At 64.2% G+C, this 341,774-nt stretch carries 338 protein-coding genes, 1 tRNA gene, 1 pseudogene and 1 riboswitch (1 of these 341 cut by a window edge); of the genes and pseudogenes, 139 read left to right on the top strand and 201 right to left on the bottom strand.

All coding sequences use genetic code 11. The features are described from left to right. The 3 genes from D1012_RS06730 to D1012_RS06720 form a co-directional block, all read left to right on the top strand. On the top strand, positions 1–1,001 hold a 1,001-nt coding region (locus D1012_RS06730), incomplete at its 5' end, for a calcium-binding protein (protein ID WP_267897821.1). 258 nt (positions 1,002–1,259) lie between these two features. Next, positions 1,260–2,927, top strand: coding sequence for a glycosyltransferase family 2 protein (locus D1012_RS06725; protein ID WP_118150538.1), 1,668 nt, complete (start codon positions 1,260–1,262; stop codon positions 2,925–2,927). Positions 2,928–2,988: 61 nt separating this feature from the next. Continuing rightward, on the top strand, positions 2,989–7,083 hold the full coding sequence (locus D1012_RS06720) for a glycosyltransferase family 2 protein (protein ID WP_118150537.1): 4,095 nt from the start codon (positions 2,989–2,991) through the stop codon (positions 7,081–7,083). An 11-nt stretch (positions 7,084–7,094) separates the two neighbouring features. Here the strand turns inward: D1012_RS06720 and D1012_RS06715 are convergent, their stop codons facing one another. Both D1012_RS06715 and D1012_RS06710 read right to left on the bottom strand, forming a co-directional pair. Further along, complete coding sequence (locus D1012_RS06715) at positions 7,095–8,573, bottom strand: glycosyltransferase (protein WP_118150536.1); 1,479 nt, start codon at positions 8,571–8,573, stop codon at positions 7,095–7,097. Continuing rightward, entirely contained in the window at positions 8,570–9,319 is a 750-nt protein-coding gene (locus tag D1012_RS06710) for a sulfotransferase (RefSeq protein ID WP_118150535.1), read from the bottom strand. Before D1012_RS06710 ends, D1012_RS06715 begins: the two co-directional genes overlap by 4 nt. Before the next feature lie 159 nt (positions 9,320–9,478). Between D1012_RS06710 and D1012_RS06705 the strand changes: the two genes are divergently transcribed. Further along, on the top strand, positions 9,479–10,591 hold the full coding sequence (locus D1012_RS06705; RefSeq protein ID WP_118150534.1) for a UDP-galactopyranose/dTDP-fucopyranose mutase family protein: 1,113 nt from the start codon (positions 9,479–9,481) through the stop codon (positions 10,589–10,591). A 135-nt stretch (positions 10,592–10,726) separates the two neighbouring features. Here D1012_RS06705 and D1012_RS06700 read toward each other — a convergent pair whose 3' ends face one another. Further along, positions 10,727–11,623 carry a DMT family transporter gene (locus tag D1012_RS06700; RefSeq protein WP_233517029.1) on the bottom strand — a complete coding sequence of 299 codons (897 nt, stop codon included), beginning with the start codon at positions 11,621–11,623 and terminating at the stop codon, positions 10,727–10,729. Between the two features lie 40 nt (positions 11,624–11,663). Further along, entirely contained in the window at positions 11,664–12,551 is an 888-nt protein-coding gene (locus D1012_RS06695; protein ID WP_354002026.1) for a LysR family transcriptional regulator ArgP, read from the bottom strand. A gap of 82 nt (positions 12,552–12,633) precedes the next feature. Between D1012_RS06695 and D1012_RS06690 the strand changes: the two genes are divergently transcribed. Further along, the gene (locus D1012_RS06690; protein ID WP_118150533.1) at positions 12,634–13,236 is read left to right on the top strand and encodes a LysE/ArgO family amino acid transporter; all 603 of its coding nucleotides are present in this window, start codon (positions 12,634–12,636) and stop codon (positions 13,234–13,236) included. A gap of 76 nt (positions 13,237–13,312) precedes the next feature. On the opposite strand, the gene D1012_RS06685 is transcribed toward D1012_RS06690, so the two are convergent. After that, positions 13,313–13,519, bottom strand: coding sequence for a cold-shock protein (locus D1012_RS06685; RefSeq protein ID WP_101922075.1), 207 nt, complete (start codon positions 13,517–13,519; stop codon positions 13,313–13,315). Positions 13,520–13,849: 330 nt separating this feature from the next. On the opposite strand from D1012_RS06685, the gene D1012_RS06680 reads away from it, so the two are divergent. Next, the gene (locus D1012_RS06680) at positions 13,850–14,494 is read left to right on the top strand and encodes a sulfotransferase family 2 domain-containing protein (protein WP_118150532.1); all 645 of its coding nucleotides are present in this window, start codon (positions 13,850–13,852) and stop codon (positions 14,492–14,494) included. A 43-nt stretch (positions 14,495–14,537) separates the two neighbouring features. On the opposite strand, the gene D1012_RS06675 is transcribed toward D1012_RS06680, so the two are convergent. From D1012_RS06675 to D1012_RS06655, 5 genes are all read right to left on the bottom strand, one after another. Further along, positions 14,538–15,278: a YebC/PmpR family DNA-binding transcriptional regulator gene (locus tag D1012_RS06675; RefSeq protein ID WP_118150531.1), complete on the bottom strand. Its 741-nt coding sequence runs from the start codon at positions 15,276–15,278 to the stop codon at positions 14,538–14,540. 69 nt (positions 15,279–15,347) lie between these two features. Next, on the bottom strand, positions 15,348–16,706 hold the full coding sequence (locus tag D1012_RS06670) for a phosphohexomutase domain-containing protein (RefSeq protein ID WP_118150530.1): 1,359 nt from the start codon (positions 16,704–16,706) through the stop codon (positions 15,348–15,350). A gap of 11 nt (positions 16,707–16,717) precedes the next feature. Next, positions 16,718–17,080, bottom strand: coding sequence for a hypothetical protein (locus D1012_RS06665; RefSeq protein ID WP_118150529.1), 363 nt, complete (start codon positions 17,078–17,080; stop codon positions 16,718–16,720). Positions 17,081–17,091: 11 nt separating this feature from the next. Further along, positions 17,092–18,870, bottom strand: a complete 1,779-nt coding sequence (locus D1012_RS06660; RefSeq protein ID WP_199489446.1) for an SLC13 family permease — start codon at positions 18,868–18,870, stop codon at positions 17,092–17,094. A gap of 55 nt (positions 18,871–18,925) precedes the next feature. Next, positions 18,926–19,738 carry a TIGR00282 family metallophosphoesterase gene (locus D1012_RS06655; RefSeq protein WP_118150608.1) on the bottom strand — a complete coding sequence of 271 codons (813 nt, stop codon included), beginning with the start codon at positions 19,736–19,738 and terminating at the stop codon, positions 18,926–18,928. Positions 19,739–19,872: 134 nt separating this feature from the next. Here D1012_RS06655 and D1012_RS06650 point away from each other — a divergent pair, with 134 nt between their 5' ends. Beyond that, positions 19,873–22,266 (top strand): ligase-associated DNA damage response DEXH box helicase, encoded by a 2,394-nt coding sequence (locus D1012_RS06650; protein WP_118150527.1) that lies wholly within the window; start codon positions 19,873–19,875, stop codon positions 22,264–22,266. 108 nt (positions 22,267–22,374) lie between these two features. Further along, positions 22,375–23,031 (top strand): ligase-associated DNA damage response endonuclease PdeM, encoded by a 657-nt coding sequence (pdeM, locus tag D1012_RS06645; RefSeq protein WP_118150526.1) that lies wholly within the window; start codon positions 22,375–22,377, stop codon positions 23,029–23,031. Here pdeM and folD read toward each other — a convergent pair. The 12 genes from folD to tolQ all read right to left on the bottom strand — a co-directional run bounded on the left by folD (position 23,028) and on the right by tolQ (position 35,361). Continuing rightward, positions 23,028–23,918, bottom strand: a complete 891-nt coding sequence (gene folD, locus D1012_RS06640) for a bifunctional methylenetetrahydrofolate dehydrogenase/methenyltetrahydrofolate cyclohydrolase FolD (RefSeq protein ID WP_118150525.1) — start codon at positions 23,916–23,918, stop codon at positions 23,028–23,030. The genes pdeM and folD overlap by 4 nt on opposite strands. Before the next feature lies 1 nt (position 23,919). Next, the gene (locus tag D1012_RS06635; RefSeq protein ID WP_118150607.1) at positions 23,920–24,234 is read right to left on the bottom strand and encodes a chorismate mutase; all 315 of its coding nucleotides are present in this window, start codon (positions 24,232–24,234) and stop codon (positions 23,920–23,922) included. Positions 24,235–24,324: 90 nt separating this feature from the next. Then, positions 24,325–26,001 carry a formate--tetrahydrofolate ligase gene (locus tag D1012_RS06630; protein WP_118150524.1) on the bottom strand — a complete coding sequence of 559 codons (1,677 nt, stop codon included), beginning with the start codon at positions 25,999–26,001 and terminating at the stop codon, positions 24,325–24,327. Positions 26,002–26,132: 131 nt separating this feature from the next. Next, positions 26,133–26,732, bottom strand: coding sequence for an MOSC domain-containing protein (locus D1012_RS06625; RefSeq protein ID WP_118150523.1), 600 nt, complete (start codon positions 26,730–26,732; stop codon positions 26,133–26,135). 73 nt (positions 26,733–26,805) lie between these two features. After that, complete coding sequence (gene ftsH / locus D1012_RS06620) at positions 26,806–28,713, bottom strand: ATP-dependent zinc metalloprotease FtsH (RefSeq protein WP_118150522.1); 1,908 nt, start codon at positions 28,711–28,713, stop codon at positions 26,806–26,808. A gap of 79 nt (positions 28,714–28,792) precedes the next feature. After that, positions 28,793–30,028: a tRNA lysidine(34) synthetase TilS gene (tilS, locus tag D1012_RS06615; RefSeq protein ID WP_158569244.1), complete on the bottom strand. Its 1,236-nt coding sequence runs from the start codon at positions 30,026–30,028 to the stop codon at positions 28,793–28,795. A gap of 17 nt (positions 30,029–30,045) precedes the next feature. Beyond that, positions 30,046–30,894: a tol-pal system protein YbgF gene (gene ybgF / locus D1012_RS06610; protein ID WP_118150520.1), complete on the bottom strand. Its 849-nt coding sequence runs from the start codon at positions 30,892–30,894 to the stop codon at positions 30,046–30,048. A 4-nt stretch (positions 30,895–30,898) separates the two neighbouring features. Then, positions 30,899–31,438 carry a peptidoglycan-associated lipoprotein Pal gene (gene pal / locus D1012_RS06605; RefSeq protein ID WP_118150519.1) on the bottom strand — a complete coding sequence of 180 codons (540 nt, stop codon included), beginning with the start codon at positions 31,436–31,438 and terminating at the stop codon, positions 30,899–30,901. An 84-nt stretch (positions 31,439–31,522) separates the two neighbouring features. Further along, entirely contained in the window at positions 31,523–32,881 is a 1,359-nt protein-coding gene (gene tolB / locus D1012_RS06600) for a Tol-Pal system beta propeller repeat protein TolB (protein WP_118150606.1), read from the bottom strand. 115 nt (positions 32,882–32,996) lie between these two features. After that, positions 32,997–34,166 carry a cell envelope biogenesis protein TolA gene (locus D1012_RS06595; RefSeq protein WP_118150518.1) on the bottom strand — a complete coding sequence of 390 codons (1,170 nt, stop codon included), beginning with the start codon at positions 34,164–34,166 and terminating at the stop codon, positions 32,997–32,999. 25 nt (positions 34,167–34,191) lie between these two features. Beyond that, positions 34,192–34,662 carry a protein TolR gene (gene tolR / locus D1012_RS06590; RefSeq protein WP_118150517.1) on the bottom strand — a complete coding sequence of 157 codons (471 nt, stop codon included), beginning with the start codon at positions 34,660–34,662 and terminating at the stop codon, positions 34,192–34,194. A 3-nt stretch (positions 34,663–34,665) separates the two neighbouring features. After that, on the bottom strand, positions 34,666–35,361 hold the full coding sequence (tolQ, locus tag D1012_RS06585; RefSeq protein WP_118150516.1) for a protein TolQ: 696 nt from the start codon (positions 35,359–35,361) through the stop codon (positions 34,666–34,668). A gap of 292 nt (positions 35,362–35,653) precedes the next feature. Here tolQ and D1012_RS06580 point away from each other — a divergent pair, with 292 nt between their 5' ends. Further along, entirely contained in the window at positions 35,654–36,265 is a 612-nt protein-coding gene (locus D1012_RS06580) for a LysE family translocator (RefSeq protein ID WP_118150515.1), read from the top strand. A gap of 4 nt (positions 36,266–36,269) precedes the next feature. Continuing rightward, positions 36,270–36,725 carry a GNAT family N-acetyltransferase gene (locus tag D1012_RS06575; RefSeq protein WP_118150514.1) on the top strand — a complete coding sequence of 152 codons (456 nt, stop codon included), beginning with the start codon at positions 36,270–36,272 and terminating at the stop codon, positions 36,723–36,725. A 257-nt stretch (positions 36,726–36,982) separates the two neighbouring features. Here D1012_RS06575 and ybgC read toward each other — a convergent pair whose 3' ends face one another. Beyond that, on the bottom strand, positions 36,983–37,381 hold the full coding sequence (ybgC, locus tag D1012_RS06570) for a tol-pal system-associated acyl-CoA thioesterase (RefSeq protein WP_118150513.1): 399 nt from the start codon (positions 37,379–37,381) through the stop codon (positions 36,983–36,985). A gap of 77 nt (positions 37,382–37,458) precedes the next feature. Here ybgC and D1012_RS06565 point away from each other — a divergent pair, with 77 nt between their 5' ends. Continuing rightward, entirely contained in the window at positions 37,459–37,908 is a 450-nt protein-coding gene (locus D1012_RS06565; RefSeq protein WP_118150512.1) for a CreA family protein, read from the top strand. Here the strand turns inward: D1012_RS06565 and D1012_RS06560 are convergent. Beyond that, entirely contained in the window at positions 37,883–38,515 is a 633-nt protein-coding gene (locus D1012_RS06560) for a hypothetical protein (protein ID WP_118150605.1), read from the bottom strand. The genes D1012_RS06565 and D1012_RS06560 overlap by 26 nt on opposite strands. A gap of 150 nt (positions 38,516–38,665) precedes the next feature. Here D1012_RS06560 and dnaG point away from each other — a divergent pair, with 150 nt between their 5' ends. The 4 genes from dnaG (at position 38,666) to D1012_RS06540 (ending at position 43,509) form a co-directional block, all read left to right on the top strand. After that, positions 38,666–40,645 carry a DNA primase gene (gene dnaG, locus D1012_RS06555; RefSeq protein WP_118150511.1) on the top strand — a complete coding sequence of 660 codons (1,980 nt, stop codon included), beginning with the start codon at positions 38,666–38,668 and terminating at the stop codon, positions 40,643–40,645. A gap of 124 nt (positions 40,646–40,769) precedes the next feature. Beyond that, positions 40,770–42,785, top strand: a complete 2,016-nt coding sequence (rpoD, locus tag D1012_RS06550) for an RNA polymerase sigma factor RpoD (RefSeq protein ID WP_118150510.1) — start codon at positions 40,770–40,772, stop codon at positions 42,783–42,785. A gap of 2 nt (positions 42,786–42,787) precedes the next feature. Further along, positions 42,788–43,171, top strand: a complete 384-nt coding sequence (locus tag D1012_RS06545; RefSeq protein ID WP_147335630.1) for a hypothetical protein — start codon at positions 42,788–42,790, stop codon at positions 43,169–43,171. A gap of 59 nt (positions 43,172–43,230) precedes the next feature. Further along, positions 43,231–43,509, top strand: a complete 279-nt coding sequence (locus D1012_RS06540) for an HlyU family transcriptional regulator (RefSeq protein ID WP_118150508.1) — start codon at positions 43,231–43,233, stop codon at positions 43,507–43,509. Between the two features lie 2 nt (positions 43,510–43,511). Here the strand turns inward: D1012_RS06540 and D1012_RS06535 are convergent, their stop codons facing one another. Then, complete coding sequence (locus tag D1012_RS06535) at positions 43,512–43,802, bottom strand: hypothetical protein (RefSeq protein ID WP_118150507.1); 291 nt, start codon at positions 43,800–43,802, stop codon at positions 43,512–43,514. Positions 43,803–44,024: 222 nt separating this feature from the next. Between D1012_RS06535 and nrdR the strand changes: the two genes are divergently transcribed. Both nrdR and ribD read left to right on the top strand, forming a co-directional pair. Continuing rightward, complete coding sequence (gene nrdR, locus D1012_RS06530; protein ID WP_118150506.1) at positions 44,025–44,492, top strand: transcriptional regulator NrdR; 468 nt, start codon at positions 44,025–44,027, stop codon at positions 44,490–44,492. Between the two features lie 20 nt (positions 44,493–44,512). Then, the gene (gene ribD, locus D1012_RS06525; protein ID WP_118150604.1) at positions 44,513–45,580 is read left to right on the top strand and encodes a bifunctional diaminohydroxyphosphoribosylaminopyrimidine deaminase/5-amino-6-(5-phosphoribosylamino)uracil reductase RibD; all 1,068 of its coding nucleotides are present in this window, start codon (positions 44,513–44,515) and stop codon (positions 45,578–45,580) included. A 58-nt stretch (positions 45,581–45,638) separates the two neighbouring features. Here ribD and ruvB read toward each other — a convergent pair whose 3' ends face one another. The 4 genes from ruvB to ruvC form a co-directional block, all read right to left on the bottom strand. Next, positions 45,639–46,667: a Holliday junction branch migration DNA helicase RuvB gene (gene ruvB / locus D1012_RS06520; RefSeq protein WP_118150505.1), complete on the bottom strand. Its 1,029-nt coding sequence runs from the start codon at positions 46,665–46,667 to the stop codon at positions 45,639–45,641. Positions 46,668–46,725: 58 nt separating this feature from the next. Beyond that, the gene (gene htpX, locus D1012_RS06515; RefSeq protein WP_118150504.1) at positions 46,726–47,625 is read right to left on the bottom strand and encodes a zinc metalloprotease HtpX; all 900 of its coding nucleotides are present in this window, start codon (positions 47,623–47,625) and stop codon (positions 46,726–46,728) included. 137 nt (positions 47,626–47,762) lie between these two features. Beyond that, positions 47,763–48,461, bottom strand: coding sequence for a Holliday junction branch migration protein RuvA (gene ruvA, locus D1012_RS06510; protein WP_118150503.1), 699 nt, complete (start codon positions 48,459–48,461; stop codon positions 47,763–47,765). Then, positions 48,458–48,970: a crossover junction endodeoxyribonuclease RuvC gene (ruvC, locus tag D1012_RS06505; protein ID WP_118150603.1), complete on the bottom strand. Its 513-nt coding sequence runs from the start codon at positions 48,968–48,970 to the stop codon at positions 48,458–48,460. Before ruvC ends, ruvA begins: the two co-directional genes overlap by 4 nt. Positions 48,971–49,316: 346 nt before the next feature. Between ruvC and D1012_RS06500 the strand changes: the two genes are divergently transcribed. Beyond that, entirely contained in the window at positions 49,317–49,520 is a 204-nt protein-coding gene (locus tag D1012_RS06500; RefSeq protein ID WP_118150502.1) for a DUF1127 domain-containing protein, read from the top strand. Between the two features lie 108 nt (positions 49,521–49,628). Here D1012_RS06500 and D1012_RS06495 read toward each other — a convergent pair whose 3' ends face one another. The 5 genes from D1012_RS06495 to D1012_RS06475 all read right to left on the bottom strand — a co-directional run bounded on the left by D1012_RS06495 (position 49,629) and on the right by D1012_RS06475 (position 54,378). After that, entirely contained in the window at positions 49,629–49,994 is a 366-nt protein-coding gene (locus D1012_RS06495) for a hypothetical protein (protein ID WP_118150501.1), read from the bottom strand. A 106-nt stretch (positions 49,995–50,100) separates the two neighbouring features. After that, the gene (locus D1012_RS06490) at positions 50,101–50,997 is read right to left on the bottom strand and encodes a 50S ribosomal protein L11 methyltransferase (protein ID WP_233517035.1); all 897 of its coding nucleotides are present in this window, start codon (positions 50,995–50,997) and stop codon (positions 50,101–50,103) included. A gap of 250 nt (positions 50,998–51,247) precedes the next feature. After that, positions 51,248–52,429, bottom strand: a complete 1,182-nt coding sequence (locus D1012_RS06485; protein WP_158569242.1) for a geranylgeranyl reductase family protein — start codon at positions 52,427–52,429, stop codon at positions 51,248–51,250. Between the two features lie 2 nt (positions 52,430–52,431). Beyond that, entirely contained in the window at positions 52,432–53,088 is a 657-nt protein-coding gene (gene msrA / locus D1012_RS06480) for a peptide-methionine (S)-S-oxide reductase MsrA (RefSeq protein WP_118150499.1), read from the bottom strand. Positions 53,089–53,145: 57 nt separating this feature from the next. Further along, positions 53,146–54,378 carry an MFS transporter gene (locus tag D1012_RS06475; RefSeq protein WP_118150498.1) on the bottom strand — a complete coding sequence of 411 codons (1,233 nt, stop codon included), beginning with the start codon at positions 54,376–54,378 and terminating at the stop codon, positions 53,146–53,148. A 119-nt stretch (positions 54,379–54,497) separates the two neighbouring features. Between D1012_RS06475 and D1012_RS06470 the strand changes: the two genes are divergently transcribed. Continuing rightward, positions 54,498–55,334 (top strand): EamA family transporter, encoded by an 837-nt coding sequence (locus D1012_RS06470; protein WP_118150497.1) that lies wholly within the window; start codon positions 54,498–54,500, stop codon positions 55,332–55,334. Here D1012_RS06470 and D1012_RS06465 read toward each other — a convergent pair. The 3 genes from D1012_RS06465 to D1012_RS06455 form a co-directional block, all read right to left on the bottom strand. Further along, positions 55,331–56,032: a CDP-alcohol phosphatidyltransferase family protein gene (locus tag D1012_RS06465; RefSeq protein WP_199489444.1), complete on the bottom strand. Its 702-nt coding sequence runs from the start codon at positions 56,030–56,032 to the stop codon at positions 55,331–55,333. The two genes, D1012_RS06470 and D1012_RS06465, sit on opposite strands and share 4 nt — an antisense overlap. Positions 56,033–56,093: 61 nt before the next feature. Then, positions 56,094–57,014, bottom strand: a complete 921-nt coding sequence (locus D1012_RS06460; protein WP_233517028.1) for a tyrosine recombinase XerC — start codon at positions 57,012–57,014, stop codon at positions 56,094–56,096. 10 nt (positions 57,015–57,024) lie between these two features. Beyond that, the gene (locus tag D1012_RS06455; RefSeq protein WP_118150494.1) at positions 57,025–57,717 is read right to left on the bottom strand and encodes a DUF484 family protein; all 693 of its coding nucleotides are present in this window, start codon (positions 57,715–57,717) and stop codon (positions 57,025–57,027) included. Between the two features lie 160 nt (positions 57,718–57,877). On the opposite strand from D1012_RS06455, the gene D1012_RS06450 reads away from it, so the two are divergent. Continuing rightward, a complete protein-coding gene (locus D1012_RS06450) occupies positions 57,878–58,729 on the top strand; it encodes an asparaginase domain-containing protein (RefSeq protein WP_118150493.1) in 852 nt (283 codons plus the stop codon). On the opposite strand, the gene fsa is transcribed toward D1012_RS06450, so the two are convergent. Continuing rightward, positions 58,730–59,383 (bottom strand): fructose-6-phosphate aldolase, encoded by a 654-nt coding sequence (gene fsa / locus D1012_RS06445; protein WP_118150492.1) that lies wholly within the window; start codon positions 59,381–59,383, stop codon positions 58,730–58,732. A 75-nt stretch (positions 59,384–59,458) separates the two neighbouring features. Here fsa and D1012_RS06440 point away from each other — a divergent pair, with 75 nt between their 5' ends. Then, entirely contained in the window at positions 59,459–61,684 is a 2,226-nt protein-coding gene (locus D1012_RS06440) for a primosomal protein N' (protein ID WP_118150601.1), read from the top strand. Between the two features lie 153 nt (positions 61,685–61,837). On the opposite strand, the gene ileS is transcribed toward D1012_RS06440, so the two are convergent. Further along, entirely contained in the window at positions 61,838–64,744 is a 2,907-nt protein-coding gene (gene ileS / locus D1012_RS06435; protein WP_118150491.1) for an isoleucine--tRNA ligase, read from the bottom strand. A 218-nt stretch (positions 64,745–64,962) separates the two neighbouring features. On the opposite strand from ileS, the gene D1012_RS06430 reads away from it, so the two are divergent. Genes D1012_RS06430 through D1012_RS06420 form a run of 3 tightly spaced genes read left to right on the top strand, consistent with a single transcriptional unit; the run spans position 64,963 to position 67,034 of the window. Next, positions 64,963–66,153, top strand: a complete 1,191-nt coding sequence (locus D1012_RS06430) for an FAD-dependent oxidoreductase (RefSeq protein ID WP_118150490.1) — start codon at positions 64,963–64,965, stop codon at positions 66,151–66,153. A 52-nt stretch (positions 66,154–66,205) separates the two neighbouring features. Next, complete coding sequence (locus D1012_RS06425; RefSeq protein WP_118150489.1) at positions 66,206–66,583, top strand: DUF2237 family protein; 378 nt, start codon at positions 66,206–66,208, stop codon at positions 66,581–66,583. A 55-nt stretch (positions 66,584–66,638) separates the two neighbouring features. Continuing rightward, positions 66,639–67,034 (top strand): group III truncated hemoglobin, encoded by a 396-nt coding sequence (locus D1012_RS06420; RefSeq protein WP_118150488.1) that lies wholly within the window; start codon positions 66,639–66,641, stop codon positions 67,032–67,034. 83 nt (positions 67,035–67,117) lie between these two features. Here D1012_RS06420 and trpB read toward each other — a convergent pair whose 3' ends face one another. Further along, positions 67,118–68,350, bottom strand: coding sequence for a tryptophan synthase subunit beta (trpB, locus tag D1012_RS06415; RefSeq protein WP_118150487.1), 1,233 nt, complete (start codon positions 68,348–68,350; stop codon positions 67,118–67,120). Between the two features lie 177 nt (positions 68,351–68,527). On the opposite strand from trpB, the gene D1012_RS06410 reads away from it, so the two are divergent. Beyond that, positions 68,528–69,307 (top strand): DUF4394 domain-containing protein, encoded by a 780-nt coding sequence (locus tag D1012_RS06410; RefSeq protein WP_118150486.1) that lies wholly within the window; start codon positions 68,528–68,530, stop codon positions 69,305–69,307. Between the two features lie 114 nt (positions 69,308–69,421). On the opposite strand, the gene D1012_RS06405 is transcribed toward D1012_RS06410, so the two are convergent. The 7 genes from D1012_RS06405 to aroA all read right to left on the bottom strand — a co-directional run bounded on the left by D1012_RS06405 (position 69,422) and on the right by aroA (position 75,859). After that, positions 69,422–70,084, bottom strand: coding sequence for a phosphoribosylanthranilate isomerase (locus D1012_RS06405; protein ID WP_118150485.1), 663 nt, complete (start codon positions 70,082–70,084; stop codon positions 69,422–69,424). A 6-nt stretch (positions 70,085–70,090) separates the two neighbouring features. Continuing rightward, positions 70,091–70,450, bottom strand: coding sequence for a LapA family protein (locus D1012_RS06400; protein WP_354002025.1), 360 nt, complete (start codon positions 70,448–70,450; stop codon positions 70,091–70,093). A gap of 96 nt (positions 70,451–70,546) precedes the next feature. Beyond that, positions 70,547–70,831, bottom strand: a complete 285-nt coding sequence (ihfB, locus tag D1012_RS06395; RefSeq protein ID WP_118150484.1) for an integration host factor subunit beta — start codon at positions 70,829–70,831, stop codon at positions 70,547–70,549. Positions 70,832–71,017: 186 nt separating this feature from the next. Then, positions 71,018–72,760, bottom strand: a complete 1,743-nt coding sequence (gene rpsA / locus D1012_RS06390; RefSeq protein ID WP_267897822.1) for a 30S ribosomal protein S1 — start codon at positions 72,758–72,760, stop codon at positions 71,018–71,020. Positions 72,761–72,973: 213 nt separating this feature from the next. After that, positions 72,974–73,606, bottom strand: coding sequence for an NAD(P)H-dependent oxidoreductase (locus D1012_RS06385; protein WP_118150482.1), 633 nt, complete (start codon positions 73,604–73,606; stop codon positions 72,974–72,976). A 125-nt stretch (positions 73,607–73,731) separates the two neighbouring features. Beyond that, entirely contained in the window at positions 73,732–74,343 is a 612-nt protein-coding gene (locus tag D1012_RS06380) for a (d)CMP kinase (RefSeq protein ID WP_118150481.1), read from the bottom strand. A gap of 169 nt (positions 74,344–74,512) precedes the next feature. Beyond that, positions 74,513–75,859, bottom strand: a complete 1,347-nt coding sequence (gene aroA, locus D1012_RS06375) for a 3-phosphoshikimate 1-carboxyvinyltransferase (RefSeq protein ID WP_118150599.1) — start codon at positions 75,857–75,859, stop codon at positions 74,513–74,515. A gap of 132 nt (positions 75,860–75,991) precedes the next feature. Between aroA and D1012_RS06370 the strand changes: the two genes are divergently transcribed. Continuing rightward, on the top strand, positions 75,992–77,023 hold the full coding sequence (locus tag D1012_RS06370) for an MBL fold metallo-hydrolase (RefSeq protein ID WP_233517027.1): 1,032 nt from the start codon (positions 75,992–75,994) through the stop codon (positions 77,021–77,023). Positions 77,024–77,184: 161 nt separating this feature from the next. Here D1012_RS06370 and trmB read toward each other — a convergent pair whose 3' ends face one another. The 10 genes from trmB to miaB all read right to left on the bottom strand — a co-directional run bounded on the left by trmB (position 77,185) and on the right by miaB (position 86,975). Further along, positions 77,185–77,883, bottom strand: coding sequence for a tRNA (guanosine(46)-N7)-methyltransferase TrmB (gene trmB, locus D1012_RS06365; RefSeq protein ID WP_118150479.1), 699 nt, complete (start codon positions 77,881–77,883; stop codon positions 77,185–77,187). Positions 77,884–77,976: 93 nt separating this feature from the next. After that, positions 77,977–78,801: a DUF1353 domain-containing protein gene (locus D1012_RS06360; protein WP_158569239.1), complete on the bottom strand. Its 825-nt coding sequence runs from the start codon at positions 78,799–78,801 to the stop codon at positions 77,977–77,979. Between the two features lie 78 nt (positions 78,802–78,879). Next, a complete protein-coding gene (gene metK, locus D1012_RS06355) occupies positions 78,880–80,046 on the bottom strand; it encodes a methionine adenosyltransferase (RefSeq protein WP_118150477.1) in 1,167 nt (388 codons plus the stop codon). Positions 80,047–80,053: 7 nt separating this feature from the next. Further along, a riboswitch (SAM-SAH riboswitch) is annotated at positions 80,054–80,103 on the bottom strand. A 32-nt stretch (positions 80,104–80,135) separates the two neighbouring features. Continuing rightward, the gene (gene lnt / locus D1012_RS06350) at positions 80,136–81,626 is read right to left on the bottom strand and encodes an apolipoprotein N-acyltransferase (protein WP_118150476.1); all 1,491 of its coding nucleotides are present in this window, start codon (positions 81,624–81,626) and stop codon (positions 80,136–80,138) included. 2 nt (positions 81,627–81,628) lie between these two features. Beyond that, the gene (locus D1012_RS06345) at positions 81,629–82,579 is read right to left on the bottom strand and encodes a transporter associated domain-containing protein (protein ID WP_118150475.1); all 951 of its coding nucleotides are present in this window, start codon (positions 82,577–82,579) and stop codon (positions 81,629–81,631) included. Positions 82,580–82,619: 40 nt separating this feature from the next. Next, a complete protein-coding gene (gene ybeY / locus D1012_RS06340) occupies positions 82,620–83,123 on the bottom strand; it encodes an rRNA maturation RNase YbeY (protein WP_118150474.1) in 504 nt (167 codons plus the stop codon). Positions 83,124–83,285: 162 nt separating this feature from the next. Then, complete coding sequence (locus D1012_RS06335; RefSeq protein WP_435530902.1) at positions 83,286–84,293, bottom strand: PhoH family protein; 1,008 nt, start codon at positions 84,291–84,293, stop codon at positions 83,286–83,288. A gap of 201 nt (positions 84,294–84,494) precedes the next feature. Continuing rightward, positions 84,495–84,881 (bottom strand): hypothetical protein, encoded by a 387-nt coding sequence (locus D1012_RS06330; RefSeq protein WP_147335629.1) that lies wholly within the window; start codon positions 84,879–84,881, stop codon positions 84,495–84,497. 5 nt (positions 84,882–84,886) lie between these two features. Further along, complete coding sequence (locus tag D1012_RS06325) at positions 84,887–85,429, bottom strand: OmpA family protein (protein WP_118150597.1); 543 nt, start codon at positions 85,427–85,429, stop codon at positions 84,887–84,889. Positions 85,430–85,664: 235 nt separating this feature from the next. Further along, entirely contained in the window at positions 85,665–86,975 is a 1,311-nt protein-coding gene (gene miaB / locus D1012_RS06320) for a tRNA (N6-isopentenyl adenosine(37)-C2)-methylthiotransferase MiaB (RefSeq protein WP_118150472.1), read from the bottom strand. 173 nt (positions 86,976–87,148) lie between these two features. On the opposite strand from miaB, the gene D1012_RS06315 reads away from it, so the two are divergent. Continuing rightward, positions 87,149–88,018, top strand: coding sequence for a hypothetical protein (locus D1012_RS06315; protein ID WP_118150471.1), 870 nt, complete (start codon positions 87,149–87,151; stop codon positions 88,016–88,018). 17 nt (positions 88,019–88,035) lie between these two features. Here D1012_RS06315 and D1012_RS06310 read toward each other — a convergent pair whose 3' ends face one another. Further along, positions 88,036–88,407 (bottom strand): HIT domain-containing protein, encoded by a 372-nt coding sequence (locus D1012_RS06310; protein ID WP_118150470.1) that lies wholly within the window; start codon positions 88,405–88,407, stop codon positions 88,036–88,038. Between the two features lie 4 nt (positions 88,408–88,411). Beyond that, complete coding sequence (locus D1012_RS06305; RefSeq protein WP_118150469.1) at positions 88,412–89,989, bottom strand: DUF5928 domain-containing protein; 1,578 nt, start codon at positions 89,987–89,989, stop codon at positions 88,412–88,414. A 141-nt stretch (positions 89,990–90,130) separates the two neighbouring features. Between D1012_RS06305 and D1012_RS06300 the strand changes: the two genes are divergently transcribed. Together D1012_RS06300 and D1012_RS06295 are read left to right on the top strand one after the other, a co-directional pair. Then, positions 90,131–90,949: a sulfotransferase family protein gene (locus tag D1012_RS06300; protein ID WP_118150596.1), complete on the top strand. Its 819-nt coding sequence runs from the start codon at positions 90,131–90,133 to the stop codon at positions 90,947–90,949. Positions 90,950–91,012: 63 nt separating this feature from the next. After that, positions 91,013–91,780 (top strand): hypothetical protein, encoded by a 768-nt coding sequence (locus D1012_RS06295; protein WP_118150468.1) that lies wholly within the window; start codon positions 91,013–91,015, stop codon positions 91,778–91,780. On the opposite strand, the gene D1012_RS06290 is transcribed toward D1012_RS06295, so the two are convergent. Further along, complete coding sequence (locus tag D1012_RS06290; RefSeq protein WP_118150467.1) at positions 91,713–92,696, bottom strand: adenosine kinase; 984 nt, start codon at positions 92,694–92,696, stop codon at positions 91,713–91,715. The two genes, D1012_RS06295 and D1012_RS06290, sit on opposite strands and share 68 nt — an antisense overlap. Next, complete coding sequence (gene nth, locus D1012_RS06285) at positions 92,693–93,337, bottom strand: endonuclease III (RefSeq protein WP_118150466.1); 645 nt, start codon at positions 93,335–93,337, stop codon at positions 92,693–92,695. Before nth ends, D1012_RS06290 begins: the two co-directional genes overlap by 4 nt. 108 nt (positions 93,338–93,445) lie before the next feature. Between nth and D1012_RS06280 the strand changes: the two genes are divergently transcribed. The 3 genes from D1012_RS06280 (at position 93,446) to D1012_RS06270 (ending at position 95,987) form a co-directional block, all read left to right on the top strand. Beyond that, entirely contained in the window at positions 93,446–94,306 is an 861-nt protein-coding gene (locus D1012_RS06280) for a methylated-DNA--[protein]-cysteine S-methyltransferase (RefSeq protein WP_118150465.1), read from the top strand. A 117-nt stretch (positions 94,307–94,423) separates the two neighbouring features. After that, the gene (locus tag D1012_RS06275; RefSeq protein WP_118150464.1) at positions 94,424–95,080 is read left to right on the top strand and encodes a YiaD family glycine zipper/OmpA-like lipoprotein; all 657 of its coding nucleotides are present in this window, start codon (positions 94,424–94,426) and stop codon (positions 95,078–95,080) included. A 136-nt stretch (positions 95,081–95,216) separates the two neighbouring features. After that, positions 95,217–95,987 (top strand): FadR/GntR family transcriptional regulator, encoded by a 771-nt coding sequence (locus tag D1012_RS06270; protein ID WP_118150595.1) that lies wholly within the window; start codon positions 95,217–95,219, stop codon positions 95,985–95,987. Positions 95,988–96,039: 52 nt separating this feature from the next. On the opposite strand, the gene D1012_RS06265 is transcribed toward D1012_RS06270, so the two are convergent. The 5 genes from D1012_RS06265 to D1012_RS06245 form a co-directional block, all read right to left on the bottom strand. Then, positions 96,040–96,597 (bottom strand): F0F1 ATP synthase subunit B, encoded by a 558-nt coding sequence (locus D1012_RS06265; protein WP_118150463.1) that lies wholly within the window; start codon positions 96,595–96,597, stop codon positions 96,040–96,042. 4 nt (positions 96,598–96,601) lie between these two features. Next, positions 96,602–97,171 (bottom strand): F0F1 ATP synthase subunit B', encoded by a 570-nt coding sequence (locus tag D1012_RS06260; RefSeq protein WP_118150594.1) that lies wholly within the window; start codon positions 97,169–97,171, stop codon positions 96,602–96,604. Between the two features lie 83 nt (positions 97,172–97,254). Next, a complete protein-coding gene (locus D1012_RS06255; protein WP_118150462.1) occupies positions 97,255–97,494 on the bottom strand; it encodes a F0F1 ATP synthase subunit C in 240 nt (79 codons plus the stop codon). Between the two features lie 50 nt (positions 97,495–97,544). Next, positions 97,545–98,309, bottom strand: coding sequence for a F0F1 ATP synthase subunit A (locus D1012_RS06250; RefSeq protein WP_118150461.1), 765 nt, complete (start codon positions 98,307–98,309; stop codon positions 97,545–97,547). Then, on the bottom strand, positions 98,302–98,640 hold the full coding sequence (locus D1012_RS06245; RefSeq protein ID WP_233517026.1) for an AtpZ/AtpI family protein: 339 nt from the start codon (positions 98,638–98,640) through the stop codon (positions 98,302–98,304). Before D1012_RS06245 ends, D1012_RS06250 begins: the two co-directional genes overlap by 8 nt. Before the next feature lie 260 nt (positions 98,641–98,900). Here D1012_RS06245 and D1012_RS06240 point away from each other — a divergent pair, with 260 nt between their 5' ends. Beyond that, positions 98,901–99,278: an ArsR/SmtB family transcription factor gene (locus tag D1012_RS06240; RefSeq protein WP_118150460.1), complete on the top strand. Its 378-nt coding sequence runs from the start codon at positions 98,901–98,903 to the stop codon at positions 99,276–99,278. A 24-nt stretch (positions 99,279–99,302) separates the two neighbouring features. Here D1012_RS06240 and D1012_RS06235 read toward each other — a convergent pair whose 3' ends face one another. Then, positions 99,303–100,811, bottom strand: a complete 1,509-nt coding sequence (locus D1012_RS06235) for a malonate--CoA ligase (RefSeq protein ID WP_118150459.1) — start codon at positions 100,809–100,811, stop codon at positions 99,303–99,305. Positions 100,812–101,002: 191 nt separating this feature from the next. Here D1012_RS06235 and D1012_RS22615 point away from each other — a divergent pair, with 191 nt between their 5' ends. Continuing rightward, a complete protein-coding gene (locus D1012_RS22615) occupies positions 101,003–101,155 on the top strand; it encodes a hypothetical protein (RefSeq protein WP_158569237.1) in 153 nt (50 codons plus the stop codon). Here the strand turns inward: D1012_RS22615 and D1012_RS06230 are convergent. From D1012_RS06230 to D1012_RS06180, 11 genes are all read right to left on the bottom strand, one after another. Further along, positions 101,139–101,948 (bottom strand): division plane positioning ATPase MipZ, encoded by an 810-nt coding sequence (locus D1012_RS06230; RefSeq protein WP_118150458.1) that lies wholly within the window; start codon positions 101,946–101,948, stop codon positions 101,139–101,141. The genes D1012_RS22615 and D1012_RS06230 overlap by 17 nt on opposite strands. A gap of 193 nt (positions 101,949–102,141) precedes the next feature. After that, entirely contained in the window at positions 102,142–102,363 is a 222-nt protein-coding gene (gene rpmE / locus D1012_RS06225; RefSeq protein ID WP_103332505.1) for a 50S ribosomal protein L31, read from the bottom strand. Between the two features lie 11 nt (positions 102,364–102,374). Next, positions 102,375–102,749: a 50S ribosomal protein L19 gene (rplS, locus tag D1012_RS06220; RefSeq protein WP_118150592.1), complete on the bottom strand. Its 375-nt coding sequence runs from the start codon at positions 102,747–102,749 to the stop codon at positions 102,375–102,377. 264 nt (positions 102,750–103,013) lie between these two features. Further along, positions 103,014–103,859 (bottom strand): tRNA (guanosine(37)-N1)-methyltransferase TrmD, encoded by an 846-nt coding sequence (trmD, locus tag D1012_RS06215; protein ID WP_118150457.1) that lies wholly within the window; start codon positions 103,857–103,859, stop codon positions 103,014–103,016. Between the two features lie 48 nt (positions 103,860–103,907). After that, complete coding sequence (locus D1012_RS06210; protein WP_158569235.1) at positions 103,908–104,825, bottom strand: hypothetical protein; 918 nt, start codon at positions 104,823–104,825, stop codon at positions 103,908–103,910. Between the two features lie 46 nt (positions 104,826–104,871). Then, on the bottom strand, positions 104,872–105,384 hold the full coding sequence (rimM, locus tag D1012_RS06205; RefSeq protein WP_233517025.1) for a ribosome maturation factor RimM: 513 nt from the start codon (positions 105,382–105,384) through the stop codon (positions 104,872–104,874). A gap of 51 nt (positions 105,385–105,435) precedes the next feature. Further along, positions 105,436–105,789, bottom strand: a complete 354-nt coding sequence (gene rpsP / locus D1012_RS06200; protein ID WP_118150454.1) for a 30S ribosomal protein S16 — start codon at positions 105,787–105,789, stop codon at positions 105,436–105,438. A gap of 57 nt (positions 105,790–105,846) precedes the next feature. Then, entirely contained in the window at positions 105,847–106,143 is a 297-nt protein-coding gene (locus D1012_RS06195; RefSeq protein WP_118150453.1) for a chorismate mutase, read from the bottom strand. After that, a complete protein-coding gene (locus D1012_RS06190; protein ID WP_118150452.1) occupies positions 106,140–106,646 on the bottom strand; it encodes a GNAT family N-acetyltransferase in 507 nt (168 codons plus the stop codon). Before D1012_RS06190 ends, D1012_RS06195 begins: the two co-directional genes overlap by 4 nt. Further along, entirely contained in the window at positions 106,643–108,136 is a 1,494-nt protein-coding gene (gene ffh / locus D1012_RS06185; protein ID WP_118150451.1) for a signal recognition particle protein, read from the bottom strand. Before ffh ends, D1012_RS06190 begins: the two co-directional genes overlap by 4 nt. Before the next feature lie 267 nt (positions 108,137–108,403). Continuing rightward, entirely contained in the window at positions 108,404–108,916 is a 513-nt protein-coding gene (locus tag D1012_RS06180; RefSeq protein WP_147335628.1) for a hypothetical protein, read from the bottom strand. 216 nt (positions 108,917–109,132) lie between these two features. Here D1012_RS06180 and D1012_RS06175 point away from each other — a divergent pair, with 216 nt between their 5' ends. The 5 genes from D1012_RS06175 (at position 109,133) to D1012_RS06155 (ending at position 113,079) form a co-directional block, all read left to right on the top strand. Further along, positions 109,133–110,017, top strand: a complete 885-nt coding sequence (locus D1012_RS06175) for a LysR family transcriptional regulator (RefSeq protein ID WP_118150449.1) — start codon at positions 109,133–109,135, stop codon at positions 110,015–110,017. A gap of 109 nt (positions 110,018–110,126) precedes the next feature. Continuing rightward, positions 110,127–110,342 (top strand): hypothetical protein, encoded by a 216-nt coding sequence (locus D1012_RS06170; protein WP_118150448.1) that lies wholly within the window; start codon positions 110,127–110,129, stop codon positions 110,340–110,342. A 173-nt stretch (positions 110,343–110,515) separates the two neighbouring features. Next, entirely contained in the window at positions 110,516–110,722 is a 207-nt protein-coding gene (locus tag D1012_RS06165) for a cold-shock protein (RefSeq protein ID WP_100197370.1), read from the top strand. A gap of 711 nt (positions 110,723–111,433) precedes the next feature. Then, the gene (locus tag D1012_RS06160) at positions 111,434–112,336 is read left to right on the top strand and encodes an alpha/beta hydrolase fold domain-containing protein (protein WP_118150591.1); all 903 of its coding nucleotides are present in this window, start codon (positions 111,434–111,436) and stop codon (positions 112,334–112,336) included. Further along, positions 112,333–113,079, top strand: a complete 747-nt coding sequence (locus tag D1012_RS06155; protein ID WP_118150447.1) for a class II aldolase and adducin N-terminal domain-containing protein — start codon at positions 112,333–112,335, stop codon at positions 113,077–113,079. The genes D1012_RS06160 and D1012_RS06155 overlap by 4 nt, the downstream gene beginning before the upstream one ends. 89 nt (positions 113,080–113,168) lie before the next feature. Here the strand turns inward: D1012_RS06155 and D1012_RS06150 are convergent, their stop codons facing one another. The 5 genes from D1012_RS06150 to D1012_RS06130 form a co-directional block, all read right to left on the bottom strand. Beyond that, a complete protein-coding gene (locus D1012_RS06150; protein ID WP_118150446.1) occupies positions 113,169–114,803 on the bottom strand; it encodes an ABC transporter ATP-binding protein in 1,635 nt (544 codons plus the stop codon). Positions 114,804–114,899: 96 nt separating this feature from the next. Beyond that, positions 114,900–115,712 carry an ABC transporter permease gene (locus tag D1012_RS06145; RefSeq protein ID WP_118150445.1) on the bottom strand — a complete coding sequence of 271 codons (813 nt, stop codon included), beginning with the start codon at positions 115,710–115,712 and terminating at the stop codon, positions 114,900–114,902. Continuing rightward, positions 115,709–116,665 carry an ABC transporter permease gene (locus tag D1012_RS06140; protein WP_118150444.1) on the bottom strand — a complete coding sequence of 319 codons (957 nt, stop codon included), beginning with the start codon at positions 116,663–116,665 and terminating at the stop codon, positions 115,709–115,711. Before D1012_RS06140 ends, D1012_RS06145 begins: the two co-directional genes overlap by 4 nt. Before the next feature lie 12 nt (positions 116,666–116,677). Beyond that, entirely contained in the window at positions 116,678–118,261 is a 1,584-nt protein-coding gene (locus tag D1012_RS06135; protein WP_118150443.1) for an ABC transporter substrate-binding protein, read from the bottom strand. 119 nt (positions 118,262–118,380) lie between these two features. After that, the gene (locus tag D1012_RS06130; RefSeq protein WP_118150442.1) at positions 118,381–120,393 is read right to left on the bottom strand and encodes a CocE/NonD family hydrolase; all 2,013 of its coding nucleotides are present in this window, start codon (positions 120,391–120,393) and stop codon (positions 118,381–118,383) included. Between the two features lie 121 nt (positions 120,394–120,514). On the opposite strand from D1012_RS06130, the gene betC reads away from it, so the two are divergent. After that, entirely contained in the window at positions 120,515–122,044 is a 1,530-nt protein-coding gene (betC, locus tag D1012_RS06125) for a choline-sulfatase (RefSeq protein ID WP_118150441.1), read from the top strand. 223 nt (positions 122,045–122,267) lie between these two features. Here betC and D1012_RS06120 read toward each other — a convergent pair whose 3' ends face one another. The 8 genes from D1012_RS06120 to bcoG all read right to left on the bottom strand — a co-directional run bounded on the left by D1012_RS06120 (position 122,268) and on the right by bcoG (position 131,680). After that, positions 122,268–123,881: a GMC family oxidoreductase gene (locus D1012_RS06120; RefSeq protein ID WP_118150440.1), complete on the bottom strand. Its 1,614-nt coding sequence runs from the start codon at positions 123,879–123,881 to the stop codon at positions 122,268–122,270. 93 nt (positions 123,882–123,974) lie between these two features. Next, positions 123,975–124,445 (bottom strand): OsmC family protein, encoded by a 471-nt coding sequence (locus D1012_RS06115; protein WP_118150439.1) that lies wholly within the window; start codon positions 124,443–124,445, stop codon positions 123,975–123,977. A gap of 51 nt (positions 124,446–124,496) precedes the next feature. Then, a complete protein-coding gene (locus D1012_RS06110) occupies positions 124,497–125,294 on the bottom strand; it encodes a carnitinyl-CoA dehydratase (protein WP_118150438.1) in 798 nt (265 codons plus the stop codon). After that, positions 125,295–127,283: an acetate--CoA ligase family protein gene (locus tag D1012_RS06105; RefSeq protein WP_118150437.1), complete on the bottom strand. Its 1,989-nt coding sequence runs from the start codon at positions 127,281–127,283 to the stop codon at positions 125,295–125,297. A 273-nt stretch (positions 127,284–127,556) separates the two neighbouring features. After that, entirely contained in the window at positions 127,557–128,720 is a 1,164-nt protein-coding gene (locus D1012_RS06100) for an acyl-CoA dehydrogenase family protein (RefSeq protein WP_118150436.1), read from the bottom strand. Beyond that, on the bottom strand, positions 128,720–130,177 hold the full coding sequence (locus D1012_RS06095; protein ID WP_118150435.1) for a carnitine 3-dehydrogenase: 1,458 nt from the start codon (positions 130,175–130,177) through the stop codon (positions 128,720–128,722). The genes D1012_RS06100 and D1012_RS06095 overlap by 1 nt, the downstream gene beginning before the upstream one ends. An 85-nt stretch (positions 130,178–130,262) precedes the next feature. Then, positions 130,263–130,775 (bottom strand): lipocalin family protein, encoded by a 513-nt coding sequence (locus D1012_RS06090; RefSeq protein ID WP_118150434.1) that lies wholly within the window; start codon positions 130,773–130,775, stop codon positions 130,263–130,265. Further along, a complete protein-coding gene (gene bcoG / locus D1012_RS06085; protein WP_118150433.1) occupies positions 130,772–131,680 on the bottom strand; it encodes a 3-dehydrocarnitine:acetyl-CoA trimethylamine transferase BcoG in 909 nt (302 codons plus the stop codon). Before bcoG ends, D1012_RS06090 begins: the two co-directional genes overlap by 4 nt. Positions 131,681–131,749: 69 nt before the next feature. Here bcoG and D1012_RS06080 point away from each other — a divergent pair, with 69 nt between their 5' ends. Then, positions 131,750–132,724, top strand: coding sequence for a GlxA family transcriptional regulator (locus tag D1012_RS06080; RefSeq protein WP_118150432.1), 975 nt, complete (start codon positions 131,750–131,752; stop codon positions 132,722–132,724). A gap of 237 nt (positions 132,725–132,961) precedes the next feature. Here D1012_RS06080 and D1012_RS06075 read toward each other — a convergent pair whose 3' ends face one another. Then, entirely contained in the window at positions 132,962–134,977 is a 2,016-nt protein-coding gene (locus tag D1012_RS06075) for a M3 family metallopeptidase (RefSeq protein WP_118150431.1), read from the bottom strand. Between the two features lie 108 nt (positions 134,978–135,085). Then, a complete protein-coding gene (pth, locus tag D1012_RS06070; RefSeq protein ID WP_118150430.1) occupies positions 135,086–135,793 on the bottom strand; it encodes an aminoacyl-tRNA hydrolase in 708 nt (235 codons plus the stop codon). 75 nt (positions 135,794–135,868) lie between these two features. Here pth and D1012_RS06065 point away from each other — a divergent pair, with 75 nt between their 5' ends. Continuing rightward, entirely contained in the window at positions 135,869–136,858 is a 990-nt protein-coding gene (locus D1012_RS06065; RefSeq protein ID WP_118150429.1) for a glycosyltransferase family 2 protein, read from the top strand. A gap of 65 nt (positions 136,859–136,923) precedes the next feature. Here the strand turns inward: D1012_RS06065 and D1012_RS06060 are convergent, their stop codons facing one another. Further along, entirely contained in the window at positions 136,924–137,535 is a 612-nt protein-coding gene (locus D1012_RS06060) for a 50S ribosomal protein L25/general stress protein Ctc (protein WP_118150428.1), read from the bottom strand. Positions 137,536–137,608: 73 nt separating this feature from the next. Further along, entirely contained in the window at positions 137,609–138,061 is a 453-nt protein-coding gene (locus D1012_RS06055) for an RrF2 family transcriptional regulator (RefSeq protein ID WP_118150427.1), read from the bottom strand. Between the two features lie 44 nt (positions 138,062–138,105). Between D1012_RS06055 and D1012_RS06050 the strand changes: the two genes are divergently transcribed. Next, the gene (locus D1012_RS06050) at positions 138,106–139,005 is read left to right on the top strand and encodes an NAD(P)/FAD-dependent oxidoreductase (protein ID WP_158569233.1); all 900 of its coding nucleotides are present in this window, start codon (positions 138,106–138,108) and stop codon (positions 139,003–139,005) included. Between the two features lie 92 nt (positions 139,006–139,097). Next, entirely contained in the window at positions 139,098–140,237 is a 1,140-nt protein-coding gene (locus D1012_RS06045) for an MFS transporter (RefSeq protein ID WP_118150425.1), read from the top strand. Here D1012_RS06045 and D1012_RS06040 read toward each other — a convergent pair whose 3' ends face one another. Continuing rightward, complete coding sequence (locus tag D1012_RS06040) at positions 140,238–141,401, bottom strand: alpha-hydroxy acid oxidase (RefSeq protein WP_118150424.1); 1,164 nt, start codon at positions 141,399–141,401, stop codon at positions 140,238–140,240. It lies immediately after the preceding gene. A gap of 136 nt (positions 141,402–141,537) precedes the next feature. Here D1012_RS06040 and argC point away from each other — a divergent pair, with 136 nt between their 5' ends. Beyond that, positions 141,538–142,455 (top strand): N-acetyl-gamma-glutamyl-phosphate reductase, encoded by a 918-nt coding sequence (gene argC / locus D1012_RS06035; protein ID WP_118150423.1) that lies wholly within the window; start codon positions 141,538–141,540, stop codon positions 142,453–142,455. Positions 142,456–142,563: 108 nt separating this feature from the next. On the opposite strand, the gene trpA is transcribed toward argC, so the two are convergent. Then, a complete protein-coding gene (trpA, locus tag D1012_RS06030) occupies positions 142,564–143,355 on the bottom strand; it encodes a tryptophan synthase subunit alpha (RefSeq protein WP_118150422.1) in 792 nt (263 codons plus the stop codon). Positions 143,356–143,493: 138 nt separating this feature from the next. Here trpA and ychF point away from each other — a divergent pair, with 138 nt between their 5' ends. Continuing rightward, positions 143,494–144,591 (top strand): redox-regulated ATPase YchF, encoded by a 1,098-nt coding sequence (gene ychF / locus D1012_RS06025; RefSeq protein WP_118150590.1) that lies wholly within the window; start codon positions 143,494–143,496, stop codon positions 144,589–144,591. Positions 144,592–144,669: 78 nt separating this feature from the next. On the opposite strand, the gene D1012_RS06020 is transcribed toward ychF, so the two are convergent. Together D1012_RS06020 and D1012_RS06015 are read right to left on the bottom strand one after the other, a co-directional pair. Beyond that, entirely contained in the window at positions 144,670–145,134 is a 465-nt protein-coding gene (locus tag D1012_RS06020; RefSeq protein WP_118150421.1) for an Hsp20 family protein, read from the bottom strand. A gap of 162 nt (positions 145,135–145,296) precedes the next feature. After that, positions 145,297–146,142: a trypsin-like serine peptidase gene (locus tag D1012_RS06015; RefSeq protein WP_118150420.1), complete on the bottom strand. Its 846-nt coding sequence runs from the start codon at positions 146,140–146,142 to the stop codon at positions 145,297–145,299. 183 nt (positions 146,143–146,325) lie between these two features. Here D1012_RS06015 and D1012_RS06010 point away from each other — a divergent pair, with 183 nt between their 5' ends. Continuing rightward, positions 146,326–146,721, top strand: coding sequence for a hypothetical protein (locus D1012_RS06010; RefSeq protein ID WP_118150419.1), 396 nt, complete (start codon positions 146,326–146,328; stop codon positions 146,719–146,721). Positions 146,722–146,734: 13 nt separating this feature from the next. On the opposite strand, the gene glcF is transcribed toward D1012_RS06010, so the two are convergent. The 3 genes from glcF to D1012_RS05995 all read right to left on the bottom strand — a co-directional run bounded on the left by glcF (position 146,735) and on the right by D1012_RS05995 (position 150,627). After that, positions 146,735–148,027, bottom strand: a complete 1,293-nt coding sequence (gene glcF / locus D1012_RS06005) for a glycolate oxidase subunit GlcF (RefSeq protein WP_118150418.1) — start codon at positions 148,025–148,027, stop codon at positions 146,735–146,737. Position 148,028: 1 nt separating this feature from the next. Then, positions 148,029–149,114, bottom strand: coding sequence for an FAD-binding protein (locus tag D1012_RS06000; RefSeq protein WP_118150417.1), 1,086 nt, complete (start codon positions 149,112–149,114; stop codon positions 148,029–148,031). Between the two features lie 79 nt (positions 149,115–149,193). Further along, a complete protein-coding gene (locus tag D1012_RS05995; RefSeq protein ID WP_118150416.1) occupies positions 149,194–150,627 on the bottom strand; it encodes an FAD-linked oxidase C-terminal domain-containing protein in 1,434 nt (477 codons plus the stop codon). A gap of 127 nt (positions 150,628–150,754) precedes the next feature. Between D1012_RS05995 and D1012_RS05990 the strand changes: the two genes are divergently transcribed. Further along, positions 150,755–151,444 (top strand): DUF599 domain-containing protein, encoded by a 690-nt coding sequence (locus D1012_RS05990; RefSeq protein ID WP_118150415.1) that lies wholly within the window; start codon positions 150,755–150,757, stop codon positions 151,442–151,444. 33 nt (positions 151,445–151,477) lie between these two features. Here the strand turns inward: D1012_RS05990 and D1012_RS05985 are convergent, their stop codons facing one another. The 9 genes from D1012_RS05985 to D1012_RS05945 all read right to left on the bottom strand — a co-directional run bounded on the left by D1012_RS05985 (position 151,478) and on the right by D1012_RS05945 (position 161,015). Further along, positions 151,478–153,553: a hypothetical protein gene (locus tag D1012_RS05985; RefSeq protein ID WP_118150414.1), complete on the bottom strand. Its 2,076-nt coding sequence runs from the start codon at positions 153,551–153,553 to the stop codon at positions 151,478–151,480. Then, positions 153,550–156,309 (bottom strand): DUF4159 domain-containing protein, encoded by a 2,760-nt coding sequence (locus D1012_RS05980; protein ID WP_118150413.1) that lies wholly within the window; start codon positions 156,307–156,309, stop codon positions 153,550–153,552. Before D1012_RS05980 ends, D1012_RS05985 begins: the two co-directional genes overlap by 4 nt. Continuing rightward, positions 156,309–157,148, bottom strand: a complete 840-nt coding sequence (locus tag D1012_RS05975) for a DUF58 domain-containing protein (RefSeq protein ID WP_118150412.1) — start codon at positions 157,146–157,148, stop codon at positions 156,309–156,311. Before D1012_RS05975 ends, D1012_RS05980 begins: the two co-directional genes overlap by 1 nt. 26 nt (positions 157,149–157,174) lie before the next feature. Then, positions 157,175–158,188 carry an AAA family ATPase gene (locus D1012_RS05970; RefSeq protein ID WP_118150411.1) on the bottom strand — a complete coding sequence of 338 codons (1,014 nt, stop codon included), beginning with the start codon at positions 158,186–158,188 and terminating at the stop codon, positions 157,175–157,177. A gap of 445 nt (positions 158,189–158,633) precedes the next feature. Beyond that, positions 158,634–158,975 (bottom strand): DUF3800 domain-containing protein, encoded by a 342-nt coding sequence (locus D1012_RS23320; protein WP_435530905.1) that lies wholly within the window; start codon positions 158,973–158,975, stop codon positions 158,634–158,636. A gap of 45 nt (positions 158,976–159,020) precedes the next feature. Further along, entirely contained in the window at positions 159,021–159,335 is a 315-nt protein-coding gene (locus tag D1012_RS23315; protein WP_158569231.1) for a DUF3800 domain-containing protein, read from the bottom strand. A 339-nt stretch (positions 159,336–159,674) separates the two neighbouring features. Then, positions 159,675–159,749: transfer RNA gene (locus tag D1012_RS05955), tRNA-Glu, on the bottom strand. Positions 159,750–159,827: 78 nt separating this feature from the next. Beyond that, positions 159,828–160,628 (bottom strand): lytic murein transglycosylase, encoded by an 801-nt coding sequence (locus D1012_RS05950; protein ID WP_118150408.1) that lies wholly within the window; start codon positions 160,626–160,628, stop codon positions 159,828–159,830. A 126-nt stretch (positions 160,629–160,754) separates the two neighbouring features. After that, the gene (locus D1012_RS05945; protein WP_118150407.1) at positions 160,755–161,015 is read right to left on the bottom strand and encodes an accessory factor UbiK family protein; all 261 of its coding nucleotides are present in this window, start codon (positions 161,013–161,015) and stop codon (positions 160,755–160,757) included. Between the two features lie 140 nt (positions 161,016–161,155). On the opposite strand from D1012_RS05945, the gene lgt reads away from it, so the two are divergent. The 4 genes from lgt (at position 161,156) to D1012_RS22610 (ending at position 164,244) form a co-directional block, all read left to right on the top strand. Beyond that, positions 161,156–162,031: a prolipoprotein diacylglyceryl transferase gene (lgt, locus tag D1012_RS05940; RefSeq protein WP_118150406.1), complete on the top strand. Its 876-nt coding sequence runs from the start codon at positions 161,156–161,158 to the stop codon at positions 162,029–162,031. Then, entirely contained in the window at positions 162,028–163,083 is a 1,056-nt protein-coding gene (locus tag D1012_RS05935) for a class I SAM-dependent methyltransferase (protein WP_118150589.1), read from the top strand. Before lgt ends, D1012_RS05935 begins: the two co-directional genes overlap by 4 nt. Before the next feature lie 4 nt (positions 163,084–163,087). Further along, complete coding sequence (gene pgeF, locus D1012_RS05930; RefSeq protein ID WP_118150405.1) at positions 163,088–163,837, top strand: peptidoglycan editing factor PgeF; 750 nt, start codon at positions 163,088–163,090, stop codon at positions 163,835–163,837. 260 nt (positions 163,838–164,097) lie between these two features. Then, on the top strand, positions 164,098–164,244 hold the full coding sequence (locus D1012_RS22610; protein ID WP_158569229.1) for a hypothetical protein: 147 nt from the start codon (positions 164,098–164,100) through the stop codon (positions 164,242–164,244). A 420-nt stretch (positions 164,245–164,664) separates the two neighbouring features. Here the strand turns inward: D1012_RS22610 and D1012_RS05925 are convergent, their stop codons facing one another. Further along, a complete protein-coding gene (locus D1012_RS05925) occupies positions 164,665–165,165 on the bottom strand; it encodes an Lrp/AsnC family transcriptional regulator (RefSeq protein ID WP_118150404.1) in 501 nt (166 codons plus the stop codon). Between the two features lie 191 nt (positions 165,166–165,356). Between D1012_RS05925 and trxB the strand changes: the two genes are divergently transcribed. Then, entirely contained in the window at positions 165,357–166,319 is a 963-nt protein-coding gene (trxB, locus tag D1012_RS05920; RefSeq protein ID WP_118150588.1) for a thioredoxin-disulfide reductase, read from the top strand. A gap of 140 nt (positions 166,320–166,459) precedes the next feature. Further along, positions 166,460–167,554, top strand: a complete 1,095-nt coding sequence (locus tag D1012_RS05915; protein WP_118150403.1) for a 2OG-Fe(II) oxygenase — start codon at positions 166,460–166,462, stop codon at positions 167,552–167,554. 26 nt (positions 167,555–167,580) lie between these two features. Here the strand turns inward: D1012_RS05915 and D1012_RS05910 are convergent, their stop codons facing one another. Beyond that, complete coding sequence (locus D1012_RS05910; RefSeq protein ID WP_118150402.1) at positions 167,581–168,168, bottom strand: hypothetical protein; 588 nt, start codon at positions 168,166–168,168, stop codon at positions 167,581–167,583. A gap of 313 nt (positions 168,169–168,481) precedes the next feature. On the opposite strand from D1012_RS05910, the gene D1012_RS05905 reads away from it, so the two are divergent. The 3 genes from D1012_RS05905 to D1012_RS05895 all read left to right on the top strand — a co-directional run bounded on the left by D1012_RS05905 (position 168,482) and on the right by D1012_RS05895 (position 172,373). Continuing rightward, on the top strand, positions 168,482–170,188 hold the full coding sequence (locus D1012_RS05905) for a bifunctional sulfate adenylyltransferase/adenylylsulfate kinase (RefSeq protein ID WP_118150401.1): 1,707 nt from the start codon (positions 168,482–168,484) through the stop codon (positions 170,186–170,188). A 143-nt stretch (positions 170,189–170,331) separates the two neighbouring features. Continuing rightward, on the top strand, positions 170,332–171,246 hold the full coding sequence (locus D1012_RS05900; protein ID WP_199489443.1) for a glycosyltransferase family A protein: 915 nt from the start codon (positions 170,332–170,334) through the stop codon (positions 171,244–171,246). 68 nt (positions 171,247–171,314) lie between these two features. Next, complete coding sequence (locus D1012_RS05895; protein ID WP_118150400.1) at positions 171,315–172,373, top strand: Hint domain-containing protein; 1,059 nt, start codon at positions 171,315–171,317, stop codon at positions 172,371–172,373. Here the strand turns inward: D1012_RS05895 and D1012_RS05890 are convergent. Further along, positions 172,360–172,587 (bottom strand): DUF1150 family protein, encoded by a 228-nt coding sequence (locus D1012_RS05890; protein WP_118150399.1) that lies wholly within the window; start codon positions 172,585–172,587, stop codon positions 172,360–172,362. The two genes, D1012_RS05895 and D1012_RS05890, sit on opposite strands and share 14 nt — an antisense overlap. A gap of 13 nt (positions 172,588–172,600) precedes the next feature. Continuing rightward, positions 172,601–173,014 (bottom strand): Hsp20 family protein, encoded by a 414-nt coding sequence (locus tag D1012_RS05885; RefSeq protein WP_118150587.1) that lies wholly within the window; start codon positions 173,012–173,014, stop codon positions 172,601–172,603. Positions 173,015–173,295: 281 nt separating this feature from the next. Here D1012_RS05885 and D1012_RS05880 point away from each other — a divergent pair, with 281 nt between their 5' ends. The 3 genes from D1012_RS05880 to D1012_RS05870 all read left to right on the top strand — a co-directional run bounded on the left by D1012_RS05880 (position 173,296) and on the right by D1012_RS05870 (position 175,197). Continuing rightward, the gene (locus tag D1012_RS05880; protein ID WP_118150398.1) at positions 173,296–173,514 is read left to right on the top strand and encodes a YdcH family protein; all 219 of its coding nucleotides are present in this window, start codon (positions 173,296–173,298) and stop codon (positions 173,512–173,514) included. A gap of 104 nt (positions 173,515–173,618) precedes the next feature. Next, positions 173,619–174,104 (top strand): 5-(carboxyamino)imidazole ribonucleotide mutase, encoded by a 486-nt coding sequence (gene purE / locus D1012_RS05875; protein WP_118150397.1) that lies wholly within the window; start codon positions 173,619–173,621, stop codon positions 174,102–174,104. Beyond that, positions 174,097–175,197 (top strand): 5-(carboxyamino)imidazole ribonucleotide synthase, encoded by a 1,101-nt coding sequence (locus D1012_RS05870; RefSeq protein WP_118150396.1) that lies wholly within the window; start codon positions 174,097–174,099, stop codon positions 175,195–175,197. The genes purE and D1012_RS05870 overlap by 8 nt, the downstream gene beginning before the upstream one ends. 102 nt (positions 175,198–175,299) lie before the next feature. Here the strand turns inward: D1012_RS05870 and D1012_RS05865 are convergent, their stop codons facing one another. Next, complete coding sequence (locus tag D1012_RS05865) at positions 175,300–175,698, bottom strand: DUF4864 domain-containing protein (RefSeq protein WP_118150395.1); 399 nt, start codon at positions 175,696–175,698, stop codon at positions 175,300–175,302. 85 nt (positions 175,699–175,783) lie between these two features. Next, positions 175,784–177,367 carry a lysine--tRNA ligase gene (locus tag D1012_RS05860; protein WP_118150586.1) on the bottom strand — a complete coding sequence of 528 codons (1,584 nt, stop codon included), beginning with the start codon at positions 177,365–177,367 and terminating at the stop codon, positions 175,784–175,786. 114 nt (positions 177,368–177,481) lie between these two features. Between D1012_RS05860 and D1012_RS05855 the strand changes: the two genes are divergently transcribed. Then, on the top strand, positions 177,482–177,904 hold the full coding sequence (locus tag D1012_RS05855) for a tellurite resistance TerB family protein (RefSeq protein ID WP_118150585.1): 423 nt from the start codon (positions 177,482–177,484) through the stop codon (positions 177,902–177,904). A 12-nt stretch (positions 177,905–177,916) separates the two neighbouring features. Here D1012_RS05855 and dacB read toward each other — a convergent pair whose 3' ends face one another. Beyond that, positions 177,917–179,410 carry a D-alanyl-D-alanine carboxypeptidase/D-alanyl-D-alanine endopeptidase gene (gene dacB, locus D1012_RS05850; RefSeq protein WP_118150584.1) on the bottom strand — a complete coding sequence of 498 codons (1,494 nt, stop codon included), beginning with the start codon at positions 179,408–179,410 and terminating at the stop codon, positions 177,917–177,919. A gap of 65 nt (positions 179,411–179,475) precedes the next feature. Next, positions 179,476–180,087: a nicotinate-nucleotide adenylyltransferase gene (locus D1012_RS05845; RefSeq protein ID WP_118150394.1), complete on the bottom strand. Its 612-nt coding sequence runs from the start codon at positions 180,085–180,087 to the stop codon at positions 179,476–179,478. A 125-nt stretch (positions 180,088–180,212) separates the two neighbouring features. Between D1012_RS05845 and ettA the strand changes: the two genes are divergently transcribed. Together ettA and D1012_RS22360 are read left to right on the top strand one after the other, a co-directional pair. Continuing rightward, complete coding sequence (gene ettA, locus D1012_RS05840) at positions 180,213–181,868, top strand: energy-dependent translational throttle protein EttA (RefSeq protein ID WP_118150393.1); 1,656 nt, start codon at positions 180,213–180,215, stop codon at positions 181,866–181,868. Between the two features lie 5 nt (positions 181,869–181,873). Continuing rightward, positions 181,874–182,548: a hypothetical protein gene (locus tag D1012_RS22360; protein ID WP_147335627.1), complete on the top strand. Its 675-nt coding sequence runs from the start codon at positions 181,874–181,876 to the stop codon at positions 182,546–182,548. Positions 182,549–182,570: 22 nt separating this feature from the next. Here D1012_RS22360 and D1012_RS05835 read toward each other — a convergent pair whose 3' ends face one another. Beyond that, positions 182,571–182,909: an REP-associated tyrosine transposase gene (locus D1012_RS05835; protein WP_118150392.1), complete on the bottom strand. Its 339-nt coding sequence runs from the start codon at positions 182,907–182,909 to the stop codon at positions 182,571–182,573. Between the two features lie 437 nt (positions 182,910–183,346). On the opposite strand from D1012_RS05835, the pseudogene D1012_RS22930 reads away from it, so the two are divergent. Next, a pseudogene (locus D1012_RS22930) lies at positions 183,347–183,686 on the top strand (IS21 family transposase); the annotation flags it as partial. A 428-nt stretch (positions 183,687–184,114) separates the two neighbouring features. Here D1012_RS22930 and D1012_RS05825 read toward each other — a convergent pair. Beyond that, the gene (locus D1012_RS05825) at positions 184,115–186,391 is read right to left on the bottom strand and encodes an adenosylcobalamin-dependent ribonucleoside-diphosphate reductase (RefSeq protein WP_118150391.1); all 2,277 of its coding nucleotides are present in this window, start codon (positions 186,389–186,391) and stop codon (positions 184,115–184,117) included. Positions 186,392–186,530: 139 nt separating this feature from the next. Here D1012_RS05825 and D1012_RS05820 point away from each other — a divergent pair, with 139 nt between their 5' ends. Together D1012_RS05820 and D1012_RS05815 are read left to right on the top strand one after the other, a co-directional pair. After that, a complete protein-coding gene (locus D1012_RS05820) occupies positions 186,531–186,962 on the top strand; it encodes a DUF1489 family protein (RefSeq protein WP_118150583.1) in 432 nt (143 codons plus the stop codon). A gap of 165 nt (positions 186,963–187,127) precedes the next feature. Further along, positions 187,128–187,484 (top strand): DUF2513 domain-containing protein, encoded by a 357-nt coding sequence (locus tag D1012_RS05815; protein WP_118150390.1) that lies wholly within the window; start codon positions 187,128–187,130, stop codon positions 187,482–187,484. A 65-nt stretch (positions 187,485–187,549) separates the two neighbouring features. Here the strand turns inward: D1012_RS05815 and dnaE are convergent, their stop codons facing one another. Continuing rightward, positions 187,550–190,981: a DNA polymerase III subunit alpha gene (gene dnaE / locus D1012_RS05810; protein WP_118150389.1), complete on the bottom strand. Its 3,432-nt coding sequence runs from the start codon at positions 190,979–190,981 to the stop codon at positions 187,550–187,552. Positions 190,982–191,214: 233 nt separating this feature from the next. On the opposite strand from dnaE, the gene xdhA reads away from it, so the two are divergent. From xdhA to D1012_RS05765, 9 genes are all read left to right on the top strand, one after another. Then, complete coding sequence (gene xdhA / locus D1012_RS05805; protein WP_118150388.1) at positions 191,215–192,630, top strand: xanthine dehydrogenase small subunit; 1,416 nt, start codon at positions 191,215–191,217, stop codon at positions 192,628–192,630. Next, positions 192,627–195,080, top strand: a complete 2,454-nt coding sequence (gene xdhB / locus D1012_RS05800) for a xanthine dehydrogenase molybdopterin binding subunit (protein WP_118150387.1) — start codon at positions 192,627–192,629, stop codon at positions 195,078–195,080. The genes xdhA and xdhB overlap by 4 nt, the downstream gene beginning before the upstream one ends. Further along, positions 195,073–196,023 carry a xanthine dehydrogenase accessory protein XdhC gene (gene xdhC / locus D1012_RS05795; protein WP_118150386.1) on the top strand — a complete coding sequence of 317 codons (951 nt, stop codon included), beginning with the start codon at positions 195,073–195,075 and terminating at the stop codon, positions 196,021–196,023. The genes xdhB and xdhC overlap by 8 nt, the downstream gene beginning before the upstream one ends. Further along, positions 196,020–197,576 carry an ABC transporter ATP-binding protein gene (locus tag D1012_RS05790; protein ID WP_118150385.1) on the top strand — a complete coding sequence of 519 codons (1,557 nt, stop codon included), beginning with the start codon at positions 196,020–196,022 and terminating at the stop codon, positions 197,574–197,576. The genes xdhC and D1012_RS05790 overlap by 4 nt, the downstream gene beginning before the upstream one ends. A gap of 59 nt (positions 197,577–197,635) precedes the next feature. Then, positions 197,636–198,724, top strand: coding sequence for an ABC transporter permease (locus D1012_RS05785; RefSeq protein ID WP_118150384.1), 1,089 nt, complete (start codon positions 197,636–197,638; stop codon positions 198,722–198,724). Continuing rightward, the gene (locus D1012_RS05780) at positions 198,724–199,653 is read left to right on the top strand and encodes an ABC transporter permease (RefSeq protein ID WP_118150383.1); all 930 of its coding nucleotides are present in this window, start codon (positions 198,724–198,726) and stop codon (positions 199,651–199,653) included. Before D1012_RS05785 ends, D1012_RS05780 begins: the two co-directional genes overlap by 1 nt. Positions 199,654–199,704: 51 nt before the next feature. Continuing rightward, positions 199,705–200,796, top strand: a complete 1,092-nt coding sequence (locus tag D1012_RS05775; protein WP_118150382.1) for a BMP family ABC transporter substrate-binding protein — start codon at positions 199,705–199,707, stop codon at positions 200,794–200,796. Between the two features lie 171 nt (positions 200,797–200,967). Continuing rightward, positions 200,968–202,047: an NAD(P)/FAD-dependent oxidoreductase gene (locus D1012_RS05770; RefSeq protein WP_118150582.1), complete on the top strand. Its 1,080-nt coding sequence runs from the start codon at positions 200,968–200,970 to the stop codon at positions 202,045–202,047. A gap of 113 nt (positions 202,048–202,160) precedes the next feature. Then, complete coding sequence (locus tag D1012_RS05765) at positions 202,161–202,958, top strand: GH25 family lysozyme (RefSeq protein ID WP_118150381.1); 798 nt, start codon at positions 202,161–202,163, stop codon at positions 202,956–202,958. 139 nt (positions 202,959–203,097) lie between these two features. Here D1012_RS05765 and D1012_RS05760 read toward each other — a convergent pair whose 3' ends face one another. After that, on the bottom strand, positions 203,098–205,596 hold the full coding sequence (locus D1012_RS05760; RefSeq protein WP_118150380.1) for a GcvT family protein: 2,499 nt from the start codon (positions 205,594–205,596) through the stop codon (positions 203,098–203,100). Between the two features lie 150 nt (positions 205,597–205,746). On the opposite strand from D1012_RS05760, the gene D1012_RS05755 reads away from it, so the two are divergent. The 3 genes from D1012_RS05755 (at position 205,747) to D1012_RS05745 (ending at position 208,739) form a co-directional block, all read left to right on the top strand. After that, on the top strand, positions 205,747–206,136 hold the full coding sequence (locus D1012_RS05755) for a hypothetical protein (RefSeq protein WP_118150379.1): 390 nt from the start codon (positions 205,747–205,749) through the stop codon (positions 206,134–206,136). Positions 206,137–206,183: 47 nt separating this feature from the next. Next, positions 206,184–207,572 carry a PepSY-associated TM helix domain-containing protein gene (locus tag D1012_RS05750; protein ID WP_118150378.1) on the top strand — a complete coding sequence of 463 codons (1,389 nt, stop codon included), beginning with the start codon at positions 206,184–206,186 and terminating at the stop codon, positions 207,570–207,572. Between the two features lie 216 nt (positions 207,573–207,788). Then, positions 207,789–208,739, top strand: a complete 951-nt coding sequence (locus tag D1012_RS05745) for a PRC-barrel domain-containing protein (protein WP_158569224.1) — start codon at positions 207,789–207,791, stop codon at positions 208,737–208,739. Between the two features lie 73 nt (positions 208,740–208,812). On the opposite strand, the gene D1012_RS05740 is transcribed toward D1012_RS05745, so the two are convergent. From D1012_RS05740 to D1012_RS05730, 3 genes are read right to left on the bottom strand one after another with little or no spacing between them, the layout of a single operon-like run. Beyond that, entirely contained in the window at positions 208,813–209,604 is a 792-nt protein-coding gene (locus D1012_RS05740) for an iron chelate uptake ABC transporter family permease subunit (protein ID WP_118150376.1), read from the bottom strand. Further along, complete coding sequence (locus D1012_RS05735) at positions 209,597–210,361, bottom strand: metal ABC transporter ATP-binding protein (protein ID WP_118150581.1); 765 nt, start codon at positions 210,359–210,361, stop codon at positions 209,597–209,599. The genes D1012_RS05740 and D1012_RS05735 overlap by 8 nt, the downstream gene beginning before the upstream one ends. Then, positions 210,361–210,828 carry a transcriptional repressor gene (locus D1012_RS05730; RefSeq protein WP_233517033.1) on the bottom strand — a complete coding sequence of 156 codons (468 nt, stop codon included), beginning with the start codon at positions 210,826–210,828 and terminating at the stop codon, positions 210,361–210,363. The genes D1012_RS05735 and D1012_RS05730 overlap by 1 nt, the downstream gene beginning before the upstream one ends. A gap of 155 nt (positions 210,829–210,983) precedes the next feature. Here D1012_RS05730 and D1012_RS05725 point away from each other — a divergent pair, with 155 nt between their 5' ends. Continuing rightward, the gene (locus D1012_RS05725; protein ID WP_118150374.1) at positions 210,984–212,018 is read left to right on the top strand and encodes a zinc ABC transporter substrate-binding protein; all 1,035 of its coding nucleotides are present in this window, start codon (positions 210,984–210,986) and stop codon (positions 212,016–212,018) included. Between the two features lie 82 nt (positions 212,019–212,100). On the opposite strand, the gene D1012_RS05720 is transcribed toward D1012_RS05725, so the two are convergent. Next, positions 212,101–213,339, bottom strand: a complete 1,239-nt coding sequence (locus D1012_RS05720) for a urate hydroxylase PuuD (RefSeq protein WP_118150373.1) — start codon at positions 213,337–213,339, stop codon at positions 212,101–212,103. A 135-nt stretch (positions 213,340–213,474) separates the two neighbouring features. Between D1012_RS05720 and D1012_RS05715 the strand changes: the two genes are divergently transcribed. Continuing rightward, positions 213,475–214,392: a LysR family transcriptional regulator gene (locus tag D1012_RS05715; RefSeq protein WP_118150372.1), complete on the top strand. Its 918-nt coding sequence runs from the start codon at positions 213,475–213,477 to the stop codon at positions 214,390–214,392. Positions 214,393–214,459: 67 nt separating this feature from the next. Here the strand turns inward: D1012_RS05715 and D1012_RS05710 are convergent, their stop codons facing one another. Together D1012_RS05710 and uraH are read right to left on the bottom strand one after the other, a co-directional pair. Beyond that, positions 214,460–215,926 (bottom strand): hypothetical protein, encoded by a 1,467-nt coding sequence (locus tag D1012_RS05710; RefSeq protein WP_118150371.1) that lies wholly within the window; start codon positions 215,924–215,926, stop codon positions 214,460–214,462. 88 nt (positions 215,927–216,014) lie between these two features. Next, positions 216,015–216,368 (bottom strand): hydroxyisourate hydrolase, encoded by a 354-nt coding sequence (uraH, locus tag D1012_RS05705; protein WP_118150370.1) that lies wholly within the window; start codon positions 216,366–216,368, stop codon positions 216,015–216,017. Positions 216,369–216,524: 156 nt separating this feature from the next. Here uraH and puuE point away from each other — a divergent pair, with 156 nt between their 5' ends. The 4 genes from puuE (at position 216,525) to D1012_RS05685 (ending at position 220,845) form a co-directional block, all read left to right on the top strand. Continuing rightward, positions 216,525–217,940 (top strand): allantoinase PuuE, encoded by a 1,416-nt coding sequence (gene puuE, locus D1012_RS05700; RefSeq protein ID WP_118150369.1) that lies wholly within the window; start codon positions 216,525–216,527, stop codon positions 217,938–217,940. Beyond that, on the top strand, positions 217,937–218,779 hold the full coding sequence (locus D1012_RS05695) for a bifunctional allantoicase/(S)-ureidoglycine aminohydrolase (RefSeq protein WP_118150368.1): 843 nt from the start codon (positions 217,937–217,939) through the stop codon (positions 218,777–218,779). The genes puuE and D1012_RS05695 overlap by 4 nt, the downstream gene beginning before the upstream one ends. A gap of 90 nt (positions 218,780–218,869) precedes the next feature. After that, complete coding sequence (locus D1012_RS05690; protein ID WP_118150367.1) at positions 218,870–219,346, top strand: ureidoglycolate lyase; 477 nt, start codon at positions 218,870–218,872, stop codon at positions 219,344–219,346. Between the two features lie 83 nt (positions 219,347–219,429). Continuing rightward, the gene (locus tag D1012_RS05685) at positions 219,430–220,845 is read left to right on the top strand and encodes a uracil-xanthine permease family protein (protein ID WP_118150366.1); all 1,416 of its coding nucleotides are present in this window, start codon (positions 219,430–219,432) and stop codon (positions 220,843–220,845) included. A gap of 60 nt (positions 220,846–220,905) precedes the next feature. Here the strand turns inward: D1012_RS05685 and D1012_RS05680 are convergent, their stop codons facing one another. From D1012_RS05680 to bhcA, 6 genes are all read right to left on the bottom strand, one after another. Next, complete coding sequence (locus tag D1012_RS05680) at positions 220,906–221,343, bottom strand: GNAT family N-acetyltransferase (RefSeq protein WP_118150580.1); 438 nt, start codon at positions 221,341–221,343, stop codon at positions 220,906–220,908. 224 nt (positions 221,344–221,567) lie between these two features. Beyond that, on the bottom strand, positions 221,568–222,542 hold the full coding sequence (locus tag D1012_RS05675; RefSeq protein WP_118150365.1) for a type I glyceraldehyde-3-phosphate dehydrogenase: 975 nt from the start codon (positions 222,540–222,542) through the stop codon (positions 221,568–221,570). A 98-nt stretch (positions 222,543–222,640) separates the two neighbouring features. Continuing rightward, positions 222,641–223,600, bottom strand: coding sequence for an iminosuccinate reductase BhcD (gene bhcD / locus D1012_RS05670; RefSeq protein WP_118150364.1), 960 nt, complete (start codon positions 223,598–223,600; stop codon positions 222,641–222,643). 75 nt (positions 223,601–223,675) lie between these two features. Beyond that, positions 223,676–224,839 (bottom strand): 3-hydroxy-D-aspartate aldolase BhcC, encoded by a 1,164-nt coding sequence (gene bhcC, locus D1012_RS05665; RefSeq protein WP_118150363.1) that lies wholly within the window; start codon positions 224,837–224,839, stop codon positions 223,676–223,678. A gap of 4 nt (positions 224,840–224,843) precedes the next feature. Continuing rightward, complete coding sequence (gene bhcB, locus D1012_RS05660; protein ID WP_118150579.1) at positions 224,844–225,815, bottom strand: beta-hydroxyaspartate dehydratase BhcB; 972 nt, start codon at positions 225,813–225,815, stop codon at positions 224,844–224,846. A gap of 71 nt (positions 225,816–225,886) precedes the next feature. Further along, positions 225,887–227,077, bottom strand: coding sequence for an L-aspartate--glyoxylate aminotransferase BhcA (bhcA, locus tag D1012_RS05655; protein ID WP_118150362.1), 1,191 nt, complete (start codon positions 227,075–227,077; stop codon positions 225,887–225,889). Between the two features lie 153 nt (positions 227,078–227,230). Here bhcA and bhcR point away from each other — a divergent pair, with 153 nt between their 5' ends. Next, positions 227,231–228,046, top strand: coding sequence for an HTH-type transcriptional regulator BhcR (bhcR, locus tag D1012_RS05650; RefSeq protein WP_118150361.1), 816 nt, complete (start codon positions 227,231–227,233; stop codon positions 228,044–228,046). A gap of 45 nt (positions 228,047–228,091) precedes the next feature. Here the strand turns inward: bhcR and parC are convergent, their stop codons facing one another. Further along, a complete protein-coding gene (gene parC, locus D1012_RS05645; protein ID WP_118150360.1) occupies positions 228,092–230,395 on the bottom strand; it encodes a DNA topoisomerase IV subunit A in 2,304 nt (767 codons plus the stop codon). A gap of 142 nt (positions 230,396–230,537) precedes the next feature. On the opposite strand from parC, the gene D1012_RS05640 reads away from it, so the two are divergent. Further along, positions 230,538–231,008 (top strand): SH3 domain-containing protein, encoded by a 471-nt coding sequence (locus D1012_RS05640; RefSeq protein WP_118150359.1) that lies wholly within the window; start codon positions 230,538–230,540, stop codon positions 231,006–231,008. Positions 231,009–231,025: 17 nt separating this feature from the next. Here the strand turns inward: D1012_RS05640 and D1012_RS05635 are convergent, their stop codons facing one another. Further along, positions 231,026–233,242, bottom strand: a complete 2,217-nt coding sequence (locus D1012_RS05635; RefSeq protein WP_158569221.1) for a glycosyltransferase family 2 protein — start codon at positions 233,240–233,242, stop codon at positions 231,026–231,028. 264 nt (positions 233,243–233,506) lie between these two features. On the opposite strand from D1012_RS05635, the gene D1012_RS05630 reads away from it, so the two are divergent. From D1012_RS05630 to D1012_RS05610, 5 genes are all read left to right on the top strand, one after another. After that, a complete protein-coding gene (locus tag D1012_RS05630) occupies positions 233,507–234,331 on the top strand; it encodes an SDR family NAD(P)-dependent oxidoreductase (protein WP_118150578.1) in 825 nt (274 codons plus the stop codon). Positions 234,332–234,621: 290 nt separating this feature from the next. Further along, positions 234,622–234,828: a twin transmembrane helix small protein gene (locus D1012_RS05625; RefSeq protein WP_118150357.1), complete on the top strand. Its 207-nt coding sequence runs from the start codon at positions 234,622–234,624 to the stop codon at positions 234,826–234,828. A 3-nt stretch (positions 234,829–234,831) separates the two neighbouring features. Beyond that, positions 234,832–235,404 (top strand): cob(I)yrinic acid a,c-diamide adenosyltransferase, encoded by a 573-nt coding sequence (locus D1012_RS05620; protein WP_118150356.1) that lies wholly within the window; start codon positions 234,832–234,834, stop codon positions 235,402–235,404. Between the two features lie 115 nt (positions 235,405–235,519). Continuing rightward, the gene (locus D1012_RS05615; RefSeq protein WP_118150355.1) at positions 235,520–236,281 is read left to right on the top strand and encodes an electron transfer flavoprotein subunit beta/FixA family protein; all 762 of its coding nucleotides are present in this window, start codon (positions 235,520–235,522) and stop codon (positions 236,279–236,281) included. Continuing rightward, a complete protein-coding gene (locus tag D1012_RS05610; protein WP_118150354.1) occupies positions 236,281–237,204 on the top strand; it encodes an electron transfer flavoprotein subunit alpha/FixB family protein in 924 nt (307 codons plus the stop codon). Before D1012_RS05615 ends, D1012_RS05610 begins: the two co-directional genes overlap by 1 nt. A gap of 54 nt (positions 237,205–237,258) precedes the next feature. Here D1012_RS05610 and D1012_RS05605 read toward each other — a convergent pair whose 3' ends face one another. Continuing rightward, the gene (locus D1012_RS05605; protein ID WP_118150353.1) at positions 237,259–238,086 is read right to left on the bottom strand and encodes a DUF6473 family protein; all 828 of its coding nucleotides are present in this window, start codon (positions 238,084–238,086) and stop codon (positions 237,259–237,261) included. Positions 238,087–238,272: 186 nt separating this feature from the next. On the opposite strand from D1012_RS05605, the gene D1012_RS05600 reads away from it, so the two are divergent. Continuing rightward, positions 238,273–239,148 carry a 3-hydroxybutyryl-CoA dehydrogenase gene (locus tag D1012_RS05600; RefSeq protein WP_118150352.1) on the top strand — a complete coding sequence of 292 codons (876 nt, stop codon included), beginning with the start codon at positions 238,273–238,275 and terminating at the stop codon, positions 239,146–239,148. A 57-nt stretch (positions 239,149–239,205) separates the two neighbouring features. Here the strand turns inward: D1012_RS05600 and D1012_RS05595 are convergent, their stop codons facing one another. The 7 genes from D1012_RS05595 to D1012_RS05565 are packed head-to-tail and all read right to left on the bottom strand — an operon-like array spanning position 239,206 to position 244,560. Beyond that, on the bottom strand, positions 239,206–240,087 hold the full coding sequence (locus D1012_RS05595; protein WP_233517024.1) for a lysophospholipid acyltransferase family protein: 882 nt from the start codon (positions 240,085–240,087) through the stop codon (positions 239,206–239,208). A gap of 32 nt (positions 240,088–240,119) precedes the next feature. Beyond that, a complete protein-coding gene (locus D1012_RS05590) occupies positions 240,120–240,389 on the bottom strand; it encodes an HPr family phosphocarrier protein (protein WP_118150350.1) in 270 nt (89 codons plus the stop codon). Between the two features lie 2 nt (positions 240,390–240,391). Then, positions 240,392–240,787, bottom strand: a complete 396-nt coding sequence (locus D1012_RS05585) for a PTS sugar transporter subunit IIA (protein WP_118150349.1) — start codon at positions 240,785–240,787, stop codon at positions 240,392–240,394. Further along, positions 240,784–241,749 carry an RNase adapter RapZ gene (rapZ, locus tag D1012_RS05580; protein WP_118150348.1) on the bottom strand — a complete coding sequence of 322 codons (966 nt, stop codon included), beginning with the start codon at positions 241,747–241,749 and terminating at the stop codon, positions 240,784–240,786. The genes D1012_RS05585 and rapZ overlap by 4 nt, the downstream gene beginning before the upstream one ends. Next, the gene (locus D1012_RS05575) at positions 241,733–242,155 is read right to left on the bottom strand and encodes an HPr kinase/phosphorylase (protein ID WP_118150347.1); all 423 of its coding nucleotides are present in this window, start codon (positions 242,153–242,155) and stop codon (positions 241,733–241,735) included. Before D1012_RS05575 ends, rapZ begins: the two co-directional genes overlap by 17 nt. A 9-nt stretch (positions 242,156–242,164) precedes the next feature. Next, entirely contained in the window at positions 242,165–243,862 is a 1,698-nt protein-coding gene (locus D1012_RS05570; protein WP_118150346.1) for a sensor histidine kinase, read from the bottom strand. After that, positions 243,859–244,560, bottom strand: coding sequence for a response regulator transcription factor (locus tag D1012_RS05565; protein ID WP_118150345.1), 702 nt, complete (start codon positions 244,558–244,560; stop codon positions 243,859–243,861). The genes D1012_RS05570 and D1012_RS05565 overlap by 4 nt, the downstream gene beginning before the upstream one ends. A 362-nt stretch (positions 244,561–244,922) precedes the next feature. On the opposite strand from D1012_RS05565, the gene D1012_RS05560 reads away from it, so the two are divergent. Beyond that, positions 244,923–246,521 carry a phosphoenolpyruvate carboxykinase gene (locus D1012_RS05560; RefSeq protein ID WP_118150344.1) on the top strand — a complete coding sequence of 533 codons (1,599 nt, stop codon included), beginning with the start codon at positions 244,923–244,925 and terminating at the stop codon, positions 246,519–246,521. A 93-nt stretch (positions 246,522–246,614) separates the two neighbouring features. Here the strand turns inward: D1012_RS05560 and D1012_RS05555 are convergent, their stop codons facing one another. Further along, a complete protein-coding gene (locus D1012_RS05555; protein WP_118150577.1) occupies positions 246,615–247,388 on the bottom strand; it encodes a sulfite exporter TauE/SafE family protein in 774 nt (257 codons plus the stop codon). A gap of 214 nt (positions 247,389–247,602) precedes the next feature. Here D1012_RS05555 and D1012_RS05550 point away from each other — a divergent pair, with 214 nt between their 5' ends. After that, positions 247,603–249,267: an acyl-CoA dehydrogenase family protein gene (locus tag D1012_RS05550; protein WP_118150343.1), complete on the top strand. Its 1,665-nt coding sequence runs from the start codon at positions 247,603–247,605 to the stop codon at positions 249,265–249,267. Positions 249,268–249,487: 220 nt separating this feature from the next. On the opposite strand, the gene D1012_RS05545 is transcribed toward D1012_RS05550, so the two are convergent. The 14 genes from D1012_RS05545 to folK form a co-directional block, all read right to left on the bottom strand. Beyond that, the gene (locus D1012_RS05545; RefSeq protein WP_118150342.1) at positions 249,488–250,708 is read right to left on the bottom strand and encodes an MFS transporter; all 1,221 of its coding nucleotides are present in this window, start codon (positions 250,706–250,708) and stop codon (positions 249,488–249,490) included. Between the two features lie 90 nt (positions 250,709–250,798). Then, positions 250,799–251,524 carry a DNA repair protein RecO gene (recO, locus tag D1012_RS05540; protein WP_118150341.1) on the bottom strand — a complete coding sequence of 242 codons (726 nt, stop codon included), beginning with the start codon at positions 251,522–251,524 and terminating at the stop codon, positions 250,799–250,801. Positions 251,525–251,567: 43 nt separating this feature from the next. Continuing rightward, positions 251,568–251,912: a DUF1491 family protein gene (locus tag D1012_RS05535; protein ID WP_118150340.1), complete on the bottom strand. Its 345-nt coding sequence runs from the start codon at positions 251,910–251,912 to the stop codon at positions 251,568–251,570. Further along, entirely contained in the window at positions 251,912–252,826 is a 915-nt protein-coding gene (era, locus tag D1012_RS05530; RefSeq protein ID WP_118150339.1) for a GTPase Era, read from the bottom strand. The genes D1012_RS05535 and era overlap by 1 nt, the downstream gene beginning before the upstream one ends. Continuing rightward, a complete protein-coding gene (gene rnc, locus D1012_RS05525) occupies positions 252,823–253,509 on the bottom strand; it encodes a ribonuclease III (RefSeq protein ID WP_118150338.1) in 687 nt (228 codons plus the stop codon). Before rnc ends, era begins: the two co-directional genes overlap by 4 nt. Beyond that, entirely contained in the window at positions 253,506–254,294 is a 789-nt protein-coding gene (lepB, locus tag D1012_RS05520; protein WP_118150337.1) for a signal peptidase I, read from the bottom strand. Before lepB ends, rnc begins: the two co-directional genes overlap by 4 nt. A gap of 56 nt (positions 254,295–254,350) precedes the next feature. Beyond that, entirely contained in the window at positions 254,351–254,791 is a 441-nt protein-coding gene (gene acpS / locus D1012_RS05515) for a holo-ACP synthase (protein ID WP_118150336.1), read from the bottom strand. Positions 254,792–254,812: 21 nt separating this feature from the next. Continuing rightward, the gene (locus D1012_RS05510; protein ID WP_233517022.1) at positions 254,813–255,289 is read right to left on the bottom strand and encodes a hypothetical protein; all 477 of its coding nucleotides are present in this window, start codon (positions 255,287–255,289) and stop codon (positions 254,813–254,815) included. Between the two features lie 37 nt (positions 255,290–255,326). Continuing rightward, positions 255,327–256,079 (bottom strand): pyridoxine 5'-phosphate synthase, encoded by a 753-nt coding sequence (locus tag D1012_RS05505; RefSeq protein WP_118150334.1) that lies wholly within the window; start codon positions 256,077–256,079, stop codon positions 255,327–255,329. Between the two features lie 45 nt (positions 256,080–256,124). After that, positions 256,125–256,787 carry a DUF2062 domain-containing protein gene (locus tag D1012_RS05500; protein ID WP_118150333.1) on the bottom strand — a complete coding sequence of 221 codons (663 nt, stop codon included), beginning with the start codon at positions 256,785–256,787 and terminating at the stop codon, positions 256,125–256,127. Positions 256,788–257,002: 215 nt separating this feature from the next. After that, positions 257,003–257,680, bottom strand: a complete 678-nt coding sequence (locus D1012_RS05495; protein WP_118150332.1) for a DUF2062 domain-containing protein — start codon at positions 257,678–257,680, stop codon at positions 257,003–257,005. 47 nt (positions 257,681–257,727) lie between these two features. After that, complete coding sequence (locus tag D1012_RS05490) at positions 257,728–259,845, bottom strand: RelA/SpoT family protein (protein ID WP_118150576.1); 2,118 nt, start codon at positions 259,843–259,845, stop codon at positions 257,728–257,730. A gap of 30 nt (positions 259,846–259,875) precedes the next feature. Beyond that, positions 259,876–260,229, bottom strand: a complete 354-nt coding sequence (gene rpoZ, locus D1012_RS05485; protein WP_118150331.1) for a DNA-directed RNA polymerase subunit omega — start codon at positions 260,227–260,229, stop codon at positions 259,876–259,878. An 86-nt stretch (positions 260,230–260,315) separates the two neighbouring features. Further along, entirely contained in the window at positions 260,316–260,891 is a 576-nt protein-coding gene (gene folK / locus D1012_RS05480) for a 2-amino-4-hydroxy-6-hydroxymethyldihydropteridine diphosphokinase (RefSeq protein WP_118150330.1), read from the bottom strand. Between the two features lie 148 nt (positions 260,892–261,039). On the opposite strand from folK, the gene D1012_RS05475 reads away from it, so the two are divergent. Then, positions 261,040–261,618 (top strand): LabA-like NYN domain-containing protein, encoded by a 579-nt coding sequence (locus D1012_RS05475; protein ID WP_118150329.1) that lies wholly within the window; start codon positions 261,040–261,042, stop codon positions 261,616–261,618. 392 nt (positions 261,619–262,010) lie between these two features. Continuing rightward, positions 262,011–262,673 (top strand): AraC family transcriptional regulator, encoded by a 663-nt coding sequence (locus D1012_RS05465; RefSeq protein WP_118150327.1) that lies wholly within the window; start codon positions 262,011–262,013, stop codon positions 262,671–262,673. On the opposite strand, the gene D1012_RS05460 is transcribed toward D1012_RS05465, so the two are convergent. Then, positions 262,625–263,020, bottom strand: coding sequence for a VOC family protein (locus D1012_RS05460; RefSeq protein WP_118150326.1), 396 nt, complete (start codon positions 263,018–263,020; stop codon positions 262,625–262,627). The genes D1012_RS05465 and D1012_RS05460 overlap by 49 nt on opposite strands. 203 nt (positions 263,021–263,223) lie before the next feature. Here D1012_RS05460 and ispH point away from each other — a divergent pair, with 203 nt between their 5' ends. The 6 genes from ispH (at position 263,224) to D1012_RS05430 (ending at position 267,112) form a co-directional block, all read left to right on the top strand. Further along, positions 263,224–264,177 carry a 4-hydroxy-3-methylbut-2-enyl diphosphate reductase gene (ispH, locus tag D1012_RS05455; RefSeq protein ID WP_118150325.1) on the top strand — a complete coding sequence of 318 codons (954 nt, stop codon included), beginning with the start codon at positions 263,224–263,226 and terminating at the stop codon, positions 264,175–264,177. An 18-nt stretch (positions 264,178–264,195) separates the two neighbouring features. Next, entirely contained in the window at positions 264,196–264,804 is a 609-nt protein-coding gene (locus D1012_RS05450) for a LysE family translocator (RefSeq protein WP_118150324.1), read from the top strand. 120 nt (positions 264,805–264,924) lie between these two features. Beyond that, on the top strand, positions 264,925–265,377 hold the full coding sequence (locus D1012_RS05445) for a DUF3429 domain-containing protein (protein WP_118150575.1): 453 nt from the start codon (positions 264,925–264,927) through the stop codon (positions 265,375–265,377). A gap of 59 nt (positions 265,378–265,436) precedes the next feature. Next, positions 265,437–265,898 (top strand): ribonuclease HI, encoded by a 462-nt coding sequence (gene rnhA / locus D1012_RS05440; RefSeq protein WP_118150323.1) that lies wholly within the window; start codon positions 265,437–265,439, stop codon positions 265,896–265,898. Continuing rightward, positions 265,895–266,569 (top strand): trimeric intracellular cation channel family protein, encoded by a 675-nt coding sequence (locus D1012_RS05435; protein ID WP_118150322.1) that lies wholly within the window; start codon positions 265,895–265,897, stop codon positions 266,567–266,569. Before rnhA ends, D1012_RS05435 begins: the two co-directional genes overlap by 4 nt. A gap of 21 nt (positions 266,570–266,590) precedes the next feature. Continuing rightward, a complete protein-coding gene (locus D1012_RS05430; RefSeq protein ID WP_118150321.1) occupies positions 266,591–267,112 on the top strand; it encodes a transcriptional regulator in 522 nt (173 codons plus the stop codon). Here the strand turns inward: D1012_RS05430 and D1012_RS05425 are convergent. The 5 genes from D1012_RS05425 to def (D1012_RS05405) all read right to left on the bottom strand — a co-directional run bounded on the left by D1012_RS05425 (position 267,105) and on the right by def (D1012_RS05405) (position 269,814). Continuing rightward, positions 267,105–267,341 carry a GlsB/YeaQ/YmgE family stress response membrane protein gene (locus tag D1012_RS05425; RefSeq protein WP_118150320.1) on the bottom strand — a complete coding sequence of 79 codons (237 nt, stop codon included), beginning with the start codon at positions 267,339–267,341 and terminating at the stop codon, positions 267,105–267,107. The two genes, D1012_RS05430 and D1012_RS05425, sit on opposite strands and share 8 nt — an antisense overlap. A 64-nt stretch (positions 267,342–267,405) precedes the next feature. Further along, positions 267,406–268,302: a methionyl-tRNA formyltransferase gene (gene fmt, locus D1012_RS05420; RefSeq protein WP_118150319.1), complete on the bottom strand. Its 897-nt coding sequence runs from the start codon at positions 268,300–268,302 to the stop codon at positions 267,406–267,408. Continuing rightward, positions 268,299–268,784: a peptide deformylase gene (gene def, locus D1012_RS05415; RefSeq protein ID WP_435530904.1), complete on the bottom strand. Its 486-nt coding sequence runs from the start codon at positions 268,782–268,784 to the stop codon at positions 268,299–268,301. The genes fmt and def (D1012_RS05415) overlap by 4 nt, the downstream gene beginning before the upstream one ends. Before the next feature lie 11 nt (positions 268,785–268,795). Beyond that, the gene (gene def / locus D1012_RS05410; RefSeq protein WP_118150317.1) at positions 268,796–269,296 is read right to left on the bottom strand and encodes a peptide deformylase; all 501 of its coding nucleotides are present in this window, start codon (positions 269,294–269,296) and stop codon (positions 268,796–268,798) included. A gap of 2 nt (positions 269,297–269,298) precedes the next feature. Continuing rightward, positions 269,299–269,814: a peptide deformylase gene (gene def, locus D1012_RS05405; protein WP_118150316.1), complete on the bottom strand. Its 516-nt coding sequence runs from the start codon at positions 269,812–269,814 to the stop codon at positions 269,299–269,301. 175 nt (positions 269,815–269,989) lie between these two features. Between def (D1012_RS05405) and D1012_RS05400 the strand changes: the two genes are divergently transcribed. Then, positions 269,990–271,162 carry a MalY/PatB family protein gene (locus D1012_RS05400; RefSeq protein ID WP_118150315.1) on the top strand — a complete coding sequence of 391 codons (1,173 nt, stop codon included), beginning with the start codon at positions 269,990–269,992 and terminating at the stop codon, positions 271,160–271,162. 42 nt (positions 271,163–271,204) lie between these two features. Here D1012_RS05400 and D1012_RS05395 read toward each other — a convergent pair whose 3' ends face one another. Then, positions 271,205–271,555 (bottom strand): hypothetical protein, encoded by a 351-nt coding sequence (locus D1012_RS05395; protein WP_118150314.1) that lies wholly within the window; start codon positions 271,553–271,555, stop codon positions 271,205–271,207. A gap of 223 nt (positions 271,556–271,778) precedes the next feature. Between D1012_RS05395 and cbiB the strand changes: the two genes are divergently transcribed. Further along, positions 271,779–272,678 carry an adenosylcobinamide-phosphate synthase CbiB gene (gene cbiB / locus D1012_RS05390; RefSeq protein WP_118150313.1) on the top strand — a complete coding sequence of 300 codons (900 nt, stop codon included), beginning with the start codon at positions 271,779–271,781 and terminating at the stop codon, positions 272,676–272,678. A gap of 9 nt (positions 272,679–272,687) precedes the next feature. Beyond that, positions 272,688–273,839: a lytic murein transglycosylase gene (locus D1012_RS05385; protein WP_118150312.1), complete on the top strand. Its 1,152-nt coding sequence runs from the start codon at positions 272,688–272,690 to the stop codon at positions 273,837–273,839. A 132-nt stretch (positions 273,840–273,971) separates the two neighbouring features. On the opposite strand, the gene D1012_RS05380 is transcribed toward D1012_RS05385, so the two are convergent. Together D1012_RS05380 and smc are read right to left on the bottom strand one after the other, a co-directional pair. Continuing rightward, on the bottom strand, positions 273,972–274,322 hold the full coding sequence (locus tag D1012_RS05380; protein ID WP_118150311.1) for a hypothetical protein: 351 nt from the start codon (positions 274,320–274,322) through the stop codon (positions 273,972–273,974). After that, positions 274,319–277,774 carry a chromosome segregation protein SMC gene (smc, locus tag D1012_RS05375; protein ID WP_118150310.1) on the bottom strand — a complete coding sequence of 1,152 codons (3,456 nt, stop codon included), beginning with the start codon at positions 277,772–277,774 and terminating at the stop codon, positions 274,319–274,321. The genes D1012_RS05380 and smc overlap by 4 nt, the downstream gene beginning before the upstream one ends. Before the next feature lie 170 nt (positions 277,775–277,944). Between smc and D1012_RS05370 the strand changes: the two genes are divergently transcribed. From D1012_RS05370 to D1012_RS05355, 4 genes are all read left to right on the top strand, one after another. After that, positions 277,945–278,403, top strand: a complete 459-nt coding sequence (locus D1012_RS05370; RefSeq protein WP_118150309.1) for a GNAT family N-acetyltransferase — start codon at positions 277,945–277,947, stop codon at positions 278,401–278,403. 141 nt (positions 278,404–278,544) lie between these two features. Continuing rightward, positions 278,545–278,898: a CidA/LrgA family protein gene (locus D1012_RS05365; protein WP_118150574.1), complete on the top strand. Its 354-nt coding sequence runs from the start codon at positions 278,545–278,547 to the stop codon at positions 278,896–278,898. Continuing rightward, positions 278,891–279,619: an LrgB family protein gene (locus D1012_RS05360; RefSeq protein ID WP_118150308.1), complete on the top strand. Its 729-nt coding sequence runs from the start codon at positions 278,891–278,893 to the stop codon at positions 279,617–279,619. The genes D1012_RS05365 and D1012_RS05360 overlap by 8 nt, the downstream gene beginning before the upstream one ends. Next, a complete protein-coding gene (locus tag D1012_RS05355) occupies positions 279,616–280,152 on the top strand; it encodes an NADPH-dependent FMN reductase (RefSeq protein WP_118150307.1) in 537 nt (178 codons plus the stop codon). Before D1012_RS05360 ends, D1012_RS05355 begins: the two co-directional genes overlap by 4 nt. Positions 280,153–280,233: 81 nt before the next feature. Here the strand turns inward: D1012_RS05355 and D1012_RS05350 are convergent, their stop codons facing one another. Beyond that, the gene (locus D1012_RS05350) at positions 280,234–281,274 is read right to left on the bottom strand and encodes an NAD(P)/FAD-dependent oxidoreductase (RefSeq protein ID WP_118150573.1); all 1,041 of its coding nucleotides are present in this window, start codon (positions 281,272–281,274) and stop codon (positions 280,234–280,236) included. A 63-nt stretch (positions 281,275–281,337) separates the two neighbouring features. Here D1012_RS05350 and mnmC2 point away from each other — a divergent pair, with 63 nt between their 5' ends. The 3 genes from mnmC2 to D1012_RS05335 are packed head-to-tail and all read left to right on the top strand — an operon-like array spanning position 281,338 to position 283,768. After that, positions 281,338–282,027 carry a tRNA (5-methylaminomethyl-2-thiouridine)(34)-methyltransferase MnmC2 gene (gene mnmC2, locus D1012_RS05345; RefSeq protein WP_118150306.1) on the top strand — a complete coding sequence of 230 codons (690 nt, stop codon included), beginning with the start codon at positions 281,338–281,340 and terminating at the stop codon, positions 282,025–282,027. After that, on the top strand, positions 282,024–282,890 hold the full coding sequence (locus D1012_RS05340; protein ID WP_118150305.1) for a DMT family transporter: 867 nt from the start codon (positions 282,024–282,026) through the stop codon (positions 282,888–282,890). The genes mnmC2 and D1012_RS05340 overlap by 4 nt, the downstream gene beginning before the upstream one ends. Continuing rightward, on the top strand, positions 282,887–283,768 hold the full coding sequence (locus D1012_RS05335; protein WP_118150304.1) for a DMT family transporter: 882 nt from the start codon (positions 282,887–282,889) through the stop codon (positions 283,766–283,768). Before D1012_RS05340 ends, D1012_RS05335 begins: the two co-directional genes overlap by 4 nt. A 51-nt stretch (positions 283,769–283,819) precedes the next feature. Here D1012_RS05335 and D1012_RS05330 read toward each other — a convergent pair whose 3' ends face one another. Beyond that, positions 283,820–285,754: a lytic transglycosylase domain-containing protein gene (locus tag D1012_RS05330; protein ID WP_118150572.1), complete on the bottom strand. Its 1,935-nt coding sequence runs from the start codon at positions 285,752–285,754 to the stop codon at positions 283,820–283,822. Between the two features lie 214 nt (positions 285,755–285,968). On the opposite strand from D1012_RS05330, the gene dapA reads away from it, so the two are divergent. From dapA to D1012_RS05300, 6 genes are all read left to right on the top strand, one after another. Then, positions 285,969–286,889 (top strand): 4-hydroxy-tetrahydrodipicolinate synthase, encoded by a 921-nt coding sequence (dapA, locus tag D1012_RS05325; protein WP_118150303.1) that lies wholly within the window; start codon positions 285,969–285,971, stop codon positions 286,887–286,889. 131 nt (positions 286,890–287,020) lie between these two features. Continuing rightward, positions 287,021–287,914, top strand: a complete 894-nt coding sequence (locus tag D1012_RS05320; protein WP_118150302.1) for a DMT family transporter — start codon at positions 287,021–287,023, stop codon at positions 287,912–287,914. 58 nt (positions 287,915–287,972) lie between these two features. Beyond that, on the top strand, positions 287,973–288,455 hold the full coding sequence (gene smpB / locus D1012_RS05315) for an SsrA-binding protein SmpB (protein WP_118150301.1): 483 nt from the start codon (positions 287,973–287,975) through the stop codon (positions 288,453–288,455). 351 nt (positions 288,456–288,806) lie between these two features. After that, positions 288,807–289,559 (top strand): SDR family oxidoreductase, encoded by a 753-nt coding sequence (locus D1012_RS05310; RefSeq protein WP_118150571.1) that lies wholly within the window; start codon positions 288,807–288,809, stop codon positions 289,557–289,559. Between the two features lie 205 nt (positions 289,560–289,764). Further along, entirely contained in the window at positions 289,765–290,637 is an 873-nt protein-coding gene (sseA, locus tag D1012_RS05305) for a 3-mercaptopyruvate sulfurtransferase (protein WP_118150300.1), read from the top strand. Between the two features lie 4 nt (positions 290,638–290,641). Then, complete coding sequence (locus D1012_RS05300; protein ID WP_118150299.1) at positions 290,642–291,820, top strand: amino acid aminotransferase; 1,179 nt, start codon at positions 290,642–290,644, stop codon at positions 291,818–291,820. Between the two features lie 129 nt (positions 291,821–291,949). On the opposite strand, the gene D1012_RS05295 is transcribed toward D1012_RS05300, so the two are convergent. Together D1012_RS05295 and D1012_RS05290 are read right to left on the bottom strand one after the other, a co-directional pair. Beyond that, positions 291,950–293,284 (bottom strand): ammonium transporter, encoded by a 1,335-nt coding sequence (locus tag D1012_RS05295; RefSeq protein ID WP_233517021.1) that lies wholly within the window; start codon positions 293,282–293,284, stop codon positions 291,950–291,952. Positions 293,285–293,323: 39 nt separating this feature from the next. Next, entirely contained in the window at positions 293,324–293,662 is a 339-nt protein-coding gene (locus D1012_RS05290; RefSeq protein ID WP_118150570.1) for a P-II family nitrogen regulator, read from the bottom strand. A 260-nt stretch (positions 293,663–293,922) separates the two neighbouring features. On the opposite strand from D1012_RS05290, the gene D1012_RS05285 reads away from it, so the two are divergent. Together D1012_RS05285 and D1012_RS05280 are read left to right on the top strand one after the other, a co-directional pair. Beyond that, positions 293,923–296,205: a transglycosylase domain-containing protein gene (locus D1012_RS05285; protein ID WP_118150569.1), complete on the top strand. Its 2,283-nt coding sequence runs from the start codon at positions 293,923–293,925 to the stop codon at positions 296,203–296,205. 309 nt (positions 296,206–296,514) lie between these two features. Next, positions 296,515–297,630 carry an SLC13 family permease gene (locus D1012_RS05280; protein ID WP_199489441.1) on the top strand — a complete coding sequence of 372 codons (1,116 nt, stop codon included), beginning with the start codon at positions 296,515–296,517 and terminating at the stop codon, positions 297,628–297,630. 102 nt (positions 297,631–297,732) lie between these two features. Here the strand turns inward: D1012_RS05280 and D1012_RS05275 are convergent, their stop codons facing one another. Together D1012_RS05275 and D1012_RS05270 are read right to left on the bottom strand one after the other, a co-directional pair. After that, a complete protein-coding gene (locus D1012_RS05275; RefSeq protein WP_118150297.1) occupies positions 297,733–298,344 on the bottom strand; it encodes an MlaC/ttg2D family ABC transporter substrate-binding protein in 612 nt (203 codons plus the stop codon). Further along, complete coding sequence (locus D1012_RS05270) at positions 298,334–299,128, bottom strand: MlaA family lipoprotein (RefSeq protein WP_233517020.1); 795 nt, start codon at positions 299,126–299,128, stop codon at positions 298,334–298,336. The genes D1012_RS05275 and D1012_RS05270 overlap by 11 nt, the downstream gene beginning before the upstream one ends. 251 nt (positions 299,129–299,379) lie before the next feature. Between D1012_RS05270 and D1012_RS05265 the strand changes: the two genes are divergently transcribed. Genes D1012_RS05265 through D1012_RS05245 form a run of 5 tightly spaced genes read left to right on the top strand, consistent with a single transcriptional unit; the run spans position 299,380 to position 302,807 of the window. After that, entirely contained in the window at positions 299,380–299,841 is a 462-nt protein-coding gene (locus D1012_RS05265; protein WP_118150295.1) for a RidA family protein, read from the top strand. Position 299,842: 1 nt separating this feature from the next. Next, positions 299,843–300,616: a glycerophosphodiester phosphodiesterase family protein gene (locus D1012_RS05260; RefSeq protein WP_118150294.1), complete on the top strand. Its 774-nt coding sequence runs from the start codon at positions 299,843–299,845 to the stop codon at positions 300,614–300,616. A 52-nt stretch (positions 300,617–300,668) separates the two neighbouring features. Next, positions 300,669–301,826 carry a GNAT family N-acetyltransferase gene (locus tag D1012_RS05255; RefSeq protein ID WP_118150293.1) on the top strand — a complete coding sequence of 386 codons (1,158 nt, stop codon included), beginning with the start codon at positions 300,669–300,671 and terminating at the stop codon, positions 301,824–301,826. Between the two features lie 52 nt (positions 301,827–301,878). Next, positions 301,879–302,499, top strand: coding sequence for a glutathione S-transferase family protein (locus tag D1012_RS05250; protein WP_118150567.1), 621 nt, complete (start codon positions 301,879–301,881; stop codon positions 302,497–302,499). Continuing rightward, positions 302,496–302,807, top strand: coding sequence for a 4a-hydroxytetrahydrobiopterin dehydratase (locus D1012_RS05245; protein WP_118150292.1), 312 nt, complete (start codon positions 302,496–302,498; stop codon positions 302,805–302,807). The genes D1012_RS05250 and D1012_RS05245 overlap by 4 nt, the downstream gene beginning before the upstream one ends. 99 nt (positions 302,808–302,906) lie before the next feature. Here D1012_RS05245 and D1012_RS05240 read toward each other — a convergent pair whose 3' ends face one another. Continuing rightward, positions 302,907–303,395 (bottom strand): peroxiredoxin, encoded by a 489-nt coding sequence (locus D1012_RS05240; RefSeq protein WP_118150291.1) that lies wholly within the window; start codon positions 303,393–303,395, stop codon positions 302,907–302,909. A 79-nt stretch (positions 303,396–303,474) separates the two neighbouring features. Here D1012_RS05240 and D1012_RS05235 point away from each other — a divergent pair, with 79 nt between their 5' ends. From D1012_RS05235 to D1012_RS05225, 3 genes are read left to right on the top strand one after another with little or no spacing between them, the layout of a single operon-like run. Further along, entirely contained in the window at positions 303,475–304,677 is a 1,203-nt protein-coding gene (locus tag D1012_RS05235; RefSeq protein ID WP_118150290.1) for an NAD(P)/FAD-dependent oxidoreductase, read from the top strand. Next, positions 304,674–305,237 (top strand): 16S rRNA (guanine(966)-N(2))-methyltransferase RsmD, encoded by a 564-nt coding sequence (rsmD, locus tag D1012_RS05230; RefSeq protein WP_118150289.1) that lies wholly within the window; start codon positions 304,674–304,676, stop codon positions 305,235–305,237. The genes D1012_RS05235 and rsmD overlap by 4 nt, the downstream gene beginning before the upstream one ends. Next, positions 305,234–305,884: an HAD family hydrolase gene (locus D1012_RS05225; protein WP_118150288.1), complete on the top strand. Its 651-nt coding sequence runs from the start codon at positions 305,234–305,236 to the stop codon at positions 305,882–305,884. Before rsmD ends, D1012_RS05225 begins: the two co-directional genes overlap by 4 nt. A 124-nt stretch (positions 305,885–306,008) precedes the next feature. On the opposite strand, the gene D1012_RS05220 is transcribed toward D1012_RS05225, so the two are convergent. Then, a complete protein-coding gene (locus D1012_RS05220) occupies positions 306,009–308,537 on the bottom strand; it encodes an ABC transporter permease (protein WP_118150287.1) in 2,529 nt (842 codons plus the stop codon). Beyond that, entirely contained in the window at positions 308,534–309,232 is a 699-nt protein-coding gene (locus D1012_RS05215; protein WP_118150286.1) for an ABC transporter ATP-binding protein, read from the bottom strand. The genes D1012_RS05220 and D1012_RS05215 overlap by 4 nt, the downstream gene beginning before the upstream one ends. Here D1012_RS05215 and D1012_RS05210 point away from each other — a divergent pair. The 3 genes from D1012_RS05210 (at position 309,231) to D1012_RS05200 (ending at position 312,731) form a co-directional block, all read left to right on the top strand. Further along, a complete protein-coding gene (locus tag D1012_RS05210) occupies positions 309,231–309,920 on the top strand; it encodes an arylesterase (protein WP_118150285.1) in 690 nt (229 codons plus the stop codon). The two genes, D1012_RS05215 and D1012_RS05210, sit on opposite strands and share 2 nt — an antisense overlap. Before the next feature lie 179 nt (positions 309,921–310,099). Next, a complete protein-coding gene (locus D1012_RS05205) occupies positions 310,100–311,521 on the top strand; it encodes an FAD-binding oxidoreductase (RefSeq protein WP_118150284.1) in 1,422 nt (473 codons plus the stop codon). A gap of 1 nt (position 311,522) precedes the next feature. Then, positions 311,523–312,731 (top strand): MFS transporter, encoded by a 1,209-nt coding sequence (locus tag D1012_RS05200; protein ID WP_118150283.1) that lies wholly within the window; start codon positions 311,523–311,525, stop codon positions 312,729–312,731. Here the strand turns inward: D1012_RS05200 and D1012_RS05195 are convergent. Then, positions 312,712–313,479 (bottom strand): phosphotransferase, encoded by a 768-nt coding sequence (locus tag D1012_RS05195; RefSeq protein WP_118150282.1) that lies wholly within the window; start codon positions 313,477–313,479, stop codon positions 312,712–312,714. The two genes, D1012_RS05200 and D1012_RS05195, sit on opposite strands and share 20 nt — an antisense overlap. Positions 313,480–313,526: 47 nt before the next feature. Further along, positions 313,527–314,471, bottom strand: coding sequence for a hydroxymethylbilane synthase (gene hemC / locus D1012_RS05190; RefSeq protein ID WP_118150566.1), 945 nt, complete (start codon positions 314,469–314,471; stop codon positions 313,527–313,529). An 87-nt stretch (positions 314,472–314,558) separates the two neighbouring features. Here hemC and hemE point away from each other — a divergent pair, with 87 nt between their 5' ends. Beyond that, positions 314,559–315,590 carry a uroporphyrinogen decarboxylase gene (hemE, locus tag D1012_RS05185; RefSeq protein WP_118150281.1) on the top strand — a complete coding sequence of 344 codons (1,032 nt, stop codon included), beginning with the start codon at positions 314,559–314,561 and terminating at the stop codon, positions 315,588–315,590. A gap of 119 nt (positions 315,591–315,709) precedes the next feature. Here the strand turns inward: hemE and aqpZ are convergent, their stop codons facing one another. From aqpZ to hemF, 4 genes are all read right to left on the bottom strand, one after another. Continuing rightward, positions 315,710–316,399, bottom strand: a complete 690-nt coding sequence (gene aqpZ / locus D1012_RS05180; RefSeq protein ID WP_118150280.1) for an aquaporin Z — start codon at positions 316,397–316,399, stop codon at positions 315,710–315,712. Between the two features lie 101 nt (positions 316,400–316,500). Further along, positions 316,501–316,860: a hypothetical protein gene (locus D1012_RS05175; RefSeq protein ID WP_118150279.1), complete on the bottom strand. Its 360-nt coding sequence runs from the start codon at positions 316,858–316,860 to the stop codon at positions 316,501–316,503. Between the two features lie 3 nt (positions 316,861–316,863). Then, on the bottom strand, positions 316,864–317,472 hold the full coding sequence (locus D1012_RS05170; RefSeq protein WP_199489440.1) for a LysE family translocator: 609 nt from the start codon (positions 317,470–317,472) through the stop codon (positions 316,864–316,866). Beyond that, entirely contained in the window at positions 317,463–318,338 is an 876-nt protein-coding gene (hemF, locus tag D1012_RS05165; RefSeq protein WP_118150278.1) for an oxygen-dependent coproporphyrinogen oxidase, read from the bottom strand. The genes D1012_RS05170 and hemF overlap by 10 nt, the downstream gene beginning before the upstream one ends. Before the next feature lie 113 nt (positions 318,339–318,451). Here hemF and D1012_RS05160 point away from each other — a divergent pair, with 113 nt between their 5' ends. After that, positions 318,452–318,856 carry a hypothetical protein gene (locus D1012_RS05160; RefSeq protein WP_118150277.1) on the top strand — a complete coding sequence of 135 codons (405 nt, stop codon included), beginning with the start codon at positions 318,452–318,454 and terminating at the stop codon, positions 318,854–318,856. Here the strand turns inward: D1012_RS05160 and D1012_RS05155 are convergent, their stop codons facing one another. From D1012_RS05155 to clpS, 3 genes are read right to left on the bottom strand one after another with little or no spacing between them, the layout of a single operon-like run. Continuing rightward, positions 318,857–319,666: an SDR family NAD(P)-dependent oxidoreductase gene (locus D1012_RS05155; RefSeq protein WP_118150276.1), complete on the bottom strand. Its 810-nt coding sequence runs from the start codon at positions 319,664–319,666 to the stop codon at positions 318,857–318,859. It abuts the gene before it with no gap. 26 nt (positions 319,667–319,692) lie between these two features. Then, positions 319,693–320,679 carry a class I SAM-dependent methyltransferase gene (locus tag D1012_RS05150; protein ID WP_118150275.1) on the bottom strand — a complete coding sequence of 329 codons (987 nt, stop codon included), beginning with the start codon at positions 320,677–320,679 and terminating at the stop codon, positions 319,693–319,695. A 24-nt stretch (positions 320,680–320,703) separates the two neighbouring features. Further along, positions 320,704–321,024 carry an ATP-dependent Clp protease adapter ClpS gene (gene clpS, locus D1012_RS05145; protein WP_100196244.1) on the bottom strand — a complete coding sequence of 107 codons (321 nt, stop codon included), beginning with the start codon at positions 321,022–321,024 and terminating at the stop codon, positions 320,704–320,706. A 164-nt stretch (positions 321,025–321,188) separates the two neighbouring features. Here clpS and D1012_RS05140 point away from each other — a divergent pair, with 164 nt between their 5' ends. The 3 genes from D1012_RS05140 to D1012_RS05130 all read left to right on the top strand — a co-directional run bounded on the left by D1012_RS05140 (position 321,189) and on the right by D1012_RS05130 (position 324,505). Continuing rightward, the gene (locus tag D1012_RS05140; RefSeq protein ID WP_118150274.1) at positions 321,189–321,899 is read left to right on the top strand and encodes an HAD family hydrolase; all 711 of its coding nucleotides are present in this window, start codon (positions 321,189–321,191) and stop codon (positions 321,897–321,899) included. Between the two features lie 164 nt (positions 321,900–322,063). After that, the gene (locus tag D1012_RS05135; RefSeq protein WP_118150273.1) at positions 322,064–323,821 is read left to right on the top strand and encodes a D-alanyl-D-alanine carboxypeptidase family protein; all 1,758 of its coding nucleotides are present in this window, start codon (positions 322,064–322,066) and stop codon (positions 323,819–323,821) included. 3 nt (positions 323,822–323,824) lie between these two features. Beyond that, positions 323,825–324,505: a fumarylacetoacetate hydrolase family protein gene (locus D1012_RS05130; protein WP_118150272.1), complete on the top strand. Its 681-nt coding sequence runs from the start codon at positions 323,825–323,827 to the stop codon at positions 324,503–324,505. Here the strand turns inward: D1012_RS05130 and ccoS are convergent. From ccoS to ccoN, 8 genes are all read right to left on the bottom strand, one after another. Then, on the bottom strand, positions 324,492–324,674 hold the full coding sequence (gene ccoS / locus D1012_RS05125; RefSeq protein ID WP_118150271.1) for a cbb3-type cytochrome oxidase assembly protein CcoS: 183 nt from the start codon (positions 324,672–324,674) through the stop codon (positions 324,492–324,494). The two genes, D1012_RS05130 and ccoS, sit on opposite strands and share 14 nt — an antisense overlap. Beyond that, positions 324,674–326,890 (bottom strand): heavy metal translocating P-type ATPase, encoded by a 2,217-nt coding sequence (locus tag D1012_RS05120; protein ID WP_118150270.1) that lies wholly within the window; start codon positions 326,888–326,890, stop codon positions 324,674–324,676. Before D1012_RS05120 ends, ccoS begins: the two co-directional genes overlap by 1 nt. Positions 326,891–326,894: 4 nt before the next feature. Beyond that, entirely contained in the window at positions 326,895–327,353 is a 459-nt protein-coding gene (locus D1012_RS05115; protein ID WP_118150269.1) for a FixH family protein, read from the bottom strand. After that, positions 327,354–328,787: a cytochrome c oxidase accessory protein CcoG gene (gene ccoG / locus D1012_RS05110; RefSeq protein WP_118150268.1), complete on the bottom strand. Its 1,434-nt coding sequence runs from the start codon at positions 328,785–328,787 to the stop codon at positions 327,354–327,356. Between the two features lie 261 nt (positions 328,788–329,048). Then, complete coding sequence (gene ccoP, locus D1012_RS05105) at positions 329,049–329,927, bottom strand: cytochrome-c oxidase, cbb3-type subunit III (protein ID WP_118150267.1); 879 nt, start codon at positions 329,925–329,927, stop codon at positions 329,049–329,051. A 4-nt stretch (positions 329,928–329,931) separates the two neighbouring features. Further along, positions 329,932–330,132, bottom strand: coding sequence for a cbb3-type cytochrome c oxidase subunit 3 (locus D1012_RS05100; RefSeq protein WP_118150266.1), 201 nt, complete (start codon positions 330,130–330,132; stop codon positions 329,932–329,934). Positions 330,133–330,141: 9 nt separating this feature from the next. Beyond that, positions 330,142–330,891, bottom strand: a complete 750-nt coding sequence (gene ccoO / locus D1012_RS05095; RefSeq protein ID WP_118150265.1) for a cytochrome-c oxidase, cbb3-type subunit II — start codon at positions 330,889–330,891, stop codon at positions 330,142–330,144. Between the two features lie 15 nt (positions 330,892–330,906). Continuing rightward, positions 330,907–332,505 carry a cytochrome-c oxidase, cbb3-type subunit I gene (gene ccoN, locus D1012_RS05090; RefSeq protein ID WP_118150264.1) on the bottom strand — a complete coding sequence of 533 codons (1,599 nt, stop codon included), beginning with the start codon at positions 332,503–332,505 and terminating at the stop codon, positions 330,907–330,909. 228 nt (positions 332,506–332,733) lie between these two features. Here ccoN and D1012_RS05085 point away from each other — a divergent pair, with 228 nt between their 5' ends. After that, the gene (locus D1012_RS05085; RefSeq protein WP_118150263.1) at positions 332,734–333,579 is read left to right on the top strand and encodes a universal stress protein; all 846 of its coding nucleotides are present in this window, start codon (positions 332,734–332,736) and stop codon (positions 333,577–333,579) included. 21 nt (positions 333,580–333,600) lie between these two features. Here D1012_RS05085 and D1012_RS05080 read toward each other — a convergent pair whose 3' ends face one another. Further along, complete coding sequence (locus D1012_RS05080) at positions 333,601–333,978, bottom strand: DUF4087 domain-containing protein (protein WP_158569218.1); 378 nt, start codon at positions 333,976–333,978, stop codon at positions 333,601–333,603. Next, entirely contained in the window at positions 333,971–334,723 is a 753-nt protein-coding gene (gene fnrL / locus D1012_RS05075) for a transcriptional regulator FnrL (RefSeq protein WP_118150261.1), read from the bottom strand. The genes D1012_RS05080 and fnrL overlap by 8 nt, the downstream gene beginning before the upstream one ends. A 65-nt stretch (positions 334,724–334,788) precedes the next feature. On the opposite strand from fnrL, the gene hemN reads away from it, so the two are divergent. After that, the gene (gene hemN, locus D1012_RS05070) at positions 334,789–336,144 is read left to right on the top strand and encodes an oxygen-independent coproporphyrinogen III oxidase (RefSeq protein ID WP_118150564.1); all 1,356 of its coding nucleotides are present in this window, start codon (positions 334,789–334,791) and stop codon (positions 336,142–336,144) included. A gap of 62 nt (positions 336,145–336,206) precedes the next feature. Further along, complete coding sequence (locus D1012_RS05065; RefSeq protein ID WP_118150260.1) at positions 336,207–337,211, top strand: LLM class flavin-dependent oxidoreductase; 1,005 nt, start codon at positions 336,207–336,209, stop codon at positions 337,209–337,211. On the opposite strand, the gene D1012_RS05060 is transcribed toward D1012_RS05065, so the two are convergent. The 4 genes in view from D1012_RS05060 to D1012_RS05045 are tightly spaced (at most 1 nt apart) and all read right to left on the bottom strand, a layout consistent with a single transcriptional unit that may run on beyond the window. Further along, positions 337,208–338,437: a glycosyltransferase family 4 protein gene (locus tag D1012_RS05060; RefSeq protein ID WP_118150259.1), complete on the bottom strand. Its 1,230-nt coding sequence runs from the start codon at positions 338,435–338,437 to the stop codon at positions 337,208–337,210. The two genes, D1012_RS05065 and D1012_RS05060, sit on opposite strands and share 4 nt — an antisense overlap. Continuing rightward, positions 338,434–340,047 carry an ABC transporter ATP-binding protein gene (locus tag D1012_RS05055; RefSeq protein WP_118150258.1) on the bottom strand — a complete coding sequence of 538 codons (1,614 nt, stop codon included), beginning with the start codon at positions 340,045–340,047 and terminating at the stop codon, positions 338,434–338,436. The genes D1012_RS05060 and D1012_RS05055 overlap by 4 nt, the downstream gene beginning before the upstream one ends. Continuing rightward, a complete protein-coding gene (locus D1012_RS05050) occupies positions 340,044–341,153 on the bottom strand; it encodes an ABC transporter permease (RefSeq protein WP_118150257.1) in 1,110 nt (369 codons plus the stop codon). The genes D1012_RS05055 and D1012_RS05050 overlap by 4 nt, the downstream gene beginning before the upstream one ends. Position 341,154: 1 nt before the next feature. Continuing rightward, positions 341,155–341,774 carry the 3' portion of a microcin C ABC transporter permease YejB gene (locus tag D1012_RS05045; RefSeq protein WP_118150256.1) on the bottom strand. Its footprint extends 529 nt past the window's final position, so 620 of the gene's 1,149 nt are visible here — the last part of the coding sequence; the start codon falls outside the window, past its right edge — the gene reads right to left on this strand; it ends in the stop codon at positions 341,155–341,157.

The raw sequence follows: 341,774 nt of genomic DNA, 5'->3' as shown, positions 1-341,774 counted from the left end.
GTGGCGCGGGCGGCGGTGGCGCGGGCGGAGGTGGCGCGGGCGGAGGTGGCGCGGGCGGAGGTGGCGCGGGCGGAGGTGGCGCGGGCGGAGGTGGCGCGGGCGGAGGTGGCACGGGCGGAGGCGTTGTCATGCCCTCTGTCCCGGTGGAGCGTGCGCGGTTGGCGGACTGGTCCACCGATCCGGCATGGGCAAATCCCGCCACTGCCAGCCGTGACCTCATCGGCACCACTGGCAACGATATCCTGATCGGAGCCGGGGGGCGGGATTTTCTGCAGGCGGGGCCAGGGGATGACATGCTCTACACTGGCTTTGGTGCCGACACCGTTTATGCTGGGCCAGGGAACGACACCATCCTGGCGGCGGGTGGCAACAACGAGCTGTGGGGCGGCCCCGGTAATGACGTGATCCGGGGCCGGCACGGCGATGACCTGATCGGAGGCGGCACCGGCGATGATCTGATCGACGGCGGCGGCGGTCAGGATTCGCTCTGGGGCGGGCCGGGGAATGACACCGTCATGGGTGGTGGGCGGAACGACATGATGGGCGGTGGTGCGGGCAATGACCAGCTGTTCGGCTATGCGGGCGACGATCTGATCTTTGGCGGGCTGGACAATGATACAATCCACGGCGGCACCGGCAATGACACGATCTGGGGCGGTCCCGGCAATGACCTGATCGCCGGAGGCGCGGGCGATGACATCATCGCCGCAGGGGCAGGCACCGATCATATCTGGGGCAATGCCGGAGCAGACACCTTTCTGTTCTACCGCCACTATGGCACGACCTATATCCGCGATTTCAACACCGCCGAGGGCGACCAGATCCACCTCGTGCGCTGGATGTTCGACGGGCCTCCCCCCACCGGGGCGCAGATCGTGCAGCAATATGGCCGGCTGACAGCCGAAGGGGCCGTGCTTGATCTGGGCGGCGTCAACACGCTGATTCATATCCCCGGCGTGACCGACCTGGCCGACTTAGCCGACCACATTTACGTAGTCTGACCGTCCACCGGTGACCTGATCCTGCGACGCCGACGCCACACCGGCGGCAAGAGCCAACACCTTCAGCACACCAACCCTCCTCGAACAGCATGTTTTGAGTGGCAATCACAGCGTTTTTGTGGTGGCTGGGCCTATGACCCGATTGCTGACATCAGACGCACGCGCCCCTTCTGTTACCCCGCGCCGCACAGATTTTGCCGCCCTCTGGGCCGATACGCCCGCCAACACCGGCGCCCGTCTCGCTGGACGGAGCCTGTGATGATGCCATCCCCACCACAGATCTGCGTCATTCTTCCGGCCTATAACGTCGGCGCCCATATCGGTGCTGCCATCACCTCGCTCCGGGCGCAAAGCTTCGCCGGGTTCGAGGCGCTGGTGATCGACGACGGTTCCACCGATGACACCGCCGCACAGGCCGGTGCCGCCATCGGTACAGACCCGCGCTTTCAACTGATCCGTCAGTCAAACCGGGGCCTGTCGGGTGCGCGCAACGCAGGGCTGGATCTTGCCCGCGCGCCGTTCATCGCCTTTCTTGACGGTGATGACCGATTCGACCCCGCGTTCCTGCAAACGCTCCACGACGATCTCAGCGCCAGCGCCGCCGGTTGGGTGGCCTGCGGAGTTGCCTTTTGTACGCCTGATGGCAGCCGTCATCCGCATTCCGCAATCCACGGCCGCCCCCAGCCGGACGACCCGCCCCTCACCACGGCCTATCCCCTGCGGGACTGGTCCGATGTCATCTGCCATTTCCCGTCGGCGTGGAACAAGCTCTACCGGCGCGACTTCATCAGCGATCTGCGCTTTGATCAGGGCACCTGGTACGAGGATCACACCTTCTTTCACCGCCTCGCTGCAAAGACTGACGTGCTGCGCCATATCCCCCGGCCGCTCTATCTCTACACACTGGAACGTGAGGGCCAGATCACCCGCACCGACAGCGACCGCGTGTTCGAGCAATTCCCGGTGTTGGAAACCTCTGCCACAATCTTCCGTGCGGCTGACAAGTCCGGTGCCGGAACCGGGCTGGCCCGGCTGGCCACAAGGCTGTTCTGCGAACGGCTGGAGGTGATCACATCACCGGACCGCGCAACCCGGTTCCGGCACGAAACTGCCCGCTTCTTTGCCCGCCATCAGCTGAACCCCGACTGGCGGTGGGATCGCCACCTGAACGCGATGACGGCCCTCAGCCTGACGGGAGATGCGCCTGTTGTCATCCGTCAGCCTGTTGCCGTACCCCGGCTTCCCGCCCCGGACTCGCCCCTCGCGCCGTTGTTCCGCCACGCCACACCGGACCAGCCCATCGGCAAAGACAGCCTTGTCATCGACCTGCCCGCACAGATCCATCCTGACCATGCGGCCTTGGCTCAGGCGGCGGAAACCCTGCTGCACAGCGATAGGGCGGCGGTTGTCCTGCCGCTGATCCATCCCGCCCCGGATGCGCCCGCCCGGCTCCTCACCCCGGAGGACGCCCTCGATCTGGACCCGGCGCAACATGCCATCCTGACCCGTGCCACCTTTGCCCGCCCGCCCTGTGACACTGACGCACAGCTCACCCTGACCGGACAGGCGCTGTGGCTCAGTCAGGCTCAGGCCCCGGTCGCATGGGCCCCCACGCCCATCGCCCCCGACGCACTGATCCCCCTGATCCCCCTGCGCACCCGGTTGCGGGCGCTGGACCAGTGGCAGCCCGGTGTTGCGTCGCCGCTGCCGACCGGCTGGCACCGCAGACTGGCCCTGCGTGCCGCCACGGCCCATCTGGCCGGGATTCACCGACAAGGCAGGTGGCACCACTACAAAGCCCTGCCCTTGCTGCTGCATCTGTGGTGGGTCGGGCTGCGGCGTGGCTGGATTGGCACCCCCGGTACGGTGGACCCTACGACGCCGCGCATCCTCCGGCGCATTTTCCGGCTGCCGCCCATCGGGTGATTGCATCGCCCGGCCCCGCACCGCATAACCGACCCCAGATCAAAACCGCAAAAGGCCCCGGATGATCCCCTTCCGCACAGCAAACGGCGCCGCCTTTCACTGTCAGGTAGACCCTGCCTGGACCTATTACGCCAACCTGAATTTCTACACCGACACCCCCGATCACATCCCGTTTCACCTGTCGCTGCGGCTCAGCGATGGGCTGGCGGTGGTCAACCGCAAGGATCGCGCGGGCTGGCACCGCGAAGAGCATCACGCCGTCACCTTCCCCAAAACCCGCTTTTCCGTCCGGGTGACCTTTGCCGCGCAGACCGTCACCGTCGATCTGGACGGAACCGTGCTGGGCCGCTACCGCAGCCTGCCGCGCCTTGACCGACACGCCCGCTTTCTGTTGCGACGCGGCTATCCTGACCTGCGCCGGATCACGCAATGCGGAGTCGAAGGCGCGGTGCCGTGGGAGACGATCGAGACCCGCGACCAGACCTTTGACCGGCTGTGGCAGGGGGTGCAACCCGGCAAGGCGCTGGTGCTGACCGACCGGATGGAACTGGCCGAACACCTGCCAAAGGGCCAGACCGCCACGCGCCATGCCGTGCTCCTGCCCGGCTCGGCCACGCCTGTCCCGCTGCGCCCTGCCACGCAGGCTCAGACCTCGGTGCCAAACACCTTTGCCCTGCCCGAAGGCATCGCCGCGGTGCTGATCCCGGGCCGGATCTGGCTCGACACCGGCCCCGAGGACTCCGCCCATCTGCAAGTGATCGACACTGCAACCGGGCGCGCCCTTGCGCCGATGCAGATCAACCGCGCCGCGCTCGCCGACCGCCTGTTGCGGCTGACCACAAGCGGCAGTCTCGCCCATGACGATCTTGCTGCCCTGCAAGCGCTTGAACATGTGCGTTATTCCGGCCTGTGGCAGACCCTCGACCCGCAGGTGCAGACCGCCCTGCGCGCCGCCGCAGTCCGCTTTGGCCTGACGGAGTTTCTGCCCTCAGCCGCCCTGTCGATCCCTGCCAACGCGCCCACTCTGGCGACGGCCCCACGCCATGCCGCCACGTCGCCTCTGACAGAGCTCACCGCCGATCTTGCGCGGCTGCTGGCAACCCGGCCTGACCGGGCGGCATTATCGCATTGGCTTGCCACCGCCCTGCCGCAACTGACCGCCACCGATACCGAACAGCTCGCCCTCACCCTCTGCCCCAGCTTTTGCGAGCAGGACGCCTTTGACCTGCTTTACCCCGCCATCGCCGCGCGCGGCCTGCTGCCGGTCCGCCCCAGCGACGAGGTGGGCTATGTCTCGCTGCGCCTGCCGTTCCAGCTGACGGCGGGCGACTATGATCAGGTCATCAACCGCATGCACCTACTTGCCAACCGTCATGGCGGCTGGCTGGCAAGTTCGGCTTTGGGCTGGATCGCGCAAACGATTGCCACCCCTGGCACCCTGCTCGTGCCCGTGCCCGAGGCAAAGCGCCTGCAAATCCTTGACGCATTCTGCGCCCTGATCACCGCACAGGCCAAAGACCCATGGGGCCGCACCCCCTGTCACTGCCTGATGGATGGCATGCTGGCCCTGATCGCCGAGCTGCCCCGCCTGCGACCCGACCTGCGCGCGACGGTTTCCGCCACCGCGCTGATGGCTTATGGCCTGTCGCCCCGGTTCTGGTCGCGGCTGTTCACCGTGACCGACCCCGAAACCCTCTCCGCCTGCGCGCCCGATCTGCTGGCGGCAAAGCAGGCCTTTGCCACGCTGTCCGACCCCGACCTGACCGACCCGCAACTGCACGCTGCCGCCCTGTCAGAGCTTTCCCGCCTCAACGTGCAAGGCACCGACTCCGCAGCGCTTTGCCTGCTGCCCACTGACACCCTGCGCAAGACTGCCCCCTGGCACCCTGACCTTCTGCTGCGCGACCTGTTCCGCCCCGGCGCAACCCATGATGCCGATTTCGACGTGCCCGCCGCCCTCACCCGCAGCCTGCCCACCCTCGGCCGCGTCACCCGCCCCTCGCCGTTCGAGATGCTGGAGCGTCGCCTTGGCGAAGCCGCGTTCACGCTGATCACCACATGGCCCGACACGCCCCCGGCGCAGCGCATGGCCGCGCTGCAGCGCTGTCTGACCGACGCCCTCGCCCTCTCCCGCCCCGCAGCCGGGCATCTAGGGCTGGCGGTCAGCCTTGGTCTCCTACGCGCGCTGCGGGCCGATGCCGATGCGGTCAGCCTCGTGCTGTCACACCTCCAGCACCTGCGTGACACGACAGCCATCAGCCCCACCTCCCCTGCCGCGCAACAGGCCCTGCGCGCCGTGCAGACAGTCCCCAACCTCGCCACCCCGGTCCACAGCGCGCTCGGCCTGCCCAACAGCCCCACCACCCATAGCCACACCCCGCCCCCCGACGCCGCCACCGCGCTGTTTAACACCGTCGTCGTGGTCATGTCCTGCCACCCCAACCTGTTCACCCGCATCCCCGCCATGCGCGCCGGCTGGCTGGCCGACCTGACCCGCCTCGGCATCCCCTATATCGTCGTGGTCGGCGGCGCGTCCGAAACGCCCCCCGAACCCGATGTCATCAACCTCGACGCCCCCGACGATTACGAAGGCCTGCCGCAGAAATCCCTTGCCGCCATTGCGCATGTCCACCAGCACTTCCCCGGTCGCCGGATGCTCAAGGTCGATGACGACTGTTATCTACATGTCGAGGAATTCTTCTTTAGCCTGAGCTACCTGCGCGCCGATTACTATGGCCGCCCGCTCGCCCGCGCGCGCGGGCAGATGGACCGCACCTGGCATATGGAGAAATCGGCCTCGCTGCGCGGCCGCCATGATCTCGACAAATCGCCCGAACCCTCCACTTATGCCGATGGCGGTTCGGGCTATCTGCTCAGCCCGACCGCCATCGCCGCCCTGCTCACCGCCGCCGACACCGCCGAGGGCCAGCGGCTGATTCAGGCGTCGTTCATGGAGGACAAGCTGGTCGGCGATCTGCTGTCGCTGTCGGGCATCCGGGTGACGGGCGATGGCTACCGCGTCCATGTGCTGCGCCACGCGCGCCCCGGCGGGCTTGCGGTGCCGAAGTGGGAAAACGCCTGCCTGCCCTTTGCCGGATCGGGCATCAAGCTTGCCCATCTTGACGGCCACGCCCTCCAACCGGAAGCCGCCCGCGTGGCCAAAACCCGCCGCCCCGCCGCGGGCAAGATCTGGCCCACCCTGTTGCCCGCCCGTCTTGGCGCGCAATCCCACGCGCTCGACCTGATCTCACCGCCCACACGGCTGGACCGGGCCAGCACCGCCCCGGTCGCGGTGGTGGCCTGCTTGCGCAACGAAATGACCATGCTGCCGCATTTCCTGAGCCATTACCGCAGCCTTGGCGTCGACAGCTTCCTGATCGCCGACAACGGATCCGATGACGGCACCTTGGACTACCTCGCCGACCAGCCCGATGTCGCGCTGTTCTCGGTCGACTCCGATTACGGCCAGTCGCATTACGGCGTGCTCTGGCAACAGGCGCTGATCGCGGCCTACCGCCCCGACCGCTGGTCGCTGATCGCCGATGCTGATGAGCTGCTGACATGGACCGCAGACGCCAGCGGCCACTTGCCCGACCTGCTGGCCAGCCCCGACTTCCAGGACTGCGACGCCGCCCGCATCTTCATGCTGGATATGTATCCGCAGGGTCCGCTGTCCCAGACTGACTTCACTGACGAGGCCCCGTTCGCCGCCGCCCCCTTCATCGACCGCGACCCGTTCCTCACCACATCGCTCGGGCGCGGCCCGTTTTCCGACGCCCCAACATGGACCTCGGCCACCCGCCACCGCCTGCTGCCCGGCTCACGGCCCGAACTGTTCGTGGCCCAGAAAATCGCGCTGCTGCGCTATCGCCCGTGGATGCGCTTGACCGACGGATTGCACTATGTCGGAGAAACGCGGCTGTCGCCGCGCGCCCTGTTGTTTGGCCATTTCAAATACAACGCCGCGTTCCGCGCCAAGGCGGTGTCCGAGGTGGCGCGGGGCCAGCATTTCAACAATGCCGAAGAATATCGCAAATACCTCGACCTGATCGCCGAAGGGCGCGAGACGATCTTTGATCCCTCGGTATCGGTCCACTGGACCGACAGCCCCTTTGTGCAATCGGTCCTGACCACCGGCCAGCCGCCCCCGCCTTAACTTATCGCGCCTCAGCCGCGATAAAGCGCCAGCAGCTTTTCGACATGCGCGCTCATGGTCTCTGGCACAATGGCCGCGCGCCAGTAATCCTCGGCCCCGATTTCGCCGGACAGGATAGCCCTGATCCGCCCGCCAAAAGCCCCCACATCCCCGGCCCGGAATACAAAAGCCGGGCTGTTGCCCAGCTCGCGCGCGCCGCCCAGATCGCTGCACAAAAGCGGAATGCGCCGCGCATGCAGCTCGATCGCCACCTGCGGCAGGTTATCCTCCCACATCACCGGCAACAGGCCGACGCCGACATCGGCCAGCAGCCGGTCCAGATCGCCATGCCCGTAGCCATCCTGATGCTCAAATCCCGCCAACCTCGGGGCCAGTGCCGCCAATCGCGCCATGACCTCCGCCGCGCCCCGCCGCGCCGCCACCACCAGATGCAACCGGCAAAGGTCCGCGTCAGGCAGCGCCTCCAGCGCGTCGAGCAGAAAGTAGAACCCCTTGTCGCGCCGCATATAGCCGAAATAGGCCAGCTTGACCGTGCCATCCGGGCGCAAGATCGGCCCGCGCTCCGGTGCGGCGGCATAGTTCTGCGCCTCGACCGTGCCGATGTAATTCGTCACTGCCTTTTCCGGCCGCACACCTTCGCGCAGCGCGATCTGCCGCACCCGGTCCGACACGCACAGCACCAGATCGCAATGCGTATTGATCCGCTGCTGCACCATTGCCGCCCGGCGCTTTACAAATGCCATCCCGGCCAGAGCCAGCGCCGCATCCGCCTGCCTCGACCCCGCCAACAGCGTCTGACGCTTGCGTTGCCCGCGCAGCCGCCCCAAACGCCGCCCCAGACCAAAGATCACCCGGAATGTCTGCCGGAACACCCAGCTGTCAGGCGGAATCCCCAATACTTTCATCCGGTAGGCCAACCCATGCCCAGCGCGGATCTGGGCTGGATTCCAGCTTTGCGGCAGACACGTAACGCAACGCCGCCCTTGTTCGTCATCGACACAATTGCGCGCCTCGTCCTGCCAGAAATTCACCTGCGGGCAGAAAGGGTAATAATTGTGCAGGCTTAACACCAGTCGGCTCGCAGGAAACCGGTCCTTCAGGCGCAGCACATCTACAGGAATCCCTTCCAGATTGTTGAAATGGATCACATCATAGGGGCCAGTCCGGGCCAAAAAGTCGAAAAAAACCGCCTCGGTCGCCGGATGGCTGACCTGGGTCGCTTGCCCGAAAGACGCATGCCCCGGCGCCAGCGTACCCGAGTTCACCAGATCAAACCGCCGCTGCCGGTCCTGCCGCGGGCCATGGCGCATTACCTCCCAACGGGGGTTCGGGCGCAATGGATCATAAGAGGTGCCACAGGCCAGAAACGACGCCTCTACACCGGCCACCCCGGACAGGGCCCGCATCAGATTGCGCTGATACAGGGACACACCGCCACCGCGGCCTTCCGGGTCCAGATAATCGACCCAATTGACATAGAGAATTTTCATTCAGTCAGTTCGTTTTCCAGCCAGTCGGCAAGGCCGAGTTGCCGGATATAGGCCTCAATCGGTTCGGGCACCTCGAACCGGTCCAGCACCCGGTTGGCACCTTGCTTGACCAGTGGCGATGCCATGGCCGGGTCTGGCGCAACGCCCAGAAAGCCGCAGATCTGCGCGTTGAACTCCGGTTTGAACATATCGCAATACTCAAGTGTGATGCTGGGGTTGGGTAAGGTCCGCAACCACGAGGCAAACAGAAAATCCATGGCCGCATATTCATGCCATTGATGGCTGATAAGCTGTGGCGTCGCAACGATCTTTTGCTTCATCTCGCGCGTCCGGCTGGTCTGCGCCCAGTTCAGCGTCTGCATTGCCTTCAGATAAGACGCCACCTGCGCCAGCCGGTTGTTGCGATGCACATAAATGATCGACATATCCGCCAGCTCTGGCAGCTGCGTCAGAACCCGGATGTTATGACCCAGCATCAGCTTGAACCCGATCCGCTTCCAAGGTTCCGCTTCATAGCGCTCGAAAAAGTCTTTCAGAAAATACCGCGGCGCAGTATCGCGCGTAAAAAGGCGGCCTGTATCATAATCCGCCTCGCCGGTTTCGATAATGGAATAGGGGTTGAACACTTCACCCGAACAGCTCACCTCCGGGTGCGAGTTCAGCAAACTCATCAGATAGGTGGTGCCGCTGCGTGGCAGGCCGATGATCACAAACCGCCTGCCTGCCCCGTGTTCTGTCTCAGCCATCTGCTCCTGCCAGCCTCTCCACCAAAAAGAATAGGCGGATACACCTTAATTTCACATTCGCAACAGACAGGGCAAGAGGTCACCAGTCACTTTGCAGTGCAGGTTGTGCGCGCGCCCCGTGGCGTCTAAACACCTCAGGACGCAAAGCGGAGTCGATGCATGACCATTCTGATTGTCGGTGCCGGGTTCTCAGGCGCAGTGATCGCCCGTGAACTGGCCGAAGCCGGTCTGCATAGCACCGTGATCGACAGCCGCGATCACATCGCCGGTAATTGTCACACCGAACGCTGCCCGGAAACCGGCGTCATGGTCCACCGCTACGGCCCGCATATCTTTCACACCGACGATGCCGGGGTGTGGGATTATGTCTGCCAGCGCGCCACCATGATGCCCTATCGCAATCAGGTGAAATCCACATCGCGCGGCGCAGTCTATTCGATGCCGATCAACCTGCACACGATTAACCAGTTCTTTGGCAAAACCCTGCGCCCGGCCGAGGCGCAGGCCTTTATCGCCAGCCGCGCCACACCGGCGGCTGCCCCGGCTGCCACCTTCGAGGAACAGGCGCTGCAAATGGTCGGCCCCGAGATTTATGAGGCGTTCTTCAAAGGCTATACCGAAAAGCAATGGGGCCTGTCGCCCCGCGTGCTTCCCGCCTCGATCCTCAAGCGGCTGCCGATGCGCTTCAATTATGATGACAACTACTTCAGCCACCGCTTTCAGGGCATCCCGCAAGAGGGCTATACCGCCCTGATCGCCCGCCTGTTGGACCATCCGCTGATCACCACCCAGCTGAACACGCCCTATCAGGCCAGCATGGCGACCGGCGCAGATCACATCTTCTGGTCGGGCGCGCTGGACGGCTATTTCGAGTTCCGCCTCGGGCGGCTGGGCTATCGCACGCTGGATTTCGAACGCTTCACCGACAGCGGCGACCATCAGGGCTGCGCGGTGATGAACTACCCCGACCCTGATGTGCCCTACACCCGCATCACCGAACACAAGCACTTCGCTCCGTGGGAACAGCACGCGGGCACCGTCTGCTACCGCGAATACGCCCGCGCCGCCGGGCCAGAGGATATTCCCTATTACCCGATCCGGCTCAGCGCCGAACAAAGCCTGCTGGCCGAATACGAAGCGCTTGCCCGCAATGAGACTGGCGTCACCTTTGTCGGCCGCTTGGGCACCTATCGCTATCTCGATATGGATGTGACCATCCGCGAAGCGCTCGACACCGCCCACGCCTTTCTGGCAAACCGCGCTCCAGCTTGACTGTTGCGACTTCAAGAGAACGGCGCGCGCGATGCGCGCAAGCTTTTTATCTCGTCGCGCGCGTGCCGCGCGTCTCCTCGGAGCCCCTCCGGGGGGAGGCAAAGCCGGGGGGCAGCGCCCCCTCCACGCCGGGGCCTAGAGCACCTCGGGCACCAGGTCGCGCCGCCGCTTTCGCGATTCGGCCCAGGTGATATAGCTCACCGACCCCACGATCACTGCGCCGCCGATCAGCACGAACAGATCCACCGCCTCGCCAAACACGGCCCAGCCCAACAACGCCGCCCAGATCAGTTGCAGAAACACCACCGGCTGCGACACCGCAATCGGAGCAGCGGCGAAAGCGCGGCTCATGCAGTAATGCCCCGCTGTCGCGCAAGCGGCCACCACCGCCAGCCACGCCAGTTGCGCCAGACTCATCGGCACCCAGACCCAGAGCGCCCATGGGGCCAGCGCCAAAGTCACCACCAGCGACAGCATGGCCACGATCTGCCCGGCACTGGCCACCATCGACAGTCGTTTGGCGAACAGATATGACCCGGCAAAAAACACCGCCGCGCAGATCTGCGCGATATGGCCATCCGTCACCTCGCGCAGGCCGGGGCGCAGCACGATCAGCGCCCCGATCAGCGCCACGCCAATCGCCAGCACCCGCCGCAGCGACAGCCGCTCGCCGAAAAACACCACCGTGCCCAGCGTCAGCAGCACCGGGTTCAGATAGCCGATGGCCGTCACCTCGGCGACCGGGATCCGGGCCATCGCGTAAAACCAGCACACAACCGCGGCCACATGCACCAGCCCGCGCCCCAGATGCAGCGGCAGATACAGGCCCGGCAGCCCGCCGCGCAGCATCGGGACCAAGGTCGGTGCCAGAAACACCACCCCCCAACCAAAGCGGACAAAGGCCGATTGCGCCGCCGGAAGGTCCGTGCCCAGATAGCGCACGATCCCCGTTACCCCGACAAAGCTGAGGCCGGAGGCAAGCATCCACAGGATCGCCTGTACGGGGGTGTCGGCAGGTCTTGGCGCATTCATGCGCGCAACCTGCGGTGCGCACCGGGCAGAGACAAGCGGCTTATTGTAACCGTAACATCTGCGCCGCCGCCGCGCGCATCGCGCGGGTCAGGGGCGTGATGGCAGGGGCGGTCAGCCGCGCAAACTGCCAGTGCAGCGCCACATCCAGCGGGCTTTGCGCCACCACCTCCACCAGCCGGCCCGCCGCCAGATGCGACGCCACCAGCGGCTCGGGATTCAGCCCCCACCCCAGACCCGACAGGCAGGCATCGACAAATCCGTGAGTCGAGGCGATCCGGTGGCTGGGAAACAAGGTACCCGCACCAAAGCCCTGCGCCGCCACCCATTGCGCCTGCAGCCTGTCCTTGTCGGAATAAGTCAGCGCGGGGGCGCGCGACAATGCCAAAGCCGTCACCCCGCACGGAAACCACTGCGCCATATAGCCGGGGCTGGCCGTTGCCCGATAGCGCAGCGCGCCCAAGGGCAGCGTGTCACAGCCCTGCAGCGGCCCGGCATGAGCGGTCACCGCCGCCACCACCTCACCCCGCCGCAGCCAGTCCTGGCTGAAATCCTGATCATCAATCACCAGATCAAACAGCACCCCAGGCACCTGCACCAGCGCTGGCATCACCCAGGTCGCCAGACTGTCGGCGTTCACGGCAATACGCAGGTTGACCGCACCCGCCTGAACCCCCGGCAGATCCTCGGCCAACTGCCGCTCCAGCAGCACCACCTCATCGAAGTGCCGGATCAGCCGCAGCCCCGCCCCGGTCGCCACACTCGGGCTACCCCGCCGGATCAGCAGGGTGCCCGCCCGTTCCTCCAGCGCTCGCAGCCGCTGCGACACCGCCGATTGCGTGATGCCCAGATCGGCGGCGGCAAGGTCGAAAGACCCGCGCCGGTGCACCGCGGCCAGAGCGGCCAGTTGCAAGGAATCAAAGATCAGCACAGCTTATCCATCATCAGAAAGATGATCTGGATTGATCCACCTGCCCCGGTCTAAGTCAAGCCAGCATCGAAAGGCCCCGCCTATGACCGCCCTTGTCGCCGGATTCCTCACCTCACTGTCGCTGATCGCCGCCATCGGCGCGCAGAATGCCTTTGTCCTGCGTCAGGGCCTGCGGCGAGATCATGTTCTGCCCGTGGTGCTGGCCTGTGCCCTGTCCGATGCGGTGCTGATCGCCGCCGGGGTGGCGGGCTTTGGCACTCTTGCGGCGCTGGCGCCGTGGATCACGACCGCCATGCTCTATGCCGGGGCGGCCTTTCTGATCGCCTATGGCGCTCTGCGTTTCCGCGCGGCGCTCAAGGGGGGCGAGGCGCTGCGCCCGGCGCAGGGCAACTCCACCAGCCTTGGCCGCACTCTTGCCACGGTGTTGGTGCTGACCTGGGCCAACCCGCATGTCTATCTGGATACGCTGGTGCTGCTCGGCGCGATTTCGGCGCAATATGCGCCGCAGCAGTGGCATTTTGGCGCCGGGGCCATTGCCGGCAGCTTTGCGTTTTTCACCGCGCTTGGTTTTGGTGCGCGCCTGCTGGCCCCGCTGTTTGCCAACCCGCGCGCCTGGGTCTGGCTGGAGTTGATCATCGGCACGACGATGTGGCTCATCGCTGCCGCACTGATTGCCGGGGCTTGACCCCCCAAATGCAAAACGGGGGCGGCTTACGCCACCCCCGTTTCAAATGTCTGACCGAAGGATCAGACCTGATAAATCAGGCCAGAGCCAGGTTGGTCGCCGATTCGCGACCATTGCGGTCACGTTCCAGATCGAAGGTCACAGCCTGACCGTCGTTCAGAGCACGGATACCAGCGCGTTCCAGCGCGGTGATGTGCACGAACACGTCTTTTTGGCCGCCTTCTGGTGCGATAAAGCCGAAGCCTTTGGTTGCGTTAAACCATTTCACGGTGCCATTAGCCATCGTGAGATCTCCTGTAGTATGCGCCACCCACAACATGCGGTGGCCCGGCCGAGAGTCGTCTAGATCGTGTGACTGTGGGCCGAAGCAGACAGAAGACCGAAAGAGAAGAAGCTTTGCCTGCCCTATATGCCCTATTTGTCCCGTCCTGACAAGGGCCTTGCCGAATTAAAGCCATCCGGCCCAAAGAACCACCGCTCCGCCGCCCCCTGACGCAGACCTGCGCTTACCCGGTGCGCCCTGCCATGAAACACTTGATCATCCCGCCAAATCAGGCGATTTAGCCGGTAAACGGCGGGCCACTGTGGGCTGTCGGGCAACAGCGGATCCCGAATGCTGATCAGTGTAAAGCACAAGTTCCTCTTCGTCGCGAATACCAAGGCGGCATCCACCTCGATCGAGGCAATTCTCGCCGACCACGCCGAGATTTCCAGCCCGCCCGGACCAAAGGGCAAGCACCTGCCGCTTGCAAAGATCCGTCACGATTTCAAAGCGCTGTTCGACACGCCCGGCAAAGAGTTCGACAGCTTCTTCCGCTTTGGCGTCATGCGTGACCCGCTGGACTGGATCTTGTCGTGGTTCCGCTACCGCAAAGGCAATCAGGTCGAGGCCCCGCTGCCCCCTGACATGAGCTTTGCCGAATTCTGGCAGGCCGCCGACTGGAATGTGTTTGACCATACCGGCAAGCCCTATTCACAGGGCCGCATCTTTCTGGACGCAGGCGGCAAACCGCTGGCCGATGTGATCATCCCCTATCACCAGCTGGACGCGATGCTGCCGCAGGTGCTGGCCGCGTTGGGGATCAGCGCCACCGTACCCCGGCTGAATGTCAGCGTGATCGGGCGCGAGGCCGCCGCGATCCCCGCCGATCTGCGCGACGCGGTGCGCGCGCATTACGCGGCAGATTTCGCGCTGTATGACCAGCTTGACGCGATCAACGCCGCCGGGATGGCGCGGCTGCGCCAGCGCAGCGTCTGACCGCGCGCCAGCACCAGCGGCAGGCACCCAGAGCAGGCGCAGCTTACAGCTGCGCCGCCACGTCCTCGGGGATGTCAAAATTATGCGTCACAGTCTGCACATCATCATCTTCTTCCAGCAGATCAATCAACCGCATCAGCTTTTGCGCGGTGTCCAGATCCACTTCGGTCAGGGTCTGCGGCTTCCAGATCAGCTTCGATTCGATCGACTCGCCCAGCGATTTTTCCAGCGCATCCGACACCTCGTTCAAGGCTTCGACCGAGCAGTAGATCCAGTGGCCGTCCTCATCGGACTCGACATCATCGGCCCCGGCCTCCAGTGCCGCCATCATCACCGTGTCGGCATCGCCGACAGACGCCGGATAGGAGATCTCGCCCACCCGGTCAAAGCTGTGCGCCACCGATCCGGTGGTGCCCAGATTGCCGCCCGCCTTGCTGAAATACGACCGCACGTTTGATGCGGTGCGGTTCACGTTGTCGGTCATCGTCTCCACGATGATCGCGATGCCGTTGACGCCGTAGCCTTCATAGCGGATCTCGGTGTAATCCGCCCCATCGCCCATCTGGCTTTTCTTGATGGCGCGGTCGATCACATCCTTGGGCATCGACACCGATTTCGCGGCCTTGACCGCCAGCCGCAGGCGCGGGTTCATCTCGGGGTCGGGCATGCCCATCTTGGCGGCGACGGTGATTTCCTTCGCCAGCTTGGAAAACATCTTGGAGCGCAGCTTGTCCTGCTTGCCCTTGCGATGCTGGATGTTTGCCCATTTTGAATGGCCAGCCATGACCCGTACTCCTACCCGTCTCTTGCGTGTTGGGTTCCCTTACACCAGCGCGCACGCCCCCTGCAAGGCTCAGCCCAGACGCGCCTTGACCTGTGCAAAGGCCTGCGCCATCAGCGCCTGCGCCGCCCCGACCGTCTCGGCCTCGGCATAAACCCGGAACTCCGGCGCGTTGCCCGAGGGGCGCAGATGCACGATCCCGCCGCCCTCCAGCGTGGCGCGCAGCCCGTCGGTGCGGTCAACTGACGCCACCACGCCCATAGGCGCCACAAACCCGGCCAGCCCGCCATCGCCCAGCTCTGCCAGCAGCGCCTGCGACGCTTCTACCGGCACATGCTCCAGCCGGTCGGTCACGGTAAAGCGCGCCGGTTCCTCGGCCACCCGCGCGGCCAGCGACCCGGCCCGTTTTGCCTCGATCAGCGCCGCCACAATCGGCAGCAGGCTGTCACGCGTCATCAGACGCGGCAATGGCCCCTCAGGCCCCTCGGCATCAAAGCCCAGCAAAAAGCCGCCATTCGGCTCGTAGCCGACCACGCGCCCGCCCGCCGCTTCCATCGCCGCAATCACAAAGGGGGATCCGATGCGGGTCCGCACCACCTGACCGAACCGGCCCGACAGATCCACGCCAGTATTGGCCGACACCGTGGTCACCACCACCGCGGCCCCGACCAGAGCCGCCGTGATCTGGCCCAGCACATCGCCCGGCACGATCTGCCCGGTGGCATCCGCGACCAAGGGCCGGTCGCCATCGCCATCGGTCGAGACAATTGCATCCAGACCATCCGCCCAGACCTTGAACTGCGCGCGCACATCGGCGGGCACCGCTTCGGTATCGACCGGGATGAAGTCTTCGGACTGGCCCAGCACCGCCACCCGCGCGCCCAGCGCCTCCAGACAGGCGACCATGCCTTCACGACTGACCGCCGAATGTGCCCAGACCCCGATCTTCATCCCCTCCAGCGCCAGACCATAGGCCGCGCGATAGCGCGCCGCCCAGTCGCCCGTCGCCTGAAAGGTGCCGCGCCGCGCCGCCGTCAGCCCCGCCGATGCCCGGCCCAGACCGGCCAGAATCGCCGTCTCGTCGCGCTTGGTGATCTCGCCATCCGGCACATAGAATTTCAGCCCGTTGCGGTCCGCCGGAATGTGGCTGCCGGTGATCATGATCGCCGCCGCCCCCGCCGCCATCGACGCCATCGCCAGTGCCGGGGTCGGCACAGCGCCGCAATCGGTCACCGCAACACCCTCGGCCCGCGCTGCCGCAATCACCTCTTCCGCCAGCTGGGGCGAGCTGTCGCGCAGATCGCGCCCGACCCACAGGCCCGTGCCCATCGGGCACACCGCCAGAAAGCTGCGCGTATAGTCCGCCACCAGCTCAGGCGTCAGTTCCGTGACCAACCCGCGCAGACCACTTGTTCCAAATTTAGGTGCCATAAAATCCGTCCTTAAAATCCGTCCTTCACAGGGGGTGGCGAGGCAAATACCCGGTCAACGCCCGCCGGATCGGTGATCACCACCTCGGCCAGCGGCGCCACCGCGCCCTCGGCCCCCAGTGCCGATGTCAACCCGGTCCAGATCTGGCGCAGGAAGTTGGGGTTGTCGATCACCCGCACCGCATAGCCGTACCCCGGCCCGCACCCTTCCATCCGCCCGACCGGGGCCGCCACCCAGTTCGCGCGGCAGACCGTGCCATCCGACAGGGTCAGCGTCAACACCTCGGCTGACAGCCGCGCCGCCTGTGGCACCGGGTTGCCGGGCACCCCGCCGACACAGCCCGCAAGGGCAAGGCAAAGCAACAGTTTACGCATCAGGTTTCCCTTCAGAACGGAAAGAACAGCGGGATCAAGCCAGAGATCGCCACCATCATGACAACATTCAGCGGCAGACCGATCCGCAGAAAATCGCTGAACCGGTACCCGCCCGGACCATAGACCAGAGTGTTGGTCTGATAGCCGATCGGCGTCGCAAAAGAGGCCGAAGCCCCGAACATCACTGCCACCACAAACGGTCTCGGATCAACCCCGATCTGCGCCGCAAGCCCGATCACAATCGGCGTCAGGATCACCGCCACCGCGTTGTTCGACACAATCTCGGTCAGAATCGACGTCAGCGAATAGACCACAAAGATCAGCAGAAACGGCGGCAGACCCTGCATGAACGGGGACACCAGATCAACGATCAGCTGCACCGCGCCCGAATGCTCCAGCCCTGCGCCCACGGCCAGCATGGCAAAGATCAGCGCCATCAGCCGGCCATCGACAAAGCCGAATGCCTCATCCGCATCAATGCAGCGCGTCAGCAGCACCACCCCCACGCCGATCATCGCCAGCAGCAGAATCGGGGCCACATTCAGCGCCGACAACCCCACCACCCCGGCCAGCACCAGCACGACAATCGGCGCTTTGGTGCGGCGATAGGCGCGGTCCGACGGTTCCGAGATATTGACCACATCCATATCCACCGCCAGCCGCTGAATATCAGCCGGCGCGCCCTCCAGCAGCAGGGTATCGCCGACCTGCACCACCAGATCATCCAGCTGCCGCCCGATGTTCTGGTTCTTGCGATGCACCGCCAGCGGATACACCCCGTACCGCCGCCGCAGCCGCAAACTGCCCAAAGACCGCCCCACCATCGCGCAACCCGGCGTGATCAGCACCTCTACCGTCGAGGTCTGGACCGACGACAGCTTGTCCACCATCCGCAGCTCTTTCGACTCCTGCAGCGCCAGCACCTCTGACATCGGCGTGCGCAAGATCACCCGGTCCCCGACCTCCAGCTCCACTTCGGCCAGCTGACGGCGCAACGACGCATCGCCGCGCAACACATCGACCACCCGCATGTTGTCGCGCTTGAACAACCCCACCGCATCGACCCTCGCCCCGATGATCGGGCTGTCCTCGGGCACGGCGACCTCGGTGAAGAACTTCATCCGGCTGCGGTCGGTCAGCATCATCGCCATGCTGTCACGGTCTGGCAGAAGGCGCTTGGTAAACAGCGCCAGATAGGTCATTCCGACCAGTGACGCCGCAATGCCCAGCGGCGTGATCTCGAATATCCCGAACGGCTCCAGCCCACGCTCGCGCGCGACACCATCCACCACGATATTGGTCGAGGTACCGATCAGCGTGATCGTCCCGCCCAGAATCGCCAGATAGGACAGCGGAATCATCAGCCGCGACGGCGACAGCGACAATTGCCGCGCGATCTGCATGAACACCGGGATCATCACCACCACGATCGGCGTGTTGTTCATGAATGCCGACATGCTGATCACGCCGAGTGAGATCACCACCAGCGCCGTTTTCGGATGCGTTTTCACATAGCGCAGCGCGTATTGCGTGGCCGAATCCAGCGCGCCCGTCCGCACCAGCCCGCCCGCGATGATGAACATCGCCGCAATCGTCCAGGGGGCCGCATTCGACAGCGCATTCACCGCATCGTCCTGTGGCAAAATCCCCAGCACCAGCATCAAACACGCACCGCCGATGGCCGTCACCTCGACCGGATAGGTTTCTTTTACGAACAGCGCCAACATACCCGCCAATATCGCCAGCGCGACATAGGCCTGTACCGCCTGATCCAGCTCAAACCCCACCATCATACCCCTTGCCTGATCCGAACCGCAGCCTCTGGCTCAAGCCTTTGGCCACACCTCACACCCGCGCCTCTTCCAGCCGCCCGCCAACCCGGATCATCCGCAGCTTTAGCGTCTTGCCGGTGCGGTCATCGGTCTCGACATAGACCCCCGACAGCGTGGCAGGCCCGCCCGCAGGCTCGAACCGCGCTTTCGGCATGCCGGTGATAAAGCGGCGCAACGGCTCCAGCTTTTCCATCCCGATCACCGAATTGTAATCGCCGCACATGCCCGCATCGGTCAGATACCCGGTGCCCCCGGTCAGGATCTGCCCGTCGCCGGTGGGCACATGGGTATGGGTGCCGACAACCAAGGATGCCTGCCCGTCACACCAATGCCCCATCGCCATTTTCTCACTGGTAGCTTCTGCATGCACATCGACAATCGCCGCCTGCACCATGCCGCCCATCGGATGCGATTTCAGCACTTGTTCAATCGCCGAAAACGGATCGTCAAACGGGCGCTTCATGAACACTTGCCCCAGCACCTGCGCCACCAGAACCTTGCGCCCTTGGGTCGCGTTAAACACCCGCCAGCCCTTGCCCGGTGCCACCTTGCTGAAGTTGATCGGCCGGATGATCCGCGGCTCCTGCTCGATGAACGACAGCATGTCCTTCTGGTCAAAGGCATGGTCCCCCAGCGTCAGGCAATCCGCCCCCGCCGCCAGCAGGAGTTTCGCATGCTCCGGCGTCAGACCCGCGCCGGATGAGGCATTTTCGCCATTCACCACCACGAAATCGAGGTTCCATTCCAGCCGCAAACCCGGCAACCGCTCGGCAATCGCCGCGCGCCCGGTCCGGCCCATCACATCGCCAAGGAAAAGCATTCGCATGCCCAACCGATTAGGCCCCGGCGCACCCGCCTTCAAGCAAAATCAGCGCGGCCTTTGAGCGCCCGCTCCACCGCCCTGCCAACTGCCTCCCTTTGCAGCGTTGACGCCGCCCCCCACCCCGCTACCTTGCCCGCATGGACACCCTCCCCCCCGCCTTGTCGCAGTGGTTCACCGAAAAGGGCTGGAGCCTGCATCCGCATCAGTGGGACATGCTGGCGCGCGCGCGCGACCCCGCCACCCTGCTGATTGCGCCCACCGGCGGTGGCAAGACCCTCGCCGGGTTCCTGCCCACCCTGGCCGAGTTGACCGCAACCCCGGCCAAGGGTCTGCACACGCTCTATATTTCCCCGCTCAAAGCCCTCGCCGCCGACATCCGCCGCAACCTGCGCACGCCGATTGAAGGCGCAAACCTGCCGATCCGGGTCGAGGACCGCACCGGCGACACCACCTATACCCAGCGCCGCCGCCAGCGCGCCGACCCGCCGCATATCCTGCTGACCACGCCGGAATCGCTTGCGCTGCTGCTGTCCTATGAGGACGCGCCGCGCATCTTTGCCGGCCTGCAACGGGTGATCTTGGATGAACTCCACGCCCTTGCCGAATCCAAGCGCGGCGACCAGATGACGCTGCTGCTCGCCCGGCTGCAAAGCCTGTCGCCCGGCCTGCGTCGCGTCGGCCTGTCCGCCACGGTCGAAGACCCGCCCGCCCTCGCCCGCTTTCTCGCCCCCGATACCGGCATCCTGCTCGCCGATCCCGGCCCGCCGCCGGATATCCAGATGCTGGAAACAGACACGCCGCCCCCTTGGGCGGGGGGCGGAGGGCGCTATGCCATGGTCGCCATTCTGGAGCAGGTCAAACAGCACCGCACCACCCTGATCTTTCACAACACCCGCGCGCAGGCCGAGCTGTTCTTCCGCGACCTCTGGCTCGCCAATACCGAAGACCTGCCCATCGGCATCCACCACGGCAGCCTGTCGCGGGAACAGCGCGAACGGGTGGAGGCGGCGATGGTCGCCGGCCAATTGCGCGCCATCGTCTGCACCGGCAGCCTCGACCTTGGCATCGACTGGGGCGATGTCGATCTGGTGATTCAGGTCGGCGCGCCGAAAAACGTCAAGCGCCTCGTGCAACGCATCGGCCGCGCCAACCACCGCTACAACGCGCCGTCAAAGGCGCTCTTGCTCCCCGCCAACCGCTTTGAGGTGGTGGAGTGCAAAGCCGCCCTTGATGCCGTACGCGACGGCACGTTGGATGGTGAACCCCGCGGCCCCGGCCCGCGTGACGTGCTGTGCCAGCACATCCTGCTGACCGCCTGCTCCGGCCCGTTTGACGCAGGTCAGCTTTATGCCGAGGTGATCACAGCAGGCCCCTATGCCGCCCTCACCCGTCCGGCCTTTGACGCCACGCTCGATTTCGTCGCCACCGGCGGCTACGCCTTGCGCGCCTATGACCGCTGGCAGCGGCTGAAACAGACCGGCGGCCTGTGGCACCTGCGCGACCCGCGCGCGGCAGCGGTGATCCGCCAGAACCTTGGCACCATCATCGACATCGAGACCCTGAAGGTGCGGCTGAAAAACCGCTTCGGCGGCACACCGCTGGGCGAGGTCGAGGAATCCTTCGCCGCCACCCTCACCCCCGGCGACACCTTTCTGATCGGCGGGCAGGTGGTGCGCTATGAAGGCTTGCGCGAAATGACGGTAGAGGTGACCAACCAGCCCGGCCGCGATCCAAAGGTCGCTGTGTTCAATGGCACAAAATTCGCCACATCCACCCTGCTCACCCAGCGGATTCTTGACATATTCCAACAAGAGCGCTGGTCCGACCTGCCCGCCCACACCGCGCAATGGCTCAGCCTCCAGCGCGAGGTGTCACGCCTGCCCGATGCCGAAACCCTGCTCTGCGAAAGCTTCCCCCATGACGGGCGCGAGCATCTGGTGGTCTACGGCTTTGCCGGTCGCAACGCCCAGCAAACCCTGGGCCTGCTGTTGACCAAAGCGATGGAAGAGGCGGGCCTCGCCCCGCTTGGCTTTGTCGCCACCGATTACGCCACCCTGATCTGGGGAATCGACGCGGTTGAGGATGCCGCGCCCCTGTTCGACCTGCACGCCCTGCAGGACGGGCTGGAGACCTGGCTGGCGGGCAACGCCGTGATGAAACGCACCTTCCGCGCCAGCGCCATCATCGCCGGTCTGATCGAACGCAGCCATCAGGGCCGCCGCAAATCCGGGCGGCAAGCGACATTCTCCTCCGACATCCTCTACGACACCTTGCGCAAATACGATCCCGACCACCTGCTGCTGCAGATCACCCGCGAAGAGGCGATGCGCGGGCTGATCGACTTTTCCCGCATCGAAGACCTGCTCGCCCGTGTCTCGGGCCGGATCGAGACCCGCCGCCTGCCCCGCCTGTCGCCGCTGTCGGCACCGCTCTTCCTCGAACCCGGCCGCATCCCGGTGCAAGGCGCAGGCCGCGAGCGGCTGGCCGAAGACGCGGCCCGGCGGTTGATGGAAGCGGCGGGACTGGCCTGACGCCATGCGCTTGCGGAACTGTGGGACGCCTCCGGCGGGAGTATTTCGAAAGCAGCAATGCGCAAGGGGGGATTGCCTTGGCGACGAGGCACGGGCAGATCAGGCGGCATGAGCCTTGCCCTTAGCCTTGCCACAGAGTCGCTGATCGCCCGCCCGTCCGGCGCGCTGTTTTGGCCGGAGCGTCAGCTTTTGTGCGTATCGGATCTGCACCTTGGTAAATCGGAGCGTTTGGCCCGCCGCGCCGGGGCGCTGTTGCCGCCCTATGAGACGCGAGAAACGCTGTTGCGGCTGGAGGCCGAGATCGAGGCCACCGGGGCGCGCTCGGTGATCTGTCTGGGCGACAGCTTTGATGATGCCGCCAGTCTGGACGGGCTGGACGAGGCCGACCGGCTATGGCTGACGCGGCTGATCGCAGGGCGTGACTGGATCTGGATCGCGGGCAACCACGACGCCGGGCCGCTGGAGATTGCGGGCAGCCACCGGGCCGAGGTGCTCTTGGGCGGGCTGGTGTTCCGCCACATCGCCGAACCGGGCGCGCAGGGTGAGGTCTCGGGCCATTACCACCCCAAGGCGCGGCTGGCGGGCAAGGTCTGGCGCTGCTTTCTGGCGGACCGCGCCCGGCTGATCCTGCCCGCCTTTGGCACCTATACCGGCGGGCTGTGGTGCCATGATCCGGCTTTGACCGGGCTGCTGCAGCCCGGCGCACTGGCGATCTTGTGTGGCGGCGCGGTCGCCCGCGCCATCCCGATGCCGCGCCGGGCCTAAGCGGTCAGACCTTCCGGCTCGGGCAGGCCATGCGCCCGGCAGCAGGCCGTCAGCGTATTGGCCAAGAGGCACGCGATGGTCATCGGCCCCACCCCGCCCGGCACCGGCGTGATCGCCCCCGCCACTGCCGAAGCAGAGGCAAAATCGACATCGCCGACCAGGCGGGTCTTGCCGTCGCGCTCCACCCGGTTGATGCCGACGTCAATCACCGTGGCACCCGGTTTCACCATATCTCCGCTGATCATCTCTGGCCGGCCGACCGCGGCCACCAGAATATCCGCGCCCCGGCACACCGCCGCCAGATCGCGGGTGCGCGAATGCGCAATCGTCACCGTGCAGCTGTCGCCCAGCAAAAGCTGCGCCATCGGCTTGCCCACGATGTTGGACCGCCCGACCACCACCGCCGTCATTCCCGCCAAAGAGCCGTGATAGGCCCGTAGCATCATCAGACAACCCAGCGGCGTGCAGGGCACCATCGCCTTTTGCCCGGTCCCCAGCAGCCCGACGTTCGAGATGTGGAACCCGTCCACATCCTTGGCCGGGTCGATCGTGTTGATGACCAGATCGGCGTTCACATGCCCCGGCAGCGGCAGCTGCACCAGAATGCCATGCACCTTTGGGTCGGCATTCAGCGCGCGTACCAGCGCCAGCAGATCCGCCTCTGACGTATCCGCCGCCAGCTTGTGCTCAAAGCTGATCATCCCGGCCTCGACCGTCTGCACGCCCTTGTTGCGGACATAGACCTGTGACGCCGGGTCTTCCCCCACCAGCACCACCGCCAGCCCCGGCACAACGCCATGCTCTTCGGACAGCCGCGCCACATGGGACGCCACGCGCGCCCGCACACCCGCGGCAAAGGCCTTGCCGTCAATCACCACTGCTGACATCTCACCCGTCCTTTCGCATCGAATCCGGGCCAAGCCGGTTTTCCTCGCGCGCGATGGACCAGTCGATCAACCGCCGCCACAGCTTTTCCACCAGCTCGGGCGGCAGGCCATAGGCTGTCGCATGGCGGCGCACATTGGTCACCACCTCTTCGACCCGCGAGCCGATGCGCGCAGGCAGATCCACCTCGGCCTTGATCTCGGCGGCGCGGTCGATATAGCCCGCACGTTCGGCGAGCAGCCGGACCAGCGCTTCATCCAGCCGGTCAATCTCGGCCCGGATGTGGACCATGGTTTCACACTCGGCAGGTTTGCGCATAAGACCCTTCCCGTTCAGATGCCCCGACATAAAGCGCCGCCCGACAAAGGGCAACGCGGGGATTTGCCTCAGAGCGACCGTGACAGCCGTTCAGAACAGACCTTCGACATCGCCATCCGCGTTCAGCCGGATCACCTCTGCGCTCGGCACCCGGGGCAGGCCGGGCATGGTCATGATCTCGCCGCAGATCGCCACGACAAACCCCGCCCCCGCCGACAACCGTACCTCGCGCAGCGGGATGGTATGGCCCACCGGCGCGCCGCGCACGGTCGGATCGGTGGTAAAACTGTATTGCGTCTTGGCAATGCAAACCGGCAAAGCGCCGTAACCCGCAGCCTCCCAGACTTTCAGCTGATCCAGAACCGCCTTGTCGGCCACCACCGCCCCGGCGTGATAGATCCGCTTGGCAATCGTCTCGATCTTGGCAAACAGCGGCATGTCGTCAGGGTACAGCGGCGCGAAATCGGCAACGCCACTTTCGGCCAGATCCACCACCTTGCGCGCCAGATCCTCGATCCCCGCGCTGCCTTGGGCCCAATGTTTGCACAGGATCGCCTCGGCCCCCTGCGCCGCCACATAGTCTTTGACCGCCTGGACCTCGGCCTCGGTATCGGTGGTGAAATGGTTGATCGCCACCACCACCGGCACGCCAAACCCCTTTACGTTGGCGATGTGGCGGCCAAGGTTGGGGCAGCCTGCCTGCACCGCCGCCACATTCTCGGCCCCAAGGTCGGCCTTGGCCACACCGCCGTTCATCTTCATCGCCCGCACCGTGGCGACAATCACCGCCGCCGCTGGCCGCAAGCCCGCCTTGCGGCACTTGATGTCAAAGAACTTTTCCGCCCCCAGATCGGCACCGAACCCGGCCTCGGTCACCACATACTCGCCCAGCTTCAGCGCGGTCGTGGTGGCGATCACCGAGTTGCAGCCATGCGCGATATTGGCAAACGGGCCGCCATGCACAAAGGCCGGGTTGTTCTCCAGCGTCTGCACCAGATTGGGCTGCATCGCGTCTTTCAGCAGCACCGTCATCGCGCCATCGGCCTTGAGGTCGCGCGCCGTCACCGGGGTTTTCGCGCTGGTATAGGCCACCACGATATCGCCCAGCCGCCGTTCCAGATCGTCCAGATCCCGGGCGAGGCACAGAATGGCCATCACCTCCGACGCCACCGTGATGTCAAACCCGGTCTGGCGCGGATAGCCGTTCGACACGCCGCCAAGGCTGGTCACCACATCGCGCAAGGCGCGGTCGTTCATATCCATCACCCGCCGCCACACGATGCGGCGCGCGTCCATGTCCAGCGTATTGCCCCAGTAGATGTGGTTGTCGATCATCGCCGCCAGCAGGTTGTGCGCGCTGGTGATCGCGTGGAAATCGCCGGTGAAATGCAGGTTCATCTCTTCCATCGGCACGATCTGCGCCATGCCGCCACCCGCAGCGCCACCTTTCATACCGAAATTCGGGCCAAGCGAGGCTTCGCGGATACAGACCACCGCGCGCTTGCCGATCCGGTTCAGCCCGTCGCCAAGCCCAACCGTCGTCGTGGTCTTGCCCTCGCCCGCCGGGGTCGGGTTGATCGCGGTCACCAGAATCAGCTTGCCATCGGGACGGCCCCGCAAAGAGGCGATAAAGCCTTGCCCGACCTTGGCCTTGTCATGGCCATAGGGCAGCAGATCGGCCTCAGGTATTCCCAGTTTCGCGCCGATCCCTTGAATGGGCAGCTTTTTCGCCGCGCGGGCGATCTCGATATCGGATGGTAGTGCCATGTCTCTCTCCCAGGGTCAGGCTTGCACCTTTTTGCGGCGCTTGGGCCCAGTGTTACCGGGGCAAATGCTCGCGACACAGGCATTTCCGACCTGTCGCCTGCAAAAAATCGCCGCTAACGCGCCGCAAACCGCTATCCGCGCCGTGCGTCGGCCAGATGCGCCCAGACCGGCTGGTCGGGGACATACAAGGAAATCGCCTCTCCCAGACTAAAAACCCCTTCCCGCTCCACCCAGGCGGTGATGCCGCGCCGTCCGTTGGCCGCCGTCTTGAACCTGGCGCCAAAGCCGGGATGCGTCGCCTCGATCGGTTTGCCGGGCAGCACGCAGGGGCGGTTTTCCATATCCACCACCAGCGTCGCCCCCGCCGCGCCCTGCAACCGTGACGACGGCGGCAGATGCGAGAAATCCGGCAGGCCTTCGATCACCATCGTCGCGCCCACCAGCGCCGGGTCCAGCGCCGCCAGCCCCATGCGCTGCGCGATCTGCGCCAGATCCTCTGCCCCCATCACTGAAAACTGCCGCGTGTTGCGGATCACCGTGTCGCGCGGATAAAGCGCCTTGACCCGGCTGCATGCAGGCCGCGTAAGCCCGCCATGCGCCTCGCCCATTGGCCCGTCAAAATGCGCGCGCAACGTTGCCACCGGCTCTGCCTGCAACTGCCGCGCCCGGTCGGGCACCACGCCCAGCCAGACGATCCGCCCCACAAAGCCGGTCGGTTTCAAAGCCGCCATTGCCCACCCCTTTTGCGCAAATGAAAACCCCCGGCGCCGTCAGGCTCCGGGGGTATGTCACATCAACCAGATGTCAGGCCGTCGGCTCCGGCTCCAGCCCGCCAGTGGTTTTCGGCTTCAGCTTCGGGATCGACGGAATGGCCGTCAGCCCCCCACCCGAAGCCGGCTTGTCGGCATCATCGCCGCCGCCCAGTTTTTCACCGGCAACCACCTTTTTGATCTCGTCGCCGGTCAGGGTTTCATATTCCAGCAGACCCTGCGCCAGCCGCTCGAACTCGGTATTCTTCTCCAGCAGGATACGCCGTGCGGTCTCATAGCCTTCGTCGATCAGGCGTTTCACTTCCTGCTCGATCAACCGTTTGGTTTCGGCCGACACCGAGAACCCGCCGGTATTGCCGGAATAGCCCTCAGCCGCTTCGGCATAGTCGATATTGCCGACCACATCCGACATCCCCCAGCGCAGCACCATGGCGCGCGCCAGAGCCGAGGCTTGCTGGATGTCGCCCGAAGGGCCATTCGACACCGAATCCTCGCCCCATTTGATGATCTCTGCGGCTTTTCCGGCCATAGTCATCGCGATGCGCTGTTCGCACTGATCGCGGTGCCAGTTCAGACGGTCCATCTCCGGCAGGCTCATCACCATGCCCAAAGCACCGCCGCGCGGAATGATCGTTGCCTTGTAGACCGGATCACACTTCGGCAAAGCCATCCCTACAACCGCGTGGCCAGCTTCGTGATAGGCGGTCATTTCCTTCTGGTCCTGCGTCAGCACCATGCTGCGACGCTCGGCCCCCATCATCACCTTGTCTTTGGCATTCTCGAAATCGTCCATCGCAACAAAGCGACGGCCAATACGCGCGGCCATCAAAGCCGCCTCATTCACAAGGTTCATCAGATCGGCGCCCGAAAATCCGGGCGTGCCGCGCGCAATCGTGCGCAGATCAACATCCGGCCCCAGAGGTACCTTGCGGGCATGAACGCCCAGGATCTTCTCACGCCCTTTGATGTCAGGATTCGGCACGTGAATCTGGCGGTCAAACCGGCCCGGACGCAGCAAGGCAGGGTCCAGCACGTCTTTGCGGTTGGTGGCGGCGACGATGATCACACCCTCATTCGCCTCAAAACCGTCCATCTCGACCAGCAGCTGGTTCAGCGTCTGTTCACGTTCATCATTGCCGCCGCCGATGCCAACGCCACGGGCACGGCCCACAGCGTCGATCTCGTCGATAAACACGATGCAGGGCGCGTTCTTTTTTGCCTGTTCGAACATGTCGCGCACCCGACTGGCACCGACGCCCACGAACATCTCGACAAAATCAGAGCCCGAGATGGTAAAGAACGGCACCCCGGCCTCACCGGCAATTGCGCGGGCCAGCAGGGTCTTACCTGTCCCGGGCGGGCCAACCAGCAGGGCACCCTTGGGAATCTTGCCGCCCAGACGGCTGAATTTCTGCGGGTTGCGCAGGAATTCAACAATTTCTTCCAGCTCTTCCTTGGCCTCGTCAATCCCGGCCACGTCGTCAAATGTCACCCGGCCATGCTTTTCGGTCAGCAATTTGGCGCGCGATTTGCCAAAGCCCATCGCCCCGCCTTTGCCGCCGCCCTGCATCCGGTTCATGAAGAAGATCCAGACCCCGATCAGCAACAGGAACGGCAGGAAGGTCATCAGGATCGACACAAATCCCGATTGCTGCTGCGCCTCGGCCCGCACTTCAACACCGGCGGCAACCAGCCGGTCGGTCACATCGGTGCCCTGCGGCACGATGGCGGCATAGGTATTGCCGTCGCGCCCCCGCACCTGCAGCCGTTCGCCGTCGATGACCACGCTGGTCACTTCCCCGGAATCCACCCGCTGCACGAAATCCGAATAGGAGATCTGCCGCGACGAGGTGGTGGCCTGATTGCCACTGAATAGATTGAACAGCGCCAGGATCAGAAAAAACAGAACGACCCAGAAAGCGATATTTCGTGCATTGCCCACGCAAGCGTCTCCTCACATGTCCGCCTGCCCGAACGGAGCGGCGGTCTTGCCTCCTAAGATAGACAGAACGGCGCGGGGTTCAATGCGATAACAGGAATAAGCCAAAACCTGCCGTCAATGTCGCAGCAAATTCTTTACCAAACGTTAATCCTGATCCGAGCCCCGGGGCCGCCAGCAGCCGGTCACCCTCCCAGACCCCCGGCGTGACCAGTGCGGCCTCGCGCGCAATCCCCGCCGCGCGCCAGTCCGGCAGCTGCGCCAGCCCCTGCACGCCGACCGCCCGCACCACGCCCGCACCCGGCCCCGTCACCCGCCAGCGCCCGTCCCACACCGCGCCCAAAGCCACGTCCGGCCCCAGTGCGCGCGGCTCGCGCAGCAAGAGCGCGCAGCCCTTGCGATGCACCAACCGGCAGCCCCACAGCGTGCAATCCCGCCCGTCGCGCAGGCCCTGTACCATCCGGCCAAGCGCTTCGGCACGCGGTGGATAGTCCGCCCCCGACAGCCACATCAGCCCCGCCTGCACCAGCCGCCGCGCCAGCTCGTCGGGCAATGCGGCAAAGCCCGCCCGGTCCAGCTCCAGCGCGCCCGCCCGTTCACCCACCAGCCGTTCAGCCGCCTCGGCCGCCAGCCCGCGCAGGTCGGCCTGCACCGCCGCCAGATTGCGCGCCACTGCTGCCAGCCCCGGCGCGGTGATCCCCACAGCAGCCAGACCCGCCAGCGCGCCCCGCATCTTCACCCGGTCAAAGGCCAGATCCTCATTGCTCGGGTCATCCACAAACCACAGCCCGCGCCGCTGCAAGAACCCGCGCAGCGCCGCCCGCGTCACCGCCAGCAAAGGCCGGTGAAACGCCACACCCCCCTGCTGCCACCGGGGCCGCATCCCCGCCAGCCCGTCCAGCCCCGCCGCCCGCGCCAGGCCCAACAGCACCGTCTCAGCCTGATCATCCGCCGTATGCGCCACCAGCACCGCGCCAATGCCCTGCCGTTGCGCCCAATCGGCCAGCAGGCCATAGCGCGCGCGCCGCGCCGCTGCCATCAGATTGCCTTCGACCGCGCCATGCTGCCAGACCAGCACCTCATGCGGCAGTCCCAGCCCGGCGCACATCTGCCCCACCCGCGCCGCCTCTGCCGCCGCCGCGGCGCGCAGACCATGATCCACCGTCGCCACCGCCAAAGGCCGCTGCGCCACCGCCTGCATCAGATGCAGCATCGCCATCGAATCGCCGCCGCCAGACACCGCCAGCCCGACGACACCCTGCCCCGGAATCAATGAAAGCGCCCGACGGGCGCTTTCAGTCAGATCAAGGTCGGGCATACTCCGGTCCGGGTCGCTCACTGGCATTGATACCCTTGCATCGCCACCTGTGCCTGCGTCGCGGCAAGACTGCCCGGATAGCGCGTGCCCACCTCGGCCAGCGTTACGCAAGCCTCTGGCGTCTGCCCCAGCACACCCAGCGCCTCCCCCAGCTTCAGCAGCGACTCGGCGGCAAACTGGCCGTCAGGATTCGCCGAAAACGACTCCAGATAGGCCCGCGCCGCATTCGAGGTTTCCCCCAGCTGCACCAGAGCTTCCCCCCGGCTGAACTGCGCCTCCTGGCTCAGCGGCGAGCCAGGATAGGATTGGGTAAAGGTCGCAAAGAGGTCCGCGGCGGTGCGAAAGTCACCTTGACCGAGCACCGCCCGGGCCCGGTCAAAATCCGCCTGCTCGCCAATCGCCAGCTCTACCCCGCCCGTCACCGGGCCGGTCGGCTCTTCGATCACCACCGCATTGGGCGATTGCGCCGGGGCCGCTGCCCCACCGCCGGTATCCCCGCCCAACAGCGGCGTGGTGCCCACGGTGGCAATATCGCAGCCCGGAGTCACTTCGCACAGCCGGAATTCCAGATCGCCGATCCGGTTGGTGCCATCGCTGACCACCCGGTTCAGCCGCAGCTCGATCTCTTCGGCCCGCGCGGTCAGCCGCGACAGTTCCGCTTCCATCGCATCCATCCGCTGCAGGGCCGAGCCACCGGCCAGCGCGCCGCCTGCGGCCCCGGTCTGCACCAGCTCCGCCTTCAGCCCGTTGAACGCGGCAGAAAGCGAACCCAGCTCTGCCCGGATATCCGCCAGCGTTTGCGGGTTGGTCTGCGAAAACGCAGGCCCCGCCATCAACACCAGTGCCGTAAAGGCCGCACGCAGCATCCGCTTACGCCCCCGCGCCCATCGACAGCACCGTGACCGAACGACGGTTCTGCGAATAGCAGGCCTCGGTCGAACACACTTCAATCGGGCGCTCTTTGCCATAGCTCACGGTGCGCATGCGCCCCGCAGGAACACCTTGCGAAATCAGGTAGTTCTGCACCGCAGCCGCCCGACGCGCGCCCAGCGACAAGTTGTATTCCCGCGTGCCCTGCTCATCGGCATGGCCCTCGATGATGACGGCATAAGAGGCGTTGGTCATCAGCCATTGGGCCTGCCCGCTCAGCACCTGACGGCCCTGATCGGTCAGCGTGTGCTGATCCACCGGGAACAGCACGCGGTCGCCGACGCGCTGGTTGAAATAGGCGATCGACTGCGGGTTGTTCGGATCACCCAGACCGGTCGTGTCCACGAAACCGCCATTCATGCCGCCCGCGCCCCCTGCGCTGCCCGCTCCGGCACCACCAGCGCCAAAACGGTCAGGGTTGTTACAGGCTGCCAGCCCAAAGGCAGCGACAAGGAGAAGGGCCTTGGGAAGAAGCGACATATTCAGTTTCCTTTATTCCTGGCTCGATTGGCCATGATCTTATCAGAGTTTGCGCGCCCTGTGAATCGGGCGCGCCAGTTCAGCTCAAGGCAGCAGCGGCGACCACGCCGGGTCTGATGCGGCACCGTCCGTCGGGATCTGGCGCAGATTGCGCCCGGAAATATCCACCGAATACAGCGCCGCCGAGCCGCCCGCGCCGCTGGTTTCGCGGGTGAACATGATCACCCGGCCATTCGGGGCCCAGGTCGGGCCTTCATCCAGGAACGACGCCGTCAGCAACCGCTCTTCCGAGCCGTCGGTGCGCATCACGCCGATGTGGAACCGGCCCTGATGCTGCTTGGTAAAGGCGATCATGTCACCGCGCGGCGACCAGACCGGGGTGCTGTAGCGCCCCTGGCCGCCCGAAATCCGCCGCGCCTCACCGCCACTTGCGGGCATGATATACAGCTGCTGAGTGCCCGAGCGATCCGATTCAAACACGATCTGGCTGCCATCCGGGCTGAAACTCGGCGCAGTCTCAATCGACGGCGCATTGGTCAGCTGGCTCAGGTTCCCCGAGCCGAGGGTCAGCATGTAAAGGTCAGAGTTGCCACCGCGCTCCAGCGAGAATACGACACGCCCGCCATCCGGCGAAAACCGTGGCGCAAAGGTCATCGTGCCCTGCTGCTCGGCCAGGGTCTGCGTGCGCAAAGACCCCACATCCATCAACGTGATACGCGGAAAACCGGTCGCATAGCTGGTGTACAGAATCCGGTCTCCGGTGGGCGAGAATCGCGGGGCCAGCACGATGGACGAGCTGTCGGTCAGGTACTGCACGTTGGCGCCGTCGTAATCCATCACCGCCAGCCGCTTCAACCGCTGGTTCTTTGGCCCGGATTCGCTGACAAACACCACGCGCGTATCAAAATACCCGCCCTCGCCGGTGATCCGGCTGTACGCAGCATCGGCCACCTTATGCGCCATCCGCCGCCAGGTCTGGGTGGTGCCGGCAAATTGCAGCCCCTCACCCAGTTGCTGGCCGCTGAACACGTCAAACAGCCGGAACTTCACCACGATCCGGTCGCCCGAAACTGTCACCGCCCCGGTGATCACCGCCTGCGCGTTGATCGCCTTCCAGTCCTCATACCCGATCGAATTGTCAAAGCTGCTCACGCGGGCAATATGCGCCTCGCGCGGGATCTCGCGGAACAACCCGGTGCCAGACAGATCGCTGGCAATCACACGGGCGATGTTACGGGCATATTCCCCCGCACCGCCCTCATCGACAAAATCGGGCACAGCAAACGGCAGCGGTTCGATCACCCCTTCGGTGATCTCTATCCTGAGCGGCCCCGATTGCGCTTGTGCCGGGGTCTGCACGCCGGACAGGGCCATCAAGGCAATGGCCAGAACGGGGGCCAGAACCGGCGCAAGGGCGGGAATCAGAAAGCGTTTTACTGTCATCATGGCCTCGGGTTGTCCTCGGTCTGTTGCGGGCAGCATAGCGCAGCCATCGCCGGGGTCAGGGAGAAAAGGAACAGGGATCGCTCCGTTTCGGCAAAATCTGGCGTAAACGTGATCATCGCATCCGCATCCCATCCGGGTTGAACACAAGCTCCATCTCGCGCCACTGGTCATATTTGTCGGCCGGCAGCGGGAAACCGCGCGCGCCGCAGCGGATAATCGCCCGCCGCGCCGCTTCAAACGCGCCACGCGCGCCCGCCTCGGTGCCCCCGGTCGCGTCGATCATGCGGATCGAACCGGCATCCGGCACTCCGTTCTGCGCAACAGAGACATAAACCACCACCGTCGTACGCAAGGCATCCGACGACAACGAGCCGACATTCCAGCACTGCTGTACCGCCACACGCAACGCATCCCGCTCGCCGCTGGTCATTGGCGGGCCCTGCGGCGCATTGGTCGCCCCGCCGGTCGGGGCTGGTGTCTCTGCCGCCAAAGCTTCGGCCAGCGCTGCCGCCACGGCATCGGCATTGGTGTCGGGTGTCGGCGTGGGCGCGGGATCTGGCGTTGTCGCCGCCGCCGTCTCTCTCGGCGGCGCTTCACTGCGCACCGGGCGGCCCCGTGGGCGCGGGCTGCTGGGCGGTGCGCCAGAGGCCACGACCTGCTCATTCTGATTGGCCTCGGTCTCCAGCACCGTGCCCGCCTCTTCCGGCTGGGCCTCGGGCTGTTCCGGCTCCACCACCTCGGGCGTCTCCACCGGGTCCGGCGTCACCGCCTCGACCGGGGCCTCGGCCACTTCGACCGCAGGCTCGGGCGCATCCACCGGCACCGGAGCCACGCGCGGCGCGGGCTTGGGCCGGGGGCTGGCGGTTGGCGGCAAAGGCACCTCGGGGATCGGGTCCGGGTCCACTGGCAAGGGCAAAGCATCCGCCACGCCGTTGTTTTCCGGCAACGGCTCGGGCACAGGTTCCGGCTCCGGCACGGGTTCAGGCTCGGCAACCGGCGCAGGCTCCGGCAAGTCCGGCACCACCGGCGGCGGCGGCTCGACCACCGGCTCTGGCTCCGGCTGCGCCGCAGGCGGCTCTGGCGCGGGTTCCGGCGCAGGCGCAGGCTCCGGCGTTGACGGCGCTGCCGCCACCATCGCGTCAAACTCCGCCGCCGAGATCAGCGATACCTCCGCCACCTCGACCGGCGGGGCATCCTTGCGTGTAAACAGCCAATCCCCCAGCATCACCCAGAGGATCAAAGCCGCATGGCCAGCGCCGGAAATGAGGGTGCCCGTCTGCATTGCGCGTGCGTTTTCCCAATCGGCCTTAGTTGCCGCTGCCGTTCATCGCAGGCCCGTCCGTATCGGTCACCAGACCGATGGAATTGAACCCGCCCGCATTCAGCGCGCCCATGACTTCCGCCACCCGCTGATAGGGGATCGCCCCATCGGCACGCAAAAACACCTTGTTGCTGCTCCGCTCTGCCGCAATCGCCGTCAACCGCAGAATCAGCTCTGCGACCGGCACATCGGTGGTCTGGATCAGGGTCCGCCCGTCCGCCGTCAGCGTGATGGTCAGCGGCTCTTCCTGCTCAGTCGGCAAGGCACTGGCGGCGGTGCGCGGCAGTTCTACCGGAACCCCCACCGTCAGCATCGGCGCAGCCACCATGAAGATGATCAGCAGCACCAGCATCACGTCAACAAAAGGCGTGATGTTGATCTCATTCATCGCCGCCGACTTGCCGCGACGACGACGGCCCGTCCCGCCGCCCGATCTCTGCTGAACCCCACCCGCCATGGCTCAGGCGTCCAGCTGGCGCGACAGGATGGTCGCGAATTCATCGGCAAAGCTTTCATAGCCGCCCAAGATCCGCTCACTGTCCGAGTTAAGCTTGTTGTAGAACACCACCGCCGGAATGGCGGCAACCAGACCGATGCCGGTCGCCAGCAGCGCCTCGGCAATGCCGGGGGCCACAACGGCAAGGTTGGTGTTCTGGCTGATGGCGATCTGCTCGAACGCGTGCTTGATGCCCCAGACCGTCCCGAACAGCCCGATGAACGGCGCAGTTGCGCCGGTGGTCGCAAGAAACGACAACCCGGTGTTCAGCCGCTCGCTCTCCCGCGCGATGGCCACATTCATCGCCCGGTCGATCCGGGCCTGCGCGCCCGCGATCAGCGCCCCATCCTGCCGGTGGCTGCGCCGCCATTCCATCATCCCGGCGGCAAAGATCTTTTCGCTCGCCCCCTCGGGCGTCGGCCCGATCTTTTCAAACAGCTCGTCCAGCGGCTCGCCCGACCAGAACGCGCGGTCGAACACCTCGGCCTCCCGGCGCGCGGCACGATAGATGATATGGCGTTGCACGATGGTCGCCCAGGACCAGAACGACATCACCATCAGCATCAGCATGACGACCTTCACCGTCAGCGTTGCGCGTGCAAAAAGGGCGATCAAGGAGAAATCAATCTCCTGCGCCATCGCAAGGGTTTCGGTTTCCATTACGCCTGCTCTTGTTATCGGGGCCTTGTTGACCGCCTGTTAGCAGTGATTCTATCCGGATTTGAAGCGGATTGCCAACACAACTGCGTCACAAGGCGGCAGATCGCTGAAACATCCTGTAACAGCCAAAGCGCGCGGCTCTGCTCCGAAAGTGTGCAGGCGAGCAGATGTATGGGGCAGCAACGGCTGCTTTGCGGGACGGAGCGGACGTTGAGTACATCTGAACCAGTGTCCGCTTGCGTACTACGACAGCAGCTTGCGCCTTGGTAGAAAGTGGTTCAGAAATCTTGGCATGGAACCATTTGCCTTAGCGATCTTTGCCTCCGCCCTGATTCTGAATGCTGGGACCCCTGGGCCCTCGATTGCTGCCCTTGTCTCACGTGTAATTTCGCGTGGCTGGGCCGATGTAGCACCCTTTCTCGCTGCTATGTGGATCGGAGAAATCATCTGGTTGTCGTTCGCAATGGCGGGCCTTGCAGCATTAGCCGAGACATTTCACGGGGCTTTCTTGATCCTGAAGTACTTAGGAATAGCCTATCTGATCTATCTAGCCTGGAAGATGTGGACCGAGCCTGTGAACACCGATGCGGCGTCATTGCCCAAACGGCAATCGGCGGGGGCTATGTTTTTTGCCGGGTTTGCGCTGACTTTGGGTAATCCGAAAATTATGGTCTTCTACCTCGCGTTGTTGCCGTCATTTATTGATCTTACACAACCGAGTTTGGGCCTTTGGGCGATTATTGCTGCCGTCACAGTTGCAAGTTTGGCTGTGGTTGATCTCTTTTGGATTGTATTGGCACATCACGCTCGTTCGTTCCTGAAAACGCCCAAGGCGATCCGGGTTGCGAACCGCATCGGTGCGACTGCGCTCGCCGGCGCTGCGGGCGTCATAGCTTCAAGGTAATCGCATGGCTCTCGAAGGTATAGCGAGCAAACACATCGCTTCTCTGAGTTTCAAGTTCGAGCCACCATTGCCAGGGGAGTTCATCAGGTTTCGCGCAGCTTGCGGCTGGGGAGAAATCGGAGAAGACACGGCGCGCGCTGCATTGAACGCGAGCCTGCTCGCCGTGACATGTCGGTCTGGCGAAAAGCTTGTAGGTTGCGCTCGCGTCGTGGGTGATGGGGTCTTATACTTCTACATTCAAGACGTCATCGTCAGTTCAGATTGGCGCGGCCACGGGATTGGCAAAAGGATAGTGAGCCTCCTGATGGAACGCCTGGAGGAGCGTGCGCCGAACGGTGCCACCATTGGTCTAATGGCTGCGGCTGGGAAAGAGCTCTTTTATGAACAGTTCGGATTTCAAGCCCGGCCGACAGATCGCCTCGGCGCTGGCATGACGCAGTTTGTCAAAAAGAGTACCTAAGACAAATTCCCAAAAGCTGTCATTCATGCATCACGCAGCATTGGTCAAAATGGGCTCCAAACCGCCGCACACCCGGCACTTGCAAATGCCCCACAAATCACCATGAAAAGCTGCCGTCCATCCCCTTGATGACCCCGGTACAGCCCGGACGCGATCTTATCTCAGAAACCGCCCGCTTCACCCCCAATCGTTAAAGCTTCCCTAAAACCAAATCGTAACCCCTTGATTTTACGCGCGCCATCACCTTTCCCCCTGTGTTACACGCCCCCCTGTAACACTGCCCTCACCCCGGCCGGTATCCGCACCGCCCCCATCCCGGCCCCCACGCAGACCAGCACCACACGGGCCGCAAACAGCCGCTCTTCCCCGCGCCAGACCGCCTGATCCAGCACGATCTTCGCGCCCCCCAGCTCGACCAGTTCCGTGGTCACGGCCAGCAGATCGTCAAACACCGCGGGCCGCAGATAATCCGCCTCCACCCGTCGCACGGCAAAGACGATGCCCTGCTCCGCCCGAAGCCGTGCCTGATCGACCCCACAGACCCGCACCCATTCACTGCGGCCGCGCTCGATGAATTTCAGATAGTTGGCGTAATAGACGATCCCCGCCAGATCTGTATCCTCGTAGTAAACCCGGACTTCAAACCGATGCGTCACACCCGTCCCCTTTTTCCAATCCCACGGAACCCGCCCCGCCGCGCCACGTTGTTCCCCGCCCCGACCCGGAGTCCCCCATGCACCGCACCGCCCTTCTGCTCGCCCTGACCCTCGCCACCCCGAGCCATGCCGAAGAAGTCGGCCGCGTCGGCGTCGACTGGGTCGGCAACGACATCATCATCGAAAGCGTGGCCGACCCCAAAGTGCAAGGCGTCACCTGCCACCTCGCCTATTTCGACCGCTCGCTGATCGACCGGCTTTCCAACGGCAACTGGTTCGAAGACCCGTCCTATTCCGCCGTCGATTGCGTGCAGACCGGCCCAATCACCATCGGCGATATTGATGACGACGAAAGCGGCGAGACCGTGTTTTCCGAACGCCAGTCGCTGATCCTGAAATCCCTGCGCATCACGCGGATTTATGACGCAAAGAACAACGCCCTGATCTACCTCGCCCACGCCAACGAACTGACCCAAGGCTCGGGCAAGATGTCGATCTCGGTCATTCCCGTTCCTCCGGCAAACTGATCCGCGCCGCCAGCCGCAACGCGTGGCTGGCATCGCGCGCCACCACCGGCATCATCGGATTATAGGCCGCCCGGATCACCCCGGCGATGTCGGGCTTCAGCACAGCCGCACCCTCCAGCATTCCCAAAGGCGATGCCCCGGCAAAGGCCCGCTCGCTCCATGACAAAACCGCCTGAACAGCCTGCGACAGCGCCAGAGTCTCGGCGGGCAGGTCACTCAGATGGGCATCCATCCGCACAAACACGAAACAGGCCTTGATCGCCCCCGCCGCGTCAAACCGGAACACCCGGTACTGGTTGGCCTCTGCCGCCTCCAGCCGGTCCAGCAGCGCGGGCAGACCTTCGATCAGCCGGTCCAGACCGGGCACCCCGCGCAGTTCATCCCAGTCGCGCACGAAAAACAGCATCAGGTTTGCGCCCAATTCCGGATCGGTCTCGTCGATCCTGTGCCCGGCCAAGGCCACCACCGCCTCGACCGCGCCCTTGATCACCCCCAGCGTGGCGTCATCCACCCCGAACACCACCGGCACAATCGGCCGCCCCCAGCGGGCGCAGAGATAGCTGCCGTCGCCGCGTGTGAACAAAGCCCCGATCTGATCCGCGTCCATATCCGCCCCCATTTCGCTGCCCCGCCCTTACCGCCGCCAGCCACCACAGACAACGCCCCCGCATTGCTGCTTTCAAAATACTCCCGCCGGAGGCATCCGAAGCCGCCGCCCGCGCTGGACTCGAAAGCCCGGAACCCCGATATAGACCCCATGTCCCTGCCACCCGGTTTCCTTGATGAATTGCGCACCCGGATCTCGCTCTCACAAGTCGTGGGGCGCAAGGTCACCTGGGACATGCGCAAATCAAACATGGCCAAGGGCGACTGGTGGGCCCCCTGCCCGTTCCATCAGGAGAAATCCGCCAGCTTTCATGTCGATGACCGCAAGGGGTTTTACTATTGCTTCGGCTGCCATGCCAAAGGCGATGTGCTGACCTTTATCAAGGAGTCCGAAAACACCGGCTTCATGGAGGCGGTGGAGATTCTGGCCCGCGAAGCCGGGATGCAGATGCCCGCCCGCGACCCGCGGGCGGCGGAAAAGCAGGATCACCGCACCCAGCTGGCGCAGGTGATGGAAGAGTCGGTGAAATGGTTCCGCCTGCAACTGAAAACCGGCGCCGCCGCCGAGGGCCGCGCCTATATCGCCAGACGCGGCCTGTCCGACGCGGCCATCGACAGATGGGAAATCGGCTTTGCCCCCGACGCCCGGCAGGCGCTGTTCACCACGCTGGTCCAGAAGGGCTTTGCTGCCGATCTGATTGTCGCATCCGGCGTCTGTGCCAAAGCCGATGACGGATCAATCTATGACCGATTCCGCGGCCGCATCATCTTTCCGATCCGCGATGCGCGGGGCCGCGCGATCAGCCTTGGTGGCCGCGCGATGGACCCGAATGCCCGGGCAAAATACCTCAACGGCCCGGAAACAGAGCTGTTCGACAAAGGCCGCAACCTGTTCAACCACGCCCCGGCGCGCGAGGCGGCGGGCAAGGGCCAGCCGTTGATCGTGGCCGAAGGCTATATGGATGTGATCGCCCTGTCCGAGGCCGGGTTTCAGGCCACCGTCGCCCCCCTCGGCACCGCCGTCACCGAAGATCAGCTGCGTCTGATGTGGCGCATCGCCGATGAGCCGGTCATCGCGCTGGATGGCGACACGGCGGGTATCCGGGCCGCCCTGCGGGTCATCGACCTGGCGCTGCCGCTGCTGGAGGCGGGCAAGGGTCTGCGCTTTGCCGTGCTACCGCCGGGGCTGGACCCGGATGATCTGATCAAGCAGCAGGGCGCGCCCGCGATGCAAAAGGTGATCGACACCGCCCAGCCGATGGTCACCCTGCTGTGGCGGCGCGAGACCGAGGGCAAGAATTTCGACAGCCCGGAACGCAAGGCCGCGCTGGACAAGACCCTGCGCGCGGCCCTCAAACGCATCGCAGATCCGTCAATCCGGGGCCATTACGGCGAGGAGATCAAACGCCTGCGTGGCGATCTGTTCGGCACCAATGCCCGCCCCTTTGCCCCCTTCACCCCGCGCCCGCCGCGTGCGCCGTGGCAACCGGGCCAAAAGGGCAAACCGTTCCAGCCGATAGCACCAATGGCCAGCACAAAGCTGTCGCTGCTCGCCACCCCCGCCGATCTGGTGCAGGACACCCTGCGCGAGGCGGTGGTGCTGGCCGCCTGCATCCATCACCCCGGCCTGATCGCCCAGTTCGAATCGGCGCTGGAGCGGCTGGATTTCATCGGCCATGGGCATGACACGCTGCGCAGCCTGATTCTGTATCACCAGTCCGCGCCCGACCTGCGCGCGCTGCTGATGACCGAGGCGCCGCTGCCGACCGAAGCCGTACTGCTGCACCCCCATGTCCGCATCACCGCCGCCATCGGGCCCGACGCCCCGGACGACGCCGCCGAGCATTGTCTGGCCGAAGCCTTGGCCCGGTTGCAGGCTGATCGCGCGCACAGGCTTGAAATTGCCGATGCAGAAGACGATGTAACAGGCGTGGCTGACGAAGGCCTGACCTGGCGCGTGTCCAAAGCCGCCGAGGCCCGACACTCTGCCGCCCGCGGTCCACAGGATGCCAAGGGCGAATCAGTCATCGCACCGAATGGTGTGGAACTGGACCGTGATGAGCTGACCCGCGCCCGTTCGCTGCACGAGTCCATTGATTTCACCCGTGGCGGGCGTGGTGGTAAGCAATGAGTAACCCTTTTCCCGACCAATCGGGCAAGAAAATGCAGACTCCGACCTTTAACCCGGCGTGATTCGCGGTATTGATTCGGAAACGTCCGCACCGATTCGCCCTTCGCGCCCTCAAGGAGCACCCATGGCCCTGAAAGACACCGACGACGGCAAACCAGAAGCAGACGAGGCCGATGTCTCTCTCGACATGAGCCAGGCCGCCGTCAAGAAGATGATCGCCGACGCCCGGGAGCGTGGGTACATCACCTATGAGCAGCTCAATCAGGTCATGCCGCCGGAACAGGTGTCGTCGGAACAGATCGAAGATGTCATGTCGATGCTCTCTGAGATGGGCATCAATGTGATCGAGGATGACGAGGTTGAAGACGCCGATCCGGTGATCGGTGGCGATCTGGTCGAAACCACCTCTACCTCGCGCGAAGTCGCCGTTGCAGGCAGCACCACCGAAACGCTGGACCGCACCGATGACCCGGTGCGGATGTATCTGCGCGAGATGGGCAGCGTGGAACTGCTGTCGCGTGAGGGCGAAATCGCCATCGCCAAGCGGATCGAGGCCGGTCGCAACACGATGATCCTGGGTCTGTGCGAAAGCCCGCTGACCTTTCAGGCCATCACGATCTGGCGCGACGAACTGCTGAACGAAGATATCCTGCTGCGCGACGTGATCGACCTTGAGGCCACCTTTGGCCGCAGCCTTGACGGCGAAGGCGATGACGACATGGACGGCCCCATCGGCGCCCCCGGTCTGGACGGCGTCGATGTCGCCGCCGCCGCCCCCCGTCGCGCGGAGTCGTCAGAGCCGGAGCTGGATGCCGACGGCAACCCGCTGATGCGCAGCGATGATGACGATGATGATGACGAAGCGTCGAACATGTCGCTGGCCGCGATGGAAGCCGCGCTGAAACCAAAGGTTCTGGAAACCCTCGCCGTGATCGCCCACGATTATGGCAAGCTGGCCGACATGCAGGAAGCGCGGATGACCGCCACCCTGTCGGAAAAATCCCGCTTCTCCGCCACGGATGAGGCCGCCTATCAGAAACTGCGCTCGGAAATCGTGGTGCTGGTGAACGAGCTTCACCTGCACAACAACCGGATCGAAGCGCTGATCGACCAGCTTTACGGCATCAACCGCAAGATCATGACCATCAATTCGGGCATGGTCAAACTCGCCGATGCCGCCCGCATCAACCGCCGCGAATTCATTGACGAATATCAGGGCTATGAGCTGGACCCCAGCTGGTGTGACCGCATGGCCGCCAAGGGCGGTCGCGGCTGGCAGGCGCTGATGGAACGCTCGCGCGACAAGGTCGAAGAGCTGCGCGCCGAGATGGCCGTGGTCGGCCAGTACATCGGCGTCGACATTTCCGAATTCCGCCGCATCGTCAATCAGGTGCAGAAGGGCGAGAAAGAGGCGCGTCAGGCCAAGAAGGAAATGGTCGAAGCCAACCTGCGCCTCGTGATCTCCATCGCCAAGAAATACACCAACCGCGGCCTGCAATTCCTTGACCTCATTCAGGAAGGCAACATCGGCCTGATGAAGGCCGTCGATAAATTCGAATACCGTCGCGGCTATAAATTCTCCACCTACGCGACATGGTGGATCCGTCAGGCCATCACCCGGTCCATCGCGGATCAGGCCCGCACGATCCGGATTCCGGTCCACATGATCGAGACGATCAACAAACTGGTCCGCACCGGGCGCCAGATGCTGCACGAAATCGGCCGCGAGCCGACGCCGGAAGAATTGGCGGAAAAGCTGCAGATGCCGCTGGAAAAGGTCCGCAAGGTGATGAAAATCGCCAAAGAACCGATTTCGCTGGAAACCCCGATCGGCGACGAGGAAGACAGCCAGCTGGGCGACTTCATCGAAGACAAGAATGCGATCCTGCCGCTGGATTCGGCCATTCAGGAAAACCTGAAGGAAACCACAACCCGCGTTCTGGCCTCGCTGACCCCGCGTGAAGAACGCGTCCTGCGCATGCGCTTTGGCATCGGCATGAACACCGACCACACGCTTGAGGAAGTCGGCCAGCAGTTCTCGGTCACCCGCGAACGCATCCGCCAGATCGAGGCAAAGGCGCTGCGCAAGCTGAAGCACCCGAGCCGAAGCCGGAAGCTGCGGAGTTTCCTGGATCAGTGACCGTGGAACGCAAGGTAACGCCGCTGACCAAGGAACGTGCCTTTGCAACAATCCAGATTGTTGCAAAGGCTGCGTTATCAGGCGAGCAGGCGCTGACCTACTCCGACCTCGCGCGCAGGCTGGGTATGTCAAAGGTCAATGGCCAAGGGCTGAGCAGCTATCTGAACGAGGCCGCTGCAATGTGCGCCGAACACGGGCACCCCAATGTATCCGTATTGGTGGTTTCCAAGGAGAGCCTTGATCGGGGCGCGCCCATGCCGTCGGAAGGCTCATTTGCCGACGGTTTCTACGCGAGCACCGGGCTGACGCAGTCCGACATTCCTGCCGAACAGGATCGTGTCAGAGCCTACGATTGGCGATCTGTCAAAACCCTGGCCCTTGACTGAGTCCCGCAGCAGCGGCCAAAGCCCCCCTTCACGATCTTGGCCAGACCGGAGTATGCTCAATGACCTCATTCCTCTCCCGCCTCTTCGGCAAATCCGCCCCTGCGCCCGCCGCCGCAGAACCCATCCTGCACAACGACTTCCGCATCTACCCCGACCCGATCAAAGAGGGCAGCGGGTTTCGCATCGCGGCCCGCATTGAAAAGACCTTTGGCGACGAGGTCAAAACCCACCACTTGATCCGCGCCGACACAAGGGCCAGTCTGGATGAGGCGTCCGAAGCCTCGGTTGCCAAGGCAAAGCAGGCGATCGACCAGCTGGGCGACACGCTGTTCGGCTGAGCCTAAGCCGGATCAGCCTCCACCACCGTCTCCCAGGCATCTCCCATCGCCACGATGCAAGCCCGCCCGTCGGTGTAACTTTGCACCAGCGTCCAGTCGCCGCGCGGCGTGGTCCAGACCTCCATCATCATCTCCAGATTGCGGATCCCCTGCCCGGCCAGTCGCGCGCCGTATTGCAGGCTCAGGCGCTGCGTCATCTCGGCACGCGGCGCGCAGATCACCTCGGCAATCGGCGATTGCGCGGCCAGAGGCAGCGGCACCAGCAGCAGCGACAGGGCGAGTCGGATCCACATGCAGAAAACTGTAACACGGATGTGACGAATTCCAGCAGCCTGATCTATGGCCCGCACAGCCTTGCCTGAGTCCCCGACGCCACACATCCCCCCCCAGATCATGTGTCCGCAACTTCGCCCTAGCCCAGATCGCTGACTTCCCCCTATAGTTCGTGGATACATACCCGGGGCAACACCGGGACCAGAGGCAGGCACATCAACGAACAAGCGAGGAGGGGGCCAATGCGCTGCCCATTCTGCGGCAATATCGACACTCAGGTCAAAGACTCGCGTCCAGCCGAGGATCACGTCGCCATCCGGCGGCGACGGTTCTGCCCGGCCTGCGGCGGGCGTTTTACCACCTATGAGCGCGTGCAATTGCGCGACCTCGTGGTGATCAAATCCTCCGGCAAGCGCGAAGATTTTGATCGCGGCAAGCTGGAACGCGCGATCCGCATTTCCATGCAGAAACGCCCCATCGACCCCGAGCGCATCGACCAGATGATTTCCGGCATCGTCCGCAGGCTGGAATCCATCGGCGACACCGACATCCCGTCGCGCACCATCGGCGACATCGTGATGGAAAGCCTCGCGCGGATCGACACCGTGGCCTATGTCCGCTTTGCCAGCGTTTACAAAAACTTCCAGGCCGCCGACGATTTCGACAAATTCGTCAGCGAACTCCGGCCCGGAGAAAAAACCGAAGAGTGAACCCGACAGACGACACCCATATGGCCCATGCCCTCGCGCTTGCCGCGCGGGGGCTTGGCCGCACCTGGCCCAATCCTGCGGTGGGCTGTGTGATCGTGCGCGACGGTCGCATCCTGGGCCGGGGCTGGACCCAGCCGGGTGGCCGCCCCCATGCCGAACGCCGCGCGCTGGATCAGGCCGGCGATGCGCAGGGGGCAACCGCCTATGTCACGCTGGAGCCCTGCGCCCATCACGGCCACACCCCGCCCTGTTCCGAAGCGCTGATCGCCGCCCGGGTGGCCCGCGTGGTGACCGCCCTCACCGATCCTGACCCGCGTGTATCGGGCAAGGGGCATGACATGCTCCGCACGGCTGGCATCAAAGTCACAGAAAATATCCTTGCAGAACAGGCCACTCGCCTGAACGCGGGCTTTCTCAAGCGCATCACCCAAGGGCTGCCCTTCGTGACCCTGAAACTTGCCACCACTATCGACGGGCGCATCGCAACCGCCAGCGGTGAGTCGCGCTGGATCACCGGCCCGCAGGCGCGCCGCTTTGTGCACGGTCTGCGCCTGAGCCATGATGCGGTGATGGTCGGCTCCGGCACCGCCCGCGCCGATGACCCCGACCTGACCGCGCGCGACATCGGGGCCACGCATCAGCCGCTGCGCATCCTGCTGGACCGGACCCTGTCGCACCGCCCCGACAGCCGGCTGGGGGCAACGGCACGCCAGCACCCGGTCTGGATCCTCCACGCCGCCGATGCCCCCCATGCCGCCCAACAGGCCTGGGCTGCCACCGGCGCGCGACTGCTGCCCTGCCCCGCGCCAGATGGCCGTCTGGACCTGACAGCGGCGCTGCGCCTGCTCGCGGCTGACGGCATCACACGGATCCTGAGCGAAGGCGGCGGCACCATCGCTGCTGCACTGATCGCAGGGGGCCTTGTCGATGACCTGATCCACCTGAGCGCGGGCAAGCTGATCGGCGCGGACGGCACCGCCGCCCTTGGCCCGCTCAAACTGACCCACCTCGCCGACGCCCCGGCCTTCCGGCTGATCGGCCACCAGACGCTCGGTCCCGACACGCTCAGCCACTGGTCCCTCGGTTAAGGTCATTGCTGCTTGCCTGCATCCTCCCGCGCGGAGCGCTGCGACGCGGGCCACAGACTCAGCCCTCGAACAGATCGCCCTGCCCCGGCACCTTCGGTGCCTCAAGCCCCAGATGCCGCCAGGCCTTGGCACCCAGCATCCGCCCGCGCGGGGTGCGCAGGATCAGGCCTTGTTGAAGCAGATAGGGTTCGATCACCTCTTCAATCGCATCGCGCGGCTCGCTCAGGGCCGCTGCAATCGTCTCCACCCCCACCGGGCCGCCGCCATAATTCTCGGCCAGCAGCACCAGATAGCGCCGGTCCGCGCCATCCAGCCCAAGGTGATCGACCCCCAACCGCGTCAGCGCCCGGTCGGCCAGCGCCCGGCTGATCCGCCCGCCCTCTTCGACCAGCGCGAAATCCACCACCCGGCGCAACAAGCGCCCCGCAATGCGCGGCGTGCCGCGCGCGCGGCGTGCAATCTCGCGGCAGCCCTCGGGTTCCGCCTGCACGCCCAGCAGACGCGCCCCGCGCGTCACGATCTCGAACAACTCGGCCTCGGTGTAAAACTCCAGCCGGGTCGGAATGCCAAAGCGGTCGCGCAGCGGGGTGGTCAGGAGGCCCAGACGTGTGGTCGCCCCCACCAGCGTAAACGGCTGCAGCTCGATCCGCACCGTGCGGGCGGCAGGCCCCTCGCCGATCACCAGATCCAGCGCAAAATCCTCCAGTGCGGGATACAGCACCTCCTCCACCACCGGGCTCAGCCGGTGGATCTCGTCGATGAACAGCACATCGCGCGGCTCCAGATTGGTCAGGATCGCCGCCAGATCGCCGGGCTTGGCCAGCACCGGGCCAGAGGTCATGCGAAACCCCACCCCCAGCTCGCGCGCCATGATCTGCGCCAGCGTGGTCTTGCCCAATCCCGGCGGGCCGTGAAACAGCGTATGGTCCATCGCCTCGCCGCGCATCTTCGCGGCTTCGATAAACACGCGCAGATTGGCCCGCGCCTCCTGTTGGCCGATAAACTCGTCCAACCCTTGCGGGCGCAGGGCGCGGTCAGTGTCTTCGGGCAGGCGCTCGGGGCGCAGGGCGGGGTCTGGCTGCAACATGGCGGAACAATCCCCGAACGCCGGGAGTTTTGCAAGCGGTCAGATCACGCCCCCCGCATCAGGCCCAAGGCCCGGATTTCGGCGCAACCCGTGCCCCCGCACGCGGCACCGAAGACCGCGCCACCGGCTGCATCGCCTCCAGCGCCGCAATCCGGTTGGCGGTGTTGGGGTGAGTGGAAAACAGCTTGTCATGCGCATGGGCATGCAGCGGGTTGATGATGAACATATGCGCGATCGCCGGATTGCGCTCGGCTGCGTTGTTGTCGATGCCCTTGGCAAAGGCCTCGATCTTGCGCAGCGCCGCCGCCAGCCATGAAGGATTTCCGCAGATTTCGGCCCCGACCCGGTCGGCCTCATACTCGCGCGAGCGTGAAATCGCCATCTGCACCAGCGCCGCCGCCAAGGGGGCCAGAATCATCAGGGCAATGGTGCCGATCATGCCGCCGAGCCGGTCGCGGCTGCCGCCAAAGAACAGCGCAAAATTTGCCAGCATCGAAATCGCCCCGGCAAAGGTCGCGGTGACCGTCATGATCAGCGTGTCGCGGTTGCGGATATGCGCCAGCTCATGCGCCATCACCGCCGCCACCTCGTCCTCGCTCAACCGCCGCAACAGCCCCGTGGTCGCCGCCACCGCCGCATTCTCGGGGTTGCGCCCGGTGGCAAAGGCATTGGGCTGGTCGGTGTCGATCACATAGACCTTTGGCCGCGGCATCCCCGCGCCATCGGCCAGCCGGTTGACCATACGCACCAGAGCTGGCGCGCTGGCCTCATCCACCGCCTTGGCCCCGGTCATCGACAATACAGCCTTGTCCGAATTCCAATAGGCAAAGACATTCATCGCCGCCGCAATCGCCAGTGCAATCGCCGCGCCGCTGGCCCCGCCCAGCATCGCGCCCAACCCCATGAACAACGCCGTCAGCGCCGCCATCAGCATGAATGTCTTGACGTATCCGCCCATCGCAAACCCCTTTGTCACAGCCCCTGATATGGGAAATGCCATCGTGCTTGAAAAGAGCTGCCGCCCCGGACAGGCCTTGAATTGCAGTTTTTCCAAATACTCCGGGGGGGGCCCGCAGGGCGGGGGGCAGCGCCCCCCTACTTCGGTGCCAACAGGCGCAGCGCCTTGCGGATCAGCGTGGCGGTATCCGCCTCCGGCTCTTCGCCTGCAACGGTGGCCACCGCCTGCGCGGCATCGCCATGCCCGTAGCCCAGGTTCAGCAGCGCCGACAGCGCGTCGGCGGTAAAGCCTGCGCGCCGGGACGGGCCCTCATCAGACCGGGCGGTCTTTCTCGGGGCGGGCCGCACCGGGGCCACCGCCTGAGCCGCCATATCCTCGATCACCTGATCATCCACCTCGGCCCGCGCCGACAGGCTGACGCCCGCCGCCATCACCGCAGGGGCCTTGGCCTTCAGCTCCAGAATGACCCGCTGCGCCAGTTTCGGCCCCACGCCGGGGGCGGCCTGCACCGCCCGTGCGTCGCCCAGCGTGATCGCCCGCGCCACCCCTTCGGGCCCCAGTGCGCCCAGAATCGCCAGTGCCGCCTTGGCCCCCACTCCCTGCACCGTGACCAGCAGCCGGTGCCATTCCTTTTCCAGCATGGTCGGAAAGCCGAACAGCTGCAGCAGATCCTCGCGCACCAGCAGTTCGGTATAGAGCGACACCGGCTCCCCCAGCAGCGGCAGACCGGCAAGGGTGCGGTCCGACACATGCACGATATAGCCTACGCCGCGCACGTCGATCAGCACCTCGCCTGATCCCCGCCAGTCCAGCCGGCCCGAGATTTTTCCGATCATCCTGCAGCCCTTTTCAATGCGGCCTCCAGCCGGCCCGATGATTGCAGATGATGCGCGTGACAGATGGCGATGGCCAGCGCATCCGCCGCATCGGCCCCCGCGATCACCACCCCCGGCAATTGCAGCCGCACCATATGATCCACCTGCACCTTGGCCGCGTGTCCGACGCCCACCACGCATTTCTTGACCGCATTGGGCGCATATTCCCCGACCGCCAGACCGAACTGCGCCGGAACCAGCAACGCGATGCCGCGCGCCTGCCCCAGTTTCAGCGTTGCCACCGCGTCCTTGTTCACAAAGGTATGCTCCACCGCTGCAGAGTCGGGCTGCCAGACCCGCAACACCTCGGTCAGCTGCGCGTGCAGACTGCGCAGACGCTCGGCCAAAGACCCCTCGGCCCCGTCGGAATGGCAGATGCCGTTGGCGACATGCGTGATCCGCGCGCCTGCCACGTCGATCACGCCCCAGCCAAGGTTTCGCAACCCCGGATCGATTCCCAGCACCCGCATCCCTGCCATAGCCCCCGTTTCCCGGTTGTCCTGCTTTTTCAAGAGCTAGCACGAAAGGGGAACATTCGCCAAGCCAATTCCCGGACGCCACAGCACCGGCGCCGGAGCTTGCCCTTTGGTTACACCCTTGTTACGCAGCCGCAGCAAAAACGACCTTCCGCGAGCGATTGGCGACCAAACGGCCCGAGACCCTTAAAATCAAGGCAGAATTGGGGCAAAGCCCCATGCAACTGGCGCATGGCTGCCATGCCAAGGGGCCATCTTGCTTTGCACATGCAGCATCGTTATCTGGCAGAGCGAGGGCAAAAGTGCCTCTCGTATAAGCAGTTTAAAAAGGATAACCGCCATGGCCGCCTATGAGACGACCCGCACGGCGCCGTTCGGCGCCATCTCGATTTTCCGCGCCGTTCAAGGGATCGGCAGCATGTTCGCTGCTGTCTCCGCCTGGAATGATGCCCGCATTACCCGCCTTGCTCTGTCCAAACTCTCGGACCGTGAGCTTGATGATATCGGCCTGTGCCGCGGCGACATCGAGAACCTGACCCGCTGAACCATTGGCCTGATGGCCAACGGCTCCGCCCAAGGATCAGCCGAATGACAAAGGCCGCCGAGCATCGCTCTGGCGGCCTTCTTGTTGCGTCAGTTCTGCCGGAATGCGTCAGCCGCCGATGCGCCCGAAAAGTGCTAACTGGCGGGCCACAGCCGAGGTGACCGGGTCGGCCTGCATCAGCCAGCCGCCGATGCGATCGATCCCCTGCCCGGCCATCAGCCCTGCGACGCGCGACTCATAGGACGCAGCACCCAGCTGATGCAAAAACAGCGCCTTCAGCATTGTTCCGAGCACAAGGGCAAAGATCAGGGGGCGCAGCACAGGTACACGCCGCCTGCGGCGAAACCTTGGGTCGGAGCGGGTGTAAAAAGATCGCCCAAGCGTGCCCTCGGCCTCAAAGCCAAGACCTTTGGCGCGGGCCTTTTGAATGCGCGCAATGCGGGTGTTGAATTCTGCGATGCTTGGGTCAGACATGACCAGTCTCCACACTCATACGCCCCACCCTGTTACGGTAGGGCAGAAATGTGGCAGCTTTCGGGCAATAAAGGCGGCTTTCCGGCGACAATCGCCGGGCTTTGTCTCACAAACGCCGCATGACCAGCGTGGACCATTCACCGATATCCTCGCGCCCCGCCGGATCAAACCCGGCCGCGACATAGGCCGCCGTGACCGCTTCGGCCTGCACCACCAAAAGCCCGGACAAGATGCACAGCCCCCCCAGTGCCAGATGCGCCGCCATCGGCGGGGCCAGTTCGATCAGCGGGCCTTTCAGGATGTTGGCAAAGACCAGATCAAACGGCGCCGCCTCGGCCAGACGCGGATGGGCAAAGCCCGCCGCCTCCATGCATTCAATCCGCCCGTCCAACCCATTGATCGCCACATTGGCACGGGCCACATCCACCGCCACCTGGTCAATGTCGCTGGCCAGCACCAGCGCGTCGGGCAGGACCGCCGCCGCCGCCATCGCCAGAACTGCCGTTCCGCAGCCAATGTCGGCCACTTTTACGGGCGCGAACCCCGCGCTGAACAGCCGGTCAAAGGCGCGCAGACAGCCCAGCGTGGTGCCGTGGTGCCCGGTGCCAAAGGCTACCGTCGCCTCGATCTGCAGGGCCACACGATCCGACCCCAGATCTGCGGCGCGGTCAGCATCGTGACTGCCGAACACAAAGAACCGCCCGGCCTCTACCGGCGCCAGCTCTCGCCGGACTTTGGCCACCCAGTCGATTTCCGGCAGTTCCGAAATGGCAAAGGGTTTGGCCCCATGCGCCGTGCCAAGGGCATCCAGCATCCCGGCATCCGGTTGGTCCAGAAAGTAGGATCCCACCTCCCACAGCCCCGAGTCGTCCTCGATCTCGAAGGCCCCGACACCATAGGGCGGCGGTTCCATCGCCTCGATCGCCTCGGCCAGAGCCTTGGCCGCTGCTTCGCCCGGCAGGGTGGTCAGCGCGGTAAAGGTGCGCTGCGTCTGTTCGGTCACGCTGAACGGGGTCGCGCCAAACGCTTCGGCCAGCACGTCGAGCAGCGTGGCATCCGGCGCTTTGGCGAACAGCCCCACAACGCGCGCAAGGCCCGGCACCTCGGCGTCATCATAGATTTCCACTTCCAGCGGCTCGGGCTGCATACGCTCCAGCGCTTGGGCCAAGGCCTCGGCGGCATCGTCGCCTGCAAGGGTGGTCAGGGCTGTGTAGGTGGGCATGGCAAAACCTCTGGCATGTGCGCCTCTGGCCCTAGCTGCCGCTGCCGCGGACGTCAAGGTGACTGCCGCCGGAACGCGCCCGCAGCACGCGCCAGACCACCCCGGCCAGACGGCGCGGACCCAGATCAGCATAATCCATCTCGCCCGCCAGCAGCGCCAGATAGCGGCGCTGGAAATGGTCGGATGACGCAAGCGCCCGCAGCAGGCGCGGCTGCAACACCGGGTGATACACCAGCTTTGCCAGCAGACGCGCCCGCACCAGCTCGGCCCGGATCGGGTGCATTCGCCGCTGATAATGCGTCAGCGCGGTCTGCGGTTCACCCGCCTGCAACGCCTCTGCCGCCGCCTCTGCGGCAAGTTGCCCTGACAGGATCGCCCAGCCGATACCTTCGCCGGTGATCGGGTCCACCAGCCCCGCCGCATCCCCCGCCAACAGCACCGCGCCCTGCCCCGGCACCGCCCACGACGCGCCCGAGGGCAGATGGTGGCCCTTTATCTTGACCGAAGCAGGGTCCACCCCGCGCGCGCGCAACCAGTCGTGAAAGCGCGGGCGCAGATCCTTGTCCTGCACCGACACCCCACCGATACCCAGCGTGCGGCCCCCGGCCTTCGGAAAATCCCAGCCATAACCCCATGGCAGCGCGGTCATGTCCAGCTCGGTCTCCAGCCCCGGCGGGCCCGGCACCTCTGCCTCCAGCGCAAAGCCGATGGTGGCCGGATCAAGCGCCCGGCCAAAGAGGGCGCGGGCGACGCCCGAATGCACCCCATCCGCGCCGATCATCACGGGGGCGGTCAGCACCTGACCGTCCGCCAGCGTGACGCTGCCCGCATGCGGCACGCAGTCCGCCATGCGCTGACCGCAAAAATCCTGCGCGCCCGCCGCAATCGCACGGGCGCGCAGCGCGGCATCAAACACCGACCGAGGGGTCATGTAAATCGGCGGGGCCTGATCCAGCCGCGCGAGTGTGGTGGTGCCAGCCGAGAACCGCACCGCCCGGCTGATGTGGAACAACCCCTCCGGCAGAGCGCCGAACACCGCCTGCGCATGGGCATGCGCCCGCGCGGTCACCCCGCCGCCGCACAGCTTGTCACGGGGAAACGACGCCTTGTCGATCAACGCCACCCGCAAGCCTGCGTGCGCGGCGGTGATCGCAGCAGCCGAACCCGCAGGCCCGGCCCCGATCACCAGCACATCATGGCTGGGCGGCGGCAATCTCAGGCCGTGACGCCGATGCCGATCGGGCAGGTCACGCCGGTACCGCCGATGCCGCAATAGCCGTTGGGGTTCTTTTGCAGATATTGCTGGTGGTAGTCCTCGGCAAAAAAGAACTCTGGCGCGGGCAGGATTTCGGTGGTGATCGCCGCCTTGCCCGCCGCGTTCAGCGCTGCCTGATACAGGGCTTTGCTGGCTTGGGCCGCCTCGGCCTGTGCATCGTTATAGGTGTAGATCCCCGAGCGATAGGTCGAGCCCATGTCATTGCCCTGCCGCATGCCTTGGGTCGGGTCGTGACCTTCCCAGAACAGCTTCAACAGCTGGTCGTAGCTCACCACCTTTGGGTCATAGATCACCCGCACCACCTCGTTGTGGCCGGTGAGCTGGGTGCAGGTTTCCTTGTAGGTCGGGTTCGGCGTATAGCCCGCCGCATAACCCACCATGGTCAGCCAGACACCGGGAGTCTGCCAGAACTTGCGCTCCACCCCCCAGAAACAGCCCATGCCGAACATCGCTTCTGCCATGCCCTCGGGCACCGGCGATTTCAGCGGCAGGCCGGATAGGAAATGCGTCTCGGCAGTGGCGAGCGGCTCGGCCCGCCCCGGCAGCGCGTCTTTTGGGTCAACCATCTGCGATTTGGTGCGGTTCATGAAGAACATCTTGAAACTCTCCTGAAGTCAGAAGGGATATATAGGATCAAACGCGCCAATCACCACTCACTCGGCCGGTTGTGGCAGGCCCCGGCCAAATATCGTCTCATAGCCCGGCTCCGGATGGCGCGGGATCAGCAGCACCAGCCCCAGCGCGATCAGCGCCATCCCGGCCCCCAGCAGGAACACGTAATCCGGCGCGGTGGCCCAAAGATACCCCATTCCCGCCGGCAAGAATACTGCCGCAATATGGTTGATGGTGAAAGACACCGCCGCCGTGGGCGCAATGTCTGCTGGATCGGCAATCTTTTGAAAATAGGTGCGCAGGGCAAAAGACAGCGCAAAGAACATCTGGTCCGCAATATACAGCGCACCCGCGATCACCAGCCCCCAGCCGAACCAGTAGATCCCACCGTAGAACAGAAACACCAGCGTCAGGCCCAGATATTCAAACGCCATCACAGACCGCTCGCCAAACCGGCCCAAAGCCCGGCCCATTGCAGGGGCGGCGACCATCTGCAGCACATAGTTGATCAGCAGCAGCGCGGTCATCTCTGACACCCGCATGCCAAAGCGTTCCACCATCATGAACCCGGCAAACACCACAAAGATCTGCCGCCGCGATCCGGCCATGAATTGCAGCGCGTAAAACAGCCAGTAGCGCCGTCGCAGCACGATGCTGTTGCGCTGCTTGATCGGATTCACAAACTGCGGATAGGCCAGCGCGGCAAACAGCGTCAGCGCAATCGTCGCCCCGCCCGACACCATGTAGACCGTGTCATATGTCAGCGCGAACCGATCCCACAGCAGCACCAGCAGACCGTAGGCCAGCAGGGCCGCCCCGGACCCAACCGCCACAATCCGCCCCAGCACCTGCGGCGCGCGCGATTTTTCCACCCATTGCAGTTGCAAGGACTGGTTCACCGTCTCGAAGTAGTGAAACCCGATCGACGAGAGCAGCGTCACGATCAGCAAGCCGCCAAAGCTGGGGAACCACGCCGTCACCACCGTGGCCAGCCCCAGCAACAACAGGCTGCTCAGCGCCAGCATCTGTTCGCGGAAGACCAGCAACAGTGCGATCACCCCCACCGCCAGCAGCCCCGGAATCTCGCGCACCGTATGCAGCCAGCCGATCTCGACCCCGGTAAACCCGGCCATTTCGATGACGAAATTGTTCAGCACCGCAGACCATGTGGCAAAGGCCAGCGGCATCGCCGCCGCCATCACATAGAGCAGCGTCTCGGGTCTGCGCCAACGCGGCAGACGGTGGGCATCATCAAGGGAGACACGTTCGAACATGGAAATTTCCTACACCTCTCCCGCGCACCCGACCAGCAAAGGATTGTCACCGATACACATCGCCCGCTTGCACCTTTGCGACCCGCATCCTAACCAGAAACAGGAACAGGGGGCTGGGTGTGAGCTTAGGTGTCTTTCTGGCCGTCCTCGGGGCCGCCTTTCTGCACGCGTTGTGGAACGCGCTGATCAAGATTGGCACGTCCAAGGTCGGCACCATGGTCATTCTGTCGGTCATCGAGATTCCCATCGGCCTTGCCGTGGTTGCGGTATCACCGCCCATCGACGCCGCCGCAATTCCATGGGTCATTGCCGCAGGCTGCACCCATTTCGCCTATAAGTTCTTTCTCACCTACGCCTATGAGCGGGGCGACCTGTCCCGCGTCTACCCGATTGCGCGCGGGGCGGCGCCGATGGTGGTGGCATTGGCGGGGGCGATGATGCTGCCCGATGCGGTCAGCGGGCGGCAGTATGTTGCCATTGCCGTGCTCGGCCTTGGCATCCTGATGATGGCCCGCGGTGTGTTTTCCAGTGGCGAGGATCGCCGCTTGCTGCCCTTTGCCTTGGGCTCTGCCGCCGCGACCGCCACCTATACGATGATCGACGGTATAGGCGCGCGCATCTCGGGCGCACCGGCCGCCTATGTGGCCTGGGTCTTTGTCGCCGATGGCCTGATCTTTACCCTCGGCATGCTCACCCTGCGTGGCACCTCGGTCTTGCCGCGCGACCGCCGGGCCTGGGGCCTTGGGTCCGTCGCCTCTGTCGCCAGCTACGGGGCCTATGCGGTGTCGATCTGGGCGATGACCATCGCCCCCATCGCCGTGGTCGCGGCGTTGCGCGAAACCTCGATCCTGTTTGCGGTGCTGATCGGCTGGATCGCGTTTGGCGAAAAGATGAGCGGTGAAAAGGCGCTTGCCGCCTGTGTCATCGTGGCCGGGGTATTGCTGACCCGGCTTTAACGCTGGCCCAACCGCTCGGGGATAATCTGCTGCGCAATTCCGGCGAATGTCAGATAAAGCGAGGTCAGGATCAGCCCCCAATGCGCCCAGGACGCCGGGTGAAAGTCCACAAGCGCCGCCCATCCGGCAAACACCACCCACAAGAGCGACACCGGCAACGAGATATTGCGCCACCGCTTGGTGCGGGTGGGGTGAATGAACTTCAGATTGCAGAACATCGCTACCGTCAACGCGATCACGATTGCCAGAATAAGCACCGTACCGGGGGCCACGGCAAACAGTACAAGCACCACCATATTCCAGCAGGCCGGAAAGCCTGAAAACGACTTGTCCTTTGTTTTCATGCGCGTATCGGCGAAATAGATCACCGAGCCATAGACGATCACGATGATCGCAATCCACCCGGTCCAGCCCGGCAACAGCCCTGATTTGAACAGCGCATAGGCCGGAATGAACACATAGGTCAGAAAGTCGATGATCAGATCCAGCAGCACGCCATCATAGTTCGGCCAGTTCTTGTCGACCTCATAGCGCCGCGCCAAAGGCCCGTCGATGCCATCGACGATCAGCGCGAACACCAACCACAGGAACATCAGGCTCCACTTTTCCTCGACCGCTGCCAACATGGCAAACATCGACAAAACCGCGCCGCTGGCGGTCAAAAGGTGGACGGAGAGGGCTTTATATCGAAGATCCATCCGGTTTTGATGGCGCAAACTGTCGTCGGGCGCAACCGCTCAGGCGCTGCTCGCACAAAGTTCAGGCGCGCGGATGCGCCTTTTCATACACTTCCATCAGCCGCGCGGCATCAACCGCCGTGTAAACCTGCGTGGTGGACAGCGAGGCATGGCCCAGCAATTCCTGAATCGCGCGCAGATCGCCGCCCGCCGACAACAGATGTGTGGCAAAGCTGTGCCGCATGGCATGCGGCGTTGCCGTAGCGGGCAGCCCCAGCTGCATCCGGGCCTGCTCCATCACCGCCGATATCAGCCGCGCATTCAGCGCGCCCCCCCGGACCCCGCGAAACAGCGGCGCATCGGCGGCCAGATCGTAGGGGCACAGCCGCACATAGTCGGCCACCTCCGCCCGCGCCACCGGCAGCACCGGCACCAGCCGGGTCTTGTTGCCCTTGCCCGTGATCCGCAGCACCTCGGGCAGCGGATGCGCCGCCCCGGTCAGGCCAAGGGCTTCGGAAATCCGCAAGCCGCAGCCATAGAGCAGCGTCACCACCGCCCGGTCGCGCGCGCCGACCCAGTCTTCGCGGCCCTGATCGGCCACCGTGTCGATCATGTCCTGCGCACCCTGCACACTCAGCGGGCGTGGCAGCTTGCGCTTGAACCGGGGCGCGCGCGCCGACAGCACTGTGGTCGCATCCGCCCCGGCCCGGTCGGCGACCCAGGCGGTAAAGCTCTTGACCGAACTCAGGGCGCGCGCCAGCGACCGCGCCGACAGGCCCCGCGCCCGCTCATGCGCCATCCAGGCCCGCAGATCGCCCTGCGGCAGACTGGCAAGCCCCGCCAGCCCCTCGGTTCCGCCGCGATGGATCGCCAGAAAATGCAGATACCCGGTCACGTCGCGCAGATAGGCCGTCACCGTATTCTGCGACGCCCCCTTCAGCGCCGAAAGCTGCTGGGTCCAGGTGGACAGCGCGTCACGGACCTGAGGCGAGAGTGCCGTCACGCGCCCCGCCTCATGACAGCCAGCGGCGCATGGTCCGTTCAAACACGCCCGCGAAAAACGCCAGCAGATCGGTGCCATGGGTCGGTTTGAACTGATGCGGGTCTTCAGCCCCCAGCACCAGCATCCCCGGCAGTCGGCCCTTGCCGAAATCCAGTTTCAACAGCGCCTCAGACCGTATCCAGCCCGCGCTGTCGCCATAGATCATGTCCGATGACGGGATCGTCTGGCGCAGGGTCACTGGCCGCAGCGGCACATTGCGCCCGCCCGACAGGTATTCGCCGACAAAGCCCGGCTCGGCCACAAACAGCACCTCGCCCAGTTTGCGCAGCGCAGGGTCTTCGGCATCCTGCACCGATTCCAGCACCAGCCGGATGCAATCCACCCGCAAGGTGGCCGCCACATCGGTCGACAGGTTTTTCAGGAAATCCTCAAAGCTCAGCGGGTCCAGCATCTGCAAAATCGCGCGATGCACCTGATTGGTCCCGGCCAGATTTTCATAAGCCGCCGCAATCACGGTGCGATGGGTGTCTTCCAGACGGTCCAGCCGGTTTTCCAGCCGCTCCATCGCGATACCGCGCAGATCGACGATATTGCTGCCCATCGCCCGCTCATTGGCCCCGATCAGCGCGGCCATCAGATCGCGGTCTTCGAGAATCGTCTCGGGTTCCGCGATGATGCGGTCACGCAGGTCTTGTTCGATCATGGTAACTCTGCCCGGTTCTTCTTGGTGGTTTGACGGTGAATATAGCGGAAAGCGGAAAGCATGGGGAAGTTTTTCCACACGCCTGCCCGGCCCGGAGCCGCATTCCGCCGCAGCCCTGTATCTGATATGTCGCGCTGGTGACACGCACAGGGGCAGCACCATGGCCAGATTTCTGATCCTTTACACCGGCGGCACCATCGGCATGGTCCCCGGCCCCGATGGCCTGCAACCGGGCGCGGGGGTGCTGGAAGCTGCGCTTGCCGCCCTGACGCCCGCCGGGGTCACCACGACGGTCGAACAGTTCAGCCCCCTGATCGACAGCGCCAATATCCGCCCCGCTGACTGGAACCACATGCTCGACCGCATCGAGGGATGGCAGGGCGACGCGGTGATCATCGTCCACGGCACCGATACCATGGCCTATACCGGGGCGGCGCTGTCCTGCGCCCTGCACGCACCCGGCTTGCCGGTCATCCTCTGCGGCTCCATGGTCCCGCTGAACACCGGCGGCGATGCCGAAGGCAACCTGTCGCTGGCCCTCACCGCCGCGCTGACCACGCCGCCCGGCGTCTGGCTGGCCTTTGCCGGCCAGCTGTTGTCTGCCGCAGGACTGGTCAAGCAAGACAGTCACGCCGCCGACGCCTTCCGCAGCACGCAGCAAGCTCCCGGTCCGGCAACCGCCCGGCGCTTTGCGGATCGCAGGCTGGCGATTCTGTCGCTCTCCCCCGGCCTGCCCGCCGCCGCGTTACGCGCCGCCTTGTCCGAGCTCGACGGGGCTGTTCTGCGGGTCTACGGCGCGGGCACGATGATGCAAGATCCCGCCATCGTTGACGCCTTGCAAACGGCCACCGCCAATGGCTGCCGCCTGCGCGCGGTCAGCCAATGCGAAAACGGCGGACTCACGCCCGCCGCCTATGCGGCCGGGGCCGCGCTGTGGTCTGCCGGAGTGGAAAACGGCGGCACCGAGACGGCAGAACTGGCCCTCGCCCGCCTCTGGCTGTCGCTGTCGTGATCAGATGATCTTCTGACCGGTCTGCGCCCAGTCTTTCGTAAACTGGTCCAGCCCCTTGTCGGTCAGCACATGCGTGGCCAGAGCCTTGATCACCGATGGCGGTGCGGTCATCACATCGGCCCCGATCAGCGCGCATTGCGTGACATGGTTCGCCGTGCGGATCGACGCCGCCAGAATCTGCGTGTCAAAGCCGTAGTTGTCATAGATCTGGCGGATGTCGCTGATCAGTTCCAGCCCGTCCAGGTTGATGTCATCCAGCCGCCCGATAAAGGGCGAGATGAACGTAGCCCCGGCCTTGGCCGCCAAGAGCGCCTGATTGGCGGAAAAGCACAAGGTGACGTTGACCATAAAGCCTTCGTCCGACAGCACTTTACAGGTTTTCAGCCCGTCCCAGGTCAGCGGCACCTTGACCGCGATATTCTCGGCAATTGCGGCCAGCTTGCGACCCTCGGCGATCATGTCCTCGGACTTGAGCGCGACCACTTCGGCAGAGACCGGGCCAGAGACGATCGAACAGATCTCTTTGGTGACTTCCAGAATGTTCCGGCCGGATTTCAGAATCAGCGACGGGTTGGTGGTGACACCATCCACCATGCCAAGGTCATTCAGCTCGGCAATCGCCGCGACATCGGCGGTATCAACGAAAAATCTCATGGGGCGCGTCCTTCGATGGTTGCGACGGGTTCCATGGGGGTTTACCCCATCAGCACCAAGAACGAAAGACGGGTGATGGCGCTAACAGTCACAGATCGGACCGCAGATCGGACCTATGCGCCGGGTCAGACCGTGGGTGTGCTGACCACCGAAGCGCTCGGGCGGTCAGGCCTCGGGGTACTGGATTACCGCGCGCCCGAAGGCGGCTGCGGCGACGGCGATCTGGTCGAGGTGCCACTGGGCCCGCGCAAGGTGCTGGGCGTGGTCTGGGGCGCAGGAGAAGGCACATTTGACCCGGCCAAGCTGCGCAGCATCGCCCGCGTGCTCGATGCCCGCCCGATGCGGGCAGAGCTGCGGTCTTTCCTGACCCGCGCCGCCGATTATACCCTGACCCCCCTGCCCGCCATGCTGCGCCTCGCGACCCGCGCGCCGGGGCTGATGTCGGGCACCGCCACCCGCCGGGTGTACCGCCTGTCCGGTCCGGTCCCGAACCAGCTGACCGACGCCCGCTTTCGCGTGATCGAGGCGCTGCGCGATTATGGCGGGGCCGCCGTGACACTGGCCGAACTGACCGAGGCGGCCAGCTGCACCGCCTCCGTGGTCAAGGGCCTCGTCGCCAAAGGCGTGCTGAGCGAAGAGGACGCGCCCAAGGATACCCCCTACCCGCCCCTGAACGCCCGTGCCGACGGACGGCTGGCGGGCGACCAGATCGCCGCGGGCGACGCGCTGGTGGCGGCGGTGGACCGGGGCGAGTATTCCTGCACCCTGCTCAAAGGCGTGACCGGCTCTGGCAAAACCGAAGTCTATCTCGAAGCCGTTGCCGAATGTCTGCGCCAGGGGCGGCAAGCGCTGGTGCTGCTGCCCGAAATTGCCCTGACCGCCGATTTCCTGACCCGCGTACAAACCCGTTTTGGTGCGCGCCCCGCCGAATGGCATTCCGGCGTGACGATGACCGAACGCCGCCGCCTGTGGCGCATGGTGGCTGAGGGGGGGGCAAGCTTTGTGGTGGGCGCGCGCTCGGCATTGTTTCTGCCATTTCAGGATCTGGGCCTGATCGTGGTGGATGAAGAACACGACACCTCCTACAAGCAAGAAGAAGGCGTGCTCTACAATGCCCGCGATATGGCGGTCTTGCGCGGAGCCATCGTCGGCTGCCCGGTGGTGCTGGCCTCGGCCACGCCGTCGCTGGAAAGCTGGGCCAATGCCGATGCCGGCAAATACCTGCGCCTGAACCTTGGCGCACGGTACGGTGCGGCAGAAATGCCCGAGATGCGCGCCATCGACATGCGGGCGGAAACGCTGTCGCACGACCGCTTCATCAGCCCCAGCCTCGCCGCTGCCGTCACCGCCCGCGTGGCACGCGGCGAGCAGTCGCTGTTGTTTCTCAACCGGCGCGGCTATGCGCCGATCACCCTGTGCCGCGCCTGCGGCCATCAGGTCGGCTGTGACCATTGCGATGCGCGGATGGTGGAACACCGCTTTCTCAAGCGGCTGGTCTGCCACCAATGCGGGGCGACCAAACCGGTGCCCACCACCTGCCCCGCCTGCAAGGTCGAGGGCAAGATGGCCGCCGTCGGTCCGGGGGTGGAGCGTCTGGCCGAAGAAGTCACCGCCCGCTTTCCCGACGCCCGGGTGGCGGTGCTGTCGTCGGACCTGTTCGGCTCCGCCCGCGCGCTGAAAGTCCAGATCGAGACCATCGCGGCGGGCGGGGCCGATATCATCATCGGAACGCAAATTGTCGCCAAGGGCCACAACTTCCCGCTCCTGACCCTCGTCGGCGTCATAGACGCCGACCTCGGGTTGCAGGGGTCCGATTTGCGGGCAGCCGAGCGCACCTTTCAGCTGATGCGTCAGGTTGCGGGCCGCGCCGGACGGGCCGAGCTGCGCGGCACGGCCTTGCTGCAAACCCACCAGCCCGACCACCCGGTGATCCGCGCCATCCTCGGCGGCGATGAAGAGGCGTTCTGGAAGGCCGAAGCCGCCGAGCGGCAATCCGCTGGCGTGCCGCCCTATGGCCGCATGGCCGGCATCATCCTGTCCGGCCCCGACGTGGCGCAGGTGTTTGACCTCGGCGCCGAACTCGCCCGCCGCGACGGCCCCCTGCGCCAGATCGGCGCGCAGGTCTTTGGCCCCGCCCCTGCCCCCATCGCCCGCGTGCGCGGACGGCACCGGGTCCGGCTGCTGGTCAAAGCCGACAAGGGCACGGCCCTGCAATCTGCCCTGTCAGAATGGGTGGCACAGGTGAAGCTGCCCGCCAACCTGCGGCTGGCGATCGACATTGACCCACAAAGTTTCTACTGACCCGACGCCGCGCGCTTGGCTGGCTGCAGATGCCTCCGGCGGGAGTATTTTCAAAGCAGCAATCCCACAAAGCCCGCGCCTGATGAGTTGCTGCTTTCCAAATACTCCCGCCGGAGGCAACTGACCGTCAGGCCGGGCGCTGACCCCGAAAGATCAGCCCAGAACGTCGTTGCAGCGCTTGCAGACGCCCGGGTGGCTGTGCGTGCCCACATCGGGCAGAATCTGCCAGCAGCGCTGACATTTCTTGCCTTGTGCGGCTTCGAAAACGACACCGACTCCGGCCACGTCCGGCAGAGCGAAGGCTCCCGCCGGGGCGGCACCCCAGGTCAGGGCGATGGCCGAGGTGATGGTGACCTGCGCCATATCCACCTTGTGCAGTGCGGCCTGCAGAGCGGGGGCGTCAATATACACCACCGGGGCCGCTTCCAGCGACGAGCCGATCACCTTGGCGGTGCGCTGCACCTCCAGCGCGGCGGTGACCACCCGGCGGACCTGACGCACCTGCGCCCATTTCGCGCCCAGTGCGTCGTTGCGCCAGCTGGCGGGCGTTTCCGGGAAGTCGGTCAGGTGGACCGATGAGTCCTCACCCGGGAACCGCTCCAGCCAGACTTCCTCCATCGTGAACACCAGAATCGGGGCGAGCCAGGTGGTCAGGCGGTGGTAGAGCAGATCGAGCACGGTGCGGGCGGCGCGGCGCGTCACGGCATCGGGCGCGTCGCAGTACAGCGTGTCCTTGATCACGTCGAAGTAAAAGGCCGACAGGTCGGTGGTGGCAAAGGTGAACACCTTCTGGAACACACCCTGGAAATCATAGCGCGCATAGCCGTCGCGCACCTCTGCATCCAGCTCGGCCAGACGGTGCAGCACCCAACGGTCCAGCTCCGGCATCTGCTCCACCGGCAGCCGTTCGGCCTCAGTAAAGCCGTGCAGCGCCCCCAGCATGTAGCGCATGGTGTTGCGCAAGCGGCGGTAGCTGTCGGCCACACCTTTGAGGATCTCTTTGCCGATCCGCAGGTCAACCGTGTAATCCGACTGCGCCACCCAGAGCCGCAGGATATCGGCGCCGTATTCCTTGATCACCGCTTCCGGGGCGACCGTGTTGCCCAAGGATTTGGACATTTTCATGCCCTTTTCATCCAGCGTGAAACCATGAGTCAGCACACCGCGATAGGGCGCACGGCCCTTGGTGCCGCAGGCCTGCAGCATCGACGAATGGAACCAGCCGCGATGCTGGTCGGTGCCTTCGAGGTACAGATCAGCGATGCCGTCACTTGCGCCGTCCTCGCGGTCGCGCAGTACGAAAGCATGGGTGGAGCCAGAGTCGAACCACACGTCCAGCACGTCAAAGACCTGTTCATATTGCAACGGATCGACGATGCCATCCAGCATCCGCTCCTTGAATCCTTGCACATACCAGACATCCGCGCCCTCAGCCTCGAAGGCGGCCTTGATGCGGGCGTTGACCTCGGCATTGCGCAGCAGGAAGTCGGGCGCATCCGGGCGGGTGCCGGATTTGACGAAACAGGTCAACGGCACACCCCAGGCGCGCTGGCGCGACAGCACCCAGTCGGGCCGCGCTTGAATCATCGAATGCAGGCGGTTGCGGCCGGTCTGCGGGGTCCAAGTGACCAGCTGGTTGATCGAGTTCAGCGCGCGGGTGCGGATGGTTTCGCCATAGGTGCTCATGCCGTCATCCAGCGGCTTGTCGATGGCGACAAACCATTGCGGCGTGTTGCGGAAGATCAGCGGCGCCTTGGAGCGCCAGGAGTGCGGGTAGCTGTGTTTGAGCTTACCCTTGGCCAAGAGCGCGCCCTGCGCATGCAGCGCCTTGATGTTGGAGACGTTGGCCGGGCCTTCCTTGCCCTCCGCCGTCAGGATCGCCTGCCCGCCGAACACCGGCAGATCGGTGCGGTAGCTGCCATCGGCCTCGACGTTGTAGGTCATCGGCAGCTGGAACTTGAGCCCCATCTGATAGTCATCATCGCCATGGCTGGGCGCGGTGTGGACAAAGCCGGTGCCCGCGTCATCGGTCACATGGTCGCCGGGGAGGAGCGGCACGTCAAAATCCCACTCGCCGTTGCCATCCGCGATGCCACGGTAGGGGTGGGCAAGGAACACGCCCTCCATTTCCACCGCCGTCACATCGCGCAGACGGGTAAAGCCCTCGACCTTGGCCGATTTCATCACGCCTTCGGCCAGAGCGTCGGCAACCACGATTCTTTCGCCTGCCTTGGATGTGGCCCCGTCAACAACGGTATCGAGAGAGTACATGCCATAGGCGATGCCCGGATTATAGGCGACTGCCCGGTTTTGCGGGATGGTCCAAGGGGTTGTGGTCCAGATCACCACCGAGGCTCCGTCCAGCGCCCCATCCTGCGGGGCAAACCGCACCCAGATCGTATGGCTGGTATGGTCGTGATACTCCACCTCGGCCTCGGCCAAAGCGGTTTTCTCCACGGGCGACCACATCACCGGCTTGGAGCCTTGATACAGGCTGCCGTTCATGACGAATTTCATGAACTCATCGGCGATCACCGCTTCGGCGTGGTAATCCATCGTCAGATACGGGCGGTCCCATTTGCCGGTGATGCCCAGACGTTTGAACTCACTGCGCTGGATGTCGATCCAGCCCTCGGCAAACCTCCGGCATTCCTGACGGAAATCGACGATATCCACATCGTCCTTGTTCAACCCCTTGGCGCGGTATTGTTCTTCGATCTTCCACTCGATCGGCAGACCGTGGCAATCCCAGCCCGGCACATAGCGGGCATCTTTGCCCATCATCTGCTGCGAGCGCACCACCATGTCCTTGAGCACCTTGTTCAGCGCGTGGCCGATGTGCAGATGACCGTTGGCGTAGGGCGGGCCATCGTGCAGCACAAACGGCGCGCGGCCCTTGCCCGACTCGCGCAGGCGGTCATAGACCCCCAGACGTTCCCACCGGGCCAGCCAGTCCGGCTCACGCGCGGGCAGGCCCGCCCGCATGGCAAAGCTGGTTTCGGGCAAAAACACGGTCTCGCGGTAATCAGGCACTGCGGTTTCAGGCGTATCGGCGCACATCGGCGGAATCCTTGGAAGGGGGCGTGGAGACTGCGGCCAAAGCTGGCCGCGCGCAAGGCAAAGGGCGTCCCGGACGTTTCAACGCAACCGTCAAAACGCCGGGCGGCTAATTCGCGCTATGATCCGGATCATCCACATGCCGCGCCTTATACGCGGCAGATCGGCGGTGGTCCAGATCACCGCTTGCACTTCGATACCGGGCGCGGCAAGCCTGCGACATGCGCAGCACCCTTGCCATTGTCGGGGCCGGAATCGGTGGTCTGGCCACCGCCGCCCTTGCCCATGACGCGGGGCATGCGGTCACGCTGTTTGAGCGGTTCGACGCACCGCGCCCGCTGGGGTCCGGTCTGGTGATCCAGCCGGTGGGTCTGGCGGTGCTGGAGGCAATCGGCGCGGGCGCGGCGGCGCGCCGGATGGGCCAGCCGATCACCCGGATGCTGGGGCATGAGGTGTCGGGGCGCGAGGTGCTGAATGTCGGCTATCGCGCCACCGCTCCCGGTCTGGCGCTGCACCGCTCGGCGCTGTTTCAGGCGCTGTGGGATCAGTGTGTGGCCCGCGGGATCAAGGTGATCACCTCGGCCACGGTCGATGCCGCCCCGCTGCAGGCGGGCAAGCGCGCACTGACCCTGAGCGACGGCCGCCGCTTTGGACCGTTTGATCTGGTCGTCGATACCAGTGGCGCAGCCTCGCGCCTGTCGCCGCTACAGGCCCGCGCCCTGCCGTTTGGCGCGGTCTGGGGGACGGTGCCCTGGCCCGACGGCACCGGTTTTGCGCCCGACCAGCTGCGCCAACGCTACCGCGCGGCGCGCAACATGGTGGGCGTGCTGCCACTGGGCCAACGCCCCGGCCTGTCCGGCACCCATGCGGCGATCTTCTGGTCGATGCCAACGGCGGCGCTGGACCACTGGGCCAGCACCGATATGGCCGCATGGCGGGCAGAGGCCACCGCGCTCTGGCCCGAGATGGCCCCGTTCCTGACGCCCCTGACCACCGCCGCCGACCTGACTCCGGCGCGCTATACCCACGGCACGCTGCGCCGCCCCTTTGCCCCCGCCCTCGCCTTTGTCGGCGATTCGGCGCACCGGGCCAGCCCGCAACTGGGTCAGGGCGCGAATATGGCGCTGCTGGATGCCATGGCGCTGGTCACCGCCCTTGGCATGGAAAACCCCCTGCCCGCCTATGCCGCCATGCGCCGCTGGCATGTGCGGACCTATCAGGCGATGAGCGCGGTCTTTACCCCGATGTATCAGTCGGGCAGCCGCAGCCTGCCCCTGCTGCGCGACCACCTGCTTGCGCCCTTTGCGCCGCTGCCCGGTATCCGGCATCTGCTGACCCGTCTGGTTTCAGGCGACATGTTGCCACCGCTGGCCGGGCAAACCTTTCCAGACCAAGGCTTTCTCAAACCGTGACTGGACCACCCCCGCCGCCTCGCCTATCATCGGGGCAAGCTAGGGGGCTGCCATGAAAGAACCATCCGTAAACGTCCTTGGCGGCCGGTTGGAGCCGTGCTCCACCGACCCGGTCACCGGATTTTTTCGCAACGGCTGCTGCGACACCGGCCCGATGGACCGGGGGCTGCACACGGTCTGCGCGGTGATGACGGCGGAGTTCCTCGCGTTTTCCAAATACCTGGGCAACGATCTGTCCACCCCGCGCCCGGAATACGGCTTTGCCGGGCTGCGCCCCGGTGACCGCTGGTGCCTGTGCGCCGGGCGCTTTCTGCAGGCGCATGAAGAGGGGGCGGCGCCGCAGGTGAACCTGACCGCCACGCATCAGATCACCCTGCAAGTGGTGCCGCTGGAGATCCTCGCGCAATACGCCGCCCCCGACCCCTCCTGACCCCGCGACACCGCGCCCGCTTGCGATCCGGCGCGCAAAGGCGCATCCCCGGCCCATGATCCCGCCGCGCTTTCCCATCACGCCCCAGCAGATCGACGCCACATTGGCCGAGTTTTACCTTTGCGTCCGCGAACACCCCGGCCTTGGCCCGGTGTTTCACCGCCATGTCACGGACTGGCCGGAGCATGAGGCAAAAATCGCCCGGTTCTGGCGCAATGCCATCCTGTTCGAGCGGGCTTATGACGGCAACCCGATGGCGGTGCACATGGCCGCAGGCGATGTGCGCGCGCCGATGTTTGCGGTCTGGCTCGGACTGTTCGACTCGGTGCTGCGGCGCACCCTGCCCGCCGATACCGCTGCCGCGTGGTCGGCACTGGCGCATCGCATCGGGCGTGGCATGCAGATGGCGGTGCAGGACCGTGACGGCGCAGGTCCGCCAAAACTGCTCTGACACCGGCAAAGAAGAACCCCGCCCAAAGAAAAACCCCGCAAGGCATGGCCTGCGGGGTCTTTCATTGGACAGACCTGAAAAGATCAGATCTTCATGTCAAAGCCCAGATGCTTGGCCACGGTAAAGATATCCTTGTCGCCGCGCCCACACATGTTCATCACGATGATATGGTCGCGTGGCAGGGTCGGCGCGATCTTCATAACATGTGCCAAGGCGTGAGACGGTTCCAGCGCCGGGATGATGCCTTCCAGCTTGCACGACAGCTGAAACGCCTCCAGCGCCTCGACATCGGTGATGCTGACATATTGCGCCCGGCCCACATCATGCAGCCAGGCATGCTCCGGCCCGATGCCGGGATAGTCGAGGCCCGCGCTGATGCTGAACCCCTCCAGGATCTGCCCGTCTTCATCCTGCAGCAGATAAGTCCGGTTGCCATGCAGCACGCCCGGACGCCCGCCGGTCAGGCTGGCGCAATGCTCCATGCGGTCATCGACCCCCTTGCCGCCCGCTTCCACGCCGATGATTCCGACCGACGGGTCATCCAGGAACGGATAGAACAGCCCCATCGCATTCGAACCGCCGCCGATGGCCGCGATCAGAGTGTCGGGCAACCGCCCCTCGCCCTCCTGCTCGGCCAACTGCCAGCGCACTTCCTTGCCGATGATGCTCTGGAAATCACGCACCATGGCCGGGTACGGGTGCGGTCCCGCCACCGTGCCGATGCAGTAAAACGTATCGCGCACATTGGTCACCCAGTCGCGCAGCGCATCGTTCATCGCATCCTTGAGCGTGCCGCGACCGGAGGTCACCGGCACCACCTCGGCCCCCAGCAGACGCATGCGGAACACGTTGGGCGCTTGCCGCTCCACATCATGCGCGCCCATATAGACCACGCATTTCAGCCCGAACTTGGCGCAGACCGTGGCGGTCGCCACGCCATGCTGGCCCGCGCCGGTTTCGGCGATGATCCGGGTCTTGCCCATGCGGCGGGCCAAGATGATCTGCCCCAGCACGTTGTTGATCTTGTGCGCGCCGGTGTGGTTCAGCTCATCGCGCTTCATATAGATCTTCGCGCCACCCAGATGCTGGGTGAGCCGTTCAGCGTAATACAGCGGCGACGGACGACCCACATAATGCGTCCACAGATCCTCCATCTCGGCCCAGAACGCCGGGTCGGTCTTGGCGAACTCATAGCGCTCTTCCAGTTCAAGGATCAGCGGCATCAGCGTTTCCGACACAAAGCGCCCGCCAAAGATGCCAAAGCGCCCTGCCTCATCCGGCCCGGTCATAAAGCTGTTGATTCCGTCCTCGGCCATGGCCCGCCTCCTGATATGTCCCGGACTACCTAGCGCGCCCGTGCCACGCGGTAAAGCGGCCCCACGTCGCAGGGGTAACGGTTTCGTTATCCCCGCGCCTGAAACTCCCCCCGCAAAGCTTACGTATCCATGGGGCAACGGGCCGAAAGGCCACCCAATCAAAAACGGAGTGACCCCATGACACGTACCCTCGCCGCCCTTCTGGCAACCGCCGCCCTGACCGCCCCGGCCTATGCCGACACCGCGCTCGGCCTGACCGGCGACAAGACGCTGGTGATGATCGACACCGCCACCGCCGCTGTGACCGGCACGGTCGAGGTGCAAGGCGTCACCCGCCTGCACGGCATCGACTACCGCCCCGGCACCATGACCGTGATCGGCGTCACCGATGAGCAGGCCATCGTCACCATCGACCCGATGACGGGTGAGACCACGCCGCTGTCCACCATGAACACGATGATGGAAATCGCCGACGGCGCGCCGGTGATCGTTGATGTGAACCCGGCCGCAGACCGTCTGCGCTTCATGTCGGGCAGCACCAACCACCGGATCAACATGGACACCGGCGAAGTCACCGTTGATGGCGGTCTGGCTTGGGAAGCAGGCGACGCGAATGCAAGCGCCGGTCTGATGGTTGCGGCCACCGGCTACAGCAACAGCTTTGGCAAGCCCGAAGCCACGGCGATGTACAACATCGACACCGGCCTGTCGGCCCTGCTGCAGCAAACCGCCCCGAACGATGGCACCAACGCCAGCATCGGCATGCTGGGCGCCACACTCGAAGGCCCGGTCGGTTTTGACATCGGCACCACCGAAGACGGCACCAACACCGCATGGCTTGCCGCCAACGGTGCCCTGCATACGGTCGATCTCGCCACCGGTGCCGTGACCCAGTCCTGGGCCATCACCGGCACCGATGAAGTGCTGCGCGACCTGACCATCCTGCCCGCCATGTAAACGTCAAAAGGGGGGCGACCGCCCCCCTTTTCCCTATCTGCCTGCCGCATTGCTGCTTTCCAAATACTCCCGCCGGAGGCGTCCACCGACACCGCCCGCGCGCCCATCACACTGTCAGCGCAACCGTGGCACCGCAGGCGCGCGGGTGGCCGCAACAAATGCCGCGATCTTTGCGGCATCCTTGACGCCCGGCGACAACTCCACTCCAGACGAGACATCCACCTGCCGCGCATTGGTCAGCCGGATCGCTTCGGCCACATTCCCGGGCGTCAGGCCCCCGGCCAGCATCCACGGCCGCAGCCAGCGCCGTTGCGCCACCAGCCGCCAGTCAAACGACAGCCCGTTACCGCCCGGCAGAGCCGCGTTTTTCGAGGGCTTGGCATCGACCAGAATCTGATCGGCCGCCAGCGAATACTCCAGCACCGCCGCCAGATCGCCCTCATCCGCCACGCCCACCGCCTTCATCACTGGCAGGCCATAGCGCGCGCGGATTTCGGCCACCCGGTCGGGGCTTTCATGGCCATGCAGCTGCAGCATATCCAGCGGCATCGCCTCGGTGATCGCGTCCAGCGTCGCGTCATCGGCATCCACCACCAGCGCCACCTTGGCCAGCCCGACGGGTGCGGCCAAAGTCAGTTCGCGCGCCTGATCAATCGTCAGATGGCGGGGGCTTTTGGGAAAGAACACAAATCCGGCGTAAGCCGCGCCCGACGCGGCCACCGCAGCAACATCCGCCACGGTCCGCAGACCGCAGATCTTGACCCTGATATCGACCATGCCCCCTTAGCCCGCCTTGCGCTGATCCAAGAGCGCCAGCACATCATCCTGCTGCCCCGGCTTGGTGTCGCGCATCACCGCCAGCTCACGCTCCAGCTTTGACACCTCGCGCGATTTGGTCGTGGCGACCACCCGGTGCTTGTGCTCGCGGAACCATTCCCAGACAAAGCCGATCAGCACGCCCGCCAGGATGCTGGCAAAGATCACCACATACAGCGGCAAGTCGATCTGCCAGGTCACACCGGCAAATCCCGCCAGATCATCGGGCAGCGCCTTGAGTGTCACGGCCGCACGGTTGGCCAGTGCCACCGTCAGCAAAACAATCGCCAGCAAAGCCAGCAGCACGTAGCGCAGATAACGGATCATGGACACACTCCCCGGTGGCAAGTCATAACCCGAGTATCGGCGCTGAGGCCGTCGGGTGCAAGGGCCACAGGGCGCAAGAGGCCAGATCGTAGGGGGTCAGCCTTTGCCGTTCAGCCGGTCGCGCAACAGCTTGCCGGTCTTGAAGAACGGCACCTTCTTGTCTTCGACCTCCACCGCTTCGCCGGTGCGGGGGTTGCGGCCGACGCGGGCATCCCGCGCCTTGACCGAGAACGCGCCAAAGCCGCGCAGCTCCACACGGTCGCCCTTGGCCAACGCCTCGATGATCTCTTCAAAGACGGTGTTCACAATACGCTCGACATGGCGCTGTGTCAGATGCGGGTTGTCGTCCGCAATTTTCTGGATCAGTTCCGAACGGATCATCCGAAGTGTCCCCCCTGTGGCCGGTTCGCGATCTGAACATGCAAATGCTGCCGCCACCGTGATTATTGTGACCCGACTATAGGCAAAAAAATCGGCGTCACACAAACGAAAAGGCAGGAATCCCCGTTAGATACGAAAAGGCCCCACCTTTCGGCGGGGCCTTTCGTCAACATTTGAGGGTAAACCTCAGTTCTTGTCGCCTTTCAGCGCCGCGCCGAGGATGTCACCCAGCGATGCACCCGAATCGGACGAGCCATACTGCTCAACCGCTTCTTTCTCTTCGGCGATCTCGCGGGCCTTGATCGACAGGCCCATGCGGCGGGTTTTCGGGTCGATGTTGGTGACGCGAACGTCAACCTTGTCACCGACCTGGAACCGCTCGGGGCGCTGGTCGCCACGGTCACGGCTCAGGTCGCTGCGGCGGATGAACGACTTGGCGCCGTTGTAATCCACCTCGACGCCACCCTCTTCAATCGCGGTCACTTCGACCGTGATCACCGAGCCGCGCTTCACACCATCAACCGCATCGGTAAAGGTGTCTTCGCCCAGAGCCTTGACCGAGAGCGAGATACGCTCTTTCTCAACGTCAACTTCCGAAACGGCAGCCTTGACGGTGTCGCCCTTGCGATAGTTGGCAATCGCGTCTTCGCCGCGCTGGTCCCACGACAGGTCGGACAGGTGAACCATGCCGTCGATGTCGTTTTCCAGACCGATGAACAGACCGAATTCGGTGATGTTCTTGACTTCGCCTTCGATGGTCGACCCCACCGGGTTGTTCTCGGCGAACACTTCCCACGGGTTGCGCTGCGTCTGCTTGAGACCGAGCGACACACGGCGCTTGGCGGAATCGATCTCCAGCACCATGACATCCACCTCTTGCGAGGTCGAAACGATCTTGCCGGGGTGCACGTTCTTCTTGGTCCACGACATTTCCGAAACGTGAACCAGACCTTCGACACCGGCTTCCAGCTCTACGAATGCGCCGTAATCGGTGATGTTGGTCACGCGGCCCTTGTGGACCGACTGCAGCGGATACGCACGCTCCACCGCATCCCACGGATCTTCCTGCAGCTGCTTCATGCCCAGGCTGATACGGTGGGTTTCCTTGTTGATCTTGATGACCTGCACTTTGACAGTCTCACCAATGGCAAGGATTTCCGACGGGTGGTTGACGCGGCGCCAGGCCATGTCGGTGACGTGCAGCAGACCATCAACGCCGCCCAGATCAACGAACGCACCGTATTCGGTGATGTTCTTGACCACGCCATCGACGGTCTGACCTTCGGTCAGGTTGCCAATGACTTCGGCGCGCTGTTCGGCACGCGATTCTTCCAGGATGGCGCGGCGCGACACAACGATGTTGCCACGGCGACGGTCCATTTTCAGAATCTGGAACGGCTGCTTCAGACCCATCAGCGGGCCGGCGTCACGCACCGGGCGCACGTCAACCTGAGAGCCGGGCAGGAAGGCAACAGCGCCGCCCAGATCCACGGTAAAGCCACCTTTGACACGACCAAAGATCGCGCCATCGACGCGGGTCTCGGACGCATAGGCCTTTTCCAGACGATCCCAGGCTTCTTCGCGCTTGGCTTTCTCACGGCTGATCTGGGCTTCGCCGCGCGAGTTTTCCACGCGGTCCAGATAGACCTCGACTTCGTCGCCGACATTGATGTCGGGCTGTTCGCCGGGGTTTGCAAATTCTTTAAGATCGATGCGGCCTTCCATCTTGTAGCCGACGTCGATGATGGCCTGGCCCGCTTCGATTGCGATGACCTTGCCTTTGACAACCGAACCCTCTTCGGGGGTGTCAATTTCGAAGCTTTCCTTCAACAGGGCTTCAAAGTCTTCCATGGTAGCTTTAGCGCACATATGCAGTTTGTCCTTTTTCGTGGTTTTCTGGCCATGCGGTTGGCTCCGCCGGTCTTGGATTGGCCGACAGGGATCAGCCACAGCGCGGAATACCGGGCCAGAGAGACCTGTCAGGATGGGGGGCCTATAGCCCGTCCGGGCCAATGTGGCAAGGCTTTGCACCAGACAGGCGCGACATCCTGCGATGCCGCGCCTGCTGAAATTCCGTCATCTCTTTTGGCGAGTGTCTATTTGCCAAGGAGAAAGATGCACGCGTCGGTAAGGCTGGCCGGTTCAGGCGACATCCGAAACCAGTTCCGCCAAAGGCTTGCGCACTTTCTTCATGCCTTCCAGCCAGTCCCCCTCGGCCGCGCGGTAGCCCAGCGGCAGCAGCGTCACCGACCGCAGGCCACGGGCGCGCAGGCCAAGGATCTCGTCGACCGCAGCCGGATCAAAGCCTTCCATCGGGGTAGAGTCCACCGATTCGAATGCTGCAGCGGTCAGGCCGATGCCAAAGGCGATATAGGCCTGACGCGCGGCATGCTCGAAGTTCACCTCGGCAGCGCGCGGCAGCAGCATCGATTTCAGGTTGTCGTAGTATTCCGACAGGGCTTCGCGCGGCAGGCCACGCTCTGCCACCAGCTGATCGACCACGGCGTCGATGCGCTCGGCGGTGTAATTGTCCCATGCAGCAAACACCAGCACATGGCTCGCGTCGGTGATCTGCGCCTGACCATAGCCGACTTCGCGCAGCTTGGCCTTGACCTCGGGATTGGTGACCACGATCACCTCGAACGGCTGCAAGCCGCTGGAGGTGGGGGCAAGCTGGATCGCCTCCAGAATACGGTCGACCTTGTCCTGCGCCACTGGCTTGGACGGGTCCATTTTCTTGGTGGCATAACGCCAGTTGAGTTTTTCGTGCAGCATGATGTCGCGCCTTGTGCTGGCCGATCCGGATCTGGATCGCCTCTGTTGTTCCGCTGCATGATGTAAGACACCGGGCGCCGGAACCAAAGTGCAGCGGCGCACAGCGCCTGTTCGCCGCCTGCGTCTCAGCCCTGCATTTGCGCCAGCCGCGCCTGCACCTGCGCCACCGCGCGCGCGGTGGCGGCCTCGACCGTCAGCTCGGACGTATCCAGCATCAATGCGTCCGCCGCCGGTTTCAGCGGCGCATCCGTACGGTTCATGTCGCGGGCATCGCGCTCCTGCACTTCGGCCAGCACGTCCTCCAGCGACCGCTCGGCCGCATCTCCACCCAACTCCAGCCAACGCCTGCGCGCCCGCACCAAGGCGCTCGCCGTCACAAACAGCTTCACCTCGGCCTCGGGGCAGATCACGGTGCCGATGTCGCGGCCGTCCAGCACCGCGCCGCCGTCCCGCCGGGCAAAGCGGCGCTGAAACGCCAGCAGGGCCGCGCGCACCTCGGGGATCACCGCCACCCGGCTCGCCGCCTGCCCGGCCTCCAGCGTGCGCAGATCATCACGGGCCAGATCCGCAGGGCTCAGGGTCTGAGCCGCGAGAACCGGATCGCCGCCCTTGACTCCGACCGCCCGATACAGCGCCCCGGTGTCCAGATGGGCAAAGCCGAACGCCTCGGCCACCGCGCGGCTGATGGTGCCCTTGCCCGCAGCTGCCGGGCCGTCGATGGCGACTGTAAAGATCATGCTTGCCCTCTTGTCCTGTCAGCTCACGGCCCCACGGTCCGGAACGCCTCCGGCGGGAGTATTTCAGAAAGGTGCAATCAGCAGAGGCGGTCCTGTTTTGCAGCTTTTCCAAATACTCCCGCCGGAGGCATCCAACGATGCAGCCTGGTGCACCCTCAGATCACCGCGCTCACCCGCGCCGGATCGCAGCCCCAAGTCCGTTCATCAACCCCTCGAAGATCGGGAACGAGGTCACGATGGGCGAGGCGTCATCGACGGCCACGGCGGCCTTCGACGCCATCCCGGCGACGAGGAACGACATCGCAATCCGGTGATCCAGATGGGTGGCACAGGTCGCCCCCCCCGGCATGCCGCCCGGCCCCATGCCGTGTACGATCAGCGTATCCTCGTCTTCCTCGATCGTCACCCCGCAAGCCTCCAGCCCGCGTGCCATGGCGTCGATGCGGTCGGATTCCTTGACCCGCAGTTCCTTGACCCCGCGCATCACCGTGCGGCCCTGCGCAAAGGCGGCAACCACCGACAGGATCGGGTATTCGTCGATCATCGACGGCGCGCGCTCTGGTGGCACCTCGATGCCCTTCATATTGTCCGAGAACCGCACCCGCAGATCGGCAACGGGCTCGCCGCCCTCTTCCCTCGGGTTCTGGAATTCGATCTCTGCGCCCATTTCGGTCAGGGTGATATAGAGCCCGTTGCGGGTCAGGTTCTGGCTGACACCGGGCACCAGAATGTCGGAGCCCTCGACAATCAGCGCCGCACAGGTCGGAAACGCCGCCGAGGACGGGTCGCGCGGCACCGCCACAGTCTGCGGGCGCAGTTCGGGGCGACCCTTCAGGGTGATGACATGGCCCTCAGCGGTGTGCTCCACCGACAGCTCTGCGCCAAAGCCCAGCAGCATCCGCTCCGAATGGTCGCGGGTCGGCTCGCGCTCGATCACCACCGTCTCGCCGGGCGCGTTCAGACCCGCCAGCAGCACCGCCGATTTCACCTGCGCGCTTGCCACCGGCAGCGTGTAGCGCACCGGCACCGGGTTGACCGCGCCCACCACCGTCATCGGCAGACGCCCGCCCTTGCGACCGTAGGCTTGCGTGCCGAACAGCGACAGCGGGTCGGTGACCCGCCCCATCGGTCGCTTGCGCAAGCTGGCATCGCCGGTAAAGGTCGCGGTCATCGCCGTGGTCGCCATGCAACCCATGATCAGCCGTACGCCGGTGCCGGAATTGCCGCAGTCGATCACGTCCGCCGGTTCCGAGAACCCGCCGACACCCACGCCATGCACCGACCATGCGCCTGCCCCATGCTGCACCACCTCGGCGCCAAAGGCCCGCATTGCCCGCGCGGTGTCCAGCACATCCTGCCCTTCCAAGAGCCCGGTGATCTTTGTCTCCCCCACCGCCATCGCGCCGAAAATCAGCGCCCGGTGCGAGATCGACTTGTCACCGGGAACGGCAGCGGTCCCCCTCAGCGGTCCGCATTTGGCGGAGGTCATCGGTTGCGCTTCGCCATGGCCGGACATCATTATCTCCCGAATGTGAACGCCCGCCTGATAGCGCAAGCAGCGGCGGTGGTCCATGGGGGGTTGATGCCGGTGCATCAGGCCGCATATCGACAGAGCATGAAACGTCGCAATTTTCTCAAAGGGAGCGCCTTGCTCGCCGCCCTCGGGCTGGGCGGGGGCGCAGGAGCCATGGCCATATCCTCATCACGCAACCGCTATTACGCCGGGCCCTCTTCGGATCATTTTGACGGGGTGAGGTTCTTCAATCCCGGCGGCACACCGCTGCGCGGGCTGTCTGATGTGCTGAAATGGCAATGGGGCGGCAACCGCGCCAGATGGCCGGAGCAGGTGACGGTTGCCGCCACCAGACCTGCAGCTCAGGTCGAGGATCTGACCATCACCATGGTCGGCCATGCCACGCTGCTGATTCAGACGGCTGGCCTCAACATCCTGACCGATCCGGTCTGGTCCGACCGCGCCAGCCCGCTGGCCTTTGCCGGGCCCAAGCGGGTGGCAGCGCCCGGCATCGCCTTTGCCGATCTGCCCCGGATTGATGCGATCCTGCTCAGCCACAACCACTACGACCACCTTGACCTGACCACGCTGGCCAGCCTGCACGCCGCCCATGCGCCGCAGATCATCACGCCTTTGGGCAATGATGCGATCATCCGCAGCGCGGTGCCCGAGGCGCGGATCACCGTCGCCGACTGGGGGCAAGCGGTGCCGTTCGGACCGCTGACCGTGCATTTCGAGCCCTGCCATCACTGGTCCGCGCGCGGCATGGCGGACCGCTCGATGGCGCTCTGGGCCGCCTTTCTGATCGCCGGGCCGGCGGGCAAGATCCTGCACATCGGCGACACCGGCTTTGATCAGGGGCGGCCCTACCGGGCCCTGAGTGCAAAGCACGGGGCCATACGCGCCGCGATCCTGCCAATCGGAGCCTACGAGCCGCGCTGGTTCATGCAAGGCCAGCACCAGAACCCGGCCGAAGCAGTCGAGGGCTTTGTGCTTTCGGGTGCAGCGCATGCCATCGGCCACCACTGGGGCACCTTTCAGCTGACCAACGAGGCGCGGGATGCCCCGCTGGCGGCGCTGGAAACCGCACTTGCAGCCAAAGCCATCCCCGCCGACCGCTTCCGCCCGCTTGCCCCCGGCGACATGTGGGAAATCCCGCGCGTCTGATCCGTCTGCGCGCCGCCCCCTCCCCCAGCCCCTCCCCACAAGGGGGAGTGGAGGCACTCCAAATCCCACGGGCTCCCCGCGGCAACAGCCACACGCGGACCGGATGGCCGAAACTGCGCCTCCCTCCCCCCTCGTGGGGGAGGGCTGGGGTGGGGGGCGCGTCAGGTCGCGCGGTGAAAGGTCAGGTAATGCGGGGCACGCCCCTCACGCAGGGCCTTTTGCTCATAGCGGGTCGAGATCCAGTCCTCCCAAGCCGCGCCCTCGCCGGTCTGGCGGTCCAGCACAAACCCGGCCTTTGGCACCTCTTCCAGCGTCTGGCGCACGTAATCGGGAATGTCGGTGGCGACCCGGAACTCGGCCCCCGGCTTCATCACCCGCGCCAGCAGCGCCAGATAGCCCGGTGTCACAAAGCGGCGGCGGTGGTGGCGGGCCTTGGGCCAAGGGTCGGGATAGTTCAGAAACACCTTGTCGACCGACGCTTGCGGCAGCACGTCGAACAGATCGCGCGCATCGCCGGGATGGATCGCCAGATTGGTGACGCCCGCAGCCCTGATCTTGCCCAGGAGCATGGCAATGCCGTTCACAAACGGCTCGCAGCCGATCAACCCGACCCCGGGGTTGCGCGCCGCCATATGGACCAGATGCTCACCGCCGCCAAAGCCCACCTCCACCCAAACCGGGCGCGGGGTGGCAAAGAGTGATGCCAGATCCAGCGGGGTCCGGTCGGGGTTTTCCGAAGGCCCTACCCCCTGCAGGCGCAGGCTTTCCAGATCGTTGGCCAGATAATCCTTCTGGCTGGCGCGCAGGGTCTTGCCATGCACCCGGCCATAAAAGTTGCGACGTTCCGTTGGCTCGGCCATGCGCTGTGATCCTGTTCCCGTGTCTGCCGCGCCTAGTGTCAGGATGAACCGCGCGGGTCAAGACCGGGCCCGCCGGGCCCCTCCGCGCCGCCGTTACAGCGCGTCTTCAGGCCCCTGCCCGTCGATGACTGGCTCCTCCGGTGGCGGTTCGGGCAATGCCTCGGTCACGACCGCCGCCTGTGGACCACGCCCGCGCGTACCCCGTCGCCCCATGTCCCATTCCAGCCAGTTCAGATAGCCGATCAGCTGCGGCATGGTCGGGTCAGAGCGTTCGATGTAATCGCGCGCCTCGCGCATGCCCGATTGCAGAACCGCGCCCGGCAGCGGCGACTCTGTCCGCGTCTCGCGCCGGTCATGCACCACCCAGCGTGGCCCGCCCAGCCAGACGGCGGCGAACATCACCTTGGCGCGCACAGGTTCGGTGCCACCCACAATCAGCGAGTCGTAAAACACCCGGTGGGTCTCTTGCCAGGTCCGCGAATGATAGGCCGGGCCTTCTTCGTTGCCGACCCCGCAAAACGCGTCATGCACGGCGGCGGCATTGATGAACTCGCGCGACCGAGGCTCGCCGACGATGGGGATGAACACCTTGGGGATCGACGCGCCATCGGTCAGCGTGGCGCGCGGGGCGACCCATTCGCGCCCGCTGCCATCGACAAATTCCAGCGGCTCGGCGATGGGGCGAAACTCCAGCGCCCGGCCCGGCAGACGGACGACACGCTGTTCCAGCCGCACCGGAGAGTTGCGGAAAAAGCAGGCGGCAGAGCTGTCGGCAATATCGCGGCATTCCTGCGTCGATGCGCTGATCCGTGTGGCGGACAGCTGGGTCTGCGTCGGGACACAGGCCAGAAGCACCCCACCCGCGACAAGACTGATCAGGGTCGGGCGGATAAACCCTGCAACTGCTGAAAAAAACATGATGTCCATCCTGAGAAAACGGGAGGGAATTCCAAAAAGAGACGCGCGCCCGATAATAGCCGGGCGCGCGCAAAAATGTCAGACGGCTTTTTTCAGCGCCTCGACCAGATCGGTCTTTTCCCAGCTGAACCCGCCATCCGCATCCGGCATGCGGCCAAAATGGCCATAGGCGCTGGTGCGGGCATAGATCGGGCGGCTCAGGTTCAGATGGGTGCGGATACCACGCGGTGTCAGGTCCATGCAGGCCGCGACAGCGCGTTCGATCTGCGCCGCCTCCACCTGACCGGTGCCATGGGTATCGACATAGATCGACAGCGGCTCGGCCACACCGATGGCATAGGACACCTGCAACGTGCAGCGGTCGGCCAGCCCGGCCGCCACCACGTTTTTCGCCAGATAGCGCGCGGCATAGGCGGCAGACCGATCCACCTTGGTCGGGTCTTTGCCCGAAAACGCGCCGCCGCCATGCGGGGCCGCGCCGCCGTAAGTGTCCACGATGATCTTGCGCCCGGTCAGCCCGGCATCGCCATCCGGCCCGCCGATCACGAAAATGCCCGTGGGGTTCACGTGCCATTTGGTCGCGTCGGTCAGCCAGCCGTCGGGCAGCACCTCGCGGATATAGGGCTCCACAATCGCGCGGATGTCGGCGGAGGTCTGGGTTTCCAGCGCATGCTGGGTCGAGAGCACGATCGAGGTCACCTCGACCGGCTTGCCATCTACGTAGCGCAGTGACAGCTGCGATTTGGCATCCGGCCCCAGCGTCGGCTGCTCGCCCGATTTGCGCACCTCGGCCAGACGGCGCAGGATCGCCTGCGCGTATTGCAGCGGTGCAGGCATCAGCTCGGGGGTTTCGCGGCAGGCATAGCCGAACATGATGCCCTGATCACCGGCACCGTCCTTATCAACACCTTGCGCGATATGGGCCGACTGGCCGTGCAGGTAATTCTGCACCGTCAGGGTTTTCCAGTGAAACGCATCCTGCTCGTAGCCGATGTCCTTGACGCAGTCGCGGACAATGCCTTCGACACGCTCCAGCATTGCATCGGTGGCAGCTTTGCTTGACAACCCCACCTCGCCGCCGACAACCACGCGGTTCGTCGTCGCAAAGGTCTCACATGCGACACGGGCGTTGGGTTCTTCGGTCAGGAATGCATCGAGAATGGCATCGGATACGCGGTCACAGACCTTGTCGGGATGCCCCTCGGAAACGGATTCCGAGGTAAATACGTAATTCTTGCGGCTCATGGGGTCGTGCTCCAATTGAATGATCCCTGCCACGTCAGGAAGCCGTTGTGGCAGTTCAGCATGGTGCGTAGAGCCAATGTTACAAAGCGTCAAGCAAAGGCGGCCCTGCGCCGCCGCAAAGCAAGCGCAATAAGACTCAACAACAGCAGAATTGCCGGGGCTTCGCCCCATTTCGCGTAGGGCGTCGCCCCCAGCGCTCCGGGCACCGAAGCCACATCCAGATAGCCCGCCGTGCCAAAGGCCAGCGCCTGCACCACCCGCCCACGCGCATCAATCACCGCCGTCACCCCGGTATTGGCCACCCGGATCAGCGGCAGACCCTGCTCAATCGCCCGCAGCCGCGCCTGCTCGAAATGCTGAAATGGCCCGGTCAGCGTGCCAAACCATGCATCATTGGTGATCTGCAGCATCCAGTCCGGCCGCTCCGGCGCGCCGCGTGGGATTTGCGGAAACACCGCCTCATAGCAAATCAGCGGCAGCACAAGGCCAAGGTCGGGCCCCAGATCCAAAACCTGCGGCCCGGTGCCCGCCGAATAACCATTGCCAACCTGCGCCGCAAACGCCCCGATCCCGAACCAGTCCTGCAACAGATCGCCCATCGGCATGTATTCGCCGAACGGCACCAGATGAAACTTGTCATAACTCGCAACCAGCGCACCGTCCCCCTCCAGCACGCGCAAGGAATTCCAGCCCCGGTCCCCCTCGACCCGCTGGATGCCGATTGCCACCTTGTTCCCGCCAGAGGCATCCGTGATCATCGGGGCCACCTCGGGCGAGTATTCCAGCAGGTAGGGCACCGCTGTTTCCGGCCAGATCGTCAGATCGGCGGGGGTGCCGTCACGCGTAAATTCCAGCTGGCGATGAAAAAGGATCCGCGCCTGATCAGGATCCCATTTCAGATGCTGCTCGGCATTCGGCTGCACCAGCCGCAAAGACGCCGCCCGCGCGGGCGGCTCCGGCTGATCCAGCTGCCACAGGCCAAACCCCGTCCCCGCGATTACCGCCACAACGGCAAACCCTGCCCCCCACCAGCGGTGCATCAGCGGCAAGGCGGCCAGCGCCAGCGTAAGCACCGTCAGCCCCGTTGCACCCATCAGCGCCGTGACCTGCACCAGCGGCATGCCGTGCCACATATGCCCGACCAATGCCCAGGGAAATCCGGTCAGGATATAACCGCGCAGCAGCTCCACCGCGCCCAGCCCGGCGGCCAGCGCCAGGGGCCGCACCGGAAAACGACAGGCCGCCGCATTGGCCGCCGCCCAGAACAGCCCAAAGCCAAAGGCCATCAGGACAACCGCAAACGGCGCCATCCAGCCATAGAGCCAAGGGTCAATGAAAAACGGCGACACGATCCAGGTGAGCGAGGCTCCGAAATACCCCGCCCCGACCAAAAGCGCGACCCAGCCCGACCCGACGACCGACACCGGTCGCAGCATCCGCGCCATCGCCCAGACCAGCGCCGGAAACGCCAGATACCACGCCGACAGCGGCGCCTGCCCCAAGGCAACCGCCGCCCCCGCCAGCACATCCAGCGCCGCTGCCCGGCGGTCGGGCAGCGTGCCAAAGATCCGCGCGCGCATCTTCAAGATGCGGCCGGCTCCACCAGTTTCGGGGCCGGAGCCACCGCTTCGGCCACAATGTCAGGCTTGCTGCCCGGCAACCGCACCCTCAGCCGCTTGATCCGGCGCGGATCGGCCTCGACAACCTCAAACTCGGCCCCCGATTCATGCGGTACGATCTCGCCGCGCACCGGCACGCGGCCCGTGCGCACAAAGACCAGACCGCCCAGCGTGTCGATCTCTTGGTCATCCTCGCCATTGCGCAATCTGAACCCGATCAAGGCCTCAAACTCTTCCAGCGGGGCGGTGGATTGCGCCAGAAACACGCCCGGCTTTTCCTCTTTCCAGAGCAGACCTTCGTCTTCGTCATGCTCATCCTCAATCTCGCCGATGACGGTTTCGATCAGGTCTTCGATGGTCACCAGCCCGTCAACGCCACCATATTCGTCAATCACCAGTGCCATATGTACCCGTTCGCGCTGCATCTTTTGCAACAAGACGCCAATTGGCATCGACGGCGGGGCAAACAGCAAGGGCCGCAACAAATTGCGCAGCGAAAACCGGCCTGACGAGCCAAAGCCATGCTGCAACGCCAGATCTTTCAACAAAACCAGCCCCTGCGGGTGGTCCAGCGTGCCCTTGTAGACCGGCAACCGGGAAAAGCCCTGTTCGCGGAACACCTCGACCAGCTCATCACGGCCAATGTCAATGGGAACGGCGGCAATATCAACCTTGGGGATCGCCACATCATCGACCCGCAGCCGCCGCAGATTGCCAAGGCCCGGCACCGAGGGCCCGCCCGAAGGCATCGCAGTCAGCGTATCGTCGGATTTGCCACCAGACGGGCTGTCGGCCCCGGAAAACACACCCATCAACCGCCCGAAAAGACCTCTACTCGGAGGTTGATCTTCTTCGGTCTGTACACCAGACGGCGCGCCCTGCGCCGCCGTAGACCCGTCGTTACTACTGCCCATCGGTCCTTTTCCTAAAAACACCCGCCTTTCGGGTGCCGTTTCAATATGGGTCATCTACCCCAAGCGTGGCAAGTGTCGCCACTTCGTGTTTTTCCATCAGTGCTGCATCTGCATCGTCAACGTGATCATAACCCAGCAAATGTAACACACCATGAACCACCAGATGTGTGACATGGTCGGCCAGCGGCTTGCCCGCCGCCTCCGCCTCGCGCGCGCAGGCGTCATAGGAAATCGCAATATCGCCCAGCGACCACGGCTCTGCCGCGTCCCCCGCAAGGGGCAAAGCAGGCACCACGCCAGGCGTGCCCTCGGCAAGTAACTCCGACGGCCAGCTTAACACATTGGTCGGCACAGGTTTGCCGCGAAACTCGGCGTTCAGCACCGAAATCCGCGCATCATCGCAGCCCATGACGCACAGGGTGAAGCCCTGCTCCGGCAGCCCCAGCGCCGCCAGCACCGCCGACGCCGCGCGCAGGGCAAGGGGCTCCAGCCCCAGACCTTCCCAGCGGGCATCCTCAATCACGCAATCGACCAAAGGTTCCATCCGCGCGCCCTACTCCAAGCAGGCGGGCCGGGCAAGCAAATCCAGAGCGCCCTCTGTTTTCTGTCCGAAAATATCCGCGGGGGCCAATTTGGCTTGCCACTGGTTCGAAAAACAAACGCCGGGGGGCAGACAGCCCCCCGGCGCATTCAGCAATCCCGTCACTCAGGCCTGTGGCGCCTCATCTGACTCGTAGGCTTCGATGATCCGCGCCACCAGCGGGTGCCGCACCACGTCTTTGGACGTGAAGTAGTTGAACGTCACCCCGCGCACACCCTTCAGGATGCGCTCTGCATCGGCCAGACCTGATGGCATCCCGCGCGGCAGGTCCACCTGTGTGCGGTCGCCGGTGATCACCATGCGAGACCCCTGCCCCAACCGGGTCAGGAACATCTTCATCTGCATGGTGGTCGCGTTCTGCGCCTCATCCAGCACCACAAAGGCATTGGCGAGGGTCCGCCCGCGCATAAAGGCCAGCGGTGCAATCTCGATCCGCTTTTCCTCCAGCAGCTTCTGAACCTGCTTGGCGGGCAGGAAATCGTTCAGCGCGTCATAGAGCGGCTGCATATAGGGATCGACTTTTTCCTTCATGTCGCCGGGAAGGAACCCCAACCGCTCGCCCGCCTCCACCGCAGGGCGCGACAGGATGATCTTTTCCACCGCGCCAGAGACCAGCATGGTCACACCGACCGCCACCGCCAGATAGGTCTTGCCGGTGCCCGCAGGCCCGATGCCAAAGCCAAGCTCATGGCTGAACAGGTTGGCCACATAGGCCTTTTGTGCCTCTGTCCGAGGCTCAACCGGCTTTTTGCGGGTGCGGATTTCCATGCCGGGGTTGAACAGCTCGATCTGTTCGCCCTCGGCCCCCAGCGTGGCCTGACCAAGGCGCATCGCCCCGTCAATGTCACCCGCAGCCACGGTGCGACCGGATTCGAGCCGGGCATACAGGCTGCGCAGCACGGCTGCCGCCTGCTCCCGCGCGCCCTTGTCCCCGATCACCGCAAGGCGGTTACCGCGCCGCAGAATGTGAACGCCGATCTGGTGTTCGACCTGTGCAAGATTGCGGTCAAACTCGCCGCACAGATCTATCAGCAAACGGTTGTCAGGAAATTCGAGGACGCTCTCGATCATGTCCTCGGGTTTGGTCGGGGGGGTCAGCGCGCTGATGCCCAATGAGGTCTCCTTTAGCTAGGGCCTGTATGTATCGTGCGCCGCGTCACATGATCTGGCAAGCATCGATTTCGTGTCGACCCGAGTTTATATCCAGCGCCCGCACGGAAATGTGACACTTGCCCAAATGACAGGCAAAGGCTCCAACTGACAAAAAGGGCCACGGTTCCCCGTGGCCCCTCAGAATTTTGCAGACTGCGCGCGTCAGTTCCCGCGACGCACCACGGTACGGATGCCCGGACCGGGCACATAATCGCGAATACCTTCACTGCCGGTCTGGTAGTTGCGAATCACGGTTCCCGGCGGATAGTGGTTGTTGCAGACCGGCAGACCCGACACCGGGTCAAAGCGCGGGCTGGAATAGCCTTCCACGCCGTCATCCATGATCCAGTTCTGGCAGCCGTCAGGATCATAGGCAATCGCCGCCTGGCCATTGCGCAGAACGCCCGAATCGCGGCCCTTGTCCAACCCGGTCGCGATAACCGAATCCGGGCCGTGGTACGGCCGCAGGCCGCTTTGACCGGCCTCGCCGACACAACCGCCAACGGCCATGATCGCCAATACTGCGCCGATTTTGAATGTACTGTTCATGTTGATCACCACCGGTAGCAGACGACTTCGACCCGACGATTCTGCTGCATGCCTGCAGCCGAATTGTTCGAGGCGACGGGCTGACGTTCGCCATAGCCGATTTCGCGTTCCACATGGGCACCGACCGAACGGGCGACATTGGCCACGGCAGCAGCACGACGCTTGGACAGACCCATGTTGTATTCATCCGACGCGCGGCTGTCGGTATGTCCATAGATGGCATAACCGAAGGCGCCCGCAGACTGGAAGAACGATTGCAACCGCGACCGCCCATGCGAGGTCAGCTGCGCAGAGTCGGTTGCAAACAGCTGATCGGTGTTTTCCACCAGACAGGTGTTGCGCTTCAGACAGACCGGTTTGCCGTCTTTCGGGTTACGGCGCGGAACCATATACCCTTCAAGACCGCCATCGGCCCACCAGTGCATGCAACCGTCGTCGTCGATCCACACGCCCCATTCGATTTTGCCGGTGACCTGAGGAGCGCCCTGCGCCATGGCGGTTGTCGCACCCGACATACCGACCGCGAGCGCCGCTCCCCCCAGGATCATCCGCATTGCTTTGGAAAAACACTCCACAGCAGCAGCCCCCTTCAATTGTGACTATTTACGAGCAGACTTATCCGACCAGAATTGCCGTCGAGAAAAAGTGAAGTAAAGCGAAATCTGAACAATTCAGGGCATTTATGTGGCAGAGGTCTGGCAGCAGACCCCGCGCGCCCGTAGATTTCCCGGCACTGTTTCCGATGGAAAAACAACCCGCCCCCAAGGGTGCGATTGGACAGGTTTACGAAATTCTGACTGCCGACAGCGAGTTGGCCGACGAAGCTAAGACACGCACCCGCGCCAGTTCCCCCACCTTGCCCGTCGCATCATTCACGTGAACCGCATGCAGGTGGTCAGATTTGCCCACCATCTGACCGGGCTGGCGTCCGGGCTTTTCATACAGCACCGTCACCTCACGCCCGACCATCGCCTCTTGCCCGGCGCGCTGTTGCTCCAGGATCAGCGCCTGCAGCTCCTGCAGCCGCCGGTCAGCGACGTCCGCCTCAACCGGAGGCTTTTCCGCCGCCGGGGTGCCGGGGCGGGCGGAATACTTGAACGAATAGGACTGGCCAAAGCCGACCCGGCGCACCAGATCCAGCGTAGCCTCAAAATCGGCATCGGTTTCGCCGGGAAAGCCGACAATGAAATCGGACGAGAACAGCGTATCGGGCCGCGCCGCCCGGATGCGCTCGATCACCCGGAAGTAATCGTCGCGCGTGTGCTTGCGGTTCATCGCCTTCAGAATCCGGTCAGACCCGGACTGAACCGGCAGATGCAGATAGGGCATCAGTTGCGGCACGTCGCCATGTGCTGCGATCAGATCATCATCCATATCATTGGGATGACTGGTCATATAGCGAATGCGCTCCAGCCCGTCGACCTCTGCCAGGGCCCGTATCAGCCGGCCCAACGTCCAGTCCCCACCCTCACCCATACCGTGATAGCCGTTGACATTCTGCCCCAGCAACGTGACCTCACGCACGCCACGCGACACCAGATCGCGCGTCTCACGCAAGATACGGTCGACCGGGCGGCTGACCTCGGCCCCGCGGGTATAAGGCACAACGCAGAAGGCGCAGAACTTGTCGCAGCCTTCCTGCACGGTCAGAAACGCGGTCGGCCCGCGCAGCGCCTTGCGCTCGGGCAGATGGTCAAACTTGTCCTCGGCAGGGAATTCGGTATCGACCTGCGGGCCCGTCGCCCGCGCCAAGGCGGGCAAGCGGTGATAGGCCTGCGGCCCGACCACAATATCGACCAAGGGCATCCGCCGCTGAATCTCGGCGCCCTCGGCCTGCGCCACACAGCCCGCCACCCCGATCTTCAGATCTGGCTTTGCGTCCTTCAGCGGCCGCAACCTTCCCAGATCGGAAAACAGCTTTTCGCTGGCCTTTTCCCGGATGTGGCAGGTGTTCAGCAGAACCATGTCCGCCTCTTCCACCACCTCGGTCAGCGTATAGCCATCCGCGCCCATGGCCTCGGCCATACGCTCGCTGTCATAGACGTTCATCTGACAGCCATAGGTCTTGATGAACAGCTTCTTGGCATCAGACATGGCTTACCCCGCCGTGGATCAGCGCGCCTTCTACCGCGAACTGCGTCCGGGCGCAACGCAGGGGCGCACGGCCCCGAAACCCACAATGCCAGAGAACCAGCCCCTTGCAATAAGCGCCCCCATCGCCGATTCTGACGCCAACCAGCGGGATCGCCATCCCCAGCGGAGGACACATGCGCCACACCGGGCTGACCGCCTTTCTGACCGTCGCCAAAGAGATCATCGGCAAAGGCCCGGTCGCCGTGGTCATGGCCGAAGATGAGGTCGAGGTGGATACCACCCTGCGCCATCACCAGACCGCAGGCTTTCCGGTTGTGGTGCTGCTGGCACCGCCCGAAATCAGCCTGCCCGCCGGGATCGAAGACAGCATTCACCGCGTCGATCACGATGTGCATGCCGAAGGTGCGCTGGTAGAGGCGGTCAACCAGATCATCGAAGCGGCCCCCGGCATCTGGCTGTTTTACTGCTACAACGCCGAATACCTGTTCCACCCGTTTTGCGAGTCGCGCAACATACCGGAACTGCTGACCTTTCAAAGCGAAGAGCGGCGTGAGGCCATTCTGACCTATATGATTGACCTCTATGCCGGCGATCTGCAGCGCTTTCCGAACGCGGTGTCGCTGGCCGACGCCCATCTGGACAAGTCAGGCTATTACGCCCTTGGCCGCCCCGACCCCGCCAATCACAATTACCCAAAGGAACGTCAGCTCGATTTCTTTGGCGGTCTGCGGTGGCGGTTCGAGGAGCATATCTCGCCCCAGCGCCGCAAGATTGACCGGATCTGCCTGTTCAAGACCAGACCCGGCCTGACCCTGAACAGAAATTTCACGCTGTCCGACGAAGAGATGAACACCTACGCCTGCCCCTGGCACAACAACATCACCACTGCACTTGTGTCGTTCCGCACCGCCAAGGCCCTGCGCAGCAATCCGGGGTCACGCTTTGATATCCACGATTTCCGCTGGCACAATTCCATCCCGTTTGAATGGCACAGCCAGCAACTGATGGATCTTGGCCTGATGGAACCGGGGCAATGGTTCTGACGCCCGAGCCTGCCTGATCAGGCGGGCGCGACCAGACGGCCCAGGACACGCCCCCCCAGAATATGCAGATGGTAATGCGGCACCTCTTGCAGGCCATGGGTACCCGCGTTGGTGATGGCGCGATACCCCTCTGGCCCGGTCAGGCCCAGCATCTCGCAGATCTGCGCGCAGGCGCGGTGGAAATCGACCATCTCTTCGGCAGATGCTTTTGCCGCAAACTCGGCAAAATCCACATAGGCGCCCTTGGGGATCACCAGCACATGCACCGGCGCCTGCGGGCCGATGTCGTGAAACGCCAGCGTATGCGGGGTTTCCAGCACGGTCTTGTTGGGAATTTCGCCGCGCAGGATGCGGGCAAACACGTTGTTCGGATCATAGGGTTTTGTCATTGGCTCAGTCCACAAACAGATATTCGGTGCCCGCAATCTCGCGGGCCTTTTCGACCGGGATGTCCAGAAACTCGGCCAGCGGCAGGGTGTTTTCATCGACAGAGGCCGATTGGCGGATGCGGTGCATATCCTTGAAGCCAGCGTCGCGGATGCGGTCGGATTCAAACTTTACATCATAGCGGATGGTCGGCAACAGCCGGTCGATGGTTTCCTGCGGGGTCCGGTCCCCGGCAAGCCCTACCCGCCGTGCATGGCCGATCAGATAGTCATCGGTGAAATCGCAGTCGATCTCCAGCAGACGCACGGTCGCCTTGTCATTGTAGAAATCCTGCATCAGATCGACATTCGCCGGGTCAATGCACAGCACCAGCTTGTCGGTCTGCCAATAGTCGAACAGCATCCGCACCAGCGCACGGCGGTGGCGGGTGCGTTTTTCCAGCGTGGTCTGGATGCCGCCCAGATCGGGCAAGGGCGTGCTGTCTTCGTTGAACAGGTATTCGATCGCCGGCATGTTGGTCACCTGCCGCACCCGGTCCACCAGTCGTTTGGCCACATGCCATTTCTTGCAGGTCACCATCATCAGCTGCCGCTCGCGCCCCAGCGTGCTTTCGCGTTCCCAGAACCGCGGCGCAAAGCGGCGGCCGATCCTGCCGCGCCCGGTCAGAAACTTGAACAGGCTCCGCCCCTCGTTCGAGATCTGGAACCGCACATTCCGGGTGGTATACAGCTTGCCAAGCCGGGCTTTCAGATCCTTGGCCTGCGGGCTGATCTTGCGGGCAAAGATATAATCCTGGCTGAGCAGCAGGTCGTAGTGATCGTTATAGAACGTCACCGGCATCCCGTAATCGGTGAACATCAGAAAGGTCAGCGTCCGGCAGCGGATCTCATGCTCGGGCACCAGATGGCGCACCAATGTCTGAAAAAACGTCTCATCCGGAATCCATGTCGTACGGAAAAACCGCATCACATCGCGGCGGCGGTCGCAGAACTGCAACAGTTGTTCAATCGTGCGGCGGCGCAGGCACCACCATTGCGACCCGATCTGCATCTGGATATCGGCAGGCACCTTGCGCGTCAGGCCCAGTTTGCGCTGCCAGTCCATCGAGCGGTAGAACCACGCCTTCTGGCTGCGCTCGTTGAAATAGTGGCGAAAGATCAGCCGCTCTTCGCGGATGCCGGTCTTGATCCAGTCAGAGTTGAAGAAATCGACGCTTTCGATGTAATCGACATCGTCCCGGTCCAGAAAATCATGCGCGTATTCCGCCGATTTGATCGGCATGCAATCGCCCGACAGCATGTAGAAATGCGTGGCCTTGGGAAACGCCTCAACGGCGGCACGCACCGCCAGCAGCGACGCCTCAACCAGACTCCACTCCCCCCAGCCGCATTTGACCCGGCGCTTGGCAAAAACCACCGAAGCGTTCGAGGCCAGCGTCTCCCGGATCTGGTCAAAATCCCGCTGGTTCGCATTTGCGTCAAAATGGATCGACACATAATCGCCCGCGGCCGTCAGCCGCTCCGCCTGCGCGATGATGCCTTCAGGGTCTTTGTGGGTCAGCAGGATGTAGGCTATTCTTGCCATATTGGCGACGGTCCCCGAGGCGGCTGAGTCACTGTTTCTCTAAATAGCTTTATCACACGTTGAAACGACAGAGTTTATTTGCAAATCTCGCCGCAAGAATGCACCGGGCGCCCAAGCCCGGCAGGAATGGAGCAGTTTGATATGGGTTTTCCCGGCACCTGGATGACGGAAAGCGAAAGCATGGTGTATCGGGTGGTCCCGAAATGCGCCTGTTCGACAATCGGGCAGATCATGTATTACTCCGACCATGGCACGTTTTTTGACGGCGATATTCACGATTCGAAAAACGGCTTGCACAAATGGGCGCAAGACGACAGCCAGCCGCTGATCGAGCGCAACGTCAAGGCGCATAAATCCTTTGCCTTTACCTGCGTGCGCAACCCCTATCAGCGCATCCTGTCGTCATTCTTTGACAAGATTTGCGGCATTCAGCGCAACGGCAAACGCTATCGCGGCAATCTGGTGCCGCAGCTGGCGCAGAAATACGGGGTCGAGGTGGGCAGCCCCGAGACGGATTTCGACTTTGACCAGATCAAGAGTTTCCGCCGTTTTCTGCTCTTTGCCCGCGACACCATCCGCTGGCGCAAACCGATGGAGCCTGACATTCACTGGTCGGCGATGTCGGGCCATATTTCGACCTTTATCGTCAATGGCGGCCGCTACGACCACATCTTTTATACAGAGATGTTCAACGACGGCATGCAGGTGGTGCTGGACAAGACCAGGCACAAGCACGCGGTCGATCTGAAGAAAATTCCCCGCTTCAACGAAAGCGAAGGACACGGCCCGAAACGCGCGCATCCGGTCGAGGAGTATTTCGACGATCTGTCGCGGCATCTGGTCTGGGAAATCTACAAACGCGATTTCCAGTTGTTCAAATATGATTTCGACAATCCGGGCAACAAGCTGCCCATTGGCCAGATTGATCTGGATGAGGTTCACGCCAAGCTGGGCGACTGACTTTGCTATGGCTTTGCCGGTTGGCTGCCCTAGGTTGCTGCGCAGCAGAAATGGGGGCGGTCAATGCGGGCAGTGATCATCATGGGGTCTGGCCCCGGCGTTTTGGCGGCACAAGGCTGGGCCAAGGATAACGCAACTTTGGTCGTCATCAACAACGCCTGGCAGGTGCGGCCCGACTGGGATGTGCTGATCCACCCGGATGACTTTCCGCCGGAGCGGCGGCCCGCACACCCCGCCCACGGTCAGCAGATCGTGACCTCGGCCGATTATGTCCCGCTGCAAAACGCGCTCGGTGGCTTTGTCTATGCGGGCGGCACCATGGCCTTTACCGCCGCCTATTGGGCGCTTGGCGCGCTGCGCCCCGATGTCATCGGCTTTGTCGGTTGCGATATGGTCTATCCTGCCACCGGCCACACGCATTTCTACGGCACCGGCACGGCTGACCCTCTGCGCCCCGACATCACCCTGCGCTCGCTGGAGGCGAAATCGGCGCGGTTCATGGTGCTGGCGGCGCAAGCGGGTTGTGCGGTGGTGAATCTGTCAGACGCGGCACAAAGCCGCCTGATCTTTCCCCGCACAGATCGCACGAAACTGTTTACCCGGGAGCCTCAACCCTTTGACCCAAGCCTGACCCAAGCCGCCCTGAAACGTGAGGCAGAGCTGGGTTATGTTGTACCTTCGGGCAAATACTGGAAAGAGGCCGACCGTTTTGATCCGGCCGAAATCGACCGGATCGACGCAATGTGGCTACATGCGGCTGGCGTCAGATCAGCCCTTCACGCCGGAACAGTGCTTTCAGATCCGCCTCTGGCCGCGCCCCAAAATGGCTGATCACCTCTGCCGCCGCTACACAGCCCATCCGACCTGAGGTGGCAAGGCTCTGCCCCGTTGCCACGCCATAGATAAACCCTGCGGCGAACAGATCGCCCGCCCCGGTCGCATCGACGGGCACGATCCGCTTGACCGGTGCCACAGCCTGCTCTTCGCCCCGCACCAGAATGACATCGTGACCAGACCGCGTGCAGACCACCAGCCCCGAATCCTGTGCCGCCTGTTCCAGCGCGGTGCTCAGGTCGGTCTGGTACAGCGATTCCCACTCGTGCTCGTTGCCGATGACGTAGTCCAACTCCTTGACCAGACGGCGGAACCCGTCGCGGTGCCGGTCCACGCAGAACGGATCTGACAGAGCGATGCCCGCTTTGCCGCCATTGGCCCGGCACAGCTGCGCCGCCCGTTCAAAGGCCTGTTTCCCCTTGGGCTTGTCGTAAAGATAACCCTCAAGGAACAGGATCTCGGCCTGCCCCGCCACCTCATCCGCCACATCCTCGGGGCCAAGTTCCGACGAAATCCCCAGATAGGTGTTCATCGACCGCTCGCCATCGGGCGACACAAAGATCATCGAGCGCGAGGTCGGCAATTCGCCCCCCGGCACCGGCGCATTCACAAAGCTGGTGCCGTTGTCATCCATCGCCTTGGCATAGAACCGGCCAAGCGCATCGTCATGCACCCGCCCGATAAAGCCGGTGGTCAGCCCCAGATTACCCAATCCCGCCAACGTATTGGCCACCGATCCGCCCGGCGCCTGCTTGCGGTCTTTCATCGCAGCGTACAGCAATTCGCCGCGCTCACGCTCCACCAGCTGCATGATGCCTTTTTCGATGCCCATCAGCTCCAGAAAGCTGTCATCCGACTGGGCAAAGACATCCACGATGGCATTGCCGATACCGACGACCTGATACGTTTTCATTCGGTTTTATCCTCGTAAAGGCACCAGTCCCGGATCGGGCAGATACCGCATTTGGGTTTGCGCGCGACGCAGATATACCGACCATGCAGGATAAGCCAGTGATGCGCGTGATGCTGAAATTCCGCCGGCACATTGTCCTCAATCGCGCGCTCCACCACATCGACATCGCGGCCGGGGCAGATGCCGGATCGGTTGCCGACGCGAAAGATATGCGTATCCACCGCCTGTGCCGGTTGATGAAACCACATGTTCAGCACCACATTCGCCGTCTTGCGCCCGACGCCCGGCAAAGATTGCAGCGCCGCCCGGCTTGATGGCACTTCGCCGCCGTACTGGTCCACCAGAATCTGGCTCAACTTGATCACATTCCGGGCCTTGGTGCGATAGAGGCCGATGGTCTTGATATACTCCATCAGCCGCTCCTCACCGATGGCGAGCATCTTGGCGGGCGTATCGGCAATGGCAAACAGCGCCCGTGTCGCCTTGTTCACCCCTATATCCGTCGCCTGCGCCGACAGCGCCACCGCCACCACCAGCGTAAAGGCGTTCACATGCTCCAGCTCGCCCTTCGGCTCCGGCTCCGCCTGCTGGAACCGGGTAAAGACGGCGCGCATGTCGTGGTAATCAAGCTGTCTGACCATAGGCGTTTGCACCATACTCCGCGCGTCATCGCAAGCCGGGAAAAGCCGCAGGAAACGGGTCGCAAAGCGATGGTCCCGGCCTTAGGGTAAGGGCCAAGGAGAGCCGCAATGTCAGACCTGTCGCCCGAATATCATTACAACGTCATCGGCCGTGCCATCCGCGAGATCGACGCCGCCGGGCCGGGCCTGACGCTTGACGCTCTGGCCCAGCGGATGGGGATGAGCCCGGCGCATTTTCAACGGGTGTTCTCGGCCTGGGTCGGCGTCAGCCCGAAGCGGTATCAGCAATATCTGGCACTCGACCACGCCAAATCGCTGCTCGCCACCCGTCACACCACGCTGGCGGCGGCAGACGGCGCGGGCCTGTCAGGCTCTGGCCGGTTGCACGACCTGTTCCTGACATGGGAGGCGATGACACCCGGCGATTTCGCCCGCGCGGGCGAGGGGCTGACCATCCGGCACGGCTGGTTCGACAGCCCGTTTGGCCGCGCCATCGTCACCGGCACCGAACGCGGCATCTGCGGTATCGGCTTTGCCTCTGAGACCGGCGAAGATGCCGCGTTAGACGACATGCTGAGCCGATGGCCAAAGGCGCAGTTCGTGCATGATCCCGCCCTGCTACGACCATGGGTGCTGCAAGCCTTTGGCGCGCGCCCCGGACAAAATGCCGATACGCCGCTGTTCCTGATCGGCGCGCCGTTCCAGATCAAGGTCTGGGAAGCCCTGCTGCGCATCCCCTCGGGTCATGTCACCACCTACAGCGACATCGCCACCGTCATCGGCCACCCAAAGGCCGTGCGCGCCGTCGGCACCGCCGTCGGGCGCAACCCGATCAGCTTGCTGATCCCCTGCCACCGCGCGGTGCGCAAGAGCGGGGCCTTGGGCGGCTATCACTGGGGTCTCCCGGTCAAGCGCGCCATCCTTGCCCATGAATCCGCTCGCGCTGATGCCGCCAACACCGCAATGTGATGCGCGGAATTTTGCGCAAGCCCGATGGGAACTGTATGGTGAGCCATTGCGTTGGTATACTGCGCAAGCAGTCGGCGGGTCTGACCCGCGACGCATAGTATTCATGAGGCGGCAGAAATGACCTTTAAGACCCCCCTTCTTTTCTCCGCGGCTTCGCTTCTGGCGCTGACCGCTTGTGTTGACCCGAACGCCTATCCCGACAATCCGAACGCCCGCACCCAACAGGGCGCGATCATGGGTGGTCTCGTTGGCGCTGCTGCTGGTGCCAGCGGCGGCGGCAGCGACAGCTTTCGCAAAGCAGTCGTCGGCGGCGTGATCGGCGCGGCAGCGGGCGGTGCCATCGGCGCGACACTCGACCGTCAGGCGGCTGAACTGCGCAGCTCGATCAACAACCCGAATGTGACCGTGACCAACAACGGCGACTATCTGACCGTGAACCTGCCACAGGATCTGCTGTTCGCAGTGGACAGCACCGCTCTGCGGCCTGACCTGCGCTCGGATCTGGGATCGGTGGCGCAAAGCCTGATCCGCTATCCCAACAGCCGGATCGAAGTGATCGGCCACACCGACAACACCGGCTCGGCCGCCTATAACTACGATCTGTCGCAGCGCCGTGCATCGGCTGTGTCATCCGTGCTGACCCAGAATGGCGTTCCGTTCAACCGGATCACCAATATCGGTCGCGGCTTTGATCAGCCCATCGCGTCGAACGCCACGCCGCAGGGTCGCGCGCAAAACCGCCGCGTGGAAATTCTCATCCGCCCGACCTCGTAACATCCCGGCGATCGCCGACCGGGCCGCCCCAGCTTGGGGCGGTCCTTTTTTGTTGGTTTTCAGATGCAGAGATTGGCCTTGAGTGCTGCGCGCGGCGGTCATAGATTCTGACCAATCCAATCAGGTGCCCGCGTTCATGCCTTTTACCAAGATCCAGACCGAAAAGCTCTCCCAGTCGGTGGTGCGCCAGATCGAGCAACTGATCCTGCGCGGCATCCTGCGCCCCGGTGAGCGGCTGCCTTCGGAACGCGAACTCTCTGACCGCCTGGGCGTTTCCCGCCCCTCCTTGCGTGATGCGGTGGCCGATCTGCAAGCGCGGGGCCTGTTGTCCAGCCGCGCCGGTGCCGGCATCTATGTCGCCGAAGTCCTCGGCTCTGCCTTTTCCGGCGCGCTGGTTCAGCTGTTCGCCACCCATGACGAGGCGGTGTTCGACTACATCGCCTTTCGCCGCGACATGGAGGGGCTGGCCGCCGAACGCGCCGCCCGGCTCGGGTCTGACACCGACCTCAAGGTCGTTGATGTGATCTTTCAGAAAATGGAAGCCGCCCATCTCAAACGTGACCCGACGGATGAAGCCGCGCTCGACGCGCAATTCCATCTGGCCATCATCGAATCCAGCCATAACGTGGTCATGCTGCACATGATGCGGTCGATGTATGATCTGCTGCGGCAGGGGGTGTTCTACAACCGGCAAATGATGTTCCGCAACCGCACCACGCGCGAGCTGCTGCTGGATCAACACCGCGCCATCAACACCGGCCTGCAAGCGCGCGACCCTGTCGCTGCCCGTGCCGCGGTCGAAGCGCATCTGACCTATGTGGAGCAATCCCTGTCGGATCAGCTCAGGGCCGACCGGAATGAGGCGATTGCCCAACAACGCTTTCAGCACGAACAGAACCGGACATGAAAAAACCGGCCCATTGGCCGGTTTTCTAGTCATTTATACGCTCAGGGTCAGATCAGTGCAGCTTGGCATCAACCTGCTGGATGGCGGCGTCGATTGAGGCTTGCGCCGTCTCGGCCGTCATCTGTTTGGCCAACACTGCACCAGCGGCGGCGACAGCAACCGAAATCGCCTCTTCGCGCACAGCCCGTACCGCCGAATTTTCGGCCGCCTGAATCTGCTCCTCTGCCGCTGCCAACCGGCGGGCAATCGACTGGTGCATATCCGTCTTGGCCTGCGCCGCGGCGGCCTCTGCTTCGGCCTTGGCCGCGGCAACGATCCGCTCCGACTGTTCCTTGACCTCTTTCTGCTTGCGCTCATACGACGCCAGCAGAGCCTTTGCCTCTTCGCGCAGGGCGCGAGCCTCTTCCAGATCGGCCTTGATCTGAACCGCGCGCGCGTCAAGCATGCCGGTGATCTTGGACGGAACCTTGAAGTAAACCAAAATTCCGATGAAGACGATAAAAGCGATCGTCACCACGAAATCAGAGTTGCGCAGGCTGAAGAACGGACCGGTTGCTGCAAACGCAGGGCTTGCCGCCAGTGCCAGGAAAATGGTGGTCAGTCTGGTCATCGCATTACCCTTTCAGCCGGGCGGAAACCGCCGCAGAGACAGCGCGGGCATCGCGTGAGCCACCCAGTGCCGCAACCAGTTCCTGCGCCGTATCCTTGGCAACCTCGGACACAGCCGCCATCGCACCGGCGCGGATTTCCGCAATCCGTCCCTCGGACTCGGCAGATTTTGCCGAAATCTCGGCGTCTGCCCGGGCCAGCGCCACATCCAGATCTTTCTGGATCTCGGCCTTGGCCTCTGCCACGATCTTGTTGGCATCGGTCCGCGCCTGCGCCAGCGCATCGGTATAGGCCCGCTCGGCGGCAACCGCCTGCAGCTTCATTTCTTCGGCGGCAGCAATGTCATTGCTGATCGTGCCCTGACGTTCGGCCAGAACCGCGCCAATGCGCGGCAGACCGATCCGCGACAGAAAGAAGTAAATCGCGATCAGCGCAACCAGAAGCCAGAAGATCTGGTTCGGCATCCAGTCGGTGCACAGCTGCGGCATGCCGATGGCACTGCCGTTCAGCCCAAGGCAAGAGCTGACAGCAGCCCCACCATGTGCAACACCTTCTGCGAGTGTTTCAGTAGCCATCATGTCCTCCATCGGACCCTTTGAAACTCAAGGGGGCAACGCATGCGCGCTGCACCCCTGTTTCGCAAGACGTCAAAGGGTGATCAGGCTGCGAACATCAGCAGGAGGGCGACGAGGAAGGCAAAGATGCCCAGAGCTTCGGCGAACGCCAGACCGATGAACAGGGTCGCGGTCTGACCGGCGGCTGCCGACGGGTTGCGCAGTGCGCCTGCCAGGTAGTTGGCGGCCACATTGCCCACGCCGACTGCGGCGATGCCCGCACCGATGGCTGCAATGCCGGCGCCGATGAATTTGCCAAGTGCGGCTGCTGCTGCGAGTTCCATGTGATGCTCCTTACGATGGAATTTGGATTTCTGAGAGAGATGAACCGGTATCAGTGCCCCGGATGCAGCGCATCCTTGAGGTAAACACAGGTCAGGATGGTAAAGACGTAGGCCTGAATCACAGCCACCAGCACTTCAAGCGCATAGATGGCGGTTATCGCGAGGATAGAGGCCGGCGCGATCAGCGCGATCCCGGCAAAAGCGGCAAACACCTTGATCACGGCGTGACCGGCAGTGATGTTGCCCGCAAGACGAATGGAATGGCTGACCGGGCGCACAAAGTACGAGATCACTTCGATCACCGCGATGATCGGGCGCAGGAACAGCGGCGCGTCCTTCATCCAGAACAGGCCCAGGAAATGCGCGCCGTTCTTGACAAATCCGATGATGGTCACCGCAAAGAACACGCCAAAACCCAGAACCGCAGTGACGGCAATCTGCGAGGTCGGCGAGAACGACATCGGGATCAGCGCCAGCATGTTCGAGAAAAAGATGAACAGGAACAGCGTCATGACCCAGGGGAAGTACTTCACCCCGTCATGGCCGGTCACATCTTCGACCATCTTGTAGATAAAGCCGTAAAACACTTCGGCAACCGACTGCAGCCGGGTCGGGATCACGGCTCGACCACGGGTGCCCAGCACGAACAGCGCCACGACGCACAGCACCGCCAGCAGCATCCACAAGGTCGCATTGGTCGGCGTGTACCACATCACCGGACCGTCGCCGAACAGCGGCTTTACGATGAACTGGTCCATCGGATGGAACACCAGATCACCATCCTTGGTGTGTATGTCTTCTTCCACCTCAGTCATCCCTCTGATCGGCTGCGTCTTTGGCCAGCCGGCGTTCCTGCAACTCGTTCGCCGACCGCAGCATGGTTTTCACCCCCGCGGCCAGACCGAACCCGATAAACAGCACCAGGAATATCGGCATGGTCCCCAGCAGGGTATCCAGTCCGTATCCGATGCCAAAGCCGATCACCAGACCGGCCACAAGCTCGATGACCATCCGCCAGGCCACTTGGGCCTGAGAATAGTCTTTCTTCATATGGGGCACCGGTTCCGTGGCTGCCTTTGCCGCTGCGATCCGGGCCTCCAACACCTTTAACCGGGCGTCATCGGACGGATTGCGCGGGTCGGACACGGTTTGCCCCCCATGAATATGGTTGAGGCGGTGCTAATGGCACATCGGCTCCGAGTCAAGCAAGCGTGGGATTTAGTTTTTTACTTTTAATTCATATGCTTACCAATAGCACGCAGCACCACTCGGCCGCCAAAAACCCCGATCCGATCATATTTTCATATTCAACTCATCAGTTGATTTTCCGGGCCTGCCCCGACAGCCTGCCAAACCCTCAACCGCGTGGTTGACCTTTTTGGCAAACAATGCCCATGGTTTGCCCCATGACCGATCCGCTCTCCACCGTCTTTGCCGCCCTCGCCGACCCGACCCGACGGGCGATTCTGGCGATGCTGCTGGAAGACGATATGGCGGTGACCGACGTAGCAGAACCCTTTCAGATGAGCCTCGCCGCAATCTCCAAACACCTGACCGTGCTGACCGAGGCTGGCCTTGTCAGCCGCGAAAAGCGCGGGCGGGTGATATGGTGCAAACTGGAACCCGACGCCCTGCGCGCGGCCACCGTCTGGATGCAGGGCTTTGGCCAGTTCGAACCCGTCGATCTGGACGCGTTCGAACGGTTTCTGGAGGGTGAACTGGCGGCAGATGGGTCGTCAGAGGATGCGGACAGCCCCGGGGCCCTGCCCCGGACCCCGGAGTAGTTTCGCCAAGATGACGGGTGAAGCTCAGCCCGCGAACGTCCGGGCATAGGTCTGACGCAGCCCGGCTTTCTGTACCTTTCCCATCGTGTTGCGCGGCAGCGCATCGACCACAGCATATCCCTTGGGGTGCTTGAACTTTGCCAACCGCTCCGCGACAGCGGCACGGATGCCGTCAAGGTCCGGCTCCGCATCTTTGGCACGCACCAGAACCGCAAACACCGCTTCGCCGAAATCAGGATGCGGCAGGCCGATCACCGCGCTTTCGGTGATGCCAGGCAGGGTGTCGAGCAGATCCTCCACCTCTTTGGGATAAACGTTGTAGCCGCCGGTGATGACCAGATCCTTGGCGCGGCCGACAATGGTGACATATCCATCGGCATCGCGGGTTGCCAGATCGCCGGTGATGAACCAGCCGTCGGCGCGCAGATCCTCGGCGGTTTTGTCGGGCATCTGCCAATAGCCCTGAAACACATTCGGGCCCCGCACCTCGATCACACCCACCTCGCCTGTGGCGACCTCGCGCCCGTCAGCCATGATCCGCAGGTCCACCCCCGGCAGGGGCATTCCCACCGTGCCGGCCCGACGCTCGCCGTCATAGGGGTTGGAGGTGTTCATGTTGGTTTCTGTCATGCCATAGCGTTCCAGAATGCGCATTCCGGTCCGAGATTCGAACTGAATGTGCGTTTCCGACAAAAGCGGGGCTGAGCCTGAGATGAACAGCCGCATATGCACGACCAGATCGCGCGTCAGCCGCCGATCATCCAGCAACCTTGTGTAAAACGTCGGCACCCCCATCATGGCGGTGCAGTTCGGCAAGGCCGCGATAACCTGCTCCAGATCAAAGGACGGCAGAAATACCATCTGCCCGCCGGTCAGAAGACTGATGTTGGAGGCGACAAACAGCCCGTGGGTGTGAAAGATCGGCAGCGCATGCAGCAGCACATCGCGCTCGGTGAACCGCCACAAATCCGCCAGCACCTGTGCGTTCGACAACAGGTTGTCATGGCTGAGCATCGCCCCTTTCGACCGCCCCGTGGTGCCCGAGGTATAAAGGATCGCCGCCAAATCATCGCCCGCCCGGTCCACCGGCACAAAGCCTGCCCCCTGCTGTGCCGCCAGAGCCATCAGACTGCCCGCACCCTGCCCCGACAGACCCAGCAGCTGCGTGCCATGCGCCGCGCAGACCGGGGCCAGCGCAGGGGCGTCAGCCGGATCGCCGACGAAGACCCGAGGCGTGGCATTGCCGACAAAGTAATCCAGCTCGGCCGCCGTATAGCCGGTGTTCAGCGGCAGAAACACCGCCCCCACCGCCACCGTCGCCCCATAGAGCGCCAACGCCTCGGGCGATTTGGCCACCTGCACCGCCACCCGGTCGCCCGGTGCCACCCCCAGCGCCTGCAAGGCCAACGCCAGCCGGCCGACCTGCGTCGCAAATGCCGCCGCCGAAATCTGACGCCCATCGGCCAGATGCAGCAAGGGCCGGTCCTGTCCGGTCAGCGGAGCAAACAGCGTATCAAACAACGGGTTGGGCATGGCGATCCTCCTGACCGTGATTCTTTGTGCCACTGCGTCCGGCATGGCTCAAGCCCGGTCGCATGACATTGCTAAAATGCGATCCGTCTGGCGCAAAATGCCATGCCTGCGGCCCCAGCCTGCCGCGATTTTGCCGCAACCGCCGGTGATCCTGACCGCATCACATCGACAGACACCTCCAGGAGCCGACCATGACCTTTGCACGCAGGCTGCTTCAGAAACTCGGGCTGTTTGCCCCGAAAGCCGACACGACCGAGGTTTTTGGCCACCGGCTGACCCGGATCGGCACCCGCGACTCGCGGCGTGAAGTACGGGCCGCCGTGTTCTTCAGAACTCCGGCGTAACGCCCGGCAGCCGCAGCTCGCGCATCAGATCGCGCACTTCCTGCCGCGCCGCGATGTTCGACATGTTCAACTGATCGACGCCGGTATCTTTCAGGTCCAACAGCGTGATGCCACGCGGGAACAGCTCGCGAAAGATCACCCGCTCGGAGAAACCGGGCGAGACCCGGAAGCCGATCCGCTTGGAAAGTTCCTCCAGCGCGGCACCGACCTTTTTCTTGTTGTGCATCTGCTGCGCGCCCAGACGGTTGCGCAGCACAATCCAGTCAATCGGCTTCAGCCCCGCCTGCGCCCGCAACTGCCGCGCATTCCACACCATTTCGGAATAGATCGACGGGCCTTTGACCTTGCCGGTTTCCGGGTCGGTCCGCGCCAGCAGGTCGAAATCCACAAAGCTGTCATTCAGCGGGGTGATCAGTGTATCAGCCAAACTGTGCGCCACCTGTGACAGCCGGGTATGGCTGCCGGGGCAGTCGATGATGATGAAATCCGACACCGGATCCAGCGCCGCCACTGCCGCCGACAGCCGCGCGTCAAACGGGTTTTCTCCCGGCGCCAGACTCGCCTCATCCACATCGGGCAGATCACGATAATCCGGCGTGGCCAGTGTCAGCCCACTGCGCGCCAGATAGGCCCGGCGGTTTTCGACATAGCGGCCAAAGGATTTCTGCCGCAGGTCAAGATCCAGCCCGCCCACGCGGTGCCCTTGCCGCACCAGCGCTGTGGCCACATGCATGCAGGTGGTCGATTTGCCCGACCCGCCCTTTTCATTGCCCACGACGATGATATGCGCCACGTCCTGCCCCTTTATTCCGGTCTGTCCGCCCTTTTAGGCGGGTTCCCGCGCAAGGGAAAGCGCGAAGGCACGCTTGCCCCTGTACAGCCGGGCCATTGTGTCAGCCGCGCGTCAGCCGGATCAGTCGCCCCGCTGCGGACAAAGAAAAAGCCCCGCAAAAGCGGGGCTGTTCCGTAACACCAGGTCGTTTGGATCAGAAACCCAGACCGGCGTATTTGTTCTTGAACTTCGACACACGGCCGCCGGTGTCCATCAGCTTGGCATTGCCGCCGGTCCATGCCGGGTGTGCCAGAGGATCGATGTCCAGCGCGAGGCTGTCGCCATCTTTGCCATAGGTCGAGCGGGTCTGATAGGTCGAACCGTCGGTCATCTTCACGGTGATGAAGTGATAGTCGGGGTGAATGCCTTCTTTCATCGGTCCGATCCTTATTCAGATTTCGGTTTATAGGTCGTATCTTCCGAGATACGTGCCGATTTCCCGCGACGGGTACGCAGGTAATACAGCTTGGCGCGACGGACTTTGCCGCGACGCACCACATCAATCGAGTCGATGTTGGTCGAATACAGCGGGAACACACGTTCCACGCCTTCGCCGAACGAGATCTTGCGCACGGTGAACGACGCAGAAATCGTCATGCCGCCCTGACGGGCAATGCAGACGCCTTCGTAGTTCTGAATCCGCGACCGGGTGCCTTCGGTCACTTTGTAACCGACGCGAACGGTGTCTCCGGCCTTGAAATCCGGGATGGTCTTGCCAAGCGCAGCAATCTGCTCGGCTTCGAGTTGGGCGATCAGGTTCATGCCTGGTCCTTTCATGTCCCGCGGTGGGTCCGCAGAGGTGAGGCAGCCAGAGAGCTCTTGGTCTTCACCGGATCCCCATCACACTGGATGAGTCCGCCAGAGGTCAGACGTGCTTTGCTGATCCGCCTGCACCGCCGTCTTGCCACCGAAGAAAGGCGGCCGGAGAATGCAGAACGGGCCCGCGGGCGATTCCACCCCGGACCCGCCGCGTATAGGGTCTGCCGGGGGGCCGGTCAAGGGTTCAGACGTGGCGCAAGAGCCACCTTATTTCCGGGGCTTCTGCCCATGTTGCCAGGCCGCCCACATATCCGGCCGCCGCTCTGCCGTAAGCGCCTCGGCCTGCGCCCGACGCCACTTCGAAATCTTGCCGTGATCCCCCGACAGCAGCACCGGCGGAATCTCCCGCCCCTCCCATTCCGGGGGGCGCGTATAGTGCGGATGTTCCAGCAAGCCGTTGGAATGGCTTTCCTCTTCAATGCTCTCGGCATTGCCCAGCACGCCGGGCAACAGCCGGACGGTCGCATCCAGAATCGCCTGCGCCGCGATCTCGCCGCCGGTCAGCACGAAATCCCCCAACGAGACCTCTTCGACCGCGTGGTGATCCAGCACCCGCTGGTCCACGCCTTCAAACCGGCCACACAGCAGCGTCAGCCCCTCGCATGCCGCAAAGCGCCGGGCCATCGCCTGATCAAACGGCTTGCCGCGCGGTGACAGATAGACCACCGGCCAGCGCGCCCGGTCCGGGTTGGCCCCGACACTCGCTGCATTGAATGCCGCATCCACCACATCGGCGCGCAGCACCATGCCCGCACCGCCCCCGGCAGGCGTGTCATCGACATTGCGATGCTTGCCGATGCCGAACTGGCGCAGGTCATAGCTTTCCAGCCGCCACAGCCCCAGATCCATCGCCTTGCCGGTCAGCGATTGTTCCAGCACGCCCGGAAAGGCCTGCGGAAACAGCGTGATCACCCGCGCAAGCCAGGCCCCGCGCACCGCGCGCGCATCGTCGAACAGATCACGCGGCCGCAGCACCGGCTTGGCCGACAGTCGCCCGTGCGAACGGGAGGGAGCCTTGGCCAGCGACGCATCATCGGGAATTTCATCAGACATGGCTCGCTCATACCCAAGCCCCCTGCGCCGTGCAAAGGGATTCCGGCATCACGCCTCGCTCAGCCGCTCTTCCGGCGGGGTCGCTGCCTCAACCGCTGCCGCCAGCGCCCGCAGACTGTCCTGCACGGCTTCGGGCAGGCTGTCCTCCAGCGCCAGCCCGATCTCTGCCGTATCGGGATACGAGGACCACAGCCCCGGCTGGGCCTGTAACAAGGGCAGCGCCCGCCGCGCAAACAGCTCCAGCAGCCGCGCGTCAAACCCCGCCGCCAGAAATCCCGTCAGCTGCACTCCATGCACCCGGTCATCCGCAGCGCGCACCGTATCGGTCGCCCACAGGATCAGCCCCTCGCGCAGGCCGTTGCGGGGCACCAAACCATGGTCCAGTTCATCCTGCAGCAGCGACAACCGCAGCGCCGCACCGGGCGCGCACATCGCCGCCGCAATCGCATCTGCCGTCAGCACCGGATCGGCATCGTCGGGCAGGTCCAGCAGCGTCTTCAGCATCGGATCTGCCCCCGCCCCGGCCCCAACCTGCGGCGCCCCCCGGTTGATCGCATGGATCTGGTCCAGCGCCTGATCCAGAAACTGATCCATCTGCTGCGCCGTCTCCGGGTTCCAGACCATGCGCGAGAGCGGGATCGACAGAAACGACAGCGCGACCGGCACCAGCGGCGGCAAGGGCAGCACAAATCCGCCCACACCGCCAAGGCCGCGGCCAATCCCGAACAGGATCACCACAATCACCGCATTGATCGCCACCTGCGCCGCCGCCGCCAGCACAACAGCCGGTGTCCACAGCGCGACCCGGCGCGGCCAGTCCTGCGGCCGCATCACCACCAGCCAAAGCGCCATCAGCGCCACAAAAACGGGAATCGCCGACCAGCCCAAACCAGAAAGGCCCGCCAGAAGCGGACCCAGATACAAAGGCAGCGTTGCCACCATCAAAAATCGTGTGTTCCTGTTCATCCTGCCCTGCCCCATTTTTTGCAGCAGGGTGCAGAATGTTACGGTTTTAGTCCAGCCCCTCGGGCAGATCCGCCACAATGCGCCGCGCCGCCAGATCCACCGTCGGCACCGCCGCTTTGGTAAAGGGGATCAGCAACGGCTGCTTGCGGGTCGGCGCATAGACCTCCAGCAGATCGCCCGCGCCATGATTGTGTACTGCGCGCAATGTGCCCAAAAGCACGCCGCCGGTGTCATAAATCTCCAGCCCGATCAGGTCGGAGTGATAGAACTCATCGTCGGGCAGCGACGGCAGACGCGTGCGGTCGACATACAGATCGGTGCCGCGCAAGGCATCGGCCTGATCCTTGGTCGCCACCCCGGCAATCCGCGCGCCAAGCCCCCCCGCCACAGGGCGGGTCAGCTTGATGCTGAATGAGCGGTTGCCATCAGCCGTATACAGCGGCCCATACCCGGCAATCGCCTCGGGGTCCGCGCAAAAGGATTTCAGCCGCACCTCGCCCTGCACGCCAAAAGCGCCCGCGATAGAGCCGACACAGATACGTTCAGGAGATGTGGTCATGACTGATCCCATAAGTGGCGCGGCCCCCAAAAGGGGCCACGCAAACATTGATCACTCTTCAGCAGGCGCTTCAGCGCGGGCAGCTTTCTTGGCAGCGCGTTCTGCCATCTGCTTACCGGGAACTGCCGATTTCGGGTTGTTGCGGGCTTTCTTGTCCAGCACGCCAGCCGATTCCAGGAACCGGGCCACACGGTCGGTCGGCTGAGCGCCGGTCGCCAACAGTTCCTTGATCCGGTCAAGGTTCATGACAACGCGCTTTTCGTCGTCCTTGGCCAGCATCGGGTCATACACGCCCAGCTTTTCCAGAAAACGGCCATCGCGCGGGTTGCGCGAGTCGGTCAGGACGATCGAATAGTGCGGGCGCTTTTTCGAGCCGCCACGGGCCAGACGAATTTTAACAGCCATGGGTAGTCTCCTTCAGGGTATGTTTCGGGTGCGTGATGTCATGCACCGTTGTTTGGGTTATTTTTGCAGTTTTTCGTGATGCCTGATGACTTCGGAGATGATGAAGGTCAGGAATTTCTTGGCAAATCCGGGGTCTAGGTCGGCGTCCTGCGACAGCTGCTCCAGCCGTGCGATCTGCCGCGCCTCACGCGAGGGGTCACTGGGGGGCAGATCATGCTCGGCCTTCAGCCGCCCCACCGCCTGCGTGTGCTTGAACCGCTCGGCCAGCGTGTAGACCAAAATCGCATCCAGCCGGTCAATCGACTGGCGATGCTCTTTCAGCACCTCGGCCGCGCGTGTGGCAGTATCGGTCATGAAATCCTCCGGGCATGACGCCAGACCAGATCTTCGGGGTCAGGGCGCGGGGCACTTGCATCCAGCACCGCCCCCAGCCGCTGCGCCACCCGGATCGAGGCGGCATTGTCCGCGTCGATATAGCTGACCAGCGACGGCACCGGCAGGCTGGCAAAGGCCCAGTCGCGCAAAGCACCCGCCGCTTCGGTGGCATAGCCCTGCCCGGCATGGCCCTGATAGACCAGCCAGCCCAGCTCAACCTCGGGGAATTTCGGCCCACCGTTCAGGCCAACCTGTCCCACGGTTTCCCCGCTGGCAGAATGAACCATCATCAGCCCGCCGTGCCCCAGCAGCGCCCATTGTGCGACATCATGGCAAAACCAGAACCACGCGCCCGCCTTATCCTTCGGCCCGCCCATGTAGACGGTCCGCTCCGACGCCCAGAACGCCGCATAGACCGGGAAATCGGCCATGACAGGGGCGCGCAGGGTCAGCCGCTGGGTATGCAGAACCGGCGCGGTCATTTCTTTTTCATCAGCCCCGACAGGCCCGAGGGCAGGCTCATGCCGCGCGGCATGCCGGGAAATCCGCCCTGCCCCATCGACTCTTTCATACCCTTTGCCGCCGCTTCCAGCTCGGCGGGCGACATTTTGCTCGGGTCAGGCATACCGCCCTTGCCCATCATCTGCTTGATGGCCTGCTTCATGCCGCCACCCTTGCCCATCTTCTTCATCATTTCGGCCATCTGCTTGTGCTGTTTCAGCAGACGGTTCAGTTCCGACACCTCAAGCCCCGCCCCCGCCGCGATCCGCTTTTTGCGGCTGGCGGCCAGCAGGTCCGGGTTGGCCCGTTCCTTTTTGGTCATCGAATTGATCAGCGCGACCTGACGGCGCAGCATGCGGTCGTCAAAGCCAGCCTCTTCGGCCTGCTTTGCCATTTTGCCCATGCCCGGCAGCATGCCCATCAAGCCCTGCATGCCGCCCATTTTCTGCATCTGCTCCAGCTGGCCCTTCAGGTCGTTCATGTTGAACAAGCCTTTGGAGAACCGCCGCGCCATGCGCTCGGCCTGCTCAGCCTCAAACGTTTCCTGCGCGCGCTCGACTAGGGCCACAATGTCGCCCATGCCAAGGATACGGCCCGCGACGCGCTCGGCTTCGAACGTCTCCAGCGCGTCCATCTTTTCGCCAAGACCGACAAAGCGGATCGGCTTGCCGGTGACCGCCCGCATCGACAGCGCCGCACCGCCGCGCCCGTCGCCGTCCATCCGCGTCAGGACCACGCCGGAAATGCCGACCTTGCCATCGAACTCGGCCGCGACGTTCACCGCATCCTGCCCGGTCAGACCATCGACCACCAGCAGCGTCTCGCGCGGCTGGGCGATGTCGCGCACCGCCTGCACTTCGTCCATCAGCACTTCGTCAATGTGCAACCGGCCTGCGGTATCGAGGAACAGCACATCATAACCGCCCATCGCGGCCTGAGTCTTCGCCCGCCGTGCGATCTGCACCGCCGACTCGCCCTTGACGATCGGCAAGCTGTCCACGCCGACCTGAGCGGCCAGGATCGCCAGCTGTTCCATCGCGGCCGGCCGGTTGGTGTCCAAAGACGCCAGCAGCACCCGCTTGCCATTGCGATCCTTCAACCGCTTGGCCAGCTTAGCGGTGGTCGTGGTCTTGCCCGAGCCTTGCAGACCCACCATCAGAATCGCGGCGGGCGGGCTGTCGATCTTCAGCGCATCCGCGGGTTCATCCCCCGCCAGCACCCGGATCAGCTCGTCATGCACGATCTTGACGACCATCTGCCCCGGCGTGATCGACTTCGTCACCGCCGACCCGGTCGCCTTGTCCTGCACCCGCTTGATGAAATCGCGCGCCACCGGCAGCGACACGTCGGCTTCCAGCAGGGCAACCCGCACTTCGCGCAGGGCGGCAATCACATCCGCCTCGGACAGCGCGCCCTGTTTGGTCAGGCGATCAAAGACGCTGCCAAGGCGGTCTGAAAGGCTCTCGAACATGGTCGTCTCCCGCAAAGGGCGTTACAGCAATGGCCAAGGGCACCTGCGGGCGCAACGCGCTGGCAGATGGCGATCCCGGCAAAAGCCAAGGGACCGGAAGCGACAGCCTCCGGGGGAATTGACTGCCTGATAGGCCGACCCGCCGCGCGAGTCAAGTCACGCCAGCCACGCGGCCCTGTAGACAAAGGCCCGCACATGGGGGTGCGGGCCTTCGGGCATCCGGGGAAAAGCGCGGGGAGCGCGCGCGCCCCGTAGCCACAACCGGTCTTACGAACGGTTGCCAACGGTTTGGTCATACAGCGCCGTCAGTTCGGTCAACGTGTATTGCGAGGCATCAACACCCAGCACAGCCGCCAGCTGCGCTTTACCGGGAGTCACAACCTCGGCGGGTTTACCGTTGGCGCGGTTCTGACCCGACAGGATGAAATCAGTCATCTGGGTGTCATTGTCCCGCTTTGCCTCGATCAGAAGCTGCAGTTCGTTGATGGTGAAACGGCCCGGCTCCACACCGGCAGCAGCCGCCAGTTGTGCATCGGTCGATGCCACACCGGCACCCATGTCACTGCGCGACACGGCACCTTCACCGGCTTGCGACATGATAAAACGGACGCGGGCTTCGTCATTGTCTTGCTGAGCTTGCAGCAGCTGGATCAGTTGGGTCTGGGTATAGTCATTTGCCGAAACACCGGCCTGAGCGGCCAGCTGGTCGGTGCCGGGGTTGGCCGCAGCAAAGCCAGCGGTCAGGGCAAGGGCAGCAGCAGAAATCATCAGAGTACGCATTTTAGTCTTCCTTCATCGAGATGCTGCGTATGTGCAGCGGGTAGGTATGGAACGGGGCCGCATCCGTGAAAGTTTCGCGACAACCCGTGTTTTGTTCGGTGAGAGGAAGGTATGCGTTTCATTTTTCCTTTACATTACAGAACTCTGCCCTCACTCTGTGCATCAGCGCACAGCACTATTATGTGATAGCCCGTGATTAAAGAGGGAGCCGTTACTATGGCCCAACCTGCCTGGGATGAAATCAGAACCGCGTTTCAGGTGGCCCGGCTTGGCACGGTTTCCGGTGCTGCCGAAGTGCTTGGCGTGCATCACGCCACCGTGATCCGCCACATTGACGCCCTGGAAAAAACGCTGGGGACCAAGCTGTTTCAACGCCATGCGCGCGGCTACACCCCGACCGAGGCCGGGCGGGATCTGCTCACCGTGGCCCAGACCACCGAAGAGCAGTTCGCACAGCTGTCCAGCCGGATCAAAGGCCAGGGCGAGGTGGTGGGGGGCGAGCTGACAATCACCTCGATTGCCGGCATCGCTGACCTGCTGGTGCCGGTGCTGACCGCGTTTCAGGACCTTTTCCCGCTGGTGCAGGTGCGTTTCCTGACCGACATGCGGGTGTTCCGGCTGGATTATGGCGAGGCCCATGTCGCCATCCGCGCCGGGGCCACCCCCGAAGAGCCCGACAATGTGGCGCAACCTCTGCCGCCGATCCGGACCGCGCTTTACGCCTCCCGTGGCTATATCGCCCGCCATGGCCAGCCAAAGGACGAGTCGGACTTTGCCAATCACCGCTTTGTCTGCGTCGACAGCGAGACCACCCGCGCACCGTTCTACCGCTGGCTGCGCAATACGGTTCCGGCCTCTGCCATCAGCTTTCGCGGCACCGAACCCGCCGCTCTGGAAGAGGCGGTATTGCAGGGTGCAGGCATCGGCTTTTCTGCCGTCTACAAAGCCTCGGCCAATCCCGATCTGGTTGAAATCCTGCCGCCGCGCCCAGAATGGGACGCACCGCTATGGATCGTCACCCATGTCGATCTGCACCGCACCCGCAAGGTGCAGGCCTTTCTGACCCACCTGAAAGAGGCAGCAAAGACCTGGCCGGTCTGACCTTGCCGCCGGGTTCCACAGCCCCCGTGCATCACATCGCGGTCAGCCGCATGTCACATTTGCGCCCGAATCACGCGCAACTCTGATCGTGCAATAACAGGAGGATCTGATGGCCGCGATTTTCATTCTTGCAGGTGGCGTCTTTGGCTTCGCATCGGCAATCGCCTCGCTGATCCTGCTGGATGCCAGCCTCATGCTCGCGCTTGCGATCTGGTCCGGCGCAGGTCTGACGGTCGTTGTTCTGGGCCTCTCCCTCTCGCTTCTGAACCGGCGCGCCGCCCTTACGCGAGCCAATCGGATCAGCGCCGAAGCCCACCCCGTCTGACAGCCAATTCCCGCAAATATTCTTGCCTTTTTGGGCGTCTGACCTCATATTTGAAGAGCGACGTTATCTATTTCGACCACTGTCTCCGCCTCACGGCCACAGCAATCGACGATCAGCTGACTGCGCCGGGTCGCCGCAATCCCGCGGGCGACATTTCTACAGGAGACTTCACGATGGCCAAGGGCACCGTGAAATGGTTCAACGAAACTAAAGGCTACGGTTTCATCGCCCCCGAGGGTGGCAAGAAAGACGTCTTCGTCCACATCACCGCACTGGAACGCGCCGGTCTGCGCGGACTGAAGGACGGTCAGGCCGTGACCTTCGATATCGAAGCCGGTCGTGACGGTCGCGAATCCGCCACCAACCTGTCGCTGTCTTAAGTCACACCACGCGCGACACCCTGCATCGCCAAAGCATTGACTTTGAAAGGGCGCACCGTCCCGGCTGCGCCCTTTTTCAGGCCAACAGAACGCAGCCACATCTGGCACAGGCCCGCAAAACGATGAAACCGGCGGGGGGCATCCGGTCTGGCCTGATGATCGCGTAAACCCCTCGAACACGATCCGCAGCGCCACCGACGACACCGGCGCGCGCAAATGACAGGGCGCCTCCCATCCGACCGGAAAAGTCTGCTCCGGACAGGTTGAGCAGATCAGGATGACAGGCATCCGCAATCCGGCCTGAGCCAGACAGTCAAAGGCCTGCTGCCCGGCAACGATTCCGCCCGCATGATCACAGTCAATCACCAGCATACCGATGGCAGGCCGCCCGTCTGACCAATCCCCCAGCAAACGGTCAAGCGCCTGACCCAGACAGTCCTGAACCGTAACCTCCGCGCCCATAGCGGAAAGGCGGCGGGCGGGCAGCCCACCCCCGGCAACGCCCGAAACCAGCAGAACTGATACACCCCGCCCAACCAATGCCTGCCGCGTCAGTGCAAAGGGAGTGATCATCTCCATGCCGCAATGCCCCTCGTCAGCGGTCTGCCGCGCTTGGGCCCGATTGCGGCGCGGCATCCGGCAATTTCCCTTGTGACCTGCAGCGCAGCGCGCCACAGTTGCCCCATGTCAAGCAATCCTGACCCCATGATGATGCACCCGCCGCATTACCAAAGCCTTATCGACCCCGCGACATGGGCCTTTATCCGCGCGACCGAAGCTGCCTACCCCCCCGACACCGCCAGCCAAAGCATCGCCGGTCAGCGTGCGGTCTATGATGCCATGTGCCGCAGCTTCCATGCCGGCACCCCGCCCGGCGTGACCGCGCAGGACGAGACGGTGGCCGGCGTGCCCTGCCGCCGCTATCCGGGGCGCAATCCGGTGGTGATCTATTTTCACGGCGGCGGTTTTGTCGTCGGCGGCCTGCACAGCCATGATGATGTCTGCGCTGAAATTCGCGCCGCCACCGGGCTGACCGTGCTGGCCGTCGATTACCGGCTCTGCCCCGAACACCCGCATCCCGCCGCTTATGACGATTGCCTCGCCGTCGCCCGCGCCACCCCCGGCCCGATCCTGCTGGCCGGTGACAGCGCCGGGGGCGCTCTGGCCGCCGCCGTCGCAGCCACCCTGCGCGACCCGCGCCTGCTGGGTCAGGTGCTGATCTATCCCGGTCTCGGCGGGCATGGTGCCAGCCACCAGCGCCACGCCAACGCCCCGATGCTCACAGCCGAAGACGTGGCCTTCTACGCCCGCATCCGGGGCGCAGCGCCGGATGACCCCACCGCCAACCCGCTTGCCGCAACCGATTTCACCGGCCTGCCCCCCACCCTGACCCTCGCCGCCGAATGCGATCCGCTGGCCGATGACGCCGCCGACTATGCCGCCCGCATCATCGCCGCAGGGGGCCGCGCCCAGACCGTCACCGAACCCGGTCTCGTCCACGGCTATCTGCGCGCCCGTCACACCGTGCCGCGCGCCCGCGCCAGCTTTGCGCGGATCACATCCACCCTCGCGGCCTTTGCACAGCGCCGCTGGCCCTTTGGAGACATGCCATGAAAGACCTGCCCAACCAGACCCACTGGACCGAGCGCACCGATCTGGCCGCCGCCTTCCGCTGGACCGCGCGGCTCAACATGCACGAAGCGGTCGCCAACCACTTCAGCCTCGCGGTCAGCGACGATGGCGCGCGTTTCCTGATCAATCCCGCCGGTCGCCATTTCAGCCGCATCACCGCCAGCAGCCTGATCGAGATCGACGCCAACGATCCCGCCACCATGGACCGCCCCGACGCCCCCGACCCCACCGCCTGGGGCCTGCACGGTGCCTTGCACCGCGCCTGCCCGCATGCCGCCTGCGCCATGCACGTCCATTCCATCCACGCCACCGTGCTGGCCAGCCTCGCCGACAGCCGCCTGCCTGCCATCGACCAGACCACCGCCATGTTCCACAACCGCACCGTTGTCGATGACCACTACGGCGGCATGGCGTTTGAGGATGAGGCCGCCCGCTGCGTGCAACTGCTGTCTGACCCGAAGATCACCACGCTGATCATGGGCAACCATGGCGTGCTGGTCACCGGCCGGACCGTCGCCGAAACCTTCAACCGGCTCTATTACTTCGAACGCGCCGCCGAGACCTATATCCGCGCCATGCAAACCGGCCGCCCGCTGCGCCATCTGCCCGAAGAGGTCGCCGAAAAAACCGCGCAGGAATGGGAAACCTACCCCGGCTACGCCGAGAATCACCTGCGCGAGATCAAGGCCATCCTCGACGCCGAGGCCCCCGATTACGCCAGCTGATCCCTTCCGCTGGGTCTGACAAACCTCCGCGATTTGCTCCCGCCGGATGCGCTCCGCGCGGGAGTATTTTCAAAGCAGCAACCCCAGGTTCAGTTCCCGGCGGCTGCCATCCTGCGGCCTTCCAGCACGCCCTCCAGCCAGCCCATCTTCATCTCGGGCACCGAGGACAGCAGCAGCGCGGTATAATCGTCAAACGGCGGCGCCAGCACATCGGTCTTGGCACCATAGCGCCGCACCTCGCCGCGATACATCACGGCGATGCGGTCCGCGATGGCGCGCACGGTGGCGAGGTCATGGGTGATGAACAGATAGGCCACCCCCTCCGCCGCCTGCAGCGCCAGCAAAAGCTTCAGGATGCCGTCCGCCACCAGCGGGTCCAGTGCCGAGGTCACCTCGTCGCAGATGATCAGCTTGGGCTTGGCCGCAAGCGCGCGGGCGATGCAGACCCGCTGCTTTTGCCCGCCCGACAGCTCTGCCGGGTAGCGGTCGATAAAGCCCTTGCCCATCTCGATCTGGTCCAGCAACTCCTGAATCCGTTTGCGCTTTGCCTCGCCCTTCAGGCCAAAGTAAAACTCCAGCGGCCGCCCGATGATGGTGCCCACCGTCTGACGCGGATTCATCGCAGTGTCGGCCATCTGATAGATCATCTGCACCTCGCGCAGATCATCGCGTGTCCGCGCAGCCAGTGCCGGGGCCAGCTCGCGCCCGGCAAAGCGGATACGCCCCTGCCCCGGCGGCAACAGCCCGGTGATCACACGCGCCAGCGTCGATTTGCCCGACCCGCTTTCTCCGACCACAGCCAAGGTCTGCCCCGCAGGCAGGTCCAGCGTGATGTTCTTGAGCACATCAAACTTGGTGCCCTGATAGCGCGCCGTCACATTCTGGATTTGCAGCACCGCAGGCGCGTCAGTCTTTTCGACATGCTCGATCGACCGGACCGAGACCAGCGCCTGCGTATAGGGCTCGCCCGGCGCGGTGATGATCTGTTCGGTCGCGCCATATTCCACCCGCTTGCCATGACGCAGCACCAGAATGTCATCCGCCACCTGCGCCACCACGGCAAGGTCATGCGTGATGTACAGCGCCGCGACTCCGGTATCGTGGATCGCCTCTTTGATCGCGGCCAGCACCTCGATCTGGGTGGTCACATCCAGCGCCGTGGTCGGCTCGTCAAAGATCACCAGATCGGGCTTCGGGCACAGCGCCATCGCCGTCATCGCGCGCTGCAACTGCCCGCCCGAGACCTGATGCGGATAGCGTTTGCCAAAGCTTTCCGGGTTGGGCAGGCCCAGCTTGCCAAACAGCATCACCGCGCGGGCCTCGGCTTCGGCCCGTCCCATCACCTTGTGCAACAGGCAGGTCTCGATCACCTGATCCATCAGCTGGATCGCCGGGTTGAACGCCGCCGCCGCCGATTGCGCCACATAGGTCACCTCGCGCCCGCGCAAGGCGCGAAGTGCCCGCGCATCAACCAGCCGAATATCGCGCCCGTTCAGGGTAATCGTCCCGCCGGTCAGCCGCACCCCACCCCGGCCATACGCCATCGACGACAGCCCGATGGTCGATTTCCCCGCCCCGGATTCACCGATCAGCCCCAGCACCCGGCCCTTTGCCACCGAGACAGAGACATCATCGACCAGCACCACATCACGCGGTGGCTCGCCCGGCGGATATGAGGTGGCCTCGATCCGCAGATTGCGGATCTCCAAAAGCATCTCAGCCATTCCGGGCCTCCTGAATTGCTGCTTTCCCAAATACTCCGCAGGGGGTCCGGGGGGCGCGAAGCCCCCCGGGGGCATCAGCCGCGCATACGATCAGGGTCATCCGCGCCCGCCTTTCAGACTGGTGGTGCGCGACAGCACCCAATCGGCCACCAGATTGACCGAAATCGCCAGTGCCGCGATGGCAAAGGCCGGGATTAGCGCCGCCGGAATGCCGTAGACCAGCCCCGAGGAGTTCTCCTTCACGATCCCGCCCCAATCGGCCAGCGGCGGTTGCACGCCAAGCCCAAGGAAGGAAAGCGTGGAGATGAACAGCACCGCAAAGATGAACCGCAGCCCCAGCTCCGCGACCAGCGGCGACAGCGCATTGGGCAGGATCTCGCGAAAGATGATCCAGGCCCAGCCTTCGCCGCGCAACCGGGCAGCCTCGACATAATCCATCACCGTGATGTCGACCGCCACCGCGCGGGCCAGACGAAACACCCGCGTCGCGTCCAGCAGGCCCATCACCAGGATCAGCACCGTCAGCGTCACCGGCAGCACCGACAGGATCACCAGCGCCAGGATCAGCGCCGGGATCGCCATCACCAGATCGACCATCCGGCTGAGCCCCTGATCGACCCAAGCCCCGGCCACCGCCGCCGAAAACCCCAGCACGGAGCCGAGCGTGAAACTCAGCACCGTCGCCGCCGAGGCGACAAAGATCGTGGTCTGCCCGCCATAGATCATCCGGCTCAGCAGATCACGTCCGATCGCATCGGTGCCAAGCCAATGCGTGGAGGATGCCGGGTCCCAGACCCCGCCGACAATCTCGGCCATGCCATACGGCGCGATCAGCGGCGCAAAAATTGCGGCCAGAAAGAACGCCCCGGTAAAGAACAGGCCCACAAGAGCGGAAATCGGTATCCTCATTTCGGGTGCCTCAGCCTTGGATTGGCAAGGATGGAGATCACATCCGCCATGATGTTCAGCCCGATATAGACGGCGGCAAAGATCAGCCCCACCGCCTGCACCACCGGCAGGTCACGCTTGGCCACATGGTCCACCAGATATTGCCCCATGCCCGGATAGACAAACACCACCTCGACCACGACCACACCCACCACCAGATAGGCCAGGTTCAGCATCACCACATTGACGACCGGCGCAACCGCATTGGGAAACGCATGGCGCCAGATCACCCGCATCGGCGTCAGGCCCTTCAGCTCTGCCGTCTCGATATAGGCCGACTGCATCACGTTCAGGATCGCCGCCCGCGTCATCCGCATCATATGCGCCAGCACCACCAGCACCAGCACGATCACCGGCAGGATCACCGCGTTCAGCCGCTCCATCATCCCCATGCCGGGAAACACCATCGCGACCGACGGAAACAGCTGCCATTTGACCGCAAGGAAATACAAGACGATATAGCCCACAACAAATTCCGGCAGGCTGATCGTCGACAGCGTTGCCCCGGAAATCAGCTTGTCCGGCCAGCGCCCGTTATAGCGCGCCGCCAACAGCCCCAGCAGAATGGCAAGCGGGACCGAGATCACCGCCGCCCAGCCCGCGAGAAACAGCGTATTGCCCAGCCGCTGGCTGATCGCCGCCGCAATATCGGTGCGGTTCGACAGCGAGGTTCCCAGATCGCCGGTCAGAATACCGCCAAGCCAGTTGAAATACCGGGTCAGCGCAGGCTGATCCAAGCCCATCTCGGTGCGCAGGTTGGCCAGCGCCTGCGGCGTCGCCGACTGGCCCAGTATCGCCTGCGCGGTGTCACCGGGCAGCGCCGCCACGCCAAGAAAGATCACAGCCGACACCGCCAGCAGGAGCAGGAGGCCCAGCGCAATGCGCTGGACCACCAGAGTCAAAACCGGATGCACGCGCCCCGGTCCTTATGCCAGCCAGCACTTGACATGGGCACGACCGTTCATCAGCTCGCCATTCGGGTCGGCTTCCCAGCCCTGCACCTCATCCCGCACGGCTTCGACGAAATCGTTGAACATCGGCAGGATCAGGCCGCCTTCGTCGCGCACGATCTTGGCCATTTCCGAATAGGTCGCCTTGCGGGTGTCGCTGTTCAGTTCCGCCCGTGCCGCCAGCAGCAGCTCGTCAAAGCGCGCGTTCTTGAACTTGGTGTCGTTCCAGTCAGCGGTAGACAGATAAGCCGTGGCGTACATCTGATCCTGCACCGGGCGACCGCCCCAATAGCTGGCGCAGAACGGCTCCACGTTCCAGACGTTTGACCAATAACCGTCATCCGGCTCGCGCTTGATCTCCAGCGGGATACCTGCCGCTGCGGCGGATTGCTGAAACAGCTGCGCCGCCTCGACCGCGCCGGGAAACGCACCTTGCGCCACCCGCAGAATGATCGGGCTGCCGTCATGGCCGGATTTCGCGTAGTGATCGGCAGCGGCCGCCGGATCGTATTCGCGCTGCGGAATGCTGTCATCAAACAGCGGATAGGCCGAGTTGATCGGGAAATCGTTGCCGATGCTGCCCAAGCCGCCAAGGATCTTGTCCACCATCTCCTGACGGTTGACCGCCAGTTTCAGCGCCATGCGCAGATCGTTGTTGTCAAACGGGGCCTTGTCGACATGCATGATGAACACATAGTGCCCGCGGCCGGGAACCGCCTTCACCTGCACGCCGGGCGCACGCTTCAACAACTCGGCGATTTTGGGATCGACCCGGTTGATCATGTGAACCTGACCCGACTGCACCGCAGCGGTCCGGGCCGTCCCGTCATTGATCACCAGAATCTCGGTCTGGTCCGCATGGCCGATGGTGTCGTCAAAGTAGTTTGCATGCTTTTCAAAGCCATGCCGGATACCTGGCTCATGCACCACCACCTTGTACGGCCCGGCACCAATGCCTTCGGTCGGGTTGTCAAAGCCGCCATTCGGCTGGATCACCAGGTGATAATCGGCCAGCAGGAACGGCAGGTCGGCATTGCCGCTCGCCAGTTTCAGCGTCACCATATCGCCCTCTGCCGACATCTCGCTGATGCCCTGCACGATCCCCAGCGCGCCCGACTGCGACTTCTCATCGGTGTGGCGGCGCAGCGTGGCGATCACGTCATCGGCAGTCACGGTCTTGCCATTGTGGAACTCGACCCCCTGGCGGATCTTGAACTTCCATTCGGTCGCATCGGCGTTGGCGCTGACCTCTTCGGCGATCCGCATGACCACTTCGCCGCCCGCGCTGACATCCACCAGCATTTCGCCCCAGGTGTAGTTCACCGCAAACGGCACCTCCGACGCGGCCAGCGCGGGATCAAGGCTGTTGGTCGACTCGCCGCCCTGCATCCCCATGCGGATCAGGCCGCCCTTCTTGGGTTCGGCATGCGCGGCTTTGGTGAACAGCGCCGAGGCCAGTCCGGCGGACACACCCAAAGCGGTGGTGCGGCCCACGAACTCGCGGCGCGACATGCGGCCTGCCTTGGCGGCAGCAATCATACGGTCAAGCGGATCTGTCATTCTGGTCGTCTCCCTGAATGGCTGCGGTTAACCCCGCGCCGGTTTTGTTGACTGGTGGATCAATAGAAACGGGTGTTTTGCCACGGGGCAACGATTCGTGCCCCGCAGCTTCGATTTTTTCAGACAAAGCGACGCATCACCTTTTCGTTGAAATCGCGGGAAAAGATCACTTTATCGCCCTCCCAGGCGGTCAGCGTGGCCTGCATGTGCAGATGCGACGCATCGCCGGTCATTACCGCCCTCGCCTCGGTGCGCACCTGCCAGTCGCCGCGCGACAGACGCTGCTCCCAGACATGGGTGGCCTTTGCCGACAGCGGGTCATCTGGATGAATTTCCCAGCGCTCCGTCAACGTCTCCCCCGAGCACAACCCATGCGTCAGATTTTCCACATCACCGCCATCCTCCAGCACGCACAAGGCTTGCGTGCCGGTGATCATGTCGGTCTCGACATAGCGCCGCGATTGCCCCGCCCGCAGCACCCGGTGCGCCCATGCCGGGGCCGCCTCCGGCTCCGGCGGCACCCACCCGTTGCCGCCCTGATGCACCGGCAGGGTCAGGCTGCCTTTGGTCAATGTCAGTTGGCCCTGCACCGGCGACGGCCAGACAAACGGCCAGTAGCTGTTCGACAGCGCCAGCCGCAGCCTGTGGCCCGCCGCCAGCCGATACGCCATCTGGTCCAGATCAAGGCAGATCTCTTCCGCCAGACCCGGCACCATCGGCTCCGGCGCCTCGCGGCTGTGCCGGTGGCACAGGTTCAGCATGCCATGCGCAATCCGCACCGAAGAGCCATCCGGGGCCACATCACAGAGCCGCGCCACCACGAAGCCCAAAGGCTGATCCGAGGCCAGCCGCAGCCACAGCCGCGCCGCACCCAACAGCGCCAAAGGTGCCTCCAGCACATCGCCGTCAAAGCACAGGCTCAGGGCATCATCCGCCGCCTGATCGCCGGGCATTTCGGCCTTCAGCCCCATCGGAAAAAACTCCCCCGCGGACAGGCCAAGCTGTTGCGGTGTAAACACAATCCGCTCAAAACCTGCGGTTTCGCCTTGCCCCAGATATGCGCGCGGGTCCCCGCCATTGCCCCCCGGCAACAGGGTCAACACCGTCTCGCTGACCGTCGGGCTGGGCCACTGATCCTCGGCCACCCAATGCCCGGCGCGGTGGCCGGCAGAGGCATCGGGCGGCGCGGAATGCAGCATATAGGCCCGCATTGCCGGGTCAGCCTCCGCCCCGTTTTCAACCCCCTTCAGCCAGCGGTCCCACCAGCGGATCGCCTCTTGCAGAAAGCCGATCGCCGGGCCGGGCACCGCCGTATGCGGGTACTGATGCACCCACGGCCCCACGATCCCCTTGGCCTGCGTGTTGCGCACCAGCGCATCCACCGTGTTCATGTAATTGTCCGCCCAGCCGCCGATCGACAGCACTGGCACCTGCATCCGGGCAAAATCCTCACAGATCGAGCCATGCCGCCAATAGTCATCGCGCGCCTGATGCGCCGCCCAGCGCGGTGCGAGCCACGGCTCTGCCTCCAGCCGCGCCAACCAGTCGGCCCGCCAATCCGGGCGCAACACCGGATCGGCCGGACGGCTGGAAAACGACAGCATCACCGCCCCCCAGCCGAAATTCTCGCCCAAAAGACACCCGCCCTTGAAATGGATGTCATCGGCAAAGCGGTCGGTGGTCGAGCAGACTGAAATCACCGCCTTTAACGCCGGAGGCTGCAGAAACGCAGTCTGCAAGCAATTGAAGCCGCCCCAGCTCTTGCCCATCATCCCGACCGTGCCCGAGCACCACGGCTGCGCCGCCAGCCAGCCGATGACGTCACAAGCGTCCTGCAACTCCTGCGCCGTGTATTCATCCACCATCAGCCCTTCACTGTCGCCATTGCCGCGCATATCGACCCGGACCGACGCATAGCCATGCCCCGCCACATAAGGATGCATCAGCTCATCGCGCGGCAAGGTGCCGTCGCGCTTGCGATAGGGAATATACTCCAGCACCGCCGGAACCGGGTGGGCCTCTGCATCGTCTGGCATCCACACCCGCGCCGAAAGCCGGGTGCCATCGGGCATGAAAATGCCCATATCCTCAAATTCGACCAAAGTTTTTGGAAACTCTTTAACAGTTTTCATGCGATCACTCCTCTGCACCACCTGTGGCGCATTCGGCTTGCACCTGTCGCAAGCGTTCAAGACAAGGCTGGCTCTGGCCAGCACCCTCCGGCCAGACCCCGGGACAAAAGGACGGACCCTCATGACGGACCCCAAGACGGATACCCCCAGCCAGCGCCCGAACATCCTGATCATCATGGTGGACCAGCTGACCGGAACCCTGTTTCCCGACGGCCCGGCCGATTTTCTGCACGCGCCCAACCTGCGCCTGCTGGCGCACCATTCGCTGCGGTTTCAGAACTGCTACACTGCCTCGCCGCTCTGCGCGCCGGCGCGGGCCTCGTTCATGTCGGGCCAACTGCCCAGCCGCACCCGCGTCTATGACAATGCGGCCGAATTTGCCTCCGATATCCCGACCTATGCCCATCACCTGCGCCGCGCGGGCTACTATACCGCACTCTCGGGCAAGATGCACTTCGTCGGCCCCGACCAGATGCACGGGTTCGAGGACCGGCTCACCACCGACATCTACCCCGCCGATTTCGGCTGGACCCCGGATTACCGCAAACCGGGCGAACGCATCGACTGGTGGTATCACAACCTCGGCTCGGTGACAGGGGCGGGCGTGGCCGAGATCACCAACCAGCTGGAATATGACGATGATGTCGCCTTTCAGGCGGTGCAGAAACTCTACGACTTGTCGCGCGGGGCGGAAACCCGCCCGTGGTGCCTCACCGTCAGCTTCACCCACCCGCACGACCCCTTCGTCGCGCGCCGCAAATACTGGGATCTGTACGAGAACGCCCCTGAACTCACCCCGCCCGAGCCGATCCCCTACGCCGCTCAAGATCCGCATTCCAAACGCCTGATGGATGCCTGCGACTGGCGCAGCTTCGACATCTCGCCCGAACAGATCCGCCGTGCGCGGCAGGGCTATTTCGCCAACATCTCCTATGTCGACGACAAGATCGGCGAAATCTTCGCCGTGCTGGAAGCCTCCCGGCAAGAGGCGGTGGTGGTCTTCCTGTCGGATCACGGGGAAATGCTGGGCGAACGCGGGCTGTGGTTCAAGATGAACTTCTTCGAGGGCTCTGCCCGCGTCCCCCTGATGATCTCTGCCCCCGGTCTCGACCCCGGCCTGATCACCGACCCGGTCTCCACCATCGACCTCACCCCCACCCTCGCTGCCCTCGCCGGGGTGGACATGGCCGAGGTGATGCCCTGGACCGATGGCGTTGACCTCACACCGATGGCCAGCGGTGGCAGCCGCCCGATGGTCGCCATGGAATACGCCGCCGAAGGAACGATCACCCCCATCGTCGCCCTGCGCGAAGGCGCGTGGAAATACATCCGCTGCCCCGCCGATCCCGAACAACTCTTTGACCTCGCCGCCGACCCGGAGGAGCGCAACAACCTCGCCACCGACCCCCGCGCCGCCCCGGTCCTCGACCACTTCCGCACCGCCGCCGACGCCCGCTGGGATCTGCCCCGCTTTGACGCCGCCGTCCGCGAAAGCCAGGCCCGCCGCTGGGTGGTCTATGACGCCCTGCGAAACGGTGCCTACTTCCCATGGGATTACCAACCCCTGCGCGCCGCCTCCGAACGCTACATGCGCAACCACATGGACCTGAACATCCTCGAAGACAGCAAGCGCTTTCCCCGCGGAGAGTAGCGCCGGGGCCAATGCCGGACGCCTCCGGCGGGAGTATTTGCAAAGCAGCAATATCAAAGGCCTGCGCCCTGCCTTTGCTGCTTGAAAAAATACTCCCCGCGGAGCGTCCGCCGCCAAAGCCGCACCACTCGGCAAGACATGCGGCACCGCACCGCATCCCGTGGCAACGCCGCCGAGCGGGGGCTCGATGCCCCCCGAGGCGGCTCCCGGCACAAGGTCCGCGTTACTGTGCATCTTCCAGCACGATCTGCGCGCCCTTCCACCCGGTCAGGATGGCAGGCGCATTGGTGTTCCCCGCGATGATGTTGGGAAAACTCGCGGCATCAATCACCCGCAGCCCCGCCACCCCCCGCACCCGCAGCCGCGCATCCAGCACGCTGGTCACGGCATCCGCTCCCATCCGGCAGGTGCAGCACGGGTGATAGACCGTCCCCGACCGCGCCCGGAAATCCGCGATCAGATCTTCGTCCGAGCGGATCTCGGGGCCGGGCCGCAACTCTTCCTTGATCAGCCGCGCCATCGCCGGTTGCGCCGCAATCCGGCGCAGGAATTTCACCGCTGCCAGCATCTCCCCGACATCATGCCCGGTCGCAAAGGCATTGGCCACGATCACCGGATGCGCCAGCGGGTCAGGACTGGCCAGCCGGATCTCCCCGCGCGAGGTCGGGCGACAGTTCGACAGCCCCAGCGACAGCCCCGACCACGGGTCCGGCGACAGGATCGGGCGCTCGCCATTGCGCGGGATCAGCGTCGAAAACGCCTGCATGTACAGCTGCATGTTGGGCCGCGTGAGGTCCGGACCGGTGCGGAAGAACCCGCCCGCATGGTTGATCGACTTGGCCAGCGGCCCGCGCCCGCCCAGCAGATATTGCAACCCCGCGAAGGCCTTGCCCCACCATGGCCGCAGCGCATCATTATAGGTCGGCACCCGCATCGACCAAGTATAGTTGATGCCCTGATGGTCGCTCAGATGCGCACCCACATTCGGGTTGTCCACCACCACCGGCAGCCCCATCTCCTGCAACAATGCTCCCGGCCCGATGCCCGACAGCTGCAACAGCTGTGGGCTGTTGATCGCCCCGCCCGACAGGATCACCTCGCCCCGCGCGCTCAAGCTGCGCGTCTCGCCGCCCTGCCGCAGGTCCACCCCCACGGCGCGGCCCGCCTCGATGATCACCCGTGTCACCTGCGCATGGGTCAGCACCCGCAGGTTGGGCCGCTTCATCGCCGGGCGCAAAAACGCCCGCGCGGTGGAATTGCGCCGCGCGCCCTTGATGGTCATCTGATAGACACCCGCGCCTTCCTGCGCCGCGCCATTAAAATCCGCCACCTCCGGCAGCCCGGCCTCGCCGCAGGCGGCGATGTAATCGCGCACCAGCGGGTGCAGCCCCTGCCGGTTGGCCGAGATGAACAGCGGCCCGCCCTGCCCGCGCCAGTTATCGCCCCCGGCCTCGTTGTCCTCGATCCGGCGATAGGCGGGCAGGCAGTCGTCCCAGCCCCAGCCCGGTGCCGCCGCCCCCCAGTCGTCATAATCCGCCCGGTGCCCCCGGATCCACACCATGGCGTTGATCGAGGATGACCCGCCCAACAGCCGCCCACGCGGCCAGTGGTCACGGTTGCCCGCAAGCCCCGGATCAGGCTCGGCACGGTACATCCAGTTGACCGCCGGATCGTAGAACAGCTTGCCATAGCCCAGTGGCATCTGCACATAAAACCGCCGGTCACTGCCCCCGGCCTCGATCAGCGTGACCTTGTGCTGCCCTGAGGCGCTCAGCCGCTCGGCCAGAACACAGCCCGCCGATCCGGCCCCCACGATGATGTAATCGCTGTCTTCCATAGCGCCCCGACTGCTGCCCCGAGAATTCCCAAGCCGCCAACCTAGCCGCGCGCCGTGCCACCACTTGCGCAAATGCGACATCCGGTGTCGCACCTATCGCCCCACCTCAAAGCGCGGCGCGTAAGTGACCGGAAACGCGACCGAGCGTGCAATGAAGCATACGGCATGAATGCGGTGGTGAATGGCTTCTGCCACCGCCAGATCAGCCCCCGGCGCAAGTGCGATGACCGGCCGCAACTCCACCGCCGTAAACCGCCCGGCGCCGCCCGGCCCGATTTCTCCGGCGCCAACCGGGCAATCCTCATACGCCGTCACCACGATCCCCGCCTCCGAGGCGTAATGCAGATACCACAGCATATGACAGGCCGAGAGCGCCGAGAGCAGCAGGTCTTCGGGGTTCATCTTGCCCGGATCGCCGCCCAGCAGTGGATCGTTTGAGCACTCCACCACCGGTTTGCCCGGCACCGCAATCTCCCAGGTCCGCGCATAGCCGCGATAGCTGCGCGTGCCCTCACCCGTATTCCCGGTCCAGACGATCCGGCTGGTATAGTCATGCGTTGCCATTGCCTTGCCCTTTCATCTTGGCCCAAATACTCATCTTTCGCGCGTGCCGCCTCACCGCCCCTTCCAGACCGGCTCCCGCTTTTCGGCAAAGGCGCGCGCGCCTTCCAACTGATCCTCGCTCGAATACAGCCGGTCCACCGTCGGCAACTGCCGCTTGGTGATCCGGTTCAGCGCGTCCTGAAACCGCATGTCCTCGGCCTCGCGCACCACTTCCTTGATCGCCGCATAGACCAGCGGCGGCCCGGATTCCAAAAGCCGCGCCAGAGCCCAGGCCTTTGGCAACAGGTCTTCGGTCGTGGTGATCTCCTTGAGCAGTCCCCAGCGCAGCGCCTCTTCGGCATCAAACCAGCGCCCGGTCAGCAACAGGTCCATCGCGACGTGATAGGGAATGCGCTTGGGCAGCTTGATGCTGGCCGCATCCGCCACCGTGCCGGACCGGATTTCGGGCAGGGCAAAGGTCGCATTGGCCGATGCCAGGATCAGATCACAGGAAAGTGCAAGTTCCAGCCCGCCGCCACAGCATATTCCATTCACCGCCGCGATGACGGGTTTGTTGAGATTTGGCAATTCCTGCAAACCGCCAAAGCCGCCCACCCCATAGTCGCCATCAACAGCATCGCCGCCCGCCGCTGCCTTCAGATCCCAGCCGGGGCAAAAGAACTTGCTCCCCTCCGCGCGCAGGATCGCCACGCGCAGACTGTCCTCATCGCGAAAGGCGCGGAACACCTGCCCCATGATCCGGCTGGTCACCAGATCAATCGCATTGGCCTTTGGCCGGTCCAGAGTCACCTCCAGCACCGCGCCCTCGCGGCGTGTCCTGATCGGACCTTCGCTCAGTATCTCCATCATCTATCCCTTCCGTATCAACGCATCGACCGCCACCGCACCCGTGGCAAACACCAGCACCGGGTTCAGCTCGATCTCTTCAAATGTGTCATCCTGCATCAGATCACACAGCCGCCCGACCAGATCGGCCAGCGCCGCCAGATCCGCCCGCGCCCGGCCCCGGTAGCCATCCAGCAGCGGAAACAGCCGCAACCGCCGCAGCGCGCCCAGCACCTCGTCAGGCGTCACCGGCAGCACGAGCGTCACCGTATCGGCCAACAGCTCCGCCGTCACCCCGCCCATGCCCAGCGTCAGCGCCACGCCGTATACCGGATCGCGCCGCAGCCCCACCAGCACCTCGGCAACAGCCCCCGTGGCCATCTCCTCCACCAGATAGCCCGTGACCCCCGGCATCTCCGCCTGTCCATCCAGCGTGGACAGCCCCAGCCGCACCGCCCCGGCCTCGGTCTTGTGGGCAAACCCCAACCCCTTGAGTACCAAAGGCGGCACCAGCCCGCCCGCCCGCGCCGACACCTCCGCCAGCGTCCGACCCGTCACGCCCGCAGGCACCGCCGCCCCCGCGCCCCGCAACAGATCCTTCGCCTCTGACTCATCCAGCAGCCGGGCCTCCCGCGCGGCGCGGGCCGTCAAAGGCACCTCCGGCACCACGCCCCAGACCCCCTGCGCCGCCCGGATCGCCCCCAAAGCGGCCTCCAGCCCCATCAACGGCACCACGCCCTGCGCCATCATGCCTTCCGCCAAAGCCTCATCGAAATTCTCGGGCAAAGAGGCCACCGGAAAGGCCGGCTTCCCCGTCGCCTGCGCCGCCGTGACAATGGCCTCCAGCGCGGGCCGGAACGACGCCGGGTCACAGCGGTCCGGGCGCGGCGGGTCAATGATGAACACCCCCGCATCATACCCGGCCAGCATCGTGGTAAACACATCCGCCGTGCGCGGCCCGTCGCCCCAGATAAACGTATGATAATCCAGCGGATTGGCGATGGTCACGATCGGGCCCAGAATTTCCCCCAACCGCAGGCGCTGCGCCTCTGACGGTGGCGGAAAGTCCAGCCCCGCCGCCGCGCCCAGATCGGCCACCAGCCCCGCCTCGCCCCCCGAACAGGACAGCGAGCACAGGCGCGGCCCCAGCCCCCGGCCATGCGCGTGGAAAATCTTCAGCACCTCCAGCAGCTCCGGCAAGGTCGCGACTTCAGCAATCCCCGCCTTGCACAGATAGGCCGAGGACACCGCCGCCTCCCCGGCGAGCGACGCGGTATGCGAGGCCGCCGCCACCCGGCTCAACTCGGTCTTGCCGGATTTCAGGCAGACAATCCCCTTGCCCATCAGCGCCGCGTCTGCCGCCAGCCGCGCCAGTGCGGGCGCGTCGTCGATGCCCTCGACATACATGCCCAGCGCTGTCACCCGCTCATCCGCCAACAGCGCCCCGGCCAACTCCGCCAGCCCGACCTGCGCCGCATTGCCCAGACAGGCGACATAGGCCACCGGCAACCCCCGCGCCTGCATGGTCAGGTTGATCACGATATTCGACGATTGCGACAGCAAGGCCACGCCCCGCGCCACCCGCCGCCCACCATGCTGATCGGGCCACAAGAGCGCGCCGTCGAGATAGTTGATCACGCCATAGCAATTTGGCCCCAGCACCGGCATCTCCCCCGCCGCCGCCACCAACTCCGCCTGCAACCCGGCCTCCCCCGCCTCTTCCCAGCCCGAGGCAAAACAGATCGCCCCGCCCGCCCCCATGGCGGCAAGGTCCTGGACCACTCCCAGCGTGGCATGCCGGTTGACCCCGATGAACGTGGCATCCGGCGGTTCAGGCAGATCCGCCAGAGAGCGAAAAGCTGCCACGCCGCCCACCTGATCGCGCTTCGGATGCACCGGCCAGACCGGCCCGGAAAATCCCATCTTCTGGCATTGCGCGATGACATTCTCAGCCCAGCCCGCGCCAAGCACGGCAATCGAGCGCGGACGCAGCAGGCGCGAGAGGCGCGTCATGTCCGACCTCGCGCTCTGTGCCGAACCCCGGGGGCTTTGCCCCCGGACCCCCAGGATATTTTCAGACAGAAAATGAGAACGCCCCGCTCCCAACTCGAGAACGGGGCGCCATTTCCCGTCACGGTCATCGGCGTCCCCGCCTGTACCGTGCTTTCAGAAGATATGATTCTGGTTGCCAAATGCTTAACCTTGCCCTGCGCTCTTCCCATTTTCTGTCCTCAAGTATCCCGGGGTCCGGGGCAGAGCCCCGGGGGTTGGCCCAAGGCGTGCCGTTCAGCCGCCCTGCGCTCTCAGCAATTCCCGACTGATGATGTGGCGCTGGATTTCCGACGTGCCTTCCCAGATCCGCTCCACCCGCGCGTCGCGCCAGATGCGTTCCAGCGGCAGCTCGTCCATCAGCCCCATGCCGCCGTGAATCTGGATCGCCTCATCGGCGATCATCGCCAGGACTTCGGTGGCTTTCAGCTTGGCCATGCTCATGTCGGCCTCGGTCACCGTGGCCTGATCGAATTTCCACGCCGCCTCCCAGGTCAGCAGCTCCGCCGCTTTCAGCTCCATCGCCATATCGGCGAGCTTGAAGCTCACACCCTGAAACTTGCCGATGGCCTGCCCGAACTGGTGGCGCTCCGCCGCATAGGCGATGGCAAGCTGCAAGGCGCGGTCGGCGCGGCCAAGGCAGGTGGCGGCCACCTGCAGCCGGGTGGCACCAAGCCAGGTATTGGCGACCTCAAACCCCTTGTGCGGTTCGCCCAGCACGTTTTCGGCGGGCACCCGACACTCATCAAACTCCAGCACCGCATTGGTATAGCCCCGGTGACTGACATTGCGATACCCGTCGCGCACGGTGAAGCCCTTTGTCCCCTTGTCGACAAAGAACGCGGTGATCTTTTTCTTGGGCCCGCGCGGGGTGTCTTCCTCACCTGTCGCCATGAAGGCGATGGTGAAACCTGCAAGGTCAGCATGGCTGATGAAATGTTTGGTGCCGTTCAGCACCCAGTCACTGCCCTCCTGCCGGGCCGAGGCTTTCATGCCGCGCAGGTCCGACCCCGCGCCGGGTTCGGTCATCGCCAGACAATCCCAGGTCTCGCCCCGGATGCAGGGCATCAGATAGCGCGCGCGCTGTTCCGGTGTTCCCGCCAGCAGGATGTTAGACGGGCGCGCGACACAGGTCCAGTGCAGCGCATAATTCGCCCGGCCCAGCTCGCGCTCATAAAGCAGCCAGGACAGGGTATCGAGGCCCGCGCCACCGACCTCGGCTGGCATATTGGCGGCGTAGAGCCCGGCGGCCATCGCCTTTGACTGGATCTCGCGGATCAGCTCCAGCGGCAGGTGGCCCGCGCGTTCCACTGCCAACTCGTGCGGATAAATCTCCGCCTCGACAAAGGCGCGGGTGGTGTCGATGATCATCCGCTGTTCGTCGGTCAGGGCAAAGTGCATCAGGCGTTCCTTTGTCCGACATGACGGCCCGCCGCATCGGGGCGCGGCAGCGAAGCATGGGCCTGCGCGATCGGCAGCAGCCGGTCGAGGATCGCCTGAGGGGCGGCGCAAGTCTTGCCCTTGGCCATATCGACATGCAGCAGCATCTGTTCCAGCGTGGCCACCGGCTGGCCGTCCCGCAGGATGCGGATGAAAAGATGCAGCCGTTTCTCATCCGCCGCCAGCACCTGCACGGTGCCGGTCAGCGCATCGCCCAGCTTGGCCTCGCCCAGATGCACCAGATGGGTCTCGGCGGTGTAATAGCTGAACCCGGTGCCGACATAGGCGATATCCGCGCCGATATGGCGCAGAAACGCATCCACGGTTTCGGAAGAGGCGAACAGATAGCGGCTTTCGGTCATATGACCGTTGTAGTCGATCCAGCCCGGCAGCACCGTCAGCCGCGCCGCCTCCATCGGCCCGTCGCCTGGCACCGGCGCGGGCAGGTTGGCCCGGCGACGCGCGTCATGCTCCAAGAGCACCTTGCCCGCGCCCCAGTTGCGCTCCTTCAGCACCCGCAGAAACCCGGTCAGGTTCTGGTCACGGATGCGCTCCAGTTGGCGGATGGTGTGGTGCCCCGACTGCGCGTCCGACTGCCCGGCGATCAGATCGACCAGCTCTTCGGTGAACTCCGGCACATCGGTCAGTTTGGTCCAGGGCCATTGCAGACACGGCCCGAACTGCGCCATGAAGTGTTTCATTCCGGCCTCGCCCCCCGCCACCCGGTAGGTTTCAAACAGCCCCATCTGGCCCCAGCGCAGGCCAAACCCCATGCGGATCGCCTCGTCAATTTCCTCGGTCGTGGCCACGCCGTCCTTGACCAGCCACAACGCCTCACGCCAAACCGCTTCCAGGAAGCGGTCGGCAATATGGGCGTCGATCTCCTTGCGCACGTGCAGCGGGAACATCCCGATCTCGCGCAGGATCTCCTTTGCGGTCTCGATCACGGCCGGGTCGGAGGCAGGCGACGGCACCACCTCGGCCAGCGGCAACAGGTAGACCGGGTTGAACGGATGGGCGACAAAGATCACCGCCGGGTTGGCGGCGTTTTGTTGCAATTCCGAAGGTTTGAAGCCAGAAGTCGAGCTTCCGATCGGGGTGCCGGATGCGACTTGTTGGATTTGTGCAAACACCCGGTGCTTCAGTTCCAGCCGCTCGCTGACCGATTCCTGAATGTAATCCGCACCCTCGACCGCCTCGGTCAGCGAGGCGGCAAAGACCAGCTGCCCCTCGGCGGGCATCGGCCCGTCCGACAGCGCGGGCAGCGCAGCGCGGGCATTGTCCAGCACCTCGCCCACCTTGCGCGGGGCCTCCGGGTCGGGGTCGAACACCGCCACATCCCAGCCGTTGAGCAGGAACCGCGCCGCCCAGCCGCCGCCGATCACCCCGCCGCCAATGATTGCCGCCTTGCGCGCCATCCGTCATCCCCTGTCTTGCTTTTGTCAGCGCCCCCCACCCCGGCCCTCCCCCACAAGGGGGGGAGGGAGGCGCAGTTGGCAGGCGTTACCTCTGATCCGTCCGCTGCAACGCAGCCTCGTCATAGCCGTTCTTGCGGAACACCGACCCCGCCCAGCGCCGCTCGGCTTGCGTCACCTCGCGGTCACGATGCAGCATCCAGCCCGCCAGCCGGGTCGGCGTGCCGACCAGCAGCGTGCGACCGTCGCGGCTTTGCCCGATCACCCAGTAATCCCCGGCAAACGGCACACCGGCCAGCTTGACCTTGAACTGCCCCGGCCCCACCGGCACAGCGGTCCCGGTGATCTGCACCACCTGCCCGTCTTTGCGGCAGCGGTTGACCACGCTCAACCCGCCCTCCATCGCGCCATAACTCGCCGTGGTATGGCTGCACCCGTCCTGAAACGGCGCGGGAAAGCTTGCCACCTCGTACCACGTCCCCAGCAAGCGCTCGGGGGCAATATCCAGCAGATACATCGGTGCCGCAGCATAGCGCGGCGACGGCGTATGCGGGTCGCACCCTGCCAACGCCAACGCAGCCAGCAAAAGAAGTCGTTTCATAGCGGGGCCCTTTTCTCCAGTTTCAGCCGCGCCCGCACCTCGGCGGGGGTGATCACCCGCGCGCCCATGTTCTCGATGATCGTGGCCGCGCGCTCGACCAGCTGAGCATTGGTCGCAAGCACCCCTTTGTCGAGCCAAAGGTTGTCCTCCAGCCCGACCCGCACATTGCCACCGCCCAGCACCGAGGCCGCAACATAGGGCATCTGGTGCCGCCCAAGGGCAAAGGCCGACCAGTGCCAACCGGCGGGCACATTGTTGACCATCGCCATGAAGGTGTTGAGATCATCCGGCGCGCCCCAGGGCACGCCCATGCACAGTTGCACCAGCACCGGCTCGGGGATCACGCCCTCACGCACCAGTTCTTTCGCCAGCCACAGATGCCCGGTGTCAAACGCCTCAATCTCGATCCGCACGCCCGCCGCCGTCATCCGACGCGCCATGTCGCGCAGCATGCCCGGCGTGTTGACCATCACATAATCGGCCTCGTTGAAGTTCATCGTGCCGCAATCCAGCGTGCAGATCTCGGGGCGGCAGTCCACCACATGCGCCACCCGCTCGGCAGCCCCGGCCATGTCGGACCGTGGCCCGATCCGGCCCATATCCTCGGTGCCCTCGAAATAGATGTCGCCGCCCATACCGGCGGTCAGGTTCAGCACCACATCCTCGCCCGCATCGCGGATACGCTCGGTGACTTCGCGGTACAGCGCCAAAGCGCGCGACGGCTTGCCGGTCTCGGGGTCGCGCACATGGCAATGCACCACCGCCGCCCCCGCCTTCGCGGCATCAATGGCAGAGTCGGCAATCTGCTTCGGGCTGCGCGGCACATGCGGGCTGCGGTCTTGCGTGGCCCCCGATCCGGTCACGGCACAGGTGATGAAAACCTCGCGGTTTATGGTCAATGGCATGGCATCCCCCTTTGTTGCCGCCAGCTTAACGCTCTTGTCAGCCCGCGCTTTGCAATTTACGAAATCAGCATGACGGAAAATGCCCTCTTTGCCCCGGCCCAAAGCCCGCTCGACATCGCCGTGTTGGTGCTGCCGCATTGCTCCATTCTGGAAGTGGCTTCTGTGCTCGACCCGCTGCGCAATGCCAACCGCCAGTTGGGAACCGACGCCTTTCACTTTCGCATCGTCACCCCCGATGGCCAGCCTGCACCCTTGACCTGCGGCATCGAACTGCCCGCCTCCGGCCCGCTGGCCGCGGCCAAAGGCACCACGCTGCTGATGGTGATCGCAGGCTATCGTCTGGCAGAGGTCGCCACCCGGCCGCTGATCCGCGACCTGCGCCGGATGGCGCATCAGTTTGCCGCGATTGGCGGCGTCGATGCCGCACCTTGGGTGCTGGCACGCGCCGGTCTGCTCGATGGCCACCGCGCCACCGTGCATTGGGAGGATCTGGAGGATCTGGCCCACCTGCACCCGCAGGTCACCGTCTGCCCCGACCGCTACGTGATCGACCGCAACCGGATAACAGCGGGCGGCGCTGCCCCCGCCTATGACCTGATGCTGCACCTGATCCGCGCCCGCCACGGCGCAGGCGTCGCGCGTCAGGTGGCACAAAGTTTCCTGCAACCTCCACGCCCCGGCCATGCCGCCCAGATCGCTCCCCCGCCCGGCCCGCTGACCTTGGACCCGGCGCTCGATCCGCGCGTGGCCCGCGTGCTGGCCCGGATGGAGGCCAGCCTCGATGCGCCCGAACCGATGGCGGCGCTCGCCGCCAGCGTCGGCCTGTCAGCCCGTCGTCTGGAAAGCCTGTTCCGCCAAAGCCTTGGCACCACGCCGGGCGCACATGCCCTGTCGCTCCGCCTCGCCGCCGCCCGCCGGATGCTGACCGACACCACACATCCCTTGGCCGAAATCGCCCTGCGCTGCGGCTTTTCCAGCCCCGCCACCCTGTCCCGCGCCTTCCGCCGCGCCTTCGGCCATCCTCCGGCGTCGCTCCGGCATTAGCGGGATCAGGGGGCGCTGCCCCCCGCCTTCGGCCCCCCCGGAGTATTGAGAAAGCAGCAATGCAAAGTCTGTCCCTGCTGAATTGCTGCTTTTGAAATACTCCGGGGGATGGGCCAAAGGCCCAAGGGGGCAGCGCCCCCTTTCCCCAGAAGATGAAGAAAGACTTAACTTGGCAGAATCAAGCCTTTGATTTCATTTGGTTTGATGACTTGTAACACAGGGGGAAGCCCTGAGCGGTCAGACCTCCTCCAGCAAGCCCCGGCCCTTCAGCAAAGCCTCCACCCCCGGCATCTTGCCCCGGAACTGCAGGTACAGCTGCTCGGCCTCCTCCGACCCGCCAGCGGCCAGAATGAACCGCTCAAGCCGCGCCGCAGTGGCCGGATCAAAGGCATCGCCCGCCTCTTCAAAGGCGGCAAAGGCATCGGCATCCATCACCTCAGACCACATGTAGGAATAGTAGCCGGAGGAATAGCCGTCGCCGGTGAAGATATGGGCGAAATGCGGGGTCGCATGCCGCATCCGGATCGCCCGGGGCATCCCCAGCGCCTCCAGCACCTCGGCCTGCTTCTGCATCGGATCGGCGGGGGGCGGGCTCTCATGGAACTCCAGATCGACAAGCGCAGAGGCCACGAATTCCACGGTGGAAAAGCCCTGATCATAGGTACTTGCCGCCAGCAGACGCGCCAGCATGTCCGCAGGCATCGGCTCGCCCGTTTGCCAGTGCCGGGCGTGCTGCTCCAGCACCGCAGGCACCTCCAGCCAATGCTCATAAAGCTGGCTCGGCAGCTCCACAAAGTCACGCGCGACCGAGGTGCCCGAGATGAAGCCATAGGTCACATCCGACAGCATCTGATGCAGGGCATGGCCGAATTCATGGAACAGGGTCCGCGCATCATCATAAGACAGCAGCGCCGGATCACCCTTGGCGAAGTTGCAGACGTTGACGACGATGGGGCGCACCTCACCGCCCAGCTTGCGCTGCGAGCGCATGGCCGAGCACCAGGCGCCGGAGCGCTTTGACCCGCGGGCAAAGTAATCGCCCAGGAACACCGCCACATGCGCACCATTCCGGGTCACTTCCCAGCCGCGCACATCCGGGTGATAGAACGGCCCCTCAAGTTCACGGAACTCCAGCCCGAACAGCCGGTTGGCGCAGTCGAACTGCGCCGCCAGCATCGCATCGAGCGAGAGATAGGGTTTCAGCGCGGCCTCATCCAGATCATGCTCGGCGCGGCGGCGTTTTTCGCTGTAATAGCGCCAGTCCCACGGCTCCAGCGGTCCGGAGATGCCATCGGCCAGCAGCATCGCCTCCAGCATCGTTGCATCCGCCCCGGCCTTTGCCCGCGCAGGCTGCCAGACCCGCAGCAGCAGATCGCGCACCGCCGCCGGGGTTTTCGCCATCTCCGGCTCCAGCTTGTAATCGGCAAAACTGGCATAGCCCAAAAGCTTTGCCCGCTCGTCGCGCAATGCCAGGATTTCCGCCGCAATCCCCCGGTTGTCATGGGCGTTGCCATTGGCTCCGCGCGCGCCCCAAGCCTCATAGGCCTGCTTGCGCAACGCGCGGCGCGGCGAGAATTGCAGGAACGGTACGATCAGCGAGCGGTTGAGGGTCACAACCGGCCCGCCGGCGTCACGCTCCTGCCCCGCCGCGCGGGCGCTGGCCACCACAAATTCCGGCAACCCTTCCAGATCGGCCTCGTCCAGCGGCATGAACCACTCACGCTCATCCGCCAGCAGGTTCTGGCTGAACTGGGTGCCCAGAACCGCCAGCCGCGATTTCACCGCCGTCAACCGCGCCGCCGCATCGCCCTCCAGCTGCGCGCCGGAGCGGACGAACATCTGGCGATACAGCGTCAGCACCCGCATCTGCTCGGGCGTCAGGTCCAGCGCGTCGCGCGTGGCCCACAGCGACTCGATCCGGGCAAAAAGCGCCTTGTTGTTCGACACTTCCGAGGAAAACGCGCTCATCTTCGGGGCCAGATCGCGCATCAGCGCCTCACGCGCCTCGTTCGAATCTGCCCCGGCAAGGTTGTAGAACACCCCCGCCACCCGGTCCAACCCGCCCTCGGCCAGCTCCAGCGCGTCGATCACATTGGCAAAGGTCGGCGCGTCAGCGTTGTCGGCGATCGCTGCGATATTCGTCCGCGCCTCGGCCAAGGCCGCGTCAAACGCGGGCGCGAAATCTTCGTCCCGGATCAGGTCAAACGGCGGCAAGCCAAAGGGCGTGGTCCAGTCTTGTGCAAAAACGGTCATGGGGGTCTCCTTTGCCCCAATAGCTAGGCACGCCAGCCGCAAAGGTCCACACCCCATGGGCTTGCTGCTTTCCAAATACTCCCGCGCGGAGCGCTTCTGCCCGTGTCGCTAGCGAAACCGGTCCAGAAGTTTCTGCATCGGGCTGCGGCTGTCGGTTTCCTCGGCGGCGGGTGCCGGTTTGGCCTCGGGTTGGGCGTCCGACTTGGGCTCCCGTTTGGCCTCGGGCCTCGCTTTGTCCGACGACCGGGGTGGGGCCACCCTCAGGGCGACCGCGTTCAGGAATTTCGGCCCGTCCCCTGCCGCCAGATGCGCCGCACCATCCGACAGCCCACGCAGCAGATCCTCCAGCCAGTCCTGATCCGCCTTGGCGAAATCGTGCAGCACGTAAGCCGCCACCGCATCCTTGTGCCCCGGATGGCCGATGCCAAGCCGCACCCGGCCGTAGCCTTCGCCGACCGTGCTACTGATCGAGCGCAGCCCGTTGTGCCCGGCATGGCCACCGCCCTGCTTGATCCGGCATTTGCCGGGGGCGAGGTCCAGCTCGTCATGAAACACGGTGATATCGGTCAGTGCCAGCTTGTAGAACGCCATTGCCGCCTGCACCGACTGGCCCGACAGGTTCATGAAGGTGCCGGGTTTCAGCGCCAGCACCTTTTCATCGCCCAGCCGCCCCTCGGCCACCTCGCCCTTGAACGCCGGTTTCCACGGGCCAAAACCATGGTCCGCCGTGATCCGGTCCACCGCCATGAATCCGATATTGTGTCGGTTGCCCGCGTATTTCGCACCCGGATTGCCAAGACCTACAAGCAGTTTCATTGCGCTCTCCTGTTGCCCCTTCCTTGACGAAGCCGGCGGCAGCCGTCAAGCATCGGGCAGGAAAAGGGAGCCATCATGCGCTTTGCCGTTGTCTGTTCTGTCCGCAACGAAGGGCCGTTTCTGGTGGAATGGGTGGCGTGGTATCGGCATCTGGGGTTCACCGATATTGTGGTGGTGACCAATGACTGCACCGATCATTCGCCCGAATTGCTCGATGCCATGGCCCCCGCAGGTGTGACCCACCTGCGCCACGACGTCCCCGACGGCACCAACATCTGCGCCCGCAAGCTGGAGGCGGCAAAGGCGCTGCCACAGGTCAGCGGCGCCGATTGGGTGCTGGTCTGTGATGTGGATGAGTTTCTGGTGATCCACCGGGGCGCGGGCCGGGTCACCGATCTGATCCCTGATGATGCCGGATTCCTTGGCATGGCGATCAACTGGCGGGTGTTTGGCACTGGGGGACGCATCGCGTGGGAGGATGGGCTGGTCCACCGCCAGTTCCTGCGCACCAGTGAAAGCCGCGACTTCCCCTCGACCTGGATCAAGACGATCCATGCGCAACCGGGCTGGTTCCGCCGGTTGGGGGAGCATGGGCCAAAGCGGCTGCTACCACGCCATGCGGGACGCTGGGGGCAAGACGGCATGGCTTGGGTCAATGCCGATGGCGACGCCCTGCCGGAATGGACCCCGGACGGCGATTACATGCGCCGGGTGCCGATGGCGCGGGTCAGCCATGCGACCGCGCAGATGAACCATTACATGATCCGGTCCGAGGAAAGCTTCGGGCTGAAAAAGGGCACGCTGTCTTCGGTCGCGGGCAAGGATCGCTACACTGACAGCTTCTTTGACCGCTACAACCGCAACGAGGTTTTCGATGACAGCGCCCTGCGCCATGCGGCTGCGTTCGATGCCGCCCATGCCGCGCTCATGGCCCTGCCCGATGTCGCCCGCCTGCATCACCTGTGCTGCGCGGATTATGTGGCGCGGCTGGCGGCCAAGGCTGGAAGACTCGCAGGGGATGACCCGCGCCATGCGCATCATCTTGCATTGGCTGCTCAAAACTGAAAGGCGCGGCAGGTTTCCCTGCCGCGCCCTTGTCTGTTGCGACCTTCAGGCCCGAAGGCCAAAGATCACTCTTCTGCAGCGTCGTCCGCGTTGTCTTCCGACCGCAGGCCCGACGGGGCCGCGATGTTGGCGATGACAAAGTTCCGCTGGATCGAGGGCTTGACGCCTTCGGGCAGCACAACGTCGTCGATGTGGATGACGTCGCCGATGTTCTTGCCGGTCAGGTCAACCGTGATGTGATCCGGGATATCCCCTGCGGTCACTTCCAGTTCGACTTCCTGACGCACCACGGTCAGCGTGCCGCCGCGCTTCAGGCCGGGGGCCTTGTCCTGATTCTCAAAGTTCACGTGAATGAACAGATTGATCCGCGAGGTGCGACGCAGGCGCATCAGGTCGACGTGGGTCGGAAGATCCTTGACCACATCGCGCTGCACACCGCGGCAGATCACGCGGACGTCTTCCTGACCTTCAACTTTCAGGTTGAACAACGTCGAAAGGAAACGTCCTTTGCGCAGTTTGGTCAGAAGGTAGTTGTATTTGATGTTGATCGGTTGCGGGTCTACACCACCACCGTAAACAATACCGGGCACGAGTTGCTCACGACGAGCTTGACGGGCGGCCCCCTTGCCTGTCCCCGTACGTGCCTCGGCGATCAGATCAGGGATCTCACCAGCCATTGCAGTTCTCCATATAAATAAGTCCACCGCCCTCCAAGGGTGCGCGGCGCGACCGGGGGGCTATAGCGGGGAATCAGCGCGGGGGAAAGCGCAAATCGCCTTTTTTCTTTGCGCCCTGCACCATGGCCTGCGCCAGATCGGCAATGGTGCGCCGGGCAAAGTGGCGGCGCAGCACCGCTTCCGCCTCGGCCACCGCTTTGGTCATCGTGCTGTGCAGCGCCGCCACGATGGCGCAGCCATCCGGTGCCGCCAGCGGCTCCACCGTCATCAACGGCGCGCCGATGGCGGCGTAGACATCGGCGACGGTGATGCTGTCGGCCGGTTTCGCCAGCCGCCAGCCACCCGCATGGCCTTTGCCCGACACCACGATCCCCTGCACCCGCAGCAGGCCAAGCACCCGCCGCACCACCACCGGATTGGTGGCGTTGTGCCCGGCAATCACCTCAGACGTGAACGCCTGATCCGGGGCCGCCGCCATATGGCCCAGCGTGTGCAGGGCGAGAGAGAGCTTGTTGTTTCGTTTCATGTAACTATCATAGTTACATGATTCGCAAAGCGCAAGGAAAACGCATGGGCAACGATATGGATGTGGCAATCGTGGGCGGCAGCTTTGCCGGGCTGGCGGCGGGGCTGATGCTGGCACGGGCGCGGCGGCGGGTGGTGGTGTTTGACGAAGGCCAGACCCGCAACCGCTTTGCCGACGCAGGACACGGCTTTCTGGGCATGGATGGGCTGGCCCCGGCGGAGATGCAGCGGCGCGGGCAGTCAGATCTGCTGGCCTATCCCACCGCCCGGATCGAGCGGGCACGGGTCACCAGTATCACCGCACGTGATGGCGGTTTTGAGCTGCAGGCCGGGGCTGCGTGGCGCGCGGCCAAGGTCATTCTGGCCCATGGCATGCGCGACATCCTGCCCGATATTCCGGGGCTGACCGAAGGCTGGGGCCAATGGGCCATGCAATGCCCCTATTGCCACGGCTACGAAGTGGCGGATCAGCCCACCGGCATCCTGATGACCGGCCCCGCCGTGCCGCATCACCTGACCATGCTGCGCGACTGGACCCATGATCTGGCGCTGTTCTGCAACGGCCACCCCCTGCCGGATGAGGTGCGGGCCAAAGCGGCAGGATGGGGTATTCCGGTCTATGACTTGCCGGTTGCGGCGATCCGCGATGAGGGGCAGACCCGGACCCTGCTGTTGGCAGACGGGCAAGAGGTGCAACGGGCGGTGGTCTATCTGGTCTCCCGATCCGAGCCGTCCTGTGATCTGGCAGCACAGCTTGGTTGCCGGATGGAGGACGGCATGACTGGCCCGTTTGTCAGCGTGGACCCGATGCAGAACACCTCTGTGCCCGGAGTATTTGCAGCGGGCGATCTGTGCCGCCCGATGTATGGCGCGCTGTTTGCCGCCGCTGATGGCGCACGGGCCGCAACGGCGGCGCATCACGCCTTGCTGTTTAACGACGCCTAGGCGGTCGCGGCCAGCCCCTTCCCCGTCGCCTTCAGGATGGCGGCGGGGCCCTGGCTCTGCTAGGTCCGGCGGGCAAGAACGGAGTCCCCCCGATGGCCCATATCCTGACAGTCGCGCGTGCGCCGCTGGCGGCTTTTGCTGCCATGGGTGTGATCTGGGGCACGTTTGCAGCGGCTTTGCCCGACATAAAGACCATGTTGGCGGTAGACGAGGCGCAGCTGGGGTTCCTGCTGCTGTTCACCCCGCTGGCAGCGGTCACCGCGATGCTGCTGGCCCCGGCCTTTGGGGCGGCGATGGGGCGCATGGCGCTGCCTTTGGCGGCGCTTACCATGGGTCTGGGCATCGCCTTGCCGGGGCAAACCGCCAGCCTTGTGCTGTTTCCGCTGGCGATGATGGTTTGCGGCGCGGGCACCGGCCTGACCGATGTGCTGATGAACGCCCGCGTGGCCGAGCTGGAAAACACCCGTAAGATCCATCTGATGAACCTGTGCCACGCGGCCTACAGCTTTGGCTATGCCGGGGCTGCGATCGTCACCGGCATGATGCGTGGTGCAGACTGGGGGCCGGGCTGGGTACTTGGCACGATGGCGCTGGTGGCGGGCAGCCTTGCGCTGATGACATGGGAGCATGATGGCCAGATCGACGGTCTGCGCAAACCGAAAGGCCCGGGTGCTGCCGCTTTGGGCTGGTTGCCTGTGCTGGGCGGCGGCGTGGTGCTGATCGCCTTCATGACCGAAAACGCCGCCGAGGCGTGGTCCGCGCTGCATATCGAGAAAACGCTGGGCGGCAGCCCGGAACAGGGCGCGCTGGGGCCTGCGGCGCTTGCCCTGACCATGGGCTTTGCCCGGCTGGCGGGCCAAGGACTGGTGTCGCACGTCAGCCCCTACCGTCTGCTGACCGGCGGCGCGATGATTGCGACCATCGGGGCTTTGGGCGCGGCGGCGGCGCAGACGCCGCTGATGGCCTATGCCGGGTTCATCGTGATGGGCCTTGGCGCTTCGGTCATCGCCCCCACCGCCTTTTCGCTCGTCGGCAGGCTGGCGCGACCCGAGGCACGGGCGCGCGCGGTCGCCCGCGCCACGCTGTTCGGATATTTCGGCTATTTCTTTGGCCCGCCGATGCTCGGCTTTATCGCGGGCAGTTTTGGCCTGCGCATGGCCTTTGTCTTTGCCGCCTGCCTGCTGGTGACGGTTCTGGTGCTGTCACCCCTGATGGCGCGCCTGCAGCGCTGATCACTCCCACCCGTCCGAGAACCCTTTCGGGATCAAAAGGTTGTGGCGGCCAAGCGCATGCACATCGCGCTCACCACACAGCGCCATGGTGGTATCCAGCTCTTTGCGGATCACCTCCAGCGCCTTTGTCACCCCCGCCTCGCCCATCGCGCCCAGACCGTAGACATAGCTGCGCCCGATCATGGTGCCCCTTGCCCCCATCGCCAGCGCCTTGAGCACATCCTGACCCGACCGGATGCCAGAATCCATCCAGACCTCCACCCGGTCGCCAACGGCATCGACAATGCGCGGCAACATGCGGATGGAAGATGACGCCCCATCCAGCTGCCGCCCGCCATGGTTTGACACGATAATCGCATCCGCCCCGAAATCGGCAGCCTTGCGGGCGTCATCTTCATCCATGATGCCCTTGATGATGAACTTGCCGCCCCATTGGTCGCGGATACGCGCGATCTTGGTCCAGTCCAGCTGCGGGTCGAACTGGTCGGAAATCCAGCTCATCAGGCTGGAGGTATCGCCCACCCCTTTGACGTGCCCCACGATATTGCCGAACTGGCGGCGTTTCGTTCCCAGCATCTCCAGCCCCCAGCCCCATTTGGTGGCAAGGTCGAGCAGGACCGGAAGGGTCAGTTTCGGTGGGGCAGACAGGCCGTTTTTCAGATCCTTGTGCCGCTGGCCCAGGATCTGCAGATCCAGCGTCAGCACCAACGCGCTGCACTTTGCAGCCTTGGCCCGCTGGATGATGCGATCCACGAAATCCTCATCCTGCATGACATAGAGCTGAAACCAGAACGGCGCGGGGGAGTTGGCGGCCACATCCTCGATGGAGCAGATCGACATCGTCGACAGGGTATAGGGCACGCCAAACTTGGCAGCAGCGCGCGCCGATTTGATCTCGCCATCCGCCGCCTGCATCCCCATCAGGCCAATGGGGGCAAGCGCCACCGGCATGGTGACCGGAAGTCCCGCCATGGTGCTGGCGATGTTACGCCCCAGCATATCCACCGCGACCTTCTGGCGCAGACGAAGCTGGGCGAAATCCGAGGTATTTTCGCGAAAGGTCTGCTCGGTATAGCTGCCCGATTCCGCGTAATCGTAGAACATCCTTGGGGTGCGGCGTTTGTAGATGCGTTTGAGATCCTCGATACAGGTAATCACTGGCATCTTCCGTTCCCTCTGATGTGGTCAATCTGGATTACCAATTGGCACCATTCAGCGCAATTGCAAACACAAGGGGGCCAAAGCCTGTTTCCCCTTTGGTCAGGATGCGGTAGCACCGCGACAGACAAAGGAGGTCCCCATGACAGCATCGGTATTCATTGACGGCGAAGCAGGCACCACCGGGTTGCAGATCCGGGACCGACTGCTGGCACGCGGCGATATCCGGCTGGTGCAGGTGGACCCCGCCCGGCGCAAAGACCCCGAGGCGCGGCGCGAGGCGTTTGCCTCTGCCGACGTGGCAATCCTGTGCCTGCCCGATGCGGCGGCGGTCGAGGCGGTCGCCCTGTGCGAGGGGCTGCCCACCCGGATCATCGACGCCAGCACGGCATACCGGGTAAATCCGGACTGGGCTTACGGCTTTCCGGAACTGTCTGCGGCCAACCGGGCGCGGATTGTCTCGGCGACCCGCGTCTCCAACCCCGGCTGTTTTTCGACCGGGGCGATTGCCCTGCTGGCACCGTTGGTTGCGGCGGGGCTGATTGACGCGGATGCGGCGCTGTCGATCAACGCGGTCTCGGGGTATTCGGGCGGCGGCAAGGCGATGATTGCGGAGTTTGAGGCTGGCACCGCCGGGGCGTATTTCGTTTACGGGCTGGAGCACAAGCACAAGCATGTGCCGGAAATGATGGCCCATACCGGGCTGACGCGGCGGCCGATCTTTATTCCTTCGGTCGGGAACTACGCTCAGGGGATGATCGTGCAAGTGCCGCTGCATCTGCCGAGTGGCCAGACGGCGGGCGATCTGCAGACGGCCTTGGCCGATCATTATGCCGGCGGCCAGTTTGTGAAGGTGGTCGACGCGGCCAGCCTTCTGCCGCGCGTCAACCCGGAGCGGCTGAACGGCACCAATGTGATGGAACTGTCGGTCCATGCCGGGCCGGACGGCGACCGGGTGGTGCTGCTGGCGACGCTGGACAATCTGGGCAAAGGGGCGTCAGGGGCGGCGGTGCAGAACCTGAACTTGATGCTGGGGATGGACGAAGCGGCCGGGCTGTAACCCGAGGGTTTCCCCCTGTGTTACAGGGGGAAGGTTCATTTGGAATCAATATGTTGACCTTGTGGGATTAAGAAGTTGGTAACTTCTTAATCCCGTAGGTGGCGGCCCCTACGCCGCGTGCGCCCCTGCCGCCAGAGCCGCGACATTCGCCAGCACCTCGGCCACCGGTTTGCCCGCGCCGATGTCCTTTACAATCGCAGATCCCACCACGCAGCCATCGGCCACGCTGGCAATCGCCCGCGCAGACTCCGGCGTGTTGATGCCAAAGCCGACGATCACCGGCAGGTCGGTGGATTGTTTGATGCGCGCGACCTCTGGCCCCACGTCAGCCGCCTGCGCGGCCGCAGCGCCGGTGATGCCGGTGACCGAGACGTAATACACAAAGCCGGAGGTGTTTTTCAGCACGGCGGGCAGGCGTTTGGCATCGGTCGTGGGCGTGGCCAGCCGGATGAAGTTGAGGCCTGCGGCCTGTGCGGGCAGGCACAGCTCGGAATCTTCCTCGGGCGGCAGGTCAACCACGATCAGCCCGTCAATGCCTGCGCTGACAGCATCGACAAGAAAGCGGTCAACGCCGCGCGCATAGATCGGGTTGTAATAGCCCATCAGCACAATGGGGGTGGTGGTGTCGGTGGTGCGGAAATTGCGCGCCATATCCAGCACCTGATCCATCTTCATGTGGTGGTCCAGCGCGCGTTGGCCGGCCAGCTGGATCGTGGGGCCATCGGCCATCGGGTCGGTGAAGGGCATGCCGAGTTCGATGATGTCGACCCCTGCCCCCGGCAGACCCTTCATCACCGCAAGCGAGGTGGCGATATCGGGATCACCGGCCATGATATAGGCGACGAAGCCTTTTTTCCCCTGCGTGCGCAGGCGTGCGAAGGTATCGTCGATTCTGGTCATGTCTGGCCCCATCCCGTTTGCTCTCCAGCGGTGTGCACGGCTGGGCGCGGAAAATCAATGGGGCGCGGCGGGTGGCCGGGATTGATCCTGCGCCCTATCGCGCTTACAGAGCCTGTCAACCGCCGGATGGAGAATGTCATGGGTTTCAAGATGGGTATCGTGGGTCTGCCGAATGTCGGCAAATCGACCCTGTTCAACGCGCTGACCCGGACCGCGGCGGCGCAGGCCGCGAACTTTCCGTTCTGCACGATTGAACCAAATGTGGGTGAAGTTGCGGTGCCCGATGCGCGGCTGGACAAGCTGGCGGCGATTGCCGGGTCAAAGCAGATCATCCCGACGCGGATGACCTTTGTCGATATTGCGGGTCTGGTGCGGGGTGCCAGCAAGGGCGAGGGGTTGGGCAACCAGTTTCTGGCCAATATCCGCGAATGCGATGCGATTGCCCATGTGCTGCGCTGTTTTGAAGATGGCGACATCACCCATGTCGAAGGCCGCATTGATCCGGTGGCCGATGCCGAGACCATTGAGACCGAGCTGATGCTGGCCGATCTGGAAAGCATCGAGCGGCGGCGCGCCAACCTGGCCCGCAAGATGAAGGGCGGCGACAAGGAGAGCGCGGATCAGGACCGCCTGCTCGCCATGGCGCAGAAGGTGCTGGAAGAGGGCAAACCGGCGCGCACCCTTCAGGTGGCGGCGGATGATCTGCGGGCGTGGCGGCTGTTGCAGCTGCTGACCTCCAAACCCGTGCTTTATGTCTGCAATGTCGAGGAATCTTCGGCGGCCTCTGGCAACAGCCAGTCGGCGCGGGTGGCCGAGATGGCAAAGGCGCAAGGGGCGGGCACGGTGGTGATTTCGGCCCGGATCGAGGAAGAGATCAGCCAGCTGCCCGAGGATGAGGCGGCGATGTTTCTGGAGGAAATGGGGCTGACCGAGGCGGGGCTGGACCGGCTGATCCGCGCCGGGTACGAGCTGCTGGAATTGCAGACCTATTTCACCGTGGGGCCAAAAGAGGCGCGGGCCTGGACCATCCTGAAGGGCACGCTGGCCCCGGCGGCGGCGGGCGTGATCCATGGCGATTTCGAGAAGGGTTTCATCCGCGCCGAAACCATTGCCTATGCCGATTACATCGCCGGCAAGGGCGAAGCGGGCGCGAAAGAGGCGGGCAAGTTCCGGGTCGAAGGCAAGACCTATGAGGTCAAGGACGGCGACGTGCTGCACTTCCTGTTCAGCGGCTGAGCGGCTTTCGCGGATGGCAATAGAAACGGCCCGCCGGAGGATGCTCCGGCGGGCCTTTTTGTCAGATCTGCGCTGCGATCAGGCCGTGGTGGTTTCCAGCGCCTTTGCCTCGACATCGGCGGGGCGGCCGATTTCGATGCGGCGCGGTTTCAGCGCCTCGGGCGTTTCGCGGATCAGGTCGATGTGCAACATGCCATGTTCATGCACAGCGCCGGTGACGCGGACATGATCGGCCAGCGCAAAGCGCCGTTCAAACGCGCGGGTGGCGATGCCACGGTGCAGATAGGTTTTGCCCTCTGCCTCGGCGGTTTTGCGGGCGGTGATGTGCAAAGCGCCCTCTTTCACCTCGACCGACAGCTCGTCAGGGGTGAAACCGGCAACGGCGACCGAGATGCGATAGGCATCATCGGCAGTCTTTTCAATGTTGTAGGGCGGGTAGGTCGGCTGTGCCACATCGGCGGTCAACGCACGGTCCATCAGATCGGCGATGCGGTCAAAGCCGACGGTGGCACGATAAAGCGGGGCAAGATCAAAGCTACGCATGGGTCATCCTTGTCAAAAGCGATGTCAGATACGGCCCCCCCGGTCGGGGGCGGGCCTGTCGTTGATCCGGGCCCGTTGTGGCACCCGGATAGCAATTATCTGGGAAGGCTGATGCGGCGTTTCAAGGGGCTTTTTGCAGGCCGGAGCACGGGCCCTGAATGCTCAGGGCTGCACGAATTTTCCGCCCGATCCGCCCGACAGCACCCGCACATTGGCGGGCCGCAGGCGCGAGCCGCCCTCGGCCAGTTTTGCGCGCAAAAACGCGACATGATCGGCCAGCGGTGTGCCCAGCGACACCTTTTGCCCATCCACCTCGGCCTTGGCCGAAATCACCGACACGATCCGCAAGGTGCCATCACGCAGCGAAAACACCGGCGCGCCGGATGAGCCGAAATCGACATCGCAGGACAAAACCAGGGTGTCAAAGCTGTCGCCCCGTTTCACCATCACCCCGGCCCGCTGAAGCGATTGCCGCCCCAGCACATGGCAGACCTGTTGCAGCGACGGGGCCTCGGCCCGGTCCTGCGCATAAGACACCACCCCCACCTCATCGCCGGTTTGCGGGCGGGCATCGGTAGCATAGGGCCGGACCGATGGCAGGCGGATCGGCTGATCCAGTTGCAGCAGCGCCAGATCAAACGGCGCCCGTTCCGCACTTTCACGCCCGCCGTAAACATATTCCGGATGCGCCAGCGCCTTGCGTACACCGCGATAGGCCGTCGCCCGCCCGTTGCGCCACCCGGCCAGAAACTGCATGTCGCGCGCGTCGATGCTGGCACCCGACTCCTTGTCAAACAGGCAATGCGCGGCGGTCAGCACCAGATCTTCGTCAATCAGCGCCCCGGTGCAAAACCCCCGGTCCCCCAGATTGAGCCGCCCCACCGCCTCCCACCCGCGCGAATCGTCGCCGGTCTGCAGGCTGCGCAGGGCAAAATCCTGCGCTCCGACCGGTGCGCAGAGGGTGAGCAGGGTCGCAAGACCAGCGATCAGGGCGCGAATGGGGTGCATGAAACCTCCGTTTACCGAGACTTGCGCTGTGCCAGCCGAGTTTGTCGGATTTGTGGCTATGTTCCGCCGGTTTGACCAGAGCCGTGGCGGCGCGACCGTACCAATGGTTGCCGGAATGCCCACCCGGCGCTAAACTGCCGACACAAGCCGGACCAAACCGGCACAGCAGACAGGTACGCGAACATGCATAATTTTTCCTTTACGGCGCTTGCGCTGGTGCTGGCCCTGTCGGCCCCGGCAGCCGCAGATCCGACCCTGGGTCTGGGCGCAACCTTTACCTGGGGCGGCGGGTCACAGGGTGATACCGGCGTTGGCCTGCGGGTGTTTTCCAATGACGAGCGGGGCGATTTTGTAGGCTCCCTCGGCGTCGATTACATGCTGGGCACCCAGCGGGTGCGGCCCAATGCCGGCATCGCCTATCTGGCCGCCAAAAGCTATGTCGGCATGGATGTCGGCTATGATTTCGGCAGCGGCGGCGTGGATGTCGGCGTCGGGCTCGGGCTGGCCAACAGCCGCAAGAAGGCCGCCCCGGCGCCTGCGCCTGCGCCGTTCCCCGCTGCTGGCGTGGCGCAGCAATAAGACCGGTATGCCCTCAGCCCTGCGCCACCAGTGCGCGGGGCTTTGGCCCGCCGGTGGCCCAGTCCAGCAGTTCCACCGTATGCACGATGGGAACGGCGGTGCCCGACCCGATCTGCATCATGCAGCCGATGTTGCCTGCTGCGATGACATCGGGCGCTTTTGCCTCCAGCGTCTGGACCTTGCGCGCTTTCAGCTGCTGGCTGATTTCGGGCTGCAACAGGTTGTAGGTGCCCGCCGAGCCGCAGCACAGATGGCTGTCGGCAGGTTCCACCACCGTAAACCCGGCACGTTTGAGCAGGTCTTTCGGCAGGGTCTTGATCTGCTGGCCATGCTGCAGGCTGCAGGCGGCGTGATAGGCGACGCGCAGCCCCTTTGGCGCGCCCTCGGGCAGCCCCAGCTTTGTCAGCACCTCTGACACATCCATCGCCAGACCGGCGATGGTCGCGGCATCGGCGGCCAGCGGATCGTTGCGGAACATGTGGCCGTAATCCTTGACCGTGGTGCCGCAGCCGCTTGTGTTGATCACAACCGCATCCAACCCAGCGCCAGCCCGCTCCGCCATCCAGGCCCGGATATTGGCAGCGGCAGAGGCATGCGACAGATCGGCCTTGCCCATGTGATGGGTCAGCGCGCCGCAACAGCCCGCGCCTTGCGCCACCACCACCTCGGCCCCCAACCGGCGCAGAATGCGGATCGTCGCGTCGTTGATGTCGGTGTTCAAAGCCTTTTGCGCGCAGCCGGTCATCAGCGCCACCCGCATCCGCTTTGGTGCGGTCGCGGCAAACACCTGCGGGTCATCGTTGCGGCTGACCGGCGGGATCGGCACCGCCGCCATGTCCAGCATTGCGCGCAGGCGGGCATCCGGCACCAGCGCGCGGAACGGCCGTGCCAGCTTTGCCCCCAGCATCGCCAGCCGGAACCGCCTGGGATAGGGGATGATCCGCGCCAGCACCGCGCGCAGCATCCGGTCCATCAGCGGGCGCTTGTAGGTCGCCTCGATATATTCCCGCGCATGGTCCACCAGATGCATGTAATGCACGCCCGACGGACAGGTGGTCATGCAGGCCAGACACGACAGGCAGCGGTCGACATGCTTGACCGTATTGGCATCGGCGGGGCGGCCCTGTTCCAGCATATCCTTGATCAGGTAGATCCGGCCCCGCGGGCTGTCCAGCTCGTCGCCCAGCACCTGATAGGTCGGGCAGGTCGCGGTGCAAAAGCCGCAATGCACACAAGAGCGCAGCACCTCATTGGCGCGGGCGATGCCAGGGTCTTTCAGCTGATCAGGGGTAAAGGTGGTCTGCATGTCATGCCCCCATCAGGCCGGAATTGAGAATGCCGCGCGGATCAAACTTTGCCCGCAGCCCTTGGGTCAGCGCCGCCACGCCGGGCGGTTCCGGCGCAAAGGCCCCCGGCCCGTCGCCGCGGATTCGGGTGGCATGGCCCACAAGCACCCCGAGCCGCGCCCGCAGATCGCTGCCCGGTGCGGTCAGCGCCCAGATCAGCCCGCCGCCCCAGTCATACAGCACCGCCTCTGCCCCCATCCGTGCCACCAGCTCCGGCGCGTCGGAGGGCTTGACCGCCACCCGCCAGACATCGCCCGCGCGCGCGTGAAACGGCACCACATCGCGGATCTCGGCCCAGCGCGCGGTGCCCGGCTCCAGCTCCACCGCGCCAAACGCCGCCAGATGGCGCTGCAGCTGCGCGGCCCGGTAGGCGACCGAGGCCGTAAACCCCTCGATCCGCAGAAACGTGCCCTGCCCCGGCCAATGCGCCGCGCCGTTCACCTCAAAGGGCGAGCCCAGCGCCGCCGCCATCGCCTGCACCGCCTGCGCGTCACTCAAATCCGGCAGGATCAGCGTCGCCCCCGCCTCCGGCACCGGCAGCAGCTTGAAGCTGACCTCGCTCAACACCCCCAGCGTGCCCCAGGATCCGGCCATCAGCTTGACCAGATCATAGCCGGTGACATTCTTCATCACCCTCCCGCCATTCTTGATCACCGTACCCGCGCCATCGACAAATCGCACCCCGATCAGAGAGTCGCGGCAGGCCCCGACCTGCACCCGCCGCGGGCCAGAGGCATTGGCCGCCACCACCCCGCCCAGCGTGCTGTCGCCCGTCCGCCCCAAGAGCCCGCGCATGTCGGGCACCTCGAACGGCAGCCGCTGCCCCTCGGCGGCCAGCAGCGCCTCCACCTCGGCCAGCGATGTACCTGCCCCCGCCACCAACGTCAGCGCACCGGGTTCATACAGCGCGACGCCCGACAAGCCGCCGGTTTCCAGCACCGCGCCCCGACACGCGCCAACAGACCGCGTGCCGCCGCCCCGCACCACAAGCGGTCCTGTCGCGCTACGAATGAAGTCGGCCAGTTCGGCCTCAGAAGTCGGCTGCATGGATTGCTGCTTTCGAAATACTCTCGGGGGGTCCGGGGGGCAGACAGCCCCCCGGCGTTTCAGAAAAATGCACCCAACCTCACGCCGCGCGACGGCTTGCGGTCACGCTCAGCGGAAACACCTTGGCGGGGTTCAACAGCCATTTCGGATCGAACACATCCTTGACCCACAGCTGCGCTTCCAGATCATCGGGCGCGAACTGCACCCCCATCAGATCACGCTTTTCGATGCCCACGCCATGTTCGCCGGTCAGACAGCCGCCCACCTCGACACAGAGCCGCAGGATGTCGGCCCCTAACGCCTCGCACAGCTCCAGATCGCCGGGTTTGTTGGCGTCGAACAGGATCAGCGGGTGCATGTTGCCGTCGCCAGCGTGAAACACATTGGCCACATCCAGACCCACCGCTTTTGACATCTCGCCAATCCGGCGCAGGACGTAGGGCAGCGACGACACCGGGATGGTGCCATCCAGGCACATGTAATCATTGATCTGCCCCATCGCGCCAAAGGCCGATTTGCGGCCAAGCCAGATGCGTTTGGCCTGATCCTCATCCGCCGCCTCGCGGAATTCGACCGGGTTGTGGCGCAGGGCAATCACCTTGATCAATGCCAGTTGTTCGTCAATTTCGGCTGGACTGCCCTCGACCTCGATGATCAGCAGCGCTTCGCAATCGGGATAACCTGCCTTGGCAAAGGCTTCGCAGGCGCGGATGCAGGGGCGGTCCATGAATTCGATCGCCACCGGCAGCACGCCCGCCTTGATGATATCCGACACGCATTGCCCGGCGACTTCGTTCGAGTCAAAGCCGACCAGCACCGGGCGCGCGCCCTCTGGCTTGGGCAGAATACGCAAGGTGGCCTCGGTCACCACGCCCAGCTGCCCCTCGCTGCCGCAGATCACGCCCAGCAGGTCCAGACCGACAGGGTCCATATAGGGGCCGCCGATCTCCAGCACGGTGCCATCCATCTGCACCAGCGTCACACCCAGCAGGTTGTTGGTGGTAACCCCGTATTTCAGGCAATGCGCCCCGCCCGAGTTCATCGCGATATTGCCCGCGATGGCGCAGGCCAGCTGGCTGGACGGGTCAGGGGCGTAGAAAAAGCCGTCGGATTCAACCGCGCCGGTCACCGACAGGTTGGTACGGCCCGATTGCACCCGGATATAGCGGTTGTCGTAATCGGTCTCGATCACGCCATTCATCCGCGCCACACCCAGAATCACGCAATCCGCCGTTGGCAGCGCGCCCCCCGCCAGCGACGTGCCCGAGCCGCGCGGCACCACCGGCACGCTCTCTTCATGGCAGATGCGCAGCACCGCCGAGACTTCTGCCGTGGTGCGCGGCAGCACGGCGGCCAGCGGTGGGCAGCGATAGGCGGTCAGCGCATCGCATTCATAGGCCCGGGTCTCGGCCACGTCGTCGATCACGGCGTCAGCAGGCAAGACCGTGCGCAACCGCGCCACGATGCGGGCCTTGGCCGAAAGGACCATGGTATCGGGCACTGGCATTTCCATCGGCAACCCCCTGACCTGCGCGTGTGTGATCTGGCATAGACCGGATCACTGTATCGCAGCAATTGGTAAAATGAAATAACCACTTTTGGGCATGGGAAAGCGGAACCGCTCCGGCTATTCTCGGGGCATGACACCGATCCTATCCACGCTTTCGCTTGATCTGGCCGATGGCATCGCGCTTTCGGTGCTGATCCTGACATGGGTTCTGACCGGCTGGCTGGTCGAGCATCCGCCAAAATCGCGACCTTCGGTCACGGTGCTGATGGCCCAGTACCGCCGCGACTGGCTGCGGCAGTTCGTGACCCGCTCGCCGCGCATATTTGACGCCAATATCATCGACTCGCTGCGGCAAAGCACGGCGTTCTTTGCTTCGGCCTCGATGATCGCCATCGGCGGCGGGGTGGCGCTGATCGGCAATGTGAGCACGCTTGAAGGGCTGGCACATGACCTGACGCTGGAGGCGGCGGGGGTGCGGGTGGAGCTGAAGATCATTCTGGTGCTGCTGTTTCTGGCCAATGCGCTGCTGAAATTCGTCTGGTCGCACCGGCTGTTTGGCTATTGCGCGATTCTGATGGCGGCGGTGCCGAATGATGTGTCGGATCCGCTGGCCTATCCGCGTGCGGCACAGGCGGCGGCGATCAACATCACGGCGGCCAAGAGCTTCAATCGCGGGCTGCAGGCGATCTACTTCGCCCTTGCCTCGATCACCTGGCTGCTCGGGCCATGGGCGTTGCTGGCGGCGACCGTCATCACCTGCATCGTGCTGCTGCGCCGCGAATTCGCCTCAGCCTCGCGTCAGGTGATGCTGGCGCGCTGAACCGGATGAGTGCTGCGGCGGCGCGCACCCCCCTCAGGTCAGTTTGCGCGCGCCCTTGCGGCCCTCGATCAGCCAGGCGGCGATGGCAAACACCGCCACCAGCAGCAGCCAGGCCCAACCCGGCAACAGCGCCGCGACCCGCACATCCTGCGTGACATAAGCCCCGCGCGGGGTGATCCCGATCCAGCCGCGCCCCGATGCCGGGCGGCCATCGCGCACCAGACGCACATCGGGCGCGCCATCTGACAGACGCATCACGCCGCCATTGGTCGCAGCAATCGTGTCGGCAAGCGGCTCGCCCGAGGCGATGGTCTCAATGAATTCGCGCGGGGATGAGGGGCCAATGGCGACCACCCGGCTCAGATCACCCTGCTCCATCCGGTAGAGGCCGACAGAGGGCGCCTCAAATACCCCCTCATGCCGGCCGGGCGACACTTCGGCCAGCGGCACCGGGTTTTCGATGCCATCAGGCCCGGTTATATACACATCACCCGGCGGGGTTTCCTCGATGCTGCGCCGGGTCACGGTCAGGGTCTGGCCCGAGACGGTGGCCGACAGGGTTTCCTCTTCCAGCTCCGGCTCTTTCAGCATCCAGTGCGCCAGACGGCGCAGCAGTTCCAGTTGCGGCCCGCCGCCCTCATAGCCACGCCCCCAAAGCCAGGCGTGATCGGAGGCGAGGATCGCCACCCGCCCCTCATCCACCCGGTTCAGGATCAGGAGCGGCCGGTTGTCCGGCCCTTCCATCACCACCTGCCCTGCACGCGGGATCACATCGACCATGCGGAACCAGCGGCCCCAGCCGCCTTCGGGCGCCAGATCCTCCAGCCCTTCGGTCACCGGATGGCGGCGGCCAAGGTCGGTAAGCTGGGGCTGAAAGCCGCCCTCGATCACGCGGGCGGTGGGGTCGGCGGGCAGGATTTCAGCCAGGGGCGAGCGCCACAGGCTGTCCACCGCGCCATATTCCGGGCCTGCGGCCACCAGAACCGTGCCGCCGCCGCGCACATATTGCACGATATTGTCCATGTAGGACATCGGCAGGATGCCCCGCATCGAATAGCGGTCGAACACGATCAGATCGAATTCTTCGATCTTTTCCACGAACAGTTCGCGGGTGGGAAAGGCGATCAGCGACAGCTCACTGACTGGGATGCCATCCTGCTTTTCCGGTGGGCGCAGGATGGTGAAATGCACCAGATCGACGGAGGCATCCGATTTCAGCAGGTTGCGCCAGACCCGTTCGCCCGCATGCGGCTCCCCCGAGACCAGCAGCACCCGCAGACGGTCGCGCACGCCGTTGATCTGCACCACGGCGGCATTGTTGCGGTCGGTCAGCTCACCCTCAACGGTGGCCACGGTGAATTGCAGCACGTTCATGCCACCATGCGGCAGGGTGACGGGCAGCTCCAGATCTTCGCCCACCGGCACGGTATAGGTTTGCGGCTCATCTGCATCGACGGCGATGGTCAGCTCTGCCATCGGGCTGATATTGGCGGGCACATCGCCCTGATCCTCGACACGCAGAGTCAGCATCACCTCTTCGCCCAGAATGGCAAAGGCGGGGGCGTTTTTCACAATCAAGCGGCGGTCCCAGTCATCCGGCTCGCCGGTCAGCAACAGGTGCAAGGGCGCGGGCATGTCGGGCGCGAGGGCCAGATCATGCACCTGCCCGTCGCTGATGATCACGGCACCCGCCACGCGGGCGCGCGGTTCTTCGGCCAGCGCTTCGGCCAGCGCGGTCATGGCGAGGGTGCCCGCATCCTCGGGCCCGTCACCGACGCGGGCGACGCGCAGCTCAGTGTTCTCTAGCGCAGAGACTTCGGCCTGCAAGGCGGCCAGCGCGCGGGCGGTCTGGTCGGGCCGGTCGGCCAGCTGCTGACTGGCGCTGTCATCGACCACCGCGATCACGATATCCGACTGCGGCGCGCGATCTTCTTCCTGCAAGGCCGGGTTGGCCAGCGCCAGCAGCACCACGCCCGCCGCCACCGCGCGCAGGCCCCAGCCTGACAAGCCGCGCACCACGGCCAGCGTCAGCAGGACGATGGCAAAGGCCAAAGCCCCCCAGATCAGCGGCCAGGGGATGAGCGGGGCGAAGATAAGGCTTTGCGTCATTGTCCCAACCTGTCCAGCAGCGCAGGCACGTGGACCTGATCGGATTTATAATTCCCCGTCAGCACATGCATGATCAGGTTGACGCCAAAGCGATAGGCCAGCTCGCGCTGACGCTCGCCGGCAAAGCCGCGCCCCACCGGCAGCAGCGGCGCGCCATTGGCATTCACCGCCCAGGCCGAGGCCCAGTCATTGCCGCCGATCACCACCGGCGTCACCCCGTCATTCAGGTTGCGGAACGGCATCCCCTCCACCTGTTCGGCATCGGGGGGGGCGGCCTCGACCCAGAGCGGGCTGCGCTGATGGCGGCCGGGAAAGTCCTGCAACAGATAGAAAGTGCGGGTCAGCACGTGGTCTGTCGGAATTTGCTCCAGCGGCGGGATGTTCAGCCCGGCGGCAAGCCGTTGCAGGTGCTGGCCTTCGGGAGATGACCCACCGGCAAGATCCGCATCGCGGGTGTCAAACAGGATCATCCCGCCGGTGCGCAGATAGTCGTTCAGCTTTGAATATGCGGCGGCAGAGGGCAGCGGCTGCGCGGTGGAAACGGGCCAGTAGAGAAACGGAAAGAACGCCAGCTCGTCGGTTTCGATGTTCACGCCGATGGGGCGGTCCGGCTCGATCGAGGTGCGCTGCCACAGGATTTCACCCAGTCCCGTCAGCCCGGCCTGCGCCGTGTCATCCAGCCGCGCATCGCCGGTCAGCACATGCGCCAGCACCAGCCCGGTCGTGGCCTGCAGCGCCTTGGCATCATCGGGCATGTCCTGCGCCCGAGCATCCGGCGTGGTCAGCAGCACTGCCGCCAGCACCACCGCCCCGCGCGCAAAGCCGCCCAGACGACCAGAGACCCAAAGGGCTGCCAGAATATCCAGCATCAGCAGCACCAGCGCGCCCGACAGAAACGCGCCCTTCAGCGCCTGTTCCGGCGGGCTTTCCAAACCTTCGATCACGGTGCCCTGCGGCCATGTGGCGGCGGTCAGCGTGGTATCCGCGTTGATCACATTCAGCGCCACCCGGCGGTCAGACCCGGCGTAAAGCCCCGGCGGTTGTTCGGGGCCGGGGCCTGCGGTCATCGCCTGCGCCAAAGCCTCGCCCGGCTGGCCGGGCAGATCACCCGCGTCCTGCAACTGGCCGTAGGCGTCCAGCACGATTTCCGGCACCCAGGTCTGACCCGCCAGATCGGCGGCTTCGGGGGCTGCCGGGCGGGTGGAGACCGCCAGCCGTTCCAGCATCGACATGAACAGACCCGACAGCGGCAGGTTGGACCATTCGGCATTGGCGGTGACATGCACCAGCACCACCTGCCCCTGCCCCACCACCTTGCGCGTGACCAGTGGCGTGCCATCCGCCAGCGCGGCAATGGTGCGGTTGGCAAGCTCGGGGTCCGGTTGCGCCAGCACCTGCGCGGTGACAGCCACATCTTGCGGCAAGGGCAGACCGTGGAACGGCGAGTCCTCGGGGAACGGTGCCAGCGTTTTCGGCTCCCCCCAGCTCATCGCACCACCGACCGCACGCCCGCCTTCGCGCAGGCGCACCGGCATCAGCGGGTCTTCACTGGTGCGGCTGACATCGCTGGCCGCCAGTTGCGGCCCGGCAAAACGCAGCAGCAGCCCGCCATTGTCCAGCCAGTCGAGCAAGGCATCGGTGTCGGTCTGCGACAGCCGCGCCACATCGGCCATGATCACCACATCGGGCGAGGCGAGCAAAAGGTCGGTGAGCGAGCCTTCCATCAGATCGGCCACCGGCTCCAGCGCCTGGCGCAGATAGTGCAGCGGCGACAGCAGTTGCAGCCCTTCACGATCCGCGCCGCCGCCGATCAGCGCCACCTTGCGGCGTTTCAGGCTGTCATCGGTCAGGCTGACCGACCCCGCCGAGCGTAGGCCCGCGATTTCAAACCGGGTGATCCGGTTGCGCAATTCGGGCGGCAGCGACAGCGCAGCCCCGGCCCGCTCTGCGCCAAGGCCAAAATCCAGCGCGATGCGGGCCAGTTCGCGTTCCACCCCGGACGGGTCGGGGCCACGCGCCGACACCTCGACCGACACCGGATCAGTTGCTGGCAGGCGGGTGGCGGCAAGCTGGATCGCGCCCTCATCATAGGTGGCAGGGTGCAGGGCAAAGACCGGGCGGGGGCTTTCAAACACGGTCACGGTGCCCTTGGCCTCCAGTGCGGTCATCAGCGCCGCACGGCCCGGATGATCCAGACCGTCCGACAGCCAGAAGGTGTCAAACCCGCCCTCGGGCAGCGCTTCGGCCCAGCCCGCCAGATCGCGCGGCGACCACGCCTGCGGCGTGACCCCGCCCAACCGGGTCGCCACCGCATCGGCGGCCTGAAACGCCACCTGCCCCGGCGCGTCGGTCAGCCGGATCACGGCAACCGGGCGGCCATCGCGCGCCGCCTCATCCACCAGCGCCGCCACGCGGTCGATCCGGCGCGGCCAGTCGCGGGCATCGGCCCAGGTCGCATCCATCGCGATCAAAAGCGGCCCGTTGCCCGCCTGCCGTTCGACCGGGTTCAGCACCGGCCCGGCAAAGGCAATGATGGCGGCAGCAATCGCCGCCATGCGCAGCAAGAGCAGCCACCACGGCGTCTTGTCCGCCTCGGCCTCCTCATCGCGCAGACCCAAAAGCAGCGCGACACCGGGAAAACGGCGGCGGATCGGTGCGGGCGGCACGGCACGCAACAACAGCCAGAGCAGCGGCAGCGCGATCAGACCCAGCAAAAGCAGGGGCGTGGCAAAGCCGACGGGGCCCAGCATGAACATCAGCGCCCCCCCTGCAAGGCGTTGTAGATCCACAGCAAACCGGCCTGCGCTGGTTGCCCGGTGTGATGCGTGGTCACATGCCAGCCGACCGCACGGGCCAGATCGGCCAGCCGGTCCTTGCGCTCGGCCAGCCGCGCCAGATAGCGCGCGCGCAGATCGCCCGCCTGCTGTGTCTCATGCCGCATGCCGCCGCCCATCGACTCAAAGATCGTGCGGCCCGAGAACGGAAATTCTTCCTCGGCCGGGTCCAGCACCTGCACCAGCGCGCCGCGCACGCCGCGATCAGCGGCCGTGGTCAAGGCCGCTTCCAGCGCGGTCAGATCGCCAAAGAAATCCGACAGGAACAGCGCGCGGCCATGGCTGACCATGCCGGTGGCAGAGGGGACACCGTATTCCGCGCCCTCTTCCGCGCCCGACAGCACCGCCGCCAGTTTCACGATCTGCGCCCGGCCGGGACGCGGGGGTGCGGCATCACCGGCCAGCCCCACCCGTTCGCCTGCGCGCAACAAGAGCACCGCCGTGGCCAGCGCCAAGAGCTTTGCCCGGTCAGATTTCGGCGCGCGGGCTTTGTCGCCCGAAAACGCCATCGACTTTGCCGGATCGACCCAGAGCGTCACCGATTGCGCCGCCTGCCATTCGCGTTCGCGCACAAAATGTGCATCGCCCCGCGCCGAGCGGCGCCAGTCGATCAGCCGCGCCGAATCGCCCGCGTTCACCGGACGGTATTGCCAGAATTCATCCCCCTGCCCCGCGCGCCTGCGCCCGTGTTCGCCCATCATCACGGTGGCGGCCAGCAATTCCGCCTCTGCCATCAGCGGCGGCAGCGACTGGCCAAGCATCTCGGCGCGGGACTGGAGGTCAAGGCTCACGCAGCAGCCTCAAGCCGCAGGGTGCGCGAGGTCACCCGGTCGATGATGCCCGACAGGGTCTCGCCCCGTGCCCGTGCGGCAAAGGACAGCGCCATCCGGTGCGTCAGCACCGGGCGGCTCATCGCCGCCACATCGGCCACCGACGGGGCAAGCCGCCCGTCCAGCAGCGCCCGCGCCCGCACCGTCAGCATCAGCGCCTGCGCGGCACGCGGGCCGGGGCCCCATGACAGACTGCCCTCCAGCGCGCGGCCCTCGGCCTCGCCGGGGCGGCAGGCGCGCACGAGGTCAAGGATCGCCTCTACCACCGCCTCGCCCACCGGCATCCGGCGGATCACCGATTGCGCGGCGATCAGCTCTGCTGCGGTAAACACCTGCGTCGATTGCGCATCTTCGGCCCCGGTGGTGGCGATCAGGATATCGCGCTCGGTCGCGCGGGTCGGGTATTCGACATCAACCTGCACCAGAAAGCGGTCCAGCTGCGCTTCGGGGAGCGGATAGGTGCCCTCTTGCTCGATCGGGTTCTGGGTCGCCAGCACATGGAAGGGTTGACCCAGCTTGCGGTGCTGGCCCGCAATCGTGACCTCTTTTTCCTGCATCGCCTGCAACAGCGCCGACTGGGTCCGCGGGCTGGCGCGGTTGATTTCATCCGCCATCAACAGCTGGCAAAAGATCGGCCCTTCGATAAAGCGGAACGCACGCTGGCCGCCCGTCGCCGTCTCCAGCACCTCGGAACCCAGAATATCGGCAGGCATCAGATCGGGGGTGAACTGGATGCGGTTCGCCGACAGGCCCATCACAGTGCCCAGCGTATCGACCAGCCGGGTCTTGCCCAGCCCCGGCAGACCCACCAAAAGCGCATGACCGCCGCACAGCATAGAGGCCAGCACCAGATCGACCACCTTTTCCTGCCCGATAAAGCGCTGGTTGATCGAGGCCTTGGCCTGCCCCAGCCTGTCACCCAGGCTTTCAATCGCCGTCACAAGATCGGCTTCGGGGGGGGAAATGGCCATGTCGACGCCTCCTTGGGGATTGGTTGCAGCCCATTAGAGCGAAGTATGGCGAAAGGCACAAATGGCAAAAGCGGATGAGAGACAAATGATCGTGAGAAGCGGATGAGCGGCATAAGAAATGCCGGAGATGACTGCGGCCTGTCGGCCCCGGTTCACCTTGGTATCGGGCTATGTGCCCACATGGACAGCGCCAGAGGGGCAGCAACGCCTTGCAGACAGGGCGCAGCACGTCGCTTGACTGGCAGGGGCAGGACGGCCCGATTTCCCCGCTGTTGTCGTACTGCGGGTCGCCACAGGGGCCACCATGCGCCAAGCCTGCACCGCTGCGGGTATCGACCCCGACGCGCCCCTTGGGGGCATCCCCGCAGCCGCTTTCTAAGTTCTTCCGCAGGGCCACTACAGAAGCTGCCTGACCCCCGTTGCCGCAAGGTTTCGGGGGTCTTTTTTAGTTCTTTACGTATAGTCCGTGATTAACACCGCCTTCGGCGTCGAAACAATCTTTGATTACATCATAGAATGAACTGTCGCCGTGTTCGTAGTGTCGGAACAGGGCATAGGCAACCAAATCGGCAAGTTGAATAAGTCGCGATGCCCGCGAATCAAGGAACAAGGGAACTTCGGCGTAGTTCTGTGTCGTGCCCCAAGAGTGGCCTGTGTATTTGAACTCTCTCGCTAATGTCTGAATGCGCTGTTCTGTCGAAGACTTGTCGAAGACCATAATTCCGCGTTGTGGGTCACTATGTTTCGAGTAGAGCCTTCGCAAGAACATGTCGAAACGGCTCGTAATCTGTTCGAAGGCGTGAACAACAGGATCACCCCCGGCAAGCGCAGCTTAATTTACGACTGCACCGAACAGTCGAACCCCCTTCGGGTGATGGTTCGCAACGCCATGTTGAAGGGCGTCTTTTATTGCCGCTAAGCGGTCGGCGAGGGGATGCGCCTTCCAGCCGTCACGGCCTGACCGCATGGGGGAACCATGCAGTTCAATGTTGTGCGGGGTAACGGCGTTGAACTTTGTCGCAATTGCATTCAAATCTTGCTCAACCCAATGGGTTTTTCGTTCGAAGATAGCAACCCCGGCCAAGACGAAGTATTTTTGCGAAGGGTCGGCAACAGACCCGGATTCGTCAACGTAGAACAGATGCAAAGAACTCTCCCCCATCAAAGCAAAAGGCTGCCCGAAGGCAGCCTGCGCGTAGTTTAGGTAAGCCGGGCAAGGGAACCCCTCGAAGCACCGCAAAATGGTCAGCGCACCCGACTTGTTGTCTAGATAGTATAGAATGCGCGAACGTTCAAGTATTTTGTCGAAGTAGCGTTCGCAGCATTGCCGAAACTTCCGAAACTTGCTGCCACCTGTTCACGAATGCGTGATCGGCTCTGGCGCTTCGGCAGGTCAAAAGCGGCTGATTTTTCGCTGTAGTAGTTCTGTAGTAGGATTTTGGAGTTTAGGAATTTCGCAGCAAAATCAACAATTTACAGAAGAAAGTGGCAGCCCGTAGGGGAGTCGAACCCCTCTTCCCAGGTTGAAAACCTGGTGTCCTAACCGATAGACGAACGGGCCACTGGCGGGGTCAATAGGGCAGCGGACGGCAACGCGCAAGGGGAAAAGTGATGGCAAAGCCTCCACTCTTGTTGCGGCTCAGCCGTCGATGCGTTTGCCCATGATCGCAATGGCCTGCTGATAGACCGTGGCGGCGTTCCACTGCTTGATCACCGCAAAGTTCGGCTGCCCCTCCTGATAGCCTGCGCCGGGTTGCCAGCCTTTTTGCCGCAGGAAATTCGCGGTCGAGGCCATCGCGTCGGTCAGGTTGTTCAGATCAACCTTGCCGTCACCGTTGCCATCCACGCCATATATCAGCGCGTTGCCGGGCAGGAACTGGGTATGCCCCCATTCACCATGCTTGGCCCCGACCGATTTTGCGGTGATCGACCCTTCGTCCACCAGCTTCAGCGCGCCGATCAGATGCGGCCGGAAAAAGCCGCTGCGGCGGCAGTCATAGGTCAGTGTGGCGATGGCCGAAACGATGTTGGTATCGCCCATATAGCCGCCAAAGGCGGTTTCCATGCCGTGAATCGCGATCAGCACCCCGGCGGGCACGCCGTAGCGCTGTTCCAGCGCGTCATACAGCCCGGCATTCTTGGCCTTGCGCGACCGGCCCTGCTTGATGATCGTCTCGGCCCCGCGCACCTGCATGAACTTGTCCAGCGTGTAGCGAAAGCTTTTCTGGTTGCGGTCGGCCCCGATGGTGGCTTGCGAATAGGACGTGCCCATCAAGGCCGCGATGCCGCGCTCGCCGACACCTTCGGCGCGGGCCTCGGCGGCCATCTCGGGCTTCCACGCCTCATACCGGCCGCCGGTATCAGAGCAGGATGCCGCCTGTGAGGCCGTGGCGGTAACAGCAAAACCAATGGCTAGAAAAAATGGCTTCAGGGCAGACATAAACGCACTCCGGCATGGATCATTGCGCGCCACTGTAAAGCGGCCCTGACGCGGATCAAGCGAATGCTGGCTGCGGCCCCGGCCTTTGCTGTCAAGTTTGCGTCAGAACCGTTGACCCGGCCCGGATCAGGCTGTCGGTTTGCCGGTGCTGGCGGCTTCGAGTGCCGCAATCCGCGCCTCAAGGGCTGCGTTTTCTTCGCGCGCTTTCACCGCCATGGTGCGCACGGCATCGAATTCCTCACGCGTGACGAAATCGCGGTCGGCCAGCCAGCGGTCCATCAGACCCTTCATCGCGGTTTCCGCCTCGGTCTTGGCACCCTGTGCCACGCCCATGGCATTGGTCATCAGCTGGCTGAGGTCGTCGAGGATCTTGTTGCGGCTTTGCATGGGACTGGTCCTTGTTGCTCTGCAATCCTTATATGGCCCCGTAGACCCATGCCGCAAGTCAGTGCGGCACATTGACAAGTCGGCCCCACCTGCCGACAACCCCCCTGCCGACATATCGGACAACCGACAGCCGAGGTGCCATGTCTTACCTTCCGTTCCCGCAGATCTCGCCCGAGATCTTTGCCATCGACATCTTTGGCATGACCTTTGCCCTGCGCTGGTATGCGGTGGCCTATATCGTCGGGCTGATCGGTGGCTGGCGGCTGGCGCTGGATACCCTGCGGCGGCCCGCGCTGTGGCACGGCGCGCCACCAATGAACGCGGATCAGGTGGAGCGGTTGCTGACCTGGGTGATCATCGGTGTCATTCTGGGCGGGCGTCTGGGATTTGTGCTGTTCTACCAGCCGGGGTTCTATCTGCAGAACCCCGCCGCGATCCTCAAGGTGTGGGAGGGCGGCATGTCGTTCCACGGCGGCTTTCTGGGCGTGGTGGTGGCGGGCATCGTGTTTTGCCGGCGTGAGGGCATTCCGATGCTCAAGGCCGCCGATATCATGGCACTGGCCGCCCCGTTGGGGCTGTTTCTGGGCCGGATCGCGAATTTCATCAATGCCGAGCTGTGGGGCCGCCCGACCACGATGCCCTGGGGCGTGGCCTTTCCCGGCGATGCGGCGCAGACCTGCCCCGATGTGACCGGCATCTGCGCCCGCCACCCGAGCCAGCTGTATGAGGCGGTGCTGGAAGGCCTGCTGCTGGGCCTTGTGCTGCTGTGGCTGGCCTATCGGCGCGGCTGGCTGAAATGGCCCGGCGCACTGACCGGGCTGTTCCTGACCGGCTATGGCGCGGCGCGCCTTGTGGTCGAGTTCGTGCGCCAGCCCGATGCGCAGTTCATCACCGACGGCAATCCGCTGGGCCTTGCCCTGCACTTCGGCGGCTATGGGCTGACCATGGGGCAGATCCTGTCGTTGCCGATGATCGCGGTGGGGCTGTGGCTGCTGCTGCGCGCGCGGCCTGCATGACAGAGCTGGGCCGGATCATCGCGGCACGGATTGCGGCCACCGGCCCGATGACGCTGGCCGAGTATATGGCCGAGTGTCTGTTGCACCCCGATCACGGCTATTACACCACCCGCACCCCGTTTGGCGTGGCGGGGGACTTCACCACCGCCCCGGAAATCAGCCAGATGTTCGGCGAGCTGTTGGGCCTGTCACTGGCGCAGGCCTGGCTGGATCAGGGCGCACCCGCGCCGTTCACGCTGGCCGAGCTTGGCCCCGGTCGCGGTACGCTGATGGCCGATGTGTTGCGCGCCACCCGCGCCGTGCCGGGCTTTCACGCCGGCGCGCAGGTGGTGCTGCTGGAGGCCTCGCCCGCCCTGCGCGCGCAGCAACGCAAGCGACTGGAGCCGCACGCCATCACCCACGCAGGCCAAATCGACGATCTGCCCGAACAGCCGCTGTTTCTGCTGGCCAATGAGTTTTTCGATGCCCTGCCGATCCACCAGTTCCAGTTTGACGGAACCGTGTGGCGCGAGCGGCTGGTCGGGGTGCAGGACGGGCGCTTGGCCTTTGGCCTGTCCGACCCGATCCACCAGACCCTTGATATCCCCGCTTTCAACGATCCGGTGCCGGGCCGCGTGGTCGAGGTCTGCCCGGCCGCCCGCCCCTACGCGGAAACCATCGGCCACCGCATCCGGGACCATTGCGGTGCGGCCCTGATCGCCGATTACGGCGGCTGGCGGTCCACGGGCGATACGTTTCAGGCCCTGCGCCGGCATGCCTTTGCCGATCCGCTGGCGGAACCGGGCCTGGCCGATCTGACCGCCCATGTCGATTTTGAGGCGCTGGCCCGGATGTGCGGCCTGCCGCATGTCTTTACCAAGCAGGGCCTGTTTCTGTCCCGCCTCGGGGTAGACGCACGTGCGGCGCGGCTTGCCCAATCCTTGACCGGTCCAGCCCTGCAATCGCACCTTGCAGCGCATCGGCGCTTGACCCACCCCGAAGAAATGGGTTCGTTGTTCAAAGTGCTTGGGCTTTTCCGCCCCGGCACAGCCCCACCACCCGGATTTGCCTGACACCATGCTGGACATCATCACCTCAGACGCGCTGCCGGTTCGCCACGGGTTCTTTACCCGCAAGGGCGGCGCGTCTTCGGGCATTTTTGCCGGGCTGAATTGTGGAGCCGGGTCCACCGATCTGTCGGATGCGGTGGCGATCAACCGCGCCCGCGTGGCCGCCGCGATGGAGGTGCCGCTGGATCACCTGATCGGCGTGCATCAGGTGCATTCCGCGCAGGTGATTGCGGCAAACGGCCCGCTGCCGGTGCGCCCGCATGCCGATGCGCTGGTGACCGCCACCCCCGGCGTGGCCCTGTCGGTGCTGAGCGCGGATTGCCAGCCGGTGCTGTTCGCCGATGCAAAGGCGGGCGTGATCGGGGCCGCCCATGCCGGATGGCGCGGTGCATTCAATGGCGTGCTGGAGGCGACGCTGGACGCGATGGAATCGTTGGGGGCAGACCGCGCCGACATCGCCGCCGTCATCGGCCCCTGCATCAGCCAACGCGCCTATGAGGTGGGAGCGGAATTTTACGAGACCTTTACCGATGAAGACCCGGCCAACAGCCGCTTTTTCGTCAATGGCGCCGGCGACCGGATGCTGTTTGACCTGCCCGGCTTTGGCCTGCACCGGCTGCGCACGGCGGGGGTGGGCCATGCCGAATGGACCCGGCACTGCACCTATCACGACGCCGACCGATTCTTTTCCTTTCGCCGCACCACCCATGCGGGCGAGGCTGATTATGGCCGCCTGATCTCGGTGATCCGGCTTTAGGGGTGATCCATCTGCGATCTGCGGCAGGAATGCGGCGAAACTGGCCGCGCAATCCGGAAACAATCGGCGGATTTTTAACCCGATTGTTTCCAGCGCCCTTAATTCACAGGTCATTCGCAGCGGCGTCTGCCCGCCACATTTGCCCAACGCCGTGCCTGTGCTGACCACAATCTTTCACATTTGCCGCCCCTTGGCCGCCCCAAAGACAGGTCAAATTTGTCTCAAGGTCGCAAGACACACAGAACAAGGGACACCGGATCATGAAAAAAGAACGCCGCTGGCTGAAATCCGCAATCGCTGCCAGCCTTGAGCAACAGATCGCCCTGCCATGGGCCCGCTCTGCCCGACGCAAACCCGAGGCGTTGAAAGCTGTCGCCGCCAAGCCGCGCGCCATCGCCGCCCGCTGACCGACCAGCTTACCGAATCAATTTCGATACAAAACGGGCCGTGCATTGCACGGCCCGTTTTGATTATTGACGCGTGACCAACACGGTCCGGCCATAATTGGCCGATTTGCGTTGTCACCGCCCGAACAATGCGGCCATCCGGCCCGGTTTGGACACAAATCCCCACCAATTGCGAAAACCCTTTGACCAAGCGCCCGATTCTCGCCATTATCTCTTCATCACGGTCTACCACCTGCATGGTGGTCTGGCCGACGGTGTAAGACCCGCGCGAAGTAACGTGGGCCGCGTCGGACAGCAGGATTGTTGCTTTGGCAAAAGCGGTCCCGGTGCTCCTCTGGCACGTTAACGGGACCGTTTTTTGCTTATGCAGCCCTGTTATCCCTGACGGATGGGGTGCGCAGGTTTATAGCTCGGCGCAGGTCAGGCGGTTTTGGCCAGCCGCGCCTCCAGCACATCAAACGGCACGCCGGGGTCGTCCTTGGCACAGCGGATCACCAGCGATGTTTTCACATTCGCCACATTCTCGGCCTTGAGCAGATCGCCGGTCAGAAAGCTTTGAAATGACGACAGATCCGGGGCCACGCATTTCAGAATGAAATCAATCTCACCGTTCAGCATGTGACACTCACGCACCAAGGGCCAGGCGCGGCAGCGCGCTTCGAATGTCGCCAGATCGGCCTCGGCCTGACTTTGCAGCCGCACCATGGCAAAGACCTGTACCTCGAACCCAAGCTCGCGCGCGTCGATGTCGGCGTGATAGCCTTTGATATAGCCCGCCTCTTCCAGCGTCCGCACCCGGCGAAGACAGGGCGGCGCGGAAATGCCCACACGCTTGGCCAGTTCCACGTTGGTCATCCGCCCGTCAGCCTGCAATTCCGCCAGAATCTGACGGTCGATCGGATCGAGCTTTGAGACGGCCATGGGGGACTCCTTTTGCGCTTATCTAGGCCCGCCCCCGCCGTCACGCAACAATGTTTCAACACAGCGCAGGAATATTTCGCCAATCCACCCGCCGGCCGCATATTTCTGCAATGCCGCCTGCAGATCGCAGGGGGTTTCCGCCCTGCCCGCAACCGCCTATATCAAACCCGCACGGAAAAGATGAGGGCACCATGGGCAACACTCGGCATACACGCGTTCTGATCATCGGCTCCGGCCCGGCGGGATACACGGCGGCGGTCTATGCCGCCCGCGCCATGCTCAACCCCATTCTGGTGCAGGGCCTGCAACCCGGCGGCCAGCTGACCATCACGACCGAGGTCGAGAACTGGCCCGGCGATACCCATGTGCAGGGCCCTGATCTGATGGTGCGGATGCAGGATCACGCGCAGGCCATGGGCGCCGAGATCATCAGCGATTACATCACAGCACTTGACCTGTCGCAGCGCCCCTTTGTCGCCAGCGCCGACAGCGGCACCACTTATACCGCCGATGCGGTCATCCTTGCGACCGGCGCACAGGCCAAATGGCTGGGCCTGCCGTCGGAAGAGAAATTCAAGGGCTTTGGCGTGTCAGCCTGCGCCACCTGCGACGGGTTCTTCTACCGGGGCAAAGAGGTGGTGGTGATCGGCGGCGGCAATACGGCGGTTGAAGAAGCGCTGTTCCTGACCAATTTCGCCACCAAGGTCACGCTGATCCACCGCCGCGACTCGCTTCGCGCCGAAAAGATCATGCAGGACCGGTTGTTCAAGCACCCCAAGATCGAAATGCTGTGGAATTCCGAAGTCACCGAGATTCTCGGCGATGAGGCCCCGCTGTCGGTCACCGCAGTCCGTACCCGCAACCTGCTGACGGGCGAGGTCAAGGACGTGCCCTGCCACGGCTTTTTCGTTGCCATCGGCCATGCGCCTGCGTCGGAACTGGTCAAGGATCAGCTGGAGCTGCATTCGGGCGGCTATGTCACGGTCGAACCCGGCACCACCCGCACCACCATTCCCGGTGTCTTTGCGGCCGGCGATCTGACCGACCATGTCTACCGTCAGGCCGTCACCAGCGCCGGAATGGGCTGCATGGCGGCATTGGATGCAGAGCGGTTTATCGCGGCACAAGATGCGATGCTGAAAGCCGCCGAATAACACCAAAGTCACCACCGACCGGCTGGCGCAGCCCGCAAGCGCCAGCCGCCATAACGTATTCGTGACCGCGCCGGGTTCGGGTTGACCGGGGCACATCACACCCGCGACATTGCCCCCGCGTTCCAAGTCCCACAGGTGCAATGCCCCATCCAGTCCTGCTCGCCCCCGGCGATCCCGCCCCTTCGTTCACACAGCGCTCTGCCGCAAACCCGCGCTATGCCATTGATACCGCTGCTGGCCGCTATCTGGTGCTGTGCTTTTTCCACGCGCTGTCCGACACCCGCGCGCAAGAGGCCGTCACCACGGCCCTGTCCCGCGACGATGTGTTCGACGATGATCACGCCAGCTTTTTCGGCATCTCGTCCGACCCCGCCGACGAAAGCCGGTTGACCAACCGCACCCCCGGCCGCCGCTTCATCTGGGACAGCGACCTGACCGCCAGCCGTCTGTACGGCGCGGCCCGGAATGATACACGCAGCCCCCTCTGGGTGATCACGGACCCCACCATGCGGGTGCTGAATGTGATCCCCTTTGACGACACGGGCAGCCGCGCGGCGCAGGTGATCGACTATGTCGCCAGCCTTCCCCCGCCCGCCCGCTTTGCCGGGGTGGAATTGCAGGCGCCGATCCTGCTTTTGCCAAATGTGTTCGAACCCAACCTCTGCCGCCACCTGATCGACCTCTATGACGCGCAGGGCGGCGAAGAGTCCGGTTTCATGCGCGAAGTGGATGGCAAAACCATCGGGATGAAGGACCGCAGCCACAAAAGCCGCCGCGACATCACCCTGAATGACCCCGAACTGATCGCAGCCCTGCAAGGCCGGTTCATACGGCGGGTGGTGCCGCAAATCGCCAAGGCGCATCAGTTCCATGTCACCCGGATGGAGCGCTATATTGTATCATGCTATGACGCCGCCGAAGGCGGCCACTTCGCACCGCACCGCGACAACACCACCTCTGGCACCGCGCATCGGCGCTTTGCCGTGTCGATCAATCTGAATGATGATTTCGAGGGGGGAGAGGTCAGCTTTCCCGAATACGGCCCGCGGTCCTTCAAAGCCCCGCCGGGGGGGGCGGTGGTGTTTTCCTGCTCGCTTTTGCACCGGGTATCGACCGTGACAAAAGGGCGGCGCTATGCCTTTTTGCCCTTTCTTTACGACGATGCCGCAGCAAAAATCCGGCAAGCCAACCTGCATGCCCTTGAAACCGCCAAGGAAAACGCCGGGGGTAAATAACCCCCGCGGCCAATGGCGTGAAAAGATCAATAGCGGGTGCGTGACCGTTCGCGCGATGGCAACTCGCCGCCATGGTCAAGCGCCCCCGATGGCGCGATGTTGCGTGCCTGATCGGCCAAGGCCCCTTTGCCCGGATCGGCTTCGGGGTCTTGCGGATGCAATGCGCCCCCGTCTTCCTGCATCGGGTTCGCCCCGGCCCCGGCCGATTTCAGCGTCATCGCGCGCTCGGAAAGCTCGCGCTGCGATGGTGCCCCGTCATTGGTATCAGCTTCATCGGTATCAGCCGTTCCGGCATCCGCCCGACGCTGGCGCTCTTGCGTCACAAGCTCCAGCGCCAGACCCAGCACCCGCGCTTTGCCCTCGGTCCCGGCATTCTGGGTCGCCGGGGCAATACCGGACGGGTCAGCCTTTCCGCGCGCCTCGCGCCGCTGCCGGTTGGCCAGATCGCGCGCCCGGTCACGGCGGTCACGCAACCGCTGCAGCGTGTCGGTCAGCTCGGAATGGCCGATCTGGTCCAGATCGCCACGACGGGCGGTTTCAACCAGTTTTGCCTCTTCCTGATCCAGCAGACGCAGATCATCCGCCGTGAATCTGGGGGTGTCTTGTGCGGTCATCTTGCGTCTCCTTCTTAAAATACGTGGTGTCAGAAAGAACGCACAACCGCCCTTGCGGTTCCGCAGCCGCAAAGACTCCGGCCCGTCGCGCAAGTGACGCAGCGCGACCGCGATCTGCGCTGAAAGAAATCTCACGGCCTGCACGCTTGCGCGGAAACACTCCCGCTTTGCGACCTTGATGCAGCATTTCCGCCCTTGTTTGCACCGTCATTGCCTGTTTCACTTGAATTTTGCCGCAATGACAGGCTACAGCCCCACGCGAAAGACGAGGGTGATCCCTTGCCCGGCAGTGCATTTGAAAGGCCAGTATACGATGTCGCTTCCCCAGCTCGCTCCGGTTCCGGAGCTTTATGTTTCATACGATTCTGCCCAAAAGCTGAAGGCCGAGGCGGGCAATCTGCCGTCTTGGGACATGACCCCGCGTCAGATCTGTGATCTGGAACTCTTGATGAACGGCGGCTTCAACCCGCTCAAGGGCTTCATGTCCGAGGCCGATTATGACGGCGTGGTGGAAAACATGCGCACGGCAAGCGGCGCGCTGTTCCCGATTCCGATCACGCTGGATGTGAATGAGAAATTTGCAGAAACAGTAGAGCCGGGACAGGATATCGCCCTGCGCGACCAGGAGGGGGTGATCCTTGCTATCCTGTCGGTCACCGACAAATGGGTGCCGAACAAGGCGCTGGAAGCGGAAAAGGTGTTTGGCGCTGACGATCTGGCGCACCCGGCGGTGAACTACCTGCACAATCAGGCGGGCAAGGTCTATCTGGGCGGCCCGGTCACCGGCATCCAGCAGCCGGTACATTACGATTTCAAAGGCCGCCGCGACACGCCCAACGAACTCCGCGCCTTCTTCCGCAAAATGGGCTGGAGCAAGGTCGTCGCGTTCCAGACCCGCAACCCGCTGCACCGCGCGCATCAGGAACTGACCTTCCGCGCCGCACGTGAAGCGCAGGCCAACCTGCTGATCCACCCGGTGGTCGGCATGACCAAACCGGGCGATGTCGATCATTTCACCCGTGTCCGCTGCTATGAGGCGGTGCTGGACAAATACCCGCAATCCACCACCACCATGTCGTTGCTGAATCTGGCGATGCGCATGGCTGGCCCGCGTGAGGCGGTCTGGCACGGCATCATCCGCAAGAACCACGGCTGCACCCATTTCATCGTGGGCCGCGACCATGCCGGACCGGGCAAGAATTCTGCCGGGCAGGATTTCTACGGCCCCTATGACGCGCAGACCCTGTTCGCGCAGCATGCCGATGAGATCGGCATCGAAATGGTCGATTTCAAACACATGGTCTATGTGCAGGAAAAGGCGCAGTATTACCCCGCCAACGAAGTGCCGGAAAACACGACCGTTCTGGATATCTCGGGCACCGAACTGCGCCGCCGCCTGCGTGAAGGCATCGATATTCCCGAATGGTTCAGCTTTCCCGAAGTGGTAGCGGAACTGCGCCGCACCTCGCCGCCGCGCGCCAAGCAGGGCTTTACCGTGTTCTTCACCGGCCTGTCCGGTTCGGGCAAATCGACCATCGCCAATGCGCTGATGGTCAAGCTGATGGAAATGGGCGGCCGTCCGGTCACGCTTCTGGATGGCGATGTGGTGCGCAAACACCTGTCCTCCGAACTCGGCTTCTCGAAAGAGCACCGGGACATCAACATCAAGCGCATCGGCTATGTGGCGTCAGAGATCACCAAGAACGGCGGCATCGCGATTTGCGCGCCGATCGCGCCCTATACCGCCACCCGCCGCGCCGTGCGCGAGATGATCGAGGCCTTTGGCGCGTTCATCGAGGTGCATGTCGCGACCAGCATCGAAGAATGCGAAAAGCGCGACCGCAAGGGCCTGTACAAGCTGGCGCGTGAGGGCAAGATCAAGGAATTCACCGGCATCTCCGACCCGTATGAGGCCCCGACCAAGGCCGAACTGGTGGTCGACACCCAGGATGTCGATGTCGACCATTGCGCGCATCAGGTGATCCTGAAGCTGGAGTCGATGGGCCTGATCCGGGGCTGATCCGCTGCATTTAGCCTGCAATAGCGCGCCGCCCGGATTGCTCCGGGCGGCGCGTCTCATTCTGCACCCCAAACAGCCGCTTGTATCCGCACCCTGTGCGGCCCTAGTCTTGGCTCTGGCCCGACCGGGGCGACCTGCAGCGAATGGGGCCAGCCATCGACGATCCGACCTTCATCACCCTGTCTTCGGTTCCGCCCCGCTTTGCGCATCTGGGGGCAACGCTCGAGTCGCTGTTGCAGCAAAGCCTGCACGCCGCTGGAATCATCCTGTACCTGCCCGAGCACTACCGCCGCTTTCCCGACTGGGATGGCACCCTGCCCGACCTGCCGCCCGGCATCACCCTGCGCCGCGTGCCGCAGGATCTTGGCCCCGGCACGAAAGTCCTGCCTGCCTTGCGCGATTTCGCCGGGCAAAACGTCGACCTGCTGTTCTGCGATGATGACGTGCTCTATCCACCCGACTGGCACCAGCGGTTCAAGCGCTTGCGCCATGTTCATCCTGACGCGGCCCTGTGCGAGGTGTCGCATGATCTGCCCGGCGCAGAGCATCGCCGCCAGCCCCGGATGCAGCGCTGGTCCCAGACCGATCTGGACGCGCATCTTGCCACCCTGCCATGGCCCAAGCCCAAGCCGCCGCCGCTGATCCGCAGCAGCGGTTACGCCGATGTGCTGGAGGGCTGGGGCGGGGCCATGGTGCGGCCCGCGTTCTTTGACCGCCGGGTGTTCGACATCCCGCCCGATCTGTGGATGGTGGATGACCCTTGGCTGTCGGGCCACCTTGCCCTGCGCCGCGTGCCGATCTGGACAAATGCCGAAAACCTGCCGCCGCAAAGGCGGCACGCGGTCGCGCATGATGTGGAACCGCTGTTCTTTGCCGTGTTCGACGGCAAGACCCGGCACGAGTCTGACCGGGATTGCATAATTCATTACCAAAGCAGGCACGGCCTGTGGCCAGCCGGACCGCCCCCCCCCGTCAAGGGTACGCCGCCTTGCCCGCCGCGTGCTGCCGCACTGGCTGCGCGCCGCCGCCCTGCGCCTGTTGCGCCACTAACCCGTTAATCTGTCTGAAATGCGGATCTGGAAGGATGGCACCACTTCTTTTGTGGGCCTGCCGGAGGCATTGAGCAATGACAGATACGAACAGCTGGGCCTGGCACGTTTCCACGCCCTGGCCGGGATTTGACCCCGCCAATCAGTCCAATATAAACGCCAAAGGCGATGGCATGTCCGTCGATCCAGCCACCTATACGCCGATTATCTGGCGCGACAACGACGGCGATAATATTATCGCCGACACCGATACGGATGATGCAAGTGTCGGGTCTGTCGACCGGGTGGTGATCGACGGTGTCGAGCACAGCGTCCGGGAGGTTGGCGAATTCACGGGCAGCACCATGGTCGCGGACGGGATCAGCTATCCGGTCGGTATGTCAGTCTGGTTGTTGGACGACGGAACCTACCTGGTACGCATCCGTGACTCAGACATCCCCCCTGACCTGCATCACAAAAAGGTCACCTCGCTGAAGTTGGGCACATTCGACAGTACCGAATACAGCCACAGCTACATTTCGACGCGCGATGAACCCTTTCTCTGCTTCGTCGCGGGAACTCTGATCCATACCATCGCCGGGCTAGTTGCGGTCGAAGACTTGCTGGCAGGCGATCTGATCCTTACTGCGGACCATGGTTTCCGTCCCCTGCGCTGGACCGCACGCCGCAACCTCCCCGGACGCGGCCCTGCCGCACCCGTGCGGATCACCGCAGGCGCATTGGGCAACAGCCGCGACCTGTACTTGTCACAGCAACACAGGATCACGTTGTCAGAATGGCACGCCGAGCTGTTGTATGGCGAGGCTGAGGTGCTGGTCGCTGCGGTTCATCTGGTCAACGGTGAGACGATCTGCCTCGCCCCCTGCGGTCAGGTTGACTATGTCCACCTGCTGTTCGACCAGCATGAGCTGATCTTTTCCGAGGGTATCCTGACAGAAAGCTTTCACCCGGATACCTACGGCTTGTCATTGCTGTCCCACCCCACGCGGGCTGAGGTGCTGATGCTGTTCCCCGATCTGGCGCACCACTCCGCCTCCTATGGCCCGACGGCACGACGCAGCTTGCGCGCATGGGAGACCGCTGCGTTGCGCCTTCCTGCGCCCGCAACAGCCTTTGATACTTTCAATGCGCGCTGACCGGGGCCAGATCGTGCTGACGCGCCAATGAAAACGCCATGCTGCGGTCGCGCACCAGCGCCAGCCGCTCGCCATCGGGTCGGTGTACGGAATACACCGTCTCGATATCGCCGATCTGCTCGCGCAGCTCTTCAGGCAGATCCGCCACGGTGACCGGACGCACATAAACGATCGGGCTTTGCGCCTCGGCAATGGCCTTGAATGGACTGTTCATCGTCTCAGACTCCTTATCCACGCCCGATACGGATGGTCTGTACCACCGCATCCGGCACCGATCGTTTCAGATCAATATGCAGCAGCCCATGGTCCATGCTGGCCCCGGCCACCTCGACTCCGTCCGCCAGCACAAAGCTGCGCTGAAACGCCCGCGCGGCAATGCCCCGGTGCAGGAACACGCGGTCCTGTGTCTCATCCGGCTGGCGTCCGCGCACCACCAGCTGCCGGTCCTCGACCGTGATCGCCAGATCCTCCTCACGGAACCCGGCCACCGCCAGTGTGATGCGATAGGCATTGTCCGCCGTCGCCTCGATGTTGAACGGCGGATACCCCTCACCCGAAGATTTCGCGGTCCGCTCGACCAGACGCTCCAGCTGCTCAAAGCCCAGCAAAAACGGGTGCGCCCCAAAACTCAGTTTCGTCATCTGTCTTATGCCCTTTTGCAAAAGCGACATTTCCATGCGCAGGCCCTGCGACAGGCACCTGCATCTGTTGAAATATGGGGCGGACAGGCACCGCCTGCAAGGGCAGCCTGTGGCACCGGCCTGTGCCCTCCCCCGATCCAAACCATCAATTGTCCAATTGATGCCCGGTTCCACGCCATAAGCTTTGCCGCAGGGTCAAAGAATCACTATATTCTGAAACAGGATCAAAAGCCGACTCAACCCAAGCCCCCCGGCAGAACACCAGCCAGTAAGCGAACCCCATGAACGCGCCCAGCGAACTCAACTTCGAAGACATGCTCCGCATCCGGCTGGAGGTGCTGCGCCGTGAGCATCGCGATCTGGATGCCGCGATTCACGCGCTGGAGGAAACCGGCCGCCCCGATCAGCTGACCCTGCGCCGGTTGAAAAAGCAAAAGCTGTCGTTCAAGGATCAGATCGTCAAGATCGAGGATCAGCTGATCCCCGACATCATCGCCTGATCCGCCACAGGCCTGCCGCCAGCACCGTCAAACCCTTGCCCTGACGCCCATCCTGTCGTAATCGCGCCCAGAGCACTTGAGATCAAGGCACTGGGGGAACGCGCATGGCCGTTGACGTCGGACTCATCATGGGATCGCAAAGCGACTGGCCCACGATGAAAGAAGCCGCCCTGATCCTTGACGAACTGGGCATCCCCTATGAAGCAAAGATTGTCAGCGCGCACCGCACCCCGGACCGGCTCTGGTCCTACGGGCGCGAGGCCGCAGGCCGGGGCATTAAGGTGATCATCGCCGGGGCGGGCGGCGCGGCCCACCTGCCCGGCATGATGGCCAGCAAGACGCGGGTGCCGGTGATCGGCGTGCCGGTGCAGACCCGCGCGCTGTCGGGGGTGGACAGCCTGTATTCCATCCTGCAGATGCCAAAGGGCTATCCGGTTGCCACCATGGCCATCGGCGCTGCCGGGGCGGCCAATGCCGGGCTGATGGCGGCGGGGATCCTGGCGCTGATGGACCCTGCGCTCGCCGCGCGGCTGGACGCCTGGCGCACCGCCCTGTCGGCCAGCATCCCCGAGGAGCCAAAGGATGACTGACGCGCTTCGCCGCCCTCTGGCACCGGGTGCTACCATCGGCATTCTTGGCGGCGGCCAGCTGGGCCGCATGCTGTCGGTCGCTGCAAGCCGTCTGGGCTTTCAGTGCCATATCTATGAGCCGGGTGCCGCCCCCCCCGCAGGCCATGTCGCGGCCCGGGTGACCACGGCTCCCTATAACGACCTCGACGCGCTGCGGGCCTTTGCCCAAAGCGTCGATGTCATCACCTATGAATTCGAAAACGTCCCCACCGCCTCGCTCGACGCGCTGGAGGCGATCCGCCCCATCCGCCCCAACCGCCGGGCGCTGGCGGTGTCGCAAGAGCGTATCGCGGAAAAGGATTTCCTCACCGGCCTTGGCCTCAGCACCGCGCCCTATGCGCGGGTGACAGATCTGGCGACGTTGAACGCCGCAATTGAGCGCATCGGCACCCCGGCCATCCTGAAAACCACCCGTCTGGGCTATGATGGCAAGGGTCAGGCCCGGATCATGACGCCCGCTGATGCCCCCGCCGCCTGGGAAGCGATGAACGGGGCCGAAGCGGTGCTGGAAGGCTTCATCGACTTTTCCCACGAGGTCTCGGTGATCGCCGCCCGCGGGCTGGACGGCTCGGTTGCCTGCTATGATCCGGGCGAGAATGTGCATCGCGCGGGCATCCTGCACACAACCACCCTGCCCGCGCGCCTGTCGCCCGGGCAGCGCACCGACGCGGTGTTGATCGCCGCCCGCATTCTGAACGCGCTGGATTATGTCGGCGTGCTGGGGGTGGAGCTGTTCGTGACGCCACAGGGTCAGACGGGCGGCCTGATCGTCAACGAAATCGCGCCGCGTGTCCACAACTCGGGCCACTGGACGCAAGCCGGCTGTGCCGTGGACCAGTTCGAACAACACATCCGCGCCATCGCTGGCTGGCCGCTGGGCGACGGCACCCGCTACGCCGATGTGGTGATGGAGAACCTGATCGGCGATGACGTCGCGCAGGTTCCCGACCTTGCGCGCGAGCGCAACACCCAGATCCACCTCTACGGCAAGGCCGAGGTCAAACCCGGCCGCAAGATGGGCCACGTCAATCGCGTGATCCGCGGCCTGACCTGAGCAAGGGGGCCGTCCGCGGGGGCATCGAGCCCCCGCAGACGGCATTGCCATGGCCTATTTCGGACATCGCGGGTGTATCGGACATGGCTGGAACCCCCGGCGCTATGCCCCCACGCCCACCGATGGCAGCAGTTGCACGCCGTTGATCTGCCAGCCATCAGCGGTTTCGATCATCTGGTAATCGAGCATATGGGTGCGGCCCTGTTGGTCGGTGATCATCACCCTTTGCCACAGGTTTCCAGCCACCTCGCGCAGTTCCAGCATTCTGACGCTGCCGGGGCGAAGGACCATCGGATAGCCTTGTCGGACCATACTGCCGAAATTGTCGGCGGTGCCGAAGAGGCCCTTTATGGTCGGGCTGGCATAGCTGAAAGCCGTGACGAAATCGTCCCGCTCCAGAGCGGTCAGCTGATTGCGGATGGTGTTCTGGATCGGATCTTCCTGCGCAGCGGCAGGCAGGGCAAGCAAGACGGCGGTCAGCAAGGCGGCAAGCAAACGCATGGCCGTGGTCCTTTCGCAAAAACGTCCCTGCGAAAAGGATAGACCGGGCGCGGGCCCGGTCAATGCCTCGTGTCAGTGTCTGCCCTCAGGCGGTGACGAAATCGCCCGCCAGCCCCTTGTCGATCAGCGCGATGCTTTCCGGCACGCCATAGAGCGCCACAAAACCGCCAAAACGCGGGCCATCAGAGGCGCCGAGCAGCACTTCGTAGAGCGCCTTGAACCAGTCGCGGAGCGGCTCGAACCCGTGCTCCTTGCCGACGGCAAAGACCATGGTTTGCAACGCATCGGCATCATTGCCGCCATCCCATGCCGCCAGCCGTGCACGCAGGTCTTCCATCGCAGCCCGTTCCTGATCGGTCGGCAGGCGGAACACGCGATGGGGCGCGATCTTGTCGGCAAAGTAGCGCACGGCGAACCCGGCGGCAGCGTCCAGATCGGGGTGGGTTTCGGGTGAGGCGTCCGGCGCATAAGCGCGGATATAGCCCCATAGACCCTTGGCATCCTTGGCCCCGGCCACGCTCGCCAGATTGAGCAGCATCGAGAACGGCACCACCATCTTCGACTCCGGCGGCTGGCCACCATGAATATGCCAGACCGGGTTGTTGACCTGCGCCTCGACCTCCTGATCGGCATAAGCCCGCAACTGCTGGTGATATTCATCCACCGCACGCGGGATCACGTCGAAATGCATCCGCTTGGCCGTCTTTGGCTTTTGATACATGAAATACGACAGCGACTCGGTCGCGGCATAGGTCAGCCATTCGTCGATGGTCAGGCCGTTGCCCTTGGATTTCGAGATCTTCTGCCCGGTTTCGTCCAGAAACAGCTCATAGCTCATGTGGTTGGGCTTGCGGCCGCCCAGAACCTCACAGATCCCGTCATAGATCGGGGTGTTGGTGGAATGGTCCTTGCCATACATCTCGAAATCGACGCCCAGCGCCGCCCAGCGCGCGCCGAAATCGGGCTTCCACTGCAGCTTCACATTGCCGCCGGTCACCGGCAGCGTCCATTCGCGCCCGGTCTCATCATCAAAGGTGATCTCGCCGCGCACCGCATCGACATTCTTCATCGGCACATAGAGCACCCGCCCGGTTTCCGGGTGGATCGGCAGAAACGCCGAATAGGTCTGCTGGCGCTCTTCGCGCAAGCTTTTCAGCATGATCGCCATGATCGCGTCATAGCGTTCGGCGCAGAGCCGCAGCGTGTCGTCGAAGCGGCCGGATTTGTAGAACTCGGTGGCGCTGATGAACTCATACTCGAACCCGAAGGTATCCAGAAACCGGCGCAGCATGGCGTTGTTATGCGCGCCAAAGCTGTCGTATTCGCCGTAAGGGTCCGGCACGGAGGTCAGCGGTTTTTGCATATGCTGGCGCAGCATGTCCTGCTGCGGCACGTTTTCCGGCACTTTGCGCATGCCGTCCACATCATCAGAGAAGCAGATCAGCCGCGTCGGAATGTCGCTGATCACCTCGAACGCGCGGCGGATCATCGTTGTCCGTGCGACCTCGCCAAAGGTGCCGATATGCGGCAGGCCGGACGGGCCATAGCCGGTCTCGAACAGCACATATCCCTTTTCCGGGGCCTTTTTCTCATAGCGTTTCAGAATGGCGCGGGCCTCTTCAAAGGGCCAGGCCTTCGATTTCATCGCCGCATCGCGCAAAGCAGACATTGCTTTCATCCTTGAACCGCCCCCCTGCCCCATGCACGGGAAAGCCTCCGTCCTCTATTGCCGGAACCCTGTCGCGTCAATATTGTCAGGCTGCGAATGCAGAAGGAATGCGCCATGCCCGATACGCCCCCGTCGATGTCACCACAGGACGCGCTGATTGCCGTGATGGTGGCGGTTTCGGCCGCGGACGAGCAGATGCGCACGTCAGAACTGGTGGCGATCCAGCGCATGGTCAATCACATGCCGGTGTTTGCTGCATATGATTCCGACCGCATCCGCACCGTCAGCCAGATCGTGTTTGACCTGTTCGAGGAAGAAGACGGGCTGGATGCGCTGTTCGGCCTGATCCGCGATGCCTTGCCGGAACGACTGCGCGAAACCGCCTATGCGCTGGCCTGCGATGTGGTGTCGGCCGATGGCAAGCTGCGCGACATGGAGCTGCGCATGCTCGAAGAGGTGCGCGAAGAGCTGGCGATTGACCGGCTGCATGCCGCTGCGATCGAATGGGGCGCGCGGGTGCGGCATCTGCGGCCCTGACAGGCTGCGGGGTCAGGCGTAAACCCCGGACCAGCGGGCCAGCAGCTGCCATTGCAGGCTGCGGGCGCGCGCGGTCCAGGCCTGACCGCCCGGCGGGGCCTCACGATCCGCCTCGGCCAGCGCGTCGCGGCGGGCGGTATCGCCCAGAAAGATCGCAAAGATAAGCTCACGCCCCTGCGGCGGCCGGATATGCCCGGCCAGACCCGAAACAAAGTTCAGCGTGCCGCTTTTGGCGGTGACCCGCACCGGATGGTTGGCAATCTCTTTGCCCTTGGCATCGCGCAGGCCCAGATTGCGGAACAACGGCTGCACCCCTGCGCCCGCCATATGCGCCTGCCGGATGATCTGCGCCATATCCTGCGCTGTCACCCGTGACGCCGATCCAAGCCCGGAGTGATCGACAAAGCGGCACCCCACGCCATAGGTCGCGCGCGCCCAATCCGACATCGCCGCGCCCGAGGCCGCCAGATCGGCGGCCCCCGAGGCGCGCAGGCCCAAAGCCTCAGCGGTGATATTGGTGGAAAACCGCAGCATGTCGCGCAGGATTTCGGGCAGTGGCGCACTTTCCACCGCTGCCAGCTCTTGCCCTGATGGCTCGGCCTGCAACGGTTGCGGCGCGGACAAGGTGATGCCCTGCGCCTTTGCCAATGTCTGAAACACCTCGCCGACATACACTGCCGGGTGGCGCACTGGCAGCCAGCGGCTGCCGCCCTTGCCCAATGCGCCCGCAGCAACAGTCCACTCATCCGCGGCGTCAGAGGTCTGATAGGTAAATACCGGCGTATCACGCGACACCACCTGCATCCGCGCCATGCGCACAGCGGGCACAAACCTGTCTCCGCGCGCATCCATCGCGGTGGACCAGCCGTTGTTGGCGCGTTTCCATTCGAAATGCACGCGATTGAAATTCAGGTTCAGCCCGCTGATCGACGGGTTGTAGCCGACCTGCACCGGCTGCTCGTCACTGATCCGCAGCACCGGCGGCAAGGCGCGGTCCCAGGTCAGAAAACGCCCGGTGGCCGATTTGACCCCACGCGCCGCAAGCGCCGCCGCCAGATCGCCCAGCTGATCGGTCTGCAAGGTCGGATCGCCCGCACCCACCAGCAGGATATCCCCCTGCACCACGCCCGCGACAACCGGCCCGGTCGCCAGAACGCGGGTACGAAAGCGGAAACCGGGGCCCAGCCGCGCCAGCGCATAAAGCGCGGTCACCGCCTTGGCCACGCTGGCAGGCGGCATCCCGATCTGCGCCTCACGCTGCTCCAGCACCGTGCCGCTGGCGGCATCCATCACGACATAGCTGGCCACCGCCGCCTCGCCCAGCTTGGCCGCCGCGATCAGCGCTTCGGCCGAAGTGGTGCGCAGCGCGGGTTTTTGTCCGCCACGCGGCACCGGGCGGGGGGAGCGGGCCGGGGCCTCGGCAAAGCCGGGCACCGCCGCCGCAACAGCCGCGCCTGCCAGCAACCCGCCCAAAATCTGCCGCCGGGAAATACCCTTGGAAATCATCGTCCGCCCCATTCTTGCCGCCGCATCCTAGGCGATCTGCCCATGGGCAAGCAACCGCGCGGCCATCACGTTCCCGCGCCACTGCGCCAGTCACCCCGCGCGCGGATGGCCGTGCTGCTGGCCCCGTTCATCGGCAGGTTGATGAACGCCCAGACCGGCGGCCGCCGCGAGCCACGCAAGCCTTCGCCCCGGTCCAGCTGCTTGCCGCGAAACGCCTGCGCCGCCCGGCTCAGCCGCGCCTTGACGCCCAGACCGGGCCGCGCCAGCACTGCCACCGGCACGGCGCGCAGGATATCGCGCCAACGGTCCCAGCGGTGGAACTGCACCAGATTGTCCGCCCCCATCAGCCAGACAAACCGCACCCCGGGATACAGCGCCTGCAACCACACCACCGTTTCATAGGTGAACCGCGTGCCCAGCCGCGCCTCCAGATCGGTGATCTTGACTTTCGGGTGCCGCATCACCGCCCGCCCCCGCGCGATGCGGTCTGCCATCGGCGCCGGTTGCCGCGCCTTCAGCGGGTTGCCGGGCGACACCAGCCACCACACCTGATCCAGACCCAGCCGCTTGATCGCCTCGCGCGTGATATGAGCATGCCCCTCATGCGCCGGGTCAAACGACCCGCCCAACAGCCCCACGACCTGCCCTTTGCCCGCAACCGGAAACCCGACCCGCATACCGCCCCCTTATTTGGCGGGCCAAAGTGCCCCTGCCGCGTTGCCCTTGTCCAGCAATATCGCTACATCAGGGGCAACCCAGACACACGCGCGCATCAGTCGCCCCGCGACACCGGAGAGTACACATGGCCAGCTATCAATACGTTTACCACATGGAAGGCGTCTCAAAGACCTATCCCGGTGGCAAGAAATGCTTTGAAAACATTCACCTGAACTTCCTGCCCGGCGTCAAGATCGGCGTCGTCGGCGTCAACGGCGCGGGTAAATCCACCCTGCTGAAGATCATGGCGGGCATGGACACCGACTTCAAAGGCGAAGCCTGGGCCGCGAAAGGCGCCAAAGTCGGCTATCTGGCGCAGGAACCCTACCTCGACCCGGCCCTGAACGTGAAAGAAAACGTCATGCTGGGCGTCGCCAAGCAGACCGCCATTCTGGAACGCTACAACGAACTCGCCATGAACTACTCGGACGAGACGGCGGATGAGATGGCGGCCCTGCAAGACCAGATCGACGCCGGCAACCTGTGGGAGCTGGAAGCCACCGTCGGCGTGGCGATGGATGCGCTGCGCTGCCCGCCGGATGACGCCAATGTCGATGACCTGTCGGGCGGTGAACGCCGCCGCGTGGCTTTGTGCAAACTGCTGCTCGAAGCGCCCGACATGCTGCTGCTTGACGAACCGACCAACCATTTGGACGCCGAATCGATTGCCTGGCTGCAAAAGCACCTGATCGCCTACAAGGGCACCATCCTGATCGTCACCCATGACCGCTATTTCCTCGACGACATTACCAGCTGGATTCTCGAACTCGATCGCGGCCGCGGCATCCCGTACGAGGGCAACTATTCCGCCTGGCTGGATCAAAAGGCCAAGCGCATGCAGCAAGAGGCGCGCGAGGACAAATCCAAGCAAAAAGCGCTGGAAAAAGAACTGGAATGGATCCGCTCCGGTGCCAAGGCACGCCAGGCCAAGGGCAAGGCCCGGATTGCGCGCTACAACGAGATGGCGGGCCAGACCGTGCTGGAACGCTCGTCGAACGCGCATATCATCATCCCCAACGGCGAACGTCTGGGCAACAAGGTGATCGAGGTGACCGGCCTGAAAAAAGCCATGGGCGACAAGCTGTTGATCGAGGATCTGACCTTCACCATCCCGCCGGGGGCCATCGTCGGCGTCATCGGCCCCAATGGTGCCGGCAAATCCACCCTGTTCCGCATGCTCACCGGACAGGAACAGCCGGATGAGGGCACCGTCACGCTGGGCGACACCGTGAAACTCTCCTACGTCGACCAGTCCCGCGACGCGCTGGACCCGAACAAGAACGTGTGGGAGGAAATCTCGGGCGGGTCGGAAATCATCCAGCTCGGCGACATGCAGATGAACAGCCGGGTCTACACCGGGGCGTTCAACTTCAAAGGCACCGACCAGCAGAAAAAAGTCGGCCTGCTGTCGGGTGGGGAGCGTAACCGCGTCCACATGGCCAAACTGCTGCGCTCGGGCGGCAACGTGCTGCTCCTTGACGAACCGACCAACGATCTGGACGTGGAAACCCTGCAAGCGCTGGAATCGGCCATCGAAGACTTCGCCGGCTGCGCCGTGATCATCAGCCACGACCGCTTCTTCCTCGACCGCCTCTGCACGCATATTCTGGCGTTTGAGGGCGACGCCCACGTGGAATGGTTCGAAGGCAACTTCCAGGCCTATGAAGAAGACAAAATCCGCCGTCTGGGGCCAGACGCACTGGAGCCGAAGCGGGTGAAGTACAAGCGGTTCAGCAGGTAGGCGAATTGCTTCTACCCGTTAGCTATCAAGAAAAACTCAGAACGGCATTTCGTGACATCGAACATGCCGACGCTGACTACAAATTGGAGAAAAGTCTGACTGCGCTGGGAGGCGCAGTCTCAGATGTTTCAACCAAGCTGGCGCTTTTGCTTGATCGAGAGATGAATGAGGTTTGGAAAAAATTCAACAATCGAGATCCAGGAAAAAATAAGGCAAACGTCTACTTTCCAATGAGAAAGACCTTAGCTGAATTCGATGCCTATCTTCAGAAAAGCCAACTTGGAACATTGAACGAGAAGTCACCACGGACATATGATTTCTTGCACTCAATCCAGCCCTTCTCTACTCCCGAATATGAATGGCTGTCAAAAATGCTGGAAGTAGCGAGCACTCGGCACGAAAGTGATGCAGAAATCGAAGAGAAAAGAATTACAACGAGCATCGGACTTGGAGCAGGCCAAAACCTTTATATTAAGGCAATGACTATCAGGAACGGAAATATTTCCTTTTCAGGTAACGCGTTTGATCAATCAGGGGCAATACAGCCTTTAAACATTGAAAGAACAGAAGAAATTCTAGCGTTTGCAACGTCTGCGGGAAAACCAGCTATTGCATTCCTGAAAGATTGTCACCGGGGTAGCGGAAAGTTGTTAAGAGACTTGCGTTCCTGCCACGATTAACCATCAACGACTTCAAACGCGTTTATTGTTCATGCGCGCCGTGCCCTCGCCTACGCAACTCCCACCTGTTGTGGCGTGGACGGGTGCGCGCCCTACGCATCCCCATCGAGAACCGCGCCTTGATCGCCCCCCACCGCAGCGCAAAATCCCCGTCCCCCACCGGCAGCTGCCACACGCAGTGCAGGTGGTCCGGCAGCACCACCCAGGCCTTGATCCCAAAGGGGCGCTCCACCCGCGTCTGCGCCACCGCACGGCGCAGACAGTCGATCTCCCGCACCAAGAGGTCACTGCCGCGCGCAGCGAGGCAAAGGGTGAAGAACACCCGCGCTCCGCTGACCTTTGGTCTGACATACTCCGGCATCGGCCACAGGGTGCCACGACAGGGTTAACGCCACCTGAATGGCGCCTGACCACCCGTGCGTCCACCTAACCCGCCAAAATCACGGAACCCAAAGTCCCTGTCCGGCGTTGACCGGCAACTTCTTCAGGAAAGGACATCCCATGAAAGGTGCTTTAGCTTGGCTGATCGGCATTCCGATCCCGATCATCATCATTCTCTACCTGATCGACGTGTTCTGAGCGCGCCCGATTTTGCTCAGGACCGACTTCTGATCAGGACCGACTGGCCTGCCCCGACATGAGACAGCCCCTGCCTTACCCAACGCGGGGGCTGGGTCATGTCAGACTGATGATTTTCACCCAGAACTGACCCGGGTAGGCGTATAATTTTCGTTGAGATTTGACCCATGTGACCCTTCTCCCGCGCGGTGAGCGACGGGGGGCAACGGAGTGATCCACATGGGACTATTGAACATCATTCGCACGCTGCTTTTACGCTGCGTTTGCGGCATGGGCTTGCGATCCGCGAGATTGCCCGACGCACTGACTTATCCCGCAACACAATCAAGAAGCATCTGAAGGCTGGGACGGTTGAACCGCAGTTCGCGACGCCGGAGCGGCACAGCAAGATTGATCCCTGTGCCGACAAGCTGGCGTGTTGGCTGAAGACCGAGGCTGGCAAGTCGCGCAAACAGCGACGGACCGTAAAGCAGTTGCACGAAAGCAGTTGCACGCCGATCTCGTGGCGCTTGGCTTCACGGGTTCCTATGCCCGGGTATCCTTCTGTGGATGCAGCTGGATCGCTTTCAGTCTTTTCACAATGCTTCTCCGTTTCGGTCGAGCAGGTGTCGACCGAGCTTGATAGGATGATTTTCGGGAGCTTCAGCTGGCGGCTTGTGCCCCTAGTGGGCTAGGTTCTCAACGATGGCCAAGACGGGAATTAGAAGGATCTCCTCATCGGTTTCAGGGTCCCCGCGTTTGGATTTGTAGGCTTTCATTAAGGTTAGGAAGACAATTTTGGCTCCGGGGTCAACAGGAGGATCAGGGCGAACGCGGACATCTGCGCGCGTCGAGATGAACGCGGGCAGAACGCCAGTAAGTCATTGATAAATAAAGAAACCACCGAGAGGTTTCCCTCTCGGTGGTCATTTGATGTGTGGCGGAGTGGACAAAAAACCTACAAAATGGTCATTTATTCGTGTGTCCTACACCTGTCGACTCCCGTGCTCACCCGCACTTGGAATAGCCGCAGGAGGCGCAGGTCATGCAGCCCTCGATCATGCGCATCTCAAAGCTGCCGCAGCTGGAGCAGCTTTTGCCGCGCGGCGCGCCGATGGCGACGACTTCGGCATGGGGGTCGGATTTCAGGCCCATGCCTTCGCCTTCGATAAAGCCGATCTCGATCAGGTGGCGTTCGATCACGCCGCCGATGGCGGCGAGGATCGACGGAATGTACTTGCCTTCCATCCACGCCCCGCCGCGCGGGTCGAACACGGCTTTCAGTTCTTCGACCACAAACGAGATGTCACCGCCCCGACGGAACACGGCGGAGACCATCCGGGTCAGCGCAACGGTCCAGGCGAAATGCTCCATGTTCTTGGAGTTGATGAACACTTCGAACGGGCGGCGGTGGCCGGAAATGATGATATCGTTGATGGTGATGTAGAGCGCGTGTTCGGAGCCGGGCCATTTCAGCTTGTAGGTCGCGCCCTCCAATGCGGCGGGGCGGTCGAGCGGTTCGGACAGGTAGATCACCTCGCCATCCTGCTGGCCATTGGCCGGGGCTTCGGACGGGGTTTTGTCTGACGCCTCGGAGACGCTGAGCACCGAGCCGGTCACGTCATTGGGGCGGTAAGTGGTGCAGCCTTTGCAGCCCTGATCCCAGGCGGCCATGTAGACCTCTTTGAAGTCTTCAAAGCTGATGTCTTCGGGACAGTTGATGGTTTTCGAAATGCTGGAGTCGACCCATTTCTGCGCGGCAGCCTGCATGCGCACGTGATCCAGCGGCGGCAGGGTCTGGGCATTCACGAAATGCTCCGGCAGCGGCGCATCGCCCATTTTCTCGCGCCACAGGCGGACGGCGTAATCGACCACCTCTTCCTCGGTCCGCGAGCCGTCTTTTTGCAGCACCTTGCGGGTGTAGGCATAGGCAAACACCGGCTCGATGCCGGACGACACATTGCCGGCATAGAGGCTGATGGTGCCGGTCGGCGCGATGGAGGTCAGCAGCGCGTTGCGGATGCCGTGGGTGCGGATCGCGTCCTTCACATCGGCGTCCATATGGGCAAGCGAGCCGGAGGCGAGGAATTTGTCGGCGTCAAACAGCGGGAAGGCCCCCTTTTCGCGCGCCAGATCGACCGAGGCGAGGTAGGAAGCGCGGGCAATGGCGTGCATCCAGGTGTCGGTGATCGTCGCGGCCTCGACGCTGCCATAGCGCGCGCCGACCATCAGAAGCGCATCGGCAAGGCCGGTGACGCCCAGACCGATCCGGCGTTTTGCCCGCGCCTCGGCCTCTTGTTGCGGCAAGGGGAAGCGGCTGGCATCCACCACGTTGTCCATCATCCGCACGGCGGTGCGGACCAGATCATCCAGCGCCTCAAGATCCAGGGCGGCATTGGCAGCAAAGGCGTTCTTCACCAGCGCGGCCATGTTGATCGAACCCAGCAGGCAGGCACCATAAGGCGGCAACGGCTGTTCGCCACACGGGTTGGTGGCGGCGATGGTCTCGCAATAGGACAGGTTGTTCATCGTGTTGATACGGTCGATGAAGATCACACCCGGCTCGGCAAAATCAAAGGTGTTGCGCATGATCTTGTTCCACAGATCGCGCGCCTGCAGCGTCTTGTAGACGCGGCCATCAAACACCAGCTCCCACGGGCCATCGGCCTTGACCGCCGCCATGAACGGGTCGGTCACCAGCACCGACAGGTTGAACATGCGCAGCCGGGCTGGGTCTTTTTTGGCCTCGATGAACGCCTCGATATCGGGGTGGTCGCAGCGCATGGTGGCCATCATCGCGCCCCGGCGGCTGCCGGCCGACATGATGGTGCGGCACATCGCATCCCAGACATCCATGAACGACAGCGGGCCAGAGGCATCGGCGGCGACGCCCTTCACCTCGGCCCCGCGCGGGCGGATGGTGCTGAAATCATAGCCGATGCCGCCGCCCTGCTGCATGGTCAGCGCGGCCTCTTTCAGCCCGTCAAAGATGCCGCCCATGTTGTCGGGGATCGTGCCCATGACAAAGCAGTTGAACAGCGTGACCGCCCGCCCGGTGCCCGCGCCAGCGGTGATCCGGCCGGCGGGCAGGTATTTGAAATCTTCGAGCGCGTGGTAGAATTTTTCCTCCCATTTGGCCGGATCTGTCTCGACCGAGGCGATGGCGCGGGCGATCCTGCGCCAGGTGTCCTCAACCGAGCCGTCAATCGCTGTGCCATCCTGCGCCTTGAACCGGTATTTCATGTCCCAGATTTGTTCGGCAATGGGCGCAGCGAATCGGGACATGGGACAGCCTTGTATTTGTGGGGAATGAAGAGGAACGCACAAAATACGCCCCTATGGCGCGGGGGTCAACCAAGCGCGAAGCCTTGCCGTCGCAGCACCGCGCCCTATTGTGGCCTTTCAGAAACAAGGAAGCGAGTTGGTGGCAGATCATATTCACATCCTGAAACTCTGCGTCGGTGCCGAAAGCGTGGAGGATCTGCTGGACTGGCAGCGCAGCCAGCGGGCGCGCTGGCCCAAGGGCCGTGCGGTGCATGTCACCCGGATGTGGCCAAAGCGCGCCGATGAGGTGCTGGCCGGTGGCTCGCTGTATTGGGTGATCAAGGGCGTGGCGCTGGCGCGGCAACGGATTGTCGGGCTGGAGCCGGTAACGGGCGAGGACGGCATCTCGCGCTGCGCCATCGTGCTCGACGCCGAAGTCACCCGCACCCAAGCCGTCCCCCGCCGCCCGTTCCAGGGCTGGCGCTACCTGGACCCGAAAGACGCCCCACCCGACCTGCTGCCGGGCCGGGAAAAGGAAGAGGCCCTGCCGCCGGGCCTGGCAGAGGCGATGGCAGAGTTTGGGTTGCGGTGAGCACCCCATTCCTGTGAAGGCACCAAGCAGACCAATTTGTATGAGCGATAAAATTCAGATTACGAATATCCGTGAGGTAGATGATCGTTTCAGTTGACCACCTAAAATGTCGACTGATACTTTGAAGTGAGTACGGACCACTTAAAAAGGTTGAGGTGTGATTGAATGAGACGCGACAACGATTTGATAAGATCATTATTGTTTGAAGCAGAGGCGATGGATGATTGGCTTCTGTGCGAAAGCGGCACGATTGTAATAAACGCCGATCAGGAGGATGTTCGGCGCGGCTATCATTTATTACTTCTATGCGACACTGGTCTTTTTCTTGAAGTGGATGAGGGAGTTTTTCGGCTGATGAACGCAGGCCATGACTGGTTGGAAGCAGTGCGTGATGAGACTGTTTGGCGAAAAACGAAAGAGGCGGCAGGGAAAGTTGGCGGAGTTGGCCTTGATCTAATGGGATCTATCGCGACAGGCTTTGTAAAGCAAAAGCTGGCTGAGTTTGGAGTCCCTCTGGATTAAGCTCAGTGAGGGGGGCGGCTCGCTCCAGATTTTTCAATTGACCGGCGTCATTTTCTCAATCCCCCTCACACCTCCTCAATCATCACCACACCTTGCATCGCCTTGATCGCCCCCTTGATCTGCGGAGTGATCGGGTAGGGCTGCGGCAGGATCAGGTCGATTTCGCGGCCCTGATCGTCGGGGACGCAGAGCGTGATCTGGGCGCGATGGCGGCCTTCGACCTTTGCCAGCAGGGCAGCGAGCGAGGGCACCGCCTCGGCGCGGTTGAGGTGGATGCGCATGTCGGCGGACCCGGCCTCGGCGGCGACCGCATCAATCGGCTGCACGCCATTGGCCAGCAGCTTGACGCCATCACCATCGGGGTCAACCTTGACCGTCAGCACCACATTGCGGCCCGGCTCCAGAAAATCGCGCGCCGCCTCCAGCACGTCGGAGAACACCGTGACCTCATAAAGGCCGGTGGGGTCCGACAGCTGGACAAAGGCAAAGCGGTTGCCGCGCGCCGATTTGCGTTCCTGTTTCGACGCGACCGAGCCGGCGATTTTGGCAATCAGCGGGCCGCGTTGGGCAAGAGCGGTGATCTCGGTCAGCGTTTTCACATCCTTGCGCTTCAGCGGCCCCATGTAATCATCCAGCGGGTGGCCCGACAGGTAGAAGCCGACCGCCTGATGCTCGTGCCCCAGCCGTTCCACCGGCTGCCAGTCATCGCGGAACGGCAGGCGGGGTTCGGGGATGTCATCCCCCGCCTCGCCGAACAGCGACACCTGATTGCTGGATTTCGCGTCATGGATCGCGGCGGAAAAGGCCACCAGCGCATCCAACGCCTCGAACACGCGGGCGCGGTTGGGGTCAAGCTGGTCAAACGCCCCGGCGCGAGCCAGCATCTCCATCGGGCGCTTGCCGACCCGTTTCAGATCGACGCGGCGGGCGAAGTCGAACAGGGTGGCAAACGGCTTGTCGCCCCGCGCCTCGACGATCAGTTTCATCGCCTCGACGCCGACGTTTTTCAACGCGCCAAGCGCATAGATCAACGCGCCCTCGCGCACGGTAAAGGTGGCAAGGCTGCGGTTGACGCAAGGCGCGACCATCGCGATGCCCAGCTTGTCGACCTCGCGTTTATACACCGCCAGCTTGTCGGTCAGGTGGATATCGCAGTTCATCACCCCGGCCATGAATTCCGCCGGGTAATTCGCCTTGAGATAGGCGGTCTGATACGACACCACGGCATAGGCGGCGGCGTGGGATTTGTTGAACCCGTAGTTGGCGAATTTCTCCAGCAGGTCAAAGACCTCACCGGCCTTTTTCGCATCAATCCCGTGGGTTTTCTTGGCCCCTTCGATAAACTTGGGCCGCTCTTTCGCCATTTCCTCGGCGATCTTTTTCCCCATAGCGCGGCGCAACAGGTCGGCGCCGCCAAGCGAATAGCCGCCCATGACCTGCGCGATCTGCATCACCTGTTCCTGATAGACGATGATGCCCTGGGTCTCTTTCAGGATCGGGTCGATGGTCGGATGCAGCGATTCAACCTCGCGCAGGCCGTTTTTCACCTCGCAATAGACCGGGATATTCTCCATCGGGCCGGGGCGGTACAATGCCACCAGTGCCACAATATCCTCGATACAGGTTGGTTTCATCCGTCGCAGCGCGTCCATCATGCCGCTGGATTCCACCTGAAACACCGCGACGGTTTTGGCGGCGGCGTACAGCTCATAGCTGGGCTTGTCGTCCAGCGGGATCAGGTTGATGTCAAAGGCAATCCCGCGCAGGGCCAGCAGGTCCATCGCGTTCTGGATCACGGTCAGGGTCTTCAGGCCCAGAAAGTCGAACTTCACCAGCCCCGCAGCCTCGACCCATTTCATGTTGAACTGGGTGGCGGGCATATCCGATCGCGGATCCTGATACAGCGGCACCAGCTCATCCAGCGGGCGGTCGCCGATCACCACCCCGGCGGCGTGGGTCGATGCGTTGCGGTACAGACCTTCGATCTGCTGGGCGTAACCCAGAAGCCGCCCCACCACCTCTTCCTTCGCGGCTTCGCGCAGACGCGGCTCATCCGCGAGTGCCTTGGTGATGCTGACCGGCTTCACCCCCTCGACCGGGATCATCTTCGACAGCCGGTCCACCTGCCCGTAAGACAGCTGCAGCACCCGCCCGACATCGCGCACGGCGGCTTTCGACAGCAAGGCACCAAAGGTGATGATCTGCCCCACCTTGTCGCGACCATAGCGGTCCTGCACATAGCGGATCACCTCTTCACGGCGGTCCATGCAGAAGTCGATGTCAAAGTCGGGCATAGAAACCCGTTCCGGGTTCAGGAACCGCTCAAACAGCAGGGCATAGCGCAGCGGATCAAGGTCGGTGATGGTCAGCGCATAGGCGACCAGCGACCCGGCCCCCGACCCCCGGCCGGGGCCGACCGGGATGCCATTGTCTTTGGCCCATTTGATAAAGTCGGACACGATCAGGAAATAGCCGGGAAAGCCCATCTTTTCGATGATATCCAGCTCGAAATCCAGACGCGCCTGATACTCTTCCACCGTCACCGCATGCGGAATGATCGCCAGCCGCGCCTGCAACCCGGCATTGGCCTGACGGCGCAGCTCGTTCACCTCGTCATCGGCAAATTTCGGCAGGATCGGTTTGCGCTTATAGGCCGCAAAGGCGCAGCGGCGGGCGATTTCGACTGTATTTTCCAACGCCTCGGGCAGATCGGCGAACAGCGCGCACATCTCGGATTCGGACTTGAAATAGTGCTGCGGGGTCAGGCGGCGGCGGGGCTGCTGCTGGTCGACATAAGCGCCTTCGGCAATGCAGATCAGCGCATCATGCGCCTCATACATGTCGGCCTTGGGGAAATAGACATCATTGGTCGCCACCAATGGCAGGCCCATGTCATAGGCCAGCTCGATATGACCACGCTCAGACCCGGCCTCGGCGGGGGGCAGGCGGCCGCCCTCGCCCGGATGGCGCTGCAATTCGACGTAAAGACGATCTGGAAACGCGGCCGCCAGCTGCGTCAACAGCGCGCGCGCCTTTGGCATCTGCCCGGCCTGCAGGAACCGGCCCAGCGGGCCATCGGGGCCGCCAGTCAGGCAGATCAGCCCGCTGGCATGGCGGGTCAGATCCTCCACCGTCACATGCGGCAACTGCCCGTCACCGCGCAGGTAAAGGCAGGAGTTCAGCTTCATCAGGTTCATGTAGCCAGCATCATTCTGCGCCAGCAGAACAATGGGCGCGGGCGGGCGCGGGCGCTCGCCCGGTTGGGACGGATCATGCGCCAGGCTGATCTGGCAACCGACAATCGGCTGCACCCCGGCCCCCTGCGCCGTCACCGAGAATTCGAGTGCGGCAAACATGTTGTTGGTGTCGGTCACCGCGATGGCGGGCATCTGCGCTGCCTCTGCCAGCTTGACCAATGACTTGACCGGCACCGCGCCTTCCAGCAAGGAATGTTCGGTATGGACTCTCAGGTGAATGAATCGCGGGGCTTGTGACATGAGCATAGCCTACCGAAGCATCCGCTCCGGGGAAAGGGTGCCTCATTCTTCGGCAAATCCCGATGGTGCTTCAAATGCGGGGCATGATATTTGTCTTGCCATGTGGCGCGTCGGCTTGCTTGATGATCTGACAGGGACAAGCTGATAAAAATCTGGGGTGCATGCCCGTTTTACGCCGCATCGGGCGGGTATGCAGAAAACCTCGAACGGGGAGAAGGCGGCGGACGAACATAATGTCGCAGATTGCGTTTCACCTGAACGGAGCGCCTGTCCGCGTGTCCGATGAAGCCCCTGACCGGACGCTTCTGGACTGGCTGCGCGAAACCCGTGGCCTGACCGGCACCAAGGAAGGCTGCAACGAGGGCGATTGCGGGGCCTGCACGGTGATGGTCACCGATGCCACCGGCAGCCGCGCGCTGAACGCCTGCATCCTGTTCCTGCCGCAGCTGGACGGCAAGGCGGTGCGCACGGTCGAAGGCATCGCCGGGCCAGAGGGCCAGCCGCATCCGGTGCAGCAGGCGATGATCGACCATCACGGCGCGCAATGCGGGTTCTGCACGCCGGGGTTCATCGTGTCGATGGCGACGGCGCATCTGAACGGGGCCACCGACCATGATGACCAACTGGCGGGCAACCTGTGCCGCTGCACCGGCTATGCCCCGATCATCCGCGCGGCACAGGCCGCCGAGACAGCGCCGGTGCCGGACTGGATGAAAACCGACCGGGATATTTTCCGTCCTCAAATATCCCAGGGGGGTGAGGGCGAAGCCCGAGGGGGGGCAGAGCCCCCCCTGCCCGGCTTCCGCCCGCGCACCAGCGATGAGCTGGCGGCCTGGTATCAGGCCAACCCCGAGGCCACACTGATCGCCGGGGCGACCGATGTGGGGCTTTGGGTGACCAAGCAGCTGCGCGCCCTGTCGCCGGTGGCGTTTCTGTCGGGCGTCACCGATCTGCAGCAGATCGAGGATCAGGGCGACACCATCCGCATCGGCGCGGGCGTCACCATTGCCGCCCTGCGCCATGCGCTCGCCCCGCGCTTTCCGTCGCTGGGCGAGCTCTTGCGGCGCTATTCCAGCGAACAGGTGCGCAATGCGGCCACCATCGGCGGCAATATCGCCAATGGCTCGCCGATCGGCGACGGGCCACCGGCGCTGATCGCGCTGGGGGCCGTGCTGCACCTGCGCCGGGGCGATGTGCGGCGCAAGATGGCGCTGGAGGATTTTTTCATTGAATATCGTAAACAGGACCGGCAGCCGGGCGAATTTGTCGAGGCGGTGACGATCCCGGCTTACGCGCCGGACCTGCGCTGCTACAAGCTGTCGAAGCGGTTCGATCAGGATATTTCGGCGGTCTGCGGCTGCTTCAATCTTGAAACGGTGGATGGGGTGATCACATCGGCCCGCATCGCCTTTGGCGGCATGGCGGGCACGCCGAAACGGGCGGCGGCCGTCGAGGCTACGCTGATCGGCAAGCCAATGACGCCGGAGATGGCGGATGCAGCGGCGGCGCTGATGGCGCAGGATTTTACACCACTGTCAGACATGCGGGCGTCGAGCGCTTACCGGCTGCAAACCGCGCAGAACATGCTGCGGCGTTACGTGCATGATCTGGCCGGCGTGCCGGTTTCGGTGCTGGAGGTGCGGGCATGAGCATGGGCAAATCCCTGCCGCATGATGCGGCCCCGCTGCATGTCACCGGACAGGCGCGCTATGTCGATGACATCCCGCTGCCGGGCAATGCACTGCATCTGGCCTTTGGCCTGTCCACCATCGCGCATGGCGATGTGACCGCGCTCGACCTGTCCGCCGTCCGCGCCGCCCCCGGTGTGGTGGCGGTCTACGGGCCGGACGATTTCGACGAGGTGCCCGATTGCAGCCCCTCCGCGCATGACGAGCCGCTGATCTCGACCGGCGCGGTGTTCTACCTCGGCATGCCGCTGTTTCTGGTGGCGGCCACCAGCCACCTTGCGGCGCGCAAGGCAGCGCGGCTGGCCAAGGTCAGCTATGACGAACGGCCTGCGCTTTTGACCGTGGATGACGCCCTCGCCGCAAACAGCCGGTTCGAGGACGGGCCGGTGATCTGGACCAAAGGCGATGCCGCCCGCGCCATCGACACCGCCCCGCACAAGGTCGAGGGCCGCTTCGAGGTCGGCGGGCAGGAGCATTTCTATCTGGAAGGTCAGGTTGCGGCCTGTCTGCCGCTGGAAGGCGGCGACCTTCTGGTGCATTCCTCCACCCAGCACCCGTCCGAGATCCAGCACAAGGTCGCCCACGCCCTGCATCTGCCGATGAGCGCGGTGCGGGTCGAGGTGCGGCGGATGGGCGGCGGCTTTGGCGGCAAGGAATCGCAGGGCAATGCGCTCGCCATCGCCTGCGCCGTGGTGGCCACGCGCACCGGGCGGCCCGCCAAGATGCGCTATGACCGCGACGATGACATGATGATCACCGGCAAGCGCCATGACCTGCGCATCCTGTACCGCGCGGGCTTTGACGCGCAGGGCAAGCTGACCGGAGTGGAATTCACCCATCTGTTCCGCTGCGGCTGGGCGCAGGATCTGTCCTTGCCGGTGGCGGACCGGGCCATGCTGCACGCCGACAACTGCTATCACCTGCCCGACATCCGCATCGAAAGCCACCGTTTGAAGACCCACACCCAAAGCGCCACCGCCTTTCGCGGCTTTGGCGGACCGCAGGGCATGGTCGGGATCGAGCGGGTGATGGACCATGTGGCGCATGTGCTGGGCCGCGATCCGCTGGAGGTGCGGCGGGTGAACTTTTACGCCGCAATGGTCGGAGAGGCTTTGCCGGGTGACCGAGCCGATGTTGCCGAGTCCGCCCCGGACCGCCCACCGGTGGATGACGAGATCGACCTGACCTCACGCGGGGCGCTTGCGGCAGCCCCCGGGGGCGCTTCGCCCCCCGGACCCCCAGAGGATATTTTCAGACAGAAAATGGGGGCCGGGAAACAGACCACTCCGTTCTTCATGCCCGTGGAGGATTTCATCGGGCATGAACTGGTCGCGGCACTGGTGCAGTCATCGGATTACGCGGCGCGGCGGGCGGCGATTGCGGCGTGGAACGCGACCAGCCCGGTGTTGAAGCGCGGCATTGCGCTGACGCCGGTGAAGTTCGGGATTTCCTTTACGCTGACGCATCTCAATCAGGCCGGGGCCTTGGTGCATGTGTATCAGGATGGCTCGATCCATCTGAACCATGGCGGCACCGAGATGGGCCAAGGGTTGTTCCAGAAGGTGGCGCAGGTGGCAGCGGGGGTGTTCGGCGTGGATCCGGGGCAGGTGAAGATCACCGCGACCGATACCGCCAAGGTGCCCAACACCAGCGCCACGGCGGCGAGTTCCGGATCTGACCTGAACGGCATGGCCGCGCAGGCGGCCTGCGTGACCATCCGCGACCGGATGGCGGCGTTTGTCGCGGGCAAGCATCAGGTCAAGCCGGAAGCCGTGCGGTTTGAGGATGGCATGGTGAAGGTGGCGGGCGAGGTGTATGACTTTGCGCGGGTGGCAATGTGGGCCTATCAGGCGCGGGTCAGCCTGTCGTCAACCGGGTTCTATGCCACACCGAAACTGCAATGGGACCGCAAGGCCGGCAAGGGGCGGCCCTTCCTGTACTTTGCCTATGGCGCGGCGGTGACCGAGGTGGTGATCGACACGCTGACCGGCGAGAACCGGATTTTGCGCGCGGATCTGCTGCATGACACCGGCAACAGTCTGAACCCGGCCTTGGACATTGGCCAGATCGAGGGAGCCTATGTGCAGGGCGCGGGCTGGCTGACGACAGAAGAGCTGGTCTGGGATGGCAAGGGCCGCCTGACCACGCATGCGCCCAGCACCTACAAGATCCCGGCCTGTTCGGACCGGCCGGATGTATTCAACGTGGCCCTCTGGGGGCGACCCAACCGCGAGGAGACTGTGGGCCGGTCCAAAGCGGTGGGCGAGCCGCCGTTCATGCTGGGCATCTCGGCGCTCTACGCGCTGTCGGATGCGGTGGCGGCCTGCGGGCCGGGCTATCCGGCGCTGGATGCGCCCGCCACGGCAGAGCGGGTTCTGGCGGCAGTAGGCCGGGTGCGCGGCGATGTTTGATCTGGCGGAGTTGGCGGCGGCGGTTGCGGTGCAGGGGGCCGTGGCCCGCGTGGTGATTGCGGCGCATGACGGTTCCTCCCCGCGCGAGGCTGGGGCGGCGATGCTGGTCTGGGCGGATGTGACGCGGGGGGCGGGGCAGTCGGGCACCATCGGCGGCGGCGCGCTGGAATGGGAAGCGGCGGCAGAGGCGCGGGCGATGCTGGCGGATGGCGGGCACCGGGTGCGGCGCGTGGCGCTGGGGCCAGCGCTTGGCCAATGCTGCGGCGGGGCCGTCACGCTGGTAACCGAGGTGTACGACGCCGGGTCGCTGCCCGTGGCCGAAGCCGGAGTGGTGGCGCGCAGCGTGGACGGGCGCCCGATGCCGCTGGCGGTGAAGCGCCTGCTGGACCGGGCGCGAGGTCAGGGCGTCAGCCCCGCGCCGCTGCTGGTGCAGGGCTGGTTTGTGGAGCCGGTGACAGCCCCGGCGCGCGATCTGTGGATATGGGGCGCGGGCCATGTCGGCAGGGCGCTGGTCAGCGTACTCGCCCCGCTGCCGGGGCTGCGGATCACCTGGGTCGATGTGGCGGCGGATCGTTTTCCCGACGCCATCCCCGAGGGCGTGACCGCCCTGCCTGTCGCCGATGCGGCGCGGCTGGTGGCCCATGCGCCGAAGGACGCCGAACATCTGGTGCTGACCTATAGCCATGCGCTGGATCTGGAGCTGTGTCACCGCTTGCTGAGCCACGGCTTTGCCCGCGCCGGGGTGATCGGCTCGGCGACCAAATGGGCGCGGTTCCGGTCGCGGCTGGCCGCCCTTGGCCATGGCCCGGCAGACATCGCCCGCATCGACTGCCCGATCGGTGACCCCGCTTTGGGCAAACATCCGCAAGCCATTGCCATCGGCGTGGCGCAGGCCGTGCTTTCGCACAAAGCCATCCCTTTGCTGAAGGAGAAAGCCCTATGACACGGCCAGAACTGCTGCGCCCCGAACTGCTGCGCCCCGAACTTCTGCGCGTTGAGGGGGTGACCAAGGCCTATCCGGGCGTGGTTGCCAACTCTGATGTGTCGTTTTCGATCTCCGAAGGCGAGATCCACGCCCTGCTGGGCGAGAATGGCGCGGGCAAATCCACGCTGGTCAAGATGATCTATGGGTTGGTGAAGCCGGATTCCGGGCGGATGACTCTGCGCGGCGCGGCCTATACTCCCGCCGAGCCACGGGCCGCGCGGGCCTCTGGGGTGGCGATGGTGTTCCAGCACTTCAGCCTGTTCGAGGCGCTGAACGTGGCCGAGAACGTGGCGCTGGGGATGGAGAACCCGCCGCCGATGAAAGAACTGGCCAGCCGGATCAAGGCGGTGAGCGAGGAATACGGGCTGCCTCTGGACCCGGCCCGGATGGTCGGTGATCTGTCGGCGGGGGAGCGGCAGCGGGTGGAGATCGTGCGCTGTCTGCTGCAAGACCCGAAGCTGTTGATCATGGACGAACCGACCTCCGTTCTGACCCCGCAGGAGGTGGATATCTTGTTCCGCACCCTGCGGCAGCTTTCGGCAGAGGGCACCGCGATCTTGTACATCAGCCACAAGCTGGAGGAGATCCGCACGCTCTGCGACGAGGCGACGATCTTGCGGCGTGGCAAGGTGGTGGCGACCTGCACGCCGCGTGAGCGGTCGGCGCGCGAGATGGCGGAGCTGATGATCGGCGCGACCCTGACACCGCCGGAACGGGCGGGAGGGACCAAAGGTGCTACGGCACTGGAGGTGGTCGATCTGTCGGTGGCCTCGCCCATTCCCTTTGGGACTTCGCTGAAGAATGTCAGCTTCAAGGTCGCCAAGGGCGAGGTGCTCGGCATCGCCGGAGTGGCGGGCAACGGGCAGGACGAATTGCTTTTGGCGTTGTCGGGGGAGGTGCGGGCCGCCCGCGATGCGGTAAAGATCGACGGCGCAGGCGTGGGCCACACCGGCACGAACGAGCGCCGGGCCTTGGGGCTGGTCGCGGCGCCCGAGGAACGGCTGGGCCATGCGGCGGCACCGGATATGTCGCTGGTCGAAAATGCGTTGCTGTCTGGCGCGCTGCGCAAGGGGCTGACACGCAACGGCTTTATCGACTGGGGCAAGACCGAGGCCTTTGCGGCGGGCATCGTGAAGGATTTCGATGTGCGCACGCCCGGCACGCATGTGGCGGCGCGGGCGCTGTCCGGTGGCAACCTGCAAAAGTTCGTGGTCGGGCGCGAGCTGAGCCAGACGCCAACGGTGATCGTGATCAACCAGCCGACATGGGGCGTGGACGCGGCGGCGGCGGCGAGCATCCGGCAGGCCATCCTCGACCGCGCTGCCGGGGGGGCGGCGGTGGTGGTGATCTCTCAGGATCTGGATGAGCTGCTGGAAATCGCCGATAGCTTTGCCGCGTTGAACGAGGGGCGGCTGACACGCCCTCGCCCGGTGGCGGGGCTGACGATTGACGAGATCGGGCTGATGATGGGTGGGGCGCATGGCATGGAGGTGGCGCATCATGCCCACTGACAGTGCGCACACAGGCGGAGGAAAGATGAGTATTTTTGCCAAGATGAAAGGGCGGGTCCATGCTGAGGCTTGAAAAAAGGCCCTCGCCCAGCCGGTTCTGGCAAGGGGCGACCCCGGTGCTGGCGGTGGTGCTGACCATGATCGCGGGCGGGCTGATGTTTGCGGCACTGGGGAAGAACCCGTTCGAGGCAATCCGCACGATTTTCTGGGATCCGTTGTTTCATCCGCAGTTCGCCGATTATTCGCGGCCGCAACTGCTGGTCAAGGCCGGGCCGCTGATCCTGATCGCGATTGGCCTGTCGCTGGGGTTCCGGGCCGGAATCTGGAACATCGGGGCCGAAGGGCAATACATCATGGGTGCGCTGTTCGGCGCGGGCGTGGGGCTGGCGTTTTACCCGGCCGATCTGTGGTTCATCTTTCCGCTGATGGTGATTGCGGGCGCGTTCGGTGGCTGGATCTGGGCGATGATCCCGGCGATTTTACGCACGAAGTTCAACACCAATGAGATCCTTGTCTCTCTGCTGATGGTCTATATCGCGCAGAACTTTCTGTCGTCGATGTCGCTGGGGCTCTTGCGGAACCCCGAAGGTGGCGGATTTCCGGGCAGCCGCAACCTGAGCCAGTATCCTGCCGCGTCGAACCCGGAGCTGATTGCCGGCACCGGCATGCATTGGGGAGTGATTGCGGCGTTCATGGCGGTGATCGCGGCCTATATCCTGCTGCAGCGCCATATCCTTGGCTTTCACATCAAGCTGGCCGGACAGGCCCCGCGTGCGGCGCGCTATGCCGGGGTGAATCCGACCGGGCTGGTGCTGCTGTGCATGGGGATTTCGGGGGCATTGGCGGGTTTAGCCGGTTTATTCGAGGTGTCGGGGCCTGCCGGGCAGATCAGCATTGATTTCAACGTGGGCTATGGCTTTACGGCGATCATCGTCGCGTTCCTTGGCCGGTTGAATCCGATCGGCATTCTGTTGGCGGGGCTGCTGATGGCGCTGACCTATATCGGCGGCGAGCTGGCGCAATTCATGCTGGGCCTGCCTGCTGCCGCCATTCAGGCGTTTCAGGGGATGCTGTTGTTCTTCCTGCTGGCCGTCGATCTGCTCAGCAATTACCGCATTCGCCCTGCCCTGAAAAAGGAGGCCATCTGATGTTCGGAGGAATTGATCCGGCGCTGCTGATTTCGGCGCTGATGGTGGCTTCGGTGCCGATCATCCTCGCCGCCATCGGCGAGCTGATTGTAGAGCGCGCCGGGGTGCTGAACCTTGGGGTCGAGGGCATGATGATCATGGGCGCGGTCTGCGGCTTTATCGTCTCGGTCCAGTCGGGCAGCGCGGTGATGGGCTTTGTCGGCGGGGCCATCGGCGGCGCGGCGATGGCGTTTATCTTCGGGGTGCTGACGCAGTTTCTGCTGGCCAATCAGGTGGCATCAGGCCTTGCGCTGACGCTGTTCGGGCTGGGGCTGTCGTCGCTGATGGGGCAGAGCTTTGTCGGCATCCGGCCACCCGCGACCGGGGCGGTGCCGTTCGGGCCGCTGGCGGATATTCCGTTCTTTGGCCGGGTTCTGTTCAGCCATGACTGGGTGGTCTATGCCTCCATCGCCTCGGTCGCGGCGGCGTGGTGGGTGCTGAAAGCCACCCGCACCGGGCTGATCCTGCGGGCGGTGGGCGAAAGCCATGATGCCGCCCATGCGCTTGGATACAAGGTGCGCCGGATCCGCATGCTGGCGATCCTGTTCGGCGGTGCAATGGCCGGTCTGGGCGGGGCCTATATCAGCATGGTCAGGGTGCCACAGTGGACCGATGGCATCACCTCGGGCGCGGGCTGGATTGCCCTGGCGATTGTGGTGTTCGCGGCCTGGCGTCCGTGGCGAGCACTGGTCGGTGCCTATCTTTTTGGCGGAATCTCGGTGCTTCAGCTTAATCTGCAGGCGGCGGGGGCGCGTATTCCGGTCGAATACTTGTCGATGTCGCCGTATCTGATAACCATTCTGGTGTTGGTCATCATGTCTTCGGGCAAGGGCAAGGCTGCACTGAACGCTCCGGCAAGTCTGGGCCAGAATTTCCACGCCTCGCGTTAGGGGCACTTAGCAAACCGGGGCCGGACAACGGCACCCTTCAGGGAGACGACAATGAATCGCAGAACACTTCTTGCCACGGCAGCACTGGGTCTGGGCCTTGCCTTCGGCGGTGCCGCAAGCGCGCAGGGCATGGACAAGGTCAAGGCCTGCTTTGTCTATGTCGGGCCGATCGGGGATCTTGGCTGGACCTATCAGCACCATCAGGGTGCGCTGGAGCTGGTGGAGACCTATGGCGACAAGGTCGAGATCGCCTATCAGGAAAACGTGCCCGAAGGCGCCGATTCCGAACGGGTGCTGACCCAGATGGCGCTGTCGGGCTGCAACATCATCTTTACCACTTCGTTCGGCTATATGGACCCGACCAACACGGTCGCGGCCAAATTCCCCGACATCAAGTTCGAGCATGCGACCGGGTACAAGCGCGACCATGCCAACGTGTCGACCTATAACGCCCGCTTCTACGAAGGCCGCGCGATTCAGGGCCATATTGCGGGCAAGATGACCAAAACCAACAAGATCGGCTACATCGGCTCGTTCCCGATCCCCGAGGTGGTGATGGGGATCAACAGCTATTACCTGCACGCCAAAAAAGTGAACCCCGATGTCGAGCTGTCGGTGGTCTGGGCCTTTACCTGGTTTGATCCGGCGAAAGAGGCCGATTCTGCCAAGGCGCTGATTGATCAGGGCGTGGACGTGATTGCCAGCCACACCGATTCGACCGCACCGCTGGCCGAAGCTGCCAAGACCAATGGCGCAGTGATCGGCTTTGGTCAGGCGTCGGACATGGCCGATTACAAGCCAAGCCCGCGCGTGTCATCGATCATCGACAACTGGGCCCCCTATTACGTGAAACGGGTCGGCGCGCTGCTGGATGGCACCTATGAACAGGTGGACAGCTGGGCCGGCATTCCCGAAGGTGAGGTCGAGATTGGCGAGATCACCGATGCGATCCCTGCCGAACTGAAGGCCGAAGCCGAGGCGATGCGCGATGCAATCGCGGCGGGCACCTATCATCCGTTCACCGGGCCGATCAACAAGCAGGACGGGACAGCGTGGCTGGCCGAAGGGGCGGTTGCTCCGGATGGCGATCTGCTGGGCATGAACTTTTACGTTGAAGGCATTTCGGGCGACATTCCGAAGTGATCCTGTGATCTGACGCTGAAAAGGCCCGTGCTGTGCGCGGGCCTTTTTCTGTGCATCCGGGTTTTGGGGCATCCGGGCCGGTTTCCCCGCAAAAGCGTCGCCGGGGGTTTGCCCTGTGGCACTTTTTCCCGGTATCTGTGCGACTGAATCGGTGTGAGGGAGATGCGGGCGATGGATGCAGATGTGGTGATCATTGGCGGCGGCATTGCCGGGGTGTCGCTCGCGGCACGGCTGGCACCCTTTTCCTCTGTGCTGCTGCTGGAAGCTGAACCTGTGCTGGCGCATCACGCTTCTGGCCGGTCGGCAGCGCTGTACGAGCCGCGCTATGGCAGCCCGGCGGTGGTCGAGCTGTCGCTGGCCTCATCCGGGTTTTTCCATCAGACAGAGGGGATCCTGTCGCCGCGCGGGTTGCTGATGGTGGGGGGCGCGGGCCATGCCGCTGCCTTTGCCACCGAGTCGGCAGCCATGGGGCTGGAGCCGCTGACGGTGGCCAAAGCCTGCGCCATGGTGCCGGTGCTGGACCCGGCGGCGATAACGCTGGCGGCCTTTTCGCCCGATGCCTGGGACATCGACACCGACCGGCTGTTGCAGGGATTTGCCCGCACCGCCCGGACAGCGGGGGCTGTGCTGCGCACGGGGGCTGCGGTGACAGCGATTGGCCGTAGCGGCGGGCTGTGGCAGCTGACCACGGCGCAGGGGCTGGTCACGGGCCGCGTTCTGGTGAATGCCGCCGGGGCCTGGGTGGACCGGGTGGCGCAGATGGCGGGGGTGCGGCCTTTGGGCTTTACGCCCTATCGCCGGTCGATGGCACGCATCCCGGCGCCGGATGGCATGGATGTGGCCCGCTGGCCGATGATGTTTGGCGCGGGCGAAAGCTGGTATGCCAAACCCGATGCCGGGGCGTTGATCGTCTCACCCGCCGAAGAACATGCGGCAGAGCCACATGACGCCTGGGCCGATGACATGGTGCTGGCCGAAGGGCTGGCGCGCTATGAGCAGATGGTGACCGCCCCGGTGACGCGGCTGCTGTCAAGCTGGGCGGGCTTGCGCACCTTTGCCCCCGACCGCGCGCTGGTGATCGGGGCGGACGCGCGGGAACCGTCGTTCTTCTGGCTTGCGGGACAGGGCGGACAGGGGTTTCAATGCTGTCCCGCCGCCAGCCAGCTGGCCGCCGACCTGATCTTGGAGCGGCCTGCCGAAGTGGCAGCCAGTCTGGTTCAGGCATTGTCACCGGGACGTTTTGGCGCGTAACAGAGGCGACCCATCGCGCGTTGGCTCAGGCCCGGCGGAGTTTTGCCAGACCGGGCCGCGCCGCGCGCATTTCCTGTGGTGACACCACCCCGGAATTCCGGCACCTTTGGCCAATGAAAACCATACTTGCCCTGTTCCTCGCCCTGTCGCTGGCCGCCTGTGGCGGCCCCCGCTCTGCCCTACGTGACGTTGGCCCACCCCCGCCCGCCGGTGCGGTCATTGCCCCCGATTTCGGCGATCGCAAGCCGCACCCCTGGGATGGGCGCGCACCTTCGGCCTATGCGGTGCATGGCACCGACACCTCGCGCTACCAGCCGCCGGTGGACTGGCGGACTGCGCGGGCGAACGGGGTCAACTTTACTTTCGTCAAGGCGACCGAAGGGGCCGACGATGCGGACCCGATGTTCCGCGAGCATTGGAACGCCGCACGCGCGGCCGGGGTCGCGACCGGGGCCTATCACTTCTGGTATCACTGCGCGCCGGGCCGGGCGCAGGCGCAGAACTTCATCCGGCGGGTGCCAAAGGCTGCGGGAGCTTTGCCGCCAGTGCTCGATCTGGAATGGACACCGTTTTCGCCCACCTGCACCCGCCGCCCGCCACAAGCCGAGCTGCTGGCTGAGGCGCAGGTCTTCATCGACACCGTGGCTCGGCACTATGGCCAGATGCCGCTGGTCTATGTCAGCCCCGACATCTTTCACGCCCGGGAATTGTGGCGGCTGCGCGGGGTGGAGTTCTGGCTCCGCTCGGTGGCGAACCACCCGTCAAAGGTCTACCCCGGCACGCGCTGGACGTTCTGGCAGTATTCCGGCACCGGACAGATTCCCGGCAAGGCGGGTGACGGCGATCTGAATGTGTTCTCGGGCAATGCCGCCGAGTGGCGCGACTGGCTGGCGCGGCGCGCGCATCGCTGAGCCACAGCACCTGTGGCCGCCCCCGGGGGCTGTCTGCCCCCGGACCCCCGAGAGTATTTTTGAAAGCAGCAAATCAAAGAAAGGCCTTTGGCTTGCTGCTTTTGAAATACTCCGGGGTCCGGGGCAGCGCCCCGGGGTGTCAGCCATCGAGCCGGATGCGGGCGTTGGCGGGATCGAACGGGCTGTCCTCGACCACCACCGCGTCCCATTCCTGCAGCAACATTTTCACCTTGAGCTTCGTGCCGACCTCGGCCAGATCGGGGCGGACATAGCCCATGCCGATCTGCTTGCCAAAGGCCACCGAGTAGCCGCCCGAGGTGAGGCGGCCGATCTTCTCGCCGTTCAGCAGCAGCGCCTCTTTGCCCCATGGGTCGCAATCTTCGGGGCCGTCGATCAGCAGAGTGCAGCATTTTGAGCGGATGCCAGTGGCGAGCATGGCGGCTTTGCCCTGAAACTCTTTGTTCAGGTCGACGAAACGGTCGAGCGCGGCCTCCAGCGGGGTCGCATCGCGGCCCAGCTCATTGCCAAAGGCGCGGTAGGATTTTTCCTGCCGCAGCCAGTTCTGCGCGCGGGCACCGACCAGTTTCATGCCGTGTTTCTCGCCCGCTTTCAGCAACAGCTCCCACAGATGGCGCTGCATCTCGATCGGGTGGTGCAACTCCCAGCCAAGCTCGCCGGTATAGGCCACGCGGATGGCGCGGACCGGGACCATGCCAAGCTCGATGTTGCGCATGGTCAGCCAGGGGAAGCGCTTGTTCGACAGCACGGTTTCCGGGTTTGCGTCTTTGACGATCTCTTGCAGGATCTTGCGTGCATTTGGTCCGGCAAGGGCAAAGACGCCCCATTGCGTGGTCACGTCATGGATGTCGATGTGGCCGAACTCCGGCGCTTTGTCTTCGGCGCATTTGCGCAGGTAGTCGCTGTCGTAATCGGTCCATGCCCCCGCTGACACCAGATAGTATTCATCCTGCGCCAGCCGGACGATGGTGTATTCGGTGCGGGTGGTGCCGGTCGGGGTGAGCGCATAGGTCAGGTTGATGCGGCCGACGGCGGGCAGCTTGTTGCAGGTGAACCAGTCGAGGAACTGCGTCGCCCCCGGCCCGCGCACCAGATGTTTGGTAAAGGCGGTGGCGTCGATCAGACCGGCGGTTTCGCGGATGGCTTTCGCCTCATCCACCGCATATTGCCACCATGCACCGCGCCGGAATGACCGGGCGTTGTGGTCGAAATCTTCCGGTGCATCCTTTGGCCCGTAATAGATCGGGCGTTCCCAGCCGTTCACTTGCCCGAACTGCGCGCCAAGCGCCTTTTGCCGGTCATAGACCGGGGCGGTGCGCAGCGGGCGGGCGGCTTCGCGTTCTTCATCGGGGTGGTGCAGGATGAAGACATGCTCATAGCATTCCTCATTCTTGCGGGCCGAATATTCGGTGGTGATCCACTGGCCATAGCGGCGCGGGTCAAGGCTGGCCATGTCGATCTCGGCCTCACCTTCGGTCATCAGCTGCGCGAGATAATGGCCGGTGCCACCGGCGGCGGTGATGCCAAAGGAGAAGCCTTCGGCAATCCACATGTTGCGCAGGCCCGGAACCGGGCCGACCAGCGGGTTGCCATCGGGGGTATAGCAGATCGGGCCGTTGAAATCGTCTTTCAGCCCCACGGTTTCCGACGACGGCAGCCGGTGGATCATCGACATGTATTCCGCCTCAATCCGCTCCAGATCCAGCGGGAACAGGTCGGCGCGGAACGACTGCGGCACGTCATACAGGAAACGTGCGGGCGCGTTGCGCTCATACGGCCCCAGAATCCAGCCGCCACGCTCTTCGCGCACATACCATTTGGCATCGGCATCGCGCAGCACCGGGTGTTCGGCATTGCCCGCCTTGCGCCAGGCCACCAGTGCCGGGTCGGGTTCGGTGACGATATACTGATGCTCGACCGGGATCGCGGGCAGCTTCACGCCCAGCAGGCGGGCGGTGCGTTGCGCATGGTTGCCGGTGGCGGTCACCACATGTTCGGCGTGAATTTCAAATGTCTCATCCGAGGCGACCAGATTGCCGCCCTGTTCCACCATACGCGCGCAGGTCACGATCCATTCTGATCCGGTCCAGCGGTAGCCGTTGACCTGAATCCTGCGCTCGATGGTCGCGCCGAACTGCCGCGCGCCTTTGGCCATCGCCTGCGTCACATCGGCCGGGTTGATGTAGCCGTCCTGCGGGTGATAGAGCGCGCCGACCAGATCTTCGGTATTCAAAAGCGGCCAGCGGTCCTTCATCTGCGCGGGTGTCAGAAATTCATGGTACACCCCGGCGGTTTCCGCGACCGATGAATACAGCATGTATTCATCCATCCGCGCCTGATGTTGCGCCATCCGCAGGTTGCCGACCACGGCAAAGCCCGCGTTCAGGCCGGTTTCCGCCTCCAGCGATTTGTACAGATCGACCGAGTATTTGTGGATATGGGTTGTCGCATAAGACATGTTGAACAGCGGCAGCAACCCGGCGGCGTGCCAGGTCGAGCCAGCGGTCAACTCGTCACGCTCGACCAGCATCGTATCCCAACCAGCCTTTGCCAGATGATAGGCGATGCCGTTTCCGACGGCACCGCCACCGACAACAAGCGCTTTGACATGAGTTTTCATTGGGCGACTCCGGGAATGACGTTTCGTGACATCAATGCCCGATCATGGCGCGGGCGGGCAATATCCCCCGACCTTTGACAGACGAAAACGACATTGGCGGATGACAGGGCGTGCTTGACACCGGAACGGGCGCTGACCAGAGAGGGCAGCATGATCCGGCACGCCCTGTTCCGTTCTGACCTGATCCGCAGCATCGGCATTGCGCTTGTGCTGCCGTTTCTGCTGCTGTCGCTGATTGCGCCGGGATACATGCCGGTGCGCGATGCCGATGGCACGCTGCGCATGGTGATCTGTGCCGAGGGCGGGCCAGTCGAAGTGGTGCTTGATCTGAACACAGGCGAGCCTGTGCAACCGGCACCAGAAGACAATCGCTGTGACTGGGCGCAGATGGCTGTGGCCCATCTGGTCGTGGCGCAGCCCCTGCCCCGGCCGCCGCTGGTGGTATTGGTGCTGCTGGCTCCGGCCTTGCCGGATGACCTGTGGCACCCGGCCCATGACCCGCGCGGGCTCTATGCACGTGGCCCACCGATCCTGACCTGATTTTCCGTCAAACCCACTTGTCGAAATCAGTTCAAGGAGCTGGCAGAATGACTTCTGTCCCAATGCAAGACGTGTCGAAATCCGACACGCACCGTTTCTATTTCATCGCCTGGCGCTGGCATTTTTACGCCGGGCTGTATGTCATTCCGTTTCTGGTCATGCTGGCCGTCACCGGCTTGATCATGCTGTGGATCAGCGCGCTCAGCGACATCCATGGCGAGCGCAGCATTGTGCCGATCACGGGTGCGCCGATGGCCGTTTCAGCGCTGCAACCGCTGGCCGAGGCGGTGCTGCCAGACGGGGTGGCGCAGCAATATCTGGAACCGTTGGCCGCCGACCGTGTGGCGGTGTTCAAGGTAAGTGATGGCAGCGCGACCCTTGCCGTTGTGATCAACCCCTATACCGGGACAGTCATGGATACCTTCCCGTGGCGCGCCGGGTGGTATGATTTCGCCAATGACATCCACGGCAGCCTGCTGATCGGCGATCTGGGCGATTATCTGATCGAGGCGGCGGCCAGTCTGGGCATCCTTCTGGTGGTCAGCGGTCTGTATCTGCACTGGCCGCGCAAGGCCAGGCTGCGGCAGATGCTGGTCCCCAACCTTGCCGCGCGCGGGCGTGGATTGTGGAAATCGCTGCACGGGGTGGTCGGGGTCTGGATGTCGGTGGTGATGGTGGTGTTCCTCATCTCGGGGCTCAGCTGGGCCGGGATCTGGGGGGAAAAGATGGTGCAGGCTTGGAACACCTTTCCCGCCGAAAAATGGGGCGCGCCCCTGTCGGACAAGACCCATGCCGCCATGAACCATGGCGCAGCCAAGGAAGTGCCCTGGGCGCTGGAGCAGACACCGCTGCCCGCTTCGGGGTCTCTGGTGGGGGCGCAGGCGGTGGCGGCCCCGGTCGGAATTGACAGCGTGGTGCGGTTTGCACGCGAGCTGGGCTTTGCCGGGCGGTTTCAGCTGAACCTACCAAACGGGGAAACCGGAGTCTGGACCATCAGCCATGACAGCATGTCGAATGATGGCAATGATCCGTGGCGCGACCGGACGCTGCACATCGACCGCTATACCGGCAATGTGCTGGCCGATGTCGGCTATGCGGATTACTCGGCCTATGCCAAGGCCATGGCCTGGGGCATTGCCTTTCACGAGGGCGATATGGGCGTATGGAACATCGCGTTGAACACGCTGTTCTGCCTGTCGATGATCTTTCTGCCGTTGTCCGGTCTGGTCATGTGGTGGAAGCGTCGGCCCGTAGGCGCATACCGAATCGCAGCCCCACCACGCCCGCGCGATCTGCCATTCTGGAAATCCGCTGCCACCGTCGTGGTGGTACTGGGAGTACTGTTTCCGCTGGCAGGCATGGTGATGCTGGCCATTGTGGTGCTGGACTGGCTGGTTGTGCGCCATGTTCCCGCGTTGCGTCAGGCGCTGTCCTGACGCGGGGATGCACCGGGTCTGGCCCGGTGCATCTGCCCTGACGAAAGCGGTCCGTAACGCAAATTGCGGATTTGGGTTCCGCGAAATACGCAAAACAAAATCGGCGGCATTTCTGGAACAGATCGCGCTGCGGGGTGTTTGTTGTTCATACCGACGGCAGAGAGGGTCGCCCAAATGACCAATCCCCTGCTGTCATCGCATGAACAGGAGACGACCATGAAAAAGCTTTTTGGAACATCCGCTCTCGTGATGGCTCTGGCAATGCCGACCTTTGCTCAGGACACCACCGCGCCTGCCCAGATCATGCCCGCAGATGGCGCAATGGCCACCAACTCGCCCTATCTCGCAGGCGTCAACAATGGTGTGCGTGCCTCTGACTTCATCGGCAAAACCATTTATGTGACTGAACAGGACACTTCTACCATGCCGGTTGAGGCGCTTGCTGCCGCCGATGCGTCGTGGGAAAATGCCGGGTCGATTTCGGACATGATCATCACTCTGGACGGTGAAACCCAGGCTGTGCTGGCAGATTTTGGCGGCTTCCTCGGAATCGGTCAAAAGACGGTTGCACTGTCGATGGACGATCTGGTGATGGTGCCGGACTCGAGCAGCGCAGATGACTACTTCATCGTATTCCACGGCACCCGCGCCGCTCTGGAAGGCGCACCTGAGTTCAACCCGGATATGGTGTTCGCTACCGAGCCGGTTGATGCCACCATGGCCCCGGCAGACGGCACAGCGCCGATGGCTCCGGTCGATGGCACGGCTCCAATGACCCCGACGGACGGTGTGGCTGGGACCGATCCGGCCATGACTCCGCCTGCTGACGGCACCGTTGCGATGGACGGCACCATGGCAGATGGCACCGTTGCTGACGACGGTCTGGTCGATCTGGCCACGATGACCGAGGCTGATCTGATCGGCAAACGTGTCATCGGTCTGAATGATGAAGATGTTGGCGAAATCAGCGCCGTTGCGATCGGTGCCGATGGTGCCATCGAGGGGGCTGTGGTCGATGTCGGCGGTTTCCTCGGGATCGGCGAACGTCGTGTTGCGCTTGGGTCGGAAACCCTGACCATTGTCCGCAACGCAGGTGGCACGATTGACCACTTCCGCGTGACGATGACGCAGGACCAGCTGGAAACGCTGCCTGAATATCAAGGCTGATCCGACGCTGTAAGGTTGTTGATTAAGAGTGCCGGGCGGGATGGTGAAAACCATCCCGCCCTTTTTCATGCCGTCAGCCCGTCAGCCGGCGCCCCAATGCTGTGGTGGCGGTAAAGATCAGGGCGGCAACGACAATCACCGACGGTCCAGCAGGCGTATCCTGCCAGAGCGAAAGCTGCAGCCCGCCCAGCGCCGAAACCGCGCCAATCAGAATGGCAAGGCCCGCCATCACCTCGGGCGTGCGCGACAGACCACGGGCAGCTGCGGCGGGAACGATCAGCATCGCCGCAATCAGCAGGGCACCGACCACTTTGATCGCCACCGCAACCACAATCGCCAGCGCGATCGTCAGCACCAGACGCTCGCGGTCGGGGTTCAGACCGCTGGCATGGGCCAGATCCTCATTCAGCGTGGCGGTCAGCAGCGCCTGCCAGCGCCAGGCCAGCAGCGCCAGAACCACCACGGCCCCGCCCCAGACAAAAGCCAGATCGCCCCGGCTGACCGCCAGAATGTCACCGAACAGCCAGGCCGAAAGGTCGGTGCGCACCCCCGGCACGAACGACACCGCCACCAGACCAAAGGCCAGCGCCGAATGCGCCAGCACCCCCAGCGTGGTATCCATCGCCCAGCCCTTGGCCGCCAGCGTGGCGACAGTGACGGCCATCGCCAGTGACACCACCATGATGCCAAAGCCCACCGGCAGATCGGTGGCCAGTGCCATCGCCACGCCCAGAATGGCGGCATGGGCGGTGGCATCGCCGAAATAAGCCATCCGCCGCCAGACCACGAAGGAGCCCAAAGGCCCGGTGGCAAGCGACAGGCCAACCCCGGCAAGGGCGGCGCGGGTCAGAAAATCATCAAACATGGCTGTGATCGTGTATGTGAGAGTGGTCGTGGCTGTGGTCATGATCGTGCGTGTGATCATGGTCATGGACGTGTTGGTACAGCGCCAGCGCGCCCTTGGTCCCCAGACCGAACAGCGCGCGATACTCCGGGGCCGAAGACACCACATGCGGCGTGCCTTCGCAGCAGACATGGCCGTTCAGACAGATCACCCGGTCGCTGGCCGCCATCACCACATGCAGGTCATGGCTGACCATCAACACCGCGACGCCACTGGCGGCGCGCACATCCTCGATCAGCTGGTAGAACCCGGCCTCGCCCGGCTGGTCGAGTCCTTGGGTCGGTTCGTCCAGCACCAGAAGCTGCGGGTCCGACAGCAGGGCACGGGCCAGCAACACACGCTGCAACTGGCCGCCCGACAGGCTGGCCATCTGCAGCGCTGCGACCGATGGCACGCCAACCCGAGCGAGGGCTTGGGTGGCCGCCGCATCGCTGACCCGGACCGGAAGCGACAGGAAGCGGCGCACGGTCATCGGCAGGCTGCGGTCCAGCGCCAGACGCTGCGGCACATAGCCGATGCGCAGACCCGGCGCGCGCTGCACCCGGCCCTGCGCCACCGGCACAATCCCCAGCAACGCCCGCAACAGCGTGGATTTGCCCGACCCGTTGGGGCCGACGATGGTGACAATCTCGCCCGGCTTGACCGCCATGGTGACATCATGCAGCACCTCTGCCCCGCCAAAGCGCACGCAGATATTGTCAGCGCGGATCAGCCCCATCATGCCCCCACACGGCAGGCGGGGCAAAGCCCCAGCGCCTCGATGTTCGACCGCTCCACCACAAACCCGACCTCGGCGGCGGCGGCATCCAGCGCGGCACGCACCGCTGCCGCCGGAGCCTCGGCCACCATATCGCAGGATTTGCAGATCAGGAAAGCGGGCGCATGGACCTCGCCCGGATGCATGCAGGCGGCAAAGGCATTCAGGCGGCGGATGCGATGGGCAAAGCCCTGTTCCACCAGAAATTCCAGCGCCCGATAGGCCACCGGGGGCTGGTTGCCAAAGCCATCTGCCGCCAGCCGTTGCAGCACGTCATAGGCCCCCATCGCCTTGTGGCTTTCCAGCAGGATCTCCAGCACCCGCCGACGCACCGGGGTCATCCGCGCGCCGGAGGCCACCGCCAGAGCTTCGGCCCGTGCCAGCACATCCGCCGCGCAATGCGCGTGGTCATGGCTGGCAAACGCCAGATCAGGCGTGGCGCAGCCGGGGCAGTCATCCCCGGCAGATGCATGGGAATGATCGCCCTTTGCGTGGTCATGCGGCACAGCAGGCTCCTCTCGGGTTGACCAGTTATGATATAACATAGATAAGGCGGACAGAGACGTTCAGAAAGGCCTATCCGATGCGTTATATCATATCCCTTCTCTTGGCCAGCACCGCCCTGCCCGCCGCCATCCTGCCTGCCATGGCCGAAGTGCCGCGCGTGGTGACCGACATTCCGCCGGTTCACGCGATCACGGCGCAGGTCATGGGCGATCTGGGCCAGCCAGAGCTGCTGCTGGACCGCGGCGCCAACGCCCACAGCTATCAGATGCGCCCAAGTCAGGCCGCAAGCCTTGCCGATGCCGGTCTCGTGGTCTGGATCGGACCGGAAATGACGCCGTGGATGGAGCGCGCGCTGGACGGGCTGTCGCCCGACGTGCCGCGCCTTGGGCTGCTGGCGGCCGAGGGCACCCACCTTCAGGAGTATGGCGACATCAGCGCACATGATCACAGCGATGACGATCATGCCGGGCATGACCATGGGCATGACGACCACGACCATGCCGAAGAGGCAAAGGCCGAAGCGCATGATCACGACCATGACGATCACGCCGGGCATGACCATGGGCATGATCACGATGGACATTCCCACACGGGCGTCGATCCGCATGCCTGGCTTGACCCGGCGAATGCCTCGGTCTGGGCCGGCGCAATCGCCGCCGAACTGTCGCGGCTGGACCCGGAAAACGCGGCGACCTATGCGGCCAATGCCGAAGCCGCAAAGGCCGGCTTTGCCGCGCTGGATGCCGAGCTTGCCGCCACACTCGCCCCGGTCGCGGACAAACCCTTTGTGGTCTATCACGATGCCTACGGCTATTTCGCCAGCCACTACGGGCTGACGGTTGCCGGGTCGGTCGCACTGGGCGATGCCAGCTCTCCAGGTGCGGCGCGGCTGCGGGAATTGTCGGCAACGGTTGCCGGTGGTGGCGCGCTGTGCCTGTTCCCCGAAGGTCAGCATGACCCGGCATTGGTCACACAGATGGCCGATGGCACCTCGGCCCGGATCGGCGCGGCGCTGGACCCGTCGGGCAGCACCATCGAGCCCGGCCCGGATGCCTACGGCGCGCTGATGCGGGCACTCGCGACCACGATCGCGTCCTGCCTGAACGGCTGACCCTTACGATGAGCAGACAGCAAAGGGGCCGGGTTCACACCCGGCCCCTTTTGCATGGGAAATCCAGACTCTGCAGAAAGCCCTACCCCTCGACCGCGCCCTGCCCCGTGGCGCGGAACCAGCGGATGATGGCAAGGCGTTCTTCGGGTTCCATATAACTCAGGTTGCCCGGTGGCATGGCGTGGCTGACCCCCGCCTGCATGTAGATGCGCCGCGCCTCCTGCGCGATCTGTGCCGGCGTTTCCAGCACCACGCCCTTGGGTGGCCAGACCATCCCCTCCCACGACGGTTCCGCCGCGTGGCACATGCTGCAGCGGCCCTGCACGATGCCCACCACATCGTCAAAGCCCGCTGCCGCCGCATGCTGCACCGCTGCCCCCGACAGTGCCGCCTCTGGGTCCGGCACCGTGCGCAGCGGCGCGGTGGACAGCCAGGCGATCAGCAGGAACAGGATAGCGGTGACGCCCCAAGTCCAGTGCGGATTGCCCTTACGCGCGTGTTGCGTGTTGAACCAATGCCGGATCGTCACCCCCATCAGGAACACCAGTGACGCAATGATCCAGTTATACTCGGTCGCAAAGATCAGCGGGTAGTGGTTGGACAGCATCAGGAAAATCACCGGCAGCGTCAGATAGTTGTTATGCGTGCTGCGCTGCTTGGCGATCTTGCCGTATTTCGGGTCCGGCTTGCGCCCGGCTTTCAGGTCGGCCACCACGATCCGCTGATTGGGCATGATGATCATGAACACATTCGCGCTCATGATCGTGGCGGTGAACGCCCCCAGGTGCAGCAGGGCGGCGCGGCCGGAAAACACCTGAGTGTAGAACCACGACATGCCAACCAGCACCCCGAACAGCGCCACCATCAACACCGTCTGATCGGCATTCACGAACACCCGGCACAGGGTGTTGTAGGCCAGCCAGCCAAAGGCGAGCGAGGCCAGCGAGATCAACACCGCCTGCCAGACCTGCAAATCCATCACCTGCGGGTCGATCAGGAACATCTCGGCCCCCAGATAATAGACCAGCACCAGCATGGCAAAGCCCGACAGCCAGGTGGCGTAGCTTTCCCATTTGAACCAGGTCAGATGCTCGGGCATCATCTCGGGGGCCACCAGATATTTCTGGATGTGATAAAACCCGCCGCCATGGACCTGCCATTCCTCGCCATGCGCCAAGGGCGGCAGGCTGGGGGTCTTGCGCAGGCCAAGATCCAGCGCCACGAAATAGAACGAAGATCCAATCCAGGCGATGGCCGTGATCACATGCAGCCAGCGCACGCCGATCTCGACCCATTCCCACATCACCGCCAGATCATACATCTTCCGTCTCCCCGTCTGCCCTTTGGCACTCAGCCTCTGCCTTGGCACAAACGCTATACCGCCGGGGCATCTTCTGTTAATCCTGCGAAATGCCGGATCACTTTCAAATCGGGCAATATAATGGGATGTGCCCAGATGTCCTACGTCAATACCATCCGCATGTTTGTCCGTGTCTATGAATTGGGCAGCATGAGCGGGGCGGCGCGCGATCAGCGCACCTCGCCCGCTGTGGCTTCGGCCCGAATCTCCGAGCTGGAAAAGCACCTCGGCGTGCGGTTGTTCAACCGCACCACGCGCAGTCTGCAACCCACCGAAAATGGCCGCATCTTTTACGAAGGAGCTGTGCGGATTCTGGAGGCGATCGAGGATGCCGAATCTGCGGTGATGGATGTCACCCAGAACCCGCGCGGCACGATCTTTGTCGCGGCTCCGCTTGGCATCGGGCGGCGGTTCATTGCGCCGCATGTGCCGACGTTCAAAGACCTCTATCCGCAGATCGAGGTGCGGTTGCGCCTGTCTGACCGCGGGGTGGATGTGGTCAGCGAAGGTATCGACGTGGCCTTCCATCTGGGGATTCTGGAGGACAGCACGCTCAAGGTGCGGCTGATCGCCGACTGCCACCGCATTCTATGCGCCGCCCCCGATTATATCGCGCGGCGCGGAATGCCGACCGATGGCGCAGCCCTGCTGCGTGACCGGCATGATTGCCTGAACCTGCGCTATCCGGGCGCCAAGGAGTTTCAGTGGACCCTGACCACACCCGAAGGCCCGCGCCGGTTTGAAATCTCCGGTCCTTACGAGTCAGATGATGGCGATGTGCTGACGCAATGGGCGCTCAGCGGGCGGGGGATCGTGATGAAGCCGCAGTTTGAAGTGGCCGACCATTTGCGGGCGGGAACGCTGGTGCCGGTGGCGGTCGCAACCCCGCCGATTGCGGTGCAGCTGTCGAGCCTGAGCCAGCACCGGCGGCTGAAAGACCCCAAGGTGCGGCTGTTCACCGATTACATGGCGGCAAAGATCAAGGAAGAGCTGCGCCGCGCGATTGACGGCTGATCGGTGCGTCGCAGAAATGCAAAACGCCCGCGCCAAAGGGCGCGGGCGTTTCTGTTCGCAGGGCAGATTACTGGATCTGCTGGCCGTTCACAAAGATCGACCCGCCTTCACGCGCCTCGATCTTCGATGTCAGTACATCGTCACCTTCGGGCTTGCCGAACATCGCCATCATCATGCGCGCGCCCATGGCATCCTCTTCGGTGATGACGCCCAGTTTGATCATCGCGTCGATCACCTTGTTGCCGCCTTCGAGCCGCACATCGGCAGTGCCGACCGGCAGCGGCGGGCCGCCCATGGCCACCATCGAATTGTCAAAGGTGAATGCCCCCGTGCCGGTAGCCACAGCCCCCAGCGCCTTGAGCGACAGCGCGCGGATGTCGAGCGTTTGAAGCTCTGGCATCACAGCGGGGGCGGTGTCGGCCTCGCCTGCCATGATCAGATCAAGCATGTCGATCTTTGCCTCGCCCCCCAGATCAAGGGCCAGATCCAGCGGCCCCCGCTCCAGCACGGCGGTCGGGTCGATCATGCCCCAAGCGGCTTCATCCAGCACCAGATTTTCGAGCTTGAGCTCAAAGCCATACTCCCCGGCCTCTTCTCCGGTAACCACCGGCATGCCAAGACCCAGCACAAAGGCCCCGGTCGACGCATTCACCGGGGCGGGCACCATCGGCGGGCGCAGGTTCAGCTCCATGCCTTCGACACTGGTCGCGACAGCGAACTCATCAGCATTCATCGTGACCGAGGTGACCCCCGGCTCTGCCGTAAAGACCATGCTCATCGGCAGCATCGGGTTGTTGTCGGTCATCTCGCCTTTGGAGATGCCTTGCGTCATCTCCAGGCTTACCCCCAGACCAGCGCGCACGGCTTCGGCAAAGGCGGCGCTGTTTTGCAGCGACATCAGGTCGATACCTTCAGGCAGTGTCAGTTCACCCGTCATGACCAGATCGGCGGTGTCGCTGATCTGCGCCCCGTCAATGCCAAGCGCCGGGTCTTTTTGCTTGATGTCATACACCAGCTGATCCGCCGACATTTCCATCCCAAGCGCGTCAAGGCCGCGCGTGTAGCGCCCGCCAACCGAGATCAGGTTGAAGTTGCCGTCAAAGGTGCTGTCCCCGTCTACAACATTGACCAGCACGTTCAGGCTGTCGGCATCAATCCCATACCCCAGACCGCCCGCATCTTCGAACGCGCTGACCGACAGCTCTTCGTGGTTGATCACCACATTCGCCGGGCCGGTGATCTGCAATTTGATCTCGCCGGGGAAAAAGGCGACGCTGCCGTCTTCCTGCTCGACAATCGAAACCTCGGAAATCGTGGCAATCGCAGGCTCGCCCTCCGGCGCGATGGTGACGCCATTCAGCGTCAGCTCACGATCCCCCGGCACTTCGGTCGCCACGGTGATCTTCATCCCGCCCGAAACGGCGGCGGCTTGCAGATCGGCCCAGACCTGATCGACGGTCAAGGCCGCCTGCGCCGTGCCACACATCAAAAACGCCATCACCGGCGCTGTCATCAATACATTGGTCCTGAGCATACCACTCCCCCGGAAAACTGCTGTCGTTATTGCGCGACAAAACCGCGTTTAACCGCTGAGCGCAAGGTCAGGTTTCAGATACCCGTCGTCAGCTGCCCCGGTAGGTGGAATAGGCAAAGGGCGAGATCAGCAGCGGCACGTGATAGTGCTGATCGGCATCCGGCACACCAAAACGGATCGGAATTTCGTTTAAAAACAACACGTCACCCGTGGACTGCCCGGACGCGCGCAAATAATCGCCCGCAAAGAACACCAGCTCATAGGTGCCGGTCTTCAGCGTATCACCGGCAAGAAGTGGCCCATCGGTGCGCCCGTCACTGTTGGTCACAACCTCGGCAATCTTTTTGTGCGAATTGCCGCTGACCCGGTAAAGCCAGATTTTCACCCCTGCCGCCGGTTTGCCCAATGCCGTATCCAGCACATGTGTTGAAAGCCGCCCCATCGCCCACTCCCTTGATCCGTTCCGGCGTGTATCACAGCACGAAACGGCGGCCGATACGACCATGTCATCGCACAATATGTCTTTCGTGAATTTATTGATAAAACGCGGGTAAATTCCCGCCTATCCTACGGCAATGCTTGAAAGTGAGGTTTCCCGGTGAACCGCTACCCCCGAGATTTTCGCGGCCACGGCCCCGATGCCCCCGATGCGCAGTGGCCCAATGGCGCGAAGATCGCCATCTCTCTGGTGCTCAACTACGAAGAGGGCGGCGAGAACAACCTTTTGCACGGCGACGCCCAGTCCGAGGCTTTCCTGTCCGACATCGCCGGGGCCGCGCCCTGGCCGGGCTTGCGGCACTGGAACATGGAATCGATCTACGATTATGGCGCGCGGGCCGGGTTCTGGCGGCTGCACCGGCTGTTCACCACACGCGACCTGCCGGTCACTGTCTATGGCGTCACCAGCGCCTTGGCCCGCAACCCCGAACAGGTGGCGGCGATGCAGGCTGCCGGATGGGAAATCGCCAGCCACGGGCTGAAATGGGTCGATCACCGCGACATGCCGGAAGAAGACGAGCGCGCCCAGATCGCCGAGTCCTTCCGCCTGCATGAAGAAGTGACAGGCGCGGCCCCACAGGGCTGGTATACCGGGCGCTGTTCAATGAACACGGTCAGGCTGACGGCAGAGACCCGCAAACTGGCGTGGATTTCCGACACCTATGACGACGACCTGCCCTATTGGCGCGAGGTGGGTGACCATGATCAGCTGGTGATCCCGTATACGTTGGAAGCCAATGACATGCGGTTTGCCACAGCGCCGGGCTATATCACCGGCGGTCAGTTCTTTGACTATCTCAAGGACAGCTTTGACACGCTCTATGCCGAAGGGGCCGAGGGCCGGGCCAAGATGTTCTCCATCGGCTTGCACAACCGCCTGATCGGGCGGCCGGGCAAGATCGCCGGTCTGCAGCGCTTTCTCGACTATGCCCAAGGGCATGAGGGCGTGTGGTTCCCGCGCCGCATCGACATTGCCCGCCATTGGGCGGCTACCCATCCGCACCAACGCTTTGAGCGGCCCAGCCAGATGGCCCGCGCGCGTTTTGTCGCACGCTTCGGGGGGATCTTCGAGCATTCGGCCTGGATTGCCGAACGGGCGTTTGATCTGGAGCTCGGCCCGGCGCATGACTCCGCCACCGGCCTGCACGCGGCACTGACCCGGATGTTCCGCAGCGCCCGCCCGCAAGAGCGGATGGGTGTGCTGACCGCCCACCCCGATCTGGCCGGAAAGCTCGCCGCCGCCAAGCGCCTGACACCGGAGTCCACCGCTGAACAGGCCAGTGCCGCGCTGGATGCGCTGACCGATGCCGAACGCGCGCGGTTTCAGCAGCTCAACACCGACTATGTGGCAAAGCACGGCTTTCCCTTCATCATCGCGGTGCGCGACCATGACAAGGACAGCATTCTCGCGGCCTTTGCCGCGCGCATCGCCAATGACACCGCCACCGAATTCGCCACCGCCTGCGCTCAGGTGGAACGTATCGCTCACCTGCGGCTGAAAGACATCCTGCCATGACCCAGTATTACGCCCCCCCCGGTGGACTGCCGCCGCAAACCCAGCTGATGACCCAGCGTGCCGTGTTCACCCCGGCCTATGCCTTTATCCCAAAGGGATGCTTTTCCGACATCGTCACCAGCGCGCTGCCCGGCTGGACCCGCACCCGGCTCTGGTTGATCGCCCGGCCGATGTCGGGATTTTCCGAAACCTTCAGCCAGTATGTGATGGAAGTCGCCCCCGGCGGTGGCTCTGACGCGCCGGACGCCGAGGACGGCGCAGAACACTGGCTGTTCTTTACCGATGGCCTTGCCACCCTGACCATCGACGGGCAGGGGCATGAGATGGACGCGGGCGGCTATGCCTATATCCCCGCTGGCCGCCGCTGGACCCTGCTGGCCGAGGGCAATACCCCCGCCCGCTTCCATTGGCTGCGCAAGCTCTATGAGCCTGCCCCCGGCGTCGCAAAGCCTGATCCGATCCTGATCAACGAACGCGATGTGCCCTTGTCGCTGATGCCCGATACCGGTGGCGTCTGGGGCACCACCCGCTTTGCCGACCCCGATGACCTGCGCCACGATGCGCATGTCAATATCGTGACCTTCCAGCCCGGCGGCACCATCCCGTTTGAAGAAACCCATGTGATGGAACACGGGCTTTACGTGTTGCAGGGCAAGGCGGTCTACAAACTCAATCAGGACTGGGTCGAGGTCGAGGCCGGCGATTTCATGTGGCTGCGCGCCTATTGCCCGCAGGCCTGCTATGCCGCAGGCCCCGGCCCGTTCCGTTATCTGCTTTACAAGGATGTGAACCGCCACGCCAAACTGCGCGGCCCCGGTGCCTTCGGGGCTGCCAGATAGGCCTGCCCTGCTCATTTTCTGTCTCCAAATATCCCACGGGGGTCTGGGGGTGTGAAACCCCCAGTCGCCCTCAGCCAGAAAGCGCACCCGATGCAGGTCATCACCCCGGCCCCCCTCACCGCTGACGCCTTCGCCCCTTTTGGCGATATCCTTGACGCCACCGGCGATTTCCGGCTGATCAACGCGGGCCTGTGCCAGCGCCATCATGACCGCGCGACGCTCGATTTCGGCCCCGACGGCCGCGCCGGGATTTCGGTGTTTCAGGCCGAACCCCGCGCCCTGCCCTATGAGTTCGACCTGATCGAGCGTCACCCCGATGGCTCGCAGGCCTTTTTGCCGATGACCCGGCACCCGTTTCTGGTGATCGTGGCCCATGGCCCTGACACCGCACCCGTCGCGTTCCTGACCAATGGCGCGCAGGGCATCAACCTGCGGCGCGGCGTCTGGCATGGGGTGCTCACCCCCCTGCACGCCCCCGGACTTTTTGCCGTGATCGACCGGATCGGTCCCACGCCAAACCTCGAAGAACACCGCTACAGCGACAGCTGGACGGTTCTCGCGCCCTGAGGAGGGGGCGCGACCGACCGTCTGCGCCCCAGGGCAGCGCAGGCGAAGACCGAACAGTTGCCCAAGGGAGAGGATTTCCACAGATGACAAGTTCCGCAATGGGAACGCCGGAGCAACTCCGCGATCCTGACTACATGCCTGCCCTGGGGCGGGCGATTCCGCTGGGCATCCAGCACGTGCTGGCGATGTTCGTCTCGAACGTAACCCCTGCCATCATCGTCTGCGGTGCGGCGGGCATCGGCTTTGGCTCGGATCAGGGCGCGCTCGGCTTTCCCGACATGACCTACATGATCCAGATGTCGATGCTGTTTGCGGGGGTGGCGACACTGTTCCAGACCATCGGCATCGGCCCCATGGGCGCGCGCCTGCCGATCGTGCAGGGCACATCCTTTGCCTTTGTCCCGATCATGATTCCAGCCGTGGCCGGCCTTGGCACCGCGGGGCTGGGCGGGCTGATGACCGGGGTGGTGCTCGGCGGCATCTTCCACTTTTTCCTCGGCTTCCTGATCGGCCGCATCCGCTATGCCCTGCCGCCGCTGGTCACCGGGCTGATCGTTCTGATGATCGGTCTGGCGCTGGTGAAGGTCGGCATCCAATACGCCGCTGGGGGTGTCCCCGCGATGGAAGCCGGAATGCGGGCAATTGCCGAGGCCAAGGCCGCTGGCGTGCCGGTGGACTGGAGCACGATTTCCTTCGGCAGCTTTGCCCAATGGGCCCCGGCGCTGCTGGTGATCCTCGTCACCCTCGCCATAAAGTTCTTTACCCGTGGCTTCATGGCCGTGGCCGCCGTGCTGATTGGCATTATCGCGGGCTATATCCTTGCCTTGTTCATGGGGCAGGTCAGCTTTACCGCCATCGAGCGCGCCGGGCTGTTCGCCCTGCCCAATCCGTTCCGCTGGGGGTTCGAATTCAACGCCGCCATCATCATCGGCATGTGCTTCATGGCCTTGATTTCCGCGATCGAGACAGTGGGCGACGTGTCCGGCATCACCAAGGGCGGTGCCGGACGTGAGGCCACCGACAAGGAAATCGAGGGCGCAACCTTTGCCGACGGCGCAGGTTCGGCCATCGCGGGCCTGTTCGGCGGGTTGCCCAACACCTCGTTCAGCCAGAACGTCGGGCTGATCGCCATGACCGGGCTGATGAGCCGACATGTGGTCACCATCGGCGCGATCTTCCTGATCATTTGCGGTCTGGTGCCCAAGATCGGGGCAGCAATCAACACCGTGCCGATCAATGTGCTGGGCGGCGGCGTGGTGGTGATGTTCGGCATGGTCTGTGCCGCAGGCGTCAACATGCTGTCGGATGTGAAATGGAACCGCCGCAACATGGTGATCTTTGCCACCGCACTCTCGGTCAGCCTTGGCCTGCAACTGGTGCCCGAGGCGCTGCAACATATGGGGGCTACCGCGCAGATTTTGCTGACCTCGGGCCTGTTGCCTGCCGCGGCCATCGCCATCATCCTGAACCTTGTGCTGCCCGAGGATGCGGGAGAATAAGTAAAGCGCAGTCACAAGCCGCCGCCAGTCTGCGGCTTGTGACCCACCAAATCCCCTGCGCTACAGCTTCAGATCATAGGTGACCCAAGGCGTGCGCGTGGACACCTGATCGTAAAGCCCGCGTGCGCGGTAATTGGTCTCAGCCGTGATCCAGCGGATCACCGTCCAGCCCCGGCGGCGGCCCTCGGCCTCCACCCCAGCAATCAACGCCGCCGCAACACCGCTGCCCCGCGCGCCCGGATCGACAAACAGATCATCCAGAAATCCGCCGGTGCTGGCGGACAGCGGCCGCGCAAAGGCGCGGAAATGCGCCAGACCCAGCACCTGCCCCGCCTGCTCTGCCACCAGCGCCTCGACCTCATGGCCCGGATCGTGAACCCAGGACCATACCCGCGCGCGCATCTCTTCGGTCTGTGTGACACCGTAAAACCCGGCATAACCTTCATAAAGCGCTGACCATGCGGCAAAATCGGCGGGTTCCGGCTTGCGGATCTGCATCATCCTCTCCTTTTTCATGACATGAATATTCCCCGGCCCAAAAGGCGGACGCCTCCGGCGGGAGTATTTGGCAAGCAGCAAAACCAGTCAGGCATTGCTGCTTGCCAAATACTCCGGGGGTTTGGGGGGCAGCGCCCCCATCCGCGGAGCCAAGGGCCGAAGGCCCGCTGGCGACACAAAGGTCTGCGCGCACTGCGCGCTCCATCAGATCCCGCCGGGCCAGTTCACCTCATCCGCAAGGCGACATCCAGCATCCGGTTGGAAAAGCCCCATTCGTTGTCATACCAGCCAAACACCCGCAGCATCCCGCCTTTGGTGACTCGCGTTTCCGGCGTGGCCATGATGATGCTCTCGGGCCGGGCGCGCAGGTCGGTCGAAACCAGCGCCCGGTCGGTCACGCCAATGACACCCCCCGCCTCGTGGAACGCCGCATTCGCCGTCGCCGCCGTCACCGGCCGCGCGGTCATTACTGCCAGATCAATGCAGGACACGCTGGCCACCGGCACCCGCACCGCAGACCCCTCGATCCGCCCGGCGATTTCTGGCAGCACATGATCGAGCAGGCGCGAGGCGCTGGTGGTGGTCGGCACCATCGACAGCGCCGCCGCGCGCGAGCGCGCGTAATCCGCCGCCGGGGCATCCACCGTCGGCTGGCTGCCGGTATAGCAATGGATCGTCGTCATAGACCCGGTGACCACGCCCCATTCGCGTTGGATCAGTCGCACCAAGGGGGCCAGCGCATTGGTGGTGCAGGACGCATTCGACACGATGGCCTGATCGGTCAGGCCTTCGTCATTCGCACCCAGCACCACCGTCACCTCTGCCGCCTGCGACGGACCCGAGATCAGCACCCGCCGAGCCCCGGCCCGCAAGCCGCGTGCGGCCACTTCCCGGCTGTCCGCCCGTCCGGTGCATTCCATCACCACGTCAACGGAGCCGAGATCAACGCCCGACAGATCCGCCGCCCGGTGCAGCGGGATCGCTTGCCCGTTTACAACCAAAGCACCGTTTTCAAGCGCAACCGTGCCGCGCCAGGGCCCGAACACGCTGTCATATTCGAACAGATGGGCGCACATCTCAGGCGCGGCGATATCGTTGATCCCCACCACCTCCAGCCCCGGCCACTGCGCCGGGGCCAAGGCCCATGCCCGCAGGACCGAGCGCCCGATCCGGCCAAATCCGTTGATGAAAACCCGCATGATGCACCTCGTTCACAGGCGGCAGGATCAGCACGCCTCCGCCACACGCGCAAGCGCGGCTTTGTCACCCGGACAAGGTTTCCGGTTCCAACCGTGGCCTAAATCTCCACCACGCTGCCCTGCCCGCGTTCTACCGCCCGGCGCACCGCCATCGCCGCCACCGCCAGATCCTGCAAGCCAACCCCGGTGCCGTCAAACAGCGTGATCTCGTCATCAGACCGCCGCCCCGGATGCCTGCCGGTGATCACATCGCCCAAAGGCGTGATCGCCGTCGCATCCAGCAGGCCAGCCGCCACCGCATGCTGCGCCTCACCGATCGACACCGACTGCGCGATCTCGTCGGCAAAGACCGAAGCCCGGCCCAGCAGCGCAGGCTCCACCTCCTGTTTGCCGCGCGTATCGGTGCCCATGCAGGCCAGATGTGTGCCAGGGGCAACATGCCGGTCCAGCAGACTGGCGGCAGGCGAAGAGGTGATGGTCACGATCACATCGGCCTCGACCATCCGCTCCAGCGGCACTGCCTCGAACGGCAGCCCCAGCTCCGCCGCAATCGCGCCCAGACGGTCCAGCATCTCGGGGTGCAGGTTCCAAGCGATCACCCGCTCAAAATCCCGCACCCGCGCCGCCGCCCGCAGCTGAAACCCGGCCTGATGCCCGGCCCCCACCATGCCCAGCACGCGGGCATCGCGCCGCGCCAGCCGGTCGATGGAAATGGCGCTCGCCGCCGCTGTCCGCAGCGCGGTCAGCAACCCGCCGCCGACCATCGCCACCGGCTGGCCGGTCTCGGGATCAAACAGGAACACCGTTGACTGGTGGTTGATGATCCCATGCGCCGCGTTGCCGGGAAAGTAGCCCCCCGCTTTCACCCCCAGCTGCCCGCCCGCACGGTCAAGCCCCGACTTGAAGCCGTACTGCCGCCCCTCGCCCAGCGCCTCGCGCACCACGTCAAAGTTATAGGCCTCGCCGCGCGACATCGCGGCGAACACCGCCTCGACCGCTGCAAAGGCATCTTCCGCCGACACCAGCCCGGCAATCAGGCCCTCGGGTACGATCAGCATGGGTAAGCCCTTTCATCTGTTCTTAAATATCCCCGCCGGAGGCTCCGACACATCCGCCAGAGCCTCCGTTCAGGCTCAATACGCCTTGCCGCGCGCGCTCACCGGCCAGACCACCTCGACCTTGCCGTCCCGCACGCCCACATACCAGTCGTGCACATTGCAGGTCGGGTCACAGTGCCCCGGCACCAGCCGCAGCTTGTCATTGACCTTCAGCACGCCCTGCGGGTCATCGACCACGCCATGCTCATCGCTGCATTTGATGTATTTGACATCCGTCCGGCCAAAGATCACCGGCAGGCCAGAGTCCACCGATTGCGCCTTGAGCCCCGCATCGACGATGGCTTTGTCAGCCTTGGCATGGCTCATTACAGAGGTCAGGATGAACAGCGCGTTTTCCCACTCGCCCTGGTCAATCCGATTGCCGTCCTTGTCCAGAATCCGGCCATAGTCGGCATCCATGAACGCATAGCTGCCACACTGCAGCTCATTGTAAACCCCTGAATTGCTTTCAAAATAATAGCTGCCGGTGCCGCCGCCGCCCACGATGTCACAGTCCAGCCCCTGGGCCTTCAACCCATCCACCGCGTCCTTGACCTGCGCCACCGCCAGATCAATCTTTGCCTTGCGGTCGGCGAAACTGTCCATGTGCTGCATCGCGCCCTGATAGGCCTGCAGCCCGGCGAATTTCAGCCCCGGCGCGGCATCAATCGCCTGCGCAATCGCCACCACCTCCGGCGTGGTCTTCACCCCGCAGCGCCCCGCGCCGCAGTCGATCTCCACCAGACATTCGATCTGTGTGCCATGCCGTACGGCCGCAGCCGACAGGTCTGCCACGTTGTCCAGCATATCGACGCAAACTATGGTGCGCGCCCCCAGCTTCGGCAGCCGCGCCAGACGGTCGATCTTGGCCGGGTCGCGCACCTGATTGCTGACCAGCACATCCTTGATGCCGCCCCGGGCAAAGACCTCGGCCTCGCTCACCTTCTGGCAGCACACGCCGCAAGAACCGCCCAAGGTCTCCTGCAACTTCGCCACATCGACCGATTTGTGCATCTTGCCATGCACCCGGTGGCGCATGCCATGAGCACGTGCGTAATCGCCCATCTTCTTGATATTGCGCTCCAGCGCGTCCAGATCCAGCACAAGGCAGGGCGTCTGGATCTCCGCCTCGTCCATCCCCGGCAGCGCGGGGATGTCATAGCCCACTTCAAGGCCTTCGAAATCTGTGTGCTTGTTCATGGTGTTACCCTTTCATCCAAGGCAAAGTGTCCAGATCGACGTTCCCGCCGGTGATGATGACGCCAACACGCCGCCCCCGGAAGACGTCCTTGTTCTTCAGAATGGTGGCCAGCGGCACGGCGCAGCTTGGCTCCATTACGATCTTCATCCGCTTCCAGGTCAGCTTCATCGCGTCGATGATCTCCTCCTCCGTCGCGGTGAAGATGTCCGCCACGTGGTTCGACACGAAATGCCAGGTCAGGTCTTTCAACGGCACCTTCAGCCCGTCGGCCACCGTCTCGGGCGCGTCATCGGCAATGATGCGCCCGGCTTTGAAGCTGCGATAAGCGTCATCCGCATTCAACGGCTCGGCGGCATAAACATCCACCCCCGGCGCAAGCGCGCTCATGGTAAGGCAGGTGCCCGAGATCATGCCGCCGCCGCCAATCGGCGCGATCACGCAATCCAATTCCTCCACCTGCTCAAGCAGTTCGCGCGAACAGGTCGCCTGCCCGGCAATCACGCGAGCGTCATTGTAGGGATGAACAAACTCCCCCCCCGTCCGCGCCTGCACCTGCGCGAACACCGCCTCGCGACTGCTGGTCGATGGCTCACATTCGGTGATCACTCCGCCATAGCCGCGCACGGCATCTTTCTTGGCCTGCGGGGCGGTGCGCGGCATCACCACGTTGCAGGGTATCCCCCGCCGCCCCGCCGCATAAGACAGGCTCAACGCATGGTTGCCGCTGGAATGGGTGCAGACCCCCAGCCGCGACTGGTCTTCGGTCAGACCAAACACCGCATTGCAGGCCCCGCGCACCTTGAAAGCCCCGGCCTTCTGAAAGTTCTCGCATTTGAAGAACAACTCGGCCCCGGTCAGCTCGTTGAAATAGCTCGACGTTAGCACCGGGGTGCGGTGGATATGCGGGCGGATGCGGTCATGCGCCGCGATCACGTCGTCAAAGGTCGGCACATACATCTGGGGCACATCCTTCATCTTCTTGCTCATTTCCTGTTCTCAAATATCCCGGGGGTCCGGGGGCTGGCCCCCGGTCCGACAGTCCGGCTTCACTCCGCCGCCATGGCCATCGCAACAGCCGAGCCGCGATAATACTCCTGCGCCGCCGCCACGCCCGACCCCAGCGTGATGGGCCAGCCCAGATCGGCCATGCACATCTCGGCGGTCGCAAGGCCGGAGAGAACCATCACGTCGGTCAGCATTCCCAGATGGCCGATGCGGAACACGCGGCCCGCCACCTCGCCCAGACCGACGCCAAAAGCCACGCCATATTTCTGTGCCGCCAGCGTCACCAGATCGGTGCCGTTACACCCCTCTGGCACCAGCACGGCGGTCACGGTATCGGAGTACAGGTCAGGCGTCACGGCGCAGGGTTTCATGCCCCAGGCCGCGACGGCGCGGCGTACGCCTTCCGCGAGGCGGTGGTGGCGGGCGTAGACCGCGTCCAGCCCTTCATCCTCCAGCATCTCGATCGCGCGGGCGAGACCGGCGATCAGGCCGACCGGCGGGGTATAGGGAAAGCCGCCTGCGGCGTAGCTTTTCAGCATGTCGCGGAAATCGAAAAAGGTGCGCGGAAGGGTGGCAGTGTCCATCGCGGCCAGCGCCTTCGGGCTGACGCCGAGGATGGCGAGACCGGCGGGGAGCATGAAGCCCTTCTGGCTGCCCGCCACCGCGATATCGACGCCCCATGCGGCCATCTCGAATGGCATCGAGCCGATGGAGGACACGCCGTCGACGAACAGCATCGCGGTGTGGCCCGCCGCATCCATCGCGCGGCGCAGGCCTGCGATGTCGGAGCGCACGCCGGTGGCGGTCTCGTTATGGGTGGCCAGCACCGCCTTTATCGTGCCGCTGGTGTCGGCTTTCAGCGCGGCTTCGATCTTGTCCAGCGGTGCGCCCTGCCCCCATGGGGTCTCGATGATCTGTACCCGCAGGCCGTGACGCTGGCACAGGTCGATCCAGCGGTGGCTGAACATGCCAAACCGCGCGGCCAGTACGGTGTCGCCGGGGGAGAGGGTGTTGGTGATCGCGGCCTCCCAGCCGCCAGTGCCGGTCGAGGGCAGGATGATGACCTCACCCTCGGTCATCTTCAGCACCCGGCGCACGCCTGCCACCGCTGGCCGGAACAGCCGGGCAAAGGCGGGGGAGCGGTGGTCGAGGGTGGGCATGTCACAGGCCTTGCGGACCGTCTCGGGGATGTTGGTGGGACCGGGGATGAAGACGGGGTTCTGGGACTGCATGACGGCTCCTCCAAGCTTTGGTTGAGCTGATCTTAGGTGATGTAACACAGTGGGACAATTTTTTCGAAAAGGTTTTTCATTTACCGAGGATCATGCTATTTTCCAGCCATATCAAATGCTAAGCGTTTTTCATGAAATCCAGAGGTATGAGACATGGCCCCTACTCCCCGCCCCCGTGGCCGCCCCAAAGCGTTTCATGACAAGACCGATCAGAACACGGTGCAGGCGCTTGACCGGGGTCTGACCCTGCTGGAACTGGTTGCGGCGCGGCCCGGTTTGTCGCTGTCCGAACTGGCGGCGGAAAGTGGCGAGGCGGTGGCGACGGTGTTCCGCGCGCTGGTCACGCTGGAAGGGCACAGGATGGTCGAAGCCGAAGAGGGCGGGCAGCTGTGGCATGTCGGGCCGGGGGCGTTCCGCGTGGGCACCACGTTTCTGCGCCGGACCAAAGTGGTGGAACGCGCGCGGCAACCGATGGATACGCTGATGCGCGACACCGGAGAGACTGCCAATCTGGGCATCGAGGCCGGGGATGAGGTGCTGTTCCTGAGCCAGGTCGAAACCCATGAGGCGATCCGCGCGTTTTTTCCGCCCGGCACCAAGGCCCCGATGCATGTCTCGGGCATCGGCAAGGCACTGCTGGCCTGGTATGGCGAGATCCGGGTGCGGCGGGTGATCGAGCGCAAGGGGCTGGAGCGGTTCACCGACCTGACCCTTGCCACCGAAGCCGACCTGCTGCGCGATCTGGCGGCGACGCGGGCGCGTGGCTATGCGATTGACGATCAGGAGCGCGCGACGGGTATGCGCTGTGTGGCGGCGCCGATTTTCAACAGCCATGGCGAGCCGGTGGCCGGGCTGTCGGTGTCGGGGCCTGCGTTCCGCATCGCCTTGACGGACACCGCGCGCATCGGCGCGCTGGTGCGGGCGGCGGCAGATCAGGTCACAGAGGCGACGGGCGGCCAGCAGCCCTGAAACGCCGCCCCCCTCGCGCCCCGGAGGACGCGATGAGGGGTGGTGTCAGGCGAACTTGTTGTCGCGCGGGAAGCCGCGCGGGGCCATTTTTCCGGCACCGGCCCGGGGGCCGAGCCATTCGGTCAGGTCGGGTTCCGACCGGGTGCGGCCGGCAGGGTCTTTCCAGCTCAGACCATCGGCCAGCGTGAAAGTGATGGCATCGGACAAGCCGCCATCCTTGTACTTTTGCAACCGCACGCCCTTGCCCCGGGCCATTTCCGGCAGCTCTGCCAGCGGGAACACCAGAACTTTGCGATTTTCGCCGACCACGGCGACATGGTCACCCCTTGCCACCGTGACCACGGCGGTCGTGACGCCTTCGCGCACCGTGAGCACCTGCTTGCCGGCGCGGGTCTGGGCCAGCACCTCTTCGCCCGGAACGATGAAGCCATCGCCGGCAGAGGAGGCGACCAGCAGTTTCTGTCCCGGTTTGAACACGGTCAGATAGACGATTTCGGCATCATTGGGCAGATCGACCATCAGCCGCACCGGTTCGCCCATGCCGCGCCCACCGGGCAGGTTGGCCCCGATCAGCGTGTAGAACCGCCCGTTGGCGGCGATGAGCAGGATCTTGTCAGTCGTCTCGGCATGGAAGGCAAAGCGCGGGCCATCGCCATCCTTGTATTTCTGTTCCGTCGTCAGATCGACATGGCCTTTGAGCGCCCGGATCCAGCCCATTTTCGAGCAGATCACGGTGATCGGTTCCCGTTCGATCATCGCCTCAAAGGGCACATCCTCGATCACGCCCGCCTCGGCAAATTGGGTGCGGCGGTCGCCCAGTTTGGTGCCCTTGCCAAATTGCTTGCGGATCGCCTCCAGCTCGACGCCGATCTGCTGCCATTGCAGGCGGTCGCTGTCGAGCAGGTCGGCCAGCCCGGCGCGTTCCTTCATCAGGGCGTCGCGTTCGGCGATCAGCTCCATTTCCTCAAGCTTGCGCAAGGAGCGCAGACGCATGTTGAGGATGGCCTCGGCCTGCACCTCGGTCAGCTCGCCCTCACCCGGAGCGGGGGTGACATAGTCTTTTTCCGACACCGCGCGCGCGTGCGGTTTGCCCCAGTCTTCGCGCATCAGCGCGGCCTTTGGGTCGGTGTCGTAGCGGATGATGTCGATCACCCGGTCAAGGTTCAGGAAGGTGATGATGAAGCCTTCGAGAATCTCCAGCCGGTGGTCGATCTTTTCGACCCGGTGTTCGGACCGGCGGCGCAGCACGTTGCGGCGGTGATCGAGGAAAGCCTTGAGCACTTCCTTGAGGCTGCAGACCTTTGGCACCTTGCCGTCGATCAGCACGTTCATGTTCAGGCTGAACCGGGTTTCCAGATCAGAGTTCTTGAACAAGGTGCCCATCAGCACATCGGGGTCCACGGTTTTGGCGCGGGGCTCCAGCACGATGCGGACATCTTCGGTCGATTCGTCGCGCACATCGGCGAGCAGCGGGATCTTTTTGGTCTGGATCAGCTCGGCCAGCTTTTCGATCAGCTTGGATTTGGCGACCTGATAGGGAATTTCGGTGACGACGATCTGCCAGGTGCCGCGGCCCAGATCCTCGATCTGCCATTTGGCGCGGGTGCGGAACGAGCCGCGACCGGATTCGTAGGCGTCGAGCATCACCGAGCGCGGCTCCACCATGACGCCGCCGGTCGGGAAATCGGGGCCGGGGATCAGATCGACCAGTTCCGACGTAGTGATGTCGGGGTTGCGCAGCATGGCGTGGCAGCCCTGAATCAGCTCATCCAGATTGTGCGGCGGGATATTGGTGGCCATCCCGACGGCAATGCCACTGGAGCCGTTGGCCAGCAGGTTCGGGAAGGCGGCGGGCATCACCACCGGCTCTTCGAGCGTGCCATCGTAGTTCGGGCGGTAATCGACCGCGTTTTCGGTCAACCCTTCCATCAGCGTTTCGGCAATCGCGGTCAGCCGCGCCTCGGTATACCGGCTGGCGGCGGGGTTATCGCCGTCGATGTTGCCAAAGTTGCCCTGCCCGTCAACCAGCGGGTAGCGCACGTTGAAATCCTGCGCCAGACGCGCCATCGCGTCGTAAATCGCGGAGTCACCGTGCGGGTGGTAGTTGCCCATCACATCGCCGGCGATCTTGGCCGATTTGCGGAAGGCGCTGGTGGCCGACAGCCGCAGCTCGCGCATGGCATAGAGGATGCGGCGGTGCACGGGTTTGAGCCCGTCGCGTGCATCGGGCAGCGCGCGGTGCATGATGGTCGACAGGGCATAGGTCAGATACCGCTCCCCAATGGCGCGCGACAGGGGTTCGGCCACTTCGACAGGCTCTATTTTGGGGGGATTGGCTTTATCTGACATGGATGTGGTGTAATGCGCGGGGCCGGATCGGTCCAGACCGAAATTCGCGGAAAGCAGAGGGGGAAAGCGGGAACTGTTTTCACCTTTGCAGAGTTTGCCGCTATGATATTCCAATATGCGTATAGGTGAATCGGGTGCCCAAATGATCCGTCTGCTGCTGCTGCTCTGCGCAGGTATTTTTGTCACACTTCAGATTGGCGGGCAGGATCGCGGTCAGACGCGCTTTGGCCTGATGGCGGCAGAAAAGGTGCCGGTGCCCGCCCCGACGGTCCGGGTTGCGGAAACCGCGCCCGTGCAGGCGTCAAGCGGTGCAGGCATTGTGCCGGTGGTCTTTGCCCCGGCCCAGCCGCTGATCAAGCCGGTTGCGCAGCCAAAGGCGGTGGTGCCGGTGGAAGCGGCGGTCACGGTCGCCGAAGATGTGAAATATGTGACCGGCCGCTCGGTCAATGTGCGCTCTGGCCCGTCCACGCAGAACGCTGTGGTGGGACGGCTGACGCGAGGCGAGGCGGTGAGTGTGATCTCTGACGAGGGGAATGGCTGGGCGCGCGTGCGTGTCGAAGGCGATGGCATCGACGGCTATATGGCGATCTCCTTCCTTGCGGACGCGCCCTGAGCCACGGGCGGCGCGTGTCAGTTCGCAACCCAACCCAGAAGACGTGATAGCCAAGGCCGGGGTCTGATCCGAATGGTCAGCCCGCCATTGCCCCGATCACCAAGTTCGAACCGGTTTGCGGGCGGGGCGCCTGCCTCGGCGGCGGGGCGTTCGACCTGCAGACGGGCTTGCAGCAGCCGCTCCAGCGTATCACCCGAAAGTGCCGTGGGCGGCTCCCAGCCTTCGGCTGCAAGGGCCGCGTGGATTGCGGTAAGGTCGGGGGCAAAGCCGCGCTGGGCCGCCCATGCCGCAGAACTTGCGGCAAAGGCATCGACCAGCGCGGCGCGGTCTTGCGGGGAAATCGCGGACCGGGCGTCGCGGGCGGGCGGATGACTTGCAAAGAAGCCGCGCAGCACCAGCATGCGCTGTTCCTCGGAGGTCAGCATGCTGTTGAGCAAGCGCGCCGCCGCGACCTGATCCCGGTCAGGCGTGGGATAGGTCTGGTGCGGCGGCAGTTCGGGCGGGTCATTGGGCAGCGCGTCAAGACCGGCAGCAGACAGAAACGCTGCCCAATGCCCGTTTTGCCGCGCCAGCCTGTCATGATCCAGCAAGATCACCGGGCGATCGGAAAACGATTCGAACGGCGCGAACAGCGCCGGAAAATCCGTCAGTGCCGTCCCGTAATCGACCAGAAATTCCTGCAGGCTGCGCGCGCCACGCCGCTGGCCGTTGCAGACCATTTCGCGATAGAACATCTCGGCCCAGTGATCGGGACGGCGGGCAAAGGCCACGACCTGACAGGTTTCGAAATCGGCAAGCCGATGAAACAGCGCCGAAAGCAAGGCGTCGCGGTCATCGGTAATGGGGGCCAGCATGTTCTCGCAAGACAGGATCACCGTCTTGGCGCGGGATGTCTTTATTTCATCGGCCAGTTCGCCCCAGACCTCGCCCTGACGGTTGCGCGCGGCGACCAACAGGCCAAGGTGGCCGGGAAACCCGCCCTGACGCACGGCAAAGAAACTGTCGCCGGCAAGCCCGGTTTTGGGGAACAAGACCCCAGCTGCGCGCAGGCGGCCCTGACGGGCCAGAAGCGCACGCTGCAAATAGGTGGACCCGGTCTTGTGCATGCCAACATGCAAGATCAGATGCCGCCCCCGTGTGCCCGACAATACCGCAGGTGCTGCGCTGACCGCCCGGCGCGCCTCCAGGGTGGCCACCGCCCCCGGCATATCTCCCGCGCGCAACAGGCGGTGAATGTCAAAGAAATCCAGTCGCCGGATGTTGAGTTTTCGGGTTTGCATGCCGACCCGCGACACCAGTTTAAGCACCGGATCATCAAAGATCTGCTGGCCGAACCGATCCTCTCCCAACAGGGCCGTGATCCGCTGGCCCAGATCGACATAGGCAGGATCATCGCCCCGCGCGACCAGCGGCAACAGGTCCAGATCCCAGATCAGGCGCGACAGGGTGTTGAACAGCTCGCGCCGCAGGAACCGGGGGGCGACATCGGTTTGGGCTGCGTATCCGCGCATGTGCGCCATGCATTTTTCCAAAAGCTGGATTTGCAGACGGTGAATGAACAGGTCAGGCTTGGTCACCGAAATGGACCCGGCCCGACGCCGCCAGACGCGCACAGGCTTTGCCAGGCAGGCAATACGCTCGGCCGCGGTCACGGTTTGCAGAACGAACAGGCGGTCTTCGAATTTGGCCTGCGCCTCGTCGAACAACAGATCGCGCGCCACCAGAAAATCACGCCGATAGATCGACGACCAGGACGAGGTGATGAACTGCGCATGTTCCACCCCTTTGAGACCGGCGCCGGTCTTTTGCTGCGAGAACAGCTTTTTGTCGCGCGGCAACAGGGTCAATGCCGGTGACCCCACATTGCTGAGGCAGCAATTGGCATGGGTGATGTCGGCCCCGGTCTGTTCGGCAAAGGTCAGCTGCGCCGCCAGACCTTCGGCAAGGTAGTAGTCATCTGCGTCCAGAAAAGCGATTCGGCGGGCCTGCGTGGCCGCGATGCCGGTGTTTCGCGCAGATGACAGGCCCAGGTTTTCAGGATGGTGCAAAACCCGGACCGACGCGGGCAAACCCATGCGGTCAAAAGCCGCTTCGTCATAGACCGCCGGGTTGTCGTTGACGACGATGATTTCGGTATCGGGGATGCCTTGCGCCAGAATGGAATTCAGCGCGAGCCCGATATAGGCCGTTTCATTGTAAAACGGGACGATAACCGCCAGCCGGCTCTCTGACACAATGATCTGACCCGTCAGAGGCTTTCAGGATCATCGGTTTCGGGAGAGTCGGCTGACGCGGAAAATCCGGCCCCCAGCAAACCAAGCGCCGCCAGCAACACCATAAAAAGTTCCACCGCTGCATACCTTTCACCAAAACATTCCACAAACTTGAAGAAACTGCTCAGGCGTGTCAATCATGTCAAAAGACGCAGAAGACAATGCGTGCAGACTGATGAGTTTTTCATCCAAAATCGAAACAATACAGGCAGGCAGGACCGTTTCATGCAGCGCAATGTGCTTATCACCGGCTGCTCGTCGGGAATCGGGCTGGATGCCGCACGCGGCTTGCGGGCGCGGGGCTGGCGGGTGTTTGCCAGCTGCCGCCAGCAAGCCGATTGCGACCGGCTGATCGCCGAAGGGTTTGACAGCCCGCGGCTGGACTATGCCGATGAGGCCAGCATTGCGGCAGCGCTGGCGCAGGTGCTGGAGGCGACCGGCGGCACCTTGGACGCGCTGTATAACAACGGCGCCTTTGCCTGCCCCGGTGCGGTGGAGGATCTGCCGCGCGGGGCGCTACGCGAGATTTTCGAGACCAACCTGTTTGGCACCCATGACCTGACCCGGCGGGTGATTCCGGTAATGCGGGCGCAAGGCCATGGCCGGATCGTCAATTGCTCGTCGGTGCTGGGTCTGGTGGGCATGAAATGGCGCGGGGCCTATGTTTCGACCAAATTCGCGCTGGAAGGGCTGACCGATGTGCTGCGGATCGAGATGCAGGGCACCGGCATCCACATCAGCCTGATCGAGCCCGGCCCGGTGACCAGCCGGATCCGGGCCAATGCGATCCCGCATTTCGAGAAGTGGATCGATTGGGAAGCCTCGGCCCGCGCGCCGGAATACGCCAGCCTGCGCGGGCGGCTCTATGAAAGCCGGGGGCCGGACCGCTTTGAGTTGCCCGCGCAGGCGGTGACGAAAAAACTGATCCACGCGCTGGAAAGTCGCAGGCCGCGCGCGCGATACTATGTAACCACGCCGACCTATCTGATGGGGGCTTTGCGGCGCATTCTGCCGACCCGCACGCTGGACTGGCTGATCGCCAAGGGCTGAGGCGCCTGCGGTAAAAGGAGCCACCTCGGGGGGCATCGAGCCCCCGCTCGGTGGCGTTGCCACGGGATGCGGGACGTTTGCAGACAAGACTTCAGCGGAGCGCGGCTGTAAGGACGGACGCTCCGCGGGGAGTATTTTTTCAAGCAGCAAATGCAGGGAGCGGCTTTCTGGCATTGCTGCTTTGCAAATACTCCCCGCGGAGCGGCTCTGCCGTTGCCCCACCCGCGCAAATTTTGCCTTCGCTTTTGCCCGATTGACGCCTAAGTCATGCGGACAGGAAGGGGATACCCATGCTCAACGATCCGCTGTTCATTCTGGCTGCCGTGGCCAGCCTTGGGGTTCTGATCATTCTGATGATCGGGATCGGGGGCTTTGCCAAGGGCGGCGATTTCAACCGCAAACATGCCAACCGGCTGATGCGCTACCGGATCGCAGCGCAGGCTTTGGCGGTGCTGTTGATCGTGGGCTTCGCTTATCTGCGCAGCAAAGGGGGCTGAGGAATGGTTGTTCTGTCGAAGATATACACCAAGACCGGCGATGGCGGAGAAACCGCGCTGGGCAATGGCGCGCGCGTGGCCAAGCACAGCCTGCGGGTGTCGGCCTATGGCACGGTGGATGAGACCAATGCGACGGTCGGTCTGGCGCGGCTGCATGCCAGTGCAGAGATGGATGCAGCACTTGCCCGGATCTCGAACGATCTGTTCGATCTGGGCGCGGATCTGTGCACCCCCGACATGCACAAGGACAAAGACCTGACTTATACCCCGCTGCGGATGATCGACAGTCAGGTCACCCGGCTGGAGCAGGAGATTGACGTCTGGAACGCGCGGCTGACGCCGCTGCGCAGCTTTATCCTGCCGGGTGGCACGGCACTGGCCGCGCAGCTGCATCTGTGCCGCACCGTGTGCCGCCGGGCCGAGCGGTTGGTGGTGGAACTGGGCACATTGGAAGAGGTGAACGCCGAGGCGGTCAAATATCTGAACCGGCTGTCGGACTGGTTCTTTGTCGCCGGGCGGATCGCCAATGACGACGGCCGCGCCGATGTGCTCTGGGTGCCGGGCCTGACCCGCTGATCCGGGGCAACGTGGCGTTCCGGGCGCGCCTCGCGTCGATTTTGCACTGTTGTGGGCGGTAAAGACCCGATAGTTACCCATGCAGAGAGCTTGAACATATGGGAGATTTGCGTCGATGAAGGTGCTTGTGCCTGTCAAACGTGTGATCGACTACAACGTGAAGGTGCGCGTGAAAGCGGACGGTAGCGGTGTCGATCTGGCCAATGTGAAAATGTCGATGAACCCGTTCGACGAGATTGCCGTCGAAGAGGCGATCCGGTTGAAGGAAAAGGGCGTCGCGACCGAGATCGTCGTGGTCTCGATCGGCGTAAAGCAGTCTCAGGAAACGCTGCGCACAGCGCTGGCGATGGGGGCGGACCGCGCCATCCTGATCGAGGCGACCGACACCGTGCAGACCGACATCGAGCCTTTGGCCGTGGCCAAGCTGCTGGCAGCTGTGGTCAAGGAAGAGGGCCCCGGTCTGGTGCTGTGCGGCAAGCAGGCCATCGACAATGACATGAACGCCACCGGACAGATGCTTTCGGCGCTGCTCGGCTGGTCGCAGGCAACTTTTGCCAGCGAGCTGGTGATTGACGGCGACACGGCAAAGGTCACGCGCGAAGTGGACGGCGGGTTGCAGACGATTTCGGTCAAGATGCCGACGATTGTTACGGTCGACCTGCGCCTGAACGAGCCGCGCTATGCCAGCCTGCCCAATATCATGAAGGCCAAGGCCAAGCCGCTGGCCGCCAAGACCCCCGCCGATTACGGCGTGGATGTCACCCCGCGCCTGACGGTGGTGAAAACCGTGGAACCCGCAGGCCGCAAGGCCGGGATCAAGGTCGGGTCGGTGGATGAGCTGATTGCGAAACTCAAAGACGAAGCGGGGGTGATCTGATGGCTGTTCTCCTTCTGGCCGATGTGAATGACGGGCAGCTTGCCACCGATGCGGTTGCCAAGACTGTAACGGCGGTAAAATCGCTGGGCGATGTGCATATTCTGGTCGCGGGTCAGGGCGGTGAATCCGCTGCGGCCGAAGCGGCGAAACTGGACGGTGTGGCCCGCGTGCTGTTTGCAGGTGACCATGCCTATTGCCACGGGCTGGCGGAATCGACCGCGGCGCTGATCGTGTCTCTGGCGGGGGATTATTCCCACATTGCCGGGGCCTCGACCGCGTTTTGCAAGAATGTGATGCCGCGCGTGGCGGCACTCTTGGACGTGATGGTGCTGTCGGATGTGACGGCGGTGATTGACGCCGACACCTTCGAGCGCCCGATTTATGCGGGCAACGCGATCCAGACGGTGACATCGTCGGATGCAACCAAGGTGATGACCATCCGCACTGCCAACTTTACCGGCGTGGGCTCGGGTGGCTCCGTCGCGGTGGAGCCGGTGAGCGGCCCGGTGGAGGCGCTGTCGTCCTGGGTTGAGGACAAGGTGGCGTCCTCTGACCGGCCCGACCTGACCAGCGCCGGGATTGTGGTGTCGGGCGGGCGTGGCGTGGGGTCGGAAGAAGACTTCAAGCTGATCGAAGGGCTGGCCGACAAGCTGGGCGCTGCGGTTGGTGCCAGCCGCGCGGCGGTCGATTCGGGCTATGCGCCGAACGACTGGCAGGTGGGCCAGACCGGCAAGGTCGTGGCGCCGAAGCTGTATATTGCCGTCGGGATTTCCGGGGCGATCCAGCACCTTGCGGGGATGAAGGATTCCAAGGTGATCGTTGCGATCAACAAGGATGAGGAAGCGCCGATTTTCCAGGTGGCCGATTACGGGCTGGTCGGTGATCTGTTCACCCTGGTGCCCGAGTTGACGGAAAAGCTGTAAGCTGATCTCAAGATATACGGCAACGGGCGCCCCTGACCGGGCGCCCGTTTGCATTCAGAACAGGCGCTGCAGCTCTGGCCCCAGCTGGTCGGCAATCTGGCGATGCACGGCCGGGCCGGGCAGGCCCTGTGCTGCGGGCGCATCAAACGGCGCATAGGCCATTCCGGAGGTGCCGCGCAGCAACGCGTCAGGCGAGGCCACAACTTCGACGTAGCAGGTCACCTGCGCGCGCAGGACCGCTACCATTTCGGCATCGACCAGCAGCGGATCATGCGTCAGGTCCGACCGTCGCCCCGGCGAGGGCGGCGGGGTGTTGGCGACCCAGAGCAGCACGGTTTTGCATGGCAGCGAGGTGATCAGCGTTTTCATCCGCGTAACCCAGGCGGCGCGCAGTTCTTCGGCCAGAACCTCGAACCGGTTTTCTGAGACGGCTTGCAGCGTGCTGAGCATGTGGCGGGTAAAGCTGAATTCGGTGAAATCCACCTCGCGGTAGATGTTGCGCAGATAGGACGACGCACGCAGAAAGCGGTCATTGCGCCGGGCATGCACCGAATAGAACCGGTTTGTCAGGTTCTGCGCGCCAACGATCTGCACCACTGCCAGCCGTGCCCGCGAGGCGGTTTCAAGCACAGCGGAGTCTTTGAGATACAGATCCAGCCCGGCATTTACATAGCCCAGATTGACCATGCGCAACCCCGTCGCCGCCTCGATCAGCGCCGGATAGGGTTCCGGCACGAATTTGCCATAGGTTTCGGTGCCCCCCAGTGTCACCACATAGGGACGGTCCAGATCACGGCGCGGTCCGCGGAACAGCACGCGCGACATGCCATACCGGCATGGATAATAGTCGAGCGACCCGTCGCCCGGATATTCAAAAGCCATCACACCCACCACAGTTTAGTCACCCGTGATCAGCCTTTCCGATTCCCGTTACGAAACAGCTAACTTGCGCATTTGCAGAAAATGCTGCCTATCCGGTCGTGCGCTCTGGCGCTGCGACGCAGCGCTCTTGCCCCGCCGTGGCCCGCCGCATAAGGTTGGCGCGGACGACAGATAAGGAACTCTCAGATGGACATTCGCAGCGTGGGCGTGGTCGGAGCCGGACAGATGGGCAATGGGATTGCCCATGTTTTTGCGCTTGCCGGCTATGACGTTATTCTGACCGACGTGAATGAAGCCGCGCTGTCCAATGCCGTCGCCACCATCGACCGCAACATCGAACGCCAGGTCTCACGCGGGAAGGTCACTGCCGACGACAAGGCAGCGGCCATGGCCCGGATCACGACCACGCTGAAACTGGCCGAAGTCGGCCCCTGCGATCTGATCATCGAGGCCGCGACCGAGCGGGAAACGGTCAAACAGGCGATCTTTGACGACCTGCTGCCGCATCTGAAGCCGCATACGATTCTGACCTCGAACACTTCGTCGATCTCGATCACCCGGCTGGCCAGCCGCACCGACCGGCCGGAAAAATTCATGGGGTTCCACTTCATGAACCCGGTGCCGGTGATGCAGCTGGTGGAACTGATCCGGGGAATCGCGACCGATCAGGAAACCTGGGATGCAATGCATGCGGTGGTGCGCAAACTGGGCAAGACGGCGGCATCAGCCGAAGATTTTCCGGCCTTTATCGTCAACCGCATCCTGATGCCGATGATCAACGAGGCGGTTTATACGCTGTACGAGGGGGTTGGTTCGGTCAAGTCGATCGACGAATCCATGAAACTGGGGGCCAATCACCCGATGGGGCCGCTGGAACTGGCGGATTTTATCGGGCTGGATACCTGCCTTGCGATCATGAACGTGCTGCATGACGGGCTGGCGGATACCAAATACCGCCCCTGCCCGCTGTTGACCAAATATGTCGAGGCCGGGTGGCTGGGCCGCAAGACGCAGCGCGGGTTTTATGATTATCGCGGGGAAACCCCGGTTCCGACGCGCTGAACCGCCGCGATCTTTCATGGTAAGTTCGTCGGCGGCATTGTCGCCGTGTTGTCGGTCCTAGCGCCCCAGATCAAGCGTGTGCTGGCGCAGCCAGGCCAGAAATCCGCGCGGATTGCCTTCCCATTTGGTCAGCTCAGTGGCAGGGATGGCAGCGCCGATGAACGGGCGCTGCGGTTTGAACAGCGCGCGCTTGATCTCATACAGCAGCAGGCCCTGCCGCAGCGTGTCTGACAGCTTGTTCGCGATCAGGAACAGGCGGCTGTTCTGGCCGGTGAAATGCACCGGAACGATGGTCGCGCCCGAGCGCTGGATCATCTTGTGGGTGAAAACATTCCACTCCGCCTCCACCGCCGGGCCGAAAAAGCCTTCGGACATCGCGACTTTGCCCGCCGGGAACAGGATGATGACCCCGCCACGCTTCAGATGTTCCATCGTCAGATTGCGCATCACCAGCCCGGCCTCGCGCGCGTTTTCCTCATGCGGGAACGGCACCGGGATCATGAATTCCTCGACCTCGGGAATGCCGGTCAGCAGGGACCGGGTCAGGATCCTGAAGTCTGACCGCACCCGGTTGACAATTTCGGCCAGAATCATGCCATCGACCAGACCATGCGGGTGGTTCGAGACCACCACCACCGGCCCGGTCGGCGGAATATGCGCCACCTCTTCCGGTGGGGTGTCGATGCGAATGCCCATGTGACGCAGGGCCTTTGGCCAGAACGGCGAGCCAAACGGCGCTCCGGCGCGTTCAAATTCGCGGATCAGCCGCAGCAGGGTGATCTTGGCCGTCGCCCATTCAATGGCGCGGATTGCCCCGGCCTTGACCGGGTTGGAAAAACTGCCAGCATAGGACAGTCGGCGCATGTCATAGGGGCGATCGCGCGGAACGAGGTCTGTCCCGTCGCCGATGCGTGTGTCGATCTGCGGATGTTCTGTCACGATCCGTCGGCCTTTCTGCACCACCATGTGGCTCAGTAATCTTCCCCGAAGCGATTGGCCACCAGCGCGCAAAGTGCCTCTGCCAATGGGTCCGCCTCGGCCCCCGTGGTCCGCACTTCAATAGAGGTTCCGCGGGAGGCTGCCAACATCAAAAGCCCCATGATCGAGTCGCCAGAGACCGTCATGCCGTCTTTTGTGACCTGAGCCTGGGCATCAAATGCCTCGACCACTTCGACAAATTTGGCGCTGGCGCGGGCGTGAAGGCCCTTTTCGTTGATGATGGACAGCGTTTTATCAGCCAAATTCAGGCACCTCCGCCCAGATCCAGGCTGTTGATGTATTTGCGCCCTGCGTCCAGCGCTGCCGCAACGGCATCAGCCACCGGCACCTCACGCGATTTTGTCAGCTTGATCAGCATCGGCAGGTTTGCGCCGTAGATAATGCGCCGGTCCGGGCCGCAACAGGCCATCAGCGACAGGTTTGACGGCGATCCGCCGAACATATCGGTGACCACCACCACGCCCGCGCCCCGGTCCACCGCATCTGCCGCGCCACAGATTTCGGCCTGTTTGGCGGCGCGGTCGTGATCATCCTCGATCGAGATCGCGCGCATGGCAGATTGTGGGCCGACGACATGCTCGACCGCGGCGAGGTATTCGCGCGCCAGCCCTCCATGTGCCACGATCACGATTCCGATCACAGGCCGTCCATCCTTGTTGGTTGCGCACCCGGTCCCGCTGGCCCGGCAGCTGCCCGCCGTTCGAGTTCCCGATGTCGTTTTGACACCGCCCAGCCGTTATTCGCAAGGGTGTCAGCCATCATTTCCGCTACGGCAACCGATCTGTGTTGCCCCCCGGTACACCCAAACGCAATGCTGACATGCGACCGCCCCTCGGCCAGATGGGCCGGAAGGAGAAACGTGAGAATGTCGCTCAACTTTTGATAGAACTCTTCAAACCGGGCATCCTGATGAATGAAGTCCACCACCTGTGAGTCGCGGCCATCGTGGGCGCGCAGCGTGGCATCCCAGTGCGGATTGCGCAGGAACCGGCAGTCGAACACCATATCGACGCCGCGTGGGACACCGCGCTTGTAGCTGAAACTCTGCACCGAAACCGCAAGGCTTGGCCCCTGCCCCTGCCCAAACCAGCGCGTCACCTCGGCCTTGAGGCCGTGAACGGTCAGATCGGTGGTGTCGATCAGATGATCCGCCCGCGCCTTGATCGGGGCCAGCAGATCAATCTCACGTTCGACCCCTTCTTCGGGGCTGTCGCTGGGCGCGAGGGGGTGGCGGCGGCGGGTTTCGCTGTAGCGTTGCACCAGAACACCGGGCTGGCAGTCGATATACAGCACGCTGAGCTGCACGCCGGGATCGCGGGTCAGACGGTCGATCAGCTCGATCAGGTTGGAGGCGGCAAAGTCACGGTTGCGCACATCGAGGCCAAGCGCGATCGGCTGCACCGTCGGCGGCCCTTCGATCAGGCGGGGCACCAGCGTCAGCGGCAGGTTGTCGATCACCTCATAGCCCAGATCCTCCAGCGCATTGATCGCTGTAGAACGCCCGGCACCCGAAGGGCCGGTGACCAGAACCAGCTGATGGCCCTGCGGTTGAAGAGGAGCGGTTTCTGCCACGTTTCCCAGCCTGCTACCCACGTCGCCCATACAAAACATAGTGCCGGAGCGAAGAAGGAAAATGGGCCGAATTGCTGCCAAGTACAAGGGAAAGCGGCTGTCCCAATATGGTGATCGTGCGGTGATCGGGCAGACGCTCAGTCTCAACCCGGTCAAGATCGACCACCAGCGCAACAATCGCCTGCGGCAGAGGCGGGGCGTTGAGCAGCCCGACGCCGCGCGCCTCGATCATCCCGGCGATGGCGGGGGGGCAGGTGGCGATGATCTGCGCACCCTGCAAGGTCAGGATGGTCTGATCATCGGCCACCAGCCCGGCCCCGATGGCCATCAGTTGCAGGGCCAGCGCAGACTTGCCGCTGCCAGAGGCCCCGGTCAGCAGAATCGCCTGGCCGTCAAAGGCTATGGTGGTGGCGTGCAGGGTCAGCGGCGCCGTCATGGCGCGGCGTCACACTGGCAAGCCGACAATGAACCGCGCGCCCAGCGGATCAGAGGTGGCATCGGCATGGGTCGGGCGGATGTTTTCTGCCCAGATCACACCGCCATGCGCCTCGACGATCTGTTTGGAGATCGACAGCCCAAGGCCGGAGTTATTGCCGAACTGGCCCTGCGGACGTTCGGAGTAAAAGCGTTTGAACACTTTGGTCAGCGCCTGTTCGGGAATGCCGGGGCCGGTATCTTCGACCACGACCAGCACCCGGTTGTCGCGCTTGCGGGTCCAGACCCGCACCGCATCGCCCTCTTCGCAGAATGACACCGCGTTGGAGATCAGGTTGACAAACACCTGCGCCAACCGCGCCTCCAGCCCGGAAATCATGATCGGCTCGGCGGGGAAATCGGTGATCAGCTCGACGCCTTTTTCCCCGGCCTGCTGGCCCAGATAGTCGCACAGGTTGGTCAGGGTCTTGGTCAGGTTGAAATCTTCTTCCTGTTCCTTGACCAGCTCACTGTCGAGCCGCGAGGCGTTGGAGATGTCGCTGACCAGCCGGTCAAGCCGGCGCACATCATGATCAATCACGTCCAGCAGCCGGGTGCGCTGGTCATCACGTTTGGCCAGATGCATCGAGGCCACGGCAGAGCGCAGGCTGGCCAGCGGGTTCTTGATCTCATGGGCGACATCGGCGGCAAACTGTTCATTGGCGTCAATGCGGTCATACAGGGCGGCCACCATGCCGCGCACCGCCACCGACAGCCGCCCGATCTCATCCGGGCGACCGGCCAGATCGGGAATGCGGATGCGCCCCGGCTGCATCTTGCGCGCGTCGCGGTCGTGGCCCAGCTCTGCCGCCGCCGCCAGATCCGACAGCGGGTTGGCGATGGTCGAGGCCAGCACAAGGCTGAGACCAATCGACACCAAGAGCGCCAGCATGAACATTTGCAGGATCTGTTCCCGCTCATTGCGGACCAGCGCGTCAATCTCGCCTTCGGCGCTGATCAGCGCGACCACGCCCAGCACTTCGCCCGCCCGCTCCACCGGGCTGACCACGGAAAACAGCGCGCCACCTTCGGCGCCTTTGCCCAAGTTGATCGCAGTTTCCCCGGCAATGGCCCGGTCAAACAGCGCCCGGGCCAGACTTTCGGGATCGACACTGGCCCCACGCCCGCCGCCCGAGGAAAACAGCCGCGACGCCCCATCCCAGACCGCATTCAGAAAGCCGGTGATCACGGTGGACTGATCCTGCGGCATCTCTGCAGTCTGTCCGGTGGCGGTGCCGATCATGCGGGCATCCTTGTCAAAGACAAAGATAGAGGTGCCATCACTCAGGCTGACATTGCCGATAGACTGCGCAAAGGCACTGCCCGGCCCCATGTCAACCACGCCGGTCGCCGGCAGCCGCGCCTCGAACACATCGGCGATCAGCTTCACCTCGGTCACGAACCCCTGTTCGCGCTGTACCACAAGACTGTCGCGGAACGGGTTGAGGAACAGCACGCCCGCGACCAGCACCACCAGAGCCATCAGATTGAAAATGATGATCTTGCGCGCCAGCGGCGAGCGTTTCAGCGACAACAGCCCGCGTTTGCTGCGGGTCTCGCGCAGAGCGTCCTCGGTCCCCTCAGACGATACCCAATCCTCGCCCAAAAGGACGTTTGCGCCCTTTGCGGTGCGCGGATCCCGAAGGCCGGTCTGGGGCATCGCTGTCATGCTTCGTTGTAACGATAGCCAATGCCGTACAGCGTCTCGATGGCGGAAAACTCATCATCCACCGAGCGCATTTTCTTGCGCAAACGTTTGATATGACTGTCGATTGTGCGGTCATCGACATAGACCTGATCATCATAGGCCACGTCCATCAGCTGATCGCGCGATTTGACAAAGCCGGGACGCTGGGCCAGCGCCTGCAACAGCATGAATTCGGTGACGGTGAGCGAGACATCCAGCCCCTTCCACGACACCGAATGGCGCAACGGGTCCATCCGCAGATGGCCGCGTTCCATGATCTTGGTTTCTTCGGTCACCGCCACCTCGCCGGTGACTATGGCATCCTGACGCCGCAACAGGGCGCGGATCCGCTCCACCAGCAGACGTTGGCTGAACGGTTTCTTGACGTAGTCATCGGCGCCCATCCGCAGACCCAACACCTCGTCAATCTCGTCATCCTTGGAGGTGAGAAAGATCACCGGCATGCTGGTTTTCAGACGGATCCGCTGCAGCAGATCCATGCCATCCATGCGCGGCATCTTGATGTCGAGCACAGCCATGTCGGGCATGCGGCGCGTGAACGCATCATAGGCAGACTGGCCGTCGTTATAGGTCTCAACCTCGAAGCCTTCGGCTTCGAGTGTCATTGATACAGACGTCAGGATATTCCTGTCGTCGTCAACAAGGGCGATCCTTGCCATGATGTGCGTTTCCTTGTGACTGCCCGATACTCTTATTTTTCTATCATGATCTGTGGAACGGGTCACGGAATCAACAACGAACTGCGAATCACCCGGTTTTGGAGTCCCATCTGGCAAGAAAATTGCCAAGGAATGACTAATTTGCCTCACTTGCACAAAAGGACCAGAAATGGTTGCGCTAACCTGAAGATGGTTGCGCTAACTGCGCCAATGCGTCCTGTTCCGATGCGTCATCCCTATGTTATATGCGCGGTGTGGACACCCAATGGCCCTGGGCTGCCACCGGTATCCTATTGGCCTGGATACCGAATTCTGACCGAAATTCAGCCCGCGCCACTGCGTGGGCCACGGGAGCTTGCAGAATGAACCACGGACGCGTGAACCCCGATCAAACCCTCGACGCGCAAGGCATCACAGGTTTGGGCAACGTCTATTACAACCAGATCGAGCCTGCCCTTGTCGAAGCCGCCGTAGCGCGGGGCGAAGGGCGTCTGGGCAAAGGCGGTGCTTTCCTGTGCTCCACCGGCCAGTTTACCGGTCGTTCGCCCAAGGACAAATTTGTTGTCCGCACGCCATCGGTCGAAAAGACCATCTGGTGGGACAATAACGCGCCGATGACGCCCGAAGCTTACGCGGTTCTGAAAGCCGACATGCTGGCGCATCTGGCCGGGCGTGATCTGTTCGTGCAGGATCTGTATGCCGGGGCCGATCCGCTGCACCGGCTGGATGTGCGGGTGATCGCGGAGCTGGCCTGGCACGGGCTGTTCATCCGCCACCTGCTGCGCCGCCCGGCGCAGGACGAGCTGGACGGGTTCACCCCGGAATGGACCATCATCAACGTCCCCAGCTTCAAGGCCGATCCCGCCCGCCACGGCTGCCGTTCGGAAACCGTGATCGCGCTGAACTTTGACGAAAAGACCGTGCTGATCGCCAACACCGCCTATGCTGGTGAAAACAAGAAATCGGTGTTCACCATCCTCAACTACATCCTGCCCGGCAAGGGCGTGATGGCGATGCATTGCTCGGCCAACCATGCGATCGGCAATCCGGTCGATGCGGCGGTGTTCTTCGGCCTGTCCGGCACCGGCAAGACCACCCTGTCCGCTGCTCCCGACCGCACCCTGATCGGCGATGACGAACATGGCTGGTCCGACCGTGGCATCTTCAACTTCGAGGGTGGCTGCTACGCCAAGACCATCAACCTGGACCCCAAGGCCGAGCCGGAGATCTACGCCACCACCTCGCGCTTTGGCACTGTGGTCGAGAACATGGTCTATGATCCCGAAACGCTGGAGCTGGACTTTTCCGACAATTCGCTGACCGACAACACCCGCTGCGCCTATCCGCTCGACGCAATTTCGAACGCGTCCGATACCGGACTGGGCGGGCACCCGCGGCATGTGGTGATGCTGACCTGCGACGCCTTTGGCGTGCTGCCGCCGATTGCACGGCTGTCGCCGGCACAGGCGATGTATCACTTCCTGTCCGGCTTCACCTCCAAGGTGGCGGGCACCGAGCGCGGGATCACCGAGCCGACCCCGACGTTCTCGACCTGCTTCGGCGCGCCCTTCATGCCACGCCGCCCCGAGGTTTACGGCAAGCTGTTGCAGGAAAAGATCCTGAAACAAGGCGCGACCTGCTGGCTGGTCAACACCGGCTGGACCGGCGGCGCTTACGGCACTGGCAAGCGGATGCCGATCAAGGCGACCCGCGCTCTGCTGACGGCCGCGCTCGACGGCTCGCTGGCGGGCGTTGAGTTCCGCCGCGATCCGAACTTTGGCTTCGAGGTGCCGGTGGCGCTGGCTGGCGTCGACGCCACCCTGCTCAACCCGCGCGCCACCTGGGCCGATACCGCCGCCTATGATGCGCAGGCCCAGAAACTGGTCGACATGTTCTCAAAGAACTTCGGCCAATACGTGCCCTACATCGACGACGACATCAAAGCCGCCGCCATCGGCTGATCCGGCCAGACCAAAGCAAGCGCCCGCGTGTCCCGCACGCGGGCGCTTTGCATTTGCTGCTTTCAAAATACTCCCGCGCGGAGCGCGTCCGCCCTAGGCCACCAGCGCCTGCAGCACCAGATTGAGCCCGGTCACCACCAGCAGCGCCTGCGTCCAGCGCCGGAACCGCGCCTGCGGCAGCCGGTCCTGCAAACGGTAGCCCAGAACCATGCCGATCTGCGCCGGCACCACCAGCGCGGCTGAAAACGCCAGTGTCTGCGCATTGGCCAGCCCGGTGCCAAGATGCGCGACCAGTAATGCCACCGCCCCGATCAGGAACACCACGCCTTGCGCCCGGATCGCCTCCAGCTTGGGCGCGTTGACCGAAAGCAGATAGACCAGCAGCGGCGGCCCCCAGATGCCCGAGACACCGCCATAAAGGCCCCCGATCACCCCCACCCCCCATTCCGCCCGGTTGCGATGCTCCAGCCGCAGGGCCAGCGGCACGCCCGCCAGTTGCAGCGCCGCAAAAGCGGTGACCGGCACACCCAGCAGCAGCAGATAGGCCACGCGCGGGATCAGATCGAAAAACTGCGCCGCAATCGCGATGAACACCACCGTCCCGATCAGAAACCGCCGGTATTGCCAGGCGGTGGCCTGTGCCGGGCCACCCCCCTGACGAAAGGCCTGGCTGAGGTTGGTGAACAGTGTCGGCAGGATCAGCCCGGCCAGCGCCACCTCGGGCGGCAGAAAGGCAGAAAACGCCGAAATCATGATCAGCGGCATGGCAAAGCCAACCGCGCCTTTCACAAATCCGGCAAAAAGGGTTACCGTCACAGCGGCAATCAGCGGCCACACGCCCTGCCCCGCAGACACAGAAAGGATCATGTTTTCAATCATGCGCCCTGCATCGCGCGCGGCGCAGGAAATGAAAACCCCTTGGGGAACTTTGGCGGAAACTTGTGTCGGACAGACCGCGGCGGCAATTCGCCTGCGACACTTTCGGTCACTTGACCCGGTTTATGTTGAAATTAAGTTGCGCTGCACTTGCAAAGTGATTAGCTCCAATGCACTCGCAGAATCCAAGGACAGGAATCGCGCCATGGCCCACGACGGACAAACCCTCCCCCCCTCGCCCCTGCTCACCGGGCTTCTTGACCTCACCGCGCAGGCCCTGCCCGAGGCAGAGGCCCTGTTCACCCATGGGCGGGAGAATTTGCGGGCTTTGGTGACGGTTGGCGGCAAAGTGTCCGCCCCCGCGATGGAGGCGCACCAGTATGCAGCGCATGCGCTGTCCTGGCTGGCGACCTATACCGAGGCCCTGCGCCAGATGCAGGCTTGGGCGCTCCGCCTGCAAGCGGACGGCAAGTTCGGCGAGATGGAGGGGCTGATCCTGCAGATCGCCTATGGCGAGTATCTGAGCCAGATCCACGGCGGCATCCCGATGAGCCAGGGCGAAATCGCCCGGTTGCAGGATCTGGACCTCACACCTGCATGGGGGCCTGCGGCGCAACGGCTGATGGCACAGGGCAACACCGCCGCCGCCCGCGCGGCGCTGGTGCCGCTGATGCGCGATGGCCGCGCCAATGCCACCTTTGGCGCGACGGGCCTTGATGACGAGTTAGAGATGATCCGCGACCAGTTCCGCCGCTTTGCCGCCGAACAGGTCGCGCCGTTCGCGCATGAGTGGCATCTGAAGGACGAGCTGATCCCGATGTCGGTGATCGACCAGCTGGCGGAAATGGGCGTGTTCGGCCTGACCATTCCCGAGGAGTTCGGCGGCTTTGGTCTGTCCAAGGCCAGCATGGTGGTGGTGTCGGAAGAGCTGTCGCGCGGCTATATCGGCGTGGGCTCACTCGGCACCCGCTCCGAGATCGCGGCGGAGCTGATCCTGTGCGGCGGCACGCCTGCGCAAAAGGCCCAGTGGTTGCCGAAACTGGCCAGCGGGGAGATCCTGCCGACGGCGGTGTTCACCGAACCCAACACCGGGTCGGACCTCGGGTCGCTGCGCACCCGCGCCCGGCGCGAGGGCGAGGATTGGACCATCACCGGCAACAAGACCTGGATCACCCATGCCGCCCGGACCCATGTGATGACGGTGCTCGCGCGCTCTGTCGATGCCACCTCTGATTATCGCGGGCTGTCGATGTTTCTGGCCGAAAAGACCCCCGGCACCGATGAGGCCCCGTTTGTCGATCCCGGCCTGTCGGGCGGCGAGATCGAGGTGCTGGGATATCGCGGCATGAAGGAATACACCGTCAACTTTGACGACTTCAAGGTGAAGGGCGACAACCTTCTTGGCGGGGTCGAGGGGCAAGGGTTCAAGCAGCTGATGCAGACCTTTGAATCCGCCCGCATCCAGACCGCCGCCCGCGCCATCGGCGTGGCGCAGAACGCGCTTGATGTGGGGATGAGCTATGCGGAGGACCGCAAGCAGTTCGGCAAGGCCCTGATCGAGTTCCCGCGCGTGGCGGGGAAGCTGGCCATGATGGCGGTGGAGATCATGGTGGCGCGGCAGCTGACCTATTTCAGCGCCTGGCAAAAGGACCATGACAAGCGCTGCGATCTGGAGGCCGGGATGGCCAAACTGCTGGGCGCGCGGGTGGCCTGGGCGGCGGCGGACAATGCGCTGCAGATCCATGGCGGCAACGGCTTTGCGCTGGAGTATCAGATCAGCCGCATCCTGTGCGATGCCCGCATCCTCAACATCTTTGAGGGCGCAGCCGAGATTCAGGCGCAGGTGATTGCGCGGCGGCTGCTGGACTGACTGGAGCAGGATGTAACACAGGGGGTCAGGGTATAGAATCGTTTTATATCAATACCTTGACCCTGCCGTTTTTACAGATTTTTAACCTTTGCTCCCGCAGCAACGGGCCTTTTTTTGAGTATTTTGCCAGGATGAAATCAAAAGCGCAGCGCTTTGCCCATTCATCCTGGCAAAAATACTCATCTTGCTGCCCCTGACCACAGCTGCTGCGCCGGGGCGGTCAGGCGGGTTGGCCGCGCGACGGGCGGGGCACGCCGAGCCGGGGGTGCAGACGGCCCGAGATGGCCCATGCCAGCAAAAGCCCCGCGCCAGAAGCGGCGAAGATGCCGGTCAGGGGGGCGACCAGCAGCACCAGCCAGGCCGCACCCGGCGTCAGGATGCCTGACACATCGCGAAAACTGGAATAGACTGCCGACATCTCCGTGCGCTCCGACGGTTTGACCGCCATCAGGAACGGCAGGCCGCCAACGATGTCGAGCAGCACCAGAAACACCGCAGCCGCCATGCAGCATAGCACCGTGGCCCAAGGCAGCGGCGAGACCAGTGCGGCGGCCACGAACAGCAGACCGCAGGTTCCAAAGGCAAAGCGCACCGTGCGGCGGACCGAGGCTGCACGGGCAAAGCGCAGCAACAGCGGCGAGGCGAACAGCAGCGCGTTGGACAGCGACAGGGCAACACCGCCGACCTTGTCGCCCAAGCCAGCCTCGATGCAGAAGATCGGCAGATAGACCACATAAACCCACCAGCCGCAGGAGCGCATCACCGCAAACAACCAGCCAGCGATCAGGCGCGGTTGGGCAAAGAACCGGCCCAGATAGGCCAGCGGGTTGGCGGCGGGGCCGCGTGCACGGGTGATCTGTTTGCCATTGCCCAGTCGCAGCACCCAGAACGCCGCCAGAAGCAGCACCGCAAACACCCCCGCCACGATAAAGGGCAAGGGTGCCCAGAGACTGCGCAGCCAGACGCCCAGCAGCGGCCCGACCGCCCATGGCCCGGCCGAGAACACCATCTGCAACGATTGGCTGCGGCCCAGATTCTGGCGGTCGATATAGTCGAGAATATAGGCGTTCAGGCAGACAAAGGTGGTCGCCGTCGCCATGGCAAGGCAGGTCAGCGCGACAGGCATCAGCGCAGCGCTGCCTGCAATCGCCAATGTCATGCCGACAAAGTAAAGGCCGCACCCCAGCGTATACATCCAGCGCCGGGGAATGTGGCGGGTGGCCCATGGCACCATCAGCCCCCAGATCATCGACACGATTCCGGCCACGAAGTAAGCCGATGATGTGGATTCGGCGCTGCCAAGCGCGTCGTAGACCGCCAACGGCATCGCCGAGACCAGCATGCCACGCACCGCCGATTCCAGTCCCGTCAGCATGGCAAAGCTTTCGATCCTTGGGGTCGGCGCGTGTTTCAGGTGGAGGGGGATATATCTGTTGGCCATCTCATCTCTCGCCCGCCATCTGCCCAAGTTTTGGGCGGCGGGTCTGATCTGACCGCGACATTTGGCGTCGTTTGTCTGCTGCGGGCAGATTTAGCCGTTGGCGCGCGCCAGCCGGGCAAGCAGGCGGTTGCGGGATTCGGGCAAGGCGGATGGCCGCGTGTCCGACGCCAGTTCGCGGGCGAGGAAATGGCCGGTGATGGCAAGGGCTTGCGCCACCTCGGCCGGGGTCGCAGGCCCCTGCCCCATCAGCGCCTGTGGCAGCGGCAGCAGTTTCGGGGCCCAGTCGCCAGCCGCGTTGCGCGAGACGGCACGGCCGGTGCGCGGGCTGACGAAAGCCAGATCGTCGCGCTGTCCGGTCACCGCACAGCGCGAGAGATCAAGGCCAAAGCCGATCTCGTCCAGCAGCAGCATCTCCCAGCGCAGGTAATCACCTACCCAGTCGGTGCCGCCCGCCATGGCATCCATCAGCGACAGGGTGCGGGCGTAGAGCAGCGGATGCGGGTCGCGTTCGGGCAGGCTGATATGCAGCATCGCGCAGGCAGCGGTGAGGCCCGCGAGCGCCAGCGGGCTTTCCAGCACAGCCGCGCGCGATTTTAAGGGTTCGGCCAGAAATGCCCCGATCTGGTCATTGAGCCGAGCGCGCCAAGTCAGGTCAAGCTGTGCGCCCGGTTGCAGCAGGGGCGCGCGTTTGCGCGAGGCGCCGCCCCGGACCACGCCCAAATGGCGGCCATGGCCGCTGGTAAACACCTCGATGATCGCGGAGCCTTCGCCATGCGGGCGCATGGAAAGAAGGATGCCGTCTTCGCGCCAGTCCATCGGCTGATCTTTGCAGGCGGGACGGGCGGCTTGCAAGCCGGTCTCAGGCCGAGAGGCCGTCTTCGTCCAAGAGGGTGCGGCCGGCCTTGTGTTCCAGCTCGATCACCCAGAGGTCAGGGTCGCGCTGCCCGGCGCGGGTCAGAGCCGCGTCAACCTCGCGCTCCGACCCCTCGGCCATCAGCCGCCAGAGCCGTGTGCCGGTGGTCAGGTCATAGCCGCGCTCGAACGCGCGGGCGGTGCCGTCCAGAAGCGCGACCTTGACCAGCACGGTGCCTGCGGTGGGGTCGCCCTTGCGGGTGACATAGGCCGGAATATCGGCGAGGCGCAGACGGTTGAGATAGGCCGAAACCCAGAGGTCGGCCTTGAGCCGGATGTCAGCAGGCACCATCAGTCCCCGTCTTTGAAGTCCAGCCCCATTTCAGAATAGCGCTCAGGCTCGTCCAGCCAGTTCGGGCGGACCTTGACCTGCAGGAACAGGTGGACGGTGCGGCCGAGAAATTCCGAGATGTCGGCGCGGGAGGCAGAGCCGATGGATTTGATCGTCTCGCCCTTGTTGCCCAGCACGATGCCTTTGTGGCCGTCGCGCATGACATAGATGATCTGGTCGATGCGGGTCGATCCGTCGGGCTTGTCCTCCCACTTTTCAGTCTCGACCGTGAGCTGGTAAGGCAGTTCTTCGTGCAGGCGCAGGGTCAGCTTTTCGCGGGTCATTTCGGCGGCGATCATCCGCATCGGCAGATCAGCGATCTGGTCTTCGGGATAGAACCACGGCCCCTCGGGGATCTGACCCGCCAGCCATTCGCGCAGGTCTTTGACGCCGTAGCCTTTTTCAGCGCTGATCATGAAGGTTTTGGCAAAGGGAAAGGCCTCGTTCAGCTTTTCGGCCAATGCGAGCAGCACTTCGGCCTGCACCCGGTCGATCTTGTTGATGGCCAGCGCCACCGGCTGGCCCTGCGGCATCTCATCACGCATCCGGTCGATGATGGCGGACACGCCTTCGGTCATGCCGCGATGCGCCTCGATCATCAGCACAATGACATCGGCATCAGATGCGCCGCCCCAGGCGGCTTTGACCATGGCGCGGTCCAGACGGCGGCGCGGGCGGAACAGGCCGGGGGTGTCGACAAAGACGATCTGCGAGACGCCCTCGATCGCGACACCCCGGATCCGGGTGCGGGTGGTCTGCACCTTATGCGTCACGATCGAGACCTTGGCCCCGACCATGCGGTTCAAGAGGGTGGATTTGCCGGCATTGGGTTCGCCGATCAGCGCGACAAAGCCGGCGCGGGTGGTGTCTGTCATGTCTCTTGCTCCAGCCTGGCCAGCAAAGCGCGGGCGGCCTGTTGTTCGGCGATGCGTTTGGAGCCTGCGCGGGCGGTTTCGCGCGCGCCGTTGTCCAGGGTCACTTCGACGGTGAAAATCGGTTGATGGTCGGGGCCGGTGCGTCCGGTCTGTGTATAGCACGGCGGGGTCATGCCGCGGGCTTGCGCCCATTCCTGCAGGGCGGTCTTGGGGTCGCGGGCGTCGTGGTCCACCGCGCCGATCCGGTCGGCCCAGAGCCGCAGCACCAGCGCGCGGGCGGCATCGAACCCGCCGTCCAGATAGACGGCGGCAATCAGCGCCTCCATCGCGTCGCCCAAGAGCGCCTCTTTGCGGCGGCCACCGGAGAGCATCTCAGAGCGGCCCAGCTTCATCACCTCGCCCAGACCGATGGCGCGGGCGACATCGGCGCAGGTCTCCTTGCGCACCATCGCGTTGAAGCGCGGGGCCAGCTGCCCCTCGGTCGCGACCACATCGGCGCCCAGCAGCGCCTCGGCCATCACAAGGCCCAGAACTCGGTCGCCCAGAAACTCCAGCCGCTGGTTGTCGGGCCGGGTCTGCGACGAGAGCGAGGCATGGGTCACCGCGCGGACCAGCAGCTCGGGCGTGTGGAACGTGTGCCCGATCCGGCCTTCAAAGGCCTTTAGGTCCGCAGCCAGCCTCATTCCACCGCCTTGAAGAAACGATCCGAACGCCAGGTCCAGAAATACAGCATCGAGCGGCCGGCGGAGGAGAACATGATCCGGTCGGCGCGGCCGATCAGGTGGTCGGCGGGCACAAAGCCCACGCCGCCGACGGCCTGCACAAAGCGGCTGTCCTGGCTGTTGTCGCGGTTGTCGCCCATGAAGAAGTAATGCCCCGCAGGCACGGTGAACACATCGGTGTTGTCGCCCGCGCCATTGGTGTCGATGTTGAGCACGTCATGGGTGCGCCCGCCCGGCAGGGTTTCGCGCGATTTCGACTTGGTGCAGATGTCGCCCTGACCCACCGGGCCGTTTTCACAGCGCGGCAGCTGGCCCATCGGCCCCTGCTGCTCATAAAGCTCGCTGAACTGGCCCGCCGCTTCCTGCGGCACCGCTGTGCCGTTCAGATAGACCACGCCCGCGCGCATCTGCACGGTATCCCCCGGCAGGCCGATCAGACGCTTGATGAAATCCGATCCGTTGACCGGGTGGCGGAACACCACCACATCGCCGCGCTCGGGCTCGCTGAAGAACAGGCGGCCATCAAACGGGCAGGCCGAGAACGGGCAGGAATAGCGGCTGTAGCCATAAGCCATCTTGTTGACGAACAGAAAGTCGCCGATCAGCAGCGTGTCTTTCATGCTGCCCGAGGGAATCCAGAACGGCTGAAAAAACAAGGTGCGGAACACGCCTGCAATCAACAATGCATAGACCACTGTCTTGATCGTCTCGACGATGCCGCCGTCGTTTTTTGCCGTGCTGGCCATGCCATATCCACCTTGCTGCTCTTCGGGCCGCTACATGCGCCCTGCGCCTGCGCGAGTCAAGTTCGCCCCGGCCCGGCGGCGTCTGCGGGCAGCGCTGCCAGCGGGCGCGCCTCGATCACCACAAAGGCCTGCGCCCAGGGGTGATCATCGGTCAGGGTCACATGGATCACTGCCTCGTGCCCCGCAGGGGTCATGGCCTGCAACCGCTCGGCGGCCCAGCCGGTGACATGCATCACCGGCTGGCCGGTGGGCAGATTGGTCACCGCCATGTCTTTCCAGGCAATGCCCATGCGCAGGCCGGTGCCCAAGGCCTTGGAACAGGCCTCTTTCGCGGCCCAGCGTTTGGCATAGGTGGCGGCCACGCCATGCGGGCGGCTGGCGGCCTTGCGCTGTTCATGCTCGGTGAACACGCGGGCCAGGAAGCGGTCGCCAAACCGCGCCAGGGTGGCCTCGATACGCTCGATATTGGCCAGATCGCTGCCGATGCCCAAAATCATCGTGAGCCCTTCATCATCGCGCTATTCCAGACTGCCGCTGATCGCACCGCTGGCCTGATTGATGGTGACCAGCAGCCGCGTGTCGGTGAAGACATCGCCCTCGGACCAGCGCTTGGCGGGCAGGCTGACGGTCAGTCCGGTCGCCGGGTCATAGCTGGCCGTGGCTCCAACAACCGACAGCCCGGCAAAGCCGAAGCTGCCGTCAGCCGACATCACCCGGCACTGACGCTCGCCCAACTCGCTGCGGGGCGGCGACAGGATCAGCAGGTGATAGGCCCCGGCGGCGGGTTCGAGCACATCCATCACCGCCAGCCTGACCGCGCCATTGGCAAAGGTGGCGGTGTTGGCGGCCCACGGCTCGGCAATCGCCTGCGCTGCGGCGCGCCAGTCACACTCCGCCACATCCTGCGCCGCGACCGGCAAGGCCAGCATCAGCGACCATACCGCTGCCGCGCCGGTCACCCGCATGGCGCGGCTCTGCAGATTGCTGCTTTCCAAATACTCATCTTTTCGCGATCCGCCCCGCGCGCCCCGCTCACAGCCCTCGCGCCGCGTCCATCAGACGGCGCATTTCGCTGATCGCCGGGCCAAGGCCGATGAACACCGCCTCGCCGATCAGGAAATGGCCGATGTTCAGCTCGACCACCTGCGGGATGGCGGCGATGGGGGCGACGTTGTCATAGGTCAGGCCATGACCAGCATGCACCTCCAGCCCCAGTGATTGCGCCAGCGCAGCCCCCCGGCGCAAGGCGTCGAGCTCGGCTTCGGCCTCGCCCATCCGGCCCTCGGCGTGGAGGTCCGAGTAATGGCCAGTGTGCAACTCGACCACAGCGGCACCGATACGGGCTGCGGATTCGATCTGGCGGGCATCATGGCCGATGAACAGGCTGACCCGCGCGCCTGCGTCGCGCAGGGGCGTGATGAAACTGGCCAAACGGGCCGCGTCGCCTGCCACGTCAAGCCCGCCCTCGGTGGTGCGTTCCTCGCGGCGTTCGGGGACCAGACAGACGGCATGCGGTTTTGTCGCCAGGCAGATCGCCTGCATCTCGGCGGTGGCGCCGCATTCAAAGTTCAGCGGGATGCCGATACCTGCTTTCAGCGCGACCATGTCGGCGTCGCGGATGTGGCGGCGGTCTTCGCGCAGATGGGCGGTGATGCCGTCGGCCCCTGCCGCCTCGGCCAGCAGAGCGGCGCGCAGCGGGTCGGGCCAGACGGTGCCGCGCGCGTTGCGCAGGGTGGCCACGTGGTCGATGTTGATCCCGAGCCGCAATTTGCCAGTCTGTGTCATGGCCCCGTCCTTTATATCAGCGTCCCTGTGTCTTCGGTGCCGAGATTACGGCGCGGGTGGGGGGAGGTCATCCCCTTCTTTTGTACCCAACACAGGTGTTTTGGCTGCGTCCCGTGGCAAGGCAAGCGCCGCCAGCTTTTCGCGCAGCAAGAGCCGCTTGTCGCTGCGTTCCTTGAACTTGGCGGCGCGGGCCTTCTGATAGGCTTCGACCAGCGGGATGGTGATGTAGTAGCAGATCAGGCTGAGCAGGATGCCCGGCCCCAGCGCGCCGATGAAATAGGGCAGGTAGATATCGGACCAGAACTGCGCCAGCCCGTCCCAGTGCATGGTTTCGGGGCCAAAGATCGCCAGGAAGTTGTGCCAGAGCTCCGCACCGGCGCGGGCAAAGCCATCGCCGATCGCCTCGGCGCTCAGCGGGGTGTCGATGCCCAGCATCCAGTGGCCAAGGCTGATCGCCCCCACCGCAAAGAAAGGTGTGGTGATCGGGTTGGAGTTGAAGGTAGCCAGCAGGGCGGCCAGAACATTGCCGCGCATCGCCCATGCAAGACCCCAGGCGCCAAGGAACTGGAGGCCGGGCAAGGGCAGAAAGCCGATCAGGCTGCCCGCGAACACGCCGCGCGCGATGCGGTGCGGGCGGTCTGGCAGGCGTCGCATACGGTGGATCACATATTGGGTCGCACGGCGAAACCCCCCGGTCGGGTAGAACATCTCCCGTACCCAAGCCAGCCAGCCCCGCCGGTCGCGCCTTTTGAAAACCACGTTCTTCCTCGCTCAGGCCGGTGCCGCGCCGGAGAACGGCGGAGGGCTTGGCCAGACATGTGCCGGAATACATGACTTGGCAATGACTGGCACGTCAGAAAATGCCTGCGGCGGACAGGGTTTCGTGAAGATTGTGCAGAGGCCTGGGACAATCGGTCGCGGCATCAGCTTTCCCCGGCGGGGCTGTCATCGGCTGCAGAGCGCGCACGCAACCGTGCGGCGGCGCGTTCGCGCAACGCTTCGGCCCGCTCGCGGCGCTTTTTCTGGCGCAGCTTCTGATAACCAAGGATGATCGGCAGGCTGATATAATAACATGCGGTGGCCGAAATGAGGCCGGGGAGGATGCCGCCGACCAGATAGGGTTTGAACAACCCGTAATAGAAGTGCCGCAACTGACCCCATTGGGTCGGGGTGTCGGTAAAAATGGCGACAATATTCGCCCAGATCTCGCCCCCGGCATTGGTAAAGGCCGACAGGATCAGCCGCGCCGGCACAGCATCCACCCCGGTGCCCAGAATCCAGTGCCCGAGCTGAACCGAGCTGACCGCGATGAGGGGAAAGGTGATCGGGTTGCCGAAAAACGTCGCAAAGATTGCGGCGATCATATTGCCGCGCATCAGGAATGCCATCAGGGCCGAGGCAAAGAAATGCAGGCCGAACAAAGGGGTAAACGAGATGAACACCCCGGCAAAGATGCCCCGCGCGATGCGGTGCGGCGGGTCGGGAAGACGGGTCAGACGATGCCAGACGTAATACGCCGCGCGCAGCCATCCGCCTTGCGGATAGACCAGGGCCTTGAGCCGATCTGGCCATGACCTCTTGTTGCGGCGACGAAACACCACCGTTCTGCTCCCTTTTCCCTCATCTTCCGCACATTTGCGCGGTTGCCCTATGGCTTGCGGGTTTTATCTCGATATCGCGACACCTGCGCAACATCGGTTTCAGCCTCAAGCGCTGTCATCACCATATGCAGATGTTCGACATCGCGAAGATCAACATCGACAATCAGACGATAAAAGTCTGGCTTGCGGTCTGTAAACCTCAGATCAGAGATATTGGCACGCTGCTCGCCAATCAAGGTGCAGATGCGGCCAAGAACGCCGGCATCATTCGCAATCGTCATTTCCATCGTCACGGTGTGTACGGCGGCATGGCGGCCAGAGTGCCAGGCCAGATCGACCCAACGCTCGGTCTGTTCCTCGAACTCCTCCAGCGCGGGGCAGTCGATGGAATGGGCCACCACGCCCTTGCCGCGATAGGTGATGCCGACAATCCGTTCGCCTGGCACCGGCTGGCAGCAGGGCGCACGGCGAAAGGTCTGATCATCGGACAGGCCCAGCACCGGGCGTGTGGCATCGACCACATCCAGATCGGCGCGGGCCAGTTCGGGGTACAGCGTTTCGACCACCCGACGCGCGGTCAGTTCTGCCGAGCCAAGCCGGGCCAGCAGATCTTCCTGATCGTTCAGACCCAGCATCTTGGCGGCAGTGCGCAGGGCCTTTTCCGATGCCTTCTTGCCGACGTGATCAAAGGCGGCGCGCGCCAGTTCCTGCCCCAGCTTGATAAAGCGGCCCCGGTCTTCTTCGCGCAGCGATTTGCGGATCGCGGCCTTGGCGCGGCCCGTGGTCACGATGTCGATCCAGCTGGACTGAGGGCGCTGGCCTTCGGCGGTAATGATCTCGACCGACTGACCGTTCTTCAGCCGGGTCCAGAGCGGCACGCGGATGCCATCGACCTTGGCCGAAACGCAGGAATTACCGATGCGGGTGTGGATCGAATAGGCGTAATCCAGCGGGGTCGCCCCGCGCGGCAGCTGCACCACATCGCCCTTTGGCGTGAAGCAGAACACCTGATCGGAATACATCTCAAGCTTGACGTGTTCGAGAAACTCGTCGTGATTGCCTTCGTCAAAGCGTTCGGTCATCGACGCGATCCACTTGCCCGGATCAATGGCAAAGGGGTTTTGCGCACGCACGCCTTCGCGGTAAGACCAGTGGGCCGCGACGCCCGCTTCGGCCACTTCGTGCATTTCGCGGGTACGGATCTGCACCTCGACCCGTTTGCCGTCGCGACCTGAAACGGTGGTGTGGATCGAGCGGTAGCCGTTGGATTTGGGCTGGCTGATATAGTCCTTGAACCGGCCCGGCACCGAGCGCCAGCGCTGGTGGATCACGCCGAGGATGCGGTAGCAATCGGCCACCGAGTTGCAGATGATGCGAAAGCCGTAGATGTCGGACAGGCGGGAAAACGCCAGATCCTTTTCCTGCATCTTGCGCCAGATCGAATAGGGTTTCTTGGCGCGCCCGTAAACCGTCGCCTCCAGATCCACCTTTTCCAGCTCGTGGCGGATGTCGGCGGTGATCTTGTGAACCACGTCACCGGCTTCGCGTTGCAGGGTCAGAAAGCGACGGATGATGGAGTTGCGCGCATCGGGGTTGAGCACCTTGAAGGACAGATCCTCCAGTTCCTCACGCATCCATTGCATGCCCATGCGCCCGGCGAGGGGGGCATAGATTTCCATGGTTTCGCGGGCCTTCTGCGCCTGCTTTTCCACCCGCATGCTTTTGATCGTGCGCATGTTGTGCAGGCGGTCGGCGAGTTTGACCAGAATCACCCGCAGATCTTTTGACATCGCCATGAACAGCTTGCGGAAGTTTTCCGCCTGCTGGGTTTCGGTGCTGGAGAGTTGCAGGTTGGTCAGCTTGGTCACGCCATCGACCAGTTCGGCCACCTCTTGCCCGAACTGACGCTCGACCTCGGAATAGGTGGATTTGGTGTCTTCGATGGTGTCGTGCAGCAGCGCGGTCACGATCGAGGCATCATCCAGCCGCTGTTCGGTCAGGATGGCGGCGACGGCGACGGGATGGGTGAAATAGGGCTCACCCGATTTGCGCATCTGCCCTTCGTGCATCTGCATCCCGTACGCGTAGGCGCGGCGGATCAGATCAGCGTTGGTGCGCGGATTGTAATTCCGGACAAGGGCGATGAGGTCTTCTACGTCGATCATCATCGCCCCTGAAGCGGGGTTCCCCCCGGATTAGAGTTCGCCCTGTGCTTCCATCAGGGCGCGCAGCAGCTTTTCTTCGGACATGTCGTCCTGCATCGGACGGTCAATCTCGCCCGACATCAGCAGGGCCATCTGATCATCTTCGGGCTCATCAACCTCGATCTGGGTCTGATGGCTTTCGATCATCCGCTCGCGCAGCGATTCTGCCGACTGGGTTTCATCGGCGATCTCGCGCAGGGCGACGACCGGATTCTTGTCATTGTCGCGATCAATGGTCAGAGGCGAGCCGGACTGGATTTCGCGCGCCCGGTGGGCGGCGAGCATCACCAGTTCGAACCGATTCGGAACCTTGTCAACGCAGTCTTCAACCGTCACGCGGGCCATGGACGACTCCAGTAGGTCTTGGGGGCATGGAAAGTGAGTGTTTACGCGCGATGCCGGGCCTTGACAACCCCGGATTCCGGGGTGGGTCAGGAAAGCGCCTGCACCTCGGCGCGATCTGCGGCCGGAAGTGCGGCCAGCATCTGCGCAACACTGCGCTGCAACAGCGGGTGAACCCAGTCCGGCGCAACCTCGGCCAGCGGCACCAGCACAAAGGCCCGGTCCTGAAGCCTCGGGTGCGGCAGGATCAGCTCGGTTGGCGTCAGGCGGACCTGCTGGTCCGGGGGCAGGTCGCGCCACTGGGTCTGGGTGAGGACGTCAGGCAGGACCAGATCGCCGAACGCCAGCAGGTCAATATCCAGCGTGCGCATCCCCCAGCGGGTATCCCGGCTGCGGCCAAAGCGGGATTCGACCGCGTGCAGGTGCTGCAAGAGGGCCTGCGGCGTGACCGAAGGTGCCAGTTCCAGCACCGCTGCCGCGTTCACATAATCGGGACCGGCATTTTTTGGAAAGCAGGGCGTCTTGAACAAACCGCTTTGAATCATCACTTTAATATCACTATTGCCAAGGCTGGCCATCGCGGAGACGATGATCTGCTCTGGCAAGGTGTCACCAAGGGGAAGGTTGGCACCAAACGCTACCAAAGCCTGCATTTTGTTCGTCATGAATCTCTTACACTTTCGTATAGACCAGCTTGCAGCGCAAAGTTCTGACCTGATACTAACTCCTGTGTTTTGACCGCGCCATATCCGTTCGCCAGCAGACCACTCGCAGACGGCGCGACCGGGACAGGAATTTCGAGGGGAATTATAGATGTTTTACAAAGACGAACGGCTTGCGTTGTTTATTGATGGTTCAAACCTTTACGCCGCGGCCAAATCGCTGGGGTTTGACATTGACTACAAGCTCTTGAGGCAGGAATTCATGCGGCGCGGCAAATTGCTGCGGGCATTTTACTACACCGCCTTGCTGGAAAATGACGAGTATTCGCCGATCCGCCCGCTGGTGGACTGGCTGCATTACAACGGCTTCAGCATGGTGACCAAACCCGCCAAGGAATACACCGACAGCCAGGGCCGCCGGAAGGTCAAGGGCAACATGGATATCGAACTGGCCGTCGATGCCATGGAGCTTGCGCCGCGTGTGGACCATATCGTGTTGTTTTCCGGGGATGGGGATTTCCGGCCGCTGATCGAGAGCCTGCAACGTCAGGGGGTTCGAGTGTCAGTCGTGTCAACCATCCGCAGCCAGCCACCAATGATTTCTGATGAGCTGCGCCGCCAGTGCGACAACTTCATCGAGCTGGACGAGCTGCGCGACGTGATCGGCCGCCCGCCCCGCGAACCGCGCACCCTTGGCGAGCGGGAAGAAACGACCGAGATGGTGAAGTAAGGAAAACGGGGCGCTGTGGCGCCCCGTTATGCGTTTGGCGGTCCCCGGCTTTTTGAAAGCCGGTGCGCCTGCACCAGACAACGCAGGCGTGGGCCGACTTCGGCAAGGCCTGGCGTTGGCAAAAGGCGATGGTGCGGTGCCATTCGGCTGGCCGGATTCGATACGATGCCAGCCCGCGCCGCGGCTTTGGCCCGCTCTATGATCGCTTGCGGGGTCGCGGTGTCATTGTGATTGGCGCAGAGCCAATATATGACATCTACATCAGTATCTTACATTTTTTCGATGTCGGAATGCGTTGGCATGGATAATCTGATCAGACCTTTTGAAGCAGGGCCGGCCTACCAGCCTGCACATCGGGTGGGCCGCAAGAAGCGCCGTGACAAGGTAACGGCATGACCAGTCATGACGGGTTTCACCGCTGGGATCACAGCGCCGCACGGCAGGTGCGGCATACGGTGTTTCCCGACGGCTGCCGCGATGTGCTGGTGATACAGGATGCGTGCGGCGCGATTTCGGTCAAGCTGACCGGGTTTGACCTGCGCCCGCGTGCTGTGGTGACCGAGGCCGGAACCCGGATAACCGGCTACAGGTTGCGCCCCGGCGCAGAGATCTCGCCGGAGCTGCTGACGCGGGTGGCGGCAGAGCCGGGGCGGGTGGCTGAGATTCTTGGCAATGCGCTTGGCGCTTGGGGCGAGGTCGATGACACCATTCTGGCGCTCACCCTGCCAGACGCGACTGCAGGCAGGGTTGCGCGCGATCAGGGGGTATCGCTGCGCACCTTGCAGCGACATTTTGCCAGCCAGTCGCTGCCTCCGCCCGAGTTCTGGCGGCTTTTGGGCCGGGCGCGGCGGGCGGTGCTGCGGCTGGCGCAGGGCAGGCCATTGGCCGAGGTGGCCTGTGACTGCGGGTTCAGCGATCAGGCGCATATGACCCGCGATCTGCTGCGCTGGTTCGGAACCACCCCGGCCCGGTTGCGGCGGGATGGCCCCGCCCTTGCGGTTCTGGCTCAGCCTGCGTTGGGCAACTGGACGACAGAACAGATCTCGACCAGATAACCATTCGGATCGCTGACATAAGATGTAGTCTGGCCCCAGGGTTCGTCGCGCGGGGGTTGCACCGGGGCGGCACCCGCCGCGACCGCACGGTCATAGGCCGCCCGAACGTCCGTGGTCTCGAACGCCACCTCGAACACCGGGGCGGCGGCATCGGGTGTGCCGGGCGACTTGCCCAGCTGGCGCATCAGTGTCAGCGAAGAGAAGGCGAGCTTTGTCTCGCCGGTCGCAAGCTCGCCATAGTCGCCGGAGTCGTGCAGAAAGGCCCGTTGCAGGTCAAAGGCCCGCTCGTAAAAGTCGAGTGTGGCGGCAACATCGGCAACGTAGAATATGGTATAGCGCAGGATCATGGGGGCACCTTTTGGAGTCTGATCATGCCTGTTTGCCGCAGACCGGGCGGCTTGTCTTGAAAGATCGCGACAGTGCGTTGGCTGGCCGGGTCAGCGTCGGGCGCAAGGGGCTCACCGGAAAGTGCGGCAAAATGCGGGGCAAGACTGGACCTCTGGCGCGCATACCCTTACCTCTGAGACAGCCCTGACCCTATAGGCCCGCCATGACCGATCTGCCGCCCCTGCATCTGTACCTTGCCGCGCCACGCGGGTTTTGCGCCGGGGTGGACCGCGCGATCAAGATTGTGGAGCTGGCCTTGGTCAAATGGGGCGCGCCGGTCTATGTGCGGCACGAGATCGTGCACAACAAGTTTGTGGTCGATGCCCTGCGCGCGCAGGGCGCGGTGTTTGTCGAAGAGCTGGACGACTGCCCGCCCGACCGCCCGGTGGTGTTTTCGGCGCATGGCGTGCCGAAAGCGGTGCCCGCCGAAGCGGCGCGGCGCGAGATGATCGCGGTGGATGCCACCTGCCCCTTGGTGACCAAGGTGCATAACGAGGCGGCGCGGCATCATGAGGCCGGGCTGCAGATGATTATGATCGGCCATGCGGGCCACCCGGAAACCGTGGGCACCATGGGGCAACTGCCGGATGGCGAGGTGCTGCTGGTGGAAACGGTGGCCGATGTGGCGGGGTTGCAGGTGCGTGACCCGGAAAAGCTGGCCTTTATCACGCAGACCACGCTGTCGGTCGATGACACGGCCGATATCGCGGCGGCGCTGAAGGCGCGGTTTCCCGCGATCCATGCGCCCGCGCATGAGGATATCTGCTATGCCACCACCAACCGGCAGATGGCGGTCAAGGCGATTGCCCCGCGCATTGATGCGCTCTTGGTGATCGGCGCGCCGAATTCGTCGAACTCCAAACGGCTGGTCGAGGTGGGGTCGGCGGCGGGCTGCGGCTATTCGCAGCTGATCCAGCGGGCAACAGATATCGACTGGCGCGCGCTGGAGGGTATCCGGTCGGTCGGCATCACGGCGGGGGCCTCTGCGCCGGAGGTGCTGGTGAACGAGGTGCTCGACGCCTTTCGCGCCCGGTTTGCGACCACGGTTGAGCTGGTCGAGACCGCGCAGGAGAATGTGGAATTCAAAGTGCCGCGCATCCTGCGCGAGCCTGTCTAGGCCCGGAAAGGTGACCTCATGAGCCCCGAGTTTCTGCTGACCGCCTTTGTCGTCTGCATCACACCGGGGATCGGCGTGGTTTATACCCTGTCTGTCACGCTGGGCGGTGGGTTGCGGGCGGGGCTATGGGCGGCTGTGGGCTGTACGCTGGCGACGGTATTTCATCTGGGCATCGCGATGGCGGGGCTGGCGGCGGTGCTGCATGCTTCGGCGCTGTTGTTCCAGACCATCAAATATGCGGGCGTGGCCTATCTGTTGTGGATGGCTTGGGCGGTGTTGCAATCGACCGGGTCGATGGCAGTGCAAGCGGCTGACGGGGGCACGGCGCGGCAACTGGTCTGGCGCGGGGTTGTGCTGAACCTGCTGAACCCCAAACTGCCGTTGTTTTTCGTGGCCTTTCTGCCGCAATTCCTGCCTGCGGGAGAAGCCACAAGTCTGGCCGCGATGGTGGAACTGGGGGCCGGGTTTACCGCGATGACCTTTGTGACCTTTGCACTTTATGCGGCGCTCGCGGCCTCGGGGCGCGATGCGGTGCTGGCCTCGCCCCGGCTGATGACCGGGATGCGGCGGGCGTTTGCGGCATCTTTTGCCGCGCTTGGGGCGCGTCTGGCGCTGGAGCGCGCCTGAAACCCCGATCCGGGGCGCATGGCAGGGCGGCAACAGCGCCGTCATTTTGGTGCCCATGACTGGACCCCACGCCGGAGCGGGCTATCACTTGCGGCCAATGAAGTTGTTGCAGGTGGTGCGGTGGAGCCTATTCCGAGAACGGCCCTGATCCTTGGGGTGGCCGGGTTGCTGCCCTTTGTCTGGGGCGCGGCCACCGGGCTTTTGCCGGGGCTGGCTGGATGGGGCGCGCAATACATGGGGCCGCTGTTCATCGGCAGCTATGTCAGCCTGACCTATGGCACCGTGATCCTGTCGTTCATGTCGGGCGTGCTTTGGGGCTTTGCGACCAAGGCCAGCGGGCCAGAGGCGGCGACGGGCTATATCCTGTCGGTGGCCCCGGCATTGTGGGCGTTTTTCATGGTCAACGGCAGCGCGGGGGATGCGGCCGTCAACCTGTTCGCCGGTTTTCTTGGGCTTTTACTGCTGGACTGGCATTTCTGGAAGATGGGCACTGCGCCGGATTGGTGGCTGCGGTTCCGCGCCGGGCTGACGGGGGTGGTGCTGATCTGTCTGCTGGTGCCGATCCTCGGCTGATCGGGCGTTGACCCCTGCCCCGCCCCGGCCTATCCCGGCGCCATGAGATGAGGGGTCCGATGCCACAACTTTACGCCTATACTGACGGTGCCTGTTCCGGCAATCCCGGCCCCGGCGGCTGGGGGGTGCTGATGATCGCCCGCGACGCCGATGCGGTGCTGAAAGAGCGCGAGTTGTACGGCGGCGAAGCGGACACCACCAACAACCGGATGGAGCTGATGGCGGCGATTTCGGCGCTGGAGGCGCTGTCGCGACCGTCGGATCTGATCATCGTCACCGACAGCGCCTATGTGAAGAACGGCGTGACCACCTGGATTCACAGCTGGAAACGCCGGGGCTGGAAGACCGCCGACAACAAGCCGGTGAAGAATATCGAGCTGTGGCAGCGGCTGGAGACAGCGCAGGCGCGGCACAAGGTAGAATGGCGCTGGATCAAGGGCCACGCCGGCCATGTCGAGAATGAGCGCGCCGATGCGCTGGCCCGTGCGGGCATGGCCCCGTTCAAGCCGGGCAAGCCATGACGACCGCGCAGGGCCTGCTCTGGCTGCTGCCGTTTCTGGATTATGCTTCGGTTGCGGTGTTCGCGCTGACCGGGGCGCTGGTCGCCAGCCGCGCGCAGCTGGATGTTGTGGGCTTCATCTTCATCGCCAGTCTGACCGCCACCGGCGGCGGCACGCTGCGCGATGTGCTGCTGAACCGCGATGTGTTCTGGATCGTGGACCCTTGGATGCTGGGCGTGGCGACCCTTGCCGCGGTAATCGTGTTCTTTGCTGCCCATCTGCTGGAAAGCCGCTATCGCGCGATCCTGTGGCTGGATGCCTGTGCTTTGGCGGTGGCGGTGCCTGCCGGGGTGGCGGCAGCGGCGAGTCAGGGCATGGGCTGGCCGGTGATCCTGATCATGGGGATGGTGACGGGCTGCATGGGCGGGCTGATGCGCGACGTGGTGTGCAACGAGGTGCCCTTGGTGCTGAAACAGGGCGAGCTGTATGTCACTTGCGCCTTTGCCGGGGCGCTGGCCGCGATTGTGGCAGAGCGTGCCGGGGTGGCGGGCGGGCTGGAACTGCTGACCTGTGCGGCGGTGACGCTTACGCTGCGCGCGGGCAGCCTGCTGTTTGGCTGGCGCTTGCCGGTGTACCGGCCCCGGCCCGCCCGCACCCTGCCGCCCAAGCGTCAGGACTTGCGCGACAAGTGAACTGGCGTTTATATTCACGTCATGTCACGCACAAAGCTTATCCCTGACCCGCTGGTTTTTGCCCGTATCCGCGCCCTGATGCTGCTGTCGGGCGAGCGGGCCGCCAGCTTTGGCGCGGTGTCGCGCGCGACCGGGCTGGCCGCGCCGACGCTGGTGCAGCGATACGGCAGTCAGGAAGGCATGGTGCGGGCGGCGCTGCTCGATGGCTGGGATGCGCTGGACCGGGCGGCGGATGCGGCAGAGGGTGCGTCGGATCTGTCGGTCAAGGGCGCGCAGATGCTGGTCAAGGCGCTGAGCGAGGACAGCGGCGATGCGGCGGACCTGCCGCTTTTGGTGCGGCATCTGGATGACCCCACGCTGCGACTGCGGGCCATTGCCTGGCGGGTGCGGGTGGAGCAGGCGCTGGCGGTGCGTCTGGGCGGCGGGGCCAAGGGGCGCGAGGCGGCGGCGCTGCTGTTTGCCGCCTGGCAGGGGCAGTTGCTATGGCAGACTGTCGGCGACAAGGGCTTCAAGCTGAAAGACGCGGTGAAGCGGCTTACTTAGCGATGTAGGTTTTCCAGACCCAGGCCAGCACCAGCGCCCCAAGCACCGCGCCGACAAAGCCAGCCATCCAGCCGGTGATGGTGATCAGAAACCGCAGGGCAAAGCCGCCTATCAGCGCGCCAAAGACACCGATGGCCACCGTGGTCAGCACATCGGTTTCAAGTTTCATCATCCGCGTCGCCAGAAAGCCGGCGGCGGCACCGATGATGATCAGGGCGATGATGGGCATGGCTGGCCTCCGGTTGCGTCAGCCTCAATATGGGGGGCCGCGGGCGGAATGGCTAGGCCAGTCGCTAATCCAGCCGGGCGGGCAGGCGCAGACCTTTGAGAATCTCGGCGGCGGGCATCGGGCGCTTGCCCTCGCGTTGCGCCTCCACGATCTCGACCGCGCCGCTGCCGCAGGCGATGGTAAAGCCGTGCAGCACCTGCCCCGGCACGCCCGCGCCATCAGCAAGGCGGGAGCGCAGGAGTTTGACCCGCTCGGCCCCGATCTGCACCCAAGCGCCGGGAAAGGGCGACAGCCCGCGAATCTGGCGGTCCACCGTTTCGGCGGCTTGGGTGAAGTCGATCCGTGCCTCGGTCTTGTCGATCTTGGTGGCGTAGGTGACGCCGGTTTCCGGCTGCGGCTCGGGCGTCAGGCCGGGAAGCTGGTCGAGTGCTTGCACAATCAGCGCGGCCCCCAGGACTGACAGCCGGTCATGCAGATCGGCGGTGGTGTCTTGCGGCTCGATCAGCGTTTCCTGCCGCAGCAGCACCGGGCCGGTATCCAGCCCCGCCGCCATCTGCATGATGCAGATGCCGGTTTGCGTGTCCCCCGCCATGATCGCGCGGTGGATCGGCGCGGCCCCGCGCCACCGGGGCAACAGGCTGGCATGGATGTTCAGACAGCCAAGGCGGGGGGCATCCAGCACCGCTTGCGGCAGGATCAGGCCATAAGCGACCACCACGGCTATGTCGGCGTTCAGTGCGGCGAAATCCGCCTGATCGGCGGGGTCTTTCAGCCGCGCCGGGTGGCGCACCGGCAGGCCAAGCGCGAGCGCCTTTTGGTGGACCGGGCTGGGGCGGTCAGCCTTGCCGCGCCCTGCGGGGCGTGGGGGCTGGGTGTAGACGGCCACGACCTCGTGCCGGGCGGCGAGCGCTTCCAGCACCGGCACCGAAAACTCGGGCGTGCCCATGAAGATGATTTTCATATGCGTTTGCGCGCCTTTTCCGCCTTTGCGATCAGCATCTTGCGCTTGAGCGGCGAGAGGTGGTCGAAATACATTTTGCCCGCCAGATGGTCGATCTGATGCTGCACAGAGGTGGCCCAGAGGTTCACAAAATCGCGGTCCTCGACCATGCCCTGTTCATTCAGATAGCGCACTGTCACCGCGCGGGGGCGTTTGATCACGGCGGAGACGCCGGGCATGTTCGGGCTGGCCTCTTCATGTTCGCGCAATTGCCCGCTGGCGTGCAGGATTTCCGGGTTGGCCATGCGGATCGCCTGCCCGCGCGCGTCGGAGCAATCGACAACCGCCAGCCGCAGCGGCACCCCGATCTGCACGGCAGCAAGGCCGTAGCCGGGCATGGCATCCATCACCTCGGTCATCTCGGCCCAAAGCGCGCGGATCTCGTCGGTGATTTCCGTCACATCGGCGGCGGGGCTGCGCAGCACCGGGTGCGGCCATGGCATACAGGGGCGGGTCATGTGGCAATGGTTTCCAGATAGGCCGCTTCGGTCGCGGCGCGCAGATCAGGCGACAGGCGGTCAAAGGTGACAAGGCCGTCAAGGTGATCATATTCGTGCTGGGCACAGATCGCGGCAAACCCGGTCATTATTTCGGTATGACCCTGACCATTCTGATCGGTCCAAGACATGCGGATCTGCGTGGCGCGGGTGATGTCGGTGGTCACACCGGGGATCGACAGACAGCCCTCTGGCCCGGTGGCGGTGCTGTCAGAGCGCCACAGGATCTGCGGGTTGATGATGATGCGCGGGGCGGGTGTGCCCTCTTTCCACGTGATATCCATCACGAACAAACGCTTGAGCACGCCGACCTGCGGCGCCGCCAGCCCGCGACCGGGGGCGGCGTACATGGTTTCCAGCATGTCAGAGGCCAGCCCGGCCACATCCTCATCCGCCACCGGCGCGCAGGGTGTGGCGAGGCGCGGATCGGGCCATGTCAGGATCGGCAGGCGGGCCATCCTTAACCCTGCCGCGCGCGTTCACGCTTCAGCTTTTCCATCTTGCGGGTGATCATCTGGCGCTTGAGCGGGCCAAGATAATCGATGAACAGCTTGCCGTTCAGATGGTCGATTTCGTGCTGCACGCACGTGGACCACAGGCCGGAAAACTGCTCTTCCTGCTCCGATCCATCCAGCGCCTGCCATGTCACCCGCACCTCTGCCGGGCGGCGCACCTCGGCGTATTGGTCGGGGATCGACAGGCACCCCTCCTCATAGCTGGACAGGTCTTCCGACGCCCAGACCACGCGCGGATTGATCAGCGCCATCGGGCGCGGCGGGCCGTCCTTTATGCAATCCATCACCAGAACCTGCTGCATCACCCCGATCTGCGGCGCGGCGAGGCCGATGCCGGGGGCGTCATACATCGTCTCGAACATGTCTTCGGCGAGTTTGCGCAAGTCTCCATCAAAGACCGCCACTGTGTCACAGGGCTTCTTGAGGCGCGGATCGGGATGGATCAGGATGGGGCGGATCATGGGGATGATTTACGGCGCGGGCCGGGTTCGTGCAAGAGGCTGAGGCGCAGGGAAGTCTGTTCCGGCATATACCGCGCTTTCGGATCATTGCCCCGGTTGACATGACAGGATCAGACTGACTTTCTGCCCCAAGGGCTACACCCGGAACAAAGACCCCGCAACAAAAGGCTGTCCTATGGATTTCGACGATCAGATCAACCGCTTTGGCACCCATTCGGTGAAATGGGACATGATGGAGCGTCTGTATGGCGTGCCTGCGGACAAGGGGTTGTCGATGTGGGTCGCGGATATGGATTTCCGCCCGCCCCTTTGCGTGCAGGCTGCGGTCGAGAAAATGGCGGCGCATGGAGTTTACGGCTATTACGGCGATGATGCCGCCTATCGTGAGTCGATCCGCTGGTGGATGCAGACCCGGCATGGCTGGGCGCTGGACACGGCGCATATTTTCACCACGCATGGTCTGGTGAATGCGACCGGACTGGTGATTGATACCTATACCAAGCCGGGCGATGGCGTGATCCTGATGACGCCGGTGTATCACGCATTCGCCCGCACCATCAAAGCGGCCGGGCGCACGCTGGTGGAATGCGAGCTGCCGCTGGTGGACGGGCGCTATGAGATGGATTTCGCCGGTTGGGACGCGCAGATGACCGGGGCCGAGCGGATGCTGATTTTGTGCTCGCCGCACAATCCGGGCGGGCGGGTCTGGACGCGCGAGGAACTGCGCGGCGTGGCGGATTTCTGCAAGCGCCACGATCTGATTCTGGTGTCGGACGAGATCCACCACGATCTGGTGATGCCGGGGCACAAGCACCTGGCGATGCCGGTGGTTGCCCCCGACTGCGCCGACCGGCTGGTGATGCTGACCGCGACGACCAAGACTTTCAACATCGCAGGCGCGCATATCGGCAATGTGATCATCGCCGATGAGGCGTTGCGGGCAACGTTTGCCAATAAGATCATGGCGATGGGGATTTCCGGCAACTCCTTTGGCATGAACATGGCCGAAGCCGCCTATTCGCCCGAGGGCGCGGTCTGGGTCGATGCGCTGGTGGATTATCTGGATGGCAACCGGCGGCTGTTCGACGCGGGGGTGAACGCCATTCCCGGCCTGCGGTCGATGCCGCTGGAAGCGACGTACCTGTCTTGGGTGGATTTCACCGGCACCGGCATGGCCCCGGCCGAATTCAAGGCGCGGGTGGAAAAGGCGGCGCAGATCTGTGCCAACCATGGCGAAACATTCGGTACGGGCGGCGAAAGCTATCTGCGCTTCAACATCGCCACACCCCGCGCGCGGGTCGAGGAGGCGGTGGCGCGGTTGAAAAGCGCGTTTGGTGATCTGCAATAATGCAATGAGCGGGCGCCGTCGCGGCCCCTACCCCGTGACGGATCAAGCGCGCGGCAGGTAAGCCACCGGCGCGTTTTCATCGCGCCAGAAATCCAGCGGCGCCTTGTCGGTTACAGCGGTTGATCGTTTGAATTCGCAGACCAGATCACCGTTTTCAAGCGTGGAGGCGACGATCAGGCATTGGAACACATGATTGGCCCCGTCATAGACATCGACCAGCCCGCGCAGGTGTGGGGTAAGGTCGCCATCCAGCACAAAGCCGTCATGCCAGAAGCGCAGCACCGGAAACACCGCTTCGCCCACCTGAACCCGCAGACGGGATTTGCGCTTTGCCTCGCGCTTGCGCGCGGCATCCAGCCCATCACGGATGTCTTGTGGCAAAAATTCCAGCACGTCGCCCTCCCAAGCCTATACGTAACAGTCTGATCTACATTCGGTTAAAATCAAGTCAATCAGATGACAGGGCGTAGAGAACTGTGAAATCGGGCTGCTGCACCGGGGTTTTCCCGCTGTTTTGTGACAGGGGCCCGGCCCTGCCCCCTGTCGCCAACCGAATCAGCGGTGTAAGGCACGGGCGGTGCAGGGCCTGTCCTGCGGTAAGAGGGATTGCGCCGGAATGACCTTGTTCCTTGCCATGCTGCTGGATGCCGCGCTGGGAGAGCCGCGCGCGATCTGGGACCGTTACCCGCATCCGGCGGTGCTGATGGGCCGGGTGGTGGGCGCGCTGGACCGGCGGTTCAATGCCGGGCGGGCGCGGAAGGCAAAGGGGGTTGCGGCGCTGGTGGCGATGGTGCTGGGCGCTTGCGGGCTGGGGCATCTGATCGCGCTGGTGCCGGATTTCGGCGTGCTGGAAGGCATCGTGGCGGCGATCCTGCTGGCGCAGAAATCGCTGGTCGATCATGTGCGCGCGGTGGCGACCGGCCTGCGCCAGTCGCTGCCTGCGGGGCGGCAGGCGGTGGCGATGATCGTGGGCCGCGACACGGCGGCGCTGGACGAGCCTGCGGTGGCGCGGGCGGCGATCGAGAGTGCGGCGGAAAACCTGTCGGACGGGGTGATTGCGCCCGCGTTCTGGTTTCTGATCGGCGGGCTGCCATTGATGCTGGTCTACAAGATCACCAACACCGCCGACAGCATGATCGGCCATCGCACCGAACGACACGCCCAGTTCGGCTGGGCCGCGGCCCGGTTTGACGACCTGCTGAACCTGATCCCGGCGCGGCTGACGGCGGTGCTGATTGCAGTGTCCCATGGCTGGACGCATGCGCGGCCCATTCTGCGCGACGCGCCGTTGCACCGCAGCCCGAACGCGGGCTGGCCCGAGGCGGCGATGGCGGTGGTGCTGAATGTCTCGCTGTCGGGGCCGCGCGCCTATCATGGGGTGATGTCGGAGTTTCCCTGGGTCTGGCCCGAGGGGCGGCGCAATGCCGGGCCTGCCGATGTGGAGGCCGCCTGCCGGGCGCTGTGGCGGGCCTGGGGGCTGATGCTGGTGCTTGTCGGGTGCGTGGCGCTGATCTAGGGTCTGGCCATGCGTATTGCCCTTGCCCTCGCTCTGATGAGCGGCCCCGCCCTTGCTGCGCCCTGTGATGGCGCGTTGTCCGACTTCACCGCCGCGATGACCGCCGAGGCGGTGGCCGCTGGCCTGCCCGAAGATGCCGCGCGCCGCTATCTGGCGGGCGCGCGGATTGATGAGGGTGTATTGAAGGCGGATCGCTCGCAAGGCGTGTTCCGCATGAGTTTCATCGACTTTTCCCGACGGCTGATCTCGCAGAACCGGCTGGAAAAGGGCCGCGCCCTGGCCGCGCAACATGCGGCGATCTTTGACCGGGCGGCGGCGGACTATGGCGTGCCGAGGGGCATTCTGCTGGCGTTCTGGGCTTTTGAGACCGATTACGGCGCGGTGCAGGGCGATTTCAACACCCGCGATGCGCTGGTGACTTTGGGCCATGACTGCCGGCGGCCCGAGCTGTTTCAGCCGCAGATTCTGGCGGCGATTGCGCTGCATGACAAAGGGGATTTGCCCACTGATACAACGGGCGCCTGGGCGGGCGAGATTGGCATGGTCCAGATGCTGCCCGCCGATATTCTGGCGCGTGGGGTGGATGGCGACGGCGACGGGCATGTGACGCTGAAAACCTCTGTGCCCGATGCGCTGCTGTCAGGCGCACGTCTGCTGCAGCACCATGGCTGGCAGGCGGAGCAGCCATGGCTGGCCGAGGTCACGCTGCCTGCGCAGATGGATTGGGCGCTGTCGGGGCTGGAGGGGCAGTTGCCTGTGGCAGAGTGGCAGGCGATGGGGGTCACCGGGCGCGAAGCGCTGCCGGAGGGCACCGCATCGCTGATCCTGCCGCAGGGGCGGTTCGGCCCGGCCTTCCTCGCCTATCCCAATTTCCACACGCTGTTCGACTGGAACCAGAGCTTTACCTATGTGCTGACCGGGGCCTATTTTGCGACCCGGCTGGAAGGCGCGCCGGTCTATGACGCGGGCAGCCCCGAGCCGGGGCTGGAGGACACGCAGATGATGCGGCTGCAGGAAAAGCTGGCGGCGCGCGGGCATGATGTGGGCAAGATCGACGGAATTCTGGGGTCCGACACCCGCAAGGCGGTGCAGAAGGAACAACAGCGCCTTGGCCTGCCCGCCGATGCCTGGCCGACCAAAGCGCTGCTGGAGGCGCTGTGATCTGAAGGAGCGGCTGCGCCGCGCGCGATGTCTCGGCAAAGGCGAAGAGCCTTTGCCTCGGGGTTGGGGGGGCGCTGCCCCCGTCCTGCGGACTCCCCCGGAGTATTTGAAAAGCAGCAATGCAGAAGAGATTCAGTAGCCCTCACCCGGCTGGCGTTGGGCGCGGCGCCAGCGGATCAGCTGGGCAACGGCCAGTTCGGCAACACTGGCCCAGTGGTGCAGGCCTTGTCGGTCGCCCGCCTGCACCCGCATCGACAGGCGGGTTTCGCCGTTGTTGATGTCCATCGCGGCGTTGGGGTGCGCGGCGTTCCACTGCGCGCGTTGCGCATCATTGGCGCGGACCGGCCAATGCAGGGCAAGGTGCCACACATCACCCTCCGGCGTGGCGGTGAAATCGACCGAAGCAGCCCAGAGCCGGGCGTGGAGGATGTCGCCTTCGGCCTCCACGGCCAGAAAGCCCGCCTGCCGCAACGCCTCGATCATGCGACCAGTGCCTCGGCTTTTTTCAGGTCGACGCTGACCAGCTGGCTGACGCCCTGTTCGGCCATGGTGACGCCGAACAGCCGGTCCATCCGTGCCATGGTGACGGCGTGGTGGGTGATGATCAGAAAGCGGGTTTCGGTCCGGCGGGCCATCTCATCCAGCAGATCGCAAAAGCGGGTGACGTTGGCATCATCCAGCGGTGCGTCCACCTCATCCAGCACACAGATCGGCGCGGGGTTGGCGAGGAAGACGCCAAAGATCAGCGCCAGCGCGGTCAGGGTCTGCTCGCCGCCCGAGAGCAGCGACAGGGTGGCCAGTTTTTTGCCAGGTGGCTGACACAGGATTTCCAGCCCCGCCTCCAGCGGGTCGTCGGATTCCACCAGCACAAGCCGCGCTTCGCCGCCGCCGAACAGGTGGGTGAACAGCGTGGCGAAGTTCTGGTTGACCTGTTCAAACGCGGTGAGCAGACGCTCGCGCCCTTCCTTGTTCAGGCCCGAGATCCCGGCGCGCAGCTTTTTGATCGCCTCTTCCAGATCGGTCTTTTCCTTGAGCAGGGTGGCGTGTTCGCCTGCCACCGTGGCCATGTCTTCTTCGGCGCGCAGGTTGACCGCGCCCAATGCATCGCGCTGGCGTTTCAGGCGCTGCACCTCGACATCCAGGGTTTCGGCGTCGGGCATCTTGTCGGGGTCAACGGCCAGCGAGGCCAACAGTTCGGCGGGGGTGCAGTTTGCGTCTTCGGCGATGCGCTCGGCGGCATAGGCCACGGTTTCGCGGGCGGCGTCGTTGCGGGCCTCGGCGCGGGCACGGGCCTCGCGCGCTTCACCGTTCAGGCGTTCGGCGTCGCGCTCGGCCAGTTGCGCATCGCGCAGGGCGGCTTCGGCCCCGGCCAGCGTCTCGGCGGCTTTGCGGCGGCGGGCTTCGGCGGTGTCGATGGCGTCAGAAAGTTCCTCGCGCTTGGCGGCAAGCTCTTCGGGGGCGGCGCTGGCCTCTTCGAGTTCTTCCTCGGTCTCGGCGCGGCGTCCGGCCAGCTCGGAACTGCGCTTTTCCGCCGTTTCCAGACGGTGACGCCAACCGGACAGCTCCTTGGTCGCCTCTTGCCGGCGGCGCACACGCGCTTCGCCTTCACGGCGCAGCTCATCATGGGCGGAGCGGCGGGTGAGCATGGCCAGACGCGCCGCTTCGACCGCGACCTTGGCCGCCTCCACCCGGTCGCGGGCTGCGTCAAGATCGGGCAGCTCGGTGGCGGCGGCATCCGCCTCGCGCAGACGGCTGCGCGCCGACATCGCCTCGTCCTCAAACCGCGCCACGGCCAGTTTGGCCGATTCCAGCTTGCCCCCGGCGATCGAGGCCTCGGCTTCGGCGCGGCTGGCGGCGCGGTTGGCTTCGGTCACGCGGGCATCGGCGGCGCGGCGGGCGTCGCGGGCCATCTGATCGGCGCGGGCCAGATCGGCAAGCCGGGCTTGCAGCGCCTCATGCGCGCGCTTGGCCCCTTCGGCGCGGGCGGAGATCTGCTCCAGATCGAGTTTCAGCTGCACCAGCCGGTTGAGCTGTTGCAACCGGGCGGCAGCGGCAGAGGGCGCATCCTCGGCAGAGGCGCGGAACCCATCCCAGCGCCACAGGTCGCCCTCAAGGCTGACAAGGCGTTGGCCGGGCTGAAGCAGCGGTTGCAGCGCAATGCCTTGGGCGCGTTCGACCAAGCCGATCTGGCTGAGCCTGCGGTCCAGCACACCCGGCGCGCCGACGTGGCTGGCAAGCGGCTGCGCGCCTTTGGGCAAAGGCGCAGTGTCGTCATAGCCGGGCAGCACGGCCCAGCCGGAGCGGGCGTCGGCGGCGACTTCGGGCGCGCGCAGATCATCGGCAAGGGCTGCCCCCAGCGCCTTTTCAAAGCCGGGCTCTACCGTCAGGCGGTCCAACAGCTGGCGGCCCGCCTGCGACTCGCGATCGACCAGCCGGGCAAGGGCCGCGACTTCGGCGCGCAGGGCATTGGCCTCGCCTTCAGCTTCGCCGCGCGCGGCGCGGGCCTCGGCCTCGCGGCCCTGAACCTCGGACCGGGCGGTTTCGGCCTGTTCCAGCGCTTCTTCGGCAGCCTCGGCCAGCGCGGCGGCGTCTTCCTGCCCTTCACTGGCGCTGGCATAAGCCTCGGCGGCGGCTTCGCGTGCGGCTTCGGCGGCCTCGACCATGTCGCGGGCGCGGGCGGCTTCGGCTTCGGCCCGGTCCACGGTGGCGCGGGTGTCGGACAACAGGCGCTGCACCGACTGGTGGCGGGCGGCAAGGCGGGCGGAGTCTTCTGTGGCCTGCGACAGCAGGGTTTCGCGGTCGGAGAGGATCGCCCCCGCCTCACGCGCTGTATCTGCCGCCTCTTGCAAACGCTCATCATGGCCATCATGGGCGCGCAGCAACTGCTCGATTTCCCAGTCCAGACGGGTGATGGTTTCGCCCGCGTCGCGGTTCAGCCCGGCCTCACGCTCCATATCGCGGTCCAGCTGGGTGATCCGGCCCCTCAGCGTGTCGATCAACTGCATCGCGCGGGCTTCCTGATCGCCCAGCGCGTCGCGTTGCAACACCAACCGTTGCAGGATGGCAGCAGCAACCGCGGCTTCCTCGCGCTTGGGTGGCAGCGCGTCTTCGCGCGCCTCGCGCGCTTTGCTGCTCGCGCGGGCGGCGGCATCGGCCTTGCCTGCAGCCACCAGCCGGTCGCGCAACTGCGCCTCGGCCTCGGCGCGGGCCATGTCGGCCTCGCGCCAGCGGCGGAACAGCAGCATGCCCTCGGACCGGCGCAGGTCTTCGCCGATCTCGCGGTAGCGGGCGGCTTGCCGGGCCTGACGGGTCAGGGTCGCGACCTGTTGCGCCAGACCTTCGAGCACGTCATCGACGCGCAGCAGATTCTGCTCCGCGCCCGACAGTTTCAGCTCTGCCTCATGGCGCCGCGCATACAGACCCGAGATCCCGGCCGCCTCTTCCAGAATGCGGCGGCGCGCCTTTGGCTTGGCATTGATCAGTTCCGAAATCTGGCCCTGACGTACCAACGCGGGGGAGTGTGACCCGGTTGAGGCATCGGCAAACAGCATCTGCACATCGCGCGCCCGCACGTCCTTGGCATTGGCCTTATAGGCCGAACCGGCATCGCGGGTGATCCGGCGCACGATTTCAATGGTGTCGGCATCGTTGAAGCCCGATGGCGCCAGCCGGTCCTGATTGTCGATCACGATCGAGACTTCGGCAAAGTGCCGCGCGCCGCGCGTGGCGGCCCCGGCAAAGATCACATCCTCCATCCCGCCGCCGCGCATCGCGGTCGGGCGGTTTTCGCCCATGACCCAGCGCAGCGCCTCCAGCAGGTTGGATTTGCCACAGCCGTTTGGCCCGACCACGCCGGTCAGCCCCTCATGGATCACCAGATCCGTGGGGTCGACAAAGCTTTTGAAGCCATTGAGCCGGAGCCGGGAAAAACGCAAATCTGCCTCGTTGAGTCGCAAGGCGGTGATGGTCGTGCATCGGGGCAGGCAGAGTCAACCGGGCCTCCCCCGTATCTGGCGGTTTGCCGCGGGTTATCCCCAAGATGTTGGCCCATTGCAGCGGCGACCGGTTTGGCGTTTTCTGGTCGGGAGAAGCGAGAAAACCGCGCATGACCCCGCATCAGGCCCTCGATCCCTATGACTGGCCCGCCGTTTTGCGGCTGATCCAGACCGAATTTGCCTCGATGGAGGGGCGGATCGACCCGCCCTCGTCGATGCAGGTGCTGACGGTCGAGGCGATTGCCGAACACGCACGGCGGGGCGAGGTCTGGGTGACCGGCACGCCGCCCGTGGCCTGCATGATCCTGACGCCAAAGCCGCAGGCGCTGTATCTGGGCAAGCTGGCGGTCGCGGACTCACATCGCGGCAAGGGGTTGGCACGCGCGCTGGTCGAGGTGGCCGCCACGCGCGCCCGTGTGCTTGGCCTGCCAGTGCTGGAACTGCAGACTCGGGTCGAGTTGGTCGAGAACCACGCCGCCTTCCGCGCCATGGGCTTTGCCGAAGTCGGGCGTACCGCCCATCCGGGCTATGACCGGCCCACCAGCGTAACCTTTGAGCGCGCGGTCTGAACCGGGAAACAAACGCCGCTTTGGCGCAGCCCCTTCCCCCGGACAGGCGCAGCGCACGTGAAAGACCGACTGCCGCCTCAGCCACCCTTTCCTTTTGCGCCAAAGGTCTTAGGCTTGGCAAAACAGCCAAAGGCCGCGCCGATGCTTCACGCCCTGATTGCGATTCTGAGCCTTCAGCTGCTGGGCGAGACAGCCGCCCGCGCCCTGTCGCTGCCCCTGCCCGGCCCGGTGCTGGGCATGGTGCTGATGCTGGCGCTTCTGGTCGCCTCGCGCCGGTTTTCCGCCCTGATCCGGCCCACCGCGCAGGGTATTCTGGCGCATCTGTCGCTGCTGTTTGTTCCCGCCGGGGTCGGGGTGGTCGGCCATTTTGCCACGCTGGGCGGCCAGACCGCCGCGATTGCGGTCGCGGTTGTCGGCTCCACCATCCTCGCCATCGCTGTCGGTGCGCTGACCTTTGCGGCCGTGGCCCGGCTGACGGGGGCGCGGGATGACTGATTTCGCCGAGATCTGGAGCTATCTGTCCCAAGGCCCGCTGCTGTGGCTGACCGCCACCCTGATCGCCTATGCGCTGGGGGATGCCTGTTTCCGGCTGGCGGGGCGCAACCCGGCGGTCAATCCGGTGCTGATCGCGGTGGCCCTGCTTGCGGCGCTGCTGCACCTGACGGCCACGCCCTACGCCACCTACTTCGAGGGCGCGCAGTTCGTGCATTTCCTGCTGGGACCGGCCACAATTGCCCTCGCCCTGCCGCTCTATGACAGCCTGCCCAGCCTGCGCCGCGCGGTCTGGCCCACGGTTGCGGCGCTGGTCACCGGCTCGCTGACCGCTGCACTGTCGGCCCTTGCCATCGGTGCGGCGCTGGGGCTGGATGCCACGGTGCTCGCCTCGCTGGCGCCCAAGTCGGCGACCGCCCCGGTGGCCATCGGCATTGCCGAACGCATCGGCGGTTCGCCGACGCTGACGGCGGTTCTGGTGATCCTGACCGGGATCACCGGGGCGGTGGTGGCGACGCCACTCCTGAACCTGCTCCGGCTGCGCGACTGGCGGGCGCGTGGCTTTGCGGTCGGGCTGACCAGCCATGGCATCGGCACCGCCCGTGCGCTACAGGTCCATCCCACCGCCGGGGCCTTTGCAGCGCTCGGCATGGCGTTGAATGCGATTGCAACGGCGCTGGTCGCCCCGTTTGCCCTGTCCCTGTTCCTGCAAGGAGTCCCATGACACCCACCCTTCTCGGCCTCTGCGGCTCCCTTCGGGCCGCCTCGACCAACCGCCTGCTGATGCACGAGGCGGTGCGCGTCTTTGGCGCGTGCCGCTTTGTCGACGGCAACCTGCGCCTGCCGCTTTACGATGGCGATCTGGAGGCGGCAGGCATTCCGCCCGAGGTGCAGACTCTTGCCGACCAGATCGCCGGGGCCGATGCAATCGTGATCGCCACGCCGGAATACAACAAGAACCTGTCCGGCGTGCTGAAAAACGCGCTCGACTGGGTCAGCCGCACCAAAGGCGCGCCCTGGCGTGACAAGCCCGTGGCCATCGTCTCGGCCGCCGCAGGCCGCGCCGGGGGCGAGCGGTCGCAATTCTCGCTGCGCCATTGCCTCACCCCGTTCCGCCCGTGCCTGCTGCCGGGGCCAGAGGTGTTCATCGCAAATTCCGGCGCGGCTTTTGACGATCAGGGCCAGCTCAAGGATGAGCGTTCGGGAAAAGGCCTGACCGAGCTGATGCAGCTTCTGCGCAGCAAAACGACAGACTGAATTGCTGCTTTAAAAATACTCCGGGGGGGCCGCAGGCGGGGGGCAGCGCCCCCCTCCCCCGCAGGTCAAAGCCGCAGCGCCTTAAAGTGAAGCGCCGACGCGGAACCCTTCCGGCACCCGGTCCACCCCGTCCAGCACCAGATCGACCATCACCTGCGCCACCTTGGGGGCCATGCCAAAGCCGATCTTGAAGCCGCCATTGGCCACATATTCCCCCGCCCGCCCCGGCCATGCGCCCAGCATCGGCGCGCGGCTGCGGGCGCGGGGGCGGATACCGGCCCAGCGTTCCAGCACTGGCGCTGCCTGCAACGCGGGCACAGCGGCGACGGCGCGGGCCAGCAGCGCATCGCATTGCGCATCGACGGACACCGGATCCTCCCACTGGTTTTCCGAGGTGGAGCCGATGGCCACCGTGCCGTCTGCATGCGGCACGATGTGCAGCCCATCGACCTGCATCTGCGGCAGATCACGGGCGTCATGCGCCAGCAGCAGCGCCTGCCCCTTGACCCCTGCCCCGACCCTGCCGCCCAGATCCGCGTTCAGCGCCAGCAGGCCCGCAAGGCCGGTGGCCCAGATCACCGGGCCGGTGGCCTCGGCCTCGCCGATGACCACCTCTCCCCCTTTGGCACGGACTGCGGCGACCAGCGCCGCCGCAGCCAGACGCGGGTGCAGGCGGGCCGACAGGGTGTCGTGGATCAAAAGCCCGGTTGGCGTGGCCGGTTCCCAGCCTGCGCCGGTGGCGGGCACCACCTGCCACGCGGCGCGGCCCTGCCACAGGCTCTGCGCCTCTGACGCGCGGTCGTTTGCGCGGGCGACCGCCTCGGCGCTGTCCAGCGGCTGCAGCCGGCCCAGACGGGCGTAGCCGGTCGGCAGGCCAGAGGCCTCGGTGACCCCGGCCCAGAACGGTTCGGCCATCAGAAGGCTGTCAAGCTGGAAGGCTTTCTTTTCGTTCCAGTTTTCCGGCACATGCGGGGCCAGTGCGCCGACCACCCCGCCCGAGGAGCCCGCACCAATGCGCGCGGTCTCGATCAGCCGCACCCGTGCGCCGCGCCGCGCCGCCTCCCATGCAATCGACAGGCCAAAGATGCCGCCGCCCCTTATCGTCAGATCGGGTCTTGTCATTTCCTGCGCCTTCTGACCATGGATGGCCCCGATTTGGACTCCCCCGCGCGAGGCATAGGGCAAATGTCGGAACTCGAACAGGGTGCAGCGTCTGGCGCCGACGGTCTGGACTGGCGCGACGGGGTGATCCCGGTGTCGCGCCGGTTTGATGACCCGTATTTTTCGCTCAATGACGGGCTGGCAGAGACGCGGCATGTGTTTCTGGCGGGCAATGGCCTGCCAGACCGGCTGTGCGACGGGTTTCACATTGCCGAGTTGGGTTTTGGCACCGGGCTGAACCTTTTGGCGGTGCTGATCGCATGGACTGCGACGGGCCGACCGGGGACGGTCCGCTTCACCAGTTTCGAGGCCTATCCGATGCCCGCCGCCGACATCGCCCGCGCCTTGGCGCATTTCCCGCAAGCGCAGAGTGTGGCTTCCGAGTTTCTGACCCATTGGGACAGCGGTGCGCGTCAGTTCCGCCTGCCGGGGGTGGCGGTCGAGGTGATCATCGGCGATGCGCGCGAGACGCTGCCCGCGTGGCGGGGCGCGGCGGATGCGTGGTTTCTCGATGGGTTCTCGCCCGCCAAGAACCCCGAGCTGTGGTCGCCCGACATCATGGCCGAGGTGGGGCGGCACACGGCAGCGGGCGGCACCTGCGCCACCTATACCGCCGCCGGGCATGTGCGGCGCAGCCTGTCCGAAGCCGGTTTCACCGTCACCCGCCAGCCCGGACACGGGCGCAAGCGGCATATGACGGCGGGCACGCGATGAGCCGCAACCCACGCCTGGGCATCTGGCTGATGGTCGCGGCGGTCGCGGCCTTTGCCGCGCAGGATGGCTTCTCGCGCTATCTGGCCAGCGAATACAACACGCTGATGGTGGTGATGGTGCGCTACTGGGTGTTTGCGGGCTTTGTGCTGCTGCTGGCGTCGCGCCGCCCCGGCGGTATGCGCGCCGCCGTCGCCTCGCGCCATATGCCCGTGCATGTGGCGCGGGCGCTGCTGCTGGTGGGCGAGATCTGTGTGATCGTCTGGGGCTATACGCTGATCGGGCTGATCGAAAGCCATGCGGTGTTTGCGATCTGCCCGCTGCTGATCGCGGCGTTTTCGGGCCTGATCCTGGGCGAGCGGATCATCTGGCAACGCCGGCTGGCGATTGGCGCGGGGATGATCGGGGTGATCGTGATCCTGCGGCCCGGCATGGGGGTGTTCACCCCTGCGGCGCTGCTGCCGCTGGCGGCGGCGGTGATGTTCGGGCTCTATTCGATCCTGACCCGGCTGACGACGCGGGACGAGCCGACCTTTCCGTCCTTCTTCTGGCCCGGCGTGATCGGCGCTGTGGTCATGACGGTGCTGGGCCTGCCGAACTGGCAGCCGGTGGCTGTCACCGACCTGCCGCTGCTGGCGGTCTATACGGTGCTGTCGATCTTTTCGCATTGGCTGCTGCTGAAATGCTATGAGCAGATCGAAGCGTCGCGGGTGCAGCCCTATGCCTATCTGCAGATCGTCTTTGTCACCGGGATCGGGATGACGGTTTACGGGGAAACCCTGAGCCCGCTGGTGGCTTTGGGCGCGGGCATCATCATTGCGGCGGGGCTTTATGCGCTGTCGCTGGAACGGGCGGCAAAGACATGAGTGTGACGCAGAACACAAAGCTGGGCATCTGGCTGATGGTCGGCACCACGCTGATCTTTGCGGTGCAGGACGGGCTGTCACGCCATCTGGCCGGGACGTACAACGTCTGGATGGTGGTGATGCTGCGCTACTGGTTCTTTGCCGCCTTTGTCATCGCGCTGGTCTCCCGGTCTCCCGGCGGGATCCGGGCGGCGGTGCGGTCGCGGATGCCAAAGCTGCAGATGCTGCGCGGCGTGCTGCTGGCGCTGGAAATCTGCGTGATGGTGCTGGCCTTTATCGCGCTGGGACTGGTCGAAAGCCATGCGGTGTTTGCGACCTATCCACTGCTGATCGCCGCCCTGTCCGGCCCCATTCTGGGCGAGACCGTGGGCTGGCGGCGGTGGCTGGCGATCGGCGTCGGCTTTGTCGGCGTGGTGGTGATCCTGCAACCGGGGTATGGCGTGTTCCGGGTCGAGGCGCTGATCCCGCTGGCGGCGGCGCTGATGTTTGCGCTGTATGGCCTGCTGACCCGCTATGTCGCGCGCACCGATGCGGCGATGGTGTCGTTTTTCTGGACCGGGACCACGGGTGCGGTCGTGATGACCGCCATCGGCATCTGGCATTTCGAGCCGATGACGCCGGGCGATATGGGCTGGATGGCGCTGTTGTGCATGACCGCCGCGCTGTCGCACTGGTGCCTGATCCGCGCCTATGAGGTGGCCGAAGCCTCGGCGATCCAGCCGCTGGCCTATCTGCAACTGCCCTTTGCCACGCTGATCGGGCTGTTCGTGTTCGGCGAGGAATTGCGGCTGAATGTGGCGATGGGGGCCGGGATCGTGGTGGCCGCCGGGCTGTTCACGCTGTGGCGGCAGCATGTGAAAAGCAAGCGCCCGGTCTGAGCCGTGGCGCCGCCCGCGCGGGAGTATTTTCAAAGCAGCAATCCGGGGTGGTCAGCCTTTGAGTTCGGCGGTGACCTTGACCGGGCCGGGGCTGCCGCGCAGCTTGGCACGGTAGAGGATGACGCCTTCGACCACCCGCATCACATAGGTGCGGGTCTCCGTAAAGGGGATCGACTCCACCCAGTCGATGACATCGACATCCGGGCTACGTGGGTCGCCGTATTCGGTCATCCAGCGGCGCGGGCGGCCGGGGCCGGCGTTATACCCCGAGGCCACCAGCGCGATGGAGGGGCCGAATTCGTCGACCAGTTGCTTGAGGTAGGCGCTGCCGAGGGTGGCATTATAGCCGGGGTCGCGGGTCAGGCGGCCCGCGTCAAACGGCAATGAGACCTTGGTCGCCATCATCTTGGCAGTGCCGGGCAACAGCTGCATCAGCCCGCGCGCATCGGCGGTGGAGCGGGCGGCGGGCTCGAATTCGCTTTCACGCCGCGCGATCGACAGGGCAAAGGCGCGGCTGACGGCAAGGCCGTCAGGCACCAGATCGGTGACCGGGTAATAGGCGCGCGGCAGGATCACGCTGCGCTCGGCCGCATGTTTGCCGACCAGCACGGCAATATGCGGCTCGTTCAAAGCAAGGGCCATGTCGCCCAGCTGATCCAACCCGGTGGCGTCGAGGCTTTCGGCCAGATGCAGCCAAAAGCGTTTGGCCAGATTGCGGTCGCCCGCGCGCAGGGCCAGCAGCGCCGCCTGATGCACCGAAGACCGGGTCCACGCGGCCTGCCGCCAGTCGGCGGGGCGCGGGGCGTTGATCAGGCTGGCATCGAGCTGCAGGCCCAGCTTTTCGGCGGCCAGCAAGCCGTAATAGGCAGTCTGGTGGCGCGCGGCGGCCTGATAGGCGCGCTGCGCCGCATCACGGGCGCCCGCCGCTTCCTGCGCGCGGCCCTGCCAGTAGAGCGCGCGCGACAGGGAAATCGGCGTGGCCACCCCGGCCTCCAGATGGCGGAAGTGTTCCAGCGCGCGGGCAGGATCATTCAGGCGGCGCAGGGCGATGAAGCCGGACAGAAACTCCAGATCGGCATAGCCGCCGCCAGAGGTCAGGTGATGCGCCGAGGCCACGCGATACGCCTCGGCCGGGCGGTTCTGCCGCATGAGCCAGCGGGTCAGAATTGCGCGGCGTTGTGCCCAGGCCTGCGGATCGCCCAGACTGGCGGCAGAGGCGCTGCGCTCCAGGATCAGCGGCAGGGCCTCGTCATACATGTCGCGTTTCATGCGCCAGATGAACCGCTCGAACGCCAGACCGGGATCGGCGGCGCGGACATTTGGCACGGCGTTGATCAGCGTGTTGACGCCATTGGCCCCGGTCTGCAGGGCCAGACGGGCCTTGGCCAGCGCCTGCCAATCGGCGGGCAGGCGCGACATCATCCGTTCCGCCTCGACCCGGCGGCCCTGCCACAACAGGCGGTCCATCCGCAGCTCGTGCACCAGTGCGACCGATTTCGGGGCGAGCGACAGGAGCGCCGCTTCCTGTTCGGCGGTGAGGGTCAGGTCGGACCACGCCTGCATCGCCCGGTCTTCGGCCTGATCCGCCCGCCCCAGCGCCTGCAGCGCGCGGACCAAAGCGACCGCCCCTTCGCCGGTTTGCGGCGCGGTTCCGGCAAAATAGGCGACCACCCGCTCGGGCGAGGTGGAGCGGGCGACGGCGGCCTCGCCCTTTTGCCGCAGATACGGCAGGCCCGGCCAGTCGGGGCGGCGTTGCAGGAAAGACTCGTAGTCGCCCAGCAAGCCATCCCCGGCGCGAAGCTTGTTCCAAGCTACCAAATCGCGGGCAACCTCATGCGGGGCAATGGCGGTGGCCCCGGCCCAGTCTTTGGCGGCGATCCGGGCCAGCACCTGCCGCATCGCCTGCGTGTCATCGGCCTGAACCGGGCCCGCCAGCGCAAGGGCAAGCGCAAAGGGGGCCAGAAGGCCGGTGATGGTTCCTGTCATCGTTTTTTTTGTTTGTCTGCTCATGCGCCGGATTTTGCCTGAAGCGGCCAAAGCCGACAAGCCACGATCCTGTCAACGGCGGCGCAAATCCCCCCCGGATCTGCGGCAAAAACGCTGTGCTTGGCAATTGCGCGCACCCCGGATAATCAAGGCAGGATTTTTCAGCCCAAGCGACTCGGATACCCCCGTCGCTGCTAACAGGAGTCTGCGTGCCATGATCAAAGGGTCCATCCCCGCCTTGGTTACGCCGTTCAAGAACGGCGAACTCGATCTGGATACGCTGAAGAAGCTGGTCGACTGGCAGATCGCTGAGGGCTCGCACGGGCTGGTTCCGGTCGGCACCACCGGCGAAAGCCCGACGCTGAGCCATGAAGAGCATGAGGCGGTGATCGAGGCGGTGGTCAGGTTTGCCGATGGCCGGGTGCCGGTCATTGCCGGGGCCGGGTCGAACAACACGGTCGAAGGCATCCGCCTGATCCGCCATGCCGAGCGCGTGGGCGCCGATGCGGCACTGGTGGTGACGCCCTATTACAACAAGCCGACGCAGGCCGGGCTGATCGCGCATTACACCGCCCTGCATGATTGCTGCACGCTGCCGATCATCATCTACAACATTCCGGGCCGGTCGGTGGTGGATATGTCGCCCGAGACCATGGGCACGCTGGCAAAGCTGCCGCGCATTGTCGGGGTCAAGGATGCCACCGGCAAGATCGAGCGCGTGTCGATGCAGCGCGAGACCTGCGGCAAGGCGTTCATCCAGCTGTCGGGCGAGGATGCCACGGCCTTGGGCTTTAACGCCCATGGCGGCACCGGCTGCATTTCGGTCACGGCCAACGTCGCCCCGCGTCTGTGTGCCGAGTTCCAGAATGCCACGCTGGCCGGGGATTACCGCACTGCCCTGCAGATTCAGGACCGGCTGATGCCGCTGCATGAGTCGATCTTTATCGAACCGGGTCTGGCCGGGGCCAAATACGGGCTGTCGCTGCTGGGCCGCTGCACTGAGGAGGTGCGGCTGCCGCTGGTGGCGCTGACCGAGGGCACCAAGGACAAGATCAAAGCGGCGATGCGCCATGCCGGGCTGCTGAACGGAGGCTTTGACGGGACGGGGATAGCCGTTCTACGTGGCTTGACCTGACCCGTTGCAAAGGGGGGCTGACTGCCCCCCTTGAACCCCCCGTGAGTGTTTCCGCCAAGATGAAATCAGAGGCATAGGGCGCGGCCTGCTGCGCTCCGGCGTCGATCCTTCAGACAGTCAGACAGGGCCCGATGTTCCAGAACGACAACCTGCGCGGTGCGGCTTTCATGATCCTGTCGATGGCGGGGTTTGCGGTCGAGGATATGTTTCTGAAAGCCAGCGCCCGCGTGATGCCGATGGGTCAGGCAGTGCTGATCGTCGGGCTGGTGGGCATGGCGGTGTTTGCGCTGATGGCGCGGCGGATGGGGGAGCCGGCATTTCACCCGGCGCTGATGACGCGCGGGCTGGCGATCCGGTCGGGGTTCGAGGTGTCGGGGCGGCTGTTCTATGCGCTGGCCCTTGCGCTGACGCCGCTCTCCACCACTTCGGCGATCCTGCAGGCCTCGCCTTTGGTGGTGGTCGGGGGCGCGGCGCTGTTTTTCGGCGAGCGGGTCGGATGGCGGCGCTGGTCGGCGGTGGCTGTCGGTTTTGTCGGCGTGCTGATCATCATCCGGCCCGGAATGGACGGATTTTCGGCGCTGTCGCTGCTGGCGGTGGCGGGGATGCTGGGGTTTGCCGGGCGCGATCTGGCGACGCGGGCGGCGCCAAAGGTGATGTCGAACCGGCAGCTGGGGGTGGCGGGTTTTGCCATGCTGGCCTTGGCCGGCGTGATCATTCTGGGCTGGACCGGCGGGGCGGTCTGGCCGGATGCACAGGGTTGGGCGCTGCTGGCGGGGACGGCGCTGTTTGCGGTGCTGGGGTATCACGCCCTGACCTCGGCGATGCGGACCGGCGAGATCGGGTTTGTCACGCCATTCCGCTATGTGCGACTGGTGTTCGCGATGGCTCTGGCGATGGTGTTTTTCAACGAACGGCCGGATCTGGCGACGCTGATCGGGTCGACGCTGATCGTCGGCTCGGGGATCTATACGCTGGTTCGGGGCAACCGGAAAACCACGCCGCCGCCGGGCAGCCTGCCGCTGTAGGCCGGTCAGTTCGGGCCGCCATCTGGACTTGGGATCAAAGCGCGCTTATGTGAAGCGGATGGCCAAGATATCCGACCCAAACTCCAAGCTGATTGCCGAAAACCGCCGGGCGCGGTTCGATTACCATATCGAATCCGATCTGGAAGCCGGGGTCATGCTGCAAGGGTCCGAGGTGAAGTCGCTGCGCAAGGGCGGTTCGAACATCGGCGACAGCTATGCGAGTGTCGAGGGCGGCGAGCTGTGGCTGATCAACGGCTATATTGCGCCCTATACCCAGTCGAACCACTGGGACAGCCATGACGAACGCCGCCGCCGCAAGCTGTTGGTGTCAAAGCGCGAACTGGCGCGGCTGTGGAATGCTACCGCGCGCGAAGGCATGACGATTGTGCCGATCAAGATGTATTTCAATGATCGTGGCATCGTCAAAATCAAGCTGGGTGTGGCCAAAGGCAAAAAGCAGGCCGACAAGCGCGAAACCAGCGCCAAGCGCGACTGGGACCGGCAGAAGGCCCGGATCATGAAGCAGAACCACCGCGACTGAGTTCCGCCGTCCGGGGGACTTCGGCCCTGCTGAACGCGGGTTTTTTCGGGTATGGCGGGCGTCTGATCTGCGTATGGCCAACGTATGGCATCTGTCATGACGTGTGTGCGTTGAGAAAATAAAGCGCGTTCGCCGGAGTATGCGTTGTTCGTCGGGCGTCAGAAACTGGCTTACTCGGGAACAGCGGCGTGGCGCAGTGCATGACCGGACAGAGCCCAGACCGCGTGATGCTGCCCCCGCAATGAACGGCGACTTTTCCGGGCACGCAGATGGTATTTGCGCAAGAAGCGGGTCGGTCTGGAGGAACGGTTTCACTAAGCAGCTCCCAAACCACAGCAAATGGAGATGGGAATGCTTCTCAACGGAAAGACAATTATTATCACGGGCGCGAGCAGTGGTATTGGAGCCGCCGCCGCCAGAATTTTCGCAGCTGAAGGTGCGAAGCTGGTTCTCGGAGCGCGCCGCGCCGAACTGCTTGAGCAAATCACAGAGGACATTTCTGCCAACGGTGGCGAGGCGGCTTTCCTCGTGGGGAACGTCGAAGACAGGGGCTACGCCGAAGCGTTGGTGAAGCTTGCGGAGTCGCGCTTTGGCGGCCTCGACGGCGCTTTCAACAATGCTGGTGTCACCGGAGAAATGGGACCAATCCCCGACATGGCAGACAGCAATTGGCATAAGGTGATGGCAGTAAACCTTAATAGCGGGTTCTATGCGGCCAAGTTCCAGATTCCCGCGATGCGCAAACGCGGTGGCGGTTCGATTGTGTTCACCTCTTCATTCGTGGGACACACAATCGGTTTGCCCGGCATGGGGGCCTACGCCGCTGCAAAGGCGGGGCTTATCGGCATGACGCAGGTTCTGGCGGCAGAACATGGGCCCGAAAACATCCGCGTGAACGCGCTCCTCCCGGGTGGCACGATGACGCCCATGGCCGGTGATGATGCCGGTTTTCATGAAGTCGTGCGCGGTTTCCACGCGCTCAAGCGCATGGCAGAGCCGTCCGAAATCGCCAACGCAGCGTTGTTCTTGCTTTCTGACCACGCTTCTTTCGTGACCGGCAGCGCCATGATCGCCGATGGGGGAAACTCCATAAATAAACTGTAGAACGATAAACCGGACACCGGCAAACAAACCGCCAGTGTCCGGTTTGTCCCGAGGTGTGGTCCTGCGTCATCCCGATTGGCGCAGCTCCCATCTGCCCCCAGACCCGGCGTCTGGGTTGGCCAAAACCACGGGCACATCGCCTGCACCCTTGCCCTGCGCCCCTTTGCCGATATATGCCGGGGCTGACCCGCGCGGAGCATGACACATGACAACCCTCGTGACCCAATCGCCCCTCGACGACCCGAAAACACTGGTGTCGACCGACTGGCTGGCCGCCCATCTGAAAGACCCGGACCTGCGGGTTCTGGATGCGTCGTGGTTCATGCCCGACTCTGGCCGCGATGCGCGGGCGGAATACGCCGCCGCCCATATTCCCGGCGCCCGGTTCTTCGACATCGACGAGATCAGCGATCACCGCTCGAACCTGCCGCATATGGTGCCGCCGGTGGAAAAGTTCATGAGCCGGATGCGCGCCATGGGCGTGGGCGACGGGCATCAGGTGGTGGTCTATGATGGTTCGGGGCTGTTTTCGGCAGCGCGGGTCTGGTGGACGTTCCGGCTGATGGGCAAGATGGATGTGGCCGTGCTGGATGGCGGCTTTCCCAAATGGCAGGCCGAGGGGCGCGAGGTTGAGGATATGCCGCCCGTGGTGCGCGACCGCCACATGACCGTCAGCCGCCAGAACCAGCTGGTCAAGGATGTGACTCAGGTGGCCCATGCCGCCAAGCTGGCGCAGGCCGAGATCATCGACGCCCGCGCCGCTGCGCGGTTTCGTGGTGAGGTGGCAGAACCTCGCCCCGGTTTGCGGGCGGGGCATATTCCGGGGTCAAAGAACGTGCCGTTCGGTACGCTCTTGAACGCTGATGGCACCATGAAGGCCCCTGCCGATCTGAAAGCGGTGTTCGAGGCGGCGGGGGTGGATCTGTCGCGCCCGGCGATCACCTCTTGCGGGTCGGGCGTGACCGCCGCGATTCTGAGCCTTGCTCTGGAACGGATCGGTCACCGCAGCCATGCGCTCTATGACGGATCATGGTCCGAATGGGGCATGTACGAAGACCTTGCCGTCGCCAAAGGATAGGCCAATGCTGGAAGTTCTGAACCCGCAACCGCAGGACAAGATCCTGCAACTGATCGCGATGTACCGCGATGACCCACGCGACACCAAGATCGACCTTGGCGTTGGCGTCTACAAGGATGCCACCGGCCTGACCCCGGTGATGCGGGCGGTGAAGGCGGCGGAGAAAAAGCTGTGGGAGGTGGAGGTCACCAAATCCTACACCGGGCTGGCCGGGGAGCCTGCGTATAACGCGGCGATGGTGGGAATGATCCTGGGCGAGGGCTTTGCGGACCGTGCGGCATCGGTGGCGACTCCGGGCGGCACTGGGGCGATCCGGCAGGCGCTGGAGCTGATCCGCATGGCGTCGCCGGGCGCAACGGTCTGGCTGTCAAACCCGACATGGCCGAACCATCCGTCGATCATCCGCTATCTTGGCATGAAAATGGCCGAGTACCGTTATTTCGATGCCGAGACTCGCGGTGTGGATTTTGCGGGTGTTTTGGAAGATCTGGGCCGCGTCGCCAAGGGTGACATCGTGCTGCTGCATGGATGCTGCCACAACCCGACCGGCGCGAACTTCACTGCTGACCAGTGGGCGCAGGTTGCCGATGTGCTGGAGGCGCGTGGCGCCATTCCGTTCATCGACCTGGCCTATCAAGGCTTTGGCGACGGGCTGGAGGAAGACGCGGCCGCCACGCGGATGATCGCCGCGCGGTTCCCCGAGGTGCTGATTGCGGCGTCGTGTTCGAAGAACTTCGGGATTTACCGCGAGCGCACGGGCGTTCTGATCGCGCTGACCGAACCCGCGCGCCGCGCTGTGGTGCAGGGCAATCTGGCTTACCTCAACCGCCAGAACTACAGCTTTCCGCCCGATCACGGCGCGCGGCTGGTGACGATGATCCTGGAAGATGACGCCTTGCGCGCCGACTGGAAGGCCGAGCTGGAAGAGGTGCGGCTGAACATGCTGTCCTTACGCAAGGCGCTGGCGGAAGAGCTGCGCCGCGCAACCAACTCTGACCGTTTCGATTTCGTGGCCGATCATCGTGGCATGTTCAGCCGCCTTGGCCTGACCGAGACACAGGTGAATGTGCTGCGCGACGATCACGGGATTTACATGGTGGGCGACAGCCGCATCAATATCGCCGGGCTGAACGCCCGCACCGTGCCAATTCTGGCGGCGGCGATTGCGAAAGTCTCGGGCTGAGCCAAAGCTCTGACAGATGAAAGAGCCCGCGCTTGTCGCGGGCTTTTTCATACGCTGTCTACCGGCCAGTAAAGAGGCCCGAACCTTTCGGTTCGGGCCAGAGGTCAGACTGACTGGGAGGAGGAGGCGTCAGCCCTTGGTAAACTCCGGATAGGCTTCCAGACCCAGCTCGGCCTTGTCCAGCCCCATCATCTCGTCTTCCTGGGTCGGACGCAGACCCATGGTGGACTTGAGGACGAGCCAGACGATGCCCGAGGTAACGAACATGAAGATGCCGATCGCGGCAAAGCCCAAGAACTGCATCCCAAAGCTGGTGCCGTCGGTGTAGAACGGAACCGCCATGGTGCCCCAGAAGCCAGCCACCAGGTGAACCGGGATCGCACCGACCACGTCGTCGATCTTCAGCTTGTCGAGCAGCGGAACCACCACCAGAACGATCACGCCACCGATACCACCGATCCACACGGCACCGAACAGCGACGGGTCCAGCGGCCCGGCGGTGATCGAGACCAGACCAGCCAGCGCGCCGTTCAGCACCATGGTCAGGTCAACCTTTTTGTAGATCAGCTGCGACAGGATCATTGCCACCACAGCACCGGCAGACGCGGCCATGTTGGTGTTGGCAAAGATGATCGAGACAGCATTGGCATCGACTTCGGTGCCCAGAGCCAGCTGGGACGCGCCGTTGAAGCCAAACCAGCCCAGCCACAGAACAAAGGTGCCAAGCGTAGCAAGGGCAAGGTTGGAACCCGGCATCGGGTTGACGCGGCCTTCCTTGGTGTATTTGCCCAGACGCGGCCCCAGGATCAGCGCACCCGAGAGGGCAGCAAAGCCACCTGCGGCGTGCACCAGTGTCGATCCGGCAAAGTCAGAGAACCCGGCTTCCGACAACCAGCCGCCGCCCCACTGCCAGGATGCTTCGATCGGGTAGAGGAACCCGGTCAGGACAACCGTAAAGATCAGGAACGGCCACAGCTTGATGCGCTCGGCCAGTGTGCCCGAGACGATCGACGCGGTGGTGGCGCAGAACATCAGCTGAAAGAAGAAGTCCGATCCGGCAGAGTAGCCGGTCGCCAGATCAGGGTCGCCGCCGATGGTTTTGGCCGAGAACAGCTGGCCGACATAGCCGGTCATGGTCCAAGCATCGCCCGGATACATCAGGTTGTAACCGACGATCCAGTACATCAGCGAGGCAATGGCAAAGAGCGCAATGTTCTTGGTCAGCTGCATCGTGACGTTTTTCGACCGCACCAGACCGGCCTCAAGCATCGCAAAGCCAGCGGCCATCCAGAACACCAGAAAGCCGCCGATCAGGAACAGCAGGGTATTGAAAATAAAGGCGTTATCCACGGCCGCCGGTGCTGCGGCGACAACCTCTGCCGCCTCGGCGGTGGCGTCCTGTGCCCAGGCGGGCAGGCTGGCAAACAGCGACGCGCCCAGCGTCGCAAGTCCAGCAAGTTTCATCGGAGTGTTCATCTTTGCGTTTCCCCTGTCCCCAACGCGTCAGAGCGCATCGTCGTTGATTTCGCCGGTGCGCACGCGCACGGCATGCTGGACATCCAGCACGAAGATCTTGCCATCACCGATCTTGTCGGTTTTCGCGGTGGTGCGGATCGTCTCGACAACCGCATCCGCAAGGCTGTCGCTGACCACGATTTCCAGCCGGACCTTTGGCACAAAGTTCACGGCGTATTCGGCACCGCGATAGATTTCAGTATGACCAGACTGGCTGCCGAAACCCTTGATCTCGGTCACCATCATGCCGCGCACCCCGATGGTGGTCAGTGCTTCACGCACTTCCTCCAGCTTGAACGGCTTGATTGCTGCAATAATTAGTTTCACGTCCTTCCCCTTCATTTCTGTGGGGCCCGGGGTTGGGCCCTTGCAGATAACAAGCCGCCTTTCGAGGGGACAGAACAAGAAACCGACGGCGGAACTCTGCCTGAATGCGCGCCTTGATGCACAATTTTTATACTTATTGTGCAACTTGATGAATTTTTAAGCATGTCACATATCCGAATCGTGACGGCCCGCTCTCCACAACGCGGGTTATTCCGGCTAGAGTCGGGCAAAAGAACACGTCTTTAATGGTTGGGCAGGCAATGGCAGCATCGGGCAACGGGCGGGGAAAACTGACTGCGGACAAGCGGTATGGGGCCAGTCGTCCCGCCGCCGCCAAACCCACCTCGGGGGGACGCCCGCCGCGCAAACCTGCGCCACGCAAGCCCCGGCGGCAGCATGGGCTGATCGTCGGGCTGATCCTTGGCCTGTGGCGGCTGATCTGGCGCGTGCTTTGGGGCGTGACCTGGCGGGTCGGTGCGGTTGTCGGCATGGTTCTGGCTCTGGCGGTGTTCTATTTCTACAGCCAGCTTCCTGCCGTGACGGAACTGCTGGATGGTCGTGCCCGCGGGTCTGTGACCATGCTGGACCGCGAAGGCCAGGTCTTTGCCTGGCGTGGCGAAACTTTTGGCGGCCAGATCACGGCGGCCAATGTCTCGCCGTTCTTGCATGACGCCGTGATCGCAACCGAAGACCGCCGGTTCTACCGCCATTTCGGCATCAGCCCGCGCGGCATTGCCGGGGCCGTCCGTATCAACCTGAGCGAGGGGCGGGGCCCGCTGTCGGGCAACGGCGGGTCGACCATCACCCAGCAGGTCGCGAAATTGCTGTGCCTTGGCGTGCCCTATAACCCGACCGAATGGAAATCCGAGGCCGCTTATGAGCAGGACTGCCGCAGCGGCGGCATCTGGCGCAAGGTCAAAGAGATCCCCTATGCGATGGCGATGGAGGTCAAGTATTCCAAGCAGGAAATCCTGACCATCTATCTGAACCGGGCCTATATGGGGGCTGGCGCGCGTGGGTTCGAGGCTGCGGCGCAACGCTATTTCGGCAAGTCCGCCAATGAGGTTGGCCCGGCGGAAGCCGCGATGCTGGCGGGCCTGCTGACCGCGCCATCACGCTTTGCGCCGACCAACAATCTGGGCCGGTCGCAGGAACGCGCTTCGGTCGTGGTCGGGCTGATGGAGGATCAGGGCTATCTGACCGCCGCGCAGGCCGCCGATGCCCGCCAGAACCCGGCCCGGCTGTCAAAAGCTGCCGAAACGAAGTCAGGCGGAGCCTTTGCCGATTGGGTGATGGAGTCGACGCCCAGCTTTCTGTCATCGAACACGACCGAAGACGTGATCATCCGCACCACGCTGGATCAGCGGTTGCAAAAGGCGGCGGAGGACGCGCTGGAGTTCATCTTTGACACCAAGGTGAAAGAGGGCTCCAAGGCGCAGGCGGCGATTGTGGTCATGTCTGCTGATGGCGCGGTGCGCGCCATGGTCGGCGGGCGTGAGGCGGTGGCGGCGGGCAGCTTCAACCGCGCCACGCAGGCCAAGCGACAGACCGGGTCCAGCTTCAAACCCTTTGCCTATGCGGCGGCAATGGATCTGGGGTTCACTCCGGCGGATTATGTCGAGGATACGCCGCTGACCATCAACATCCCCGGATCAGGGGCGTGGACACCAAAGAACTATGACAACCAGTTCAAGGGCATGATCACGCTATCGCAAGCCCTGGCCGAAAGCCGCAACATTCCGGCGGTGCGGGTCTCGGAGGCGGTGGGGCGCGATGCGGTGCGGCGGGTGGCGAACGGGTTCGGCATTGTCTCGGCGCTGGCCGATGGGCCTGCGCTGGCACTGGGCGCGTCGGAATCGTCGCTGCTGGAGATGTCGGGGGCCTATGCGGGCATTCTGAACGGCGGCTCTTCGGTCACGCCCTACGGGCTGGTTGAGCTGCGGCTGCAGGGGGAAAATGACATGCTGCTGGGCGCGACCGGCGGCCTTGGGCAGCGGGTGATCAGCGAAGAGGCGGCGCTGTACCTGACCTATATGATGAACCGGGTGATCGAGAACGGCACCGGGACGCGGGCAAGGATTCCCGGCTGGCAGGCGGCAGGCAAGACCGGCACGACACAGGCGGCGCGGGATGCGTGGTTTCTGGGCTTTACCGCTGACTATGTGGCCGGGGTCTGGATGGGCAACGATGACAACGCGCCCCTGACCGGGGTGACGGGTGGCGGCTTGCCTGCCGAGATCTGGCGCGAGGTGATGGTGCGGGTTCATGAGGGCGTGCAGCCCCAGCCGCTGCCCATGCTGGTGCCCGAGCCGAAGCTGCCGCCGGGGGGCTACGCCGCGTCGCCCAATGTGATGGCCGACGGGCAGTCGCCCACTTCGGTACCACAGCCCGGCGCCCCTGCTGCGGCAGAGGTGCCCGCGCAGGAGGTGATCGTCTATGACGGTCCGGTGCCGGATGACTGGATCAATGAGGGGCCGGTGATGCAGGAGGGCGACCTGGCCGAACAGATCCTGCAGGATGTGATGGGGGTGTTTCGCAACTGACGACCCTCTGCGGAGGCGTGTGTAACACAGGGGGAAGCTGAGCTCTTTTCTGTGTTATCAATAGGTTAGATCCTTGATTTTAACCGAATTTTAAGATTCCCCACGCAGCAGGCGGGTGCAGGGTTGCCGGGTCTGCGCAGGGAAAGCGAGGCATAAGGATGCCCTGCGCTGCATTTGCGCCCTTGTCGCGGTGCTGGTCCTGAACACAGGGACAGCGGCCTATGTGCCCTGCGCTGCGCCCCGCCCAATCTGTGCTTGAGACCGCCGGAATTTCCGGTCACATGCGCGGCAGGCATGGAGCGGGCAAACATGATCGGTATTCTTCGCGCCATCTCGGCGCGGCTGGCGCAGGACTGGTTGTTGCTGGGGCTGATTGCCGTTTTTCCTGTGATGCTCTGGGCGGTGCCAAGACCGCCTGCCGCCCTGTTCGGGCTGGTGGACTGGAAGACCGTCGCAGCGCTTGCCGGGCTGATGGTGCTGAGTCGCGGGCTGGAGGTGTCCGGGCTGATTGACCGCAGCGGTCGCTGGATCATCGGCCAGATCGGCAGCTTGCGCGGGCTGGCCTTTGCGCTGGTGGTGTTTGCGGCGGCGCTGTCGGCGGTGGTGACCAATGATGTGGCGCTGTTCGTGACGGTGCCGCTGACGGTCGGTCTGGCACGGATGGTCGATCTGCCGCTGGGACGGCTGGTGATCTTTCAGGCGCTGGCGGTAAATGCCGGGTCGGCGCTTTCGCCCGTGGGCAATCCGCAGAATCTGTTTCTTTGGCAAACATCGGGGGTTGGGTTCGGGCAGTTCACGCTGGCCATGATGCCGATTGCGGCGACGATGATGGCGCTGCTGCTGGCGCTGATCCCGTTTGGCTTTGGCAAGGGGCGGCTGGCCGTGCTGGAAACGACTGGCCCGCTGCCGTTGCAACGCGGGCTGATGGTCACCGCCCTTGCCACCTATCCGCTGTTTCTGGTCGCGGTGAATGCAGAGCTTGCGGTTCCCTCTGCTTTGGCGGTGATTGCCGTGTTTGTGCTGTGCTTCCGGTCGGTTCTGCGCGGGGTGGATTGGCCGTTGCTGCTGGTCTTTGTGCTGATGTTCATCAATCTGGGGCTGCTGGGCCAGATGCCGGGTGCCGCCGATGTGGTGGCGGCGTGGACAGAGGGGCAAGGTGCTGTCTATGCGCTGGGGGCTGGGTTGTCGCAGATCATGTCGAACGTGCCTGCTGCGATTTTTCTGGCACAGTTTACGGATGACTGGCGGGCACTGGCCTGGGGGATCAATGTCGGCGGTTTTGGGCTGGCGATCGGGTCTTTGGCCAATCTGATTGCGCTGCGCCTGTCAGGCAAGCCGGGGCTGTGGCGGGAGTTTCACCTGTGGTCGCTGGCAATGCTGCTGGGGTCGTTTGCCGTTGGCGCAGGTTTGCTGGCCTTGGGGTGAGGGCTTTTGGCCGGTCAGACCGATGCGCCCTGCCCCGAAAGCAAGACGCCGACCCTGCGCTGTTGCGGGGGTCGGCGTTTTGGGTCTTTGACGGGCGCGGCGTCAGGCGTTTTTCATGTCTGCGATCAGACCGTCGATGTCGCCCCGGCGGCGGTCAAGCATCGCACCGATTTCGGTGCGTTCGCTGGCCAGCATGTTCACGCCTTCGATGATGATGTTGAAGAACAGGTCTTTGCCAGAGCGGTCCGACACATGCCAGCGCAGGTCAAAGGGAGACTGACCGCGCAGTTTGGCAACCGAGATCACCTCGAAATAGCTTTTGACAGCACGGGCACCGGTGACCTCGATCTGGCCGCCGATGAACTCGCGGAACCGGGCACCGTATTTGCGGGCAATGTACCTTTGATACGCGGTGGTAAAGGCCGCAAGCTGCGCACGCGAGGCCGAGCGGGCGGCGGGCCCGAGAGCGGACCGGGCGATGGTGGGCACATCGGCGTAGCGGCTGAAGATGCGTTCAAAATCGCCATACATCGCGCCGGCGGACTTGCCCGAGTTGATCGTGGTGTTCACATCGGCCACAGCCTTGCCGACCAGCGTGCGCGCCTGATCGACGGTGAGGGCCGCAGCAGGCATGGGCATGGCCAGTGCGGCGGCACCGCCGACCAGCCCGATGCCAAAGCCACGACGTGTGATGATCAGCCTGTCATTCGCCATAGATGTCCTCATACGGATCCTCAAAAGCGTCATCGCCAGCGTCGCCAGCGGTTTGCCCAAGTTCAAAACGGCGGTTTTGCAGATACAGCAGGCGCGCCTGTGCATAGCTGTCCGCAGAGTCATATAGGACAGAGTCGACCGTTTCGGAATAGCGGGCCCGATCACCAAGACTTGATACGACCTTTGCCACCGGCACGATGTTCTTTTCCGGCTTTGGCAGAACGTAGCGCAGCGGGTTCAGGCCGACATCGACGATCTTGCCCACCATGTCGCGTTCGGTGGAGGGGCCGAGGAAGGGGAGTTCGACATAATTCCCCTCTCCCGCGCCCCAGACATGCAGGGTTTCGCCGAAATCGGTGGTCTTGCCCTCCAGCCCGATGGCGCGGGCCGGATCAAACAGCCCGCCGATGCCGACGGTGGTGTTGAGCGCGAAACGCAGGGTGTTTTGCAGCGCAAACTGCGGGCGGCCCTGCAGCAGGTTGTTGACCACCGCACCGGGGGCGTCGAGGTTCTGCGCGAAATTGGTGACACCTTGCATCACCGGGCCGGGCGGGCCTTTGCGGAAGCCGCTGGAGAGCGGGCGCAGGATGGCGTTGTCGATGCTGCGGTTGAAATCGTGGATCTCGCGGTTGTTCACCTCCATCGGGTCAGTGAACCCCGCCGGGGCCGGTTTCTGGGCGCAGGCGGCCAACAGGGTCAGTGCGGCCAGGGTGCTGGCGGCGCGCAGCAGCGCGGGGCGGGCGGTGGAAGCGGCAGCAGATGAAATCATACGGGATACAGCCATTTTTCTGCCCGGGAGCGGCGGGACGTCATCATTTGGTCGCGCGTGTCGCGATAATCTTGGGATTTGATATAGGCCGTAGCGTTGAAATACAACGCAGGCTTGGGTTTGTGCCGGGTTTTGGGCAGGTTTCAGGCGGCGCTGCGGGCCGTATATGTCTTGTGATAACCGGCTGTGCCGAATTGCCGGGCAGCTGGCCTTGCCGCCACCGGATCGGGCGGCTAGCCTGCGCCAAACTGAACGGAGGTATTCCCATGTCTAAGATCGAAGCCCGCCTTGCCGAACTGGGCGTGACCCTGCCTGATGCGCCTGCTCCGGCGGCGAATTACGTGCCTTGGGTGATCAGCGGCAAACAGGTGTTCATCTCGGGCCAGATCAGCCAGAACGCGGGCGGGATGATCAAGGGCAAGCTGGGCGCGGATCTGAGCGTCGAACAGGGCGCAGAGGCGGCAAAGGCCTGCGCGATTTCCCTGCTGGCGCAGGTCAAGGCGGCAACGGGCGGCGAGATCGACCGCGTGGTGCGGCTGGTCAAGCTGGTGGGGTTTGTGAACTCCGGCCCCGAGTTCGTGGACCAGCCCAAGGTGATCAACGGCGCGTCGGATTTCATGGTCGCGGTGTTGGGCGATGCCGGGCGGCATGCGCGCTCAGCGGTGTCGGCGGCATCCTTGCCGTTTGGCGTGGCGGTCGAGATTGAAGCGGTGTTTGAAATTGCCTGACATGACGCGCCCTGCCCTGCCCGCCGGTTTCCTGCGCCTGCCAGTCACGCATCGAGCGCTGCATGACCGGGCGCAGGGCCGGATCGAGAACAGCCCTGCCGCCATACGCGCGGCGGTCGAGGCGGGCTATGCCATTGAAGTGGATGTGCAACTGTCTGCCGATGGGCAGGCAATGGTGTTTCATGATGACGAGCTGGACCGGCTGACGGCGGAACGCGGGCCGGTTTCGGCGCGATCTGCCGCCGCGTTGGGGCAGATTGTGCTGACCGGGGGCACGGATACGATTCCGACGCTGGGCGCAGTTCTTGACATGGTCGCCGGGAAGGTGCCGCTGCTGATCGAGATCAAGGATCAGACCGGGGTGATGGGCGAGACCGACGGGCGGCTGGAGGCAGCGGTGGCTGAGGCCTTGGCCGGATATGCGGGCGAGGTCGCGGTGATGTCGTTCAATCCGCATTCGGTGGCGCATATGGCGCGGCTGGCACCGCACATTGCGCGCGGGCTGACCACATCGTCCTATGACCCTGACGACTGGGCCCCGGTGCCCGCCGAGGTGTGCGAGCGGCTGCGCGGGATTCCCGATTTTGACCGGGTAGGCGCGTCTTTCATCAGCCATCAGGGCAATGACCTGACACGCCCGCGTGTGCTGGACTTGCGCGCGGCGGGGGTGCCGGTGCTGTGCTGGACCATCCGCACGCCCGAACAAGAGGCGATGGCGCGGCAGATTGCGGCGAATGTGACCTTTGAGGGCTATCTGAGCGCCCTGCCCGCTTGAATTTGCGGGCGCGCGGCACAGTCTATGCGGACGCGCCCGGAATGACGGACCCATGACCGAAATCACCCTGCACCAGAGCCTGACCGAGATTGATGCCGCCGAGTGGGATGCGGTGGCCGCCCCCGAGCAGGCATCGGGGCGGCCGGTAGACCCGTTCACCACCTATCGGTTTCTGAGCGCGCTGGAGCTGTCCGGCTCGACCGGCACCGGCACGGGCTGGACCGCGCATCCGCTGGTGCTGCGCGAGGCGGGACGGCTGGTGGCGGCGGTGCCGATGTATGCCAAGGGTCATTCGCAGGGCGAGTATATCTTTGACCACGGCTGGGCGCAGGCGTTTGAGCGGGCGGGCGGGCGGTATTACCCAAAACTGCAGATCGCGGTGCCGTTCACGCCCGCCACCGGGCGGCGGTTTCTGGGTGACGCTGTTCACCGCGAGTTGTTGCTGGCGGCGGCGATTTCGGTGACGGAAAAGAACCGGCTGTCGTCGCTGCATGTAACCTTTTGCACCGAAGAAGAGGCCGAGGCTTTGGCGGGCTTTGAGGGCGTATTGCACCGGGTGACGCAGCAGTTTCACTGGGAAAACAACGGCTACGCCTCGTTTGACGATTTCCTGAACCAGCTGTCGAGCCGCAAGCGCAAGATGATCCGCAAGGAGCGCGAGACGGCGCGGGCCTCGGGGCTGACCATCCGGGCCTTGACCGGCGATCAGATCGAGCCTGCGCATTGGGAGGCCTTCTGGCAGTTTTATCAGGACACCGGCGCGCGCAAATGGGGCACACCCTATCTGACGCGGGCAGCGTTCACCCGGTTTCATGACACCATGCGCGACGACATTCTGCTGGTGCTGGCCTTTGACGGCACGCGGCCTGTGGCGGGGGCGCTGAACTTCATCGGGCGCGATGTGCTGTTCGGCCGCTATTGGGGCTGTTCCGAGGATCACCCCTGCCTGCATTTCGAGCTGTGCTATTATCAGGCGATCGACTGGGCGATTGCCAATGGGTTGCAACGCGTGGAAGCGGGGGCGCAGGGCGAACACAAGCTGGCGCGCGGCTATCTGCCGACCCCGGTGCATTCGCTGCACTGGATCGCCGATGCAGGCTTTCGCGACGCGGTGGCGCGGTACTTGCAGGAAGAGCGCCGCGCGGTGGATGAGGAAATCGAGGTGCTGACGCAATACGGCCCGTTCCGCCGGGTGCATTCCGAGGACTGACAGCGGCGGGCGGGCGTGGCAGAGTACCCCCACAACCATGCGAGGGATGATCATGGACAGCCTGACGTTTTACACCAACCCGATGTCACGCGGCCGGATTGTGCGCTGGATGCTGGAAGAGCTGGGCCAGCCCTATGAGACGGTGGTGTTGGCCTATGGTCCGGCGATGAAGGCGGCAGACTATCTGGCGGTCAACCCGATGGGCAAGGTTCCGGCGGTGGTGCATGACGGACGGGTGGTGACGGAATGTGCTGCGATCTGCTGCTATCTGGCGGATGCCTTTCCGCAGGCGGGGCTGATGCCGGAGAACCGGGCCGCGTTTTACCGCTGGATGTTCTTTGCCGCCGGACCGCTGGAGCAGGCGGTGGTGAATGCATCTTTTGGCTGGAAGCCCGGCACCGTGCAAGAGGCGGGTCGCACCGGCTATGGCAGTCTGGAAACGGCCGTAGGCGCGATTTCGGACCATGTGGCGGCGCAGGAGTTTGTGGCAGGGGAGGCGTTTTCGGCGGCGGATGTCTATGTCGGCAGTCAGATCGGCTGGGGGCTGCAATTCGGAACGATCCCCCGGACCGAGGCGTTGTCTGCGTACTGGGACCGGATCAAGACCCGCCCCGCCGCTGCGCGCGCGACCACGCTGGATGATGCGCTGATAAGCAAGGATACCCGCGAATGACTGACAAGACCGACAAGAGTGAAAAGTCTGCGCTGGACCGATCCACCCTGCTGCCGCTGTTCGGCACCGGGTGGAAGATGGCAGAGAGCAAGGATGCGCTGGAAAAAACCTTTTTGTTCAAGGATTTCAAGCAGGCTTTTGCCTTTATGACCAAGGTGGCGGATGACGCCGAGGCGCTGAACCATCACCCGGAATGGTCGAACGTGTACCGCACCGTCAAGGTGCGGCTGACCACACATGATACGGGCGGGCTGACAAAGCTGGACGTGGATCTGGCCCGGCGGATGGACACGGCCGCGGGGTATTGAGGGCTATGGCGTGGCGCATGTCCTGCACCGCCCCCCACCCCTGACCCCTCCCCACGAGGGGGAGGGGAAGCGCCGGGGGCGGATGGTGGTTTGGTCTGGTCAGATCGCGGCCAGAAGCGCCTCGCCGCCGGAAATCTCGCAGGTGCCCGGCGATTCCTCCAGATGCAGCTGTTTGACCACGCCATCCTCGGCATAAAGCGCGTAGCGTTTGGAGCGGTCCATCAGCCCGGCGGGCGCAGCAGAGAAGGCAAGGCCCATCGCCTTGGTAAAGCCGGAATCGGCATCGGCCAGCATGGTGACACCGGCACTGGTGGCGCCCGTCGCCTCGCCCCAGGCTTTCATCACAAAGGGGTCGTTGACGGACACGCAGATGATCTCGTCCACGCCTTTGGCGGTGAACTGGTCCTTGGTGCGGATAAAGCTGGGGACATGCGCCGAATGGCAGGTCGGCGTGAACGCGCCCGGCACGGCAAACAGCACCAGCTTGCGGCCCTTCGCCAGATCTTGCAGCGATACGGGTTCTGGCCCCTTGTCGCCGAGCTTGATCAGGGTTGCCTCTGGCAGCGTGTCGCCTACAGAAATCGTCATGGTGGTGTCCCTCTCGCGTTGCGTTCTGACTGTCGCCAGATATAGGGTCCGGCCCGTTGGGCGACCAGAGGAATATGGCATGCGCGTGGTGATCATCGGGGCGGGACAGGCCGGGGCAGCGCTGGCGGCAAAGCTGCGCGGGCTGGGGCATACGGGGCCGATCACCATGATCGGCGCGGAAACCGCGCCGCCGTATCAGCGCCCGCCGCTGTCGAAAGCCTATCTGATGGGCAAGATGGAGGCCGAGCGGCTGTGGCTGCGCGCGCCGGAGTTCTGGGCCGATCAGGGGGTGGACCTGCGGCTGGGGTCGCCGGTGACCGGAGTGGATACGGCGGCGCGGACGGTGACCTTGGGGGCCGAGGTGATCCCCTATGACGCGCTGGCGCTGACCACCGGGTCAACGCCGCGCCGTCTGCCCGCTGCGATGGGGGGCGGTCTGGCCGGGGTCTACACCCTGCGCGGACTGGTGGATGTGGATGCAATGCGGGCAGAGTTTCAGCCCGGCCGCCGGGTGGTGATTGTCGGCGGCGGCTATATCGGGCTGGAGGCGGCGGCGGTGGCGGCCAAGCTGGGGCTGCAGGTCACGGTGCTGGAAATGGCGCCGCGTATCCTGCAACGGGTGGCGGCACCGGAGACATCGGACTATTTCCGAGCGCTGCACACGGCGCATGGCGTGACGATCCTGGAGTCGACCGGGCTGGAGCGGCTGCTGGGCGAGGGGCGCGTCACCGGCGCGCGGCTGTCGGACGGGCGCGAGATTGCGGCGGATTTCGTGCTTGTCGGCGTGGGCATCCTGCCTGACACGGCGGTGGCGCAGGCGGCAGGCATCGTGATCGACAACGGCATCGCCACCGATGCCTTTGGCCGCACCTCGGCCCCGGATGTCTGGGCGGCGGGCGATTGCGCGTCCTTTCCATGGAGGGCTGGGCGGCTGCGGCTGGAATCGGTGGGCAATGCGATTGATCAGGCCGAAACCGTTGCCGCCAATATCCTTGGCGCGGGCAAGGAATATCAGGCGCGGCCATGGTTCTGGTCCGATCAGTATGACTGCAAGTTGCAGATCGCCGGGCTGAACACCGGCTATGACCGGATCATCACCCGCCCCGGCGAGGGGGGGGCGGTGTCGTTCTGGTATTATCAGGGCGACCGGCTGCTGGCGCTGGATGCGATGAACGACGCCCGGGCGTATATGGTCGGCAAACGGCTGATCGAGGCGGGCAAATCGCCCGCGCCCGAGGTGGTGGCGGACCCGGCCACCGATCTCAAGGCGCTCTTGCGATGAGGATCATCGGCGGGCGGTCGCGCGGGCTGCATCTGGCCCCGGTGGGGGCGGGCGATGCGCTGGCGCATCTGCGCCCGACATCGGACCGGGTGCGCGAGTCGATCTTCAACCTGTTGCTGAACGGCGGCCATGGCAATCTGGTGCAGGGCGCGCGGGTGCTGGATCTGTTTGCCGGCACTGGCGCGCTGGGACTGGAGGCGCTGTCGCGCGGCGCGGCACAGGCCAGCTTTGTCGAGGATGGCAAGACGGGCCTCGCGCTGGTCAGGCGCAACATCGCGCTGATGCGGGCCGAAGCGGAAACCGAGGTCTGGCGGCGCGATGCGACGCAGCTGGGCGAGAACCGGGGCGCGGGTTTTGATCTGGTGTTCCTTGATCCGCCCTATGGCAAGGGTCTGGGCGAAAAGGCGATTGCCTCTTGCCGCGCGGGCGGCTGGCTCGCCCCCGCTGCGGTGGTCGTCTGGGAAGAGGGCACGGCCCCGGTGCCGCCCGCCGGGCTGGACCTCCTCGACCAGCGCAGATATGGCGATACCAGTGTGACGCTGCTCAGGATGCCCGGATGACCCCCAAAGCTGTGATTTTCGACTGTGACGGCGTGGTGGTGGACAGCGAAGGCATGACCTTTGACCTGCTGGTGGGCGAGTTTGCCGATCATGGGCTGCATCTGACGGTCGAGGTGATCGCCCGCGATTTCATCGGCGGCACCATGGCCGATGTGGCGGCCCGCGCCCGGGATGCGGGGGCGGCGCTGCCCGACACTTGGGTCGAGGATTTCTACCAGCGGCTTTATGCGCATCTGGGCAAAGGCACGCCGCTGATCCCCGGCATTCTTGACGTGCTCGACGCGCTGGAGGCGGCGGGCATACCCTTTGCCATGGGCTCGAACGGGTCTGATGAAAAGATGCAGATCACGCTGGGCCAGAGCCCCGGGTTGATCGCGCGGTTCGGCGGCCATCTCTACTCCGGCCAGACGCTGGGTGCGCCGAAACCGGCGCCCGACCTGTATCTGCACGCGGCCCGGCAACTGGGTGTTGCCCCCGCCGATTGCGTGGTGGTGGAGGACAGCCCGACCGGCGCACGGGCGGCACAAGCCGCCGGGATGCGCTGTCTGGGCTATGCCGCGCATACCCCTGCCGAACGGCTGGTGGCCGTGGGCGCAGAGCCGTTTTTCGACATGGCCGACCTGCCCCGCCTGATCGGGCTGCGCTGACCTCGCCCATTTTCTGTCTACAAATATCCCCGCGCGGCGCGCAAACCCGAGCCGGTTGTGGCGCAGCCACAGAGGCGAGATAAAAAGAACGCGCGCGAAGCGCGCTCCATTTTCTTCACTCTTTTCAATCTGCCGAGCGCAACACCTGTGCCGGACGGGCTGACAGCGGGCGCAGGGCAAAGGCGAGGCCTGCGGCAAGGGTGGCAAGCACCCCGCCCAGAATGATGGCCAGCGCCGAAACCGGCTCGAAGCGGTAGCTGCTGTCCATCACGAACACCATCACCGCCCAGCCTGCCAGACCGCCCGCCACGATGGCAACCAGCCCGGCAGCAGCCCCCATCAGCGCGGAGCGCAGGGCAAAGCTGGCAAGGATGCGGCCCCGTGTGGCCCCCAGCGTTTTCAGCACCGCCGCCTCATAGACCCGCGCGCGCTCGCCTGCGGCGGCAGCGCCGATCAGCACGACAAAGCCGGTCAGCAGGGTGGCCGCCGCCGCCCAGGCGGTGGCGGTGGCGATGGCCCCCAGAGCCTCGGTCACCCGGTCGATGGCATCCTTGACGCGGATCGCGGTGATATTGGGATAGGCGCGCGACAGGTCGCGCAGGATCGCGGCCTCGGCCTCCGGCTCGGCATAGACGGTGGCGATGTGGGTATGGGGGGCACCAGCAAGCGCGGCGGGGTTCAGCGTCATCACAAACCCCATGCCGGCGCTGGAGAAATCGACCTGCCGGAAGCTGGTGATGGTGGCGGTGATGTCGCGGCCCAGAATGTTGGTGGTGATCTGGTCGCCCAGCTTCAGCCCGATCTCGGCCGCTTCTTCGGCGGCAAAGCTGATCTGCGGATCGCCGGTGTAATCAGCGGGCCACCATGTGCCTTCGGTGACAGTGGTGTTTTCCGACGGGCTGGCGGCATAGGTCACGCCGCGATCGCCCCGCACCACCCAATGCTCGCCCGCCACTTCGCGCGCCGGGCGGCCGTTGATCTGGGTGACCACGCCGCGCAGCATCGGCGCGCTTTCGACCTTGCTCACTGCCGGGTCGTCATTGACGCGGGCAAGGAAGCCGTCGATCTGGTCGGGCTGGATGTCGACAAAGAAGTAGGACGGCGCGCGCTCGGGCAGATCCTGCGCGATGGCAAGGCGCAGGTTGGATTCGATCTGACCAACAGCGGCCAGCACCGACAGGCCAAGGCCCAGCGACAGCACCACACTGGTCGCCTCGGCCCGTGGCCCGCCAATGGCAGCGAGTGCCAGACGCAGCGCAACCCTGCCCCGCGCGAGAGCTGACCGCGCAAGGCCATTGGCCGCACGGCGCAAGAGCCACGCCGCCCCGGCCAGCACCGCGAGCGCCCCGGCGATGCCGGCGGCAGAGCCCAGCGCCAGTTCCGGCACACCGGAGAACCAGACCGCGCCGCCGACCAGCAGCCCCAGAAGCCCGGCCACGGTGATGGCCGCGGGCCATCCGGCCCAGCCCTCGCGCCCCGCGCCGCGATACAGCGCGGCGGCGCGCAGGTTGCGGGTGCGGGCCAGCGGCCAGAGGGTGAAGACAAAAGCCGTGGTCAGCCCGTAAAACGCGGCCTCCAAGAGCGGCATCGGATAGGGCCGGAAGATCACCGGCAGCGGCAGGGACGCCGAAATCACCGGCGCCAGCAGCATCGGGATCACGGTGCCCAGCACCAGACCGATGGCCACGCCGATCCCGGCCAGAACCGCGATCTGCATCAGGTAGATGCGAAAAATCGTGTTCCCCTCGGCCCCCAGCGTTTTCAGCGTGGCGATGGTCGAGACCTTGCCATCGAGATAGGCGCGCACGGCGGAAGACACGCCCACCCCGCCCACTGCCAGCCCGGCCAGCCCGACGAGGATCAGGAACGACCCCATGCGTTCGACAAAGCGCTCCACCCCCGGCGTGGCGCGGCGGCTGTCCTGCCAGCGCACGCCGTTGTCACGGTACAGCGCCTCGGTCTGGTCCTCCAGCGCCGCCAGATCACTGCCCGCAGGCAGCAGCAACCGGTATTCGGTTTCATACAGCGAGCCCGGCCCGATCAGCCCGGACTGCGCCAGATCGGCGGTCAGTACCATGGTGCGGGGGCCAAGCGTAAAGCCTTGGGTCGCGGAGTCGGGTTCGCGGACCAGCACCGCGCCCAGCCGGAACTCCTGCACGCCGAGGCGAAAGGTATCGCCCGGCACAATGCCCAGCCGGTCGACGAGCACCCGGTCCATCACCGCGCCGGGCAAGCCGTCCTGCGGGGCAAGCGCGTCGGCCAGCGGCATCTGAGGCTCCAGCTCCACCGCGCCCAAGAGCGGATAGGCGGCATCGACCGCCTTGATCTGGGTCAGCGCGGTGTCCTCGCCGCGCACGGCCATGGAGTTGAAGTCGACCACTTCGGACAGGCCGGTCGAGATGCCCGCCATATAGGCGCGCTCGGCCTCATCGGCGAAGCGATAGGTGAATTCCATCTGCGCATCGCCGCCCAGCAGCACCGCGCCCTGATCGCGCAACCCCGCCTCGATCGCAGCACGCACCATGCCGACCGAGGCAATCGCCATCACCCCCAGCGCCAGACACGCGAGGAAGATGCGAAAACCGCGCAAGCCGCCGCGCAATTCGCGCCGGGCCAGTCGCCATGCAAGAGGCCAACCCGCCACGGCGCTCATTCCGCCGCCGCCTTCATCCGGTCTTCGCCGACGATGCGGCCATCGGCCAGCCGCACCACGCGGTCACAGCGCTCGGCCAGTTCCGGCGCGTGGGTTACCAGAACCAGCGTCGCGCCATGGCGGTCGCGCAGGCCGAACAGCATGTCCATGATCGCGGCGCCGTTGACGCCGTCCAGATTGCCGGTCGGCTCGTCGGCCAGCAGAATCGCCGGGCGCGGGGCTGCGGCGCGCGCGAGGGCCACGCGCTGCTGCTCGCCGCCCGACAGTTGCGTGGGGTAATGGTCCATCCGCGCGCCAAGGCCCACCGACTGCAATTCCGCTGCGGCCCGGGCAAACGCATCGGACACGCCCGCCAGTTCCAGCGGCACGGCAACGTTTTCCAAAGCGGTCATTGTCGGGATCAGGTGGAAAGACTGGAACACCACCCCCATATTCCCCCTACGAAAGCGCGCGAGGGCATCTTCGTCCAATGCGGTCAGATCCGACCCCAGCGCCAGAACCGACCCCGATGTGGCGCGCTCAAGCCCGCCCATCAGCATGAGGAGTGACGACTTGCCAGACCCGGACGGACCGATCAGCCCCAATGTCTCGCCCTGCGCGACGTCGAGGGTGATGCCCTTCAGAATCTCGACCGGCCCGGCATTGCCTGCCAGTGTCAGCGTCGCATCCTTCAACGCCAGAACGGTCTGACCCATGATGTTTTCCTTTATTCTGTCCCCTGTTGCATATGGCGCATTGCGCGGCCTGCGCAACCTGACCTTCACGCTGGCGTTACCGTTTTCCGTCTCCAGCATGGCTTATGCCGAACCCGTGACCGTTTTCGCGCTGGGGGACAGCCTGACAGCCGGCTACGGATTGCCCGAGGGCGAGGGGCTGGTGCCGCAGCTGAACGCGTGGCTGGACGGGCAAGGTGCCGATGTCACCGTGCTCAACGGCGGCGTGTCGGGCGATACCTCGGCCGGGGGCCTGTCGCGGCTGGCCTGGAGCCTGACGCCAGAGGTGGATGCCCTGATCGTGACGCTGGGCGGCAATGACCTGCTGCGCGGGCTGCAACCCACCGTCACCCGCGCCAATATCGAGGCGATCCTGACCGAGGCGCAGACGCGCCAGCTGCCGGTGCTGCTGATCGGCATGGCCGCGCCGGGCAATTTCGGCCCCGAGTATAAGCAGGCCTTTGACCGGCTGTATCCCGAACTGGCGCGGCAATATGGCGCGCAACTGGTAGACAGCTATTTCGGCCTGATCGACCCCGATGCCACCGATCCCGGCCAGATTTCGCACTACATGCAGGCTGATGGCATCCACCCCAATGCGGCGGGCGTGAAACGCGCGGTCGAAAGTCTTGGCCCGCAGATCCTCACTCTGGTGGAACAGCTGGACTGACCCTGCCATTGCTGCTTGCCAAATACTCCCGCCGGAGGCATCCGCATTCTTCCTGCGCGCGACCGGGTAAAGAATAAGCGCAGCCAGTAGCGAAGACCGCCCGCAAGGGCTTGATGCGCGGCCCGTGTCGGGTCATTGCTGGGCGGCCCGTCGCGGGCAGCCCGTGCAAGGATGGCGCGATGACCCTGATTGCTGATCTGACAGACCTGCTGGGCCCGGCCCATGTGCTAACTGGTGCCGATATGGACCGCCATGCGCAGGACTGGACCGGGAAGTATCCCGGCCAGCCGGTGGCGGTGGTGCGGCCCGGCGATACGGGCGAGGTTTCGGCCTGCCTGCGGCTGGCGGCGCGGCATGGGGTGGCCGTGGTGCCGGTCTCGGGCAATACCGGGCTGGTGGGCGGCACGTACACCCAAGGCGGTCTGCTGATCGCGCTGGAGCGGATGAACCGCATCCGCGATCTGAACCCGGTGACGCGGATTGCCACGGTGGAGGCGGGGGTGATCCTGTCGGCCCTGCATGACGCGGCGGCGGATCAGGGGCTGTATTTTCCGCTGTGGTTCGGTGCGCGTGGGTCGGCGATGATCGGCGGCGTGCTGTCGACCAATGCGGGCGGCTCGAACGTGCTGCGCTATGGCTCGACCCGGGCGTTGTGTCTGGGGCTGGAGGTGGTGCTGGCCGACGGGCGGGTGCTGAACCTGATGTCGTCGCTGCACAAGGACAACTCCGGCTACGCCTTGCGCGATCTGTTCATCGGGGCCGAGGGCACGCTGGGGATCATCACCGCAGCGGTGATGAAACTGGTCCCTGCCCCGCGCGCCTATGCCACGGCCACGCTGGCCCTGCGCAACCTTGCCGATGCGTCGGTGCTGCTCAACCGGCTGCAGGAGGCGTCGGGCGGGCTGGTGGAAGCGTTTGAATTCATGCCCGCCAGTTACATGCGGCGGCTGGCCGGGGTGCGGCCCGATCTGGGGCTGCCGTTTGCCGAGGTGCCGGAGGTGACGATCCTGACCGAGCTGGGCGCCACCGCGCCCGCGCTGTGTGACGCGGGCGAGGACGGGTCGGTGCCGCTGAGCGGGCTGCTGGAGGTCACGGTGGCGGCGCTCATGGAGGAAGGGTTGATCCTTGATGCCATCGTCGCGCAAAGCGAGGCGCAGCGCCGCGCGATGTGGGCGCGACGTGAGGCCGCAGCAGAGATCACCTTTGCGCGGCGGCCGTTTGTCGACACCGACATTGCCGTACCGCTGGACCGGGCGGCGGAGTTTCTGGCGGCGATCCACACGCGCCTGCAAGCGATAGATCAGGCGCATGAAGCCATGGTGGTGGCGCATATGGGCGATGGCAATCTGCACTTCACCGCCTTCCCGGTCGATGGCTCTGAGGCCACCTATGACCGTGTGATCACGATGATCGAGGATGTGGTGGCCGAGCTGCGCGGCAGCTTTTCGGCAGAGCATGGCGTGGGCCTGTCAAAGCTGTCGTCGATGGCGCGGCGCAAGGATGCGGTTGCGCTGGATGTGATGCGGGCGATCAAGGCGGCGCTGGACCCTGAGGGCAGGATGAACCCCGGCAAGGTCATTCCGACAGAAAGCACCCCCTGACGTGACCGCGCTGCAGACGGTTCTGGCAACGCCCGTGTTCAGGATGCTGGCGGGGGTGATCGGGCTGATGGGGCTGATCAACGCCTCGCTCTACCCCTATCAGTCACTGATCGGGATCGAGGTACTGGGCCTGTCCGAGCCGGTGTTTGCGCTGGTGCTTGTGCTGGCCTCGGTCGTGGCGGTGGTGACTTCGGTGCTGTTGGGCATTCTGTCGGACCAGAAGGCGAACCGGCGGCGGCTGGCGCTGATCACGGCGCTGATTGGCGCGGCGGGGACAGCGTTGATGGTGTTTGCACCCGGCCCGGTCAGTTTTGTCCTGAGCAACGGGATTCTGCTGCCGGTGGCCTCGTCGATCTTCGGTCAGGCCTTTGCGCTGAACCGGCTGGCCACACAGAGCCTTCCCGCACAGCGCGAGGGGATACAGGCGACGGTGCGGGCGGCGATGTCGGTGACGTTTCTGTTGATGCTGGTGTTCTGGACCTTTGCCTTTGGCAGGGGGGCGGATGTGATGCTGACCTATGCCACAGGCGGCGTGGCCAGTCTGGCGTTGCTGGCGCTGATCTGGGGCTGGTGGCCGCGTGACGGGCAGACCGGATGGGCCGACCAGCCTTCAGGCCTGCGGCTGGGGGCGGCACTGGCGCAGCTGGCGCGGCCAGAGGTGGCGTTGCGGCTGTTGTGCCTTGGCGCGGTGACCTCGGCGGGGGTGCTTTACATGATCCTCGCCGCGCTGGTGTTTTCCGAAACGGCGGGGCGCGATGCGGCGGATACTGCGCTGTACATCGGTATGGTGGCGGGGTGGGAGGTGCCGTTCATGCTGCTGCTGCCGCGCTATCTGGCGCATGTATCGCGGCCCAAGCTGATTTTCTGGGGCACCGTCCTGTATGTCAGTCACCTGATCGCGCTGCCGTTTCTGGCGGGGTCGGCGTGGATCTGGGCGATGACGCTGCCGGCGGGCCTGGGCGGGGTGGCGATGCTGATCCTGCCGATTTCCTATTATCAGGATCTGATGGTGGGGCGGCCCGGCACAGCGGCGTCGATGCTGGCGCTGCAAAAGCTGGTGGCAGATGTGATGGCGGCGCTGGCCTTCAGCGCGGGTGTCGCGATTGGCGGCTATGCGCTGACCGCCGCTCTGGGCGGCACCATTGCGATTGCGGGGGCCCTGGGGCTGTGGCTGGCGGATCGCAGGCGGGTCAGCCCGGATCTTGTGTAACCTGACGCAGCCATGCCAGCGCGGGCGGGATCGCCGCCACATCCTTTGACGGTTTGCTGAACCGGGCCACGGCACGGGCCAGCCCATCGAGCGGCGCAAGCAGCCGGGTCAGCCGCGCAACCGCGCGCCACAGCCCGGCGGGGGCGGCGGCGCGATAGGCGCTGATGGCGGCGTCAAGTTCCGCACCCGGAGTCATGCCCCGGTCGTTCGCGAACCAGCTGTGGACAAAGATAACCACATCCATGGCCCGCACAATGCGGCTGCGCTTGCGGTTGCGGAAGCGTTCCAGATCAATCATGCGCAACTGCCCCGCCTGCCAGCAGAAATCGCGCAAGGCCGGGCGGCCATGCGCGTAGCCCGCCCGGTGCAGCCCGGCCAGCGCCGCGCCTGCGGCGGCAAAGGCGGCGCTGCGGTCGGGCGCGGGGATTGTGGGATCCTTGATCAGCGCGGAAAGATTGGGGCCAAGGTCGGGCAACAGCAGGTAATCGGTGCCTTCGGCGATTACCTCGGGGACCGGCACGCCTTTGGCATGCAGCAGGTGCAGCGCCTCGCGTTCGGCGACAAAGGCCGACAGGCCATCACCCTTTTGCAGCCGCATCCGCCCTGTGGCCTGTTCCACCCGCTTGAGCCAGACCCGCCCGCCATCCGGCAAAGCAAGCGCCCGGATGCGTTGGGGGGGTTGGCGGAGCGCGGCCTGAAGGGCATAGGCCACGGGTTTTGGCAACGGGTGTGAATCAGAGTCGGACATCAGTGCAATGTAACACCAATGTAACAGAAGTTTAAGAGCCGGACGGCTTAACGCCAGCTGAAGAATCCGGCAGGGGCTTTTGACAGCAATTCCTCGGCCAGATCGGTGCCCAGCGCGGCTGCATCTGCGGCGGGGCCAGAGCGGCTGCCGGTGATCGATTCTGACCCGTCCGGGCGCAGGATTTCACCGCGCAGGTGCAGGCTTGCGCCGTCCAGCGTGGCCAGTCCGGCAATCGGAGTTTCGCAGGAGCCGTCCAGCCGGGCAAGCATGGCGCGTTCGGCGTTCAGGCGCAGGCCGGTGGGCGTGTCGTGAATCGCGTCCAGCAGGCTGGCGGTCCTGGCATCATTGCTGCGACGCTCGATCCCGATGGCCCCTTGGGCCACGGCGGGCAGCATCTCGTCCGTCTCGATTGCCGACCGGGCCATATGCGCCATGCCCAGCCGGTTGAGGCCCGCCATGGCAAGGAAGGTCGCGACGGCCACGCCATCCTGCAGCTTCTTCATCCGGGTCTGCACATTGCCGCGAAACTCGACCAGTTGCAGATCGGGGCGTTTCAGGCGCAGCTGCGCCCGGCGGCGCAGGCTGGAGGAGCCGACGACCGCGCCCTGCGGCAGATCGGCGAGACCGGCGACATGCGGGCTGACAAAGGCATCACGCACATCTTCACGCGGCAGGTAGCAATCGAGGATCAGGCCGTCGGGTTGCAGCGTCGGCATGTCTTTCATCGAATGCACCGCGATGTCGATGCTGCCATCCAGCAGCGCCTCTTCGATCTCGCGGGTGAACAGGCCCTTGCCGCCGATGTCTTTCAGCGCCTTGTCAAGAATCTGGTCGCCCATCACCTTGATCACGCAGATTTCAAACGCCGCTTCGGGCAGGTCGAACGCAGCCATCAGGCTGCGCCGCACCTCATGCGCCTGCCATAGGGCAAGGGGGGAACCACGGGTTCCGATCTTGAGGGGTTGGGCGGGGGTGGGCAGGTTTTGCATCATGGCTTCCGGCATACAACTGTCATCCTGGCCTGACAACTCTTGACAAGGCAAGGCGCACGTCGGACCCATGGGGCAAAGGAGCCCAGAATGACCGAAAAGACCATCCTTCGCGCGCTGAAAGGCGAGATTCTTCCGACGCCGCCGATCTGGATGATGCGTCAGGCGGGAAGATACCTGCCGGAGTATCGCGCGACACGGGCGCAGGCGGGCGACTTTTTGTCGCTGTGCTACAACCCCGATCTGGCCGCCGAGGTGACCTTGCAGCCGATCCGGCGCTATGGCTTTGACGCGGCGATCCTGTTTGCTGACATTCTGCTGTTGCCGCAGGCGCTGGGGCCGAAACTGTGGTTTGTCGAGGGCGAAGGCCCACGGATGGAGACCACCACAACCATGGCGCAGGTGCAGGCGCTGAAGCCGATTGAGGCGATCCATGACACGCTGTCGCCGGTCTATGAGACGGTGAAGATTCTGGCGCGGGAGCTGCCAAAGGAAACCACGCTGATCGGCTTTGCCGGGGCGCCGTGGACGGTGGCCACCTATATGATCGCCGGGCGCGGGTCGAAAAATCAGGGTGCCGCGCATGTGCTGAAAGCCTCGGACCGGGCGGCTTTTGTGGCGTTGATTGACATCATCACCGATGCGACGGTGCTGTATCTGTCGGAACAGGTAAAGGCCGGGGCCGAGGTGGTGAAGCTGTTTGACAGCTGGGCCGGAAGCCTGAAGGGCGCGGATTTCACCGATTTCGCGCTGAAACCGGCAGCAAAGATCATTGCCGCGCTGAAAACCCTGCACCCCGGCCTGCCGGTGATCGCCTTCCCGCGCGAGGCGGGGGAGGGGTATGTCGGCTTTGCCAAGGCGGTGGGGGCGGATTGCGTGGCGATCGACAATTCGGTGACCCCGGAATGGGCGGCCGAGCATGTGCAGCCGGGCGGCTGTGTGCAGGGCAACCTGTCGCCGGTGCATATGGTGACGGGCGGCGACGATCTGGTGCGCGAGACGCGGCGGGTGGTGGATGCGTTCCGCAAGGGTCCGCATATCTTCAACCTGGGCCATGGAATCACGCCGGATGCCGACCCGGACAATGTGCAGCGGATGATTGATACGGTGCGCAGCGCCTGAACCGTGGAGGGCGGGGAGACCCCCGCCCTACGCTGGTCTGGCCGGGGTGCCCGGTCGTTTGGCGCTGTTGCCGTGCATGGGTAGGGCGGGGTTCACCCCGCCTCTCGTTCCGTCGTCGTTCAGTCGTCGGCCAGAAGCGCCTGCCAGATCATCGCACCGATGGCGGCCCCGGCCAGCGGGGCAAGCCAGAACAGCCAGAGCTGTGCCAGTGCCGGGCCGTCGGCAAACAGCGCCACCCCGGTCGAGCGGGCCGGGTTGACCGAGGTGTTGGTGACCGGGATCGACACCAGATGGATCAGGGTCAGGCCAAGGCCGATGGCGAGCGGGGCAAAGCCTGCGGCGGCCCCTCTGGCGGTGGCGCCAAGGATGATGATCAGGAAAATGGCGGTCATCACCACCTCTGTCACCAGCGCTGCCGTCAGGCTGAACCCGCCGGGCGAGGCCGCGCCGTAGCCGTTGGAGGCAAAGCCCCCGACCCCGGCAAAGTCACCTTTGCCCGAGACGATCACATAGAGCACCAGCGCCGCCAGCACCGCACCCGCGACCTGTGCTGCCCAATAGGCGGGCAGGTGCTTCATCTCGAACCGGCCCGCAATGGCAAGGCCAAGGCTGACAGCGGGGTTGAAATGCCCGCCCGAGATGCCGCCCACGGCATAGGCCATGGTCAGCACGGTCAGACCAAAGGCCAGCGACACGCCCAAAAGGCCGATGCCGACATCGGGAAAGCCCGCGGCCAGAACCGCGCTGCCACATCCCCCCAACACCAGCCAGAACGTGCCGATCAATTCAGCAGACAGACGCTTTCTCATGATAATGGTTCCCTACACTGTTCCCTTTGGCGGGTCTGCTGCCCGCATGTCACAAGACATACGGTTGGCAGAGCCCTGTCGCCAAGAGATTTCAGCGCAGGTCAGAGGGGGAAAGATTCGCCAAACATGTCATGCAGGGCGGCCAGCGCCTGATCGGCATCTTCGGTCTGCGGGCCGATGCGGATGGCGACGGTGGCGGCCCAGCCAAAGCTGGCCACATGCTCGGGGCGGATGGTGATGGTCAACCCCTTGGCGTCGCGGGTGATACCTTGCACCGCGTCTTCGGCCCCGAAATCTTCGTCATTCACCGCGAACCAGACCGGCCCGCCGGTGAGCGGCTGACGGAACAGGGCGTAGGGTTCGTCCTCTTCCTCGCCCTGGGCGAAACCGATGAACAGAAACCCGTCTTCGTCATCTTCGACAACCGAGGCATAGGCGGCGTGGATGGTGATATCGGCCATGGGTCAAGTCCTTGTGAGTAGCCAGAGCGCCACGGCGACCAGCGCGAGGGCCATGATGCGCCGGGTTTGCCTGACGCGGTGGCCCTGTGCAAGCCATACTGCGGCAGTGCCAGCGGCGGTGACAATGGCGGCGTGAATCAGGGTGGCGATGGCGACAAAGGTGAAGGACAGCACCGACACTTCGGCAAAGCGAGCGGTGGGCGACAGAAAACCCGGCAGCACGGTGACAAAGAACACCGCCGCCTTTGGGTTCAGCAGGTTGGTGATCAGCCCGCGCCGGAACTGCGCCAGCGCAGAGGCCCCCGCCCCGGCACCGCCCTCTTCCGCCTCTGCCCCGCGCCAAGTCTGCCATGCGATCCAGAGCAGATAGGCAACCCCCGCCCAGCGCAAAGCCTGATACGCCAAAGGTTGCGCCTGCAGCAGCGCAGCAAGGCCCAACGCTGCCAGAAAGCCGATCAAGGCAAGGCCCAGACAGACGCCTGCCACAGCGGCATAACCAAGACGGCGGCCTTCGGTTGCCGCCAGCAGGGCCAGCCATGCCATATTCGGTCCCGGCGTCAGCTCGATCAGGAGTGAGGTCAGCGCAAAAGCCGGAAGCTGGGTCAGGTCCATTTGGCGATGGGCGGCAGGCTCATCAGCACGGCATTGGCGTCATGGCCGGTTTCCAGCCCGAATTTCGTGCCCCGGTCGTAAACGAGGTTGTACTCGGCATAAAGGCCCCGGTGGATCAGCTGTGTTTCTCGGTCGGCGTCTGTCCACGGCGTAGCGATGCGGCGTTCGGTCAGGGGCACAAAGGCGGGCAGAAAGGCGGAGCCGACGGCTTGGGTAAAGGCGAAATCGGCGTCCCACGTGTCAGACGCGGCACCGCCGGTGTTGAGGTCGTCGTAAAAGATGCCGCCCACCCCACGGGCGCGGCCCCGGTGCGGGACAAAGAAGTATTCATCGGCCCAGGCCTTGAAGCGCGGGTAATAGGCCGGGTCGTGGGCATCGCAGGCGCGCTGCATTTCGGCATGGAAATGCGCGGTATCCTCGGCATATTCCAGCGCCGGGTTCAGGTCGGCGCCACCGCCGAACCACCACGCATGCGGGGTCCAGAACATGCGGGTGTTCATGTGGACGGCGGGGCAATGCGGGTTGACCATATGGGCGACAAGGCTGATGCCCGAGGCCCAGAACCGCGGGTCACTTTCCATGCCCGGAACGCCACGCGCGGCCATCGCCTTTTGCGCGCGTTCGCCCAGCGTGCCGTGCACTTCGGAGACGTTGACGCCGATCTTTTCGAACACGCGGCCACCGCGCATCACGCTCATCAACCCGCCGCCGCCATCGGCGCGGGTGGTGGGGGTGACCTCGAACCGGCCGGGGGTTCCTGTGCCGTGGCTGTCCTCCAGCGCCTCGAAGGACGCCACGATCCGGTCACGCAGGGTGCGGAACCATGCCGCTGCGCGGGCCTTGCGGGCATCGAATTGGTCGGTCATTGGTTGCTCCCCTCGCCTGTTGCCTCTGCCTAGCAAATGCCCGCCCCCGCGCCAACATGGCATTTGCCGCAGCGGGGGCGTATAGTGAAGCCTTGGCAATACCGGAGGATTCCATGCGCCGCAGTCTGGTTGTTTTGTTGCTGCTTGCCGCTTGTGGCACCCCGCAAGAACGTTGCATCGCGCGCGAGACGCGGGATGTGCGGATCCTTGACCGGCTGATCGTGGAAAGCGAGGGCAATCTGGCGCGCGGCTACGCGCTGGAAGAGGTTACCACCTATCGCGACCGCTGGGTGCGCTGCCCGGTGACGCGCGAGACCCCGGTCGAAGGGCAACCGGCCCCTCCGCCGCCGCCACCCGAGATGTGCCTGCGCGAAGTGTCCGAGACAGTCACCCAACCAAAGGCGATTGACCTGCGGGCAGAGGCGCAGAAACTGGCATCGATGCGCGACAAGCGCGCGTCACTTGCACGTGCCGCAAGCCCGGCGATTGCACAGTGCAAGGCGCAATACCCGGAATGATCAGAAGGCGGGGATCACCACGCGGTCCAGCAGACCGCGCCCGCCATCCACCTGCAACACCTGCCCAGTCATGAAGCCGGAGGCATCGGAGGCCAGGAACTGCATCACCTCGGTCAGCTCATCCGGGGCGGCGATGCGTCCAAGGGGCGTGCCCCCCACAATGGCCTCGCGCCAGTCGGGGGTGTCCTTGAGCGCGGTTTTCAGGCTCGCGCTCATCACCGAGCCGATGGCGACGGCGTTGACGCGGATGCCCTTTGGCGCAAGCGCGACGGCGAGCGAACGGGTCATCTGATCGACGGCGGCAGAGGCCATCGAATAGCCCAGCAGGCCGGGCTGGGTCTTGCTGCCCGCGATCGACGAGATGTTGATGATCGCGCCGATCAGCGATTCCTCGGTACCCGATTTCTCGGCCTGGGCAATCATGCGTTTGGCGGTCATCTGCGACAGGCGCAGGCTGGTCATCACGTTTTCCTGCCAGAGCATTTCGACCGCATCATCCTCGGCGTTCAGCGGGTCGGAAATCGCCATGCGGCGGCTGGCGTTCACCAAGATATCCACCCGGTCAAAGGCGTCGATGGTGGCCGACAGCAGGTTGGCAATGGTCAGCTTTTCGCGCAGATCGCCGGTGAACATGCGGATCGACCCTTCGGCGCGGGCCTCTGCGCCCAATTCCGATTCGAGACAGGTCTCGTCGATGTCGACGAACATCACATTTGCGCCCTTGGCCTGAAAATGGCGGGCAACGGCAAGGCCAATGCCCTTTGCCGCGCCGGTCACAATGGCGGTCTTGCCGGAGATGGAGAGGGACATGCGAGCCTCAGTGTTGGGAAAGGGGATTAGCGCGCCCGGACCGGGTGGCTTGCGCGGGTCAGCCGGAAGGCAGAGTCATTGCCGATGTCTTCGACCTGACGGAACAGGGTGGTCAGCGGCTGATGATAGGGCAAATGGCGGTTGGCGACCAGCCAAAGGGTGCCATCAGGCACCAGCATCGACGCAGCTGCCCGCAAAAACGCCACACCCAGCGCCGGATCAGCGTCGCGCCCGGCGTGGAACGGCGGGTTCATCACGACCGCATGCGCCGGGCGCATCGGCTTGAAGCTGCGGGCATCGGCCCAGTGAAAGCGGGCGCGCGGGTCTTCGACATTGACCTGAGCGCAATCGAGCGCATCCTGCTCGGCCTCGACCACATCAAGCTCCGCCACCGAGGACCGGCTGAGGATGGCGCGGGACAGATAGCCCCAGCCAGCGCCAAGGTCGATGACGCGGGTGCCCAGCTTTTCCGGCAGGGCCTGCGCCAGCAGAACCGAACCCCGGTCGGGCGCGTCGGCAGAGAACATGCCCGGCAGGGTCTGGAACCCGCCTTCGATCAGGCGCGGGCGGGCATCCCAGCCGGTCAGATCAGCCCCGGCCTGCAACACAAAGATCTTGCCATGCGCCTTTGACAGCGGGCCGGACATGCTGAGCCCCATGGCGCGGCAGTCTTTGAGAATGCTGTCGATGCCATCGGTTTTCTGGCCATCCACCGCGACCGGGCCGCCCGGCACCACCTCGACCATTGCGCGCGAGATCAGCGCACGAGCGGCATCGCGCGAGCGCGGCAGGCAAACGACGGCGGCGGCATAGGGCGGCCCCTCGGCCGCCTGATAGCCACGCGCGTTGAACCATTCGGCATCGGGGCGAAAGCCGGTGGCGACATGGATGCGGGCGATGGAAATGCTGGACAGATCATCGCCTTCGCGCGGGCGATAGATCACAACCGGACCTTCGGGCGGCAAGACGAGGGCACCGCTTTCAAGAGCGAAATCAAGGCGTGTGGAGCGCATATATGTTCGGAACAGGCGCGGGGCCTATTCCTTCTCCATCGTGCATTGGAGGGGGTGCTGGTGGCGGCGGGCGAAATCCATCACCTGTGCGACCTTGGTTTCGGCCACCTCATGCGAGAATACGCCGACGACGGCGAGGCCCTTTTTGTGGACGGTCAGCATGATTTCAAACGCCTGTGCATGGTTGAGGCCAAAGAACCGTTCCAGCACATGCACCACGAATTCCATCGGTGTATAATCATCGTTCAGCAACATCACCTTGTACATCGGCGGGCGCTGTGTGCGGGTCTTGGTCTTGGTGAGCAGCCCCGCGTCATTGCCCGGCCCATCGGTCTTGTCCGACATGGAATGGGGAAAGTGGTTCACGGGCGGTGCCTCATGCAAGGGGGATTCGGAGGATTGGGTTCTGCGCGCAATATAGAGGTTTTTGGCCGTGGGGAAAGAGTGTCGCCCACAGGATTGCGACAAACAGGTAAAGCGGGCATGAAGATCCGCAGACGGAGGCCGCGATGACCCTGACCACAATCGGTTTTGATGCAGATGATACCTTGTGGCAGAACGAGGCGTTTTTCCGCCTGACACAAGAGCGGTTTGTCGCGCTTTTGAGCGATTATGCCGGTCACGATCACCTGCACGAGCGGTTGCTGGCGGCAGAACGGCGCAACCTCGGGCACTATGGCTTTGGCATCAAAGGTTTTGTGCTGTCGATGATCGAGACTGCGATTGAGGTGACCGATGGCCGGGTTCCTGCGTCTGTCATCAGCGATCTGATGGCGTCGGGGCGTGAGATGCTGCGCCACCCGATTGAACTACTGCCCCATGCGCGTGAGGCGGTGGAGTCACTGTCGGCGGATCACCGCGTGCTCTTGATCACCAAGGGCGATCTGCTGGATCAGGAGCGCAAGCTGGCGCAGTCGGGTCTGGGCGATTTGTTTGACGGGGTGGAGATCGTGTCGGACAAGACGCCGGGGGTCTATGCGGCGATCTTTGCCCGGCATGGCGTGGCGCCGGAACAGGCGATGATGGTGGGCAATTCACTGAAATCCGATGTCCTGCCGGTGCTGGATGTGGGCGGCTGGGGGGTGCATGTGCCGCATGGTTTGACCTGGGCGCTGGAGCATGCCGAGACGCCAGAGGGCCACACGCGGTTCCGCCAGTTGACCGATCTGGGCGGTCTGCCCGATCTGGTGGAAACGCTGCAAGGCAGCCACAAAATATAGGGCGCGGGGCAAAGCAATCGCCTGAATTATCACAACCTGAGGATAAACCGCAAAGCCCTTGAATTTCCGGGGTTTTGCGGAATCATCTGCTGTGCTAGCTTTGCCACAAATCACGCTCCATTCAAAAATCCGGGGCGGACCGAGGCAGAGCAAGGAACGACATCATGACAACGCTTCTGGGGCGTCATGCCCGCAATTTCGTTTGTCTGGTGGCATTTATCGTGGTGGCGGCCTGTTCGTCCCCACAGCCGTCAGGTGCAGCCCCCTATGCCGCGATTGTGCAGGATGCCCGCACGGGTGAAATCCTGCATGCCGAGAACGCCGATACGCGGCTGCATCCCGCCTCGCTGACCAAAATGCTGACGCTGTATATCACCTTTGATGAGATCCAGCGCGGGCGGTTGTCGCTGGACACGCTGGTCACGGTCACGAAGAATGCAGCGTCAAAACCACCGTCGCGGCTGGGGCTCAAGGCGGGGCAGAAAATTTCGGTCCGCTATCTGATCCGCGCTGCGGCCACCAAATCAGCCAATGATGCGGCCTCGGCTCTGGGCGACCATATCGGCGGGTCCGAGGCTGGATTTGCCAAGCGGATGGACGCGACGGCCAAAGCGCTGGGAATGCGCAATTCGACCTTCAAGAACGCGAACGGGCTGACGGCCAACGGGCATCTGTCGACGGCGCGCGACATGAACACGCTGGGGCGGCGGCTGTTTTACGATTTCCCGCAGTATTACAACATCTTCTCGCGGCGCTCGACCGATGCCGGCGTGGCGCAGGTGCGCAACACCAACAGCCGGTTTCTGGACGCCTATACTGGCGCGGACGGCATCAAGACCGGCTTTACCAATGCCGCCGGATTCAACCTGACTGCTTCGGCTGAGCGCGGGAATGTGCGGATTGTTGCAACGGTGTTTGGCGGGGCCTCGACTGCGGCGCGCAATGCCAAGGTGGCGCAACTGCTGGATCTGGGCTTCAAGCGCGCCCCGGCGAATGCGCCGACCAACGTGCCGCCGGTGCCTTCCTATTCGGCAGATGTAGAGGCGGCGCTGATGGCGCAGGCCGATCCGCTTCCCGAAGTGGAGGGTGGCGCGGGCAAGACGATTCGCCTGCAGACGGCGGTTGCGAAATCGCCGCGTCCGGTGACCCGCCCGGATGCGGGCAAGGTGGCTGCGGCTGAGGTGGCCGTGGCCGCGATCGAAGACAGTATCGCTGCGGCCCTGGCCGAAGCGGTCGGCGGGCCTGCGCCTGCGGGCACGATGGACGCGCAAGCGGTGGCTGCGGCTTCAGCTGCGGTTGAGCCACCGGCGATTGCCCCCCCGCCCGCACGACCAGAGACGCTGGTGGCAGAAGTGGCCCCGGAAAGTGCGCCGGAAATTCCTGCAGAAGTGGTGGTTGCCGCTGCGCCGGAAGTGGTCCCGGAACCGGGCACGCTGGAGGCGCAGGCGGTGGCGATGGCCGCCGAGCCGACGCTGGACGCGCAGGCAGAACAGTTTGCCGCCCTGCCTGATTCTGCCCTGCCCGGAGATGAGCTGATGGTGACCGAACCGATGCAGGTGGCGGCAGTGCTTGCGCCGGCAGCCTCGGCGCCGCCAAAGCGCAATGCGCCGATCTTTGACCGCGTGGCAGATGCACCGCAGGCGCGTGCGGTGGAGGAGCCGGTGGTGATCCGGCTTTCCACCTCGAACGCGCGGCATTGGGGCGTGCATCTGGGCAAGTTCAACTCGCGCTCTTCGGCGGAGCGGTTGCTGCTGAAAACCCAGCTGGCCGAGAGTGCGATCCTGAATGACGGGTTGCGCAAGGTGGTGCAGCGCGGCGGTGGCTATGACGCCAATTTCATGGGGCTGACGCAGGATCAGGCAGACCTTGCCTGCCGCCGGTTGCAGGCCCGTGCGGTGCAATGCTTTGCGATCGGGCCGTAAACGATGAGCGGATTTGTCTTTGCCCCCCCTGCCCCGGTTGGTCTGGCGATTGCCGGAACCTCGGACCGCTTTCCAGTGCGGCGGATTTTCTGCGTCGGGCGCAATTATGCCGAACATGCCCGCGAGATGGGGCATGATCCGAATGCCGAGCCGCCGTTTTTCTTTACCAAGCCCGCCGATGCGGTGGTGGCGGGGGGCAGCACGATTCCCTATCCGCCCGCGACCGCCGATCTGCACCATGAGGCCGAGTTGGTGGTCGCCTTGGGCCGGGGCGGGGTCATGCTGTCCGAGGCTGAGGCCGAAGCCCTGATCTGGGGCCATGCGGCGGGCAATGATCTGACCCGGCGCGATATGCAGGCGCAGGCCAAGGCGGCGCGGCGGCCCTGGGATATGGCCAAGGGCTTTGACCGCTCTGCCGTGATCGGTACGTTGCGGCGCGGCCCGGTGGCGGCCGATGCGATGATTCGCTGTCTGGTGGATGGCGACGTGCGGCAAGAGGCGCGGTTGTCAGACATGATCTGGCCGGTGCCTGCGGTGATCGCCTATCTGTCGCGGCTGGTCGAACTGGCCCCCGGCGATCTGATCATGACCGGCACGCCTGCGGGCGTGGGGCCGGTTGCGCGCGGGCAGGTCTGCACGGTGACGATTGACGGGCTGGAGCCTGCGGCGGTCACGATTTCCTGACGTCGGGCGCGTCGGGCTTTGGCTTGTCGTCATATTCTTTGGTGAGGATCCGGTTGGCGTCGCCTTCGGGGTCGTCGAATTGCTTGGTGCGCATCGCCCAGAAAAACGCGGCGAGGCCGAGGCCGCCGAGGATCAGTGAGACCGGGATCAGCAGTCCGAGAATTTCCATTACTTCAGCCTTAGCGCGTTGAGCGAGACGGTGATCGACGACAGCGACATCGCCAGTGCCGCCGCGAGCGGGGTGGCGAGGCCGACCAGCGCCAGCGGCACCGCGACCACGTTGTACAGAGCAGAGATGCCAAAGTTCTCACGGATACGCCGGGTTGACTGGCCCGCGATGCGGACAGCATCGGCAATCGGCGACATATCCTGCCCCAACAGCACGATGTCAGACGCCACCCGCGCCGCATCGAGCGCCGAGGCGGGGGAGATCGAAACATGGGCCGAGGCGAGGGCTGCGGTGTCGTTCAGCCCGTCGCCGACCATCAGCACGCGGCGGCCCTGCGCGGTCAGGCTGGCCACGGCCTGCGCCTTCTCGGCCGGCAGCGCGCCTGCTGTCCAGTCGGTGATGCCCAGACGGTCGGCCAGTTCGCGCACAGCACCCGCCACGTCGCCGGAGATCAGCTTGATGTCCATGCCTTGGGCCTTCAGCGCGGCGATGGCGGTTTCGGCACCGGGGCGCAGGCGGTCGGCGAAGGTAAAGGCGCGAGGGGTGCCGGTGCCGGTGCACAGGTAGGTGGCGGTCACGTCCAGCCCCTCCCCGCCGCACCATCCGGCGCGGCCAAGGCGGACGCGGGTGCCCTTCCAGACCCCCTCAACGCCGTAACCCGGCACTTCGCGGATGTCTTCGACCCGTTCCGGGCGCAGGCCAGCGCGACGCGCGGCATCGGCCAGCGCCATGGCCAGCGGGTGCGACGAGGCCCCGGCGAGGGCATAGGCAACTTCCTGAGCGCTGCGCGGATGGGTGTCCATGTTGGTCAGCTCCGGCGCGCCCATCGTCAGGGTGCCGGTCTTGTCGAACACCACGGTATCGACCTCGGCCAGACGCTCCAACGCGGTGCCCTGCTTGATCAACAGGCCCTTGCGGAACAGGCGGCCAGAGGCGGAGGTGACTACGGCGGGCACGGCAAGGCCTAGGGCGCAGGGGCAGGTGATGATCAGCACGGCAGCAGAGATGTTGACGGCATAGCGCAGATCGCCGCCGGTCTTCCACATCCAGAAGCCAAAGGCGGCAAAGGACAGGATATGCACCAGCGGCGAATAGAGCGCCGACGCTCGCTCAGCGAGGCTGGTGTATTTCGTGCGGGCGGATTCGGCCACTGCCACCAGATCGGCCATGCGGTGCAAACTGCTGTCCTTGCCCGCCGCGGTCACCCGCAGGGTCAGTGGGCCGGTGAGGTTCACCTCGCCCGCCGAGACGACCGAGCCGACTCCGGCATAAGCGGGAAGCGATTCGCCGGTCAGGAGCGAGCGGTCGAGTTCGGATGTGCCATCTGTCACCACACCATCAACCGGCATCCGGCCACCGGGGCGGACACGGACCAGATCGCCCACGGCGACCTCGGTGATGCTGACAACCGTTTCCACCCCGTCGCGCAGGACGGCGGCGCGTGGCACCTCAAGTGCTGCCAGTTCCTCGGCGGCAGAGCGGGCGACCGCACGGGTGCGGTGGTCAAGATAGCGGCCCAAGAGCAGGAAAAACGTCAGCATCACAGCGGCGTCGAAATAGGCGTGATGGCCCGACATCCAGGTTTCAAACAACGAGATCGACGAGGCGAGGATCAGGGCGAGACTGATCGGCACATCCATGCCAAGCCGACCCGCGCGCAAGCTGCGCCATGCGGATTTGAAAAACGGCTGTCCGGAAAAGACCACGGTGGGCAGCGCGATGGCGGCGGAGATCCAGTGGAACATGTCGCGCGTGGCATCCTCGGCCCCGGACCAGACGGCGACCGACAACAGCATGATGTTCATCATGGAAAAGAACGCCACACCCAGCCGCATCAGCAGGTCGCGGCCCTGACGGTCGGTTTCGGTACTGGACAACAGGCCGGGGTCCAGCTCATGCGCCTCGTACCCTGCGCTGGCGGCGGCGGCGATCAGGGTGTCGGCGGTGACCGATGGCTCTGCCTCGACGCTGATCCGCTTGAGCGTCAGGTTCAGCCGGGCCGAGGTGACGCCGGGAACCGCGCTCATCGCCTGTTCCAGCGTCGAGATGCACAGCGCGCAATGCGCCAGCGGCACTGACAGCATCAGCCGGGCACTGGTGGGCTGCGCCATCTGTGCCAGACGCTCGGCCGACGGGGCGGCGACGCAGGCCGGGCAGGCCGACAGGCTGGCGCGCATCGGTTCACCCTGATCGAGAGGTCCGGCGGCGAGGGTCATGGGGTCAGCCTTTCACCAGAATGCCGACGCGCTGCGAAAACAGCGTGCCATCGACGGCGCGGGCCTCGACCCGCAAGAGCCATTTGCCGGGTTCCAGATCAATCGGCGTGGTCCAGAGATTGGCGGCATAGATGAACTCCGGAGTCTGGTCATCACGCGCGGCGGTGGAGCGCCCGATCAGCACCGACAGGTCCGAGAGCTGGGCCGGTTGACCATCGGCATCGGTGAAAGCCAGATAGAGCCTGCGGTCGGCGGCATCATAGTCCGGCGTCATCGTCCAGTTCAGGTCTTTCTGAGCCGTGCGAATGGTGTCGAACTGCTGGCTGGCGACATAGGAGTTTTTCACCTCCAGCCCCGGAAAGGTGCTGACGGCTTTGTAGGCCATCAGGAAATTGACGGCGATGATCACGCCAAAGAAGCTGACCATGACGATGGCCATCTTGCGCCCGGTGAATTCCGACATTTATTCATCCTTTCCGTTGAACACGGTATCATGATGGACCCGGTTCGTGGTGCCCAGTTCTTCGAACCACATCCTGACCTGAGTGCGGTCGGTGGTGGCGGGTTCTGACCCGCGCGGCGCGTTCAGATAGACCCGCTGCGACAGGGTTTCATTGGCATTGACGGTGACCGACAGGCCCGACAGCCCTTCCAGCTCGGCATTCAGGCCGGTGTCGAAGGGCACCGAGATGGTGAACACCGCATCCGCACCCTGCTTGTTGCGCAAGCGCACGTCATAGGCGTTACGAATGGTCCCGTCAGACAGGGTGACAAAGGTGGGGTTGCGCACCGGAGTCACGTTGACATCAATCGGCGAGCGCAGGAACAGGGCCACGATCAGCCCGATGCCGACCCCGGCCCAAAGCACGGTATACAGGATGGTGCGGGGGCGGAACACGTGTTTCCACACCGATTTCGCCTTTGCCCCGGCGCGTTCGGCGGTCTCGTCCGTCAGCGCCAGATAGCCGATCAGATCGCGCGGGCGGCCGATCTTGTCCATCGTGTCGTTGCAGGCGTCGATGCACAGCCCGCAGGTGATGCAGGCCAGTTGCTGACCATCGCGGATGTCGATGCCCATCGGGCAGACGTTGACGCAGGCCATGCAGTCGATGCAATCGCCCTGCCCTTCCGCTATGGCGCCCTTTTGCAGCTTGCCACGCGGCTCGCCGCGCCAGTCGCGATAGCCGATGGTCAGTGTGTCTTCGTCCATCATCGCGGCCTGAATGCGCGGCCAGGGGCAGGCGTAGATGCAGATCTGTTCGCGGGCGAATCCGCCAAAGGCAAAGGTGGTGCCAGTCAGGATCAGGATGGTGAGGTAGGCTATGGCGCTGGCTTGCCCGGTGAACAGATCAACCATCAGCGTCGGCGCATCAGTGAAGTAGAACACCCATGCCCCGCCGGTCGCCATGGCAATCAGGAACCATGCTGTCCATTTCACCGCGCGCTTGCGGGCCTTTTCGGCATCCCATTTCTGGCGGTGCAGACGGATGCGGGCGTTGCGGTCGCCCTCGACCCAGCGTTCGACCAGAATGAACAGATCGGTCCAGACCGTTTGCGGACAGGCATAACCGCACCAGACCCGCCCGGCGGCAGAGGTGAACAGGAACAGGCCAAGGCCCGCCATGACCAGAAGACCGGCGACAAAGTAGAACTCGTGCGGCCAGATCTCGATCATGAAGAAAAAGAACCGCCGATGCGCCAGATCGAGCAAAACCGCCTGATCGGGCAAGCTGGGACCACGGTCCCACCGTATCCACGGGGTGATGTAGTAGATGCCCAGCATCAGCGCCATCAGCCACCACTTCAGGTTGCGGAAGGTGCCCGAGACGCGACGCGGAAAGATCGGCTCGCGCGCGGCGTAAAGGCTGGGGGGGTCGGTGGCTTCTGGGGTGCTCACAACGTGGCTCCGATCTTTGGCTTATTCGGGTCTTTCCTACGCCGGGGCGTCTGGCAAGACATTGACCTGTATCAAAATGCGCGGCGCAGATGCAGGTTTCGATGTGGCAGATAGGCGCGAGGGCCTGGAGACACTGGAAAAGCAGGGGGGAGTGACGGAAAGCCGCATCAGGTCTGATGCGGCCGGACACAAGAGATCTGCCGCCGCGGGGCAGATGAAAACCCCCGGACAAGGAGCGCCTTGTCCGGGGAACGCCACTCGTTACTGACCACCACCGCGGCTGTGGACATAAAGTGCCACAGCGCGGATCTCGTCCTCGGTCAGCTTGGTGTTCCAGCCCGGCATCACGCCAAAACGGGCATTGACGACGGAATAGGTGATCGCATCACGCGACCCGCCATAAAGCCAGATCGCATCGGCCAGATTCGGAGCACCTTGATTGATGTCGCCGGTGCCGTCTTCCATATGGCAGGCAGAGCAGTTGTCGAGAAACACTGTCTCGCCCGCTGTGGCGAGCGTGGCGTCATGGTCCTGCCCCGAAAGTTTCAGGACATATTCAACCACCTCGGCGATCTGGGGCTTTTCCAGCAATTCGTCGGCCCCGAAACGCGGCATCTCGGAATAGCGCGCGTCAGGGTGGGTGGTGTTGCGGATGCCGTGGGTGATCGTGGTCTGGATGCTTTCGACATCGCCGCCCCAGAGCCAGTCATCATCCAGCAGGCTCGGATAGCCCTTGCCCTCGATCCCGTTGGCACCCGACCCGTGACAGGTGGTGCAATTGGTCCGGAACACGGCGGCCCCGGCATTCTGGGCAAAGGACATCAGCTCGGGATTGGCGGAAACGGTTGTCATGTCCGCGTCAACCAGAGCCTGTTTGATGGTGGCGTTCGCATCATCGAACTGCTTGATCTCGGCAGCCACATCTGCACGGGTAGAGGCCCCAAGCAGACCCGGTGTGGCCCCCTTGATCAGCGGCCATGCCGGATAGGCGATGGAATAGCCGATGCCCCAGACGATGGTGGCGTAAAACACCCAGACCCACCAGCGCGGCATCGGGTTGTCCAGCTCTTCGATCCCGTCCCAGACGTGGCCGGTGGTCGGCACCTCGGCTGGTTTTTGCGTTACCTTCTTGGCGCACATGCTGTCACGCCTCCTTCACGTGGGCCTTGGGGTCATCCCCATCGGCGGGTTTTTTGTCATTGCGGAAGATGGAGTTGGCCACTTCGTCATGCACCTTGCGACTGCCGGGGCGGAAGGCCCAGAAAACCACGCCAAGGAAGAACAAAAACAGCGACAACAACGCCCAACTGTCGGCAAACTCACGCAGAAAGCTGTAGGTTTCCATATCCCCCCCTTAGCGGCTGGCGTCGGGCGTGAAGGTCGAGAAATCGACCATCGTGCCGAGGACTTGCATATAGGCGATCAGCGCATCGGCTTCGGTCAGCTGGGGCTGGCCGTCAAAGTTGCGCACGTTGACATCGGCACCGTTGGGCACTGCCGCCGCGCCATAGCGCGATTGCAGGCCAGAGGAGTCGCCGTTCGGATCGGCTTGCGCCACGAAATCGGCCTGCGCATTGGCGATCATGTCTTCGGTATAAGGCACACCGACGATGGCGTGGGTTTTGACCACGCTTTCGATGTACTTGCCGTCAATCTCGCGATTGAACAGGAAGCCATAGGGCGGCATCACCGATTCCGGCACCACCGATTTGGCATCGGTAAAGTGATCCTGATGCCATTCATCGGAATAGCGCCCGCCCACACGGGCCAGATCGGGCCCGGTCCGTTTGGACCCCCACTGGAACGGGTGATCATACATCGACTCTGCCGCCAGGCTGTAATGGCCATAGCGTTCGACCTCGTCGCGCATCGGGCGGATCATCTGGCTGTGGCAGCCATAGCAGCCTTCGCGGATGTAGATGTCGCGCCCGGTCAGTTCCAGCGGGGTGTAGGGGCGAACCCCTTCGACCTTTTCGATCGTGTTCTCAAGGTAGAACAGAGGAACGATCTGGACCAGACCGCCAATGGACACAACCAGCAGGCTGAGCACCATCAACAGCGTGGCATGGGTTTCGATTGCTTTGTGTTTGTCAAGAAAAGCCATTGTCCTGCCCTCCGGTCATTCAGCAGGAACAGCCGCGTGTGTCGTCACCCTTGAGGGCAGCGCACGCACGGTCATCCACAGGTTATAGCACATGATGACCGCACCCGAGAGGAACAGCAGCCCCCCCAGCATACGCACCACGTACATCGGATATTTGGCGGAAACGGTGTCGGCAAAAGCGTTCACCAGATAGCCGTTGGCATCGACTTCGCGCCACATCAGGCCTTCCATGATGCCCGACACCCACATGGCGGATGCGTAAAGCACGATCCCGATGGTGGCGAGCCAGAAATGCCAGCTGACAAGGCTGAGGCTGTAAAGCCGTTCACGGTTCCACAGGCGCGGGGTCAGGAAGTAGAGCGCGCCGAATGTGATCATGCCGTTCCAGCCCAAGGCGCCGGAGTGGACGTGACCGATGGTCCAGTCGGTATAGTGCGACAGCGAGTTCACGGCCTTGATGCTCATCATCGGGCCCTCAAACGTCGACATGCCGTAGAAACCGATCGACACCACCATCATACGGATCACCGGGTCGGTGCGCAGCTTGTCCCATGCGCCTGACAGCGTCATCAGACCGTTGATCATGCCGCCCCAGCTTGGCATCCACAGGATGACCGAGAACACCATGCCCAGCGTCGAGGCCCAGTCGGGCAGCGCGGTATAGTGCAGGTGGTGCGGGCCAGCCCAGATATACAGAAAGATCAGCGCCCAGAAGTGGATGATCGACAGTTTGTAGCTGAACACCGGGCGTTCGGCCTGTTTGGGGACGAAGTAATACATCATCCCCAAGAAGCCTGCGGTCAGGAAGAAACCAACCGCGTTATGACCGTACCACCACTGGATCATCGCATCCTGCACGCCTGCGGTGACCTGCACCGATTGCGAGCTGAAGAACGACACGGGAATCGCCATGTTGTTCACCAGATGCAGCATGGCGATGGTGATGATGAAGGCCAGATAGAACCAGTTGGCCACATAGATGTGGGGTTCCTTGCGCTTCATCAGCGTACCGGCAAACACCGCAAGGAAGGCGACCCAGACCACGGTGATCAGCAGGTCAACATACCAGACGGGTTCGGCGTATTCCTTGGACTGCGTGGCGCCCAGCACATAGCCGCTTGCGGCCAGCACGATCACCAGCTGCCAGCCCCAGAACACGAACCATGCCAGATTGCCGCCCCACAGCCGCACCGCACTGGTGCGCTGCACGACGTAAAAGGCCGTCATGATCAGGGCGTTGCCGCCAAAGGCAAAGATCACCGCACTGGTGTGCAGCGGGCGCAGGCGGCCAAAGTTGCCGATCCCCTGCAATGCCTCAAAGTTGAGCCAGGGCCAGGCGAGCTGGCTGGCGATGACGACGCCGACCAGAAAGCCGACGATGCCCCAGAACGAGGTGGCAATCACGCCTGCGCGCACCACCCCATCCATATATTCGTTCTTGTTGACGGTCTTTGTCTCGCCCGCGCTGCGCAGCACCACCAGAAAGGTGATGCCAGCCGCAAGCATGACAGTGACCGCATTGACCATATAGGCCAGGTCCCAGGCGTAATTGGCCGCAATCGCCGCACCTAGGGCGATCAGACCAAGCACAACCAGTTTAAGATAATCCCACATTCCGCGTCCCTTCGTCTTTGGCTGAATCTGGCCCCGGCTTGATTCGGGGGAGTCCACGCGCTTTCCGACAGTACCGCTTTTGCGTGAGCCGGCGGGACCAAGCCTTGATCCATATCAATCAACTGTCTTCTTCTGCGTGATAAACATCAATGCGACGTCATCACTCAGGGGCCGCGTTCCGGCCACAGGATCGGGACGTAGGGAAACCGGGAAACAGGAGGCCTGTCCATGACCTATAAATCCATCTTTACCGTTGCCACCCATGCTGCCCATGTGCCGCTGGCCATTTCGGCTGCGGCGCAGATTTGCGCGCAAAATGACGGGCATCTGGATGTATTGGCGCTGGGTGTAGACCGCACCCAGATCGGCTATGCCTATATCGGGTCGGGTGCCGTACTGTTGCAGGTGGCACAGGATCGCGCCGAAGAAGATGCGCGCACACTGGAAACGGCCGTCAATGCTGCAGTGCGGGCCGAAAGTCCGGGCCTGCGCGCCAGTGTCGAGGCGGCAGTCACCCAGATCGGGGCGATGACCGAACTGGTCGCCCAGCGGGCGCGCTTTGCCGATCTGGTCGTGCTGGCGCGGCCCTATGGCAAGGAACAGGGGACAGAAGCCGAAGCTGTGGTCGAGGCCGCAATGTTCGAGGGCAACGCCCCGGTCCTGGTGCTGCCGGAAACCGGGCTGACCAGCGCCACGCCAAAGCGGATCGTCGTGGCCTGGAACCAGAGCCGCGAGGCGCTGGCCGCGGTGCGTGCGGCGCTACCGTTGCTGAAACAGGCCGATCAGGTGACGATCACTGTGATCGACCCGCCGGTTCATGGCCCGGAGCGCTCAGACCCCGGCGGTATGCTGTGTCAGATGCTGGTGCGCCATGGCGTGCGCGCCGAAGTGACCGTGCTGGCCCGCACCCTACCCCGTGTGTCGGACGTGCTGTTGCGCCATGTCGGCGACATGAACGCCGATATGCTGGTGATGGGGGCTTATGGCCATTCGCGCTTCCGCGAGGCGATTCTGGGCGGGGCCACGCGCAACATGCTGGAACAGGCCACCGTACCAGTGCTGATGGCGCATTGAGTGACTTGTGGCCGGGGGTGGTCAGCCCTCGGCCGCTGGCAGGTTGCGGTCTGCGGTACAGCGCGACAACGGTAAGGCTTTCATCCGGGTGACGTGGATCACCTCACCCGCTTCGGCGGTGCCGAACCGTCCGGTGATACAGGCGCAGCCGTAACCATAAGAGCCATTGGTCTCGACCCAGTTGGAGCCGTCAAACGCAAAGGCCTCGGCGGGCAGATCCATCCAGCCGGACACCTCGGGGCCACCCTGGGTCGACAGGGTCCAGGTGCCATCGCGGTCGGTGAGCCAGTGGTTGCCCGGCGTCGGGTTGGCATACCAGCCGCAACGCATCACATCTGCCGCCAATCCTGCCTGTGCAGGCAGCGCAAAGGCCAGAGCCAAAGCCGCAGTCTTAAACAAGAAAACCCCCGTCACTGTCATCGCCCGTTTCTTCCATCAGGGCATCAACCGACGGTATCGTGACATGGCGCTTGCCGTCCAGCGTGATGATGCCATCCCGTTTCAGCGCACTCATCTGGCGGCTGACGGTTTCCAGCGTCAGGCCGAGGTAATCGGCCATCTCCTCACGCGTCAACGGCAGGTCAAAGGTGATCGCGCCCAGATCGGCGCGCGGTTCTTTCAGGCTGGCATCGCGACGGGCGATGATGGCCAGCAGCGACGAAATCTTCTCACGCGCGGTCTTGCGGCCCAGAAGCAGCATCCATTCACGGGCGGCGTCCAGTTCATCCAGCGTCATTTCCAGCAGGCGATGCGCAATATGCGGCGTGCTGGCCATCATTTCTTCGAACGGTTTGCGGCGGAAGCAGCACATCACCAGATCGGTGGTCGCAGTCACATCATAGGCAGCAGCAGACCGCCCCGGACGGCCAACGAAATCGGATGGCAGCAGCAGACCGACCATCTGGCGGCGGCCGTCTTCCATTGTCTGGGTCAGCGTGGCAATGCCGGTCACGACACTTGCGACGAAATCCATCTTGTCGCCGGACCAGATCACGGTCTGTCCCGCCTGATAGCTGCGGTAGTACTTGATCTGTTCCAGCTGGGCCAATTCATCCGTTTCACACCGCGCGCAAACCGCGCGGTGACGGATCGGGCATTCGCCGCAGTCCTGGGTGGGTGATCGGATGTCTCGGTGAACGGACATTGCCACTCTTTCCTTGGTTGATCTGTATCAAGGCAGATCTGGTTCTGTGCGACGAAGATACGGGAATGACACATGAACCGCAACTTGCTCGCCTTGGACTCTTTGACGCGCGCGTGCCGCGCTATACCAGCTATCCCACGGCCCCGCATTTCGACGGGACAGTGGACCCTGCCCTGTTCACCCAATGGATCGAAGCGATCCCGGAGGGGTCAGCGATTTCACTTTATCTGCATGTGCCGTTCTGCCGGCGCTTGTGCTGGTTCTGTGCCTGCCGCACGCAGGGGACCAGCAGCGACGACCCGGTGATTGCCTATGCAGCGACCCTTCATGCCGAGATTGCGCTGCTGCGACAGCATTTGCCGCGCGGGGTTACATTGTCAAGGCTGCATTGGGGCGGTGGGACGCCGACGCTGTTGCCCGCTTCCCAGATGGAACGGCTGGCCGCGGCGGTGTTTGACGCGGTGCCCTTGGGCGCGGGGGCCGAGTTTTCTGTCGAGATCGACCCGAACGAGATTGATGCGACCCGGCTGGATGCACTGGCAGCGGCTGGGATGAACCGCGCCTCGATCGGGGTGCAGGATTTTGATCCGCTGATCCAGAAGACCATCGGCCGCGAACAGAGCTATGAGCTGACGCGAGCCGTGGCGGAGATGATCCGCGACCGGGGGGTGCGCAGTCTGAATGCCGATATCCTGTACGGCTTGCCGCATCAGACCACGGCGCGGATTTCCGATTCGGTGCAAAAGCTGCTGACCCTGTCTCCTGACCGGGTGGCGCTGTATGGCTATGCCCATGTGCCGTGGATGAGCCGCCGCCAGCAGATGATCCCATCAGACACGATCCCCACCCCGCAGGAGCGGTTGCGGCTGTTCGAGACGGCGGCAGAGCTGTTCCGCTGGGATGGCTATGTCGATGTCGGCATCGACCATTTCGCCCGGCCCACCGATGGCATGGCGCAGGCCTTGGCGGCGGGGACGTTGCGGCGGAATTTCCAAGGCTATACCGATGACACCGCACCGGTGCTGATCGGCTTGGGCGCGTCGTCGATCAGCAGGTTTCCGCAAGGCTTTGCGCAGCATGTCAGCGGCACTTCGGATTACACCAAGGCGATCCGGGCCGGGCAGTTCCCGACCCATCGCGGCCATGTGTTTGCTGGCGAAGACAAGATGCGCGCCCGGATCATCGAGGCGCTGATGTGCGATTTTCACGTGTCACGCGCCGAGATTTTGCGCGAATTCGCCTGCGCCCCGGACCGTCTGGACGGGATGCTGCGCCGCGCCGCAGAGGGGTTTGACGGGATGGTAAAGCTGGATGCCTCCGGCCTGACGATCCCGCCCGCGGCGCGGCCGTTGACGCGGATGGTGGCGCGGGCGTTTGATGCCTATGATCAGACCAAGGCGCAGCATTCCGCAGCAGTCTGAGCGCCGTTAGGTCTTACATTGCGCGTCCCCTGCCCCTAGATCGACGGGCAGGAGATACCGTCATGCACCATTACTCGCTACTCGATCTGTCCCCCGTGCCCGAAGGCAGCAGCACCGCACAGGCACTGGCCAATACGGTTGCGCTGGCGCAGCTGGCCGAAGCCTCGGGCTATCACCGCTTCTGGCTGGCCGAACATCACAACATGCCCGGCATTGCCAGTGCGGCCACCGCCATCGTGATCGGCCATGTGGCCGGGGCGACAAGGACCATTCGCGTCGGCGCGGGTGGCATCATGCTACCCAACCATGCCCCGTTGATCGTGGCCGAGCAGTTCGGCACGCTGGAGACTCTGTATCCGGGGCGGATTGATCTGGGGCTTGGCCGCGCGCCGGGCACCGATATGGCCACTGCACGGGCGCTGCGACGGCATATGGCACCCGATGACAGCTTCCCGCAGGATGTGGTGGAGCTGATGGGATATTTCGACACTCCGGCAGAAAACGCGGCAGTGCAGGCGATCCCCGGAGCGGGGACGCATGTGCCGGTGTGGATTCTGGGCAGCAGCCTCTATGGCGCGCAGCTGGCGGCCTATCTGGGGCTGCCCTATGCCTTTGCCTCGCATTTCGCACCGGCGATGCTGGAGGATGCCTTGGCCACCTATCGCGCCGCCTTCCGCCCGTCGCGGTTTCTGGCGCAGCCCTATGCGATGATGGCGGCGGGAGTCTGTGCGGCCGACACCGATGCCGAGGCGCAGTTCCTGCGCACCTCGCAGATGCTGGCCTTTGCCCGGTTGCGAACCGGCAAGCCCGGCAAACTGCCGCGCCCGGTGACGGATATTGAGGCGCAGATCCCGCCGCAGGTGATGCATGGGGTCGAAGCCGCGCTGTCGGTGGCGGCGGTGGGGTCGCGCGCGACGTTGCGCCGCGAGCTGGCGGCAATGATCGAGCGTTATCAACCGGATGAGCTGATGGTGACCGGCATGATCCATGACCACACCGCACGGCTTCGGTCGTTCGAGATCGCGGCAGAGGTGTTGACAGAGCTGACGCAGGCACAAGCGGCCTAGGTCTGCGGGCCGAAGCTTTCGACAAAATCGACCATGCGCGGCAGACACATGCCGCGCAGGTCATAGTGAGTCAGTGCCATCTGACGCGCGGCAGTGCGCAGCGGATCATAGCGCTGCGGGTTGGCGAGTGTGTCGGTCAGAGTGTCGGCCCATGCCTGAACATCAAAGAAATCGACCAGCAGACCGTTTTCACCATGCCGGACCACCTCGGCCACCGGGGCGGTGTTTGAGCCGACCACCAGACACCCCGCCGCCATCGCCTCCAGCATCGACCACGACAGCACGAAGGGGTAGGTCAGGTAGGCATGGGCGCGGCTGATCTGCATGATCGAGACAAAGGTGCCGTAGGGCACCTTGCCCATGAAATGCACCCGGTCCATCGGCAGACGGTCCTGCACTTCGGACAAGATCTGGTCTTTCCAGCCCTTTGCCCCCTTTGGCGGGCTGCCATAGCTCACCTCATCGCCGCCGACGATCACGGCATGGGCGTTGGGGCGGGCGTGCAGCACATCGGGCAGCGCGCGCATGAAGGTGTGATAGCCGCGATACGGTTCCAGATTGCGGTTCACAAAGGTCAGCACCTCATCACCGGCGCGTAAGGTGCGGCCATCCGGCAGGGTCAGGCTGGCCTGCGGGTTGGGCTGCATCACATCACAATCGACGCCATCATGGATCACCCGGATCATCGGGCGCAGCGCATCGGGATAGGTGCTGGCCTGCCACGCGGTCGGGGCCAGACCGGCATCGGCATGGATCAGCGCCTGCCCCAGATGCGCCGCGCGGCCCTGCGCGATCAGAATCTGGTCAAGGCCGTAAGGGGTATATTCGGTGTCAAAACCAACATCGGCCCCGACCCCGCGATAATAGAACTCGGCATAGACGATCAGCTTTGCCTGCGGCCAGATTTCCTTGAGAAACAGCGTCTCGCCCCAGCCGGAATGGCCGAAAATCACATCGGGAGTGTAGCCTTCGGCATCGCGCAGATGGGCGCAGGCGCGGGCGACGGTAACTCCCCGGTCCGACATGGTGGTATAATTGCGCCCCAGCCGGGTCTGCGCGGGATCAACCTTGGCGGCAGCATGTTTGTAGCGCAGCGTCTTGACGGTGGACTGCCGGTTGTTGTTGGCATCGGTCATGGCCAGCACGTCATGACCGCGCCGGGCCATTTCCGGCGCCAGATGCAGGAACTGGCCGGGGAAGTTCTGGTGCAGGAACAAAAGCTTCATGTGTCTGTCTTTGTCTTTGCCCCCGGCATGGCACCAAAGGCGGCCAGCATGAGGGCGCGGGTGTACTCTGACGTGGGGGCATCAAATATGGCGCGGGCGTCGCCCTGTTCGACCACATCGCCCGCTTTCATCACCATCACCTTGTGCGACAGCGCGCGGACCACGCGCAGATCGTGGCTGATGAAGATATAGGCCAGCCCCCATTTGCGCTGCAGGTCGCGCAGCAGATCAACAATCTGCACCTGAACGGTCATGTCCAGCGCGCTTGTCGGCTCGTCCAGCACCACCAGTTTCGGGCGCAGGATCATGGCGCGGGCGATGGCGATGCGCTGACGCTGGCCGCCCGAGAATTCGTGCGGGTAACGGGTCATGGTCGCGGGGTCCAACCCCACCTCTGACATGATTGCAGCCACCTTTTCACGCGATTGCGCGGGCGTGTCGCTGCCGTGCAGTGCCAGCCCTTCGGCGATGATCTGCTCGGCGGTCATGCGCGGCGACAGGCTGCCGAACGGATCCTGGAACACCACCTGCATGTCGCGCCGCACCGGGCGCAGAGCGGCCCCGGTCAGGCCGGAGATGTCGCGGCCCAGCACCACCACCGGCCCGGTAGAGGGTACCAGCCGCAGGATGGCCAGCGCCAGCGTGGTCTTGCCCGACCCGCTTTCGCCGACGATTCCCAACGTCTCTCCGGCGCGCACCGACAGGGTGGCATCGTTGACCGCCTTCACATGCCCGACGGTTTTGCGCAGGAAGCCAGCGGTGATCGGGAACCAGACCCGCAGGGATTTGGTGCTGACCACCTCGGCCGCACCTGCGGGCACCGCATCCGGCAGGCCGGTCGGCTCGGCCGCCAGCAGCTTGCGGGTATAGGGGTGCTGCGGGTTGGCGAAGATATCGGCCGTTGCACCCTGCTCGACAATCTCGCCGCCCTGCATCACGCAGACCCGGTCGGCAATACGGCGCACGATGCCAAGGTCATGGGTGATGAACAACAGGCTTAACCCCTCGGACCGCTTCAGATCGGCCAGCAGGTCAAGGATCTGGGCCTGAATGGTCACATCCAGCGCCGTGGTCGGCTCATCCGCGATCAACAGCTCGGGGCCGTTGGCCAGCGCCATGGCGATCATCACCCGCTGGCGCTGCCCGCCGGACAGCTCATGCGGATAGGCCCCCAGCCGACTTTCCGCGTCGCGGATGCCGACCTTTTCCATCAGATCCAGAATGCGGGCGCGCGCCGCCTGCCCCACGAGACCCTGATGCAGTGCAAGGCTTTCGCCCAGCTGCTTTTCAATGGTGTGCAACGGGTTGAGGCTGGTCATCGGTTCTTGAAAGATGAAACTGATGTCATTGCCGCGCACCCGGCGCAGTTCGGCCTCTGACGCGCCGACCATCTGCGCGCCCTGATAGGTGACAGAGCCCTCGACAATCGCATTGTCGCCCAGCAGGCCGACCGTCGACAGCGCGGTGACGGATTTGCCCGAGCCGGATTCGCCCACCAGCGCCACGGTTTCGCCATTGCCCACGGTAAAGGTCACACCCTTGACCGCCTGTATCACCCTTCCGTCCTGCCGGAAGCTGATCTTCAGATCCTTGACCGCAAGCAGGCTCATTGAAAGGTCTTTCGCGGGTCAAAGGCGTCGCGGATACCCTCAAAAATGAAGACCAGCAGCGACAGCATGATGGCAAAGGTAAAGAACGCGGTAAAGGCGAGCCAGGGCGCTTGCAGGTTCTGCTTGGCCTGCTGGGTCATCTCGCCCAGACTTGGCGCCGAGGACGGAAGGCCAAAGCCCAGAAAGTCGAGCGCGGTCAGCGCGCCGATGGTGCCGGTGATGATAAACGGCAGCATGGTCAGGGTGGCGACCATGGCATTGGGCAGGACATGGCGGAACATGATCACCCGGTCGGGCACGCCAAGCGCGCGGGCGGCGCGGACATATTCGAAATTGCGTGCGCGCAGGAATTCGGCCCGCACCACGCCGACAAGGGCGGTCCAGCCGAACAGCACCATCAGGAACACCAATATCCAGAAGTTCATGGTGAAGATCGCAGCCACGATGATGATGACGTAAAGCGACGGCGTGGCCCCCCAGATCTCGATGATGCGCTGAAAGATCAGGTCTGTGATGCCGCCGAAATAGCCCTGCACCGCGCCTGCGGCGATGCCGATGACAGAGGTAAGCACGGTGACAATCAGCGCAAAGCTGACTGACAGGCGGAAACCATAGATCACGCGGGCCAGCACATCGCGGGCGGTGTCATCGGTGCCCAGCCAATGCTGCGCGTCCGGCGCAGAGGGGGCGGCCTTGCCGATGTCGTTGATGGTGTTGAAGCTATAGGGCACCGGGGCCCAGATGATCCGGCCCTGCTCGATCGCCTCGCCTGCGGCGGTGCCTTGCGTCGTGGCCTCGGCCAGAATGCCCTCGGGGTCGTCCCAGCAGGCCTCGGACCCGGCGGCCATGATCAGGCAGCGCACCTCGACATCCTTGTACTTTGCTTCGGTCTGGAAATCGCCGCCAAAGGCAGTTTCGGGGTAGAACTGCGCGAAAGGCGCGTGCCATTCGCCGCGGAACTGCACCAGCAGCGGTTTGTCATTGGCGACAAGTTCGGCGCAGAGCGAGATGCCGTACAGGATGGAAAACAGGATCAGCGACCAATAGGCACGGCGGTTGGCCTTGAAATTGCGCCAACGGCGCTGATTGAGCGGGGACAGGGCCATGCTACCCCCTCCGCTCGAAGTCGATGCGGGGATCCACCCAGACATACATCAGGTCAGACAGGATGCCGACCACCAGACCGATCAGGCCAAAGAAGAACAACGTGCCAAAGATCACCGGATAATCCCGCTCCACCGCCGCGCGGAACCCCAGCTGGCCCAGACCGTCGAGGCTGAAAATCGTCTCGATGATCAGGCTGGAGCCAAAGAACACCGACAGGAACAATGCGGGAAAGCCTGCGATGACGATCAGCATCGCATTGCGGAACACATGGCCATAGAGAACGCTGTTTTCGGGCAGCCCCTTGGCGCGAGCGGTCATGACGTATTGCTTTTTGATCTCGTCCAGAAAGCTGTTCTTGGTCAGCAGGGTCAGGGTAGCAAAGCTGGAAATGGTGGAGGCGAGCACCGGCAGGGTGATGTGCCACAGATAATCCAGCACCTTGCCGATCATCGACAGCTGATCAAAGTTGTCCGAGGTCAGGCCGCGCAACGGGAACCAGCGGAAGTAACTGCCGCCTGCGAACAGCACCAGCAGGAGGATGGCAAACAGAAATCCGGGGATGGCATAGGCGGCGATGATCACGCCGCTGGTCCAGGTGTCAAAGCGCGATCCGTCACGCA

This window comes from Pseudotabrizicola alkalilacus, assembly GCF_003443995.1.
GTDB classification, from domain to species: Bacteria; Pseudomonadota; Alphaproteobacteria; order Rhodobacterales; family Rhodobacteraceae; genus Pseudotabrizicola; species Pseudotabrizicola alkalilacus.
This window is presented reverse-complemented; position numbering and strand designations above follow the sequence as displayed.

Excerpts from the sequence above, each read along its gene's own strand:
- D1012_RS06725 (WP_118150538.1), top strand. The coding sequence starts at position 1,260 with ATGATGCCATCCCCACCACAGATCTGCGTCATTCTTCCGGCCTATAAC.
- D1012_RS06720 (WP_118150537.1), top strand. The coding sequence starts at position 2,989 with ATGATCCCCTTCCGCACAGCAAACGGCGCCGCCTTTCACTGTCAGGTA.
- D1012_RS06715 (WP_118150536.1), bottom strand. The coding sequence starts at position 8,573 with ATGAAAATTCTCTATGTCAATTGGGTCGATTATCTGGACCCGGAAGGC.
- D1012_RS06710 (WP_118150535.1), bottom strand. The coding sequence starts at position 9,319 with ATGGCTGAGACAGAACACGGGGCAGGCAGGCGGTTTGTGATCATCGGC.
- D1012_RS06705 (WP_118150534.1), top strand. The coding sequence starts at position 9,479 with ATGACCATTCTGATTGTCGGTGCCGGGTTCTCAGGCGCAGTGATCGCC.
- D1012_RS06700 (WP_233517029.1), bottom strand. The coding sequence starts at position 11,623 with ATGAATGCGCCAAGACCTGCCGACACCCCCGTACAGGCGATCCTGTGG.
- D1012_RS06690 (WP_118150533.1), top strand. The coding sequence starts at position 12,634 with ATGACCGCCCTTGTCGCCGGATTCCTCACCTCACTGTCGCTGATCGCC.
- D1012_RS06685 (WP_101922075.1), bottom strand. The coding sequence starts at position 13,519 with ATGGCTAATGGCACCGTGAAATGGTTTAACGCAACCAAAGGCTTCGGC.
- D1012_RS06680 (WP_118150532.1), top strand. The coding sequence starts at position 13,850 with ATGCTGATCAGTGTAAAGCACAAGTTCCTCTTCGTCGCGAATACCAAG.
- D1012_RS06675 (WP_118150531.1), bottom strand. The coding sequence starts at position 15,278 with ATGGCTGGCCATTCAAAATGGGCAAACATCCAGCATCGCAAGGGCAAG.
- D1012_RS06670 (WP_118150530.1), bottom strand. The coding sequence starts at position 16,706 with ATGGCACCTAAATTTGGAACAAGTGGTCTGCGCGGGTTGGTCACGGAA.
- D1012_RS06665 (WP_118150529.1), bottom strand. The coding sequence starts at position 17,080 with ATGCGTAAACTGTTGCTTTGCCTTGCCCTTGCGGGCTGTGTCGGCGGG.
- D1012_RS06660 (WP_199489446.1), bottom strand. The coding sequence starts at position 18,870 with ATGGTGGGGTTTGAGCTGGATCAGGCGGTACAGGCCTATGTCGCGCTG.
- D1012_RS06655 (WP_118150608.1), bottom strand. The coding sequence starts at position 19,738 with ATGCGAATGCTTTTCCTTGGCGATGTGATGGGCCGGACCGGGCGCGCG.
- D1012_RS06650 (WP_118150527.1), top strand. The coding sequence starts at position 19,873 with ATGGACACCCTCCCCCCCGCCTTGTCGCAGTGGTTCACCGAAAAGGGC.
- pdeM (WP_118150526.1), top strand. The coding sequence starts at position 22,375 with ATGAGCCTTGCCCTTAGCCTTGCCACAGAGTCGCTGATCGCCCGCCCG.
- folD (WP_118150525.1), bottom strand. The coding sequence starts at position 23,918 with ATGTCAGCAGTGGTGATTGACGGCAAGGCCTTTGCCGCGGGTGTGCGG.
- D1012_RS06635 (WP_118150607.1), bottom strand. The coding sequence starts at position 24,234 with ATGCGCAAACCTGCCGAGTGTGAAACCATGGTCCACATCCGGGCCGAG.
- D1012_RS06630 (WP_118150524.1), bottom strand. The coding sequence starts at position 26,001 with ATGGCACTACCATCCGATATCGAGATCGCCCGCGCGGCGAAAAAGCTG.
- D1012_RS06625 (WP_118150523.1), bottom strand. The coding sequence starts at position 26,732 with ATGGCGGCTTTGAAACCGACCGGCTTTGTGGGGCGGATCGTCTGGCTG.
- tilS (WP_158569244.1), bottom strand. The coding sequence starts at position 30,028 with ATGCCCGACCTTGATCTGACTGAAAGCGCCCGTCGGGCGCTTTCATTG.
- ybgF (WP_118150520.1), bottom strand. The coding sequence starts at position 30,894 with ATGCTGCGTGCGGCCTTTACGGCACTGGTGTTGATGGCGGGGCCTGCG.
- pal (WP_118150519.1), bottom strand. The coding sequence starts at position 31,438 with ATGTCGCTTCTTCCCAAGGCCCTTCTCCTTGTCGCTGCCTTTGGGCTG.
- tolB (WP_118150606.1), bottom strand. The coding sequence starts at position 32,881 with ATGACAGTAAAACGCTTTCTGATTCCCGCCCTTGCGCCGGTTCTGGCC.
- D1012_RS06595 (WP_118150518.1), bottom strand. The coding sequence starts at position 34,166 with ATGCAGACGGGCACCCTCATTTCCGGCGCTGGCCATGCGGCTTTGATC.
- tolR (WP_118150517.1), bottom strand. The coding sequence starts at position 34,662 with ATGGCGGGTGGGGTTCAGCAGAGATCGGGCGGCGGGACGGGCCGTCGT.
- tolQ (WP_118150516.1), bottom strand. The coding sequence starts at position 35,361 with ATGGAAACCGAAACCCTTGCGATGGCGCAGGAGATTGATTTCTCCTTG.
- D1012_RS06580 (WP_118150515.1), top strand. The coding sequence starts at position 35,654 with ATGGAACCATTTGCCTTAGCGATCTTTGCCTCCGCCCTGATTCTGAAT.
- D1012_RS06575 (WP_118150514.1), top strand. The coding sequence starts at position 36,270 with ATGGCTCTCGAAGGTATAGCGAGCAAACACATCGCTTCTCTGAGTTTC.
- D1012_RS06565 (WP_118150512.1), top strand. The coding sequence starts at position 37,459 with ATGCACCGCACCGCCCTTCTGCTCGCCCTGACCCTCGCCACCCCGAGC.
- D1012_RS06560 (WP_118150605.1), bottom strand. The coding sequence starts at position 38,515 with ATGGACGCGGATCAGATCGGGGCTTTGTTCACACGCGGCGACGGCAGC.
- dnaG (WP_118150511.1), top strand. The coding sequence starts at position 38,666 with ATGTCCCTGCCACCCGGTTTCCTTGATGAATTGCGCACCCGGATCTCG.
- rpoD (WP_118150510.1), top strand. The coding sequence starts at position 40,770 with ATGGCCCTGAAAGACACCGACGACGGCAAACCAGAAGCAGACGAGGCC.
- D1012_RS06540 (WP_118150508.1), top strand. The coding sequence starts at position 43,231 with ATGACCTCATTCCTCTCCCGCCTCTTCGGCAAATCCGCCCCTGCGCCC.
- D1012_RS06535 (WP_118150507.1), bottom strand. The coding sequence starts at position 43,802 with ATGTGGATCCGACTCGCCCTGTCGCTGCTGCTGGTGCCGCTGCCTCTG.
- nrdR (WP_118150506.1), top strand. The coding sequence starts at position 44,025 with ATGCGCTGCCCATTCTGCGGCAATATCGACACTCAGGTCAAAGACTCG.
- ribD (WP_118150604.1), top strand. The coding sequence starts at position 44,513 with ATGGCCCATGCCCTCGCGCTTGCCGCGCGGGGGCTTGGCCGCACCTGG.
- ruvB (WP_118150505.1), bottom strand. The coding sequence starts at position 46,667 with ATGTTGCAGCCAGACCCCGCCCTGCGCCCCGAGCGCCTGCCCGAAGAC.
- htpX (WP_118150504.1), bottom strand. The coding sequence starts at position 47,625 with ATGGGCGGATACGTCAAGACATTCATGCTGATGGCGGCGCTGACGGCG.
- ruvA (WP_118150503.1), bottom strand. The coding sequence starts at position 48,461 with ATGATCGGAAAAATCTCGGGCCGGCTGGACTGGCGGGGATCAGGCGAG.
- ruvC (WP_118150603.1), bottom strand. The coding sequence starts at position 48,970 with ATGCGGGTGCTGGGAATCGATCCGGGGTTGCGAAACCTTGGCTGGGGC.
- D1012_RS06500 (WP_118150502.1), top strand. The coding sequence starts at position 49,317 with ATGGCCGCCTATGAGACGACCCGCACGGCGCCGTTCGGCGCCATCTCG.
- D1012_RS06495 (WP_118150501.1), bottom strand. The coding sequence starts at position 49,994 with ATGTCTGACCCAAGCATCGCAGAATTCAACACCCGCATTGCGCGCATT.
- msrA (WP_118150499.1), bottom strand. The coding sequence starts at position 53,088 with ATGTTCTTCATGAACCGCACCAAATCGCAGATGGTTGACCCAAAAGAC.
- D1012_RS06475 (WP_118150498.1), bottom strand. The coding sequence starts at position 54,378 with ATGTTCGAACGTGTCTCCCTTGATGATGCCCACCGTCTGCCGCGTTGG.
- D1012_RS06465 (WP_199489444.1), bottom strand. The coding sequence starts at position 56,032 with ATGGATCTTCGATATAAAGCCCTCTCCGTCCACCTTTTGACCGCCAGC.
- D1012_RS06455 (WP_118150494.1), bottom strand. The coding sequence starts at position 57,717 with ATGATCGAACAAGACCTGCGTGACCGCATCATCGCGGAACCCGAGACG.
- D1012_RS06450 (WP_118150493.1), top strand. The coding sequence starts at position 57,878 with ATGGCCAGATTTCTGATCCTTTACACCGGCGGCACCATCGGCATGGTC.
- fsa (WP_118150492.1), bottom strand. The coding sequence starts at position 59,383 with ATGAGATTTTTCGTTGATACCGCCGATGTCGCGGCGATTGCCGAGCTG.
- D1012_RS06440 (WP_118150601.1), top strand. The coding sequence starts at position 59,459 with ATGGCGCTAACAGTCACAGATCGGACCGCAGATCGGACCTATGCGCCG.
- ileS (WP_118150491.1), bottom strand. The coding sequence starts at position 64,744 with ATGTGCGCCGATACGCCTGAAACCGCAGTGCCTGATTACCGCGAGACC.
- D1012_RS06430 (WP_118150490.1), top strand. The coding sequence starts at position 64,963 with ATGCGCAGCACCCTTGCCATTGTCGGGGCCGGAATCGGTGGTCTGGCC.
- D1012_RS06425 (WP_118150489.1), top strand. The coding sequence starts at position 66,206 with ATGAAAGAACCATCCGTAAACGTCCTTGGCGGCCGGTTGGAGCCGTGC.
- D1012_RS06420 (WP_118150488.1), top strand. The coding sequence starts at position 66,639 with ATGATCCCGCCGCGCTTTCCCATCACGCCCCAGCAGATCGACGCCACA.
- trpB (WP_118150487.1), bottom strand. The coding sequence starts at position 68,350 with ATGGCCGAGGACGGAATCAACAGCTTTATGACCGGGCCGGATGAGGCA.
- D1012_RS06410 (WP_118150486.1), top strand. The coding sequence starts at position 68,528 with ATGACACGTACCCTCGCCGCCCTTCTGGCAACCGCCGCCCTGACCGCC.
- D1012_RS06405 (WP_118150485.1), bottom strand. The coding sequence starts at position 70,084 with ATGGTCGATATCAGGGTCAAGATCTGCGGTCTGCGGACCGTGGCGGAT.
- D1012_RS06400 (WP_354002025.1), bottom strand. The coding sequence starts at position 70,450 with ATGATCCGTTATCTGCGCTACGTGCTGCTGGCTTTGCTGGCGATTGTT.
- ihfB (WP_118150484.1), bottom strand. The coding sequence starts at position 70,831 with ATGATCCGTTCGGAACTGATCCAGAAAATTGCGGACGACAACCCGCAT.
- D1012_RS06385 (WP_118150482.1), bottom strand. The coding sequence starts at position 73,606 with ATGCTGCACGAAAAACTCAACTGGCGTTATGCCACCAAGAAAATGGAC.
- D1012_RS06380 (WP_118150481.1), bottom strand. The coding sequence starts at position 74,343 with ATGATCTTTACAGTCGCCATCGACGGCCCGGCAGCTGCGGGCAAGGGC.
- aroA (WP_118150599.1), bottom strand. The coding sequence starts at position 75,859 with ATGTCCGGCCATGGCGAAGCGCAACCGATGACCTCCGCCAAATGCGGA.
- trmB (WP_118150479.1), bottom strand. The coding sequence starts at position 77,883 with ATGGCCGAGCCAACGGAACGTCGCAACTTTTATGGCCGGGTGCATGGC.
- D1012_RS06360 (WP_158569239.1), bottom strand. The coding sequence starts at position 78,801 with ATGTTTTTTTCAGCAGTTGCAGGGTTTATCCGCCCGACCCTGATCAGT.
- metK (WP_118150477.1), bottom strand. The coding sequence starts at position 80,046 with ATGAGCCGCAAGAATTACGTATTTACCTCGGAATCCGTTTCCGAGGGG.
- lnt (WP_118150476.1), bottom strand. The coding sequence starts at position 81,626 with ATGCGCGCGCGGATCTTTGGCACGCTGCCCGACCGCCGGGCAGCGGCG.
- D1012_RS06345 (WP_118150475.1), bottom strand. The coding sequence starts at position 82,579 with ATGGGCAGTAGTAACGACGGGTCTACGGCGGCGCAGGGCGCGCCGTCT.
- ybeY (WP_118150474.1), bottom strand. The coding sequence starts at position 83,123 with ATGGAACCTTTGGTCGATTGCGTGATTGAGGATGCCCGCTGGGAAGGT.
- D1012_RS06330 (WP_147335629.1), bottom strand. The coding sequence starts at position 84,881 with ATGAACAGTACATTCAAAATCGGCGCAGTATTGGCGATCATGGCCGTT.
- D1012_RS06325 (WP_118150597.1), bottom strand. The coding sequence starts at position 85,429 with ATGATCCTGGGGGGAGCGGCGCTCGCGGTCGGTATGTCGGGTGCGACA.
- miaB (WP_118150472.1), bottom strand. The coding sequence starts at position 86,975 with ATGTCTGATGCCAAGAAGCTGTTCATCAAGACCTATGGCTGTCAGATG.
- D1012_RS06315 (WP_118150471.1), top strand. The coding sequence starts at position 87,149 with ATGCGCCACACCGGGCTGACCGCCTTTCTGACCGTCGCCAAAGAGATC.
- D1012_RS06310 (WP_118150470.1), bottom strand. The coding sequence starts at position 88,407 with ATGACAAAACCCTATGATCCGAACAACGTGTTTGCCCGCATCCTGCGC.
- D1012_RS06305 (WP_118150469.1), bottom strand. The coding sequence starts at position 89,989 with ATGGCAAGAATAGCCTACATCCTGCTGACCCACAAAGACCCTGAAGGC.
- D1012_RS06300 (WP_118150596.1), top strand. The coding sequence starts at position 90,131 with ATGGGTTTTCCCGGCACCTGGATGACGGAAAGCGAAAGCATGGTGTAT.
- D1012_RS06295 (WP_118150468.1), top strand. The coding sequence starts at position 91,013 with ATGCGGGCAGTGATCATCATGGGGTCTGGCCCCGGCGTTTTGGCGGCA.
- D1012_RS06290 (WP_118150467.1), bottom strand. The coding sequence starts at position 92,696 with ATGAAAACGTATCAGGTCGTCGGTATCGGCAATGCCATCGTGGATGTC.
- nth (WP_118150466.1), bottom strand. The coding sequence starts at position 93,337 with ATGGTCAGACAGCTTGATTACCACGACATGCGCGCCGTCTTTACCCGG.
- D1012_RS06280 (WP_118150465.1), top strand. The coding sequence starts at position 93,446 with ATGTCAGACCTGTCGCCCGAATATCATTACAACGTCATCGGCCGTGCC.
- D1012_RS06275 (WP_118150464.1), top strand. The coding sequence starts at position 94,424 with ATGACCTTTAAGACCCCCCTTCTTTTCTCCGCGGCTTCGCTTCTGGCG.
- D1012_RS06270 (WP_118150595.1), top strand. The coding sequence starts at position 95,217 with ATGCCTTTTACCAAGATCCAGACCGAAAAGCTCTCCCAGTCGGTGGTG.
- D1012_RS06265 (WP_118150463.1), bottom strand. The coding sequence starts at position 96,597 with ATGACCAGACTGACCACCATTTTCCTGGCACTGGCGGCAAGCCCTGCG.
- D1012_RS06260 (WP_118150594.1), bottom strand. The coding sequence starts at position 97,171 with ATGGCTACTGAAACACTCGCAGAAGGTGTTGCACATGGTGGGGCTGCT.
- D1012_RS06255 (WP_118150462.1), bottom strand. The coding sequence starts at position 97,494 with ATGGAACTCGCAGCAGCAGCCGCACTTGGCAAATTCATCGGCGCCGGC.
- D1012_RS06250 (WP_118150461.1), bottom strand. The coding sequence starts at position 98,309 with ATGACTGAGGTGGAAGAAGACATACACACCAAGGATGGTGATCTGGTG.
- D1012_RS06240 (WP_118150460.1), top strand. The coding sequence starts at position 98,901 with ATGACCGATCCGCTCTCCACCGTCTTTGCCGCCCTCGCCGACCCGACC.
- D1012_RS06235 (WP_118150459.1), bottom strand. The coding sequence starts at position 100,811 with ATGCCCAACCCGTTGTTTGATACGCTGTTTGCTCCGCTGACCGGACAG.
- D1012_RS22615 (WP_158569237.1), top strand. The coding sequence starts at position 101,003 with ATGACCTTTGCACGCAGGCTGCTTCAGAAACTCGGGCTGTTTGCCCCG.
- rpmE (WP_103332505.1), bottom strand. The coding sequence starts at position 102,363 with ATGAAAGAAGGCATTCACCCCGACTATCACTTCATCACCGTGAAGATG.
- rplS (WP_118150592.1), bottom strand. The coding sequence starts at position 102,749 with ATGAACCTGATCGCCCAACTCGAAGCCGAGCAGATTGCTGCGCTTGGC.
- trmD (WP_118150457.1), bottom strand. The coding sequence starts at position 103,859 with ATGTCTGATGAAATTCCCGATGATGCGTCGCTGGCCAAGGCTCCCTCC.
- D1012_RS06210 (WP_158569235.1), bottom strand. The coding sequence starts at position 104,825 with ATGAACAGGAACACACGATTTTTGATGGTGGCAACGCTGCCTTTGTAT.
- rimM (WP_233517025.1), bottom strand. The coding sequence starts at position 105,384 with ATGACCACATCTCCTGAACGTATCTGTGTCGGCTCTATCGCGGGCGCT.
- rpsP (WP_118150454.1), bottom strand. The coding sequence starts at position 105,789 with ATGGCTGTTAAAATTCGTCTGGCCCGTGGCGGCTCGAAAAAGCGCCCG.
- D1012_RS06195 (WP_118150453.1), bottom strand. The coding sequence starts at position 106,143 with ATGACCGATACTGCCACACGCGCGGCCGAGGTGCTGAAAGAGCATCGC.
- D1012_RS06190 (WP_118150452.1), bottom strand. The coding sequence starts at position 106,646 with ATGACCGCGCCGGTTCTGCATACCCAGCGGCTGACCCTGCGCGCCCCT.
- ffh (WP_118150451.1), bottom strand. The coding sequence starts at position 108,136 with ATGTTCGAGAGCCTTTCAGACCGCCTTGGCAGCGTCTTTGATCGCCTG.
- D1012_RS06180 (WP_147335628.1), bottom strand. The coding sequence starts at position 108,916 with ATGCGTACTCTGATGATTTCTGCTGCTGCCCTTGCCCTGACCGCTGGC.
- D1012_RS06175 (WP_118150449.1), top strand. The coding sequence starts at position 109,133 with ATGGCCCAACCTGCCTGGGATGAAATCAGAACCGCGTTTCAGGTGGCC.
- D1012_RS06170 (WP_118150448.1), top strand. The coding sequence starts at position 110,127 with ATGGCCGCGATTTTCATTCTTGCAGGTGGCGTCTTTGGCTTCGCATCG.
- D1012_RS06165 (WP_100197370.1), top strand. The coding sequence starts at position 110,516 with ATGGCCAAGGGCACCGTGAAATGGTTCAACGAAACTAAAGGCTACGGT.
- D1012_RS06160 (WP_118150591.1), top strand. The coding sequence starts at position 111,434 with ATGCACCCGCCGCATTACCAAAGCCTTATCGACCCCGCGACATGGGCC.
- D1012_RS06155 (WP_118150447.1), top strand. The coding sequence starts at position 112,333 with ATGAAAGACCTGCCCAACCAGACCCACTGGACCGAGCGCACCGATCTG.
- D1012_RS06150 (WP_118150446.1), bottom strand. The coding sequence starts at position 114,803 with ATGGCTGAGATGCTTTTGGAGATCCGCAATCTGCGGATCGAGGCCACC.
- D1012_RS06145 (WP_118150445.1), bottom strand. The coding sequence starts at position 115,712 with ATGAGGATACCGATTTCCGCTCTTGTGGGCCTGTTCTTTACCGGGGCG.
- D1012_RS06135 (WP_118150443.1), bottom strand. The coding sequence starts at position 118,261 with ATGACAGATCCGCTTGACCGTATGATTGCTGCCGCCAAGGCAGGCCGC.
- D1012_RS06130 (WP_118150442.1), bottom strand. The coding sequence starts at position 120,393 with ATGAAAACTGTTAAAGAGTTTCCAAAAACTTTGGTCGAATTTGAGGAT.
- betC (WP_118150441.1), top strand. The coding sequence starts at position 120,515 with ATGACGGACCCCAAGACGGATACCCCCAGCCAGCGCCCGAACATCCTG.
- D1012_RS06120 (WP_118150440.1), bottom strand. The coding sequence starts at position 123,881 with ATGGAAGACAGCGATTACATCATCGTGGGGGCCGGATCGGCGGGCTGT.
- D1012_RS06115 (WP_118150439.1), bottom strand. The coding sequence starts at position 124,445 with ATGGCAACGCATGACTATACCAGCCGGATCGTCTGGACCGGGAATACG.
- D1012_RS06110 (WP_118150438.1), bottom strand. The coding sequence starts at position 125,294 with ATGATGGAGATACTGAGCGAAGGTCCGATCAGGACACGCCGCGAGGGC.
- D1012_RS06105 (WP_118150437.1), bottom strand. The coding sequence starts at position 127,283 with ATGACGCGCCTCTCGCGCCTGCTGCGTCCGCGCTCGATTGCCGTGCTT.
- D1012_RS06100 (WP_118150436.1), bottom strand. The coding sequence starts at position 128,720 with ATGCACTTTGCCCTGACCGACGAACAGCGGATGATCATCGACACCACC.
- D1012_RS06095 (WP_118150435.1), bottom strand. The coding sequence starts at position 130,177 with ATGGCGCGCAAGGCGGCAATCATTGGCGGCGGGGTGATCGGCGGCGGC.
- D1012_RS06090 (WP_118150434.1), bottom strand. The coding sequence starts at position 130,775 with ATGAAACGACTTCTTTTGCTGGCTGCGTTGGCGTTGGCAGGGTGCGAC.
- bcoG (WP_118150433.1), bottom strand. The coding sequence starts at position 131,680 with ATGCCATTGACCATAAACCGCGAGGTTTTCATCACCTGTGCCGTGACC.
- D1012_RS06080 (WP_118150432.1), top strand. The coding sequence starts at position 131,750 with ATGACGGAAAATGCCCTCTTTGCCCCGGCCCAAAGCCCGCTCGACATC.
- D1012_RS06075 (WP_118150431.1), bottom strand. The coding sequence starts at position 134,977 with ATGACCGTTTTTGCACAAGACTGGACCACGCCCTTTGGCTTGCCGCCG.
- pth (WP_118150430.1), bottom strand. The coding sequence starts at position 135,793 with ATGAAACTGCTTGTAGGTCTTGGCAATCCGGGTGCGAAATACGCGGGC.
- D1012_RS06065 (WP_118150429.1), top strand. The coding sequence starts at position 135,869 with ATGCGCTTTGCCGTTGTCTGTTCTGTCCGCAACGAAGGGCCGTTTCTG.
- D1012_RS06060 (WP_118150428.1), bottom strand. The coding sequence starts at position 137,535 with ATGGCTGGTGAGATCCCTGATCTGATCGCCGAGGCACGTACGGGGACA.
- D1012_RS06055 (WP_118150427.1), bottom strand. The coding sequence starts at position 138,061 with ATGAAACGAAACAACAAGCTCTCTCTCGCCCTGCACACGCTGGGCCAT.
- D1012_RS06050 (WP_158569233.1), top strand. The coding sequence starts at position 138,106 with ATGGGCAACGATATGGATGTGGCAATCGTGGGCGGCAGCTTTGCCGGG.
- D1012_RS06045 (WP_118150425.1), top strand. The coding sequence starts at position 139,098 with ATGGCCCATATCCTGACAGTCGCGCGTGCGCCGCTGGCGGCTTTTGCT.
- D1012_RS06040 (WP_118150424.1), bottom strand. The coding sequence starts at position 141,401 with ATGCCAGTGATTACCTGTATCGAGGATCTCAAACGCATCTACAAACGC.
- argC (WP_118150423.1), top strand. The coding sequence starts at position 141,538 with ATGACAGCATCGGTATTCATTGACGGCGAAGCAGGCACCACCGGGTTG.
- trpA (WP_118150422.1), bottom strand. The coding sequence starts at position 143,355 with ATGACCAGAATCGACGATACCTTCGCACGCCTGCGCACGCAGGGGAAA.
- ychF (WP_118150590.1), top strand. The coding sequence starts at position 143,494 with ATGGGTTTCAAGATGGGTATCGTGGGTCTGCCGAATGTCGGCAAATCG.
- D1012_RS06020 (WP_118150421.1), bottom strand. The coding sequence starts at position 145,134 with ATGCGTAGCTTTGATCTTGCCCCGCTTTATCGTGCCACCGTCGGCTTT.
- D1012_RS06015 (WP_118150420.1), bottom strand. The coding sequence starts at position 146,142 with ATGCACCCCATTCGCGCCCTGATCGCTGGTCTTGCGACCCTGCTCACC.
- D1012_RS06010 (WP_118150419.1), top strand. The coding sequence starts at position 146,326 with ATGCATAATTTTTCCTTTACGGCGCTTGCGCTGGTGCTGGCCCTGTCG.
- glcF (WP_118150418.1), bottom strand. The coding sequence starts at position 148,027 with ATGCAGACCACCTTTACCCCTGATCAGCTGAAAGACCCTGGCATCGCC.
- D1012_RS06000 (WP_118150417.1), bottom strand. The coding sequence starts at position 149,114 with ATGCAGCCGACTTCTGAGGCCGAACTGGCCGACTTCATTCGTAGCGCG.
- D1012_RS05995 (WP_118150416.1), bottom strand. The coding sequence starts at position 150,627 with ATGGAAATGCCAGTGCCCGATACCATGGTCCTTTCGGCCAAGGCCCGC.
- D1012_RS05990 (WP_118150415.1), top strand. The coding sequence starts at position 150,755 with ATGACACCGATCCTATCCACGCTTTCGCTTGATCTGGCCGATGGCATC.
- D1012_RS05985 (WP_118150414.1), bottom strand. The coding sequence starts at position 153,553 with ATGACGCAAAGCCTTATCTTCGCCCCGCTCATCCCCTGGCCGCTGATC.
- D1012_RS05980 (WP_118150413.1), bottom strand. The coding sequence starts at position 156,309 with ATGTTCATGCTGGGCCCCGTCGGCTTTGCCACGCCCCTGCTTTTGCTG.
- D1012_RS05975 (WP_118150412.1), bottom strand. The coding sequence starts at position 157,148 with ATGCTTGGCCAGTCGCTGCCGCCGCTGATGGCAGAGGCGGAATTGCTG.
- D1012_RS05970 (WP_118150411.1), bottom strand. The coding sequence starts at position 158,188 with ATGGCCATTTCCCCCCCCGAAGCCGATCTTGTGACGGCGATTGAAAGC.
- D1012_RS05950 (WP_118150408.1), bottom strand. The coding sequence starts at position 160,628 with ATGTCTGCCCTGAAGCCATTTTTTCTAGCCATTGGTTTTGCTGTTACC.
- D1012_RS05945 (WP_118150407.1), bottom strand. The coding sequence starts at position 161,015 with ATGCAAAGCCGCAACAAGATCCTCGACGACCTCAGCCAGCTGATGACC.
- lgt (WP_118150406.1), top strand. The coding sequence starts at position 161,156 with ATGTCTTACCTTCCGTTCCCGCAGATCTCGCCCGAGATCTTTGCCATC.
- D1012_RS05935 (WP_118150589.1), top strand. The coding sequence starts at position 162,028 with ATGACAGAGCTGGGCCGGATCATCGCGGCACGGATTGCGGCCACCGGC.
- pgeF (WP_118150405.1), top strand. The coding sequence starts at position 163,088 with ATGCTGGACATCATCACCTCAGACGCGCTGCCGGTTCGCCACGGGTTC.
- D1012_RS22610 (WP_158569229.1), top strand. The coding sequence starts at position 164,098 with ATGAAAAAAGAACGCCGCTGGCTGAAATCCGCAATCGCTGCCAGCCTT.
- D1012_RS05925 (WP_118150404.1), bottom strand. The coding sequence starts at position 165,165 with ATGGCCGTCTCAAAGCTCGATCCGATCGACCGTCAGATTCTGGCGGAA.
- trxB (WP_118150588.1), top strand. The coding sequence starts at position 165,357 with ATGGGCAACACTCGGCATACACGCGTTCTGATCATCGGCTCCGGCCCG.
- D1012_RS05915 (WP_118150403.1), top strand. The coding sequence starts at position 166,460 with ATGCCCCATCCAGTCCTGCTCGCCCCCGGCGATCCCGCCCCTTCGTTC.
- D1012_RS05910 (WP_118150402.1), bottom strand. The coding sequence starts at position 168,168 with ATGACCGCACAAGACACCCCCAGATTCACGGCGGATGATCTGCGTCTG.
- D1012_RS05905 (WP_118150401.1), top strand. The coding sequence starts at position 168,482 with ATGTCGCTTCCCCAGCTCGCTCCGGTTCCGGAGCTTTATGTTTCATAC.
- D1012_RS05900 (WP_199489443.1), top strand. The coding sequence starts at position 170,332 with ATGGGGCCAGCCATCGACGATCCGACCTTCATCACCCTGTCTTCGGTT.
- D1012_RS05895 (WP_118150400.1), top strand. The coding sequence starts at position 171,315 with ATGACAGATACGAACAGCTGGGCCTGGCACGTTTCCACGCCCTGGCCG.
- D1012_RS05890 (WP_118150399.1), bottom strand. The coding sequence starts at position 172,587 with ATGAACAGTCCATTCAAGGCCATTGCCGAGGCGCAAAGCCCGATCGTT.
- D1012_RS05885 (WP_118150587.1), bottom strand. The coding sequence starts at position 173,014 with ATGACGAAACTGAGTTTTGGGGCGCACCCGTTTTTGCTGGGCTTTGAG.
- D1012_RS05880 (WP_118150398.1), top strand. The coding sequence starts at position 173,296 with ATGAACGCGCCCAGCGAACTCAACTTCGAAGACATGCTCCGCATCCGG.
- purE (WP_118150397.1), top strand. The coding sequence starts at position 173,619 with ATGGCCGTTGACGTCGGACTCATCATGGGATCGCAAAGCGACTGGCCC.
- D1012_RS05870 (WP_118150396.1), top strand. The coding sequence starts at position 174,097 with ATGACTGACGCGCTTCGCCGCCCTCTGGCACCGGGTGCTACCATCGGC.
- D1012_RS05865 (WP_118150395.1), bottom strand. The coding sequence starts at position 175,698 with ATGCGTTTGCTTGCCGCCTTGCTGACCGCCGTCTTGCTTGCCCTGCCT.
- D1012_RS05860 (WP_118150586.1), bottom strand. The coding sequence starts at position 177,367 with ATGTCTGCTTTGCGCGATGCGGCGATGAAATCGAAGGCCTGGCCCTTT.
- D1012_RS05855 (WP_118150585.1), top strand. The coding sequence starts at position 177,482 with ATGCCCGATACGCCCCCGTCGATGTCACCACAGGACGCGCTGATTGCC.
- dacB (WP_118150584.1), bottom strand. The coding sequence starts at position 179,410 with ATGATTTCCAAGGGTATTTCCCGGCGGCAGATTTTGGGCGGGTTGCTG.
- D1012_RS05845 (WP_118150394.1), bottom strand. The coding sequence starts at position 180,087 with ATGCGGGTCGGGTTTCCGGTTGCGGGCAAAGGGCAGGTCGTGGGGCTG.
- ettA (WP_118150393.1), top strand. The coding sequence starts at position 180,213 with ATGGCCAGCTATCAATACGTTTACCACATGGAAGGCGTCTCAAAGACC.
- D1012_RS05835 (WP_118150392.1), bottom strand. The coding sequence starts at position 182,909 with ATGCCGGAGTATGTCAGACCAAAGGTCAGCGGAGCGCGGGTGTTCTTC.
- D1012_RS05825 (WP_118150391.1), bottom strand. The coding sequence starts at position 186,391 with ATGTCCCGATTCGCTGCGCCCATTGCCGAACAAATCTGGGACATGAAA.
- D1012_RS05815 (WP_118150390.1), top strand. The coding sequence starts at position 187,128 with ATGAGACGCGACAACGATTTGATAAGATCATTATTGTTTGAAGCAGAG.
- dnaE (WP_118150389.1), bottom strand. The coding sequence starts at position 190,981 with ATGTCACAAGCCCCGCGATTCATTCACCTGAGAGTCCATACCGAACAT.
- xdhA (WP_118150388.1), top strand. The coding sequence starts at position 191,215 with ATGTCGCAGATTGCGTTTCACCTGAACGGAGCGCCTGTCCGCGTGTCC.
- xdhB (WP_118150387.1), top strand. The coding sequence starts at position 192,627 with ATGAGCATGGGCAAATCCCTGCCGCATGATGCGGCCCCGCTGCATGTC.
- xdhC (WP_118150386.1), top strand. The coding sequence starts at position 195,073 with ATGTTTGATCTGGCGGAGTTGGCGGCGGCGGTTGCGGTGCAGGGGGCC.
- D1012_RS05790 (WP_118150385.1), top strand. The coding sequence starts at position 196,020 with ATGACACGGCCAGAACTGCTGCGCCCCGAACTGCTGCGCCCCGAACTT.
- D1012_RS05785 (WP_118150384.1), top strand. The coding sequence starts at position 197,636 with ATGCTGAGGCTTGAAAAAAGGCCCTCGCCCAGCCGGTTCTGGCAAGGG.
- D1012_RS05780 (WP_118150383.1), top strand. The coding sequence starts at position 198,724 with ATGTTCGGAGGAATTGATCCGGCGCTGCTGATTTCGGCGCTGATGGTG.
- D1012_RS05775 (WP_118150382.1), top strand. The coding sequence starts at position 199,705 with ATGAATCGCAGAACACTTCTTGCCACGGCAGCACTGGGTCTGGGCCTT.
- D1012_RS05770 (WP_118150582.1), top strand. The coding sequence starts at position 200,968 with ATGGATGCAGATGTGGTGATCATTGGCGGCGGCATTGCCGGGGTGTCG.
- D1012_RS05765 (WP_118150381.1), top strand. The coding sequence starts at position 202,161 with ATGAAAACCATACTTGCCCTGTTCCTCGCCCTGTCGCTGGCCGCCTGT.
- D1012_RS05760 (WP_118150380.1), bottom strand. The coding sequence starts at position 205,596 with ATGAAAACTCATGTCAAAGCGCTTGTTGTCGGTGGCGGTGCCGTCGGA.
- D1012_RS05755 (WP_118150379.1), top strand. The coding sequence starts at position 205,747 with ATGATCCGGCACGCCCTGTTCCGTTCTGACCTGATCCGCAGCATCGGC.
- D1012_RS05750 (WP_118150378.1), top strand. The coding sequence starts at position 206,184 with ATGACTTCTGTCCCAATGCAAGACGTGTCGAAATCCGACACGCACCGT.
- D1012_RS05745 (WP_158569224.1), top strand. The coding sequence starts at position 207,789 with ATGAAAAAGCTTTTTGGAACATCCGCTCTCGTGATGGCTCTGGCAATG.
- D1012_RS05740 (WP_118150376.1), bottom strand. The coding sequence starts at position 209,604 with ATGTTTGATGATTTTCTGACCCGCGCCGCCCTTGCCGGGGTTGGCCTG.
- D1012_RS05735 (WP_118150581.1), bottom strand. The coding sequence starts at position 210,361 with ATGGGGCTGATCCGCGCTGACAATATCTGCGTGCGCTTTGGCGGGGCA.
- D1012_RS05725 (WP_118150374.1), top strand. The coding sequence starts at position 210,984 with ATGCGTTATATCATATCCCTTCTCTTGGCCAGCACCGCCCTGCCCGCC.
- D1012_RS05720 (WP_118150373.1), bottom strand. The coding sequence starts at position 213,339 with ATGTATGATCTGGCGGTGATGTGGGAATGGGTCGAGATCGGCGTGCGC.
- D1012_RS05715 (WP_118150372.1), top strand. The coding sequence starts at position 213,475 with ATGTCCTACGTCAATACCATCCGCATGTTTGTCCGTGTCTATGAATTG.
- D1012_RS05710 (WP_118150371.1), bottom strand. The coding sequence starts at position 215,926 with ATGCTCAGGACCAATGTATTGATGACAGCGCCGGTGATGGCGTTTTTG.
- uraH (WP_118150370.1), bottom strand. The coding sequence starts at position 216,368 with ATGGGGCGGCTTTCAACACATGTGCTGGATACGGCATTGGGCAAACCG.
- D1012_RS05695 (WP_118150368.1), top strand. The coding sequence starts at position 217,937 with ATGACCCAGTATTACGCCCCCCCCGGTGGACTGCCGCCGCAAACCCAG.
- D1012_RS05690 (WP_118150367.1), top strand. The coding sequence starts at position 218,870 with ATGCAGGTCATCACCCCGGCCCCCCTCACCGCTGACGCCTTCGCCCCT.
- D1012_RS05685 (WP_118150366.1), top strand. The coding sequence starts at position 219,430 with ATGACAAGTTCCGCAATGGGAACGCCGGAGCAACTCCGCGATCCTGAC.
- D1012_RS05680 (WP_118150580.1), bottom strand. The coding sequence starts at position 221,343 with ATGCAGATCCGCAAGCCGGAACCCGCCGATTTTGCCGCATGGTCAGCG.
- D1012_RS05675 (WP_118150365.1), bottom strand. The coding sequence starts at position 222,542 with ATGCGGGTTTTCATCAACGGATTTGGCCGGATCGGGCGCTCGGTCCTG.
- bhcD (WP_118150364.1), bottom strand. The coding sequence starts at position 223,600 with ATGCTGATCGTACCCGAGGGCCTGATTGCCGGGCTGGTGTCGGCGGAA.
- bhcC (WP_118150363.1), bottom strand. The coding sequence starts at position 224,839 with ATGAACAAGCACACAGATTTCGAAGGCCTTGAAGTGGGCTATGACATC.
- bhcB (WP_118150579.1), bottom strand. The coding sequence starts at position 225,815 with ATGAAGGATGTGCCCCAGATGTATGTGCCGACCTTTGACGACGTGATC.
- bhcA (WP_118150362.1), bottom strand. The coding sequence starts at position 227,077 with ATGCAGTCCCAGAACCCCGTCTTCATCCCCGGTCCCACCAACATCCCC.
- bhcR (WP_118150361.1), top strand. The coding sequence starts at position 227,231 with ATGGCCCCTACTCCCCGCCCCCGTGGCCGCCCCAAAGCGTTTCATGAC.
- parC (WP_118150360.1), bottom strand. The coding sequence starts at position 230,395 with ATGTCAGATAAAGCCAATCCCCCCAAAATAGAGCCTGTCGAAGTGGCC.
- D1012_RS05640 (WP_118150359.1), top strand. The coding sequence starts at position 230,538 with ATGATCCGTCTGCTGCTGCTGCTCTGCGCAGGTATTTTTGTCACACTT.
- D1012_RS05630 (WP_118150578.1), top strand. The coding sequence starts at position 233,507 with ATGCAGCGCAATGTGCTTATCACCGGCTGCTCGTCGGGAATCGGGCTG.
- D1012_RS05625 (WP_118150357.1), top strand. The coding sequence starts at position 234,622 with ATGCTCAACGATCCGCTGTTCATTCTGGCTGCCGTGGCCAGCCTTGGG.
- D1012_RS05620 (WP_118150356.1), top strand. The coding sequence starts at position 234,832 with ATGGTTGTTCTGTCGAAGATATACACCAAGACCGGCGATGGCGGAGAA.
- D1012_RS05615 (WP_118150355.1), top strand. The coding sequence starts at position 235,520 with ATGAAGGTGCTTGTGCCTGTCAAACGTGTGATCGACTACAACGTGAAG.
- D1012_RS05610 (WP_118150354.1), top strand. The coding sequence starts at position 236,281 with ATGGCTGTTCTCCTTCTGGCCGATGTGAATGACGGGCAGCTTGCCACC.
- D1012_RS05605 (WP_118150353.1), bottom strand. The coding sequence starts at position 238,086 with ATGGCTTTTGAATATCCGGGCGACGGGTCGCTCGACTATTATCCATGC.
- D1012_RS05600 (WP_118150352.1), top strand. The coding sequence starts at position 238,273 with ATGGACATTCGCAGCGTGGGCGTGGTCGGAGCCGGACAGATGGGCAAT.
- rapZ (WP_118150348.1), bottom strand. The coding sequence starts at position 241,749 with ATGGGCGACGTGGGTAGCAGGCTGGGAAACGTGGCAGAAACCGCTCCT.
- D1012_RS05575 (WP_118150347.1), bottom strand. The coding sequence starts at position 242,155 with ATGACGGCGCCGCTGACCCTGCACGCCACCACCATAGCCTTTGACGGC.
- D1012_RS05570 (WP_118150346.1), bottom strand. The coding sequence starts at position 243,862 with ATGACAGCGATGCCCCAGACCGGCCTTCGGGATCCGCGCACCGCAAAG.
- D1012_RS05565 (WP_118150345.1), bottom strand. The coding sequence starts at position 244,560 with ATGGCAAGGATCGCCCTTGTTGACGACGACAGGAATATCCTGACGTCT.
- D1012_RS05560 (WP_118150344.1), top strand. The coding sequence starts at position 244,923 with ATGAACCACGGACGCGTGAACCCCGATCAAACCCTCGACGCGCAAGGC.
- D1012_RS05555 (WP_118150577.1), bottom strand. The coding sequence starts at position 247,388 with ATGATCCTTTCTGTGTCTGCGGGGCAGGGCGTGTGGCCGCTGATTGCC.
- D1012_RS05550 (WP_118150343.1), top strand. The coding sequence starts at position 247,603 with ATGGCCCACGACGGACAAACCCTCCCCCCCTCGCCCCTGCTCACCGGG.
- D1012_RS05545 (WP_118150342.1), bottom strand. The coding sequence starts at position 250,708 with ATGGCCAACAGATATATCCCCCTCCACCTGAAACACGCGCCGACCCCA.
- recO (WP_118150341.1), bottom strand. The coding sequence starts at position 251,524 with ATGGACTGGCGCGAAGACGGCATCCTTCTTTCCATGCGCCCGCATGGC.
- D1012_RS05535 (WP_118150340.1), bottom strand. The coding sequence starts at position 251,912 with ATGGTGCCTGCTGACATCCGGCTCAAGGCCGACCTCTGGGTTTCGGCC.
- era (WP_118150339.1), bottom strand. The coding sequence starts at position 252,826 with ATGACAGACACCACCCGCGCCGGCTTTGTCGCGCTGATCGGCGAACCC.
- rnc (WP_118150338.1), bottom strand. The coding sequence starts at position 253,509 with ATGAGGCTGGCTGCGGACCTAAAGGCCTTTGAAGGCCGGATCGGGCAC.
- lepB (WP_118150337.1), bottom strand. The coding sequence starts at position 254,294 with ATGGCCAGCACGGCAAAAAACGACGGCGGCATCGTCGAGACGATCAAG.
- acpS (WP_118150336.1), bottom strand. The coding sequence starts at position 254,791 with ATGATTTTGGGCATCGGCAGCGATCTGGCCAATATCGAGCGTATCGAG.
- D1012_RS05505 (WP_118150334.1), bottom strand. The coding sequence starts at position 256,079 with ATGACACAGACTGGCAAATTGCGGCTCGGGATCAACATCGACCACGTG.
- D1012_RS05500 (WP_118150333.1), bottom strand. The coding sequence starts at position 256,787 with ATGTTCTACCCGACCGGGGGGTTTCGCCGTGCGACCCAATATGTGATC.
- D1012_RS05490 (WP_118150576.1), bottom strand. The coding sequence starts at position 259,845 with ATGATCGACGTAGAAGACCTCATCGCCCTTGTCCGGAATTACAATCCG.
- rpoZ (WP_118150331.1), bottom strand. The coding sequence starts at position 260,229 with ATGGCCCGCGTGACGGTTGAAGACTGCGTTGACAAGGTTCCGAATCGG.
- folK (WP_118150330.1), bottom strand. The coding sequence starts at position 260,891 with ATGACGAACAAAATGCAGGCTTTGGTAGCGTTTGGTGCCAACCTTCCC.
- D1012_RS05475 (WP_118150329.1), top strand. The coding sequence starts at position 261,040 with ATGTTTTACAAAGACGAACGGCTTGCGTTGTTTATTGATGGTTCAAAC.
- D1012_RS05465 (WP_118150327.1), top strand. The coding sequence starts at position 262,011 with ATGACCAGTCATGACGGGTTTCACCGCTGGGATCACAGCGCCGCACGG.
- D1012_RS05460 (WP_118150326.1), bottom strand. The coding sequence starts at position 263,020 with ATGATCCTGCGCTATACCATATTCTACGTTGCCGATGTTGCCGCCACA.
- ispH (WP_118150325.1), top strand. The coding sequence starts at position 263,224 with ATGACCGATCTGCCGCCCCTGCATCTGTACCTTGCCGCGCCACGCGGG.
- D1012_RS05450 (WP_118150324.1), top strand. The coding sequence starts at position 264,196 with ATGAGCCCCGAGTTTCTGCTGACCGCCTTTGTCGTCTGCATCACACCG.
- rnhA (WP_118150323.1), top strand. The coding sequence starts at position 265,437 with ATGCCACAACTTTACGCCTATACTGACGGTGCCTGTTCCGGCAATCCC.
- D1012_RS05435 (WP_118150322.1), top strand. The coding sequence starts at position 265,895 with ATGACGACCGCGCAGGGCCTGCTCTGGCTGCTGCCGTTTCTGGATTAT.
- D1012_RS05430 (WP_118150321.1), top strand. The coding sequence starts at position 266,591 with ATGTCACGCACAAAGCTTATCCCTGACCCGCTGGTTTTTGCCCGTATC.
- D1012_RS05425 (WP_118150320.1), bottom strand. The coding sequence starts at position 267,341 with ATGCCCATCATCGCCCTGATCATCATCGGTGCCGCCGCCGGCTTTCTG.
- fmt (WP_118150319.1), bottom strand. The coding sequence starts at position 268,302 with ATGAAAATCATCTTCATGGGCACGCCCGAGTTTTCGGTGCCGGTGCTG.
- def (WP_435530904.1), bottom strand. The coding sequence starts at position 268,784 with ATGCCATGGCCGCACCCGGTGCTGCGCAGCCCCGCCGCCGATGTGACG.
- def (WP_118150317.1), bottom strand. The coding sequence starts at position 269,296 with ATGGCCCGCCTGCCGATCCTGACATGGCCCGATCCGCGCCTCGCCACA.
- def (WP_118150316.1), bottom strand. The coding sequence starts at position 269,814 with ATGATCCGCCCCATCCTGATCCATCCCGATCCGCGCCTCAAGAAGCCC.
- D1012_RS05400 (WP_118150315.1), top strand. The coding sequence starts at position 269,990 with ATGGATTTCGACGATCAGATCAACCGCTTTGGCACCCATTCGGTGAAA.
- cbiB (WP_118150313.1), top strand. The coding sequence starts at position 271,779 with ATGACCTTGTTCCTTGCCATGCTGCTGGATGCCGCGCTGGGAGAGCCG.
- D1012_RS05385 (WP_118150312.1), top strand. The coding sequence starts at position 272,688 with ATGCGTATTGCCCTTGCCCTCGCTCTGATGAGCGGCCCCGCCCTTGCT.
- D1012_RS05380 (WP_118150311.1), bottom strand. The coding sequence starts at position 274,322 with ATGATCGAGGCGTTGCGGCAGGCGGGCTTTCTGGCCGTGGAGGCCGAA.
- D1012_RS05370 (WP_118150309.1), top strand. The coding sequence starts at position 277,945 with ATGACCCCGCATCAGGCCCTCGATCCCTATGACTGGCCCGCCGTTTTG.
- D1012_RS05365 (WP_118150574.1), top strand. The coding sequence starts at position 278,545 with ATGCTTCACGCCCTGATTGCGATTCTGAGCCTTCAGCTGCTGGGCGAG.
- D1012_RS05360 (WP_118150308.1), top strand. The coding sequence starts at position 278,891 with ATGACTGATTTCGCCGAGATCTGGAGCTATCTGTCCCAAGGCCCGCTG.
- D1012_RS05355 (WP_118150307.1), top strand. The coding sequence starts at position 279,616 with ATGACACCCACCCTTCTCGGCCTCTGCGGCTCCCTTCGGGCCGCCTCG.
- D1012_RS05350 (WP_118150573.1), bottom strand. The coding sequence starts at position 281,274 with ATGACAAGACCCGATCTGACGATAAGGGGCGGCGGCATCTTTGGCCTG.
- mnmC2 (WP_118150306.1), top strand. The coding sequence starts at position 281,338 with ATGTCGGAACTCGAACAGGGTGCAGCGTCTGGCGCCGACGGTCTGGAC.
- D1012_RS05340 (WP_118150305.1), top strand. The coding sequence starts at position 282,024 with ATGAGCCGCAACCCACGCCTGGGCATCTGGCTGATGGTCGCGGCGGTC.
- D1012_RS05335 (WP_118150304.1), top strand. The coding sequence starts at position 282,887 with ATGAGTGTGACGCAGAACACAAAGCTGGGCATCTGGCTGATGGTCGGC.
- D1012_RS05330 (WP_118150572.1), bottom strand. The coding sequence starts at position 285,754 with ATGACAGGAACCATCACCGGCCTTCTGGCCCCCTTTGCGCTTGCCCTT.
- dapA (WP_118150303.1), top strand. The coding sequence starts at position 285,969 with ATGATCAAAGGGTCCATCCCCGCCTTGGTTACGCCGTTCAAGAACGGC.
- D1012_RS05320 (WP_118150302.1), top strand. The coding sequence starts at position 287,021 with ATGTTCCAGAACGACAACCTGCGCGGTGCGGCTTTCATGATCCTGTCG.
- smpB (WP_118150301.1), top strand. The coding sequence starts at position 287,973 with ATGGCCAAGATATCCGACCCAAACTCCAAGCTGATTGCCGAAAACCGC.
- D1012_RS05310 (WP_118150571.1), top strand. The coding sequence starts at position 288,807 with ATGCTTCTCAACGGAAAGACAATTATTATCACGGGCGCGAGCAGTGGT.
- sseA (WP_118150300.1), top strand. The coding sequence starts at position 289,765 with ATGACAACCCTCGTGACCCAATCGCCCCTCGACGACCCGAAAACACTG.
- D1012_RS05300 (WP_118150299.1), top strand. The coding sequence starts at position 290,642 with ATGCTGGAAGTTCTGAACCCGCAACCGCAGGACAAGATCCTGCAACTG.
- D1012_RS05295 (WP_233517021.1), bottom strand. The coding sequence starts at position 293,284 with ATGAAACTTGCTGGACTTGCGACGCTGGGCGCGTCGCTGTTTGCCAGC.
- D1012_RS05285 (WP_118150569.1), top strand. The coding sequence starts at position 293,923 with ATGGCAGCATCGGGCAACGGGCGGGGAAAACTGACTGCGGACAAGCGG.
- D1012_RS05280 (WP_199489441.1), top strand. The coding sequence starts at position 296,515 with ATGATCGGTATTCTTCGCGCCATCTCGGCGCGGCTGGCGCAGGACTGG.
- D1012_RS05275 (WP_118150297.1), bottom strand. The coding sequence starts at position 298,344 with ATGGCGAATGACAGGCTGATCATCACACGTCGTGGCTTTGGCATCGGG.
- D1012_RS05270 (WP_233517020.1), bottom strand. The coding sequence starts at position 299,128 with ATGGCTGTATCCCGTATGATTTCATCTGCTGCCGCTTCCACCGCCCGC.
- D1012_RS05265 (WP_118150295.1), top strand. The coding sequence starts at position 299,380 with ATGTCTAAGATCGAAGCCCGCCTTGCCGAACTGGGCGTGACCCTGCCT.
- D1012_RS05260 (WP_118150294.1), top strand. The coding sequence starts at position 299,843 with ATGACGCGCCCTGCCCTGCCCGCCGGTTTCCTGCGCCTGCCAGTCACG.
- D1012_RS05255 (WP_118150293.1), top strand. The coding sequence starts at position 300,669 with ATGACCGAAATCACCCTGCACCAGAGCCTGACCGAGATTGATGCCGCC.
- D1012_RS05250 (WP_118150567.1), top strand. The coding sequence starts at position 301,879 with ATGGACAGCCTGACGTTTTACACCAACCCGATGTCACGCGGCCGGATT.
- D1012_RS05245 (WP_118150292.1), top strand. The coding sequence starts at position 302,496 with ATGACTGACAAGACCGACAAGAGTGAAAAGTCTGCGCTGGACCGATCC.
- D1012_RS05240 (WP_118150291.1), bottom strand. The coding sequence starts at position 303,395 with ATGACGATTTCTGTAGGCGACACGCTGCCAGAGGCAACCCTGATCAAG.
- D1012_RS05235 (WP_118150290.1), top strand. The coding sequence starts at position 303,475 with ATGCGCGTGGTGATCATCGGGGCGGGACAGGCCGGGGCAGCGCTGGCG.
- rsmD (WP_118150289.1), top strand. The coding sequence starts at position 304,674 with ATGAGGATCATCGGCGGGCGGTCGCGCGGGCTGCATCTGGCCCCGGTG.
- D1012_RS05225 (WP_118150288.1), top strand. The coding sequence starts at position 305,234 with ATGACCCCCAAAGCTGTGATTTTCGACTGTGACGGCGTGGTGGTGGAC.
- D1012_RS05220 (WP_118150287.1), bottom strand. The coding sequence starts at position 308,537 with ATGAGCGCCGTGGCGGGTTGGCCTCTTGCATGGCGACTGGCCCGGCGC.
- D1012_RS05210 (WP_118150285.1), top strand. The coding sequence starts at position 309,231 with ATGATGTTTTCCTTTATTCTGTCCCCTGTTGCATATGGCGCATTGCGC.
- D1012_RS05215 (WP_118150286.1), bottom strand. The coding sequence starts at position 309,232 with ATGGGTCAGACCGTTCTGGCGTTGAAGGATGCGACGCTGACACTGGCA.
- D1012_RS05205 (WP_118150284.1), top strand. The coding sequence starts at position 310,100 with ATGACCCTGATTGCTGATCTGACAGACCTGCTGGGCCCGGCCCATGTG.
- D1012_RS05195 (WP_118150282.1), bottom strand. The coding sequence starts at position 313,479 with ATGTCCGACTCTGATTCACACCCGTTGCCAAAACCCGTGGCCTATGCC.
- hemC (WP_118150566.1), bottom strand. The coding sequence starts at position 314,471 with ATGATGCAAAACCTGCCCACCCCCGCCCAACCCCTCAAGATCGGAACC.
- hemE (WP_118150281.1), top strand. The coding sequence starts at position 314,559 with ATGACCGAAAAGACCATCCTTCGCGCGCTGAAAGGCGAGATTCTTCCG.
- aqpZ (WP_118150280.1), bottom strand. The coding sequence starts at position 316,399 with ATGAGAAAGCGTCTGTCTGCTGAATTGATCGGCACGTTCTGGCTGGTG.
- D1012_RS05175 (WP_118150279.1), bottom strand. The coding sequence starts at position 316,860 with ATGGCCGATATCACCATCCACGCCGCCTATGCCTCGGTTGTCGAAGAT.
- D1012_RS05170 (WP_199489440.1), bottom strand. The coding sequence starts at position 317,472 with ATGGACCTGACCCAGCTTCCGGCTTTTGCGCTGACCTCACTCCTGATC.
- hemF (WP_118150278.1), bottom strand. The coding sequence starts at position 318,338 with ATGACCGACCAATTCGATGCCCGCAAGGCCCGCGCAGCGGCATGGTTC.
- D1012_RS05160 (WP_118150277.1), top strand. The coding sequence starts at position 318,452 with ATGCGCCGCAGTCTGGTTGTTTTGTTGCTGCTTGCCGCTTGTGGCACC.
- D1012_RS05155 (WP_118150276.1), bottom strand. The coding sequence starts at position 319,666 with ATGTCCCTCTCCATCTCCGGCAAGACCGCCATTGTGACCGGCGCGGCA.
- D1012_RS05150 (WP_118150275.1), bottom strand. The coding sequence starts at position 320,679 with ATGCGCTCCACACGCCTTGATTTCGCTCTTGAAAGCGGTGCCCTCGTC.
- clpS (WP_100196244.1), bottom strand. The coding sequence starts at position 321,024 with ATGTCGGACAAGACCGATGGGCCGGGCAATGACGCGGGGCTGCTCACC.
- D1012_RS05140 (WP_118150274.1), top strand. The coding sequence starts at position 321,189 with ATGACCCTGACCACAATCGGTTTTGATGCAGATGATACCTTGTGGCAG.
- D1012_RS05135 (WP_118150273.1), top strand. The coding sequence starts at position 322,064 with ATGACAACGCTTCTGGGGCGTCATGCCCGCAATTTCGTTTGTCTGGTG.
- D1012_RS05130 (WP_118150272.1), top strand. The coding sequence starts at position 323,825 with ATGAGCGGATTTGTCTTTGCCCCCCCTGCCCCGGTTGGTCTGGCGATT.
- ccoS (WP_118150271.1), bottom strand. The coding sequence starts at position 324,674 with ATGGAAATTCTCGGACTGCTGATCCCGGTCTCACTGATCCTCGGCGGC.
- D1012_RS05120 (WP_118150270.1), bottom strand. The coding sequence starts at position 326,890 with ATGACCCTCGCCGCCGGACCTCTCGATCAGGGTGAACCGATGCGCGCC.
- D1012_RS05115 (WP_118150269.1), bottom strand. The coding sequence starts at position 327,353 with ATGTCGGAATTCACCGGGCGCAAGATGGCCATCGTCATGGTCAGCTTC.
- ccoP (WP_118150267.1), bottom strand. The coding sequence starts at position 329,927 with ATGTGCGCCAAGAAGGTAACGCAAAAACCAGCCGAGGTGCCGACCACC.
- D1012_RS05100 (WP_118150266.1), bottom strand. The coding sequence starts at position 330,132 with ATGGAAACCTACAGCTTTCTGCGTGAGTTTGCCGACAGTTGGGCGTTG.
- ccoO (WP_118150265.1), bottom strand. The coding sequence starts at position 330,891 with ATGGCTTTTCTTGACAAACACAAAGCAATCGAAACCCATGCCACGCTG.
- ccoN (WP_118150264.1), bottom strand. The coding sequence starts at position 332,505 with ATGTGGGATTATCTTAAACTGGTTGTGCTTGGTCTGATCGCCCTAGGT.
- D1012_RS05085 (WP_118150263.1), top strand. The coding sequence starts at position 332,734 with ATGACCTATAAATCCATCTTTACCGTTGCCACCCATGCTGCCCATGTG.
- fnrL (WP_118150261.1), bottom strand. The coding sequence starts at position 334,723 with ATGTCCGTTCACCGAGACATCCGATCACCCACCCAGGACTGCGGCGAA.
- hemN (WP_118150564.1), top strand. The coding sequence starts at position 334,789 with ATGACACATGAACCGCAACTTGCTCGCCTTGGACTCTTTGACGCGCGC.
- D1012_RS05065 (WP_118150260.1), top strand. The coding sequence starts at position 336,207 with ATGCACCATTACTCGCTACTCGATCTGTCCCCCGTGCCCGAAGGCAGC.
- D1012_RS05060 (WP_118150259.1), bottom strand. The coding sequence starts at position 338,437 with ATGAAGCTTTTGTTCCTGCACCAGAACTTCCCCGGCCAGTTCCTGCAT.
- D1012_RS05055 (WP_118150258.1), bottom strand. The coding sequence starts at position 340,047 with ATGAGCCTGCTTGCGGTCAAGGATCTGAAGATCAGCTTCCGGCAGGAC.
- D1012_RS05050 (WP_118150257.1), bottom strand. The coding sequence starts at position 341,153 with ATGGCCCTGTCCCCGCTCAATCAGCGCCGTTGGCGCAATTTCAAGGCC.